The organism is Microbacterium sp. TS-1, assembly GCF_000509385.1.
Classification (GTDB): domain Bacteria; phylum Actinomycetota; class Actinomycetes; order Actinomycetales; family Microbacteriaceae; genus Microbacterium; species Microbacterium arborescens.
The window spans coordinates 115,344-566,113 of sequence record NZ_BASQ01000001.1; the positions used below are offsets into that span (position 1 = coordinate 115,344).

Here is a 450,770-nt window from a genome sequence, read left to right on the forward strand (position 1 = left end):
ACGACGCGACGGCGGCGCGGATGCTGGCGCGCGCGGACGTCGTGCGGTTGGCTGAGAGCATGACGACCGACCCCACTCCCGATAGATGGAGACGCACCGACGCGTACCTGACGGCCACCCTCGTGACACCCGATCCGGATCTGGATGCCGCTCTCGCGGACCAGCGTGCGGCGGGACTCCCCGCGATCGAGGTCTCGCCGCTCAGCGCCAAGCTCCTGCAGCTGCTCATCCGGATCGGTGGCGTACGGCGGGTTCTCGAGATCGGCACGCTCGGCGGGTTCTCCACCATCGCGATGGCCCGCGCCCTGCCGGGGGACGGGCGGCTGCTGACGATCGAGGCGGAGCCGCGCAACGCCGAGGTCGCCCGCACCAGCATCGCGCGGGCCGGGGTCGACGACCGCGTCGAGGTGCGGGTCGGTCGAGGCGCCGACGTGCTCCCGGACGTCGACGAGGAGTTCGACCTGGTCTTCATCGACGCCGACAAGGAGTCCAACACGATCTACCTCGATCACGCGGCGCGATTGACCCGCCCCGGTGCGATCGTCGTCGTCGACAACGTCGTGCGCGCGGGACGTGTCTGCGATCCCGCGACGGAGGACGAGCAGGTGGCGGGCACCCGGCGAGGACTCGAGATGCTCGCCCGTGATCCGCGTTTCGACGCGACCGCGCTGCAGACCCTCGATCTCAAGGGCTGGGACGGCGTCGCGATCGCGCTGCGGGTCGACCCCGCGTCATAGTCCCGGCAGGCCCGGTGGCGGCGGCCCCGGTCATCACTAGACTCAGAGTGGACCGACGACGCTCCACGACTCACCCTCCACAAGCAAGGAGTACCCCTGTGGCACTGATCGAGGCTGTAGGCGCACGCGAGATTCTGGATTCGCGTGGCAACCCGACCGTTGAAGTGGAGGTGCTCCTCGACGACGGCATCGTCCAGCGTGCGGCCGTCCCCTCCGGCGCATCCACCGGCGCGTTCGAGGCGTACGAGCTCCGCGACGGCGACAAGAGCCGCTACGGCGGCAAGGGCGTGCTCAAGGCCGTCACGGCCGTCATCGACGAGCTCGGCCCCGCCATCGAGGGCGTCGACGCGAGCGAGCAGCGCATCATCGACGAGATCCTCATCGAGACCGACGGCACCGAGAACAAGTCGCGCACGGGCGCGAACGCCATCCTCGGCGTCTCGCTCGCCGTTGCGAAGGCCGCGGCCGACTCGGCAGACCTGCCGCTGTTCCGCTACCTCGGCGGACCGAACGCGCACGTCCTGCCCGTCCCGCTGTTCAACGTCATCAACGGTGGCGAGCACGCCGACAACGGCATCGACATGCAGGAGTTCTTCCTCGCGCCGATCGGCGCAGAGACCTTCAGCGAGTCGCTGCGCTGGGGCACCGAGGTCTACCACGTCCTCAAGGGCGAGCTGAAGGCCGCCGGCTACGCCACCGGCCTCGGCGACGAAGGCGGCTTCGCGCCCGACCTGCCCAGCAACCGCGAGGGCCTCGAGTTCCTCGTCAAGGCGATCGAGAAGGCCGGTTTCAAGCCCGGCTCCGAGATCGCCCTGGGTCTCGACGTTGCGGCGACGGAGTTCTTCAACGACGGCGTCTACCGCCTCGACAACAAGGACTGGAACGCCGAGCAGCTGACGGACTACTACGTGCAGCTCGTCAACGACTTCCCGATCGTCACGATCGAGGACGCCCTCGCCGAGGACGACTGGGACAACTGGACCGCCCTCACCGAGAAGCTCGGCGACAAGGTGCAGCTGGTCGGCGACGACCTGTTCGTCACCAACCCGGCGCGTCTGGCCGACGGCATCCGCCGCAAGGCCGCCAACTCGCTCCTGGTGAAGGTCAACCAGATCGGCACGCTGTCCGAGACGCTCGACGCGATCGCGGTCGCGCACCGCGCCGGCTACACCACGATGCTGTCGCACCGCTCGGGTGAGACCGAGGACACGACCATCGCCGACCTGTCGGTGGCGGTCAACGCCGGTCAGATCAAGAGCGGCGCGCCCGCGCGCTCGGAGCGTGTGGCGAAGTACAATCAGCTTCTGCGCATCGAGGAGGAGCTGGGTGACGCCGCGGAGTTCATCGGCCGCGCTGCGTTCCCGCGATTCCAGGGCTGATCAGCGCTGAAACGTGACGAGAGGGGGAGCCGTGGTCAAGACGACGGCTCCCTCTTCTCGTTCCCGGCGGCATGTCGACGTCCGCGAGTGGATGGGCGGCATCCGGGTGTCGGGCTTCGCCTTCATCATGCTCGGGCTCGTCGTTCTCGCGGCCTGCGTGCTGGTCCCGTCGGTCAGCACGTACCTCGACCAGCGCGCGCAGATCGCCGCGCTGGAGGAATCGGTGCGCGTCGGTCAGGACGAGGTCGACGCTCTCTCCGCCGAGCGCGAGCAGTGGCGCGATCCGGCGTTCATCATGACGCAGGCGCGCGAGCGGCTCTATTACGTTCGTCCCGGCGAAGTCGTCTACCTCATCGACGACGATCTCCCGGCATCCGCGGTGCCCGATGATCCGGCGGCAGTCTCGAGCGACGTCGAACGTACCCGCACCGACTGGATGTCGCAGTTCGTGCGCTCGGTCGTGACCAGCGGATCCGCGCGTACGGCCGCCACCGCCCCGTGAGCACCGGTGCCGTGCCGCCCCAGGAGTCAGCCGGCGGCGGACGGTAGCCTGTCAGGGTGACTGCTCCCGCTCTGACGCCCGCGACCGACGCCGACCTCGAGGTCATGCGCGAGCAGCTGGGACGCCCGATGCGCGGCGTGGTGGGGATCGCGGCGCGGTGCGTGTGCGGCAATCCGACGGTCGTGTCGACCGAGCCGCGGCTGCCCGACGGCACGCCGTTCCCGACGTTCTACTACCTCACCCACCCCGGTGCCACCGCCGCGATGTCGGCGCTCGAGGCGACCCATGTCATGCGGGAGCTCTCCGACCTGCTGGCCGACGATTCCGACGTCGCCGCGGCCTATCAGCGCGCCCACGAGCAGTACCTCGCCGACCGCGCCGCGTACGGGGAGGTCGAAGAGATCGCTGGCATCTCGGCCGGGGGCATGCCGACGCGCGTCAAGTGCCTGCACGCCGTCGCCGCCCACGCCCTCGCGGCAGGGCCCGGGGTCAACCCCATCGGCGACCTCGCGCTCGAGCGATCCACCTGGTCGCCCGAGCGGTGCAGCTGCGCGAACCCCCGGGTGGCCGCGTGACCCGGCGCGTCGGGCGATTCCTGCGCGCGACCGCCGTCGGCGTGCTCGTCGTCACCGCGGCGACGGCGGGGGCGGTGGCGCCTCCGACCGACCCGGCGCGCCAGGCGGAGTACTGGCTCGACGACTACGGCATCCGCACGGCGTGGCAGACCACACGCGGTGCGGGTACGACCATCGCGGTCATCGACACCGGCATCGGACGTGGGCCGGCCGAATTCGAGGGGGCGGTCAGCGCGGGAGCGGACTTCTCGGGCTCGGGCAGCGCCGACGGCCGCACTCCGGTGGGAGGCGACGACCGCGACCACGGCAGCTGGGTCGCCTCGCTGGCGGCATCCCGCGGCACGGGTCCTGACGCCGGGATGATCGGGGTGGCACCCGAAGCGAAGCTGCTCTCGCTGTCGATCGGATTCGGCGGCGCCTCCGACATCCCGTTCGCCACGCAGGTCGCCGACGCCATGACGTGGGCCGTCGACCAGGGCGCCGACGTCATCAACCTCTCCTTCACGACGAACCTGCTCGAATGGGACCCGTCGTGGGACACGGCATTCCAGTACGCGTACGACCACGACGTCGTGGTCGTCGTCGCCGCCGGCAACCGGGGGACCGGCACCGACCGCGTCGGGGCGCCGGCGACGATCCCGGGTGTTCTCACCGTCGGCGGTGTCGACCGCGGCGGAGTCGCGAGCCAGGAGGCGTCGACGCAGGGCATCACGATCGGCATCTCGGCGCCGAGCGAGGGCCTGCTCGGGGTGTCCGCCGACGGCCGGATCGTGGTGTGGGACGGAACCAGCGGGGCAGCCCCGATCGTCGCGGGCGTCGCGGCGCTGGTGCGCTCGGCGCACCCCGGGCTCGACGCGAACAACGTCATCAACCGCATCATCAAGACGGCCCGCGCGGTGCCCGGCGTCTCGGCGAAGCCCGACCCGCTCTACGGATACGGGCTGCTGGATGCCGCGGCCGCGGTGACCGCCGCCGTTCCGGCCGTGTCGGAGAACCCGATGGGCGATCTCGCGGAATGGGTGCGCATCTACCGCCGGGCGGAGCAGGCGCCCGCACCGCAGCCCACGACCTCGCCGATCGCGCTTCCGGAGCTCCCTGCCGCGGACCCTCCGTCTGAAGCCGGTTCGCCGCTGCTGCCGAGCATGAGTACGCTGCTGTACGGGACCGTCCCGCTCGTGGGTGCGACCATGGCCGCTATACTGGTGGCGCTCGGCGTCACTGCTGCTGTCCGGCGCATCCGATCGGCCCGCGCGTCGCGCTAGCCGAGCCCCCGATCAAGGAGTTCTTCCGAACGTGTCCACATCTGTGCCCCAGATCCTCGTCGTCGGTGGCGGCTACGCCGGCTTCTACACTGCGTGGAAGCTCGAGAAGCACCTCCGTAAGGGTGAGGCCGAGGTCACCATCGTCGACCCGCTGCCGTACATGACCTACCAGCCGTTCCTCCCCGAGGTGGCCGCCGGTGAGATCGAGGGCCGCCACGTCGTCGTGGGTCTCCGCCGTCACCTCAAGCGGACGAACGTCGTCAACGCCAAGGTCACGAAGATCGACCACGCGAACAAGGTCGCCACGATCACGCCCGCTGAGGGCGAGCCGTGGGAGCACCGTTACGACCAGATCGTCGTGACCGCCGGCGCCGTCTCGCGCACCTTCCCGATCCCGGGCATCGCCGACAACGCGATCGGCCTGAAGACGGTCGAAGAGGCCATGGCGATCCGCGACCGCATCCTCACCAACTTCGACCGCGCGGCGAACCTGCCGGCCGGTCCCGAGCGTGACCGTCTGCTGACCGTCGTCGTCGTCGGCGGCGGCTTCGCGGGCATCGAGGTCTTCGCCGAGCTGCGTGCGATGGCGTCGTCGCTGCTGAAGAGCTACCCCCAGCTGCGCTTCGAGGACACGCACTTCCACCTCATCGAGGCCATGGGCCGCATCATGCCGGAGGTCTCGCTCGAGACGAGCCAGTGGGTGCTGAAGGACCTCGCGAAGAAGGGTGCCAACGTGCACCTCGACACGCAGGTTCAGGGCGCCGAGGGCGGCAATGTCGCCCTGTCGACCGGCGAGGTCATCCCGACCGACGTGATCATCTGGACCGCCGGTGTGATGGCTAACCCGACCGTCGTCCGCGGCAGCGACCTGCCTGTCGAGGAGCGCGGCCGCATCCGCACGCGCGCCGACCTCCGCGTGGGCACGCCCGAGGAGATCGTCGAGGGCGCCTGGGCCGCCGGCGACATCTCGGCCGTTCCCGACCTGAGCGGCGGTGGTGTCGGCGGGTACTGCGTTCCCAACGCGCAGCACGCGGTCCGTCAGGCGAAGCTGCTCGCGAAGAACCTCGTCGCGGTGCTCCGTGGTGAGACGCCGCGCGAGTACTTCCACAAGAACCTCGGTGCCGTCGCAGGTCTCGGCCTCGGCAACGGCGTGTTCCAGTCGGGCAAGATCGCGATCAAGGGCTTCTTCGCCTGGGTCGCGCACCGCGGCTACCACGGCCTCGCGATGCCCTCGTGGGAGCGCAAGTGGCGCGTCGTCGGCGACTGGTGGATGAACTTCTGGCTCGGTCGCGACAATGTGGCGCTCCAGGGCACGCTCACCCCGCGCGCCGCGTTCGAGGAGTTCGCCGCGCGTCCCCGCCCCGCCCAGCCGGCCGCGGAGAACCCGCAGCCGCCGATCGACCCCAAGAGCGTGGCGAAGGACGAGGGCGCCGCAGCGGTGGCCCCGGCCGAGAAGGACAACAAGGTCAACGCGAGCTGACACCCAGCTGCCATGAGGCCCCCGCACCGCACGGTGACGGGGGCCTCATCGTTTCTGCTCAGGGGCTGGCCGCGGGTTGGGTTGGCAGCTTGCGCCCCTTCGCGGGTTGTGAGTGGGCGTGTGCTGCCAGGTGAGGGGGGTGGTGTGGAACCGGCTGCGGGTTGGGTTGGCAGGTTGCGCCCCTTCGCGGGTTGTGAGTGGGCGCGTGCTGCCAGGTGAGGGGGTGGCGCGGGGCCGGTAACGTGGGGGCGGGCCCCCGTAGCCCAATGGCAGAGGCAGGCGACTTAAAATCGCTTCAGTGTGGGTTCGAGTCCCACCGGGGGTACGGGCGTCGCTTTCGGGCGCGGCTGCGCCACAGCGGCGGTGACCGATGCGAGCACCGCCACCAAGCCGACGGCTTGCAGCGCGCTCAGGGTCTCTCCCGCGACGATCAGCCCGAGCAGCACGGCCACGACGGGGCTCAGCAGTCCGACGAAGGCGGGCAGGCGCGTCGGCAGCGATCGCACGCCCCGGAACCACAGCACGTAGGCGAGGGCGGTGCCGATGAGCGTGAGGTATGCGTAGGCGCCCAGCTCGCTCACCGAGGGGAGCGCGTCCGGGAGCGGCTCGACGAGAAACGTGAGCATCGCGAGCATGAGCCCGCCGGTCACCAGCTGCCACGCCGTCATCGCGAGGGGCGGCTGACCGGAGCCCCAGCGCTTGGTCAGCACCGTCCCGACGGCCATCGAGACGGCCCCGCCCAGCGCCGCCGCGATGCCGACCGGGTCGAGGTCGGCGCCGCCCGGCGCGACGATGAGCCCGACGCCGACGACCCCGGCGGCGCCTGCGACGACCGTGACGACGGTGAGGCGCTCCGACAGCATCCGCCACCCGAGCACCGCCACGAGGAGCGGCTGGATGCCGCCGACGACGGCGGCGACACCTCCGGGAAGCCGGTCGGCGGCGACGAAGAGGCACCCGAAGAACGCGGTGAAGTTCAGGGCGCCGAGAACCCAGGAACGCCACCACCACGATCCGGTGGGCAGCCGCCGGGCGGCGAGGAGCAGGATCAGTCCCGCCGGCAGGGCGCGCACCGTCGCGATCAGCAGGGGATGCCCCGGCGGGAGGAACGTCGTCGTGGTGAGGTATGTGGTTCCCCAGACGACGGGGGCGATGGCGGTCAGGGTGACGAGAGCGACTCGATTGCTAAGCACTTAGCCACTATAGCGAAGCGCTTAGCGACTAGGATCGCGGGATGGACCATGTGGATCGGATCCTCGAACAATGGGCGCGCGAGAAGCCCGGCCTCGACGTGAGCCCGATGGCCGTCATCGGGCGACTCGGGCGGGCCGCCGCATCCGTCGACGCGCGGCTCGCCGCGACCTTCGCGAGCCACGGCATCGACGCCGCGACCTTCGACGTCCTCGCGACCTTGACCCGGCAGGGGGCGCCCTATGAGCTGACGCCGGCCGCACTCGCCGCGGATGCCATGATCACCTCCAGTGCTGTCGCACAGCGGCTGAACCGACTCGAGGGCCTCGGCTACGTCAGCCGCCATCCCGACCCCGCGGACGGCCGTGGCAAGATCGTCCGGCTGACCGCGCACGGTCGCGCCGTCGTCGAACGCGTGCTCCCGGACCATCTGGAGACCGAGCGTGCGGCGCTCGCGCCGCTCTCGGACGGCGAGCAGGCGCAGCTCGCCGAGCTGCTCTCCCGACTCGCCCCCGGTGGGTAAGACCTGCGAGTTCCGCCGCGCGGCGGATTCGGCCCGAGGCGCGCTGGTTAGACTGGTCGCAGAGAGAGGGGACATGCAATGGAGTGGCTGATCCCGGTCATCGTCGTCGTCGCGCTGCTTGCCATCGTCGGCATCTATCTGTGGGCGACGTACAACTCGCTCGTGGCGCTGAACGTCCGTGTCGACGAGGCGTGGAGCGACATCACGGTGCAGTTGAAGCGCCGCGCCGACCTCCTCCCCAACCTCATCGACACGGTTCGTGGCTATGCCGCTCACGAGAAGGCGGTGTTCGAGAACGTTACCCGTGCGCGCGCGGAAATCCTGTCGGCGAGCGGACCCGCAGAGGCGGGCGTGGCGGAAGGCCACGTGCAGCAGGCTCTGAAGTCGCTCTTCGCGGTCGCGGAGGCGTACCCCCAGCTGCAGGCCAGTCAGAACTTCCTCCAGCTGCAGCAGGCGCTCGTCGACACCGAAGACAAGATCCAGGCCTCTCGCCGCTTCTACAACGGCGGCGTGCGCGAGCTGAACACGAAGATCAAGGTGTTCCCCAACAACCTGTTCGCCCGCAGCCTCGGATTCACCGAGCGCGAGTTCTTCGAGGTCGAGAACGGGGCGGCGATCGCCGAGCCCCCGCGCGTCCAGTTCTGAGCACCCGCTCTGAGACGGCTCCCGGCGGTCGGGCGGGCGCGCCCCGGAGTCTTAGACTGACGGGATGAGCGACGACAAGGTCGGGCGGTCGTTCCTCGACGCCCTGCGCAACCGGACCGTTGCGACCGAGACGTCGACGAGCATTCCTCGCGGCCTGCGTCTGGCGACGGCGTACTCGTGGCGGCTGCTCGTGGTCGCGGCCGCCGCCGGCGTGGCCATCTGGATCATCATCCAGTTGAAGCTGCTCGTCATCCCGCTGCTCATCGCCATCCTCATCGCCGCCCTCCTGTGGCCCGGACTGCTCTGGATGCTCGAGCACCGTGTGCCGCGCTGGGCAGCGATCGTGCTGAGCGTGCTCGCGACGATCGCCGTGATCTCGGGTCTGCTCTGGCTCGCGATCTGGCAGATCAGCCGGCAGTGGGCGTCCGTGCAGGCGCGCACGGTCGAAGCGATCGGTCAGCTCCGCCAGTACCTCATCGACGGGCCGCTCCATCTCACCTCGACGGAGATCGACGGCCTGTTGAAGCAGGGCTGGGGCTTTCTCGAGCAGCAGGCCTCGCTCCTGTGGTCGGGCGCCCTCGCGATCGGATCCACCGTGGGTCATGTGGCCACCGGCGCGCTCTTGGTGCTGTTCATCCTGCTGTGCATCCTCGCTGACGGCGGTCGCATCTGGCGCTGGGTCGTCCGCCTCTTCCCGCGTCAGGCGCGGCCCGCGGTCGACGGCGCGGGTCGCACCGGATGGCGCACGGTCGTGACCTACGCCCGCACGCAGCTGCTCGTCGCGACGATCGACGCGACGGGCATCGGCCTGGGCGCGCTGTTCCTCGGCGTGCCGCTGGCCGCTCCCATCGCGGTGCTGGTGTTCCTCGGAGCGTTCATCCCGTTCGTCGGCGCTGTTGTCACGGGAGCTCTCGCCGTCTTCCTCGCGCTCGTCTACAACGGCCCCTGGATCGCCCTGTGGATGCTCGTGATCGTGCTCGGTGTGCAGCAGCTCGAGGGGCACATCCTGCAGCCGTTGCTGATGGGGTCGGCTGTGAAGGTCCATCCGCTCGCCGTCGTCATCGTCGTCGCCGGCGGAGCGATGATCGCGGGCATCCCGGGCGCGCTGTTCGCCGTGCCGCTGGCCGCATTCGTCAACGTCGTCGTGCTCTACATTTCGCGACGATCGTGGGAGACCGGGGTCGCGCCGCGACCCGATGAGATGATCTGGAGCACTGTGCCCCGAGACCGGAGGAAGAACGCATGACCGGACCCACTCCGGCCGATCTCGACGCCGCGGCAGCCGTGCTCGACGGCGTCGTCACCCGCACGCCGATGGAGTACTCCGAGCACCTCTCGGATCTCCTGGGCGTGCCCGTGCACCTGAAGCTCGAGAACCTGCAGCGCACCGGGTCGTTCAAGATCCGCGGCGCGACCTACCGCCTCTCCCGGCTGACCGCGGAGGAGCGCGCTCGCGGTGTGGTCGCGGCCTCGGCCGGCAACCACGCGCAGGGCGTCGCGCTCGCAGCGCAGAAGCTCGGCATCCCGGCGACGATCTTCATGCCGCTCGGGGTTCCCGTCCCCAAGCTTCTCGCTACCCGCGGCTATGGCGCGGACGTCGTGCTCGAGGGAGCGACGGTCGAGACTCCGCTCCGCCTGGCGGCGGAGTTCGCGGAGCGGACGGGTGCGGTGCTCATCCATCCGTTCGACCACCCCGACGTCATCACGGGACAGGGGACGCTCGGGCTCGAGCTCGTCGACCAGGTGCCCGATATCGAGACGCTTCTGGTTCCCATCGGGGGAGGCGGGCTCATCGCCGGTGTCGCGGCCGCCGTGAAGGGCCGCGCGGCGGCCGAGGGGCGACGGATGCGCGTGATCGGCGTTCAGGCCGAGAACGCCGCCGCCTATCCCTCGTCGCTGGCGGCGGGGATGCCGCTGGCGGTCGAGACGACGCCGACCATCGCCGACGGCATCGCGGTCGCGCGTCCCGGTGACGAGACGTTCGCGGTGATCCGCGAGCTCGTCGACGAGGTCGTGACCGTCTCGGACGACGACATCGCCCGCGCGCTCCTGGTGCTCCTCGAGCGTGCGAAGCAGGTCGTCGAGCCGGCGGGCGCCGTCGGCGTCGCCGCGATCCTCGCGGGCAAGGTCACGTCGTCGGGACCGACGGTCGCGGTCCTCTCCGGCGGGAACATCGACCCCCTGCTGCTGCAGCGGGTGGTGTCACACGGACTCGCGGCATCCGGACGCTACATGACGCTGCAGATCCCGCTGCCCGACCGTCCCGGCCAGCTCGCACGCGTCTCGGAGCTGTTGTCGGTCGCGGGGGCGAACGTGATCGAGGTGCTGCACACCCGCCACGGGCAGGGGCTGCAGATCAGCGAGGTCATCCTCCAGCTCAGCGTCGAGACGCGGGGCGAGGAGCATCGCGCTCAGGTCATCTCGATCCTCGAGGATGCCGGCTTCGCGCCGAAGGTCGTCGCCGATTGACGAACGACGGCGCGAAGCCGAGAGGTCACTGACCCGAGTAGGTCTCGACCTTGACGATCTCGACGGAGATCTCGCGTCCGTTGGGCGCGGTGTAGGAGGTCTTGTCGCCCTCCTTGAGGCCGAGGATCGCCTCGCCGAGCGGTGAGGCCTCGCTGTAGACGTCGAGCTCGGAGCCGGCGGCGATCTCGCGGCTGCCGAGCAGGAAGACCTCCTCGCCGCCCGCGACGAGCGCGGTGACGACGGTCCCCGACAGCACCGTGCCGTCGGACTCGGGGGCCTCGCCGACGGTGGCGTCCTTGAGCAGCTGCTGGAGCGTGCGGATGCGCGCCTCCTGCTTGCCCTGCTCGTCCTTGGCGGCGTGGTAGCCGCCGTTCTCCTTCAGGTCGCCTTCCTCGCGAGCTGCCTCGATGCGCTTGGCGATCTCTTCGCGGCCCGTCGTCGAGAGGTGTTCGAGCTCCGCGACGAGACGGTCGTAGGCGTCCTGCGTGAGGAAGGTGACGGGAGCGTCGTTCGACATGTGATCTCCTTGGACTGGCGCGGCGCACAGCCGCCTATGGCGAACGCCCCGGCATCCGACCGGGGCGCACAAGAAATGCCTAGACTACGGGATCCAGCAGGAGGTCACCAAACCATTCGTCGCGAGGGCGACGGTGGGGATGGTCTCGGTGAAAGCTCGCGAGACGCCGTCCGCCGCGGGGTATTCCACGACGCGCCAGCCGACCACGCCGTGCTCGGTGTCCTGCGCCTCGAGCGCACAGGCGAGCGGCTTGTCGCGCGCGCCGCTGACTTGGAACGAGACGACGACGGAATGCTCGTCGATCACCTCGAACCCGGTGGCGTCGGTGTCGACGGAGGTGATGGCCCCGCTGACCGTCGTCCACGCCACGAGTCCGAGGATGCCCACGCCGAGGACGCCCGCGACGGCGATCAGGATGCGGCGGGAACGCTTCTCGCGCGTCCGACCGTAGCGCTGGTCGAGCTTGAGCTGCGTCGTCATGGTGGCGGTCTCCGAGGGGGTTCTGACGGGATTAGGCTGGTGTTTCCAGGCTAAGCGCTTCTCGCGCAGATCGAGGAACCATGAACTCCCTCCTGTGGCTCACATCGGCGGCGACTCCGATCCCCGAGATCACGGTCGACCCCACGTCGGTCACCCCCGGTCCGTGGGGCTTCGGAGCGATCGTGATCCTGACGATCGCGGTGGTGCTCCTGCTGCTCGACATGCTGCGACGGGTCCGGCGCGGCCGGTACCGCGCCGAGGTGCGCGAGCAGCTCGACGAGGAGGATGCCGCCGCTCGCGGCGAGCAGGACGCCGACACCCGCTGACCCCGGGCGCCGGCCTCAACCCGCGTGGTATGCGGGCTGGAGCGCGATGAGCAGGCACGCCGTCCAGTGGCAGAGGAACGCCAGGACCGTGCACACGTGGAAGATCTCGTGGAATCCGAAGTGTCCCGGCCAGGGGTTCGGCTTCTTCAGCGCGTAGACCACGGCGCCGCCGCTGTAGAGCAGACCGCCGACGATCACGAGGATCATCATGGCGGCGTTGGCCTGGAACAGCGGCACGATGTACATCACGGCGGCCCAGCCCAGTGCGAGGTACAGCGCGACGTAGAGCCAGCGCGGCGCGTGTATCCAGAACACGCGGAAGAATATCCCCGCGATCGCGCCTCCCCACACCAGTGACAGCAGCAGCACGGTCTGCTCGGTGGGAAGCGCCAGCACCGCCAACGGCGTGTAGGTTCCGGCGATCAGAAGCAGGATGTTCGCGTGGTCGATCCGCTTGAGGATCGCCTTGGTGCGCGGCTTCCAGTCGAAGCGGTGATAGAGCGCCGAGTTGCCGAACAGAAGCAGCGAGGTGGTCATGAACACGGCGCTCGCCCACTTGGCCGGCGCGCCCTGTGCGAGGACGATCAGAACGATGCCGGCGGCGATCGCCACGGGGAAGGTTCCGGCGTGGATCCAGCCCCGCCACGACGGGCGCAGCTCGATCTGAGCGCTCGCAGCAGCGGCGTCCAACAGGGGGAGCTGGGGCATCTCGACGCCCTCATCGGGTGCGGGTCGGGTCACATTACGAGAGTACGCGCCGCCATATGCCAGCGTTCACATGAGGGCGGGGAGTAACGTAGGGGAGTGGCTGCGAACCGCGGACGAGGACCCCTCTATCGCCTGTATGCGTCCCGGCTGCGCCGGCACCTGACGCCGGAGACCGTTCCGCATCACGTCGCCATGATGATCGACGGCAATCGCCGGTGGGCGCGCCAGGCGGGCTACCCGACTCCTGCGGAGGGGCACCGCGCCGGGGCGGCGAAGATGTACGAGTTCCTGCGGTGGTGCGACGAGCTCGGCATCCGCGTCGTGTCGCTCTATCTGCTCTCCCACGACAATCTCGCCAAGCGCGACTCGCGTGAACTCGCCGACCTGCTCGAGATCATCGCGGAGCTGGCCGAGACGCTCTCGAGCGAGCCGGGCTGGCGCGTGCAGCACGTGGGCCGTGCGGCGCAGCTGCCCGAGGACCTCGCCCGGGTTCTCGCCAAGGCCGAGGATCGCACCCGGGACAACACCGGTCTGCACGTCAACCTGGCGGTGGGATACGGCGGGCGGGGCGAGATCGTCGACGCCGTGCGCAGCATCATCACGAGCCACCACGAGCGCGGCGGATCGATGGAGGAGCTCGCGGAGAGTCTGACGCCCGAGCAGATCGGCGAGCACCTCTACACCGGTGGGCAGGCCGACCCCGATCTCGTCATCCGCACATCGGGTGAACAACGCCTGAGCGACTTCCTGCTGTGGCAATCGGCCCACAGCGAGTTCTACTTCGTCGAGGCGCTCGGTCCGGACCTTCGCGAAGTGGACTTCCTGCGCGCAATCCGCGACTTCGCGACGCGCGACCGCCGCTTCGGCGGCTGACGCGCCCGGTCCGCAACGCAGAGTTCACCGTCGCGAAATGTTCGCGGGCGTGTCGCGCTGGCGGCGCGCAGGTCGGCCGCCGTACTGTCGTCGCAACGGGCACGGCGCCCGTTCGAGTCGGCCTTCTCACGACTCGTGACCCCTGGTCGACTCGTGTGAATCGGGTGAGACACCCGAGGCGGGGAGTGGGTTGTGGCCGCACGAGCAACAGAGCAGCAGCGTCGCGTCATCCACGGCGGAGGTGAGGAGCTCGACCAGGAGCTGCGCACCTATGTGCTGGACACGTCGGTCCTGCTGAGCGATCCGCGAGCGTTGTTCCGCTTCGCCGAGCATTCGGTGGTCGTCCCCGTCGTGGTCGTCACCGAACTCGAGGGAAAGCGGCACGATCCCGAGATCGGGTACTTCGCGCGCCAGGCGCTGCGTCACCTCGACGACCTGCGGGTCGAGCACGGCCGTCTCGACTTCCCGGTGCCGGTCGGTGAAGGCGGCACATTGCGCGTCGAGCTGACGAACACCGACCCCTCTGTGCTTCCGGCGGGGATGCGGCTGGGCGACAGCGACACCCGCATCCTCGCCGTCGCCATGCACCTCGCTCAGGAGGGTCAGCCCGTCACGGTGGTGTCGAAGGACCTGCCCATGCGCGTCAAGGCGGCCTCGCTCGGCATCAGCGCCGAGGAGTATCTCGCCGAGCAGGCCGTGGACTCCGGATGGACCGGGATCGCCGGCATCGATCTCTCCGGTGACGAGATGAGCGACCTCTACGAGAGCGAGGTCGCCACGAGCGACGAGGTGCGCGGGGTGCCCGTGAACACCGGACTCGTGATCCACTCCGAGCGCGGCTCCGCGCTCGGGCGGGTGACGGGCCCGGGCTCGTTCCGCCTCGTACGGGGTGACCGCGACGTCTTCGGGCTGCACGGACGTTCGGCCGAGCAGCGGATCGCGATAGACCTCCTGCTCGACCCCGAGGTCGGCATCGTCTCGCTCGGCGGCCGAGCCGGGACCGGCAAGTCCGCCCTCGCGCTGTGCGCGGCCCTGGAATCGGTGCTCGAGCGGCAGCAGCAGCGCAAGATCATCGTGTTCCGCCCCCTCTTCGCCGTCGGCGGGCAGGAGCTCGGGTATCTTCCCGGCGACGCCCAGGAGAAGATGAATCCCTGGGGCCAGGCCATCTTCGACACGCTCGGGTCGGTCGTCTCCGCGAACGTCGTCGAGGAGATCATCGCGCGCGGGCTGCTCGAGGTGCTGCCGCTCACCCACATCCGGGGTCGCTCGCTCCACGACGCGTTCGTCATCGTCGACGAGGCCCAGTCGCTCGAGCGCAACGTGCTGCTGACGGTGCTGAGCCGCATCGGTCAGAACTCGCGTGTCGTGCTCACCCACGATGTCGGGCAGCGCGACAACCTGCGGGTGGGACGCCACGACGGCATCGCCTCGGTCATCGAGACGCTCAAGGGACACGACCTGTTCGGGCACGTGACGCTCATGCGGTCGGAGCGTTCGGCGATCGCTGCGCTCGTGACCGATCTTCTCGAGGCGGGCGAACTCAGCTAATCCCGGATGGGGCCGGCCTCGGGAAGACCGGGGCCGGCCTCACTCCCAGCGGTAGCCCTCGCCGCGCACCGTCACGATGCGCGATGCGCCGACCTTGCCGCGCAGATAGCGAACGTACACGTCGACGACGTTGGAGCCCGGGTCGAAGTCGAGCTCCCAGACGCGGCTGAGCAGCGTCTCGCGGCTGAGGACCTCCCCGGCATGGCGGAGGAACTGCTCGGCGAGGGCGAACTCGCGCGCCGACAGGTCGATGTCCCGACCATCGACCGTCGCGCGGCGGGTCAGCATGTCGAGACTGACCCCGTCGCGGGTGATGACGGTGGCCGGGCCCGCGCTCTCGCGCAGTCGCGAACGCACACGAGCGAGGAGCTCGGCGACCACGAACGGCTTCGGCACGTAGTCGCTCGCACCGGCATCCAGCCCCTCGACCGTGTCGTTCGTGCCGCTGCGCGCGGTCAGCATGATGACGGGTACCGCCGAGCCCGACGCCCGGATGCGGCGCAGCACGTCGAAGCCATCGATGCCGGGGAGCCCCACGTCGAGGATGATCAGGTCGACCTGCTCCGTCTCGAACAGCTCGAGCGCCGTCTCGCCGTCCTCGGCGACGAGGGATTCGAGCCCGTCGGTGCGCAGCGCGCGCTCGAGGAGGGCGATGATGTGGGGCTCGTCGTCGACGAGCAGGATGCGGGTCATCCGATCTCCTTGCGCTGCAGGACGACTTCTCCCGCCCTCACCGGCGCCGGAAGACGCAGGCTCGAACGGAGCGGAATCGTGATGGTGAAGGTCGCGCCGCCGCCGGCGGTGTCGGTGACGGCGCAGGATCCGCCGTGGCCCTTGGCGATCGCGTCGACGATCGCGAGGCCGAGCCCCGAGCCGCCCGCCGATCGGCGACGGCCGCCGCGGTCGAATCGGCGGAAGATGCGGTGACGGGCCGCCGGCGGGATGCCCGGGCCGTGGTCGCGCACCCAGAGGTGGAAGGCTCCGGCGTAGACGCCGCTGCCGAGCTCGATGGCCGTGCCGGCCGGGGTGTGCTTCGCGGCGTTGTCGGCAAGCTGAAGCCACGCCTGCAGCAGGCGGTCGGCGTCGCCGTGGATGATGCCGCGCTGCGTGGCCTCCACCGCCCATTCGTGGCCGGGGATAACGGTGACGAGGTCGACTACCCGCTGAGTGAGGCCCTCGATGTCGACCTCGTCCATGGCGAAACGCTCTCCCTCGACCGAGGCGAGCAGGTCGATGTCGCCGATGAGGCGCGTCATCCGGTCGAGCTCGCCGATCGCGATCTCGCGCACGGTGTCGACATCCGCGGGGTCGGTCGCGTCGACGAGCTCGAGGTGCCCCCGCACGATGGCGATCGGCGTCTTGAGCTCGTGGCGAACGTCATCGAGCAGCCGTCGCTGCGACTCGACCGCCGCATCGAAGGCGTCCTGCGCCGCCGCCTCGCGCGGCGGGGTGGCCAGGAGAGGCCAGCCCACGAGCCACAACGTGACGAGGGTGCCGACGCCGACGGCGGCGAACACGAGGACCGCTGCCCAGGGGAGCTCTGCTCCGAGCAGGAGGAAGACCAGCAGCGAACCGATCGCGGCGACGACGAAGCCGGCGCACACGATCACCAGGACGATCCCCAGGATGCGTGCGCGCCGGGCTTCCGACCGCGACGGGTTCACCCTCCGATTATCAACCAGGGTGCGTCATCGACAGCAGGTCGAGCTTCTCGTCGAGCTGCGCCTCGGTCAGCTCGCCCCGCTCGACGTAGCCCAGGTCGAGCACGGCCTCGCGAACCGTGATGCCCTTGGCGACGGAGTGCTTGGCGATCTTCGCGGCAGCCTCGTATCCGATGAGCTTGTTCAGCGGGGTGACGATCGACGGCGACATGCCGGCGAACGCGGCGGCACGCTCGACGTTCGCCTCCAGGCCGGCCACCGTCTTGTCGGCCAGTACGCGCACGGCGTTCGAGAGAAGGCGGATCGACTCGAGCAGCGCGGTGCCCATCACCGGGATGGCGACGTTCAGCTCGAACGAGCCGGATGCTCCGGCCCACGCGACCGTGGCGTCGTTTCCGATCACCCGGGCGGAGACCATCAGCACCGCCTCGGGCACGACGGGGTTGACCTTACCGGGCATGATCGACGACCCGGGCTGCAGGTCGGGGATGTGGAGCTCGCCGAGGCCGGTGTTCGGGCCCGAGCCCATCCAGCGGATGTCGTTGTTGATCTTCGTCAGCGACACGGCGATGGTGCGCAGTGCGCCGGACGCTTCGACGAGGCCGTCTCGGTTGGCCTGGGCCTCGAAGTGGTCCTTCGCCTCGGTGATCGGCAGTTCGGTCTCGGCCGCCAGCAGCTCGATGACCTTCTGCGGGAAGCCGAGGGGCGTGTTGATGCCCGTCCCGACGGCGGTGCCGCCGAGGGGGACCTCGCCGACGCGCGGCAGCACGGCCTGGACGCGCTCGATGCCGAGGCGCATCTGGCGCGCGTAGCCGCCGAACTCCTGACCGAGGGTCACCGGCGTGGCATCCATGAGGTGCGTGCGACCGGACTTCACGACGTCCTTCCACTCCTCGGCCTTCGTCTCGAAAGCGACCGCGAGGTGGTCGAGGGAGGGGATGAGGTCGTCGATGAGCGCCTGGGTCACGGCGATGTGCACCGACGTCGGGAAGACGTCGTTGGAGGACTGCGACGCGTTGACGTGGTCGTTCGGGTGCACCGTGCTGCCGAGCGCGCGGGTCGCGAGGGTTGCGAGCACTTCGTTCATGTTCATGTTCGACGAGGTGCCGGAACCGGTCTGGTACGTGTCGACGGGGAAGTGCGCGTCGTAGCGGCCCGTGACGACCTCATCCGCTGCTCCGGCGATCGCGTCCGCGATGGCGGGGTCGAGCGTGCCGAGCTCCTTGTTGGCGAGCGCCGCGGCCTTCTTGATCCGTGCGAGAGCGGCGATCTGGCTCGACTCGAGCCCCGAGCCCGAGATCGGGAAGTTCTCGACCGCGCGCTGGGTCTGCGCGGCGTAGAGGGCGTCCTTCGGGACGCGGACCTCTCCCATGGTGTCGTGCTCGATGCGGTACTCGATGTCGGTCACGTCGTTGTTCCTCTCTCGGTGTGATGTCGTCAGGATGCGGCGTCGTCGTGGACGTCGCCGAGGATGATGGAGGCTTCGGCGGCGCCCTCGCCGAGGCGGTAGTTCGCTCCGATGATCGCCAGGCGCCCCTCGGCGACGGCCGTGCTGATGAGCTCGGACGCGTGCAGGAGCTGGCCGACGGTGTCGCGCAGGTGCTCGCGACCCACGACCTCGGGGTCGACGGTCTCGGGCGTCACGCCGGCGTCGGCTCCGGCCCGCAGGACGCGGCGCACGGCGGGCACGATGGGGGAGATCTGACGCCAGATGAGCGGCGGCAGCGGGGGAGCGTCGATGCCGGTGCTGTCGATCGCGGCACGCACCGCGCCGCAGGCGTCGTGGGCGAGGACGACGATCAGCGGCACGTTCAACACCGCGACGGCGTACTCGAGGCTGCCGACGACGGAGTCGGAGATGACCTGGCCGGCGTTGCGGATCACGAAGAGGTCGCCGAGGCCCTCGTCGAAGATGATCTCGGCCGCGAGGCGCGAGTCGGAGCAGCCGAAGAGCGCGGCGCGCGGAGTCTGCGAGCCGGCGATCTCGTGGCGTCGCTCGACGTCCTGCCGGGGGTGACGCGGGGCGCCCTCGACGAATCGGATGTTGCCCGCGCGCATCTCGTCCCAGGCCTCCTGGGGCGTGGGGGATGCCGGAGCGGCCGCGGTCGACGTCATGGTGTCTCCTCCTGCAGTTCGACGATCTGGGTCGCGAGGCCGCGCGCAGCGGTGCGGACGGTCTCGGCGTCGATGGCCCCGCCGCCGTAGACGAGGATGGTGTCGGCTCCCGCCTGCGTCGTCAGGGCGTAGGAGATATTCCCGGCGCGCGCAGGGTCGGGGATCTCGAAGACCTCCCACGACACACCGTCGATGGTCTCGGTCGAGGTCGTGCGCGCGCCGCTGATCTGCCGCGATGCCCAGCCGGCGTCGGCGTCGAACGCCTGCTGCACGTTGACGTACCCGCTGGCGGGCGCGTAGACGATCTCCCAGGTCTGGACGTCGTCGCCGGCGAGCTCCGCCTTGTTCACGCGCCACGACTCGGGGACCTCGGGAGCCACGAGCTCGCGGCCGATGCCCGAGCCGACGTCGGCCGCGACCGCAGCGACGTCGATGCCGGGCTGCTCGGGGACCGAGCCGCGCGGCACCGCGAAGACGATCACCGCCACGACGGCGACCGTGACGATGAGCGCCGCGAGCAGGTTCCGGACGTTCTGGCTCGAGCGGTAGACCTGTGACGACGCGGCCTTCCGCGCCGCTGTCTCGTCGGGTGTCTCGGGCCGCCCCAGCTCGGCGACGACGCGAGGCCCCTTGGCCATCACGCGTCGTCCGCGCGCGTGGCGCGCGCTTCGTCGAGCCGGCGTTTGGCGCCGAGCAGCCATTCCTCGCACCGAGCTGCGAGCTGCTCGCCGCGCGTCCACAGGGCGAGCGACTGCTCGAGGGTCGGCGCCCCCTGTTCGAGCTCGGCCACGACGCGGACCAGCTCGTCGCGCGCCTGTTCGAAGCTGAGGGTCTCGACGTCGGCGGAGAGCCCTTCGGCCGGCGGAGTCATGTCAGCCATTCTAGGACGGGTCCGCCGGTGAGCCCGCCGCCTCCGCTGGCGCGGCCCCGTCGTCGACGACGCCCTCGGACCGCGCCGCGAAAGCGCCGCGACCGACGGTGACGGTGACGTGCGCGCCCGCCGGGGCCTGCGCCGCGTCGCGGATGATGACTCCCTCGTCGAGATGGGCGATCGCGTAGCCGCGGTCGAGGGTCGCTCCCGGGGAGAGCGCGCGCAGAGTTGCGCGGAGACGGGACACCTCGTGTCCCGCGGCGTCCATGCGGCGCGTCACGACGTCGCGACCGCGCGCCGTGAGGACGTGGAGTTCGTGCGCACGGGTCGTCATGAGCGATTCCGGATTGCGCAGCACCGGCCGCGATCGCAGCTGCTCGAGCTGCGCGAGATCGTGCGAGACGCGCTGGGTCAGTCGCGTGCGGGCGCGGCTGCGCAGCTGCTCGACGAGCGCGCGCTGCTCCGCGACGTCGGGCACGACCCGCTTGGCGGCGTCCGTCGGCGTCGAGGCGCGAAGATCGGCGACGTCGTCGAGGAGCGGATGGTCGTTCTCGTGGCCGATCGCCGAGACCACGGGGGTGGTCGCCGCGGCGACGGCGCGCAGCAGCCGCTCGTCGCTGAAGCCGAGGAGCGTCTGCGGGTCGCCGCCGCCGCGCGCGATGACGATCACGTCGACTTCGGGGTCGGCGTCGAGGGTGCGCAGCGCCGCGATGGTCTCGGGCACGCACCGGTCGCCCTGCACCGCCGCGTGGACGGTGCGGAAGGAGACATGGGGCCAGCGCAGCTCGGCGTTGCGGTGCACGTCGCGCTCGGCGTCGCTGCGCTCACCCGTGATCAGTCCGATCGTGTGGGGGAGGAACGGCAGGGTCTTCTTGCGCGAAGGGTCGAACAGCCCTTCCGACCGCAGCTTCGCGCGCAGACGCTCGAGCTGGACGAGCTGATCGCCGAGGCCGGTCGGGCGCATGGCCGACACGGTGAAGGAGAAGTCGCCGGACTTCACGAAGTAGTCGCTCTTGACGCACGCGACGACACGATCGCCGACCTGGGGGCTCGCGCCGAGCCGCTGCAGCGTGCTCGACCAGAGGCGGAACGACAGCGCGGCATCCGCCTCGGCATCCTTCAAACGGCCGAAGACATGACCGCCGCGGAGGTTCCACGATGTGATCTCGCCCTCGACCCACACGGCGTTCCATCGCTGCACGAAGTCGCGGATGGTCTCGTTGAGCCGCGAGATCGAGGTCGGCGTCTGCGGTGAGGAGTCGCGGGGGTGGACGGCATCCGGCGGCGGCGTCTGATCGGGCGCGGTCTCGAACGACGGCATGGGGCTCCTCACGGCCGGTTCCGAGCGGCCGACAGGATGCGCCTCGTAGAATCGAGGAGTGAGCACTCCCGCCGTCCGGCTGCCCGTTCCCCGCGTGCCGGGGCGTCACGGCCGTCTCCAGGATATCCCTGTGGGCGCCGCCAAGCGGGTGCTCCTCGCGGCCCCGCGCGGCTACTGCGCCGGGGTGGACCGTGCCGTCGTCGCCGTCGAGAAGGCGCTCGAGCGCTTCGGCGCTCCCGTCTACGTGCGCAAGCAGATCGTGCACAACATCCATGTCGTGCGCGAGCTCGAGGAGCGGGGAGCGGTCTTCGTCGACGAGGTCGACGCCGTGCCGGAGGGGGCCCACGTCGTCTTCAGTGCTCACGGCGTGTCGCCCGCCGTCGTCTCGGCGGCCTCCGAGCGGAGCCTCCAGGCGATCGACGCGACGTGCCCGCTGGTGACCAAGGTGCACCGTGAGGCCGTGCGGTTCGCGCGCGACGACCGCGAGATCCTGCTGATCGGCCACGAGGGGCATGAGGAGGTCGAAGGGACCGCGGGCGAGGCGCCCGAGCACATCACGATCGTGACGTCGCCCGAGCACGCCGACACCGTCGAGGTGCGCGATCCGTCGCGGGTCGTGTGGCTGTCGCAGACGACGCTGTCGGTCGACGAGACGATGGAGACCGTTCGGCGCCTGCGCGTCCGGTTCCCCGAGCTGCAGGATCCGCCGTCGGACGACATCTGCTACGCGACCCAGAACCGGCAGGTTGCGATCAAGAAGATCGCGGCCGAGACCGACCTCGTGATCGTCGTGGGGTCGGCGAACTCCTCCAACAGTGTGCGGCTCGTGGAGGTCGCCCTCGAATACGGCGCTCGTGCCGCCTACCGCGTCGACTACGCCGACGAGATCCGCCAGGAATGGCTCGACGGCGTCCGCACGGTCGGGGTCACGAGCGGCGCGTCGGTGCCCGAGGTGCTCGTGCAGCAGGTGCTCGCGAGCCTCGCGGACGCCGGGTACGCCGACGTCGACGAGGTCCGCACCGCGGAGGAAGACCTGATGTTCTCATTGCCGAAGGAACTGCGGACGGATGCAGCCGGCACGCAGGACGCTCGCGCACGCGGCGGACGGGGCCGGTCGTGAGCGAGCAGGAACGTCCGCGACCGCAGTACGGCGAGTACGCCACCCCCGAGGAGCAGCGCGCCCGCATCGCGGCACTGGGCGGAGAAGCACCGCACCCCGATGTGGTCGAGACGGCGCAGGTGCCGGCCCGCTCAGCGGCATCCCGCCCGCACGAGTCCGCGCGGCAGCAGCTTCCCTCGCCGCGGCCGACCACGTCGGCGGCGCGCCCCACGCGGCTCGCCGACCGCATCATCACGGTGGCCCTGCTCGCTTACGGCCTGGTGACGGTGCTCGGCGCCATCCCGCAGCTGGTCGACTTCACGGGCTTCGCGCAGACGTGGATGGATATGGCAGGCATCGAGGGGACGCTCGCCGACCCCGCGGGCGGGCGAGCCTGGGGCATCGCGGCCGCTGTCGTCTACGGAGCCGGGTGGCTGCTGACGGCGGCGCTGTCGTGGTGGTCGCTGTCGCTGCGCCGGCTGTCATGGTGGATCCCGCTCGTCGGCGCGATCGTCACATTCGTCATCGTGAGCCTGCTGCTGGCGGCTCCGCTGCTGTCAGACTCGGGCGTGATCGACGGGTTCTCGGCCGGACGCTGACGCACGCCCCAGAACGACGGAACGGCGCCCCGCGGACGAATCCGCGGGGCGCCGTTGCGTGTGGTGGAGCCGTCAGCTCTGGGACTGGCCGAAGGAGCCGAGCTGCTTGGTGGCCTCGACGACGCGAGCGGCCATCGCCGACTCGGCCTTCTTGCCCCAGGCGCGCGGGTCGTAGGCCTTCTTGTTGCCGACCTCGCCGTCGACCTTCAGGACGCCGTCGTAGTTCTGGAACATGAACCCGGCGACCGAGCGCGTGAAGGCGTACTGGGTGTCGGTGTCGATGTTCATCTTCACGACACCGTTCGCCACGGCGAGGGCGATCTCCTCGTCGGTCGAGCCGCTGCCGCCGTGGAAGACAAGGTCGAGCGGCTTCTCGCCCGTGCCGAACTTCGAGGCGATGCCGGCCTGGATCTCGCCGAGCAGCTCGGGCTTGAGCTTGACGTTGCCCGGCTTGTAGACGCCGTGGACGTTGCCGAACGTGAGGGCGGCGATCCAGCGCCCCTGGTCACCGAGGCCGAGGGCCTCGACGACCTGGGAGACGTCGCCGGTCGTCGTGTAGAGGGCGTCGTTCGAGCCCTCGTGCTGCACGCCGTCCTCCTCGCCGCCGACGACGCCGATCTCGACCTCGAGGATCGCGCGGATCGCCTTGATGCGGGGCAGGAGCTCCTTGGCGATCTCGATGTTCTCGGCGAGCGGCACGGCCGAGCCGTCCCACATGTGCGACTGGAAGATCGGCTGACCGCCGTCGGCGACGGCTTCCTCGGATGCCGAGATGAGCGGCAGCAGGAAGTCGTCCAGGGCCGGCTTCGGGCAGTGGTCGGTGTGGAGCGCGACCGTGATGGGGTAGTTCTTGGCGACTTCGTGCGCGAACTTCGCGAAGGCGAGCGCGCCGGTGGCGCGGCCCTTGACGGTGTGTCCGGCGAAGTAGTCGGCGCCACCGGTCGTGACCTGGATGATGCCGTCGGAGCCGGCCTCGGTCAGACCCTGGAGGACGGCGTTGATGGACTGCGAGCTGGCAGCGTTGATGGCGGGGTAGGCGAAACCACCGGCCTTCGCGCGATCCAGCATCTCTGCGTACTGTTCGGGGGTGGCGATGGGCATGAAAGCTCCTCAGATCGGCGGTGTTACCGAGCCCACTTTATCGAAGGCGGCTGTCGCCGTCCGCGGCGCGGCCGGAGAAACGATGCGCCGCGTTTGCGGAGCGCGCGCCAGACGGCTCGGCCTACCGATCTGTTAAGAATCCCGATTCCTTCGTCGCGGCACGGATGAAAACGAGCCGTCGTCACGCAGTGGCCGACCTATGCTGTGCCCCATGGTGAGTTTGACCGCCGACATGAGTCCGCTGCATCCCGATCGAAACCTCGCGCTCGAGCTCGTGCGCGCGACCGAGGCGGCGGCGATCCGTTCGGTGCCGTTCATCGGCCGCGGGCAGAAGGAGCTCGCCGATGGGGCGGCGGTCGATGCGATGCGCGCGTTCCTCACCACCGTGAACTTCGACGGCGTGATCGTCATCGGTGAGGGCGAGAAGGATGCCGCTCCCATGCTGTTCAACGGCGAAAAGGTCGGCACCGGTCGCGGACCGCAGGCCGACATCGCCGTCGACCCGATCGACGGGACCACTCTCACCGCGGAGGGACGGAACAACGCGCTCTCCGTCATCGCGGTGGCCGACCGGGGCGCGATGCTCGATGCCTCGTCGGTGTTCTACATGGACAAGCTCGTCACCGGCCCGGCGGGTGTCGGCGTCGTCGACATCCGGCTGCCGATCGCCGAGAACATCCGGCGACTCGCGAAGGCTCTCGGGAAGCCGGTCGATGAGCTGGTGGTCTCGGTCCTCAATCGCCCGCGTCACGCCCAGCTGATCCAGGAGATCCGGGATGCCGGCGCGGGTACGCGACTCATGAGCGATGGTGACGTCGCGGGCGGGATCAACGCGGCGCGGCACAACGCGCGCACCGACATGTGCGTGGGCATCGGGGGCAGCCCGGAGGGCATCGTCACGGCATGCGCGATCAAGGCCCTCGGCGGCCACATCCAGGGGCGGCTCTGGGCCCGCGACGACGACGAGAAGCAGCGTGGCATCGACGCGGGACTCAGCCTCGACGGCCACGTGTATGAAGCGGACGACCTGGTGCGGGGCAAGAACACGATCTTCGTCGCGACGGGCGTGACCAACGGTGAGCTCGTCGGGGGTGTTCGGCGGGAGGGCGATTACGTCTACACCGAGAGCGTCGTGCTGCGCGGCGCTTCGGGGACGCTGCGTCGGATCACCTCGGAGCACCTCACCTCGAAGTGGCTCTGACACGGGGCGGGTAACTATCACGACACGACAGCGTGTCAACCACTGATGCTCCCAGCGAGGCTCTGTCACAATGGGCAGCGGTATCAACGGCGATGACCACCCTCATGTCAGCACCCGGGAGAACCATGTCGATGACAGCAAACAACCCGCCGACCGGTCAGGTCGCGGTGACGATCGACCCCGCGCGACGTCCGGACGTTCTGCTGCGCCGGCGCCACCCGGAGGGGCACCAGATGAGCGCCTGGTGGATGATCGGCGCTTTCGTCGCGGTCTCGGTCGCCGTCGTCGGCCTCGTCAACATGTTCCCGGCCTGACCCGCGAGCCCCGCTCTTTCACACCCTCTACGGCGGCGTCACAGCCGCTCACGAAGCTCCCCGACGTCCGCGCTGAGCAGCTCGGGGGCTGTCGTCATCCTCGTCGATGCCTCGATCGGACTCGGCGCACTCGTCGCCTCGAGCCGTGTCTCGTCGATTCCCGGGAACTTCCGCGCCGTCACGAGCACCCTGCTCTCGAGCGTGCCCACGAACTTGTTGTAGGACTCGACCGTTCGCTCGATCGCTCGCCGCAGGTCGTTCGCGTGTGACGCGAGGCCGCCGAGCCGCTGGTACAGCTCGTTGCCGAGGTCGAACAGGCGCCGGGCCTCGTCGGAGACATCCTGCTGAGTCCACGTGTACGCCACCGTCTTGAGCACAGCCCACAGGTTCACCGGCGAGGCGAGGGCGACGCGCCGGCTGAACGCGTAGTCGAGCAGCGCCGGGTCTTCGTCGAGAGCCGCGGCGAGGAGTGATTCGCTGGGGATGAAGCAGACCACGAACTCGGGACTCGAGCTGAGACCCTGCCAGTAGGCCTTCTTCGCGAGCGCATCGACGTGGGCGCGGACCGCCTTGACGTGCGCCGTCAGCAGCGTCTTGCGGCGCCGGGCCTCCTCACCCTGCGCGGTGACGGGGATCGCGCTCGCCTCGAGGTAGGAGTCGAGCGGCACCTTCGCATCGACCGCGAGCGCCTTGTCGCCGGGGAGGCGCACGACCAGGTCGGGGCGTCCGGCTCCGCTGTCGGAGGAGATGCTGGACTGCAGTTCGAAGTCGACGTAGCGCGTGAGCCCGGCGGACTCGACGATGCGTCGGAGCTGCGTCTCGCCCCAGACGCCGCGTGCGGCGCTCGACCGCAGGGCGCCGGCGAGCGATTCCGTCGTCGATCGGAGCGCCTCGTCGGTCTCGCGCCCGAGCCGCAGCTGCTCTGCGACCGAGCCGAACTGCTCGCTGCGTTCGCGCTCAAGCAGCTCGACCTTCGCCTGCATCGCCTGCAGCGACTCCTGGACCGGGGCGAGCGCACGCAGCACGGCCTGCTCGCGGCGTTCGCGTTCGTCGCGAGCGGCCTGATCGAGCCGAGCCTGCGTGCCGAGCTCGCGCTGCAGCTCGCGCTGTCGTTCCAGTTGCTCGGCGTGGGCGTCGCGCTCGGCCTCCGCGACCGCAGCGCGCGCTTCGAGCCGAGCGCGGTCGGCTGATCCCGCGCGTGAGGCTCGCGCGGAACCCGCGAACCAGCCACCCGCGGCGGCGATCGCGGCGACGACGATGAGGATGAAGACGAGAGCGGCGTCCATGTGTCCAGGATGCCGGGTGCCTCCGACATCGCCCGGAGGCGGGTTGCGCGGCGCGGCGCGCGCGTGCCGGGAGCGCCCCGGTGAGCGAGGATGTCGGTATGAACGGCTACGTGCGCCCGACCGTCGACGCGCCGGTGTTCCGCGATGCCGACGGCGCGGTCATCGAGTACGGCAGACGCTGGCCGGGATCGCCTCCAGAAGAGACCTATTCGGTCGACACGCATCCGGAGCGCTTCGCGCCGCTGCACGCTGTCGCCGACGCTCTCATCTCGTACCTCCGCGAGACCTTCGAGGTCGACGTCGAGGAGGGTATTGACGTTGCCTCGGATCTGAACAGACCGAGCTCCTTCGCTGTGCTTCGCGCGGTGCGCCTGCGTCCCGCCGACCCGCGGTGCGCATCGGTGACTTTCGTGTTCGATGCGTATCCGGGACTCTCGGTGCACTCGGGACTGCTGCATGACGCTCACTACCCGCATTGCGGGTGCGACGCATGCGACGAGGATTGGCGGTCTATCGCAGACGAACTCGAGGAGCAGGTCTTCGCGGTCGTGACGGGGAACTTCCGCGAGGCCATCGTGCCCGGTGCCGAGCTTCCGGTGGAGCACGCGTTCAGATTCCCCGAGGGCGGCCGATCCGGCCAGTCGCGCGGGGAGGACTTTCCGGTGGAGCGGCTCTCGCGCGCCTCGGAGGTGCTCCGCGCGGTTGCGGACGGGTGGGCACCGTGGCCGCGCGCGCAGGCGTCGCGGGGTGATGGCGCATAGTCCCGCACCCCGCACCCCGCGCGCGGCGCTGACACGGAGCCACCAATCGGCCGCGCTGAGCCGGCGACCAGCGCCGACCGAACGCTGGATTCATCAGAACCGTGGCAGCCGGGGTCGGGTCGGTCTGCGCGCGCTGAATCGGGGACCGGTACCGGCGAAGCGGCGAGCCGGGCACGCGAGTACACGAGTAAGCGCAGGCTGAACCCGCGGCCGTGCACGCCGAACCCACGACCAGCGCCAACCGAACGGCGAACTCGTCAGAACGGTGGGAGCCCCGGTCCGGGTGGGTCTGTGGTCGTGAAGGCGACGAGGGGCGGTGGTGCGTCTTCCCGGTAGATCCGTCCGATGGGTGAGGTCCAGACGAGCCGCCCGCCCGGAAGCTGTCGGACTCGCCAGCGGGTGTGGTGTTTGACGTCGTGGTGTCTCTTGCAAAGGTTGGCGAGGTTGCACACGTGCGTCGCACCGCCGTCAGAGGCAGCGATCGTGTGGTCCAACTCGCAGCGGATCGCCGGTTGCCGGCATCCGGGGAATCGGCAGTGCCGGTCGCGGGCCCGCAGCAGTCGCACCATGGCGGCGGTGGGCCGGTAGCTGTCGCACTCGAGGACGGTTCCGGTGACCGGGTGGGTGAGCAACCGGTCCCAGGAGGTCGCGTTTCCGGCGAGTTCGCGTGCAGTGTTCGCGTCGATGGGGGAGCGGCCCGCGAGGTCGGCCGGCCCGTCGTCTTGTCCCATGAGCGTGAGCGCGGATACGGCGACCTGCACGTGCGCGCGGATGGCTCCGAGGGTTCCGTCGCCGTCGCCGGTCGCGGTGGGGTCGAGGGCGGGTGTGCCGGCGAGGAGGAGGTCGCTGAGCACGTCGGCGCGGACCTGGTCGATCGTTCGGGCATCGTCGATGAACGACGACCCGTCGCGGGTGGTCGTGTTGGCGTCGGGCGTGCCACCGTTGGCGTCGGCTCGCGCGTCGGCTCGAGCGTCGAGCGCGTCGGCTCGAGCGCCAGCCGCGCTGGCGTCAACGCCCGCCGCGTCGACCTGCTGCCGTGTGTTGATGATCTCCCGTGCCTGCCGGGTCAGCCGATCGACGATGCCATCCGCGATCACGGTCGGCAGGGTCGCGATGAGATCGGACATCCCATCCGAGGTGGCCTGCACTCGCACGCACCGCCCCGCGACGGCCTCCTCGTGCCGCTCGGTGAACGTCCGCGGGTGCATCCGTTCGGCCAGCATCCGCAGTGCGTCCCGCACCCGATTCGGCGTCTCGCCCTCGCACCGCTCGATCGCGACGCGTTCGAACTCCGCCCGCTCCTCCGCGGGTACCAGGCATCCCGTCTCTTGAATGACCCGCACGTGCCCGCGGACGATGCGCCCGTCCTCCCACGCCGCCATCGTCACCGGATAGTTCTCCACCAGGTCACGCGCCTCGTCGATGCGGCGCTGCAGCGTCCGGTCGGTCGCGACGAACACCCCGGCGAGCTCGGCGGCGATCCAGCGAAGCGCCATCTCTCGCGCCTTGATCTTCTCCGATGCGCCGGTGGCCTGCTTCTCGGCCAGCGCACCAGCCGCCGCGAGCACCCGAACCTCACGAATCTGCACCGCCAGCGCAGCATCCGAGACGCCCTCGGCATCCGCGACCAGCTGAGCGAGGACGTCGACGTCACCGTCGCTGCCCATCCCGCTGACGACTCCGCGATTCGAATGCATGTTCGAATCATGTCACGGGCCTCCGACATCGCGCCGGGACCTTCCACAGGCCCGCGAACGACCAGCGACTCCGTCAGGCCGGGCTGAGCAGCGAAGCCCCGATCGGCTCGTGCTCGGGCACGCGCACCCCCAGAAGCATCGCGAGTTCGACGAGATCGTGCGCGCCGGCCCGACGAGCCGCGTCGATGGTGATGTGTGCGCACGCGAGTGCGTCCGCCAGGGCGTCGTGGTGCGCGAAGTCGAGGAACCCGACAGCAGCGGCCACGAGCGGCAGCCGGTAGGAATCGAGCTGGTACGTCTTTCGTGCCAGCTGCACGCTGCACACCGAGCGGATCGCGGGGAGTGCGGCATCCGTCGCCTCGCAGGCTCGACGCAGCACCGCCATGTCGAAACCCGCGTTGTGGGCGACGAGCACGTCGTCACCGATGAAGTCGAGAAGACGGGGGAGCTGCGCGACCCAACCGGGCGCATGCTCCACCGCGTCGGCGGTGATCCCGTGGATGGACACGTTGATGTCGAAGAAGCGGTCGTGGCCGGAGGGCGGCCGGATCAGCCAGCCGTCGGAGGCGACGACCTCGCCGTCGCGGACGCGGACGAGTCCGACCGAGCACGCGGATGCACTGGAGGAGTTCGCCGTCTCGAAGTCGATCGCGGTGAAGTCCAGTGCCACGGCACAAGCGTCACCCGCGTTCGGAGCGCGGGAAGGGAGGCGCGCCGCCGAGCCGGGCGATCCGGATCGGTCGGAGGCGATGCCGGCGGGCCACGTAGACTGGATGCCCGTGGCTCTCACCATCGGAATCGTAGGACTGCCCAACGTCGGCAAGTCGACCCTCTTCAACGCCCTGACCAAGAACCAGGTTCTCGCAGCGAACTACCCGTTCGCGACGATCGAGCCGAACGTCGGCGTGGTGAACCTCCCCGACCCGCGCCTGAAGGTGCTGGCCGAGATCTTCCACTCCGAGCGCATCCTTCCCGCCGCGGTGTCGTTCGTCGACATCGCCGGGATCGTGCGCGGTGCCTCGGAGGGTGAGGGGCTGGGCAACCAGTTCCTCGCGAACATCCGCGAGGCCGACGCGATCGCGCAGGTCGTCCGCGGCTTCGCCGACGACGACGTCGTGCACGTCGAGGGTGCCGTGAACCCGCAGAACGACATGGAGACGATCAACGCCGAGCTGCAGCTCGCCGATCTCCAGACCCTCGAGAAGGCGATCACCCGCTACGAGAAGGAGGTTCGCGGCAAGAAGCTCGACCCCTCCGTGCTCGAGGCCGCAAAGGCTGCGCAGGACGCCCTGCAGCGTGGCGAGCTGCTGTCGGGATCGGGCATCGACCTCGCGCCCATCAAGGAGCTCGGCCTGTTGACCGCCAAGCCCTTCATCTTCGTCTTCAACGTCGACGAGGCCGTTCTCACCGATGACGCGCGCAAGGCGGAGCTCGCCGCGCTCGTCGCGCCCGCGCAGGCGGTGTTCCTCGACGCGAAGATCGAGTCGGAGCTGATCGACCTCGACCCCGAGGAAGCCGCCGAGCTGCTCGCCTCGACCGGTCAGGACGAGTCGGGCCTCGACCAGCTCGCGCGCATCGGGTTCGACACGCTGGGCCTGCAGACCTACCTCACCGCGGGCCCGAAGGAAGCGCGCGCCTGGACGATCGGCAAGGGCTGGAAGGCCCCGCAGGCCGCCGGCGTGATCCACACCGACTTCGAGAAGGGCTTCATCAAGGCCGAGGTCATCTCGTTCGAGGACCTCGTCGCGACCGGCTCGGTCGCCGAGGCTCGCGCGAAGGGCAAGGCGCGCCTGGAGGGTAAGGACTACGTCATGCAGGACGGCGACGTCGTGGAGTTCCGCTTCAACGTTTAGGCCGCACTCCCGGATCGGAAAACATCTGTAGCGGTTCGACCTAGGGGCTGAGAGCATCGGCCCATGAACCGATGGCCGCGCCGACCACTCGTCATGCTGATCGTCGCCCTCGCGCTGTGGGGCGTTTCGATGCCTTTCGCCTTCGTTGCGGACGGAGGCTGGCGAATCGCGGGGTTCGTCGTCTTCGTGGCTAGCATGATCTCGAGCTTCGTCTTGATCGTGCGACAGCAGATGCGGCAGAGCGAGGCCGATTCCGACACCTGACGGACGACAACGCGGTGCAGACCAACCCCACCCCGTTACCAGCCCCCGCACGTTCCATCAACCGGTGGGCACCGCGCTGCGACCCTGCCTAGCGTGGATGTCATCTCGACTCGAGGAGGCAACACTATGGCCACGAACACCACCACCACGCGTAACAAGCGCCGCGCCGCCGGCGCCGGTCTGACGAACGAGCAGAACGCCGAGAGCGGCTTCCGCGCTTCGCAGAAGCTCAGCGAGAACACCCAGAAGGTGCTCGTCGACCTCATCGAGCTGTCGCTTCAGGGCAAGCAGGCGCACTGGAACGTCGTCGGACGCAACTTCCGCGACACCCACCTGCAGCTCGACGAGATCATCGATGCCGCGCGCGAGTTCGCCGACACGGTCGCCGAGCGCATGCGTGCGCTCCACGCCCTGCCGGACGGCCGCAGCGACACTGTCGCCGAGACGACGACGCTGCCCGAGTTCCCGCAGGGCGAGATCGACACCGCCGAGGTCATCGACCTCATCACCGAGCGCCTGGAGGCGACGATCGGAACCTGCCGCGACGTGCACGACGAGGTCGACGAGGAAGACCCCACGACCGCCGACATCCTGCACTCGATCCTCGAGCGCCTCGAGCAGCTCGCCTGGATGGTCAGCGCCGAGAACCGCAAGCCGCAGGGCTGACAGAGCCCCAGGGCCGGCCAAGCGCCGAGCCGCGGCCGGGTAGACCCGCCCCGAAGACCCCGCCCCGTGACCACCGCGTCCCGGCGGGGTCTTCGCGTCTCGCGCAGTTCAGACCAGCTGAGGGTCGATCATCGTCATGCCCGCGGCGGGCGCACTGCCCATTTCGGGCAGCAATCGGGCACCTTCCTCCAGCCCGACCACCCGCTGCACGAGGTCCTGCGGGCGCAGGCTGCCGTCGCCGATCAGCGCCATCATCCCGGGGTAGTCCACCGCCGCCATGCCGTGACTCCCGAGCAGGTCGAGTTCCCACGCGATGACGCGGGCCAGGGGAGCGGCGCTACGACCGGATGCCGAGGGCAGCAGCCCGATCTGCACGTGACGCCCTCGGCGACGAAGGCTCAGAATCGCATCGGATGCGGTCTGCTCGCTGCCCACCGCATCGACCGAGACGTGGCTGCCCCCGCCCGTCAGCTCGTGGACGATCGCCGGCACGTCGCGCCCGTCGGCGGCGACGACGTGCTCCGCCCCGACCTCGGAGGCGGTCTGTAAAGCGGCGTGCGAGCGGTCGACCGCGATGACGCGCGCGCCCAAAGCCCGCGCGATCATCGCCGCGCTGAGACCGACGCCGCCCGCGCCGACGATGGTGATCCACTCGCCGCCGCTCAGGGCTGCGCGGGCGATCAACGCGCGGTAGGCCGTAGCGAAGCGGCATCCGAGCGCCGCCGCAGCTTCGAACGAGACGCCGTCGGGGATGCCGACGAGGTTGACGTCGGCTGCCGGCACGATCACTCGCTCGGCGAACGAGCCGGCGTAGGTGAAACCGGGCTGCTGCTGGTGGGGGCAGACCTGAGCATCGCCGCGCGAGCACCACTCGCATCGACCGCAGCCGATGACGAACGGCGTTGTGACGCGATCACCCACCAGCCAGCCCCCGACGTCGGAACCGACCTCGGAGATGACGCCCGAGAACTCGTGTCCCGGGGTGTGCGGCAGGGCGATGTCGTCATGACCTGCCCAGGCGTGCCAGTCGCTTCGACAGAGCCCGGTGGCGCGCACCGACACCACCACGCCGTCGGCGGGGACGTTCGGATCGGCCACCTCGCGAACCGTCACCGGCCCGCGGATGCTGTCCATGACCATCGCTCGCACGATCGGCCACGCTACGCCATCGAGCGCGCCCGCGCCGCACGGTCGGCGGCAGTGTGACGCGAAAGGTCAGGCGTCGCGGAATCCCTCGAGGTCGGGGTCCCACTGCGCGGGAGGCTCGTCGTCGACGGCGTAGAGGTGGGCGCCGTCCGCGCGCCGAGGGTAGCTCTCGTGCGCGCGCAGATCGTCTGCGCCCTCGGAGAAGTCCGGTTCATCGGCGTCCCACTCGACGGGGGCGGACAGCACGTCGTTGCCGACGCCGATCACGAGCTCGGCCTCATCGACGCGGCCGCTCGGCTCGAGCACGATCGGAATCCGCACGGCCTCCGCACGGCCGTAATTGGCCACGGCGGCGGTGAGCTCGACCAGTGCCTCCGCAACGTCATCCGTCGTGATCACCGTGTCGCCCGCGTACGTGATTCGTCTCATGGCAACACTGTGTCGGGTAACCGCATCCGGCACCTCACACTTGCGCGGACGGTGATCATCGGATACTGCCCGAGTCGGCCGGGATCATCGCACGATGCTCTCGGCTGGTCAACGCGCCTGACGCGATCTGCGGCGCTGCCTACCGTGGTCGGGAGCGTCGAGTCGACGCGCCGACAGCGAGGGAGACGTGATGAGCCAGCAGGACCCGGCGACCGGCCAGGAACCGCTCTCCGAGCCGGAGGCCGTCCGCAAGGACATGCGCTACAGCCCGGCGAGCGACACCGAGACCCGCGAGAAGCAGGACGAGGCGCCGACCAGCCCCGATGAGGACGTCGACGACGACCTCGTGCGGGCTCGTCCCGGCACGGGTGGTCCTGACGACGTCGGGGACGTCGACGTGCCGGCCGAGGACCTCAACCTGCCCTGGCGAGACGACGAGGCGAGCGCCTGAGGGCTCACCGCTCCGCCGCGCGGGCGGTCAGTTCCACCCGACGGTATTGAACCACTGCGCCCGCGCCTCGCCCTCGGCGGCATCCGTCGTTCCGCGGAAGGCATCGTGACGTTCCAGACGACCGTCGGCCAGCTCGACGAATCCGGTGCACACGGGGCACATGCCGCGCCCGAAGGGAAACCCGTCGGGCAACGAGGGTGCCGCCTCCGCGGGCTCGCCGCTGCCGGCGCACCGTGGCGGATCTGCTTGAGCGTCCGACCACATCTGCGACGTGCCCAGGCGATTGTGCAGGCCGGCGTGTCCCCGCGGACGCGTGCAGAGCGCCGACCCGCGGCGGGACCGGCACCACAGTGCGGTCGGGTAGTCCGCGGCGGCCGGCGCGTTCACCCGATCAGATCCGGATGCCGCAGATGCCGCACTCGCCCGCGGCGGACACCTCGACGAAGCAGTCCGGGCACATCGCCCGCACGACATCCGAGGGAGCCGGCGCCTTCGGGGCGCGCGGAGCGGCCGCGCGGGGAGCGGCTCGCCGGGCCGGCGCGGTGCGCGCGGCGACGACGGCGGGCTGCTTGCGCTCGGGCACGTGGGCTTCGCAGTAGAACCGGACGAAGCCGCCGTGGTTGGTCGGGTGACGGTGCTTCACCGCCCACAGGTGGTCGCGGTCGTGCGCGCCGGCATCAGCGGGACACGCGGCGCATCGCGCGGGATCACCCGGCATGACGTCGGCGACGCGGTAGGGCGTCTCGTAGGTGAGGCGATCGCGCCAGTCGGCCGAGTCGACGATTCTCATGGTGGTCCTCTCCGGCACTCGCGCGCCGGATTCCAGCGTACCCGCGGCCCCGGGGAGGCGGTCCGCCCACCATCCGGTGAACATTCGCGGAACGGGGTGCGCCGCCGCGTCCGCCAGACGGTGGCCTTTGCGACAGTGAGGGGGTCACCACCGGCGAGAGGGCGCGAATGGAACTGGCGACCCGAGCACCGATGGACGTCCTGCTGCGTCCTGCTGCGCTGGCCCGCGCCTGGATGGGGCCCGGGCGCGATCCTGAGACGATCGCCGTCCCCGGCGTGGTGCTGGGACCGGGAGATGTGCTGGTGCGCATCGACCTCGTCACGATCACCGAGGACGACCTCGCCATCACCGACGGTGACGAGCAGTGCCCGGTTCCCACGGTTCTCGGTCGTGAGTTCGTCGGCAGGATCGCCGCGCTCGGCGGCACCGTCGCGGCGGTGGATGGCATTCCACTCGAGCTCGGGGAGCGCGTCGTGAGCGCCGTGGGCCCGCATGAGCGCATCGGCGCGCACCGCGAGCTCGTGGGCGGCTTCGCGACCCATGTGCATCTCGTCGAGGGCACGCCGATCGCCCGCGTGGGCGAAGCGCTCCCGGCCTGCATCCTGGCGCCCGTTCCCGGCGTGGGCGCGCGGGCGGCCGCGATCATGCGACGTCTGGAAGAGGCCGCCGATCCGGAGGATCTCGTCGTGACGGTCGCGGGCACGGGCGCCGATCCGCTCGTGCTCGCGGCGATGATCGCCGCGAGCGGTGGCCGGCCACGGGTGGCTTCAGCCGATCCTCGGGTCCGGGCCCGGGCCGAGCGCTTCGGGGCCGCGCTGGCGCCCGAGCACATCCTTGAAACGGACCTGAGCGCACGCTTCATGGCCGCAAGCCCCGACCCCCGGGAGCTCGTCGTGCGGGGCGGGGCGCCCACGCCGGCCGATCTCGTGGCGGCGGTCGCGTTCATGCGTGCTCCGGGCACCCGGCGCTACCCGTTCGCCGACCTCGTTTCGGCGCCGCTTCCCTTCGCCCGGCTCGACGAGGCGATCGACCTCGCCCGCGCGGGCCGTCACCTCCGCGTGGCGATCGCCCCCGGAGCATGAGCTCGCGGGGGCGATCGGATGCCGCGTCGGCGGTCGGGACGGATGGCTCAGGCGGTCTGCCCGGAGTGCTCGCCCTCTTCGATCTCTTCGACGACCTTCGCGTTGAAGGCGGGCAGGTCGTCGGGCGTCCGGCTCGAGACGAGGCCCTGGTCGACCACGACCTCCTCGTCGACCCAGGTCGCGCCGGCGTTGACGAGATCGGTGCGCAGACTCGGGAAACTCGTCAGCGTGCGTCCCGAGAGGACGTCGGCCTCGGCGAGGATCCATGCCGCGTGGCAGATGGCGCCGACGGGCTTGTGCTGCTCGAAGAACGCGCGCGTGAAGTCGACGGCGTTCGCGTCGAGTCGGAGGTTGTCGGCGTTGACGACGCCGCCGGGGAGGACGAGCGCGTCGTATTCATCGGCCTCGGCGTCGGACGTGACCACGTCGACCTTCTGGGAGTGACCGTTCTTGCCGGTGATCTCGCCAGATTCCGGAGCGACGAGGACGACGGTGGCGCCGGCGTCGGAGACGGCCTGCCACGGCGAGGTCAGCTCGCTGTCCTCGAAGCCGTCGGTTGCCAGGAATGCGATCTTCTTGCCATCGAGAGTGCTCATGGATCCGACGGTACGCTCGGCCGGGGGACGCTGCGACGCGCTTGACAGGCTCAGCGACGCATGGTCCCCTGCGGGGTTACGATGGCGATATGTCCACCGCATCCACGCCTCAGCCTCAGACCCTGCAGCCGGTTCCCGATGAGAAGAACCTGCTGATCACCGCCAACGACGACGCAGGCTCGTGCTGCGGCGGGGGATGCTGCTCGACCTCCTGAACGTCGCTTCGAGGCGATGACGAAGCCGCCGGTGCGTGATGCACCCGGCGGCTTCGTCGTTCGCGTTCGGCGACGCCGGACGGCGGCTCAGTGCGGGGCGGGTGCGCCCTCGGGGCTGTCGGCCGGCTTGCGGATGAGAAGGGCTCCGATGATCAGCGGCGACGCGATGATCGCGGCCACGAGGAAGGCGGCGCGTGCGCCCTCGGCGCCGGCGGCCGTCGTCCCGGGTTCGAGCGCTCCCGCCTCCGCGGCGGACATGACGGTGATGAGCAGTGCGATGCCCGCGGCTCCTGCGACCTGCTGCACCGTGGAGACGATCGCACTGCCGTACGAGTAGAACCGGGGCTGCAGCGAACCGAGGGATGCGGTGAAGAGCGGGGTGAACGACATCGCCAGGCCCAGCGAGAGTGTGGTCTGCAGCGCCAGCAGCAGCCACACCGACGTGTTCTCGGTGAGGGTCGTGAAGCTCCACAGGATGCCGGTCACGATGACGGCGCCGGGGATGAGGAGCACGCGCGTGCCCCAGCGGTCGTAGACGCGCCCGATGAACGGGCCGGCGATGCCCATCGCGAGCGATCCCGGGAGGACGAGGAGCCCGGACTCGAGCGCGGAGAGCCCGAGCACGTTCTGCATGTACAGCGGCAGCAGCGTGATGGCGCCGAAGAAGGCCATCGACATGACGGCCAGCTGAGCGACCGACAGCGAGAAGTTCGTGGAACGGAACACGCGCAGGTCGAGCAGTGCGTCATCGCTGCGCTGGAGGGCGATCTGCCGCCAGACGAAGGCGCCGAGGGCGATGACGCCGACCGACAGAGCGATGATGAGCGGCAGGTTCGACGCCGGGACCGCGGCCTCGGCATCGCCGCCGCCGTGTCCCGCGGCGCCGATCTGGCTGAGCCCGAACACGAGCCCGCCGAAGCCGAAGGCCGACAGAACGACGGAGAGGACGTCGAGGGGCGCGCGTCGGGTCTCGCCGAGGTTGTGGATCCAGCGGACCCCGATCGCGAGGGAGACGAGCGCGATGGGAAGGACGACGCCGAAGATCCACCGCCAGCTGAGGGTATCGAGGAGGAATCCGGAGAGGGTGGGCCCGATCGCCGGGGCGAGCGACATGACGATGCTCACCCGTCCCATCATCCGGCCGCGGGCGTGCGGCGGTACGACGGTCATCAGCGTCGTCATGAGCAGGGGCATCATGATCGCCGTGCCCGAGGCCTGCACCACGCGCGCGACCAGCAGGAATCCGAAGCCGGGCGCGAGCACGGCGATGAGCGTTCCCGTCGAGAACAGGGTCATCGCCGCGGTGAAGACGGCGCGGGTGGTCAGTCGTTGCAACAGGAAGCCGGTGATCGGGATGACGACGGCCATCGTCAGCATGAACGCGGTCGTGAGCCATTGCGCCGCCACGGCCGTGATCCGGAAGTCGGCGATGAGATGGGGGATCGCGACGCCCATCGTCGTCTCGTTGAGGATCGCGACGAAGGCTGCGACGAGCAGGAGCCAGATGACCCGGTTCGCCTCGGCCGAGACGACGGTCGGCGCACCCGGGTGCGCGGTGGGCGTGGATGCTGTGGTGGACGACGGCGCGACGGCCATGGGCAACTCCTCGGTCGGAAGATCGGTCGTCACCCGAGGGCGGACTCCGCAGGGCCAACGCCCCGACGGGTCGATTATTCCCGGGGGTGCGGACACGGCGCCAGCGTTCGCTCCGGGGCGATCAGCGCGGACGCGCATGATGGATCACCAGAGACGGGCGATGTCCCAGAGGTCCGTCGTCGCCGGGTCGCTCGGGCGGTGGCCCGGCGCCCGCTCGCGGAAGTCGCGGACCAGCTCGCCCACCCGGCGGCGGTACTCGGGATCGGGGTGGGTCGCGGCGATGCGCACGAGCGGCGGGACGTCCATGTCGAGCACGAGGCGCACGCGGGCCGCGGCGGCGTCGCGGGCATCGGCGGAGTCGAGGACGGCGAGGCCCGATCGCAGCGCCTCGAGATAGTCGGTCAGCACCGGCAGTTGCGCGCGGTGCTGGGTGATCGACGATCCGTCGGCGCGTTCGCGCCAGTGCACGACGACGTCGGGGATCACGTCGAAGGCGCGGGCGCGCGTGTACATCTGCTGCGCCACCAGCTGGTCCTCGTACAGCCGGTTCTCGGGGAAGCGCAGGCGGTGACGACGCCAGAACTCGATGCGGCTCGCTTTGGACCACGCGACGATGTTGCCCGAGGCCTCCGGATGGTCCGCGAGGGTCACCCCCGTGCGTGCCGGCTGCGTGGATGCCGCGACCCAGGGCTGCACGGGGCCCGGTACGTAGCCCTCGTCGGTCGGTCGCAGCCGGACGTACGCGCCGGCGACGAAGTCGGAGCCCGATGCGTCGAGCGTGCTGACCCACCGCTGGAGCGCCGAGGCGGTCAGGACGTCGTCGGCGTCGAGGAAGGCGACGAACGGGGTGTCGACGAGATCGAGCCCGGCGTTCCTCGCGGCCCCCAGGCCGACGGGACGGTCGTGTGCACGCACACGGAACCGCTCGTCGGATGCCGCCGCCGCGGCGAAGATGTCGCCGGTCGCGTCGCGCGAACCGTCGTCGATCAGGATCGCGGTCCACTCGACGAGGGTCTGGGCTCGAAGCGACTCCAGGGCCTCCTCGGCATAGGGGGCGACGTCGCGGCCGGGGACGATGACGGTGACGACGGGCGGGCTCACGACCCCGATCGTACTGCCGAGACGGCGTCGGCCACGGCTCCGGCGAGCGCCGACGCATCGGGCGGCGCTGTGCGATCGAAGCTGAATCTGACCGCGGTGCGGGCGTCGTCGGGGTGCATGCCCATCGCGGTCAGGACGTGCGAGGGCTCGTCGCTGCCCGCGGCGCAGGCCGACCCGCTGCTCGTGACGATCCCGCGCCGTTCCAGCTCGAGGAGCACGGCCTCGCCCGAGGTCGCGGCGAACGTGAAGGAGGCGAGGCCGGGAAGCCTCCGATCCGGGTCGCCGGTGACGCGCGCGCCGGAGACGGTGTCGAGCACGCGAGCCGTGAACGCGTCGCGCGCGGCGGTGGCACGCGCAACGGCGTCGTGGCGCTCGCGCTCGGCGAGTTCGAGCGCGACGGCGAGCCCGACCGCCCCCGCGACGTTCTGCGTGCCGGAGCGTCGGCCGCGCTCCTGACCTCCGCCGTGCAGCACGGGTTCGAGCGGAAGCCGGCCGCGCACGCCGAGGACACCGATGCCCTGGGGTGCGCCGATCTTGTGCCCCGCGATGGAGAGGGCCGAGGCGCCGGTGCCGGAGAGCGGCAGCCAGCCGGCGGCCTGGACGGCATCCACGTGCAGCGGCACCGACGGGAGGGCTCGTGCGATCGCGGCGACATCCTGGACGGTGCCGACCTCGTTGTTGGCATAGCCGACGCTCACGACGGCGGTGTCGTCGCGCACGGCCCGCGCGACGGCATCCGGGGTCACGCGCCCTGCGGCGTCGACGGGAAGGACGTCGACCTCGTATCCGTGGATCCGCTCGAGATGACGGCAGACGGCGAGCACCGAGTCGTGCTCCACCGCGGTCGTGACGATGTGGCCGGGGGTGCGCCCTCGGGCCCCGAGCGCGATGCCGGCGATCGCGAGGTTGTTCGCCTCCGTGCCGCCGGAGGTGAAGACGATGTCTCCCGCGCGCATGCCGAGCACCGTCGCGGTGCGGCGGCGGGCGTCCTCGAGCGCCCCAGCTACGTCCTCGCCGACCGTGTGGACGCTCGAGGGATTGCCGAATCGTCCCGTGAGGAACGGGGCCATCGCCTCGAGCACTTCACGGCGCACCGGACCGCCCGCGGCGTGATCGAGGTACAGCATCAGTGCGCGTCGACGATGAGATCGAGGCCGAGGTCGAGGGCGGGTGCGGAATGCGTGAGCGCTCCGACCGAGATGATGTCGACACCGGTCTCGGCGATCGAGTGCACGCTCTCGAGGGAGACTCCGCCCGATGCCTCGACGCTCGCGCGACCGCCGACGAGCGCGACACCGCGGCGCAGGTCATCGAGCGAGAAGTTGTCGAGCATGATCGTGTCGACGCCCGCCGCGAGCACGGGCTCGATCAGGTCGACCCGATCGACCTCCACCTCGACGTGGGTGGTGTGGGGAAGTCGAGCCATCGCCCGCTGCAGCGCTTCGGTCAGTCCGGTGCCGTCGGCGGTGATGACGCCGAGGTGGTTGTCCTTGAGCATGACGGCATCCGAGAGGGAGAACCGGTGGTTGTGGCCGCCGCCGTCCCGGACGGCCTGCCGCTCGAGCGCGCGGAGCCCCGGAGTGGTCTTGCGAGTGTCGGTGATCCGCGCCCGGGTGCCCGCGACCGCGTCGACATAGCGGCGTGTGAGCGTGGCGATCCCGGACATCCGCTGGGCGAGGTTCAGGCCCACCCGTTCGGCGGTCAGCACCGCGCGAGCCGGCCCGCGCACCGTCGCCAGCGTGTCGCCGGGGCGGATGCGCGCACCGTCGGGAACGTCGATGACGACCTCGCACCCCGGGTCGGTGAGTGCGAAGGCGGCCGCGAACACCGACACACCGCTGAGGACGCCGTCGACGCGGGAGACGAGCGCGGCTGTCGCGCGTGCGGAGGCGGGGATGAACGAGCTGCTGGTGAGATCGCCCCAGGGGGCGTCCTCGTCGAGGGCGGGGCCGACGACGGCGGCGATCTGACGGGCGGTGAGCATCATGCGACCTTCTCGGGCAGGACGGCGGACGTGAGGGCGGTGTCGACGAACGGGGCGGCAGATGCGTCGTCGCGACGGTGGTGGGCGCCGAGCGACCGAGGCCGTCCGAGAGCGGCCGCGGTGACCGCGCGGGCCACCAGCAGCAGGTTGGCGTCCTCGTGCTCGCGGCGCGAGCGGGGTGGCGCTGCGGCTTGCGTCCACGCGTCGAGAGCGCCGAGCGCGAGGCCGAGTCCGGCGGCATCGCGCTGCAGGCCGACGTGCTCCCACATCAGCGTCTGCAGTGCCTCGCGGCTGAACGGTTCGCTCGTCGGGGTCCGCCGGGGGGCCGCCGACGCGGCCGCCGGCGTTCGAGTCGACTGCGCACCGCCCGGCCAGACGGGAGCCGTCCGTCGCGCGGCACCGGTGATCGCGTCGGCCGCGCGCGTGCCGAACACGACGGCCTCGAGCAGCGAGTTCGACGCCAGCCGATTGGCTCCGTGCACGCCGGTGCGCGCGACCTCGCCGACCGCGAACAGGCCGTCGAGGTCGGTCCGGCCGTCGAGATCCGTCGCGACGCCGCCCATCAGGTAATGCGCGGCCGGAGTGACGGGAACCGGATGCCGCGACCAGTCCCACCCGCGCGCTCGTACGGCCGCGTCGATCGTCGGGAAGCGGGCCGCCAGGAACGCCGCCGTCGCCGGCGGCGTCTCGCGGAGCCCGGTGGCATCGAGCAGCACCGGCCGCCCCTCCTGACGGGCCATCGCGCTCGCGATCGCGCGCGCCACGACGTCTCGTGGAGCGAGCTCCGCGTCGGGATGCGCCTCGACGCAGAAGCGGTGCGCCCGCTCGTCGACGAGGACGGCGCCCTCGCCGCGTACGGCTTCGGACACCAGCGTCCCGTCCGTCAGCGCGGTGGGGTGGAACTGCACGAACTCCAAGTCCGTGACGGTCGCTCCGGCGCGCAGGGCGAGGGCGACCCCGTCGGCCGTCGCGACGGCTGGATTGGTCGTATGCGCGTACAGCTGGCCCGCCCCGCCGGTGGCGAGGACCACCGCATCCGCCGTCAGCGTCTCGGTGCGTTCACCCGAGAGGACACGCACCCCGCGCACCGCCCCGTCCTCGACCACGAGCTCGGTGACGAACGAATCGGTGCGGATGTCGACGGGTGCTGCGTTCAGCGCCCGGTTCAGCGCCCGCTGGATCGCGTCGCCGGTTGCGTCGCCGCCGGCGTGCAGGATGCGCGGAACCCGGTGGGCTCCCTCGAGTCCGAGGCGCAGCGCTCCGCTGTCGTCGCGATCGAACGCGACCCCGATCGCCTCGAGCGCCCCGACAGCGTCCGGACCCGCGGACGCGAGCACGCGCACGGCGTCGCGCTCGCCGAGGCCCGCCCCGGCGCGCAGAGTGTCGTCGACGTGGGCGAGCACGGAGTCGCCCACGGCGGTCACCGCGGCGATGCCGCCTTGCGCGTAGGCGGTGCTTCCCTCGCCGAGGGACCCCTTCGTGACCAGTACGACCTCGCAGCCGGTGCCGGCCGCTCGCAGGGCGCACATCCCGCCGGCGAGGCCCGAGCCCACGACGACGACCCGGCGGGTCACGGCCGAGCCGCCAGCATCCGTTCGAGCGCGGCGCGCGCGGGAACCGCGACATCGTCGGAGACCTGGATGCGGTTGGGCGTCCGCCCCGCGCGCAGCTCGTCGAGGACCCACGCGAGGTAGCCGGGATGGATCCGGTACATCGTCGAGCACGGGCACACCACGGGGTCGAGGCAGAAGATGCGGTGCTGCGGGTACTGCGCGGCGAGCCGCTGGACCAGGTTGATCTCGGTGCCGACCGCGAAGACCGAGGGCTCGGTCGCGCCGTCGATCGCGCGGCGGATGTACTCCGTCGAGCCCGCCTCGTCTGCGGCGTCCACGACCGGCATCGGGCACTCGGGGTGGACGATGACGCGGACGCCGGGGTGTTCGGCGCGGGCGCGCTCGATCTGATCGACGGTGAAGCGGCGGTGGACCGAGCAGAACCCGTGCCAGAGGATGACCCGTGCGTCTCGCACGGACGCTTCGTCGTTGCCTCCGAGCGGCCGCCGGGGGTTCCACATCGGCATCCGGTCGAGGGCGACCCCCATCGCCTTCGCCGTGTTGCGGCCCAGGTGCTGGTCGGGGAAGAAGAGGACGCGCCGCCCCCGGGCGAATGCCCACTCGAGCACCGTGCGCGCGTTCGACGAGGTGCACACGATGCCGCCGTTGCGGCCGACGAAGCCCTTGATGGCCGCGGACGAGTTCATGTACGTGACCGGGATCACCGGAAGCAGTCCCTCGGCATCGGGCTCGTCGAGGGCGCCGTAGATCTCCGCGAGCTGCTCCCAGCACTCCTCGACCTCGTCGATCGAGGCCATGTCGGCCATCGAGCACCCCGCGGCGAGGTTCGGCAGGATGACGGCCTGCTCGCGCTGCGACAGGAGATCGGCGGTCTCCGCCATGAAATGCACCCCGCAGAAGACGATGGCCTCCGCTTCGGGGTGAGCCTTCGCGGCCTCCGCGAGCTGGAACGAGTCGCCCACGTAGTCGGCATGCCGAACCACCTCCTCCCGCTGGTAGAAGTGCCCCAGCACGACGACGCGGTCGCCGAGGGCGGCCTTCGCGTCGGCGATCCGGTCGTGCAGTTCGGCCTCGTCGGCAGTCCGGTAGTACCCGGGGAGCTCGCCCTGGCGCGGCGCTCCCGCCGGGATGACGTCGCCCATCGACGATCCCGGGCCGTACCCGGGCCGCGTGTCGAAGCTCCAGGGGCCCGCGGCGAGATCGGTGGTGCACGTCTGGGCGGTCGACGCCCCGGCGACGATCGCCTGGATGCCGTGGTCGACACTCGGGTCGATGGGTCGCGGCGACAGCGTGAGCGGAGATGTGGTCATGCGCGTTCCTTCATCGGGGGAGCGGGCCGCGGTCGGCGAGCTCGACATCGTGGTTGTAGCGGTACAGGCGGGCGGGCCGGTGGCTGCCGGTGCGGAACTCGCGTGTCGGGATGAGGGTGCCCGACCCCTCGACCTGACGGCGGAAGTTGGCCGGGTCGAGACGCTTACCGCCGATGGCCTCGTAGACCTCGCGAAGCTCGGCGAGGGTGAACAGATCGGGGAGCAGCCCGTGCGCGATACGGCTGTAACCCACCTTGTTGCGCAGCCGCCACAGCGCGTACTCGATGATGCTGCGGTGGTCGAACGCCAGCTCCGGCAGGTCGGCCGTGTCGAACCAGGCGACGTTCTCGTCCTCGGGAAGCGGTGTCGACGCGACGTCTTCGCGCACGAGCGCCCAATAGACGATCGACACGACCCGCGAGGGGGAGCGTCCGACGTCGCCGAAGACGTAGAGCTGCTCGAGATAGCTCGGGGTCAGCGCCGTCGTCTCGGCGAGGGTCCGGGATGCCGCGGCCTCGAGGTTCTCCGACACGTCGAGCCATCCGCCGGGAAGAGCCCACTGCCCGGCGTGGGGGTCGCGCGTGCGGCGAACGAGGGGGAGGACGACGGACGGGAGATCCTCGCCACCGTGTCGGAGGCTGAAGATGACCGTCGACACGGCGACTCGGATGTCGTCGTGGGCAGCCTCGCCGTTACTTCGTGTCATTGTGACCCTAACTGTTCGCAACGATCTTATAGTCATAGCGACACGAACGGCAAACCGGGGGACTCACAGCGGGAGCACGTACGCTGTCAGCCGTTCCCGAGGAGGTCCTGTGCTGCTGGTCGACGTCATCGTCGTGATCCTCCTCGTCGGCTTCTTCGCCATCGGCGTCACGCGAGGCCTCGTCGCGATCGCGGGATCGCTCGCCGGGCTCGTGATCGGCTCGCTCCTCGCCGTCTGGGCCGTTCCCCTCATCGCGCCCGGTGTCGCCGACTGGGAGTACCGATCGCTCGTGCTCGCGGTGTGCGCCATCGCGATCATCGTCCTGTGCACCGCGCTCGGCACGGCGATCGGGGCCGCCCTGCGCCGCGGGGTCGACCGGGCCAAGCTTCGCGTCCTCGACCGCATCCTCGGGGCCGGTGGTGCGACGATCGCGGGCGGTCTCGTCCTCCTGCTCGGCGCCGGCGCGGTCACGGCGAGCGGCATGCCGCTCGTCGCCACAGCCGTGGCCTCGTCGCGCGTGCTCTCCTTCATCGACGGCCTCACCCCCGACCCGGTCGACACCGCGCTCGCCGAGGTGCGCGGGTTTGTCATCGACGAGGGGATCCCGCGCATCGGCGAGCTGCTGCGCCCCGAGGTGGAGCCGACCGCCCCCGCGGTCGCGCTCGACGACCCCGAGCTGCAGCGTGCCGCGGCATCCGTCGCCCGCATCAGCGGCACCGCCTACGCCTGCGGCGTGTCGATGACCGGTTCGGGCTTCGTCGCCGCCGACGACCTCATCGTGACCAACGCGCACGTCGTGGCGGGCGTCGACACGCCCGTCGTCGAGCTCCCCGGCCGCGACGCGCGCGAGGGGCGCGTCGTCTACTTCGACCCGGTAGACGATCTGGCCGTCATCGCCGTGTCCGATCTGGGGGCGACACCGCTGCCGGTCGTCCCGCCGGTCGCCGCCGGCGCAGCCGTCGCCGTCCAGGGCTATCCGCTCGGTGGCCCGTTCACGAGCGGTGCCGCCTTCGTTCTGTCGGTCGGCTCGGCGCCGGTCCCCGACATCTACGACCAGTCGAGCACGCCCCGCGAGATCTACGCGCTCGATGCCGATGTCAGGCCCGGCAACTCAGGCGGGCCGCTGCTGACCGACGCCGGTGACGTGGCCGGAGTCGTGTTCGCGCGCGGTGCGGATGACGAGCGACGCGGATACGCGATGACGACGACGGAGTTGCTGCCCGTGCTCGCGGGCGTCTCGGCGGATGCTCCCGCCGTGCGCGCCGGGAGCTGCACCCGCTGACCGGCGGGCGGTGCTCACCGCCTGCGCGTTCTCGCGAGCGGTGACGCTATGCTGATCGCGCAACTGAAGACAGGCCGCATGACGCACGCGGGAGAGCCCCGGAGTAATCCGGGCACCGAAGGAGCAAGCCTCCCCGCCAATCTCTCAGGTCCGCGTACCGCGCGCGTCCGGCCGCTCTGGAAAGCGATCCTCTCGGGGATCCGCCGACGGTGAAAGCCGGGTTTTCCCGGTGAAACTCTCAGGCCCAAGACAGAGGGGGAGTTCCGGATGCCGCAGCCGTGGCAGCCGCCCGCCCGCAACGGGAGAACTCATGTCAGATCCCCGCTCCACCGTCCTGCACCATCGTCACGCTGCCCTCGGCGCGTCGTTCACCGACTTCGGCGGCTGGCTCATGCCCGTCCGCTACACGTCCGACCTGGCCGAGCACCACGCCGTGCGCACCGCCGCCGGACTGTTCGACATCTCGCACATGGCCGAGTTCGACGTGACCGGGTCGGTCGCCGGCGAATGCCTCGACGCGGCACTCGCCGGGGCGATCTCGACGATGCGCGTCGGGAAGGCGAAGTACTCGCTCGTCCTCGCCGACGACGGCGGCATCATCGACGACGTCATCGTCTACCGCCTCGGCGGCGAGCGCTTCCTGATCATCGCGAACGCCGGCAACCGCGCGGCGGTGTGGGCCGCGCTGCAGGAACGGGCCGAAGGCTGGGATGCCGAGGTCCGCGATCTCACCGACGACTACGCCCTCCTCGCCGTCCAGGGCCCCGCCGCGCTGGCCGTGCTCGAGGCCACCCCGGGTCTCACGACGCCCGGACTCGCACTCGCGGACACGCGCTACTACGCGTGGACGGCGGGCGAGTTCGCAGGCGAGCCCCTGCTCCTGGCGCGCACCGGGTACACCGGCGAAGACGGGTTCGAGCTGATGATCCCGGCCGGTGCGGCCGAAGCCCTCTGGGACGCCCTGCTCGCGGCCGGGGCGCCGCTCGGGCTCGCCCCCGCGGGACTCGCCTCGCGCGACACGCTTCGGCTCGAGGCCGGGATGCCGCTCTACGGACACGAGCTGTCGCTCGACGTCGCTCCCGCACAGGCGGGCCTCGGCCGCGTGGTCGCCGCCGACAAGGGTGCCTTCGTGGGGCGCGAGGGCCTGGCCGCCCGCGCGTCGACCTCGGCGCCCGTGCTCGTCGGTCTCGTCTCGGAGGGCCGCCGCGCCGGCCGTGCGGGCTACGCCGTCCTCGGCCCCGACGGCGAGCGCGTCGGCGAGGTCACGAGCGGCGCCCTGAGCCCGACCCTCGGGCATCCCATCGCCATGGCTTACGTCGCACCCGATCACACCGCACCGGGTACCGAGCTCGGTCTCGATGTCCGCGGCACCCGCATTCCCGCCACCGTCACCACGCTGCCGTTCTACCGGAGGAAGAAATGACCGATCTCGACGCCCTGAAGTACACCGCCGAGCACGAGTGGGTCGCCCTCTCGGGCACCACCGCGACCGTCGGCATCACCGATTACGCCGCGGAGAAGCTCGGTGACGTCGTGTTCGTCGATCTCCCGGCCGTCGGCACGGCCGTGACCGCCGACACCGTCTGCGGCGAGATCGAGTCGACGAAATCCGTCGGCGAGCTCTACGCCCCGCTCAGCGGAACAGTCGTCGACATCAACGAGGCCGTCGTCGACGATCCCTCGCTCGTCAACGCCGGACCGTTCGGCGACGGCTGGCTCGTTCGCATCGAGATCGAGCCAGCCGATGCCGACGCGCTGCTCGACCGCGCCGCGTACGTCGAGCTCACCGGCGGAGAGCGATGACCTCCGCTTTCGCCGCCCGTCATATCGGCACCGACGGCGCCGCCCAGCAGCGGATGCTCGACGCGCTCGGCTATCCCGACGTCGACGCGCTGCTCGCGCGAGCCGTACCGGCAGCCATTCAGGTGGGTGCGATCTCCGACAGCGTCATCCCGGCGGCGGTGCCCGAGCACGAGGCACTCGCGGAGCTGCGGGCGATGGCGTCGCGCAACCGTCCGGCGCGGTCCATGATCGGCCTCGGGTACTACGACACCTTCACGCCCGCCGTCATCCAGCGCAACGTCCTCGAGAACCCTTCCTGGTACACCGCATATACGCCGTACCAGCCGGAGATCTCGCAGGGCCGTCTGGAGGCGCTCATCAACTTCCAGACGATGGTCACCGACCTGACCGGGCTCGCGACGGCGAACGCGTCGATGCTCGATGAGGCCACGGCCGTCGTCGAGGGCATGCTCGTGGCTCGTCGGGCGTCGAAGTCGCGGAGCAACGTGTTCCTCGTCGACGCCGATGCGCTGCCGCAGACGAAGGCGCTGCTCGGACATCGCGCCGAGGCGCTCGGGATCGAACTGCGCGAGATCGACTTCGCCGACGCCGCCCCGCGCCCGTCCGACGAGCCGGTGTTCGGGGCGTTCGTGCAGTACCCCGGCGCGTCCGGCCGGGTGTGGGACCCCAGCACGGTCATCGGCGAGGTGCAGGCCGCCGGCGGTCTCGTCGTCGTCGCCGCGGATCTGCTCGCGCTGACCCTGCTGCGATCACCCGGTTCGCTCGGTGCGGATGTGGCCGTCGGCACGACGCAGCGTTTCGGCGTACCGATGGGCTTCGGCGGCCCGCACGCCGGGTACATGGCGGTGCGCTCCGGTCTCGAGCGGCAGCTGCCCGGGCGCCTCGTGGGCGTCTCGGTCGACGCCGCGGGCGACCCGGCGTACCGGCTGTCGCTCCAGACTCGCGAGCAGCACATCCGGCGCGAGAAGGCCACGTCGAACATCTGCACCGCGCAGGTGCTGCTCGCCGTGATGGCATCGATGTACGCCGTCTACCACGGGCCGGACGGGCTGCGGGGCATCGCTCAGGCGGCGGCCGGCCACGCGGCGCTGCTCGCCGAGTGGCTGACGGAGGTCGGCGCAGAGGTCGCGCACCGGTACTTCTTCGACACCCTGACCGTCCGGGTCCCGGGTCGGGCCGGCGCGGTAGTCGCGGCCGCGCGCGAGCTCGGCTACCAGCTGTGGCTCCGCGACGGCGACACGGTCGGCGTCTCGGTCGACGAGACGACGACCACGACCGACCTGCACCGGATCGCGCAGGCGTTCGGTGGGCCCGACCAACGCGCGTTCGCCTTCGTCGCCGGCCGGGCGTGGCCGGAGCGGCACGCCCTGCCGGGGCTGCTGCGCGAGGACGAGTACCTCACGCATCCGGTCTTCAACAGCCACCACTCCGAGACGGCGATGATGCGCTACCTCAAGCGCCTCGCCGATCGCGACTACGCGCTCGACCGCGGCATGATCCCGCTCGGGTCGTGCACGATGAAGCTCAATGCCGCGACCGAGATGGCCGCGGTGACCTGGCCGGAGTTCGCACGGGTGCATCCGTTCGCGCCCGCCGACGACGTGCGCGGGTACCTCGACCTCGTCGAGCAGCTCGAGGCCTGGCTCGCCGAGGTCACGGGCTACGACACCGTGTCGCTGCAGCCCAACGCCGGCTCGCAGGGCGAGCTCGCCGGGCTCCTCGCGATCCGCGGCTACCACCGGTCACGCGGCGACGACGACCGCACCGTCTGCCTCATCCCGTCGTCGGCGCACGGCACGAATGCGGCATCCGCCGTGCTCGCCGGGATGCGCGTCGTCGTGGTGGCCTGCGACGAGGCCGGCAACGTCGATCTCGACGACCTGCGCGCCAAGATCGCGCAGCATGCGGAGACCCTGTCGGCCCTCATGATCACCTACCCGTCCACCCACGGCGTCTACGAGCACGAGGTGCTCGCCATCACCGAGGCGGTGCACGCGGCGGGCGGGCAGGTCTACGTCGACGGTGCGAACCTCAATGCGCTGCTCGGCTACGCCCGCTTCGGCGACCTCGGCGGCGACGTCTCGCACCTCAACCTGCACAAGACGTTCGCCATCCCGCACGGCGGCGGCGGACCGGGTGTCGGTCCCGTGGCGGCCAAGGCGCACCTCGCGGCATTCCTGCCGTCGCATCCGTTCGCGCAGCGCGCGGAGCACGCCGGCGGCTTCGTGTTCGAGGGTGGTCCGGTGTCGGCGGCGCCCTACGGTTCGGCGTCCATCCTCCCGATCTCCTGGGCGTACGTGCGCATGCTGGGCGCGCGCGGCCTGCGCGCGGCGACCGGCGCGGCTGTCCTCGCGGCGAACTACGTCGCGGTGCGGCTGCGCGAGCACTACCCGGTGCTCTACGCGGGCGAAGGAGGTCTCGTCGCGCACGAGTGCATCCTGGATCTCCGTCCGCTGCGCGAGCGCACCGGCATCACCGTGGACGACGTCGCGAAGCGACTGATCGACTACGGCTTCCACGCGCCGACGATGTCGTTCCCGGTGGCGGGAACACTCATGGTCGAACCGACGGAGTCGGAGGATCTCGCCGAGATCGACCGTTTCATCGAGGCGATGGTCGCGATCCGCGCCGAGGCCGACCGGGTGGCTGCAGGGGAGTGGCCCGCCGACGACAATCCGCTGGTGCGCGCTCCGCACACGGCTGAGGCGGTCGTGGCGTCGGAGTGGGCGCATGCCTACTCGCGCGAAGAGGCGGTGTATCCCGTGCGGTCCCTCGTCCGCGGAAAGTACTGGCCGCCGGTGCGCCGGATCGACCAGGCCTACGGCGACCGCAACCTCGTGTGCGCCTGCCCGCCGCCGGAGGCCTTCGCCTGAACGGCCGTCCGCTTCGCGAGAGCGCACCGTCCCGTCGAGCACGCACCGTCTAACGTGTGTGCTCGACGGCGGGGTACGTTCTCGATGCCACCAGAGGGTCAGAAGAGTCCGGGCCACCACGCCGCGGCGAGCGGATAGCCGATGAACGCGATGAGGTCGATCACGACGTGCGCGATGACGAGCGGCATCACTCGGCCCCAGCGGTGATAGACCCATCCGAAGACCACGCCCATAGCGATGTTCCCGAAGATCGGACCGACGCCCTGGTACGCGTGATAGGCGCCGCGAAGCGCCGCCGTGGACAGAATGATCGTCCAGGTGCTCCAGCCGAGCCGGCGCAGCCGGTCGAACAGGTAGCCGATGAAGATGACCTCTTCGGTGAGGCCGGCCCGCAGCGCCGCGAGGGCGAGGAGCAGGATGGCCGTCCACCCGCCGTCGAGCGGCGCGGCCCCCACCTGGACGGTGATCCCCAGTGCCCGTCCGAGTGCGTACAGCCCGAGGCCCGGAACACCGATGATGGCGACGAGCAGGATGCCGGTGCCGGCATCCTTTCCGAACAGCCGGAAGTCGAGGCCGATCCGGCGCAGCGCCGAGCGGCCCGGCTCCCAGAGGAAGTAGATCGCCAACGCGACGGGCGCGAGGTTGAAGAGGTTCGAGAAGACCTGCGACACCACCTGCCACGGGTCGACGGTCGCTGCACCGGGATTGAGCGAGGTCGACTGGTCACCGAGGCTCACCGGGCTGGTCACCGCCTCGAGGAACGACAGCACCGAGAAGAACGCCGACCGGCCGACCGAGAGCGCCAGAACGAGGGCGATCTCCCACCACAGCCGGCTCCGTGACACGTGCGTCATTCTTCCTCCCGGGTCGATGTTAAGCCGGGGGACGGCGGCTCATGGGCGGCGGCGTTTGCGCGCGGGGGTCTCGGTCGCCAGGACGTGCTGCAGCGGCTCGGGATCGGCGAGGCGGCCGATGGCGAGCATGGTCTCGACGCGGTCGATGCCCGGGATCGGCCAGACCTGCTCGACGAGCAGGCGCTGCAGATCGGCATGGTCGCGAACACGGAACCGCGCCATCAGGTCGTAACCAGCGGCGAGGACGATGACCTCCGTCATGGCGTCGATCGCCTTCAGCGCGGTCAGCACCGCCGCGGCGTCGGCGTTCCCGGTCAGCCGTAACGGCATCACGACGAGCATCGGATATCCCAGCGCCGCCCAGTCGAGCTCGATCGTGTGCCGGCGGATGACGTGCCCGCGTTCCATCCGCGCGATGCGCTCTGCGACAGCCGGAGCCGACATCCCGACGTCCGCCGCGATGCTGCGCATCGACGCACGGGCGTCCTCGTGCAGGCGATGCAGGATCCGCCGATCGACGTCGTCGATCTCGAGGACCTCGCGCTCGGGTTCGAGCAGCGAGCGCAGGTGCGCTGGATCGGTCGTCATGCCCCTCCCCGGGGTGTGTCGGCGAAGCCGCTGCGTTCGAGCTCTCGGAGGACGTCGAGGGTGAACTGGACGTGGTCGAGGAAGTCTTCGACGTAGCCGTGCTCATCGTAGCCGTGCATGTTCCCGGCCGGTCGCAGGGTACCGGTGGGGGAGATGATGGGGGCTCCGAGGTACTCGAGGAACAGGGCGCCGGGACCCGCTCCCGTCATCACGTCGTAGACGACCGCGTCGGCGCCGAAGGCATGCCCGGCGGCGCGCACGACGGCCTCGCCGAAGGTGGACTCGACCGGAGAGTACGCGGGCGCGAGGGCGCGGATGACGGATACCGAGATGTCCGGATGCCGTGCGGCGAGGTGGGCGCGGACGGCATCCACCACGCGCTCCGGCTGCATCCCGGGGACGAGCCCGAAGCGCACGCGTGCGGACGCCGACGCCGGAATGCTCTGCCGCACGCCCTCGTCGAGGTCGAACCCGGAGAGACTCACCGACGGCTCGAAGACGAACCGCGTCGAGAGCTCCGCGTCCGTCCCCGGCAGATAGGGCGACACGCCGTCACGCGCGATCGAGGGTCCGGGCAGGGTGATGTCCGCCGTGCGGCGACGTGCGCGCTCGTCGGGGACGAGAGCCTCATCCCGCACACCGGCGACGGCGATCCGGCCGTCGTCGGTGCGCATCGACGAGATCGCCGCCATCAGCTCGAGCGGTGCGGAGCGCAGGATCGAGGAGTACGACGGATGCTGCGCCGCGGCGAGGATGTCGAGCGACAGCTCGATCTCGAGCGAGCCCCGGCATCCGAACCCGACGGCGGGGCGCCCGTCTTCCTCGCGGAGGTAGCTCTCCCACAGGCACGCGTCGGCGCGCAGCTCGGCCGCGTGCGCGGCGAGGACCGCGTCCAGGCCCGGGCTGCCGATCTCCTCGCACGGGTCCGCGAGGTAGATGACGCCGAACGGAGTCCGCCCGTCGTGGTCCTCGATCCAGAGGCGGAGCGAGGCGAGACGGCCCGCCACGTCGGCCTTGTCGTCGCACGCGCCGCGCGCGTACATCGCACCGTCCCGGATCTCGGCGGCGTACGGCGGCGAGGTCCAGCGCGACGGATCGCCCTCGGGCTGAACGTCGTAGTGGTTGTACAGCAGCAGCGACGCATCGCTCGCTCCGGCTCGGAAACCGACCACGACGGGACCATAACCGGGGATGTCGTAGCGCACGACGCGGTCCATCAGCGGCGCGAGGCGCTCCTCGATCCAGTCGGCGGCCGCTGCGATCGCGTCGAGGCGACCGGCGACTGTCGGGAACCGGCACAGTTCCCGCCAGCTCGCGACGATCTCGTCGGCGCGGTCGTCGATCCGGGCGTCGCGCGCCATCCTCACTTGCCCCGGGGCAGCGAGACGGGCACGAGGTCGTAGGGGTAGTCCGAGATGAGCTCGTAGCCGTCCTCGGTCACCAGCACGATGTCCTCGAGGCGAACGCCTCCGAAGCCCTGGCGGTAGCAGCCCGGCTCGATGGCGATGACGTCACCGGCCACGAGGACGGCATCGTTCTGGTTGAGGCTCGGCGGTTCGTGCACCTCGAGCCCCACGCCGTGTCCGAGCGAGTGGAAGTACCCCTCGTCGAGCACCTCGCCCGGCTTCTTCGTCAGCTGGGTCGGCTGGCCGGCGGCCTCGATGGGCTCGCACGAGATGCGGTGCAGCTCCGCCACCGGCAGTCCCGGACGGATCGCCGCGAGCGTCGCGTCGAACGACTTCTTGACGATGTCGTAGTAGAAGGCGAGCTCGTCGTCGATGTCGCCCTTGACGAAGGTCCGGGTCATGTCCGAATTACCGCCCGAGGCGATGTCGCGCGGGCAGATGTCGACCGTGACCGGCTCACCTTCGAAGATCTGACCCGATCCGGCGTGGTGCCCGATGCACGTCTGGGCGCCATGGGCGACGATCATGCCCGCGTCTTCGCAGCCGTTGCGGAGGAAGACCGACCGGATGCGGTCCTTGAGGTCCTCGCAGGTCAGGGGTGCGCCGTCGAGCAGAAGACCGCCGTCGGCGTCGACGGTGGCGCGGTGCATGGCATCGGCGACGAGCGAGACGCCCGCCTCAGCGGCGACTTGCGCGCGGCGGATGCCGGCGAGCTCGTGCGGAGTCTTCACGCGACGGCGCTGCACGAACAGGTCGCGGTCCACGCGGACCTCCACCCCGTTGGCGCGCAGGTGGTCGGCCACCTCGAGGGGGAAGGTGGGCGGCACTGCGGCGTGTGTCACGCCGAGCTTGCGGCAGGCGGCGACGAGAGTGGAGAGCTCCGCGAGGTCGGGGTCCTGGCCGGCGGCGCGGAAGTCGTCGAAGCCGAGCTCGTCGAGGGGGAACACGGTCATACCCGGCACATCGCGCATGCGCGCCGCCTCGAGCGACTTGATGGCCACGTGCGGCGCGCCGTCGACCTCGATGTAGAGGAACGGGTCGTGCACGTCGTGGGGGATGACGTGGCGCATGTCGGCGGCCAGCGTGCTCGCGTAGATGAGGATGGCGTCGTCCACCACAGCGGCTCTCCTTCGGTCGTGGGCTCCGGTGGGATCCGGAACGACTCGACCTTACATCAGCGAGGTGATCACGCCCGCGGACCTTCCTATCGAAAGCGTGGGTGGGCTCTCGTGGGTGAAGTGGAAGGTGTGCGCGGATGGTTGCGATCGGACGCCCGGCATCCCGGTTGACGCACCGCGCAGAGGCCGAGGCTCACCCGGTGCACGATGACAACCCCACGGGCGCGATTGTTGCCGACATGTAACGGTTTGGGCCTGGATGCGGTCACAGGGCGGGAGCGCGCTTATCGTCGGGGGTATATCCCGTGCTCCGGACACCGGTGTGTCCTTGCCGCCGTCGACCGTGAGCGCGTACCCGTCACCCAGGAGGAAACATGTCGAGACGACGTTGGGGAGTCGGCGCTATCGCGCTGGTGTCCGCCGTCACGCTCACGCTGGCCGGTTGCTCGGCCGGCGGCGACAGCAACACGGGCGGGGGCTCCAACGCCTCCGCGATCATCACCACGAACGGCACCGAGCCGCAGAACCCGCTGCTGACCTTCGGCACCACCGAGACCGGCGGCGGCCGCATCCTCACCTCGATCTACGCGGGCCTGGTCAGCTACAAGGCTGACGGCACGATCGAGAACGAGGTCGCTTCCTCGATCGAGAGCGATGACAACGTCGTCTGGACGATCACCGTCGCCGACGGATGGAAGTTCACCAACGGTGAAGAGATCACCGCTCAGACGTTCGTCGACACCTGGACCGCCGGTGCTCAGGATGAGAACGGCGCGTACTGGTTCTACACGATCGAGGGCGCGTCCGACGACGGCAGCACCGCACCCACCGGCCTCGCGGTCGTCGACGACATGACCTTCACGGTCACGCTCAAGGCTCCCGACGCGGACTTCCCGCTGCGCCTCGGCTACACGGCTTACATGCCGCTGCCGTCCGTCGCCTTCGAGGACCTCGAGGCGTTCGGCGAGAACCCCGTCGGCAACGGCCCGTACATGCTCGACGGCGAGGGCGCATGGCGCCACAACGAGGGCATCGACCTCGTTCCGAACCCCGACTACAAGGGTGTGCGCGAGGTCGAGAACGACGGTCTGAACATCGTCTTCTACACCTCTCTCGAGTCGGCCTACGCCGACGCGCAGGGCGGCAACCTCGACGTGCTCGACACCGTGCCCGACACTGCGTTCGCGACCTACGAGACGGACTTCCCGGAGCGTTCGGTCAACCAGCCCGCTGCGATCTACCAGGGCTTCAACATCCCCTTCTACCTGCCGAACTTCGGCAACGACGAAGAGGGTCAGCTGCGTCGTGCGGCGATCTCGATGGCGATCAACCGCGAGGAGATCACCGACACGATCTTCCAGGGCACCCGCACGCCGGCCACCGACTTCACGTCGCCGGTCGTCGAGGGCTGGAGCGACGACCTGCCCGGGTCCGAGGTCCTCGAGTACAACCCGGAAGAGGCGAAGGCGAAGTGGGCCGAGGCCGAGGCGATCAGCCCGTACGCCGGACCGTTCACCATCACGTACAACTCCGACGGCGGCCACCAGGCCTGGGTGGATGCTGTCGCGAACAGCATCGCCAACACGCTCGGCATCGAGGCGGTCGGTTCGCCGCAGCCGACCTTCGCCGCTGCGCTCGACCTGCGCACGAGCGGCACCCTCACCGGTGCCACCCGCGCCGGATGGCAGGCGGACTACCCGTCGCAGGGTAACTTCCTGTCGGCGCAGTACAGCACCGGCGCCAGCTCGAACTACGAGGGCTACACCAACCCCGAGTTCGACCAGCTGCTGACGCAGGCCGCATCGGCTCCGTCCATCGAGGACGCGGCCGGCCTGTACGAGCAGGCACAGGAGATCCTGATGCGCGATCTGCCCAGCGTTCCGCTGTGGTACCAGAACGCCGTCGGTGTCTGGGGCGAGGGCGTCGACAACGTCGTCTTCGGCTGGGACTCGGTGCCGCTCTACAACCAGGTCACCAAGGGCTGAGTTCGGCTCCAGGCGATCATCGAGTACGGTGTCCGGGGCGCGTTCGCGTCCCGGACACCGTGCTGACCGGGGCCTCTCGCCCTCACTACCCGAACCCATTTAGGAACTATTCGTCGATGCTCTGGTTCATCGGTCGGCGGCTGCTTCAGCTGATCCCCGTCTTCTTCGGGGCGACCCTTCTCATCTACGCCCTCGTCTTCCTCTTGCCGGGAGACCCGATCGCCGCCCTGTACGGCGAGCGTCAGCCGTCTCCCGCCGTCATCGAGGCGGTGAGGGCGCAGTACAACCTCGACAAGCCGTTCATCGTGCAGTACTTCCTGTACATCGGGGCGCTGCTGCAGGGTGACTGGGGCACGACGTTCTCGGGCCGGCCCGTCATCGACGTCATGGCTCAGGCGTTCCCGATCACGCTGCGGCTGGCGGTCCTCGCCCTCGCGATCGAAGCGTTCTTCGGCATCGTCGTCGGTCTCATCGCCGGCCTGCGCAAGGGCAAGCTCTTCGACGCCACCGCCCTGGTCGTCAGCCTGCTCCTCATCTCCGTGCCGACCTTCGTCATCGGCTTCGTCCTGCAGTACATCCTCGGCATCCAGCTCGGGTGGTTCAGAACCACGGTCAGTGCAGGTGCGCCCTGGAACGAGCTCCTCCTGCCGGCGATCGTGCTCGCGACGGTGTCGTTCGCGTACATCGTCCGCCTCACCCGTTCCTCCGTCGCGGAGAACCTCTCAGCCGACTTCGTACGCACGGCGACGGCCAAGGGCCTCAGCCGCCGTCGGGTCGTCACGGTGCACGTCCTGCGCAACTCCCTCGTCCCGGTGGTGACCTATCTGGGCGTGGATCTCGGATCGCTGATGGTCGGCGCGATCGTGACCGAGAGCATCTTCAATATCAACGGCGTCGGCGGCACGATCTATCGCGCCATCACGATCGGTGAGGGACCCACGGTCGTGTCCTTCGTCGCCATCATGGTCATCATCATCATGCTGGCGAACCTGCTCGTCGATCTCCTGTACGCCTGGCTCGACCCGAGGATCCGCTATGCCAAGTAATCTCCGCCGGAATCAGGAACACTTCGTCGCTCCCGAGGAGGAGACGCCGCTCCAGGCCATCGACGCCGTCTCGACCGATGACAAGCCGCGCACGGTCTGGAGCGACGCGTGGCAGTCGATGCGCCGCCGGCCCATGTTCTGGGTCTCCGCCGTGCTCATCGTGCTGATCCTCGTCGTCGCGATGTTCCCCGGGCTCTTCTCGCCCGTGTCGCCGACCGCGAACTGTCAGCTGGCCGACAGCAACGCCGGACCGCGTGCCGGACACATCTTCGGATTCACGCGCCAGGGCTGCGATGTCTACGCCCGCGTGATCTACGGCACGCAGTCGTCGGTCATGGTCGGCTTCATCGCGACGCTCATGGTGACGATCTTCGGCTCGATCGTCGGCGCCCTCGCCGGCTATTACGGCGGCATCCTCGACGCGATCCTGTCGCGCGTGGCGGACATCTTCTTCGCCATCCCGACCGTGCTCGGCGCCATCGTCTTCATGTCGGTCGTGCCCGACCGGACGCCGCTCGTCGTCGCCCTCGTGATCGCCGTCTTCGCGTGGCCGCAGATCGCTCGCATCATGCGCGGCGCGGTCCTGACGGCGAAGCAGGCCGACTACGTCGTGGCGTCCATCGCGCTCGGCGTCTCGCGCTGGCGCGTGCTGCTGCGCCATGTGCTGCCGAACGCGATCGCGCCCGTCATCGCCGTGGCCACGGTGTCGCTCGGAACGTTCATCGTCGCCGAGGCGACCCTGTCGTTCCTCGGCATCGGTCTGCCCGGCACGGTGATGAGCTGGGGCAACGACATCAATTCCGCGCGCCAGTCGCTCACCACGAGCCCCATGGTGCTGATCTACCCCGCCGCCGCCCTGTCGGTGACGGTCCTGTCCTTCCTCATGCTGGGTGACGTCGTGCGCGATGCCCTCGACCCGAAGGAGCGTGCGCGCCGATGAGCGACACCACGTCCTCGGATGCCACGCCGCTGCTGGACATCCGCAACCTCCACGTCGGGTTCCAGACGAAGGCCGGACTCGTCCCGGCCGTCCGTGGCGTCGACCTGACGATCTATCCGCGCCAGTCGGTCGCGATCGTCGGCGAGTCCGGCTCCGGTAAGTCCACGACGGCGCAGGCGATCATCCGTCTGCTGCCGGGCACCGGGCGCATCACCGGCGGCCAGATCATGTTCGAGGGCCGGGACCTCGCGGCACTGTCGAACCGCGAGCTGCAGGCCGTGCGCGGAGCGCAGATCGGCTATGTCCCGCAGGATCCCATGTCGAACCTCAACCCGGTTCTGACCGTCGGGTTCCAGGTGCGCGAGGCCGTCCGCTCGAACCGCAGCGCGACCGGTCGCGCCGCGGTCCGCGATCGTGCCGTCGAGGTTCTCACCGAGGCGGGGCTGCCCGACGCCGCCGACCGGATGCGGCAGTACCCGCACCAGTTCTCCGGCGGTATGCGTCAGCGTGCCCTCATCGGAATCGGTCTGTCCGCGCGCCCGAAGCTCCTGATCGCCGATGAGCCGACGTCGGCCCTGGACGTCACCGTGCAGCGCCAGATCCTCGACCACCTGGGCACGCTCACCACCGACTTCGGCACCTCGGTGCTGTTCATCACCCACGACCTCGGTCTGGCAGCCGAGCGGGCCGAGCACCTGGTCGTGATGTACCGCGGTCGCGTGGTCGAGTCGGGTCCGTCGCAGGAGATCCTCGCCGATCCCAAGCACCCCTATACGAAGCGACTCGTGTCCGCGGCCCCGAGCCTCGCCTCGCGTCGCATCCAGGCGGTGCGCCACCACGAGGACGTCGACGTCTTCGGCGCGGGGGAGCAGTTCCTCGCCCGCGCCGAGGAGCGCGAGGCCGAGGCGGAGGCGGTCGCTGCGCGCAGCGATTTCATCGACATCCGCAACGCGCGACGTGTTTACAAGGTGCGCACCGGCGGCCTCTCGTCCAAGCAGATCGTCGCGGTCGACGACGTCAGCATCCAGGTGGCGAAGGGAACGACGACCGCGATCGTCGGAGAGTCGGGGTCGGGTAAGTCCACGCTCGCCAAGCTCTTCCTGCAGCTGGAGCAGCTGACGTCGGGCGAGATCCACTTCGACGGCAAGAAGCTCGGCGGGCTCAGCCGCGCCGAGGAGCTCGCTTTCCGCCGCCGGGTCCAGCCGGTCTTCCAGGACCCCTACGGCACCCTCGACCCGCAGTACAGTGTCGGCGACACGATCGCCGAGCCCATGCGGGTGCACAAGTTCGGCACCCAGAAGGAGCGGTCGGCGCGGGTACGCGAGCTGCTCGACCAGGTGTCGCTCCCGGCAGCGGCGAAGGACCGCTATCCGAGCGAGCTCTCGGGCGGTCAGCGTCAGCGCGTCGCTATCGCGCGCGCCCTCGCGCTCAAGCCCGACGTGCTCGTCCTCGACGAGGCGGTCTCGGCCCTCGATGTGCTGGTGCAGGGGCAGATCCTGAACCTGCTGACGGAGCTGCAGACGGAGCTCGACCTGACCTATCTGTTCATCACCCATGACCTCGCGGTCGTGCGTCTCGTGGCCGATAACGTCTCGGTCATGCGACGGGGTCGCCTGGTCGAATCGGCGACGACCGACGAGGTCTTCGACCGCTCGACCGAGGAATACACGCGCGAACTGCTCGCGGCCATCCCCGGCGCCGGATTCCAGTTCGGCGTCTGAGCCTCCGCAGTATGCGCAAGACCTACCGGCCGGCGTCGGCGACCATCGCGGTCGCCGGCGCCGGCCTGCTCGGCGTCTTCCTCCTCGGCGACGCGTTCGTCCGGGGCGGCGTCGTGCAGGGACTGCTGCTGGCCCCCTGGGTCCTCTTGGCGGTGTGGATCATCTACACGCTGCTCTACGCGCCGTTCATCGCGACCGACGAGAGCGCGATCGTCATAGCGAATCCGCTCAGGGTCACGCGTGTGCCCTGGCCGTCGGTCGCCGACATCCGATTGCGCTGGCAGGTCACCGTCGACACCGTCGATGGCCGCTCCATCTCCGCCTTCGGCGGTCCGTCACCCAGCCGGCCGTCCCGTGTCGGCCGTGGTGCCTGGTCCAGCGTCCGCGAAGAAGCGGAGCGGATGCCGACCGCCGTCCGCGAGCTCGAGGAGATCCGCTCGGCCTGGGAGGAGCACGCGCCCGAATCGCCGGACGACGCGATCACCGCCATGTGGAACCGCACGGTCCTGATGCCGCTCGCCGTCATCGTGCTGTGGGCGGCTGTCGCCGTCGCTTTCGGCGGCTGAACCCGATCCCGCGCTGCATCATCTGCCGGTGTGCGGGTTCCGGACTGCCTATGTGCTCAGCCGGCCTGCGGCGCGGTGAGCAAGGCGTACGCCGATCGCGGCATGCGTAGGACACATTTTGCTAACGAACTCGTTTCGCGCAACACGTTGGAAACGAACGCACGCAAGGGTAGTTCTCATCTGAGCTCGGCGACCCGGTCACCGAGCGGGGAACGGAAAGGTCTTCCGTCGCCCGGATCATCAAGAGAACAGGAGTGGGAATGCGTTTCACGCGTATCTCCATGGCGGCCGCGAGCGCCGCAGCCCTGGCGCTCGTCGTCGCCGGCTGCGCGCCGGCGGACGGTGGGGACCAGGAGGCGACCTCGGCGAGTCAGTCGATCGCCGTTTCGGTCGGTCCGAACGACTTCATCAGCTACAACGGCTTCACGCCCGAGACGTACTCGACGTACAACTCGGCGATCGTGGACCGGCTCCTCGCGGGCTTCAGCTACTTCGACGAGGTCGGCGCCATCCAGCCGAACACCGATCTGGGCTCGTACGAGCTGATCTCGGAAGACCCGATGGTCGTCGAGTACACCATCGCCGACGACGCGAAGTGGTCTGACGGCACGCCCATCACGGTCGCCGACGCCGTTCTCGCCTGGGGCGTCCAGAACCCCAACCTCGCCGGTGCCGAGGGCCCCCTGTTCAACTCGGTCTCGCAGGACCTCGGTGACACCGTCCCCGCCGGCCCGCAGGGCGACGCCGACGGCAAGTCGTTCACGGTCGAGTTCGCGGCGCCGGACCCCGACTGGCAGATCCAGACCTGGATGCTCAGCCCGGCGCACGTCGTCGCCGAGCAGGGCGGCCTGTCGACCGAGGAGCTCGTCGAGGCCATCCGTGGCGGCGACGCCGCCGCCCTCGCCGACGCGGCCGAGTTCTGGAACACCGGATGGAACACCGCCCCCGGCACGCTGCCGGACGAGGCGCTCATCCCCAGCTCCGGCCCGTACGTCCTCTCGTCGTGGGAGGCCGGCCAGTCGGTGACCCTGAAGCGCAACGAGAACTACTACGGCGAGCCGGCGGCCAACGACGAGCTCGTCATCCGCTTCGTCGCGCAGGACGCCATGGTCCAGGCGCTGCAGAACGGTGACCTCGACGTCATCGCCCCGCAGCCCTCGGTCGACACCGTCTCGCAGATCGAGGAGCTCGGCGACGCCGCTCAGCTGCTGACCGGCCAGACGCTCACCTGGGAGCACCTCGACTTCAACTTCAAGGGCAACGCGTCGCTCGCGAACAGCCTCGAGCTGCGTCAGGCGTTCGCGATGTGCGTGCCGCGCCAGCAGATCGTCGACAACCTCATCAAGCCGGTCAGCTCGGATGCCGAGGTCATGAACGCTCGCGAGGTCTTCCCGTTCCAGGAGAACTACGACGAGGTCGTCTCGGCCGCGTACGACGGCCGCTACGACGAGCCCAACCTCGAAGAGGCCAAGGCTCTCGTCGACGCTGCGGGCGCTGCCGGCACCGTCGTCCGCATCGGCTACTCGGCGCCGAACCCGCGTCGTGCCGACGAGGTCGCCCTCATCAAGTCGTCCTGCGACCAGGTCGGGTTCGACATCCAGGATGTCGGCAACGCCGACTTCTTCCAGCCCGGTGGCACCCAGGAGCGCGGCGACTACGACGTGGCCCTGTTCGCCTGGGCAGGCTCCGGCCAGATCACGTCGGGCCAGAACATCTACGCCACCGACAAGCCGCAGAACTACGGCGGCTACTCGAGCCCGGTCGTCGACCAGGCCTGGGAGACGCTCGTGACGAGCCTCGACGAGTCGGTCCACCTCGAGCAGACGAAGATCATCGAGAAGCAGCTGTGGGACGACCTGTTCGGCATCCCGCTGTTCGCCCACCCCGGTGTCGACGCTGCTGCCGCCGACATCGAGAACGCTCAGCACTCGGTGGGCCAGAGCGGCATCATGTGGAACGCCGAGAAGTGGTCGCGCGCAGAATAAACGTATTCTGTCTCTGACACGACCAGAGTGTGGGCCGTCGCTGCGGTGACGGCCCACACTCCCGTGAGGGGCACACGTGTGCCCCGCGTACGACCAAGGGACCTCGACTTCCGTGCTGAAATTCATCATCCGCCGTCTGGCGGCAGCGGTGGGCATCATGCTCGCCGCATCCCTCTTGATGTACGTCCTGACGATCAACTCCGGCGACCCGCTCGCCGACCTGCGAGAGAGCAACGCGGACAACCGCGAGCAGTTGATCGCTCGGCGTATCGAATACATGAACCTCGACCAGCCCTGGTTCCAGCGCTACCTCACCTGGCTCCTGGGTGCGAGCAAGTGCTTCATCGGGCAGTGCGACCTCGGACTCACCCGACAGGGCGTCGAGGTCTCCACGCTCGTGGGACAGGCAGCGGCCTCGACGCTGAGGCTCGTCCTGCTCGCCACGATCCTGGCGCTGATCATCGGTGTCGCGATCGGCATCATCACCGCCATCCGGCAGTACTCGGGCCTGGACTACGCCGTGACGTTCCTCACGTTCCTCTTCTTCTCGCTGCCCGTCTTCTGGGCTGCGGTGCTCTTCAAGGAGTACCTCGCGATCGGGTACAACGACTGGATCCGCGATCCGGAGCTGACGCCGACACAGATCATCCTGATCGCCGTCGTCATCGGGTTCGTCGTGCAGGTGCTCGGCGGCGGCTCGCTGAAGCGGCGGGCGATCACCTTCGCCGTCACCGCCGCGGTCCTGGGGGCAGCGCTGCCCCTCATGCTGGCGACCAACGCGTTCCGCGAGCCGCGCCTCACCATCATCGGCGTGGCCGTGCTCACTGTCCTGCTCGCACTCAGCGCGACGGTGGCGTCGGTGGGGCTGCACAACAGGCGGGTGCTCGTCATCGGTCTGGCCAGCGCGGGACTCGTCGTCGTCATGCACCTGGCGCTGACGAACGTGTTCATCTACTACATGAACTGGGGCATCCTCGCCGGCGGTGCGCTGCTGGCGATGATCGTGCCGTTCCTCATCGGGCGGTTCTTCGGCGGGCGTTTCCGGGGGCCGGCTACGGTCGTCGCATTCGTCACGATCTTCGGCGGTGCCCTCCTGACGGTCGTGGACTCGCTCTTCCGCGTGTGGCCGTCGTTCCTGCAGCGCAAGCCGCGCCCCATCTCGACGATCGGCGCGCAGACGCCGAATTTCGATGGGACGTTCTGGCAGACCTTCCTCGACATCGGCACGCAGATGCTGCTGCCGACGCTGCTGCTGACCGTCATCTCGTTGGCGTCGTACAGCCGCTACACGCGGACATCGATGCTCGAGGTGGGCAACCAGGACTTCATCCGCACGGCGCGGGCGAAGGGCGTTCCCGAGCGGCTGGTCATCTTCCGCCACGCGTTCCGCAACGCCCTCATCCCGATCGCGACCATCGCGGCGTTCGACTTCGCCGGACTCATCGGCGGTGCCGTGGTCACGGAGCAGGTCTTCGGATGGAAGGGCATGGGCGACCTGTTCGCGACAGGGCTGCGCGAAGTCGACCCGAATCCCGTGATGGCCTTCTTCCTCGTGACCGGCCTCGCCGCGATCGTCTTCAACATGCTGGCGGACATCTTCTACGCCGTCATCGACCCGAGGATCCGAGTATGACGAACCCGAACGACAACGCGCCGACCACGACGTCGGTCCTCTCGGTCGCGGAGGCCGAGGACGCTGCGCTCGCGAAGAGCACCGCCGCACCCCGCTCACAGGCCCGCATCGTGTGGGGGCGCTTCCTGCGGCACCGCGCGGCGACGATCTCCGCGGTGATCCTGATCTTCCTGACGCTCTTGAGCTTCACCTCGGTGGGCTTCTTCGGCATCCCGGGATGGTGGCCCCACGACTACCGCGCCGCGGGCGACGTCGTCAACGGGGGCGCCCCGACGCTGAGCCTGATTCCCGAGTGGCTCGGCGGCGACGGCATCCGGATCGGCGAGCATCCGTTCGGCCAGGAGAACACCGGCAAAGACTTCTTCGCGCTGACGATGATGGGTACGCAGCGATCGATCCTGCTCGGTCTCGTACTCGGCATCTCGTCCACCGTCATCGGAAGCGTCATCGGCGCGGTCGCGGGCTACTACCGCGGCTGGGTCGACTCGGTCCTGATGCGCATCACCGATCTGTTCATCGTGATCCCGCTGCTCGCCCTCGCGGCCGTCGTGGGTCAGATCGCGGGGAACATCGGCAAGAACCCGATCGTGCTGGCGTTCATGCTCTCGTTGCTGACGTGGACGGGACTCGCCCGCCTCGTGCGCGGCGAGGTGCTGTCGCTGCGCGAGCGCGACTTCGTCCTCGCAGCTCGTGCCTCGGGTGCCGGGGGAGCACGCATCATCTTCCGCCACCTCATGCCGAACGTCGTGGGCGTCATCGCGGTCAACGCGACGTTCGCCATTGCGGGCGCCATCCTGCTCGAGAGCTCGCTGTCGTACCTCGGATTCGGCGTCGTCCCCCCGGAGACCTCGTTGGGCCTCCTGATCAGTCAGTACCAGGGCAGCTTCACCAGCAGACCGTGGCTGTTCTGGTGGCCGGGCATGATGATCCTCGCGATCGCCCTGTCCATCAACTTCCTGGGCGACGGCATCCGCGACGCGTACGACCCGCGCCAGTCGCGCAGCGTGCGTCGCGAGATCAAGAGGAGGAACCGCGCATGAGCGTCACCGCCACGCGTACCGCACTGAAATTCACCGACCTTTCGGTCACGTTCCTCACCGGCTCGGGCGACGTCGACGCTGTCAAGGGCATCTCGCTCGAGGTGCGCCCCGGCGAGGTCGTGGCTGTGGTCGGCGAGTCGGGTTCCGGCAAGTCGGTGACCTCGCTGGCCGCGATGGGTCTTCTCGCCGAGAACGCCATCACCCGGGGATCCATCACGGTCGGCGAGACCGAGGTGATCGGGCTTCCGAACGAGCGGATGCGCAAGCTCCGCGCCAGCGAGATCGCGATGATCTTCCAGGAGCCGATGACGGCGCTGAACCCGGTGCTGACGATCGAGCGTCAGCTCACCGAGATCTTCGAGCTCCACGACGTCGCGTACGGCGAGGACGCGCGTGACCGGTCCATCGGCCTGTTGCGTGACGTGGGCATCCCCGAGCCGGAGCGACGCATCAAGCAGTACCCGCACCAGTTCTCGGGAGGCCAGCGTCAGCGCATCGTCATCGCGATGGCGATCGCTCTCGATCCGAAGGTCATCATCGCGGACGAGCCGACCACCGCTCTCGACGTCACGGTCCAGGCCGAGATCCTCGATCTGCTGCGGCGTCTGAAGGACCACCGCGATGCGGGCATCCTGCTGATCACGCACAACATGGGCGTCGTCGCCGACATCGCCGACCGCGTCGCGGTGATGTACCGCGGTGACCTGGTCGAGGTCGGGGACGTGGAGGACGTCCTCACCCGGCCCCAGCATCCCTACACGAAGAAGCTCCTCGCCGCCGTTCCCCGCCTCGACCCCGAGCTCACCACTCGAGCCGCAGGCGGCGCCACGCGCGACGTGGTGCTGGAGGCGAAGGGACTCGTCCTCGAGTACGCCGGGCGCGGCAAGACCTTCCGCGCTGTCGAGGACGTCTCGTTCGACCTCGCCGCCGGCGAAGTCCTCGGTATCGTCGGCGAGTCCGGCTCGGGCAAGTCGACGATCGCGCGCGCCGTGCTCGGGCTGATGCCGGTCGCGGACGGGACGCTGAGTCTCGGCGGACGGGACCTCGCGAAGCTGCGCGGGCGCAAGGCGAAGAACGTCCGGCGCGACATCGGCGTCGTCTTCCAGGACCCTGCGGCATCCCTCGACCCGCGGTTCCCGATCGGCGACTGCATCATCGAGCCGATGGCCATTCACCGTGTCGGCACCAAGGCGGAGCGGCTCGATCGGGCCCGCGAGCTGCTCGACGCCGTGCGGCTGCCGCGCGACGTGCTCGAGCGGTACCCGCACGAGCTGTCGGGTGGTCAGCGTCAGCGCGTCTCGATCGCGCGAGCGCTCACGCTGCGGCCGAAGCTCTTCGTCGCCGATGAGCCGACGTCGGCGCTCGACGTGTCGGTCCAGGCCGCCGTGCTCGACATGCTGAAGGAGCTGCAGGAGACGTACTCGTTCGCCTGCATCCTCGTCAGTCATGACCTCGCCGTCGTCGACCAGCTGTCGGACCAGATCCTCGTGCTCAAGTCGGGGCGAACGGTCGAGCAGGGGTCGACGTCGCGCGTCCTGCTGCAGCCCCGCGAGGCCTACACCCGGGAACTGCTGGCCGCGTCCCCGGTCCCGGATCCGATCGAGCAGCGCCGCCGCCGCGAGGAACGCCGGGCCGCGCTCGACGCATCCTGAGGCTCGGATCCCGACCTCCTCGCAGGCGCCCCGCGAACTCGCAGGGCGCCTGCGTTAAACTGTCCCGTCGGCATCCCGACGTTTTCCCTTCATCCTGAGGACCCCCTTCATGGCGCATGCCCTTCGTCCTGACCTCCGCAACGTCGCGATCGTCGCGCACGTCGACCACGGCAAGACGACGCTCGTCGATGCCATGCTCCGCCAGACCGGCTCGTTCGGCGACCACGCGCACGTCGAGGAACGTGCCATGGACTCGAATGATCTCGAGCGCGAGAAGGGCATCACGATCCTCGCCAAGAACACGGCGATCACCTACAACGGCGTCCACACCGACGTGCCGGTGACGATCAACGTCATCGACACCCCGGGTCACGCCGACTTCGGCGGAGAGGTCGAGCGCGGCCTGTCTATGGTCGACGGCGTTGTGCTGCTCGTCGACGCGTCGGAGGGTCCGCTGCCGCAGACCCGCTTCGTGCTGCGCAAGGCGCTCGAGGCGAAGCTCCCCGTCATCCTGCTCGTCAACAAGACCGACCGCCCCGACGCGCGCATCGCGGAGGTCGAGGAGGAGGCTCACGACCTGCTGCTGGGGCTCGCCGGCGACCTCGTCGACGATGTGCCCGACCTCGACGTCGACGCGCTGCTCGACGTGCCCGTCGTGTACGCCTCGGGCCGCGCGGGCGCGGCGTCGCGCAACCGTCCCGACAACGGCGAGCTCCCCGACAACGAGGACCTCGAGCCGCTCTTCGAGGCGATCCTCGAGCACGTTCCGGCGCCGTCCTATGACGACGAGGCGCCGCTGCAGGCCTGGGTGACCAACCTCGACTCGAGTCCCTTCCTCGGCCGCCTCGCGCTGCTGCGCGTCTTCAACGGCACGCTGAAGAAGGGCCAGACGGTCGCGTGGGTGCGCCACGACGGTTCCCACTCGAACGCGCGTATCACCGAGCTCCTCAAGACGAAGGCGCTGGATCGTTTCCCGGCCGAGTCGGCGGGCCCCGGCGACATCGTCGCGATCGCGGGTATCGAAGACATCACGATCGGTGAGACGATCGCCGACCCCGAGGATGTCCGTCCTCTCCCGGCGATCACCGTCGACGACCCCGCGATCTCGATGACGATCGGCACCAACACGTCGCCGCTGATGGGCAAGGTGAAGGGCCACAAGCTCACCGCGCGCATGGTCAAGGACCGTCTCGATCGCGAGCTCATCGGCAACGTCTCGCTCAAGGTCGTCGACATCGGGCGCCCCGACGCTTGGGAGGTGCAGGGCCGCGGCGAGCTCGCCCTCGCGATCCTCGTCGAGAACATGCGGCGCGAGGGCTTCGAGCTCACCGTCGGCAAGCCTCAGGTCGTGACGCGTCGCGACGAGAACGGCAAGCTGACCGAGCCGTTCGAGCACCTGACGATCGACGCCCCCGAGGAGCACCTCGGCGCGATCACGCAGCTGATGGCGGCTCGCAAGGGTCGCATGGACACCATGACCAACCATGGCACCGGCTGGGTGCGCATGGAGTTCGTCGTCCCGTCGCGCGGGCTCATCGGCTTCCGCAGCGAGTTTTTGACGATCACGCGCGGTACCGGTATCGCCAACGCGATCTCGCACGGCTACGACGAGTGGGCGGGAGCGATCTCGACGCGTCAGAACGGCTCGATCGTCGCCGACCGCTCCGGCGTCGTCACCCCCTTCGCGATGATCGCCCTGCAGGAGCGCATGAGCTTCTTCGTCCAGCCCACCGAAGAGGTCTACGAGGGCATGGTCATCGGTGAGAACTCGCGCGCCGACGACATGGACGTCAACATCACGAAGGAGAAGAAGCTGACGAACATGCGTTCGTCGACCTCGGACTCCTTCGAGTCGATGACGCCCCCGCGTGTGCTGACGCTGGAGGAGTCGCTCGAGTTCGCGCGCGACGACGAGTGCGTGGAGGTCACCCCCGAGAAGGTGCGCATCCGCAAGGTCGTGCTCGATGCGACCGAGCGCGGCCGTGCCGCCTCGCGCGCGAAGCGTCAGGACGCCAACGCCTGATCTCCCTCGCGGAACCCGCCCACGACCCCGGAGCGCCGATCTCGGCATCCGGGGTCGTGGCGTTCGTGTCGGTCTCCGCCTCGGCGCATCGATAGCATCGGGGGTGATGGAGCAGGATGCCGCGACGCGGCGCGCGTGGCGCGATGGAATCGGCGTATCGGTCGCGACGAGCGCCTACGGCGTGTCGTTCGGTGCGCTCGGAGTCGCCGCGGGCCTCGACGTCTGGCAGACCTGCGTCCTCAGCCTTCTGATGTTCACGGGGGGATCGCAGTTCGCGTTCGTCGGGGTCATCGCGACGGGCGGCTGGGGCGCGTTGCCCGCGGCCATAGCGTCCGCGGCGCTGCTCGGCGTGCGGAACGTCGCGTACGGGCTGCGGATGGCCCCGGTCGTCGGCGGGAGCATCGCGCGGCGTCTGACCGCGTTCCCGTTCACGATCGACGAATCGACGGCCGTCGCCCTCGCGCAGTCGAGCGCTCGGGCACGCCGCATCGGCTTCTGGGTGACCGGAATCGGCATCTACGTCGGGTGGAACCTCTTCACCCTCCTCGGTGCGCTGCTCGGCGACGTCCTCGGCGATCCTCGCGCCTACGGGCTCGACGCGGCCGCAGCGGCGGCGTTCCTCGCGCTGCTGTGGCCGAGGCTGCGCCGGGTCGAGGCGGTGGCCGTGGGGGTCGCCGCAGGCGTGGTGGCCGGCGTGGCGACGCCGCTCACGATGCCCGGGATCCCGGTGCTCATCGCCGGCGCCGTGGCGATCGTAGTCGCCGCGGCACTGCCCGGTCGACGGCCGCCGCGGGTCGACGACGAGGCCGTGACGGCGGGGGAGAAGCCATGACCCCGTGGACCGGCATCCTCGTCGCGTCGATCATCTGCGTGGCGCTCAAGGCGCTCGGCTACCTCCTGCCCCCGCGCTGGTTCGACGGGGAGCGAGCACAGCGCATCATCGACCAGTTGACGATCGCCCTGCTGTCCGCCCTCGTCGTCGTCCAGACCCTCGGGGCGGGAGCTGCGATCGTCGTGGACGCGCGCGTACCCGCCGTCGCGGCGGCCGCCGTCCTGCTCGCGCTGCGCGCGCCGTTCCTCGTCGTGGTCGCGGTGGCCGCCGTGGTGGCGGCGGCGCTTCGGGCCTGGGGCTGGGCAACCTAGACTGGCCCGGTGAATCAGACCTGGTCCCGCGCGGCGGGATGGCTTGTCGCGGCGATCGCGGGCGGCGTCTACGGTGTCGCCGGGACCATCACCCAGGCGTACGTGTGGGGCGCGCTTCCCGTCGGGCTGATCGTCGCGATATCCGGCATCACAGCCCTCGTCGCGGGGCTGCGGCTGCTCACGAGCGACCGTTGGACGGCGCTTGCCTGCGGGCTCGGAGCCCTCGTGGCGACGGTCGTCTTCTCGGGACGAGGACCCGGCGGCTCGGTCGTGGTACCGGCTCCGCCGGACGGCCAGCTGAGCACGGGCCTGATCTGGACGTTCGCTGTGCCGATCATGGTGGCCATCGTCGTGGGCTGGCCCTCATTCGCGGGCGTGCGCGCGGCGGCCGCCCCCGATCGCACGAACTAGACTCGTCGTGTGACTTATGTGATCGCCCTCCCGTGCGTGGACGTGAAGGACCGCGCCTGCATCGACGAATGCCCCGTGGACTGCATCTACGAGGGCGAGCGCTCGCTCTACATCCACCCGGATGAATGCGTCGACTGCGGCGCATGCGAGCCGGTGTGCCCGGTCGAGGCGATCTACTACGAAGACGACCTGCCGGACGAGTGGCAGGACTACTACACCGCGAACGTCGAGTTCTTCGACGACCTCGGCTCGCCAGGTGGTGCCGCGAAGGTCGGCGTCATCGCGAAAGATCACCCCCTCGTGGCCGCGCTGCCGCCGCAGGGGGAGGGGCATTGAGCGTCAACGACCTCGCCGATTACCCCTGGGACGCCGTCGCGCCCTACGCCGAGAAGGCTCGCCGCCACCCGGACGGCATCGTCGACCTGTCCATCGGGTCGCCGGTCGACCCGACACCTGAGGTCGTCGCCCGCGCACTGCGCGAAGCGACCGACGCGCACGCTTACCCGCAGACCGTCGGCACCCCCGCGCTCCGGGAGGCGATCGTGCGGTGGTACGAGCGCCGCCGGGATGTGACGGGTCTGGCGCCCGAAAACGTGCTGCCGACGATCGGGTCGAAGGAGCTCGTCGCTCTCCTGCCGCTGCTCCTCGGCCTCGGTGCGGGGGATGTCGTCGTGCATCCGCGTGCCGCCTACCCGACCTACGAGGTCGGAGCGCGTCTCGTCGGAGCGACACCGGTAGCGGCGGACGACCCCGCCGACTTCCCGGTGGGCACGCGGCTGGTGTGGGTCAACTCACCGGGCAACCCCGACGGTCGCGTTCTCGACGTCGCGGCGCTCCGGCAGATGGTGGCCCGCGCCCAGGAACTCGGTGCCGTCGTCGTCTCGGACGAGTGCTACGCCGAGCTCGGGTGGGACGGATCCTGGGCGCACGAGGCCGTCCCCAGCATCCTCGACCCGCGCGTCACCGGCGGCGACGTCACGGGCCTGCTCTCGGTCTACTCGCTCAGCAAGCAGTCGAACCTGGCGGGCTACCGCGCCGCGTTCCTCGCCGGAGACGCGACGATCGTCGCGAGGCTGCTGACGGCGCGCAAGCACCTGGGCCTCATGCTGCCGCTGCCCGTGCAGCACGCCATGGCCGCCGCGCTCGGCGACGACGACCACGTCGCGCGACAGAAGGACCTGTACCGTCGCCGTCGCGATGTCCTGCGGCCCGCGCTCGAGCGGGCGGGCTTCCGCATCGATCACAGCGAGGCCGGCCTCTATCTGTGGGCGACGGCCGGTGAGGATGCCTGGCAGACGCTCGACCGGCTGGCCGAGCTCGGCATCCTGGCCGGTCCGGGCCACTTCTACGGAGCACATTTCCCGCAGCATGTGCGTTTCTCCCTCACGGCGTCGCAGGAGCGGATCGAAGCCGCTGCAGCGCGCCTCGCGGGTTCGTAGGTTTCCCCCTACCGATCCGCTGATCCTTTGGCGCCGTACAGAGTAGGCCCGTGCGCCCGATAGGCTGTAATGACCGCACCGGACGATCGCAAGGAGGCTTCGTGAACGACACGGGCACCCCGCAGAAGGCCACCGTCACCATCGGTGACCGCACCGCCGAATTGCCGGTGCTGCAAGGAACCGACGGAGTTCCGAGCGTCGACTTCTCGACGTTCACGAAGCAGACGGGGCACACGAGCCTCGATTACGGCTTCGTCAACACCGCGGCCACACGGTCCGCCATCACCTATATCGACGGCGACCAGGGCATCCTGCGCTACCGCGGATACCCGATCGAGCAGATCGCCAAGCACTCGACCTACCTCGAAGTGGCGTGGCTCCTGCTCTATGGCGACCTGCCGACGGCAGACGAGCTGGCCGACTTCGACGACCGCATCCGTCGTCACACGCTGCTGCACGAAGACCTGAAGCGGTTCTTCTCGTCGTTGCCCCACACCGCGCACCCGATGTCGGTGCTCTCAGCGGCAACGGCAGCCCTGTCGACGTACTACGAGGACCAGTCCGATCCGAACAACCCCGAGCACGTCGAGCTCAACACGATCCGGCTGCTGGCGAAGCTGCCGGTGATCGCCGCGTACGCGCACAAGAAGAGCGTCGGACAGGCCTTCCTGTATCCCGACAACTCGCTGAGTTTCGTCGACAACTTCCTGCGCCTGAACTTCGGCGTCCTGGCCGAGAACTACGAGGTCAACCCGGTCGTCTCGCGAGCGCTCGAGCGTCTGCTGATCCTGCACGAGGACCACGAGCAGAACGCATCCACCTCGACGGTCCGCCTGGTGGGATCCACTGGTGCGAACCAGTTCTCCTCGATCTCGGCCGGCATCAACGCCCTCTACGGTCCGCTCCACGGCGGGGCGAACGAGGCGGTCCTCGACATGCTGGCGCGCATCCGCGACTCCGGCGAGAGCGTCGAGCGTTTCGTGGCCCGCGTCAAGAACAAGGAGGACGGTGTGAAGCTCATGGGCTTCGGGCACCGCGTCTACAAGAACTACGACCCGCGCGCGAAGCTCGTCAAGGAGTCGGCGGACGAGGTCCTCAACGAACTCGGCGTCGTCGATCCGCTCCTCGACCTCGCGAAGGAGCTCGAGGAGATCGCCCTGAGCGACGACTACTTCCGCGAGCGTCGCCTGTACCCCAACGTCGACTTCTACACCGGCGTCATCTACAAGGCGATGGGCTTCCCGACCCGGATGTTCACGCCGCTGTTCGCTATCGGCCGGCTGCCCGGCTGGCTCGCGCACTGGCGCGAGATGCAGAACGACCCGCAGACGAAGATCGGCCGTCCGCAGCAGCTGTACGTCGGCTCGGCGGAGCGGGACTACCCGACCTCCTGAGGCAGCGCTCGACGCATACGAAAGGCCGGCACGTCACAGCGACGCGCCGGCCTCTCGTTTGCGGTCGCGGTCCGGCCGCGGCGGTCTACGGTGCCGCCGAACCCGGCACTCCGCGTGTCACTTCTCGGTCAGCGTCGCGGCGTAGTCGGGCACGTATCCGTCGAGCTGCTGCGGCGGCCGGTCGTATCCTCCGGACGGTGGTCGCGGCGGGATCTCGATCTCGGGTCGCTCGACGACCTCGTACGGGATCTGTCCGAGCAGGTGGTGGATCATGTTGATCCGGCCCCGGCGCTTGTCCTCGTTGTCGACCTCGTGCCAGCGCGCCTCCGGAATGTCGGTGTGGACGAACATCGTGTCCTTCGCGCGCGAGTAGTCCTCCCACTTCGTGATCGACAGCACGTCGTTGGGGGAGAGCTTCCACCGCCGCATCGGGTCTTCGTTGCGCGAGCGGAACCGCTTCTCCTGCTCGACGTCCGAGACGCTGAACCAGTACTTCAGCAGCAGGATGCCGTCCTCGACGAGCATGCGCTCGAAGATCGGCGCCTGGTGGAGGAACCGGTGGTACTCCTCGTTCGTGCAGTAGCCCATGACACGCTCGACCCCGGCGCGGTTGTACCAGGACCGGTCCATGAGGACGATCTCACCGGCGGCCGGGAGGTGCGCGACGTACCGCTGGAAGTACCACTGCGAGCGCTCACGCTCGGTCGGCGCGGGGAGGGCGACGATGCGCGCGACGCGCGGGTTGAGATACTCGGTGACCCGTTTGATCGTCGATCCCTTGCCCGCGGCGTCCCTCCCCTCGAAGATCACGACGATGCGCGCCCCGGTGGCCTGGACCCAGGCCTGCATGTCGACGAGCTGCGCCTGGAGCCTCCGCAGCTCGGCTTCGTACACCTTCTTCGGCAAACGGTCATCGGCCATCGCGCCACCTCCTGACGTGAGCATACGCCCCCCTCGCGCGCGTCTTCGGGCCGGTCTAGGGTGGGCCGCGACGGACGAGCAGGGGAGCGACGCATGTGGGTGCAGACGACGGATCCGCTCGGATCGCTCGTGCTGTCGGCGCTGGTCGCCGCTATCCCCATCGTCGTCTTCCTCGTCGCGCTGGTCGGGTTCCGCCTCAGCGGTCTGCTCGCCGGTCTCATCGCTCTCATCGCGCAGCTGCTCGTCGCCGCACTGGGATTCGGGATGCCGCTCACCGCGGTCGGGGGTGCCGGACTGCTCGGTCTGCTCAACGCCGTCTGGCCGATCGCCTACATCATCGTGATGGCGGTCTGGCTCTACAAGCTCGCGGTCGCGAGCGGGCGGTTCGACGTGATCCGTTCTTCGATCGGCGGTATCTCGACGGACCAGCGGATCCAGGTGCTTCTCATCAGCTTCGCCTTCGGCGCCTTCCTCGAGGGGGCGGCCGGTTTCGGTGTGCCGATCGCCATCTGCGCGGCCCTCCTGGTCCAGCTCGGGTTCCGGCCCCTGCGGGCGGCCATGATCTCCCTCGTCGCCAACGCGGCCGCCGGGGCTTACGGCGCCATCGGAATCCCCGTCATCGTGGGCGCCCAGGTCAGCGGACTCGAGGTGCAGGAGCTCTCCCGTGCGATGGTGCTCGTACTGCAGCCGCTGACGGTGCTCATCCCGTTCCTTCTCGTGATCATCCTCGACGGGGTGCGCGGGCTGCGCGAGACCTGGCCTGCCACGCTGCTCGTCACCATCGTCTTCAGCGGTGTGCAGGCGGGCGTGCTGTGGTTCCTCGGACCCGAGCTCGCCGACCTCGGCGCGGGACTCGCCGCGATGGTCGCGCTCTTCCTTCTGGGGCGGGTGTGGCAGCCCCGCCGGGTTCACCGCGAGGTCGGCGCGCCCGAGCCCGAGCAGCACCACGCGACTCTGCGGGAGGTGATCGCGGCATGGAGCCCGTTCTACATCCTGACGGCGGTCATCCTCGTCTGGAGCCTCCCGGTGTTCAAGAACCTGTTCGCAGCGGGCGGGCCGCTGTCCGCCCTGGTGTTCGCGGTTCCGATGCCTGGGCTCACCGGCAGCGTGCAGACTCCCGGCGGTGATGTCGTCACGGCCACATGGAGCTTCACGCCCGTCAATGCGACGGGGACGGCGATCCTGCTGGCGGTGCTCGTGTCGTTCTGGACGACGCCGCGCCTGCGCGCGGGTGACCTGGTCTGGACGCTGGCGGAGACGGTGCGCGGTCTCTGGCGGGCACTGCTGCTGATCGCGATCATCCTCGTCCTCGCCAACATCGCCAACTATTCGGGAGGCTCGGCTTCGATGGGGACGGCACTCGCGGCGGTGGGGCCGCTCTTCCCGCTCCTCGCTCCCATCATCGGCTGGATCGGGGTCTTCCTCACGGGGTCGGTCGTCAACAACAACACGCTGTTCGCGCCGCTTCAGGTCGCCACGGCGGAGCAGATCGCGGTCGATCCCGCGCTGCTGGTGGCCGCGAACACCGCCGGCGGCACCGCGGCGAAGGTCATCTCACCGCAGTCGATCGCGATCGCCGCAGGTGCCGTGGGGCTCGCCGGACGCGAATCGGAGATCCTGCGGGCGTCGATCTGGTACAGCCTCGGGATCCTCGCCGCCGTCTGCCTCTGGGGCGGGCTGCTCTCGGTCCTGCTGCTCTGAGCCGACCCGCAGGCCTCGCGATGCGGTCAGGCGTGCAGGGCCTCATTGAGGGTGACACCAACTCCTGCTCGGCGGACGGCCTCGACGGCACCCGTCAGCGAGTTGCGGCGGAAGAGGATGCCGTCGCGGCCGGAGAGCTCCGCGCCCTTGACGGTCGGGCGCGCGCCCGAGGCCGTGGCGGGCTCGTCCGCCAGCACGATCTTCGAGCCCGCGGTGACGTACAGGCCGGCCTCGACGACGCAGTCGTCGCCGAGCGAGATGCCGATTCCGGCGTTGGCGCCGAGCAACGTGCGGCGACCGATCGACACCCGGTGGCTGCCGCCGCCGGACAGCGTGCCCATGATGGATGCGCCGCCCCCGATGTCGCTGCCGTCGCCCACGACGACGCCCTGCGAGATGCGGCCCTCGACCATCGAGGCGCCCAGCGTACCCGCGTTGAAGTTGACGAAGCCCTCGTGCATCACGGTCGTCCCCGGCGCGAGGTGCGCTCCGAGTCGTACGCGGGAGGCGTCGGCGATGCGCACGCCCGGAGGTGTCACATAATCCAGCAGGCGCGGGAACTTGTCGAGACCGTGCACCTGGATGCCGTCACGCTGGAGCAGCGGGCGGCGGCGGGTGGCCTCGTCCGGGTGCATCGGGCCAGCGGTCGTCCACGCCACGATCGGCAGGTGCCCGAAGATCCCGTCGAGGTTGACGGTGTTCGGGGCCGCGAGACGGTGGGAGATGACGTGCAGGCGCAGGTACGCGTCGGGCGTCGAGGCGGGCGCGGCGTCGAGATCGATCGAGACCGTCACGGCCTCGAGCGTGACGCCGCGACGCTCGTCGTCCGCGGCCATCGGGGCCCAGGTGACCATGGCCGCGGCCGATTCCGTGGCAGCGGGCGTTCCGAGCGCGGGCTCTGGGAACCAGGTGTCGAGTGTCGTGCCATCGCTGCTCGAGGTCGCGAGTCCCACGCCCCATGCCCACCGTTCGCTCATGCCTCCAGATTATCGGTGTGGTCGTCGCGGTTAGAATCGGCGGCATGCCTGAGCTCGATCTGACCGTCTCCAGCGCCGATCTGACCCGGGCCGTGTGCGACATCCCGAGCGTGTCGGACGATGAGACCACCCTCGCCGACGCGATCTTCGCCGCCGTATCGCCGTTGGCGCACCTCGAGGTCGTGCGCGACGGTGACACGATCGTCGCGCGCACGCAGCTCGGCCGTGCGCAGCGCGTCGTCATCGCCGGCCACATCGACACGGTGCCCGTCAACGCGAATCTTCCCGTGCGCGAGGTCGTCGAGGACGGGGAGGCGTACCTGTGGGGGAGAGGCACCGTCGACATGAAGGCGGGCGTCGCCGTGCAGCTGAAGCTCGCCGCGGAACTCACCGATCCGCGGGTGGACATCACGTGGATGTGGTATGACCACGAGGAGGTCGCTGCGGAGCTCAACGGCCTCACGCGGCTGGCGGCGAATCGACCCGACCTGTTCGCGGGCGACTTCGCGATCCTCGGCGAGCCGTCCAACGGCCAGGTCGAGGGCGGATGCAACGGCAACCTCCGCGCGATCGTGCGAACGCACGGGGTGCGTTCGCACAGCGCGCGCGCGTGGATCGGCGACAACGCGATCCACCATGCGGCCCCGATCCTGCAGCGTCTCGCCGACCATACGCCCGCGGATGTCGAGGTCGAGGGCCTCGTCTATCGCGAGGGCCTGAACGCGGTGAGGATCTCCGGCGGCATCGCGGGCAACGTCATACCCGACCTGTGCGAGGTCGAGGTCAACTACCGATTCGCGCCGAGCCGGACCCCCGACGAGGCGGTCGAGATCGTCCGCGACTTCTTCAGCGGTTTCGAGGTGGAGGTCGTCGACCTGGCCGGCGGGGCGCGCCCGGGGCTCGACGCGCCGCTCGCACAGGAGTTCGTCGCCGCGGTGGGTGCCGAGCCGCGGCCCAAGTACGGCTGGACCGACGTCGCGCGGTTCTCAGCGCTCGGTGTGCCGGCCGTCAACTACGGCCCAGGCGACCCCTCCCTCGCGCACCACGACCAGGAGCGGGTGCCCATCGCGCAGATCGATGCCGTCGAGCGCGGCCTGCGCGCCTGGCTGTCGGTCAGGTGACCCCGAGGGCATGAGGTCGCTGCGCCGGGGTGCGATCGCGCTGCAGCCTGCCGCCGCGATCGCACTCGTCTATCTCGCCTCGCGTGCGGTGACGACGGCCTTCCTGCTCGGCGCGGCTGCGCTGAGCGGGCCGGAGTCTCGCTTCGGCGCCGACGCGTCGCTCGGCACCCTGACGATGGGGTGGGATGCTCAGTGGTACTGGCTCATCGCGTTCAGCGGGTATCCCACTGAACTGCCGCTCGACGCCGCAGGCGACGTCGCCCAGAACGCCTGGGCGTTCATGCCCGTGTACCCCGTGATCACCGGGGTCGTGGGCTGGGTGGTGGGCGGGTTCCCGGTCGCCGCGCCGCTCGTGTCGGCAGCAGCGGGCTACCTGGCGTGTCTCGTCCTGTTCGCTCTGCTGAGGCGACGCATCGGCCGAGCCGCCGCGATGTGGGCGGTGGTCTTCTTCAGCTTCGCCGGCCCTATGGCCGCGCTGTTCCAGCTCGGCTACGCCGAGTCGCTCTTCCAGCTCTGGCTGCTCCTCGCTCTGCTCGCGGTCGAGCGCCGTCGCTGGTGGTGGCTGTATCTGTGGATCCCGCTCATGGCTTTCACCCGCCCGGGAGTCCTCGCCTTCGCGCTGATGTTGGCCGTCTACGGGATCTGGCGCTGGACGCGGCGCGCGCACGACGACCTGCCGCCGCGCGAGATCGGCCACATCGTGGCCGGGGGGCTGCTCGCCGCCGGATGCGGGCTCGTATGGCCCGTCATCACGGGCGTGGTCACGGGCGAGCCGGACGCGTACCTGCAGACCGAGCTCGCGTGGCGACGCTCCTGGATCGGCGACCACGGCGGCTTCGTGCCCTTCGACGGCACGGTGCAGGCGGCGGTGCTGTGGTCGCGTATCTGGGGCGTGCCGGCGTGGGTGTGCCTCGTCGGACTCGCGACGATCGTCGCCGTCGCCGCGCTGCTTCTCATCGCCGACCGACGGGTGCGGCGGCTGGGTGTGCCGATCCGGCTCTGGGCGGGTGCGTACCTGCTGTATCTGCTCGCGGTGTTCTTCCCGCAGTCGAGCACCTTCCGGCTCCTCGTTCCGCTGTCCCCGCTCTGGGGCGCGGTCGCGCTGCCTCGCGCACGGTGGTGGCGCATCGGTGTGCTGCTGATCGGAACAGCCGCGCAATGGTGGTGGATCTACACGATGTATGCCCTCGGAAGCACCTTCGCTCAGATTCCCTGAGGCCGTGTCCGCGTCGTGGTCGCGCTGCACGATAAACTCTTCAGGTAGTCCTCATGACGAAAGGGAGCCGCGATGGCAGCCATGAAGCCGCGAACCGGAGACGGACCGATGGAGGCCGTGAAGGAGGGGCGCCTGATCATCGTGCGTGTCCCCCTCGAAGGCGGAGGGCGTCTGGTCGTCTCGGTCAATGATGAAGAGGCCAAGGAACTCCACAGCGTGCTGAGCGGAGTCGTCGGCGCCGCCTGACGACGATGCCACGCGAAACGGCCGGTCCCGATGGGGCCGGCCGTTTCGTACGTATGAGTGAAATCGAGGGGTCAGGCGGAGGCCGCCGTCGTGAGCTGCAGCAGGCCCTCACCGACGATCGAGAGCGCGCCCAGGACAGCCGGAGACGACTGCGTCTCGTGGATGAGGGATCGGTACGCGCGCGTGACGTCGTCGCGCCGGACCGGGTCGGCGACGGCGCCGCCGGCGAGTACACGCGGAACGAGAACCATCCCGCCCGGCCGGACGAGCCGGAGCCCGTGCTCGACGTATTCGATGACACCCTCGGCATCCGCATCCACGAGCACGATGTCGTACGACGCCTCGTTCATCCGCGGCAGCACATCCGCCGCCCGGCCGGTGATGAAGCGCGCGCGAGCCGGCGGGATCCTCGCCTCGGTGAAGGACTGCCGAGCGACGGCGAGGTGCTCCGGCTCGATGTCGATCGTGGTGAGCGTGGCGCGGGGCGACCCGTGGAGCAGCCACAGCGCCGAGACCCCGCCGCCGGTGCCGATCTCCACGATGTTGAGCGCCCCGGTGGCGGCGGCGAGCACGGCGCACTGCGCGCCCACCGGAGGGCTGATCGGGGCCGCGCCGATCTCGAGGGCGTGTGCACGCGCGCGAGCGATGTGCTCGGGCTCCACCGTCGCCTCCATCGCGAACCTGCGGATCGCTTCCTGATCACCCATGCATTCCTCCTGGTTCCAGCGTAGGCGTGCGGATGGCTCCCACCGCTGAGGCGCACGGGTAATCTGGGGGCATGTCGTTCGGCCTCGATTGGGACAAGCTCCTCATCATCGGTCTTGCGGCGGTTCTCCTCCTCGGCCCCGAACGCCTGCCGCGGCTGGCCGAGACGCTCGCCCGTTTCACGGTGCGGGCTCGGGACTGGGTCAACGGCGCGAAGGACCGCGTCAAGGACGAGATGGGTGAGGACTTCTCCGACGTCGAGTGGCGCAAGCTCGATCCGCGTCAGTACGACCCGCGTCGCATCATCCGCGATGCGCTTCTCGAGGACGCTCCCGTTCCCACGGTGCGCGCCGCCGCAGCGGGCGCTGCCATCAGCACCGCGACCGCGGTCGGGATGGATGCCGCGGGCGAGGCGGCGATGCGCTTCGAGCGCGGCGCGGCCGTCCCCTTCGACGACGAAGCGACGTGATCGGCCCGATCAGCCCACGCGCAGGGGCAGCGGGCGACCACTGAGATCGCGGCCGCCGCGTCCGATGCTGTCGGCGATCCCGATGATGGCCGCGGCGGCCGGATCGTCGGGGTGCGCGACGACGACGGGCACCCCGTCGTCTGCGTCGCCGCGCAGGTGGGGGCTGAGCGGCACCGAGCCGAGCAACGGCACCTGTTGCTCCGTCGACAGGGCTTCGGCGACGCGCATCCCGCCGCCGCTTCCGAAGAGATCGAGCGCTGTGCCGTCGGGAAGGGTCATGGCCGACATGTTCTCGATGACCCCGATGACCCGCTGACCGGTCTGGCGTGCGACCAGGCCGCTCCGGACAGCGACGTCGGCCGCAGCCGCCTGCGGTGTGGTCACGACCACGACGTCGGCGTGGGGGAGCAACTGTCCGACGCTGATGGCGACGTCGCCGGTACCGGGAGGCATGTCGATGAGGAGCACGTCGATGTCGCCGAAGAACACATCGGTGAGAAACTGCGAGACCGTGCGGTGCAGCATCGGCCCGCGCCAGGCGACCGCGCCCGGGGCCTTCTGGTCGCGCGGAAGGAACATGCCGATCGAGATCGTCCGCACGTCGTGGGCGATGGGCGGGATCATGAGCCCGTCGATACGCGTCGGCTGCGGCGGCAGCCCGTCCGTGTCGACGAGACCCAGCAGGGCGGGAATGGAGAAGCCGTGCACGTCTGCGTCGATCAGTCCGACGGCGAGGCCCCGCTGAGCGAGGGCGACGGCGAGGTTGGCCGTGAGGGTCGACTTGCCGACGCCGCCCTTGCCGCTCGTGACGGCGATCACGCGCGTGAGAGAGTCGGGTCCGAACGGATTCTCCCGCGCCGCTCTCCCGCCGCGCAGTCGCTCTGTGAGCGCCGCCCGCTCGGCCGGGGTCATCACGCCGACCTCGACCGTCACCTCCTCGATGCCCGGGGCCGAGAGCGCCGCCTCCCGCACATCTCGCTCGATCCGGTCCGCTGCCGGGCAGCCGACGATCGTCAGGGCGATGCCGACGCGGGCGTGGCCGCCCTCCACCGCGATGTCGCGCACCATGTCGAGCTCGCCGAGCGGTTTGCGAAGCTCGGGGTCTCGCACCGCGGCCACGGCCGCACGGACGCCGTCGGTGCTCATCGCGAGTCCGGTCGCTCGTCCGACTCGAGGCGGTCGAGTGCGGTCCGGAGCTCGGCGCGCAGGGTCTCCTTCGTGACGAGCCCGTCGGTCAGGTCCGAGATCGCCATGCGGAGGGCCACGACCTCGCGCGCGAGGTATTCGGTATCAGCGAGGTTCCGCTCGGCGCGCTGGCGGTCCTGCTCGATCTGCACGCGGTCGCGGTCGTCTTGACGGTTCTGGGCGAGCAGGATCAGGGGCGCCGCGTACGACGCCTGCAGTGAGAGCATCAACGTCAGGGCGGTGAAGCCGTTGGCAGCGGAGTCGAAGCGCAGTTCGACCGGCATCAACGTGTTCCACGCGAGCCACGCGGCGCAGAACAGCGACAGCGCGACGAGGAAGCCAGGTGTCCCCATCGCCCGGGCGATCCACTCGGTGAAGCGACCGAAACGGTCGCGCGAGGGCTGCGACGTGCGCGGTCCCAGCACGCCGCTCACACCGCTCCGCCGCCCGCGGGGCGCCTCGAGCGAGGGCGTCTTCGATGCGCGGGCCATCAGCGCCGCCCCCGCATCGCGGCGGCACCCTGCGGCTCGACGTCCTGTGACCGCCAGTCGTCCGGGAGCAGATGATCGAGAACGTCGTCGACGCTCACGACGCCGACGAGGCGCCGGGCCTGGTCGACGACGGGAACCGAGACCAGGTTGTAGCTGGCGAGCATACGCGCGACCTCCGCAGCCGAAGACGAGGCGGCGACCGGGTCGACGGTGTCGTCGATGATGGCTCCGAGCCGCTCATGCGGGGGATAGCGCAGCATCCTCTGGAAATGCACCGTGCCCAGCAGCCGGCCCGTCGGCGTCTCGTACGGGGGGAGCGTGACGAAGACGGATGCTGCCAGGGCCGGATGCAGCTCGTGCCGGCGGATGAGCGCGAGCGCCTCGGCGACCGTCGCCTCGGCGGACAGCACGATCGGATCGCTCGTCATGAGGCCACCCGCGGTGTCGGGTCCGTACTCGAGCAGGGCACGCACGTCCTCGGCCTCTTCGGGCTCCATGAGGTCGAGGAGCTGCTCGATGCGGCCCTCCGGCAACTGACCGAGCAGGTCGGCCGCGTCGTCGGGCTCCATGGCGTCGAGGATGTCGGCGGCGCGCTCGTCGCCGAGCCGTTCGAGGATGTGCACCTGTTCGTCCTCGGGCATCTCTTCGAGCGCGTCCGCGAGACGCTCGTCGGGAAGCTCTTCGGCGACTTCGAGAAGTCGCTCCTCGGGGAGATCGAGCAGGGTGTTGGCGAGGTCTGCGGGCTTGAGTTCGGAGTAGGTCGCGACCAGCTGCTCGGCCGACTGGGCGGTGCCCGAGGACTGGTCCTCGCGCACGTCCGCCCACGATGCGAAGGTCGTCGGTCCCTTGGCGAAGGGCGACGCGCTCGTCTTCGGTCGGCGGAGGAAGAGCTGACCGATGTCCCACTCGCCGAGCCGGTTCCGTTCGATCGCGACGTCCTCGATGACGGCGCCGCCCGACCCGTCGCGGAGGTAGACCTTGCGACCGAGGAGTTCGGCCATGACCCGCACCTCGCCGCCGCGCTGCTGGAAGCGCCGGACGTTGATGAGCCCGGTGGTGATCACCTGACCGGTCGCGATCGAGGTCACCCGGCCGATGGAGAGGAAGACGTTGCGTCGGCCGGGGATCTCGACGACGAGACCGATGACGCGCGGAGGGTCCGATTTGCGGAAGATCACGACCACGTCGCGGACCTTGCCGAGACGGTCGCCGGCGGGATCGAACACGACGCACCCGACCAGGCGCGCGACGAAAACCCTCTGCGTACTCACCGCTCCAGCGTAGTCGGCGACCGCGAAGGTGGCCCGTGACACAATGACGGAATGAGCATGATGGGCGGGACGCCCGCGGTCACAGGTGAGAAGGTCGCCGAGTACGCGTCGTACGAGGCTGCGCAGAAGGCGGTGTCGACACTCATCTCCGCCGACATCCCGGCACGTGAGATCGCGATCGTCGGCTATGGTCTGCGGTCGGTCGAGACGGTCACGGGTCGTCTCGGCTACGCGACCGCAGCGCGGACCGGCGCGATCAACGGCATCCTCCTGGGGTTGATCTTCTCGCTCATCTTCGTCTTCGGCACTCCCGACGCCGCGATACAGCTCTTCCTCGGCGTGATGCTCGTCGGCGTGGCCATCGGCATGATGATGAGCCTCGTGATGTTCGCGCTCGTCCGGCGCCGGCGCGACTTCGCGTCGGTCACGCAGGTCGTCGCCGACCACTACGAGGTGACGGTGCAGGCGAGCAGCATCCATCGCGCCCGCGGTGCGCTGAACGTCGCCCCGGCCCGTCCCGCGACGCCGACGGCCGCCGTGCCGGACGGACCACCCCGCTACGGTGAGCGGATCGACCCCGTGCCCGCCCCGACGGGAGACCGCCCCGCCCCCGGGCCGGCGGCGCCCAGTGGCGCTCCCGCGGGTCCGCCGTCGGGATCGCCGGCGCCCGGACCGGCCGACGCACCGCTCCCGCCCGCGGTGGGGCCGGTGCCCGGTGGCGAGGCCCCCGGTCCGCAGGCTCCGGGCGCGCCCGAGCCGCCGGCGAGCGACCCGCGCTGATGATCGACGCGGTTTCGGTCGACGTCGCGGCCGGGACCGTCGAGCTGCCGCTGCTGCATGACCGCGCGGACGGCGCTCGTGCGGTGATGATCCTCGCTCATGGCGCGGGCGCGGGACCCGCGCACCCGTTCCTCGAAGGGTTCGCCCGAGTCGGCGCTGCGGCCGGGGTCGATGTCGTCCGCTTCCCGTTTCCCTACATCGTCGCGGGTCGCCGGCTTCCCGGCTCCGTGGCCGACGCGCTCGCGTCCTGGACCGCCGTCTTCCGAGCGATCGCCGACGCGCATCCCGGTGTGCCCATCGTGGCGGCGGGGAAGTCGTACGGCGGTCGCATGGCGTCGATGGCGGCGGCGACCGGGGCGATCGATCCCGCGCTCCTGGTCTATCTCGGGTACCCGCTGCATCCGCCCGGCCGGCCCGATCGTCCGCGTGCCGACCACCTGCCCGCGGTCGCGGCGCCGCAGCTGTTCGTGTCCGGCACCCGCGATCCGTTCGTGGAACCGGTCGCCGATCTCGAGGCGATCGTGTCGACGTGCACCGACGCCGAGCTGCTCTGGGTCGAGGGCGCGCGCCATTCGTTCGAGGTCTCCGGGCGAAGACTCGACGCCGAGGAGATCGGGGCGAGCACGGCCGAGCTCATCGTGCCCCGATGCCTCCGCCGCGTGTCCGCCTGACGGCGGACGACCGGGTCACCGTCCGGCCGCGTAGCCCTGCATCCCGCGCGGGTTCGCCGCCGCCCACAAGAGCCCGCGGCCCCGGTCGATGCCGACGGCCGAGAGACGTCCGAGGCTCCAGGGCCCGACCTGAGTGACGTCGTGGCCGCGGGAGCTGAGCCCGGCGGCGACGTCGTCGCCGAGACGGTCCTCCATCACGACACCGGCGGGCGTCCAGGTGCGGGGCCAGAAGGAGTCGATCATCGCGGTGGTGTGCAGTGTCGGAGCGTCGATCGCCGACTGCGCGTCCCAACCGCCGACCAGCATCCGCAGCAGCATCGGCAGCTGCCACTGGTCCTGCTGGTCGCCTCCGGGGGTTCCCATCGCGATGTCGGTACGGTCGCCCGTCATCACGAGGGTCGGAGAGAGCGTCGTGCGCGGGCGTGCGCCCGGTCGCAGCGCGGCGGGCGACGTCTCGTCGAGCCAGGTCATCTGCAGACGTGTGCCGAGCGCGAACCCGAGCTCCGGGATCGCGGGGGAGGACTGCAGCCAGCCTCCGGACGGCGTCACCGCGATGATGTTGCCCCACCGGTCGACGACGTCGATGTGGCAGGTGTCGCCGCGGGTCTGACCGGCGCGGCCGACCGTCGGTTCGCCTGTGCCGGCGACGCTCGTCCCGTCCGGGCGAATGAGCGGCGGACGGTGGGGAGCGCGGCCCGAGAGGGCGCCCGGACGCCACTCGTGCGACGCATCCGGCAGCAGCTGTGCGCGACGCTCGGCCAGGAAGGCGGGGTCGAGGATCTCCGAGATCGCGCTTTCGTCGCCGAAATGCGCGTCACGGTCGGCGAGGGCGAGCTTGAGCGCCTCGACGATCGTGTGGGCTCCCTCCGGTGTCGCGGGATCGATGAGGTCGTCGGGCAGAGGGTCGAGCAGAGCGAGCGCCTCGAGCAGCGCGGGCCCCTGCGTCCACGCGCCGGCCTTGACGGTGGTGCGGCCGCGGAACACCGTCGTCAGCGGTTGTTCGTAGCCCGCGGAGAAGGCGGCGAAGTCGGCGGCCGTGATGACGCCCGCGTGCCGGCCGCCGGTGGAATGACGGTGGGGTCGGGCGACGAACGCGCCCGTCGCCTGGGCGACGACGCCCGTCTTCCATTCGGTTCTCGCCGCGTCCACACGTGCGGCCCGGTCGGCGGCCCCTCGACCCGCGTCGGTCAGACTCTCGAAGACCTGCGCGAGCGCGGGGTTGCGGAACAGGTCGCCGGCACGGGGCGCGCTGCCCCCCGGAAGCCAGAGAGCGGCCGACGAGGGCCACTCGTCGCGGAAGAGCTGTGCGACGCGCTCGATCGTGGCCGCGGCCGACGCGAGCAGCGGATGTCCGTCGCGGGCGTAGCCGATGGCGAAGGCGAGCACATCGGCGAGCTCCCAGGTGCCGTAGTCGCGCAACAGGACCAGCCACGCGTCGACCGCGCCCGGCACTGCGGCCGCGAGGGCGCCGGCGCCGGGAACGGCCTCGAGGCCCTCGGCGCGATAGTGCTCGATCGTCGCTTCCCGAGGAGCCGGTCCCTGGCCCATGAGCACGCGGGGCCGCGCGTCGCCGGCGGCGTGGAACAGGCCGACGAGATCGCCGCCGGGTCCGTTCAGGTGAGGCTCGACGACCTGCAGCACGAACCCGCCCGCGGCCGCGGCGTCGAACGCGTTGCCGCCGCGCTCGAGAACAGCCTGCGCGGTCGCGGTCGCGAGCCAATGGGTCGCAGCGGCCATCCCGAAGGTGCCGGTCAGCAGCGGTCGCGTCGTCTGCGCGGGCGGCGCCGAGAACCCGCCGGTCACGAGGCGGAGCGCGCGATCCAGGCCTCGACCTCGTCCGCGGTGCGCGGGATGTCGGCTGAGAGGTTCACGGGGCCGCTCTCGGTCATGAGGATGTCGTCCTCGATGCGGACGCCGATGCCGCGATATTCCTCGGGCACGGTCAGATCGTCGATCTGGAAGTAGAGGCCCGGCTCGATCGTGAACACCATTCCGGGTTCGAGGATGCCGTCGTAGTACATCTCCCGCCGCGCCTGCGCGCAGTCGTGCACGTCGATGCCGAGGTGGTGGCTCGTGCCGTGCACCATGTACCGCCGGTGCTGGCCGCCGTTGTCGGCGTCGAGCGCCTCGTCCGCCGTCACGGGGAGCAGCCCCCACTCGGCGACGCGCGCCGCGATGACCGCCATCGCCGCCTCGTGGATCGAGCGGAAGGTGACGCCGGGACGAGCCGCGGCGAACGCGGTGTCGGCCGCCTCGCGCACGGTCTCGTAGATGCGGCGCTGGATCTCGGTGAAGCGCCCGGACACCGGCAGCGTCCGCGTGATGTCGGCGGTGTAGAGACTGTCGATCTCGACGCCGGCGTCGATCAGGATCAGGTCTCCCGGCACCACGGGCCCGTCGTTGCGCGTCCAGTGCAGGTAGCAGGCGTGCGGCCCCGAAGCGGCGATCGTGTCGTAGCCCTCGCCGTTGCCGTCCGTGCGAGCGCGCAGGTGGAACAGACCCTCGACGACACGCTCGCCCCGCGGGGTGGCGATGATGCGGGGGAGGTCGGCGACGATGTCGTCGAATCCACGCGCCGTGGCGGCGACAGCGAGGCGCATCTGCTCGACCTCGTACTCGTCCTTCGTGAGCCGGAGCTCGGACACCGCCCGCGTCAGGTCGGGATCGGCCTCCAGGACGAGATCGTCTGCGCGCAACTCGACATCGGCCAGATGGGCGGTCGCGATGCCGAGATCGACGGCGACGTCGTCGAGCGCCGGACGCGGCCCGATCCAGAACTCTCCGACCGACGCGTCGGCGTAGAATTCCGCGGTCGTCCGGTCGGCGCGGTCGCGCAGATAGAGCGTGACGTCGTGGCCGGCGGCGGTGGGCTCGAACACCAGCACCGAGTCGGGAACAGCGTCGCTGCCCCAGCCCGTCAGGTGCGAGAACGCGGAGTGCGCGCGGAAGGGGTAGTCGGTGTCGTTCGAACGCTGCTTGAGCGAGCCGGCCGGGATGACAAGGCGCCGGCCTCGGAACTCGTGCGACAGGCGCTCGCGCCGGGCCGCGGCGAACGGAGCGGCCTGCCGGGGAGCGGTCGGGGCGTCGGCTCGCGGCGCCCATCCCTGGGAGATGGTGTCGAGGAAGCCGCGGGGGAACGGCTGACGTCGATTGGTGTTCTCGGCGGGGGCTTCGGACGCCGTCGTCGCGGTGCCGGTCGTGTCGGTTCCCGTGGTCTCGCTCGTGGTCATGACTCCAGTCTCGCACCCGGCACCGGCCGGGGGCACGGATCAGCGTCGCGTGTACTGCACCACGAGGGGCCGGTGGTCGCTGCCCGAGTCGTCCAGCGACGAGATGACGACCGACCCCTCCGGCTTCCACGACGCGGTCGCCATGATGTGGTCGATCGGCGCTCCCAGGGGAGCGGGCACGTCGGTGGGCCAGGTGCCGATCCCGCCGTTGCCGGTCGAGCGGGCGGCGTCGTGGCAGCGCCCGAGATCGGCGTCGTCGATGCCGAGCCGCGCCATGTGATCGAGTGTCGCGTTGAAGTCGCCGGCCATGATGACGTCATCCGTCGCGCACTGGTCGGCCAGCCACTGGAGATCGCTGCGCCAGCTCGCCATCTCGTCCGGACGCGGGGCGACCGCGTGGACGGCCACGACGACCGGTCCGTCCCCGTCGACGGGCATCGCGACCGCACTCGGGACGATCGTCGTGTTCGTCGTGCCGCGGGCTTCGGACTCGATGACGGAGTAGTCGCCCAACTCGGGCGAGATCAGGAGCGCGGTGGAATTGGCGTCCCAGCTGTCGGGACCCTCGTAGCTGTCGACGTGCGCCCACATCGGGCGACCACGCTCGCGCATCGCCACCGCGACGGCGCGGCCGGTGTCCATCGTCGTCTCGGGCAGGGCGACGATGTCGGCCTGCATGGCCACCGCCGTCTCGGCGATGGTCTGGGCATCGGTCGCGGGGCCGGCGGTGTTCCAGGTCATGACCCGGATGCTGTCGTCCGTCTTCGGCGGCAGGGTCTCGGCACCCAGCCCGCGGAGCGCCAGCGTGCCGGCGCCGCCCGCCGCGGCCACGAGCGAGACGAGGGTGATCCAGAGGCAGAACGCACGGATGCGGCGCCCCAGCGACAGGATAAGGAACAGGAGGGCGATCGCGACGAATGCGCCGATCAGCAGCGGGCGCAGTGCGACGAGCTGCGCGAAGGGGAACTCCCGTTCGAGCCGGAGGAGCTCCGGCCAGCTGACCACGATGGCCGCCGCCGCGAACAGGGCCACCACGAGGGCTCCGAACACGCGCTTCACGCCTCGACTCTATGAGAGCGAGGCTGGACGATCGCCGGGCACGGCTACGCTGAGGAGGATGGGAACGGCAGCGCGCGCACGGGGGTTCCACGGGCCCAGCGACCTGCATCTGCATTCCATCCGTTCGGACGGCACGGAGCCCCCCGCGGGTGTCGTGCAGGCCGCGCACCGCGCCGGGCTGCGGACGGTGGCACTGACCGATCACGACACCACCGCGGGATGGGCCGAAGCCGCCGAAGCGACGGCGTCGCTCGACATGACGTTCCTTCCCGGGATGGAGCTCAGTGCGCGGCACGAGTGGCGGACCGTTCATCTCCTCGCCTATCTCTTCGACCCCGACCATCCGCGGCTGCGTGCCGAGATGGAGCGCATCCGCGAAGACCGGATCGGCCGCGCGGAGCGAATCGTCCGGAGCATCGCCCGCTCGCACGACCTGACGTGGGACGACGTGCTCGCGCAGACGGGAGCCGGTGCGACGGTGGGGCGGCCGCACATCGCCGACGCCCTCGTCGCCCGTGGTCTCGCGGCCGACCGCGCCGCAGCCTTCGCCGGCATCCTGCATCCCAGCCAGGGGCATTTCACTCCCCACTACGCGCCCGACCCGATCACCGCCGTCGAGCTGGTGGTCGCCGCCGGCGGCGTGCCGATCCTCGCCCACCCGTCGCCGAGCGGCCGTGAGCGCATGATGCCGCCCGCGGTCCTGCGCGAGCTCGTCGACCACGGCCTCGCCGGCTTCGAGGTCGAGCACCGGGAGAACACGGCGGACGGCAAGCGCGTCCTGCGTGCGATCGCCGCCGAGCTCGATCTCATCGTGACCGGGTCGAGCGACTACCACGGTCTCGGCAAGCCGAACCAGCCGGGGGAGAACACCACCGACGACGAGATGGTCGAGCGGATCATCGCCCGCGGCAGCGGAACGGCGCCCGTCTACGCATAGACGGGCGCCGCTCGGATGTCGTGAGGCGGGGTGCTCAGCTCGCGGCCGGAGCCGTCGTGCCGGCCGACCCCGAACCGCCGCGGCGACGGCGCCGACGGCGAGGCGATGTCTTGCCGTCGCGGTGCTCGGACCCGCCACCGTCGTGCGTGCCGGTCCCCGCATCCGTCGACGCGGGCGTCGTGCCTTCGGCGGTGGCCGCGCCGTCACCCGAGCCGCGCGAGCGACGGCGACGCGGGCGCTTCGCCTCGCCCTCGGCCGAGTCGGACGAGACGGTCTTCACGCTCTGGGTCGTGGGGAGCTTACGCAGACGTCCCTTCGTTCCGGCGGGGATGTTGAGGTCTTCGAACAGGTGCGGGCTCGACGAGTACGTCTCGACGGGCTCGGGCTGGCCGAACTCGAGGGCGCGGTTGATGAGGGCCCACTTGTGCAGGTCCTCCCAATCGACGAATGTGACCGCGATCCCGGTGCGGCCCGCGCGACCGGTGCGGCCCGCGCGGTGGAGGTAGGTCTTCTCGTCGTCGGGGATGGTGTGGTTGATGACATGGGTGACGTCGTCGACGTCGATGCCGCGCGCGGCGACATCGGTGGCGATCAGAACGTCCTTCTTGCCGGCCTTGAATCCGGCCATCGAGCGCTCGCGTGCTTCCTGGCTCATGTCGCCGTGCACCGCGCCGGCGTTGAACCCGCGGTCGTTGAGCTCGTCGACGAGCTTCTGCGCTGCGCGCTTGGTGCGGGTGAAGATCACGGTCTTGCCGCGACCCTCGGCCTGCAGGATGCGGGCGATGACCTCATCCTTGTCGAGCGAGTGCGCGCGGTACACGAGGTGCTTGATGTTGGCCTGCGTCAGGCCTTCGTCGGGGTCGGTCGCGCGGATGTGGATGGGGTTCGACATGAAGCGTCGGGCGAGCGCGACGATCGGCCCGGGCATGGTCGCCGAGTAGAGCATCGTGTGGCGTACGGGCGCCACCTTCTGGAAGATCTTCTCGATGTCGGGCAGGAAGCCGAGGTCGAGCATCTTGTCGGCCTCGTCGAGCACGACCTCGGTCGCGTTGGAGAGGTCGAGCAGGCGCTGGCCCGCGAGGTCGATCAGACGGCCCGGCGTGCCCACGACGATCTGGGCGCCGGCCTTGAGCTGGTCGATCTGGCCCTCGTACGCCTTTCCGCCGTAGATCGCCACGACGCTCGTCGAGCGGTTGCGGGTGAGCATGTCCATGTCCTCGAAGACCTGGACGGCGAGTTCGCGGGTGGGGACGACGATCAGGGCCTTGACGCCCGGTGCCGGGTTCAGGCCCAGGCGCTGGACGACGGGGATGCCGAAACCGAACGTCTTGCCGGTTCCGGTCTTGGCCTGACCGATGATGTCCTGGCCGGGCAGGCCGAGCGGGATCGTCTGCTCCTGGATCGGGAAGGCGTCGACGATGCCCTTGTCGGCGAGGGCGTCGACGATGTCCTGGTCGACGCCGAGATCAGCGAATGTGGTCATGGGTGACGTGCCTGTCTGGCGGTGAGAAGCCGCCGGGGATGAGGGTCCACGCCTTTCACTCAGCCACAGGCGCGGGGCCCCGGTCCGATGCCGGGGCGCATCCAGCCTACCGCGACCCTAGGCTGGAGCCGTGGTGAGCTGGTTCTTCAAGCGCAAGCGTCCCGTCGGCCGCACCCTGCGGCTCCGATCCCGAGGCGACTACGGGGACGTCCGTCGCGTCGACTTCGAGGAGCTCGCTCCCGACGTCGACACCTTCCTCGGGCAGGCCGCGTACCTGCAGCTCGGCTACTTCGAGACCTTGAGCGACCTCATCGCCTCGACCCCGGAACTGTCGCAGAAGGAGTCGCTGTCGCTGGCGGCGGGCACGGCGCTGCTGAAGCACCGCGAGCTCGTCGGGGTGATCCGCGACCGCGGCGCCGATCCGCTCGAGCTGATGCTTCCCTTCCGCGAGCCACTCGACGCCTTCCGCCGCGCCACTCACGGCGCCCGCCCGCTCGAGACGATGCTCTCGGTGCACCTGACCGCGGGGATGCTGGACGACTTCTACCTCGCACTGTCGGCGAGCTACGGCGACACGGGACGCCAGGTCGCCGTCATCCTGCGCGCGCACGACGACCGCAGCGCGCTGGTGCGCATCATCACGGACGCGATCGCGGCGGACGAGCAATGGCGCGGGCTGCTGTCGCTGTGGGGCCGGCGCCTCGTCGGGGACACGCTGCTGATCGCGCGCGCGGCGCTGCGGTCGACGTCGCTTCAGCCCGCCGACGAGAAGCGGGTCGAACCGACCTACGCTGACGTCATGGCCGCTCATTCGCGGCGCATGGCGGCGATGGGTCTCGAGGCCTGACGGGGCTCGGCAGCCGGGCGGGCGCCGGCGATCAGCCGATCCGGAGGCGGCGGCGCTCCGCGGCGTCGGTGCGGGCCCGCGCCCGCGTCATCAGCGTGAGCGCGGCGAGGACCACGACGGCCGGCGCCACGATCGCGACGATCCAGATGACGGGGTTGTCGAAAGCGAGGCCCGCCCACGTCAGCGCCGTCCACGCGACGCCGCCGATGACGGCTCCGAGCACGGGCGCGACAGCGGCTCCGCGCGCCTCGCGCCCGGGCAGCGCGAACTCGGCCGCGAGCCCGATCGCCGCGCCGATGATGATCGCCAGGACGATCTGCACGGTCAGGCCACGAAGCCCACGCGGCGGGTCTGGTCGGTGCCGACCTCGACGAATGCGATGCCCGCGGTCGGGACGATGTAGGAGCTGCCCTTCGCGTCGCTCAGTTCGACGAACGGAGCGCCCGAGGCGAGGGCTTCGGAGACGGTCGCGCGAACCGCGTCCGCGGACTCGTTGGACTCGAGGCTGAGCTCGCGGCCGGTGTTCGCGATGCCGATACGGATCTCCACGGATTCATCCTCCTCCGCGCCCGTGCCTCGGGCGCTCTTCGACTCTACGACACCGCCCGGGTCGGGATGCCGGCGCGGTCACGCCCTGGGCGAACGCCCGCGGCGAACCGATGTCGGCGGTGCCGGTTAGCGTGGAAGGCATGGGTCAGGTCTCCGTCGGCATCACGCCCGACGCCGCTCAGTCGCGCGTGCTGACGCTCCCCGCCGACGCGAGCGCCGTGGTGGTCGGTGCTCCGGGAACGGGCAAGACCCGCACCATCGTCGAGCGGGTGCGCCGCTTGGTGGCCGAGGGCGTCGACCCCGACACCCTCGTCGTCCTCACCGCCACTCGACAGGCCGCGACCGACCTCCGCGACGATCTCGGCGTGGCGGTCGGGGTCGCCACGGCCGGTCCGCTGGCACGCTCGGTACCGGCATTCGCCTTCCAGATCGTGCGTGGCGACGCCGTGCGCCGCGGTGTCGAACCGCCGCGCCTGTTGACCGGTGGCGACGAGGACGCCATCATCCGCGACCTGCTCGACGGCGACGCGGAGGACGAGCTCGACGGACGGTCGCGATGGCCGGCCGAGCTGCCCGCGCACGTCCGAGGCTCGCGCGGTTTCCGTGCGGAGCTGCGCGCCTTCATCGCCGAATGCACCGCTTCGGGCATCGACAGCCGGGCTCTCGCGGAGCGCGCCGCTCGCGAGGGGCGGCCCGCGTGGCAGGCGGCGGCCTCGTTCATGGCGGAGTACTTCGCGGTCCGGGATGCCATGCGTGGCGCGCACCGCGACGCTGCGGGGCTCATCCGCGAAGCGGTCGACATCGTGTCGCGGCAGGGGTTGCCGCAGCTGCGCGTCGCGCTCGTCGACGACGCACAGGAGCTGACCGCCGGAGGCGTCGATCTCCTCGAGGCGTGCCGAGCCCGGGGCATCGCCGTCGTGGCCTTCGGCGACCCGGACGTGGGGTCGGGTGCGTTCCGGGGTGCCACACCGGAGAACTTCGCTCGGCTCGCGGCAGGCGGTGACGTCCTGGTGCTCGACACCGTGCACCGAGCGGAGGGCCGACACGCCCCGTTGGTCTCCGCTGTCACCGCCCGCATCGGCGCCGTCGGGCTGGTCGCTCACCGCCGGGCGCCGGAGCCGGATGCCCCCTTCGCGGGCGTCCGCGCCCTGGCGCTGCGCTCCCGATCGGAGGAGTTCGACACCGTGGCGCGACTGCTCAGGGAGCGGCACGTGCACCACGGTGTTCCGTGGGAAGAGTGCGCGGTGATCGCACACGACAGCCGTCAGGTGACCGCGCTCGAGGCCGAGCTCGCCGCGCGCGACGTGCCGACGGCGACGTCCGGCACCGGAACCTCGCTCGGAGAGTCGCCCGTGGTGCGCGACCTCCTGCGGCTCGTCGATCTGGCGGCGCGGCCGGGGGAGACGTGGCAGCGCGACGAGGTCATCGCCGCGCTCTCGGGTGCCGGTCTGGATGCGGTCGACCAGCGCCGGCTCCGATCGGCGCTCCGACAGGCGTTCCCCCCGGGCGAGGGCGAGCCGGTGTCGGCTTGGGAGCTCCTGCGCTCGGCGATGCTCCATTCCGCCGAACTCGCCGTGCTCGACCTGCGCGAGGCCCGACGCGCCGCTCGCGTCGCCGACACGCTGCGCGCGGTCGCCGACCTCATCGCCGACGATGCCACCGCCCACGAAGTGCTCTGGGCGGCGTGGGAGGGATCCGGACGCGAGCGGGCCCTGCGTGAGGCCGCCCGTGGCCACGGTCCGCTGGCCGCGCAGGCCGACCGCGATCTCGACGCCGTGGTGGCGCTGTTCCAGGCGGCCAAGCGCCACGGCGAGCGAGAGGACGGAACGACGCCCGTGGTGTTCCTCCGCGGCATCCTCGATGCCGATGTCGGCGACGACCGATTCGTCCCGCCTCCGGTGAGCGGCGCCGTCCGTGTGCTGACCCCGGCAGCCGCCCTTGGCACCGAGTTCGACACGGTGGTCGTCGCGGGCGTGCAGGACGGCATCTGGCCGAACCTGCGGGTGCGGGGCGGCTTGCTCGACACATGGCGCCTGCCGTTCGACGATCCCGCTGTCGCGGATGCGCTGGATCGTCGACGGGGAGTGCTCCACGACGAGCTCCGCCTGTTCGCGCGCGCCGTGTCACGGGCCCGAGAGCTCGTCGTGATCACGGCCGTCGACGACGACGACACCGGCCCGAGCCCGTTCTTCGAGCTCTTGCCGGAAGCGGAGGCGGCTCCACCCGAGGCGGCGCATCCGCTGACCCTTCGCGGCCTCGTCGCGCGGCACCGCCGCATCCTCACCGACCCTCGTTCGGCGCAGGACGATCGCCGCACAGCAGCAGGTCAGCTCGCGCTGCTGGCCGATGCGGGTGTCGCCGGCGCCGATCCCGTCGAATGGTTCGGTGTCCGCCCGCCGACCACGACCGCGCCGCTGCGCGATCGCGAGGTCGAGACGATCCGCGTATCGCCCTCGCGTCTGGAGACGCTCGAGGAGTGCCAGCTGAACTGGGTGATCGCCGATCTCGGCGGCGACGCGTCGAGCGCGACGGCGGGCATCGGCACGATCGTGCACAGCGCCCTCGAGATCGCGTCGCCCGACGAGGACTCGCTGTGGCAGGCGGTGGCGGCACGCTGGAGCGAGCTCGAGTTCGAGTCCGCCTGGCGGGAACGGGCGGAGCGGGCGCGTGCCCGCGACCTCGTCCGACGGCTCGCTCGCTACCTCCGCGACTTCGAACGCGACGGCGGGCGCCTGCTGGGAGCCGAGCCGCGCTTCGAGGTGGAGCTCGCCCACGACGACGCCGACGGGCGCATCGTCCTGAGCGGCGCGGTCGACCGCGTCGAGCTGCGCGCCGACGGGAGCGTGGTGATCGTCGACTTGAAGACGGGCAAGCGGGAACCGCAGACCGACCGTGCGGTAACCCATCACGCGCAGCTCGCGGCCTATCAGCTCGCGCACGAGCACGGCGCGATCCCCGCGGCGGCGGGGCTGCCCCCGGGCGGAGCGATGCTGCTCGTGCTGCGCCCGACGGCAGCCACGAAGGACTATGCCGCGCCCCGTCAGCCGCCGTTCGGCGACGACGAGCGCGCGGCCTTCCTCGGTCGGGTGCGCGGCGCGGCACGCGTCATGGGAGGGGTCAGCTTCGAGGCTCCGTTCGAGGAGCACTGCCGCGACGACCATTCGTTCGGGCTCTGCCGCATTCACACGATCGCGGCGGTGAGCGCGACATGATCGTCTCGCCTGCCGCGCTCGCGGCCGCTCTCGGCCAGTTCCCTCCCACGCCGGAGCAGAGCGCAGTGATCTCCGCGCCGCTCGCGCCGGCTCTCGTCGTGGCCGGCGCCGGCAGCGGGAAGACCGAGACGATGGCGGGCCGCGTCGTCTGGCTCGTCGCGAACGGGCACGTCCCGCGCTCGGGCATCCTCGGGCTGACCTTCACCCGCAAGGCCGCGGGTGAGCTGAGCGAACGGATCCGCCGGCGGCTCGATCGCCTCGCGGAGTTCGAGGACGCCGGTCTGCTGCGGCACCTCGACGCGCTGCACCGGCGAGGCGCACTCGACGTCTTCGGAGAGCTCGAGCGAGCGGGCGATCCCGGGGGCGCGCGCCGGCATGCCGCGCAACGACGGCTCGTCGATGACACGGGGGCGCAGACGCTCGGCCCCGCGACCGACGCGCTGCTCGAGCGCCCGACGGTCTCGACGTACAACAGCTTCGCCGACGGCATCGTCCGCGAGAACGCGGTGCGCATCGGGCGCGATCCCGAGGCCGCCGTCCTCAGCGAATCCGCGGCGTGGCTGTTGATGCGTCGGGTGGTCCTCGACTCCGACGACGAACGTCTCGAGACGCGGGAGAACGCCCTGCGCAGCATCATCGACGGCGCGCTGCGCATCGCGCGCGACGGCGTCGACAACCTGGTCGACTTCGACGAGCTCGCTCATTTCGGCGCGGCGTTCCAAGATGTCCGCGAGCGCCCTTCGACCCGCAGCGGCACCACCGTCTACGCCGACGTGGCGCGTGCCGCCGAGCAGGTCGCGGGCCTGCCGCTGCTCGCCGACCTCGCCGTCGAGTACCAGCGGCGCAAGCTGCGATCCGGCGTCATCGACTTCTCCGATCAGGTGGCGGGTGCCCTGACGATCGTCCGCGCCCATCCGGCTGTCGCCACTGATCTGCGCGCGCGGTACCCCGTCGTGCTGCTCGACGAGTACCAGGACACCTCGGTCGTCCAGACCGAGCTGCTGAGCGCGGTGTTCGCCGGCACATCCGTGATGGCCGTCGGCGACCCGCACCAGTCCATCTACGGCTGGCGCGGCGCGAGCGCGGGCAACCTCGGCGACTTCGCCGCCGCGTTCGCCCCCGCGGGCGGCTCGGGGCGGTACTCCCTCGCGACGAGCTGGCGCAACAGCGCACGGATCCTGGATGCCGCCAATGCGGTGCTCGAGCCCCTCGCAGCGCGCTCTCCCGTGCCCGTCGATCAGCTGCGGCCGCGTCCGGGGGCGCCCGGTGGTGATGTCGACATCGTGTTCGAGACCGACCTCGATGCCGAGACCGAGCGCGTCGCCGGGTGGTTCGAAGAGGTGCGAGCGGGCCGCCAGCGGCGCGGTCTTCCGACGAGCGCGGCGATCCTGCTGCGCAGCAAGAAGCACATGGTGCGCTTCGCCGACGCCCTCGCGCGGCGTGGCATCCCGCACCGGATCCTCGGTCTGGGCGGACTGCTCAGCACTCCCGAAGTGGTCGACGTGGTCTCGGCGCTGCGGGTCATCAGCGATCCGTCAGCAGGGTCGGCGCTGCTCCGCCTGCTGGGCGGACCGCGCTGGTCCATCGGGCTCCGCGACCTCCGCTCGCTCGCCGAGCTGGGGCGCCGACTCGCGCGTTCCGACGTCGCACTGCAGCCGCTCGCCGCGGAGAGTGCGACCGAAGAGAACGCCTCACTCATCGACGCGCTCGACTTCTTCGTGCGTGTCGGCCCCGATCACGGCTGGCTCGCCGACTTCAGCGACGCCGGTCGCGAGCGTCTGCGCGACGCCGCCGCGACGTTCGCCGGCCTGCGCCGTGCCTCATCCATGCCGATTCCCGAGCTCGTGCGCTTGATCGAGGCGGAGTTGCGGCTCGACATCGAACTGGCCGCGAACGAGAGCAGAGGCCCCGCACGCGTCGCGTCGGACCAGCTGCGGGCCTTCGTCGATGAGCTGCAGGGCTTCCTCGCGACCGACGAGTCGGGGTCGCTGCCGAGTCTGCTCGCGTGGCTCGACCATGCCGAGCGTCAAGACGAGTTCGCGCCGCGCACCGAGCCCCCCGAAGACGACGTCGTGCAGATTCTCACGATCCACGGATCCAAGGGGCTGGAGTGGGATGCCGTGGCCGTGGCGCGGGTCGTCGCGGACGAGCTGCCCGCCCGCCCGCGCGACAAACAGGGGTGGCTCGGCTTCGGCGTGCTGCCGTACGCGTTCCGCGGTGACGCGCGCTGGCTGCCCCAGCTGGGGTGGGAGGCGCACGTGTCGCCGACCCAGCAGGACCTCAAGGCGGCGCTCACCCGGTTCGCCGAGGACAACGCCGAACGCCAGCGCGAGGAGGAGCGCCGCCTCGCGTACGTCGCCGTGACGCGTGCCCGCGACGCGCTGCTCCTCAGCGGCTCGCCGTGGTCGGGCACCCGGAATCCCCGCGGTCCGAGCCCGTTCCTGCGAGAGATCGCGATCGCGCTCGGCCACGAGCTTCCCGATAGCGAGCCGGGGGAGAACCCCTATAACGATCGGCGGCAGATCATGCGGTGGCCCTTGGACCCGCTGGGCGAGCGCCGCGGCCGCGTGGAGGCGGCGGCGACGCTCGTGCGGGGCGCACAGCAGGCCGCCGAGCGCGACGAGGCCGAACGCGATCTCGCGCTGCTGCTCGCGGAGCGCGAGGAGCGGTCCGCCGGTGCTCGTCGTGCCGCCCCCACGCGCATCCCCGCATCGCGTTTCAAGGACTACGCCGCCGACTACGGGGCCGCCGTCGAGGCGACCCTGCGTCCGCTGCCCGAGCGTCCGTACCGCGAGACCCGGTTGGGCACCCGTTTCCACGCGTGGGTGGAGCAGCGCTCGGGTATCACCGCGCGGGGTCCGCAGCCCGACGCGCCGCTGTGGGACGTCGACGACCCCGCTGAGGGGCCCGCCGCCGGAGAGGGCGAGCTGAGCCGTCTGCAGGAGATCTTCCTCCGCTCCGAATGGGCCGACCTCCAGCCGATCGAGGTCGAGACCGAGATCGACTTTGCCGATGACCGCCTCCTCGGCGACGGCCGCCCGCACGTCATCATCTGCAAGCTCGACGCGGTGTACCGCCGTGCCGACCGCGGCGGGCGCATCGAGATCGTCGACTGGAAGACCGGCCGTCCGCCGCGAACGCCGGCCGAGCGCGCCGAACGGATGCTGCAGCTCGAGCTCTACCGGCGGGCGTACTCGATCCGGCACGGCATCCCCGAGTCGGAGATCGACGTCGCGCTGTTCTACGTGGCCGACGACCTCGTGCTGCGGGGCTGAGTCCTGGGGTGTCGGCCCCGGGACCTCACTCGGCCGAAGACCACCGCCGCAGCGCGTTGCGGGCCGCCTCGGCGTGCTCGGGATCGTCGGTGTCGTCCGCCGACGATCCATCCGGCGCCGACGCGGGGACGGTGGGGGCGGCGCCGGTGTCGCCGCGCCGGTCGCTCGACGCGCCGTCGGGCGTCCAATCAGACAAGTCGATCGGGATCGTCTCGATGTCGGCCTGCTCAGCGGTGTCCTGGTCGGCGAGGTAGGCGGCCAGCAGCGCCGGGTCGTAGGTGTCGGTCTGCATCGAGGTGTCACCGGCCGTCACCGCGGTCGGGGTACGGCCGAGCAGCTCGAGCGCGTCGTCGACGGTGCTGTAGTCCTCCGGAAGAAGGGGTTCATCGCGAACGCCCTCGTCGAGCGCGGACAGCAGTGCGACGGCGTCCTCCACCACCCGCTCTGCGCCGGTCTCGTGTCCGTGAGCCAGCCACCGGGCGAACTCCAGCTCGGCGTAGAGCCGGGAACGTGCGGCCAGCGCGGCATCGGGCGTGTGGTGCGCCGCTTCGGCGTACGCGGCGAGGACGTCGTCGCGAGCGTCGGGTGCCGAAGCCAGCCAGCGCAGATCCTCGGCCGGATCGCCGACGCCCAGACCGTGCCACGCGAGCAGGCCCGTTACCGTCGGGCCGGCTGCGGTGTCGCTCAGGACGAAACGACCGGGGTCGACGCCGCCGAGGGTGATGGTGGCCTCGAACCGCCACAGCCGATCCTCGCCGAGCGCGGTGCTCCAGCGGCGGAGCAGCCCGAACGGAAGCGATCCCGTCGCCTCCGCGCGGTCGAGCAGGCGCTCGGCGTCCTGGCGCACCTCGGCGCTCGTGCGGGTGCGCAGACCGGCGTCGCGGGCGACCGCGTGGGGGAGTGCGTGGACGCGCGCGATCGCTGATCCGAGCGACCAGGCCGCGCCGCGACCCGGCGGGATGTGGCCGGCCTCGACACGGTACCCCGGGACGTATTCCTGCACGACGGCGGTGAAGCCTCCCATCCGGGCGGTGCCGAGCACCGTGGGCGCCTCGAACGGCAGCAGCCCGCGCACCCCGGGGGTCAGCGCACGGAGCGCACGGGTGTCGGCGACGAGCTCGAGGTCGGCGTCGACGTCGACCGGAACCCGTACGACGACGCGTCGTCCGTCCTCCAGCGTCACCAGCGCGCTGTCGTATCGCCCGTCCGCCCGCTCGGTCAATTCCGCCGCCGCCACGACTGCGGCGCCGGGAAGAGCCGAACTGACGGACGCGGCTAGAGTGAAGGGAGAGCGAGCCATGCCATCAGGGTAGGTCGGGCGGCCGCGCAGGCCGACGCGCCACGCCCGCGAGAGAGGTCCCCGAGATGCGAATGCAGCCGCCGGCGCTGGCCCGGTCCGTTTTCGAGCCGTCACCGGAAGAACGTTCCGACGAAACGCTCCTCGACCGTCTTCGCGCCGACCCGACGACGCGCGTGGTGACGGTACGGGGCGACCGAGCCCGGGTTCGGGGCGACCGCCTCGTCTGGGAAGCTCCCGAGTTCGTCGCGGACGAGGAGGGAACGACCGAATGGGCCTTCCTCGGGCGCGCCGCCGACGGCTCGGCCCGGCTCATCGCCGCGCAGGCGATCCCCGCCGACGGCGGCGACGACGGCGACGACAGCTGGGCCTCGTTGCGGATGTCGGGCGGCGACCTCGTCGACGAGGATGCGGGAGCATTCGTGACGGCGGTCGCCCTCGGCCGCTGGTTCTCCGACTTCCGCTTCTGCCCGCGCTGTGGAGCGCCCGCGCGGCTGCGGTCGGCCGGGTGGTCGCGCGTGTGCACGGGATGCGGCCGGGAACAGTTCCCGAGGACCGATCCCGCTGTGATCGTCGCCGTCAGTGACGCCGGCAACGAGCGCCTGCTTCTGGGGCAGAACGCCGCGTGGGCCGTGGACAACCGATTCTCGACCTTCGCCGGATTCGTCGAAGCGGGCGAATCCCTCGAGACCGCGATCCGTCGCGAGGTCGCCGAGGAAGCGGGCGTCGTCGTCGACGACCTCGTCTACCGCGGGTCGCAGGCGTGGCCGTACCCGCGCTCCCTGATGCTCGGCTTCCACGCTGTGGCGACCGACGCCTCGCGAGCACGTCCCGACGGCGACGAGATCGTCGCCGTCCGCTGGTTCGACCGCGCGGAGATCCGCAGTTCGCTCGCGGGCGCGGGGCCGGTGATGCTGCCCGGCTCCGCTTCGATCGCTCGTCGCCTGATCGTCGACTGGTGCGGGGACGACGCATGACAGATCCTCTCGCCGGACTCGACGAGCAGCAGCGCGAGGCGGCCTCCGCGCTGCGCGGTCCCGTGTGCGTGCTCGCGGGGGCCGGGTCGGGGAAGACTCGCGTCATCACCCACCGCATCGCGCACGGCGTCGAGACCGGCGCGTACTCGCCGAACCGGGTCATGGCGGTCACCTTCACGGCGAAAGCCGCGGGGGAGATGCGGGGTCGACTGCGCGCCCTGGGCGTCGGCGGCGTCGCCGCGCGCACGTTCCACTCCGCGGCTCTGGCACAGCTGAACTACTTCTGGCCGCAGCTCGCCGGCGACGCTGCGCCGACGATCCTGGGAAGCAAGGTGCGGCTGCTCGCGCAGGCGGCCGACGCGATCGGGCTGGACCCCGATCCGGCCGTCCTGCGCGATGTCGCGACGCGTATCGAGTGGCGGAAGATCACGATGCGTTCCATCGAGCGATACGCCCTCGACAGGCCCGAACCGGTCGGCTCGCTCTCGCTCGACGCGGTGGTCGCGCTGCAGCGCTCGTACGAGCAGGTGAAGGACGAGCGGCGGCAGCTCGACTTCGAGGACGTGCTGCTCGCGTGCGCGGGGATGCTCGAGGCCGAGCCGCGCGTCGTCGCTGAAGTGCGCGAGCAGTACCGCCACTTCACCGTGGACGAGTTCCAGGACGTCTCGCCCGTGCAGCACCGCCTGCTCGAGCTCTGGCTGGGCGAACGCCGTGATCTCTGCGTCGTCGGTGACGCCAGCCAGACGATCTATTCCTTCGCGGGCGCCGACCCGTCGTACCTGCTGGAATTCGGCACCCGGCATCCGGATGCGCGGATTCTGCGGCTCGAACGCAACTACCGCTCCGAGGCGGGCGTCGTCGCCGTGGCGAACGCTCTCATGCGGGGCCGCCCCGGGGCTCTCGAGCTCACGGCCGATCGCGCGACCCCCGATCATCCGCGCCCGACGATCCGTGCATTCGCCGACGACACCGCCGAAGCGGACGGCGTGGCCGAAGCGGTCGCAGAGCAGCTCGCGCGGGGGATCGATCCGCGCCACATCGCCGTCTTGTATCGGGTGAACGCCCAGTCGGCGCCGCTCCTGGCGGCGCTGGCGCGGCGCGGCATCGCCGCCGCGGTGCTCGGAGGCGCACGCTTCTTCGACATCCCCGAGGTGCGCCAGGCCGTGATGGCCCTGCGCGGCGCGTCCGTGGCGCCCTCGTCCGGCGACCTCGTCGCCGACGTCCGGTCGATCCTGCGCTCGCTCGGTCTGAGCGACGAGCCGCCCCCGGCGGGCGGTCCGCTCCGTGACGCCTGGGAGGCGCGCGCGGCGCTGCTCCGCCTCGCCGAGGAGGCGCCGGCGGGTACCACGATGCGGGCGTTCACCGATGAGCTGCAGGTGCGGGCGAAGGATCAGCACGAGATCGCCACGCGGACCGTGACGCTGTCGACCCTTCACGCCGCGAAGGGCCTCGAGTGGGATCACGTCCACCTCGTGGGCCTTGCGGAGGGACTGCTGCCGATCGCCTACGCCACGACGTTCGAGCAGATCGACGAGGAGCGCCGACTGGCCTACGTGGGTGTCACGCGAGCTGCGCGAACGTTGACGCTGTCGTGGGCTCGGACCTCGGGGCGCTACGAACGGCAGGTGTCTCGCTTCGTCCGGGAGATCGGCACCAGCACGCTGGATGAGGTTCGTGGTCGTGCCACGTCGGCTCGCCGAACGACGCCCGCAGCGTCATCGACCGGGTCCGCTCCGTCACCGGCGCGCTGATCAGCTGCAGCGACATCGCGCAGGCGGCAGAGATGAGCGCCGGATCGGTCGGAGGACACGGACGGCCCAGGAGCTGTGCGGCGAGCACCGGCCACGCGGCATCCCGGTCGCGTCGATGTTCATGCAGGCAGGCCAGGCAGCCCGTCCGGCCCGGTACGACGAGCGGCCCGACCGCGACACGGTCCCCGGCGAGCTCGAGGGCCAGGTGAGCGACGTCGTCGGCGACGAGGGCAGCGGCTCGCCGCGGCTCGACGAGGCGGGAGGCGACCAGGACGACGACCCGCTCCGGGACCCTGGCGACTGCGGCGGCCTGCGCCGCCCCGACCTGGGCTCCGGCCGCCGCGAACGCATGCTGCACCGTTCGCCGATCAGCGGGACCGACGTCGTCGCCGAAAGAGAGGGCGACGGACGGCCGCGGGCGCGGCTCTGCGAGCACCGGGCACAGCAGCCGGCGCAGCCGGGGAACCTCATCGGCAGGAGCGCCCGCGTCGCGGGCGATCGTGTCGAACAGATCATCCGGTATGCCGTTCACCAGGGCGTGGATCACGCGCTCGTGCCACGGCTCGACGGGGTCGAGCACCGCCGCTCCGGGCTCATCGCCCAGTTGCAGGGCCGAGGGAGAGCGCCACAGCGGCGCGGCGGACGCATCGAGACGGAGCATGACCCCGATTCTCGACAGCCCGCCCGCCGACGTGCCGGCGTCTCCACAGCCCGAGGGCGGGCCCGGTGGTCCCGCGCCGCTGGGGAGGAGCGGGACTCGGCGGCGCGGCTGGTCGGGACCCGGTCAGACGGGCGTAGGGCCCTCGGGGCCGTCCTCGTCCCGACGGCCGCGAGGATCGTCGGTCGCCTCGTCGCCCTCGGCTGTCCCGGCGTCGTCGCCGGCCGCGGCGGAGGCCAGTAGCGCGTCGAGCGCGTCGTCCATCTCATCGCGCTCGGGAGCCTCGCCCCGCGCGCGGGCCTGGAGCCGCCCGATCAGGGCTGCAGGGTCGTCGACGTCGGCGGGGGTGGGCATGAGGTCGGGATAGTCCCACAGGCTGTCGCGGGCATCGGTGCCGACGGCATCCGTGATGGCACGCCACATGGCTGCGGCCTCGCGCAGCCGCCGCGGTCTCAGCTCCAGCCCGACGAGAGAGGCCATGGCCTGCTCGGCAGGGCCGCCGACGGCCCGGCGGCGGCGTACCGCCTCGGAGATCCGGTCGGCCGCGGGCAGACGAGTCGTCGCATCGGCGGAGACGACGTCGACCCAGCCCTCGATCGTCGCGAGCAGGTGCTCCAGCCGGGTGAGCGCGGCGGCCTGCGCCTCGGAGCGTTGGGGAAGCAGCACGCCGCTCTCGAGCGCCTGGCGCAGCTCTTCGGGCTGGGAGGGATCGAAGCGCGACGCGAGCTCCTCGAGGGCGTCGGTGTCGACATGAATCCCCCGTGCGAAGTCGGTGACCTGCGAGATCACGTGGAGCCGCAGCCACCGGGCATGGCGGAACAGACGGGCATGGGCCAGTTCTCGCGTCGCGAGGGCCAGAGCGAGCTGCTCGTCATCGATGCCGAGATCGCGTCCGAAGTCGGCGAAGTTCTGCGGCAGGATCGCGGCCTCGCCGTCGGGCATGACGGGGATGCCCACATCACCGCCTGAGACGACCTCGAGCGAGAGCTTGCCGACGACAGCGCCCAGCTGCGCGGCGAAGAGTGAGCCCCCGACGGTCCGCATGAGCCGGCCGGCCCCGGCGATCATGCTCTGCATCTCCTCCGGAGCCTGCGACTCGAGCGCGGCGGTGAGGGCGTCGGCGACCGAGGTCGCGACCGGTTCGGCCAGCTCCTGCCACACCGGCAGCGTCGCCTCCACCCACGCGCCACGGGTCAGCGCGCGCGGCGGTGCGGGCAGGTCCGAGATCGTCGTGGCCTCACTCAGCCACAGCGTCGCCAGGGCGAACGCGTCGGAGAAGTCCTGCCGGTCGCCGGCGCTGATGCCGTGTCCGTCCTTATTGGCCAGGTGGAGGGCTTGTGTGCGGGTCGCGCTCCAGTCGACGCCGCCGTCGCCTCCGGCGGCGAAGGCGCCTTGGAGATGCTGCATCATCTGGTGCAGCATCGCCGGGTCGACCCCCATGGCCGACAGACGCTCGAGCTGCTCGGGCCCGAGCGTGCCGCCCTGGCCCAGCAGGTTGCGGAGCAGCTCCTGGAACTCGTCCTCGGGAGAGCGGTCGTCATCAGCCATGTCAGGCGCCTTTCAGCAGGGCGGTCAGCTCGCGTTCTACGCTAGCCGCACGACCTCGTCGCACGGCGCGAACGGACCTCGTTCGCTTTCGCCGGTCGCGAACGACCGGGATCAGAAAGCAGCACGTGTCACTTTTCGACGAGAACGCCCCCGTCCCCGCGCCCCGACGCCGCATGAGCCGGGCCTCCCTCGCGGGACTCTGGGCGGTGTCCTTCTCCCTGGTCGCGCTGTTGATCCTGACGATCGTGCCCACCTCCTTCGTGATCCAGCGGCCGGGACCCGTGTACGACACCCTCGGGTCCGTGGCCTCCGGCGACGGCGAGCAGCGCCCCCTCATCAGCATCTCGGGCGCCGAGACGTTCCCGACCTCCGGCACCCTGGACCTCCTGACCGTCGAGGTCCTCGGCAACCGCGAGCGCACGCCGTCGTGGCTCGAGCTCGCCGCCGCCTGGTTCGACCCGGCGCGCGCCGTCGTCCCCATCGACGAGATCTTCCCCGAGGGCGTCACGACTGAGCAGCGCAACGATGAGAACGCCGCGCTCATGGTCGACTCGCAGAAGGAAGCGACCGCCGCGGCCCTGTCCGAGCTCGGCTACGACGTCACCTCCCTCGTGCGCGTTCACCAGCTCGCAGACGACTCGCCCGCGGCAGGCATCCTCGAGCCGGACGACGTGATCCGCTCGGTCGACGGGCAGCCCGTCACGACCACGGCGGGTCTGCGAGACGCCGTCAATGCGGCGGGCGGACGCGCGCTCATGCTCGAGGTCGACCGGTCCGGTCAGCAGCGATCCGTCGAGGTCACCCCGAAGCAGATGACGACCGACGGCGAAACGCGGTGGGTCATCGGTGTCACGATCGCGCAGGACTTCGACTTCCCGATCGACGTCACCCTCCAGCTCGACAACGTCGGCGGCCCGAGCGCGGGGATGATGTTCGCCCTGGGGATCATCGACACGCTCACGCCCGGCGAGCTCACCGGCGGCGAGCGATTCGCGGGAACCGGCACGATCGACGCGACCGGCAACGTCGGGCCGATCGGCGGCATCCGACAGAAGCTCTACGGCGCCAAGGATGCGGGGGCGGCCTGGTTCCTCGCGCCTGAGCGCAACTGCAACGAGGTCGTGGGCCACATCCCGGACGGCCTCCGCGTGTTCTCGGTCGCGGATCTCGACGACGCGCTCTCGGTCGTCGAGACGGTCAGCGAGGGCGGCGATCTCGACGCCCTGCCGACCTGCACCGCGGGCTGAGGCTCGGCTTCCCCCCAGCGGGCGGCGCCTAGGATGGAGGGGTGACCACGACCTCAGTGCCGAATCCGGCCACACCCAGCAGATCCCGCCGCGCTGTCGGCATCACCCTCGCCGTCATCGCGGCTGTGGTGGTGGCGTTCTTCATCTTCGCGAGCCTGTACGCCGACTGGCTGTGGTTCCGTCAACTCGGCTTCGACGGCGTGCTGCTGACGCAGTGGGCGGCACGCGCGATCATGTTCGTCGTCGGATTCGTCGCGATGGCGGTGCCTGTCTGGCTCTCGATCCAGCTCGCCTATCGGCTGCGACCGGTCTACGCCCGCCTGAGCTCGCAGCTCGACCGTTATCAGGAGGTCGTCGAACCGCTGCGCCGGCTGGGCATGTGGGGCATCCCGACCTTCTTCGGGTTCTTCGCCGGCTTCGCCGCCTCGGCGCAGTGGGAGACCGTCGCCCTGTGGATCAACGGTGGGACGACCGGAACCACGGACCCGCAGTTCGGGCTCGACACGGGCTTCTACCTGTTCACCCTGCCGTTCCTCTCGGCGGCCGTGGGCTTCGTCTCGGCGATCGTCATCGTCTGCCTCCTGGTCACCGCCCTCGTGTCGTACCTCTACGGCTCGGTCCGTGTCGGCCAGCGCGAGCTGCGCATCTCGAAGTCCGCGCGCATCCAGCTCGCCGTCATCGCCGGCATCTACCTGCTGGTGCAGGGCGTGAGCATCTGGATCGACCGCTACCGCACCCTGGTCACCCCCAATGACCGCATCACGGGCGCCGGCTACGTCGACGTCAACGCCGTCATCCCCGGACAGACGATCCTCGCCATCGCCGCGGCCATCGTGGCCGTGCTCTTCTTCGTCACCGCCGTGATCGGCCGCTGGCGCTTCCCGCTCATCGGCACGGGCCTTTTGGTGGTGACCTCGCTCGTCGTCGGCGTCGCTTACCCGTGGTTCGTCAACAACGTTCAGGTGCGGCCGAACCAGCTGACGCTCGAGTCGCAGTACTACGAGCGCAACATCGAGGGCACCAAGGCGGCCTACGGCATCTCGGGGCTCGAGAAGACCGACTTCCAGGCCGTGACCGATGTCGAGCCGGGTCAGCTGCGCGCCGACGCCGACACGACGGCATCCATCCGCATCATGGATCCCGCGATCATCGGCCCGACAGTCCGTCAGATCGAGCAGTACCGCTCGTACTACCAGTTCGCCGAGCCCCTCGACGTCGACCGTTACGAGATCGACGGACAGTCGCAGGACACCGTCGTCTCGGTGCGCGAGCTCAACGTCAACCAGCTCGGTGACGCGGCATCCTGGTACAACACGACCCTCGTCTACACGCACGGTTACGGAATGGTCGCCGCCAAGGGCAACGAGCGCACCGCTGACGGCAACCCGGTCTTCGTCGAGCGCGGCATCCCGGCATCCGGTGAGCTGACGAACGGCCAGAAGTACGAGCCGCGCGTGTACTTCGGCGAGTTCTCGCCGACGTACTCGATCGTCGGGGCCCCCGAGGGCTCGTCGCCCATCGAGCTCGACTACCCGCGTGGCCAGGAGGGCGAGAGCCAGACCAAGACGACGTTCGAGGGCGACGGCGGTCCGTCGATCGGCGACGTCTTCCACCGTCTGATCTACTCGCTGAAATTCCAGTCGACCGACATCCTGTTCTCGGACGCGATCAACGAGGAGTCGCAGATCCTGTACGACCGCGACCCCGCGACGCGCGTGCAGAAGGTCGCGCCGTACCTCGAGCTCGACAACGACCCCTACCCGTCGGTCGTCGACGGACGCATCGTGTGGATCGTGGACGGCTACACGCTCAGCGCGAACTACCCCTACTCGTCGATCGTCAGCCTCAGCGACGCGATCTCCGACTCGTCCAACCCGCAGCCGCGCGTCGCGCTGGACAACATCAACTACATCCGCAACTCGGTGAAGGCGACCGTCGACGCCTACTCGGGCGAGGTGACGCTCTATGCGTGGGATGAGACGGATCCGCTGCTGCAGGCATGGCAGAAGGTCTACCCGAACACGCTCAAGCCGATCAGCGAGATGAGTGGCGACCTCATGAGCCACGTGCGCTACCCGACCGACCTGTTCAAGGTGCAGCGGGCGATGCTCGGCACCTACCACGTCGACACCGCCCAGTCGTTCTACTCGCGCGACAACGCGTGGAAGACGCCGAACGACCCGCAGCAGGACACCCAGCTGCAGCCGCCGTATTACCTCACGATGAAGATGCCCGGTCAGGACGCGCCGTCGTACTCGATGTTCTCGTCGTTCATCCCCGGCGGTCAGGACACGCGCAACGTCCTGATGGGGTACCTCTCGGTCGACTCCGATGCGGGCTCCGAGGCCGGGGTCGTGAGCCCCGAGTACGGCAAGCTCCGGATGCTGGAGGTCAACGCCGAGACACCGGTTCCGGGCCCCGGCCAGGTGCAGAACACCTTCAACGCCGACCCCGTCGTGTCGTCGTTCTCGAACATCCTGCGCCAGGGCCAGTCGGAGGTCATCAACGGCAACCTCCTGACCCTTCCCGTGGGCGGCGGTCTGCTCTACGTTCAGCCCGTGTTCGTGCAGTCGTCGGGAGCGACCAAGCTCCCCACCCTGCAGAAGGTGCTCGTCGGCTTCGGCGATCAGGTCGCCTTCGAGGACACGCTGCAGGAAGCCCTCGACAAGCTGTTCGGCGGCGACTCGGGTGCGAGCACCGGTGACACCGACGTCGTTCCCGAGCCCAGCCCGGGCGACGAGGCGACCCCGGACTCCGGTGACGGCGGAACGGCGCCGACGACGCCGAGCTCGGATTACCAGACGGCGCTCAACCAGGCCCGTGACGCTCTCGCCGAGCGCAACACCGCGATGCAGAACGCGGACTGGGCCGCGTACGGCGCCGCCGACGCCAAGCTCACGGAAGCGATCTCGCGTCTGCTCGAGCTCGGCGAGCAGGGCCAGAACTGACCCCCGCCGCATGACAGAGGGCCCCGACTCCGGTCGGGGCCCTCTGTGCGTTCGGCCTGCATCCGCTCGGGCTCAGCGGCGAGAATGCACGAACGCACGGTGCCAGGGTTCTGGAACCGTGCGTTCGTGCGCTCTCGCGGAGCGAGCGCGGGTCAGTCGCGGGTGTAGCGGCGGGCGCGGCCGGAGAGTCCGGCGAAGTGGAAGGGGCCGGGGGAGTCGGGCGCGATCTCCACATCGACGGTGCTGTCGCGATGCGCCGCATCGTGCAGCTCGCGGTAAGTCGGCACGTCGACCGGGGTGCGGGCCGCGAGGATCGCCTCGGTCTCGGCGCCGCGCGTCGCCTCGCGGTAGCCCGGCTGGACGACGAGCGTGAAGAACTCGCTGACCGAGCCCGAGCCGTAGCTGAAGAGTCCGATGCGCGATCCGGTCAGGTCGTTCTCGCCCTCGAGGAGAGCCGCCAGGGCGATGTAGAGCGACGCCGTGTAGGAGTTGCCGATACGGCGGTTGTAACCGGTCGTGGCGGTCACCAGCTCGGGGGCGAGCTCGACACCCAGGTGCTGCCCGAGGGCGCGGTGCGCCTTGACCGCCATCTTCGTGAACGGCTGGTGGTGGCAGAACCAGTCGATCTGATCGATGTCGACGCCGCCGCGCGAACGGTAGTCGTCCCAGGCGCCTGCAACGCCGTCGAGATAGGCGCTGACCGAGAGCTTGCCGTCGACGACCGCGGTGACGCTGTCGTTCGGGCGCCAGAAGTCGTCGACCTCTGCGGTGTAGACACCGGCGGCGGTCTCGAGAACAGCGATCGCGGGGTCGGCGGACACGAGGAAGGCGACGGCCCCGGCACCCTGCGTGGGCTCGGCGGCGGTGTCGAGCTCGTAGCGGGCGACGTCGCTGGCGATCACCAGGACGCGCTCGTCGGGATTGCGCGCGATGAGTCCGGCAGCGGCTTGCAGCGCGGCGGTGGCCGAGTAGCACGCCTGCTTCAGCTCCACGACGCGGACGGAGCGCGGCAGTCCGAGGAGCTCGTGAACGTGCACCCCCGCCGCGCGCGACTGGTCGATCCCGGTCTCGGTGGCGAAGAACAGGGTGCGGATGCCGTCGACACCGTGGCGATCGATGATGCGCTGCGCGGCGGCGGCGCCCATCGTGACGATGTCCTCGTCCAGACCCGGGATGCTCATCTGCTCCTGACCGAGCCCGACGCGGAACTTCGCGGGGTCGATGTCGGCGCGCGACGCGAGATCATCGAGCTCGACGACGTGCGAGGCGGTGGCGACGGCGAGGTCGTGGATGCCGATGGTGGTCACTTCGTGGAATCCTTCCTGCGCTCGAGGAGCAGGTGCGACTGCATGAGCTCCCCGGGGTTGGTCTGGGCGGCGAGCAGGGACAGCTCGCCGCAGAGGACGGTGGCGGCGATCAGGCCGGCGAGGCGCCGGGCGTTCTCGCCGGAGGGGCGCTCGTCGCGGCAGCCGAGGCGGGCGAGCGCATCGTCGACGGCGGGCAGGTCTTTGCCGTTGCCGACGGTGCCGACGATGAGGTGGGGGAGCGTGCAGGAGAAGTAGAGGTCGCCCTCGCCGCGGACCTCGGCCCAGGTGAAGCCCTGCGAGCCTTCGACGATGTTCGCGGCGTCCTGACCGGTCGCCAGGTAGAACGCGAGCAGCATGTTGGCATAGTGGGCATTGGCCGAGCGCAGGGCCCCGGCGATCGTCGAGCCGACGAGGTTCTTCTGGACATTCAGGTCGACGATGCGCTGCGCGGAGGAGCGCAGCTGCTTCTCGACGAGGTCTGCGGGGATGAGGATCTCGGCGATGACGTTGCGCCCGCGTCCGAGGATGCCGTTGACGGCGGTCGCCTTCTTGTCGGTGCAGTAGTTTCCGGAGATCGAGCCGTAGGAGAGCTCCGGGTGCCACGAGAGCACACGCTCCATGAGCGTCTCGGCGGCGAAGGTGACCATGTTGTGGCCCGAGGCGTCGCCGGTCGTCAGGGCGAAGCGGAGGTAGAGCAGGTTGCCGACGACCTCGGTGTCGAGGTCGATGAGCTTGGCGTGCCGGCTGCGCTCCGATACACCGGCGGCCAGCTCGTCGAAGCGCGCGATGATGGCGCGGGATGCCGCGACGGCGGCGGCCGCGGTGTCGGCGACGAACAGCGACGAGCGCGTCATCCGCTCATCGACGACCGTGACGCGGATGCCGTCGTCGACGAGTCGCGAGATGCGCGCGCCGCGGCCGACGGACGGCCACAGCGGCGACTCATAGGTCGCGAGGGGCACCTCCTGCTCGGCTTCGACGTCTCCGGTCAGCCGAAGCGGTCCCACCCACCGGAGGGGGATCGGGGTGAACTCGGCGCTCATCGCGCGTCCTTCCCGCCGGCGCGGCGCGCCAGGCTGTCGATGTCGATGCCTCGGGCGCGGGCGTACTCGGCCGCGCGTCCGTGGATGATCAGGTCGGTTCGGCGGAGGTCGTCCGGACGGGTCGCCCCCACCAGAGAGTGCAACGCCGTCAGGTGGTCTGACCATTCCCGGATACGCGAGATCAGGGCATCCGCACCGCCGTCGAGCACGACGGAGAGGAATGATCCGGACGCGCCGACGGCGCGAGCGCCGAGGGCGAGGCCGCGCGCGACGTCGAGCGGTGTGCGGACTCCTCCCGAGGCGAGCAGGACGGGCGCGTCTGCCGGCGCCTCGAGCAGGCACTCCACCGCCGACTGCCCCCAACCGGCGAGGTAGGCGTAGTCACGGCCCGAGCGCCGGTCGTTCTCGATGCGCATGAAGTCGGTACCGCCGACCCCGGAGACGTCGGCGAGGCGGACCCCGATCGATCCGAGGCGGGAGAGCGTGTCGGCACTCAGACCGAATCCCACCTCTTTCACGACGACGGGAACCTCGACGGCGGCGACGATGGCCTCGAGCGAGGCCGGCCAGCTCGAGAAAGAGCGGCTGCCCTCCGGCATGACGGTCTCCTGCATCGCGTTCACGTGCACCTGGAGGGCGTTGGCCTCGAGCGCCTCGACCGCGCGTCGCGCGTCGTCCGGCGATCGTTCGATCCCGACGTTGGCCATGACGAAGCCGTCCGGGTTCTCGTCGCGGATCACGCGGAACGTGCCCATGAGCTCGGGGTTGTCGAGGGCGATGCTCAGCGAGCCGGAGGCGATCGCGACGCCGGTCTCGCGCGCGGCGATCGCGAGGTCGCGATTGATCGCGCCCGTCGAGGCGCTGCCGCCGGTCATGGCGTTGACGTAGAAGGGCAGCTCCCACCGAGCGCCGGCCACATCGACGGCGAGGTCGACGCGGTCGGCGTCGACTCCGGCGAGGGCGTGGTGCACGAAGCGCACGTCGTCCCAGCCGTTCGGCCGCGGCGTCTCCTTCTGCTGCGCAGCGGCGAGACGGACGTGGTCGTCCTTGCGCTCGGAAGCCTGTTCAGCCGGCATGGTGCTCTCCTTCCGGCGGATGCACGCCGATCGTGAGGTGTCGGATGTCGTTCGTCTCCCAGACGCGGAGCATGCCGGCGACGTCAGCGTCGGCCGGGGCGAGCACGATGCCGCAGTCGCCTCCGCCGGCGCCGGAGGGCTTGCCGGCGGCACCGATCGCTTCGGCCGCGTCGCACAGGATGCGCAGCCGGTCGGTCTCGATGGTCACGCCCGTGCGTGCGCCGAGGCCCTGCAGCAGGCGCCGGTTGCGGCGGATCGCGTCGAGGGCGAGATCGTCGTCCGACACCGCATGACCGGCAGCGTCGGCCCCGCGTCCCGCGAGGGCCCGCCACAGGTCGCTCACGCATTCGCGCGAGGCCTCCAGGAACCCGGTGTGGGCGTCGCCGGTGACGTTCGTGCCGCGCGAGACCCCGCTGACGAGTCGCTCGGTGGACGCCGGGTGCCCGGTCCAGCCGACGAGCAGGTCGAGACCCGACGGGGGAGTCAGGCGAATGATCTCGGCACCGTCCCAGGCCTCGGACCCCAGGACGTCCGCGACGCCGTGCTGCGTTCGGGCCGCGCGCAGCAGGTCGCGATCGGGCGAGCGGTAGCCGATCCACCCGCCGTACGTGCTGGCGGCGACGTCGCCGCCGGAAGCGTGAGGGGCGACGGCGATGGTCGCGAGCATCGCCAGCTCGTACCGGCCCCGGGTGCCCAGCTCGAAACCATAGAACTCGTCGATCGCGGCGATGGTCGCGACGGTGACCGCGGCGGACGAGCCGAGCCCGAACTTGCGTCCGCTGGGATCGTCGAGACCGCTTTCGATGTACAGGTCGAAGAAGCGCGGGCGCAGCCCCCGCTCGGCCCGGAGCCGCTCGCAGGCTTCGATCGCCGCGATGACGTAGTCGTAGGGGTGGTGCTCGCGGTCCAGGGTCAGCCCGTCTTGACCGCGGGTCCAGCGCACCGGCATCCGGCTGTATTCGGGGGAGTGGATGCTGCCCGCGTCGACGCTCTCGGTCAGCGACACCGTCAGGTAGCGGTCGACGGCGATCAGCACCGAGGGCTCGCCGGGAGAGACGACGGCGTACTCGCCGGCGACGAAGAGCTTTCCGGGCGCGTGCGCGACGATCGCGCCGGTGGTCTCGGCGTGCGTCATTCGCCTGCTCGCGTGACGAGGGCTGCGGCGGGGCCGGGGCGCGCGACGGCGAGCTCGGCGATGCCCTCGAGTGCGTCGGTGACGGCGGTGACCGATTCGGGTCGCGTCAGCACGACGACGTTGGGACCCGCGTCGGCGGTGGCCCACGCTCCGATACCCGCGTCGCGGAGGGCGGCGACGCGATCGAAGATCTCGACGCTGACCGGGCTCAGGTAGCGGATGGGCGGATCGCACGACTGGATGAGGGCGTGCATCCGCAGCGCGTTGACCTCGGTGATCCGCCCGAGGCGCTCGACGTCGCCGGCGCGGCATGCTTCGGCGGCGGCGTCGAGGCTCTCCGCGGTCGACGAGACCCACGCGGGGTAGAACGGCGAGGTCAGCACCGTGCGACGCATGGCTTCACGGCTGGAGACCGGCTTCTCGCGCTTCTCGACCATCGCGACGACCATCGCCAGGTCGGGCGCGTCGACGGCCTCGGCGAATGACGTCTCATCGCTGTCGCCGGCGTGCCAGATGGCGAAGCCGGGGATGATCGAACGGGATGCCGACCCCGACCCGCGGCGGGCGAGGCGGCTGAGGGCGCGGGCGTCGAGGTCGAGTCCGTAGGCGTGCGCGGCAGCGACGGCCAGTGCGGCGAATCCGGAGGCCGACGACGCGAGTCCGGCCGCCGACGGAACCGTGTTCACCGTCTCGACACGAGCGGCGACCGCGCTTCCCGAGAGCTCCCGGACGATGTCGAGGAATCGCGTGACGCGCTCCGCGGGTCCGTCGGCACGCTCGTCGCCGTTGAAGACGAGGATGTCGCCGGCGGCGTCCTCGTCGAGGCTCACGGTCGTGGTGGTCGGAAAGATGTCGAGTGTCATCGACAGGCTCCCCGTCGCGGGGAGGTTCAGCGTGCTGTCGCGCTTTCCCCAGTACTTCACGAGTGCGATGTTCGGGTGCGCGATGGCTGTCGCGGTGCTCATGCCACTCCTTCGACGGTGGTGGTCCAGACCGCGGCGGCGCCGGCGCGGGTGAGTCGTCCGCCGAGCTCCTCGGCGGACGCGGTGTCGCGGGCGAGCGCGAGGACGCAGCCGCCGCGACCCCCGCCGGTCAGCTTGGCTCCCAGCGCGCCGCCCGCCATGGCCGCGTGGACGAGGTGGTCGAGGGCGGGGTCTCCGACGCCCAGTCCGTTCAGCAGCTCGTGAGCGCGGTTCATCGCACTCCCGATCGCGTCGCGGTCGGCCGTCGAGACATCGCGACGCAACGCGGTCGCAAGCTCGCCGAGCTCGTCCAGAGCCGACTCCACGCCGCGGGGGTCCTCCTCGCGGCGGTGCGCGACGGCCGCAACGGCCTCGCGGGTGCGCCCGCGCACGCCCGTGTCGGCGATGACGAAGACGAGGTCGTCGCCCACCGAGACGGGCTCGATGCGACCTCGGTCGAACCACACGGCCTTACGGGCGCGGACCGTGCGGGCGTCGAGACCGCTCGGTGCGCCGTGCGCGGCGCGTTCGGCGGTCTGGATGAGATCGTGCATCGTCTCGTCATCGGCCGCGAACCCGCAGGCACCGAGCACGGCCTCGATGACCGCGGCCGAGACGGCGGCGCTCGAGCCGAGCCCGCGTTCGGCCGGGATGCTGCTCTCGATCGCGATGTCGAGTGCGGCGCCCGGCCGGCCGGCCGCGGCGAGCGCGGCCCGCATCGCTGTCAGGGTGACGCCGAGGCGGTCCGGCGCCTGGGCGATGGGCCCGTGGTAGAGGGTGCTCGACAGGTGGCCGCGGTCGTCGGCGGGACGTGCATGCGCCTCGACTCCGAGGGCGCGCACGGGGATCGCGATCGCCGGGCGGCCGTACACGACCGCGTGCTCGCCGAGGAGGATAGCCTTCGCACCGGCGCGACCCGTCGCTCCGGGCTCCGCGGCCGAGCCGTGCGTTGCCACGTGCAGACGGGCGTCCGGTGCGATGGGGACGTCGGTCGGTGCAGTCATGGAATTTCGTCGAGCGTAACAGCCTGCTCCCGGGCGGGGCCCGAGAGGACGACGATGTGCTCGGAGGCGGTCTGGACCGCTATCATGGCCCCCGCACCCAGCAACCTTTAACCCCGTCCTGTGAGGCGGAGAAGGGAGCGGCGGATGAGCACGCGCACCGTGCTGCATGAAGCCGACATCGCCCGGGCCCTGACGAGGATCTCCCACGAGATCCTCGAGTCGAACAGGGGACCCGCCGGCCTCGTCATCCTCGGCATCCCGCGGCGGGGCGTTCCCCTCGCCGCGCGCATCGGCTCTCTCCTCGCGGAGATCTCCGGGACGGTCGTCCCGGTCGGAGCCCTCGATGTGACGATGTACCGCGACGATCTGCACCGCAACCCGACGCGGGCACCTCAGCCGACGGAGATCCCCGAGGGCGGGATCGACGGCAAGGTCGTCGTGCTCGTCGACGACGTGCTGTTCTCGGGACGGTCGATCCGTGCGGCCCTCGACGCGCTGCAGGACATCGGCCGCCCGGCGGCCGTCAGACTCGCGACTCTCGTCGACCGCGGTCACCGCGAGCTCCCCATCCGCCCCGACTTCGTCGGCAAGAACCTCCCCAGCGCCCGCGATGAGCGGGTCAACGTGCGCCTGCGCGAGGTCGACGGCGTCGAGGAGGTGACGATCGGCTCATGAGGCACCTGCTCGACACCAAGGGTCTGGATCGGCGCGACGCCCTGCGCATTCTCGACGTCGCCGAAGACATGTCCGCCACGCAGCAGCGCGAGGTCCGCAAGCTTCCGACGCTGCGCGGCAAGACCGTGGTGAACCTGTTCTTCGAGGACTCCACGCGCACCCGGATCTCCTTCGAGGCGGCCGCCAAGCGCTTGTCCGCCGACGTCATCAACTTCTCGGCGAAGGGATCGTCGGTGTCCAAGGGGGAGTCCCTCCAGGACACCGCGCAGACGCTCCAGGCGATGGGGGCCGACGCGGTCGTGATCCGGCACGGCGCGTCGGGAGCTCCGCAGACGCTCGCCACCAGCGGGTGGATCAGTGCGGGAGTCGTCAACGCCGGCGACGGCACGCACGCGCATCCGACGCAGGCCCTGCTCGACGCGTTCACCATCCGCAAGCGATTCTTCGGCGATGCCAGTCGCGGCCGCGACCTCTCCGGCCTCCGGGTGACGATCGTCGGCGACATCCTCCATTCGCGCGTCGCGCGATCCAACGTCTGGCTCCTGACGACCCTCGGCGCCGAGGTGACCCTCGTCGCGCCCCCCACGCTCGTTCCCCAGGACGTCACGGCCTGGCCGGTCCGCGTCGCGTACGACCTCGACGAGGCCATCGCGGACGGGCCGGACGCGCTCATGATGCTGCGTATCCAGCTCGAGCGCATGAACGCGGCGTATTTCCCGACTGAACGGGAGTATTCGCGCACGTGGGGCCTCGACGCTGCGCGACTCGCGGCGCTTCCGGCCGATAGCATTGTCCTGCACCCCGGCCCGATGAACCGGGGGATGGAGATCTCCGCCGCCGCCGCCGACTCGCCGCGCTCGACCGTGCTCGAGCAGGTGGCGAACGGTGTCTCGGTGCGGATGGCCGTGCTCTACCTGCTGCTCGCGGGGGAGCGCACCGAAGCTGAGGAGGACGGACGATGAGCGAGAGCTTCCTCATCCGCGGGGCGCGCCGGGCCGGCGGCGACGCCATCGACATGGTGGTCTCCGACGGGATGATCACCGAGGTCGGCTCGAGCCTGAGCGCCGGCGGAGCGACCGTGGTCGACGCCGACGGACTCATCGCCCTGCCCGGGCTCGTCGACCTGCACACCCATCTGCGCGAACCGGGCTACGAGGCATCCGAGACGATCCTCACGGGCTCGCGCGCCGCGGCGGCGGGCGGGTTCACCACCGTCTTCGCGATGCCGAACACCTCGCCCGTCGCCGACACGGCGGGCGTCGTCGAGCAGGAGCTCGCCCTGGGCGAGGCCGCCGGCTACGTGCACGTGCAGCCGATCGGCGCCGTCACGATCGGGCAGAAGGGCGAGCGCTTGGCCGAGCTCGGCGCGATGGCCGCCTCCCGCGCGCGGGTGCGCGTCTTCAGCGACGACGGCTTCTGCGTGTTCGACCCGCTGATCATGCGCCGGGCCCTCGAGTACGTGAAATCGTTCGACGGGGTCGTGGCCCAGCACGCGCAGGACCCGCGGCTCACCGAGGGCGCTCAGATGAACGAGGGCACCGTGTCGGCCGAACTCGGCCTCACCGGCTGGCCGGCGGTGGCCGAGGAGTCGATCATCGCGCGCGATGTGCTGCTCGCCGAGCACGTCGGCTCGCGTCTGCATGTCTGCCACCTCTCGACGGCCGGTTCCGTCGACATCATCCGGTGGGCGAAGAAGCGCGGCGTGAACGTGACCGCCGAGGTGACACCGCATCACCTGCTGCTGTCCGAAGAGCTCGTCCGCGGCTACGACGCCCGCTTCAAGGTCAACCCGCCGCTCCGCCGCGACGAGGACGTGCGGGCGGTCCGCGAGGGCCTCGCCGACGGCACGATCGACATCGTCGCGACCGACCACGCGCCGCACCCCGCCGAGGCGAAGAGCTGTGAATGGGCGGCGGCGGCCAACGGCATGGTGGGTCTCGAGTCCGCGCTGCGTGTCGTGCAGCAGGCGGTCGTCGACACCGGACTGCTCGACTGGGACGACGTCGCCCGCGTGCTCTCGACGGCTCCCGCTCGGATCGGTCGCCTGGCCGATGCCGGCACGCCGCTCGAGGCGGGCCGCCCCGCCTCGTTCACGCTCTACGACCCGCGCCCGGTCCGCACCTTCACGGATGCCGATCTGCGCGGCCGCAGCGTCAACTCGCCCTACCTCGACCGCGAACTGCCGGGCGAGGTGCGCTGGACGTTCTTCCGCGGGACGGCGACGGTCGCCGACGGCGACCTGCTCGACCGTCCGGGAGCACGCCCGTGACCCGCGAGGGTGCGCTGCTCGTCATGGTGGCCGTCGCCCTGGCGCTGCTCGCGCTCGGGGTCTGGGCCTGGCGACGACGAACGAGGCGCGACAGCGGCCTCACGGCACCCGTCGGCGAACTCCCCGCCGACGCCGTGTCGACGGCGGTGATCTCGGGGCTCTACGTCGCGACGACCCGCCACGACGAGCCGCTCGAGCGCCTCGCCATCCGCGGGCTCGGATTCCGCTCTCGCGTCGACGTCATCGTCGCTGCGGGAGGCGCGGATGACGGCGTGGCCATCGACCTGACCGGTCAGCCGCGCCTGTTCATTTCGGCAGAACGCATCGTCTCCGTCGATCAGGCCACCGTCGCGATCGACCGTGTCGTCGAGAAGCAGGGCCTCACCCGCCTGAGCTGGCTGATCGACGACGAGACGATCGTCGACAGCTACTTCCGGCCCCAGACCGCTTCGGCCCGTGCGCTGGCCGAAGCCATTCAGACCATCGTGACCCCCACCCAGACCCCAGGAGGCGACGCGTGACACTGTTCACCCGTGACCCCGCCGTGCTCGTGCTCGAGGACGGATCCCGCCACATCGGCCGCGCCTACGGCGCGCGCGGCACCACCCTCGGAGAAGTCGTCTTCGCGACCGGCATGACCGGCTACCAGGAGACCCTCACCGACCCGTCCTACGCGGGCCAGATCGTGCTGCAGACCGCACCCCACATCGGGAACACCGGCATGAACGGCGAGGACGTCGAGTCCCGCCGCATCTGGGTCGCCGGCTACATCGTGCGCGACCCGTCGCGTGTCGTGTCGAACTGGCGCTCGGAGAACTCCCTCGACGAGTCGCTCGAGCGCGACGGCATCGTGGGCATCAGCGGGATCGACACGCGCGCCGTCACGCGCGTCCTGCGCTCGGCGGGCTCGATGCGCGGCGGCGTGTTCAGCGGCGACGCCGCCGACATCGATCCCGAGGAGCAGCTGCGCATCGTCCGCGAGGCGCCCGAGATGACCGGTCGCAACCTGTCCGCCGAGGTGTCGGTGCCCGCTGCTGAGGTGACCCCGGCGAGGGGCGTGCGGCTCGGGAACCTCGCGGTGCTCGACCTCGGCGTCAAGCAGGCCACGGTGAACAACCTCGCCGCGCGCGGGTTCGACGTCCATGTCCTGCCTCAGGACGTCACGCTCGAGCAGCTGCGTGCGATCGACCCGATCGCGGTGTTCTACTCCAACGGTCCGGGCGACCCGGCCGCGAGCGACCACCACGTCGAGCTCCTGCGCGGAGTCCTGTCCGAGAAGCTGCCGTTCTTCGGCATCTGCTTCGGCAACCAGCTCCTCGGCCGCGCCCTCGGCTTCGGCACGTACAAGCTGCCCTTCGGTCACCGTGGCATCAACCAGCCCGTGCTCGACAAGCAGACCGGCCGCGTGGAGATCACCGCGCACAACCACGGCTTCGCCGTCGACGCGCCGATCGAGGGCGTCGTCGACAGCCCCGCCGGCTTCGGCCGCGTCGAGGTCAGCCACGTCGGCCTCAACGACAACGTCGTGGAGGGGCTGCGCGCCCTCGACCTCCCGGCCTTCTCGGTGCAGTACCACCCCGAGGCCGCGGCCGGTCCGCACGACGCCAACTACCTCTTCGACCGCTTCCGCGACCTCGTGATCGCGACCCAGGAGAACAAGAACTGATGCCCAAGCGCGACGATATCCAGAGCGTCCTCGTCATCGGGTCGGGGCCGATCGTCATCGGCCAGGCCTGCGAATTCGACTACTCCGGTACCCAGGCGTGCCGTGTCCTGCGCGAGGAGGGCGTCCGCGTCATCCTCGTCAATTCGAACCCGGCGACGATCATGACCGATCCCGACTTCGCCGACGCCACGTACATCGAGCCGATCACGTGGCAGGTCATCGAGACGATCATCGCCAAGGAGCGCCCGGACGCGATCCTGCCGACCCTGGGCGGCCAGACCGCTCTGAACGCGGCGATCGACCTGCACAAGCACGGCATCCTCGAGAAATACGACATCGAGCTGATCGGCGCGAACTTCGAGGCGATCAACAAGGGTGAGGATCGGCAGATCTTCAAGCAGCTCGTCATCGACTCGGGAGCGGATGTCGCCGACAGCCGCATCTGCCACACGATGGACGAGGTGCTCGCGGGCGCCGCCGAGCTCGGGTACCCCCTCGTCGTGCGTCCCTCCTTCACGATGGGTGGTCTGGGCTCCGGCTTCGCGTACAACGAGGAGGATCTGCGCCGCATCGCGGGTGCGGGCCTCCGCGACTCGCCGACGACCGAGGTCCTGCTCGAGGAGTCGATCCTCGGGTGGAAGGAGTACGAGCTCGAGCTCATGCGCGACTCGGCCGACAACACCGTGGTCGTCTGCTCGATCGAGAACGTCGACCCGGTCGGCGTCCACACCGGCGACTCCATCACGGTCGCGCCGGCCCTGACGCTCACCGACCGCGAGTACCAGAAGATGCGCGACATCGGCATCGACATCATCCGCGCCGTCGGCGTCGACACCGGCGGCTGCAACATCCAGTTCGCCGTCGACCCGCAGACGGGCCGCATCATCGTCATCGAGATGAACCCGCGCGTGTCGCGTTCGTCGGCGCTGGCGTCGAAGGCGACCGGATTCCCGATCGCCAAGATCGCCGCGAAGCTCGCGATCGGCTACCGCCTCGACGAGATCCCGAACGACATCACGAAGGTCACCCCGGCGAGCTTCGAGCCGACGCTCGACTACGTCGTGGTCAAGGTGCCGCGGTTCAACTTCGAGAAGTTCCCGGCCGCTGACACCACGCTCACGACGACCATGAAGTCGGTGGGCGAGGCGATGGCGATCGGGCGCAACTACGCCACAGCTCTTCAGAAGGCGCTGCGCTCGCTCGAGAAGCGGGGGTCGAGCTTCCACTGGGGCGACGAGGAGCGCTCGGTCGACGAGCTGCTCGAGATCGCGAAGACCCCGACGGACGGGCGGATCGTGGTCCTGCAGCAGGCGATGCGCAAGGGCGCCACGGTCGAGCAGGCTTTCGAAGCCACCGCGATCGACCCGTGGTTCCTCGACCAGATCGAGCTCATCAACGAGGTCGCGGCCTTCGTGGCCGACGCCGGCGAGCTCGACGAGCACGTCATCCGCACGGCGAAGGACCACGGGTTCAGCGACGCGCAGATCGCGCAGCTCCGCGGGATCACCGAAGAAGAGGTGCGCGGCGTGCGCCACGGCCTCGGACTGCGGCCGGTCTTCAAGACGGTCGACACGTGCGCCGGAGAGTTCCCCGCGCTCACGCCGTACCACTATTCGTCCTACGACACCGAGACCGAGGTCACGCCCTCGGACCGCGCGAAGGTCGTCATCATCGGTTCGGGCCCCAACCGCATCGGGCAGGGCGTCGAGTTCGACTACTCGTGCGTTCACGCGAGCTTCGCGCTGGCGGATGCCGGGTACGAGACGATCATGGTCAACTGCAACCCCGAGACGGTCTCGACCGACTACGACACGAGCGACCGGCTCTACTTCGAGCCGCTGACGCTCGAGGACGTGCTCGAGGTGCTGCACGCGGAGTCGCAGTCGGGCACGATCCTCGGCGTCATCTGCCAGCTCGGCGGTCAGACGCCGCTCGGGCTTGCGAAGGGCATCGAGGCCGCCGGGTACAGCATCCTGGGCACCCAGCCCGCGGCGATCGACCTGGCGGAGGAGCGCGAGCTCTTCTCACGTCTGCTCGACGACGCCGGTCTCGTGGCTCCGCGCAACGGCACGGCGATCGACGTCGACGGGGCCGTCGAGGTCGCCGAGTCGATCGGCTACCCCGTCCTGGTCCGCCCGAGCTTCGTCCTCGGCGGCCGCGGCATGGAGATCGTCTACGACACCGAGAGCCTGCGCGACTACTTCGTGCGCGTCGCCGACCAGGCGATCATCGGCCCCGGGCTCCCGCTGCTGGTCGACCGCTTCCTCGATGACGCGGTCGAGCTCGACGTCGACGCGCTGTTCGACGGCGAAGAGCTGTACATCGGCGGCGTGATGGAGCACCTCGAGGAGGCCGGCATCCACTCCGGCGACTCGAGCTGCACCCTGCCCCCGATGTCGCTGGGCCGCACCGAGATCGACCGGGTGCGCGAGGCGACTCTCGCGATCGCACGGGGAGTCGGCGTTCGCGGCCTCCTCAACGTGCAGTTCGCCGTGTCGGCGGGCGTGCTCTACGTCATCGAGGCGAACCCGCGTGCGAGCCGCACCGTGCCGTTCGTGTCGAAGGCGCTCGGCATCCCGCTCGCCAAGGCCGCCTCGCGGATCATGGCCGGGTCGTCGATCGCCGAGCTGAAGGCCGAGGGGCTCCTGCCCGCCGAGGACGGCTCGCGCGTCCCGCTCGATGCGCCGGTCGCCGTCAAGGAGGCCGTGCTTCCCTTCAAGCGCTTCCGCACCGCGGACGGCCGCACGGTCGACTCCGTCCTCGGGCCCGAGATGCGCTCCACGGGCGAGGTCATGGGAATGGACCGCGACTTCCCGACCGCGTTCGCCAAGAGCCAGGCGGCCGCTTACGGCGGCATGCCGACCTCGGGCACCGTGTTCCTGTCGGTCGCCGACGATGACAAGCGCGCCGTCATCCTGCCGGCTCACCGGCTGCAGGAGCTCGGCTTCCGGCTGATCGCGACGGAGGGGACCGCCGAGATCCTCGCCCGCAACGGCATCCGCGTCGAGGTCGTCGGCAAGTACTCCGAGACGCAGGGGTCGGGCGAGCGCAACGTCGTCGACCTCATCAACGCCGGAGAGATCGACATGGTCGTGAACACGCCCTCGGGCGGCGTCGCACGAGCCGACGGCTACGAGATCCGGGCGGCGGCCGTGGCGGGTGACCGCGCGCTGTTCACCACGATGGCCGTTCTCGGCGCCGCCGTCAGCGCGCTGCCGGTCCTCCGGGAAGGCTTCGAGGTCAAGAGCCTGCAGGACTACGCCCTCGAGCGGGCGGGGCGCCGGTGACCGTATTCGGGGAGCGCCTGTCGGGCGCGCTCGAGACGTACGGGCCGCTCTGCGTCGGCATCGACCCGCACGCCGCACTGCTCGCGGACTGGGGCCTCCCGGCCTCAGCCGCGGGCGTGCGCGAATTCGGCCTGCGCGTGATCGAGGCCGCGCGCGGGCGCGTGGGCGTCGTCAAGCCGCAGGTCGCGTTCTTCGAACGCTACGGCTCGGCGGGATTCGCCGCCCTCGAGGACGTGCAGCTCGCCGCGCGTGACGCGGGCCTCGTCGTCATCGCGGATGCGAAGCGGGGCGACATCGGCAGCACGATGGACGGCTATGCCGCGGCGTGGCTCGAGCCGGGCGCCCCGCTGGAGGCGGATGCCGTCACGGTCAGCCCGTACCTCGGCCCCGGATCCCTTCGCGGCACGATCACCGCGGCCGCGCGCGCCGGCAAGGGCGTCTTCGTTCTCGCCGCGACCAGCAACCCCGAGGCGTTCGGGCTGCAGTCCGCGGAGGTCACCGCGGTCGACGCGCAGCGCGGCCAGACGGTCGCGGACTGGGTGGCTTCCGGCGTCGGCTGGGCGAACCGTGCAGCGGCGGACGCGGGAGGGCTCGGTCACGTCGGGCTGGTCGTGGGGGCGACCGTCGACCGCGACGAGCTCGGCCTCACCGAGGAATCGCTCCGCGGCGCGCCGATCCTCGCTCCGGGTTTCGGGGCACAGGGCGTCGCGCTCGGCGCCGTGCGTTCGGTGTTCGGGTCGCTCGCGGCCCAGGTGATCGCGAGCGCCAGTCGCAGCGTGCTCGCCGCCGGTCCCGACGGGATCGTCTCGGCCATCGAGGCGCATCGGCGGGAGCTGGCCGAGGCAGAGGAGGAAACCCGTGGCTGATCGTCCCCACCCGCCCGAGGTGGACCGCGCCGCCGCGTCGCGCCGTGCGGTCGAAGCGCGGCGCGAGCGGGCGGCGCTGAAGAAGGATGTCGCGATGCGCGTGATCTCGCCTCAGGAGCTCCTGCGGCGCGCTCTCGCCGACCCCGAGTCGCCGGCCGGCGCCATGCGGGTGACCGACTTCCTCACCGCCATCCCGGCGATCGGTGAGAACAAGCGCGACCGCATCCTCGCGGATCTCGACATCTCGCCCGTCAAGCGCCTCGGCGGGCTGGGCTCGCGCCAGCGGCTCGCACTGCAGCGATTCCTGGATGCCCGCCTGCCCGAGCCCCAGCCGCGCGCGGGCCGATCGCGGCTGCTCGTGCTCGCCGGACCCACTGCGGTGGGCAAGGGAACGGTCGCCGCGCACATCCGCGACAGCCATCCCGAGATCATGCTGTCGGTCTCGGCGACCACCCGGGCCCCGCGGCCGGGCGAGGTCGACGGCGAGCACTACTACTTCGTCAACGACGCCGAGTTCGATCGTCTCATCGCCGAGGGCGAGCTGCTCGAGTGGGCCACGGTGCACAACCGCCACCGCTACGGCACGCCGAAGGCGCCCATCGAGGCGGCGCTGGCCGCGGGGCGCACGGTGCTGTTGGAGATCGACTTGCAGGGAGCCCGTCAGGTGCGCGCGGCCGCGCCGGACGCGACCCTCGTCTTCCTCTTGCCGCCCAGCTGGGACGAACTGGTCGACCGGCTCGTCGGCCGGGGAACCGAGGATGCCGAGGAACGCGCCCGTCGCCTCCGCACGGCACGCGTCGAGCTCGCCTCGCAGGGTGAGTTCGACTACCGCGTCGTCAACGACACCGTCGCGCGCGCGGCCGACGAGGTCGCCGCGCTGGCCGACTGATCGCGTAGACTGGGGGGATGCCTGCGCCTGCGGCGCGGCAGCAGACTCTCCACCGACATCGATCCCGGAAGGATCCGCCATGGCCGGAAGCAACGAAGGCATCATCGACCCGCCCATCGACGCCCTGCTCGACAAGGTCGACTCGAAGTACCAGCTGGTCATCTACGCGTCCAAGCGTGCGCGCCAGATCAACGACTACTACTCCGACCTTCACGAGGGCAACCTGTTCGACAACGTCGGTCCGCTCGTCGACTCGTCGGTCGAGGACAAGCCGCTGACGATCGCGATGCACGAGATCCACGAGGACAAGCTGCGCCTGCGTTCGCTCGACTGATCCGGCGGTAGACCCGTCACATTTCTGCCCGCGGCAGCCGGATGTCGGCCGCCGCGGGCAGAATCGTCTCCGTCCCGATCCCGCCCCGTTCCATCACACAGGGAGCCCCGATGAGCCAGCTGCGCCTGTTCACGTCCGAGTCCGTCACCGAGGGGCATCCCGACAAGATCTGCGACCAGATCTCCGACAGCATTCTCGACGCTCTGCTGACGGTCGATCCCGGCTCGCGCGTCGCGGTCGAGACCCTCGTGACGACCGGGCTCGTGCACGTCGCCGGCGAGGTTCGCACCGACGGCTACGCCGACATCCCCGGCATCGTCCGCGGCGTGGTCAACCGCATCGGATACACCTCGAGTGAGACCGGGTTCGACGGCGACTCGTGCGGTGTGACGGTGTCGATCGGCGAGCAGTCCTCCGATATCGCCGCGGGTGTCGACAACGCCCTCGAGCACCGCGAGCAGGGATCGATCGACCCGACCGATGCGCTCGGCGCGGGCGACCAGGGAATCATGTTCGGCTACGCCACCAATGAGACCCCGCAGCTGATGCCGATGGCGATCTGGACGGCGCACCGCATCGCCGAGCGCCTGACGTCGGCCCGTCGCACGGGCGCGCTGCCGTTCCTGCGACCCGACGGCAAGACGCAGGTGACGCTCGGCTACGAAGGGGCCGTGCCCCGGACGGTCGAGACCGTGGTCCTCTCGACGCAGCATCAGCCCGATATCTCCCTCCCTGCGCTGCGCGCCGCCGTGCAGGCAGAGGTCATCGAGCCCGTCCTCGCAGAGACCGGCCTCGATATCTCGGACGTCGAGTACGTCATCAACCCGGCCGGTCCCTTCGTCGTCGGCGGGCCCAAGGGCGACGCGGGCCTGACCGGTCGCAAGATCATCATCGACACGTACGGCGGGGCCGCGCGGCACGGGGGAGGAGCTTTCAGCGGCAAAGACCCGTCCAAGGTCGACCGCTCCGCCGCCTACGCGATGCGCTGGGTCGCAAAGAACGCCGTCGCCGCAGGGCTCGCCGACCGCCTCGAGGTCCAGGTCGCGTATGCGATCGGGCGTGCCGCTCCCGTCGGTCTCTACGTCGAGTCGTTCGGAACGGGCCACGTCGCCGACGAGGTGATCTCCGCGGCGATCCGCGACGTGTTCGATCTCCGACCGCAGGCGATCATCGACCGTCTCGACCTGCTGCGGCCGATCTACGCGAAGACCGCCGCCTACGGCCACTTCGGCCGGGAGCTGCCCGAATTCACCTGGGAGCGCACCGACCGCGTCGAGGAGTTGCGCGCCGCAGCGGGGCTGTGAGCGACGCGCCCCGGCGGGTCGCTCGAGTGCTCATCGATTCGCCGCTGCCGCAGCTCGACCGTCTGTTCGACTACGTCGTGCCCGACCTCCTTCGCGAGGCAGCGATGCCCGGTGTGCGGGTGAAGGTGCCGCTTCGCACCGTCGGGCGCACCGTCGAGGGCTATCTCGTCGAGCTCGGCGACGAGACCGACGGCGATCGGCCGCTGTCGGAACTCGAGGAGGTCGTGTCGCCCGTCGAGGTGCTGCCCGAGCGGCTCTACGCCCACGCACGTCGCGTTGCCGACCGGGCCGCGGGGTCGGCGAGCGATGTCCTGCGGCTGGTGATCCCGAAACGGATGGTGCGGGCCGAGAAGGCGTGGGCCGCCGCCGGGCCGCCCGAAGCCCCCGTCGTGAGCGCCGACGCTCTCGCCTGGGCGCGCGAGACCGCTGCCGCGTATCCCGACCTCGAGAGCGCTGTCGCCGGCGGCGAGCGCGTGGCCGTCGACGCTCCGCCGCGCCCGGCCGACGATGTCCCGGCGTGGGCGGAGCTTCTGGCCGCGCTCGCGGTGCTCACGCTCGCGCAGGGCAGGAGCGCAATCGTCGTGGTTCCCGATCACCGCGACGAGGCTCACGTGCTGGCCGTCCTCGCCCGTCGCGTCGACGACGCCGCGGTGGTGCGGGACGACGCGCGCCGATCCGGCCCGGAGCGTTACGCCGGATATCTGCGTCTGCTGGCGGCGGTGCCGTGCATCGTGGTGGGCAATCGGTCGAGCGTGTACGCGCCCGCTCACGATGTCGGCGCGGTCCTCCTGTGGGACGACGGCGACCCGCTGCTTGCTGAGCCGCTGAGCCCGGGTGTGCACGCGCGCGACGCCGCGCTCGTCCGGCAGGAGCTCCAGGCATGCGCGCTGGTCTTCGCCGGGCTGACGCGCACGACCGACGTCGAGCGTCTCGTGGCACTGGGCTGGGTGCGCGACATTCCGGCTCGCCGCCGCGAGAGCCCCCGGGTCGTGCTGTCGGCGACGCGGGAGGGCGAGTCGCGGGGCACGCGCGTCCCCTCGGCTGCGTTCGCCGCGGCGCGCGAGGCGCTGACGCACGGCCCCGTCCTGGTGCAGGTCGCGCGCCCCGGGTACGCCCCGGTGCTGGTGTGCGCCGACTGCCGCACGCCGGCGCGCTGCGCCCAGTGCGCCGGACCGCTGCGCGCGCGTCGTCCGGGCGCCGTGCCCGAGTGCGCCTGGTGCGGACGAGCCGCTCCCGCGTGGGCCTGCTCCTCCTGCGCATCCCAGCGCCTGCGGATGGCGTCGTCGGGGAGCGAGCGGACCGCCGACGAACTCGGACGCGCGTTCCCGAACACCCGCGTCATCGTGTCCGACGGCGAGCATCAGGTCACCCACGTCGATGCGAGACCCGCCCTCGTGATCGCGACGCGCGGCGCGGAGCCGTTCGCCACCGGCGGGTACCGGGCCGTCATCCTGCTCGACGGCGATCGGATGCTGATGACCGAGCAGCTGAGGATCGCCGAGGCGTGTCTGCGCTGGTGGTCCGATGCCGCGGCTCTCGCGGCACCCGGCGCTCCCGTGCATCTCGTCGGTGTGGCCGGGCCCGCTGCGCGCGCGCTCGCGACCTGGACGCAACCGGCGTACGCCCGAACGGAGCTCGCCGAGCGGGCCCCGCTCCACATGCCGCCGACCGTCCGCGTCGCGGCGGTGGAAGGAACCGCGGCAGCCGTCGCCGAAGCGATCGCGCAGCTGCGGGCCGATGTGCCGGCGCTGACCGAGACATCGATTCTCGGGCCCGTGGCGCGCGAGGACTCGGTCCGCGCGCTCGTGCGGTTCGAGTACGCGCTGGGGCGCGCGGTGGCCGAGTCGCTTCGGGCGTCGGTCGTCGCTGCGGCGCTGCGGGGGCGGCGTCGGCGCGGGGCGCCGTCAGGACAGCGCAATACACTCAGAGTACGTCTCGACGTGCCCGATCTCGATCTGTGAGGAGCGCCATGCGCATCGTCTTCGCCGGGACCCCGGAACCCGCCCTGCCATCGCTCAGACGACTCGCCGCGTCGCGGCACGAGATCGTGGGCGTCGTCACGCGCCGCGATGCGCCGCTCGGGCGCAAGCGCGTGCTGACGCCGTCGCCGGTCGGATCTCTCGCGGCCGAGCTCGGCCTGCCGGTGCTGAAGACCGACCGGCTCGATGCCGAGGCGACCGAGACAATCACGTCATGGGGCGCCGACCTCGGCGTCATCGTCGCGTACGGCGGACTCGTGCGCGAGCCGCTGCTGTCGGCACCGCTTCACGGGTGGATCAACCTTCACTTCTCACTGCTGCCGGCCTGGCGAGGCGCCGCGCCCGTGCAGCATTCGCTCATCGCGGGCGACCGGGTCAGCGGCGTGAGCGTGTTCCAGCTCGTCCCCGAGCTGGACGCGGGCGATGTCTTCGCACAGACCCGACACCCGGTGGATCGCGGAGCCACCGCCGGTGACCTCCTGGCGGCGCTTGCCGACCTCGGCGCAGACACCCTCGCGGATGTCGTCGACGCCATTGCCGACGGCGCCGCGAATGCCGTCCCGCAAGCGGGCGAGGCGTCCCTCGCGCCCAAGCTGACGCTCGCCGACGGACTCCTCGATTTCGCGCTGCCCGCCGATACGGTGCTCGATCGCTTCCGCGGTACGACCCCCGAGCCCGGTGCGCACACCACCATCGCCGGTCAGCGGCTGAAGGTGCTGGCGGCACGCCGCGGACCGGATGCCCCGCTCGCTCCGCGCGAGATCCGCCTCGTCGGCAAAGACGTGCTCGTCGGAACCGCGGACGGAACGATCTCGCTCCTGTCGGTGCAGCCCGCGGGCCGCGGCGCCATGCCGGCTCCCGACTGGTGGCGAGGGCTGCGCGTCGAGAGCATCGAGGCGGGTTCGTGAACCCCGCACGTCGCGTCGCGTTCGACGTGTTGCGCGCCGTGGCCGACTCCGACGCGTACGCGAACCTCCTCCTGCCGCAGGAGCTCCGGCGGGCGGGACTCAGCCCCGCCGACGCCGGCCTCGCCACCGAGCTGACGTACGGCACTCTGCGCCGCCAGGGAACCTACGATGCGATCATCGAGCAGGCATCGGGGCGCTCGATCGACACGATCGATCCGCCTGTGCGCGACGCGCTGCGCCTCGGCGTCCACCAGCTGCTCTCGACGAGGGTCGCGTCTCACGCCGCGGTGAACGAGAGCGTCGAGCTCGTACGGCGCGCGGGGGCGGCGAACGCGGCCGGCTTCGCCAACGCGGTCCTGCGGCGCATCGCCCGGGACAACCCGGGGGACTGGCTGCAGCGGGTGGATGCCGGTGCTCGATCCGACGACGAGCGGCTCGGCCTGCGCTTCTCCCACCCGGTGTGGGTCATCCGCGCGTTCCGTCGGGCGCTCGCGGCCGAGGGCCGTGCAGAGGAACTCGACGAGCTGCTGGCGGCCGACAACGTCTCGCCAAGTGTCACCATGACTGCGCTTCCGGGCCTCGCAGACCTCCCGGCCGACCGGACGCGGACCCCGTACTCACCGCTCGGCTTCCGCCTCGACGGCGGCGACCCCGAGCCGCTGGTGCGTCGCGCGGAGGGCCGCATCCGCGTCCAGGACGAGGGTTCCCAGCTCGCGGCGCTCGCGCTGTCGCGCGCGCTCCCGGTCCGCGGCGGTGAGCGCTGGCTCGATCTGTGCGCCGCGCCGGGCGGCAAGACCGCTGTCCTGGCCGCCGAGGCCCTGGCGGGCGGGGCCGTGCTCGAAGCCAACGAGATCTCGCCTGCGCGCGCACGTCTCGTTCGATCCTCGGTCGCCGGCGTTCCGCTCGAGGTGCCGGTGTCGGAGGAGGACGGGCGCGAGCGTGCCGGCCGAGGTCGTTATGACCGCATCCTCGTCGATGCGCCCTGCACGGGGCTCGGCGCGCTCCGTCGCCGGCCGGAGGCTCGCTGGCGCAAGAGCCCCGCGGATGTCCCCGATCTCAGCGCCCTCCAGCGCGAACTGCTCTCCGCCGCCGTCGCAGCGCTGGCCCCGGGCGGGCTCGTGGCTTATGTGACCTGTTCCCCGCACCTCGCCGAGACCGCGGTGGTCGTCGCCGACGTGCGAGCCGCCCACCCCGATCTCCGGGAGCTCGATGCCCGCGAGGTCGTCCGGGCGGTCAGCCGGGGAGACATCGACCTGCCCGACCAGCAGGACGGGTCGGGCCGCGCTCAGCTGTGGCCGCACCGGCACGGCACCGATGCGATGTCCATCACGCTCCTGCAGAAGCCGTGACCGGCGATAATGGGGGCGTGAGCGACGCCGACGCCCTGCGCATCAACCCCAGCATCCTGGCCGCCGACTTCGTGAACATGCAGACTGAGCTCGGCCGCATCCGGTCGGCCGACTTCGTGCACGTCGATGTCATGGACAACCACTTCGTCCCGAACCTGACGTTCGGGCCGCAGATGGTGGAACGGATCCAGGCCACGAGTCCCGTTCCGCTCGACGTCCACCTGATGATCTCGGATGTCGACCGCTGGGGTCCCGGCTACGCCGAGCTCGGGGCGGCGAGCGTCACCTTCCATCTCGAGGCCGCCACGGATCCCGTCGCGCTCGCCCGCCGGCTGCGGTCGATCGGCTCGCGTGCCGGCGTCGCCGTCAAGCCCGCGACGCCTGTCGAGGGACTCTTCGACGTCCTCGACGAGTTCGACCAGATCCTCGTGATGACGGTCGAACCGGGTTTCGGGGGGCAGAGCTTCATGGCCGACCAGATGCCGAAGCTCCGTCGACTCGCCGACGAGACGCGCCGGCGCGGGTCTTCGGTCTGGCTGCAGGTCGACGGCGGGATCTCCGAGTCGACGATCGCACAGGCGGCCGAGGCCGGAGCCGACACGTTCGTGGCCGGCTCGGCGGTGTTCGGCGCTGCCGATCCGGATGCCGCGATCGCGAGCCTGCGCGACCGGGCCCAGCGGGCGCACCGCCACTGATCCATCGGCCACTGCGGTCGGAGCGCCCGTCGCGGGCCGGTACCCTAGCTAGGTGAAGACGTTCGACGCGCTGTTCGCAGAGCTGACCTCTATCGCCGAAACGCGGCCCGAGGGCTCGGGCACGGTCGCGCAGCTCGACCGCGGTGTGCATGCCATCGGCAAGAAGATCGTCGAAGAGGCCGCCGAGGTCTGGATGGCGGCCGAGTACCAGTCCGACGCCGAGACGGCCGAGGAGATCTCGCAGCTGCTCTATCACCTGCAGGTGCTCATGATCAGCAAAGGTCTGAGCCCCGAAGACGTCTACCGACATCTCTGAGCGACGCCCCGCCCTCCCGCTCCGAGACAGAAAGACCCCCATGCTGCGCATCGCCGTCCCGAACAAGGGATCGCTCGCCGAGACCGCCGCCGAGATGCTGGCCGAGGCCGGCTACACCGGACGCCGCGACTCGAAGGACCTCCACGTCATCGACCCCGTCAACGAGGTCGAGTTCTTCTACCTGCGACCGAAGGACATCGCCACCTACGTCGGCTCGGGTGCCCTCGACGTCGGCATCACCGGTCGCGACCTGCTGCTGGACGCCCGCATGCCGGGCGCACGTGAGATCGAGCGGCTCGGCTTCGCCGGTTCGACCTTCCGCTTCGCTGCGCCGACGGGAACGTTCGCCGACGTCGCCGAGCTCGCGGGCAAGCGCATCGCCACGTCGTACCCCGGACTCGTCGATGCGTTCCTCGACGAGCGCGGGATCGCCGTCGACCTCGTGCCGCTCGACGGTGCCGTGGAGTCGGCGGTGCGCCTCGGCGTCGCCGACGCCGTCGCCGACGTCGTCGAAACCGGCACCACCCTCCGTCAGGCCGGGCTCGAGGTGTTCGGCCCCGAGATCCTGCGTTCCGAGGCCGTCCTCATCGCCGGCCCACACGATGCCGATGGCACCGAGCGGCTGCTGCGCCGGCTCCGCGGCGTGCTCGTGGCGCGACGCTATGTGCTGGTGGACTACGACCTGCCGGCCGCCCTCGTCGACGAGGCCGTCGCGATCGCCGGCGGCATCGAATCGCCCACGATCTCGCCGCTGCGCGACCCCGAGTGGGTCGCGGTGCGGGTGATGGTGCCACGCGCGAGCGTGAACACCACGATGGACGAGCTCTACGCGATCGGCGCACGTGCGATCCTCGTCACCGCGATCCACAACGCGAGGCTCTGACATGACGCTGGCACGCCGCGTCATCCCGTGCCTCGACGTCGCCGCGGGGCGCGTGGTCAAGGGAGTCAATTTCGAGAACCTGCGCGACATGGGCGATCCGGTAGAGCTCGCCCGGCTGTACTTCGAGCAGGGCGCCGATGAGCTGACCTTCCTCGACGTCACCGCGACCGTCGATGGCCGTGCGACGACGTATGACGTCGTCCGTCGCACGGCGGAGCAGGTGTTCATCCCGCTCACGGTGGGGGGCGGTGTGCGCTCGGTCGACGACGTCGCGCGACTGCTCTCGGTCGGTGCCGACAAGGTCGGCGTCAACTCCGCGGCCATCGCCCGCCCCGACCTCATCGGCGAGATCGCCGACCGCTTCGGCGCGCAGGTCCTGGTGCTCTCGCTCGACGTCAAGCGCGCGCCGGGCACGGAGTCGGGCTTCGTCGTCACGACCCACGGCGGGCGCTCCGCCACCGCCATAGACGCCCTCGCGTGGGCGCGCGAGGCGATCGAGCGGGGTGCGGGGGAGCTGCTCGTCAACTCCATCGACGCCGACGGCACCAAGGACGGGTTCGACCTCGAGCTCATCTCGCTGATGCGCGAGGCATCGTCCGTTCCCGTGATCGCCTCGGGCGGTGCCGGAGCGACCGAGCACTTCGTCCCGGCCATCGAAGCGGGCGCGGATGCCGTGCTCGCGGCATCCGTGTTCCACTCGGGCCAGCTCACGATCGGCGACGTGAAGGATGCGCTGACCGCTGAAGGCATCGAGGTGCGGCGATGACCGAGAGCATCGACGAACGCATCGCCCGGGTCTCGTTCGATGCGAACGGGCTCGTCGCGGCGATCGTGCAGCAGCACGACACGCGCGAGGTCCTCATGCTCGCGTGGATGGATGCCGAGGCGCTGCGCCGCACGCTCACGAGCGGGCGCGTGACGTACTGGTCGCGCTCGCGCCAGGAATACTGGCGCAAGGGCGACACCTCCGGCCACATCCAGCTCGTCCGCGGCGCGCGGCTCGACTGCGACGGCGACGCGGTGCTCCTGCTCGTCGAGCAGGTGGGTGCGGCATGCCACACCGGCACCCGGACGTGCTTCGACGCGGACGACCTCGACCCGGTCGTCGCGGTGTCATGAGACGCCGTTCCCGCATGATCGCCGTGCTCGCGGCCGTCGTCGGCGGCGGCCTCGCGGTCATCGGCGCGACGCAGCCGTGGCTCGAGGCGACGCTGCGCGACGGTGCTCAAGCGGTTCTCCCCGTGCCCGGCACCGAGGCGCTTCCGCTCGTCACCCCGCTCGGGCTGGCGGCCCTGGCTCTCGGCCTCGCGCTCTCGATCGTCGGCACGGTCCTCCGTTACGCCTTCGGGGTCATCGGGGTGCTCATCGGCGCTTCCCTCCTCGTCGAGTCACTGCGCATCGCCCTCACCGCACCGCCGGAGGCGGTAGTGAGCGTCGTCGCCGACGCGACGGGCCTGGCGGGGGTCGAGGCGGTCGGAACACTCGTGTCGGCGATCACCGTCACCGCCTGGCCGTGGATCACGGCGGTCGGCGCGGCGGCGGTGTGCGCAGGCGGCGTGCTCACCCTCGTGACGGCACGCTCGTGGCGCAGCACGGCGCGCCGCTACCGCACCGACGCCGCTGCCGAGGCCCGGCGCCCGGGCGGGTCGCGGCCGCATGATTCGCACGATCCGATCGATTCCTGGGATGACCTCAGCCGCGGGTCCGATCCAACCGTCTGAGCCCCGGTAGACTGACCTCAGCCCGAGAAATCCCGCGAAGGAGAACAATGAGCAACATCGGCGACCCCGGCCACGGACACTCCCCGGCGGCGTGGACCGCTGTGGTGATCATGCTCCTGGCGTTCGCGCTGGGCACCCTGTTCTTCTGGCTCGACATGCCGGTGCTCGTCTGGGCCTCCGCGGGTCTTCTCGTCGTCGGCCTGATCGTCGGCTGGGCCATGGCGAAGGCCGGCTACGGCGCGTACGGCGACAAGTACACCCCGAAAGCGCACTGACGTGCTGGCCGGTCTCACGGCCGGCGCCGTCGAGGATGCCGAGGCCCGTGCGGCCGAGCGGCCCCTCGCCGTCGTCGAGCGCGACGCGCTCGCTCAGGCTCCGGCCCGGGACGCCCTCGCGGCGCTCGCGCCCGCCGAGCGGGTCAAGATCATCGCCGAGGTCAAGCGGGCGAGCCCCTCTCGGGGCGATCTCGCCGCGATCCCGGATCCCGCCTTCCAAGCGGCGCGTTATCAAGAGGGCGGCGCTTCCGTCATCTCGGTGCTGACCGAGGGGCGGCGCTTCAAAGGAAGCCTGGCCGACCTCGAGGCCGTTCGGGCGGAGGTGTCGATCCCCGTTCTCCGCAAGGACTTCATCGCAGGCGCCTATCAGGTGTTCGAAGCGCGCGCGGCCGGCGCGGACCTGGTCCTCCTCATCGTCGCCGCGCTCGAGCAGCCGGTGCTGGCCGAGCTCCATGAGCTCGTGCTCGAACTCGGCATGACGCCGTTGGTCGAGACCCACTCGCTCGACGAGGTGCACCGCGCCGCCGACATCGGCGCGCGTCTGGTGGGCGTCAACGCGCGCAACCTCTCGACGTTCGAGCTCGACCGCGACCTCTTCGGCCGACTCGTCGAGCACCTTCCCGCTGACGCCGTGAAGATCGCGGAGTCCGCCGTCCTCACACCCGACGACGTGGCCCATTATCGTCGTGCCGGTGCTGACGCCGTCCTGATCGGCGAGGCGCTCGTGACCAACGACCCGGTGACCACCCTGCACGCATTCCTGGAGGCCGGCGCGTGAGCCTGCGAGAACAGCACGGTCCCTTCTTCGGCGAGTTCGGCGGCCGGTTCATGCCCGAGTCCCTCATCGCCGCGATCGACGAGCTCACGGCGGTCTACGAGTCGGCGATGGCCGACCCGGAGTTCGCGGCCGAGCTGGCGCGCACTCTCGCGACCTATGCGGGTCGTCCCTCGGCGCTGACCGAAGTGCCCCGCTTCGCGGAGCACGCGGGTGGCGCGCGGGTCTTCCTCAAGCGCGAGGACCTCAATCACACGGGCTCGCACAAGATCAACAACGTCATCGGCCAGGCGATGCTGACGAAGCGTCTCGGCAAGACCCGCGTCATCGCCGAGACCGGCGCCGGTCAGCACGGCGTCGCGACGGCGACGGCAGCCGCCCTGTTCGGGTTCGACTGCACGATCTACATGGGCGAGGTCGACACCGAGCGGCAGGCGCTGAACGTCGCGCGCATGCGCTTGCTCGGCGCCGAGGTCGTTCCGGTCACGACGGGGTCGCGCACCCTCAAGGATGCGATCAACGAGGCGTACCGCGACTGGGTCGCCTCGGTCGAGACCACCAACTACATCTTCGGCACGGCGGCGGGGCCGCATCCGTTCCCCGCGATGGTGCGCGATTTCCAGAAGATCATCTCCGAAGAGGCCCGCGAGCAGCTCCTCGCCGAGACCGGGCGGCTTCCGGATGCCGTCGTCGCGTGCGTCGGCGGCGGCTCGAACGCGATCGGCATGTTCGACGCGTTCCTCGACGACGAGGGCGTCGCCCTCTACGGTGTCGAGGCGGCCGGTGACGGCGTCGACACCGAGCGCCACGCCGCGTCGATCGAGCGGGGGCGCCCGGGCGTCCTGCACGGGGCGAAGACCTTCGTGCTTCAGGACGAGGACGGTCAGACGGTCGAGTCCCATTCGATCTCCGCGGGGCTGGACTACCCGGGCGTCGGGCCCGAGCACGCGTGGCTCGCCTCGATCGGCCGCGCGTCGTACATCCCGGCGACCGACACCGAGGCGATGGAGGCCCTGCGGCTGCTCAGCCGCACCGAGGGAATCATCCCCGCGATCGAGTCGGCTCACGCCCTCGCCGGCGCCCTGCGGATCGGGCGCGAGCTCGGTCCCGACGCCATCATCGCCGTCAACCTCTCCGGCCGTGGCGACAAGGACATGGACACCGCGGCGCGCTGGTTCGAGCTGTACGACGACGGCGCCGAGCCGGTGGTCGAGCCCGGACACGACGAAGCCGCATCGGGCGAGGGAGTGGAACTGTGACCTCCCGCGTCGCCGCCGCGATCGACGCCGCACACGCCGAGGGCCGTGGTGCGTTCGTGGGCTACCTCCCGTTGGGCTTCCCCGATCTCGGGACGAGCATCGAGGCGGCCGTGGCGCTGGCCGAGTCGGGCGCCGACGTGCTCGAGCTCGGACCCCCGTACTCCGACCCCGTGATGGACGGCGTCGTCATCCAGGAGGCGACGCAGGTCGCGCTGGCCGCGGGCTTCCGCCTGCGCGACACCTTCACCGCGGTGCGGGCGATCGCGGCGCGCGTCGACATCCCGATCCTCGTGATGACCTACTGGAACCCCGTGCTGCAGTACGGCGTCGACCGCTTCGCCGACGACCTCGCCGCCGCCGGCGGCGCCGGCCTGATCACGCCCGACATCACCCCGGATGCCGCGCCCGATTGGCTTGCGGCATCCGAGCGCACGGGGCTGGACCGCGTCTTCCTCGCGGCCCCCACGTCGACCGACGAACGACTGCGCATGATCGTCGAGGCTTCGACCGGATTCGTGTACACGGTCTCGACGATGGGCATCACGGGGGAGCGGACCGAGCTCGACGCGGCGGCCCGGACCCTGGTCGGCCGGCTCCGCGAGCTCGGCGCGGTCCACGCCTGCGTCGGCATCGGCATCTCCACGCCCGATCAGGTCGCAGGAGTCGTCGACTACGCCGACGGCGCGATCGTCGGAACCGCGCTCGTGCGCGCTCTGCGCGACGGGGGAGTCGCGGGGCTCGCCGACACCGCGCGCGCACTCGCGGCGGGCACCGCCCGCGCGCGCGTCTAGACTTTTCCGGTCGCACGACCGCCGAATTCCGAGGGACGATCCGATGATCCACGCCGCACACACGCTCGTCGCGAGCATCCCGAGTCCGTCGGTGAGCTACATCGACCTGGGTCCGCTGCGCATCCACTTCTACGCCCTGTGCATCATCGCCGGCATCATCGTCGCGACCCTGATGACCAACTACCGCCTCACGCGGCGCGGCGCCGAGCCGTGGGTCGTCATCGACATCGCACTGCTGGCCGTGCCACTGGCTCTGGTGGGAGCACGGGCGTTCCACGTGCTCACGCACCCGGGGTTCTACTTCGGCGCCGACAAGAACCCGTGGGCCGTCCTGTTCATCTGGGAGGGGGGCATCGCGATCTTCGGCGCCCTCATCGGCGGCGCGGTGGGCGCCTACCTCGGCTGCAAGTGGACCGGCATCCGGTTCTGGAGCTTCGCTGACGCTCTGGCTCCGGGCATCCTGCTGGCGCAGGCCATGGGGCGCTTCGGCAATTGGTTCAATCAGGAGCTCTTCGGGCTCCCCACCGACCTGCCGTGGGGCCTCGAGATCGATCGATCCAACCCGGCGTTCCCCGCCGGGCTGGCACCCGACACCCTCTTCCACCCCACCTTCCTCTACGAGGTGATCTGGAACGGCCTGGGCGTGCTCGTCCTGCTCTGGATCGGCCGCAAGACGTGGGCGCAGTGGGGCAAGCTCTTCGGTCTGTACCTCGTCTGGTACGGAGCGGGCCGTATCGTCTGGGAGTCGATCCGCATCGATCCGAGCGAGATCATCCTCGGCCTCCGTACGAACGTCTGGGCGGCGATCCTCGCCGTGGTCGTCGGAATCGCGATCATCGTGGTCCAGACGCGCCGCCACACCGGCGACGAGCCTTCGCCTTATCAGCTCGGTCGCGAGTGGGTCGCTCCGAGCGCGCTACAATCGCAGAGCACCGAAGACTTCGTGGATCTGAGCGCACCCCCGACGCCCGAAGCTCACGCAGACAGCGCCACAAGCGCAGTCACCTCGAAGCAGTAGTTCCCCAGGGCCGACGTCGTCCCGGTTCAGCACCAATGTGAGGACGGTCAGTATGGCCTCGAGCCCTCGACCCCAAAAGTCCGGATTCGCTTCCTTCCCTCCCCAGCAGGGCATGTACAACCCTGCCTTCGAGAAGGACGCTTGTGGTCTGGCGATGGTCGCCACGCTGCGCGGCGAGGCCGGGCACGACATCGTCGAGCTCGCCTTGACGGCGCTGCGCAACCTCGAGCACCGCGGCGCGATCGGCTCCGACGCGGGCACCGGCGACGGCGCCGGCATCCTGACGCAGATGCCCGACGCATTCCTCCGCGCGGTCGTCGACTTCGACCTGCCGCCCGCCGGCGAATACGCGGCGGGCATGGCTTTCCTGCCGCGCGACGCCGACGAGCGTCAGGCGCTCAAGGCCGACATCGAGACGCTCGCGGCATCCGAGGGCCTGACGGTCCTGGGCTGGCGCGAGGTGCCGACCGAGGACGAGAACCTCGGAAAGCTCGCCTTCGCCGCCCGTCCCGCCTTCGAGCAGCTCTTCGTATCGCGCCCCGCGGTGGGCGACGCGCCCGCGCTCGCGGGCATCGAGCTCGACCGACGCGTCTACCGGCTGCGCAAGCGCGCCCGTCACGAGCACGACGCGTACTTCGTCTCGCTCTCGAGCCGCACGCTCGGGTACAAGGGCATGGTCACGACGCTGCAGCTCGAGCCGTTCTACCCAGACCTGCAGGACGAGCGCTTCGCGTCGGAGCTGGCGGTCGTGCACTCCCGCTACTCCACGAACACGTTCCCGTCATGGCCCCTCGCACAGCCGCTGCGCATGCTCGCCCACAACGGCGAGATCAACACGGTCAAGGGGAACCGCAACTGGATGCGGGCCCGGCAGTCGCAGCTCGAGTCGGAGCTGCTCGGAGACGTGCAGCCGCTGCTGCCGATCTGCACCGACGGTGCGAGCGACTCCGCCTCGTTCGACGAGGTGCTCGAGCTGCTCACGCTCACCGGGCGCAGCCTGCCGCACGCCGTCATGATGATGGTGCCCGAGGCATACGAGAAGCAGACCGACATCGACCCGGATCTGCGGGCGTTCTACGACTACCACTCGATCCAGATGGAGCCGTGGGACGGGCCGGCGGCCCTCATCTTCACCGACGGCACGCTCGTCGGTGCCACCCTCGACCGCAACGGACTGCGTCCGGGACGGTGGACCGAGACCACCGACGGACTCGTCGTCATCGGCAGCGAGACCGGCGTGCTCGACTTCGCGCCCGAGCGGATCAAGCGCCGCGGGCGCCTGCAGCCCGGTCGCATGTTCGTCGTCGACACGTCCGCGGGCCGCATCGTCGAGGACGAGGAGATCAAGCGCGAGCTCGCCACGCTGCATCCCTGGCAGGAGTGGCTCGACGCCGGTCGCGTGCGACTGAAGGACCTCCCCGAGCGCGAGCACATCGTGCACCCGATCGCCTCGATCACGCGGCGTCAGCGCACCTTCGGCTACACCGAGGAGGAGGTGCGCATCCTGCTGACCCCGATGGGGCAGGTAGGCGCCGAGCCGCTCGGCGCCATGGGCAGCGACACCCCCGTTGCGGTGCTCAGCGAACGTCCGCGGCTGCTGTTCGACTACTTCACGCAGCAGTTCGCGCAGGTGACCAACCCGCCGCTCGACTCGATCCGCGAAGAGGTCGTCACCTCGCTGTCGCTCGGTCTCGGTCCCGAGGCCAACCTGCTCTCGTGGGGCCCGGAGCACACGCGCACCGTGACGCTCGACTTCCCGGTGATCGACAACGACGAGCTCGCGAAGATCCAGCACATCGACACCGCGCTCAAGGGCCGGTCGTCGGTGACCATCCGCGGCCTGTACCGCGTCGAAGCCGGCCACAAGGGCATGCAGAAGCGCCTCGCCCAGATGTGCGCCGAGGCGGACCAGGCCATCGAGGACGGCGCGGAGTTCCTCGTGCTCAGCGACCGCGACTCGAACAAGGACCTCGCGCCGATCCCGTCGCTGCTCATGCTCGCGGCGGTGCACCACCACCTCATCCGTCAGCAGACCCGCATGCGGGTGGGCCTGGTGGTCGAGGCCGGAGACGTCCGCGAGGTGCACCACGTCGCGACGCTCCTCGGCTACGGCGCCTCCGCGGTCAACCCCTATCTGGCGATGGAGACGGTCGAGTACCTCGTCCGGGCGGGATACATCACGGGTGTCTCGCCGGAGAAGGCCGTCAAGAACCTGATCTACGCGCTCGGCAAGGGCGTGCTGAAGATCATGTCCAAGATGGGCATCTCGACGGTGTCGTCGTACGCCGGGGCTCAGGTTTTCGAAGCGGTCGGTCTGTCGGACGAGTTCGTGTCGAAGTACTTCACCGGCACCGAGACGAAGCTCGGCGGTATCGGCATCGAGGTCATCGCGGCCGAGAACGCCGCGCGGCACGCCTACGCGTATCCGGAAGACGCCGCGGTCCGCGCCCACGAGCGGTTGTGGACGGGCGGCGAGTACCAGTGGCGCCGTGACGGTGCCCCCCACCTGTTCAATCCCGAGACGGTGTTCCGGCTGCAGCACGCGACGCGGACGCGCCGATACGACATCTTCCGCGAATACACCAAGCTCGTCGACGACCAGGCTGCGGAGCTGAAGACCCTGCGCGGCATGTTCAAGCTGCGCACGGGCGTTCGCCCGCCCGTGCCGATCGACGAGGTCGAGTCGGTGGCCTCGATCGTCAAGCGTTTCTCGACCGGGGCCATGAGCTACGGCTCGATCTCGAAGGAAGCGCACGAGACCCTGGCGATCGCCATGAACCGGCTGGGTGCGAAGTCCAACACCGGCGAGGGCGGTGAGGACGTCGAGCGGCTGCTGGACCCCGAGCGCCGGAGCGCGATCAAGCAGGTCGCGTCCGGACGCTTCGGTGTGACGAGCATGTACCTCACGCACGCCGATGACATCCAGATCAAGCTCGCTCAGGGCGCCAAGCCCGGCGAGGGCGGTCAGCTGCCGCCCGGCAAGGTCTACCCGTGGATCGCGCGCACCCGCGGCGGCACGCCCGGCGTCGGCCTCATCTCACCTCCGCCGCATCACGACATCTACTCGATCGAAGACCTGAAGCAGCTGATCTTCGACCTCAAGCGCGCGAACCCGGCTGCCCGCGTCCACGTCAAGCTCGTGAGCCAGTCGGGAATCGGGGCGGTCGCGGCGGGTACCGCCAAGGCCCTCGCCGACGTCATCCTCGTGTCGGGTCATGACGGCGGCACCGGTGCGAGCCCCCTGAACTCCCTCAAGCACGCGGGAACCCCCTGGGAGCTCGGCCTCGCCGAGACGCAGCAGACGCTCATGCTCAACGACATGCGCGACCGCGTCGTCGTGCAGGCCGACGGTCAGCTCAAGACCGGCCGTGATGTGGTCATCGCGGCGCTGCTCGGCGCCGAGGAGTTCGGCTTCGCCACGTCGGCACTGGTCGTGGAAGGCTGCATCATGATGCGGGTCTGCCACCTCGACACCTGCCCCGTGGGCGTCGCGACCCAGAACCCCGTCCTGCGCGAGCGCTTCACCGGCAAGCCCGAGTTCGTCGTCAACTTCATGGAGTTCATCGCCCAGGAGGTCCGCGAGTACCTCGCCGAGCTCGGTTTCCGCTCGCTCGACGAGGCGATCGGACGCAACGACGTCCTCGACGTCGATGGCGCGATCGAGCACTGGAAGGCGAGCGGCCTCGACCTCGGACCGATCCTCACCGGCCCGGCATTCGCCGACGACGCCCCGCGCCGTCACTACCGCGCGCAGGACCACGAGCTCGACGAGCACTTCGACGTCCAGCTCATCGAGCGGGCGCAGGACGTCGTCGCGCACGGCGGTCACGTCGAGATCGACCTGCCGATCCGCAACACCGAGCGTGCCGTGGGCACGATGCTGGGCAACCGGGTCACGCTGGCTCACGGCGAGAACGGCCTTCCGGCGGATTCGATCGTGGTGAACCTCACGGGCTCGGCCGGTCAGTCGTTCGGAGCGTTCCTCCCCGCGGGCATCACGCTGCGCCTCGAGGGCGACTCGAACGACTACGTGGGCAAGGGGCTCTCGGGCGGTCAGATCGTCGTGCGGCCGCCGCGCGACGCCGCGTTCGACGCTTCCGAGAACGTCATCGCGGGCAACGTCATCGGCTACGGCGCGACGCAGGGAACCATGTTCCTGCGTGGCGTGGTGGGGGAGCGGTTCCTCGTGCGCAACTCCGGCGCCACGGCGGTCGTCGAGGGCGTGGGCGACCACGCGCTCGAATACATGACCGGAGGCCTCGCGGTGATCCTCGGAGCCACCGGGCGCAATCTCGGCGCCGGGATGTCGGGTGGGAACGCCTACGTCTACCGCCTCGAGACGGCGAACGTGAACCGCGAGGCGATGGCCAGCGGCGAGCTCGTGCTCGAGGAGATGGGATCCGGCGACGCCGAGATCCTCCGCGATCTGCTCGAGCGCCACGTCGCCGAGACGGGGTCCGAGCTGGCAGCGCGCCTGCTCGAGGACTTCGAGACTGAGATCGCCAACTTCGTCCGTGTGGTGCCGCGCGACTACGCCGCGGTGCTCGAAACCCGACAGACGGCGGCCGCCGAGGGGCTCGACCCCGACGGCGACGAGGTCTGGAGCCGCATCCTGGAGGTGACCCGTGGCTGACCCCAAGGGCTTCCTGAAGATCACGGAGCGTGAGCTCCCCAAGCGCCGCCCGGTGCCGGTCCGCATCATGGACTGGCGCGAGGTCTACGAGCCCGGCGACAGTGCGGTGCTCCGCCGCCAGGCGGGACGCTGCATGGACTGCGGCGTGCCGTTCTGCCATCAGGGATGCCCGCTGGGCAACCTGATCCCCGAGTGGAACGACCTCATGTGGCGGGGCGAAGGACGTTCGGCCATCGAGCGTCTTCACGCCACGAACAACTTCCCGGAGTTCACCGGCCGGCTGTGCCCCGCCCCGTGCGAGAGCGCCTGCGTGCTGGGCATCAACCAGCCGCCGGTCACGATCAAGCAGATCGAGGTCTCGACGATCGACGAGGCCTTCGCGAACGGCTGGGTCGAGGCCGAGCCCCCCGGACGGCTGACCGGCAAGACGGTCGCCGTCGTCGGCTCGGGTCCGGCCGGACTGGCCGCGGCGCAACAGCTGACGCGCGCGGGCCACACCGTCGCCGTCTACGAGCGCGACGACCGTATCGGTGGCCTGCTGCGCTACGGCATCCCCGACTTCAAGATGGAGAAGCGCCACATCGAGGCACGTCTGCGTCAGATGCAGGACGAGGGCACGCGTTTCCGCGCCGGTGTCGAGATCGGCAAAGACATCTCCTGGGACGCGCTGCGCGCCCGCTACGACGCGGTCGTGGTGGCGACGGGATCGACGCTGCCGCGCGACCTCGCCATCCCGGGCCGCGACCTCGCCGGGGTGCACTTCGCCATGGAGTACCTCGTCGAGTCGAACAAGGCGGTCGCGGGCGACCAGGTCGCCAACCAGATCCATGCCGAGGGCAAGCACGTCGTCGTCATCGGCGGCGGCGACACCGGCGCCGACTGCATCGGCACCGCTCACCGGCAGGGTGCACTCAGCGTCACGAACCTCGCGATCGGCAAGCAGCCGCCGTCGGACCGGCCCGACACCCAGCCCTGGCCGATGATGCCGACCGTCTTCGAGGTCGCCTCCGCGCACGAGGAGGGCGGTGAGCGCAGCTACCTCGCGTCAACGGTCGAGTTCCTCGGGAACGAGGCGGGAGAGGTGCGCGCGCTCCGTGTGGCCGAGACCGAGTTCGTCGACGGCCGCCGCGTCCCCAAGAGCGGTACCGAGCGCGAGATCCCCGCCGACCTCGTCCTGATCGCGATGGGTTTCACCGGCCCGGAGCGCACCGAGCTGGAGGCCCAGCTGGGTACCGTGTTCACCGATCGCGGCAACGTCGAACGTGCCGACGACTACCAGACGACCGCGCCGGGCGTGTTCGTGGCCGGCGATGCCGGGCGCGGGCAGTCGCTCATCGTGTGGGCGATCGCGGAGGGCCGCGCTGCGGCAGCCGCCGTCGACCGCTACCTGATGGGCGACACCGACCTGCCGGCGCCGGTGCGTCCGACCGACGTCGCGATCGGGCTCCAGCGGGCATAGGCTGGACCCAACCCCCCTCCCGACCCGAGACCACCGGAGATTCAGTGAGACGCGCCAAGATCGTCGCCACCCTGGGACCGGCCACAGCCAGCTACGAGATGGTGCGAGCCATCATCGACGCCGGCGTGGACGTGACCCGATTCAACCTCAGCCACGGAGACTATTCGGAGCACGAGGTCCGCTGGGCCAACGTGCGCAAGGCCGCCGACGACGCGGGCCGTCCCGTGGCGATCCTGGTCGATCTCCAGGGGCCGAAGATCCGCCTCGGCAAGTTCGAGAACGGACCCCACCAGCTCGCGGTCGGCGACATCTTCAAGATCACCACCGATGACATCCTCGGCACCAAGGAGATCGTCTCGACGACCTTCAAGGGCCTGCCCGGGGACGTCAAGCCCGGCGACTTCCTTCTCATCGACGACGGCAAGGTCCGCGTCGAGGTCGTGTCGGTCGAGGGCTCGGTCGTCACGACGAAGGTCATCGTCGCCGGCCCCGTCTCGAACAACAAGGGCATCAACCTGCCCGGTGTCGCCGTGAGCGTCCCGGCGCTGTCGGACAAGGACGAGGCGGACCTGCGCTGGGGGCTGCAGCAGGGCGCCGACATCATCGCGCTCTCGTTCGTGCGCGACGCCGCGGACGTGACGCGGGTGCACGAGATCATGGCGGAGGAGGGCCGCAAGGTCCCCGTCATCGCGAAGATCGAGAAGCCGCAGGCGGTCGAGAACCTCGAGGAGATCATCGACGCCTTCGACGGCATCATGGTCGCGCGCGGCGACCTCGGCGTGGAGCTTCCGCTCGAGGCCGTGCCGATCGTCCAGAAGAAGGCTGTGGCGCTGTGCCGCCGCATGGCCAAGCCGGTCATCGTGGCGACGCAGATGCTCGAGTCGATGATCGAGAACCCCGTGCCCACGCGCGCCGAGACGAGCGACGTCGCCAACGCCGTCCTCGACGGTGCCGACGCGGTCATGCTCTCGGGCGAGACGAGCGTGGGCAAGTACCCCGTCGTCGTCGTCGAGACCATGGCCCGTATCGTCGACTCGACGGAGACCCACGGTCTCGAGCGCATCGCACCGCTGACGGCGAAGCCGCGCACGCAGGGCGGTGCGATCACGCTCGCCGCCATGGAGGTCGCACAGTTCATCGAGGCGAAGTTCCTCTGCATGTTCACCGAGTCCGGCGACACGGCGCGCCGCATGTCGCGGCTGCGCCCCGAGATCCCGATGATCGCGTTCACGCCGGACCCGGCGATCCGTCGTCGCATGGCCCTCACCTGGGGCATTCGCTCCAGCCTGGTCGAGCAGGTCGCTCACACCGACCTGATGTTCCACCAGGTCGACGACTACTTCCTCTCGAACGGCCTCGCCGAGGTCGGTGACAAGGTCGTCGTCATCTCCGGGTCCCCTCCCGGAATCCAGGGATCGACCAACGACATCCGCATCCACAAGATCGGCGACGCCGTCAACGGTCGCGCGCCGATCTACCAGGCGGTCCAGTGACCACCGCGTGAATGCCGAAGGGCGGGCACCTCTCCACGAGGTGCCCGCCCTTTCGTCGTGCCGGTGGTGGGAGTCGAACCCACACGTCCGAAGACAACCGAGTTTGAGTCGGTCGCGTCTGCCATTCCGCCACACCGGCGCACGCACATCGACAATACCGCCTCGTGCGACGTCGCCCGACGGAGACATGGCCGGAACGCCATACCGTAGGATCGAAAGGTGACAGAGCAAGAAGAGGCCCCCACGTCGGCCGCTCCCGCACCGCGTCGTGTCGTCGTGGCCGAAGACGAGTCGCTCATCCGACTCGACATCGTCGAGATCCTTCGCGACAACGGATACGACGTCGTCGGTGAAGCCGGAGATGGTGAGACCGCCGTCCAGCTCGCGACCGAGCTTCGTCCCGATCTCGTGATCATGGACGTCAAGATGCCCGTCCTCGATGGCATTTCGGCCGCCGAGCGGCTCGGCAAGGCGCACATCGCCCCCGTCGTCCTGCTGACCGCGTTCAGCCAGAAGGAGCTCGTCGAGCGGGCGACCGAGGCGGGTGCCCTCGCCTACGTCGTCAAGCCGTTCACGCCGAACGACCTGCTCCCCGCCATCGAGATCGCGCTGGCCCGCTACGAGCAGATCATCACCCTCGAGGCCGAGGTGGCCGACATGGTCGAGCGCTTCGAGACCCGCAAGCTGGTCGACCGGGCGAAGGGCCTGCTCAACGAGAAGATGGGTCTGAGCGAGCCCGAGGCGTTCCGCTGGATCCAGAAGGCGTCGATGGACCGCCGCCTGACGATGCAGGACGTGGCCAAGGCGATCATCGAGCAGCTCGCGCCCAAGAAGTAACCCGCGCCGACGCCGACGACGAGAAAGCCCCCTCCCGGATCGGGAGGGGGCTTCGTCGTCGCATCAGGATGCTGCCGGAGCGTCCTTGATGAGGTTCGTGATGCGGATGGTGGAGCAGCGGCGCCCTTGCTCGTCGGAGACGACGATCTCGTGGACCGTCATCGAGCGGCCGAGGTGCAGAGGAGTGCAGACCCCGGTGACGATCCCGCTCGTCGCCGAGCGGGTGTGCGTGGCGTTGATGTCGACACCCACGGCGAGCCGGCCCGGACCGGCGTGCATGTTGGCCGCCATGGATCCGAGAGACTCGCCCAGAACGACGTACGCACCGCCGTGGAGAAGGCCGACCGGCTGCGTGTTGCCCGCGACGGGCATGGTGGCGACGCAGCGCTCGGTGGTGAACTCCGTGAACTCGATTCCCATGCGCTCCGCGAGCGCGCCTTTGCCGCGGCCCTGCGCCCACGCGAGGCCGGTGTCGGTATCGGTGTTGTCGGGCATGCTCCACCCTCGGTCGCAGCGGGTCGTGGTGTCCGTGGTCGTCGTTAGGCTGGACGGGTGACGGACTCGCCAAAGCCTACCCTTCTCGTCGTCGACGGCCATTCGCTGGCCTACCGCGCGTTCTTCGCGCTGCCGGTCGACAACTTCACCACGAAGGACGGCCAGCACACCAACGGCATCTACGGCTTCCTGTCGATGTTCGTCAACCTGATCAAGGCGGAGAAGCCGACGCACCTGGCTGTCGCTTTCGACACCTCCCGGCAGTCGTTCCGCACCCGCGAGTACACGGAGTACAAAGCGAACCGATCCGAGTCGCCCGCCGAGTTCAAGGGGCAGATCCCGCTGCTGCAGGAGTGCCTCGCCGCCATGAACGTGACGGTGCTGACGAAGGAGGACTACGAGGCCGACGACATCCTCGCCACCCTCGCGACGCAGGGCGCCGCAGAGGGCTTCGACGTCCTCGTCTGCTCGGGCGACAGAGACACCATCCAGCTCGTCACCGACGACGTGACCCTGCTCTACCCGAGTGTCCAGGGTGTGTCTCAGCTCAAGCGCTACACCCCTGAGACAGTGGTCGAGAAGTACGGGCTGCCGCCGCAGAACTATCCCGACATCGCCGCTCTCGTGGGCGAGACGAGCGACAACCTTCCCGGGGTGCCGAAGGTCGGCGAGAAGACCGCGGTGAAGTGGCTCACGCAGTGGGGATCTCTCGACGCGCTGCTGGAGAACGCCGACAAGATCGGCGGTGTCGTGGGAGGCAACCTGCGCGAGCACCTCGACGACGTTCGGCGCAATCGTTCGCTGAACCGCCTGCTGCGCGACGTCGAGCTCGGAGTCACGCCCGCAGACCTCGCGGTCGGACCGATCGACGCCGAGGCGGTGCGCGACATCTTCGCCCGGCTCGAGTTCCGTACGCTGCTCCCGCGCGTCTTCGAGGCGGCGGGGGCCGATCCCGCGATGGCCGTCGAGACCGCCGCCCCGGCCGTTCCGGCGCCGACCGCCGCCGAGCTCTCCGCCGCCGACATCGGCGCCTGGGCCGCGGCCCGCACCGGTGACGTCGGCGTCACCGTCGTGGTCGCCGGTGGCTTCCCGCAGCGCATCGGCCTGGCCGATGCCGACGAAGCGGTCGAGGCCACGTGGAGCGACGACGTCGCCGAGGCCTTGCGCCCGTGGCTCGAGTCCAACGCGCCGAAGGTGCTCTCCGACGCGAAGCTGCAGGTCAAGGCGCTTCGGCGTGGGGGGGTGCGCCTGGGCGGTCTCGTCTTCGATCCGATCCTGGCGGGATGGCTCCTCCGGCCGAGCTTTCCCGACAAGACCCTCGCCGACCTCGTACACCGGTATCTCGACGAGAAACTGCCCGAAGCCGACCCGACCCAGCTCGTTCCCGAGACCGAGGGCGCGACGCCGGGCCAGCTGTCGTGGTTCGCACTGCGCGTCGCAGAGGCGGTGCGCACGGAGATGCCCGCTTCGGTGCTGTCGGTGCTCACCGGCATCGAGCTGCCCACGCTCGACGCCCTCGCCGATATGGAGCTCGCCGGCGTCGCGGTCTCGCACGAGAAGCTCTCCACCTTCTCCGCCGAGCTCGCAGCGCGCGCTGACGACATCGCGCAGCGTGCCTACGCGACGATCGAGCGCGAGGTCAACCTCGGTTCTCCCAAGCAGCTGCAGGAGGTGCTGTTCGAGCAGCTCCAGCTGCCGAAGACCCGCAAGACGAAGACGGGCTACTCCACGGATGCCGCCGTACTGGCAGACCTGCAGGAATCGAACCCCCACCCCTTCCTTGAGCTGCTCCTCCAGCACCGGGAGGCCACGAAGCTGCGCCAGATCATCGAGTCGCTCGACACCGCGATCGCCGCAGACGACCGCATCCACACGACCTACGTGCAGACGGGAAGCCAGACCGGGCGGCTTTCGAGCACCGATCCCAACCTGCAGAACATCCCGATCCGCAACGAAGAGAGCCGGCGCATCCGTGCCGCGTTCGAGGTCGGCGAGGGATACGAGACCCTGCTGACCGCCGACTACTCGCAGATCGAGATGCGCATCATGGCGCATCTCTCCGAAGACCCGGGGCTCATCGAGGCCTTCGTGTCGGGCGAAGATCTCCACCGCTTCGTCGGCGCGCGCGTCTTCGGCGTCGAGCCGGCCGACGTGACACCGGCCATGCGCACGAAGGTCAAAGCCATGTCGTACGGGCTCGTCTACGGGCTGTCGGCGTTCGGTCTCTCGAAGCAGCTGCGCATCGAGCAGTCCGAGGCCAAGCAGTTGATGCTCGAGTACTTCGCCCGTTTCGGGGCGGTGCGCGACTACCTGCGCTCGAGCGTCGAGCAGGCCCGCATCGACGGTTACACGGAGACGATCTTCGGCCGGCGCCGTCCGTTCCCCGACCTCGCGAGCCCGAACCGGGTCCTGCGCGAGAACGCGGAGCGTGCGGCTCTCAACGCTCCGATCCAGGGCAGCGCCGCCGACATCATGAAGATCGCGCTGTTCCGCATCGCTCGCGAGTTCCAGGCCGAAGGGCTCCGATCCCGCGTGCTGCTGCAGATTCACGACGAGCTCGTCGTCGAGGTCGCGCCGGGGGAGTGGGATGCTGCCGAGCGCATCGTCCGCGACCGCATGGGCGACGCCGCCGAACTGACCGTCCCTCTCGACGTGCAGATCGGTCGCGGCGGCGACTGGGACGTCGCCGGTCACTGATCTGATCGCGCGGGGGTGCCGCAGTAGGCTCGGAGGATGACCGAAGCACAGCGCACCCCCACGCCGATCGACCGGATCGCCGATGCGTGGGTCGACACTCTGGCAGAGCTCTCACCCGGGCTCGCGACGTACATCGGCCGTTTCGAGCACAACGCACGACTCGACGACTACTCGCCGGCCGGCACCGCCCGAGCCCTCGAGGCCGCTCGCGGCACTCTCGCCGCCCTTGAGGCAGCCGAGCCGACCGACGACGTCGATGTCGTCACGAAGGCCGACCTCTCCGGCGATCTGCGTCTGCAGATCGAGCTCGCCGAGGCCGGCGCGCACCTGCGCGACGTCAACGTCATCGCCTCGCCCGCTCAGGAGATCCGGAACACCTTCGACCTCATGCCCACGGCCACGGTCGACGACTGGAGCGTGATCGCCGCGCGTCTGGGTGCGGTTCCGGCCGCGATCGACGGCTACATCGAGACGCTCCGCGAAGGTATCTCCCGAGGCATCGTCCCGGCGCGCCGTCAGGTTTCCGAGGTAGCCACGCAGATCGGTCGTTACACGGCGGACACCGGCTTCTTCGCGACGTTCGCCGCTGAGGCCGCGCCTACCGAGGGGGGCCTGCCCGCGTCACTGGCCCGTGAGCTCGCCGACAACGCGAATGCGGCTCGCGTCGCCTACGACGCGCTCGCCTCGTTCTTCACCGGCGAGCTGCTCCCCGAGGCGGGCGAGAGCGACGCGGTCGGGCGCGAGCTGTACGCCCTGCACTCCCGCCGTTTCCTCGGGGCCACGATCGACCTCGACGAGACCTACGAGTGGGGCCTCCAGGAGCTGGCCCGCATGGTCGCCGAGCAGGAGTCCATCGCGAACGAGATCCTCCCGGGTGCGACCGTGGAAGAGGCGGTGACGCACCTCGAGAAGGACGAGTCGCGGAAGCTCTACGGCACCGAGGCTCTGCAGAAGTGGATGCAGGAGACGAGCGACCGGGCCGTCGAAGAACTGGGTCGTACCCACTTCGACATCCCCGAGCCCATCCGCACGCTGGAGTGCATGATCGCCCCGACCAACGAGGGCGGCATCTACTACACGGGCCCGACCGACGACTTCTCGCGCCCCGGTCGCATGTGGTGGTCGGTGCCGGAGGGCGTCGACTCGTTCGACACCTGGCGCGAACTCACGACGGTGTATCACGAGGGCGTCCCCGGTCACCATCTCCAGATCGCGCAGGCGGTGTACAACCGTTTCGAGCTCAACTCGTGGCGCCGCCTGCTCGCCGGATCGAGCGGCCACGCCGAGGGCTGGGCGCTGTACGCCGAGCGCCTGATGGAGCAGCTGGGCTACCTCGACGACCCGGCAGACCGGCTGGGCATGCTCGACGGCCAGCGCATGCGGGCCGCTCGCGTCGTCCTCGACATCGGCGTGCACCTGGGCAAGGAACGCCCCGACGGTGAGGGCGTGTGGGATGCGGACTACGCGCTGGAGTTCATGAAGCGCAACGTCAACATGCCCGAGGAGTTCATCCGCTTCGAGGTCAACCGGTATCTCGGCTGGCCGGGCCAGGCGCCGTCGTACAAGGTCGGTCAGCGCATCTGGGAGCAGATCCGCGACGACTTCGCGGCGCGGGCGGGCGACCAGTTCGACGTCAAGGCGTTCCACATGAAGGCGCTGCGGCTCGGCGGTGTCGGGCTCGACACGTTGCGCATGGCGCTCGCGCAGAACTGACAGCACCGACGACGGGGCGGGAATACTCTTCCCGCCCCGTCGTTGTATGCGGATGAATGAAAGGTGGGCCCCCATGACCGCGACATCCGTCCAGTTCGCCCTCGACACGTTCGGTGACGTCACCCGCGGCGCCGACGGCGAGCTGCTCTCCGACGCCCAGACCATCCGAAACGTCGTCGACCAGGCGGTGCTCGCCGACGAGGTCGGCCTGAGCTTCTTCGGGGTGGGGGAGCACCACCGGCGTGAATTCGCCGTCTCGAGTCCCGAGATCGTGCTCGCCGCCGCCGCGGCGCGCACGAAGGACATCCATCTGGGCACCGCGGTCACGGTCCTCTCGAGCGACGACCCGGTGCGCGTCTACGAGCGTTTCGCGACCCTCGACGCCGTCTCGAACGGCCGTGCCGAGATCATCCTCGGGCGGGGCTCGTTCACCGAGTCGTTCCCGCTGTTCGGGTTCGATCTCGCCGACTACGAGATCCTCTTCGAGGAGCGCCTCGACCTGTTCGGACGGCTGCGGTCCGAGCAGCCCGTCACCTGGCAGGGTCGGACTCGACCCGCGCTGACGGACGCGGATGTCTTCCCGAAGACCGAGAACGGCCTCCGTGCGTGGGTCGGCGTCGGCGGCTCGCCCGAATCGGTGCTGCGAACCGCCCACAACGGGTACAACCTGATGCTGGCGATCATCGGCGGCGGTGCGGCGCGGTTCCGGCCGTACGTCGATCTGTTCCACCGCACGCGGGACGCGATGGGCGCCGACCGGCTGCCCGTCGGGGTCCATTCTCCCGGCCACGTCGCCGACAGCGATGAGCAGGCCTGGGAGGAGCTCTTCCCGGCGATGAAGGTCAACCGTGACGCGATCGGTGCCGAGCGTGGCTGGCCGCCGTACTCGCGCCTGCAGTTCCAGCACGATCTCGGCCCCGACGGCGCCGTGTACGCGGGCTCGCCCGAGACGGTGGCGCGCAAGCTCGCCCAGACGATCCGCACGCTGGACCTCGACCGGTTCGATCTGAAGTTCTCGCACGGGACGCTCGCGCACGAGAGCATGATGCACTCGATCGAGCTCTACGGCACCAAGGTCGCTCCTCTCGTGCGAGAGATGCTCGCCGACGACTGACCGGGTGGCGCGCGAGGTCGTCGCGGATCAATAGCATGGTCGAATGACCGATACCGCGACGCCCTCGGTGGCGCGCCGCCTCGACGATCTGCCTTTCGGTCGTCGGCACCTGCGGATCCTGACCGGATCCGGACTGGGATGGGCCCTCGACGCGATGGACGTCGGGCTGATCTCGTTCATCATCACGGCGCTCATCGCGCAGTGGTCGCTCGACACCTCGCAGGCGTCGTGGATCGCATCGGCCGGGTTCGCGGGCATGGCGATCGGCGCGAGCGTCGGCGGGCTGCTGGCAGACAGATTCGGTCGGCGCTCCGTGTTCGCGGTCACGCTTCTCGTCTACGGAGTCGCCACCGGCGCGAGCGCTCTGGTCGGCGGGCTCGCGATGCTCCTCGTCCTGCGCTTCCTCGTGGGGCTCGGTCTCGGCGCCGAGCTGCCGGTCGCGAGCACGTATGTGAGCGAGTTCGCGCCCGCCCGCATCCGCGGCCGGGTCATCGTCATCCTCGAAGCCTTCTGGGCCGTCGGCTGGACCGCGGCCGCACTGATCGGCTACTTCGTGATCCCGCAGGTCGACGAAGGATGGCGCTGGGCATTCGTCGTGGGCGCGATCCCCGCGGTGTACGCGCTGGTCGTGCGCTGGGGGCTCCCCGAGTCGGCCCGGTGGCTCGAACGCCGCGGCCGGCACGCCGAGGCCGAGGCGGTCGTCCGGAGCTTCGAGACGACCAGCGCGACCGCGTCGCGCGAGGTCGGCGTCTCCGCCGGCCCGGAAACGATCGCCGCGCCCGCCGCCGTGTCGTCGACCGGCCGGCTCCGGGCGCTCTGGTCGCCGGAGTTCCGCGGCCGCACCGCGAGCCTGTGGCTGGTCTGGTTCTGCGTCAACTTCTCGTACTACGGCGCCTTCATCTGGATCCCGACGATCCTGTACACGCAGGGTTACGACCTCGTGCGTTCATTCGGGTTCACCCTGATCATCACCCTCGCTCAGCTCCCTGGCTACGCCGTCTCGGCCTGGTTGATCGAGGTGTGGGGCAGACGCCTGACCCTGTCGGTGTTCCTCATCGGCTCCGCGGCATCCGCCGTCGTGTTCGGCACGGCCGGGACCGAGGCCGTCATCATCGGCGCAGGTATGGCGCTGTCGTTCTTCAACCTCGGCGCCTGGGGTGCGCTCTACGCCGTGACGCCGGAGATGTACCCGACATCGCTGCGCGGCACCGGTGCCGGATGGGCCGCGGGCGTCGGCCGGATCGCATCCATCCTCGCTCCGCTGTCGGTGCCGCCCCTGCTGATGTGGGGTGGCGCGCCCATGCTCTTCGTCGTGTTCGCCATCTTCTTCGTCCTCGCCGCCGTCGGCGCGTGGGGACTCGTCGACCGCAGGGGAGTGTCGCTCGATGACCGCTGAATCACAGGTGCGCTACGTGGCCATCGGCGACTCGTTCACCGAGGGCGTGGGAGACGAGCTGCCCGACGGCGCCGTGCGCGGCTGGGCCGATCTCGTCGCCGCCGGCTGGGCGGACGCGACGGGGCGAGCCGTGCAGTACGCCAACCTCGCGATCCGCGGCAAGCTCGTGCGGCCCATCGTCGACGAACAGCTCGAAGCCGCCCTCGCGCTGCGCCCGACCCACCTGTCGTTCAACGGCGGCGGCAATGACATGCTGCGCCCGCGCACGTCCATCGCGCATATCGTCGACGCCTTCGTGCAGGTGCTGCGCCGGTGCGACGAAGAAGGCGTCAGCCTCATCCTGCTGTCGGGCGCGAACCCGTCCGCGCAGCTGCCGCTGGGAGGCCTCATCAATCGGCGCGGCGATGCGCTCTCGGATGCCGTCGTCGAGCGCATCGCGGATCGCGACGACGTCGTCCGCGCCTTGAACTGGTATGACCGGGCCCTGACCCATCCGTCGTACTGGTCGGCCGATCGGCTCCACATGAACGCCCGCGGTCACCACCGCGTCGCCGCTCGGGTTCTCGGTTCCCTGGGTCTCGAGGCGCCGGGGGAGTGGTGGTCGCTTCCCGTCGACGAGCAGCCGCCTGCGCTCGCGCGCGGCGAGTACTTCCGCGAGCACCTCGCTCCCTGGGTCCGTCGGCGACTCACCGGACGTTCATCCGGCGACAACCGGCAACCGAAGTTCGGCTCCTGGATCGAGGTCGCGCCGCGCTCGTGACACGCCGCGAGAGCCGGTGTCAAGCCGGTGCACGGTGCTGCGCCCACGCGCCAGGATCGACGGGTCCGCACACCCGAAGGGAACTGACATGAGCATTGGTGCCGGAATCGCTTTGTTCGTCATCGGCGCGATCCTCGCGTTCGCCGTGAACGTCGAGGTCGAGTGGGTGAACCTCGACCTCATCGGCTACATCCTGATGGGTGCAGGAGCCCTCGTCTTCCTCATCGGCCTCATTCTGATGGTGCGCCGCCGCCAGACCGAGACCGTCAGCCGCACCGCCGTCGATCCCGCCAGCGGCCAGCGCGTCACCCGCAACAGCACGAGCACGTCGGGCGACCCCATGCTCTGATGCATCTGCTGCGAAACGGCCGCGGTGGGCTTACGCCCGTCGCGGCCGTTTCGGTAGGTCCATCCCGATGTGGATACGGGTGCGCTTGCGCTCGATCGCGATGAACGTACCGCCGATGAGCCACAGCGGCACCTGGGTGAGGAACGCGACGCGGAACGCCTCGAGCGAGTACGTCGCCGGTGTTCCGGCGCCCTGCAGGTCGAGCGCCACCCCGATGCTGAACACGGCGATGAGTGCGGCGAGGAAGCCGCCGGCGTTCGTGAGCCCCGTCGCCGTGCTGAGGCGATGCGAGGGATTGTGCGTGCGGGCGTGGTCGAAAGCGATCATCGAGGCCGGCCCCCCGGTGGCGAGGGCGATCGCCAGAGCCACCAGCAGCCACGCCGGCGCGGTCCCGGGCCAGAGGATCACCGCCGTCCAGGCGACGAGCTGGACGCCCACGGCGGGAAGCACGAGCGCGCGCGATCGCAGGTTGGGGATGCGGCGAGAGAGCTCGCCCATGATCGGCCCGAGCGCCATACCGGCGAAGACGTAGAGCGTCGTGATGAGCGTCGCTTCGGACTGCGTGCGTCCCTCGCCGGCGGTGAGGAACGGAATGCCCCACAGCAGGATGAACGCCGTGCCGGCGAACGGCGTCGTGAAATGCGACCAGAACGCCAGCCGGGTACCCGGATGCGCCCAGGCCGCGCGGATGCCGACTCCCGTGTCGACGCTCGAGGTGACGACGCGGATGGCTCCGGTGTCGGTGTCGACGCTGACGTCGCGATCGACCTCCGGCGGGTGGTTGCGCACGAGCAGGAACACCAGGACGGCGAACAGGACACCCAGTCCCGCGACGCTGCCGAAGGTCACCGACCAGCTGGTGGCGTGCAGGAGAGCTGAGAGGGGGATGACGGCGACGAGCTGGCCGGCCTGACCGAGGATGCCGGTCATCTGCACCATCAGCGGCCCGCGCTGCGCCGGGAACCAGGTCGCGACGAGTCGGAGGACCGCCGGGAAGATGGCGGCGTCGCCGGCGCCGAGGAGCATGCGCGCGACGATGGCGACCCCGACGCTGGGGGAGAGGGCCATCGTCAGTTGGCCGACCGCCATGAGGATCATGCCGATGGTCATGATGGGGCGCGAACCGTATCGATCGAGCAGGACGCCGATGGGGATCTGCATCCCGCCGTAGACGGCCAGCTGGACGACGGCGAACATCGACAGCGTCGCGGCATCGGCCTGGAAGCGCTCGGCGGCGTCGACGCCCACGGCCGCGAGCGACGTCCGGTTCGTGATGGACAGGACGTACGCCGCCACACCGGTTCCCCAGACGAGCCACGCCCGGAGCCCGGGGCCGCTCATCCGTGCTGCGGCCGTCATCGGCCGATCCGTCGGAGCAGGGGAGGCGCCGGGAAGATCACCCTTCTACGCTACTCCGGCGTCTGCGTCTACCCGCACGGCCCGCGGTGTCCGGTGCCCCGGTCGTTCTGCCATGATGCGGAGCATGAGTGCTCCGGTGGTCCCGCGATGACCGCGCTGTCGGCTCTCGAGACCGACGCCGCGATCCTCGTCGAGCACGTCGCACGGCGTGAGCAGCCGGCCGACGGCGAGACGGTCGCGCGGCTTCGCGCGGAGTTCCCGAGATTGCACGGGCTGTTCCGCGCGCTCTACGGCGATCGCGCGACCTCACTCGAGTCGCTCCTGACGCTCATCGACGCCGTGCTCGATGCACGTGCCGATCGGCCCGCCGAACTGCGGCGACTCGACCGCGACCGCGCGGCGCGGCCGACCTGGTTCGAATCGGAGCGGATGCTCGGCGGTGTCTGCTACGTGGACCGGTTCGCCGGTGACCTCGACGGCGTGCGCAAGATGATCCCGTACTTCCGGGAGCTCGGTCTCACCTATCTGCACCTCATGCCGCTGTTCGCCAGCCCAGAAGGTGACAACGACGGCGGATACGCGGTCTCGGACTATCGCACCGTCGACCCGGCTCTGGGGACGATGGCCGACCTCCGCGCGTTGGCCGCTGATCTCCGCGACGCGGGGATCTCCCTCGTGCTCGACTTCATCTTCAATCACACCTCGAACGAGCACGAGTGGGCGACGCGCGCCCTCGCCGGCGACCCGGTGTACGAGAACTTCTATCTGATCTTCCCCGACCGCGAGCTTCCTGATGCGTACGAGCGGACCACGCGCGAGATCTTTCCGGACGACCATCCGGGCTCGTTCGTGCCGCTTCCCGATGGCCGGTGGATCTGGGCCACCTTCTACCGGTTCCAATGGGATCTCAACTACGCGAACCCCGACGTATTCACGGCGATGGCGAGGGAGATGCTGTTCCTCGCGAACCAGGGTGTCGAGATCCTCCGGATGGATGCGGTCGCCTTCATCTGGAAGCGTCTCGGGACGACGTGCGAGTCCCTGCCCGAGGCTCACCTGCTCCTGCAGGCGTTCAACGCGGTGCTGCGCATCGCGGCGCCGGCGGTGCTGTTCAAGTCCGAGGCGATCGTCCACCCCGACGAGGTGCAGGACTACATCTCGCCCGACGAGTGCCAGCTCTCCTACAACCCGCTGCAGATGGCGCTGACCTGGGAGGCGCTGGCGACCCGTGACGCCCGGCTACTTCAGCTCGCGCTCGACGAGCGCCACGAGCTTCCTCCCGGGACCGCGTGGGTCAACTACGTCCGAAGCCACGACGACATCGGTTGGACGTTCGCGGACGAGGATGCCGCGCGCTTCGGGATCGACGGCGGGCCGCATCGGCGCTTCCTCAACGACTTCTACATCGGCCGCTTCGCCGGCTCGTTCTCCCGGGGCTTCCCGTTCCAGGAGAACCCGCGCACCGGCGATGCCCGGATCGCAGGCACAACGGCCTCGCTGGCGGGGATCGCGGCGGGCGACGACGGCGGTGAGGACCGGGTGGTGCTCGCGCATGCGCTCGCGATGTCCACCGGCGGCATCCCGCTGCTGTACCTCGGCGACGAGGTGGCGCAGCTCAATGACGACACGTTCCAGGACGACCCGGCGCGGCGAGGAGACAGCCGGTGGGCGCACCGGCCCGAGCGACCCTCCGAGCGGTACGAGGAGCGGCGGGACGAGTCCACGGTTGCCGGACGGGTCTTCACGAGGCTCCGGCACCTGATCGACGTGCGCCGAGCCACGACGGAGTTCGCCGGGAACGAGCTCATCCCCTTCCGCACCCCCCACGCCGCGGTCGTGGGGTTCATACGTCCGGCGACGGATGAGCACGGGGGAGCGGTGCTCGTGCTCGCCAATGTCGCTGACGAGCCGGCGGCGATCCCCTCCGAGACCGTGAGCGGGCTGGATGAGTCGGCGTGGGACCTCATCCGGGACTCCGCGGTGGGGCTCGGGAGCGGCCTCGTGCTGCCGGCGCACGCGTTCGTGTGGTTGCGCGTCCGCCGGCTGTGAGGCGGGCTACACCGTCAGAGGACGTCCTCGAGTATCAGCTCGCGCAGAGTGACGCGTCGAAGGTCCCGGGCGGTGACGACCGTGCCGTCGCCGAGGTTGCTGCGGCCGCTGAGGTGCTCGGCGATACGGCGCGCCACGAGCGCGCGGTCCTGGTCGTCGTCCAGGACGATGCCGACAGCGGTCAGGTCGCGGCCCAGCGAATTGCTCGAGTGAACGCTCGCGTGGTCGATCAGCTCGCTCGCGAAGGCGCGGCCTTCGTTCAGTCGACTCGCGGCGTGGACGACGGCGACGAGGATGCGCGGTGACACGCGGCTCAGCTCGCGTTCCAGGAGTGCGTCGACGTCGGCGATGCACGCCGGGAGCTCGTCGGGGGAGTCGGGGAGCGACACCCCGATCGTGAGTGCATCGGGCCGGTGATCCGGCGTCGAGACCTGCGTCAGTGCGTCGATGATGTCGGCATCCAAGCCGGCGATGTGCATGGCCGTCTCCCTTCGTCGCGCTCCGTTCGAGCGAGGATGACCGATTACTGTACCAGCTGGACGGTACGAATGCAGGTCGGCGCGACGAGGCTCACCCGGAGGTGACCAGAATGCGACCCGGGCCGAGGGGAACCAGGGGGGAGCGATAGGAGAGGCCGGTGTCCGCGGGATGCAGCACCACTCGAGCCTCGCCGAACCGCCACAAGCGATTGAAGAGGAAGACGGTGATCTCCACGGCCTCGTCGTCGGGCACGAGCCAGGTGCCGACGCCCCATTGCGCGGGCTGTCCGCGGCCGTCGATCACGACCGTCGGTCGGACGCCGGGAATCAGGTGCAGCATCGGCCGGCGGAGATTCAGCGTGACGCGTCGTCCCTTCGATGCGGCGTCGCCGGTCACGCTCGTTCCGCGCGGGGGTGTGTCGGTGTCATCATCGCACCACGGTAACGGCAGGCGCGGCGGAGTCTGACAGACTGCGGAAATGTCGACGCGCGGCCCCGAGGAGATCCTGGAGACCCCTCGCCTCATCCTGCGGCGACGCGAGTCGTCGGATGCCGCGGTCTTCCGGAAGCTCTGGGCGGAGCGGGACCCGCGTGTGCCGAGCCATCGCCGCATCGGTGAGAACGGGCATCCGACGGAGGCGGACATCGCCGCCGAAATCCGCGCAGCGGGGGAAGCGCCAGGTCCGCAGCTCTTCACGATCGTGAGGCGCGCACCACGTGACGTGATCGGCTACTGCGGGTTGGTCCCAGCCGATTACGGAGCTGCCGATGAGCCCGAGCTCGCCTTCGAACTCTGCCGTGCTGCACAGGGTCTTGGCTTCGCGACGGAAGCTGCGGCAACAGTAATAGACAGGGCGGCGACAGCGGGCACCGAGCGTGTCTGGGCGGCGGTCTGGGAGTGGAACGGGGCGTCACGCCGTGTGCTCGAGAAGCTCGGCTTTCGCCACACCGACCGTATCGTGGGCGAGAGTGCCTACGGGCGGTCGCTTCTGACGGTGCGAGTCCTGTGATCGTGGGAGGTCTCGCGCCGTTGCGGGTGGGAGTCGGAGCTGCCTATTAAGGCCCTCTACTGTTCTGACTGCGTAGACTTACCGGCCTGCGCGTCGCATGCTGCCTTTGTAAAGCGTCGGTGCTGAAATCAGCCTTTTGAGGGCCAAGGATCACCCGGGGGCCACTCCGGGGGAAGACCGAAGAGCTCGTTCGCCGGGATGGCGCCGGAAGTCGTTGTCACTTGGTTGCCGTCGAGGTTGACGGTGTCACCCGGCATACCGAACGGGCTGATCGGTAGGGATGAACCTGGGTGGACCCAGAGCGTGGTCTCGGCTTTGTGCACATGGTAGGGCTGGAGCTGGTTGACGAGAAGGACACCGGAGACGTTTGTATGCTGCCAGTTTTGTGGGGCGCCGAAGTAGCCATCACCTTGCCGGACGCTGCGCGCGTCTTCGCCGTCGCTCAGGATGATCCGTTCAGGCCCGTAAAACGCGTTGGTGCTGTGCCACCGGTCGGTGTCTTGGATAAACAGCCCTACCGCGATGACAAACGGCTTATCGAGTGCGCCGTACTCACCGTGCTTTGCATCGAGTGCCTTCGTGATTGTTGTTGCGTCGTTAACCCACTCGGCCGGCTCGTGGGCATAGATTGCGATGGCTCGCCGCTCCGTGCCATCCACGCGGCGCCCGTCCTTACGGACCGGGATTGCGGAAAACTCCGCTGACCAGTCCTCGCGCGCCCATGTGAAGCGGGGTGCGTTCTCGCGGTCGGACATCGCGTCTGGGTCGATGCTTCGCAGCCACCGGCGCAGGTCCGTGCGGAGCCGCGCCGCTCGAGGTTCGCCTCTCCCGACTGTAAGAGAGCGCAGGGAGAGCAGGAAGTCCGGTTCATCCAAGCGGTTGACGACGTCAATGAATCTGTTCTTTCGTGCAATGTCCGACGCCTTCTCTTTTCCAACCCCCGGGGAGATTGCTTCGATGTAGAACCCAACACCGTCTTTCTCTGCGTAGAAGTCCGGCTGGCGTTCTGTGCTCTCGAGGTGCGGGTGGATCTCCACCGTATGCCCCGAGCGCAACAGTGCTTCGTGGAGATACAACTCAAGGAACGCGCTGTTGAACTGGCTGTCGTTCCGGGATCGAAGGCGTCCGCGCATGTCGGCATAGGCCACCTGGGTGGGCAGATGACTGCACCAGTTCTCAATGAGCTGTCGGGCGTGATGCCAGAAGTCGCCGGCGATACGGTTGAGGAACGTGAACGAGGATTCTTCGTGCGAGGCGGGGGAGGCGTCAGTGCGCTCACGTTCGTCGAACACGGGCAATCGGAGTTCGCTCACAGAGCTACCTTGCCAGAAAACACGGCTACCGCTCATCATCAGCCGAACCTGATTGGCGGCTTAGGAGTTCGCATGGTGTCCTCGGCGCGGGCGCCGGTTCGCTCGGGGGTGACTGACAGGAGATACCTCGGACAACAGATGTCTGAGGTATCTCGCTTATCTGGCGGTGTCCGCTGGAGTGATCATCGCGGCACTTACTGCCCAGGCATGGAAGCACTTTCCTCTGGCCGCTGTCGTCGCCATGGGACTCGCTGTGGCCGGTCTGTTGTGCGCAGCTGTTGCGCTTCGCCCCGGTCGACGGCAAGGCACAACCGGACGGTCCCTGGTGGACCGATTCCTCGATTCCACTGCTTCTGTTCAACAGATCGAGCCAATTCTCGTCCGCGAGAAAGCTGGTTACCTCACGGCCCGGGAAGAGGACCTTCGCGCTGGCTCCCTCTGGGTGTGGCGGGTTTTACTGCACTGGGCGGCTCCGCAATCCTGCTCGCCGTCACCTTCTCCGCTGAACTCCTAGGAGCCTGACATGGGACGCCCCGACTTTGACCCCGCCGCCGACGACGAGCCTCTCTACGCAGCGCGGGATCTGGGTGGTGAGTACCTCTATGCTTCTGGTGACCGACCCGAGCGTGTGACCGGCGCCTCGTGGGCTCCGAGCGTGCGATCTGGTGGCGCAGACGCCTTCGCGCCACATGACAGGCGGCAACATCAGTCGGGGAGAGCCGATGGCGAGGCTGCTGTGCGCGACCTGACATAATGTGCATTATCGGATCAACTGACACCGGAAGTGGGTCTGGTTGGATGACGGAATGCAGCCAAGACAGTCTGTGCTCGTCCCGGGTGATCGGGTCGCGGTGCTGTCCCCGTCATTCGCGGCGCCCGGTTTCGCCCCGGCGGTGCACGAGCAGGCGTTGAGCCGCATCCGTTCGGACCTGGGTCTCGTACCGGTCGAGTTCCCGACGACCCGTGAGCTCGGTGCCAGTCCTCAAGCACGCGCCCGTGACATCGGCGCGGCGTTCGCGGATCCGACGATCGCTGCGGTCTTCGCGACTCTGGGCGGAGACGATCAGATCACCGTTATCCCGTTCCTGGATGCAGGCGTGATCCGGGACAACCCTAAGCCCTTCTTCGGATACAGCGACAACACGAACCTTCTCAACTGGCTCTGGCAGTTGGGGGTATCCGGTTACTACGGCGGGTCGACGCAGGTTCACCTCGGCGCCGGACCCGGCATCGACGAAATTCATCTCAGGTCGCTTCGTGCGGCTCTGTTCACCGGAGGCGAGATCGAACTCACGAATCCCACCGAGTCCGAGGACTTCGGGCCGGACTGGCGATCGCCGGCGGCGCTCATCCAGTTCGGGACACGGGAACCCGCCGAGGACTGGACCTGGTCGGGTCCTCGGCGAACCGCGGAGGGAACCACCTGGGGCGGTTGTCTCGAAGTGATCGACCAGATCGCCGTAGCGGGCCGGATGCCCAGGCTCGAGGATCTCCGCGGGTCGATCCTCATGCTGGAAACCAGCGAAGAATCGCCGCCTGCGACTCTCGTCAAGCGATGGATCCGAGCCCTCGGCGAACGCGGCGTCCTCGGAGTGGTCGACGGGGTGATGGTGGCGCGTCCCCCGGTGAGCGCTCACGACAGGGTCCCTGTACGTGACGAGCGCCAACGGCTCCGGGCCGAGCAACGCGACGTCGTGCTCAGCGAGGTGACGCGCTACAGCGAAGACGCTGTCATCTGCATCGGCGTGCCGTTCGGACACACCCGCCCGCAGTGGGTCCTCCCCTACGGCGGCAGGGTGAGACTCGACGGACGCAGGCGTGCTGTGACGGCGCTCTACGGTTGAGCTCGGCGCAGGCGCCCGCAGGAAGACGGCACCAGCTCACACCCGTGGGACGAGCGCGCGACCGCGCGGCCGTCCTGACGGCAGCCCGCCGCTGACCGCGAGAGCGCCGAGGACCGTTGCCGTGATCGTCGACACCGTGAGAAGAGCCGACGCGAGCGTGCGCTCCGATCCCGATGCGTACGACGCGCACAGCGCGACGGCGGTGATCGCCGCCAGCAGGATCAGGACGGGTGTGAGTCCGCGCAGTCGGCGCTGCGCTGTCGTGAGCACGGCCGAGCCGCGTTCCCGGCGATGACGGGCTGCGCTGACCAGGAGCGCAGCGATCGTGCACCAGAAGCCCACGACGAGACTCGCCGTGACGACGTCGCTCGGTCGGTGCCAGCCGGCGGCGATGACGCCCATGCCGGCGACGGTGGCCCACACGACGAGCACAGGCGCGAGGACGAACTTCATCCGCGTCGGGGCGGCGAACAGCGCGGCGCAGGCTGCCGCGATCGCGATGGTCGCATGACCCGACGGCAGGGAGTTGTGGTAAGTGCCCCAGCCGCTGGCGAGATCGGGGCGCGCGATGATGTCGTGCTTGAGCACCTGCGTCACGATGCTCGCGCCGACGAAGACGACCGACGCTGCGCCCGCCTCCGCGAACCGGCGGGTGACGAGCGCCGTTGTGATGCTGACCACCATCGTCACGGCCGCCACGATGAGGATGTAGTTGGCGCTCACGTGCTGCGCCGCCAGCAGGATCGGGTTGCTCGACGATGTCGTGGCGACCATCGCCGCCTGATCGGCGTGCTGTCCGGAGGTCGTGAACACGCACACCGCGATCGTCACGGCGATAGCCGCCAGCTGGACGGCGGCCAGCGGGATGTAGCGCACGCTGCGTCTCATGTCGTCACCTCTTCCACGTCTGAACAACCGTACGAACCGGAGCCTGTGAGCGGGGTCAACGCCTACCCGCACTCCCCTAGGCTCGAAGGGTGCAGGTCGTGACCGGGTTCGTCGTCGTCGGGGTCGCGATCGTCGTCGGTTACGTCATCGGCCGCATCGATCTGCTCGGACCTCACGGCCGTCCCGTGCTCGCGCGCCTGATCTTCTTCGTGCTGTCGCCGTTCCTCATGTTCGTCGTGCTCTCGCAAGCCGACGTGTCGACCCTGTTTTCCGCGTTGCTGCCCGTCTCAGCGATCGCCGCCGTCTCGATGTTCGTCGTCTACGCGTTGATCGCGCGGCTCGTGTGGCGCCGCTCTGTCGGCGAGACGCTCATCGGCATGCTCTCGGCCGGGCAGGTCAACTCCAACAACATCGGCATCCCGCTGTCGCTCTATCTGTTGGGGTCGGCCGCGTTGCCGGCGCCCGTCATCCTGATGCAGCTGATCGTCTTCACCCCGATCACGATGGCGATCCTCGAGGCCGTCACGACCGGACAACGCAAACCGTTGCCGATTTTGAAACGGACCGTCGGCAACCCGATCGTCATCGCCTCGGTGGCGGGAGTGATCGTGTCCGTCTCGGGCCTGCGGTTGCCGCCGATCGTGCTCGACCCGCTGCAGCTGATCGCGGACGCCTGTGTGCCGGTGCTCCTGATCGCGTACGGGATGTCGCTCCACGGACAGCGCGTGCTGTCGGCATCCGGCCGTCGCCGCGACATCCTCCTGGCATCGGGGCTCAAGCTCATCGCGATGCCCCTCGTCGCCTGGGCGGTCGCCGCGCTCGCGTTCGGCCTCTCCCCCGCCGACACGTTGGCGGTCACGGTCCTCGCGGCCCTCCCGACCGCGCAGAACGTCTTCAACTTCGCCCAGCGCTACGACATCGGCGAGACGATCTCGCGCGACACCGTGTTCCTCACCACGCTCGGCTGCGTCCCCGTACTCCTCGCCGCGACCCTGCTCCTCGGCTGAGTGCCTCTCACCCCGCGCCACTCGCCCGGCGCTGCACCGCGCGCTCTGATGCCGCTTCGTCATGTCCAGTAGCGTGAGGCGAGACGGGAGCGTCCGACTTCCGTGAAGGAGGCCCTGTCATGACAACTGCGGAGAACATCGCCGGACGATTCATCCGATCGCTGCGGACATCGTTGATCCTGACCGGCGTCCTCACCCTGGTTCTCGGCCTGCTGATCCTCATCTGGCCCGGGCGGATTGCCCAGGTGCTGACGGGCATCATCGCGGCGTACGCGATCGTCGCGGGTGTCGTCTACGCCGCGCTCGGCGTCTTCTCGCGGACGAAGGACGGTTGGGCGCGCGTCGGACACATCGTGCTCGGCATCTTCTTCGTGGTCGTCGGCGTCGTGGCCTTTGCCAACCTCGCCGCGTTCACAGTGTCGTTCGCTGTGTTCCTCGGCGTCCTGGTGGGCATCATGTGGATCATCGAGGGCGCGGTGTCGTTGTCCGTCGTCGGTGAGTCGTCGTCGCGAGGCTGGACGATCGCGTTCGCGATCCTCTCGATCATCGCCGGCGTCATGCTGCTGTTCACGCCGCTGTGGGGCGTCATCGTGCTCTGGTGGCTGCTCGGCATCTCGGCTGTCGCCCTCGGAATCGTCAACATCATCCGAGGGCTCTCGCTGCGCCCCTGACAGGTGGGGGCGTCACACCGGGAGGTGGCGCCCCCACCAGTCGAGGATGGCCTCGAACCGTTCCACGCGGTGTCGGGGCCGTCCTGAGCGGGTGAGCTCGTGGTCCTCGCCGGGGAACACCAGCAGCTCGGCCTCCGTGCCCTGCCGGCGCAGGGCGGTGTAGTACCGCGTCGCCTGTTCGAGCGGGCATCGGAAGTCCAGCTCGGAATGGATGACGAGCGTGGGGGTGGCTACGCGGCCGACCATGGCCATCGGGCTCTGCGCCCGGATCGCGGCAGGATCGGTGCCGACGTACTCGTCGCCGAAGAACGAGCCGATGTCGCTCGTTCCCTGGAAGGTCTCCGGGTCGAGGAAACCGCGCTCGACGATCGCCGCGGCGAACCGGTGGTCGTGCGCGATCGTCCAGGCGGTCAGATAGCCGCCGTACGACCCGCCCATGATTCCGACCCGTCCACCATCGAGCCGTGCCTCAGAGGCGACTGCTCCGTCGAGGAACGCGAGGACGTCGACGAGGTCGTCGGTGCCCATGCGCCCGCGGATGCTGCGCCCGTGAGCGCGACCGTATCCGGCGCTGCCCCGCGGATTGCAGTACACGACGGCGTAGCCGGCATCGACCAGCACCTGCGTCTCGTCGAAGAGATGGATGCCGTACGAGGCATACGGGCCGCCGTGGATCTGCAGAAGCACGGGGAACGGGCCATCGCCCTCGGGTGTCGCGACCCATCCGTGCACGCGATAGCCGTCGGGTGCCGTCACCTCGAGCTCGCGCGGAACGACGAACCCCGCTCGGCTCGCGGCATCCCCGAAGGAGGTCAGCAACCGCGCGTCCACGCCGTCGGCGTCGAGGAGAAGGAGCTCGCCGGCCGACCGGTTGGTCGCGACGGCGCAGACGATTCGCCGGCCTGCAGCGTCAGCGCCGTGGCCGGTCACCTCCATGCCCCGGCGCAGGCGCACGGCGGCGCCGTCGCGCGAGACGCGGAGCAGGTGCACCTCTCCGCGGGTGCGGTTCTGCACCAGGAAGTCGTCGCCCACTGCCGTGATGTGCGAGCCCACTTCCCCGAGGTCGATCGTCTCGGGATCGGTCAGTCTCCGAGGGCCATTGCCCTCGAGGATCCACAGCGCGACGCCCGGCGCGACGAAGTCCGTGCCATCGGCGCCCGCGTCGGAGGCGAGGAGGGCGATGCTGCCATCGGCGGCGACGGCGACGTCGGCGATCGAGAGGGTCGCGGGCAGCACCACGCGCTCCCCCGTTCCATCGACGCTGATCGCGATCAGGGGCGAGCGGAGGTCGCGACGTTCGCGCTCGATCTCATCCGTGGTGGTGAGGATCTCCGAGCCGTCGGCGGTGAAGACGACACAGTCATGGGAGAGCTCGCCCGAGGTTAGCTGGCGCGCCTCCGCCGGCACGCGCGGTGCAGGCGCGGACGACCCTCCCTGCGGCTCGGGGGCGGGAGCGTACGCGGGCTCGGAACCGAGGTCCGGTGCGGCGACGACGAAGACCTGAGCGGGGCGGTCCGCGATGTAGCCGATGCCGTTCGCATGCCACCGGACGCCCGTGATCCGCCGAGGAGATTCTGCTTCGGCGGCGAGTCCTTCCACCGAGCCGTAGCGGCCCTGCTCGGGGATTCGCGCGGTGAAGGCGAGGAGATCGCCCGCGGGTGACCACGCGAACGCCCCGACACCGAGGGGGGCGTCGGTGACCTGGATGGGCTCCGAGCCGGCTGCCGCGATCACGTGGATCTGCGGCTTACCGCCGGCGTCGCCGCGGACGAAAGCGACACGACGGCCGTCCGGCGAGAGGCTCGGCGAGGAGTCGGCGACGCCTCGGGTGAGCCGGTGAGCCTCGCCCGAGGGCAGCTCGATACGCCAGAGCTGTCCCACGTTCCGGTTCGCCGAGATATCGGGCCGTGACGTCGCGAACACGGCGAACGAGCCGTCGGGGGCGACCGTCGGACGCCCCACGGCGATGAGAGCCTCGATGTCCGTGGGGCGCATGGTCACTCGCCGCCGAAGGACGAGATGTCCCCGACGAGACGGGTGTTGTCGGAGGGGATCGGCTCGACGGCGGCGAGGGCGATCTCGGCGGCGAACTCCGACACGTTGTACAGCTTGCCGGCCGACTCGCGCCGCGTGGCGATCGCCCCCGGATTCGCGCGCTCGAGCAGGGTCGCGGTGATCGTGCCCTCGATCATGTCTCCCGACACGACGACGAATCCGATGCCGCGCTCGGAGAGCTCGCCGATGCGCTCGCGCAGAGCGTCCTCGCCGGCCCGCTTCGACAGGGCGACGGCCTCGTACTCGGGCATCGTCGGGGTCGTGCGGATGAAGTGAGCCTGGTGACTCGTGACGAACACCACGCGCGACCCATCCTCGAGCAACGGCAGCGCCGCGTCGAGGGTGCCGAGCTGCGCGTCGCGGTTGAGGGTGAGGGCGTAGTCCTCGGCCATGCCTCCCTCCATGCCGCCGGATGCGTTCAGCACGAGCAGATCGAGGTGGCCGAACGTGTCGCGCACAGCGGCGAACATCTCGTCGACCGAGGCGCGATCGGTGAGATCGGCTCCGACGACGAGCACCTCGACGCCGAGGTCGCGGAGCTCGGCCGCGAGCTTCTCGGCGCGGGGCGCCTTGTTGCGGAAGTTGATGACGACGTTCGCCCCCGCCTGCGCGAGGTACCGCGCTGTGTCGGCGCCGATGCCACGCGACGATCCGGTCACCAGTGCCGTGCGACCGGTGAGGGTTCCGGCGGGAAGGGGCTGAGTCATGTGACGCTCCTGCGGGGAAGAAAGGCTCTCGGCACGGCGGGCCGCCGGCACCGCACGAGCCTATCAACCGGTCCGGATCGCACCCCCGACTGATAGGTTCGGGATGAGGGACGAAGGAGCGCCGATGTTGCCCGATCTCACGCAATACCTGTGGATAGCGTGGCTCGTGCTGGCCCTGATCTTCGTCATCGTCGAACTGCTCACTCTCGAGTTCACGTTCCTGATGCTCGCCGGCGGCACGCTCGTCGGCGGTCTGGGCACGAACCTCCTGTCCGCTCCGTGGTGGCTGCAGGTCGCCGCGGCGGCCGCCGTGTCGGCACTGCTGCTGTTCACCATCCGTCCGCTGCTCCTTCGCGCCCTGCATCGCAGCAGTCAGCACATACCGACCAACGTGGACGCTCTCGCGGGCCTCGGCGCTCGCGTCCTGGTCCCGTTCGTCGACGGGGCGGGCGCGGTCAAGCTCGACAACGGCGAGACGTGGACTGCTCGACTCGTCGACGACAGCGCAGACGTGTCCGTCGGCGCCCGCCTCGTCGTCCGCGCCGTGCGCGGCGCGACCGTCGAGGTCGGCATCCCCTCCCCCGACCCGAAGGAGAACACCCGTGGTTGACGTCGGCGCTTTCGTGGGGCAGATCTTCGTGATCGTCCTACTCGTCGTCCTGGCGATCTTCGTGATCGTCGTGCTTTTCCGCTCGATCCGGATCATCCCGCAGGCCTATGCGGGCGTCGTCGAACGGCTCGGCCGCTACCAGCGCACCCTCTCGCCCGGGCTGAACCTGCTGGTGCCGTTCATCGACCGGGTCCTGCCTCTCGTCGACATGCGTGAGCAGGTCGTGTCGTTCCCGCCGCAGCCGGTCATCACCGAAGACAACCTCGTCGTCTCGATCGACACCGTCGTGTACTTCCAGGTGACCGACGCCCGTGCCGCCACCTACGAGATCAACAACTACCTGGGCGCCGTCGAGCAGCTGACGACCACGACGCTGCGCAACGTCGTCGGCGGTCTGAACCTCGAGGAAGCCCTCACCAGTCGCGACAACATCAACGGGCAGCTGCGCATCGTGCTCGACGAGGCGACGGGAAAGTGGGGCATCCGAGTATCGCGCGTGGAGCTCAAGGCGATCGATCCGCCCACCTCGATCCAGGACTCGATGGAGAAGCAGATGCGCGCCGAGCGCGACCGTCGTGCCGCGATCCTCACGGCCGAAGGGTCCAAGCAGTCGCAGATCCTCGAGGCGGAGGGCCGTCGTCAGGCGGAGATCCTCAAAGCGGAGGGCGACAAGCAGGCCCAGATCCTGCGCGCCGAGGGCGAGTCCGCGGCGATCCAGTCGGTGTTCCAGGCGATCCACGAGGGCAATCCCGACGAGAAGCTCCTGGCGTATCAGTACCTGCAGACGCTGCCGAAGATCAGCGACAGCGCGTCGAGCAAGCTGTGGATCATTCCGAGTGAGTTCACCGAGGCGCTCAAGAGCATGAGCGCCGGGTTCGCGGGTCGCCGCGACGACCACCCGACCCCGTCGGCGGAGCGGTCGGCGCCGCCCGCACCGTGACGCACCCCTACTTCGCATCGGAGCGCCCGAGGATCCTGGCGCACCGCGGGTTCGTGCCGCCCGACTCCGAAGGCATCGTCGAGAACACCTTCGCCGCGTTCGCGGCCGCCCACGCCCTCGGCGTGCGCTACGTCGAGTCGGACTGCCACCTGAGCGCCGACGGCACGGTGATCCTCTTCCACGACGCCGACCTCTCGCGAGTGACGGGCGACCCCCGTCCCATCGCTGATGTCGGCGACCGAGAGCTGGAGGCGCTCATGGCCGACCGCGGGGGGCTGGTGACGCTCGCTCAGGCGCTCGACGCCTTCCCCTCGCTGCTGTTCAACCTCGATGTGAAGGCCGACGCGGCGGCGGAGAGGGTCGGCCAGCTGGTGGCTCCGTACGCGGATCGGGTTCTCCTCACGAGCTTCTCGGATCGAACGCGCGAACGTGCGCTCCGAGCCGCTCGCGCCGCCGGCGGACGACCGGCGACATCTGCGGGAACGATCCGGATCGCGGCGCTCGTCGCCGCCGTCGCGTCAGGTGTGCCATGGTTGATGAGTCGTGCGCTGCGCGGCATCGACGCGGTACAGGTTCCCGAGCGCCGGGGTCTTGTCCGCATCGTCTCCCCCCGAATGATCCGCGCGGTCCACCGTGCGGGTGTCGAGATGCACGTCTGGACGGTCAACGATGCGGACGGCATGAGACGCCTGCTGGCGGCCGGCGTCGACGGCATCGTCACGGACCGAGCCGACCGCGCCATGACCGTCGCGGCGGGAGAGCGCTGAATACCCCGACACGCTGAACATCAGCTGTGAAACCCCGATGACGAACCGTTGTTCGGATGATGCACACAGCTGCGCACGTTACAACTGATAGCCGACGAGAGGACCACACAATGGCAGACCGCAGCTTGCGCGGCATCCGACTCGGCGCCTCGAGCCTACAGAGCGAAGAGGGCGTCGTCTTTCACGACCGGGTCAACCACACGTATGTGTGTTCGCGCTGTGAGCACGAGACCGTCATGACGTTCGCCGCTGACGCGGAAGCGCCCGAGACCTGGGAGTGCCGCGCGTGCGGCGCCGAGGCTCTCCTGCGCGTGGGCGAGGGCGTCGTCGAGGTCGATCACTCGGGCGACAAGGCCGCCCGCACGCACTGGGACATGCTGCTCGAACGCCGCACGATCCCCGAGCTCGAGGAGCTGCTCGAGGAGCGTCTGGCCATGCTCCGCGAGCGCCGCGGCTCCCGTCTGAGCGCCTGAGCCTCCAGCTCTGAGCGAATGCCGTCGTCCCCTCGGGGCCGACGGCATTCTCATGTCCGGGACGCGCTGGTCGAGCGCCGCCTCGCGATCGCGACGGCGACGCCGCAGACGACGAGCGCCAGGATGCTCCCCCACCCGAGCACGACCTGCACCGCTCCGCCGATGATCACGGCGGGCGTCAAGCCCGTGCGCAGGGGCACGTCGGTGATCATCGCACCGGCTTCCGCCGCCGGTAGGCCGTCGATCTCCGTGCCATCGGGCGCGATGACCTGGCTCGTGCCGACCGTGGAGATGTTCACGACCGCCCGGCCGGTCTCGATCGCGCGCATGCGTGCGAAGGCGAGCTGCTGGAGGTTCTCATCGGTGTCCCGGAAATCGGCGTTGTTCGTTTGGAAGACGTAGACCTGGGCCCCGTCACGCGCGCCCGTCCAGATGACGTCGTCGTAGAGCACGTCGAAGCAGATCGCGAGTCCTACCCCGACTCCCGAGACATCCATGAACGGAGGATTCGTGCCCGGCGTGTACTCGCGCTGGATGAGACCGATGAGGTCGGGGACGATCAGCTCGAAGAACCACCGGTCGGGGACGTACTCCCCCATGGGTACGGGCCGTGATTTGTCGTGGATCGCGACGGGATTATCGGCGCCGGCCCGCCAGAGCATGGAGGTGTTGTAGATGTCGTCGCCGCGCTCCGTCGCGGCGTTGACCAGCAACGGCGCCCCGATGCGCTCTGACAGCCGATCGAGCGTGTCGGCGACGGACGCGTTCGACAGCGGGTCCGCGTCGATCCCGCCCTCGGGCCAGACGAGCAGATCCATGGGTTCGTCGATGATGGGCTGCGTGGCCTCCAGCTGCGACCGCAGAACGCCGTACGCCTCGCGGGAGTCGAAGTATCCGGCCGGACCGTCGCCCTGGACCGAACCGATGCGGTAGGTCCCGGCATCCGTGGTCGGGAAGGCGGGCACGGCGACGAGAACGACCGCGACGACGGCGGCGGGGACTGCCGTCCGGATGTCGCGCAGCCTGCCGAGCCGGAGCCACTCGATGCCGGCGGACGTGACGAAGACCATGAGGAACGTCAGGCCTGCCACCCCCGTCCAGGACGCGATGTGGGCGAGCGGGCTCTCGGACTGGCTCATCCCGATCCGGGCCCAGGGGAAGCCGGTGTAGGGCCACGACCCCATGAAGAGCTCGCGAGCCGTCCACAGCCCCGCCACGAGGGCGGGGAGGGCGACCAGTCGCCCTGCCATGCCGGGCAGCAGACGCGGGACCCAGCGGTACGCCAGGGCGATGGGGATCGAGCCGACCGCGAAGAAGAGCGTCTCGATGCCGGCGAGTCCGAACCACGGGATGGGTCCGAGATAACGGGTGATCCACGAGATGTGGATGAAGTAGAAGGACGCCCCGAAGACGGCTCCGACCGCGAGTGCACCCCACGACGAGCGCCCGATCAGACCGACGAGGGCGAACGCGACACCGACGAACGCCAGCGGCCACCACCCGATGTCGGGGAACGCGGCGTCCAGGACCGCACCGCCGACGATGGCGCCGATCAGTGCCAGCCACAGCGGTATCAGAGGCCGCGCGGCGGCCGGAGACGAGTCGGGCACGTGTTCGAGCCTAAACGGCGGAGTAGGCCACGATGCCGCGGCGGACGGCATCCAGCGCCGCACGCGCCGTCCGTGCCACGTCGGGGTCGGCGACGAGGGAGAGCTGATCCAGGAGATCGATCGTCTGCTTCGCCCAGCGCACGAAGTCGCCCGCGGCCATGTCGGCCTCGAGCAGGACGCGGTCGAGCATCACGCCGCGTGCCCACGAATGCATGGCTTTCGCGAGGCCCGTCGCCACCGGTTCGGTGCCGGGCAGGCGGTGGTCCTGTTCGAGGTCGTCGAGGACGGCCCACAGCTCCTGCGTTTCGGCCAGTGCTGTTCGGAAGGCGCCTCGCGGAAGCCCGTACTCGCCGGGACCGTCGCCCTCGCGGCGCGGCTCGTACACGAGACTGCACGCGAGGGCCGCCAGACCGGCCGGATCGAGGTCGCGCCACAGACCGCGGCGGAGCGCCTCGGCCACCAGGAGGTCGCGCTCACCGTAGATCCGACGCATCGTCGAACCCGCCGACGTCAGGACGGTGGTGCCATCGGCCCCGACGGTGACGTAATCGAGCGCCGTCAGGACGTCGACCACTCGGTCGAAAACGCGCGCGACCGTTCCGGTCCGGGTGTCGATCTGCTGCCGCACCTTCTGCACGTCACGGCGCAGCCGCCAGTAGCGTTCCGCCCACCGGGCGTGGTGCTCCCGATCCGGGCAGTCGTGGCAGGGATGCCGCTGCATCCGCTTACGCAGGCCCGCCAGCTCGTCCTGACGACGCTGTCGGATGCGGGCCGGCGCGGTGCGGTCGTTGCGGTTGAGCTTTTCGAGGTCGCTGAGCTCCCGACGGATGCCGGAGTACTCCGCGAAGTCCCCCCGATCGCACGTCATGGAGCGGGCGTAGCCGTCGAGCGTCTGTTCCTTCTCCTTGACCTGGCGCGCAAGCCCGACGACCGATCGGTCGGCCTGGAACTGGGCGAACGACGACTCGAGGATCTCCCGCGCCCGGTCGCGACCGAAGCGATCGATGAGATTGACGGCCATGTTGTAGGTGGGGCGGAAGCTCGAATTCAGCGGATATGTGCGACGCGATGCCAGCGCGGCGACCGCCTGCGGGTCGAGCCCATCGCTCCACTGGATGACCGCGTGCCCCTCGACGTCGATGCCCCGCCGGCCGGCGCGTCCGGTCAGTTGGGTGTACTCGCCCGAGGTGATCGCCACGCGCGCTTCCCCGTTGAACTTCTCGAGCTTCTCGAGGACGACGGTGCGGGCAGGCATGTTGATGCCCAGTGCCAGCGTCTCCGTCGCGAAGACGGCCTTCACCAGCTTGCGCTGGAAGAGCTCCTCGACGACCTCCTTGAACGCCGGAAGCAGACCGGCGTGGTGGGCCGCTACGCCGCGCTCGAGGTTGTCGCGCCATTCCCAGAAGCCCAGGACGGCGAGATCCTCCTGAGCGAGCGCGCGGGTGCGCCGGTCGACGATCGCCCGGATCTCGTCGCGTTCCTCGGCCGTCGTGAGTCGCAGGCCCGACCGGCGCACCTGCTGCACGGCACCGTCGCAACCGGCGCGGCTGAAGATGAAGAAGATCGCCGGAAGCAGGTTCGACCGGCCGAGAAGCTCGACGACAGCGGGACGATCGATGCGCTCGAGGCGCTGCAGCGCCGACGGGCGAGCCGGCGCGGTGCCCCCGCGGTGCTTGCGATGCGCTTCGCGGCCTCCTCCGCTGCGGTGAGCGTGCGCGCGGCGGTTGTTCTCGTAACGCTGGCCCTGGGGCGAACGCAGCCGCGTCAGCTCCCGGTTGACCTGCGCCGTCGCGACGCCGGCGCGATCATCGAAGAGCGGAAGGAGGTCGCCGCGCACCAGGACGTGCTGTTCGAGAGGAACGGGCCGGATCTCGGAGACCACGACCGCGGTGTCGCCTCGAACGGTGTCGAGCCAATCGCCGAACTCCTCGGCGTTGGAGACGGTCGCCGAGAGCGCCACCATCCGTACCGACGGGTGGAGGTGGATGATGACCTCCTCCCACACGGCCCCGCGGAAGCGATCGGCGAGATAGTGGACCTCGTCCATGACGACGTAACGGAGGCCGCGCAGGGCCGGCGAGTCGGCGTAGAGCATGTTCCGGAGCACCTCCGTGGTCATGACCACGATGCGAGCGCTGCCGTTGATGTTGGTGTCGCCGGTGAGGAGGCCGACCTCGTCCTCACCGTAGACGTCCACCAGCTCGCGGAACTTCTGGTTCGACAGAGCCTTCATAGGGGTCGTGTAGAACGCCTTGGTGCCGGGCTCGAGCATCGCGAGGTGCATGGCGAACTCGCCCACGATCGTCTTGCCGGCGCCCGTCGGGGCGGCGACGAGCACGCTCCTGCCGTCCTCGAGGGCGTGGCATCCGGCGACCTGGAAGGGGTCGAGGTCGAAGCGCTGCATGCCCGCGAAGGCGGTGGTCAGCGGATGCGCCCGCGCAGACTGCGCCGCCAGGAAGCGCTCGGCGGGACTGGAGTCGCTCACGCGAGCGGATCGGTCGTCGGAGGCGGACCGGGAACGGTCAGCTCGGGCGCGCGGCGCGACCGTCGCAGGTCGAGCAGGAGCGAGAGGGCCGCGGCGGCGAAGTAGAGGACGGTCAGGATCGAGGCCAGCATCAGCATGCTCACGATGTCGGCGGCCGGTGTTGCGAGGCCCGAGAATACGACGGCGATGAGGATGGCGACGCGCCACCCCTTGAGGATCGCCTTGCCGCTCATGATCCCCGCGAAGTTCAGGGCCACGAGGAACACGGGGATGATGAACGCGACACCGACGACGAGCAGCAGCTTGAAGACGAAGTCGTAGTAGTACTTGCCCTCGTAGAAGTTGGCGGAGGCCTCCGGCGAGAACGTTGCCATGATCTCGACGATGTGGGGCATCACGAGCCATCCGGTGTAGACGCCCGCGAAGAAGAGCGGAACAGCGGCGGAGACGAAGCCGACCGTGTACCGGACTTCTTTGCGCGTGAGCCCCGGCATGAGGAAGGCCCAGATCTGCCAGAGCCAGATCGGCGCGGAGAGGATGATGCCGACGGAGAACGAGATCCGCAGCCGCATGTCGAACGGGCCGGTGATCGTCGAGTACATCAGCTTGACGGCTTCGGTGTCGCCGCGCTGCTCAGCGACGACGCGGATCGGCTCGGTCATCGCCCAGATGATCCAGTCGGTGAGGAAGAACGACACCACCATCGACGCCACGAGCGCGAGCGCCGAGATAATGAGGCGTCGTCGAAGCTCGATGAGGTGCTGTCCGAGGGACATGCGCTTGTCGCGCCGGGGCGCGCCTTCCGCCCCTGAGCGCGTGCGCTCAGCCGTCACCACGCGCGACTACGGCGTGGGAGCTGCGGGACCGCTCTTCGGGTCCGCGGGCTTCTCGACGGGTGCGACGTCAGCGGTCGTCGAGGTGGCGGTGCCGGCCGTGGCATCGTCGTCCTTCATGGCCTTCATCTCACCCTTGAAGATGCGGGCCGACTGTCCCATGCTCTTCGCCAGCGCCGGCAGCTTCGCGGCACCGAAGAGCAGCAGGATGACGATGAGTAGGATCCACAGGTGCGGACCTGCGAACAGATTGCTCATTGAGTCTCCTCGTCGATCGTTTCGCACAGTCTAACCCGAGGATTTTGTGCCGGAGCCCGCGTCAGTCGTACTGGTCCAGGCCCGCCTGGGCCCAATCATGGGCGGCTCGCCGCGCGTCCGGCGGAGCGACGACTTCGATGCTGCCGCCGCTGCGAGCCACCAGCCGTTTCAGCGATCGAGGATCGGCGACGCGGATGAACGCCGTATGCGACACGCCCTCGTCCTGCACCTGCGCGTTGGCGAGGAATTCGCCGACCACGGATGCTGCGTGGGACGGGTAGCGGATCTCGGCGAGCACCTCGTCGTCGCCCGGTTGGAACAGCTCGGGAACCGGCTCGGACGAGTGTAGGGCCGGGATGTCGGTGAGCGCGGGCGCGGTGACGCGGTCGAGGTGAAAGGTCCGCATGGCACGGCGGGTATGGCACCAGCCCTGGAGGTACCACTGCCCGGCTGAGATCGTGACCTTGACCGGATCCACGGTGCGCGTCGTGGGCTGAGCATCGGGGGCGGTGTAGGTGAACGCGACGGCGACATGAGCGCGGAGCGCGCGCGCGACCGTCTCGCGCACGTCGTCGACGGGCGCGGGTGCGACGATGACATCGGCGGGAGTCTGGCCGGCGCCGCGCGCGAGCTTCGCGAGGAGACCCTGCACGATGCCGCTGTCGCCGACGCCGGGAACGGCCGCGGCGAGCTGGAGTCCGGCCAGCAGTGCGGCGGCTTCGCGCGCGGTGAGGCGGGGTGATCGCTCCAGACCCACCGTGTTGGTGATGACGATGCGGTCCTCCCTGTCGAGGAGGTCCCAGTCGATGTCGAACAGATCGTTCGCCATCTGCCAGAATCCGCCCTCGCCGGGGAGCCCGATGACGGTGAGCTTCTCGACCATTGCGCGCATCTGCTGCGGGTCGACGTCGAAATCGCGCGCGGCATCCGCCACGGTCACCTCGCCCTGGGCGATGAGGTACGGGACGAGCTGGAGGATCAGCGCGGCACGGTCGGTCGCCACGACGGGCTGCGCGCTCATGAGGGCGCAGCCGATCGATCGCGTGCCGCGCGCAGCCGCTGTACAACGGCATCCCGGAGCCCGACCGGCTCGAGGACCATCACCTCGGGCCCGTACGAAGCGAGTTCGTCGGCGAAGACCTCGAGGTCGACGAAGGGGACGTCCAGCTGTCGCCCCGTCGCCGTCCCGGCACGGGCTCGACGGCGCAGACGAAGCTCCGCCTCCGTTCCGGGCACCACCATGACCGTGCTGATCTGGCGGCGGGCGACGTCGCGAAGACCCGCCAGCGCGCGTTCGCCGGCGCCGGCTCGAAGCGTCTCGTCGAATCCCTGGCGGGTGACGACGACGTCGCCGAGGATCCGCGAGAGCAGGAACGTCCGCTCGGCTTCGACCCCGGTGTCCCACCCGAAGAGGTGCCACCGGGCCTCGTACTCCACGAGGGCGAAGGGGCGCACCCGGCGATGCCGTGGCCGTTCGGAGCCGGGACGCAGGTAGTCGAACTCCACCTCGCGAGCCTGCTCGATCGCCCGCTGCAAGGGCAGGAACGATGCATCGTGCAGGTCGAGCCGCGGTGCGAAGCCGATGATCGGCTCGTCGACCTCGATTCCGAGCGACCGGATCTTGCGCAGTCCCGAACGTGCACCGGTCGACAGTGTGTGCTCGCCCCACACTCCCCCGGCGAGCGTGAGGACCGCCAGCTCGGCGGGGGTGAAGGTGATGTCGGCGGGCAGCTCGTACTCGGTCGGCGGGATGCGGTAGCGCGCCTCGCGGAGATCGTCCGGGTCGGCGTAATCGCCGATGGTCTCGATCGGGACGCCGAGGCCGCGCAGGTTCTCCTTGTCGCGTTCGAACATCTTCTCGAGCGCTTCGCGACGCGCACCCGACTCGGCCTGCTCGCGATAACCCGACACGGACCCCAGGATCGTGTCCTTCGTCACCCCCTGCTCGGTCGCCATGAGCGCGACGACGAGGTTGACCAGGCGTTCCTCGGGAGGGACGCGAGTGGGCGTGATGGACATGCCTTCGATTCTAGGCGGGCGCGCCCGAGCCCGACTCAGGACGCGGCGTCGAGGCCGAGGATGTCGACGACGAAGACGAGCGTCGAGTTCGCGGGAATCGCGCCCTGCGCCGTGTCGCCGTAACCCTGGTCGGGCGGGATGACCACGAGGATCTGCGAGCCGACCGTCTGACCGCGGAGCGCATCCGCGAAGCCGGGGACCGTGCTGTCGAGTTCCATGGGCTGGGCGCCGCGACCCCACGTGCTGTCGAAGACCTTCTCGTCGGCCCACGTCACGCCGGTGTAGTGCACTCGAACCGGGACGTCTCCGGTCACCTCGGGGCCATCGCCCTTCTTCAGCACCTCGACGGCGAGGTCGCTCGGCGGAGCGTTATCGGGGATGACGATTCCGGGGCGCCCGTCGGGGGCCAGCACGACCGAGGGCATGCCGGGGCGGTCGTTGAACTGGTCCGCGCCGTCGGCGGCGGCGAGGTAGACCTTCTGCAGGTCGAGCACGACGACCGTCGTCGCATCCTCGGTCATTCCGAAGCGGGCGCGGGTGTCTGCCGTGACCTCGTCGGGACCGAGGGCCATCACCACGCGGGATCCCTCAGTCGCGCAGTGGAGGGCGTCGACGAGTCCCGGGAAGGTCGCCTCCCAGCTGTCGAGCGGGTACACCTCCGATAGCGTGCCGGTGTAACCGGATGCCGCGATCGGCGCGCCAGACGACCCGTCGAGGACGGTCAGGTCGAAGACGACGTCTTGAGCGTCGCTCGTGATCGCGCGACCGTCTCCCGTGACGGCGTCGCGTGCCGCGAGGCCGTCGACGTGGACCGGCGCCGACAGCGCGACGGCGGGCTTGGTGCCCACCTCCGTGTCGGTGACGTCGATGAGGTCGAGCGCCGTCGACCCGGATACGTCGCGCGTGCACGACTCCGAGCCCGAGGACGGCGTCGCACAGGCCGTCAGAGCGAGCACGGTCAGGGAGAGAGCGCCGGCGGCGGCGATGATCCTACGCACCGCGCCAGTCTACGCGGAGTCGCCCTCGTGCCCGTCCGACGTGGACACCGAGCTGCGCGCCGCGCGCTGGGCCTCCCGCACGCGCTTGCGCAGGTTCTTGTCCGTGATCTCGCGGTCTCCGACGGCGCCCGGGGTCCAGATCTCGACGTCCGCGTCGTCGTACGACGGCTTCTTCAATGCCCGCTTTCGGACATCGGGCGGGATCGCCCCGGGGGCGAGGCGGCGCGCGGTGATGAGGAAGCCCGTGTGGGCGACCATGCGATGATCGGGGCGCACGGCCAGACCCTCGACGTGCCAGCCGCGGATCATCGTCTCGGACGCGTCGGGATCGGTGAACAGGCCGGTGCCGCGGAGATACTCGGCAACACGGCTGAGCTGGGTGGCCGTCGCGACGTAGCAGAGCACGACGCCGCCCGGGGCCAGCGCGTCGGCGACGACGTCGATGCACTCCCACGGAGCGAGCATGTCGAGGACGACGCGGTCGACGGTCCCCGGCTCGACGGCGCCCGGCAGGCTTCCGACGAGATCCCCGACGACGACGGACCAGTTCGCGGGGGTGCCGCCCGTGAACGTGGCCACGTTCGCTTCGGCCACCTCGGCGAACTCGCCGCGGCGCTCGAACGACACGAGCCGCCCCTGGTCGCCGATCGCGCGAAGGAGCCAGAGCGACAGGGCACCCGAGCCGACTCCCGCCTCGACGACAGTGGCTCCGGGGAAGATGTCCGCTGCGGCCAGGATCTGGGCCGCGTCCTTCGGATAGACGATCGCGGCGCCGCGCGGCATCGACATGACGAAGTCGCGGAGCAGAGGCCGAAGCGCCAGATACTCGTGCCCGCCGCTGTTGGTCGCCACCGAACCGTCGGGCTGACCCACGAGCACCTCGTGCCGCAGGACGCCGTGGTGAGTGTGCAGCTCTCCTCCCTCGCGGAGGGTGATCGTGTGCATCCGTCCCTTGGGGCCGGTCAACTGGACGCGGTCGCCGTAGCGGAACGGGCCGCGCGGCTGGAGATCGTCGGTCATGCGGAGGCTCCGAGTCGGTGGAGGGAGAACAGGTCAGCCAGATCGGACACCGAGCGTCCCGCGAGTGAGTCCCAGAGCGCGTGTGCGCCGAGCCCGTGGAGGGGCACCATCAGCGGCACGCCCAGAGCGACGGCGCCCGAGGCGACCGCGGAGCGCAGGCCGTTGGGAGAATCCTCGATCGCGACGGTGTCGGCGACGTCGACCCCGAGCGCCTCGCACGCCTGCAGATACGGGTCGGGGTGCGGCTTGGGTCGCGTCGCCTCATCGCCGGCGATGACGACGTCGAACGCCTCGAACGGGATCGACGACACGACGGTGTCGGCCATGCTGCGCATCGACATCGTCACGAGGGCCGTCTTGATACCGGCTTCGCGAAGCCCCGAGAGCAGCTCGCGGGCGCCGGGGCGGAACGGCGTTCCGCCGATCCGCAGCTGCCCCGAGACGGTCTCGGTCAGATGGTCGATGATCTCGTGCGTGTGCATACGGACGCCGGCATCCTGCAGGATGCGGGCGGAGTCCTCGAGCCCCAGCCCCACGAGGCTGAGTGCCTGCTCGGGGGTCCACACTCCCCCGAAGCTCTCGACGAGGGGGCCCTCCGCGGCCATCCAGTACGGTTCGGTGTCGACGAGCGTGCCGTCCATGTCCCAAAGGACCGCGGCGGGGGAACGAGAAGTCATCCGCACCATGTTACCGACGCAGGGCTGAGACGCCGCGTGGCCCGACCCGCACGCGCCGGCCGCGGCGTATCGTGGAGCAGACCCGCTCGCGCAGAGCGAGCCGGCTCGGAACGGAGGACGGGTTGAACAGTCTGGGACGCCGCGTCCTCGTGGTCGCGTTCGACGGTTGGAACGACGCCGGCGAGGCCGCGACAGCGGCGGCGACGCAGCTGCGCGAGTCCCGTCCCTACGACCCCGTCTACTCGGTCGATCCCGAGCTCTACTTCGACTACATGTACACACGGCCGCACATCCAGGCCGACGCTGATGGCCGCCGCTCGCTGAAGTGGCCGGACGCGACGATCTGGCGTCCGCGCGCGACCGCGCGAGGGACGCGCCTGTGGGTCCTCAGCGGCGCCGAGCCGGCGCGGGCCTGGAAGTCGTTCGCGGCCGAGCTGGTGGATGCCGCGCTGAGTGAGGACATCACCGGTGTCGTCGCGCTCGGCTCGATGATGAGCGACGTCCCCCATACCCGTCCCATCACCGTCTTCAGCGGCAGCGATAACGACGAACTGCGCGCCGCGCTGGGGCTGGAGCGCTCGACCTATGAGGGGCCCGTCGGCATCCTGTCGGTCATCGCCGCGGCCGCGGAAGAGGCCGGCATACCCACCGCGGCGCTGTGGGCGAGCGTCCCGCACTATGTCGCCGGACACTCGCCGTCGCCCAAGGCGACTCTCGCGCTCCTCGACAAGCTCGAGAGCATCACGGGCGCCAAGGTCGCCCGCGGCTCCCTGCCCGGCGACGCGCTCGCATGGGAGGCGACGATCGACGCCGCCGCAGCGGACGACGAGGAGATGACGGAGTACATCCGTCAGCTCGAGCAGACCCGTGATACATGGGACTCGCCCGAGGCGTCGGGTGACGCCATCGCGCAGGAGTTCGAGAAGTATCTGCGGCACCGGGGTGACGGCAGCGACGGCCGTGGCCTCGGTCGCGGCCCGCATCGCTGAGACGCACGCCGCGACCCTCCGGCCAGGTCAGTACGCCTGCAGGACGCCGAGCGAGAGCAGGATGATGAGCAGCGCTCCCAGGCCCACCCGGTACAGCACGAAGGGCAGGAAGCTGCCGCGCTTGAGGTACTGCATGAGGAAGGCGATCACGGCGAGCCCGACTCCGAACGCGACGACGGTGGCCACGGCGGTGTCGACGAGCGAGAACACCGAAGCCCCCGGCTCGCGGATCGCCTGCAGCAGCTCGTAGAGTCCACTGCCGAAGACGGCGGGAACCGCGAGCAGGAAGGCCACTTCGGCGGCCGCCGGCCGGGTGTATCCCAGTGCGAGCCCCATCGTCGTGGTGGCGCCCGAGCGCGAGACGCCCGGGATGAGCGCGAGTGCCTGGGCGAACCCGAGCGCCAGGCCGTGACCGTACGTCAGGTCCTTCTCGGTCCGGACGCGTCGCCCGAGGGCGTCGGCCGCTCCGAGGATGAGGCCGAAGACGATGAGCACGATCGCCACGAGCCAGAGGTTGCGGAAGGTGTCGCGGATGACGTCCTGGAAGAGGAATCCGAGCACGCCGATCGGAAGCGTGCCGATGATGACGATCCACCCGAGCCGGACGTCGGCGTCGTCACGCGGAACCGAACCGCTGAACGAGCGGAACCAGCGACCGATGATGCGGGTGATCTTCTTCCAGAAATAGACCAGCACGGCCAGCTCGGTGCCGATCTGAGTGATCGCGGTGAAGGTCGCTCCGGGGTCCTGCGCCGACGGCAGGAACTCCCCCACGATGCGCAGGTGCGCGCTCGAGGAGATCGGCAGGAACTCGGTCAGGCCCTGGACGATGCCCAGGATGATGGCTTCGAGGAGCTGCATGAGCGGCCTTTCAGTACGTGCGGATCAGATCGGTGAGCACGCGCTGACCGAAGATGAGCGCGTCGATCGGGACGCGTTCGTCGACACCGTGGAACATACCCGTGAAGTCCATCTCTGCCGGGAGGCGCAGCGGCGCGAAGCCGAATCCCGCGATGCCGAGTTCCGAGAGCGCTTTGTTGTCGGTGCCGCCGCCCATCAGGTACGGCAGCACCGGCACGCCGGGATCGTGACGGCCGAGCGCACCGACCATCGCGTCGACGAGCGAGCCCGCAAAGGGGACCTCGAGGCCGATGTCGCGGTGCACGATGTCGATTCGGATGTCGTCGCCGACGATCCGCTGGATCTCGGCCAGCACGGCGTCCTCCTGTCCGGGAAGCGTGCGGACGTCGATAGCGGCCGACGCGGCATCGGGGATGACGTTGTGCTTGTAGCCGGCGGTCAGGCCCGTCGGGTTCGTCGTGGTGCGGAAGGTCGACGCGAGGAACGCCGACGTCGGCCCGGTCGCGTCGGCGACGGCATCCGGATCCGACGCGTCTCGGCCGCTGAGCGCCGCGAGGTCGTCGACGAGTCGCCGGGTCGTGTTCGTGAGCTCGATCGGCCAGCGCGCGCGCCCGAGCTTCGCCACGGCCTCGGACAGGCGAGTGATGGCGTTGTCCGGGTGCAGCCGGCTGCCGTGCCCGGCCCGTCCGGTGGCGTGGAGCCGAAGCCACACCAGAGCCTTCTCACCGACCTGCAGCAGGTAGGCGCGGTGCCCGTCGACGCCGATCGAGTAGCCGCCGACCTCGCTGATCGCCTCGGTCGCTCCGGCGAACCACTCGGGCCGGTCGCGCACCACGAGCTGCGAGCCCTCGACGCCGCCGTTCTCCTCGTCGGCGAAGAACGTCACGATCAGATCGCGCTCGGGCTGCTCCCCCGCGCGCAGGAGCTCGGCCACGGACGTGAGGATCATCGCGTCCATGTCCTTCATGTCCACGGCGCCGCGACCCCACAGCATCCCGTCGCGGACGACGCCCTCGAACGGGTCGACGCTCCAGTCCTCCGCCATCGCCGGCACGACGTCGAGGTGACCGTGCAGGACGAGAGCGGGCTTCGAGCTGTCGCGACCCGGGATGCGCACAGAGACGTTCGTGCGCCGCGGGATCGGCTCGTAGTACTCGGGTCGAAGTCCGAGGGCCTCGAGATACGCCCCCACGTACTCGGCCGCTTCGCGTTCGCCGCGCGAGCGCCCTTCGCCGAAGTTGGTCGTGTCGAAGCGGATGAGGTCCCGCGCGACGCGGGCGACCTCGGGCAGATCGTCGTACTCGGACATGCTCTCCACGCTAGTCGCGAACCGTCGCCGGAAATGACGAAGGGCTCCGTTTCCGGAGCCCTTCTCTCACTGTGCGCGAGGGGGGACTTGAACCCCCACGCCCTATACGGGCACTAGCACCTCAAGCTAGCGCGTCTACCTATTCCGCCACCCGCGCAGTGTTTTTCAGTTGTTCCCAACCGAGGAACAACACTAACACGTCACCGGCGCGGCGAAGAATCGTCGGCACGCCGGGCGTGGCGCGGTGACGAACTCACGATCTCACCCGGGAGCGCAGGACGGCGATGCGCGCCTGAAGCTGCGCCACCGTCGCATGTGACACGGCCGGCCCGCCGCACACACGGCGCAGCTCCGCGTGGATCTGCCCGTGCGGTTCACCGCTCTGGCGGGCGTAGAGACCCACGAGGCTGTTGAGCAGCTGCCGCTGTTCCTTCAGTGAGCGGTGAAGCGGCTCGGGCAGCGTCGTCTCTGCGGCTGCTGCGTCCTCGCCGGGCGCGCCGCCGGCCGACTTCTCGCGTGCCTCGCGGCTGTGCCGGTGCTTGGTCTGCCGCGACTGGCGCTGCATGAGGAGCTCGTGCACGTGCTCGGGCTCGAGGAGCCCCGGAATGCCCAGGAACTCCTCCTCCTCGGGTGTGCCCGGCACCGCGAGCTGGCCGAACTCAGCGCCGTCGAAGAGCACGCGGTCGAAGTGTGCGACCGAGCCGAGCGCCTGGTAGCTGAACTCCTGCGTGAGCTCGTCCGATGCTTTGTCTTCGCTCTCGGCTTCCGCGAGCAGCGTGTCTTCGAGACCGTCGTCGTCGCCGGCTTCGCGATCGAGCGCGTGGTCGCGCTGACGCTCCATCTCGGCGGCGAGGTTGAGCAGGACGGGCACGTTCGGCAGGAACACGCTCGCGGTCTCACCGCGGCGACGCGCTCGCACGAAGCGCCCGATCGCCTGTGCGAAGAACAACGGCGTCGAGGACGACGTGGCGTAGACGCCCACCGCGAGCCGGGGGACGTCGACGCCTTCGGACACCATGCGCACCGCGACCATCCACCGGGTGGTCGACTGGGCGAAGATCTCGATGTTGCCCGACGCCGCCTTGTCGTCGGAGAGCACGACGGTCGGGGCCTCGCCGGTGATCTGGTGGAGGATCTCCGCGTACGCCCGTGCGGCCGTCTGGTCGGTCGCGATGACGAGGCCGCCGGCGTCGGGCACGTCCTGGCGCACCTCGGTCAGGCGGCGGTCGGCCGACCTGAGGACCGCGGGGATCCAGTCGCCCTCGGGGTTCAGCGCGGTCCGCCAGGCCTGCGACGTGATGTCCTTCGTGTTGTCCTGGCCCAGGTGCGCCTCGAACTCGTCTCCTGTCTTGGTCCGCCACTTCATGTGGCCGGCGTAGACGAGGAAGAGCACGGGGCGCACGACGCCGTCGGCGAGGGCGCGCCCGTACCCGTAGTTGAAGTCCGTCTTCGACAGACGGATGCCCTTCTCGTTCGGGTGGTACTCCACGAACGGGATGGGAGCGGTGTCGCTGCGGAACGGCGTTCCCGAGAGCAGCAGTCGGCGCGTCGCCCGGCCGTACGCCTCGCGCAGCGCGTCGCCCCAGCTCAGCGCGTCGCCGCCGTGGTGGACCTCGTCGAGGATGACCAGGGTACGGGCATCCATCGTCAGCCGCTGGTGGACGGATGCTTTGACCGCGACCTGCGCATAGGTCACCGCGACGCCGTGGTACTGGCGCGAGGGCATCCCGTGGCGGTTGCTGAACCGCGGATCGAGACGGATGCCGACTCGGCCGGCGGCATCGGCCCACTGCGTCTTGAGGTGCTCGGTGGGGGCGACCACGACGATGCGATCGACGACGTCGCGGCGCAGCAGCTCCGACGCGAGGCGGAGGGCGAACGTCGTCTTACCGGCGCCGGGGGTCGCGGCGGCGAGGAAGTCGCGCGGTCCGCGCCCGACACCCTCCGGACCGTCGGCGCCGAAGTACTGGTCCAGCGCCTCGGCCTGCCATGCACGCAGGCGCTGAGCGGTACCCCACGGCGCACGCTGCGGGAACGAGGGTGACAGGTGCTCGGCGGCGAAGCTTCCGAAATGCTCCTGGGGGTCCTCTGTCACGATGGACCACCTTAAACGACCCCACCCACACGATCGCCCGGCAGGAGATAGCGTGGCAGGCACGAGCTTCAGGAGGGGCCATGAGGAACAACGAGCCATCCGAGGACGCGCGTCGCACGCCCTACGTGCCGAACGAGACCGCCCATCCCTGGCGTCGCATGGTGGCGATCGGCGATTCGTTCACCGAGGGAATCGGAGATCCCGAGCCCGGCAGTCCCGGCGGTCACCGTGGCTGGGCCGACCGCGTGGCCGAGGTGCTGAGCTCTCAGGTGCCCGACTTCGCGTACGCGAATCTCGCGGTCCGGGGAAAGCTCATCGGCCAGATCGTGGCCGACCAGATCGAGCCAGCGCTCGAGCTCAAGCCCGACCTGATCACGTTCTCGGCCGGCGGCAACGACGTCATCCGGCCGGGGTCCGACCCCGACGCCGTCGCGCAGCAGTTCGAGGATGCCGTCGTACGGCTGTCGTCGACAGGGGCGACGCTCGTGCTCTTCACCGGCATCGACACGAACTTCACGCCGGTCTTCCGCGGCATCCGCGGCCGGGTCGCGATCTACAACGAGAACATTCGGGCGATCGCCGACCGGTACGACGCGATCGTCGCCGATCAGTGGGCGCTGAAAGAGGTGCAGGACATGCGCTTCTTCGACGACGACCGGTTGCACTACAACTCGCTCGGTCACCACGAGGTCGCGCGCATGGTGCTGCGGGCTCTCAACGTGCCCAACGACCTGCAGCCGATGCAGCCCGACACGACGCCGGTTCTCACCTGGCGGGCTGCCCGCGCGAACGACCTCGTCTGGGCCCGCGAGTACCTCATGCCGTGGGTTCTGCGCCGGCTCCGGCATCAGTCGTCCGGCGACCACATCACCGCGAAGCGACCCGAACCGCTGCCTGTCCTGCGCCGCGCCGACGACGCCGACTGATCAGCGCAGCGCCCACAGCGACACCGCGGCGGCTGCCGCGACGTTGAGGGAGTCCACTCCCCCGGCCATCGGGATCGTGACGACGCTGTCCGCCACAGCGAGCGCACGCCTGCTCAGCCCGTCGCCCTCGGTGCCCATGAGCAGCGCCACCCGATCGGGCCGTGCCGCGGCGAACTCGTCGAGCGGCACAGCGCCCTCCGCGAGAGCGAGGGCAGCGAGGTGCAGGCCGGCCTCGCGGAGCAGCGGGGCCGCCTCCGGCCAGGCCGGCAGACGCGTCCACGGCACCTGGAACACCGTCCCCATGCTGACGCGGACACTGCGGCGGTAAAGAGGATCGGCGCAACGCTCGCTCACGAGGACCGCATCGGCTCCGAGGCCGGCGGCGGCCCGGAAGGCGGCGCCGACATTCGTGTGATCGACGATGTCCTCGAGCACCAGCACGAGCCGGGCGTCCGCGACGATGTCGCTGACCGGTGCGGCGACGGGCCGGTGCATGGCGGCGAGGGCGCCGCGGTGGACGGCGTAACCGGTCACCTCTTCGGCGACCTCGTCGGAGACGACGAAGACCGGTGCGTCGCCTGCCAGGTCGACCACGTCGGGAAGCCATTTCTCCTGCACGAGGAACGAGCGCGCCCGGTGCCCTGCCGCGTGCGCCCGCGCGATGACCTTCGCCGACTCGGCGATGTACAGCCCGCCGGCGGGCTCGAGCACCCGGCGCAGCGCGACATCGGTCAGGTCGCGGTAGTCCGAGAGGCGGGGGTCGGAGGCGTCGTCGATGCGGATCACGGGCACCCTCCCACCCTGGCATGTCGCCCGGGCGATGCGCGGACGCTCGTAGAGTGGAACTGTGACGAACGCCGACCTCGAGACGCCCGCGGGCGACGAGATCGAGAACGCCCTCGAGGTACTCGCGGGACGTCGCATCGCGGTTCTCACCGGAGCCGGCGTGTCGACCGACTCGGGCATCCCGGACTACCGCGGCGCTGGAGCGCCGGTGCGCACGCCTATGACGGCACAGCAGTTCCTCGCGAGCGCTGACGCGCGTCGGCGGTACTGGGTGGGCAGCCACCTCGGCTGGCAGGCCTTCGCGGCGGCGCGACCGAACGACGGGCATGCGGCGCTGGCGGATCTCGAGCGGTCCGGCGTCGTCACGGGCGTCATCACGCAGAACGTCGACGGTCTGCATCTGCGGGCCGGAAGCAGCCGGGTGGTCGAACTGCACGGAACGATGCGACGCGTCTTCTGCCTGCATTGCGGTCAGGTCTTCGACCGGCGCGATCTGGCCGAGCGCGTGGAACGGGACAATCCGTGGATCACGGTTCCCGAGAACGTCGAGCTGGGCCCCGACGGCGACGTCCTGCCCGCGACGAGCGACGGCTTCATCGTGCCCACGTGCACGGTCTGCGGGGGCATGCTGAAACCGGATGTCGTCTTCTTCGGCGAGTTCGTACCGCGAGAGAAGTTCGCGGAGGCCGAGCAGCTCGTGCGCACGAGCGAGGCCCTCATCGTCGCCGGGTCGTCGTTGGTGGTCAACTCCGGCGTCCGGCTCGTCGAGCGCGCCCGACGACGCAAGCTGCCGGTGGTGATCGTCAACCGCGGCGCTACGAGGTCGGACCCCAAAGCGACCGTCAAGATCGATGACGGCACGAGCCGTGTCCTGCGCGTCTTCGCCGACGCCCTCGCGTCGCGGCACTGAGGTCGAGGTCCGGCGCAGGCCCCCGTAGGGTCGAAGGGTGACCATTCTGACCCTCGTGCGCCACGGCGAGACCGACTGGAACCGCGAACGCCGGATCCAGGGCTCCACCGACATCCCGCTCAACGACACCGGCCGTGAGCAGGCCCGCGCGGTCGCGGTCTCCCTACGGGAGTCGATCGCCGGCGATGCGGTCGTGGCCTCGAGCGACCTGTCGCGAGCGGCCGAGACGGCGCGGATCATCGCTGACGGGCTGGGCGCCGCAGCGCCGCGCACCTATCCGGAGCTGCGGGAGCGCGGCTACGGAGATGCCGAGGGCGTGGGGGTCGAGGAGTTCCATGCACGCTGGGGCGAATGGGCCGTGGCCGACGTGCCGAACGCGGAGCCGTGGCCGGTGGTCCGCGCGCGGGCGCTGCGCGGGCTCGAGCGGGCCATCCGCGACGCGCGTGCCGCCACGGCGCCGACCGCGGTGCCGCTGATCGTCGTTGCCCACGGCGCGCTCATCCGCGAGGTCATCCGGCATGCCACCGCGGAGGAGTTCCCGTTGCAGGGAGTCCGGCTCGCCAACGGCTCGGCGCACACGTTCGTCATGGAGCGCGAGCGCCTGCGCCTCATCGACTCCCCCGCGCTCGCGCCGCTCTGAGCGCCCGCGCCCGCCGATTGCCGACCTGTTCCGGAGCCGGGCTCGGAGCGGTGTATCGTCCAGCATCATGACCATGCACGACCGCGTCGATCTCGCGCTGCTCGAAGCCCTTGCCGACGACCCCCGCGCGACCGTGGTCGCCCTCGCCGAGCGCCTGCGGATGTCACGCAACACGGTCCAGGCGCGCATGGCGCGGCTGGAGCAGTCGGGCGTGTTCCTCTCGTACGAGCGGTCGATCTCGATGCGCGCTCTCGGCTTCCCGATCGAGGCGCTCATCAGCGTCGTGCTCCGCCAACCCGAGCTCCCGCGTATCGCGCAGGAGCTCGCGACCATTCCCGAGGTGCTGCAGGCTCAGGGACTGAGCGGTCAGGTCGACCTGATGGTCCGCGTGGTCGCGCGCGACACGCAGCATCTGTTCGCCGTCGACGCGCGCATCCTCGCCATCGACGGGGTCGACCGCACGGAGACCTCGCTCATCATGGACGACGTGATCCCGCATCGGGTCAAGCCGCTGCTCGCTGAGGGGCGCGCGGGCTGACCTTCTCCGGCTCACGGTCGGCGTCGAGCCGCACGAGGACCACGCCGACGAGGATGAGCGCCCCACCGACGAACTGGACCGGTGCGGGCGCCTCGGCCAGGAGCAGCCACGCGAAGCCCAGTGCGAACAGCACCTCCGAGAGGCCGATGAACGAGGCCAGACGCGATCCCGTGCGCGGCACCGCGGAGACCCCCAGGGCGTAGGCGGTCCCGGTGGCGGCGCCGACCCAGAGCAGGACGACGAGGGGCGGCAGCTGCATCCCGACGACGTCTGCGAGCACGCCGCTCGTTGCGAAGGGCAGGAATCCTGTGATGAGGAGCGTGCCGATGATCGCGCTCGCGACCACCATTCCTCCCGCGGCCAGGACGAGGGGCGGCAGCGTGTCGCCGGTGCGCTCGGCCATGACGAAGTAGACGCACGTGCAGAGGGCTGCGCCGAGCGCGAGGAGCGTGCCCCAGAAATCGAAACGAGCCCCGGCGATGTCGACGACCAGCACCAGCCCCGCCATGGCGACGACGGAGCCGGCGATCACCGTCCGTGACGGTCGGCGGCGGGTGGTGAGCCAGACCCAGATCACCAGGAGCACGGGCGCGAGGTATTGGATGAGGAGGGCGACGGCGACCGGCATCCGCTGCATCGCCGAGAAGTAGAACAGCTGGCATCCGACGACGGACATCGCGCCGAACGCGAGCAAGGCGAGCGCGTGCCGCCGCAGGAAGTGTCGCTCACGCGCGATCGCGCGGATGAGGAACGGCGACAACACCAGGGCCGCCACGCCGATCCGGACGAACAGCGCGGCGCCCAGTGACCAGCCGTTCTCGAGCAGCGGCTTCACGAGCGGACCGCTCGACGAGAAGGCCAGCGCCGAGGCGACGGCCATGGCCATGCCCGCCGTTCGCCTGCCGGCCAGGCTGGCGGGCGCCGTCTCCGGTGTGCCTGCGATGATGGGCAGGGGCGCGGTGGGATTGGTCATCGGCAGCCTCGATGGTCAGGGGTGAAAGTTATCTACACTCGTGACAGTAATGCTCGCTATCGTCAGGAGTCAACGTGGTCTTCATCCATGACACGGAATTGTCGCTGCGCGCGACGGCTGCGCTGGTCAACACGCTCCCCCTCACGAGCGCAGATGCCGCCGACACGCTCACCGACGGAGACGATCTGGATGCCTTCCTCAGCGAGTTCGCCTTCACCGGCGCGATCGTGCGCGACGACGCCGAGCTGCAGGCGATGCGCGGCATCCGGTCGCGCCTGCACGAGCTCTGGGAGCTCGACCGAGACTCTGCCGTCCCCCACGTCAACGCGATGCTGCGAGATGGTCGCGCCCAACCGCAGCTGGTGATCCACGACGGCTACGACTGGCACATCCATGCGACTCCCGACGACGCACCGCTGGCGACGCGCGTACTCGTGGAAGCCGGTATGGCTTTCGTCGACGTCATCCGCGCCGACGCATACGACCGTGTGCGGATCTGCTCCGCCGACGACTGCGCCGCGGTCTACGTCGACTTCTCGAAGAACGGCTCGAAGCGCTACTGCGACACGGGCAACTGCGGCAACCGCATGAACGTCAACGCGTACCGTCGTCGGAAGGCGCGAGAAACCGCTTGATCGCTGCGGCAGCCTCGCGGGGCTTCTCGTAATGGATGAGATGGCCCACACCGTCGATCTCGACGAGTTCGGCCGCAGGGAACAGCTCGCGCAGCCGGCGTTCGGCCTCGATCGGGGTGATGTCGTCCTGAACGGCGGCGATGAGCAACGTCGGCTGCGGGATGCGCGGAGCGAACGCGCGGACGTCGTTGGAGACCGACGTCACGAACGCGTCGCGGAGGACGTCGCGATCGGCGAAGCTCGAGAAGTAGGTGTCGTGCTGCTCGTGGACGAACCGGCGCAGCGTCCGGTCGCGCGTCTTGACCATGGCCAGGCTCATCACTCGGACGATGAGGCGGTTGCGCAGCAGCGCCTCCCCCACTCGCCTCGGGAGGCGCGCCCCGACGTCGTAGTACCAGACGGCGAGTCGCGTGAAGACGCCGCGCGGCCCTTCGAGTGCGGGCGCGCCGATGGGGTTGATGAGAATCAGACGGGGAGCCGGGAGCCCGCCCGCCACCGCGGCGGAGGCGACGATGGAGCCGAATGAGTGGCCGACGACCACCGCGCCGGGAGCGGCCGCGGCCGCGAATTCAGTGAGCCAGTCGGCGTATGTCTCGAGGTCGTGTTCGCGTCCCGGTATCGCGGGTGTCTCTCCGAAGCCCGGCAGGTCGGGCATGATGACGCGCACGTCGCCGAGGTGCGCGACGACGGGCTCGAGCCCGTGGTGCTCCCCCCGGAAGCCGTGCACGGCCAGGAGTGTCTGAGGTGCATCGTCGCGCCCGTAGACCCAGTACGCGGTCGTTCCGCCGAGGACCTCGGTCTCGAGGCGGCGCACGGGGATGCGTGCGAGCAGGGAGTCGTACGGAGAGACGGTCGGCACCCGTCGAGTCTACGGATGCGGCGCGTCGGATCCTGCGTGTCCGACCCGGGCCGTAGCCTCGATTCCGTGGAGCCGGACCGCCCCCTCGTCGTCGCTACGCCCGAACTCGACCTGTGGCCTTGCACGGCACCTGAATGGTGCCAGGTCGTCGGGGTCTTCGATCTCGAGACGACGGGCGTCGACGTCGCGGCGGATCGCATCGTCACAGCGCACGTGGGCGTCCTCGACGCCGACGGCGCGCCCGTGCGGGCCGACAGCTGGCTGGCCGACCCGGGAATCGACATCCCCGATGGTGCGGCGGCGATCCACGGCATCACGACCGAGCACGCTCGCCGACACGGACGGCCCGCGTCAGACGTGATCACGGAGGTCGTCGCGGCCTTGCGCGGCCTGTTCGACGCCGGCATCCCGGTGGTGGCGTACAACGCGCCGTTCGACTTCTCGATGCTGAAGTACGAGGCCCTGCGCCACGGGATCGATCCGATCCTCTCGCCCTCCCCCGTCATCGACCCGCTCGTCATCGACAAACGGTACGACCGCTACCGCCGCGGGAAGCGCACCCTGTCTGTCGTCGCCGAGCACTACGCCGTCACGCTCACCGGGGCGCACGAGGCTTCCGCAGATGCGATCGCAGCGGGACGCGTCGCGCAGACTCTCGCCGAGCGGTTCGCCGACGGGATGCCGTCGACCGCGGCCGAGCTGCATACCCGCCAGATCGGCTGGGCCCGGGCTCAGGCGCAGAGTCTCACCGAATATTTCGTCAGCATCGGACGGATCGACGCCGACGTCGACGGGTCGTGGCCCATCCGCTGATAGGCAGGCGATCGGAGGCCCGATAGGCGAACGGCTGAGGCCGCCGCGAGGCGGCCCCGACCTGCGAGGCCGCCTCGCGGCGGGTGCGACGAGCCTCAGACCGCGGTCAGCTCCGCCGAGCGCTCGCGGGTGCGGATCGCGCGGTTGACGCATGACACGACGGCCTTGAGGCTCGCCGTCGAGATGTCGCCGTCGATACCGACGCCCCACAGGCGCTGGTCGTCGACCTGCAGCTCGACGTAGGCTGCCGCCTGGGCGTCGCCACCCGAGCTCAGCGTGTGCTCGACGTAGTCGTAGAGCGAGATGTCGAACCCGCGGTCGCGCAACACGGCGAGGAACGCCGCGATCGGGCCGTTGCCCACCCCCGACACTTCGTCGTGCTCGTCGCCGTCGCGAAGCGTCACGTCGAGGCGGACGTCGCCCGACATGTCGCTCTGGGTGCGGGTGCCCAGCAGCTCGAACCGGCCCCACTTGTCGTCGTCGGACGATGCCGGCAGGTACTCGTCGGTGAAGATCGACCAGATCTGCTCGCTCGTGACCTCGCCGCCCTCGGCATCCGTCTTCTCCTGCACGACTCCCGAGAACTCGATCTGCAGCTTCCGCGGCAGATCCAGAGCGTGGTCGGTCTTCAGCAGGTAGGCGACGCCGCCCTTGCCCGACTGCGAGTTCACCCGGATCACGGCCTCGTACGAGCGCCCGAGGTCCTTGGGGTCGACGGGCAGGTAGGGCACCGCCCATTCGATCTCGTCGACCGAGACGCCCTCGGCAGCCGCGCGCGCGGCCATGGCCTCGAACCCCTTCTTGATGGCGTCCTGGTGCGAGCCGCTGAACGCGGTGAAGACGAGGTCTCCGGCCCAGGGACTCCGCTCGGGTACGGGCAGCTGGTTGCAGTACTCGACCGTGCGCTTGATGCCGTCGACGTCGCTGAAGTCGATCTGCGGGTCGATGCCCTGCGTGAACAGGTTGATGCCCAGCGCGACGAGGTCGACGTTGCCGGTGCGCTCCCCGTTTCCGAAGAGGCAGCCCTCGATACGGTCGGCGCCGGCCATGTAGCCGAGCTCCGCCGCGGCGATCGCCGTGCCGCGGTCGTTGTGCGGATGCAGCGACAGCACGACGTTCTCGCGATGCGCGAGGTGACGGCTCATCCACTCGATCGAGTCGGCGTAGACGTTCGGCGTGGCCATCTCGACGGTGGCGGGCAGGTTGATGATGACCTTGCGGTCGGACGTCGGCTCGAAGATCTCGATGACCTGGTTGCAGACGTCGACGGCGAAGTCGAGCTCGGTGCCCGTGTAGCTCTCGGGCGAGTACTCGTAATAGACGGCCGTCTCGGGGATGGTCTGCTCGTACTGGCGGCACAGGCGCGCGCCCTCGAGGGCGATGTCGATGATGCCCTGGCGGTCGGTGCGGAAGACGACCTCGCGCTGCAGGATGCTCGTCGAGTTGTACAGGTGGACGATCGCCTGCTTCGCGCCGGCGATCGCTTCGTACGTGCGCTTGATGAGGTGTTCGCGAGCCTGCGTCAGCACCTGGATCGTCACGTCGTCGGGGATCAGGCCGTCGTCGATCAGCTGGCGCACGAAGTCGAAGTCGGTCTGGCTGGCGCTCGGGAACCCGACCTCGATCTCCTTGTAGCCCATCTTCACGAGCAACTCGAACATCACGCGCTTGCGCTCGGGACTCATCGGGTCGATCAGCGCCTGGTTGCCGTCACGCAGGTCGACGGCACACCAGCGCGGCGCGGTCTCGATGCGCTTCGCGGGCCAGGTGCGGTCGGGCAGATCGACGCGGATCTGCTCGTGGAACGGCCGGTACTTGTGAATCGGCATGCCCGAAGGCTTCTGGTTGTTCTCCATGGTCGTCTCGCTCTTCCTCTTCGGGTGTGGCGGGCCAACACGAAGCTCCGCGACGAGAGAGGCCCTAGAACGAGGACTCGTCGCGGCGACTAAGGAGGAGAAGTCGGCCGAAGCGCATGCGCCCAGGTTACACCCGCTCGCCGCCGGCGCGCACACGGGCGTGCCTCGCCTGAGACGAAGGCGTCGTGCGCGACACTGTGGGGATATGAGAACTGCGCGCGCGGGCTCGTCCGCCCTCCTGATGTGTGCGATCGCCCTGACGGCGGGCTGCGCCTCGACGCCCGCGGCTGGCCCGACCTCGCTCGACCCGGCGCCCCCGAGCAGCGAGGTCGTCGCTCAGGGGACGGTCCTCGACGATGGCGCCGGCGCCGAGCTCTGTCTCGGAGCGGTCGCGGAGTCGGCACCGCCGCAGTGCTCCGGGATCCCGCTCGAGGGGTGGGACTGGGCGTCGGTGACCGACGCGACCACGATGTCTGGCGCGACGTGGGGCGCCTACGCCGTCCAGGGACGTTACGACGGATCGTCGCTCACGGTGACCGCTTCGGCGGTTCCGCTGGCGCTGTACGACCCCATGCCGCTTCCCGATCCGACGGGCGGTGTGCCCGGCGCCGCGGACGACGCGACGCTGCGAGACGTCGAGCAGAGGGTGCACGACACCCTCGGTGACTCCGTGCTCGCCTCCGGGGCGTACGACGGCCGACTCTGGGTCACGGTCATCTGGGACGACGGCACCCTGCAGGACGCCGCCGACGCCGAGTTCGGCGCGGACGTCGTCGTGATCCAGTCGGCGATGCGCGAGATCGGTTAGAACCCGAGACGTCCGAGCTGCTTCGGGTCGCGCTGCCACTCCTTCGCGACGCGGACGCGCAGCGAGAGGAAGACCCGCGTTCCCACGAGGGGTTCGATCTGCGCGCGCGCACGCGCGCCGACATCCGCGAGCCGCGACCCCTTGCGACCGATGATGATCGCCTTCTGGCTGTCGCGTTCGACGACGATGTTGGCGTACACGTCGGTCAGGTCGGAGCCCTCGCGCGGCGCCACATCCTCGATCGTGACGGCGATCGAGTGGGGCAGCTCGTCGCGGACGCCTTCGAGCGCGGCTTCGCGGATGATCTCGGCGATGCGGTCTTCCGTCGACTCATCCGTCACCACGTCGTCGGGGTACAGCGCCGGCCCTTCGGGCATCAGCCCGAGCAGCTCGTCGGCGAGCACGTCGAGCTGGTCCTCGGTGACGGCGGAGAGCGGGATGACCGCGGCCCAGTCCTCGCGGAGGCTGTCGACCTCCATGAGGCGCTCCATGATCTCGTCACGGGAGGCCAGATCGGTCTTGGTCACGATGGCGACCTTCTTGGCGCGCGGGTACCCGTCGAGCGAGGCGGCGATACGGCGGTCGCCGGGCCCGACCTTGTCGACGGCGGGTACGAGGAAGCCGATGACATCGACGTCACCGAGCACCTGCTCGACGAGGTCGTTCAGGCGCTGACCGAGAAGGGTCCGGGGCTTGTGGATACCGGGCGTGTCGACGATGACGAGCTGCCCACCGGGCCGGTTCAGGATGCCGCGGATCGCGCGCCGCGTCGTCTGGGGCTTGTCGCTCGTGATCGCGACCTTCTCCCCCACCAGTGCGTTCGTCAGCGTGGACTTCCCGACGTTGGGGCGTCCGACGAAGGTCACGAACCCCGACCGGGTCTCTGCTGCGGTCATCTGCTGTCGTCTCCTCTTCGTGCCACGCGGACCTCTCCGGTCCGCGGGGGCGTCGTGTCGTCCGTCTCGTCGGCGGGGGCGCGTTCGACGAAGACGGTCGCGAGGCCCCGCCCGCGTCCGCGCGACACGCCGCCGGTGATGGTGATCCCGTCGACGGTCACGGTCGCGCCCGGCATCGGCACCCGCCCGAGCGTCTTTCCCAGCAGCCCGCCGACGGAGTCGACGTCGTCGTCGTCGAGCTCGATGCCGAACAGCTCGCCGACCTCATCCAGGCCCAGGCGCGCGCTCACGCGGTAGCGGCCGGGCTCGAGCTCGACGACCTCGGCTGCGCCACGGTCGTATTCGTCGGCGATCTCACCCACGAGCTCTTCGATGAGGTCCTCGAGGGTGATGAGACCGGCGACGCCGCCGTATTCGTCGACCACGAGGCACACGTGGACGGCATCCCGCTTCATCTGCTGCAGCAGCGATTCGGCCCGCATCGACTCCGGGACGAAGACCGCGGGGCGAGCGACTCTGCCGACGGGAACATCGCGCCACCCGGTGGCCTCGCCGTAGGAGAACTGCACGAGGTCCTTGAGGTAGACGACCCCCACGATGTCATCGCGCTCGTCGTCGGTGACGGGGACCCGCGACACGCCACGCTCGAGGAAGAGCGCGAGCGCTTCGTGGGTCGTCGCCGTCTGCGGCACCGTAACCATGTCGGTGCGAGGCACCATCACGGCACGCACGAGTGTGTCGGTGAAGTCGAATACCGAGTGGATGAGGTCGCGATCATCGGCTTCGATGAGGTCCTGCGACACCGCTTCGTCGACCATGCTCAAGAGCTGTTCCTCCGAGGCGAAAGACGTGCCGCGGGCTACCCCCGGCGTCACGCGATTGCCCACGATCACCAGGAGATGCGCGAGGGGGCCGAGCACGATCCGTGCGCCGCGCACGATCGGGGCGCACGCCATGAGGAGGCCCCGTGCGTGCTGACGGCCGACCGATCGCGGACTCGCACCGACCAGGACGAACGACACTGCCGTCATGAGGAGGGCGGCGACGAGGATCGCCCACCACAGGTTCTCGAGCGCCAGCGTCAGCGCGGCGGTGACGAAGACCGCTGCGGTCGACTCGGCGAGGATGCGGATGAACACGACGGCGTTGGCGTGGGCCGTGGTGTCGTCGGCGATGCGGCGGAGGGCCTGCTGTCGTCGGCTCGACTCGGCCCAGTCAGCGAGGTCCGCCCGTGAGGTGACACCCAGCGCGGCGTCGAGAGCGGCCATCAAGCCCCCGAGCGCGACGAGGAACACCGCGCCGAGGACGAGGAGGAAGACGGTCACGCGCGGCGGCGCTCGCTCGCGTGGAAGGCCGAGATCAGCTCGCGCTGAAGTCCGAACATCTCGCGCTCCTCTTCCGGCTCGGCGTGGTCGAATCCCAGCAGATGCAGCAGTCCGTGCGTCGTCAGGAGGATGAGCTCGTCGAGTGTGGTGTGACGCGCGGCCTGCGCCTGCGCCTCGGCGACCTGCGGGCACAGCACGATGTCGCCGAGGAGTCCCGGCGGGGTGGGTGCGTCCTCGGTCCCCGGGCGCAGCTCGTCCATGGGGAAGCTCAGCACGTCGGTGGGTCCGGGCTCGTCCATCCACTGCACGTGCAGAGACTCCATGGCGCCCTCGTCGACGAGGAGGATGGCGAGGTCGGCGTCCGGGCTGACGTTCAGCTGCGCGAGGTTGTGCTCGGTCAGCCGCAGCAGCACGGTCTCGTCGACGGAGACGCCGGATTCGTTGGTGATCTCGATGGTCATGAGCGTCCTCGTTTCGGGAGTCGGTCGCGCGGACCGGCGGGCCGTGTCGCGGTGCGCCGCTCGGCCCGGTTGGCGAACTCACTCGCCTCGTCGCGCTCACGGCGGGCGGCGAGACGCTGCTCGTCGTACTCGCTGTACGCGTCGACGATGCGGCCGACGAGCGTGTGTCGAACGACGTCGTCGCTCGTGAGGGTCGCGAAGTGGATGTCGTCGATGTTCTTCAGAACACGCGTCACGGTTCGGAGCCCCGATGTTCCCTGAGGAAGGTCCACCTGCGTGATGTCGCCGGTGACGACCATGCGCGTACCGAACCCGAGACGCGTGAGGAACATCTTCATCTGCTCGGGGGTGGTGTTCTGGGCCTCGTCGAGCACCACGAACGAGTCGTTCAGGGTGCGTCCGCGCATGTACGCCAGCGGGGCGACCTCGATCGTGCCCGTGGCCATGAGCTTGGGGACCAGCTCGGGATCGAGCATCTCGTTGAGGGCGTCGTAGAGCGGCCGCAGGTAGGGATCGATCTTGTCGGTGAGGGTGCCGGGAAGGAACCCCAGGCGCTCGCCCGCTTCGACGGCGGGACGCGTCAGGATGATGCGATTGACCTCCTTGCGCTGCAGGGCCTGCACCGCCTTGGCCATCGCGAGGTACGTCTTTCCGGTTCCGGCCGGACCGATGCCGAAGACGATCGTGTTCTCGTCGATCGCGTCGACGTAGGCCTTCTGACCGAGGGTCTTGGGGCGGATGACCTTGCCGCGCGAGGACAGAATCGCCTCGCCCAGCACCTCGGAAGGACGGGGCCCCTCATCGCCGCTCCGGCGCTGGAGGATGCGGCTGGACGTCGTGACATCGCTCGGGTCGAGCCCCTGCCCGGCGCGAGCCATGGCGATCAGCTCGTCGACGAGCGATCGGGCCGCGGCGACGGCATCCGCCGTTCCGGTGAGGGTGATCTCGTTGCCGCGAACCAGGACGTCGACGTCGGGGTGCTCCCGCTCGACGACGCGCAGGAGACGGTCTTGGGGTCCGAGCAGCTGGACCATGGCGACACCGTCGGCGAGGATCGTCGCGACGGCGGGTTCGGAAGCATCAGCCACCGAGGCTCCCTTCGGAGAGGCCACCGGCGAGGACGTGGGCGTGAACGTGGAACACGGTCTGTCCCGCTCCGGGGCCGGTGTTGAAGATCAGTCGGAAGTCGCCGTCGGAGTGTTCGGCGGCGACGGCGTTGGCGAGCCCCACGAGTTCGCTGAGGAGGTCGGGATCGCCTGCGGCGAGCTCGACGACCGTGCGGTAGCGCTCGGTCTTGGGGATCACGAGGAGGTGGACGGGCGCCTGCGGTGCGATGTCGCGGATGGCGAACGCGTTCTCTGTCTCCGCGATGATCTCGGAGGGGATCTCGCCGCGGAGGATGCGCGTGAAGACAGACGGTTCGCTCATGCGTTCAGTCTATCGACGGGGCCCGGCGACGGGACGGACGGCTCGGCGTCACCAGCGCCCGAGGGCGACGTTGACGACGCCGAGCGCGGCGGGACCGGCCGTGGAGGTCCGCAGGACCGTGTCGCCCAAGCGCACCGTGAGTGCACCGGCGGCGACGAGCGCGTCGAGCTCATCGGCTGCGATCCCACCCTCCGGACCGACGACGAGAGACACGTCGCCGTCGCTCAGCTCGACATCGCTCAGTCGCCGCGTCGCCGTCGGCTCGAGCACCAGCACCCGCTCGGAACCGCACCGCGCCGCGATGTCGGAGGTCGACACGGGGGCTGCGACGACGGGCAGCCAGGCGCGATGCGCCTGCTTCGCCGCCTCGCGCGCGATGGTCGCCCATCGCTGCACACCGCGCTCGACCTTCGGCCCGTTCCACCGCGAGACGCTTCGACCAGCCTGCCAGGGGATGATCGCATCGACACCCAGCTCGGTGCAGGCCTGTACCGCGAGCTCGTCGCGATCGCCCTTTGCGAGCGCCTGGATCAGCGTCACACGCCGTGCGGGCGCGGGGTGCTCGACGCGAGAGATCACGTCGATGCGCACCAGCTTGGGGTCGGCCGCCGTGACGCTTCCCTCCAGCCAGGCTCCCGCGCCGTCGCCGACGGTCACCGCCTCACCGACCCGCACGCGTCGCACGCCCGCCGCGTGGTGTGCTTCGGCGCCGGTGAGCTCGACGGACTCGCCCGGCCGTGCGATGAGGGGCGGGTCGACGAGGAAGTGCAGAGCCATGGGGTCAGCTGTTCCGGAAGCGATCGCGGAGCTTGGCGAAGAGACCCTGGTGGAACTCGGCGAGCTGCGGAGCCGGAGACTTCGTACGCTTCTTCAGCTCCTCGATGAGCGCCCGTTCCTTCGCGTCGAGGCGCGTCGGGGTGACGACGTGGACGCCGACACGCAGGTCTCCGCGCGTCGAGCCGCGAAGCGGGGTGATCCCGCGACCCTTGATGGTGAGGACATCGCCGGACTGGACGCCCGGACGCAGCTCGAGATCGACGGGACCGTCGAGCGAATCGATCGTCGTCGTGGCGCCCAGGACGGCGTCGGGCATCGACACCTCGAGCGTGGCGAGCAGGTCGTCGCCCTCGCGGCTGAACACGTCGTGCGGAGCGACCGTGACCTCGAGGTAGAGGTCGCCGTTGGGGCCGCCGGCCGGGCCGACCTCGCCGGATCCGGGAAGCTGCAGGCGCAGTCCCGTCTCGACGCCGGCGGGGATGTCGAGCGAGACGGTCCGGCGAGCCCGGACGCGTCCCTGCCCCTGGCAGGTCGTGCACGGGTACGGGATCGTCGTGCCGTAGCCCTGGCAGACGTTGCAGGGCTGCGACGTCACGACGTTGCCCAGGAGGCTGCGCACGGTGCGCTGCACGTTGCCCGCGCCGTGGCAGACGTCGCAGGTCACCGCCTGCGTTCCGGGCTGACAGCACGAGCCCTGGCACGTGTCGCAGAGCACCGCGGTGTCGACCTCGATGTCGCGATGCACGCCGAACACGACGTCGCCCAGCTCGAGCGTGACCCGGACGAGGGCGTCCTGCCCGCGTTCGCGTCGGGAGCGCGGGCGCCCGGCACGACCACCGCCTCCGGCGCCGCCGCCGAAGAAGGTCTCGAAGATGTCGCTGAATCCGCCGAAGCCCGCGGCTCCGCCGAAGCCCCCGGCGGAGTCGCCGCCCATGTCGTAGCGCTGACGCTGTTCGGGGTCGCTGAGGACGTCGTAAGCGTGTGTGACGAGCTTGAACCGCTCGGACGCATCCTCGCCCGGGTTCACGTCGGGGTGCAGTTCTCGTGCCAGGCGTCGGTACGCCTTCTTGATCTCGTCGGGCGACGCGTCGCGCGCGACGCCCAGGACCTCGTAGTGGTCAGCCACGGATCGCCTTTCCGCCCGGAGGGGCGTGGGTGGGTGGGGGTCAGCGGGACTTCTCGTCTTCGTCGAGGAGCCGGCTGAGGTAATGCGCGACGGCGCGGACCGTCGCGAGGTTCGTCGGGTAGTCCATACGGGTGGGGCCCATGAGCCCGACCCGGGCGCGCGAGCCCGGGACGTCGTAGTCGCTCGTGACGACCGACGCCTCGGACAGCCCGTACGGCTCGTTCTCGCGGCCGATACGGGCTGCGACGCCACGGTCGTCGGCGACCATCTCGCCCATGAGCCGGAGCAGAGTCACCTGCTCCTCGATGGCCTCGAGGAGCGGGTAGATGCTTCCGCGGAAGTCGGCCTCGCGGCGGGCGAGGGTGGCCGTTCCAGCCATCACGAGCCGGTCCTGGCGGAACGTCTCGAGCTCTTCGACGAGGATCCGAGCGATCTCCCGCACCGCGTCGCCGATCGGATCGCCGACCGAGTCACCCTCCGCGAGCGCCGAGACGGCGGTGACCGCATCGCGAACGGCCGCGCCGGTGACGGCCGCGCGCAGCGTCGCCTTGGCCACGGCGAACTGCCCTTCATCGAGCACGGTCCGCACGACTCCCACGCGCTGCGAGACGCGGCCGGTATCGGTCACGACGATGACGACGAGACGTCCGCCGCCGAGGTCGACCAGCTCGAGGTGCGACACCTGGGCGCGGGCGAACGACGGATACTGCACCATCGCGACCTGGCCGGTCAGCTGAGTGAGAGCGCGCACCGTGCGGACGAGAAGGTCGTCGAGGTCGGTCGGGCCGTCGAGGAAGGTCGTGATCGCCGCGCGCTGGGCCGCGCTCAGAGGACGCAGCCCCGCCAGGTGATCGACGAAGACGCGGTATCCCTTGTCGGTCGGGACGCGTCCGGATGACGTGTGGGGCGCTGCGATGAGCTCCTCGTCCTCGAGGAGCGCCATGTCGTTGCGGATCGTCGCGGCCGAGACGCCGAAGGCGTGGCGTTCGACGATCGACTTGCTTCCCACGGGCTCGCGGGTGTCGACATAGTCCTGCACGATCGCCCGCAGCACCTGCAGTCCGCGCTCTGAGACCATGTCCGTCACCTCCTGTTTGGCACTCGATGTCTGCGAGTGCCAATTCTACCGCGTGGGCGACGCAGGGCGTCTCCTCGCGATCACTCCGTGAGCGCGCGCACGACCGCATCGGCCATGAGGCGTCCGCGCCGGGTGAGGACGACGCGACCGCGTACGGCTGCGGCGCCTTCGATGAGACCGTCGGCGATGAGGGAGGCCACGGACGGGCGTGCGTCGGCGTCCAGATCGTCGATCGCGAGTCCGTCGACGATCCGCGAACGCAGGAGCACGGACTCCAGACGACGGGCATCGGCATCGGGGCGCTCGCGTCCGGCCGCGGGTGAATCGCCTGCTGCAAGACGCTGGGCGTATGCGGCCGGGTGCTTGACGTTCCACCATCGCAGGCCCGCGAGGTGGCTGTGGGCGCCCGGTCCGTATCCCCACCAGTCGGTTCCCCGCCAGTAGGCGAGATTGTGGCGCGAGCGCTGGTCGGCCGACCGGGCCCAGTTCGAGACCTCGTACCAGGAGAAGCCGGCGACGGCGAGTCGGTCATCGGCCAGTTCGTACATGTCGGCCTGCAGGTCGTCGTCGGGCGCGGCCACCTCGCCGCGGCGGATCTGCCGCTCGAGACGGGTGCCCTCCTCGATGATCAGCGCGTAGGCGGACACATGGTCGGGCTCGAGCGCTACCGCGGTGTCGACCGAGCGCCGCCAGTCGTCGAGGCTCTCCCCCGGCGCACCGTAGATCAGGTCGACCGAGACGTCGAGTCCGGCTCCCCGCGCGGCGGCGACAGCGGTGGACACGTTCGCGGGGTCATGCGTGCGATCGAGCGCGGCCAGCACGTGCGGTACGGCGGACTGCATGCCGATCGACAGGCGCGTCACACCGGCCGCGGCCAACTCGTCGGCGACCCGCGCGCTCATCGTGTCCGGGTTGGCCTCGACGGTGACCTCCGCCCCGGCGGCGATGCCGAAGGTGTCACGTACTCCCCGCAGCATCCGCGCGAGGTCGCCGGCGGGAAGCAGCGTGGGGGTGCCGCCGCCGAAGAACACCGTCTGCGCCGGACGGCGGGGGCCGCGCTCGTCGATCACGGACGCCGACAGCGCGATCTCGCGCAGCACCTCGTCGGCGTACGCGTCCTGCCGCGCGCCCCGCAGCTCGGTGGCCGTGTAGGTGTTGAAGTCGCAGTATCCGCACCGGACCCGGCAGAAGGGGACGTGCAGGTAGACCCCGAAGGGCACGTCGGGGTCGATGACGAGGTCGTCCGGCAGGGTGCCGCCAGCCGGCACCGGATCACCGATCGGCAGTGCCGCCCCCATCAGGCGCCGGGCGTCGCGTACAGCGGCGAGATCGCGCGGAGATATCCCTGGAAAAGCAGCCGGCGCCGACGGCGGACGAGCCCCTTCAGCATGCGGTAGGCCAAGGCGGTCGGGCGGTCGAACGCTCGCACGACGAACCAGACCTCGTCGTTGTCGCGCCACTCCAGGAGGAACGACTCCTCGCCGCTGACGACGGAACCGCCGACGGTTCCGAGGGCGAACGCCACCCGGCGCGGCTCTTCGTCGACGAAGATCACGCGCAGTTCGGCATCCGCGCTCTGGCCCGCGACCCGGCCGTGGACCTGGAGCGTGGTTCCGGCTCCGACGTACGGGGTGCCGTCCGCGGCGAAGCGCTGCTCGTGCTCCATGCTGCTGGGAGCGACGGCGTTGCCCTGATCGTCGAATGCAACGCCGGTGTACATCGGTCCCGAGGCGGGCCGCACGTCGGCCACGCGCAGACCCGCCCCGCGGAGCGCGGCCCACGACATGAGAAGGTCGGCGGCGGTGTCGAAGCGTGCCTGCCCGCTGCCGATCCGCCAGGCGTCTTCGGCCGGGATGCTGTGCTCCGGCGGATACGCCATGAGGTCGTGGGCGCGCGTGGCACCGACCGCCGCGTAGTCGACGGTCTCGTCTCGGAAGGTCCCGCGTCGCTGATGCATGGGTCTCCTCGTTGCTCCCGGAAGGGCTACTTCTTGTCCTTGCCCTCGACGTCACCCGACAGAGCGGCGATGAAGGCCTCCTGCGGAACCTCGACGCGACCGACCATCTTCATGCGCTTCTTGCCCTCTTTCTGCTTCTCGAGGAGCTTGCGCTTACGCGTGATGTCACCGCCGTAGCACTTGGCGAGGACGTCCTTGCGGATCGCCCGGATGTTCTCGCGGGCGATGATGCGCGCGCCGATGGCGGCCTGGATCGGCACTTCGAACTGCTGGCGCGGGATGAGTTTGCGCAGGCGCTCGGTCATCATCGTGCCGTAGGCGTAGGCCTTCTCGCGGTGCACGATCGAGCTGAACGCATCGACCTTCTCGCCCTGGAGGAGGATGTCGACCTTCACCAGGTCGGCGGTCTGCGATCCGGCGGGCTCGTAGTCGAGGCTCGCGTAGCCCTGCGTGCGCGACTTGAGGTGGTCGAAGAAGTCGAAGACGATCTCGCCCAGCGGCATGTTGTAGCGCAGCTCGACGCGGTCCTCGCTCAGGTAGTCCATGCCGAGGAGCGTGCCGCGACGCGACTGGCAGAGCTCCATGACCGTGCCCACGTAGTCCTTCGGGGCGAGGATGCCGACCTTCACGACCGGCTCGGACACCTCGGCGACGCGGCCGTCGGGGTATTCGCTCGGGTTGGTCACCACGACGGTCTCACCCGTGTCGGTCGCGACCTCGTAGGTCACCGACGGTGCCGTCGTGATGAGGTCGAGACCGAACTCGCGCGACAGGCGCTCGGTGATGATCTCGAGGTGAAGCAGCCCGAGGAAGCCGCAGCGGAATCCGAAACCGAGCGCGACCGAGGTCTCCGGCTCGTACTGGAGCGACGCGTCCGACAGCTTGAGCTTGTCGAGGGCCTCGCGGAGGTCGCCGTAGTCGCTGCCGTCGATCGGGTAGATGCCCGAGAACACCATCGGCTTGGGGTCGGTGTATCCGGGGAGCGCCTCGGATGCCGGCTTCCGGTGGTTGGTGATGGTGTCGCCGACCTTGGACTGGCGGACGTCCTTCACGCCGGTGATCAGGTAGCCGACCTCCCCGACGCCGAGCCCCTTCGTCGGGATCGGCTCGGGGCTCGACACGCCGATCTCGAGCAGCTCGTGCGTCGCGCGCGTGGACATCATCTGGATGCGCTCGCGCGGTTCGAGCTTGCCGTCGACCATGCGGACGTAGGTGACGACGCCGCGGTAGGCGTCGTAGACCGAGTCGAAGATCATCGCGCGCGCCGGCGCCTCGGGGTCGCCGACGGGTGCGGGGATGCGGTCGACGATGCGATCCAGCAGATCCTCGACGCCCATCCCGGTCTTGCCGCTGACGCGGAGCACGTCTTCGGGGTCGCCGCCGATCAGGTTCGCGAGCTCGGCCGCGTACTTCTCGGGGTCCGCCGCCGGCAGGTCGATCTTGTTGAGGACGGGGATGATCTGCAGGTCGTTCTCGAGGGCGAGATAGAGGTTGGCGAGGGTCTGCGCCTCGATGCCCTGTGCGGCGTCGACGAGCAGGATGGCTCCTTCGCACGCGGCGAGAGAGCGGCTGACCTCGTAGGTGAAGTCGACGTGCCCGGGCGTGTCGATCATGTTCAGCGCGAACGTGCCGGAGTCTTTCGACCACGGCATCCGCACCGCCTGGCTCTTGATCGTGATGCCGCGCTCGCGCTCGATGTCCATGCGGTCGAGGTACTGGGCGCGCATGTCGCGGTCGGCGACGACGCCGGTGATCTGCAGCATCCGGTCGGCCAGCGTCGACTTGCCGTGGTCGATGTGGGCGATGATGCAGAAGTTGCGGATGAGCTCGGGCGGCGTTGCGGCAGGCGCGAGCGGCTGGAGTGCGCGCGGAGACATGTCCCGGGAAGTCTACCCGGGGCGGCGCGAGGGCACTGCCGCCGACCCACGCGCGCGGGAGAATACGAGGTCGAAGCTCGGACACGCCAGCACTCGGTCCGGTGATAAACAATTAACCATTCCGCTACTTGCCGAACACATCGGTGACGTCGAATGCTCATTGCGGCGGCCGGTGGTTGCGCGATATCCCCCGCGCCCGGTCCGCCCCGGGAGAGCACCGTGATCACAGCAGCCCCTGTCGCGCCCGCGCGACGACCCTGGCACAGATGGGTGGCCTCCAGCGCCGCCCTCGCGATTGTGACGGGAGGTGTGGGGTGGGCAGCGATGCCCGCGAGTGCCGCGGTCAGCGCCGGCGCGCCCGTCGTGATCAACGAGGTCTACGGCGGTGGTGGCAACAACGGCGCACCGCTGAACCGCGACTTCATCGAACTGCGCAACACCTCGGATGCCGCCGTCTCGCTCGACGGCTGGAGCGTCCAGTACGCGTCGAGCACGGGCTCCAACTGGCAGGTGACCACTCTGGCGGGAGCCACCATCGAGCCCGGCGGGCACCTGCTGATCGGCCAGGCCGTCGGAGGCGACGCGGGGCTGACGGGCTTCACGGCCGACATCGAGGGATCCATCCCGATGAGCGGCACGCAGGGCAAGGTCGCGCTCGTGAACTCGACAGCCGCGCTCAGCGGCGGATCGGGCCTCGCGCAGAACGACACGGTCGTCGACTACGTCGGGTGGGGCAACGCCACTGATTTCGCCGGTTCCGGCGCGGCACCGGCGACGACCAACGCGACGAGCATCGCCCGTGACGACGTCGCCGGAAACACCGCCGACAACCGGACCGACTTCGCTGCCGGAGCGCCGACGCCCCAGGGCAAGGCCGGCACGACCCCCGAGCAGCCTGAAGAGCCCGCCGTGGTCTCGATCGGCGAGATCCAGGGCCCTGGCGACACCACCCCGCTCGCGGGCGCCACCGTGACGACTGAGGGTGTCGTCACCGCCCACTACGCCACGGGGGGCTACAACGGCTACGTCATTCAAACCGCCGGCAGCGGCGGAGCCTACGACCCGGAGCGTGCCTCCTCCGACGCCGTCTTCGTATACACGCGCACGGCCCAGGTGGCTGACGAGGTCGCACTCGGCGACAACGTGCGGGTCACGGGTGTGGCGGGCGAGTTCAACGGGCTCACGCAACTCGCTGTCTCTCCCGGCTCCGCGGAGCGGCTCGATACGGAGGCCGTGGCTCCCGTGCCGGTGACTCTCGCGGAATGGCCGCGTGCCGTCGCTGCGCGCGAGGCGCTCGAGTCGATGCTCGTCGAGGTCGACGAGCCGTTCACCATCAGCAACACCTACACCACCGGCCAGTACGGCGAGGTGGGTCTGGCGACCGGCGGCTCGCCGCTGCGCCAGCCGACGGATGCCGCCCGCCCGGGATCGGCCGAGGCCGCGGCGGTCGCGGCCGACAACCTCGCGCGTGGAGTCGTGCTCGACGACGGTGGCTCCATCAATTTCGCGGAGCGCAACCGCGACACCGGCCGACTGCTGAACGGCGACCTGATCCCCGCGTACCTGTCGCTCGATGAGCCGCCCGTGGTGGGTGGCAGCGCGACCCTGAGCGGCGCATATGTCCTGGATTACCGCAACAACACCTGGAAGCTCAACCCGACGCAGTTCCGCGTCGGCGACGCCACGGGCGCAGGCGACCAGGTCCTGTTCTCCATCGATCGCCCTGCTGCTCCGGCAGCGGTCGGCGGCGATCTCAGCGTGGCATCGTTCAACGTTCTGAACTACTTCACGACGCTGGGGGTCGACGACAGCGACTGCGCCGCCTACACGGATCGCACCGGTGAGGGCGTGAACGTGCAGGGCGGCTGCGATCAGCGCGGAGCATGGGACGCCGATGACCTCGAGCGTCAGCAGGCGAAGATCGTCGCCGCGATCAACGCCCTGGACGCCTCTGTGGTGGGTCTGATGGAGATCGAGGACTCCGCCGCGCTCGGCGAGACCGCCGATGAAGCGACGGCTTCGCTGGTCGCGGCGTTGAACGCGGCGTCGGAGCCGGGCAAATGGGCCTATGTTCCCTCGTCGACCGAGCTGCCCGCGGCATCCCTCCGGGACGTCATCACCAACGCGATCATCTACCAGCCTGCGCTCGTCGAGCGCGTCGGCGATGCTCGCGCTCTGGGCACGCTATCGGCCGACGGACAGGCCTTCGGAAACGCTCGCGAGCCGATCGCACAGACCTTCGTTCCGGTGAACGGCGGCGAGGCTTTCCTTTTCGTCGTCAACCACTTCAAGTCGAAGGGATCGGCTGGGCCGTGGCCGGGTGATGAGGAGGACCCGAACGGTCAGGGCCGGTCGAACGAGTCGCGAGTGCGCCAGGCGACGGCGCTGGCCGAGTGGGTGCCGAGCATCCAGGGTGACACTGACGCCGTGTTCCTCGTCGGTGACTTCAATTCCTACACCTACGAAGACCCCATCGAGGTGCTGCGCGGCGCCGGCTATGAGTCGGCCGAAGTTGCCCTCGGCATCGAGAAGTCGAGTTACTCGTTCTCGGGGCTCGCCGGCTCGCTCGATCACATCCTGATGAACGGTGCCGCGCGCGAGCGCGCGACCGGCGGCGACATCTGGAACATCAACTCCGGTGAGCCGCTCTCGTTCGAGTACAGCCGCTACAACAACCATGGCGCCCTGTTCTACGACGACGGCCCCTACCGCTCTTCCGACCACGATCCGGTGAAGGTCGGGCTCTCGGCGGAGGCGTCGGCTCCGGCCGAGCCGATCGATCTGACGCTGCTCGGAATCAACGACTTCCACGGGCGCATCACCGGCGTCACGCCGGCCAAGCCCGCCGAGGGCACGGTGGAGGCCCAGCCCGAGGTTCCGGGAACCGTCGGTTTCGCCGGAACGATCGAGGAACTGCGTGCCGCCGCACCCGACGCTGTGCTGCTGTCGGCCGGCGACAACATCGGGGCTTCCCTCCCGGCGTCCTCCCTGGCGCAGGACGAGCCGACGATCGACGTCCTGAACGCTCTCGATCTGCGGGCGAGCGCCGTGGGCAACCACGAGTTCGATCGCGGCTTCGCCGACCTGCGCGACCGCGTCATCCCGCGCGCCGACTTCTCGCACCTCGGGGCGAACGTCTACGCCGCCGGCACGACCGACCCGCAGTTCGACGAGTACGAGCTCGTCGAGTCGCAGGGCCTCACGATCGGCGTCATCGGCGTCGTGACGGAGGAGACCGCGTCGCTGGTGAGCGGCGCGGGCATCGCCGGTCTCGACTTCGGCGACCCTGTCGAAGCGGTCAACCGCGTCGCAGCCGACCTCACCGACGGCTCCGGCGACCAGGCCGACGTCATCGTCGCGCTCTATCACGAGGGCGCGGCCGACAGCGCCTCGGACGCCAGCCTCGATGAGGCCGTCGCCGACAGTGCGGTGTTCGCCCGCATCGTCAACGAGACCTCCCCCGAGGTGGACGCGATCTACACCGGTCACACGCACAAGCTCTACGCGTGGTCGGCGCCGATCCCGGGAACGGACCGGACTCGTCCGATCGTCCAGACCGGCTCGTACGGCGAGTTCGTCGGCAAGGTCGTCCTTTCTGTCGATCCCACGAGCGGCCAGGTCCTCTCGCACACGCAGGAGAACGTCGGACAGACCGAGACCCCCGCCGCCGACCTGATCGCGACGTACCCGCGCGTGGCCGAGGTCGACGAGATCGTCCGGCAGGCGCTCGCGGACTTCGCTGAGATCGGCAACACGCCGGTCGCGACGATCTCCGCCGACATCACCAGCGCGTACTCGGGCGGGTCGTACGCCGACGGCGCCTACGCCGGCGGCAAGCGCGACGATCGAGCGTCGGAGTCCTCGCTCGGAAACCTCGTCGCGGAGTCGATCCGATCGAACCTCGCCAACCTGCCGAACGGCGCGCAGATCGGCGTGACCAACTCGGGCGGTCTCCGGGCCGACCTGTTCGACACGCAGGCCGAATTCGGCGCCAACGCGGTCGCGGGCGTGTCGGACGGCACGATCACCTGGGGGCAGGCGTACGCCGTGCTGCCGTTCAACAACACGATGGCCCTCGTGACCCTGACGGGAGCCGACTTCGTGCGCGTTCTCGAGCAGCAGTGGCAGCGCGACAAGGACGGCAACGTGCCGTCGCGTCCCTACCTGCAGCTGGGCCTGTCCGACAACGTGACCTACACGTTCGACGACACCCGCCCGGAGGGCAGCCGGATCACCTCGGTCACGGTCGACGGGCAGCCGCTCGACCTCGACGCCGAGTACCGCATCGGCACGCTCTCGTTCCTCGCGTCCGGCTCGGGAGACAACTTCCGCGCCTTCGCCGCGGGCACCGACTACGTCGACACCGGGTTCCTCGACCACGAGGCCTGGATCGAGTACCTCGGCGCGAAGCAGCCCGTCGCGCCCTCGTTCACGAAGCACGCCGTGCGTGTCCAGGGCGTCCCCGAGACCGCGGCCGCGGGCTCGACACTCGAGCTGACCGTGTCGAACCTCGACATGACGAGCCTCGGTGCACCCCAGAACGGCGCGGTGGATGTGTCTCTCGGCGGCGAGGTCATCGCGACCGCACCGGTCGCGGGAGGAAGCGCGGTCGTGTCGGTGCCGCTTCCGGCCGACCTCCCGGACGGCGTCGCCGAGCTCGTCCTGACGACGGATGCCACGGAGACGACGGTCATGATCCCGGTCCGGATCGGCGAGCCGGGCACCGAGCCGGGTACCGACCCGGGCGCGGCGGCGTGGGCGCAGGTCGAGCTCTCCACGACCCGGGTGGAGCAGGGCGGGTTCATCGATGTGCGGGTCTCGGGCCTCGAGCCCGGCCAGCGGATCGGCGCGACCCTGTTCAGCGAGCCGATCGAGGTACGCGGCATCCCGGCCGCCGACAGCTCCGGTGTGACGTCCTTCCGGGTGTCCATTCCCGGGGACTTCGCGGTGGGAGCGCACACGCTGCGGATCTCCACGGCCGGCGAGGAGCCGCTGGAGTTCGCGATCACCGTCGTGCGCTCCGGGCAGCTCGCGGTGACCGGCGCGGAGACGCCGCTGGGCGTTCTGCTCGCAGGAGCGATGCTCCTCGTCGCGGGCGGCGTCACCGCGGTGACACGGCGACGGGGTGCCGCCTCGGAGCGATGAGTTCGCGGGCACGCTGATACGACGTGAGGGCGGCCGGGCTCACCGGTCGCCCTCACTCGTTCATGTGCGCGCCGAGCTGCTCCAGCGGCGCACGAGTCGGGTCCGTAGGGTGGGAGCATGACCGCGCAGGTGGTGCTCGTGCACGGGATCCGGACCTCGGCCACGATGTGGCGCGCTCAGGTGGCCCATCTTCAGGATCGCGGCATCCCCGTCACCGCGCTCGACCTGCCCGGCCACGGCACGCGCATGGCCGAGACCTTCACCCTCGACGGCGCGTTCGCGACGATCGACGATGCGGTTCGGGATGCCGCCGAGCGCGGCCCCGTCCTGCTGGTGGGCCACTCGATGGGTGGGCTGCTGAGCACCGCTTACGTCGGCCGTGAGGAACGTCCCCCGGTGTCCGCGTTCATCGCCGCATCCTGCACCGCGATCCCCCGTGGATTCGGCCTCGCGGTATATCGAGCGCTCGCCCTCGGGTTCGATCGCTTGCCCGGCCGCGGCCAGCGGATCACCGACTGGGTTCTCGACCGCACGCTTCCCGTCGAGACCCGGCCGGACTTCGGCGCCGGCGGATACGCATACGACGCTCAGGACGTCGCGCTGGCGAGCCTGTCGGTGCTCGACCTGCTCGCGGCGATCCGACGAATCGATGTGCCGACCTGGTTCGTCAACGGCCAGTACGACCAGTTGCGCGTCAATGAACGGCTGTTCGCGAAGCTGGCGCCCGAGGCGGAGTTGATCGTCGTCCCTCGCACCAGTCACCTCGTCACGGCCATGCGTCCGCGCGTGTTCAACGCGGTCATCGATCTCGCCCTCGCGACCCTCGCGAATACCGGCTCTCGCGACGCGACCTGATAGACTCTCAAGTCGGCTTGCCGTGTGGGTTCCTCCCTCACACGACCGCCGTGCGGCATCCCTCTACTGTCGCCCGGCACATCCACCGAAAACTCCGAACGAAAGATACGTCGAACGTGGCGAACATCAAGTCGCAGATCAAGCGCAACAAGACCAACGAGAAGGCGCGCGAGCGCAACAAGGCCGTCAAGAGCGCGCTGAAGACCGAGGTGCGTCGCACCCGCGAGGCCATCGCCGCCGGCGACAAGGCTGCTGCCGAGAAGGCGCTGGCCAAGGCTTCGAAGAAGCTTGACAAGGCCGTGAGCAAGGGCGTCATCCACGAGAACCAGGCTGCGAACCGCAAGTCGGCTATCGCGAAGCAGGTCGCCGCTCTCTGAGCCGCCGCTGTTGAAGGCCCGTCCCCGTGTGGGGCGGGCCTTTCGCTTTGTCGCTGAGCGGTCAGGACCCGTAGGGTGACCGTGTCGCGATGACGGTGACGAGCCGCTCGACGGCGAAGACGGGGTCGCGCGAGGCACCCTTGACCTCGGCATCCGCGCGGGCGGCCGCCTGGATCGCGGTCGCGAGGGCCGACTCGGTCCATCCGACGAGGTCGCGCTTGGCTCGGTCGACCTGCCAGTCCTTCATGCCGAGCCGGGCAGCGAGCGCGGCAGACGGCTCGCGCGTGCCGACGACGCGCGCCATGGTGCGCAGCTTCGAGGCGATCGCGGCGACGAGCGGCACGGGATCGGCCCCGCTGGCCAGAGCGTGCCGCAGCGTGATGAGCGCCTCGCCGTAGCGACCGGCGATCGCGGTATCCGCGACGGCGAAGGCTGTTATCTCGACCCGGCCCCCGTAGTACCTCTCGACGACCTGGTCGCCGATGTCACCGGGCACGTCCGAGATGAGCTGCTGACAGGCGGCCGCGAGCTCGGTCAGGTCGTCGGCGAAAGCGGAGACGAGGCTCCGGAGCGCCGACGGAGCGATCCGCTTGCCCGCAGCCTTGAACTCCCCCGCCGCGAAGTCGAAACGGTCGGAGTCGCGCTTGATCGCGGGAACTGAGATCTCGACCCCGCCCCCGATGCCCGAACGGATGGCCTCGAGCAGCTTCTTGCCCCGGACACTCGCACCCGTGTGCCGCAGGACGATCGTGGCGCCCTCCTGCGGATTCTCGAGATACGCGAGCGCCTCCGTGAGGAAGGCATCGGAGCACTTCTCGACGCCCGCCACTCGCACGAGCCGAGGTTCGCCGAAGAGCGAGGGTGACGCCATCCCGAGAAGGGCGCCTGCGGCGTAGTCGTCGGCGCGGATGTCGGAGACCTCGAGGCTCGGGTCCTCGGTCTTCAGATAGTCGCGGAGTCCGGCGATGGCGCGCTCCGCGCACACCTCTTCGGGGCCTGCCACGAGCACGATCGGCGCCGGTTCCGGCGCGCGCCACGACAGCTGCCGGATGGCCGATTTCGCGGCACCGCGGGCGGCAGGACGTCGGGGACTCGGCGGCATGCTCCCAGCCTAATCGGGACCACCGACCCCGAATAGTGGTCGCTACAGGCGGACGACGAGCTTTCGGGCGGAGACGCCTGCGTGAAGCAGATTCAGCGCGTGTTGAATGCTCTCCAGGCCTTCCCCAACGATTTCGGCCGCCGGGGCGCAGACATGCCGGCCCTCGGCGAGCGCCCCGGGCAGATACTGCTCCCACAGCATGGGTCCGACGCTGCTGGTCATGAGAGAGCTCCCCCACACGAACCTGGCGTTGATGCCGTGGCGGCGAGCCCGAGCCTGCGTCGCGAGCTGGGACAGCCCGATCGTCGTCATCGTCCGCAGGAACGCGATGCTCGGGCCACCGCGGCGGGGAAGCGTCGTGAAGGCGACCGGCGGGCTCAGGAGAGCGACGCGACGGGTACCGGCCGTGGCTGCGATCCTCACCGCGGCATCGCCCGAGCCCGCCCCGATCGCGACCACGCCGGCGAGGGGGCGGCCTCCGACGCCGGAGACGATGGCTGCGACGGCTCCGGGCTCGCGATAGTCCACGACGAGCTCCGCGCCGAGCTCGCGCATTCGGGACTCGTTATGCGGTGAGGCGGTGGTGATGACGCGATAGCCCGCCGCGACCGCCAGCTGGATCGCGTTGCTCCCCACGCTCGTCGAGCCGCCCCACACGACCAGGGTCTCCCGCGTCGGTGCTGCGTCAGCGGTCGGGGTGCGGAGTGCGAGCTGATCGTCCTGGAAGAGTGCCGTGGCCGCCGTCGAGACGGCGAGCGGCAGCACCGCGGCCTGCTCGAACGAAAGACCGTCGGGCAACGGCGTCGCGAGATCTTCTCGCACGACGACGTAGAGCTGGAACGCGCCCTCCGCCTCATGGCGTCGGCCGCGCTCCATCCCGACCGCGTAGGCGGCGACGCGGTCGCCCACCGCGAAGCGCGTCACGCCCTCCCCCACGGCGGCTACCTCGCCCGCGACATCCTCTCCGAGCACCGCGGGATAGCCCAGCCAGCGGTACATCAGATCGCCGGTCCATTGCTTGACGTCATCGAGCGGGTTCACCGCGACCGCCCGGCCGCGGATGAGGATCTCGCCCGGGCCCGGCTCGTGCAGCGCGGCGGGCCCGACGACGAGATCGGCTCGCGGAGACGGGAGCCAAGCGGCGGCGTTCGATGACATGGGGCGGGCTCCGTTCCGAGAGGTGATGACATTGGGTGTCATCAATGCGTCCGCTAATGATGACACACAATGTCATCGGGTAGGCTCGCCCCATGCCACGCTGGGCCCCCGACGCCGCACTGCGCCTGGAACAAGCCGCCATCGAGCTGTTCCGGTCGCAGGGGTATGCGGCCACCACGGCGCCGCAGATCGCGGAACGGGCGGGTCTGACCACGCGGACGTTCTTCCGTCACTTCCCCGACAAGCGCGACGTGCTGTTCCTCCGTGAGCGCGAGTTTCCGGATGTCGTTGCCGACCTGCTCGCCGCCGCGCCCGACGGGCTCGACCCGATGGCACTGGCCATGCATGGGTTGCTCGCCGTCATGCCTGAGCTCGAGGCCTGGCGCGACGCGATCCGCGAGCGCCGATCGATCATCGCGACCGATGCGCATCTCATCGAGCGCGAGCGATCGAAGTCCGCGGTTCTGGCGCAGGCGATCCGCGACGGGCTCCGGCGGCGCGGTGCCGATCACATCGACGCTCTGCTCGTCTCCCAGACAGTCGTGGGGCTCTTCGACACCGCGCTCGAGCTGTGGACCGCCGAGGACTGCACCGCGACGCTGACCGCGATCATCACCGACTCGTACGCGCGTCTGGCCCAGCTTGTCGCCCCGCCCGAGTAGCCGCTGGCCCGGGCGATGCGGACGGAATCCGCGTTTCATCCCGGTGGCGGGACGCGCTGGCGCCACACCCGGATGCCGCCATCGGTCGCGGTGAGTGCTGCTGCTCCGGTTTCGTCGGTGCGGACGATCTCGTGCCCGAGCGAGCGCAGGAGGGCGATGGTCTCTTCGCGCGGATGGCCGTAGGAATTCTTCCCCACCCCGATCAGCGCGACACGTGCGCCGAGCCGGCGGTACAGCGACTCGGCTTGGTCTGCGCTGCCATGGTGCGACACCTTGACGACGTCGTATGTCGACCGCAGCGCGGCGCCGAGGGTCAGCTGGGGCGTCTCCGAGAGATCGCCGAGAAGCAGGACGGCAGGAATCCCGCCGCCGCGGACATCGATCACGACGCTCGAATCGTTGCCGGGCGCGAACCCGCTCGCGCTCCTGCGCGGCCACAGTACTTCCCAGTCCGCGCCGCCCAGCGCCCCCGCCATGCCGGCGGAACCCGTGCGGACCGACGCTCCGGCTGCGGCGAGTCGCGCGAGCAGCTGATCCTCCTGCGAGTCCGTGACCGGGCCGTGGAGGACGGTGCCGACGCGCCCGATGACCGCGTCGGTGCCGCCGACGTGGTCGAGGTCGAAGTGGGTGAGAACGAGGAGATCGATGCGGCTGACCCCGAACCGGTTCAGACACGCACCGAGTGCCTCGGGGTCGGGGCCGGTGTCGACGAGCGCGACAGCGTCGCTCGAGCGCAGGAGAACCCCGTCACCCTGGCCCACGTCGCAGACAGCGATCGCCCAGTCATCGGGGGTTCGCGCCCGCTCGAGCGGTCCCGTCACGAGGCCCGAGCCGACCACCCCGCCCACGGCGAGAGCGACGAGCGCCGTCGAGGCGCGACGAACCCGGCGAGGGGTGCCGGGAAGCACAGCCAGCAGCAGGGCGGTGCAGAGGGCCGCCGCGAGCACGACACCCGGCGCGTCGGGGACCCAGGCGATCGAGTTGCCGGGGACGGCGTCGACCGCCTGTGCGGTGGCTGCGATCCAGGCGCACGGGACCCAGGCGATCGCGGTCAGGCCGTTCGCCAACAGCGGCGCCCCGACGCTCAGGCACGCCGCGAGCCCGGCGATGGTCGCCAGCGGTGCCGCGGGCGCGGTCAACGCGTTGGCGAGCACGGCGTACACCGGCAGTCGCGGATCGATCATCACCAGGATCGGAGTGCACGCGAGCTGCGCGGCGGCGGGTACGGCGATGGCGAGCGCGAGGGGGCGCGGCATGAAACGTCGTAGCGAGTCGCTCACGGGGCCGGCGAACAGGATCAACGCTGCGGTCGCGGCCGACGACAGCGCGAACCCGATGCTGCCTGCGAGCCAGGGATCGGCGATCAGGCAGATGACGATCGCGAGGCACAGAACGGACGCCCCCGCACCAGCGCGCCCGAGCAACGCTGCGAGCATCGCTATAGCGGCCATGGCGGCCGCCCGCACGACGCTCGGCTCTGGTGAGACGAGGATCACGAAGCCCGAGAGCGTCGCGAGCCCGATCGTGACGCGCCACGGACGGCGCAGCCCCAGCATCCCGGCGCCGAGGAACGCTATTCCGACGACGAGCGCGCAGTTCGCCCCGGAGACCGCGGTCAGATGCGAAAGCGACGCCGTCTTCATCTGCGCATCGAGCTCGGCAGTGACCCCGGCCGTGTCTCCGACCGCGAGGCATGCGACGAGGCCCGCGCCCGGCTGCGGCAGCGAAGAAGCCTGTGTGAGCAGCGCCGTCCGGAGCGTGGAAGCCAGTGCGAGAGGACCCCGCGGCTGCGCGACGACCTCCGGCGGATCGCTCGCCGTGATGATGAGGACCGCCCGCTCCCCCGACCGGGCGGGCGCGGCGGAGCCGGTGAGCAAGACGGTGGCACCCAGATCGAGACCGACGGAACGCTCGGCTGTGCGGACGACCACTGGCACCCGGGTCGCGGTGACGTCGCCGCCGGCGCGGACGCTGGTAGCCACGGCATCGAAACGCCAGCCCGTCGCAGAGCTCTCGATCTTTCCCGTGACATCGGCCTCGATGGCCACCACCCGCCCGCCGGTGAGGGGCAACGCGAGGACCCGATCTCGGTCGGGCACGCTCATCGCGGTGTGCGACACGGCAGCCGCCGCGAAGGCGAGCGTGACGGTGGCGATGGCGATGCCGGTCCGCCGTGGGCGTGAGCCGTCGCAGAACCGGCGACGGAGGATCGTCACCGCCAGCATCCCCGTCGCGGCCGTCCAGAGCGCGGCCGCCAGGATTCCCGCGACGTCGGGATCGTTCGTCGTCACGAGTGCGGCGACCCAGACACCGACCGCGACGGGCAGCAAGCGGAGGTCGCGACGGCGGATGCGGCCGCTCACACGCGCACCCGGTCCCGCAGTGACTCGAGCATCTTCTCGCCGATCCCCGACACCGCCAGCAGGTCTTCGACGCTCGTGAATCGCCCGTTCTCTTCGCGCCAGGCGATGATCCTCTCGGCGAGCGCAGGGCCGACCCGTGGGAGGGTGTCGAGCGCAGCGGCATCCGCGGTATTGAGATCGACGAGGCCGTCTGCACCGGCCCCGCCGGACGACCCACCGTCTGCCGATTCGGGCGGCGCTTGACCGGGCTCGGGGACGAAGAGCTGCTCGCCGTCGGTGACGGTGCGCGCGAGGTTCACTCCAGCCGGATCAGCGGTGTCGCTGAAACCGCCCGCCGCGGCGACGGCGTCGATCACGCGCGCGTCGGCTTCGAGGCGATACAACCCGGGGCTCACGACGGCGCCGTGGACGTGGACGTAGACGGCGGCGGTGCCGGTGTCGCCGTGAGCCTCGACCGTCGGGCTCACGGCCGGGGTCACCACCGACGCCGGCGCCGCGAGAGAGCGGATCATGCCGATCGCGACGGTGACCGCCGCCGCTGCGAGGACGAGGACGATCAGCGCCCCGACGCTCCAGCGGCGCCGGGCCGGAGCGGGGTCGGGAGCAGTCACGCCGTCAGGCTAGGCGGGATGCTCCCGACCGTTCCCTTCCCCGTCGCCGCTGCGGAACAACCTGCGCGTCACCCCGTATGGGGAGAGCCCGGCGACTCGTCCGGGCGCCGTCGACTTGTCGGCACAGATCCCGAATCCACTCCGGCGGGTGGATCCGCCTCATGGGTGACCGGAACGCTCTTGTCCTCCGCGGTGCGCATGTCCCACGACGGCTTGCGCACGGCGTAGAAGATGAGCGGCGGAGCCCCGAGGACGATGATCACCAGCCCGACGATCCAGGGATACAGCGCCGGAGAGAAGGCGCTGAACCCCGACGGCGGGATGAACGAGAACACGAACGCGGCGAGGCTCGCGAGGAACCCGACACCGGCGACCAGCCCCATGGCCGGTACCCGATACGTGCGCTTCACGCCCGGCTGCGTCCGTCGGAGCACGAGCGCAGCGGCGAACATCATCATGTACATGATCAGGTAGAGCGCCGCGGCCATGTCGATCAGTGCCACGAATGCCGCGCTCACGTTGGGAACGATGATGAAGATCGCCGCCAGGATCGTGACGATCGTGCCCTGCAGCATGAGGATGCCCGACTGCACGCCGGCCTTGTTCTTCTTCTGCAGCAGCGGCGGGAGCAGCCCGGTCTCCGCTGCTGCGAGCACGCCCTTGGACGGGCCCGCGATCCAGGTGATCACCGAGGCGAGCGCGCCCGCCGCGATGAGCGCCGACATCGCGGCCGTCGCCCACTGCCCCACGCCCCAGTGCTGGAAGTACTCCTGGAACGCGAGCATGATGCCATTCGTCAGCCCGAGCTCCTCCTGCGGCACCGCAACCGATATGGCGAGGGTCGGCAGGATGAACACCAGCAGGATCAGGATCGACGAGATGAGGATCGAACGCGGGAAGCCGCGGCCGGGGTCTTTCATCTGATTCACGTGGACCGCGTTGACCTCCATGCCGGCATAGGCGAGGAAGTTCGACACGATCAGCACGATCGATGCGATGCCGGTGAACGGCGGGATCACCGCGTCGGGCGTGAGCGGCACCTGGCTCTTCTCGCCGCCGAAGACCCAGATCGCTCCGAAGATGATGAGGATGGCCGCCGGGAGCAGCGTGCCGAGGATGCCGCCCCAGGAGCCCAGTTTTGCGAAGAGATTCCCGCCGCGGAGCGTCACCAGCGTCGAGCCCCAGTACAGCACGAGGATCACCACTGCCGTGAAGAAGCCCGAGCTCGACAGTGACGGATCGAGGAAGACGAACGCGAGCGCGGCCGCGATGAACGCCAGCTGCGTGGGGTACCACACGACGTTCTGGATCCATTGGAGCCAGACGGCGGTGAAGCCCCAGCGGTTGCCCATCGCTTCACGGATCCAGACGTAGATGCCACCTTTCCAGCCCGTTGCGAGCTCTGCCGCGACCAGTGCTGTCGGGATCAGGAAGAAGATCGCCGGGAGGATGTACAGGGTCACGCTGCCGAGGCCGAAGACCGCCATCGCCGGCAGCGAGCGAAGACTGGCGACGACCACGAGCGTCAGCAGCGCGAGTTGGCCGACACCGAGGTAGGTCGTGACGCTCGACCGAGGCGCGAGGGGATGGTTCGGCGTCGTGCGGGAGGATGGCTGAGACGTGGACATGACGACGCGCCTCAGTGGTGGAACGCCGAATTCGCGGCGGCCGTGGGCATGGGCGACTGCAGGCCGTCGAGGTACGCCACCTCACGCTGGATGTCGGCCAGCAGCGACTGAGCGAGATCCATGCTCAACCCATTGCGCACGACGATGCGCTGCACCGTGATGTCGGTGAGATCGTCCGGCATCGGATAGGCCGGCACCAGCCAGCCGCGCATCCGCAGTCGATCCTGCAGGTCGTACAGCGTCCAGTTGTCGGTGTGTCCCTTCTGCAAGCGCCACGCGAACACCGGGATGTCGCTTCCGTCGTTCCACAGCTCGAACGCATCGAGCGCGCCGATCCCGGCGGCGAGATACTTCGCGACGTCCTGCGACTCCTGTTGAACGGCACGGTATCCCTCGAAGCCGAGCCGGAGGAACAGGTAGTACTGGAGCAGCACCTGAGCGCCCGGCCGCGAGAAGTTCAGCGCGAACGTCGGCATCTCGCCACCGAGATAGCTCACCTGGAAGACGAGGTCTTGGGGCAGCCACCGCGCTTCGCGCCACACGACCCAGCCGAGGCCCGGATACACCAGGCCGTACTTGTGGCCCGAGGTGCTGATCGAGTGCACCCGCTCCAGCCGGAAGTCCCAGACCAGGTCGGGCTGCAGGAAGGGGGCGATCATCCCGCCCGATGCGCCGTCGACGTGAATAGGGATGTCGAGACCGGTGTGTTCCTGGATCGCGTCGAGCGCAGCAGCGATCTGCGCGACGGGCTCGTACATCCCGGTGTACGTCACGCCCATGATCGCGACGACGCCGATCGTGTTCTCGTCGACATATTTCTCCAGGTCGTGGCCGTCGAGCGTCTTGTGCTCCTCCGTGATCGGAACGAACCGGGGCTCGACGTCGAAGTAGTTGCAGAACTTCTCCCAGCACACCTGCACGGCGCTCGACATGACGAGGTTCGGAGTGGACGCGTCCTTGCCCTGCGCCCGGCGGAGCTGCTGCCAGCGGCGCTTGAACGCGAGCCCGCCGAGCATGCACGCCTCCGAAGAGCCGATGGTCGAGGTGCCGATGCTGTGCCCGGCATCCGGCGAGTTCCACAGATTGGCGAGCATCCGCCAGCAATTGTCCTCGATGGCCGCGGTCTGCGGGTACTCATCCTTGTCGATCATGTTCTTATCGAAAGACGAGGTGTAGACGTCCTTCGCCTCGTCATCCATCCACGTGCTCACGAACGTGGCGAGGTTCAGACGCGCATTCCCGTCGAGGATCGTTTCATCCTCGACGATCTGCTTCGCGGTCGCGGGAAGCGATTCGTTTTGGGGAATCACGTGCCGCGGCGCACCCTTCGCCTCCGTGGGCCTGGTGAACAGAGGGGCTGCGGGGCTGATCGTTTCGTCGTTCATTTCGTCTCCTCATTGCACGCCGAATAGAGGCGGCGAGGGGTCGACCGTGTCCCCGCGGTCGAAGCCGCCCCTGTGAATGCCACCCAAGCTAGGACGGGCCTCCAGGCGTCACAAGGGGGGTCGACGACACCGCGAATCGACCCCGAACCTGGAGTTCAGAAACCGGATCAGGCGCAGAAATCGGAGGAGGTACGGTCAGAGCGGGCTACGCCCGCGCACGCCCGAGAAGACCCGCCCGCTGCAGCAGCAGATACATCTGGCAGCCGAGGCAGAAGCCGAACGCGGCATTCAGGAATGCGGCTGCGAACGCGAGCGCAGCCGCGATGGGCAATGCCCACGGAACGCCTGCGAGATGCAGCAGCAGCCCTGCCGCGGTCACCGTGAGGCCCACACCCTGCGCGAAGCGCGGCGGACGCGCGTCCTCGAACTCTCGCGGGGGTGACAGGCGCGGCCGCACGACGCGGCGGAAGAGCACCGCCCAGGGCGCGGTCCGCGGTGACACGACGCCCCACAGGAACAGGAGCGCCGCGAGGAGCACGAGCAGGAAGCCCCCATCGACGACCCGATCGGCGAGTGGCGCGGCTCCGAGGCGCCACTCGGCACCCGTCGGCGCCGTCGCGATTCCGAGCAGCGATGCGAGGAAAGCCGCGAGCAGCAGGACGGCCGTGATGGATGCCGCGAAGCGTGGCGCACGGACGTCGAGACGTTCGATCGCGGTCATCTCACGCCTCCTGCAGCAGACGGGTGAGCTCGGTCTCGAGCGCGGACCGATCCGGGACTCCACCCGTGCGCTGACGCACCCTCCCGGTGCCGTCGAGCACGAGCACCGTGGGTGTCTGCATGACGTCGAACCGGCGAGTGAGGTCGGGACGATGCGTCAGGTCCACCTCGACGTGTCGGACGCCGTCGTGGTCCCCCGCGAGCGACGTCAGCACGCGCCGCGCCGCGGGGCACCGAGAGCACAGCTCGGTGCTGAACTGCAGCAGGGTCGCGGACTGGCCGAAGGCCGGCGTGCCGACCATCGAGGGAGTCAGGAGCTCACCGTCTGCGACGTCGTGCGTACGACCGCGCGAGCGCCGGGCGATCATGCCGATCGCTGCGACGAACGCGACGAGCACGATGGTCAGGACGACGGCGGGAAGCGGCTGCACGATCGCCACGGTAGTCCGCGGGTGACGGCGGCGGGGGAAGTGTGTCACCCTGTGACGACTCCCCCCGCCGTCGTCAGCGAGCGGTCGTGAAGCTGACCACCTTGGGAGCGCGAACCACGGCTCGGGCGATCTCGCGGCCGTTCAGGGCGCGGACCACCTTCTCGTCGGTGCGGGCGAGTGACTCCAGCTCATCCGAGGAGATCTTCGCCGACACGTTGAGCGTGCCCCGGACCTTTCCGTCGATCTGGACGACCGCGGTGACGGACTCCTCGACGAGAAGCGTCGGGTCGGGCTGGCGCCAGACGGCGAGGCCGACGAAGGGCTCGTGCCCGAGGGTCTCCCACATCTCCTCCGCTGTGTGCGGAGCGAACAGATCGAGGATGACGGCGACCGCCTCGGCCGCTTCGCGAACTGCCGGGTCGCTCGCGCCGGCGCCGCTGTCGATGACCTTGCGGGTGGCGTTCACGAGCTCCATGAGCCGCGCGACGACGACGTTGAACTTCGTCTGCTCGACGAGCCCCGGGGCGTCTGCCCACAGGCGGTGCGTGACCCGACGCAGCGCGGCATCCCCCTCGGCCCAGACGACGTCGATCTCGCTGTCCACGTCCGCGGCGACCCGCAGCGCACGGGCGAGGAACTTCGCCGCGCCCGTCGTGGAGACATCCGCCCAGTCCTTGTCGTCCTCGACCGGACCCGCGAACGCGAGGGCCACACGCAGGACGTCCGCGCCGTGCTGCTCGAGCTCCTCCTGGAAGAGCACGAGGTTGCCCTTGCTCTTCGACATCTTCGCGCCGTCGAGGATGACCATGCCCTGGTTGATGAGGCTCGAGAACGGCTCGGTGAACTCCACCTGGCCCATGTCGAACAGGGTCTTGGTGATGAACCGCGCGTAGAGCAGGTGCAGGATCGCGTGCTCGACGCCGCCGATGTAGAAGTCGACCGGGCCCCATTTGTCGGCCTCGCGAGGCGCGAAAGGCTGGCCGGCGTCGTTCGGCGACAGGAATCGCAGGAAATACCACGAGCTGTCGACGAAGGTGTCCATCGTGTCCGGGTCGCGGCGCGCGGGATCCCCCGTCTCCGGGTCGGTCGTGGTGACCCAGTCGGTCGCGGCACCGAGCGGCGACGCGCCCTTCGGCGTGAGATCGAGGCCAGCCACGGACGGGAGGCGAACCGGAAGCTCCTCGGCGGGCACCGGAACGATCCGGCCGTCCTCGGTGTGGATCATCGGGATCGGCGTACCCCAGAAGCGCTGACGCGAGATCAGCCAGTCGCGCAGGCGGTAGGTCTTGGCCGCACGGCCGGTTCCGCTCGCGGTCAGCTGCTCGATGGCGCGCCCGATCGCGTTGCGCTTGCTCAGGCCGTCCAGTGCACCCGAGTTGATCATGCGTCCGTCACCCGTGAGGGCGACACCGGTGCGGGCAGGGTCGAGGTCATCGATCGCGGGGGCGGAGTCGACGGGCACACCCTCGTCGTCGAGCTCGATGACGGGCATCGCACCCGTCACGGGGGCCGTCGTGTCGACGACGACCCGGACGGGCAGGTCGAACGCTCGCGCGAAGTCGAGGTCACGCTGATCGTGCGCCGGGACGGCCATGACCGCACCGTGGCCGTAGTCGGCGAGCACATAGTCGGCAGCCCAGATCGGCAGCCGCTCACCGTTGATGGGGTTGATGGCGAACCGGTCGAGGAACACGCCGGTCTTCGGACGGTCCGCGGTCTGCCGGTCGATCTCGCTCGTCTTCTGGACGGTCTGCAGGTACTCGCGGAAGCGCTGCTGCACCTCGTCGGAAGAACCGGCCGCGAGCTCCACTGCGAGGTCGGAGTCGGGTGCGACGACCATGAAGGTCGCACCGTGCAGCGTGTCCGGCCTGGTCGAGAAGACGGTGACCTTCTCGTCACGGCCCTCGATCTCGAAGTCGATGTCGGCGCCGACCGATCGACCGATCCAGTTGCGCTGCATCTGGATGACCTTCTGCGGCCAGAAGCCCTCGAGCTGGTTCAGGTCGTCGAGCAGGCGGTCGGCATATTCGGTGATCTTGAAGTACCACTGTGTGAGCTTCTTCTTGATCACCTCGGCACCGCAGCGCTCGCAGTGCCCGTCGACGACCTGCTCGTTGGCGAGCACCGTCTGGTCGTTCGGGCACCAGTTGACCGGGCTCTCCTTGCGGTAAGCCAGCCCCTTCTCATAGAGCTTCTGGAAGAGCCACTGGTTCCAGGTGTAGTACTCGGGGTCGCTCGTGTGAAGCACGCGGCTCCAGTCGAACGAGACGCCGTACTCGTGCAGGCTCTGCTTCTGCTGGGCGATGTTGTCGTACGTCCACGCTCGGGGGTCGGCGCCGCGCTTGATGGCGGCGTTCTCAGCGGGCAGACCGAAGCTGTCCCAGCCGATGGGATGCAGCACGTTGTAGCCGCGGTGCCGCCAGAAGCGGGCCACGATGTCGGAGTAGAGATAGTTCTCGGCGTGCCCCATGTGGAGGTCGCCCGAGGGGTACGGGAACATCGCCAGGACGTACTTGCGGGGACGCTTGTCGTCATCGCCGCCGGCACGGAAGGGATCGGCGTCTGCCCAGGCGCGCTGCCACTTCGCCTGAACGGCGTGGGCGTCGAATGCGGCGGAATCGGGCGTGTTGGCGCGATCAGTGGAGCTGTCGGTCACGGGTGAACCAATCTGGGAATGCGAAAAAGGCGCGAGAGCACCGCTTCCAGGCTACCGGACCCGCTCCCGCCACCGGGGCGGCAGGTCGGCGCCGAGCGCGGCGAGCGGTGCCTGCGCCTTCAGCGCCACCTCGTCGACCTCGGCGTCCGGCTCGGATCCCCATGTGATGCCACCGCCCGCCCCGACGTAGGCGGTGACGGCGTCGACGACGATCGACCGGATGATCATCGCCAGATCCGCATCGCCGTCGTGGCCGACCCAACCGAAGCACCCCGCGTACGTCCCGCGCGGGGCGCGCTCGAGAGCATGGAGGATCGTCATCGCCGAGAGCTTCGGCGCGCCGGTCATGCTCCCGGCCGGGAACGTCGCGGCGAGGACCTCCGACAGTCGCGTGCCCGGTCGTATCGATCCCGACACGCTGCTGACCAGCTGGTGCACGGTCGGATAGGTCTCGACCTCGAGCAGCCGCTCGACCACGACGGAGCCGGGCTCGCTCACGCGCTGGAGGTCGTTGCGCATGAGGTCGACGATCATGACGTTCTCCGCGCGCTCCTTCGGGCTCGTCAGGAGATCCCGGACGAGCCGGGCATCGGATGCCGCATCGCCGCCGCGACCCCGGGTTCCTTTGATCGGGCTCGTCAGGACGGTTCCATCGGCGAGTCCGAGGAATCGCTCCGGGCTCGCGCTGATCAGCGCCCGCTCCCCCGATCGGATCAGCGCGCCGTGATGCGACGACGACGCGCCCCGGAGCCTCCGGAACACCCCGAGCGCATCGATCGGGCGCTCGTCCCGCACCGTGAACCGGGTCGTGAGACAGAGCTGGTACGCGTCACCCCGGCGGATCGCGCTGCGGCAGTCCTCGACGAGTGCGGCGTAGCGTTCGGGCCCGACGCGAGCCGCGGCGACGAGGCGACGAGGGAGCGCCGATGGCTCGCCGACGCCGGCAGCGGCAGCGGCCGTACGCCAGCGGTCGACCTCTGCGGCGAAGTCCGCCACTGCGTCCGCCGGTGCCGCCACCCACACGCGCCGCTCCGCGTGGTCGAACGCCACGAACCGATCCACCCGCAGCCAGAGCGCGTCGGGTTCCTCGGCATCGCGCTGCGCCGGCGCTCCCGCTCGTGCGGCCGCAGCGTCGTAGCCCGTCCAGCCGACCCAGCCGCCGCCGAAGGGCCCGACGCGCTCCCCGCCGCTCCTCGCACACGTCGACGACCCGTCCACGATCGGGTCGGGAGCGTCGGCCGGCTCGCCGGAACCGAGCCAACTCCATCCCGAATCAGCGTCGACACCGGCGTCGAGCCAGAAGACGTGCTCGCCGGGCACCGTGCCGATGAGGTCGGCGGGATCGATCCACCCGTCGAGGCAGCGGAAGCTGGTCGTCTCGGGCACGATCACAGGTTATGTCTTAGGTCGCGCCCCTAGGCTCGGAGCGTGAACGAGATCCTCGACTGGATTCTGAACACTGTGCAGAGCATCGACCCGGTGCTGCGCACGGTTGTGGCGGGAATCGCGATCATGCTCGAGACCAGCGTGCTCATCGGCCTGGTGGTGCCCGGTGACACCGTGGTGATCGTGGCCGCGACCGCGGTCGGGAGTGTCGGCGAGGGCTTCATCCTCGGCGCGGCGGTCGTCGCCGGCTCGCTCGCAGGAGAGTCGATCGGGTTCGCGCTCGGGCGCTGGCTCGGCCCCCGCATCCGCTTCTCTCGGCTCGGCCGCCGCATCGGCGAGGACAACTGGGTGCGTTCGGAGCTGTATCTGCGCCGCCGTGGCGGGCCCGCGATCTTCCTCTCGCGGTTCCTGCCCGTCCTGCACTCGCTCGTGCCGCTGACGGTCGGCATGAGCGGCTTCTCGTATCGCCGCTTCATCGCGTGGACGGCCCCGGCCTGCGTCATCTGGACCTCGCTCTACGTGGGTGTCGTCGCCGCGGCGGCGAAGACCTATCGCGCCGTCTCGGACAACATCCAGTACGCCGGATACCTCTTCGTCGCCGTCATCGTCGTGTTCCTGGTTCTCGCGTACCTCGTGAAGCGTCTGATCACCCGGCGGGAGGCGCGTCATCTGCGGCTCGAGGAGGAGAAGACCCGACTCGCGGACGGGGACGTGAAAGACTGAAGCGATGGCTTCCTCACCCGCACCACGGAAGAAGATCCTGTGGTTGGCGCGCCTCGAGCGCCGCTTCCACTCGTGGCGCGAACGACGCGCCCGCGCGCGCGGTCAACGACCGACCGTCGCCGCATACGCGGGCTACGGCGGTGACGGGTGGGTCCGCGTCCTCGGGCGCGTGCTGATCGCACCCCAGAAAAGCCCTACGAAGGGCGGGGAGTACGCGTCGGTCCGTGGCTGGCGCAGCTTCGCGTCGGTGCCGGTGGCGTTCGCGCAGGTCGAGGTGACCGTCGCCGGCACGACGCACGCGATCGTGGCGGACCGCGGTGGCGTCATCGACGTCGAGCTGCCCGGGACGCTCGAACCCGGCTGGCAGACGATCACGATGACCGTCGAGGGCAGCGAGGTCATCGAGACACGGGTCTTCGTGATCGCCGGCGACACCGACTTCGGCATCATCTCCGATATCGACGACACCGTCATGGTGACCGCTCTGCCGCGCCCGTTCGTGGCGGCATGGAACTCCTTCGTCCTCGACGAGCACGCGCGTCAGCCGGTTCCCGGGATGGCCGTCATGCTCGAGCGCCTCACGCGTGACCGTCCCGGCAGCCCCGTCATCTATCTCTCGACGGGCGCCTGGAACGTCGCGCCGACCCTCATGCGGTTCCTCAGAAGGCACGTCTTCCCGTCGGGTCCGATGCTCCTGACCGATTGGGGACCGACACACGACCGCTGGTTCCGCAGCGGACGCGATCACAAGGCCGAGAATCTGCGGCGCCTCGCGAAGGAGTTCCCCAACGTCCGCTGGCTCCTCGTCGGCGATGACGGTCAGCACGACGACGCGCTGTACACGGCCTTCGCCAGCGAGAACCCCGACCGGGTGCGCGCGGTCGCGATCCGGCGGCTGTCGCCCGCTGAGGCCGTCCTCGCGGGTGGCCGCACCGCGGTCAACGATCACTCCGCGGCACAGGTGCCCTGGGTCACCGGGTCGGATGGAGCGGCGCTCCTGGACCGGCTCGCCGATGTCGGCGTCATCGAGCGCGACTGAGGGCGGCGCGGACGGATGTCGCACGCGCGCCCTACGCTGGAGACATGTGCGGTCGTTTCGTCGTAGCCCGCGTCGGTTCCGAGCTCGCGAGCGTTCTGCACGCCGAAATCGTTCCCGACGATCTGCCCTCTCCCTCGTTCAACATCGCGCCCACGTCCCAGGCGACGATCGTGCTCGACTCGGCCAAGACCGAGCCGCCGACGCGTCGCCTCGCCTCCGCCCGCTGGGGCCTCGTGCCCGCATGGGCCAAGGATCCGTCGGTCGGCGCACGCGCGTTCAACGCGCGGTCCGAAGAAGCAGCTGAGAAGCCGACGTTCCGTGATGCGCTGGTCTCGCGCCGTGCCGTCATCCCGGCCTCGGGCTACTACGAGTGGCAAGGCGCCACCGGGGACAAGACGCCTCACTTCATCCGGCCCGAGAACGGGGAGCCGCTCTTCTTCGCCGGGCTCTACGAGTGGTGGAAGGATCCGTCGCGTCCCGCCGACGATCCCGGCCGCTGGTTGCTGACCTTCACCATCCTGACCCGCTCCGCGGTCGGCGGTCTGGCGGAGATCCACGACCGGATGCCGCTGATGATCGACGCTGAGTACGCCGACGTGTGGCTCGATCCCACCACCGAGTACCCGGCCGATCTGCTCGACGCGGTGGCGGACGCGGCGCCGTCCGTCGTCGACACGCTCACCTGGTTCTCCGTCGGGTCTGCTGTGGGCAACGTGCGCAACGACGATCCATCGCTCATCGAGCCGGCATGACGCGGTCTCCCAGCGCACCGGTGTCTATCCTCGAGAGGTGACGCTCCGCCCCTTCGAACCCGTTCAGCTCGCGCCGGAGGTCTGGCGCGCGCTGTCCGATGCGCATGCGGAGCGCGCTGAGGCACTGACCGAGGCCCACCGGCGGCGCGCTTCGCGCGCTGAGAAGCATCCGGTCGAGGACTTCCTGTTCACGTATTACTCCTACAAGCCGGCCATCCTCCGGCGCTGGCACCCGGGCCCGCACGTTGTGCTCGAGGGCGCTGCGAAGGAGCGTGGCGGCTGGCGCTGGTACGAGACGGTCGGCGACGCCCACGCGCGCGTGGCCGACGAGCAGTTCCGGACCGAGCGCGCATCGCTCTACCGCGGCGTGACGGGCATCCTCCGTGCGACGCGCGATCGCCCGGCTGCTTTCGGGTGCTTCGGCCTGCACGAATGGGCGATGGTCTACCGCGCCGACGCCACGCGGCACGAGATCCCGCTCCGGCTCGGCGCGGCGGGAACGGATGCCGTTGTCGAGGCCCACGACCTACGCTGCACGCACTTCGACGCTTTCCGCTTCTTCACCCCCGAGGCGGTGCCGCGCAACCGCGAACCGCTCGACCGAGAAGGGGCGCCCGGACGCGAGCAACCGGGATGCCTGCACGCCGGCATGGACGTCTACAAGTGGATGCTGAAGCTCGGCCCCCTCGTTCCGGGGCACCTGCTCCTCGACGCATTCGTCCTGGCTCGCGACATCCGAGAACTCGATATGCGCGCCTCGCCCTACGACCTGCGTGACTGGGGCTACTCCCCCGTTGCGATCGAGACGGCCGACGGAAAGGCCGAGTATGTGCGCCAGCAGCGGCTGCTGAGCGCCCGCGGCCAGGCGTTGCGCGCCGCGGTGCTCGATGTCGTCGGATCAGAGCCCGAGCGGCGAGCCGCGCGTGCAGATCGATCCGCGGCCCCACCACGTGATGTGTGACCGTGCGGTCGGGCCGTGAACACCGTCGACGCCGATTACCACGACGCTCTGCGCATTCCTGAGGGTCTTATCGGTGCAGCACGGTCACCGCATTGCTGTTGTTCCCCGATTCGAGGATGCAGTCGTATGTGTTCCCGGCGCGGGGGATCGTGTACCACGCCCCGTTTCCCGAGGTGATGTTCTCGGAGCTGCAACAGTGAGCGGCGGCTGAGAACGTCATCGTCTGCCGCGGTGATTCCGGTGAATTCGATGAACGGATACAAATGATCCGCGGCGCGCATGAGGAAGCTGTGATGCGGACGACGACGCACACGAAAAAACCCCGCCGGAGGCGGGGCATTTCATATTGATCGGTGGACCTGAGGGGACTCGAACCCCTGACCCCCTGCATGCCATGCAGGTGCGCTACCAGCTGCGCCACAGGCCCGTGGTTTCCGCTCTCGCGGGAACTCATTTAGCTTACAACATCTCCGGGGGTGCTCGTGACCACGGTGGCCTCGATGGGGATCACCGGGCAGTCCTTCCACAGGCGCTCAAGCCCGTAGTAGACGCGCTCCTGCTCGTGGAACACATGCACGACGAGGTCGCCGAAGTCGAGCAGCACCCAGCGCGACTCCGTACGTCCCTCACGACGCAGGCGCTTGTGCCCGGCTTCGAGCATGCTCTCCTCGACCGCGTCGGCGATCGCGGCGACGTTGCGCTCGCTGTTGCCGCTGACGAGCAGGAAGGCGTCGACGAGCGGGAGAGGCTGCGACACGTCAAGGGCGACGAGATCTTCGCCGCCCTTCGATTCCGCGGCCGCCGCCGCGACGGCGACCATGTCGATGACTGCTTGTGAACTCATCCGAAGACTCCTGTGAAAAGCGAGACGAGCAGAACGCCCGCCAGAGCGAGAGCGAGCGCCCCCGCGGTGATAGCGAGGGCGACCGTCCAACGGCTGCCCTTCTCCGGCGCCGGCGGACGGATGACGTCCTCCGCGCTCTTGATGGTCGAAATGGCCGCGCTCGCGGCGATGGGCGTCGGAGACGATGAGGCCGGCAGCTCGCCGTCCACGAGGACCGCATCGACCTCCTTTCCGTCCGCAACACCCGGGACAACGCCGGTCGAACCGAAGTTCTCGGGCAGGGTGAACGTCCCGGTGATCAGGACCTCGCCGGTCGCGGTGACCGGTGCCACCAACGGCCCGCCGTCCGGGTTCTCCGCGAGGATCAACGCGTTCGGCGTCGTGAAAACGCCCGTCGCGGCGGCACTGCGCGAGAGCAGCTGATCGAAGGATGCCGGCACATCCGTTGCCGCGGACTCCCCCGCGAGCAGGTCAGCGCCGAGGTCGTTCGAAACGACGTGACGCTCGGGCTCCGCTTCGTCCGCGCTCTCGTGGTCCGCGCTCTCATCGTTCGCGCTCTCATCGTTCGCGCTCTCATCGTTCGCGACGATGTCGTCTTCGGCGACGTGATCCTCGGCGATGGTCTCGGAATCGACGGCGTCGGAGTCGGTGGGCTCGAACTCGGAGGCGATGACGTTCGGCGGGGCCGCCGTCGTCTCGGCATCCGTGCCGTCGGCACCCTCGGCCTCAGGAGCGTCGTGCTCGCGATCCGACTGGACGGCCTCGTCGGAGGCGTCGGGCTCGATCGCACGAGCCGCATCGTCGGCGTCGCTCTGACCGGGCGCATCCGCGTCGGGTTCGGCGACGACGGCCGCGTGCTCGCCGGTGGAGGTCACGACCGGGATCGAAGCCGTGCGAATCTTCTCCTGCAGTCGAGCCTGACGGCGGGTCAGCGCGGGCGATCCGAGATCGACCGAGGCCTGCGGCACCGGAGCCGGGGGAACCTCCACCGGCTCCGCCGCACGCGGCAGCGGCGCGGGGGCGGGCGTCTGCTCCGCTGCGGTCGCCGACGCGTCGTCGGCGGCTTCGGGGTCGACGATGATCGGATTGGAAGCCGTGTTGCGCAGCTCACGCAGTTGCCGGCGCGTCAGCTGCGGAGTCGGTGGCTGTTGCTCTTTGTCGCTCATGCCTTGCTCCGATAGAGATGATGCTTCGCAATGTATTGGACGACCCCGTCTGGAACGAGGTACCACACCGGATGTCCGCGTCCGACGCGTGCCCGGCAGTCGGTCGACGAGATGGCCAGCGCGGGGATCTCGAGCAGGCTCACGTCATCGCTGGGCAGTCCGGCACTCGAAAGCGTGTGGCCGGGACGCGAGACCGCGACGAAGTGGGCGAGCTCCCACAGTTCATCATGGTTCCTCCAGCTGAGAATCTGCGCGATGGCGTCAGCCCCGGTGATGAAGAAGAAGTCCGCCTCGGGACGTTGGGCCTTGAGATCACGCAGTGTGTCGATCGTGTACGTCGGGCCGTCGCGGTCGATGTCGACGCGACTCACGGTGAACATCGGGTTCGACGCCGTCGCGATCACCGTCATCAGATACCGGTGCTCCCCCGGTGACACGAACGACTTCTGCCACGGCGTGCCGGTCGGCACGAAGACGACCTCGTCGAGGTCGAACGACTGCGCGACCTCGCTCGCGGCCACGAGGTGCCCATGATGAATCGGGTCGAACGTGCCGCCCATCACGCCGATACGCGGCGCACGCGTTCCCGTCATCGGAGCAGCCTCAGTGGTGGCCGTTCTCCGACTGCGTCAGTTGGTTGCCGTGGGCCGCGGCGTAGGCCTCCGCCTTGCCGGCGTGGCGGTTCGCGACGTTGCGGTACGACAGCGTCACGAGACCGAGGGCGAGGAAGATGACCAGGGCGATGACGCCGAAGATCATCGTCTCCGCCTGCACATTGCCGTGGTGCTCGGTCTGCTCGGCGGCGAATGCGGTGATCGTGGCGAGGGTCATCGGGGCTCCGTTCGTTTCGCGCGGCGGCGCATCTCAAGTTTAGGTGGTCAGGCGCGTGTCTGCCCGGCGCCGCGCGCGAGCCACTTCGTGCTGGTCAGCTCGGGAAGTCCCATCGGACCGCGGGCGTGCAGTTTCTGGGTCGAGATGCCGACCTCGGCGCCGAAGCCGAACTCGCCGCCGTCGGTGAACCGCGTCGAGGCGTTGGCCATGACGACCGCGGCGTCCACCTCGGCGAGGAAGCGTTCGGCATGAGCGTCGTCGGCCGTCACGATCGCCTCGGTATGCATCGTCGAATAGCGGCGGATGTGCTCGAGGGCTTCGTCGAGGTCGTCGACCACCCGCATCGAGAGGTCGAGGCTCATGTGCTCGGTCGCCCAGTCGTCCTCGGTCGCCTCGACGGCCTCTGGCACCAGTCGACGCACCGCGTCGTCGCCGTGGATGGTGACGCCGGCTTCGACGAGCGCCTCCGACACCGGCGGGATGAGGCGGTCGGCTGCCGAACGCACGACGAGCACGGTCTCCACGGCGTTGCAGACGCTCGGTCGTTGCGCCTTCGCGTTCACGACGATGTCGCGAGCCCAGTCGAGCGGCGCGGACTCGTCGAGCACGATGTGCACGACGCCCGCGCCCGTCTCGATGACGGGAACCGTCGACTCCGTCACGACGGTCTCGATGAGCTGAGCGCTGCCGCGGGGAACGAGCACATCGACCAAGCCTCGCGCGCGCATGAGGAACCGAGCGCCGTCGCGGCCGAAATCATCGACGGTCTGGATGCCGTCGGCGTCTACTCCGGCACGATCGAGCGCATTCCGCATCGACGCGATGAGGGCGCCGTTCGTGGACTGCGCGGCCGATCCTCCGCGAAGCGCCACGGCGTTTCCGGAACGGAGCGCCAGGGCCGTGATGTCGACCGTGACGTTGGGCCGCGCCTCGTAGATCGAGGCGACCACGCCGAAGGGCACCGAGACTTTCTGCAGCCGCACGCCTCCGGGCAGTTCCCGCTCGTCGAGCACACGGCCGACGGGGTCGGGAAGCCGCGCCACATCGCGGACCGCGCTCGCGAGCGCGGCTATGCGCCCGTCGTCGAGGAGGAGCCGGTCGCGCAGGCCCGCAGAGATACCCGCCGCATCCCCGCGCTCGAGGTCATCGCGGTTGGCCGCGACGATGCGCGCGGTGTCGGCGATCAGCGCGTCGGCGATACCGTCGAGGAGGGCCGTCTTGGCGACATCGTCGAGGAGGCCGATCGATCGGCTCGCGCGCTTGGCGGCGCGGAGGCGCTCGGGGACGTCGGTAGCGACGGCGGTGGTCATCCCGTCAGTCTAGCGACGGGGACGGTGGCGAACCCGTCTCAGGCGACGCCGATGGCTCCGGTGCCCTGCGGGAGAACCGGCGCCGGATTCGCTTCGAACCACGTGCCGACATCGGCCCCGGCGAGCACGTCGCTCGCGAGGTCGATGCTCGTCACGAGCGCGGCTACGCCGCCTTCGGCAGCCAGCCGCGCCGCCGAGGCCTTCGTGGCCGCGCCGCCGGTGCCGACGCTGTTGACGACCGTCGCCCCGAACTCGTATGCGCTCAGGTCGTCGTCGAACGCGACCTTCTCGATGGGGCGTGCGCCCCGTTCGCTCGGGGGCCGGGTGTAGAGGCACGCGATGTCGCTCAGGAGCACGAGGGCATCGGCACCGATGAGGCGCGACACGAGCGCGGCGAGCCGATCGTTGTCGCCGAAGCGGATCTCGTGCGTGGCTACGGTGTCGTTCTCGTTCACGATCGGCAGGATCCGCAGTCCGAGCAGCCGCTCCATCGCGCGCCGTGCATTCGAGCGGTGCGTCGGATCGTCGAAGTCGCCGGCTGTCAGCAGAACCTGACCGGCGACGATGCCGTACTGCCGCAGCGCGTCCTGATAGCGGTAGACGAGGACGTTCTGGCCGACCGCGGCGGCGGCCTGCTGGGTCGCCAGGTCGGTCGGTCGCTCGTCGAGACGCAGATACGGCATACCGGTCGCGATCGCTCCCGACGACACGAGCACCACTTCGGTGCCCCGAGCGTGCGCCTGCGCGAGGGCGTCCACGAGCGAGTCGATCTTGCCCGCGTTCTCACCGCTGATGGACGACGAGCCCACTTTCACGACCACACGTCGGGCACCGTTGAGCTCGGCGCGCGAGAGCAGGCTCATGCGTCGTCCTCGTCGGCACCTCGCGACTTCTCCGCGCGGCGCTCCGCCTCGAGCTCGGCACGGGCCTCCGCCTTCGCATCCATACGCTCGTGATAGCGCTCGCGGCGCTGATTGGAGGTCCGGCGCGGGTTCAGATCGAGGCGCGGGTCGGTACCGCGCGGAGCGGACATCAGTTCGGCGGCAGACGAGAGTGACGGGTGCCAGTCGAAGACGATCCCGTCGCCCTCGCCGATGACCACCGTCGACCCCGGGGTCGCACCGAGGCGGAACAGTTCGTCTTCGATACCGAGCTTGTCGAGACGATCCGCGAGGAAGCCCACGGCCTCCTCGTTCTGGAAGTCGGTCTGCTGGACCCACCGAACCGGCTTCGCCCCCAGGATGCGGTAGACGTTGCCGTACGTCCCGCCTTCGACGCGGACGGTGAAGTCGCGCTCGGTGCCCTTGGGGCGGATGACGATCCGCTCGGCGGGCACCTCGGCCGCTGCCGAAACGCGGTGCTCGGCGACGAGCTCCGCCATGGCGAACGAGAGCTCGCGCAGGCCTTGCCGGCTCACGGTGGAGATCTCGAACACGCGGTAGCCGCGCGCTTCGAGATCCGGACGGACGAGGTCGGCCAGGTCGCGTGCCTCGGGGACGTCGGTCTTGTTCAGCGCGATCAGCTGCGGGCGCTGGAGCAGCGGAATCTGCCCCTCGGGCACCGGGTAGGCGCCGAGCTCGGCGAGGATCACGTCGAGATCGGTGATCGGGTCGCGTCCGGGCTCCAGCGTGGCGCAGTCGAGCACGTGGACGAGGGCCGAGCAGCGCTCGACGTGACGGAGGAACTCGAGCCCGAGCCCTCGGCCTTCGCTCGCACCCTCGATGAGGCCGGGCACGTCCGCGATCGTGTAGCGGATGTCGCCGGCCTGCACGACGCCGAGGTTCGGGTGCAGCGTCGTGAACGGGTAGTCGGCGATCTTGGGGCGCGCGGCGGACATCGCGGCGATGAGGCTCGACTTGCCCGCCGACGGGAATCCGACGAGCGCGATGTCGGCGACGGTCTTCAGCTCGAGCTGAACGTCGCCCTCCCAGCCGGGGGTGCCCAGGAGCGCGAAACCGGGAGCCTTGCGCTTCGGAGAGGCCAGCGCCGCGTTGCCGAGTCCGCCCTGGCCGCCGGGAGCCACGACGAACCGCATCCCCGGGGTGACCATGTCGACGAGCGTCTCGCCCTCGGGCGTCTTCACGACCGTGCCGACCGGCACCGGGAGCTCGAGGTGCTCCCCCGCCGCGCCCGAACGGTTGTCGCCCATGCCGAATCCGCCGTTGCCACCCGAGCGGTGCGGCGAGTGGTGATACGACAGCAGGGTCGTCACCTGGGGGTCGGCGACGAGGACGACGTCTCCGCCGTCACCGCCATTTCCCCCGTCGGGGCCGGCGAGCGGCTTGAACTTCTCACGGCGCACCGACACGCAGCCGTTGCCGCCCTTGCCGGCACGCAGATGCAGCGTGACCCGGTCGACGAACGTCACCATGCGGTGCCTCCTGGAAAACAGGGCGAGGGGCGAGCCGAAGCCCGCCCCTCGCCGCGAAGTGGTCTGGTCCGAATTACTCGGCTGCCGCCACGATGTTGACGACCTTGCGGCCACCCTTCGTGCCGAACTCGACGGCACCGGCCGCAAGTGCGAACAGGGTGTCGTCGCCGCCACGGCCGACGTTGGCGCCGGGGTGGAAGTGCGTGCCGCGCTGGCGGACGAGGATCTCGCCGGCGTTGACGGCCTGGCCGCCGAAGCGCTTCACGCCGAGGCGCTGTGCGTTGGAGTCACGACCGTTACGGGTGGAGCTTGCGCCCTTTTTGTGTGCCATCTCTGCGTCTCCCTGGCTTACTTGATGCCGGTGATCTTGACGCGCGTGAGGTCCTGACGGTGGCCCTGGCGCTTCTTGTAGCCGGTCTTGTTCTTGAACTTCTGGATCACGATCTTCGGGCCGCGCTCCTCACCGAGAACCTCGGCGGTGACCGTGACCTTCGCGAGCTTGTCAGCGTCGGTGGTCACGGCGTCGCCGTCGACGAGGAGAACGGCGGGAAGCTCGAGCTTGTCGCCGATCTGAGCCGCCTGACGATCGAGGACGACGATCGTGCCGACCTCGACCTTCTCCTGACGGCCGCCGGCGCGCACAACTGCGTAAACCACTTCACACCTGTTTCTTCTGTGGAGCGCACGGCTCCGATTGTCTTTGCGAGACTGGAAAGTCTTGGTGCGCGTGCCCCAGATGATCCTGTGGCTGAGCCGCGATAACGACGGGACGTCGACGGACTCGCTGCACCGAGGGTCCACTTTACCGGATGCCGGGAGATCCGGCAAAAGGACGGCCGGGTGTGTCGCGGCCCGGCGCCCCCGCGGCATCCGCTTCGTAGGATCGGAGGATGGCGATACTGATCGACGATCCGCGCTGGCCGGCGCACGGCAGCCTCTGGTCGCACCTCGTCAGCGACTCGGATCTCGATGAACTGCACGCGTTCGCCCGCCGTCATGAGGTGCCCGCCCGCGCCTTCGACCTCGATCACTACGACGTCCCCGACTCGGCGTTCGACCGCCTGGTCGCCGGCGGCGCACAGCACGTGTCCGGCCACGAACTGGTGCGTCGCCTCATCGCCTCCGGGCTGCGTGTCACCGCGCGCGAACGCCGCGGGATCTGAAGCGATCCCGCGGCGTTCGTCGTGACGATCGACCTCAGTCGTCCGAGGCCGGCGCCGCCGATACCGGGGTGCCGCTGAGGGCGGCGGTCGTCACGCGGCGACGTCCGCGGCCCTGACCGGGAGCCTTGGGTTCGGGGAGCGCGTTGAGCACCGAGTCGAGGAGCAGGTCCTTCTCGGTTCGCGGCGCCTTGGGCTCGGCCTTCTTGCGCCGTGGCTTCTTCGGGCGCTCGACGGGTGCGGACTCCGCCTCCACCGGGACGGTGATGATCTCGGCGTCCTCCTCCGCAGCAGTCGCCTGGATCGTCGACGCGGCGATCTGGGCGAGTGCCGACTTCGCGCCCTCGGTGATGACGTGGGTGCCGCCGTTCGCGGGCGCGGGAGCCGCGTTACCGCCGCCACGGCCGTTGCGGCGCGCCGAACCGTTGCCGTTGCCGTTCTGGGAGCCGGCGCCGCGGTGCTTGACCACCGGATCGTGGTGGACGATGACGCCGCGGCCGGCGCACACCTCGCACGCCTCGCTGAAGGTCTCCAGGAGCCCGAGGCCCAGCTTCTTGCGCGTCATCTGGACCAGACCCAGCGAGGTGACCTCGGCGACCTGGTGCTTCGTGCGGTCACGGCTCAGGCATTCGATCAGACGCCGCAGCACGAGATCGCGGTTGGACTCGAGCACCATGTCGATGAAGTCGACGACGATGATGCCGCCGATGTCCCGCAGGCGCAGCTGCCGGACGATCTCCTCGGCGGCCTCGAGGTTGTTCTTGGTGACGGTCTCCTCGAGATTGCCGCCCGATCCGACGAACTTCCCCGTGTTCACATCCACCACGGTCATCGCCTCGGTGCGGTCGATCACGAGCGAACCGCCCGAGGGCAGCCACACCTTGCGATCCAGCGCCTTCTCGATCTGCTCCGTGACCCGGAACGCGTCGAAGGGGTCCTGCTCGTCCTCGTACTTCTCGACGCGCTCGAGGAGATCGGGCGCGACTCCCGTGAGGTACGACGTGATCGTCGAGTAGGCCTCGTCGCCCTGGATCAGCATGCGCGAGAAGTCCTCGTTGAAGACGTCGCGGACGATCTTCACGAGAAGGTCGGGCTCGGAGTGCAGGAGCGCGGGAGCCTGGATCTTCTCGAGCTGCGAGCTGATGTGCTCCCACTGCGAGGTGAGCCGCTGCACGTCTCGCGTGAGCTGGTCTTCCGTCGCGCCCTCCGCGGCGGTGCGCACGATGACGCCCGACGACTCGGGGAGGACCTCCTTGAGGATGCGCTTGAGACGCGCCCGTTCGGTGTCGGGAAGCTTGCGCGAGATGCCATTCATCGCACCGCCCGGGACGTACACGAGGTAGCGGCCGGGGAGCGAGATCTGGCTCGTCAGGCGCGCACCCTTGTGCCCGACCGGATCCTTCGTGACCTGGACGAGGACGCGGTCGCCGGATTTGAGTGCGAGCTCGATGCGGCGCGGCTGGTTGCCCGTCTCGACGGCATCCCAGTCGACCTCGCCGGAGTAGAGCACGGCGTTGCGACCACGGCCGATGTCGACGAAGGCGGCCTCCATGCTCGGGAGCACGTTCTGCACGCGCCCGAGGTACACGTTGCCGATCAGCGAGGCATCCTGGTTGCGCGCGACGTAGTGCTCGACGAGCACGTTGTCCTCGAGGACGGCGATCTGGATGCGACCGTTCTTGGATCGAACGATCATGACCCGGTCGACCGCCTCGCGGCGGGCGAGGAACTCGGCTTCGGTCACGACGGTGCGCCGACGACCCGCTTCGCGGCCGTCGCGGCGGCGCTGCTTCTTCGCCTCGAGCCGGGTGGAGCCCTTGATGCGCTGCGGTTCGGTGATGAGCTCCACCGCGCGCTGGCGCGGAGCAGGCTCATTGCCCTCATCGCCGTTCGACCCGCCGCGGCGGCGGCCGCGACGGCGCGAGCTGCTCGAGCCCGATGAGGACGCGGAGTCGTCGTCCTCGACGTCGTCCGGCAGCGCCGGAAGCGGCGGGATCTCGGGAGCGTAGAAATGCAGCGCGGTGGATACCGCGGAGACGAACTCGGCGGGCAGGAGACCGAGCGAGACCGCGGTCGGAGGGCCGGCGTCCGCCGCCTCTTCGGCGGGGGCGGGTTCCTCTGCGGGGGCGGGTTCCTCGGCGGGGGCAGGCTCTTCTGCGGGGGCGGGTTCCTCCGCGGGCTCGGGCTGCGGAGCAGGAGCCTGCTCTTCCCCACGGACCTCCTCCTGCGCCGGGGAGGACTCCTCAGCAGGCACGGGCTCGTCGGGAGCGGCGGCCGACTCATCGGCGCCGGCAGCGGGCTCCGGGGCATCGTCCTCGGCTGCCCGTCCGCTGTCGATGTGCTCCTCGGTGGCGTCGATCGACGTCACGGCATCGGCCAGTTCGGCCGCGGCGGGGTCTACCGCGTTCTCGGACTCATCGGGGGTCGGGTTGTCATTGCGATCGTCGGCCATCACTGGCGTACTCCTCTTCGGGCGGCACCGCGCGCCACCCGGCACATCTCTGGCGGCGTCGCTCCCGGAAGGACGAGCCGCGAACTCACTCGGTGTGCAGCCGGCTCTCGGCGCGGCCTGCGTGGGCAGCCATTGCCCGAAGTCTCTCGTGACGCACTGTCGCAGCGCGGCTGCGTGCGTGCATCGACATCCATTATCGCACTACGCGCGTCCCTTCGTGGGACGCGGGCCCCGACGCTCACGGCCGGGCCATCGGCAGCGATGCGATAATCGCGATCATGCCCGCTTCCCGAAGCCATGCCCGCCCCGTCGCACTCGCCGTCTGGCTGATGATCGCGGGCGTGATCGGATGGATCGCCGCCTTCGCTCTGACGACCGAGCGACTGCACCTTCTCGAGGACGCGACAGCGACGGCATCCTGCGACTTCAACCTCGTCGTGCAGTGCGGTGCCAACCTGACATCGCCGCAGGGGTCGGTCTTCGGCTTCCCCAACCCGCTGCTCGGGCTCACCGGCTGGGTCGCGCCGATCGTGGTGGGCGCGGCGATCCTCGCCGGCGCACGCTTCGCGCGGTGGTTCTGGCTGTTGTTCTGGGCGGGCATGGCGTTCGCGTTCGGGTTCGTGATCTGGCTCATCTCGCAGAGCATCTTCGTGCTCGGCACCCTCTGCCCGTGGTGCATGGTCACCTGGTTCGTGACGATCCCGAGCTTCTACGCCGTGACTCTCCACGTCCTGCGCTCGGGCACCGTTCCGCTCCCGCGTCGAGGCCGCGCGGTCGCGGGCACGCTGTCGGGCTGGGTCCCGCTCCTGGCCGTCCTGAGCTACGTCGCGATCGCCGTCGTCGCGCAGCTCCGGCTGGACTGGATCGGCTTCCTCTGAAACGACGACGCCCGCGAGCCGACGTCGTGACATCGAGTCGCGGGCGGGATGCCGCTGTGCCGCTCAGCCGAACCAGATCTGCAGCTCGCGGGCTGCGGACTCGGGGCTGTCGGAACCGTGGACGAGGTTCTGCTGAACAGCCAGGCCCCAGTCGCGACCGAAGTCGCCGCGGATCGTTCCGGGGGCCGCCGTCGTCGGATCGGTGGTCCCGGCGAGGGACCGGAAGCCCTCGATGACACGATTGCCGGCGAGGCGGATGGCCACCGACGGTCCGCTCTGCATGAACTCGAGCAGCGGCTCGTAGAACGGCTTGCCCGCGTGCTCGGCGTAGTGCTGCTCGAGCAGCTCACGGTCGGCCTCGACCAGACGGATGTCGACGAGCGCGTATCCCTTGGCTTCGATACGAGCCAGGATCGCGCCGGTGAGGCCGCGAGCCACGCCGTCGGGCTTGACGAGAACGAGGGTCTCTTCGGTGGGCATGTCAGTCTCCGTTCGATTCGTCGGCTGCGAGGGCGGCGTTGCGCCGGTCGAGAGCAGCCCCCTTGATGGTCGCATACGCGTACATGCCGCCGAAAACCAGTGCGACGATTCCGAGCGCAGGTACGAGGAACACGCCGAGAGCCAGGATGACCTGGAGGGCCCAGCCCAGCACGATCCCCCACCGGTGGCGCAGGACGCCGGAGGTGACGATCATCGCGACGGCGAGCACCGCGCCCGCGACGACGCCCCACCAGTCCGGCACGCCGTCGGGCAGGACGCCGAGTCCGTACACCGTGAGGCCTCCGAGGAAGACGACGATCGACTCGAACCCGAGGACGACCGAGCCGAGGGACTCGGCGGCACCACGGCGCCGGCGTTCCCGGGGCCGACTCACGCCTGCCATCCCGACTTCCAGTCCTCCGCGGCGGCGAGGGCGATCGCCTCACCGGCGAGCACGACCGAGCCGGCGATGACAACCGCTCGCCGCTCCCCGTCCGCTGCCCACTCGCGCGCTGCCTCGGCCGCGTCGACGAGATCGCGGTGCTCGGTGACGCCGAGCCCGTGTTCCTCCGCGAGGTCGGCCACGAGGGTCGGATCCGAGGCGCGCTCCGAGTCGGGCGCGGTCGCGAAGACGTGAGCGGCGACCGGCGCCAGGGCGTCGACGATTCCGGCGGCATCCTTGTCGCCGAGGACACCCAGCACGACACCCCACTCGTCGAAGTCGAACGATTCGCGCAGCGCCGCGGCGAGGGCGGCGGCCCCGTGGGGGTTGTGGGCGCTGTCGACGAGCACCGTCGGACTGATCCCGAGCAGCTGCAGCCGGCCGGGAGAGGTGACCGCGCCGAGACCGTCCGCCACGACCTCCGGGTGAAGGGCCTGGTCCTCGGCCCCGATGAGAGCCTCGACGGCGGCGACCGCCAGTGCGGCGTTCTCCGCCTGATGGGATCCGTAGAGAGGCAGGTAGAGCTCGGGGTACTCCCCCGCCCGACCGCGCACGCTGATCTGCTGACCACCCACGGCGAGGCTGTGACCAGACAGGCCGAACTCATCGCCGGCGAAGCCGACGGTGGCCGCGACCTCCGCAGCGCGCGCCCGGATCTGCGCGGCCGCCTCGGGGGTCTGCACGGCCGAGACGACCGCCGCGCCCGGCTTGATGATGCCCGCCTTGACCGCGGCGATTTCGCCGATCGTCTCGCCGAGGCGGTCGGCGTGGTCCAGCGCCACGGGGCCGATGACCGCGACGTCGCCGTCGGCGGTGTTGGTCGAGTCCCACGACCCGCCCATGCCCACCTCGACGACGGCGACATCCACCGGAGCGTCGGAGAAGGCCACGAAGGCGAGCACCGTCAGCAGTTCGAAGAACGTCAGGGGGGCGTCGTCCGCAGCGGCCAGCTCGGCGTCGACGAGGTCGACGAAGGGCGCGATCTCCTCCCAGGCGTCGGCGACCGCGGCATCCGCGATCGGCTCGCCGTCGATGAGAATCCGCTCGGTGAACCGCTCGAGGTGGGGGCTCGTGAACAGCCCGGTGCGCAGTCCATGCGCCCGCACGAGGCTCTCGATCATGCGGCTCGTCGAGGTCTTCCCGTTGGTTCCCGTTACGTGCACGACGCGATAGGTGCGCTGCGGGTCGTCCAGCAGCTCGAGGACGCGCCGGGTGCGCTCGACGCGCGGCTGCACCCATTGCTCCCCCTGACGCTGCAGCAGCGCCGTGTAGACGGCATCCGCACGGGCCTGATCGGTCATGCGCTCTCTCCTGTCAGACGGGTGACGCTCACGGTGAGGTCGCCGCGGTTCGCGTAGGTCTTCGCGGCGACGACCGCCGCGAAGTCGGGCTCGTCCGCGGCGTCGAACTCCGCGGACGCGGCGAGGGTCTGCGCGGATGTCCGCACGATCCATTCGCGAGCCAGGGTCTCTCCCGCGACGTCGGCCGCGTCGAACGCCGATGCGACAGCGGCGGCGTCCTCGTCGGCATCGAACGCGAGCGCGAGACGGATGCGGTCGCTGACCTCGAAACCGGCGGCCTTGCGCGTGTCCTGCACGGCCCGGATGACGTCGCGTGCGAGGCCTTCGGCCTCGAGCTGCGCAGTGGTCGTCGTGTCGAGCAGCACGAATCCGCCCCCGGACAGGAGAGCGATGGCGGTGCCCTCCGCGACGCCGCCCGCCTCGAGGGTCAGGTCGTATTCGCCGGGCTCGAGGGCGACGCCGTCGACGGTCACGACGCCGTCCTGCTCGCTCCACAGGCCCGCCCGGGCACCCGCGATGACATGCTGCACCTGCTTGCCCAGTCGCGGACCGGCCGCGCGCGCATTGACGGAGAGGCGCTGGCTGATGCCGTACGAGGCCGCGAGGTCGTCGGAGAGCTCGGCGACGGCGACATCCTTCACGTTGAGCTCGTCGCGGAGGATGTCGGCGAACTGCTCCAGAGCCGCCGCATCGGTGATCGCGACGGTGAGCTGCGGCAAGGGCAGCCGGACGCGCTTGCCTTCCTTCTTCCGCAGCGCGTTGGCCACCGACGACACCTCGCGGACGGCATCCATCGCCGAGCGGATGTCGGCGGCCGGAGCGAACTCGGCGGCGTCGGGCCAGTCCTCCAGGTGGACGCTGCGTCCTCCGGTCAGGCCCTGCCAGACCCGCTCGCTCACGAGCGGGAGGAGCGGTGCGGCCACACGGGTCAGCGTCTCGAGCACCGTGTACAGGGTGTCGAAGGCTTCCGTCGACGAATCGTCGCCGGGAACGACGCCCACCCAGAAGCGATCGCGCGAGCGGCGGATGTACCAGTTCGTGAGCGCCTCGGCGAAGTCGCGGAGCTTCGCGGCGGCCATCGTGGAGTCGAGAGCCTCGAGGTCGGCGGCGACATCGCGCACGAGGTCGCCGGTCAGCGCCAGGATGTAGCGGTCGAGCACGTTGGTGGAGTCGGTGCGACGTCGCGCCTGGTAGCCCGTCCCGCCCTCGCCGCCGGCGGCGTTGGCGTAGGTGGCGAAGAAGTACCAGGTGTTCCACAGCGGAAGCAGGAACTCGCGCACGCCGGCGCGGATGCCCTCCTCGGTCACCACGAGGTTGCCGCCGCGCAGCACCGACGACCCCATGAGGAACCAGCGCATCGCGTCGGACCCATCGCGGTCGAAGACCTCGGACACGTCCGGGTAGTTGCGCAGCGACTTCGACATCTTCTGACCGTCGCTGCCGAGCACGATGCCGTGGCAGGCGACGCCCGAGAACGCGGGCCGGTCGAACAGGGCGCCCGAGAGCACGTGCATGACGTAGAACCAGCCGCGCGTCTGCCCGATGTACTCCACGATGAAGTCGGCCGGCGCGTGCTCGTCGAACCACTCGCGGTTCTCGAAGGGGTAGTGCACCTGTGCGTAGGGCATCGACCCCGAGTCGAACCACACGTCGAAGACGTCCTCGATGCGGCGCATCGTGGAGCGGCCCGTGGGGTCGTCGGGGTTCGGACGCGTCAGGTCGTCGATGAACGGCCGGTGCAGGTCGATCTCGCCGGCCTCGTTGCGCGGCAGACGCCCGAAGTCGCGTTCGATGTCCGCGAGCGAGCCGTACACATCGGTACGCGGGTACTCGGGGTCGTCGCTCTTCCAGACCGGGATCGGGGAGCCCCAGAAGCGGTTACGACTGATGGACCAGTCGCGCGCGCCCTCGAGCCACTTCCCGAACTGCCCGTGCTTGACGTTCTCGGGCGCCCAGGTGATCTGCTCGTTGAGCTCGAGCAGGCGGTCCTTGATCGCCGTGACGCGCACGAACCAGCTCGACACAGCCTTGTAGATGAGCGGGTTGCGGCAGCGCCAGCAATGCGGGTAGGAGTGCTCGTAGCTCGCCTCGCGAAGGAGGCGGCCATCGGCCTTCAGCAGGCGGATGAGGGGCCGGTTGGCGTCCATCCACAGCTCGCCCGCCACGTCGGTGACCTGCGGGAGGAAGCGCCCGCCGTCGTCGAGGCTCATGATCAGCGGGATACCGGCCGCGGCAGTCACGCGCTGGTCGTCCTCGCCGTAGGCCGGCGCCTGATGGACGATACCGGTTCCGTCCGTGGTGGTGACGTAGTCGTCGACGAGCACGCGCCATGCCGAACCGGTGCCCCAGGTCTCGGCATCCGCGTAGTAGTCGAAGAGCCGGTCGTACTGCACATCGGCGAGCTCGCTGCCCGGAAGCGTCCGCTCCACCGCCGCGCGCGCTTCTTCGGCGTCGGCGTACCCGAGGTCCTTCGCGTAGCCGCTGAGCAGTTCCTCGGCGAGGAGGTAGCGGTGCGCGTCGGCCTCGGCGCGGTCCTCGTGGACGTCGGCCGCGCCGGCCGGACCGCCGGGCAGCACGACGTAGCGGATGTCGGGGCCGACGGCGAGGGCGAGGTTTGTCGGCAGAGTCCACGGCGTCGTCGTCCACGCGAGAGCGCGCACACCGGTGAGTCCGAGCGACTCGGCCTTGGCGCCCACGAACGGGAAGGTGACGGTCACCGAGGGATCCTGGCGCATCTTGTAGACGTCGTCGTCCATGCGCAGCTCATGGTTCGACAGCGGCGTCTCGTCGCGCCAGCAGTAGGGCAGCACGCGGTGGCCCTCGTACGCGAGGTCCTTGTCCCACAGCTCCTTGAACGCCCAGAGCACCGACTCCATGAAGCCCGTGTCGAGCGTCTTGTATCCGCGCTCGAAGTCGACCCAGCGCGCCTGGCGGGTGACATAGTCCTCCCACTCGCGCGTGTACTCGAGCACGGAGGAACGCGCCTTGTCGTTGAAGGCGGCGATGCCCATCGCCTCGATCTCGCTCTTCTCGGTGATTCCGAGCTGCTTCATCGCTTCGAGCTCAGCCGGGAGACCGTGGGTGTCCCAGCCGAAGACGCGGTCGACCTTCTTTCCGCGCATCGTCTGGAAACGCGGGAAGACGTCCTTGGCGTACCCGGTGAGGAGGTGACCGTAGTGCGGCAGGCCGTTGGCGAAGGGCGGGCCGTCGTAGAAGACCCACTCGGGTGCCCCCTCCCGTCGCGCGATCGAGCTGCGGAAGGTGTCGTCGCGCTCCCAGAACGCGAGCACCTCCCGCTCGACGTCGGGGAAGCGGGGGCTGGGCACGACGCTGTCGGCGGCGGGGCCGAAAGCAGAGGACTTCGGATAGGTCATGGCTTCTCTCGCAGGGTCGGACTTCCTGCGAGGACGATCGTGCGACCGCGGTACCACCCCGCTTGCCCCGGAGGGCCACTCTCCCAGCGGCTGTCACGGGCCTGCCCCGCTCGGTTCTACTGGGCGGATGGCCGCCGTTCTTCCGAGAGCTCCCCGGTGATGGCCGGATCGGTGCTGATGACCCCATCATACCGTCGGCATACGCTGAAGGTATGGCCCGCCCGCGCTCCCGCCCCGCTCCGCCTCGCGCGAGCGACCCCGACCTCCCCCGTCACCTCGAACCTGCCGTCCTGTCTCGGCATGCGGATCTCGTCGGGTCCTCGATCACGGTCGGGGCCGGGCCCGTCGACGGTGCCCACGCACGCGTGAGCGAGAGCGTCGTCGGGCCGGGGACCCCCGACCGGCTCGATCTCACCGGTGCGGTGCTCGCCGACGTCGCGCTCATCGACCTCGCGACGGCCGAGTTCCGCTCGGGCGACGGCAGCTGGCGCACCGTGACACTCAACGGCGGGCGGATCGGCACCCTCGATGCTCAGCGTGCTCGCTGGGACGGCGTCATCCTCCGCGGCATCCGGATCGACTACCTCTCGGTGCCCGCCGCGACGCTGCGGGACGTCCTCATCGTCGATTGCCGCATCGGCACGCTCGACGCCCCGGGTGCGGTGCTCGAGCGCGTCGGTTTCATCGACACCACGGTGGATGAGTTCGACACACGTGCCCTGTCGAGCACGGATCTCGACCTGCGCGGCCTGGAAGCGCTCGCCTTCACCGACATCCGTGCGCTGGCCGGAGCGACGGCCTCCCGTCGGCAGGTCGAGGCGCATGCCCCCGCGTTCGCCGCTGCGCTCGGATGGGACGTGCGCGACGAGGCATCCGCCCCGGAGTCGAACCGATGATCGCCCGCACCGAACGCCTGGTCCTGCGGCTGATGACGGAGGATGACCTGGGCCCGCTCCGCGAGATACTGACCGACCCCATCGCGATGACCGCCTACGAGGGGGCCTTCGACGACGACGAAAGCGCGCAGTGGCTCGCGCGCAATCTTCGTCGCTACGAGGAGGACGGTTTCGGACTCTGGGCCGTCGACCTCCCCGGAGTGGGCATGATCGGGCAGTGCGGCATCACGCGACAGTTCGTCGGCGACGAACAGGTTCTCGAGGTCGGCTACCTGTTCCACAGGGCGCACTGGCATCGGGGATACGCGACAGAGGCCGCGACCGCGGCGCGGGACTGGGGGTTCCGCGAGCTCGGTGCCCCCGCCATCTGGGCCAAGGTCCGTGACACCAACATCGCGTCCATGAACGTTGCCATCCGGCTCGGCATGACCGTTCGCCGCCGATTCATGGTGCACTACCGAGGCGTGGACATGCCTCACCTCGGCTTCGCCGTCGATCGCTGAGCGGCCTCGTCAGATCGCCGACCAGGCCTCGCCACGCACCTCGGCCAGCGGCGAAGCCTGCAGCAGGCGCGAGATCGGGCAACGCGCGTGCGCAGCGACGGCGAGGTTCGAGGCTTCGCTCTCGTCCAGCCCCTCGCCCGAGACGAAGGCGGTCACGACGAACTCGTATCCCTCGCGGCCTTCGGCGTCGCGCAAGGCGACCTCGACGCGCACGGCGGTGCGATGCGCTCCCGACACGATCGCCTGCGCCGTGGCGTTCAGGCACGTCGCCCATGCCAGGGCGAGGAGCTGCTCCGGGTTGCTCGCGCGCGTGTCGTGCCCCGGCTGCAACGGGTTGGATACCGCGACCTCCAGACCATCCGGCACACGACTGACCCCCGTCCCGCCGTCGTCGTTCAGAGCTGAGGTGCGGTACCGGGTGGCCATGCGTCGACTATAGTTGAACGTCGTCCAACTATTGGAGGATGCGGCGTGCGCCCGACCGACGATCCGATCTCCCTGAGCGGGGTCGGCGTCACGTACCCTGGCGGCACCCGCGCCCTGTCGGGCGTCGATCTCACGGTCGCGCCGGGCGAGATCTTCGGAGTCATCGGCGAGAGCGGCGCGGGGAAGAGCACGCTTCTCGCCCTGCTCACGGGCGAGATCAGCGCGACGGCGGGCGCCGTCCGGGTGCTGGGACAGGACCCGCAGAGACTCAGCCGGGCGGCGCTGCGCACGCTTCGCCGGCGCATCGGAGTGGTGTTCCAGGGCGTGCACCTCCTGGCGAACCGGACCGTGCTTCAGAACGTCTCGATCGCTCTCGATCTGAGTGGCCGCGAACACGCGCGAGAGCGACGGGCCTCGGTCGACGAGGTGCTGCGCTTCGTCGGCCTGGGCGGCCGCGAACACGCGTACCCCGCCGAGCTGAGCGGAGGCCAGCGTCAGCGCGTCGGCATCGCCCGTGCGCTCGTCGCGCGCCCGGACATCCTGCTGTGCGACGAGCCGACCTCGTCTCTCGATGCCAGCACCACCGACGGCGTGCTCGCACTGCTCCGCGCGGCCCGCGACCGGTTCGGCACGACGGTGGTCGTCGTGACACATGATCTCGCCGTCGTCCGGCGGGTCTGCGACCGCGTCGCCCTGTTCGAGGACGGGCGAGTCCACGACATCCTGCGGGTGCAGCCCGAGCCCGACCTCGGCTCGGAGAGCTATCTCGACCGCGCCCGACGGGAGCTCGGCGCATGAGCGGTCTCGCCGATTCGCTCGGCCGCCGGGGCGAAGACCTGCTCGAGGCCCTCGGCGAGACCGGCTACATGCTTCTGGTCTCTCTCGCGGCGGCGGTGCTCCTCGGACTGCCGCTCGGCATGCTCGTATACCTGACCCGCCGGGGCGGCGCCGCACCGAATCGCGCGGTGTGGTGGACCGGGAACCTCTTCATCAACGTCGTCCGCTCGTTCCCGTTCCTGCTGCTCGTCGTGTTCCTCGTGCCGGTGACCCGGCTCGTCTACGGGACGACATTCGGCACGCCCGCGGCGACGTTCTCGCTCTGCTTCGTCGCCGTCGCGATCTACGCGCGTCTGGTGGAGCAGATCTTGCGCGAGATCAGCCCCGGAATCCCGCGGGTCGCTCGCACGATGGGAGCGACGCTTCCGCAGACGATCGTGCGTTTCCTCCTCCCGGAAGCCTTCCCCGGCCTCGTCTACGCCCTGACGTCGGCGACGATCAGTCTGCTGTCGTACTCCACCGTGCTCGGCGTGGTGGGCGGCGGCGGGATCGGCGACTTCGCCCTGCGCTACGGCTACCAGGAGTACGACTATCCGCTGATGTACTTCACGATCGCCGTCATCCTGGTCGTCGTCCTGGTCATCCAATCGATCGGTCACCGCCTGTCGATCCGTCTCGACCACCGTTGACTCCCGCCCACCGACTCTCACAAGGAGAACCCATGTCCTTCCGCTCCGTTCGCGCTCGCCTCGTCACGGCGGCGGTCGCCACGCTGGCGACCGCCGGGCTGCTCGCCGGCTGCGCCGGCTCACCGGGCGACGCCGAGTCCGGCGTCACGACACTGCGCGTGGGCGCAGTGACCGCCCCCGCGACCGACATCGTCGAGGCCGCCGGAGCGGCGATCTCCGACGGGTACGAGATCGAGCTCGTACCGGTGTCGGACTACGTCACGGTCAACAACATGCTCGCCGCCGGCGACATCGACGCGAACTTCTCGCAGCACGAGCCGTATATGCAGGAGTTCAACGAGAAGAACGGGGCGTCACTCGAGGCGGTCCAACCCATCTACAACTTCGTCATCGCGTTCTATTCGAAGACCCTGACCGACATCGATCAGCTCCCCGACGGTGCGACGGTCGCCATCCCGAACGACTCGTCGAACACCGCCCGAGCGCTCAAGCTCCTCGCCGACGCCGGCGTGATCGGACTGACCCCGGGCATCGACCCCTACACCGCGACGCTCGACGATGTCTCAGAGAACCCGAAGAACCTGCAGTTCCTCTCGCTCGAGATCAATCAGCTGAACACGGCGTACGACGAGGCGGACCTGGTCTTCCAGTGGCCGTCGCACATCGCCGCGCTCGGCCTGACCCCTCAGGACGACGGCCTGCTCACCGAGCTCGACGACCGCTTCGCGCTGCAGCTCGTGGTGCCCTCGGCCGAGGCGGACTCCCCCGCCACGAAGGCACTCATCGACGCGTTCACGAGCGACGAGGTGCGCAAGGTCATCGAGGGCAACGAGACCATCGAAGCCGCCTTCTGACCACACGGGTGGGGCACCGATGCGGCGCCCCACCCCCGGTAGACTCGGACGACGCACACTCAGGCACGCTCACACAGTGCCGCACATATCGTCGAGGAGTTCCCATGACAGCGCACATTCCCGAGAAGCCCGCTCTGGAAGGCCTCGAGCAGAAGTGGGACGCCGCCTGGGCCGAGCAGGGCACCTACTTGTTCGATCGCGCGCGCGCCGCTGAGACGGGCCGTGGCGGCGTCTTCTCCGTCGACACGCCTCCCCCGACGGCATCCGGCTCGCTGCACATCGGCCACGTGTTCTCGTTCACGCACACCGATCTGAAGGTGCGGTTCGAGCGCATGCGCGGCAAGAGCGTGTTCTACCCGATGGGCTGGGACGACAACGGTCTTCCCACCGAGCGCCGTGTTCAGAACTACTACGGCGTGCGCTGCGACCCGACCCTCCCGTACGACGAGTCGTTCGTCCCGCCGTTCGAGGGCGGCGACAACAAGTCGAGCCGCGCCGCCGACCAGGTGCCCATCAGCCGTCGCAACTTCATCGAGCTGTGCGAGAAGCTGACCATCGAGGACGAGAAGCAGTTCGAGTCGCTCTTCCGTCAGCTCGGGCTCTCCGTCGACTGGACCCAGACATACCGGACCATCTCCGACGAGACCATCCGCACCAGCCAGCTCGCGTTCCTGCGCAACCTCGAGCGGGGCGAGGCGTATCAGGCGCTCGCTCCCACGCTGTGGGACATCGACTTCCGCTCCGCGATCGCTCAGGCCGAGCTCGAGGATCGCGAGCAGCAGGCGTCGTACCACCGGATCGCGTTCCACAAGACCGACGGCAGCGGCGACATCCACATCGAGACGACGCGCCCGGAGCTGCTGCCGGCGTGCGTCGCCCTCGTCGCGAACCCGGACGACGAGCGCTATCAGCCGTACTTCGGCAAGACCGTGCGCACACCGCTCTTCGACGTCGAGGTGCCGGTTCTCCCGCACCACCTCGCTCAGCCCGACAAAGGCTCGGGAATCGCGATGATCTGCACCTTCGGTGACGTGACGGACATCATCTGGTGGCGCGAGCTCGACCTGCCCAACCGCACGATCCTCGGTCACGACGGCCGCATCGTCGCCGACGCGCCCGACGTCATCGTCGCGGATGCCGCGCGCGCCGCATACGCGGAACTCGCCGGAAAGACCGTCTTCAGCGCCAAGAAGCGCATCGTGGAACTCCTGCAGGAGTCCGGGGAGCTGCTCGAGGTGTCCAAGCCCTTCAGCCACCCGGTGAAGTTCTTCGAGAAGGGCGACCGTCCGCTCGAGATCGTCTCGACGCGCCAGTGGTACCTGCGCAACGGAGCCCGCGACGAAGAGCTGCGGTCGCGCCTCATCTCGCTCGGCCAGGAGATGTCGTGGCACCCCGACTTCATGCGGGTTCGCTACGAGAACTGGACGAACGGACTCACCGGCGACTGGCTCGTGTCGCGTCAGCGGTTCTTCGGCGTGCCCATTCCGATCTGGTACGGACTCGACGAGAACGGCGAACGCGATTACGAGCGCGTCATCACCCCCGATGCCGCTCAGCTCCCGATCGACCCGACCACCGATGTCCCCTCGGGCTACACCGCGGAGCAGCGCGGGGTGCCGGGCGGGTTCGACGCCGAGCGCGACATCTTCGACACCTGGGCGACGTCGTCGCTGACCCCGCAGCTGGCGGGCGGGTGGCAGCGCGACGACGAGCTGTGGCAGCTCGTCGCGCCGTTCGATCTGCGACCGCAGGGGCAGGACATCATCCGCACCTGGCTGTTCTCCACGATGCTCCGCAGCGCTCTCGAGGACGGCCGCGCGCCGTGGTCGGATGCCGCGATCTCCGGATTCATCGTCGACCCCGACCGCAAGAAGATGTCGAAGTCGAAGGGGAACGTGGTCACTCCGGCCGACATCCTCGCGCAGCACGGCACAGACGCGGTCCGCTACTGGGCAGCCTCGAGCCGCCTCGGCTCCGATGCCGCGTTCGACCCGCAGAACCCGACGCAGGTGAAGATCGGCCGCCGTCTGGCCATCAAGGTGCTCAACGCGGCGAAGTTCGTGCTCTCGTTCCCCGTGCCCGACGGCGCGGCCGTGACCCACGACCTCGACGCCGCCATGCTTGCGACGCTCGACCGGGTGATCGTCGACGCCACGCGCGCGTTCGAGGCGTACGATCACGCTCGCGCACTGGAGATCACCGAGGCCTTCTTCTGGACGTTCTGCGACGACTACCTCGAGCTCGTCAAGGAGCGCGCGTACGACCGCTCCGACGCGGGTCAGGCCTCGGCGGCCCTGGCACTGCGCCTCGCGCTGTCCTCGCTGCTGCGTCTGCTGGCCCCGGTCCTCGCCTTCGCTGCGGAGGAAGCATGGTCGTGGTTCGAGGAGGGCTCGGTGCACACCGCATCCTGGCCCGAGGCGAGCGGTATCGCCGGCGATCCCGACGTGCTGACCGCGGCCAGCGCCGCGCTCATCGGGATCCGACGGGCGAAGACCGAGGCGAAGGCCTCGCAGAAGACCCCCGTCTCGGTTCTCTCGCTTCGCGCGGATGCCGCGACGATCGAGCGCCTTCGCCGCGCCGAGGGCGACCTGAAGGCGGTCGGACGCATCACCGAGCTCGAGCTCCTCGACGGCGCGGGCGACCTCGTCGTGGAGCGCGTCGAGCTGGCCCCGCAGGAGGTCTGAGATGCGTCTGGGAACCCGGTGGACCAGCGGCGATGAGCCGCCGGCCTCTCTGCCGGCCGCATTCCGTGATCAGGTCCGCGCCGTGGATCGCGTGCTCGACGTCGATCCGCGTCCGAAGTGGACGCTGACCTGGCTCGAGGGGCGCCCCGTCGCCGAACTGGAGAACGGCGTCGTGGTCTCGCTCGATGCTGCCGGTGTTCCCGTCGTCGGCCAGATAGACGACGACACGTTCTGACGCCCCGCTCTCCCGCCGCTCAGTCCGGGGTGGCGGCGGGAGAGCCCTGTCCGGTCGCGGATCGGATGAGTCGCGTGCAGACCGCCGTCGCGACGATGCACACCGCCCCGGCGGCGATGAAGGGCAGTCGCAGGTCGACGGACGCGACCAGCCCGCCCAGGATCGTCGCCACCGGGAAGAGTCCCCAGGTCAGAGTGCGGATGATGCCGAGAGTGCGCCCGAACAGCGCCGGCGGGATGATCTGCTGCCGCAGCGCACCCCACGGAACGTTCCACAGCGACACCGCGAAAGCCATTCCCGCGTAGGCGATGATCGCGACGACGATGTTCGGCGCGAGCCCGACGGCGACCATGCATGCGGCCGCGGCCAGGTTCGCTCCCCACATCACGTTGCCGCGCCCCCATCGCGCGACGAGACGAGCAGCGACGAGCGAGCCGCCGAGTGCGCCGACTCCGACGCCCGCCGTGACGAACCCGATGGCGATCTCGGGTACCCCGTGGACATCCAGGAAGTAGAGCAGCGTCGGTGCCTGCGCGAAGGCGAAAGCGCATCCGACGACCGAGGTGAACACGACCAGCGCCCGCAGGAACCGGTGTCGCCAGAGGTACCGCAGCGCCTCGCCGGCGGGGACCGGGGCAACGGTCGGAGCGGGCAGTGGCTCCGGCACGGTGCCGGCGACGACCTCGCCCTGATCGGCGCCGACGACGGTCGAGGCTCGGGACCGCGCCGCCGCGAGCGGAAGGACGAGCGCGAGTGCGATCGGAACGATGTACCCGGCGGCGCCCAGCCACAGCGGGAGCGCGAGCGACACGGCGAACAGGACGCCGGCGACCGGCTGCGCGAGGAAGCTGTCGATAGTGATCTGCGCGGCCTGGATCCGTCCGTTGGCTCGATCCAACTGGTCTCGGCCGACGACGCTCGGGATGACCGCGTTGGTGGCGTTGTCGAAGAGCGTCTCGCCGAAGCCGAAGACCAGAGTGCCGATCAGCAGCCACACGACATCGAGCCCGCCCGTGACAGTGAGCACCGCCAATCCGACCGCGGCCGCCCCGCGCACGGTGTTCGCCAGGGCCATCACGCGACGCCGGTCGAACCGATCGACGATCATGCCGGCCGGCACGCCGAAGACGAGCCACGGGACGAAGGCCGCCGCACCGAGCAACGAGATCAGCAGCGGGTCGCGCGTGAGCGTCGTTGCGATGAGCGGAACCGCGGTGCGGCCCAGTCCGTCCGCCAGATTGCTGAAGGCGGCGGCGGACCACAGTCGGGTGAAGTCCCGCCCGAGGGGCCGCGGGCGCCCGGACCCGGGGGCTTGGGCCGGGGTGTCGGTGACGACGCTCATCATCAGTCGCTCTCTGTCGTGATCGGAAAAGCTTCGGCGCGCAGCGAGACGATGCGGCGGTCGACGGAGGGCGCCGCACCCGCGGCTTCGTCCACGCGGTACTCGTCGACCACATCGTCGATGACACGCTGGATCCTCGCGTTCACCTCGCCGAGCTGCGCGGCGGTCAACGAGACCGTGGCAGACGTGATGAGGGCGTTCTCCGCCCACGGATCGAGCTCATCGCGCAGTGTGGTCCCGACGAAACGCATGAGCTGCTCGTGACGGCGGTCGAGGAACTCGCCCATCACGACCTGCGTCGCGGCACGCCCCGCGGGCGTGCGCAAGGAGTCCGGTCCGGGGAACGAGACGCCCCCCGAGGGTCGCTCCCACCACCGCTCGCGCGCGGTGCCGCGATCCGGGATCTCGCGGATCAGGTCGTGCTTCGCGAGGGCGCGCAGGTGGTAGCTCGTGGAACCGGACGACTCCCCCGTCATGGCCGCCAGCGAGCTCGCCGTCTGAGGGCCTTGCTGACTGAGGATGTCGTACAGCCGCACGCGGACGGGATGCGCAAGGGCACGCAGCGCGCCGGAGTCGAGCGTGCGGACGTCGCGCCGCGTCTTCTCCTCGTCGTTGATCTCGGTCATGAGCACAAAGATAGCTTTGCAAATAGATCTTTGCAACTACTTCTTTGTGTTGCGCGTAGGCTGAGCACATGCCGGCATCATCGAATCCGCTCCTGACCGCTTCGGCCCTCCCCTGGGGCCTCCCCGACTACCGCGAGATCGAGCCGGATCACTATCTGCCCGCGTTTGAGAAAGCGTTCGCTCAGCAACGCGCCGAGATCGACGCGATCACCGCCGATCCCGAACCGCCCACCTTCGACAACACCGTTGCGGCATGGGAGAACAGCGGACGGCTCCTCGGTGACGTCGCGCGCACCTTCTTCACGATCAGCTCCGCCGACGCCACCCCGGCAGTCCAGGCAGTCGATGAGAGGCTCGCGCCGATGATGTCTGCGCACTCCGACGCCATCCTTCTCGATCAGCGCCTCTACAGCAGGATCGAGAGTCTGCATGCCGCACGGGAGGAACTCGGACTCACCGCCGAGCAGCGATATCTGCTGGAGCGGCGGTTCGTGCAGATGACGCACGCCGGCGCCGGGCTCGACGCCGACGCGAAGCGACGCCTGACCGAGCTCAACAGCCGCCTCTCCGTGCTCACCACGACGTTCGAGAAGAACCTCCTGGCGGACACGAACGATCTCGCCGTCGTCTTCGCATCGCGCGAGGAGCTCGACGGTCTGAGCGAGGGCGAGATCTCCGCCGCTGCGCGTGCGGCTGCCGATCGTGGACTGAACGGCGCCTACGTGGTCACGCTTACGCTGTTCACGGGCCACCCGTCGCTCGCTTCGCTCACCGACCCGCAGTCGCGTCGGCGGATCCTCGAGGCGTCGCGTGCGCGCGGTTCACGGCCCGGCCCGCACGACAACCGCCCCGTGCTGCTCGAGATCGTCCGGCTGCGTGCCGAGCGCGCCGAGCTGCTGGGCTTTCCGTCTCACGCGGCCTACGTCACCTCCGATCAGACGGCGGGCAACCCGGAAGCGGTGACGTCGCTGCTGCGCCGACTCGCCGCCCCCGCGGCCCACAACGCGCAGCAGGAGAAGCAGGCACTTCGGGCCGTCCTGGGCGACGAGGTGGGTCCCGCTGACTGGGCGTTCGCGACCGAGCGCGTGCGCGCGACCACGCTGGAGATCGACACGACGGCCCTGCGCCCGTGGTTCGAGGCCGAACGCGTGCTGCGCGACGGTGTCTTCTTCGCCGCGACACAGCTGTACGGCGTCACGTTCCGTGAGCGCGGGGACCTTCCGGCATACCACGAGGACGCACGAGTGTTCGAGGTGTCGAACGCGGACGGCTCGCACCTCGGGCTCTTCATCCTCGACCTCTACACCCGCGACACCAAGCGGGGCGGCGCCTGGATGAACTCCATCGCTTCGCAGTCGGAGCTGCGCGGCACGACGCCGATCGTCGTCAACAACCTCAACGTCCCCCAGCCGGCGCCGGGTACACCGACGCTGCTCACGCTCGATGAGGTGACGACCCTCTTCCACGAGTTCGGGCACGCACTGCACGGGTTGTTCGCCACCGTCACCTATCCGACCTTCGCCGGGACGAACGTGTTCCGAGACTTCGTCGAGTTCCCGAGCCAGGTCAACGAGATGTGGATCTACCGCCCCGAGGTGCTGGCGAACTACGCTCGCCATGTCGAGACCGGCGAGCCGATCGGATCCGACGTCGTCGACCGGCTCGAGGCCTCCGGAACGTTCAATCAGGGATTCGCGACGAGCGAGTATCTCGCCGCCGCGTGGCTCGACCTCGCCTGGCACTCGCTCAGCGCAGACGAAGCGGCGGCCGTCACCGACGTGGCCGCCTTCGAAGCCGCAGCGCTCGCGGACATCGGCCTCGACGACCCCGCGGTGCCGCCGCGCTACTCCTCGGCATACTTCGCGCACATCTTCTCGGGCGGGTACAGTGCCGGGTACTACTCCTACATCTGGAGCGAGGTCCTCGACGCCGACACCGTTGAGTGGTTCGCGGAGAACGGCGGCCTGACCCGCACGAACGGCGACCGGTTCCGTCAGCGCCTGCTGGGGGTCGGCGGGTCGAAGGACCCCCTGGAGGCATACCGAGACTTCCGTGGTCGCGATGCCCGCATCGAGCCGCTCCTCGTGCGCCGCGGCCTCAGCGTCTAGGACGCACCCTCCTGAGGGCCACCATCGGCGGGCGCTATGTCGTACACCAGACGCGCGAAAGCGCCCACCTGCTCCGCGGAACGCAGTGAGAGCCGGTCGGACTCGATGCGGCGCGGGAGCACGGGCGCTCCCCCGCCGAGGGTCGCGGGCGCGACCGATACCGCGATCTGATCGAGCGCGTCGGCGTCGAGAAATTGCCCGGCCAGATCTCCGCCGCCCACGACCCAGACGTCGCGATCACCGGCTGCCTGCCGGATGCGAGGGAGAACGGCCGGCACGGGCCCCGAGACGAACCTGACGTCCGCGCCGGCCGGCCGGGGCAGATCACGAGAGGTGAACACGAACGTCGGTCGATCACCGTGGAACTCCTGCCACCGCTCGGGGTGCGCGAGCAGATCCGACTCCGCGAGGAGCCATTCGTACGTCGTCGACCCCTCGACGAGAACGCCCGCGTCGGCCGGGATCAGACCCGCATCGGGCTCGTCGCCTCCGTCGACCGCGAACAGCCAGGAGAGCGAACCATCGGCGTCGGCGATGAAGCCGTCGAGCGAGGTCGCCGCGTCGTAGATGATGCGTTGCATGTCGGCAGGCTAGCCCGGGCCTCCGACATCACGGTGGACGGCGTCGCGCTGCCTCCGCGCGTCAGGCGCTCTTGCGCTTCTGCCGTAGTACCAGGGTCGGAGCGGCGCCATCGTCGACGGCCGCACGGGTCACGATGACCTTATCGACATCGTCGGCGGACGGGATCTCGAACATGATGGGCCCGAGGACGTCCTCGAGAATCGCGCGAAGGCCGCGGGCACCGGTCTTGCGAGCGACGGCGAGATCGGCGATCGCACGAAGTGCGTCTTCTTCGAACTCCAGCTCGACGCCGTCAAGCTCGAACATCCGCTGATACTGCTTCACGAATGCGTTCTTCGGGCCCGTGAGGATCTCGATGAGCGCCTTCTGGTCGAGCGGCGAGACCGAGGTCACGACGGGAAGACGGCCGATGAACTCGGGGATGAGACCGAACTTGTGCAGGTCTTCGGGTTCGACCTCACGGAAGAGGTCGAGCTCCTTGTCCTTCTCCTGCAGCGGAGCGCCGAAGCCGACGCCGTGCTTTCCGACGCGGGACGAGATGATCTCTTCGAGGCCCGCGAAGGCGCCGGCCACGATGAACAGGACGTTCGTCGTATCGATCTGGATGAACTCCTGGTGAGGGTGCTTGCGCCCTCCCTGCGGCGGAACCGACGCGACCGTGCCCTCGAGGATCTTCAGCAGTGCCTGCTGGACTCCTTCACCGGAGACGTCTCGCGTGATGGAGGGGTTCTCGGCCTTGCGGGCGATCTTGTCGACCTCGTCGATGTAGATGATGCCGGTCTCAGCACGCTTGACGTCGAAGTCGGCCGCCTGCAGCAGCTTGAGGAGGATGTTCTCGACGTCCTCGCCGACGTACCCGGCTTCCGTCAGCGCCGTCGCGTCGGCGACGGCGAAAGGCACGTTGAGTCGCTTTGCGAGCGTCTGCGCGAGATAGGTCTTGCCGCAGCCGGTGGGCCCGAGCAGCAGGATGTTGCTCTTGGCGATCTCGACGTCGTCGGCGCGCTGCTCGGCAGGCTGAAGCGTCGAGTGAGCGCGCACGCGCTTGTAGTGGTTGTACACCGCGACCGAGAGAGCGCGCTTGGCCGGGTCCTGCCCGACGACGTACTCCTCGAGGAAGGAGAAGATCTCTCGGGGCTTGGGAAGGTCGAACTCCGCCACCGACTCGTCGCCGGACTCGGCCATGCGCTCTTCGATGATCTCGTTGCACAGCTCGACGCACTCGTCGCAGATGTAGACGCCGGGTCCTGCGATCAGCTGCTGGACCTGCTTCTGACTCTTTCCGCAGAACGAGCACTTGAACAGGTCGGCACTCTCACCGATGCGAGCCATGTACCCCTCCTGGATGCCGGAAACCGTCGCTCACCTGAGAGCGTGGTGCTCCGAGCCTAACCTCTCCCGCAGACATCCCCGCGGATTTGCGCACGGTTCGGGTCGAACCGCCGCAGTGACGCGTATGGCCCCGGCTGCTCGCCGGGGCCATACGCGATGCACTCGCGCCCGTCAGGATGTGATCGCGGCGGGGGTGCGCTTGCGCGACGTCAGCACCTGGTCGACGATGCCGTACTCCATCGCCTCGTGGGCCGACAGGATCTTGTCGCGGTCGATGTCCTTGTTGACCTGCTCCTGCGTGCGATTGGTGTGGCGCGCCATGGTCTCCTCGAGCCACGTCCGCATGCGCAGGATCTCGGCGGCCTGGATCTCGATGTCCGACGCCTGACCGTGACCGGCCTCGCCCACGGCGGGCTGGTGGATCAGGATGCGGGCGTTCGGAAGGGCCAGGCGCTTGCCGGGAGCGCCCGCCGCAAGAAGCACGGACGCAGCCGACGCGGCCTGACCCAGCACGACCGTCTGGATCTGGGGCGACACGTACTGCATCGTGTCGTAGATCGCCGTCATGGCCGTGAACGAGCCGCCGGGCGAGTTGATGTACATGATGATGTCGCGGTCGGGGTCCTGCGACTCGAGCACGAGCAGCTGAGCCATCACGTCGTCGGCGGACGCGTCGTCGACCTGCACGCCGAGGAAGATCACGCGATCCTCGAACAGCTTGTTGTACGGGTCCTGACGCTTGTAGCCGTAGGCTGTGCGCTCCTCGAACTGCGGCAGGATGTAGCGGCTCGAGGGCATCGCTGCGCCGTGGGGAAGGCCGAAGGCGGGTGTGTTCATCGTTGTCTTTCTCCTTCGGTCGATCAGTTCTCGGTACCGCCGCCGCCGACCACGTCCGTGGCCGACTCGCGGATGTGGTCCACGAAGCCGTACTCGAGCGCCTCCTGAGCGGTGAACCAACGGTCGCGATCGCCGTCCGCGTTGATCTGCTCGACCGACTTGCCGGTCTGCGCCGCGGTGATCTCGGCGAGGCGGCGCTTCATGTCGAGGATCAGCTGCGCCTGCGTCTGGATGTCGCTGGCCGTGCCGCCGAACCCACCGTGCGGCTGGTGCAGAAGCACCCGCGCGTTGGGCGTGATGTAGCGCTTGCCCTTGGTGCCGGCGGTGAGCAGCAGCTGCCCCATCGAGGCCGCCATGCCGATGCCCACGGTGACGATGTCGTTCGGGACGAACTGCATCGTGTCGTAGATCGCCATGCCGGCGGTGATCGAGCCACCCGGCGAGTTGATGTAGAGGTAGATGTCCTTCTCGGAGTCCTCGGCGGCGAGCAGGAGGATCTTCGCGCAGATCTCGTTCGCGTTCTCGTCGCGCACCTCCGACCCGAGCCAGATGATGCGGTCCTTGAGCAGTCTGTCGAAGACGCTTGTTGCGATGAGGGGGTCAGCCATGTGTGCTCCTGATCCGAAGTTTCGTGACGTGTCGAATCTACCGACGCCGCCGCGCGCGTCCGGCCGTGTTCGCCGTGGGCATAGCCCGTGTCACCGCGCCCATCGAGACGGAGCGTCCTCGCCGATAACAGAAGGGGCGGATGCCGCAGCATCCGCCCCTTCATTCCGGTCAGGCGACCGTTGAGATCAGAAGATCACTCGGCGGCAGCCTCGTCGGCGGCCTTCTTCTTAGCCGGAGCCTTCTTGGCGGGGGCCTTCTTCGCGGGAGCCTTCTCCTCGCCGGCGGGAGCCGCGTCTGCCGCATCCGCCTTCTTCTTGGCGGGAGCCTTCTTCGCGGGAGCCTTCTTCGCCGGCTTCTCCTCCGCCTCGGCGGCGTCGGCGTCGGCGGCCTCGTCGGCGATCTCCTGCGCCTCCTCGACGACCTCGTCAGCGGCGGACTCCTCGCCCTCGACGGTGATGAAGCCGGTCAGGTCGACCGACTTGCCATCGGTGTCGACGACCGTGACCTTGCCCAGGGCGATAGCGAGCGCCTTGTTGCGGGCGACCTCGCCGACCATCACCGGGAGCTGCCCGTTCTGCTGGAGGGCGTTGACGAAGTCCTGCGGGGCCATGCCGTACTGCGCGGAGGCCTGGATCAGGTACTGGGTCAGCTCGTCCTGCGAGACCTGCACCTCGTGGGTCTCGGCGATCTTGTCGAGGACCATCTGCGTGCGGAACTGCTTCTCGCTCGCCTCGGTGACCTCGGCGCGGTGCACGTCATCCTCCAGACGGCCCTCGCCTTCGAGGTGTGCGTGGACCTCGTCCTCGACGAGTCCGGCCGGAACCGGGATCTCGACCTTCTCGAGGAGGGCGTCGACGAGCTTCTCGCGAGCAGCGGCGCCCTGCGTGAAGACGCTCTGCTGAGAGACCCGCTCGGCGAGGCTGTCGCGCAGCTCGGCGATGGTGTCGAACTCGCTCGCCATCTGGGCGAAGTCGTCGTCGGCCTCGGGAAGCTCGCGCTCCTTGACGGCCTTGACCGTGACGGCGACCTCGGCCTCTTCGCCGGCGTGATCGCCGCCGACCAGCTTCGAGCGGAAGGTGGTGTCCTCGCCGGCGGTGAGCGACTCGATGGCCTCATCGATGCCCTCGAGCAGCTCGCCCGAGCCGACCTCGTACGACACGCCCTCGGCGCGGTCGATCTCGTTGCCGTCGATCGTCGCGACGAGGTCGAGCTCGACGAAATCGCCCTTCGCAGCGGGACGGTCGACGGTGACGAGCGTGCCGAAACGACCGCGCAGGCGGTCGAGCTCTTCGTCGATCGCGGCGTCGTCGGTGGCGACGGGCTCGACCTCGATGGTGATGTCCTCGTAGGCGGGAAGCTCGAACTCGGGACGGACGTCGACCTCGACCTCGACCTTCAGGTCGCCGGAGAAGTCCTTGTCGCTGGGCCAGTCGACGACCTCGGCCGACGGGCGCCCGAGGACGCGCAGCTCGTTCGCGGTGACGGCTTCGCGGTAGAAGCCGTCGAGGCCCTCGCTGACCGCGTGCTCGATGACCGCACCGCGGCCGACACGCTGGTCGATGATGGGAGCGGGCACCTTGCCCTTGCGGAAGCCGGGGATCTGCACGTCCTGAGCGATGTGCTCGTACGCGTGGGTGATGCTCGGCTTCAGCTCGTCCGGGCTGACCGTGATGTGGAGCTTCACCCGCGTGGGGCTGAGCGTCTCGACGGTGCTGGTGACCATGCCTGTCGTTCTCCTTTATCCGGCCGCGCACACGCGCGTCCGTTCGGTGGTCTGGGTTCGTGGGGCCGTTGTCGGGGCGACAGGATTTGAACCTGCGGCCTCCCGCTCCCAAAGCGGGCGCTCTACCAAGCTGAGCTACGCCCCGGGCGCGCAGCACACGTGCGTCGGAAAACGGCCGTGGTCAGTCTAGCCGACGGAGTCCGCTAGACTGTTCGAGTTGCCAGCGCTGGACACCGTTCTCAGCGCAACGGCGATCCACATCCGATCCCGGTCGGATGCGGGGCTGTAGCTTAGTGGTAAAGCCTCTGTCTTCCAAACAGATGATGCGAGTTCGATTCTCGTCAGCCCCTCCCATACTCCTCCTCGTCTCAGGCGAGGAGGAGTTTCTTCATTCGGCCCTGGCGGCCCCGTGCTCGGCGGCCAGCTCCAGGTAGGTCGCAGCGTTCCGTCGGAGCCCGTCCCGCTCGTCCTCCGTCAGAGCACGGCGCACCTTCGCGGGCACGCCGGCCACGAGAGACCCCGGCGGGACGACCGTCCCCTCGAGGACGACGGCTCCCCCGGCGACGAGGGACCCGGCCCCGATCACGGCTCCGCTCAGCACTGTGCTGTTCATACCGATGAGGCAGCCGTCCTCCACCGTGCATCCGTGGACGACGGCGTTGTGACCGATGGAGACGTCATCACCGATCCGGGCGGGCGATCGCGCATCGACATGGATCACGACGCCGTCCTGAACATTGCTGCGGTCACCGATCGCGATGCGCGCGCGATCACCGCGGACGACGGCGTTGTACCAGATGCTCGACAGCTCGCCGACGGTCACATCGCCCACCAGCCGAGCTCCGTCCGCGACGAAGACCGTCGGATGCAGACGAGGCCGGGACTCGCCCAGCGGCAGGATCGTTGCGCTCGGTGAGACGACCATGGCCTCACGTTACCCCTGGTGAGCCCAGCCTTCTCTTGCTTGCGGAATGTTCCGGCGTGAGTAGCGTTTGGACAGATGCAGGCCACGACCTGCCAGAAGGAGCGCAGACATGACCGACACCAACATCACCACCCCCGCCCTCACCGCCGACCCCGAGGTCGCCGCGGCTGCCGCGCAGTTCCTCACCCCGGTCGTGCACAAGATGCAGGCGCTGGTCGTCAACGGCAAGCAGGCGCACTGGAACGTCCGCGGCTCGAACTTCATCGCGATCCACGAGCTGCTCGACTCGGTCGTCGCCCACGCGCAGGACTACGCCGACACCGCCGCCGAGCGCATCGTCGCCCTGGGCCTGCCGATCGACTCCCGAGTCTCGACCATGGCCGACAAGACCAGCACCGCCGTCCCCGCCGGTTTCGCGCAGTGGCAGGACGAGATCAAGGCCATCGTGTCCGACATCGACGCAGCTCTCGTCGACCTGCAGGCCGCGATCGACGGCCTCGACGAGGTCGACCTGTCGAGCCAGGATGTCGCGATCGAGATCAAGCGCGGCGTCGACAAGGACCGCTGGTTCCTGCTCGCGCACCTCGCCGAGTAATTCCCGGCGCCGACGGAACGGCGCGTCGATCGGACCCGGGCAGCACAGCGCGCCTCACCGATCGCCGCGCCGTTTCGTCGTTCTCGCGGTAGATCCGGTCGAGCCGGCGTCAGCCGATGTGCGTCACGCGACCGGCGAGCAGAGTCGCTTCCACGGCGGTCGCCCGCAAGGCGGCCGGGGTGGAAGCGGCGAGCGGGTCGCGGTCGACGACGACGAGATCGGCGACGGCACCGGGCTCGATCGCAGAGCCGGTCTCGGAGCCGCCCGCGGTGGAAGCCGCGAGAGCAACCGCGGCGGAGATCCGCTGGTGGGGTCGCCACGGCTCGCGTTCGTCTCGCGTGCGGAACACCGCGTCGGACATCGTGGTCCACGGGTCGAGGTGAGCGACCGGCGCGTCCGAGCCCAGCAGCAGATTCGCGCCCGCATCGACGAGCTCGCGCATCGGGTAGCCGACCGCGGTCTGCCCGGCCCAGAATTCCTCGGCCATCTCGCGGTCGTCCACAGCGTGCGAGGGCTGGATGCTGGCTCCGACACCGAGACGCGCGAAACGAGGCATATCGGCGTGGGCGACCAGCTGAGCGTGCTCGATCGTGCCGGTGGCGCCCGTCGTGGCGAAGGCGTCGAGGGCGTGGGAGTTCGCGACGTCGCCGATCGCGTGCACCGCGCAGGAGATGCCGGCGCCGGTCGCCCGCCGCATCAGCGCGACGAGATCGTCCGGAGGCACCGTCATGACCCCGAAGTCGGTCTCGGCTCCTGGGTAGTGATGGGAGCACGCCGCGGTCCGCGTGCCCAGCGAACCGTCGGTGATGACCTTGAACGGCCCCATCCGTACGAGCCCGGCCGGGTCGATCGTGTCGCCGGTCTCCAGGCCGGCGGAGATCGCCCTCTCGAGCATGCTGGCGTAGACGCCGAACGACACGCGCACGGCGTCGAATCCGCGTGCGAGGCGACGAGCCCAGGCCTCGGCGTTCCACGCCATGTCGAGGTCGACGATGCCGACCACGCCGCGGGCGGCCGCGGCGGACAACGCTTCCATCACCGCCGCGTCGGCAAGAGACGGGTCGAGGGCGTTCAACCGGCGTGAGATCTCGAACGCGGGTTCCTCGCGCAGCACACCGTCGGGTGCCGACATCCCCTCGCGTCGGAGCGCCGCGCTGTTGAGCCACACGCTGTGCACATCGGAGTTGATCAGATACGTCGGCGCGTCGCCGGTCACCGCGTCGAGCATCTCGAGGGAGGGCCGATCCGGCCAGAGTGCGTCGCGGAAGCCCGAGCCGATCCGCCGACCATCGTGGTCCGGGCCCGTGAGCCCCATCACGGCGGCCGCCTCGGCAGCGCTCGAGATGCCTTCGAGATCGACGCGCCGGGCCGCCAGCGCCCACTGAACGGTGTGGACATGGTGGTCCCAGAGCCCGGGAAGCAGCCATCCGCCGGACGCGTCGAGCACCACACCGCGCCTCGGCAGAGCACCGGCGGGCGCGATGTCGACGACGGTTCCTCGCGCGAGGTGCACGTCGACCGGGTCCGAGCCGAAGGGGTCTGTCCTGCCGGGTCCTGTCAGCCGGACATCCGCGATGACGTCGACCTCGTCACCGCGCGCGGGAGCGCTCACGATGACTTCTCCCGGCCCGCCCGAATCGCATCGTGCGCGCGGCGCATCTCGCCGGCCAGCCGCGGGTCCGCGTATGGCGTCGCGCCCTCCTCCAGCTGCGCGATGATGGTGTCGACCACGGCATCCGGCCGGTTCTGGCTCAGCTTGCGCTTGGCCTCGACGCGCGACGGCGAGAGGCGGAATCCGACCGTGCCGCGCTCGAGACGCCCGACGAAGTCGGCGTCGTTCGGAGCCGACCACATGCCGCGCGGTGTGCCGACGCCGGCCTCGAATCGGTCGACGAGACGCTCGAGCACGCGCAGGTTCTCCTCCGCTGTGAGGATCTCGGGCACGCCGGAGAGGTGAACCGATACGAAGTTCCAGGTCGGGACCGCCGGCACGTCGCCGTACCACTGCGGCGACACGTATCCGTGCGGCCCCTGGACCACGACCAGCATCTCGGTCTCGCCGAGCCCGAGAAGCGCGTCGTCCGGGCGGCCGACGTGCCCCACGATCGTGAGGTCGTCGCGTTCATCGTCGAGGAGGACGGCGTAGTGCGAGGCGACGAGCCCGCCGGCTGCCGCGCTGACGATCGTGACCCAAGGGTTCTCATCGATCACACGGCGCAGCTCGGCGACATCCGTCATCGCGAAACTCGGGTTCTGTCTCATGCGCTCATCTCTGGCAGTTGGGGCACCAGTACAGCTTGCGCGATGCCATCTCCTCGAGGACGATCGCCGTGCCGCAGATGCGGCACGGCAGGCCCGCGCGGTGGTAGACCCAGTGCCGATCGTCGCGGTGGGCCATCGCGCGGCGCCACGCCTCGGGGTCCAGATCATCCATCGTCATCATCTGGCCGGTCTCGACGCCGATCGCGAGCAGCCGGACCCAGTCGCGCCACAGCTGCCGGACGGTCTCCTCCGGAACGTCGCGCCCCGGTGTATGAGGATTCACACGGGCTCGGAAGAGCATCTCGGCGCGGTACACGTTCCCGATCCCGCTCACCACGCTCTGGTCCATGAGGAGCAGGCCGATCGGCGTCGGCTTCCGGCGGACCGTCGCGGTGAACCGCTCCTCGCCCTCGGCGAGGTCGTCGACCAAGGGATCGGGCCCGAGCTTCGCGATCGTCGCCTGCACTTCCTCGGGCGTCTGCAGCTGGCAGGCCGTCGGCCCCCGGAGGTCGGCGCAGGTCGCATCGGTGAGCAGGCGCAGGCGCACCTGGCCGACCACAGGCGGAGGCCACTCCTCGTCACCCGCTGCGGCGCCGTCGTCACCGAGACCCGTGGTCTGTTCGCTCATGCGGACCCGCCCGCGCGCTCGTCTCGGCGCTCCGATCGAGCTGAGGGAGTTCTCCCCCGCGCTGTCGAAGATCGGTGCGACCTCGGTGCCGCGCTGGTTCGTGTGCCCCATCCGCCCGTTCGCAGACGCGATCGTCGGGTCGACGACGATCTCGCCTGCGAAGTCCCACGCGCCGTACATGCCGAGGTGGACGCGCAGCCAGACGTCGTCCTCGAAGGCGAGGAACATCTGCTTGCCGACCGCTCGCGCCTCGATCGCCTCGCGACCGTCGAGGACCGCCGCGCCCTCCGCGAACCGGCCCTGCGGGCTCGACGCACTGACGACGCGTCCGACCACGTTGCGCTCGAACTGCCGGGCGATGCGGTGGACGGAGTGGCCCTCGGGCATCAGCCCGCTTCCGGATCGAACGAGTCGGTGGCCGGGAGGGGCGAGGTGGTGCCCTCCGCACCCGCTCGCGGGTCGGGCAGCAGGCTGCCGTCGGCCTCGTACGCCGCGAGCTGACCGATCCGGCGCGCGTGACGCTCCTCGCCGCTGAAGGGAGTCGCGATGAAGCGGTCGATGAAGGTCACCGCCTCGTCGAACGTGTGCTGGCGGGCGCCGATCGCGATCACGTTCGCGTCGTTGTGCTCTCGTGCGAGTTCTGCGGTCGGGATGTTCCACACGAGCGCGGCGCGGACCCCGTGCACCTTGTTCGCCGCGATCTGTTCGCCATTGCCCGAACCGCCGAACACGACGCCGAGAGCCTCGACGCCGGCCTGCTGGTCGCGCACCACGGCCTGTGCCGCGCGAATGCAGAATGCCGGGTAGTCGTCGAGAGGGTCGTACTCGATCGGGCCATGGTCGACGACGTCGTGACCCGCCTCGGCGAGATGGTGCTGGAGCTGAGTGGAGAACTCGAGACCGGCGTGGTCGGTCGCGATGTGGATGCGCATGGCACCATCCTATGAATGTGCGAGCCCCGAAAGCGTAGGCTGGCACGGTTGCCGTCGGCGCCAGCAGCGCGCGGCCCCGAATCCTCACCCCGACCCTGGGAGCAGAACGCACGTGCCTGGAGAGAACCTCACCCGCAACGAGGCGCAGGAGCGCCGCGCGATCGTCGACACGCAGAGCTATGACGTCGCACTCGATCTGACCGTCGGCGCGGAGATCTTCCGCTCCCGCACCGTCATCCGCTTCGCCGCCGCCGAGGGCGCCTCGACCTTCGTCGATCTGATCGCGCGCGACGTCCGCGAGATCACGCTGAACGGGCGCGCGATCGACCTCGCGGCCTTCAGCGACTCGCGCATCGCGCTCGACGGCCTCGCGGCGCAGAACGAGCTCATCGTCGACGCGGACTGCCTCTACACCAACACCGGCGAGGGCCTGCACCGGTTCGTCGACCCCGTCGACGGCGAGGTCTATCTCTACTCGCAGTTCGAAGTCCCGGACTCGCGTCGTGTCTTCGCCGTCTTCGAGCAGCCCGACCTGAAGGCGGAGTTCCGCTTCACGATCACCGCCCCCGCCGAGTGGAAGGTCGTTTCCAACTCCCCCACGCCCGAGCCGGTTCCCGGCGACGGCGGGACGGCCACCTGGGCCTTCGAGCCCACTCCCCGGATCTCCTCGTACATCACCGCACTCGTCGCCGGTCCGTACGAGCAGGTCTTCTCCGAGCTCACCAGCGCGGACGGCCGCGTCATCCCGCTCGGCGTGTACGCGCGCAAGAGCCTGTGGCAGTACCTCGACGCCGACTACGTCTTCGACAAGACGCGTCAGGGCTTCGCGTACTTCGAGGAGAAGTTCGGCGTGCCCTATCCCTTCGCGAAGTACGACCAGCTCTTCGTACCGGAGTTCAACGCCGGCGCCATGGAGAACGCGGGTGCGGTGACCTTCACCGAGACCTACGTCTTCCGCTCCAAGGTCACCGACGCCGTCAAGGAGCGTCGTGTCGTGACGATCCTCCACGAGCTCGCGCACATGTGGTTCGGCGACCTCGTCACGATGAAGTGGTGGAACGACCTCTGGCTCAACGAGTCGTTCGCCGAGTGGGCGTCGACCATCGCGACGGCCGAGGCCACCGAGTGGACCGAGGCCTGGACGACGTTCAACGCGATGGAGAAGACCTGGGCCTATCGCCAGGACCAGCTTCCGTCGACGCACCCCGTCGTGGCCCGGATCAACGACCTCGAGGACGTGCAGGTCAACTTCGACGGCATCACATACGCCAAGGGCGGCTCGGTGCTCAAGCAGCTCGCGGCGTGGGTCGGTGTCGAAGCCTTCTTCGCCGGTGTCTCGGCGTACTTCCAGAAGCACGCGTGGGGCAACACCGAGCTGTCGGACCTGCTCGCCGAGCTCGAGGCCACCAGTGGCCGCGAGCTGGAGACCTGGTCGAAGAAGTGGCTCGAGACCGCGGGCGTGAACACGCTCGAGCCGGAGATCGCAACGGATGCCGACGGGGTCATCACCCGCTTCGCCATCGTCCAGACAGCACCGGCCGACTACCCCACCATCCGTCCGCACCGTCTCGGCGTAGGGTTCTACTCGCTCAAGGACGACGCACTCGTGCGCACGCACCACGTCGAGCTCGACGTGGACGGAGACCTCACCGAGGTGCCCGAGCTCAAGGGACGTGTGCAGCCCGACCTCGTGCTCTTGAACGACGAGGACCTCGCCTACGCGAAGATCCGCCTCGACGAGCGCTCGCTCCGCACCGCGGTGGAGCACCTCGCGAAGATCAGCGACCCGCTCGCGCGGTCCCTGGTCTGGGGTGCGGCATGGGACCAGACCCGCGACGCCGAGGCATCGGCGACCGATTACATCGACCTGGTGCTTCGCAACATCGGCACCGAGACCGAGTCCACCACGGTGCGCACCACGCTCGGACAGCTCCAGCTCGCCGCGAACTCGTACGTCGATCCGCGCACCCGCGATGCCGCCCGTGCGCGCGTCGCCGACGGGCTGTGGGAACTGGCTCAGCGGGCCGAGGCCGGAAGCGACAGCCAGCTGCAGTTCGTGACCGCCTTCGCGTCGGCCGCATCGACCGCCGCCCACGCGGACGTCGTCCGCGCGCTGCGCTCGGGCGACACTGTCCTGCCGGGGCTGGAGATCGACGCCGACCTGTCCTGGGCGCTTCTGGTCTCGCTCGCCGCGTCGGGCGCCGTCTCGGCGGCGGACATCGACGCCGCGCTGGCGGCCGACAACACCGCGAAGGGCGGGGAGTTCGCCGCGCAGGCCCGGGCCGCGCTCCCCACGGCCGAAGCGAAGAAGGCCGCGTGGGCCTCCCTCATCGAGAACGACGATCTGCCCAACACCGTCGTGCGCTCGGCGGCCGCCGGCTTCACCCACCCGGCGGGCGCGGCACACCTCGGGGACTTCGTCGACGAGTACTTCCGGATGCTGCTCCCGGTGTGGGAGTCGCGCACCTACCAGATCGCGCAGTACCTCATCGTCGGCCTGTACCCGGCGGCCCTCGCCAACACCGACCTGCGCGACGCGACCCGTGCGTGGCTCTCGCAGAACGCCGAGGCGCCTGCGGCCCTGCGCCGTCTCGTCGCCGAGAACCTCGCCGGTGTCGAACGGGCGCTCGCCGTGCAGGAGCGCGACGCCCAGGACTGACGTCATTCGCAATGCTGATGGGCGTCGTACTCCGGTACGACGCCCATCGTCGTTCTCGGCACTCCCGGCGGACGACGGCGGCGTGCGCCCGTCGATAGCGTGGGGCGCATGATCGTTGCAGAAGGCCTCACGAAGAGGTACGGAGACAAGACAGCCGTCGACGGGGTGAGCTTCACCGTGCAGTCGGGCAAGGTGACCGGCTTCCTCGGCCCCAACGGCGCAGGCAAGTCCACCACGATGCGGATGATCGTCGGGCTCGACCGGCCGACATCGGGCCGGGTCACGATCGACGGTCGCGACTACCGCTCGCTGCGCTCGCCCCTCACCGAGGTCGGCATCCTCCTCGACGCGAAGGCCGTGCACACCGGCCGGAGTGCACGCAACCATCTCCGCGCCATGGCCGCGACCCACGGCATCCCGCGTTCCCGTGTCGACGAAGTGATCGAGATCACCGGTCTCGCTTCGGTGGCGGGCAAGCGGGCCGGCAAGTTCTCCCTCGGGATGGGGCAGCGCCTCGGCATCGCCGCCGCGCTCCTCGGCGATCCGCAGACCCTCATCCTCGATGAGCCGGTGAACGGCCTCGACCCCGAAGGCGTCCGGTGGGTGCGGCAGTTCGTGCGCGGGCAGGCTGCGCAGGGGCGTACGGTCCTGCTCTCGAGCCACCTCATGAGCGAGATGGCCCTCACCGCCGACCACGTCATCGTCCTCGGCCGCGGCCAGGTGCTGGCCGACGCCGCCATCGACGACCTGGTCCGCTCGTGGACGAGCAACTCGGTCGTCGTCCGCACACCGCGCGCCGACGAGCTCACCCGCCTCATCGCCGGCCCCGACGTCGCCGTGACCACGGGCGAACCCGGGCTCCTGCAGGTCGCGGGGCTCAGCGCCGCAGCGATCGGCGACGCCGCTGCGGCACATGGGATCCCCCTCCATGAGCTCACGCCGCGCGCCGGATCGCTCGAAGACGCCTATCTCGCGCTGACCGAGGGCTCGGTCGAATACCAGACCAAGGGAGCCGTCCGATGACCGCCACCGCCGTGCAGACCCCGGCGCGCCCGCACGCCACGCAGCCGAACGTGCGTCTGTCGTTCGGCAGGCTTCTCCGCAGCGAGGCCATCAAGCTCCTCACCCTGCGCTCGACCTGGTGGTCTCTGGGCGTCACCGCTGTCCTGGCGATCGGGATGTCGCTGCTCATGGCATGGGCGTCGCAGGACTTCGCCGGAGACTTCCCGCCGGTGAACGCGATCGTCGCACCGATGCAGTTCACGATGCTCGTCGCGGGCATCCTCGGGGCCATGGCGATCACTGGGGAGTACTCCACCGGCATGATCCGGTCGACCCTGACAGCCGAACCGCGCCGTGGCGCCGTGCTGCTGGCGAAGGCGGCGGTGCTCGCGTTGCTCCTCGCGGCGACCACGGTCGTGACGACGATCATCTCCGTCATCGCGTCGGCGCCCATCTTCGGCGACCGGGCCATCGACTGGTCGGATGCTGACTCGTCGGTCATGCCCCTCGCATTCGGCGTCCTCGCGATGGCCACGTTCGCCCTGCTGGGGCTCGGCTGGGGCTTCATCATCCGCAGCGGCGCCGGCGCGATCGCAGCCACGGTCGGGCTCCTCTTCGTCGCGCCGATCGTGCTCAGCCTGTTCACCTTCGGCGGCGAGTCTTGGTCGTGGATCGTCGATCTCGCGCAGTACCTGCCCTCGAGTGCCGCACAGACGGTGACGTCGCCGGGAAGCGACGACTTCGCCACGGGGCTCATCACCCTGCTCGCCTGGCCCGCGGCGACGCTGCTCGGCGGCTGGGCGATCCTTCGCGCGACCGACGCGTAGGGTACGAGGGGTGTCCCCCGGAAGCCGCAGTCCGTCGTCTCCAGACGACGAGCTGCGGCTTCCGCGTCCGCCGGGGGTGCTTCGCAGGTTCTGGGCACGGCATCCCGTCTTCGCCGACATCCTCACGGCGCTGCTGTGTCTCGCGTTCTCCCTGGTCCCGGCCACGAGCTTCACCGACCATATCGACGACGCGGTCGGTGTCGGTCGCATGTGGCCGTTCACCGGGCCGGTCGTGATGGTGGTCGTCGTTCTGGCCTGCGCTTCCCTGCTCGTGCGCAGGCGCTTTCCGACCCTGGTGTTCCTCTGCGCGGTCGTCGTCGCCTTCGCGTACCTCCTGGCGCCCGCTCCGACCGGCGGGCCCATGCTCGGGGTCGCGGCGTACACCCTCGCCGTCCATCGCAGCACCCGAGCCTGTCTGATCGGCGTCAGCGTCGCGCTCGGCGCCCTCGCCGCGTCGGTCGCCGCCCTCGCGTTCACCGGCGTCATCGGCCCCACGATCGCGTGGAATGCGCTGGTCGGCGAGGGGCTGGCCGCCCTCATCGGGTCGCTCATCGGAACCAACGTCGGCAACCGCCATCGCTATGTCGCAGCCCTCATCGACAGATCGCGCCAGCTCGTCGTCGAGCGCGATCAGCAAGCCCGCCTCGCAGCGGCGGCCGAGCGCGACCGCATCGCCCGAGAGCTGCACGACATCGTCGCGCATTCGCTCACCGTGATGGTCGCCCTGGCCGAGGGCGTGGCCGCCTCGAGCGACATCGACCGGGCACGGCCCGGCGCCACCGCGATCGCTTCGACCGGTCGCGAGGCGCTGCGCGACATGCGCGCGACCCTCGGCATCCTGCGCGAGGACGATGCCGCTCCGCTCGCCCCGTTGGCCCGGGATACGACCGTCGAGACGGTCGACTCGGCCCGTGCAGCCGGGTTCGACGCCCGGCTGACCGTCTCAGGCGACCGGCCGGAGCTCAGCAGCGCGGTACAGCTGGCGATCTCGCGGATCGTCCAGGAAGGCGTCACCAACGCAATGCGCCACGCCCGTGGCGCCGAACGCATCGACGTCGGCGTCGGATACCGCCCGGATGCCGTCGAGGTCGACATCGTCGACGACGGCGAGCCCGTCGCGCCCGCGCAGACGTCGTCATCGGGGTATGGCCTGCGCGGCCTGCGGGAGCGCGTCGTCCTGGCGGGCGGCACGGTGACGGCCGGCCCAGGAACCGGCCGCGGCTGGCGCGTCCACGCCCGCATCCCTCTCGGACAGGAGAATCATGACCGCTGATCATCGCTCGCCCATCCGCGTGCTGATCGTCGACGACCAGCAGCTCATCCGGCTCGGGTTCCGGATGGTGCTCGAATCGGCTGAGGGCATCGAAGTCGTCGGCGAGGCCGCAGACGGAGCGGCCGCGCTCGCGGTCGTCGCCGCGTCTTCTCCCGATGTCGTGCTCATGGACGTCCGCATGCCCGGGGTGGACGGGATCGAAGCCACCGCGCGGATCCGGGCTGAGCACCCGCGCGTCGCCGTTCTCGTCCTGACGACGTTCGACCTCGACGAGTACGCGTTCGGAGCGCTCCGCGCCGGTGCCGGCGGCTTCCTTCTGAAGGATGCGCGCCGCGACGAGCTGGTGGCGGCGGTACGCGCAGTCGCCGCAGGCGAGGCCACCCTCGCCCCGCGGATCACTCGGCGGATGATCGAGCTCGTCACCGCGACCGGGCTCCCCGCTCCGGAGCCCACCACGCCTGCCGTGCTCACGGCGCGGGAGGCGGACGTCCTGGCAGCGATGGCCCGAGGGCTGACGAACCTCGAGATCGCCGCCGAGCTGTTCCTGAGCGAATCGACCGTGAAGACCCACGTCGGCCGCATCCTCACGAAGTTGCCCGCGCGGGACCGCGTGCACGCCGTGCTCATCGCGCACGGGCTCGCCGAGCCCGGCGTCGACGTCTGACGGCCTTCTCGGGAACGTCATGGCTGGGCTCGTTACTATCGGATCGATGACCACCGTGACCGCTGCCGTCCCGCTCGCCTGGGAGTTCCCCGTCGAAGAGTTCTGGAAGTTCCTCAGCGAGGCGGGATGGAACATCGTCGCGGTCGCCGGGATCGTCCTGGGTGCGTTCGCGCTGTCGTGGCTGATGCGTCGTCTGATCGCGCGCATCGTCGACCGCATCGTGCGCGGCGCGAAGACACGCGCCGAGGCAGAGGACACGAGAGCGATCGACATGTCGCCCCTGGCACAGGTGCGCATCGTTCAACGCACTCGAACGCTCGGGTCGATCCTGACCAACATCGTCAACGTGACGATCGTCATCGTCGCGTTGCTCATGGTGGTCGGGGTTCTCAGCCCCGGCATCCTCGGCTCGTTCACGCTCCTGTCAGCCGCCGTCGGCGCGGGTCTCGGTTTCGGAGCGCAGAACATCGTGAAGGACGTTCTCAACGGCATGTTCATCGTCGCCGAGGACCAGATCGGCATCGGTGACGTCGTCGACCTCGGCCTCGCGACCGGCATCGTCGAATACGTCAGCGTGCGCGTCACGCACGTCCGAGACGTCAACGGCACCCTGTGGTTCGTCCGAAACGGCGAGATCACCCGTATCGGCAACATGTCGCAGGGCTGGTCACGAGTCATCATCGACCTCGCCGTGCCGACGGACGCCGACGTGGAGGTGGTGGAGAAGACCGTGCTCGACGCCGCCAAGGACCTCGCTCGAGAGCCCAAGTGGCGCAGCCGCATCATCGAGAAGCCCGAGCTCTGGGGCCTCGAATCGATCAGCGGCGACGCCCTCGTCATCCGCGTCGTCGTCAAGACCCGGCCCAATGCGAAGGACGACGTCGCACGAGCCTTGCGCGTACGACTCAAGCAGGCGTTGGACGAACTGGGCGTGAAGATCCCTCAGTTGAACTCGACCATCCTGACGGGTTTCGAGGGCGCCCAGAGCGTCCGAGGCGCGAACCCGCCGCGGACGAAGCCGCAGCCCGTGGCGCCGCCGCAGGTGAAGGGGCGTCCGCAGTGGCGGCCGAAGCGCAGGGGCTCGACTGCGGCGACGGGGTCGCCCGACGCTCGCGACTCCCACGCCGAAGACGGCGATTCACCCGACCATCAGAAGGACACTCCGTGAACGACCCGGTCAGCTTCTACGACGAGGTCGGCGGGCACGACACCTTCGTCCGCCTCGTCGACGTCTTCTACCGGGAGGTCGCCGCAGACGACGTGCTGCGGCCGATGTACCCCGAGGCCGACCTCGCTCCCGCAGCGCGCCGGCTCACCATGTTCCTCGAGCAGTACTGGGGCGGTCCGAGCACCTACGGCGAGGAGCGGGGTCACCCGCGGCTGCGTATGCGTCACCGCCCGTTCCACGTCGATCCCGACGCCCGCGACCGTTGGCTGCGCCACATGCGCACCGCCCTCGACGAGCTCGCCCTCGCCCCGCTGCACGAAGCCACCCTGTGGGATTACCTCGAGCGTGCCGCGTACGCGATGGTGAACACGTTCGAGCCCGCCGGTATCGGTCCGCAGGGCTCCGAACGGCGGCCGACGTTCGATCTGAATCCGGCACCAGCCACGGACACGTCCCGGCCGGGCTGACTCACCGTGCCGGCCCGGTCGCGCGCACCGGGGTGAGTCCCATGGCGACGGGTCCCCGGGTCAGCACGTGGCCGCGGGCGAACGACACGCGCGTCCACACATCGGTCCGGCGGACGACCGGCTGCTCGGCGCCCGCGATGAAGCCCATCCCGACCGCTGCGAACGCCACGCCGAGCGGCAGCCCGGCGAGGTCCTCGTCGGGGGCGCCCCAGACCGACGACCGGACGCGGTGAACGACGTCGTCGCCGGCTCCCGTCGGCAGTTGGCGAGCGACGGCGGCGATCCCCCACTGGGCGCGCAGAGAGACCCGGGCCGAGTCGAGGCTTCCCGCCTCGCGCCACCCGGCGCGGGGAGGCGACACCCCGGCCCATGCCGCCGTGACGCCGCTGTCGGGGAGCCGGACGGCACGACCGTCGTCGGCATCCGGAGCCAGAGCGGCGGCATCGACGGTGAGGTCGCACTCGAGCTCGGGATCGACTCGGGCGGTCCGCAGCGCCAAGACGAACGGCGTCGGATCGGTGAGCGAGCGCGGCGACAGCGGTGCGCACGAGAGGGCCAGGAGACCGCCACGTGCCTGCAGCCGCACGATCCCGTCGCCGTGCCGGGCCGCGCGGCCGGCGAAGGTCAGGACGTCGCGGGCGACCTCGGGATGCGGGAACAGGAGACGCTCGGACATCCGTCCTAGACTACCGAGCGATGCCCGCACACAGCTCAGAGCCCCGGCCCGACAGCCCCGCAGAAGAGACGGATCCCGTCGCTGCGATGCTCAGGGTGCTCGATCTCTCGTCGAGCGAGGCGCGGACGACGGAGGACATCTTCACCGGCAGGTCGCAGGTGATGCCCCAGGGCCGTGTGTTCGGTGGACAGGTGCTCGCCCAGGCGACGATGGCCGCGATGCGCACCGTGCCCGCTGAACGGGTACCGCACTCGATGCACGGGTATTTCCTCCGTCCGGGCGACTCGTCACGGAACATCACGTTCTCCGTCGACCGGATCCACGACGGCCGATCCTTCTCGACCCGGAGGACCCAGGCGTTCCAGAACGGGATGCCGATCTTCTCGATGATCGCCTCATTCGAGGATGAGGATCCCGGCGTCGAGCACGCGGAGCCGATGCCCGACGGTATGCCGCAACCCGAGGACCTGCCCGCTCTGGAGGAACAGCTGAGCGGGATGCATCCGCTGAGCCGGCGCATCTTCTCGGCCAGTCCCATCGAGCTGCGTCACGTCACGAGGCCGATCTACCTGGAGCCCGACACTGCCAGGACACCGAACCAGGCGGTGTGGGCGCGCACGCGGTCCGCCCTGCCGGACGATCCCGCGGTGCACCGGGCGGCGCTCGCGTTCCTCAGCGACCTGACGATCCAGGAGCCGGTGCTCCGGGCGCACGGGCTGGCGTGGGCCACCCCGGGCCTCAAGGTCGCCAGCCTCGACCACGCGATGTGGTGGCACCGTTTCGCGCGGGTCGACGAATGGCTCCTCTACGTCCAGGAGTCGCCGAGCGCCCGGGCCGGCCGCGGCCTCTCGAGGGGACGCATCTACGACCGTGCGGGCACCCTGATCGCGAGCGTCGCGCAAGAGATCATGGTGCGCGTACCCGCTCCTGGCGATGCGGAAGACGATCAGCGTCGGTGAGCGTAGGCGATGGGCTCCCCGACGATCGGAGTCCAGGCCCGGCGCATGTCGTCCGTGAGCCGCACGGGTCGGCCGGTCTCCGTCGAGACCATCACCACGACGGCCGTCGAGCGGGCGTAGCACGTCTGCACGTCCTCGCCTCGAGGACTATAGACCTCGTAGCAGACGTCGATGCTCGAGCCGCCGATACGCCCGATCCACAGCTGCACGTCCAGCGGACGCTGACCGTACGGGACCGGTGCGAGGTACTCGATCTCCTGCCGGGCGATCAGCGTCATCGTCTCGGCCGACAGGCTGAGCGCGTTGAGGATCGCCGTTGACGGCCCGGGCAGCCCGATCTCGGGCTTCCAGAACGCGCGCAGGCGCGCTTCCTCCAGGAGCTTGAGCATCGAGGTGTTGTTGACGTGCCCGAGAGCGTCGAGGTCGCCCCAGCGAAGATGAATAGGGATCCGGACGCGGGTGGCCCCGGCGGTCGTCACCACCGAGGCCACCGTCTCCGACGTGAACTCAGTCACGTGTGAGCTTGCGGTACGTCGACTTGGCGGGGTTCGCGGCATCCGCGCCGAGCCGCTCGACCTTGTTGGCCTCGTACGCCTCGAAGTTGCCCTCGAACCAATACCACTGCGCAGGGTTCTCCTCGGTGCCCTCGTACGCGAGGATGTGCGTCGCGATGCGGTCGAGGAACCACCGGTCGTGGGTGATGACGACGGCGCAACCGGGGAACTCCAGCAGCGCGTTCTCCAGCGAGCTGAGGGTCTCGACGTCGAGGTCGTTGGTCGGCTCGTCGAGGAGCAGGAGGTTGCCGCCCTCCTTGAGCGTCAGCGCGAGGTTCAGGCGGTTGCGCTCACCGCCCGAGAGCACGCCGGCCTTCTTCTGCTGATCGGGTCCCTTGAACCCGAACTTCGACACGTAGGCACGCGAGGGGATCTCGGTCTTGCCCACCGTGATGATGTCGAGACCGTCCGAGACGACCTCCCACAGGGTCTTCTCGGGGTCGATGTTGCCGCGTGACTGGTCGACGTAGCTGATCTTGACGGTCTCGCCGATCTTCAGCTCTCCGCCGTCGAGCGGCTCCAGACCCACGATCGTCTTGAAGAGCGTGGTCTTGCCCACGCCGTTCGGACCAATGACGCCGACGATGCCGTTGGGCGGGAGGTTGAAGCTCAGTCCGTCGATCAGCACGCGGTCGCCGAACGCCTTGTGGAGCTTCTTCGCGTCGATGACGACGCTGCCCAGGCGCGGACCGGCCGGGATCTGGATCTCCTCGAAGTCGAGCTTGCGCGTGCGCTCGGCCTCGGCGGCCATCTCCTCGTAGCGCGCGAGACGTGCCTTCGATTTGGTCTGGCGGCCCTTCGCCGAGCTGCGCACCCACTCCAGCTCGTCCTTCAGACGCTTCGCGAGCTTGGCGTCCTTCTTGCCCTGGATGTCGAGGCGCTCGGCCTTCTTCTGGAGGTACGTCGAATAGTTGCCCTCGTAGCCGATGAGGCGACCGCGGTCGACCTCGGCGATCCACTCGGCCACGTTGTCGAGGAAGTACCGATCGTGGGTGATGGCGATCACGGCGCCCTTGTAGGCCTGGAGGTGCTGCTCGAGCCACAGGACGCTCTCGGCATCGAGGTGGTTCGTGGGCTCGTCGAGGAGCAGCAGGTCGGGCTTCTGCAGCAGCAGCCGCGCGAGCGCGACGCGCCGGCGCTCACCGCCCGAGAGGGGGGCGACGGAGGCATCCGCCGGCGGGGTTCGCAGCGCTTCCATCGCCTGATGCAGCTGGGAGTCGAGGTCCCACCCGTCAGCGGCGTCGATCTCTTCCTGGAGTGTGCCCATCTCGGCCAGCAGCGAATCGAAGTCCGCGTCGGGATCGGCCATCAGCGCCGAGATCTCGTTGAAGCGATCGAGCTTGGGCTTGATCGCGACGCCGGCCTCGATGTTCTCGAGCACGGTCTTGGTGTCGTCGAGCTCCGGCTCCTGCATCAGGATGCCGACCGAGTAGCCCGGCGTGAGCTTCGCCTCGCCGTTGGAGGGCTGATCAAGGCCCGCCATGATCTTCAGGATCGTCGACTTACCGGCGCCGTTGGGGCCGACCATTCCGATCTTGGCACCGGGAAGGAATGCCATCGTGACGTCGTCGAGGATGAGCTTCTCGCCGACGGCCTTGCGGGCGCGGACCATGGAGTAGATGTATTCGGCCATAACGCCTCGAGTCTAGTCCGGGAGGGCGAGGAGTCCGTCCGCTCGGAGGCCGCGATTCACCAGTCGATGGGGCGGGTCTGCCCGATCAGGCAGCCGCCGCTCGGCAGTTCGGGGAGGACCATCGCGGTGGGCGCGGGCGTCGAGGGACCGACCTGCCCGACGAGGCACTCCCCCGCCCAGAGCACCGAGAACTGCAGGCTGTCGACGGGATCGTCGACGGAGGTGCGGTCGGCCGTCACCTGCATCGCGGACTTGTCGAAGCCCGCCGCCACCAGCGCGTCGATGTAGGCGCGGCCCGCGACGCTGTCGGACGACTCCGCGACCTGATTCATCACCTGGGTGAACAGGGGCAGATTGTCGGCTGCCGTGCTCTCGGGCGACAGGGGCGCGGGCCCCGCCGTCGCCGTCGGCTCAGCCGTGGGCGCGGCGGGTGCGACGGGGGGCTCCTCCGGGAAGAGCATCGAGCATCCGGTGAGGGACGCCGCGACGACGACGGCGCCGACCGTTCCCACGACAGAGCGAGCCGACGGAGAACGGAGCAGGCGCATGCCCGAATTCTAGACGGCGGGGCCCGTCGCCCCTCGCGTCAGAACGGCGTCGACCCGGCGGTGTCCGAGGCGGCTACCGGCGCGACAGCCCACTCTCCCCCATCGGTCACGGGGTCGACCGCGGCCGGGAGGCTCGCCGTCGCGACCGCGGGTTCGGCACCGGCGGCATCCGCGCGCGGGTTGCGCTGGAACGTCGCCGTCCCCCACTTGAGATCGGGACCGATCGCGTCGGCGTCGATCTCGATCTCGATGCCCCGTTTCTCGCCCGCCTCCCATTCCTTCAGCCGCAGCCGCCCGTCGACGATGACGCGCTGCCCTTTGCGCAGGGATGCGAACGCATTCTCGCCGAGCGCGCGGAACACGCTGATCCGGTACCAGTTGGTCGTGCCGTCGACCCACTCGCCGGACTGCGCGTCTCGATAGCGCTGGCTGCTCGCGAGGCGGAAGCTCGTGACCGGGATGCCGGTCCCCGTGCGGCGCTGCTCGGGCTCGGTGGCGATGTTGCCGATGACGGTGATGCGATCTGACATGAGTGCTCCTCAGCAAGGCACGGAAGGGGACGCTTCGGCACCCGAGTGCCCGTCGAGTGCCGAAGCGCTTCCAGCTTCACCGCCGGTCCTGAAACGACGTGGGCGGTTCCGCACATCCGTGCAGAACCGCCCACGTGCGGCGCTGGGGAGGAGTCAGCTGCGGGCGTACTCCGCGAACCGAGCGCGCACCTTGTTCACCTTCGGAACGGCGACCGCGAGGCAGTATCCCTGCCCCGGGTTCTTCGCGAAGAAGTCCTGGTGGTACTCCTCGGCGGGGTAGAACGTGTCGGCGCGCTCCATGGTCGTCACGACACCACCGCCCCACATCTCGTCGGCCCGGTCGCGCGCGGCGGTGAACAGCTCGAGCTGAGCGTCATCGAGCGGGAACATCGCCGAACGGTACTGTGTGCCGACGTCCGCGCCCTGGCGGTTGAGCTGGCGCGGGTCGTGCATCGTGAAGAAGGCATCGAGGATGACGTCGGCCGGGATGACGTCGGGGTCGAACGTCACCGACACCGCCTCGGCATGACCGGTCGTTCCCGTGCAGACCGCCTCGTAGCTCGGGTTCGCAACGTGCCCGCCGATGTATCCCGACACGACCTCTGACACACCATCGAGCGCGCGATACGCCGCATCGAGGCACCAGAAGCAGCCGCCGGCGAGGATGAATGTGGTGGTCATGGAAAGCTCCGTTCTCCCGCTTGCGCGAGGTCTCACCCTAGCCAACCACTGCCACCGCCCGCGTGTTCCCGCAGATGTCGGACCCCCTTCTTAGCCTCGATCTCGAGGAGGAAGTCATGTCGTCGATGCAGGCGCAGATCGATCAGCCCCCGGCCGCCCGGGCGCAGCCGCGAAGCAGGCTCGTCGCGCTCAGCGCCGATCGCTGGCGCGTCGTCGCGGCCGACGGCCACGTGCACGGTCTCGTCGAGCGCGTGCAGACGCCTGCCGGAGACCGGTTCCGCGCCCTCCGCTTCCACGCGCCGTCTCGCGCTTTCCGAGCCATCGGTGAGTTCTGGCGAATGAGCGAGGCGTCCGACACCCTTCGCCTTTCCCGCTGACCGCCGCCGGCGCCCCTGATGACCGGGGCTCACACCAGGGCATCCACCGGCTCCGGGCCCGCCGTGCGAGCTCCGCTCGCCACGTGGTCCCAGACCGAGGCCAGGACCTCGACGGCACGCTCGAGATCGGCGGGCGACGCGGTGAACGGTACGCGCAAGCGGTTCTCGTGTCCGCCGTCGACGGCGAAACGCTGGCCGGCGCTGAGATAGACCCCCGCCGCGCGGGCTCCCAGAACCAACGGCCCGCTGAGCGGCGCCGGTAGACCCACCCACAGGGCGACGCCGCCGGACACCTCGGGGACGTCCCAGTCAGGCAGCCGGTCACGCAGGGCAGCTCGTGCTGCACGGTAACCCTGCGACAGCAGTTCGGCGCGCTGGGGCAGGATCTCCGTCATCCGTGGGATCAATCGCGCCGCGACTTCCTGCTCGAACTCCGGCGTTCCGAGGTCACGGGCCGGCCGCGCCGCGTGCAGCCGTCGGATCACCTCGGGCCGAGCGCGGACCCACCCGACGCGCAGGCCACCCCAGACGGTCTTGCCCAGCGAACCGATCCGAACGACATCGTCACCGCGCAGCGCCACGGGCGCCTGCGCGCCGAACGACAGCTCGGCGGTCGTCTCGTCGACGACGAGCGTGCAGCCCCGCTGAGCCACGTCCCGCAGCGCATCCTGCTCCGCGGTCGTCATGGAGCGACCCGTCGGGTTCTGCAGGGTCGGCATCAGGTATGCCAGCGCCGGTCGCGTCCGTCGCGCAGCTTCGTCCAGACGATCGAGGTCCCAGCCGCGCTCCGTCGTGACGGGCACGGCCACCAATCGCGCTCCCGCTGCCCGCAGGGCCTCGGCCGCATGCGGGTAGGTCGGAGTTTCGACCAGCACCCGATCCCCACGAGCCACGAGCACCTCCGCGATGAGGTGGATGGCGCTCTGCGCGCCCGCTGTGACGAGGATCTCCTCGCGCGACGTCGGGATGCCGCGCACGGTGTAGCGCTCGGCGATCGTGTCGCGCAGGCGACCCGACCCCAGCGTGTCGTATCCGGTCCGCGACACGAGCCGCGCGGCATCCGACGCCGTCTCCGCCATGACACCGGCCAGGCCGGGCCAGGCACTCGGGCTCGCCTGCTGCAGGTCGATCGACCCGGGTTCGGCGAACACCGTCCCGCCACCGCGCGACGGCTGGGCTGTGGTCACGCTGCCCGACCCCCGCAGGCTCTCGATGTGACCGCTCGCGCGCAGGCTCGCGTAAGCGCTCGCCACCGTCGTGCGACTCAGCCCGAGCGTCTGGGCCAGGGCGCGCTCGGCGGGCAGCAGCGTGCGCGCAGCGATGCGGTTGTCGAGGCACAGCAGTCGGATGCCGTCCGCGAGCGCTTCGTAGGCCGGTTCGCGAGTGCGCCATCCTCCGAGCGCCGCTTCCAATGACCTGGCGGAGATTCGCGAGTGCATATGGCCACAGTACGGGAATTGGCCTCTTTCGCTATGGCCAATCTCAGGATGCAATGGACGAGTGACCCTCCGCTTCTCGCAACTCGTCGTCGGCCTCATCCTGTTCGGCATCGGGTGCGCCGTCATGGTGGATGCCGGCATCGGCCTGGACCCGTGGACGGTCTTCGCCGAGGGAGTGAGCAAGAACACCGGCATCGGGATCGGCTGGGTCGTCAGCATCACCGGTTTCCTGGTGCTGCTCCTGTGGATCCCGCTGCGTCAGAAGCCGGGTGTCGGCACCGTCGCGAACATCCTCGTCGTGGGCGCCGCCATGCAGTTCGCCCTCCCGCTCATCAGCACACCCGATGCGTGGCCGGCACAGCTGGTCATGTTCATCGCCGGCACCATCCTGGTCGGCGTCGCATCGGGGATCTACATCGGGGCTCGCCTGGGTCCGGGCCCCCGCGACGGACTCATGACCGGCATCCACCGACGCTGGGGCTGGCCGATCTGGGCCGGCCGGCTGATTGTCGAGGCGACCGTGCTCGTGACCGGCTGGCTGCTCGGAGGAACGATCGGTCTCGGCACGGTGCTGTTCGCCGTGCTCATCGGGCCGATCGTGCATGTGAGCCTGCCGCTGTTCGACCGAGGCGCACGTGCCCGGATGCGTCGGGCACCCGACCCGCGTGCCAGCGACTCGACGGCGGCGGCCCGGCTCAGTGCTCCCGGAACGTAGGCCAGTCCGCCCCCGGCGGCATGTGGGCGTGCAATGCGTTCTTGGCGATCTCCATCGTGGGGTAGGTGCCGAGCTCGGCATCCGCACCCGCCATCGTCACGATGTACTCATCGCCGCGGTGGCGGATCATCCCCGCCACTCCGCCGGCGCCGTACGCCACCCACAGTGCTGTCGATCGTGTCTGCGCGTTCATCATCGAACCCCTTCCGACACCCGCAGGCTACGCTTCCGAGCGCCGCGGAGCCAGGGGTGTGCGGCAGCCGGACCGACACGGACCTCGGCGCGCGATAGCGTAGAAGCATCTGCCTCCGTAGCTCAGTGGATAGAGCAGCGGCCTTCTAATCCGTTGGTCACAGGTTCGAATCCTGTCGGGGGCGCTCGAATGCTGTTGCGGACCGGCGTGTGAACCTGCGCTCGGTGTCGGCCACCACGGGTCGCGCCATGAGCGCGAGCAGGCCGGCGAACGCCCACAGCAAGAGCAGCACGGCGGCCTCGCTCACCACGATCGCGAGGAACACCGCCACGATGAGCAGCGACAGGACACCCAGCGTGAAACGCCACTGGGAAGCGAGCTGCGCCACGGCGACGCGGATCGCATCGCGCGCGCGGAAATCGAATCCCGCCGTCAGGACGACCATGTGCCCACCCCAGACGAGGACGAGCAGTCCGAGAACGCTGTACAGCGGGCGAAGCGCCGCACCGCCGTCGACCCCGTCGAGATGGATGAGGTTGAAGGCGAGCACAGCGAGGGCTGCGGTCGCCGGCACCGCCCACCGGAGGGTCGGTACGAGGTCACGTCGGTAGGCGCGGAGGAAGTGCCGACCGGGCGACAGGTCGGTGTGCGGCGCCATCGCCGCCGCCACGCCCGCCACGAAGGCGGGAGCCAGCGGCAGGAGGGCGAGCACGAAGAGGGGGACGTTCGACGGATCCCGGTCGAGCAGCATCACCGCGACGACGGAGGGCAGTGAAGCGATCAGCAGTTGCGCCTCCAGAACCATCTGCCGGTAGACGAACGCGGCGCCTCGGGACAGCGGACCGCGTCCGACCTCGTCGGCGGGATCGCTTCGACGAATCGTGGTGGTGTCGACATCCATCTTCCTCGGCTCCTTCGCTCGGAGGGTGGGGGACGGGGCGGCCGGCCGCGGTGACGTGACCGGCCGCCTCTGCTCATCCCTGATTCTGCGTGCGCTCGAGCGCGGTGTTGAACGTCTCGATGAGCTGGCCGGATCCCAGGCCCTCGAGCTCGGCGACGTACGCGTCCCAGTCGTCCTCGATGGAGCGCTGGCCCGTGATGAACGACGCGGTCGCCGCGTGGACGGCATCCGTCAGCTGCGTCTGCAGCAAAGACGTCTGCTCGAGCTCGATCTCGTTGAGCAGCGGGGCCGGTGCGGTCGGCAGCTGCTCCTTCTTCTCGAGTTGCTCGGCGGTCCATTCGGCGATCTCGTCGGTCATCATCGAGAGCACCAGCTCTTGCGACGAGCCGTTCGCGAGCAGGAAGACCCCGTTGCTGTAGCCGTAGTCGGCGTTGAGGAGCTGGGGCGCGCCGGCGTTGATCGAACTCCATGCGATGTCGTCCATGAGCTTGCGCGTGCCGTCGGCTTCACGCGTGAACGTCTCGCCCTCCACGCCCCACTGAGCGAACTCGAGGCCCTCGTCGGAGTAGTAGAGCCAGTCGACGAACTGCAGCAGCGCCTTGAAGTACGGCTTCTCGGCCGCGCCGCTCGAGATCAGGATGCCGGAGGTGAAGCGACCGCTTGGCAGCTTGTCGCCTGCCGGCCCGCCGGGGAGCGAGAGCAGGCGGATCGGGACATCGCCCTGGCCCGAGTCGGCGAACTTCTGCCGGTATTCCGCGATCGTCTGGGTGTTCCCAGAGATGGCGGCCGACTTGCCCGAGATGAACTTCTGTACCGCCTGGTCATCGCTCTGGGTGATCTCGGGGTCGAGCACGCCGGCCTCGACGAGGGCGGCGGCATCCGACACGACCTGCTTGTATCCGTCCGAGGCACCTGTGAACACGTACGCGCCGGCGTCCTGGTCGTACCACGTGTTCGCGTAGCCCCAGCCCGCTGCCGTCGGATAGTTCGGCGCCATGATGCTCAGCAGCGAGCCGAGCGGCGTCGCGTCCGTCCAGCGATCCGACATCGCGTAGTCGAGCTCCGGATTCGCCTGCTTGACCTTCTGGAGCTGCTCGAGGTACTCGTCCCAGGTCGCGGGGTCCTCGGCAATACCCGCTTTCTGCCACAGGTCCTCGCGGATGGCTACCGAGTACTGGACGTCGGGCACTTCGCGCAGGCCCGGCAGGTGGTAGATCTTCCCATCCTGCTGCCGGCGGTTCTGCAGGTCTTCCTCGAGGTCCCAGTCGGCGATCTTCTGCTGGAAGTTCGGCATGTAGTCGAAGTAGTCCGAGACCGGAAGGATCGCGCCGCCCGAGACGAACTGCGTCTCGGAACCTGCGTACGTCGAGGAGATGATGTCGGTCGCCTCGCCGCTGCCGATGAGGAGCGACTTCTTCTGATCGAAATCGGCCATCGGGATGTCCGTGCGGGAGAACGTGACGTTGTGGTCGTTCTCGAGATGCTGGAAGAACGACCAGTCGTCCTTCACCGGATAGTTCGGGTGGTCCCGGTACATGAGCGAGAACTGCACCGGCTCGGTCGCGGCGAAGGTCACGCCGGCCTCGAAGTCCTCCATCGCGCCGACGGACTGCGCTTCTCCGATCGTGGCGGCGCCGTCGCCGGCGGGATCGTCGGTGGCGGGGCCGGAGCAGGCGGACAGCACGACGGCAACGGCTGCCAGTCCCGCGGCACCGGTGAGGGTCTGGCGAGTGATTTTCATTGTGTTTCTCCTCTGTGTGAACGTCGTCGTTCGACGTAGGGGATTCAGCCCTTGACCGACCCGAGCATCACGCCCGAGACGAAGTAGCGCTGGATGAAGGGATACAGGCAGATGATGGGGAGCACCGTGAGCAGCATCGTGACGGCCTGGATGTTCGAGGCGACCTGCGCGGACTCGCCGCCGATCGCCTCCTGCACGCCCGTCGCGGCTGCGATGAGATTCCGCAGATAGACCGTCACGGGGAACAGCGTCTTGTCGTCCAGGAAGAGGAACGCGTTGAACCACGAGTTCCAGATGCCGACGGCGTAGAACAGCGTCATCGTCGCGAGCACGGCCTTGGACAGCGGCAGCACGATCCGGAAGAAGATGCCGTAGGTCGTGAGGCCGTCGATCGCCGCGGCCTCTTCGAGTTCCTCGGGGAAGTTCTCGAAGAACGACTTCATGACGAGCAGGTTGAACACGCTCAGCGCTCCCGGCACCACGACGGCCCAGATGCTGTTGCGCCAACCCAGGTAGTTCGCGATGAGGATGTAGTTGGGGATGAGGCCGCCGCCGAAGAACATCGTGAACACCGCGATGCCGACGAAGAAGGTTCGTCCCTTGAGATACGGCTTGCTCAGCGCGTAGGCATACGTCGTGGTGATCGCCATCGCTATGACGGTTCCGACGATCGTGTAGAGGAACGTGTTCCCGTAGTTCGTCCAGAACGTTCCGTCGTTCATGACCACGCGGAAGGTGTCGATGTTGAAGCCTCGCGGGATCAGATTCACCTCGCCGGCGGCGATGTATCCCTCGGACGAGAACGCCTTCGCGACGAGGTTGATGAACGGGTACAACGTCACGACGCACACGAGTACGAGGGCGACGGCGTTGACCACCCGGAAGGCCCGGTATCCCGGCGACTCCCGGATGATGCCGGTCTCCCGGCGCACGCGTGCGCTGTCGGGTTTCGGGGGCAGGGCTTCGGTCACCACAGCGAGGTACCAACCAATCGACGAGAGAGGGCGTTCGCGCCGAGGACGAGCACGAGGCCGATGACCGCCTCGAACAGGCCGATGGCCGTTCCGTACGAGAACTGGGCCGACTGGATGCCGACGCGATAGAGATAGGTCGAGATGACGTCGGCCGTCGAGTAGATGAGCGGATTCTGCAGGAGCAGCACCTTCTCGAATCCGACAGCCATGAACGAGCCGATGTTGAGGATGAGGAGCACCATCATGGTCGGGCGGATCCCCGGCAGCGTGATGTGCCAGGTCTGCTGCCAACGATTCGCACCGTCGATCCGAGCGGCCTCGTAGAGCTGATCGTCGATCGTGGTCAGCGCGGCGAGGTAGAGGATCGTTCCCCACCCGACGGTCTGCCACACCTCCGAGGAGACGTAGATCGAGCGGAACCACTCGGGCCGTTGCATGAACGGGACGGGGTCGCCGCCCATCGCCTCGACGACCTGATTGACCGTCCCGTTGAGTGCCGTGAGCTGCAGCACGAGACCGGCGACGATGACCACCGACATGAAGTGCGGAAGGTACGAGATCGTCTGGACGATGCGCTTGAACCGACGCGAGCGCAGTTCGTTGAGCATGAGCGCGAGCACGATCGGAAGGGGGAACGTGATCAGCAGGGTGAGCCCGCCCAGGACCACCGTGTTCCAGAACACCGTCCAGAACTGCTGGTTGGAGATGAACGCCTCGAAGTAGTAGAAGCCCACCCACTCGTCGCCGAAGATCGAGCCGCCGGGACGGAACCGCCGGAAGGCGATCACGTTCCCGAGCATCGGGATGTAGCGGAAGACGAGCAGGAAGACGACCGGCGCGAGCAGGAAGGTGTACAGGCGCCAGTCGCGGGCGAGCGCCCGGCGCCAGGTCTGCTTCGCGCGGGGCGTGCGATCGCGCCGGAACGGGCGGCGCTTGGGCCGCGCTGTGGTGATCGCTCGCGTCGCGGTGCCGGCGGGTGGGGCATGCCCCAGCCGCACCGGCGTGTGAACGGATTGCGTCATTCGGAACTCCACATCCTCGTGGTTCTCGTGAGCGGGTCGCCGCTAGGGGGTCAGGAGGGGCACGCGGGCGTCCGAACCGATCACCGTCGCCCCCGCCTGTGCGTGCAGGCTGAGCTCCGCCGCCATCAGTGCGTGGTCCTGGCTCATCGCGGTCTCGGTGCCGTCGAGGCAGTCGCGGATCAGCTGCCCGAAGTACGGGAAGCCGGTCATGCCGTTGGCGTTGAAGCGGCGCTGTGTCTCCTGATTGACCAGGAGCACCTGACCGCCCCCGTTGTCGGTGGTGATGTCGATGTACTTCCGCAGCTCGATGTACCCGTCGGTACCGAGCAGCAGTGTGCGCCCGTCGCCGAAGACGCCCAAGCCGTCGGGCGTGAACCAGTCGACCCGGACGTAGCCTGTCGCACCGTTGTCCAGCACGACGTGCGCGTCGCCGAAGTCCTGCAGGCCAGGGGTGTCGGGATGCGCGTAGTTCGCGATCGTCGAGGTCGAGACGCGACCATTCGTCGCACGCGTGTAGTGGAGGATCTGATCGAAGTTGTGGCTTCCGATATCGCACAGGATGCCGCCGTACTGCGCCGGGTCGTAGAACCAGTCGGGCCGGCCGCCGCCGATACGATGCGGGCCGAAGCACACCACCTGGATGACCCGGCCGATCGCACCACGCTCGACGAGCTGGTCGGCGAGGATCGCCGCCTCGGAATGCACGCGCTCGCCGTAGTACACGGCATATCGCAGGCCGGTCCGCGCGGTCGCTTCCCGAACGGCATCCAGCTGGGCGAAGGTCGTGAGCGGGGCTTTGTCGACGAAGGCGTGCTTGCCCGCCTCCATGGCCCGGAGACCGATCGGAGCGCGCTGCGACGGAATCGCGGCCGTTGCGACGAGCCGAACCGCGGGGTCGTCCAGCACCTCCTGCTCGCTCGCGGCGATTCGCGCCGTCGGATACTGCTTCGCGAAGGCCGCCGCGCGTGCGGGGTCCTCGTCGAAGACCCAGGTCACGGTCGCGCCGGCGCCGATCAGGCCGTCGGTCATTCCGAAGATGTGGCCGTGATCGAGACCGACGGCGGCGAAGGCGAACTCGCCGGGCTCGACGACCGGACGCGGGAGGGGGTCGAACGTGTAGGAATGGCTCATCGGGGGATCTCCTGGTCTGTCAGGTCGTAGGCGCGGATGCGTCCGCACATGCCGAACGCGCGATCGCTGGCGGCTTCCGGGGCCTCGTGGGCCCGCGCACCGCGGAGGTGGCCGACATCGCCGCGGGCGATCGCTTCGGCGAGCCTCAGCGAGTCCTCGGCTTGGGCGAGGGCTCGCTCGCGCACGATCCGTCCCCAAGCGGCGGCGCGGTGCCGGACGAGTGCGCCCGCGCTCTCGTAGAAGTCGTTGAGGGGGGTGCGATCGCCCGCGACGACCGCAGCACGGAGCGCCTCGAATCCCGTGACGGCGAGGTCGCGACGCCGGGCGGCGCGGACCGCCCGGCCCTCCCCCTCGCCGAGGGCCACCGCGTCCGCATACGCGTCCGGGTCGCCGACGACGGACGGGGGGAAGGTCATCACCGCGTCGCCCGCCTCCGGCAGGCCCGCGTTGCTCATGAGCACGAGGACCTTCAGCCCGCCTCGGTTCACCGCCCGGTGGATCGTGCCCGGGGTGAACCAGACCACCGAGCCGGCCGACAGGCTCGTCTCCCGGTATCCGTCACGGTCGATCGTCTGAAGAGCTCCGTGCCCCTCGACGACGAGATACGCCTCGGTCGAGACGAGGTGGATGTGGGGACTTCCGCCGCAGACGCCGTCGGGAGCGGCATCGGGGTAGATGTCGAGGTGCGACAACGAGGTGCCGCCGGGGAACGATGACGCGGTCACGACGCCGCCTCCACGAGGGAGGTCTGCTTCTCGTAGAAGTGCGGCGCGCGCTCCACGAGGTGGCCGGAACGGTAGTAGGGGTCGTCGGCCGCGAGCGGAAGGTCCACGAAGGTGCGCTCGATGCCCGCCTTGTAGATGGCCGCGACGACCTCGATCGCGTTTCGGCCGTCCCGCCCTCCTGCGATGGGCTCACGGCCGTCCCGGATCGCGCTCAGTACATCGGCGATCTGCCCTGTGTGCCCGGCGTGCGCGAGAGGCTCTCGCGCGGCGACGACGCCTTCGATGGCCGCCACCAGATCGGCATCGCCGCCCTTCGCAGGGAATCCGCCGCCGTCGGCGCGCTCGGCGATCACCCGCCACGGCTGCGACACCCGCGCCTTCGCGCCCTGGATGACGATCTGCTGCTCCTCGCCGTGATGGACGACGGAGCTCGTGAGCTGCGCAAGACCGCGTTCGTAGCGCAACACCGCGACAGAAAGGTCTTCGACCTCGCTGTTGTCGTGCTGCGCGTTCGCGAGCATCGCCGTGATCTCCGTCGGCCGACCCAGGAGCCACAGGAGCAGGTCGATGTGGTGGATCGCATGGTTGAGGGTGCAGCCGCCCCCTTCCTTCTCCCACGTGCCACGCCACCAGAGGTCGTAGTACGGCAGCCCCCGCCACCACGCCGAGTCCACGCGCACGGACGAGATCGACCCCAGCAGCCCCGAGTCGACGACGGCTTTGAGCGTCGCGAGATCGTCGCGGAACCGGTTCTGCGCGACCACCGAGAGCACCTTGCCCGAACGCTCCTGAGCCGCGAGCATCGCGTCGCATTCCTCGAGCGAGGGCGCCATCGGCTTCTCGACGAGAACGTTCACGCCCGCATCCAGAGCCGCGATCGAGAGGGCGGCGTGGGTAGACGGAGGAGTCGCGATGCTGACGAGGTCCAGCTCGGCCTCCGCGATCATCCTGAGGGGGTCGTCGTACCCGACCGCGCCGGCGATGCCGAACTCCTCGGCCTTCTGCGCAGCCTTCCCCGGCGAGACGTCGGCGAGGGCGACGATCTCGCAGTCCTCGGGGAACGCGAGATACCCGCCGATGTGGGCACTGGCGATGCCGCCCGTGCCGATGATGCCGATTCTGAACATGCTTCCTCGCACTTCTACTACGTATTACTACGACGTAGTAGTCATGATGGTCGCATGTGCCGCGCGCGGTCAACGATTTTCTAAAACGACCGTGTCGCGGCCGCTCACTAGGATGGACGACATGGTGGGAACAGCCGAGAACGACCGTCTCGTATGGATCGATTGCGAGATGACGGGGCTGGATCTCAGCGTCGACGAGCTCGTCGAGGTGGCGGTCATCGTCACCGACTACGAACTCGTGCCGCTCGACCCGGGCTTCCAGCTCGTCATCCGGCCCAGCGAGGCCGCCCGCGCGAACATGGGCGACTTCGTCACCGCGATGCACGAGACCTCGGGCCTGATGTCCGAGCTCGACTCGGGCGCGCCCCTCGCCGACGCCGAAGCGGCGGTGCTCGAGTACATCCAGCGCTTCGTGCCGGAAGGCAAGGCCGCCCTCGCGGGCAACACGATCGGCACCGACCGGATGTTCCTCGCGAAGTACATGCCCCGGGTGGACTCCTGGCTGCACTACCGGAACGTCGACGTCTCCAGCATCAAGGAGCTGTCGCGACGGTGGTTCCCCCGCGCGTACTTCCAGGCGCCGGCCAAGGACGGCGGGCACCGTGCGCTGGCCGACATCCGGGAGTCGATTCGCGAGCTCGCCTACTACCGCTCCGCGGTGTTCGTGCCCGCGCCCGGCCCCACCAGCGACGAGGCCCGAGCAGCCGCCGAGGCCGCCGTGTCGTCGTATGCCCCATCCGTGTAATACAATCGTCTGGTTGCCCGGTTTCACCGGGAGACATGGTGGCTATAGCTCAGTTGGTAGAGCACCGCGTTGTGGTCGCGGGGGTCGCGGGTTCAAGTCCCGTTAGCCACCCCACGTAAACACCCCGGTCCGGGAGTGCAGATGATCGAGATGGATGTCGAGGAGTTCGAGCTCCTCGTGACCGCCGAACTCGATCGCCTCCCCGACGACATGGTCGACGGACTCCACAACGTCATCTTCGTCGTGGAAGACCGCCCGGAAGACGGCAGTCTCGACCTGCTCGGCCTCTACGACGGTTACGCCCTCACCGAGCGCGACCGCTACGGGCAGGGCGAGCTGCCGGACCGGATCATCGTGTACCGCGAGCCGCACCTGCACGCCTGCGATGATGTCGCGAGCCTGAGCGACGAGATCCACACCACCCTCGTCCATGAGATCGCCCACTTCTACGGCATCGACGATGACCGCCTGCACGAGCTCGGATGGGCGTGATGAGCACCGCCCTTCCCGACCTCGACCGCGAGCCCGATCTCCGCGCCGCCCCCGACGAACCGTGGCAGACCGTCGTGTGGAACGATCCCGTGAACCTCATGTCGTACGTCGTCCATGTCTTCCGGACCTACTTCGGATACTCGCGCGATCGCGCGACGCAGCTCATGCTCGCCGTCCATCACGACGGGCACGCGATCGTCGCCGAGGGGCCGCGCGAGGCGATGGAGGCCCACACCCGCGCGATGCACGAGTTCGGCCTCTGGGCGACCGTGCGGCGATCCGGCGCATGACCGCCTCCGTCGCGTTCGCGCTGCCCCCAGTCGAGGCGGATTATCTCCAGGAGCTGGTCGACCAGTACCTCGAGCTGGTCGCCGCGCCCGACGATCCCCGCGACCCTGCCGCCAAGCGCCTCTCCCCCGACGCGTACCCCGACGATGCGGATGCCGCGGCGGAGTTCCGCGCGCTCACTCGAGACGATGTCGCGGCGACGCGCGCCTCCGACGCGCGTCTCGTGCTCGCCACGCTCACGAGAGCTGCACAGGGCCGCTCGGTCGATCCGGCATCCGGCGATGGGCTCACACTCGGACCGCAGGAGCAGACCGCGTGGCTTCGGACGCTCGCCGGCCTCCGGCTCGTGCTGGCGGAACGCATCGGCATCAGCGACGAGAGCATCATGCCGGTGGGTGACCCGCGCTTCGACGTCTACGAGTGGCTGGGATACCGTCAGGAGATGCTGCTGCAGGCACTCGACGGCTGATCAGACGAGTTCGACGACGTGCGTCGCGAGACCTCGAGGATCGTTTCGAGCGATATGGTCCTCCTCCTGCGCGGCCCAGCGATCCCAATGCGGACGGTACGCCTCACCGTCGCGGTCCAGGGCACGCCGCTTACGCAGCTCGCTCGGGGCGTCCAACCAGATTCTGACCGTCGCGAAGGCTGCGGCCGTGGCGGTCAGCGCTCCGCTGCCTTCGAGGAGGATCGTCTCGTCAGCGCCGACGGCCCGTTCGGGTCCGTAGCGGTCCGCCGTCCAATCCCACTGCTGCCAGCGCGCCGTAGCGCCCGTGCGACGAGGGGCGAGCACACGCGCGACGGCGTACTCGGCGCCCGCCGCGAGGCCGTCCCAGCCGGGATACAGCTCGTCGAGTGCCACCAGCTGCGGCGTTCGCGGGCCGCTCCACTGCCGCTGCAGCTCGCGCGCGAGCGTGGACTTTCCCGCGCCGCTGCGCCCGTCGATGATCACGACATCGCCCGGCGAGGTTTCGCCGAGCACGGTACGGATGAGCGCCGCAGTGGTCAGACGCGCGGCGACCCTACTTCTTGAGGGCGCGGATGACACGGCTGAGAGCGCGTCCCACGACCCAGACGAACGGGATGCCGACGGCGACGAGAGAGACGAGGTTCGGCTCGAATCGCAGATCGTCGCCCTTGCGCACGTACGCCCCGACGGGGATGGCGTAACCGCCGCCACCGCCACCGCTGTTCCCCTCGTCGTCCTCGCCGGCCCCGAAGCCGCTCCACGTCAGCGCGACGGGGATGAGCCTGATGCCGTCGACATCCTGCTGTTCGCCGTAGACGCTGGTGACGCCGAGGTTCGCGGTCTGCTTGCCGAGTTCGAGTGCGAGGTTGGGCATGGACCCACCGTACCCTTCTCCGGGCGCCGCGGTACAGGTGTCAGTGTTCGTGGCCGGGGCGTGGATTGGTCGGCATGGCGCCGACGTCTCGGCGGGGTCCGAGCACGCTCGCTCGCGTCACCGCGCCCCGGCCGAAACGGGCCCGGGCTCCGTCGAGCGCATCGTCGACGCGCCGCCATTCCTCGTCGTCGTCCCAGAGCGTCAGGCCGCCGGTGCCGTCCGGACGCAGCTTCTCCGCGCGGACGCCGATGAGTCTCACCGGTTGCGACAGCTCGACCGTCGAGAGCAGCTCGATCGCCGCCGACCCGATGCGCTGCCCGACATTGGTCGCCAAGGGCAGGGTCTGCGAGCGGGAGTACGTCGAGAAGTCGCTCAGGCGGACCTTGATCGATACGGTCCCGGCCTCCCAGCCCCCCGCACGCAGTCGCGCGCCGACGCGGTCGGCCAGACGCCTCAGCTCGGACCGGAGCACCGTGAGGTCGGAGACGTCGCGCGAGAAGGTCTCCTCGTGCGAGACGCTCTTCTCCGCGCGCTCGGTCTGCACCTGGCGCGCGTCGTGTCCGCGCGAGAGGTGCCAGACGCGCTCACCCATGGCCGGCCCGAGCGCTCGATCGAGGACGGGCCTCGGAGTGTCCCAGACGTCGGCGACCGTCCGGATGCCGCGGGTGAGGAGCGCCTCGGCCGCCTTCGGTCCGACGCCCCACAACGCGCCGACCGGCCGGCCGCCGAGGAAGCGGAGCGTCTGGTGCTCGGCGACGACGAGCAGACCGTCGGGCTTGGAGATCGTCGACGCCATCTTCGCGACGTGCTTGGTCGCCGCGACCCCGACGCTGCACGTGAGGCCGGTCTCGCTCAGCACGCGGGCGCGGATGAGCTGCGCGATCTCGCGTGGACTCCCCCAGAGCCGACGAGCACCGCTCACGTCGAGAAACGCCTCGTCGATCGACAGCGGCTCGACCAACGGCGTGATCGATCGGAAGATCTCCATCACGCGCTGCGAGAGCTCGGCGTAGCGTTCGAACGTCGTCGGGACCACGATCGCCTGCGGGCACAGTTGCAGGGCGCGTGCAACCGGCATCGCCGACCGGACGCCGAAGCGCCTCGCTTCGTACGAGGCGCTCGACACGACGCCCCGGCGCTCGACGCCGCCGACGATGATCGGCTTTCCCGCGAGCGACGGATCGTCCAGCACCGCAACGGCCGCGTAGAAGGCGTCCATATCGACATGGAGGATTCGCGTGCCCGCGTCGTCCGCATCCGGCGGCGACACGATGCGTCCTGTCCCGTCGCCTCGTCCCATGCCTCTATTCTCGCCTCTGCCGCGGACACCGGAGCGGTCGTCCGACGACGAGGCGGCGCCGCCGGCCCTCGTCGCGCGAGGATGCCGGCGGCGCCGCCTGTGGTGCGCGCAGTGGCGCCGCCTACTGCGCCGCGCGCTCGAGGATCAGCTCGCGCACGCGCGCCGCGTCGGCCTGCCCCTTCATGGCCTTCATGACCGCGCCGATCACCGCTCCCGCGGCCTGCACCTTTCCGTCCTTGATCTTCGCCAGGACGTCGGGCTGGGCGGCGAGGGCGTCGTCGATCGCGGCGATCAGCGCGCCGTCGTCGGACACGACGGCCAGGCCGCGCGAATCCACGACCTCCTGCGGCGACCCTTCGCCGTCGATCACACCTTCGAGCACCTGACGCGCCAGCTTGTCGGTCAGCGTGCCGGCATCCACGAGCTTCTGCAGCGCAGCCACGTCGGCGGGCGACACCAGTGCCTGCGGCTCGGCGCCACGCGCGTTCGCGACGCGGGTGATCTCGCCGGTCCACCACTTGCGCGCCGAGGTCGGCGACGCCCCTGCTGCGACCGTCGCATCGACCTCAGCGAGCAGACCGCCGTTGACGACGTCCTGGAATTCGAGGTCGGTGAAGCCCCATTCGCCCTGCAGCCGGCGTCGCCGAGCGGCCGGCGGCTCGGGAAGGGCCGCGCGGAGCTCCTCGATCAGCTCGGGCGACGGCGCGACCGGCAGCAGATCGGGCTCGGGGAAGTACCGGTAGTCGTCGGCGTCCGACTTCGGACGACCCGGCGAGGTCGTCCCGGTGTCCTCGTGCCAGTGCCGGGTCTCCTGCGTGATGGTTCCACCCTCGGCCAGGATGGCGGCCTGACGCTGGATCTCGTAGCGCACCGCGCGCTCGACGGAGCGCATCGAGTTGACGTTCTTCGTCTCGGTACGCGTGCCGAGCTTGTGCTGACCCCGAGGACGAAGCGACACGTTCGCGTCGCAGCGCAGGTTGCCGCGCTCGAGGCGCGCCTCCGAGATGCCCAGGCCGATGACGATGTCGCGAATGGTGCGGACGTAGGCTTTCGCGATCTCCGGCGCACGGTGCTCGGCGCCGAAGATCGGCTTGGTCACGATTTCGACGAGCGGCACTCCTGCCCGGTTGTAGTCGACCAGCGAGAACTCGGCGCCCTGGATACGGCCGGCCGCGCCACCCATGTGGGTGAGCTTGCCGGCATCCTCCTCCATGTGCGCACGCTCGATGTCGACGGTCACGGTCGTGCCGTCGGAGAGCTCCACCTCGACCGCGCCCTCGAACGCGATCGGTTCGTCGTACTGTGAGATCTGGTAGTTCTTGCCGAGATCCGGGTAGAAGTAGTTCTTCCGCGCGAAGCGGCTCGACGGCGCGATCGAGCAGCCGAGCGCGAGGCCCAGGCTGATCGATGACCGGATAGCCGTCTCGTTGACGACCGGCAGCGCCCCGGGCAGGCCCATGTCGACGGGCGCGACGAGCGTGTTCGGAGCAGCGCCGTGGTTGTCGGGGTGAGCCGGGTTCGCGGCCGGCGAGAACATCTTCGTGCGCGTGTTGAGCTCGACGTGCACCTCGAAGCCGAGCACGGGCTCGAAGAGCTCCAGCGCCTTATCGAAGTCCATCAGTGCGACCTTGGCAGCCATCAGCGTGCCCCTCCCAGGATCGGTGCGCGGTCGAGCAGGGGGCCGCCCCAGCTGTCGACGAGCAGGGTCTCGAGCGCGGCGCCCACACGGTACAGCTGTGCGTCCTGGCGCGCAGGAGCGATGAACTGGATGCCGACCGGCAGCCCGTCGTCATCCGACAGTCCCGACGGGATGGAGATCCCCGGGACTCCGGCGAGGTTGACGGGAATGGTCGTCACGTCGTTCAGGTACATCTGCAGCGGATCGTCGATCTGCTCGCCGAGCCGGAACGCGGTGGTGGGCGCGGACGGAGTAGCGATGACGTCGACCTGCGCGAAGGCCTCGTCGAAGTCGCGCTGGATGAGCGTCCGCACCTTCTGGGCGCTGCCGTAGTAGGCGTCGTAGTAGCCCGCCGACAAAGCGTAGGTGCCGAGGATGATGCGGCGCTTGACCTCGTCGCCGAAGCCGGCTTCGCGGGTCGCCGACATGACGTCCTCGACGGTGCCGCCGGGCACGTCGACGCGAAGTCCGAAGCGCACCGAGTCGAACTTCGCGAGGTTGCTCGACGCCTCGGCCGGGAGGATCAGGTAGTACGCCGCGACCCCGTACTCGAAGTGCGGTGCGCTGATCTCGACGATCTCGGCGCCCTGCGCCTCCATCGCTGCCAGCGACGCACGGAACGACGCGCTGACGCCGGGCTGGAAGCCGACATCGGCGAGCTCGCGGATGACGCCGACCTTGAGTCCGCGCAGCACATCCCCGCGCGCGCCTTCGCGCGCTGCAGCGGCGAAGGAGGGCCACCGGTCCGCGAGCGACGTCGAGTCGTGCGGGTCGTGGCCGCCGATGACGTCGTGCAGCAGAGCCGCGTCGAGAACGGTGCGGGAGACAGGACCGACCTGGTCGAGGCTCGAGGCGAGGGCGATGGAACCGTAGCGGCTCACGCCGCCGTACGTCGGCTTGACTCCGACCGTGCCCGTCACGTGCGCGGGCTGGCGGATCGAACCGCCGGTGTCGGAACCGAGGGCGAGCGGCGCCTCGAACGCGGCGACAGCGGCGGCGGAACCGCCGCCGGAGCCCCCAGGGATGCGGTCGAGGTCCCACGGGTTGCGGGTCGGTCCATACGCGGAGTGCTCCGTCGAGGAGCCCATCGCGAACTCGTCCATGTTCGTCTTGCCGAGCGGGACCAGTCCCGCGGCACGGGCGCGCGAGACGACTGTCGCGTCGTACGGCGACATGAAGCCCTCGAGGATCTTCGACCCGCTCGTCGACGGCATGTCCGTGGTGACGAGCACGTCCTTGATCGCGAGGGGGACGCCCGCCAGCTCGCCGAGCTCCTCACCGGCAGCACGGCGAGCGTCGATCTCGCCCGCCACGTCCAGGGCGTGGTCGGAGACGTGCAGGAACGCATGCACGTCTCCATCGACCGCCGCGATGCGGTCGAGGTGCGCCTGCGTCACCTCGACACTGCTGACGCTGCCGTCGGCCAGGCGCGCGGCGAGCTCGGCCGCACTGAGGCGGATCATGTCGCTCACTGCTCCTCCCCCAGGATCGCGGTCACGCGGAAGCGGTCGTCAGCGCGTTCGGGCGCGTTCCGGAGCACCTGCTCGACCGAGAGCATCTCGCCGGGGACGTCCTCGCGGAAGACGTTCTCCAGAGCGATCGGGTGGCTCGTCGCCGGGACATCCGGCGTCGCCACCTCCGACACCTTCGCGATGTTGTCGACGATCGCGTCGAGCTGTCCCGTGAGACGCTCGACCTCCTCGTCGTTCAGCTGGATCCGGGCGAGCACGCCGAGGTGGCGCACGACATCGGGGGTGATTTCAGACACCCCACGATTCTAGTTGGGGGCCGATCGCCCGCGAGACCCGTAGGGTGTCAGCGTGACGACCTACGACCCGCCACGTCCCTGGATCGCCAGCTACGCCGACGGGGTGCCGGAGGATCTCCCGCCCATCGAGGGCTCGCTCGTCGACATCGTCGCGACGTCGGCACGGGAGCATCCCGACGCCCCGGCCCTGGAGTTCTTCGGCCGCACGGTCTCCTACCAGCAGCTGCAGGACCGGATCGAACGAGCGGCGGCGTACCTGCGGGATGCCGGAGTGCGCCGCGGCGACCGGGTCGCGATCGTTCTGCCCAACTGCCCGCAGCACATCGTGGCCTTCTACGCCGTTCTGCGTCTGGGAGCCGTCGTCATCGAGCACAACCCGCTCTACACGGCACGTGAGATGCGCAAGCAGTTCGAGGACCACGGCGCGAAGGTCGCCATCGTCTGGAGCAAGCTCGTGTCGGTGCTGCTCGACTTCCCCGACGATCTGGCGCTCAACGCCGTGATCGCCGTCGACATCACCACGGCTATGCCGTTCCACATGCGCGCGGCGCTGCGCCTGCCCATCGCCAAGGCGCGGGAGTCGCGCGAGGCGCTCACCTCTCCCGTGCCCCGCAATCGCGTGCACGGATTCTGGTCGGATGCCGAGCGCCACGATCCCCTGCCGGCAAGCCACGTGGGTCCGACCACGGGCGATCTCGCTCTCATCCAGTACACCAGCGGCACGACGGGCAACCCCAAGGGCGCGGCGCTCACCCATCGCAACCTCCTGGCGAACGCAGCTCAGGCGCAGGCCTGGACTCCGACGATCCAGCGAGGCGCGGGCTGCGTCGTCTACGCGGTGCTGCCCATGTTCCACGCTTACGGCCTGACCCTGTGCCTCACATTCGCGATGTCGATGGGTGCGCGGCTCGTCCTCTTCCCGAAGTTCGATCCGGCACTCGTGCTCGCGGTACACAAGCGCCATCCGGCCACTCTCCTGCCCCTGGTGCCGCCCATCGCCGAGCGCCTGCTCGCGGCGGCCGACGCCGCGGGAGTGTCGCTCGCGGGAACGCAGGTCGCGATCTCCGGCGCGATGGCCCTCCCTCACGAGCTCGTGGTCCCGTTCGAAGCATCGACGGGCGGATACCTCGTCGAGGGATACGGGCTGTCGGAATGCTCCCCCGTCCTGATGGCCAATCCCGTGGCCGAGAACCGCGTCCCCGGCACCGTCGGCCTGCCGCTTCCGGGCACGGAGTGCCGTGTCGTGGACCCGGACGAACCGACGCGCGACGTCGAGCCGGGCGGGCGGGGCGAACTGCTGGTCCGCGGCCCCCAGGTGTTCACCGGTTACTACGGCAAGCCCGAGGAGACGGAGAAGGTCTTCGTCGACGGCTGGTTCCGCACGGGCGACATCGTGACCATCGACGAGGCAGGATTCGTGCGGATCGTCGACCGGATCAAGGAACTCATCATCACCGGCGGCTTCAACGTCGCCCCGACCGAGGTCGAGATCGCGCTGCGTCAGCACCCGCAGATCGCCGATGCCGCCGTCGTCGGCCTCCCCAGCGAGCACTCCGGCGAGGAAGTGGTGGCCGCGGTGGTCGCCGCCCCGGGGGCGACGATCGACGAGGCCGACGTGAAGGACTTCTGCCGCGGCATCCTGACGCCCTACAAGGTGCCGCGCCGGGTGGTCGTCGTCGACGAGCTCCCGAAGTCGATGATCGGCAAGGTGCTGCGCCGCCAGGTCCGCGATCGGCTCCTCGCGGGCTGATCCCGGACCTCCGCTCAGGCGCGGAAGGTCCCCTTCACGCGATGCGCCCCAACCGGGGAACGACACCACCTCTCCGACCGTGAGGTCCGACCCGGCCCGCACGCGCGCCACGACGTCGTCGATGAGAGGCCCGCGTTCGCGTCATTCAGCCCGAAGACGAGCACCTCGGGGTGACCGAGCCCGAACAGCCCGATCGAGGAGGCGAAACTCGGCTGACGGCGCGGCGGTGCTCCCGATCAAGCCAGGCGATCTCCTGCGGGGTGAGCTGATCTGACAAGCGGCCTCCGTGAGATCGCCGTCACGGTAGGTCGGGCCGCGGACACCCGCGCTGAGTCATCCCCTGTTCAGGAATCGAGGGCGTCCGGTCCCTGCTCGACGAGGATGCGGAACTGCGCGGCATCGATGATCCGCACGCCGAGCTGCTCGGCCTTCGCGAGTTTGGATCCTGCGCCCGGCCCCGCCGCGACGAAGTCGGTCTTCTTCGAGACGGACGACCCGGCTTTGCCGCCGGCGGCGAGGATGGCCTCCTGTGCACCTTCGCGGGTGTATCCCTCGAGTGATCCCGTCGCCACGACGGTGATGCCCTCGAGGACTCCGCCCTCGACGACGGCTGCGCCGGGCCCGGGATGCCCCGGCACTTCGAGCCGCGCGCCGGCCGCTTCCCAGCGTTCCACGATCTCGCGGTGCCAGTCGACCTCGAACCAATCGATCAGAGAGTCCGCGATGATGCCGCCCACGCCCTCGACGGCCGCCAGCTCGTCCCGCGTCGCGGCGCGGATCGCTGCGATCGAGCCGAACCACTGCGCGAGGGCGCGCGCCGCCACCGGACCGACGTGGCGGATGCTGAGCGCGACGAGGAACCGCCAGAGCTCCTTGGTCTTGGCCTTCTCGAGTTCGTCGAGGAGCTTGAGTGCCTGCGCGGACGGTTGCGGGCCGGTCAGTCCCTCCTTCTTCTCGGCGGCCGAAAGGTTGCGCCGGAACGGAGCGCGCCGCACGGGCTCGCCCGTCTTGTCGTCGACGCGCGGCTCACCCGTCTCAGAGTCACGGACGATGACCTCGATCGGGACGAGCTGTTCGAGAGTCAACTCGAACAGGGCAGCCTCGGTGACCAGCGGCGGGGTGGCCTCGCCCAGCGGTTGCGTGAGGGCTGCTGCCGTGACCTCGCCGAGTGCTTCGATGTCGAGGGCGCCACGAGACCCGACGTGCTCGACGCGACCACGGACCTGCGCCGGGCAGGAGCGCGCGTTCGGACAGCGGAGGTCGATGTCGCCCTCTTTGGCGGGGCGCAGGGGCGCGCCGCACTCGGGGCAGTTCGTGGGCATGACGAACGCGCGCTCGGTCCCGTCGCGCAGCTCGACCACGGGTCCGAGCACCTCCGGGATGACGTCGCCCGCCTTCCGCAGCACGACGGTGTCGCCGATGAGAACGCCCTTGGCCCGGACGACGTCCTGATTGTGCAACGTCGCCTGCCGCACGACGCTGCCCGCGACGCGGGCCGGTGCCATGACGGCGAAGGGCGTGGCCCGGCCGGTACGGCCGACCGACACGACGATGTCGAGAAGCTTGGTGTTGACCTGTTCCGGCGGGTACTTGTACGCGATCGCCCACCGGGGTGCGCGGCTGGTCGCCCCCAGCTCGTCGTGCAGCGCCAGTTCGTCGATCTTGACGACGACACCGTCGAGCTCGTGCTCGACGCTATGGCGGTTCTCGCCGTAGTGCGCGACGTAGCCGAGGACACCCTCGATGCTCTCGTGGGTCTGCGAGTGCGGGCTGATGGGCAGACCCCACTCGGCCAGCAGCGCGTAGATCTCACTCTGCGACGACACCGGCGGGTTCTGCCACGCGCCGATGCCGTGCACGTAGAGCCGGAGCGAACGGACGCGGGCCTCGGACGCTTCGAGCTCGAGGCCCGTCTTCTTGTCGAGCTGCTGGCGCAGCCCCCCGCTCGCGGCGTTGCGCGGGTTGGCGAAGGCCGGGAATCGGCGCTCGGCACTGATGCGGGCGCGCTCCTTGTCGAACGCGCGGGAGCGGGACCGCGCCTCCTCGACCACACGATCGCGCATCTCGGCCTGGAGCGCGTTGAGCTGGGTGAACTCGGCGACGGGGATGAAGATCTCGCCGCGCACCTCGACGATCGCCGGGTGCCCGTCTCCTGCTAGTCGCTCCGGGATGCCGCTCACGCGGAGCGCGTTGACGGTGACGTCCTCGCCGACCCGCCCGTCGCCTCGCGTCGCGGCAGATGTCAGCACGCCGCGCTCGTAGCGCAGGCTGATCGCGAGTCCGTCGATCTTGAGCTCCGAGAGCCAGCGCACCGGGCGCCCCGCCGACGCCGCTGCTTTGACGCACCAATCTGTCAGCTCTTCGGGTGAGAAGACGTTGTCGAGGCTCAGCATGCGCTCGGCGTGCGTCACGGGCGCGAACAGCGTCGACTCGGCGGCGCCGACCGTCTGGGTGGGCGAGTCCTGCGACTGCAGTTGGGGATGCAGCCTCTCGAGCTCGTCGAGACGGCGCATCCACGCGTCGTACGTCGCATCGTCGACGACCTCGGCATCGCGACCGTAGTACGCGTCGCGTGCCGCGGTGATCCGCTCGATCAGGTCACGCGATTCTGCGCGTGCCTCGTCGAGGGTGATCTCGGGGAGTTCTCCGTCTGCCACCTCGTCAGTCTAGGCAGGGGGTACGACGCGCTGGACGGGGTTCCCGTGGCGCGGTTCGATGCGGTAAGTGAACGAGCCGCGGTACCGGAAGATCTCGCCCACGAGACACGCCCGCACCCTGACGTCCACCCATTGCACGGCGGCATCCGCGGGGTCGGCCGTCTCGACGACCGTGACCCCCGCCACGGTCGGAAGCGGCAGCCGCAGGGCGCCGCAGCGCACGGCGAGAGCCACGGACCGCAACCGCATGCCGGTGGAACCGGCCTCGGCACGCAGACGTACCTCCAACCCGCCGCGAGGGCCGAGGCGGTCGATGATCTCCCCCGACCTCGGACTGGTCATCGTGTCCACCATCCGGCGTCGTGCGCCGGCGAAGAAGAAGTCGCGCTCCCCACGGAGCGTGCCGTCGCGCTGGGGCGTGTTCGTGATCGCGAACGGTACGTCGGTGCCCGCCTCCGGGAACATCACGCCGCGCCGCGCGAACAGGCTCATCAGCGGCCGCAGCCAGTGGGGCCCGCGATAGCCCGCCTCGTCGTAGACACCCCGGCCACGGCCCACGCTCCCGGCGGGTACCGGGCCGAAGTAGGCGCGCAGCACGGAGGGCAGGCTCAGGAGATCCGCTCCGAGCGCTCGCTCGTAGATCGAGCGCGGGTCCTCGGGTGCCGCCACATTCCTGCTGAACATGTTCAAAAACTACTACGATGGCGTCATGATCGACACCCCACGCCGCGCCGTCGTCTCCGGCGCCTCCGGCTTCATCGGCGCCGCGGTCGTCGAGGCTCTGACCACCGACGGCTACACGGTCGACACGATCGGCCGTACCGCGGAGACCACGTGGGAGGACACCGGCGCCATCGAACGGCTGGTGGACGGCGCAGACCTCCTGGTCAACCTCGCGGGCAGATCGGTGGACTGCCGCTACACCGACCACAACCGCGACGAGATCCTGCACTCCCGCGTGGCGACGACGCAGACCCTCTCGGACGCCGTCCGCCGCGCCGCACTCCCCCCGCGGCTGTGGATCAACGCGTCGACGGCGACGATCTACCGTCATTCGGTCGACCGCCCGAACTCCGAATCCGCCGGGGAGCTCGGAACCGGGTTCTCGGTCGATGTCGCGCGGGCCTGGGAGGCCGCGTTCTTCGCCGAGGATCTTCCCGGAACACGCCGCGTCGCCCTCCGAATGGCCATCGTGCTGGGCGCGGGACCCGCCACCGCCATGTTGCTGACGCTCGCGCGCCTGGGACTCGGTGGCCCACAGATCGACGGTCCGATCATCCCGCACCGTCGCTATCGCGGCATCGGCGATCACCCGACCGGGAGCACCGCACCCTGGTATCGCACGCGTGGGCGACAGCGTTTCAGCTGGGTGCACATCGACGACGTCGTGGGCTCGCTCCGGTGGATCGACGCGCACGAGGACCTCCAGGGCGTCGTCAACGTCGCCAGTCCGCACGCGTCGGACAACCGCACCCTCATGCGAGAGCTGCGCTCGATCGTCGGGATGCCCTTCGGCATCCCCTCCTGGAGGTGGATGCTCGAACCCGCCATGTGGCTTCTGCGCACCGAACCGGAACTGGTGTTGAAGAGCCGCTGGGTCGTCCCCGAGCGCCTCGTCGACGCGGGGTATCGGTTCCGCTACACCGCGCTGCGCGACGCGCTCGGAGACGCCGCCGACTCCATCACGCGTCGACCGGGACGGCCGAGACGGTCCGGTCGATCGTGAACTGTCCGAGCACGCGCGATCCCTCATAGATCACGGCCGTCTGCCCCGGAGCCACACCGTCGAACGGCGTGTCGGGGATGACCACGATCTCGTTCTCGGTGATCTCGGCCCGCGCCGGGACCGGGTCGGCGTGCGCACGGATCTGTGCGTCACAGGCGAAGACCCGCTCGGACGGAGCCCGCCCTGCCCACGTGAACCGGCCGCCCGCGATCTCGGCGGTCGCCAGCGCCTCCTTCGGCCCCACCACGACGCGGTTGTCGACCGGCCGCACCTCGAGAACGAAACGCGGCTTGCCATCCGGCGCCGGAACTCCCAGCTGCAGCCCCCGGCGCTGACCCACGGTGAACGCGTGAGCGCCCTCGTGGCGCCCGACAACGGCTCCCGTGCGATCGACGATCTCGCCGGCCTCCGCCCCGACCTTCTCGGCGAGCCACCCGCGGGTGTCGCCGTCGGGGATGAAGCAGATGTCATGACTGTCGGGCTTCTGCGCCACCGTCAGACCGCGCTCGGCCGCCTCGGCGCGCACCTCCGCCTTCGAGGGCGTCGACCCGAGCGGGAAGTACGTGTGGGCGAGCTGCTCCGCGGTGAGCACGCCGAGCACATACGACTGATCCTTCGCGGCATCCGACGCGCGATGCAGCTCGCGCCCCTCGGGACCGTCGACCAGGAGAGCGTAGTGACCGGTGCACACCGCATCGAAGCCGAGCTCGATCGCGCGTTCGAGCAGCGCCGCGAACTTGATCTTCTCGTTGCATCGCATGCACGGGTTCGGCGTCCGGCCGGCGCGGTACTCCGAGACGAAGTCGTCGATGACATCGTCACGGAATCGCTCGGAGAAGTCCCAGACGTAGAAGGGGATGCCGAGCAGATCCGCGGCACGGCGCGCATCCATCGCGTCCTCGATCGTGCAGCAGCCGCGGCTGCCGGCGCGCAGGGTGCCGCCCGCGCGCGAGAGGGCGAGGTGCACGCCCACGACGTCGTGTCCGGCGTCGACGGCTCGGGCCGCGGCGACCGCCGAATCGACGCCGCCGCTCATCGCAGCCAGTACTCGCATCGCTCCAGTCTACGGGCGGCTCGCACGCCCGGCTCGGGCGGCGACCGCACGCCGGTGGACGTCGGGAAGGGCGGCCAGGAAGGCGTCGACATCCGCCTCTGTGCTCGTGCGACCGAGGGTCAGACGCAGCACGGCCCGCGCGTCGTCCGCCTCACGTCCCAGCGCGAGCACGACGTGCGACGGCTCGGTGACGCCCGCCTGGCACGCCGACCCCGTGGACACCGCGATCCCGACGGTGTCGAAGAGGAACAGCAGCGTCTCGCCGATCGTGCCCGGAAAGAGCACATGCACGTTCCCCGGCAGCCGGTCGTGACGGTCGCCCAGGATCTCGGCCGAGGGGACGAGCGAGCGGATGCCCTCGATGAGGCGCTCACGGAGGCCCTCGAGCCGGACGGCCTCGTGGACGCGCTCGGCCTCGGCGATCCCGAGCGCCGCGGCGAACGCCGCCGCACCGGCAACGTCCTGGGTGCCGGCGCGAAGCCCCCGCTGCTGCCCGCCCCCGTGGGCGAGGGGCGTCAGCTGCGCGTGGCGCGAAACGACCAGCGCGCCGGTGCCCACGGGAGCGCCGACCTTGTGGCCGGACACGGACATCGTCACCAGGCCATGCGACGCAGAGCCCCCACCCCGCCAGGCGGCGAAGTCGAGGGGAATGCTGCCGAGGGCCGCGACCGCGTCCAGGTGCAACGGCACCGCCGCGTCACGCGCCGCCCGGGCCAGAGCGGCCGCGTCGTTGCGCGTCCCCACCTCGTTGTTGGCGACGAGTGCGGTCGCCAGCGCGGCCCCGGGCAGCGCCGCGGCGAACACCGCGGGATCGATGCGGCCGACGCGATCGAGGCCGACGGGGCGCACCGCGGCGCCCCAGCGCGACGCGAGCCACGCGACGGCGTCGATCGTCGCGTGGTGCTCGCCGTCGGGCAGCACGATCGGCCCCGTGGCGGGACCGTCGGCGGCGAGCCAGAGGCCCTTGACGGCCAGATTGATCGCCTCGGTCCCGCCCGATGTGAAGACAACCTCGATCGGCTCGCACCCGAGCGCTGCGGCGACGGCATCCCGCGCGTCCTCCAGGAGGCGACGAGCAGCTTGACCCGCACCGTGCACCGACGAGGCGTTGCCGAGGGTCTCGTGCGCCGAGAGCCAGGCGTCGCGCGCTTCCGGCCGGAGCGCGGTCGTCGCAGCGTGATCGAGATAGACGACCATCCCACCTCCTCGGGCGTTCACCGTCGCTCATTACTGTAGAACGCATGCCCGACAGCACCAGCCCGGCCGGACTGCACGACCCCCGCCTCACCGACCTCGGCGTGACCCTCCATGATGACGGCGGCACCATCCGCGTCTGGTCCGAGCGGGCGACGTCGATCGACGTCGTGCTGTTCGACGACGACGACCTCGACTGGGCCGTGGACGAGCGGCCGCTCTCGCCCGTCGGCGGGGGCGTCTGGGAGGCCGAGATCGAGACGCTGCGCGCCGGCGTCCGGTACGCCCTGCGGGTCGACGGACCCCACGGACCGGGCGACGTCTTCAACCCGCAGACCCTGCTGCTCGACCCCTACGGACGGGGCATCGTCTCCGGAGCTCCGGGCGATCATCGCTCGGTCGTCGTCGATCCCGCATTCGATTGGGGCGGGATCCGCAAGCCCCGCGTGCCGCGCGACAGGACGGTCATCTACGAGGCCCACGTGAAGGGCCTCACCAAGCGGCATCCCGACATCCCGCCGGCGCTGCACGGCACCTATGCCGGTCTCGGTCACCCCGCCATCATCGACCACTTCCTCTCACTCGGCGTGACGAGCGTCGAACTGCTGCCGATCCACGCATTCGAGAGCGAGCCGCGTCTCCTCGCTCTCGGGCTGACCAACTACTGGGGCTACAACACCCTCGGATACTTCGCGCCGCACGCCGCGTATGCGACCCAGGACGCCCGCCGCAGCGGCCCTACCGCCGTCCTGAAAGAGTTGAAGCGCACGGTGCGGGCGCTCCACGCGGCCGGCATCGAGGTCATCCTGGACGTCGTCTACAACCACACCGCCGAACTGGAGCTGGGCGGGCCGCGCTCGAGCTTCCGGGGAATCGACAATCGTGCCTATTACCGGCAGCACGACGACGGCGCGTACATCGACGTGACCGGTTGCGGCAACGCGGTCGACACATCGACGGACGCCGCTGCCCGGCTCGTCCTCGACTCGCTGCGGTACTGGAGCGAGGACGTGCAGATCGACGGGTTCCGCTTCGACCTCGCCGTCACGCTCGGTCGGAACGCCCAGCACGTGTTCGACCCCCAGCATCCGTTGCTGCGCGCGATCGCCGAAGACCCCGTGCTGGGCGAAGACAAGATCATCGCCGAGCCCTGGGATGTCGGACTCGGCGGATGGCACACCGGCGGCTTCGGCGACGGATGGCAGGAGTGGAACGACCGGTACCGCGACGGCGTCCGCAACTTCTGGCTCAGCGACATCGACTATCTGCGACGCGCCGGCACCTCGCCGGCGGGCGTGGGAGGTCTCGCCACCCACCTCGCGGGCTCAGCGCCCTCGTTCGGCGCGGAGCGCGGTCCGCTGGCCGGGGTGAACTTCATCACGGCGCACGACGGCTTCACGCTGCGCGACCTCGTGTCGTACGACGTCAAGCACAACGACGCCAACGGCGAGGAGGGCAGGGACGGCGCCGAGACGAACCGGTCGTTCAACCACGGCGCGGAGGGCGAGACCTCGCTCGATCACATCGTTGCCGCGCGTCGCCGCGCCATGCGCAACCTCGTGGGAACCCTGCTGCTGTCGGCCGGGGTGCCGATGCTGACGGCGGGTGACGAGATGGGCCGCACCCAGCTCGGCAACAACAACGCCTACTGCCACGACAGCTCCCTGACCTGGCTCGACTGGCAGCTCGCGGACTGGCAGGTCGACCTCCTCGCCCACGTGGGGGCGTTGACCCGACTGCGCGCGGAGAACCCCGCGCTCCGCCCGGTGCGATACGCGGACCCGGACGACGAGGTGCCCGAGGCGTCGGTCATGCACTGGTTCGACGCTCAGGCAGAGCCGATGACGGAGGCGAGGTGGACCGATCCGGAGCAGCGCACCCTGCAGTACGTCGCGACCTCGACGCCGGCCCACGAACCCGGCAACCGCGTGCTGCTGGTCATCCACGGGCGGGAGGATGACGCCGAGGTCGTGCTGCCCGCCGTCGGATCGGCATCGTCGTTCCTGGCGCTGTGGTCGAGCGCCGACGAGCGACCGCTCGAGAACGGTGCTCGATTCGCCCCGGGCGACCGTCTGGCCGTGTCCGGACCGACGCTGCTTTTGCTCAGAGCCGAGTGAGGCGCAAGCCCGTTTTTCGAACTCGCGCACCGCGATAGGTTCGAGCCGTGGCATCAACGACGCGCACGACCTCACCCGCCCCGTTCCGCAGCACCGCCGAGATCCCCCGCCGGACCGTCGAGCCGCTTCCGTCTGCCGGCGACACGGTCACCGGACGCATCCCGCTCCAGCGACCGGCCCCCTCGGTTCCCGGCGACCGGTTCCGGCCCTCGGCCTTCAGCGGCGAAGCCGTGCCGTTCCGCGTCACGGCGTTCCGCGAAGGCCACGACTCGATCGGCGTGCATCTGCGACTGTTCTCGCCCGATGGACGAGAGTCGTTGCACCGCCTGACTCCCCTCAACGACGGGTTCGACCGATGGTCCGTCCTCATCGCCCCTCTCGCGGAAGGCGTGTGGCGGTTCCGCTACGAAGCGTTCGGCGACGACTTCGCCACGTGGCAGCACGCGGCCGCCATCAAGATCGCGGCCGGTGTCGACGTCGCCCTCATGCGCGAAGCCGGGGCTGTGCTGCTCTCGCGCGCCGCCGCTGACAAGACCCGTCCCGCGGCCGAGCGTCGCATCCTCGACAAGGCCGTCGCGCGACTCCGGGATGCCGCCGCCGATGCGGTCGATGCGCTCGCGGTCGTCCGCAGCGCGGATCTCGCGAACATCTTCGCCGACCGCCCGGTGCAGTCCCTCGTCACCGTCGGCGACGAGCACGAGCTGCTCGTCGAGCGCGAGCGCGCCGGAGTCGGCGCCTGGTACGAGTTCTTCCCGCGGTCGGAGGGCGCCGAGCGGCTCCCCGACGGCACCGTGCGCAGCGGCACCTTCGTCACCGCACGCGACCGGTTGCCCGCGGTCGCCGCGATGGGATTCGACGTCCTCTACCTCCCCCCGATCCACCCGATCGGGCGCACCCACCGCAAGGGCCCCAACAACACCCTGACGGCCGGTCCCGGCGACCCCGGGTCGCCCTGGGCCATCGGCGGCCCCGAGGGCGGTCACGACGCCGTGCATCCCGACCTGGGGACGCTCGAGGACTTCCGCGGCTTCCTCGCCGCGGCCTCCGAAGCCGGTCTGGAGGTCGCGCTCGACCTTGCGCTGCAGGCTTCCCCCGACCACCCCTGGGTCGCCGAGCACCCCGAGTGGTTCACGACCCTCCCCGACGGATCGATCGCGTACGCCGAGAACCCGCCGAAGAAGTACCAGGACATCTACCCGGTCAACTTCGACAACGACCCCGCGGGCATCCGCGCCGAGGTCCTGCGCGTCGTCCGGCACTGGATCGCCCAGGGCGTTCGGATCTTCCGCGTCGACAACCCGCACACCAAGCCGCTGCAGTTCTGGGAGTGGCTCATCGCGACCATCGCAGACGAGACCCCCGGGGTCGTCTTCCTCGCGGAGGCGTTCACCCGCCCCGCTCCCATGCAGGGCCTCGCGATGGCCGGATTCCAGCAGAGCTACTCGTACTTCACCTGGCGGAACACCAAGGAGGAGCTCGAGGAGTTCCTCACGTCCGTGGCTCACGACACGGCGGACTTCATGCGCCCGAACCTCTTCGTGAACACCCCCGACATCCTTACGGAGTACCTGCAGTACGGCGGACGCCCCGCCTACAAGATCCGCGCCGCCATCGCCGCGACCGCGGGCGCCTCGTACGGGGTGTACGCGGGATACGAACTCGTCGAGAACGTCGCCCGGCCCGGCTCGGAAGAGAACATCGACAACGAGAAGTACGAGTACAAGTTCCGCGACTGGGCGGATGCCGAAGCGCGCGGCGAATCGCTCGCGCCGTTCCTCACCCGCCTGAACGAGATCCGCCGGGCCCATCCTGCACTGCGGCAGCTGCGAAACCTCTCGTTCCACTGGTCCGACGACGACGCCGTGGTGGTCTTCTCGAAGCACCTGCCCGCCGCGCTGACGGCCGACGGTGCGGCCGACACGATCCTGGTCGTCGTCAACGTCGATCCTCACTCCGCGCGCGAGACGACCGTGCATCTCGACACCTCGGTCTGGGGCGTCGCGCCGGGCGATGAGTACGAGGTGGAAGACCTGCTCACCGGATCCGTCTGGACCTGGAACGACCACAACTATGTGCGCCTCGACGCCTTCGTCGAACCCGTGCACATCCTCCACGTGAAGGAACGCCGATGAACGCCCCCGCAGACCACGTCCTCGACTCGGTCGCCACCGGCTCGTACCACGCGCCCCACGATGTCCTCGGCGCCCATCAGGCGGCCGACGGCTGGGTGATCCGCGTCCGGCGTCCCCTTGCGCGCACGGTCACGGCCGTGTTCGCGAATCAGCCGGAGGCGTCGTTCCGCCACCTCCGCGGCGGAGTGTGGGAGGCGGCCCTCGACGCGCGCCCCGAGGCCTATCGCGTGGTCGCGACCTACGACGACGCGCCGGCGTGGGTGGCCGACGACCCGTACCGTCACCTCCCGACTATCGGCGAGCTCGATCTGCACCTCATCCGCGAGGGCCGTCACGAGGAGCTGTGGCGAGTGCTCGGCGCCCATGTGCGTCTGCACAACGGCGTCCCCGGCGTCTCGTTCACGGTCTGGGCGCCCAACGCACGCGCAGTCCGCGTGATCGGAGACTTCAACGGCTGGGACGGCCAGGGCCACGCGCTGCGATCGATGGGAGACTCCGGCGTCTGGGAGCTGTTCGTTCCGGGACTGCCGGCCGGCACGGTCTACAAGTTCCAGATCCTGACCGGTGACGGCGCGTGGATCGACAAGGCCGACCCGATGGCGCGGCAGTCGGAGGTCCCTCCCGCGACGGCCTCGATCGTCGCTGAGAGCGCATACGAGTGGGAGGATGCCGCGTGGCTCGAGCGCCGCGGCACCTCGACGCCCATCTCGCAGCCGATGTCCGTCTACGAGGTGCATCTCGGCTCCTGGCGGTCCGGCCTCGGCTACCGCGAGGCGGCCGATCAGCTCATCGACTACGTCCGCGCGCAGGGCTTCACCCATGTCGAGTTCCTCCCGCTGGCCGAGCATCCGTTCGGCGGCTCGTGGGGGTACCAGGTCTCGGGTTACTACTCCCCGACCAGCCGCTTCGGGTCGCCGGACGACCTGCGCTACCTCATCGACCGGCTGCACCAGGCGGACATCGGCGTCATCATGGACTGGGTCCCCGGCCACTTCCCGAAGGACGCCTTCGCCCTCGCGCGCTTCGACGGCCAGCCGCTCTACGAGCACCCGGATCCGCGCCGCGGCGAGCACCGCGACTGGGGAACGCTGATCTTCGACTACGGCCGCAACGAGGTGCGGAACTTCCTGGTCGCGAACGCGCTCTACTGGTTCGAGGAGTTCCACGTCGACGGCCTCCGGGTCGATGCGGTCGCCTCCATGCTCTACCTCGACTACTCGCGCGAGGAGGGCCAGTGGGAGCCGAACGTCCACGGCGGGCGCGAGAACCTCGAGGCGATCTCGTTCCTCCAAGAGGTCAATGCGACGGCCTACAAGCGCTATCCCGGCATCGCTATGATCGCCGAGGAATCCACGAGCTTCCCGGGCGTGACTGCCCCCACCGAGTGGGGCGGCCTCGGCTTCGGGTTCAAGTGGAACATGGGCTGGATGAACGACTCGCTCCAGTACATCAAGCGGGACCCGATGTATCGCGGGCACCACGAGGGCGAGCTGTCGTTCTCGTTCGTCTACGCCTTCAGCGAGAACTTCGTCCTGCCGATCAGCCACGACGAGGTCGTGCACGGGAAGGGCAGCCTGTTCACTCGCATGCCCGGCGATCACTGGCAGAAGCTCGCCAACATGCGCGCCTACCTGGCGTACATGTGGGGCCACCCGGGAAAGCAGCTGCTGTTCATGGGGCAGGAGTTCGGGCAGATGTCGGAATGGTCCGAGTCGCGCGAGCTCGACTGGTGGATGCTCGACCAGCCGGCTCATAGCGGCCTGCACGCGTTCGTCGCGGACATGAACCGCACCTACCGCGAGCAGTCGGCCCTGTGGTCACGCGATTCGGACGGCGAGGCCTTCTCTCGCCTGGGTGCGCCGAACTGGAACCCCAACGTCATGGCGTTCGCGCGCCGCGACCACCACGGCAACACCGTGGCCGTGATCTGCAACTTCTCGGGAGTCCCGCTGCACGACTACACGCTCGAGCTGCCCGCGGACGGCGCGTGGCGCGAGGTCCTCAACAGCGACGCCGAGGAGTACGGCGGCTCGGGTGTCGGCAACTTCGGAACCGTGCACGCGTCCGACGGACGCGCGACGATGGTCATTCCGCCACTCGGTGTGCTGTGGCTGCACCACGCCTCCGAAGAGGTGCCCGCAGTCTCGGAGAGCTGACACCAACGCAGCGGGCCCGGGGCATGTCACGATGGTGACGGCCCCGGGCCCGTGTCGTCGGCGTCAGAACATCAACGAGGTCAGACGGCGACGCGCGGCGAGAACGCGCGGGTCGCCGTCTCCCACGAGCCCGAAAAGCTCGAGAAGCCGATCGCGCACCGTCGCCCGAGCCTCACCGTCGACCGCTGCGAAGAGATCGAGCAGTCGCCCGAAGGCATCATCGACGTGCCCGCCGGCAACGTCGAGGTCGGCGACGCGAAGCTGCGCCTCGACGTCCAGCGGAGCGGATGCCGCGGCGGCGCGCGCCTCTCCGAGATCGAGCCCCTGCACGCGATCGAGCAGCTTCACCTGCCCGAGCCCGGCCTGAGCGTCGGCATCGCGGGGGTTCTCCGCGAGCGCGCGCTCGTAGGCGCTGATGGCGCGCGGGTAGTCGCCGGCCTCGATCGCGGCATAGGCCTCGGCGTGCAGCGGGGGCAGCGGGGCCTCGGCGTTCTCTTCAGCCGACTCCGTTCCCTCGTCCGCCGGAACGGTGCCGGTCACACCGTGCTGGGCGGCGAGCTGCAGCAGCTGCGCGAACACTTCGCGTACCTGCTGCTCGGGAACGGCGCCGGTGAACAGCGGCACGGGCTGGCCGGCGACGAGCGCGACGACCATGGGAATGGACTGGGCCCGGAACCCCTGCGCCAGCTGCGGGTTCGCGTCGACGTCCACCTTCGCCAGGACCACCCGGCCGGCGAGCTCCGTGACGACCTTCTCGAGGACCGGGCTCAGCTGCTTGCACGGCCCACACCACTCCGCCCAGAGATCGACGACGACCGGGACGGTCCGCGAGAGCTCCAGGACTTCGCCGAACGTCTGGTCGGTCACGTCGAAGATCAGACGCGAACCGCCGCCCGCCGGCTGCTCGGCGGCGGCGCCGGCCGGAGCAGGCGCCGCGGGACGATGACGCAGCGACGACAGATCGAGGGCTCCGCGGAGCACGGCACTGGGAGACGGATCGCTCATTCAGACAACCTTCGCTGAGAGGACATTGGAACGGTAACCGAGGAACTGGATCGGCTCGGACGAGCCCGCACCGGGCACGAAGAAGAACAGCTGGTCGGCGTAGGTCGTGGTGAAGCCGGTCGAGGACTGCGACACGCCGGTCAGGGCGCTGGCCACGGGGTTGGTGTCGGGGACGTTGATGACGGCGTCGGGATTGCTCGGCGTGAACGTGTGGTCCTCGGTGATCGTCACCGCGACGACCGCGCCGCTCTCGAGCGTCTGCAAGGCGATGGGCGCCTGCGTGCCGGCCTGCGTCGTGAAGGAGACCGTTCCCGTCTCGGCACCGGTCTGATTGAAGTCGTTGACGATCTGCTCGCGGTTCGACGCGACGCCCGAGCGGAAGGCATCCCCCTCCGCCTCGAAGAGTCGGGCGTACGGGCTCGCGTCACCGTTGGTGAGCAGGTCCGCATACGCCGCGGCGAGATCCTTCGGCGGCAGCACGAGGAACGGCGAATCGGGTGCGACTTGCGCAGCACCGAGGTAGGCCGGCGCGAGCTCCGGGAACGAGTCGGTTGCCAGCTCCGCGATGTAGCCGAGCTTGTAGTTGGACCACGGGTCCTGCTGGCTGACCGTCATGATCGTGTCCGACGCGCCTTCGCCGCCGTCGACGACCGCGAGGAAGGTCCGAGGCCACTTGTCGAAGGTCTCCGGCAAGAGGATCTCGAGCGGCTCGGCCGGAACGGCAGGCAATGGCGCCCGATCCGCGATCTTCGACCGCAGGGTGTAGTTGGTCTCGCGCTCCGCGAGAGCGGGTCCGGCGAGGCGCGTCGCCGCCAGCGCGGCGTCGGCGCTCGCGTCGGCCGTCGAGACGTCCTCGGCGATGCGGGTCAGAATGCGCTCCGCCTGCTGCTGGGTCACGGCGGGTGGCGCCTGGTCGGGATCCGCGACGACCGTCGCGGTGGGAGAGGGCGTCGGGCTCGGCGCGAGCTGGGGCCAGGCGTCGGCGGAACACCCGGACAGCGCGACGACCGACACGAGCGGAAGGGCGAGCAGCGCCTGCCGGCCGCGGGTGAGTCGTCGGCGCGGCGGCGTCGACGAGATGACGCCCTTCGCCTCGTCCTCCACGGTGAGGTCGATGGGCTGCGTGGCGGTCATGGGGAGGCCCTTCCGTCGCGGACCGCGCGACCGGCGCAGGTGACGCCAGCCGAGCGCGTACATGACGATGCCGAAGGCGAGGAGGATCCCGCCACCGACGATGAGCGGGCCGGCCCACGGCGTGTTCGACTCGATGGGCCAGGTCACCTGGATGTCGGCGGGCGCGGCGGCCGTACCGTCCGACGCGATGAGGACGCTCATGTCCTCCGGCAGCTGCAACGAGGTCGTCAGTGCGTCGTCGCGCTGGAACTCCTCGAGCCACAGGTCCGAACCGACGGGTGACGGCATCGCGGGGACGGTGCCGTCCGCACTCGGCGAGGGCGCGGAGGCGGCGGCGACCTCGGTCGTCGTGATGGCGCCCTCCTCGTCGACGCCGAGCCGCGTGTAGTCCGTGCGCGCGAGCCACGCGGTCACGTCGGAGGTCCGGCCGTACGCGGCGAAGACGGTGCCGGAACCCTGCACGCTCAGCGACTGGGCTCCCGGCCGCGATGTCAGGACAGACCCGTCGATGAGCGTGAACGGCGCGTCCGCGGCCACTGTCACCGACTCGGTCACGCTCTCGGGTCCGCGCAGGATCGTACGCTGCGCGATGCCCGCACCGATCATGACGGTCGCCAGGACGAACGCGACAACAGCCCACACGAAACGCACGAAGAAACACCTCTCCACATCCGGAACGGGACCACCGAACGCTTGATCGACGTTCCAGAGTATCGAAAACGACCTGAAAAGGTCGTGAAAGGGGCGCCTCCCGGCGAAACCCCGCACGGATCGTAAAGTGAGGTGATTCGACCCCGGAGGCGTTCGTGAAGATCCAGAACCCGTTTCGCACCGCGCTGATCGCCACCCTCGGCGTCGGCGTCGGCATCGTGATCATCGGGGGGATCCAGACCCTCTCGACGATCCTCCTCTATGTCGGCACCGCCCTCTTCCTCGCGCTGGGTCTCGATCCCGTGGTCTCCTGGCTCGAGCGACGACGACTGCCGCGCTGGGCCGCGCTCCTCATCACGTTCGCCGCGCTCCTCGCCGCCTTCGCCGGCATCATCCTGATGGTCGTGCCGATCATCGTGTCGCAGATCAGCCAGCTCGTCGCGGCCATCCAGGATCTCGTCACCAACGGCAACTGGGACCCGGTCAACGCCGTCAAGGACTGGCTGACCGTCACGTTCCCGCAGCTGAACGTCGACGAGCTCTTCCAGTACCTCTCCGACTGGTACAACTCGCTCGACATCGGGGCGATCGGCGGGTCCATCACCGGGTCGATCATCCTCATCGGCGGCGGGATCATCAGCGGCTTCACGGGCGCCGTCATCGTGCTGATCCTGACGATCTACTTCACGGCATCGACGCCCAACCTGAAGGCCGCGGTCTATCAGCTCGTCCCGGCATCGCGGCGTCCGCGTTTCATCGACCTCGCCGAGCAGATCACCGCATCCGTCGGCTTCTACGTCATGGGCCAGGTGTCCCTCGGCGTCATCAACGGTGTGCTCAGCGCGATCTTCCTGAGCGTGATCGGGGCGCCGTTCCCCGCCGTGCTCGCGGTCATCGCCTTCTTCTTCTCGCTCATCCCGCTCGTGGGAACCCTCACCGGCTCGGCGATCATCGTGCTGACCTGTCTGATCCCGGGGCTTTCCGAGCCCCAGACGGCGCTGTGGGCGGCGATCTGGTACCTCGTCTACATGCAGGTCGAGGCGTACTTCATCTCTCCGCGCATCATGAATCGGGCGGTCTCGATCCCCGGTGCCGTCGTGGTCATCGCGGCCTTGGCCGGAGCTGCGCTGGGGCAGCTCCTCGGAGCGCTCGTGGCGATCCCGGTGGCAGCCAGCATCCTGATCATCTACCGTCAGGTCGTCATCCCGCGGCAGAACGAACGCTGACGATCAGTCGTCGTCCCACTCCTCCGCGAGCGGCAGGGCGTCGGGGTTGACGGCGGCGACGATCTCGGTGAGGACGCGACGGGTCTGGTTCTCCCCCACCCACAGATGCTTCCCGCCCTCGACCGCGATGAGGGTGGCGTGCGGGATCGCCGCGAATCGCTCGCGCGCTTCGGCCGGCCTGAGGTAGTCGTCGAACTCGGGCACGACGATCACGACGTGTCGCTCATCGTCGGCCCAGGCAGCGACCTCGTCGGCGGTGGCGCGGTGCAACGGCGGCGAGAGCAGGATCACGCCCTCGATGTCATGGTCGCGCCCGTACTTGAGGGCGAGTTCCGTGCCGAACGACCAGCCGACGAGCCAGGGTCGGGGCAGTCCCCGCTCGCGCACGAAGGCCATCGCGGCGGCGACATCGAAGACCTCGCCGACGCCGCCCTCGAATGCACCCTCGCTCGTGCCACGCGGCGAGGTGGTCCCGCGCGTATTGAAACGCAGCACCGCCAGGTCGGCGAGGGCCGGGAGCCGGCCCGCAGCCTTGCGCAGGATGTGCGAGTCCATGAAGCCGCCCGCTGTCGGGAGCGGATGCAGCGTGACCAGCGTCGCGACCGGGTCGCGGTCCTGCGGCAGCGCGAGCTCACCCACCAGCGTCAGGTCGTCGAGCGTGTGCAGCTCGATGTCCTCGCGCCGCGCCGGGAGCTGAACGGGTCCACGGATCTCGAAGCTCATGCGATCCTCCAACATGCTGAATGCCAATGCCGACGCGCGGCCAGATCCGCGGCGTCGCCCAGGACGCCGTCCGCGCGCCAGGCGACCACGTGCGCCGTCCCCGGCGTGATGTCACGCCCGCAGCCGGGGCACGTGTAGGTCTTCTGCGCCTGCGCCGCCGACACGGGTTGGACGGTCCATTCGACGCCACGACGCGTCTCCGACCGCTTCCAGCCGCTCAGCAGCCGCTCGAGCGAGTCATCGCGCGGCTCCGGCCGTCGCCTGTTGGAACGGGGCATGGGGCGCCGTCACCACCAGTGGTTGCTGGACCAGAATGCGTACGCCTCGCTCCAGCTGCCGTAGCGCCCCACGGCGTAGCCGTTGGCCCACCTGAGGTTGTCGACGGGGTCGTATCCGCTGCCCGGGACCTTGCTGCAGGGATAGGCCTGCACCAGCCCGCACGCGCCCGACGAGGCGTTCGTGGCGTTCGGGTTCCAGCTGCTCTCGCGCGAGACGATGTAGTCGACGTATCCCCAGTCGCCCTCGGGGATGCCGGCGGCGCTCAGCCAGTCGGTCGACGATCCGCCACCGCTGTACATGACCGGCGCGGATCGCGACGTCCCCGCGCTCTCACCGTCGACCGGGGTCGGGGTCGGCGTCGGCGTCGGGGTGGGCTTGGGCGCCACGTAGACGGTGAATCCGCTGCGGTCGAGGTGCGCCGGGGCGGGAGCCACGGCGTCGGTTGCGAGCGCCTGAGCGTCACCGCGGGAATCGGCCCACAGCGAGACGACCTCGACCGGCTTCTCCTGCGCGGCCGCGAGCGCCGTCCCGAGCGGCGCGAGGGCTCCGCCGGCCATGCCGAGCGCTGCGACGGCCGCGAAGACGGCGGACACTCCGCGCCGGCGGGACCAGCGCGCGGGGGCCGACGACGACGGGACGCGCGCGAGCGGGGTACGCGTCGTGCGTCGGGTCACAGTCGAGCGAGAAGTCACAATGCCCTCGAGTTTAGCGAGGCGAGGGTCATCTCTCCATCAGACTCACCCGATGGCGAGGATGACGGACACGACCCCGTCGAGCACGGCGTCCACCTGCGCTTCGCGGTAGCCACCGCGCTGCATCCGGAAGGCCACCGAGCGCACCTGCTCCACGGTGAGGGGCTCGCCGGATTCGAGGTACCGCGCGATGCGGTCCGCGACGAGATCGACCTCATCCATCCGGTAGCCGTAAGACAGCACGCTCACGCGGTCGAACCGCCGGCGCTGGGGGCGAGACAGCCGGTCGAGGATCTCCTGAGCGAGATTCCGCGAGCGACCGACCCACGCGCGGGCACCGGCGCGCGACAGGGCGCGTTCCCGCTCCCGTGCGGCAAAGGCATCCTCGATCCGTCCGATCGCCGCATCGACGGGCGCGACGGCGTATCCCCCGCGCACGAGCGGAAATGCGGTCGCGCGGATCGCGGCGGAGTCGAGTTCATCCTCGTCCGACGATTCGAACGCCTCGCGAGCGCGACGCAGGAAAGCGTCGACGGCGGCCCGGTCGTATCCCTTCGCGCGCCCGTGCACCTCGGGGAACGGGCTCGCGGACAGGGAACTCTCGGTCGAAGTCATGACATCACCAGGGGGGACAGAGCGTGGAACAGGACGAGCGCGACGACGGTGGACGGCAGGATGGAATCGAGACGGTCGAGCACTCCCCCGTGGCCCGGCAGCCACGAGCTCATGTCTTTGATCCCGAGATCCCGTTTGATCATCGATTCGGCCAGGTCGCCCACCGTCGCGGAGCCGAGGATCACCAGACCGATGATCACCCCCGTCCAGGCGGGCAGTCCCAGAAGCAGCCAGGCGAAGCCGACCGCGACGAGCACGGCCACGACGCCCGCTCCCGCGAAGCCCTCCCAGGTCTTCTTCGGGCTGATCCGCGGGGCCATCGGATGCTTGCCGAACGCGAGGCCCGCCGCATAGGCGCCGGTGTCGGCACCGACCACCACCGCGATCATCGCGAGCACCCAGAACTCACCGCCGTCCTCACGCAGGAGGATCAGCAGCAGACTGCCGAGGAACGGCACGTAGAGCTGCACGAAGCCGCTGATGAGCACGTCGCTGAGCACCTGCCCGTAGCGGCGGCTCTCGACGCTCACCATCTGCGCCATGAGGCGCCAGACGATGACCGACACGACGGCGGCGAACACGACCACCCAGTGGGTGCCGGCATCGAGGAAGAAGCCGGCCGCCAGGACCGCGGCGCCGGCCACGAGCTGCGGCACGACATCGACCCGACGGCCCGCGGCCTGCAGGGCCCGGACCAGTTCGAACACGCCGAGAAGAGCGACAGGGATCGCGAAGAGGACGAAGACCCACTTCACGAAGATGAGCGAGCCGATGACCACGACGCCGATCGCGATGCCGATCAGGATCGCCACGAACAGATTGCGCCCCGTACGCGCGTTGATGCGCTCGTTGGCCTGCTCGAAATCAGCGCGAGCCTTGCCGATCTGGTGCTCGAACTCCGTCCGAGCGGCGCGCACCTGATTCTGGAACGTCGAATCACCGTGCTCGCGCGAACGGGAGCGCTCCCGCTCTGATCGAGACGGGGCGTCGTCGCCGGGTGCGCTCATCGGTCTCAGACCTCGAGGAGCTCGGCCTCTTTGCGCTTGAGCGCGTCGTCGATGAGGTCGACGTGAGCGCGCGTGAGCCCGTCGAGCTCCTTCTCTGCGCGCACGAGCTCGTCCTCGCCGACCTCGCTCTTGAGACCGTCGAGTTCGTCCTTCGACTTGCGCCGGATGCCGCGGAGGTGGACCTTGTGGTCCTCGCCCTTCGAGCGCACGAGCTTCACGTACTCCTTGCGGCGCTCCTCGGTGAGCTCGGGCAAGGTGACGCGGACGATGTTGCCGTCGTTCGTCGGGTTCACGCCCAGGTTCGGGGTGTCGCGGATGGCCTGCTCGATCGCCTTCAGCGCCGACTTGTCGTAGGGCGTGACGATGATCGTCCGCGCCTCGGGCGTGTTCAGCGAGGCGAGCTGAGCGAGCGGAGTCGGCGACCCGTAGTAGTCGACGAGGATCTTCTGGAACAGCGCCGTGTTGGCCCGCCCCGTTCGCACGGTGGAGAAGTCCTCCTTCGCCGCCTCGACGGCGCGTTCCATGCGGGCTTTCGTGTCAGCGAGGATCTCGGGGATCACGTCACTCCATTCGTCGGTACGTCCGGTCAAGTCTAGTCTGCGGGCGGATGCCGCTCACACGGTGACGAGCGTGCCGATGCGCTCGCCCAGCAGGGCGCGGGTGACGTTGCCGGCCGGCTCCATGCCGAACACGCGCATGTCGATGCGGTTGTCCATGCAGAGGCTGAAGGCGGTCGAATCCACGACCTTGAGCCCGCGCTGCAGCGCCTCGCCGTACGTGATGCTCTCGATCTTCTGCGCCGTCGGATCCTTCTTCGGGTCGGCGGTGTAGACCGCGTCGACGCCGTTCTTGGCGACGAGCACCTCGTCTGCCTTGATCTCGAGCGCGCGCTGGGCGGCGACGGTGTCGGTCGAGAAGTAGGGCAGGCCCGCGCCGGCTCCGAAGATCACGACGCGCCCCTTCTCCATGTGGCGCTCCGCGCGGCGTGGGATGTAGGGCTCGGCGACCTGCGTCATCGAGATGGCCGACTGCACACGCGTCGCAGCCCCCGCCTGCTCGAGGAAGTCCTGCAGCGCGAGGGCGTTCATGACGGTGCCGAGCATGCCCATGTAGTCGGCACGGCCGCGGTCCATGCCGCGCTGGCTCAGTTCGGCTCCGCGGAAGAAGTTCCCGCCGCCGACGACGATCGCGACCTCGACCCGGTCGACCGCCTCGGCGATCTCGCGGGCGATCTGACCGACGACGTCGGGGTTGACGCCCAGCTGGCCGCCCCCGAACGCCTCGCCCGAAAGCTTCAGCAGGACGCGACGGCGCCCGGTCTTCTCATCGTTCATCGTGTCCCTCTCGTCGCTGTGTTGCAGAGTATCGCCCGGATGGGCATGGAAAAGGCCCGCATCCGAGGATGCGGGCCTTTCGGGCAATTACGCGCCGACCTTGAACCGAGCGAAGTCGGTGATGGTGATGCCGGCATCCTTCGCGACCTGCGCGACGGACAGCTTGTTGTCCTTCGCGTAGTCCTGGTCGAGCAGGGCGACCTGCTTGAAGAACGCGCCCACGCGGCCCTCGACGATCTTGGGCAGAGCAGCCTCGGGCTTGCCCTCGTTGCGGGAGATCTCGGTGACGATCTCGCGCTCCTTCTCGACGTCGGCCTCGGGAACGTCCTCGCGCGACAGGTAGCTGGGGTTCGCGAACGAGATGTGCTGCGCGATCGAGCGAGCCGTCTCGGCGTCCGAGCCGGAGTACGCCACGACGACGCCGATCTGCGGGGGCAGGTCCTTGCTCGTCTTGTGGAGGTAGATCTCGAACGCGTCGCCGGTCAGCGTGCGCACGCGGCGCAGCTCGACCTTCTCGCCGATGATGGCGGCCTCATCGTTGATGAGCTGCTCGATCGTCTGACCCGAAGCGTCGGCGGCGAGGGCGGCCTCGACCGAGTCGGCGGATGCGGCGGCTGCAGCGTCGGCGACCTTGTCGGCCAGCGCGATGAAGCGGTCGTTCTTCGCGACGAAGTCGGTCTCGCAGGCGAGCTCGACGAGGGTGACCTTGCCGTCCTGCTCGCGCGCGACGACGAGGCCCTCGCTCGTGGAGCGGTCGGCACGCTTCGCGTTGCCCTTCGCGCCCTTGAGGCGGAGGATCTCGACGGCCTTCTCGACGTCGCCGTCGGCCTCTTCGAGGGCCTTCTTGGTGTCGACCATTCCGGTGCCGAGCTGCTCGCGAAGAGCCTTGATGTCGGCGATGGTGAAGTTTGCCATGAGTGGCGGCTCCTTCTGTCTGTGGGAGATCTCGTGGATGCCGATCGGCGCGGCCGGGCTCAGCCGCGGCCGCGCCGATCGTAGCGGGTCAGGAAGACGCGCTGATTACTTCTCGGTGGCCTCGGCGGCGACGGTCTCGCCCTGCGCCTCGGCGCCGGCCTCGTCGGCGGGCGTCTCGGTCGCGGCGACCTCGGCGGCAGCGCCCTCGACCACAGCGGTCTCAGCCGGAGCGCTCTCGAGCAGCTCGCGCTCCCAATCGGCGAGGGGCTCGGCCTCGGCCGACTCGTCGGACGGCTGGTGACGCTGGATGAGGCCCTCGGCCGCGGCGTCGGCGATGATGCGCGTGAGCAGGCTCACCGAGCGGATCGCGTCGTCGTTGCCGGGGATCGGGTACTGGAACTCGTCGGGGTCGGCGTTCGTGTCGAGGATGCCGATCACGGGGATGCCGAGCTTCTTGGCCTCGTCGATGGCGAGGTGCTCGCGCTTGGCGTCGACGACCCAGATGGCCGACGGAGTCTTCTGCAGGTTGCGGATACCGCCGAGCGACTTGTGCAGCTTGTCGAGCTCGCGCTTCTTGAGCAGCAGTTCCTTCTTGGTGAAGCCGCTGGCAGCCGGGTTCTCGAAGTCGAGCTCCTCGAGCTCCTTCATGCGGGCGAGCCGCTTCGAGACAGTCTGGAAGTTGGTCAGCAGACCACCGAGCCAGCGCTGGTTGACGTAGGGCTGCCCCACGCGGGTCGCCTGCTCGGCGATGACTTCCTGCGCCTGCTTCTTGGTGCCGACGAAGAGGATCGTGCCGCCGTGGGCGACCGTCTCCTTGACGTACTCGTAGGCGCGGTCGATGTACGACAGCGACTGCTGCAGGTCGATGATGTGGATGCCCGAGCGCTCGGTCAGGATGAAGCGCTTGACTTTCGGGTTCCAGCGGCGGGTCTGGTGCCCGAAGTGGACGCCGCTGTCGAGCAGCTGGCGAATGGTGACGACGGCCATGACCGTTCTCCTTCTGTTTCGGTTGATTCGCCGGGCCGACGGCCCGGTACTCCTGGCGCCCGACGCACTTCCGCTCGCCGCCGGAGCGGGAGACCTGGGGAAGATGCGCCACGATCGGAGAACCGATCGCTCAGGGCACGCGTAGTCACCTCGACGAGCGAGGTGCGGTGATCAGTGTAGCAGTGAGCCGCTCCTCCCCGAGGCGCGCGGCGGTCGGCTTCTCCACGTGTCGGCTCTCCGCACCGTCCGCGCTCGGCACGGGCTCGAGACTCGGCACATGATCCGCCGTGTCGTCCGAAGCCTCGCCGCAGCTCTCGTCGCGGTGAGCCTGCTCCTCCTCGGCGATCCCGGGTCCGACCCGGGTGCCCATGCGGATGCCGTTCCCGCCCCGCCGTCGGGGTGGACGATGCCACTCCGACAGCCCACGGTCGTCCGTGGATTCGAAGCCCCCGCGCACGAATACGCCCCCGGTCACCGCGGCGTCGACCTGTCGAGCCCGGACGCCGAGGTCCTCGCCCCGGCCGGCGGGACGATCGCCTTCGCCGGCCCGGTGGCGGGCCGGCCCGTCGTGACGATCGATCACGATGACGGCCTGGTGACCAGCCTCGAGCCGGTCGAGACGACGCTCGCGCCGGGAACCGCGGTGGCCCGCGGAGAGCCGGTGGGCACCGCGGCCACCGGTGGTCATGTCCGCGACCGCGGCATCCATTTCGGCATCCGCCGCCACGGGGAGTACATCAACCCGCTCATCATGGTCGCCGGCCTGGCCCGGCCGGTCCTCTTGCCGTGCTGCTGAGCGTCAGCCGATCGCGTTGCGGTCGCCGCTCTGCGTGACCGCCCCGAGACGGTCGGCTTCGACCCGGTTGTCGTTGCCCGACACCGACACGGCGCCGACCTCATCGGCCTCGACGGTGTTCCGGTCGCCCGCGACGGCGAGAGCGCCGACGACGACGGCATCGACGTCAGCGGACTGCCCCGTGACCTCGAGCGAGTCGACGGAGCCGAGGTCGATCTCGAGGCGATCGCCGCTCGCGACCACACGGCCGATACGCGCTCGTTCCAGGTCGACGTCGAGCGCGGTGCCTTCGATCCGGACCAGATCGCATTCGCCGGCGAAGGAGACGTCGAGGTCGTTTCCGCGGATCGTGAGCACGCCGTCGACACACGAGACTTCACCTGCCTCGGGCGCAGCGGGAGCCGTCGCGCCCGGCGACACGTCCGAGGTCGTCGGTGACACGGGAGAGGGGGCGGGTGCCGTCCGGGGCGCGGTGGGGCGGACGATACGGTCGGGCTGGTCCGAGGATGCCGGTGTGCACGATGCCAGCATCGCGACGAGCGCGATCGCCCCCACGACGACGGCGGGCGTTCTCATACGCGTCTCCTCACGGTGTTCCCGGTCCCTCACGGTGAGCCCGGCGGCTCCACGCTACGACGCTCCGGCACGGCGCACCATCAGGCCCGTGGATGAGCTTGGCGGTAGGCGGCGGCGAGCCGCTCCCCCGACACGTGCGTGTAGATCTGCGTCGTGCCGAGGCTTGCATGCCCGAGGATCTCCTGGACGGCGCGCAGGTCGGCGCCGCCATCCAGCAGATGCGTCGCGGCGGAATGTCGCAGGGTGTGCGGCCCGACCGCATCCACCCCGAGTGCCGGGCCGAGCTTCTCCGAGACCGTCGCGTACACGCCGCGCGGAGTCAGCCGGCCTCCGCGTGAGCCGAGAAACACCGCGCGGGCCGCCCCCGTGGCGCTCGCGGCGCGCGCCGCGAGCACCGGGCGCCCGCGCACCATGTATGCCTGCACGGCGTCGAACGCCGGACCGCCCACCGGAACGACCCGGTCTTTATCGCCCTTGCCGGTGACGCGCGCCGTGCGCCGTGCGCTGTCGACGTCGTCCAGGTCGAGCCCGCACAGCTCGGACACGCGGATGCCCGTCGCGTACAGCAGCTCGAGGATCGCGTGGTCGCGGAGGAGGACCGGGTCTCCGTCGGCCGCCCGCACCCGCAGATCGTCCAGGACCGCCGCCATCGTCTGGGCGGTCGCGACCTTGGGCAGGGTTCGCGCGCGCTTCGGCGACGCGAGGCGCAGCGCGGGATCGCTGGCGATCGCGCCGCGCTCGGTCGCCCACGCGAAGAAGCCGCGCGCGGTCGCGGTTCGGCGAGCCAGTGTCGAGCGCGCGTCGCCCCGTTCACTCGCGCGCCAGACCCAGTCACGCAGCACCTCGATGTCCACCTCTTCGAGCTCGATGTCTCCCGACGCCGCAGCCAGATCGACGAGATCGTTGCGGTAGGCCCGGACGGTGTTCTCCGACAGCCTGCGGACGCGCAGCAGATGCTCCGCATACGCCTCCGCCGCCTCCGAGATGAGCATGCAGCCAGCATGACCGATACGCCGGTGCCGCCGGGCCAGGCTCGCGGGCCGCCGACCTTCAGCTCGCCGTTCGACGCCACCCACGCTCGTCGGACACGACTCGACCGTCGAGCGCCAGGAGTCCCAGCCAGGCGCTCACTTCCGCGCCGGCCACGCCGGAGCGCCGAGCGATCTCCGCGACGTTGCGGGGCGTTCGTGTGCTCAACGCGTCGAGCACCCTCGTGGCATCGTCTGTACGGCCGTCGCCCTCGACAGCCACGGCAGGGCCGGCCTGATTCGACCATCCGAGCATCTCCCGCACGTCTTCCGCGCTCGTGATGCACCGGCCGTCGTATTCGCGAAGGATCCGGTGGCATCCTGCCGAAGCCGCCGAGGTCACCGGCCCCGGCACTGCCCCGAGGGCCCGCCCGAGCGCCGCTGCGTGGCCCGCGGTGTTCAACGAACCCGACCGCCACCCCGCCTCGACCACCACGGTGGCATCGGAGAGCGCGGCGATGAGCCGATTGCGCTGCAAGAAACGCCACTTCGTCGGCGCCGTGCCGCATGGCACCTCGCTCACGACCACGCCACGGCGCGACACGTCCGTCAGCAGGCCGGCGTGCCCCGACGGGTACGCCTTGTCGACGCCGCCGGCCAGCACGGCGATCGTGACGCCGTCGACCGCGAGGCACGCCCGGTGCGCCGCTGCGTCGATGCCGATGGCGGCACCCGAGACGATCGTCGCACCGCCGACGGCGAGGTCTCCCGCGATCTCCCCCGCGACCTGCACCCCGTATGGCGTCGCAGCACGGGCGCCCACGAGCGCGACAGCCGTCGAGCTCGTCGTCGCCTTCGCCGCCGTCGCGAGCTCGTCCGTGTGCCCGCGTGCCCACAGGGCGACAGGAGCATGGATGCCGAGCTCGTCGACGTGCGCCGGCCACGCCGCATCCTCCGGGACGACAAGCCTGACGCCCACCCGCCGGGCCCGCTCGATCGGATAGTGATGGTCATCCTGGCGCGGCCGCCAGCGGGCACACGCGCGGCGCCAGTCCCCCACGCTCAGGTCGAGTTCCGGCGGAGGCGCGTCATCGCGCAGGGCGCAGTCGAGCGCACGGGCAGCTCCCAGCCGTTGGATCGAGAGTCCGGCGACGCCGTCACCGGGTTCCGCGAGCACCGACCACCGGGCCCGGGCCCAGCGCTCCTCACGGCTCTCGGGGTCCTCGAGGTCATCGGCAGGCACGAGCCCCGCCAGCGCGACGCGCGCGTCGTCGCCGCTCACGGCTGCAGCCCCTTCTTGAGGAACAGCGCGCGCCCGACGTCACCCGCGGTCAGGCGCTCGCGACCGGCGAGGTCGGCGACCGACCACGCCACCCGCAGCACCCGGTCGTAGCCGCGCAGGGTGAGCGCGCCGCGCTGGAGCGCCGCATCGAGGGGAGCGCGGACGCGCGGCTCGGGTGCAAGCGGTCCATCGCGCAGCCAGGCTCCGGAGACAGCGGCGTTCGTCCGCCAGGGCGTCGCCGCCAGCCGCGCTGCAGCCCGCGCACGCGCGGCCGCGACCTGCTCCCGCGCTTCGGCCGTGGTCATGTGCGCAGGAGCGCGCGCCGTCAGGTCGGCCAGGGAAACCCGCGCGAGCGAGAGCTCGATGTCGATGCGGTCGAGCAACGGACCCGAGAGGCGACCCAGATAGCGGCGGATCGCGAGCGAGGGGCACGAGCACGTGCCGCCGCGGACGCCGTACTGTCCGCACGGGCAGGGGTTGGTGGCGAGGACCAGCTGGAACCTCGCCGGAAGCGTCGCCCGGAACCCCGCCCGGTGGATGTCGATCGATCCTGCCTCGAGCGGCTGACGGAGAGAGTCCAGCGCGTGGGCACTGTACTCCCCAGCCTCGTCGAGGAACAGCACGCCTCCACTCGCCCGAGCGATCGCTCCCGGCCGCAGCGACCTGCTGCCACCGCCAACGAGCGCCGCGACGCTCACGCTGTGATGCGGCGCCTCGAACGGAGGCACTCTGCTCAGGCTGTCGACGACCGTGCCCGACAGCGAGCGTATCGATGCCACCTGCAGGGCGGTCTCGTCATCGAGCGCGGGCAGGAGCCCGGGCAGGCGGCGTGCGAGCATGGTCTTCCCAGCACCGGGCGGACCGCTCATGAGCAGATGGTGGCCGCCGGCTGCCGCCACGACGAGCGCGTCGATCGCCTCCTCCTGCCCCCGGATGTCCGAGAGATCGTCGACAGGCAACCCATCCCCGCTCGCTGCGTCCGTGGCCGGTACCGGCACCTCGGGAACCGCCTCGTCGTCGCCATCGATCTCGAGCCCGTGCCAGCGCGCGACGCCCGCAAGGGTGCGGCATCCGACGACGCGAATCCCGTCGACGAGCGCGGCTTCGGCTCGGCAGGCCTCGGGAACGATCACCGTCCGTCGTCCCGCCCGTGCCGCGGCGATGACAGCGGGCAGCACGCCCGGAACCGGGCGGAGGCGCCCGTCGAGGCCCAGCTCGCCGATGTGGACGGTGTCGGCGAGCGACGCCGGGTCCATCGGCAGCTCTGTCGCCAGCGCAGCCGCCGCGATGGCGACGTCGAAACCCGCCCCCTGCTTCGGCAGGCTCGCCGGCGAGAGGTTGACCGTCACGCGACGCCGCGACAGCGGCAGCCCGCTGTTCTGGCAGGCGTTGTGCACGCGCTGCTGCGCCTCGGCGAGGGCCCGGTCGGCGAGACCGACGATGCGGAACGCGGGCGTCTGATTCGACAGGTCGGCCTCGACCTCGACGAGGTCGCCCACCAGACCCGTGAGCGAGACCGCCCACGTGCGGCCGAGGCTCACCGCAGATCCTCGACGTGCTCGAGCACCGCAGCCTCGACGTCGTCGCCGGTGATGCCGATGACGTCGAGGCGTATCCGGCGCCCGCGCACCTCCCCCGGATGCGCGGCGATCCACGCGCACGCGAGGCGCCACAACCGGTCCTTCTTGCGATCATCGACCGCCTCGAACGGGTGCCCGTACGCCGCGGTCCGCCGGGTCTTGACCTCGACGATGACGAGCTCGTCGCGCGACACCGCGACGATGTCGATCTCACCCTGCCGATCGCGCCAGTTGCGGTCGAGTATCTCGTAGCCGAGGCGGGTCAGGTGCCGCGCAGCCCGCTCTTCACCGGCGCGGCCCCGGTCGTCTTTCGCTGCCATACGAGAACTCTCGCGGGGCGGCGGAGAGCCTGGGGGCCATAGCCCCGCGACCGTGCAGAACGGGCTCGGAGACGGTCCTGGGGAGGAAGGTCAGCTGTCGAGCGAGAGCTCGTCGGGCAGCTCGAAGTCGCGACGCTGAAGCTCCTCGACGTTGACGTCCTTGAAGGTCAGCACCCGCACGGACTTCACGAAACGATCGGCCCGGTAGATGTCCCAGACCCACACGTCGTTCATCGTCAGTTCGAAGTAGAAGTCGTGCTCGGTGTCGCGCCGGACGACATTGACGTCGTTCGCGAGGTAGAAGCGACGCTCGGTCTCGATCACATACTGGAACTGCGAAACGACGTCGCGGTACTCCTTGTAGAGCGCCAGCTCCAGCTCGCGGTCATAGTCTTCGAAGACTTCGTCATCCATGGTGCTTCCATCCTAGGCGGCGGCAGCACGACGTTCTCGTCCGGGCGACCCAGGGCACCGAGGTCAGAAGAGCGTCGGCGCGTCGGCGATCGCCCACGACGCCCGGTGATGACGCGATAACCCGTGCTCACGGATCGCCGCGCGATGGAGCGCGCTGGCGTAACCCTTGTTCCGCGCCCACTCGTACATCGGCGTCTCATCGTGCAGGTCGGTCATATGGGTGTCGCGGTCCACCTTCGCGATGACCGATGCCGCCGCCGCACTGGCGCAGTCACGGTCGGCCTTGATGATCGTCTTCACGTTCAGGCCCGGTCCGGCCATCGGGCTCACGTAGTCGTGGTTGCCGTCCAGGATGACGACGGTCTCCGGGGCGAAGGGGTCGACAGCACCGAGACCCTGGATCGCTCGGACTGCAGCGAGTCCGAGCGCCCGCACGATCCCCATCTCGTCGATCTCTCCCGGCGTGGCCGACCCCACCGCCGACGCCATGACCCAGTCGGCTGCTCGCAGCGCCAGCTCGGGCCGGCGCAGCTCGGTCACGAGTTTCGAGTCGCGAAGCCCCTCGGGGATCCGGCGGCGCGCGCAGCGCGCGTCGAGCACGGCGGCACCGACCGAGACCGGGCCCGCCAACGCACCGCGCCCGACCTCGTCGAGAGCGATGACGAACTCGTGCTCGCGCAGCAGCCGCCGTTCGACGGTCAGCCGGGGCGCGACGACAGTCATCGTCCTTCGGGCGCGGGCACACCCGCGAAGACGTCGTGGTGGAAGTCGATGAGGCCGAAACGGTCGAGCGGCCAGGTGATGAGGAAGGCGCGCCCCACGACGTTGTCGAGCGGGACGAACCCCTGCGAAGGCTGGTCGCGGTTGTAGCGCGAGTCCCGCGAATGATCGCGGTTGTCGCCGAGCACCCACAGCGAGTTCTCGGGCACCGTCACGTCGAACGGCACCTCCTGCGGAGCCGATTGCCCGTCCGCGAGCGAGACGTACGAGGACTCGTCGATGGGAACGTCGTTCACCGTGATCTGGCCGACGGCATTGCAGCAGACGACATGATCGCCCGGCATCCCGATGATCCGCTTGATCAGGTGATCCTTGCTGTCGGGAGCCGACAGCCCGACGACGGAGAGCACCCAGTCCATGCCCTCCACGAGCGGCGGGCGGGCGGGCTCGACCGTGGCCGGGAGCCATCCACCGGGGTCGCGGAAGACGACGACGTCGCCGCGGGCATACCCGCCGAATCGCGGCGTGAGCTGGTCCACCAGGATCCGGTCGTCCTTCAGCAGCGTCCGCTCCATCGACCCGGATGGGATGTAGAACGAACGGACGAGGAACGTCTTGACCAGGAACGACACCGCGAGTGCGATGGCGACGATCACGAGGATGTCGCGAAGCAGCAGGCCGAGGCGACGTGATCGTGAACGCGCAGGCTTCGGCGCCTGCGCGGCAAGGTCATCGGTGGTCATTCATCGCCTCTCATCCGACTCTCCCGCCGGGGAGCCTTACCCAGGGTCGCACATTCCGCGACCATCACCGGTCACCGCGCAGCGGAGACGACGGATGCCCCGAGCCTGAGCCCGGGGCATCCAGAGAATGCGTCGCTGCGATCAGCGGTCGCGCTTCTCCTTGATCTTGGCCTTCTTGCCACGCAGGTTGCGCAGGTAGTACAGCTTGGCGCGACGCACGTCACCGCGCGTGACGACCTCGATGTGGTCGATCACGGGGCTGTGGACGGGGAACGTACGCTCGACGCCGACCTGGAAGCTGATCTTCCGGACGGTGAAGGTCTCGCGCACACCGTCGCCGGAGCGGCCGATGACGACGCCCTGGAAGACCTGGATACGCGAGCGGTTGCCCTCCGTGATGTTGACGTGCACCTTGACGGTGTCGCCGGGGGCGAATGCGGGGATGTCGCTGCGCAGCGATGCTGCGTCGACGGAGTCGAGGATCTGCATGATCTGTTCTTCCTGCGACCGCCTCAGGTCGACCACGAGAGAGTTGAATAAGGATGCGGTGCCCCGGGCACCCGCCGGGCGCCGCTCCCCTGAGGCAGAGATCCGTCAGGGCACAAGCGTTCATTCTGCCATGCCGGGCCCGGCCGACCAAAACGTCAGCTGTCGCTGCGTCGGACCTCTTCGATGATCACGACCTTCTCGTCGGCACGACGTTCGGTCGTGGGCCGCATCGCCTCACGCAGGTAGGCGGGATCGGTGGCGACGGAGAACAGCGAGACGGGACGCGCTTCGCGGAAGAGCTGCCAGAGCGACACCCAGAAGACGCCGAGGAAGGCGGCGACTGCGGCGAGAAGCAGCGGCCAGAAGGCACCCTCGGGGTAGAACCCGATGGCGATGATGAGTGCGTGCCACAGCGTGAACACGAGCACGTCCCACCACGACAGCATCCGCGAGTGTCGAACGGTGCCCCGGGCCCGCACCAGGAACGTCGTCACGAGCTGACCGACGAGAACGGCCGGCACCGCGATGAAGAGGACCCAGAGGAACACCCAGCCGCTCGCGCCCGAGATGGCCCAGCCCACCACGAGCCACAGCGGCAGCACCAGAGCCGCCGGAAGGAGCCAATGGAAGAGCGCGCGTCGCAGCCACATGCTCCCGATGCTACGCCGGTCCGGCAGGATAGAAGCTGAAGAGAGGATCACGATGATCGAGCTGCGCACCCCTGCCGAGATCGAAGCGATGCGCCCCGCGGGACGTTTCGTCGCCGAGACGCTGGCGACCCTCCGCGACGAGACGAAGGTCGGCACGAACCTCCTGGCGATCGACCGGCGCGCGCACGACCTGATCCGCCGCGCCGGGGCCGAGTCCTGCTACATCGACTACCACCCGTCGTTCGGCGCCAGCCCGTTCGGCAAGGTCATCTGCACGTCGATCAACGACGCCGTGCTGCACGGCCTGCCCCACGACTATGCCCTCCGCGACGGCGATCTCGTCACACTCGACTTCGCCGTCTCCGTCGACGGCTGGGTCGCCGACTCCGCGGTGTCGTTCGTCGTGGGAACCCCGCGCGACGAAGACCTCGCACTGATCGACACGACTGAGCGCGCTCTCGACGCGGCGATCGGCGCCGCCGTGGTCGGCAACAAGATCGGCGACATCTCCCACGCGGTCGCGACGGTCGCGCGCGCCGACGGCCTGTCGATCAACACGGACTTCGGCGGCCACGGCGTCGGACGCGAGATGCACGGCGACCCTCACGTGCCCAACGACGGCAAGCCGGGCCGCGGCTACCCGCTGCGTGCGGGTCTCGTCGTCGCGCTCGAGCCGTGGTTCCTGCAGAGCACCGACAAGCTGGTCACGGATGCCGACGGCTGGACGCTCCGCAGCGCCGACGGATCGCGGGGTGCGCACTCCGAGCACACCGTCGCCATCACCGCGGACGGTCCGGTCGTCCTCACCGACCGGTCGTTCCTCGGCGTCGACTGACGCGTCCCTCGACCCGACCGGCTTCCGGCTCAGGCTTCGGAGTCGTCCGCGGGAAGCAGGTCGGGACGGCGCTCGCGCGTCCGCTCGACCCGCTGGGCGTGCCGCCACTCCGCGACGCGCCCGTGATGCCCGCTGAGCAGGACGTCCGGCACATCGTGACCGCGCCACGATGCGGGCTTCGTGTACGAGGGGTACTCCAGCAGCCCGTCCTCGTGAGACTCCTCCACGAGGCTCTCGGGATTGCCGACGACGCCGGGGATCAGTCTCCCGATCGCCTCGATCATCGCCATCGAGGCGACCTCTCCCCCGTTGAGGACGTAGTCCCCGAGACTCATGAGCCGGACATCGCCGAGCGTCGCCGCGTAGGTGAAGACGCGTTCGTCGATTCCCTCGTAGCGGCCGCAGCCGAAGACCAGGTGCGACGCTTCGCTCAGCTCGCGCGCGGTGCTCTGCGAGAATCGCTCGCCGGCAGGCGAAGGGAAGATGAACGTCGGGCGATCGCCCGCGTCCGCCACGATCGCATCCAGTACGAGCCCCCACGGCTCGGGCTTCATCACCATCCCCGCACCGCCGCCATACGGGGTGTCGTCGACGGTGCGGTGCCGATCGGTGGTGTAGTCCCGCAGGTCGTGCACGCGGACGTCGAGGAGGCCGGCGCCGCGCGCCTTGCCGAGAAGGGAGACCTCGAGGACGTCGAAGAATGTGGGGAAGATCGTGACGACGTCTACGCGCACGTCAGTCCTCGGAGGGGGCGTCGTCGCCGTCCCGGTCGGATGCGGCGCCGGAGGCGTCGTCAGCTTCCTCGGCCGGAAGGTCTTCGAACAGCCCCGCCGGCGGGGTCACGATGACCCGGCCCGCAGCGACATCCACTTCGGGCACGATTGCCTTGACGAACGGCACGAGGATCTCGGTGTCGTCGCCGTCGCGCTGGACGATGAGGAGGTCCTGCGCGGGGAGATGATCGACGCGTGCGATGCGTCCGACCCGTTCGCCGTCGCGCACGACGTCGAGGCCGACGAGCTGGTGATCGAACCAGGCGTCATCCTCGACCGTGGCGTCGCCGTCCTGGTCGACCCAGAGGATGGCCTTGACGAGGCTCTCGGCAGCATCGCGGTCGTTGACGTCCTCGAGGAAGAGAACGGGGTGCGAGTTCATCCACCGGAACTCGCGGACGGTCACGGACTTGCCGTGCCAGGGAGACGCCTCGGGGACCTGCAACGTGAACGTCGCGCCCGGCACGAAGCGGCCGTCGGGATCATCGGTGTAGAGCTCGAGCTTGAGTGCGCCCTTGAGGCCGTGCGCCTTGACGAGGCGCCCGACGCGCAGCTGTGTGCGAGCGGGGTCGGCGGCCATGTCAGTCGTCCGCGACGTCGACGCGAACGCGCGTGCCGTCGGCAAGCGCGGAGATCAGCGCCCGCAGCGCCTTGGCGGTGCGTCCGCCGCGCCCGATCACCCGTCCCCGGTCGTCGGGGTGCACGCGCACCTCGAGGACCTCGCCGCGGGGCGACGAGGAGGAACGGATGACGACGTCATCAGGATGATCGACGATCCCCTTGACGACGTGCTCGAGCGCGGCGGACAGCAACGGATTACTCCGCGTCGGTCGCGTCGGCGGCGGGAGCCTCGTCGGCGGGAGCCTCAGCGGCGGGCTCCTCGGCCTTCTTGGCGGCCTGCGGCTTGATGACCGACTTCTTCGACGCGTCTGCGACGAATTCGCCCTTGGCCTCGGCCGTGCGGACGGTCGAGACGGCGTTCTTGTCGCCCTTGAACTTGCCCCAGTCGCCCGTGAGCTTCAGCAGCGCGGTGACCTGCTCGGTCGGCTGAGCGCCGACCGACAGCCAGTACTGGGCGCGGTCGGAGTCGACCTTGATGATCGAGGGCTCCTCGGTCGGGTGGTACTGACCGATCTCCTCGATCACGCGGCCGTCGCGCTTGGTGCGCGAGTCGGCGACGACGATGCGGTAGTAGGGCGCGCGGATCTTACCGAGGCGCTTGAGACGGATCTTGACAGCCACAATTCTCCTGAGTGGTGTGATGTGAAGTGAACGTCGCCTGGAGCGTGGGGTGCACACCCGGCGGGAGCTCTGAGGGTGGACCTTCCCGCCGGATAGAGGGTCGAGCGAGCGGTCCAACCGTCTATTTTGCCAGATGATGACGGTCGTCGCGAACCGCACCGCACCGCGTGTCAGACTGAGCGCATGACGGTCCCCTTCGCCACGTCTGCCCGCTCCTCCGTGGGCATCGAGTGGGAGTTGATGCTCGCCGACCGCGACACCGGGGATCTCGCGCCCCGGGCGCCCGAAGTGCTCGCCGAGGTGGAGGATTCCTCCGCACTCGAGCGCTACACGATCACCGGCGAGCTGCTGACGAACACCATCGAGGTGACCAGCGGGGTCGGCGACACGGTCGCCGCGGCTGTTGACGACATCGATGACGCCATCCAGCGGGTGCGCGAATTCGCCGCACCGCGCGGCCTCGAGATGCTCTGCGCCGGAAGTCACCCCTTCGCCCGATGGTACGAGCAGCAGATCACCGACAAGACCCGCTACCACAAGCTCATCGAGCGGACCCAGTGGTGGGGCCGGAACATGATGATCTGGGGCATCCACATCCACGTCGGCGTCGAGGACGTCAACAAGGTGTTCCCCCTCATCAACGCACTGTCGCTCTACCTCCCCCACCTGCAGGCCCTGTCGGCGTCGAGCCCGTTCTGGGCCGGCGACCGCACCGGATACGCGTCCAACCGGGCCCTCGTCTTCCAGCAGCTGCCGACCGCCGGCCTGCCGTGGAGCTTCACACAGTGGAGCGACTTCGAGAGCTACCTCGACGGCATGGTCCGCACGGGCGTCATGGAGGACGCCTCGGAGGTGCGCTGGGACATCCGCCCCGCTCCCAAGTGGGGAACGATCGAGATCCGCGCCTGCGACGGGATGTCGACCCTCCCCGAGCTGGCGGCCGTGGCATCCCTCGTCCAGGTCCTCACCGAGCATCTCTCACGGCAGCTCGATGAGGGCCGCGAGCTCCCGACGATCCCGCCGTGGTTCGTCCGCGAGAACAAGTGGCGGGCAGCTCGGTACGGGCTGGACGCGCGTCTGATCGTCGATGCCGACGGCACTCAGCGCCACGTCGCCGACCACCTCCGCGACACGATGGCCGAACTCGAGCCGATCGCCGAAGAGCTGCACTGCGCGCGCGAGTTCCGTGGATTGAACACGATTCTCGATCAGGGGGCCAGCTACCTCCGTCAGACGCGCGTCGCGGATGCCGCCGACGGCGACCTTCGCGAGGTCGTCCAGCACCTGATCCGCGAGTTCCGCGACGGCCCCACGCTGCGCCAGCATTTGGCGAAGCCGGACGTCGGCCGCTGAGCCGGGCCCGCTCGACTCAGCCCTTGCCGAAGAGCTTCTGGATCTCGGCGAGGTCGGCCTCGCTCGGCTGAGCCTGCCCGGCTGCCCCCAGACCGAAGCCCGAGCCGGTCGGCGCGGCCGCGGTCGCCAGGCCCGCGTTCTCGGCGGCGCGCTTCGCGGGGTTGCCCGAACGGGAACCGCCCTTGTTCTTGGCCTGCTTGCCACGCTTGCTCGAGGCGCCGGGCTTGCCGCCCATCGGCCCCATCCCCGGGATGTTGGGAACGCCCCCGCGCGCGACCGTCTTCATCATCTTGGCCGCCTGCTCGAACCGCTGGACCAGCTGATTGACGTCGGTCACCGTCATCCCCGATCCGCGCGCGATGCGCAGGCGACGCGAGCCGTTGAGGACCTTCGGGTTGCGGCGCTCCGCGGGGGTCATCGACCGGATGATCGCCTCGGTGCGGTCGATCTCGCGCTCGTCGAACTGCTCGAGCTGCTGCTTCATCTGCCCCATGCCCGGCAGCATGCCGAGCATCTTCTTCATCGACCCCATCTTCTTCATCTGCTGAAGCTGGTCGAGGAAGTCTTCGAGCGTGAACTGCTCCTTCGCGAGCTTCTCGGCGACCGCGAGGGCCTCCTGCTCGTCGAACGCCTGCTGCGCCTGCTCGATCAGGGTGAGGATGTCACCCAGGTCGAGGATGCGGCTGGCCATGCGATCGGGGTGGAAGGGCTCGAGGTCGTCGAGGCCCTCGCCCGTGGAAGCGAAGATGATCGGGCGCTGAGTCACAGAGGCGACCGACAGAGCGGCACCGCCTCGGGCGTCGCCGTCGAGCTTGGAGAGGACGACGCCGGTGAAGTCGACACCCTCCTGGAACGCCTTGGCGGTGTTGACCGCGTCCTGACCGATCATCGCGTCGATGACGAAGAGTACCTCGTCGGGATCGGTGGCCTTGCGGATCGAGGCGGCCTGCTTCATCAGCTCCGCGTCGACGCCCAGGCGTCCCGCCGTGTCGATGATGACGACGTCGTGCTGCTGGCGGCGTGCATGCTCGACACCGTCGCGTGCGACGCGCACGGGGTCGCCGACGCCGTTGCCGGGTTCGGGAGCGTAGATGGCGGCACCGGCACGCTCGGCCACGACCTGGAGCTGGTTCACGGCGTTCGGACGCTGGAGGTCGCACGCGACGAGGAGCGGCGTGTGACCGTCCTTCTCGAGCTGCTTGGCGAGCTTGCCGGCGAACGTTGTCTTTCCCGAGCCCTGGAGACCCGCGAGCATGATCACGGTCGGCGGGTTCTTCGCGAACTGCAGGCGGCGCTGCTCGCCGCCGAGGATGCCGACGAGCTCCTCGTTGACGATCTGGACGACCTGCTGCGCCGGGTTCAGCGCGCGATTGACCTCGTCGCCGAGCGCGCGCTCGCGCACCTTGGCGGTGAACTCCTTGACCACCGCGAGAGCGACGTCGGCGTCGAGAAGCGCACGGCGGATCTCACGGACGGTCTGGTCGACGTCAGCCGCCGAGAGCTTTCCCTTGGTGCGGAGATTCCGGAAGGTCTCGGTAAGACGGTCGGAGAGCGTGCCGAAAGTTGCCATGATCCCTCGATTCTATGCGAGAGGGCGACCCGGTCAGCGCCCCCGGACGATGGCGATAGCTCGCCCCATCTCCTGAGCCAGGTCGGCGCGCCCCGCTCCCCCGCGGGCCCACGAGCGGACGGCGCCGAGCACCGCACCGCCCCAGGCCGCGCCGAGGATGTCGGCTTCGAGTGCCGCCATCCCCGAGCGGTGAAGGGCCGCGGCGACGGCACGCGCGACGCGGGCGGCCCGCAACGCGGCATCCCGCGCGAGCTCGTCCGACAGTCCCATCGCGACGTCGTTGACGATCGCCAGCGCCAGGGCGTCGGGGGCGAAGCCTCGGGCGAGGTCGCCGATCGCAGACGCGACCTCATCGGCACCGCCGGCGCCCCGCAGAGCGAGCTCGAGCGCCCCGATGCGCTCGTCGAGCCCCGACCACAGGACCGCCGACTTCGATGAGAAGTAGTTGAAGAAGCTCGACCGGCTGACACCGGCACGCCGGGTGATGTCGGCGACCGTCGTCGCCTCGTAGCCGCGCTCGAGGAACAGCTCGCAGGCGGCCTCCGCAAGGGTTTCGCGGGACGACACGCGAGGCCGGCCCGCGCGGGTGGATGACGTCACCATCACAGCCTAGGCGTGTCGTATTGTTGGACGCAGTCCAGTATCTCGAGGAGGATCCGTGCTCGATGTCCGCGTCGTGGGGCTCGCCCCCGCCGTCGTCCCCTATGCAGAAGGCTGGGAGCTGCAGCGCCGCGTCCACGACGCCGTGGTCGCCGGCAGCCCGGACACGCTGCTCCTCCTCGAGCACGAAGCGGTGTTCACCGCGGGCGCGCGTACCGAGCCCGCGGAGCGACCGACCGACGGGACCGCCGTCGTCGATGTCGATCGCGGCGGAAAGATCACCTGGCACGGCCCGGGACAGCTGGTGGGGTACCCGATCCTGCGCCTGCCCGAGCCCGTCGACGTCGTCTCGCACGTGCGGAGGCTCGAGCGGGTCCTCATCTCAGCCGTCGCGGACCTGGGCGTCTCAGCCCGGCAGGTGGCGGGCCGAAGCGGCGTGTGGGTGAGCCAGGACGGCCGCGACGCCAAGATCGCGGCGATCGGCGTCCGGGTTCAGCGCGGCGTGACGATGCACGGCTTCGCGCTCAACTGCGACAACGATCTCGCGCCGTTCGAGCAGATCATCCCGTGCGGCATCACCGATGCCGGCGTCGCCTCACTCTCCACGGTCCTGGCCCGGAGGGTCTCGCCCGCCGACGTGGTGGACACCGTCACGAGTCGCTTCCGCGCCGAGTTCGAGACGGCGGTCGCGGCATGAGCGGCGGCTGCGCCGTGCCCGCCGCTCCCGCCGCGGGCGGGCCGGAGGGACGCAAACTCCTTCGCCTGGAGGTCCGCAACGCGCAGACGCCGATCGAGCGCAAGCCGGAGTGGATCAAGACGAAGGCCCGGATGGGCGAGGAGTATCGCGCGCTCCACGACCTCGTGCGCGAGGAAGGCCTGCACACCGTCTGCCAGGAGGCGGGATGTCCCAACATCTACGAATGCTGGGAAGACCGAGAGGCGACCTTCCTCATCGGCGGCTCGCAGTGCACACGACGATGCGACTTCTGTCAGATCGACACGGGTAAACCGGCCGAGTACGACACCGACGAGCCGCGGCGCGTCGCCGAAAGCGTCAGCCGGATGCAGCTGCGCTACGCCACGGTCACCGGGGTGGCGCGCGACGACCTCGCCGATGGCGGAGCCTGGCTGCACGCGGAGACGGTGCGACGGATCCACGCGGAGAACCCGGGCACGGGCGTCGAGATCCTCGCGACCGACTTCAACGGCGACCCGGCGCAGCTCGACGAGGTCTTCGCGTCGCGACCGGAGGTCTTCGCGCACAACGTGGAGACGGTCCCCCGCATCTTCAAGCGGATCCGACCCGCGTTCCGTTACGAGCGCTCGCTCGGCGTGATCACGCGCGCCCGTGACGCCGGACTCATCACCAAGTCGAACCTCATCCTCGGAATGGGCGAGACCCCCGAGGAGGTCGTGCAGGCGCTCCAGGACCTCCACGACGCCGGCACCGACATCATCACGATCACGCAGTATCTGCGGCCGACGCCTCGTCATCTGCCGGTCGACCGGTGGGTCAAGCCGGAGGAGTTCGTCGGCTTCCGCGAAGAGGCGGAGCGCATCGGCTTCCTCGGGGTTCTCGCCGGACCACTCGTGCGGTCCTCCTACCGGGCCGGGCGGCTGTGGGCGCAATCGATGACCGCCAAGGGCCGGGAGATCCCCCCGCACCTCGCGCACCTCGCCGACTCCGCGCAGTCCGGGTTCGCGCAGGCCGTCTGACGAGTCGCCGACCCGTCCGCGTGCGACTCAGGCCGCGGTCGGGTCCGGCGGCCAGATGTACGGGAGGTCGTCGGGGACATCGCCGAAACGCGGGCGGTAGAACGCGGCATCCTTGCGCACGAGGTTGGAGCGGTGAGACAGGTGGAACGCCTCATCGCCCAGCCACGGCGGCATCTCGAGCTCGCTCTCGGGCATCCCGTCGACATCGGGAGCGAACCGCAGCAGTTGCGGCCGGACCGTATCCGGGCGACCGGCGGCGATCCACGCGTCCGTCATCGCCAGGCCGTACGCCGTGAGGGCCGGCAGATGGCCGCGCCACATCTTGGCGGCCGGGTGGTTGCGCCATCCGTATCCCGGGACGGTGTTGGCCCGCAGCAGCTGCAGCGTCTCGACGCGCTGCTTGCCCAGTCGAGCCGTGTCGAGCGCAGCCGCCGACTCGGCGAACGATGGGTAGGGCAGGAAGGTCTGCACGTCAGTCGGCGCTGGTGACCGACTGGATGCTGCCGTCGCTCGTGAGGTTGACCAGGAGCACCTCTTCGGTCGAGTCGGGGTCGAGCGCGTACTCCAGCACCGCGAACGGGTCCGATCCCCCGTGCTCGTCGGCCAGGATCGTCATGCTGATCAGCTGCAGCGACCGGATGACGTCCATGTGGACGTCGCCGGAGATATCCACCAGGTACGACTCGATGTCCTCTCCGAGCTCCTCCTGCTGCTGGAGGATGAACTCGGTCACCTCGCTCGTGCGGTCGTTGAGCTCCGACACCATCGCGTTTCGGGCGGAGAGGTCGATCGACTCGATCGCCGAGATCATCGCGGCAGCGACGTCGAGCGCGGCGGCGGACACGTCGTCCTGATCCGGGGCCGTGAGATCGACGGTGACCGTCTGGTCGCCGATCTCGACGTGATCCGACCAGAAGATCGATCCGTCCGGACCCGACTCGAGGAGTCCGAAGTAGTCGTGCTCGATCGCCATGTGTTTATGAAACCAGCCGTGAGGGTGCGGGGGAAGTGGAGATGCGGCGCGGCGCTCAGTCGACGAGAGCGGCTGCGAACACGTGCGGGGTGAAACCGGTGAGGTCGTTGATGCCCTCGCCCTGACCGAGCAGCTTGACCGGGATGCCGGTGCGCTCCTGGACCGCGAGCACGAAACCGCCCCGCGCGGACCCGTCGAGCTTGGTCAGGACGAGACCCGTCACGCCTGCGTGTTCGAGGAACGCCTCGGCTTGCATCACGCCGTTCTGGCCCGTCGTCGCATCCAGCACCAGCAGCACTTCGCTGATAGGCGCCTGCTTCTCGATGACGCGCCGGATCTTGGTGAGCTCGTCCATCAGGCCGCCCTTGGTGTGCAGGCGGCCCGCGGTGTCGACGAGCACGATCTCCGTGCCCGTCCGCTTGGCGTAATCGATCGTCTGGAACGCGACGGAAGCCGGGTCCTGGCCCTCCTGCTGCGGCCGGACGATCTGTGCACCGCCGCGTTCGGCCCACGTCGCGAGCTGGTCGACGGCTGCGGCACGGAACGTATCGGCGGCACCGACGACGACCGACCGGCCGTATCGCTGCAGGAACTTCGCGAACTTCCCGATCGTCGTGGTCTTCCCCACGCCGTTCACACCGACAACGAGGACGACGGCGGGACGCTCGGTCAGGCGCAGGGTCGAGTCGAAGGCTGCGAACCGCTCCTCGAGCGTCTCCTTCAGCATGCGCTGGAGATCACGGGGGTCGGTGGTGCGGTACCGCTCGACCTTGTCCCGCAGGTCGTCGACGAGACGCTCGGTGATGTCGGGCCCGAAGTCGGCGGTCAGCAGCGCCGTCTCGAGGTCGTCCCACGTGTTCTCGTCGATGGTCGGCTTGACGAAGAGCCCGCGCAGCGCGCGCGAGAGCGACCAGGGATTGTCGGCCATGCCCTCAGCCTACGGCGCCTGCGCGCTCGCGTACGCGCTGACCGACGACCGCCGACACGCCGTCCTGCCGCATCGAGACGCCGTAGAGGGCGTCGGCGATCTCCATCGTGCGCTTCTGGTGCGTGATCACGATGAGCTGGCTCGACTCGCGGAGCTGTTCGAACACGCCGAGCAGGCGACCGAGGTTCGCGTCGTCGAGCGCCGCCTCGACCTCGTCGAGGATGTAGAACGGGCTCGGGCGAGCCTTGAAGATCGCCGTCAGGAGCGCGACGGCGGCGAGGGACCGCTCGCCGCCGGACAGCAGCGACAACCTCTCGATCTTCTTGCCCACGGGTCGCACCGCGACCTCGATGCCGGTCGTCAGCGGATTGTCGGGGTCGGTGAGCGAGATGCTGCCCGTGCCGCCCGGGAACAGGATCGGGAAGACCTCGCCGAACGCGATCTTGGTGTCTTCGAACGCGGCCAGGAAGATCGACTGCATCCGTTCGTCCAGCTCCCCAATGATGGTCAGCAGATCGGCCCGTGTCTGCGTCAGATCCGCAAGCTGTTCGGTGAGGAATGCGTGGCGCTGCTCGAGCGCGGCGTACTCCTCGAGCGCCAGAGGATTGACCCGCCCGAGCTGCGCGAGCTTTCGCTCCGCTTCGGCGAGGCGACGCCGCTGCGCGTTCCGATCGAAAGGCACCGGCTCGCCCGAATCATCGAGGACGGGCTGGTCCGGCCCATATTCCGAAACAAGAATGTCCTCGTCGAACCCGAGTTCCGAGGCGACACGCTCGAGCAGGCTCGTCACGTGCAGCTTCTTCTCGTGCATCTGCATCTCGAGTCCGTGGACCGACTCGGTGAGGGCTGCGAGCCGGCTGCGCGCCGATTGATCCTGACGGCGCAGCTCTGCGAGCTCGCTCGTGATCTCGCTCCGCGCCTGCTCGGCGCGACCCAGCTCCACGCGGGCGGCCGCGACCGACCGGTCGATCGACTCGAGCAGCGGGGGCAGCTGTGCGGCGACGGCGTCCGCGATCGCACGCTGCCGCCTCCGGATGACGGCGCGCCGGGCGGCTTCGGCGGCGGCTGCCCGCTCGCGCTCGCGCTGGCGTTCGAGCTGGACCACACGTGCCTCTCCGGCTCGCACGCGCTCCCGCAGGGTCTCGACGTCGAGCCGGGCGCGCATCTCGCGTTCGCGTGCCTGTTCGAGGGCTTCGAGGAGCCCCTCGCGCGCCGATGCGTCGAGGATCGGCCTCGGTGCCGCAGCCGCTGCCGCGAGCGCTTCCTCAGCCTCGCGAGCCGCCGATTCGGCCTCGGTCACGGCGGACACAGCGGGGGCGATACCCGCTTCGAGCCGATCGCACTCCGCGACGGCCGCCTCGTACCGCACGGTAGCCCGGTTGAACTTCTCCGCGTCGGCCGCGAGCGCCGCATCGTGCGCCCGGAGGGTCTCGAGCGCCGTCCTCGTGCGGGCGCGCGCCTCGGACCACGCCGCCTGCGCTTCGGCCAGCGACTCGCGCAGCGCGTCGGCGACCACCCTCATCTCGCTGAGCCGCTCGGCCGCCGCATCGCGCTCGGCCGCGAGTTCGAGACGCGATCGCCCTTCGCCGGAGCCGGCCCGGACGGTGCGCCACGAGACGAGCTCACCCTGCTTCGTCACGACCACGGCACGCTCGCGCTCGTTCGCGACCCAGCCGTCACGGATGCGCACAGCGGCGTCGAGGTCATCCGCGACGAGCACATTCTCGAGTTGCCCGACGACACCGTCGGGACCGCTGACGATGTCGGTGGCGCGAACAGCACCCGGTGGAGCGGCGACAGCCTCTCCCCGCGCGGCGTCCGCCAGGACGATGTCGACCACGCCGAGGTCATCCGCGGAGGCGGTGGCCGCCGCCCGCAGCGCTGCCGCCACATCGACCGCGAGCACGCCTTCAGCGAGAGCCCCCAGAGCGGCGGCCACCGGGGCCTCGTAGCCCGGCTCGACCTTCAGGGCGTCGGCGACGAGGGATCGCAGCCCCTCGTCACCGCGCGAGAGGAGATCGGCAGCGGCATTGCGGACCTCGAGCGCGCGCCCGAGTGCCGCGGTCTGCGCCGTGAGCGACTCGACCTCGCGCTCGGCCGCGTGCAGCCTCTCGCGGATCCCCGCCAGCTCGGTCTCGGCGTCCGTGGCATCGCGCTGAGCCCGCTCGTAGGCGGCAGTGTGCTCGGCGGAGCTGATCTCGGGAGCCGCATCCGCCTGGACCTGCTCGAGGGCTGCCTCCGCCTCGGCGCGGCGCGCGCGAGCGGCATCGAGGCCCCGCTGCTGCCGTTCCACCGTCGCTCGAAGGGCCTCCAGCCGGGATGCCGCGGCCTCGGCCCGGCCGCGAAGCTTGGTCAGGCGCATGTCGTGCTCGGAGACGAGAGCGCTTTGGGCGGCGATGTCGGCGTCGAGCGCATCGAGTTCGGCGCGTGCCCGGATGACGTCGCGGGATGCCGCAGCAGCCGCATCCTGCGCATCACCGACGCCCGACGCGATGTCGTCGACCTCCTGCCGAGCCTCGTCGATGGCCGACTGCCCGACCGTGGCGACCTCTATCGAGAGCTGGCCGTCGTCTTCGAGGAGCGCTCGGCGCTGCGCTGCGAGCGTGTGCAACCCGCGTACCCGCTCCTGGACCTGTTCGAGCGCGAAAGCGGTGGCGCGTGCACGGTCGACGGCTTCGGACCGCTGCTCGGCCTCGAGCTCGTCGATGCGTCGTTTCACACCGTCGAGCCGGTCCTGCAGCACCAGCCGCTCGGCGTGCCGCTCATGCTCGTCCCGGGCGTGGTCGGCGAGCTGGGCACGCAGGGCGACGAGGTCATCGGCGAACAGCCTCGCCTTCGCGTCGCGGACGACGGCGGCGATCGTCGCCGCTTCGCGGGCGATCTCGGCCTGCTTGCCGAGCGGCTTCAGCTGCCGTCGCAGCTCGCCCGCGAGGTCGCTCAGCCGGGTGAGGTTCGTCTCCATCGCCTCGAGCTTGCGAACCGTCTTCTCCTTGCGGCGCCGGTGCTTGAGGATGCCCGCCGCCTCTTCGATGAAGCCGCGGCGGTCCTCCGCGCTCGCCTGCAGCACGGTGTCGAGACGACCCTGGCCGACGATGACGTGCATCTCGCGGCCCAGACCGGAGTCGCTCAGCAGCTCCTGCACGTCGAGCAACCGGCACGTCTCGCCGTTGATCGCGTACTCGCTCGACCCGTTCCGGAACAGCGTTCGGCTGATCGTGACCTCGGCGTACTCGATCGGAAGCACGCCGTCGTGGTTGTCGATCGTCAGCTGCACCTCGGCACGACCGAGCGGACCGCGCGTCGCGGTGCCCGCGAAGATGACGTCCTCCATCTTGCCGCCGCGGAGGGTCTTGGCTCCCTGTTCTCCCATGACCCAGGCGAGGGCGTCGACGACGTTCGACTTGCCGGAGCCGTTCGGTCCGACGATGCAGGTGACCCCCGGTTCGAGCACGAACGTGGTCGGTTGGGCGAACGACTTGAAGCCCTTGAGCGTGACGCTCTTCAGGTGCATGTCGAACCCTCCCGGCGCTCGGTCAACGTCCACACGCTACCGGAGGATGACGCGCCGGACTTGACGCCGCACCGGACGGACCGCTAGCGTCACTTTCCGCATCCCTGACGAAAGGAGGTTCCCCGATGTTGATTTCTGTCACCGCGTTTAACGCTGTTGCTGTTCGTTCCGAGCACCGCGACCGTTTCGTCTGCGTTATCGGTGGAGCCGCCGTCGTCGGTGCTCCGCTGAACGTCTGAGTCTGCGAGTCCCTCGCCCCGTTCCGCCTTTCCGCCCCGCGTGATCTCCGCGCGCCGGGCAGCAGCCCCTGGCTGCCCCCGCGACGCACGTCGTGTCGTCGTCATCGCACATCCGCCCTCTTCGAACGAGGACACCATGAACACCGTCGTACAACGACGTCCCGAGGTCGCGCCTGCGCGGCCTGTCATCCCCGAGCAGACTCTCGTCGGCCGTCCAACCCTCGCTCAGCGCGTTGCGCTGCGGATCGCACTGCGCCTCATCGTGTGGAGCGCGAACCGCGGCGCTAGCTCTGCGCCAGAGGTCGCGTACCGCCGCGAGCAGCTCGCCGCTCGAGAGGCACGCGAGCGCCACTGGGAGCGCGCGTACCTGCTCACTCCCTACCGTTGATCCGCGTGGGGTCTCGGCGACGAGACCCCACGCCATCGAAAGAGAACCATGAACGACATCACCGCGCAGCTCGAGCTGCGCTCTCTCCACATTCCCGACCGCATCGATGCGCCGGACGCCGCGGACTTCTGCGAGATGGTCCGCGTGCGCAATCTCGTGTACCGCGAGATCACCGGCAGCGATGACGACGCCGCCCGCCCCGACGAGCTGCTCCCCCACTATCGCCCGAGTCCGGACGAGACGCGGTTCAGCTGGCTCGCGGTCTGGGACGGCACAGTCGTCGGGCGCGTGGGGCTCGACGTCCCCCACGAGGCCGGATCCGATACGGCGTACTGGCTCATCGAACTGTTGCGTGACGTCCACGGCCGCGGGATCGGGTCGCACGCGCACGCTCTCATCGAGCGCACGGCCCGCGAGCACGGACGGCACGTTCTGCAGACGTACGCCGAGCATCCCGACCAGCCGGGCGACAGGATGGCCGCACCGACGGGGTACGGCGACATTCCGCGCGACCATGCCGCGCGGTTCCTCCTGCGGCACGGCTACACGCTCGAGCAGATCAACCGGAAGAGCGTGCTGGATCTGCCCGGCTCCGCCGCCGTCGTCGATGAGCACCTGGCGCGAGCCGCAGTCGCGGCCGCCGGGTATCGCGTGGTGCGATGGACTGTGCCGACGCCGCCGGAGTTCGTCGAAGGGTACGCCTGGCTCAAATCGCGCATGTCGACCGACGCCCCCGCCGCCGGCCTCGAGGTGGACGAGGAAGAGTGGGATGCCGCGCGCCTGGCCCGCCACGATGCGCGCTACGTCGAAGCGGACCAGACACTGCTCGTGACCGCTGCCCAGCACATCGAGACCGGTGAGCTCGCAGCCTTCAACGAGCTCATGATCAGCTCGGACCGCACCGGAGCGACCCACCAGCACGACACCCTCGTGGCGGCGACGCACCGCGGCCACCGGCTCGGGATGCTCGTGAAGTGCGCAGGGCTCGTGGCGTGGCGCGAGATCGCCCCCGGCTCGCCCCGCGTCATCACCTACAACGCCGAGGAGAATCGGCCGATGCTCGACATCAACGAGGCCCTCGGCTTCCGGCCGCTCTCGTACGAGGGGGCCTGGAAGAAGCGGCTCAGTAGCGGCGACGCTGGCAGCGCGGACAGTAGTGCGATGACCGATTGGTGAACGCGACCCGGACGATGGCCGAGCCGCATCGCGAGCACTCCGCTCCGGTGCGGCCGTAGGCCTCCAGAGAGTGGGCGAAGTAGCCGGCCTGGCCGTTGACGTTCACATACTGCGCGTCGAAGCTCGTGCCGCCCTCGGCGAGAGCCTTCGTCATGACCGCGACGACCGCTTCCAGGAGGCGTTCGCGCGCGGGGCGCGAGAGGAGAGATGCCGCGGTCTCCGGGTGGATGCGGGCCGCCCACAGCGCCTCGTCGGCGTAGATGTTGCCGATACCGCTGACCACGCCCTGATCGAGCAGAACGCGCTTGATGCCCGACGACCGCCGCGCCAGCTCTCGATGGAAGCGCGCGGCGTCGAACGCGGGGTCGAGGGGATCACGGGCGATGTGCCGCACCTGTCCCGGGATCAGGGCAGCATCCGTTCCGCGCCCGCCCGCGGCGCCATCCGCGGTCGGCTCGAGGTCGTCGACGGCCAGGGATCCGAAAGTCCGCTGATCGACGAAGAGCACGGACAGCTCGCCGTGCGCGGGGTGCACGATGTCCCAGCGGATCCGTTCATGACGCTCGGAGGGGGCGCCCGGCTCGCGCAGGAGCATCTGCCCGCTCATCCCCAGGTGGGCGACCACCGCGCGATCCGTGTCCGCCACGGGGAACCACAGGAACTTGCCGCGGCGCGCGGCCGCGGCAAGCGAGCGGCCGATCAGCTCCCGCTCGAAAGACTCCGGCGTCCCGGCGTGGCGCGTGAGCGCGCGCGCATCGAGGACCGTGCAGGCCTCGATGCGCGCGCCGACGACGGCCGGCTCGAGACCGGCACGGACGACCTCGACTTCGGGAAGCTCAGGCACGGGCCGACAGCACGTGCCACACAGCGAGGGCGGCGGCCATCTCGGCCTGCTTCTTGCTGCTTCCCACTCCCTCGCGTGACACGTCGCCGACGGTGACGGTCGCGGTGAAGACGCGGTGGTGGTCCGGCCCCGAGGCCTCGATGCCGTAGACGGGCGGCGCGACGCCCAGATGCGCGGCGAGCTCTTGCAGCGAGGTCTTCGGGTCCATCGCCGCCCCGTACCGCGCGGGGTCGGCCAGAAGCGGCGCCACCAGCCGAAGGACGAGTTCCTGCGCACGGTCCGGGCCCGCCGAGAGGAACGCCGCACCGATCACGGCCTCCATGGCGTCGGCGAGGATCGAGTCTTTATCGCGACCGCCGGTCTGCGTCTCGCCGCGCCCCAGCATGATGTGGTCGCCCAGCCCGATCGTCCGCGCGACCTCGGCCAGGGCGACGGTCGAGACCACACTCGCTCGCCGCTTCGCCAGGGCGCCCTCGTCGAGATCCGGATGCGTGCGGAAGAGGTGCACGGTGACGGCCTGACCCAGGATCGAGTCGCCGAGGAACTCCAGGCGCTCGTTGTGAGGCGTCCCGCCGTTCTCGTACGCGTACGAGCGATGGGTGAGGGCGAGCGACAGAAGCTCGGGGTCGATATCGACCCCGAGCTTGTCGGTGAGCGCCGAGCGCTCGGTGATGTTCTCAGTCACGCCGCTCGTCGTCAGACGTCAGCGACCTTGCGACCCTTGTACTCGAGGAACAGCTCGGTGCCCTGCGAGTCGGTGACGACCTTCGCCTGGTGGGGACGGCTGTAGACGACCTTGCCGTTCTCGATGGTCTTGACGAGGGCGGGAGCCTCGGCCTTCCACTGCGCGCGACGCGAACGCGTGTTGGAGCGGGAGACCTTCCGCTTCGGGGGGTTACCTGCCATGGCTAGCTCTTCTCTGTGTCGGGCGCGACGCGATGGTCTGCGTCGTCGTGGTCTGGGGTGTAGGCCGTCAGCGCGGCCCAGCGCGGGTCGATCTGCACCTGCTCCGCAGGCTCCGCTCCGGGCGTCAGCTTCTCACCCGTGACCGGGTCGAGCCCGGGGCAATCCGGCTGACACACCGGCTGGAACGGAAGCGCCAGGACGATCGAATCCCTGACCGGAGTTTCAAGATCCACGTGGTCGTCTTGAACCTCGAAGTCGGACGCTTCGTCCCCAGAATACCCGAAGAGCTCCTGAAACTCGATTCGGAGGGGGCGTGTCAGCTCCATGAGGCACCGACCGCAGACCCCTTCGTAGACAGTGTCCGCCTCCGCGGTCGCCAGGATGCCCTCGTGGACCGACTCGAGGCGCACCTCGAGTTCGATCGGCTGACCCGACGGGACGAACACGAGGCCCTCACCCCATTTATCGGGCGCGGGCACGCTGAACGCGAACTCCCGCATCTCCCCCGGCTGGCGCACGATGTCGTGCACGGGGATGACGAATGGTCCGGTGACGTGCTTTCTACCCACGATCGACCATGGTAGTCGCCGTGGCGACGAGCGGACTCAGATGCCGCGGGATCCGGTGTCGAGGAAGCGCGCGACGGGCCCCGGGACGAACGGCGAGACGTCGCCACCGAGCGAGGCGACCTGCCGCACGAGCGAGCTCGAGACGAGCGCGTGCGCGGGGTCGGGAAGGAGGAACACGGTCTCGATCTGTGCGAGGTGCCGGTTGACGATCGCCATCGGCGTCTCGTAGGCGACGTCGACCTGCGAACGGATCCCCTTGACGAGGATCCCGGCGCCGACGTCGGTCGCGTAATCGACGAGCAGCCCCATGCTCCACGCGGCGACCACGATCTCGCCCTCGATCCCGGCGTCGTCGATCGACTGCTCGAGCAGCGCCTGCCGCTGCGCGATGGGGAGCATCGCTTCTTTGCCCGGGTTGTGCACGACCAGGACGTGAAGCTGGTCGTAGAGGGCCGCGGCACGACGGATGACGTCGAGATGGCCGAGGGTCGGCGGATCGAAGGAGCCGGGCACGACCGCGATCCGGTTGCTCATGCTCCGAGCCTAGTTCCTATGGAGCGCGCCGCGCTCGTCCTCGCCGAGCCGCCGCGCGATCGCAGCAGCCAGTCCCGGATGGCGGGAGAGGTCGGGGTCGTCGCCCAGCACCTCGGCTGCTTCCTCGCGCGCCTGCGCGATCAAGTCGGCATCGGCGACGACGCGAAGCAGGCGGAGCGAAGACCGGGCGCCCGACTGCGCATCGCCGAGAACGTCTCCCTCGCCGCGGAGCTCGAGGTCGACCTCGGCGAGGGAGAAGCCGTCGGTCGTCGCCGCGACGGCCTCGACCCGCGAACGCGCCGCCGTGTCGGGATCGGCCTCGGTGACCAGGAGGCAGAGACCGGGAACGCTTCCGCGACCGACCCGGCCGCGAAGCTGGTGCAGCTGCGAGACGCCGAACCGCTCGGCTTCGAGGATCACCATCGTCGAGGCGTTGGGCACATCGACGCCGACCTCGACGACCGTCGTGGCCACGAGCACGTCGATCTCACCGCGGGCAAAGGCCTGCATCACGGCATCCTTCTCGTCCGCAGGCATCTTGCCGTGCAGCGTGGCCACCGTCAGATCGGCGAAGGAGGGATGCTGCGCGAGCATTGCGCTCGCCTGCACGACACCCCACCGCGTGCGTGTGCGCGTACCGTCTTCGAGCATGCCCGCGTCGTCGGTGTCGTCGACGACGGCCTTCTCGGCGTCGATCGCCGCACAGACGACGAAGGCCTGGCGCCCGGCGGCCACCTCTTCGGCCACACGCTCCCACACACGGCCGAACCACCCGGGCTTCTCGGCCAGGGGCGCGACGAAGGTCGAGATGCCCGCACGCCCCGTCGGCATCGTGCGGATGGTCGACACGTCGAGGTCTCCGAAGACGGTCATCGCCACGGTGCGCGGAATCGGCGTCGCCGTGAGGACGAGCACGTGGGGCGAGGTTCCCTTGGCGCGCAGGGCCTCGCGCTGCTCGACCCCGAATCGGTGCTGCTCGTCGACGACGACGAGGCCGAGGTCGGCGAACGTCGTCGAGGCGCTCAGCAGGGCGTGGGTGCCGACGACGATCCGTGCCTGGCCGGATGCCGCACGCAGCGCTGCCTTGCGCCGCTCGGCGGCCGGCTGCGCCCCGGTGAGCAGAGTGGGCATCAGCTCGGGTGCCAGCCGCGGCCCGAGCATCTTCGCGATGGATCGCACGTGCTGCGCAGCGAGCACCTCGGTCGGCGCGATCAGCGCGGCCTGCCCGCCCGATTGCGCGACCTGCAGCATCGCGCGCAGGGCGACGAGGGTCTTGCCCGACCCCACTTCCCCCTGCACGAGACGATTCATCGGCCATTCGTTCACGAGGTCTGCGGCGATCGCGTCGCCTACCGTGATCTGGTCCGGCGTGCGCTCGAAGGGCAGGGAAGCGTCGAACTGCTCGAGCAGGTCGCCCGCGGGCCGGGAGGTCGCGGCGAGCTGGCGGACCTGGATGCGGTGCTGGAGGAGTGCTGCTTGCAGTACGAATGCTTCGTGCATCCGCAGGGCCGCGAACCCCGGCCGCACCTGTTCGGGAACCGTGGGCGTGTGGACCTGGACGAGCGCGGTGCGAGCGTCGAGGAGCTGATGACGTGCGCGCACCTCATCGGGGAGCGGATCGGGTACCTCGCCGAGCCGGGCGATGACGTCGGCGATGATCTTGCGCAGCTGCCAGCTGGTGATCGTACTCGTGGCGGAGTAGATGGGGATCGGTTCGAGGCTGCGCGCGACCGCCGTCACGCGCGCCTCGACCTCGTCGTCGAAAAGCTCGTAGTCGGGATGCGCGAACTGCTGCTTCCCCTTGAACACGCCGACCTTGCCCGAGAAGATGCCCTGCCGCCCGACCCGGAGCTCTTGGAGACGCCACTTCTGCCCGAAGAAGGTCAGCGTCGCCTCGCCGACGCCGTCGCTGATCACGACTTCGAGGAGCGAGCCGCGACGCTGACGCATCGGGCGCTCGGAGACCGACTTCACCTCGGCGACGATCGTCGCCATCTCGCCGACGGGCAGTGAGGAGATGGGCGTCAGCTCGCCACGACGGGCATAACGACGCGGATAGTGTGCGAGGAGGTCGCCGACGGTGGACATCCCGAAAGCACGCGAGAGGGTCGCCGCGACCTTCTCGCCCACGGCCTGCGGCAGCGGTGTATCGAGGTCGACCTGCGGCATGGACACGAGTCTAGGCAGGAGGTCGGACACGGTGCCGCCAGGCTCTACGGTAAGAGGATGCTCCGACGCGCGATCGCCCGCCTCTTCTGGACGTTCAGCCGCTGGCGCCTCGTCAGCACACCCGCCCCGACGAGGCCCACGATCCTCATCGGGGCGCCCCACACCTCCAACTGGGACTTCGTGCTCATGCTCGCCATCGCGTGGCGCCTGCAGATCCCCATCCGCTGGCTCGGGAAGAAGAGCCTCTTCCACGGGTGGCGGAGCGGTCCGATGCGGCGGCTGGGCGGCATCCCCGTCGACCGGGACGACCCGTCGCGCGTCGTGGACGACGTCCTCGCGCAGATCGCGGCGGGCGACGTCTTCGGGCTCGTCATCACCCCCGACGGAACCCGGACCTCGCGCACCGGATGGAAGTCGGGCTTCTACCGCATCGCACGCGCGTCGGGTCTGCCCGTCACGCTGGGCTACGTCGACCGCACCACGATGACCACGGGCCTGGGACCGACCATCGAGCTCACCGGCGACGTCGCCGCCGACATGTCGGTCATCCGCGCCTTCTACGCCGACAAGGCCGGCTTCCGCCCCGAGCTCCGCAGCGAGCCACGGCTGCGTGACGAAGAGGGCGGCGGCTTCCCGAAGGGTGATGCCGGAAAGGCGGGACCCGCATGACACGCATCATCGCCGGCGCCGCAGGATCTCTCGCGCTGCGTGTACCCGATCGCGGCACGCGTCCGACGAGCGATCGCGTCCGCGAGTCCCTCTTCGGCGGACTCGACGCATCGGGCATCCTCGACGGCGCGCGTGTGCTCGACCTGTACGCGGGCTCGGGCGCGCTCGGCCTGGAGGCGCTCAGCCGAGGGGCCGCATCCGTCGACCTCGTGGAGAAGTCGGCCCCGGCCGCCGCCGTGACCGAACAGAACGCACGGACAGTCGCGCGAGCAGTCGCCTCGTCGCCGGTCAGGGTCCACCGCAGCAGCGCCGACACGTTCCTCGGGTCGGCGACCGGTCCGTTCGACCTCGTCTTCCTGGATCCGCCCTACGACCTCGACGACGACGCGCTCGCCGTCACGCTCGCGTTGCTCGCAGACCTCTGCGCGCCCGGAGCGGTCGTCATCGTCGAACGCGCCAGCCGCTCCCCCGAGCCGCGTGTTCCGGCGCGACTCGAGCCGTTGCGCACCAAGCGCTACGGCGACACGACCCTGTGGTGGTTCGAACGCGCGGTCGACGCGGATCAGCCCCCGGCACCGTCCCAGTCGCGGTAGGGGTCCCACCCGCCGGCCGAACGCTCCGGCAGCCCGTCGACGGTGAGCGGGTCGGGGCCCGCCGCGCCGACCGAGCCGATCGCACGGAAGCCCGCCGGGAGGATGGTGTTGGCCGGGAAGGTCGCGAGGAGCGCATGATCCTCCCCGCCGCGGAGCGCACGATCGCTGTCCGGGCCCAGCGCGAGACGTGCGATGTCGAGCGTGACCCCCGAGGCGCGCGCGAGCCGACGGGCATCGCGCACCAGGCCGTCCGAGACGTCCATCATCGCTGTCGCGCCCGCTCTCGCCGCCGCCGCGCCGGAGCCGATCGGCGGGCGGGGACGCAGCTGCCCCGCCACAGCAGTGCGCTCGGGCGCGGTGAGGATTTCGGCGTCCACCGCGACCGCCTGACCGTCCTCGTCGCGGAACCGCTCGAACAGGATGTCGAGCCCGGCCGCCGCAAGCCCGACCTCGCCGCAGATCGCCAGGATGTCGCCGGGCCGGGCGCCTGAGCGGAGCACCGGAGAGTGCCCCGGCTCCATCTCGCCGATCGCGGTCACCGCGATCGTCAGAGTGTCCGAGCTCGTGAGGTCGCCGCCCGCGACACGGCAGCCCGGTGCGAGCTCGTCGCAGGCCTCGCGCAGACCGGTCGCGAGCTCCCGGACGAACCCGATGGTCGTCTCGGGAGGCATCGCGAGAGCGACGAACAGGGCCACGGGCCGGGCGCCCATCGCGGCGACGTCCGCCAGGTTGACCGCCGCGGCCTTCGCGCCGAGGTCCCTGCCGGACGACCATGCGAGACGGAAGTCGGGCCCGTGGATGAGGGTGTCGGTCGTCACGACGACGCGCGCATCGGCGAGCTGGAGCACCGCCGCGTCATCACCGGGTCCGACGAGCGAATCGGAAGGACCGAGGCGCTCGAGGATCGCGGCGAGCACCGCCTCCTCCGAGAGCGAGCCGACGGGGGTGGCGGGGGCGGCGTCGGGCATGGCTCCACGCTACCGCCGCGGTCGACCGGCTCGCGGCGCAGTACCCTGGAGAGGTGCTCCGCCGCCGATCCATCCCCGCTCTCGTCCTGGCCTCGGCGACCCTCGTTCTCGCCGGCTGCGCGGGAACCGTGAACGTTCCGGCGGCGCCGCAGGCGAACGCTCCCGAGTGCGCGGACGTGATGGTCCGCCTCCCGCAGACGGTCGCCGGAGCGGAGCGTCGCTGGACCGACAGTCAGGCCACCGCTGCCTGGGGCGACCCCGCCACCATCATCTTCTCGTGCGGCGTAGCCTCGCCCGGCCCGACGACGCTGCGCTGCGAGTCCGTCGCGGGAGTCGACTGGGTGATCGACGAATCCGAGGCTCCCCGGTTCCGCGTCGTCACCTTCGGGCGCACTCCCGCCGTCGAGCTCTTCTTCGACACCGAGAGCTCCGAGGACGTCCAGGGCGTGTCGAGCCGAGAGGTTCTCGACGAGCTCTCGCGAGTCGTCTCTCGGCTTCCCCGCGACGGCGGCGAATGCGTCGAACGCTCGGAGGCTACCCCGGTCCCGTCGCCCGTCGAACCCTGAGCGCGGGTCGCATCTCCGCCGTCGGAACCCGTCAGACGCGGTCGGCGACGCGGGAGAGCGCGATCTCGATCAGCTCGGAGATGAGATCGCCGTAGCTGAGGCCGGAGGCGATCCAGCACTTGGGGAACATCGAGATGGGCGTGAACCCCGGCATGGTGTTCAGCTCGTTGACGTACAGCCCGTCGGGCGTCCGGAAGAAGTCGACGCGCGCGAGACCGCGGCCGTCGACAGCGGCGAAGGCCGCCACCGCCATCCGCTTGAGCGCGTCGATCTCATCCTCGGTGACGTCGGCGGGGCAGACGACCTCCGCGCCGTCACCGCCGAGGTACTTACCCTCGAAGTCGTAGAACTCACGCGTCGTCAGCACGATCTCCCCCGGCAGCGACGCACGGGCGGGCCCGCCGCCGCGTCCCTCCAGGACCGCGACTTCGACCTCACGGCCGACGATCGCGGGCTCGATCAGCACCTTGCCGTCTTCCGCGAAAGCGAGTTCGAGGGCGGCGTCGAGCTCACCGGGTTCGTGGACCTTCGACACGCCGACGCTCGAGCCGGCGCGCGCCGGCTTGACGAAGCTCGGGATGCCGAGAGCCGCGGCATCGGAGCGGACGCCTTCGGGATCCCGACGCCACCGGGCCTCGTCGACGGTGACCCAGGGCGCGACGGGGATACCGGCCGCCTGCAGCACGATCTTCATGAAGTGCTTGTCCATGCACAGCGCCGAGTCGAGGACGCCACCACCGGCGTAGGGCAGCTGCAGGGTGTCGAAGAAGCCCTGTATCGTGCCGTCCTCACCGTGCGGGCCGTGCAGGATCGGCAGCACGACGTCGACCTCGCCGAGGACATCGATGTCGCCGTCGACGCGGCGGACACGCAGCTCGCGCGGTCCGCCCGGCTCCGGCCACAGCACGCGAGTGCCGTTGTCGACGACCTCCGGCATCCGCTCCGGGTTCAGCGCGAACTTATCGGCGTCGTCGTCCTCGAGGACGAAGGCCCCCTCGCGCGTGATCCCGACGGGGATCACGCGGTAACGCTCACGATCGATCGCGCGCAGGACCCCGGCCGCCGTTGCGGAACTGATCGAATGCTCGCTGGAACGCCCGCCGAAGAGCACCGCTACTGTTGTCGTCGCCATGGGGGGTCCTCTCGCCGGTCGGCTTATCGTCGTCGGTGGTCAGGTGGGGCGCGATGTCGCGCGGGTTCATGGTGCCGTCCAGGACCATCTTGACCTGTTCGACGATGGGCATCTGCACTCCCGCGGCGCGCGCCAGCGTCAGGACGGGCGCCACGGACGCCAGGCCTTCGGCGGTCTGGTCCATCTGCTTCACGACGTCCTGGAACGAGAAGCCCTGTCCGAGCAGGCGCCCGGCCGTGTTGTTCCGGCTCAGGGGCGACTGGCAGGTCGCGATGAGGTCGCCGAGGCCCGCAAGGCCCTGGAGCGTCTCGGGGTGAGCTCCCTGTGCCACGGCGAAGTCCGTCATCTCGACCAGACCGCGCGTGATGATCGAGGCCTTCGTGTTCTCGCCGTACCCGACACCGTCCACGATGCCGATCGCGACGGCGATCAGGTTCTTCAGCACACCGCCGAACTCGGTCCCGATGACGTCGGTGTTGACGAACGAGCGGAAGTACCCGTTGCGGGCACGCAGAGCGACCGCCTCGGCGGTGTCCTGACTCGCCGAGGCGATGACGGCGGCGGTCGGCTGCTCTCGCGCGATCTCGAGCGCGAGGTTGGGGCCCGATGCCACCGCGATGCGGTTGGGGTCGCAGTCCAGTCCCTGCTCGATCACCTGGCTCATCCGCAGGCCGGTGCGCTTCTCGACGCCTTTCATGAGCGACACCACCGGCATGGTTCCGCCGGCGATGAGCGGGCGGATGGCGGTGAGGTTCTCGCGCAGCGCCTGGCTCGAGACCGCGAGGTACACCTGCTCAGCACCGTCGAGCGCCTCGGAGAGATGATGGGTGGCCGTCATCGAGCGCGGGAGGTTGATGCCCGGCAGATAGCGGCTGTTGCGCTTGCCTTCGCGGATCTCGTGCGCAAGCTCGGTGCGGCGCGCCCACATCGTGACCTGGGCCCCGCCGTCGGCGAGAACCTTTCCGAACGTCGTTCCCCAGCTGCCCGAACCGATGACGGTGACGCGGGGTCCGGTGGTCTCGGTCCTACGGCTCAAGGCGACCCGTCTCCTTCTGGCCGTGCTGTCCCGGATTCCAGCGCTCGGCGGGCGGCTCCTCGCCGCGGAGCTGCCCCAGCAGGCCCGCGATACGCGCCATGACGGTATCCGTGGCCGCCACCAGCTGGGCCGGCGACGGCGTGACGCCCGGCTCCAGCGCGAGATCCACCCGCGGCCCGAACCGCACGCGGATGCGCTTGCGGAGCGGCCAGGCGCTGAACTTGCCGTAGCGGGGCAGGATCGACTGCACGCCCCACGTCGCGACCGGGATGATCGGGATGTCGCCGGCGGTTGCGACGCGCACCGCGCCCGACTTGCCGCGCATCGGCCACAGCTCGGGCTCGCGGGTCAGCGATCCCTCGGGATACACGATGACGCCGCGGCCGTCGGCCACGAGCTCGGCGGCCTGGGCGATCGCCTGACCGGCGGCGGAGGCCGACGTCGTCCGGGAGACCGGGATCATGCCGAGGCCCTTCAGGACCGCGCCCACGACCGGTACCCGGAAGAGGCTCTCCTTCGCCATGAAGCGCGGTGCCCGCCCGAGCCGCCAGGTCGCGACCGCGATCACGATCGGATCGAACTCGCTGTAGTGGTTCGGGGCGAGGACGTACGGTCCCTCCTCGGGGAGATGCTCACCGCCCTCGATCTCGATCCGGGCGAGCAGTCCGACGGCAGGCACGACCACGGCTGCCGCCAGCCAGAACGGTGTCGGCTTGGTCTTCTCCGCTGACGCGCGACGGCGGTTCTCGGACATCGGTCAGCCGATGACGTCGAAGTCGGCGCCGAGCGCCTCGAGCTTGTCGAAGAACTTCTCGTAACCGCGACGGATGATCCCGACGTTGCGAACGACCGAGACGCCCTCGGCCGCCAGAGCCGCGATGACGTAGCTGTAGCCCCCGCGGAGGTCGGGCACGACGACATCCGCCCCGTGCAACGGGGTCGGACCGGTGATGACCGCGGCCTGCTCGAGCGCACGACGGGGAACGCGGCGATCCGGGCTTGCGATGCCTTCGGGGTGCACCACGATCTGAGCACCCATCTTGTTGAGGGCCTGCGTGAAGCCCAGACGGTTCTCGTACACCGTCTCGTGCACCGTCGAGACGCCTTCAGCCTGAGTGAGTGCGACGATGAGCGGCTGCTGCCAGTCGGTCATGAACCCCGGGTGGACGTCGGTCTCGACCGAGACGGGACGCAGTGCGCCGTCACGACGGAACCGGATGCCGTCCTCCTGGATGTCGAAGTCGCCGCCGGCCTTGCGGAAGACGTTGAGGAACGTCAGCATCTCCTGCTGCTTGGCGCCGCCGACGAAGATGTCGCCGTCGGTCGCCAGCGCAGCGCATGCCCACGACGCGGCCTCGTTGCGGTCGAAGATCGACCGGTGGTCGTATCCCCGGAGCCGGTCGACGCCCTCGATGAAGATGACGCGGTTCGGCTCGTAGGAGATGATCGCGCCCATCTTCTGCAGGACCGCGATCAGATCCATGATCTCGGGCTCGATGGCGGCGTTGCGCAGCTCCGTCGTGCCCTTAGCCCGTACCGCGGTCAGCAGGACCTGCTCGGTGGCCCCGACACTCGGGTAGGGCAGTTCGATGTCGGCCCCGTGAAGGCCCTCCGGCGCCGAGAGACGGATGCCGCTGGGCTGCTTGTCCACGATCGCGCCGAACTTGCGCAGCGCGTCGAGGTGGAAGTCGATCGGGCGGTCGCCGATACGGCAGCCGCCGAGGTCGGGGATGAACGCCTGGCCGAGCAGGTGCAGCAGCGGTCCGCAGAAGAGGATCGGGATTCGCGAAGCACCGGCGTGCGCGTCGATCTCCTCGAACCCGGCCGACTCGGCGCCGCTCGGGTCGAGCCGGTACGTGCCCTCGCCGTCGTCGGCGACCGTCACCCCGTGCACCTCGAGAAGCGAGCGCACCACGGCGACGTCGCTAATGTCGGGGACGTCGCGCAAGACGCTCTCGCTCTCACCGAGCAGCGAGGCGACCATGGCCTTGGTCGCGAAGTTCTTCGCTCCCTTGACGTCGACACGTCCGACGAGGGGCCGTCCGCCCCGGATCTCGAGGATCTCGCCGTCTTCGCGACGGCTGCCGTTCTCCGATGCGATCGGCTCACTCGGCGGAGTGCTCATGCAGGACTTCCTCACTTGGTGATCGAGGGCGGGGCGGATCTTCGCCCCACGGGTCAGGGGCGTGATCCGGGGCTACGCGACGGGGAGTGTCCGAGGTCGCCACGCCTCACGGCGCGCCTCGAACTGCGCGATCGCCTCTTCATTGCGCAGCGTGAGCCCGATGTCGTCGAGTCCCTCGAGGAGCCTCCAACGAGTGTAATCGTCGATCTCGAAGGGGACTCGGAGGTCGCCCAGAGCGGCGACGCGCGCCTCGAGGTCGACCGTCATCCGCACTCCGGGCTGCGCATCCACGGCAGCCCAGATCGCCTCACGGTCCGACTCGGAGATGACGCCGGCGAGGAGTCCCTGCTTACCGGCGTTGCCGCGGAAGATGTCGGCGAACTTGGGGGCCAGCACCACGCGGAATCCGAAGTCGCGCAACGCCCAGACGGCATGCTCACGGCTCGAGCCGGTACCGAAATCCGGACCCGCGACGAGGATCGACGCCCCCGCGAAGGCCGGCTGGTTGAGGACGAACTCGGGATCCTGACGCCAGTTGGCGAAGAGGGCGTCTTCGAAGCCGGTCTTGGTGACGCGCTTGAGGTAGACGGCGGGGATGATCTGGTCGGTGTCGACGGCGGAGCGCTTGAGCGGGGCGACGACACCGGTGTGGGTCTCGAACTTCTCCATGGTCAGGCCTCGACCTTCTCGCGTGCGGGCAGATCGCTCGGTGACGCGAGGCGCCCGAGCACGGCGGTGGCGGCGGCGACGAGCGGCGAGACCAGGTGCGTACGGCCGCCCTTGCCCTGGCGTCCCTCGAAGTTGCGGTTGCTGGTCGACGCGCATCGCTCACCGGGAGCGAGCTGATCGGGGTTCATCCCCAGGCACATCGAGCAGCCGGCGAAGCGCCACTCGGCGCCGAACTCGGTGAAGACGCGGTCCAGGCCCTCGGCCTCCGCCTCGAGCCGCACGCGGGCCGAGCCCGGAACGACCATGACGCGGACGCCGTCCGCCTTCGTGCGTCCCTCGATGATCGACGCGAACGCGCGGAGGTCTTCGATGCGGCTGTTCGTGCACGAGCCCATGAACACGGCGTCGACCGGGATCTCCTTGAGCGGCGTGCCCGGCTGCAGGTCCATGTACTCGAGCGCACGCTCGGCCGCGGCCTTCTCGTTCGGATCGCTGAAGTCGTCGGGCGAGGGAACCGTCGCACTGAGCGACACACCCTGGCCGGGGTTGGTGCCCCATGTGACGAACGGCTCGAGCTCGCCCGCGTCGATGAAGATCTCGGCGTCGTAGACGGCGCCCTCGTCGCTGGGGAGCGTGCGCCAGTAGGCGACGGCGTCTTCCCAGTCCTGCCCGGTCGGCGCGTGCGGACGGCCCTTGACGTACTCGAAGGTGATCTCGTCGGGGGCCACCATGCCGGCGCGGGCGCCGGCCTCGATCGACATGTTGCACATGGTCATGCGCCCCTCCATCGAGAGGGAGCGGATGGCGCTGCCGCGGTACTCGAGCACGTAGCCCTGACCGCCGTTGGTGCCGATCTTGGCGATCACGGCGAGGATGATGTCCTTCGCCGTCACACCTTCCTTCAGCTCGCCCTCGACGGTGATCGCCATCGTCTTGAAGGGCTTCAGCGGCAGCGTCTGCGTCGCCATGACGTGCTCGACCTCGCTCGTGCCGATCCCGAACGCCATCGCGCCGAACGCGCCGTGCGTCGAGGTGTGGCTGTCACCGCACACGACCGTGATGCCGGGCATCGTGAGGCCCAGCTGGGGCCCGACGACGTGGACGATCCCCTGCTCAGCGTCGCCGAGGGAGTGGAGGCGGACGCCGAACTCCTCGGCGTTGCGCCGCAGCGTCTCGATCTGCGTCCGGCTCGTCAGGTCTGCGATCGGCTTGTCGATGTCGAGCGTCGGGGTGTTGTGGTCCTCGGTCGCGATCGTGAGGTCGAGGCGCCGCAGCGGGCGGCCTTCGGCGCGCAGACCGTCGAAGGCCTGCGGACTGGTGACCTCGTGGACGAGGTGCAGGTCGATGTAGATGAGGTCGGGCTGCCCGTCTTCACCCTTGACGACGAGGTGGTCGTCCCAGACCTTCTCGGCCAGGGTGCGCGGGCGCTCGGGAGGGGTGGGAATGCTCATGGGGTTTCGTTCTCCTTGCGAACCGGGATCAAGCCCACGACGGACTCCGCGGCGAGGAGGGGCTCAGAACGAGACCTCGCCGCGGCCGCTAAGGAGAAGGCGAGCGATCCGCATGCGGTCAGAATACCACCGGGCGCGGCGGGGGCGTCCGGTCACGAGCGCTCGTCGTCGCGCACGGACGGCTGCTCGACCGTCGGAGGCGTGCCCTGCTCGTCGGCGACCGCGGCAGCAGCCTGAGTCGGGTCGGCAGCGTCGCGGTCGTGACGCGCGGCGATCAGGCTCGCGACGGTCGCGACGAGCATCGCGCCGACGATGACCCCGAGGGAGACCCACGTCGAGATCTCGGGCGCCCAGGCGATACCGTCGCCGCCGTTGATGAACGCGAGCTCGTTCTCGTGCATGGCGTGGAGGATCAGCTTCACGCCGATGAACGCGAGGATGAATGCGATGCCGTAATGCAGGTACTTGAGCCGGTCGAGCAGGTCGCCCAGCAGGAAGTAGAGCTGCCGCAGGCCCATCAGGGCGAAGATGTTGGCGGTGAACACCAGGAACGGATCCTGCGTGATGCCGAAGATCGCCGGGATCGAGTCGAGGGCGAACAGCAGATCGGTGACGCCGATCGCGACGAAGACGATGATCATCGGGGTGAACATCCGCTTGCCGTCCACGACGGTCCGCACCTTGGGGCCGTCGTACTCGTCGGAGATGTCGACGGTTCGACGGATGATGCGGACGAGGAAGTTCTCCTTCTTCACGTCGTCGTCGTGGTCGCCCTCGGGAAGCGCCTGCTTGATCGCCGTGTAGATGAGGAAGGCCCCGAAGATGTAGAACACCCAGCTGAACTGCTCGATGATCGCCGCCCCCGCGAGGATGAAGAGACCTCGAAGCACCAGCGCGATGATGATGCCCACCATCAGCACCTTCTGCTGATATCGCCGAGGAACCGAGAACTGGCTCATGATCAGGACGAACACGAACAGGTTGTCGATCGACAGGCTGTACTCCGTCAGCCATCCCGCGACGAACTGGCCGGCATGCTCGACGTCGGCGACGGCCCACAGGATGCCGGCGAACACGAGCGCCAGCGACACGTAGAACAGCACCCACAGCGTCGATTCCTTCGGGGACGGGATGTGGGGTCGCTTGACGATGATGAGCAGGTCGGCGACGAGCACGAGCACCAGGACGACGAGCGCGACGATCTGGAACGGCACGGGGAGGTCCATGCGAGCCTTTCGGGGAGGAAGCCTCCCGAGACTACACCCCGGCTCCCCCGCGGCCCGGGTGTGAGACGGTTCGCGACGACGCGACACTGATGGGGTGAGGGAAGGAACTCGGACGCATGGTCGACACGATCGCACGCGGTGATGCCGAACTCGTCGAAGCGGCGGCATCCGGAAGCGAACACGCCTTCCGCACGCTCTACCGGGCTTACGTCCGGCCGGTGTACTGGCTCGCGCACGGCCTTCTCGGCGATTCCGCCGAGGCCGAGGACGTGGCCCAGGAGACGTTTCTCGTCGCCTGGCGCAAGCTCCCGGACCTTCAGCTGGCAGGCGAGTCGCTTCTGCCGTGGCTGATCACGATCTGCCGATTCCAGAGCGCGAACCGCATCCGAAGACGCCAACGCGAACGCCGGCACACGACCGAGGCGGACACCGCCGACGTCGCCGACACCGTCGATGTCGAGCGACAGGTCGTGGAAAGCGACCTGGTCGAGCGCATTCTCGCCGCCGTCGGCTCCCTGAGCCCGCTCGACCAGGACATCTTCCGACTCTGCGCCGCGGAGGGGTTCGCGTACCAAGCGGCAGCCGATCGCCTCGGCGTCAGCCATGGGACCGTCCGGAACCGGCTTTCCCGCATCCGCACTTTCGTCCGCTCGAGCGTTGAACCGGAGCAGTCATGAACGATCTACCCACCCTCGACGACCGCCGCATCGACGCGATCGAGGAGGCGTTGTTCGCGGACATCGCCCGCGAACGGGCGGAGGCACGGGCCCGCGACGACCTTTCCGTGTCGCAGCGACGGCGTCGGCGCCGCACCTGGTGGGGCGCGACAGGAGCGGCCGCAGCCGTCATCGTCGTCGCCGCGGCCATCGCTCCGCAGCTGACCAGCAGCAGCGGCGGCGCGTCATCGGTCTCCCCCGCCGGCGAACCGGGCTGGACGATCGGCTCGCTCGAGGACGGTGGCGTCTCGTCGGACGGCGGCAGCTCTGAGGCTGCTCCTGAGCCTTTCGTCCTCGACGACTCCGGCGCCGCGATCTCCGGGAGCCGCGCCGAGACCGGTGCCGCGGTAAACGGGCGCGAGGTCGTCGCGACGGCATCGGCCTCGGTGGTCGTCAGCGATCCCCGCGCCGCAGCGGAGTCGATCGCCGATGCAGCGGTCGCAGCCGGCGGGTACGTCGAATCGATGAGTCTCGGTGACGGCGCTCCGGCGCCCCTCGACGGGGTGGCGACGTGGCCGCGCCCCTCGGGAACGGCATGGGTGAGCGTGCGCGTCCCCGCGACGGGTCTGGAGGATGCGATCGCGGGCCTCTCGGACGTCGGCGAGGTCGAGAGCTCCCAGGTCTCGCGCGACGACGTGACGACTCAGACCACAGACCTGCGTGCGCGGGTAGCCGCCGGTCAGGCCTCGGTCGAGCGGCTGACGGAGCTCATGGGGCAAGCGGGCTCGGTCGCGGATCTCATCGCAGCCGAGTCCGCGCTCGCTGAGCGACAGGCCGACCTCGACTCGCTGCAGCAGCAGCTCACCGCGCTCGAGTCGCAGGTCGCCCTGTCGTCGCTCACGGTTCAGCTGCAGGTTCCGGCCGAGAAGGTGGACGCCGATCCCGCGGGCTTCGGCGACGGACTCGCGACGGGATGGAACGGGCTCATCGCCACGTTCAACGGGATCGTCGTGGGGCTCGGATTCCTGCTCCCCTGGCTCGCCGTGATCGGGCTCACGGCTGCGCTGATCTGGCTCGTCGTCTCGACGACTCGCCGGCGTCGGGCGCGTCGGGAATCGCCCGAGTCCTGAACGCGCAGCGGGGAGATCCCGGGCGGGAATGCGAAACGCCCATCCGAGAGGATGGGCGTTTCGCGGTGGTGACCCCAGCGGGATTCGAACCCGCGTTACCGCCGTGAGAGGGCGGCGTACTAGGCCGCTATACGATGGGGCCGTACTTTTCTGTCTTCCCCGGGGCTCCGGAGGCAACCGTTAAAGTATGCCACGGCCTCGCGCATCCGGCAAAATCGAGGCCCCCATTGCCGTCTCGGGCGTGTCGGGCGTTGACTGAGGACATGCATGTCACCAAGCACGAACACGCCTGCCTGCGCCTCGAGCGCGAGGGCAAGACCCTGATCATCGATCCCGGCACGTTCACCTCACCTCTCGAGGATCTGCACGACGTCGTGGCTGTCGTCGTCACCCACGAGCATCCCGATCACTGGACGTCCCAGCACCTCTCGTCGATCCTCGACCAGTTCCCGAACATCCCCGTGTACGGCCCCGAGGGTGTCGTGCGGGCGGCCGCGGGGTTCGACATCCGCGAGGTCTCCCCCGGTGACAAGCTGGAGGCGGGCCCGTTCAGCCTCGAGTTCTTCGGCGGACGCCACGCGGTGATCCACGAGTCGATCCCCGTGATCGACAACGTCGGCGTCCTCGTCGACGACGAGTTCTACTACCCCGGCGACTCCTACGCCGTGCCCGAGGGAGCGCATGTGAAGCTCCTCGCGGCGCCCGTCGGCGCCCCCTGGCTGAAGATCGGCGACGCGATGGACTTCGTGCTCGAGATCAAGCCGCAACGGGTCTTCGCGACCCACGACATGACGCTGTCTGCGGCCGGCCTGTCGATGGGCCGCGAGCGGCTCTCGTGGGCGGCCCAGCAGAATGGCGGCGACTTCGTGGCGCTGGACCCGGGCGACTCCACCGACATCTGACCCCCGGAAACGACGGATGCCGTGGACCCGAAGGTCCACGGCATCCGTGCTTCGCGGGCGGATCAGGCCGCGTCGTGGTCGATCTCGAGGAAGGCGACGAGCTCGTCGAGCGCCTTCTCGGCACCCTCACCCTCGGCCTTGAGCGTCACGACCGAGCCCTGCGAGGCGCCCAGGCCCATGATGCTCAGGATGCTGCCGGCGTTCAGGTCGGGGCCGCCCTCGACGGCGATCGTGACGGGGACGCCCTTCGACTGCACCTCCTGCACGAAGAGCTTCGCGGGGCGGGCGTGCAGTCCGGAGCTGCTCGCGATGGTGGCGGTGCGTTCTGCCATGGTGGTGTCTCCTCAGACTGTCGCGGTCGCCGCGGCCGGGGCCGGGGCGGTGGAGCTCTTGCGGACGTACTTCTTGAGCACGACGAGCAACAGCGCAGAAACGACGGTACCTGTCAGAAGCGCGACGAAGAAACCCCACACCGGCGAGATGGCGAACAGCACGAACACGCCGCCGTGCGGAGCGAAGCTCTGGACCCCGAACCACATGCTCAGCGCACCGGTGATCGCCCCGCCGACGAGGGATGCCGGGATGACGCGCAGCGGGTCCGCCGCCGCGAACGGGATCGCACCCTCACTGATGAACGATGCGCCCAGCAGCCATGCCGCCTTGCCGTTCTCGCGCTCGACCGGCGTGAAGAGCGGACGGGCGAGCACCGTCGACGCGAGCGCAAGAGCCAGCGGCGGCACCATTCCCGCCGTCATGACCGCAGCCATGATGAGGTACGGGGCTGTGTTCTCCGTCGACGCGGCCGCGAGGCCGGTGGTGGCGAAGACGTAGGCGACCTTGTTGATCGGACCGCCGAGGTCGAAGCACATCATGAGGCCCAGGATCACGCCGACGACGATGAGGCCCGCACCGCTCTGGGTGAGGTTCGTGAGTCCGTCGGTCAGGAGCGCCATGAGCGCGGCGATGGGGCGGCCCAGGAACAGGATCATGAGACCCGAGGCGACGATCGAACCGAGCAGCGGGATGATGACGACGGGCATCAGACCGCGCAGCCAGCGCGGGGCGGGGAGGCGTCCGAGCCACCAGGCCACGAAGCCGGCGAGGAAACCTCCGATGATGCCGCCGATGAAGCCGGCGCTCATCGCGACGGCGATCGCACCGGCGACGAATCCGGGAGCGATGCCCGGGCGGTCCGCGATCGCGTAGGCGATGTAGCCCGCGAGGGCGGCCACCAGGAAGCCCATGGATGTCGAGCCGATCATGAACGCCACCGACCCGAGGTACTGGCCGAGCGGGCCGAACGGCGACGTGATGTCGGTGGTCGGCAGGTTCCACAGCGCGTTGTCGATGATGACCTTCGACGCATTCGCCGTGACCTCGTAGCCGCCGAGGGCGAAACCGAGGGCGATCAGGAGACCGCCGCCGGCGACGAAGGGGATCATGTAGCTGACGCCCGTGAGCAGGATGCGCTGGATCTTCGCACCCCACGACAGGTTCTGCGACGCGGTTCCCGCACCGGAACCGGCATCCGCTGCGGCACCGCTGACGCGGGCGGCGTTCGGGTTGGACGCGGCGGCGACGGCTTCGCGGATCATCTGCGCGGGCTGCTCGATGCCGCGCTTGACGCCCGAGCGGATGACCGGCTTGCCGGCGAACCGCGACATCTCGCGGACGTCGACGTCGGTGGCGAAGATCACGGCGTCGGCGTTGTCGATGACGGATGCCGGCAGCGCCTGGTATCCGCTCGAGCCCTGGGGTTCGACGACGAGGTCGACCCCCGCTTCCTTACCCGCGGCCGTCAGGGCGTCGGCGGCCATGAAGGTGTGGGCGATGCCCGTCGCGCACGAGGTCACGGCGACGATGCGCGCGGGCCGACCGTCGATCGTCAGGTCGCCGGAGGCTGCTGCAGCCGGGGCAGCGGAGGTGGCCGGCGGCGCGGCGGTTGCGGAAGCCGGAGCGGCCTCACCCTCGCCGATCGCCGCGCGAACCGTACGCACGACGTCGTCGGCAGTCGCCGCCGCGCGGAGGTCGCTCGTGAACGTGTCCTGCATCAGGCTGCGGGCGAGACGCGAGAGCACGGCGAGGTGCTCCTCGGCGGCGTTCTCGGGCGCGGCGATGAGGAAGACGAGGTCGGCCGGTCCGTCGGGCGCCCCGAAGGCCACGCCCGGCTTCAGCCGTGCGAAGGCGAGGGAGGCCTGCGTCACCGCAGCGCTCTTCGCGTGCGGGATCGCGATGCCACCGGGAAGCCCGGTCTCGTCCTTCTCCTCGCGAGCGATCGCGTCATTCGCGAGGGCGTCGGCGTCCGTGGCGCGGCCCTGCGCTGCGACGAGGCGAGCGAGAGCGCGGATGACGTCCTTCTTGTCGGTCCCGAGGGGCGCGTCGAGGCTGACGAGCTCCGGGGTGATGGTGTCGGACACGGTGTCCTCCTGGTTCGAGTGTTGCGGGTCGTTCGGATCAGTGATGGAGCTCGCGGACGGGGACGTCCGCGGTGGGGAGATCGGTCGGAGTCGGGGCTTGTGTGCCGTCGAGCGCCGCGGCCGCCGAACCGTAACGGATGGCGGAGACGAGGGATGCAGCGGGGTCCGCGCCGCGCGAGTCGGCGAGCAGGAAGCCCGCGAGCGAGCTGTCACCTGCGCCGACCGTGCTGCGAACGCGGGTGGGAGGCGGAGTGGCCGCCCACGCGCCTCGGTCGGAGACGAAGACGGCACCGTCGCCACCGAGAGTCACGAGCGCGGCCCCCACCGTCGCGGGGACGAGCCCGCGAGCGGCGAGGTGTACCGCCTCGGCGAGGGTGTCGGCTGCGGGCAGCGCTGCGCCGAGAAGATCGGCGAGCTCTTCATCGTTCGGCTTGATGAGGTCGGGACGTCCATCCGCGACGACCGCGCGCAGTGCGGCGCCCGACGTGTCGACGGCGATCCGCGGCGCCTCATGGCCCAGCCGCTCGCGAACCGCGCGGATGACGCGGACGTAGGCGTCATCCGGCAGGCCGGGCGCGAGCGAGCCGGCGAGCACGAGCCATCGGGCGCCGCGCGCGCACTCGGCGACGACGTCGATGACGTCGTCGAGGTCGTCCGCGCTCAGAGCCACACCGGGGAGATTGATCTTCGTCGTCTCGCCGGTGGGGTCGGTGACCGCGATGTTCGCGCGGGTTCGGCCGCGCACCGCGACCGTACGCACGTCGACATCCCCCTCCGCCAGCACTGCAGCGAACGGGTCGGCGGGGTCCAGGGGCAGCACGGCCAGACTGTCGGCCCCCGACGCGCGCAGAACGCGCGCGACGTTGATGCCCTTGCCTCCGGCATCCTCGCGGACAGCGGACGCCGTCTGAACCTCGCCGACACGCAGCGGAGCGTCGATCGAGATGGTCCGGTCGAGCGACGGGTGCACCGTCAGGGTCACGATCATGCGATCCATACCTCCACGTCGGCCTCGCGCAAGGCGCGGGCGAGGTCTTCGTCCGGCTCCCGGTCGGTCACGACGACGTCGAGGTCCGAGAGGTCGGCGAACGACACGAGCAATTCGGAGTCGAACTTGTCGGCGTCGACGAGCAGAATGACCCGCCGGGCGCCGGCGACGACGGCGCGCTTGACCGCGGCCTCATCCGGGTCGGGCGTCGTCAGCCCCGCGTCGCGGGCGATGCCGTTCGTGCCGAGGAAGGCCACGTCGGGGCGCAGCCGTGAGATGGCCGCCACGGTGTCGGATCCGACGGCGGCCGCGGTCAGTCCTCGGACGCGCCCGCCGATGGCGGTCAGCCCGATGCCGCTCGCGCCGGCGAGCGAGTGAGCGATCGTCATCGAATGCGTGACGACCTCGAGGCCGCTGGGCGCGCTGCGGGCGATCAGCGCCTCGGCGAAGGCGGCGGTCGTCGTGCCCGCATCGACATAGACCGATCCGGCCCCGCCCGGAAGGGCAGCCAACGCACGACGGGCGATGCGCTCCTTGGCCGCCGAGTGACGCTGGGAGCGTTCCGCGACGGAGGGCTCGGCCGTGCTCACGCGTTCTGCCGAGACGGCGCCTCCGTGGACTCGGCGCAGGACGCCGGTCTCCTCGAGGACGGCGAGGTCGCGGCGCACTGTCTCGGTCGTGACGTCGAACCGCGACGCGAGGTCGACCACGGCGACGCGGCCGTGGGCGGCGAGCATTCGTTCGATGAGCTGCTGGCGCTCCATTGCGTACACGACATCCTCCTTCGGATGCCCACACGATACAACGCGATCAAACGCAAAGCAACAGAATGCAACACCGACTTCGGTCCCGAGGCCGGAAACGACGGAGGGAGGCGCCGGCCGCGGCCGACACCTCCCTCCGGGGCGATCCGAGGCTCAGGCCTCGCTCATCGCGATGACCTCCTGCTGGCCACGCGCTGCGAGCGCGGCCGCACGAGCTGCAATTCGGCGCTCCTGCTCGATCTGACCGGCGTCGAGGGTCTCCTGGTCGACCGGGTAGCTCTCCACCTTGTTCACGCCGTTGTACTTGGCGATGTAGGCGTCGAGCTCGGGGCCCGACTCCCACGACGTGATGAGGCAGTAGCGCGGCTCGTCGCCGTAATGGGCGGCCGCGTGCCACAGGCGCTGGGTGTCGACGATGAGCTGCGCACCGGCGGGCAGCGCGATACGCGTCTCCTCGCTGGGGTCGGTGCGGTTCTCGCGGAGCACGAAGTAGCTCGTCTTGTCGTCCGTCAGGTTGAAGAAGCCTCGGACGACCCAGCCCGTGCCGTCGGGGTTGAGGCGGTTGTTGTCGTCCTGGTGCAGGTTGTAGAGGCAGTCGGCGTACGTGTTCGGCTGCAGCTCGATGATGCGGCAGCGGCCGACGTTCGCGCCGGGCTCCTGCGCACGCGCGGTCAGCGTCGGCGCGATCGCGGTCTGCGAGTCGATCCACACGCCGTCCTTGTCGGTACGCGGCGGCTTGTGGTTCCAGAAACCGTTGCACTCGATCTCGCCCTTGGCCGAGGCGAGCGGGGCGAAACGGGTGTCACCCGAGGACTTCCAGTCGACGTACTCGACGTCGAGCCATTCCTTCGGATCGATCTCCTTGTTGTAGCGGTCGAGGACGACGTAACCGGTCTCCTCGAGGGCAGCGGACTTGATGTAACCCATGACGGATCATGACCTTTCTGTCGGACAAGCGAAGTTTTTACAGGCCCGACTTAGGTCAGCCTACCTAGGGCTCCTGAACGCGCCGGTAGACTCGTCCGGGGTTTTCGAGGAGCGATTTCGGAGAACATGAGCACTGCCACGAATGTCGAAGCGACCGCCGTCAACACGATCGGCTGGCTCTCGGCATCCGACACCACCATCGTCGTCCCGGTGTACCAACGGCAGTACCGCTGGGACATCGGCGGCTGCGAGCAGCTGCTCGGCGACATCCGGTCGGTGTCCGCGTCCGACGACACGCACACCCACTTCATCGGATCGATCCTCTCCACCGCGAGCACCTCGTCCGACGACGACGCACAGCTCGTGCTCATCGACGGGCAGCAGCGCATCACCACCCTGATGCTGCTCGTCGCGGCCCTGCACCACACGTTGCGCGACGACGATCCGGAGCTCGCGCGCGAGCTGGAGGCGGTCCTCGTCCGGGCCGACGACCCTACGCGCACGAAGCTGCGTCCGCACCGGGCCTGGGCCGACGTCTTCGAGAGCGTCGTCCTCGATCGGCGCACCCCCGAGGACGAGCTCCGCGTCTCGCGCTTCGAGGACAATTACGCGTTCTTCCGCAGTCAGATCCGGCCCGGCGAGGCGGCGGCGCTGTGGCGCGGCCTGCAGAAGCTCGAGCACGTGGCGATCACCCTGGGGCCGCAGGCCAACGCGCAGCAGATCTTCGAGAGCCTCAACTCCACCGGCGAGCCGCTGCGCGACCACGAACTCATCCACAACTACGTGCTGATGGGACTCACGCACGGCGAGCAGAACGAGATCGAGCAGGAGTACTGGCTCGCGATCGAGCAGAACACCGGCGATGCCATCGGATCGTTCTGGAACCACTACCTCGTCATGCTCACGGGGCGCGAGGTGCTCATCACCGGTGGACGCGGCGTCTACGACGTCTTCCGGCAGCAGTTCCCCCGACTCGACATCGACAGCCTGCGGGAGCACGCGACGAGCTGGCGGACATTCTCGGAGATCTATCGCGAGTTGCTCGACCCGGCCACGAGCGACGACCCCGAGGTCGGCCGGCAGCTCGGCTTCCTCGCGGTGCTCGGACGTCAGATGTTCCCGCTCGCGATGCGACTCGTGCATGACCAGCGCGCCGGCATCCTGCCCCGCGAGGAGCTCATCGCGCGTCTGGAGGACATCCAGTCGCTCCTGCTGCGCCGCGTCGTCGTCGGCATCGCGACCGAGCGGCTCGTCGCACGCCTCTGCCGCGCGTACGCCGAAGGCCCCGACGCGCTGACCCGCGCGATCGCGCGCATCACCCCCTCGGACGAGCGGGTGCGCGTCGGTCTCAAGTACAGCGAACTCCCCCATCCGCGTTATGTCCTGGGCCGTCTCGCCGACGCCGACCCCGCCGACCTCCTCGACGTCTCGCCGGTCTTCCCTGCCGGCGCCGGCGACGACTGGTCGGGAGACGGCACGCGACGCTTCGCCGATTACAGCGAGGACGAGCAGAACAGCCATCGTGCCCTGGCGCACACGATCGGCAACCTCACGCTGCTCGAGCAGGACCGCGCGGAGCGCGCGCTCGACGCGACCTTCCCGCAGCTGCGCCCGCTCCTCGCGGGCAGCGCGGTGACGATGTCGCGAGAGATCGCAGAGATCGCCAGCTGGGACACCGCGGCGATCAGCGCCCGCACGGAGACGCTGGCCGCGCGATTCGTCGACCTGTGGCGGCGGCCGTCCCTGACGCGCATCGATGACGACAACCTCACCCCGATCCTGGATGCGAAGCTGCGCCGCGGCTGGCCCCGCGGCTGGCAGCGGGAGTTCGACTACGTCGAGTTCCGCGGCGAGCACTGGGAAGTCCCCGACGTCCGCTACCTGTTCAACCGGGTCTTCAAGCGCCTCTGGGTCGACTCCCGCCAGAGCGTCGTCGATTTCAGCGCGCGCCGTGGCGGCCCCGTGTACCCGGCGATGGCGTGGAACGGCCAGTGGGACGAGCTCGGTGAGGGCAGCTACCTCTACATGGGCTGGGACTCCCGTTACATGCTCACGGCGGTCCAGGGCGTTCTCGAAGAGGCCGGCTGGGCGTCGGAGGTCTTCCTGAAGTACTCCTACATCGGCGAGGCGATGCGCTGATCGCCTAGCAGAGTCGAGAGCATGGCGTCAACGACCCCGCGATCCGGTTCTCGACCGCGTAGCTTCGCTGTTGTACGTGAGCGGCTCGGTAGAGACGGTGTTCGGGTCACTTTCTCCCAGGGCTCACTGACGGCCCCGCCGTGAGATCTCATCTCCGGCGGGGCCGTCCCCTTCTCCGGGGTCGCCCAGGTGTCGTGACGTAGAATTCCGTGTGCTTCCCGACACGATCTCCCCCTCTTCCCTCGCGCCCAGCGGCATCGATCCGGCCGACCTCGCCGCGACGCTCCGCGTTCTGGACCAGCTCGCCGACATCGACCACGCCCACCCGGACTACGTCACGGTGCGACGCGCGACGGCGGCGATGTTCAAGGCTGCGAAGAAGGTTCGGCGCCGCGAGATCCGGGATGCCGTCGCCTCCGCCGACCGCGCCGTGGTGCACGCCACCGCGACCGGCGCCCCCGACCGCATCGACGACGAGACCCGCGGCATCCCGATCTCGTCGTCGACGACCGCTCCGATCGCCGGCACCCTCATCAAGGCGCGCGCCTGCTACATCTGCAAGCAGCCCTACACGATCGTGGATGCCTTCTACCACCAGCTGTGCCCCGACTGCGCGGCGCTGAGCCACGCCAAGCGCGACGCCCGCACCGATCTGACGGGTCGCCGGGCTCTGCTCACCGGCGGGCGGGCCAAGATCGGGATGTACATCGCCCTGCGGCTGCTGCGCGACGGCGCACACACCACCATCACCACGCGCTTCCCTCGCGATGCGGTGCGCCGGTTCACGAGCCTTCCCGACTCCGCGGAATGGATCGACCGGCTCAAGGTCGTCGGCATCGACCTGCGCGATCCCGCTCAGGTCGTCGGGCTCGCGGATGACGTCGCCGCGGCCGGTCCGCTCGACATCCTGATCAACAACGCGACGCAGACGGTGCGGCGCTCCCCCGGCGCCTACCAGCCCCTCGTCGACGCCGAGCTCTCACCGCTGCCGGACGGACCGCTGCCCGAGCTGGTCACCTTCGGCCACACCAACGACATGCACCCGCAAGCGCTCGAGCGCTCGGTGAACGCGCACCCGATCCTCGCCGCCGCGGCCTCGCGCGCCGACGAACTCACCGAGCAGGCGATGGCCGCGGGCTCGAGCTCGCTCGAACGACTCGCTGCCGGGACGGCGATCGACGCCGGCGGGCTCATTCCCGATCTCGACAGCGTCAACTCGTGGACGCAGCGCGTCGGCGACGTCGACCCGCTCGAGATGCTCGAGGTGCAGCTCGCCAACACCACGGCCCCCTTCCTCCTGGTCTCGAAGCTGCGCGCCTCGCTGGCTGCGAGCCCGGCTCGCCGCACCTACGTCGTCAACGTCAGCGCCATGGAGGGCGTGTTCAACCGCGGTTACAAGGGGCCCGGCCACCCGCACACGAACATGGCCAAGGCCGCCGTCAACATGCTCACGCGCACGAGCGCCCGCGAGATGTTCGAGACCGACGGCATCCTGATGACGAGCGTCGACACCGGATGGATCACCGACGAACGTCCCCACCCGACCAAGGTGCGTCTCGCCGAGGAAGGCTTCCACGCCCCGCTCGACCTCGTCGACGGCGCGGCACGCGTCTACGACCCGATCGTCCGCGGCGAGGCCGGCGAGGATCTGTTCGGAGTCTTCCTCAAGGACTACTCCCCCGGCGCATGGTGAGGCTCCCTGCCCCCGGCAACCGCGTGGTCGTCCGCTACCTGCTACCGACGGGACAGGCCACGGATGCGCTCGGCGAGCTGCTGAGCGCGGACGACGAGCTGGTCGTGGTCGACGGCAAGCGCGGTGTGGAGCGCATCCGCCGCTCGGACATCATCGCGGCGAAGCCCGTGCCTCCGCCGCCCGCGCCGCGGCCACGCCGCGCCTGACGCTCGCTCCTGCGGCGCGCGAACGCAAGAGCCCGCGAGCCGATGACTCGGACTCGCGGGCTCTCGGTTGCGGGAGTCGTCCGCACTCAGGCGTCCGCGCGCACCAGGATCTTCGCCCCGGCCCCACCGCGGAGCTTCTCGATGGCGCCGACCACACCGTCGATCGGGACCTCCTCGACCCATCCCGTCGTGTCGTAGACGCCGCGCGACATCGCGTCGATGACGGCGTCGAAGTCGGCCGGAAGGTACGCCAGCGCACCGGCGATCTCGGTCTCGGCCATGACCAGTTGCGTCGGCGAGAACTCCATCGCGCGCTCGTGGATCGCCACGACGACGAGGCGCCCGCCGGGCACGAGGCTCGCGAGTCCCGACGTGATAGCCGGTCCGGCGCCGGCGGCATCGAACGCGACGTCGGCACCTCGTCCGCCCGTGAGCTCGGCCACAGCGGCGGCGAGGTCGCCCGACACGGGGTCGACGACCGTCGCACCGAGCGCGGCGATCGTCTCACGCCGCGATGCGCTGGGCTCCGACACGAGGACCCTCTCGACGCCGTGCGCCTTGAGAGCGAACCAGACGCCGATGCCGATGGGGCCGGCGCCCGCGACGATTGCGGTCTGTCCCGCTTTCACGAAGGAGCGCTCGACCGCGTGCCACGCGACGGCCATGGGCTCGACGAGGGCGCCCATGCGCAGGTCGACGTTCTCGGGGAGCTTGTGCAGCATCGAGGCCGGAACCGTCGTGTACTCCGCCATCCCGCCGCCGTGCGAGCTGAGTCCGTGGAAGCCGATCTTCTGGCAGGCGTTGAACATGCCCTTCTCGCACGCGGGGCACTCGCCGCAGTAGTAGACGGGCCAGACTGCGGCACGATCGCCCACAGAGACTCCCTCGACGCCCTCGCCGACCTCGACGACGGTTCCCGCGAACTCGTGGCCGAGGATCTGCGGAAGCTGCGCACCGGTCACCGGGTGCGGCTCGTCGAGCGTGAGGCCCGCGGCTTCCGGAGCGTAGTAGACGTGCAGATCCGACCCGCAGATGCCCGCGAAAGCGTTCTTCAGCTTCACCTGGCCTGCGCTCACCGTGGGTTCGTCGACGTTCTCCACACGGAGGTCTTCCTTCGCGTGGAACACTGCTGCCTTCATCGTGATCTCCTCTCGTTCGGCTGCATCACCGCAGCCACCATTCCGGTGAGGCGGCGAGGATCGCCCTCGTCGCCCACGCCACGTCGTCCGCGCCCGAGCGCAACCAGACTTCGATCGCCGCCACCGTCCCGCCGGCCGCGTAGGCGACGGCGATCTCTCGCATCGACTGGTCGTCGATCGCGGGCGGCTCGATCTCGGGATGCCGCTCCAGCCATTCCTCCAGCCCCCGGGCGATGACGCGCTCGAGCACGTCACGGATGGGCGCGGCGAGAGACGGATGCAGCGCACCGCGGTACACGTCGGCTCGCGCTCTGACGTGTGCGAGCAGGCGATCCTCGGCGGTGGTCAGCGAGTCGAGCTCGCCGACATCGGCCAGCACATCGGCGAGCTCGACGCTCAGCGCGTCGGCGACGAGCGACACGGGCGCGTCGGCATGCCGGTAGAACGTGTCGCGAGTCACGCCGGCCGCGCGGCAGATCTCCGAGACCGACAGATCCGTGAGCGGACGGACAGCAGCCAGATCGAGGGCCGCCCGGCGCAGTGCCTCTCGGCTGCGCAGCGACCGCGGGTCCATGACCCCAGCCTATCCGACACCTGTCAGACAGTGGGCGGCTCGCTGCCTGATTCCGCCTCACCCGCAGCGCCCATGCCGGAGTCCTCCACCTCCGCCGCGATCGGGACCGCGAGGGGAATCGAGATCGACGCGATACCGCCCCCGCCGAGCAGGTCGCCCGCAGGGTCGGCGGGCGGTGGTTCGTCGGGCAGCAGCTCGGCGTTCGACTTGCGGCGCGCGGGCTCGGAGGGCAGCCCCGCCCACTCGCTCGGTTCCTCGGGTCGCTGCATGAAGAGTCCCATGTGCCCATTCTCGCTCGATGGGCACGGCTCGACCGCTCTCACGGCGAACGCAGATCAAACGGAAAAGCCCCGCCGAAGCGGGGCTTTTCTCGAAGCTGGGGTACCTGGACTCGAACCAAGAACAACTGAACCAGAATCAGCCGTGTTGCCAATTACACCATACCCCATGGTCGGTTTGACCTCAGTCGCACCGAGGATCAACTATACCCGACGGATGCGGTGGGGCCTAACCGAGCGCCGCCCGGGCGCGTCAGCCGACGCGCTGGACGAGCGCGTCGAGCCTGCGGATGGTCTCGGCCTTGCCGAGCAGCTCCATCGACTCGAACAGCGGCGGCGACACGCGACGTCCGCTGAGGGCGACACGCAGCGGGCCGTAGGCGACACGCGGCTTGAGCCCGAGCCCCTCGATGAGCGCGGGGGCGAGGGCATCCTGCACCGCGGCGGCGGTGAAGCCCTGCTCGGGGACGAGCTCGAGGGCGCCGACCGACGCGACGAGCACCTCCCCCGCGTTCGCCGGCAGCCCCGAGAGGGCATCGTCGTCGTACGCGACCTCGGAGCGGAACAGGAAGCCGAGCAGACCCGGTGCGTCACCGAGCAGCTGCATCCGCTCCTGGACGAGGGGCGCCGCGGCCTCGAGGATCTCGCGCTGTGCCGCCGTGGGAGGGTTCTCGATCAGGCCGGCGCCGGAGAGGTAGGGCACGAGGCGCTCGGCGAAGTCGTCGGGCGCGAGCATCCGCACGTGGTCGCCGTTGATCGACTCGGCCTTCTTCTGGTCGAAGCGCGCCGGGTTCGGGTTCACGTCGGCGATGTCGAACGCGGCGATCAGCTCGTCGCGCGTGAAGACGTCGCGGTCGGGCGCGATCGACCAGCCGAGGAGCGACAGGTAGTTCAGCAGCCCCTCGTGGATGAAGCCCTTCTCGCGCTGCAGGAAGAGATCGGCCTTCGGGTCGCGCTTCGACAGCTTCTTGTTGCCGGTCTCGCCGAGGACGAGGGGCATGTGGCCGAACCGCGGGACGAAGTCGGTGACGCCCGCCTCGATGAGCGCTGCGTACAGCGCGAGCTGACGGGCCGTCGACGGCATGAGGTCCTCGCCGCGCAGGACGTGCGTGATTCCCATGAGCGCGTCGTCGACGGGGTTCACGAACGTGTAGAGCGGGACGCCGCCGGCGCGAACGATGACGAAGTCGGGGAACGATCCCGCGGGGAAGGTCACCTCGCCGCGGATGAGGTCGACGAAGGTGAGGTCGTGGTCAGGCACGCGCAGGCGCCACGCGGGCTCGCGGCCCTCGGCGCGGAAGGCGGCCTTCTGCTCGTCGGTGAGGTCACGGTCGAAGTTGTCGTAGCCGAGCTGCTTCGCGCGGCCGTTCGCCTCGTTGCGGGCGTCGATCTCCTCGGCGGTCGAGTACGACTCGTAGACGACCCCGGCGGCGATGAGCTTGTCGAGCACCTCGCGGTAGATCTCGTGGCGCTGCGACTGGCGGTACGGCGCGTGAGGGCCGCCCTTCTCGACGCCCTCGTCCCAGTCGATCTCGAGCCACCGCAGCGCTTCGAGCAGCTGCTGGTAGCTCTCCTCGCTGTCGCGCGCGGCGTCGGTGTCTTCGATGCGGAAGACCATCTTGCCGCCGTTGTGGCGCGCGTAGGCCCAGTTGAACAGGGCCGTGCGGATGAGGCCGACGTGCGGCAGACCGGTCGGCGACGGGCAGAACCGCACGCGGACATCGGTTCCGGTGGCGGTCGTGGTGGCGGGGTGAGGTGCGGTGGACATCCCCTCCAGCTTAGTTCTCGTGAGAGTCGCCGCCGGTGAGCTCGGCGACGACGGCCCGCAGGTGCCCCAGGACCGATGCCACCGCGGGAACCCGGCCCGCACCGCCCGCAGACACCGCGTGTATGGCGCGGCGTTCGCTCGCGGGAAGCGGTCGCGTCACCACACCGGGGAGGAGGGGGAACGACGCGACCGCGAGTCCGGGAAGCGTCGCGACGCCGATTCCCTGTGCCACGAGCTGCTCGACCGCGACGAAATTGTCGGTCTCGAAACGGATCTCGGGGTCGAACCCGGCTCGGCCGCACACCTCGAGCAGATGGCCGCGGCAGCGGGGGCATCCGGCGATCCAGGCCTCGAGCGCAAGAGGGGCGATCTCCATCGCACCCACGCCGTGGGCGGCGGGGTGGCCAGCAGGCAGAACCGCCAGCAGGTCGTCGTACCCGATGACCTCCGCGTCGAGTCCCCGAGCGTTCTCGCCATGCGGGTCGCTCCGATCGCCCGGGTAGCCGAAGGTCAACGCGATGTCGGCTCGATCCGCGCGAACATCGGCGATCGCCTCGGGCGGCTCCGCTTCGACGTACGTCAAGGTCAGCCCTGGTTCCGCGTGGGCCAGCCGATCCATGAGGCGCGGCAGCACCGTCGGCGAGGCGGAAGGGAAGCCGACCATGCGCACCGTGCCCGACCGCAATCCGGCGAGCTCGGCCAGTTCGCCCGAGGCCGCCTCGATGACCGTCGCGACCGCCGCGGCATGCCGGGCGATCACGCGACCGGCTTCGGTGAGCCGCATCCGCCGCCCGACCCGCTCGACGACCGGCACGCCGAGACGCTGTTCGAGTCGCTTGATCTGCTGGCTCACGGCCGGCTGGCTGTAGCCCAGAGCCGACGCCGCCGCAGTGATCGACCCGCCGTCGGCGATGGCTCGCACGACGCGCAACTCGGTGACGTCGAGACGATAGTCCGGGGTGTCCATGTAAAAAGATAACTAGCTGTGATGGTTTGCATGCAAATCCTGCCGTAGACCAATAGATAGCGATCGCCCAGCCTGGATGCATGGAGAAAATGACCCTCGCACCCGAAGCGCTCCACGCCGCGTTCACCGGGTCGCGCGGATATCTCGCCGCGTGCAGCACGGGTGTGCCGACCACCGCGACACGGGCGGCGGTCATCGCCGACCTCGACGCCCGACCCGACCTGGTTCACTACGCTGACGTGGCCGAGCGCTGCCGCGCACATTTCGCCCGATTGGTGTCGACGGTGCCCGACTGCGTGGCCATCGGGTCGCAGACGTCGGTCCTGGTCGGCATGATCGCGGCATCCCTCCCGGACGGCGCGACGGTGCTGTGCCCCGAGGGCGAGTTCTCCTCGCTCGTTCTCCCGTTCGCCCACGCCGGGCGCGGCATCCGGGTTCGCGCCGTCGCGCTCGCCGACCTCGCCGGCGCCATCACTCCCGACGTCGACCTCGTCGCATTCTCGATCGTGCAATCGGCCACGGGAGAGGTCGCCGACGCGGCGGCGATCGTCGCGGCCGCGCGGCGGCACAACACCCGCACGCTCTGCGACGCGACACAGGCGGCCGGTTGGCTCCCCCTCGACGCCGAGCAGTTCGACGCCCTCGTCTGTCACACGTACAAGTGGCTGTGCGCGCCCCGCGGCGTCGCCTTCCTCGCGCTCTCCGACGGTTTCGCAGCGACGCTCATGCCCCTCCACGCCGGGTGGTACGCCGGCGAAGACCCCTGGGCTGCGTGCTACGGGACCGACGCGACCCTCGCCCGCTCCGCCCGACGCTTCGACGTGTCACCCGCCTGGCAGGCGATGGTGGGCGCGGAACCGGCCCTGGCGATGTTCGCGGATGCCGACCCTGCGGCCCTGCACGCACGGGTCACCGGTCTCGCCGCGGCGTTCCGCACGCGACTCGGACTGCCCGAGCCGCTGCACGCGAGCCCCATCGTCACGTGGCCCGACCCCGCCGGCGCGGATCTCACACGGCTCACAAGCGCCGGCGTGGCGGCATCCGGTCGTCGCGGCAATGCGCGCGTCGCCTTCCACGTCTTCAACGACGAGGCCGACGTCGAACTGGCTGCGAACGCTCTCCTCGCCTGATCAGCCGAGGAGAGCGATGGGCGGCCTCGTCAGGCGGTCAGCACCCATGCGGTGGTGCCGATCGCGTCGGCGATGTGGGGATCGCCCGCGAAGTCGATGCCGTCGGTGAAGAAGCTGATGATCACCAGCGCGAACATCAGCGCGATGGAGAGGAAGAGGATCGCGCTCGAGACGAGGGCGATGATCAACTGTGCGCGGTGACTCATGACTCCACGGTGCCAGCCTTCCGCCCCGGAGCAAAATGCTTGCCGCAGGGCGGCCAGGCGGCTAGAGCTCGACCGGGCCGGTGGCGGCGTTAGCCGAGTGCGTCGATCGGGCCGCGCGAACGCCACCGATCACGACGACCGCGACGACAGCGAGAGCGCACGCAGCCAACCCCGCGAAGCCGATCAGGCCCAGCACTCCCCCGGCGACGGCAGCCCCCGCGGCGCCGACGACGTTCATGATCGCGTCGCTGCGTCCCTGACGCGTCGTTCGCCGCTCCGGCGACGACGCCTCGGTGAGCAACGCCGATCCCGCCACAGTGGCGCCGCTCCAGCCGAGGCCGAGCAGGATCAGCGAGAGGGTGACGGCCAACGTCGAGTCGGCTCCCATCGCGGCGACGACGAGCGAGGCGGCGAGCAGAGCCTGACCGATCAGGATCGTCGCCACACGCCCGAGGCGGTCGGCGAGGATGCCGAAGACGGGTGACAGCGCGTACATGCCGGCGATGTGCAGGCTGATGGTGAGCCCGACGACCGTCAGCTCCGCGCCGTGGTGGACCAGATGCAGGGGCGTCATCGCCATGACCGACACCATGACCCCGTGCGATCCGGCGATGGCGAGCACGGCGTAACGGGCGGCACCGGGGCGGTCGGCCTGCGCCCGGCGCGTCGCCGACGCGTGGGGTGCCCCGGCGCTCGATGTGCGCGCGAGCAACAGCGGGTCGGGCCGCAGAGCGACGAAGTACAGGGCGATGGCCAGCAGCTGCGCGACCGCCGTGAAGAGGTACGGCCCGGTCAAAGGAGGCATCCCCACCGCCTCACCGATCGCCTCGCCGGCACCGATCAGGTTCGGCCCCAGCACAGCACCGATGGTGGTCGCCCACACGACGATCGAGAGGTCGCGCCCGCGCGTGCGGTCGGTCGCCAGATCGGTGGCGGCGAACCGGGATTGCAGATTGGCGGCCTGACCGGCGCCGATCATCGCGAAGGCGATGAGCAGCACGGGGAACAGCCCCGACGCGGTGCCGACGACGACGAGGACCACCCCGACGAGAGCCAGCAGCATGCCGAGGGCCAGTGCCGGTCGGCGACCCGCCCGCGACGCGAGCGAGGCCAGCGGCATCGCGAGCAGCGCGGCGCCGAGGGTCACCGCCGCGGTCGGAAGACCCGCGAGCGCGTCGTCACCCGTCAGCCGTTCGGTGATGACCGCTCCCAGCGAGATGGTCGAGCCGAAACCGATGCCGCCGAGCACCTGACCGAGCGAGAGCACGACCAGCGCACGCCGACGGACCGCGTCGCGCGCGTCGACCGAGGCGGCCGCGGTCGGAACCGGGAGACTCTCCCTGTCAGGCATCCCGGACGATGTTGCGCAGGATGCCGAGACCGTCGATCTCGACCTCGACCACATCACCCGCGACGAGGGGGCCGACGCCCGCGGGCGTCCCCGTCAGGATGACGTCGCCCGGCAGCAGCGTGAACGCTGCGGACGCGTAGGCGATGAGATCGGCGATGCCGTGGACCATGTCGGTCAGCGGAGCACGCTGCTTCTCGTCGCCGTTGACTCGCGCCACCAGCTGCGCCTGCGCCGGGTCGAACTCGGTCTCGATGGCCGGTCCGAGCGGGCAGAACGTGTCGAAGCCCTTCGCGCGGGTCCATTGCCCGTCGCTGCGCTGCAGGTCGCGCGCGGTGACGTCGTTGGCGATCGAGTAGCCGAACACGTGGCTCAGCGCGTCGGCGGCTGAGACGTTGCGCGTGACCTTGCCGATGACGACGGCCAGCTCTCCCTCGAAATCGACCTGCTGCGACTGCGTCGGCCGGACGATGGCGTCACCGGGACCGATCACCGAGGTGTTCGGCTTGAAGAACAGCAGCGGCTCGGCGGGGACCTCGTTGCCGAACTCGGCGGCGTGCTCGCGGTAGTTGCGGCCGACGGCGATGATCTTCGATCGCGGGATGACCGGAGCGAGCAGCACGGCGTCGCTGAGCGCCACGCGCTCGCCCGTCGTGTCATAGCCCGCGTACATCGGGTCGCCCGCGAGCGTGACCAGATCAGTGCCGTCGAGGATGCCGTAGCGGATGGCCTCGTTGTGCGAGAAACGTACGATCTTCATCTCAGGCGTCCAGCCGCACGAGCCAGCCGTGCTTGTCTTCGCGACGTCCGTACTGGATGTCGGTGAGCTCCTCGCGCAGCGACAGGGCGAGCTCGCCGACCGGCTGCTCGTCGAAGAAGTCGCGGCCCTTGAGAACGCCGATGGGGGTCACGACGGCAGCCGTACCGCAGGCGAATACCTCGACGATGTCTCCGGATGCCACGCCCTGGCGCCATTCGTCCAGCGAGACGGCACGGCCCTCGACCTTGTGCCCGCGGTCGCGCGCGAGCTGCAGGATCGAGTCGCGGGTGATCCCCTCGAGGATCGAGTCGGACTGCGGCGTGACGATCGTGCCGTCCTTGTAGACGAACACGACGTTCATGCCGCCGAGCTCCTCGACGTTGCGGTCCTGGTCGAGGAAGACGACCTGGTCGCACTCGTTCTCGTACGCCTCGGCCTGCGGGAGCAGGCTCGACGCGTAGTTGCCGCCGGTCTTGGCAGCACCCGTGCCGCCCTTGCCTGCGCGGGCGTAGTCCTCGCTGAGCCAGATCGACACGGGCTTCACGCCGCCGGTGAAGTACGCGCCCGCCGGGCTCGCGATGAGGTAATACGCGACCTTGTTCGCGGGGCGCACGCCGAGGAACGCCTCCTTGGCGAACATGAACGGACGCAGGTACAGCGACTGATCGGCACCCGAGGGGACCCAGTCGCCGTCGACGGCGATGAGCTCGCGGAGCGACTGGATGAACCACTCGACCGGCAGCTCGGGCAGTGCGAGGCGGCGCGCAGAGCGCTGCAGCCGTCGGCCGTTCTGATCGGGTCGGAAGGTGTGCACCGATCCGTCCGCGTGACGATAGGCCTTGATGCCCTCGAAGATCTCCTGGCCGTAGTGCAGCACCGCCGCAGCCGGATCGAGGGTGATCGGCCCGTAGGGCTGGACGCGCGGGCGGTGCCAGCCGCCGCGCACCGACCAGCAGATGTCCACCATGTGGTCGGTGAAATGGGTGCCGAACCCGGGGTTCGCGAGAATCTCGTCGCGTCGGGCGGCCGGGGCCGCAGCGAGGTTTCGGGTAACGGTGAACTCGAGGGGTTCGAGTCCGGCGTCGGGATCGTTTTCGAGGAGGGTCATCTGTCTTCCAAGCGGATGTCGGGCGGCGGGCGGATTCCAGGCTACGCCTGGAGGCGAGCCGCGATCGCGTCGCCGATCTGCGTCGTGGTGCGTGGCTCCGAGCTGCGGTCGGCGATGTCGGCCTCGACGGCGTGGGTGACGCGTCGGGCGGCTTCCGTGAGCCCGAGATGATCGAGCAGCAGCGAGACGGAGAGGATCGCGGCCGTGGGGTCGGCCTTCTGCTGGCCCGCGATGTCGGGCGCCGATCCGTGGACGGGCTCGAACATCGAGGGGAACGCGCCGTCGGGGTTGATGTTCCCCGAAGCGGCGAGGCCGATGCCTCCGGTGACGGCGCCGGCCAAGTCGGTCAGGATGTCGCCGAAGAGGTTGTCGGTGACGATCACATCGAAGCGGCCCGGGTTCGTGACCAGGAAGATCGTCGCCGCGTCGACGTGGAGATAGTCTACGGCGACGTCGGGGTGCTCGGCGGCCACCTCGTCCACGATGCGCTTCCAGATCCCGCCCGCGTGCACGAGAACGTTCGTCTTGTGCACGAGCGTCAGCTTCTGTCGCCGGCGCTCGGCCAGATCGAACGCATAGCGCACGACACGCTCCACACCGAAGGCGGTGTTGACCGAGGTCTCATTCGCGACCTCGTGCGGGGTGCCGCGGCGGATGCTGCCGCCGTTGCCGACGTACGGCCCCTCCGTGCCCTCGCGCACCACGACGAAGTCGATCTCGCCGGGCTCGGCGAGGGGGCCGGGCACGCTCGGGTACAGCTTCGACGGCCGGAGGTTGACGTAGTGGTCGAGCTCGAAGCGAAGCTTCAGCAGGAGCCCGCGCTCGATGTTGGCGTCACGCAGCCGCGGATCGCCCGGTACTCCCCCGACGGCGCCGAGGAGGATCGCGTCATGGTCCGCGATCGCCCGCAGGTCTTCGTCGGTGAGGGTGTCGCCGGTCTCGAGGTACCGGGCCGCGCCGAGCGAGAAGCGCGTCTTGTCGATGACGACATCGGTTCCCGCTACCGCCGCGTCGAGCACCTTCTCGGCCTCGGCGACGACCTCGGGGCCGATTCCGTCGCCCGGAATCACGGCAAGTTTCACGACGCGCGACATCGCTCTCCTCGTTCTCGGCGGCGCGGCACGCCGATCGCTCAGTGCTCGGCGGGCCGCGAGTGGGCTCCCTTCAGCGTAGTGGCCGCGATGATCCCCGCGCAGACGACCAGCACGGCGCCGATCGTCGCCGTCACGCCGACACCGGAATCGAAGGCGTGCGCCGCGGCATCCAGCAGCTGACGGCCGACGGAATCGGGCAGATCCTGTGCGACGTTGACGGCGCCCGCGAGCGTCTCCCGCGCCGCGTCGGCCGCCTCGGCGGGCACACCCTCGGGCACGGCCATGCCGAGCCGGTACATCGCCGTCAGGATGCCCCCGAGCACGGCCGTTCCGAGGACTGCGCCCACTTCGTAGGCGGTCTCCGAGACCGCGCTCGCCGCACCGGCCTTGGCGGGAGGAGCGCTCGCGAGCACGAGCTCGTTCGAGACCGTCTCCGCAGCTCCGATGCCCATGCCCAGCAGCGCGAAGGCCAGCACGAGCTCGATCATGCTGTCGGGCTCGGTGAGCAGAGCGATCATGACGTAACCGGCGGCCGAGAGCGTCAGTGCCGCGGGGACGACGATGCGAGGCGACACCCGACGCGAGATCGGCACGACGCCCAGGCCCGCGACGATCATCATGGCCAGACCGGGCACGAGCGCGAGCCCCGCCTGCAGCGGCGACAGGCCGACGATGAGCTGCAGGTGCTGCGTGACGAAGTACAGGAAGCCCACGAGAGCGACGACGCTGAGCAGGTTGACCAGGAGCGCGCCGCTGAAGGTGCCGCGCGAGAACAGCCGCATGTCGAGCATCGGCTCGTTCACGCGGAGCTGGCGCCGCACGAAGAGCCAGCCGAACACCAGTCCGAGCGCGAACAGCACCGGCGGCGTGATGCCCCAGCCCTTCACCGCGAAGTCCTTGATGGCGTAGACGATCGGCACCATCGTCAGCATCGACAGAGCGATGCTGACGGGATCGATGCGCCCCGGCCGTGGATCGCGGCTCTCGGGAACGAGGAAGGGCGCGAGCACGAGCAGCGGCACGAGAACCGGTACCGCCATGAGGAACACCGATCCCCAGCTGAAGTGCTCGAGCAGCACACCGCCGACGATCGGACCGAGCGCGGCGCCCGCCGAGAACATCGAGGCCCAGACCGCGATGGCGAGGCGGCGCTGGTCCCGGTCGGTGAAGATGCTGCGCAGCAATGAGAGGGTCGAGGGCATCAGCATGGCGCCGAACACGCCCATCGCGGCCCGAGCGGCGATCAGGAGTTCGGCGCTCGGGGCGAAGGCCGCCAGCGCGGAGACCGTCGCGAACCCGGTCGCACCGATCAGCAGCATCCGACGACGACCGAACCGGTCTCCGAGCGATCCCATCGTCACGAGGAGACCCGCGAGGATGAGCGGGTACACGTCGATGATCCAGAGCTGCTGGGCACTCGTCGGGCTCAGCGCGCGAGCGATCTCGGGCAGCGCGAAGCTGAGCACCGTGTTGTCCACCGACACGAGCAGGACCGGAAGCATGAGCACGCCGAGTGCGGCCCACCCCCGCCAGCCGACGCGCCGGCCCTGTCCGTCTGCGATTGCGATCTCTTCTGTCAACGTCATTAGTTCACCGTCCAGCCGGTATAGTAACAGGACCGAACGCCGAAACGCGAGAGGATCGAAGACATGAGTCGTCCCCCACGTGCGCGCGAGAGCGTGCTCGACGCGTACGAGAACCTCCTGATATCCGACGGGGCGCGTGGCGCCACGATGGATGCCGTCGCCGCGGCAGCCGGCGTCTCCAAGGGCGGGTTGCTCTACCACTACGCCTCGAAGGAGGCGCTCGAGACGGCCCTTCTGGATCGGATGATGGAGCTCGCCCGCCTCGATGTCGATGACATGGCGCGGCACCCCGAAGGCATCGTCGCCGCCTACCTGCGCACCTCCGTCATGGAGGACAGCGCGCTCGATCGCGCACCCCTCGCGGGATCGCGACTCGCGCAGAGCGGACACCCCGCTGCGAGCGCGGCGCTGCGCGACGTACGGACGCTCTGGGAGGAAGCACTGCGCGGTCACACACGTGACGAGACGGCGCTGCAGCTCGTCCTACTCGTGGGCGACGGCCTCTACTTCAACAACGCCCTCGGCGCGGGGGCGGTCGTCGGCCCCGTCCCTCAGGGCGAAGACTTCGACGCGCTCATCCGGCTCGTCCTCGGCGTCGCCCAGCGATGACGATGCCCGGGGCGGAAGCACCCCGGGCATCGTTTCGCGTCGTCAGACCTCGGTCAGCTCGATCTGGCGGAACAGGTCGGCGGCGACCGCCTCGCGCATCTCGTCGAGAAGGTTGTCGGGCACCGGCGAGTCGACCGTCAGCACCGAGAGAGCGCGGCCGGACGCGTCGGGTCGGGCGACCTGCAGGCCCGCGATGTTGATGCCGGCCTCGCCCAGCTTCTGTCCGTAGATCGCGACGATCCCGGGACGGTCGGCGTAGCGCATCACGACGTGGTGGCGCTCGATCGGCACCTCCACCTCGTAACCGTTGATCCCGACGACCTTGGGCACCATGCGCGTACCCGCCAGCGTGCCCTCGACGGTCAGAACCGACCCGTCGGAGAGCGTTCCGCGCAGGATCGTGATGTTGCGATAGAGCGGGCTCTCGGACTCCACGATGAGGCGCGTCTCGATGCCGCGCTGCTCCGCGAAGAGCGGGGCGTTCACGTACGAGACGTTCTCGCTGACGATGTTGGTGAAGATCCCCTTCAGCGCCGCGAGCCGGTAGACGCTGACGTCGTAGTCCGCCAGTTCACCGCGGACCTCGATGTCGAGGCTCGTGAGCGCGCTCGGCGCAAGCCCGGTGAAGATCTGACCGAGCTGCTCGACCAGGGCGATACCGGGCCGGACGAACGGGTCGATGACACCACCGGCGACGTTGACGGCATCCGGCACGAGATCCCCCTCGAGAGCCAGCTTGACCGACTTCGCCACCGAGACGCCGGCCTTCTCCTGCGCTTCGTCGGTCGAGGCGCCGAGGTGGGGCGTGACGACGACGTTGGGCAGCGACAGGAGGGGGAAGGCGGTGCCGTCCTCCTTCGGCGGCTCGGTCGTGAACACGTCGAGACCGGCGCCCGCGATCTCGCCGGTGGTGAGAGCGGTGTAGAGCGCTTCCTCATCGATGAGGCCGCCGCGAGCGACGTTGACCACGTAGGCCGACTTCTTCATGCGTGCGAACTGCTCCGCACCGATCATGCCGGTCGTCTCGGGGGTCTTCGGCATGTGGATCGTGACGAAGTCGCTCTGCGCGAGCAGCTCGTCGAGGGTCAGCAGCGTCACACCGAGCTGCTGAGCCCGGGTGGGCGTGACGTACGGGTCGTACGCCACGACACTCACGCCGAACGCCTGCAGCCGCGCGGCGATCAGCGCGCCGATGCGGCCCAGACCGATGATGCCCACCGTCTTCTCGAACAGCTCCGTGCCGGTGAACGACGAGCGCTTCCAGGCGCCGGCAGCGAGGGAGGCGTGAGCTGCGGGGATGTGACGCGCGAGACTCAGGATGTGTCCGACCGTCAGCTCGGCCGCCGAGATGATGTTGGAGGTCGGGGCGTTGACGACCATGACGCCGGCGGCCGTCGCGGCCTTGATGTCGACGTTGTCGAGTCCGACGCCGGCACGCGCGATGACCTTGAGCGACGGCGCGGCGGCGATCGCTTCGGCATCCATCTTCGTCGCCGACCGGATCAGGACGGCATGCGCGTCGGCGAGGGCCGGGAGCAGCGCGGCGCGGTCGGCGCCGTCAACCGACCGGATCTCGAAATCAGGACCGAGGGCATCGATCGTTGCGGGCGAGAGTTCTTCGGCGATGAGCACGACGGGCTGGGGCACGGACGATCCTCTGGAGCATGCGCAGAAGCGCGGAACGGGTGGTCGCCACGACAGCCGACGGCGGTGCGGCGGGTCGTCTCAGCCTAGCGCGGTGCCGACAGCGCCCACGACCGTGTGACGTTCTGCCGACTCAGACAGCGCCCGAGGTCAGGGCGAAGGACAGGACGTTGAGGAAGAACACCGCTGCGAGCCCGAGCCCCGCGAGGAGAATCATCGCGAAGGCGCCCGAACGTCGGCGCCACCCCAGCGCGAATGCTCCCGCGAAGATGAGGATCGGCAGCGCCACGGCAGCGATCACAGCGACCCACCCGACTGCGGTCCGCGCCGGCGACGGGGTGATCAGCAGCGGGACCGCGGCCCAGACCGCGTATGCGTAGAAGAGACCGAAGGCACCGGCGACGGTGGCCACCTTCCAGACCGCGGGCGTCCGCCGGGCTTCTTGCGTGTCGCGCATCGCGTTCAACTCCCGGCTCCAAGGGTGGCGAACGGCCACGGCACGAGCAGCAGCGCCCCCGCGACGAGCCAGGCGAACCGGATCCAGGCGCGCGACCCACGCGTGAGCACGTAGGTCGCGATGAACCAGATCGCCGGGGCGGCGACGGCCAGCACGAGGACGGGAACCGAGACGGCCGTATCGATGCCGAGCAGACCGCTCAGGTTGTGGACGCGGATACCTCCGACGAACCAGCCGATCGAATACAGCAGATAGATGCCACCGAGAACCCCCAGCGAGATCAGCGCGGCGTTGCTCAGGCCCTCGGGCGCAGCCTCGGTCGAGATCTCACCCGGCTGCTCGGTCTCTGCTTCCGCCAGCTCGTCGCTCTGGCGCCGCGAGGACGCGGGCCCTCCCACGGGCGTGGGCGCAGGCGCGGACACGAGGGTCGGGTCGTCGTCGCCGGCCCAGCTCAGGGCGTCGTCATCACGGCTCGTCACCTCCTCAGAGTAGCGCCGGCCACCGGCGACTGGGAGGAACGAGCGCGCTCCGACGAGGTCAGCGACCGATCTGGCGGCCGCCACGCAGCACGAGCACGGCGACAGCAGCACCGGCGACCGCCAGAGCACCGCCCCACGGGGCCCAGACGGCGGGTTGCGCGAGCTCGGCGCCCGAACCGTCGTGCAGCGAACCGACACGGACGGCATCGGTTCGTCCCGTGGGATCTTCCGCGGGGACCGAGGCACCGAGCTGGGCCGATCCGCCCACATCGGGTCCGCCGTCGACATGGACGACATCGCTCGGCTCGGGCGTCGGCGAGGCCGGGACGGCGTTCCGCGGCGTCAGGCGCAGCAGAGCGCCGAGGCGAACGGCGGTCGGCGCGCGCAGTTCGATGCCGGCCTCGCCTTCGACGCGCGGCGGGACCGGCGCCGGAGCCGGCGGCACCGGAGCGGGAGGAGAGGGCTCCGATGTCGGCTGACTCGGCGACGGGCTGGAGCTGGGCGACGGCGTGGGCTGCGCGTCGGTCGGGGAGGGCTCCGGCGTCGGCTCGGGAGAGGGCGTGCCGCTCTCCCCCGGCGCCGGGGTCACGACATCCTCGTTCGTCTCTCCGTCCTCAGGCTCCGTCGGTGTGACCGGAGCGTCCGACCGCGGAACGATCTCGATCTCATCGGTCGCGACCGACCAGGCGGACGGAGCGGTGATCGCCCCCGCGATCACAGAAGCTGCGACGCACACCGCCCCCAGGCGCGCGCGAGCGAACTGCTTCTTACGGACGGGCATGCATCCATCGTAAAAGGTCGGGGCGATGCAAGCACGCCGAAAGCCCGGCCCCTGATGGGGACCGGGCTTCCGTGGCACGAGGCCGGGCTCGACGGGGTGCCGCCGAGGGTCACAGAACGGACGGAGCCGTCCGTCACGGGTCAGCGCGCGGCGCTGCCCTCGATGTAGTCGCTGTCCTGCTGCTTCCAGGCGAAGAGGCCACGCAGCTCCTTGCCGGTCGCCTCGATGGGGTGACCCTGCTCCTTCTCGCGGAGGCCGAGGAACTCGGTGGCGCCGTTGTCCTGGTCGGCGATGAAACGCTGCGCGAACGCACCCGACTGGATGTCGGCGAGCACGGCCTTCATGTTCTCCTTGACCTCGGGCGAGATGACGCGGGGGCCGGAGACGTAGTCGCCGTACTCTGCCGTGTCGGAGATCGACCAGCGCTGCTTGGCGATGCCGCCCTCCCACATGAGGTCGACGATGAGCTTGAGCTCGTGGAGCACCTCGAAGTAGGCGATCTGCGGCTGGTAGCCGGCCTCGATGAGGGTCTCGAAGCCGTACTGCACGAGGTGGCTCATGCCACCGCAGAGCACGGCCTGCTCGCCGAAGAGATCGGTCTCGGTCTCTTCCGTGAAGGTGGTCTTGATGACGCCGGCGCGCGTGCCGCCGATGGCCTTGGCGTACGACAGCGCGGTGTCCCAGGCCGAACCCGACGCGTCGCGCTCGACGGCGATGATGTCGGGGATGCCGCGGCCGGCGACGAACTCGCGGCGCACGGTGTGGCCCGGCGCCTTCGGAGCGACGAGGATGACGTCGACGCCCTCGGGAGCGTCGATGTAGCCGAAGCGGATGTTGAAGCCGTGCGCGAACGCGAGGGTCTTGCCCGCCGTCAGCTTGTCCTTGATGGAGTCGGCGTAGATCGAGCGCTGGTGCTGATCGGGAGCCAGGATCATGATGAGATCGGCCCACTCCGCGGCATCCGCGACGTTCTTGACCTCGAAGCCCTCGTCCTGCGCCTTCGCGGCCGACTTCGAGCCGTCCTTGAGCGCGATGACGACCTCGACGCCGGAGTCTCGGAGGTTCTGGGCGTGGGCGTGTCCCTGCGAGCCGTAGCCGACGATCGCGACCTTCTTGCCCTGGATGATGGACAGGTCGGCGTGGTCGTCGTAGAAGATCTCGGCCATGTTCGTGTGTTTCTCCTTGATTCGTGGTTCGGAAGGTCAGCCGCGCAGAACGCGCTCGGTGATGCTCTTGCCGCCGCGCCCGATGGCGAGCAGACCCGACTGGGCGAGCTCCTTGATGCCGAAGGGCTCGAAGGCGCGGAGGATCGCGTCGATCTTGCCGCGATCTCCGGTCACTTCGACGACCAGGGCATCGGGTGCGTAGTCGACGATCGACGCCCGGAACAGGTTCGCGACCTCGATGACGTTGGAGCGGGTCTGGTTGTCGGCCCGCACCTTGATGAGGATATGCTCGCGCTGCACCGACGACGAGAAGTCGAGCTCGACGATCTTGATGACGTTCACGAGCTTGTTGAGCTGCTTGGTCACCTGCTCGAGCGGCAGCTCCTCGACGTCGACGACGACCGTGATGCGCGAGAGACCCGGCACCTCGGTGACGCCGACCGCGAGCGATTCGATGTTGAAGCCGCGTCGGGCGAACAGCCCGGCGACTCGGGTCAGCAGACCCGGCTTGTCCTCCACCAGGAGGCTCAGCACGTGGCGCGACATCTCAGGCCTCCTCGTCGAATGCGGGCGCGTGCTCGCGGGCGTACTGGATGTAGCTGTTGCTGACACCCTGCGGGACCATCGGCCACACCATCGCGTCCGCGCTCACGACGAAATCGATCACGACGGGGCGATCGTTCGTCTCGAGTGCGAGCTTGATGGCGTCGTCGATCTGGTCCTCCGTCTCGACCCGGATGGCGAGGCAGCCGTACGCCTCGCCGAGCTTGACGAAGTCGGGGATGCGCGCCGTGCCGTGCCCGGTGTTCAGATCGGTGTTCGAGTGACGGCCGTCGAAGAACAGCGTCTGCCACTGCCGGACCATGCCGAGCGACGAGTTGTTGATGATCGCGACCTTGATCGGGATCTGGTTGATGACGCAGGTCGCGAGCTCCTGATTGGTCATCTGGAAGCAGCCGTCGCCGTCGATCGCCCAGACCACACGGTCGGGCTCGGCGACCTTCGCGCCCATGGCCGCGGGGACCGCGTACCCCATGGTGCCGGCGCCCCCGGAGTTGAGCCACGAATTGGGGCGCTCGTACTTGATGAACTGCGCAGCCCACATCTGGTGCTGACCGACGCCGGAGGCGTACAAGCCCTCGGGACCGGTGAGCTCGCCGATGCGTTGGATCACGTGCTGCGGCGACAGCAGACCGTCGGTGGTCGGGGCGTAGCCGAGGGGGAATTCCTCGCGCAGCCCGTCGAGGTACGCCCACCACTCGGTCGTGTCGGGCTTTCCGTCGCCGATTACGCCACGGAACGCCGACTCGAGGTCGACGAGCACGTCGCGCACATCACCCACGATGGGCACATCCGCGAAGCGGATCTTCGAGATCTCTGCGGGGTCGATGTCGACGTGCACGACTTTCGCGTGCGGGGCGAACAGCGACGCCTTGCCGGTGACACGGTCGTCGAACCGCGCGCCCAGCGCGACGATCAGGTCGGACTCCTGCAGCGCGAGCACAGCGGGAACCGTGCCGTGCATGCCGGGCATGCCGAGGTGCTGGGGGTGCGAGTCGGGGAACGCGCCACGAGCCATGAGGGTCGTCACGACCGGCGCACCCGTCGCCTCGGCGAGAGTGAGCAGCTCGTCCGAGGCACGCCCCCGGATGACGCCGCCGCCGACGTAGAGCACGGGCTTCTGCGACTCGGCCAGCAGCTGCGCGGCGGCCTGGATCTGCTTGCCGTGCGCCTTGGTCACCGGGCGGTAGCCCGGCAGGTCGACCTTCGGCGGCCACACGAACGGCGCCGTGTTCTGCTGAGCGTCCTTCGTGATGTCGACGAGCACGGGGCCGGGACGCCCGGTGCCGGCGATCTCGAAGGCTGCGGCGATGGCGCCGGGAATCTCCTCGGCGGTCTTCACGAGGAACGAGTGCTTCGTGATCGGCATCGTGATGCCGACGATGTCGGCCTCCTGGAAGGCGTCCGTTCCCATCAGGGTCGAGAACACCTGGCCCGTGATGCACACGAGCGGGACGGAGTCCATGTAGGCGTCGGCGATCGCCGTCACGAGGTTCGTCGCTCCGGGACCCGAGGTGGCGATCGCCACCCCGACCCGGCCGGATGCCGCGGCGTAGCCCTCGGCGGCGTGACCGGCGCCCTGCTCGTGCCGGACGAGGATGTGGCGGACCGCCTCATCGTCCATGAGCGGGTCGTAGACGGGCATGATCGCGCCGCCCGGGAGCCCGAAGACCTCGGTGACGCCGAGGTTGTCGAGCGAGCGGACGACGGCCTCTGCGCCCGTGATCACGGGAGCCGAGGGCGTGCGGGACGGCGGCCGGGGAATGGCCGCGGAGATGTCGGTGGACATGGTGATGAACCTCGCTGGAGAAGAGGAGACGATGTCGGAGCCGAAGTCAGCCGGTGGTCGCGCCCTCCGCGGCGGAGCGCACGAGCTTGGAGTACTTGGCAAGAACGCCACGGGTATAGCGCGGGGGAAGAGGAGCCCAGCCGTCACGGCGAGCGTTCAGCTCAGCCTCGTCGACGAGTAGGTCGAGGGAGCGAGCCGCGATATCGACCCGTATCAGATCACCATCGCGCACGAATGCGATGGGACCTGCGTCCACCGCTTCGGGTGCTATGTGGCCGATGCACAGGCCGGTTGTGCCGCCTGAGAATCGTCCGTCCGTCAAGAGTAGTACATCTTTGCCGAGGCCGGCGCCCTTGATGGCGGCCGTGATGGCGAGCATCTCGCGCATGCCGGGTCCGCCCTTCGGGCCCTCGTAGCGGATGACGATGACCGAGCCCGGCTCGATCTCGCCGTTCGCGACGGCATCCATCGCAGCCCGCTCGCGCTCGAAGACGCGCGCAGGTCCCTCGAACACGGCCGCGTCGAATCCGGCGGTCTTGACGACGGCGCCCTCGGGGGCGAGCGAACCGTGCAGGATCGTGATCCCGCCGCTGGCGTGGATCGGGTTGTCGAACGTGTGGATGACCTTGCCGTCGATGGGCTCCGGGTCGAGCTCGCGCAGGTTCTCGGCGAGCGTCTTGCCGGTCACCGTCAGAGCGTCGCCGTGCAGCAGGCCCTCGTCGAGCATCGCCTTCATGACGACCGGGATGCCGCCGTGACGGTCGACGTCGTTCATGACGTACTGGCCGAAGGGCTTCATGTCCGCGACGTGGGGCGTCTTGTCCCCGATGCGGTTGAAGTCGTGCAGGCTGAGGTCGACCTCCGCCTCGCGGGCGATCGCGAGGAGGTGGAGGACGGCGTTCGTCGAGCCGCCGAGGGCCATGACAAGCGCGATCGCGTTCTCGAAGGCCTCCTTCGTCAGGATGTCCTTCGTCGTGATGCCCTGGCGCAGCAGGTTGACGACGGCCTCGCCCGAGCGGTGGGCGTAGTAGTCGCGGCGACGGTCGGCCGACGGCGGCGCGGCGGAGCCCGGCAGGCTCAGGCCCAGGGCCTCGCCGACGGAGGCCATCGTGTTGGCGGTGTACATTCCGCCGCACGCGCCCTCGCCGGGAACGATGGCGCATTCGATGCGCTTGAGGTCGGCCTCGCTCATCTTGCCGGCGCGACAGGCACCGACGCCCTCGAACGAGTCGATGATCGTGACGTCCTTCTCCGTGCCGTCGCTGAGCTTGACCCATCCGGGCATCGTCGATCCGGCGTACAGGAAGACGCTCGAGAGGCCGAGGCGGGCGCTGGCCATCATCATGCCCGGGATCGACTTGTCGCAGCCGGCGAGAAGGACGGTGCCGTCGAGCCGTTCGGCCATGATGACGGCCTCGACGGAGTCGGCGATGACCTCGCGCGAGACGAGTGAGAAGTGCATGCCCTCGTGGCCCATCGAGATGCCGTCCGAGACGGAGATGGTGCCGAACTGCAACGGGTAGCCGCCGCCGGAGTGCACGCCCTCCTTGGCGCCCTGCGCGAGGCGGTCGAGGCTCAGGTTGCAGGGCGTGATCTCGTTCCAGCTCGAGGCGATGCCGATCTGGGGCTTGTCCCAGTCCTCATCGCCCATACCGACGGCACGCAGCATGCCTCGGGAGGTCGTGGCTTCGATGCCGTCGGTGACGGCACGACTGCGGGGCTTGATGTCGATGGTCTCGGAGCTGTCGGGCATTCTCGAATTCTATGCCCGCGGGCCGAGGCTCATTCTCCGGCGCGCGCCTCGGCGAGCCGGCCGAGCACCTCCGCGAGCGCGGCGGCATCCGGCACCCGAAACGCGGCGACGCTCTCTCCCCCGCCGACCCGGATGCCGACGTCACCGGCGCCGAGCGATCGCAGCGCGTCCTCATCGGTCACATCGTCGCCCGCGAACACGACGACGTCGGCACCGACCCGCTCGCGGAGGCTGCGCACTGCCGAGTCCTTGCCCTCGTGCCGCGATGCGAACTCGAGGATGTCCTGGCCGGTACGGCGTCGCCACGTCGGGGCTTCCGCGCGGACGAGTTCGTCGATACGCGCCGCGGCGTCGGCCGCGCTCGTCCGATCGGCGAGGCGCGTGTGCAGGCCGAATCCGAATCGCTTGTGCTCGATCCACGCGCCCGCGATGCCCTCGACCATCTGCTCCGCCCGCGCCGTCAGGTCGTCGCGGAGGGCGGCGTCGTCATCGGATTCGGAATCGGCCCGGGCACCCGGATGCCAGAACTCGGCACCGTGCGAACCGGCGAGATGGATCCGCGAATCGGGTTCGCGCTCGGAGATCTCCGCCAGATGCTCGAGCGTTCGGCCCGATACGAGAGCGACGGTCGTCTCGGGTGCCTGCGCGAGCCGCGTGAGCGCTTCGCGTGCCGCGGGCAGCATCCGGGCCGACATGGGCTCGTCGACCAGCGGGGCGAGAGTGCCGTCGAAATCGAGGGCGACGAGGAGATGCCGCGCGCTCGCGGCGCGTTCGACGGCTTCTGCGATGCCGTCGGGCGTCGTGTACGCCACAGCGCTCATGCGCGGTGCTCCGCCTCGGTGGCCGCGGTCGAGATCGCGCGTGCGCCGGCAGCGGAATGGGCCGGGCTGTTGGAGCGAGCCGCTGACGCGAGCGCATCGAGGAATGCTCGCGACCAGTCCTCGACGTCGTGTTCGCGCACGCGTTTGCGCAGAGCGCGCATGCGCCTTCCCTGCTCGGCCGCGGGCATCTCGATCGCCCGCACAATGGCATCCTTCATCCCGTCGATGTCGTGCGGGTTGATACGAACGGCGCTCGCGAGCTCATCGGCGGCCCCGGCGAACTCGCTCAGCACGAGCACGCCCCGGTTGTCGATGCGACTCGCGACATACTCTTTCGCGACCAGGTTCATGCCGTCGCGGAGCGCGGTGACGAGCATGATGTCGGCAGCGAGGTAGAGAGCGACCATCTCTTCGCGCGGGAAGGCCTGGTGCATGTAGCGGATCGCGCTGTGACCCCATGTGTCGTGATCGCCGTTGATACGCGCGACCGTCAGCTCGATCTCGTCCCGCAGCTGCACATACGACTCGACGCGCTCGCGGCTCGGGCTCGCGACCTGCACGAGCGTCGCATCCTCGACCGAGACGCGCCCGTCTTCGATCAGCTCGCCGAACGCCTTCAGCCGGTGCCGGATGCCCTTGGTGTAGTCGAGCCGGTCGACCCCGAGCAGCACCGTCTTCGGGTTGCCGAGGTCTTCGCGGATCTCCGCGGCTCGCGCCTGGATGTCGGGGCGCTGCGCGAGCTCGATGTAATCGTCGGTCGAGATCGAGATCGGAAAGGCCTTCGCGAGAGCCGTACGGTGTCCGCCGCCCTCCGCCGGGACGCGGATGCCGCTCGCCTTCGTCTCGTACCGCAGCTGGCGCCGCACGGCGCGGGCGAAGTTGCCGGCATCGGCGATCCGCTGGAAACCGATCACGTCGGCGCCGAGCAGCCCCTCCAGAACCTGCTTGCGCCACGGAAGCTGCGAGTACAGTCCGTACGCCGGGAACGGGATGTGGTGAAAGTAGCCGATCGTCAGATCGGGCCGCATGTCGCGGAGCATCTTCGGAACCAGCTGAAGCTGGTAGTCCTGCACCCACACGGTGCCGCCGTCCGCCGCGACAGCCGCCGCGGCTTCGGCGAAGCGACGGTTCACACGCTGGTAGGCCTCCCACCAGTTGCGTCGGTACCGTGGCGCGGCGATGACGTCGTGATACAGCGGCCAGATCGTGTCGTTGGAGAAGCCCTCGTAGTAGTCCTCGACGTCAGCGGCGCTGAGAGCGACGGGCACGAGGTGCATACCGTCGAAGTCGAACGGTTCGAACTCGAGGTCGGGCTTGCCCGGCCAGCCGACCCAGGCCCCCTCGGTGCGGCGCATGACGGGCTCGAGGGCCGTGACGAGCCCTCCGGGCGAACGGCGCCATTCCCCGTCCCCACCACCATCCGTGTTCCGGTCAACCGGAAGCCGGTTGGCGACGACGACGAAATCAGCGGTGCTCATGCATGCCTCCAGGCTGCGATCGGCGGTGATCCCAGCGTACCCGCGCGCCCGGCGACCCTCAGGGCCAGCTACGTTTGTGGTATGCGCAAGTACCTCTTCGGCACCGGCCTCTTCTCCGCGATCACCGGCGGCGTCACGCTGCTCCGCTCGGCCCGCAGCGACGAGCCGTTCACGTGGCGCACCGCCCTCGCCTGGCTCAGCTGGGGCATCACGATGGCGCTCGCGATCGGCGCCGTGGTCGACAGCTACCGCGGGGCGCGCGGACGTCTCGTCGCGGACGACTCCAACGTCGACCGCGACAAGCTCTTCGCCGAGCGGGTCAAGCGCAACCGCCGCTGACCGCGACCCGTCGCCGTACCGGGTCAGCGGGTCAGCGGGTCAGAATGAGGGCCTCGCCCTGACCGCCGCCCCCGCACAGGCCTGCTGCGGCCGTGCCCGAGCCGCGGCGCGCGAGCTCATGGGCTAGATGCACGACGAGCCGCGCCCCGGATGCGCCGATGGGGTGGCCGAGAGCGATTCCCCCGCCGTCGATGTTGACGATGTCGGGCGAGACGCCCAGGCGGCGCTCCGAGGCTGCCACGACGGCACCGAACGCCTCGTTGATCTCGATGAGGTCGAGGTCGGATGCCGTCATTCCCTGCTTCACCAGTGCGCGCTCGATCGCGGCGGCCGGCTGCTCGTGGAGTGAGTTGTCGGGTCCAGCCACCTGACCGCTGGCGCCGAGCACGGCCAGAACCGGCCATCCCTCGCGCTCCGCGCGCTCGCGGGTGGTGAGGAGCACCGCGGCTGCGCCGTCGGAGATCTGCGAGGCGTTGCCCGCCGTGATCGAGCCGTCCTTCGCGAAGGCGGGGCGCAGGCCGGCGAGAGTGTCGACGGTCGTGTCGGCGCGGATACCCTCGTCGGTGTCGACGACGACAGGCTCGCCTCGTCGCTGCGGAACGGTCACCGGCGCGATCTCAGCCGCGAAGCGGCCCGCGTCGCGGGCGGCCGCGGCACGCTGGTGCGAGCGCGCGGCCACGGCATCCTGCTCCTGGCGGGTGACGTCGAAGCGCGGGTTCAGACGCTCGGTCGAGGCGCCCATGCTCTCGCGATCGTACGCATCGGTCAGACCGTCGAACGCGGCGTGGTCGAGCACCTCGATCGATCCGTACGACCATCCCGAGCGAGAGCCGGGAAGGAGGTGTGGCGCTCGGCTCATCGACTCCATGCCGCCCGCGACGACCACCTCGGCGTCACCCAGCGCGATCATGCGCGACGCGTCGATGATCGCGGTGAGGCCGGACAAGCAGACCTTGTTGACGCTGGAGGCCGGGACAGCCCACCCGATCCCGCCCGACAGCGCCGCCTGACGAGCCGGGTTCTGCCCGTTTCCGGCGGGGAGCACCTGCCCCATGATGACCGCGTCGACGGCATCCGCGGGAACGCCCGAGGCCGCGAGCGCCGCGGCGATGGCCGCCCCACCGAGCTCGGGCGCGGGAAGAGACGAAAGACTCCCCTGTAAGCGCCCCTGCGGGGTGCGAGAGGCTGCGACGATGACGATCTCGGGCGGGGTCATGCTCCCAGCCTAAGAGCGGACCCGACATCAACGGGCGACGCCGCACGCGCTCGGGGTGACCGCGAGCGCGTGCCCGCTGTGGATCGCTCCGGGGCGATGTCGGAGGTGCGTGACATGATTCGAACATGCATTCGAACGACGGGCTCGGTGGCGGGATGGGCAGCGACGGCGACGTCGCCGCGCTGGCTGCGCTCGTCGCGGATGCCGAGGGCGTTTCGGATGCCGCGCGGGCGGTGCAGATTCGGGAGGTTCGGGTGCTCGCGGCGGCTGGTGCGCTGGCCGAGAAGCAGGCCGCTGGGGCGTCGGAGAATGTCAAGGCGCGAGAGATGGCGCTTCGCGGGATCGCCGCCGAGCTCGCCGGGGTGTTCGTGGCGACCGACCGGACGCTGCAGCGGCGCATCGACGAGGCGCGGGACCTGGTGGAGAACTACCCGGTGACGATGGCGGCGTGGGAGGCCGGACGAATCGTCCGCGGGCACGTGCGGGTCATTCAAGAGGTCGGGTGCCTGGTGCCTTCGGAGGAGCGGGCGGAGTTCGAACGGGTCGCGGTCGAGCGGTGCGAGGGCGAGACCCCGAACCGAGTGCGGGACGCGTTGCGGATGCTGGCTGAGCGGATGCACCCGCGGAGTTTCACGGAGCGGCACGAGGAGGCCGCGGCGGGGCGGTGCGTCCGGGTGCAGGCAGGCGCGGATGGGATGTCGGATCTCATCGCGACCCTGCCGACGGTGATCGCGGATGGGATTGTCGACCGGCTGACGCGACAGGCCCGGGAGATCATCAACGTGCGGCATCAGGCCGATGCGGCGTCCGGTGGCACTGGCGCTGGCGCTGGCGCTGGCGCTCGAGCCGACGCGGCGTCCGGTGGCGCTGGCGCTCGAGCCGACGCGCGTGGCGCGCGAGCCGACGCCAACGGTGGCGGCCGCGATGCCGATGCGACGATTTGCGACGGGTCGTCGTTCGTCGACGATGCGCGAAGCATCGATCAGGTCCGCGCCGACGTGCTCAGCGACCTCCTCCTCGCCGGCACACCCGCCCTCGACCCCACCGCGACCGGCGACGGCGACGGAACCCTCGGAGCCATCCGGGCACACGTGCAGGTCGCGGTCTCCGCGCTCACCCTCATGGGGCAAGACGACGGGCCCGCGGATCTCGCTGGCCGCTCCCCCATCGACGCCGCAACCGCACGGGAGCTGGCGGGCAACGCCACCTCGTGGGACCGGCTCCTCACCCACCCCGTCACCGGAACCGTCCTCGAATGCGACACCTACCGGCCCACGAGCGCGATGGTCCGGCTGCTGCGGGCACGTGACCGGCACTGCCGGTTCCCCGGATGCCGGCAACCCGCGATCCGATGCGAGCTCGACCACACCGTCGCCGCCTCAGCCGGCGGCCCAACGCACGTGTGCAACCTCGCCAACCTCTGCAAACGACACCACGACGTCAAACACCACACCCGCTGGCGAGTCCGACAACTCCCCGGCGGAAGGCTCGTCTGGACCTCACCCACCGGACGGGTCTACCGGGAAGACGCACCACCACCACTGGTGGCATTCGCGATCGCTGCGCCACCCGGCGGTGACAGACCGCATTCCTTCGTGAACGCGACGCCGACCGAGTTGGGCACTGCCGTGCGGGCCGTCACTGCCGTGCGGGCCGTCAGCGGCGCCCCGCCGTTCTGAGGCGCTCGATCGCATCCTGAAGGCAACACACGAAGGCCCCGCAACTGGCGAGAGTTGCGGGGCCTTCGTGCTGGTGCACCCCCTGGGACTCGAACCCAGAACCCACTGATTAAGAGTCAGTTGCTCTGCCGATTGAGCTAGAGGTGCAGGCTGTTCGCAGTGAAGCGAACCGAGGAGAAACGTTACCCCACTTCGCGTCATCGCGCCAATCGAGGGCTCCGGCGCGTCGTATCCTGGAGCCGTGACCCCCACCACACCGGATCCGACAGCGCCGTTCGCAGGCGCCCTGGCCGACGACCTGGCTCTCGCGCTCCGCCTGGCCGATGCCGCCGACGCGGTGAGCATGGCCAGGTTCGACGCGGCCGACCTCGACGTGCAGCTGAAGGCGGATGCGTCGCACGTGACCGAGGCCGACCTCGCCACAGAACGCGCGATCCGCGAGCTCCTGGGCGCGGAGCGACCCGACGACAGCGTGCTGGGTGAGGAGTACGGCGCCACCGGAGACGCGCGTCGCCAGTGGATCATCGACCCCATCGACGGCACCGCGAACTACCTCAAGGGCATCCCGATGTGGGCGACCCTGATCGCGCTGGCTGTGGACGGCGTGCCGCGGGTCGGTGTCGTCAGCCAGCCGGCGATCGGCCGCCGGTGGTGGGCCGCGACCGGACACGGCGCATGGACGAACGTCCCGGGCGACACGACCCCCCGGCGCATCGCGGTGTCGCCGATCGACGACCTCGCGCAGTCGAGCATCAGCTTCCAGAGCATCCATCAGTGGGACGAGGTCGGTCGCGGCGAGCAGCTGCTCGCTCTGTCGCGGCGCGTCTGGCGTGACCGCGGCTACGGTGACGCGTGGCCGTACATGCTCCTGGCGGAAGGGCGACTGGAGTTCGTAGCGGAGTTCGGCGTGAAAGAATACGACCTGGCCGCGCACGTCCCGATCGTGAGCGAGGCGGGCGGACGCTTCACCGACATCGACGGGGCCGAAACCCTGTCGACCCGCTCATCTCTCGCCACCAACGGCGTCCTCCACGACACCTTCCTCGAACTGCTCTCTCGCAAGGACGGCGACGCATGACCCGGCGGCACACACCCCTGGCCCTTGCGACCGGCTCGGCGATGATCCTGATGCTGCTCGCCGGGTGCTCCGCCCCCGAACCCGCCGAGACCGCTCCGCCCGAAGCCGTACCATCGTCGCCCGTCGCGACGCCCGAGGCCACCGCTTCCGAGCCCGCCCTGCCCGATCCGACCTGCGAGAACATCATCCGAGAGGCGAGCCTCGAAGAACTGCAGTCGCAGGGCTGGGAGTATCAGCAGGGGCCGTTCATGATCGGCGAGATGCAGATCGACGCGGGCGTCTCGTGCACCTGGACCAACGCTGCCGAGCCCGGCGGCAACATCCTCCAGTTCGGATGGGCGCCGCTCACCGCCGCCGAGACGACGGATGCCGAGCGCACCCTCGAGTCTCAGGGGTGGATCCGCGAAGAGGGCGACGGCGGGGTCTACCTGACCGAAGACCCGTCCTTCGCGCTCAACATCGACGCCGACGGTTACGGCGTCACCTACTTCTTCGGTGACGGCTATGCTCAGGTCGCCGACGTGAAGCAGGGCCTCGTCGTCATCGAGCGACGTTGATGAACGAGCTCGAAGCCGTCGGCGTAGCCGACGACCTGGCCGGCCGTATCCGCGACGCCGAGCGCGACCTGCTCACGAGTGCCGTCCGCCAGGACGCGCGACGCCTGCGACAGCTCATCCACCCGGACTTCACCGAGATCGGTCGATCCGGTCGCCTGTGGACGCGGTCCGATCTCCTCGTCGAACTCGTCGAGGAAGCGACCCGAGACACTCCGCAGACGGACGAGTGGGTCATCCAGCGCCTCGACGTCGACACGGTGCTCGTCACGTATCGTCTCATCGCCGGCACGCGGATCAGCCGGCATTCGTCCGTCTGGGCCACGTCGGGTGACACCCTGGCGCTGCGCTTCCATCAAGGCACCGAACAGTCATCGGCCGACGCACGTCCGTAGGCGTCGTCTCCATAGAGTCTGCGCGGCGCGAGGTCAAGGACCTGCGCCGAAGCCCGGTGCGCGTCACAATCGAGACATGCCTGCACTTGCGATCATCCTCATCATCATCGGCATCGCGTTGCTGTTCACGGGAATCTTCGTCGAAGCGGTGAAGTTCCTGCTGTTCGTTGGCATCGCGCTCATCCTCATCGCGGTCATCGCCTGGCTCATGCGCTCGATTCGCAACAAGACCTGATCACCCGAACGGCGAAGGCCCCCGCCCAGCTGAGGGCGGGGGCCTTCGCCGTACCTTCCGCTGAGCTCCGCCCCTCTGGGCACGGACTCCAGAAGCTGGAAAGCCGGCACCCGCCCATGCGGATGGCGATGGCGAATCGGAGTCGCAGCAATCCGACCCTCGCGCTGCTCCGAAAGGAGACACGTGCGCCGGGTGCATTTGGGGGGGTACGCGGTGCGCGTGCCCCGCCTGATTCGGGTCAGGACGGGGCAACCTCAGCCCGGGAACGCCGAAGCCCCCGGATCTCCTGAGGTCAGGGATGCGGGGGCTTCGTGCTGTGACAGCGGCAGTGGTGGAGATGGGGGGAATCGAACCCCCGTCCATCGCTGAGATACGGCGTCTTCTCCGGGCGCAGTCTGTAGAGGCGTTCTGCTCGGCCCCGACTTTCAGTACAGACACATAAGTCGACGGGCCCAGTCCGGGAAGAGTCCCGCGTGACGTCCGGACGCCGTCACGCAGCAAGATCCCTAGATGACGCCAGGGTCCGTGGCGGGATCACACACGGTCTGACGGACTATCGGGCTCGCTTATGCAGCGAGGGCGAAGTCAGTGCGCTTGGATTCGGCACTTATTGGTTTGCAGAGATCGTTAACGAGATAACCCTGCATCCTCGGCCCGCTTCTCGCCGACACACAGGCGATGTCGAAACCGATCATCCCCATGAGCCTTCGGACGAAGGGCCGCTGTCACACTGTGGAGTTACCAAACCGGATGCCGCAGCACCCGAGCACTACAGACTACAACCGATCGGCATCCTGCGCCATTCCCGACCACCGCGCCTAGAGTCAGACCATGGCAGACATCCTCATCTCCGTCCGCGGCGAGGCCGAGCGGCGCGTCTCGCCCGAGGTCGCGATCGTCTCGGCCGCCGCCTCCGCCGATGGTCCCGAGCGAACCGCCGTCGTCGCCCGGGCCACCGCGACGATCGCACCGCTGCGCACCCGCCTCGAAGAGCTCACTCGGGCCGGGGTGGTCTCGAACTGGTCGAGCGGGTCGGTGTCGACCTGGTCGGACCGGCCGTGGACCCCCGCAGGGAACCAGCTCGCGCCGGTGCACCACGCCACGATCGACCTCCTGGCCACCTTCGATGACTTCGTGGCGTTGGCCGAATGGGTAGCGCTGCTCTCGGACGACGCGGGGATGCGCGTCTCGAACGTCGAATGGCAGCTCTCCCCCGCCACGCGAGCGACGATCGAACGCGAGGTCGCCACCTCGGCAGTCGGCGTCGCTGTGGCGCGGGCATCCGCCTATGCGACCGCGCTCGGGCACGGAGCCGTCGAGCCCGTCGAGATCGCCGACGTCGGCCTGCTCAGCGGCGCCGACACCCCGCCCGCAGCCCCGATGTTCGCGCGCGCCGCCACGATGTCGGCCGATGCGTCATCCGGAGGCGTCGAGCTCCGCCCGGCGGAGATCGTCGTGACGGCCGCGGTGGAGGCCCGTTTCCGGGCTCGATGACGAGGCCAGGCCGAACCGCACGGCGGTCAGCCTCGGGCCATCGCGGATGCCGTCACTCCCCGAGGCGGTTACGGGTGCGCATGGCGCGCTCGGCCTCGCGCTTGTCCTCGCGTTCGCGGATGGTCTGGCGCTTCTCGAACTCGCGCTTTCCCTTCGCGACGGCGATCTCGACCTTCGCGCGGCCGTCCGAGAAGTACAGTCGCAGCGGCACGAGCGTGTAGCCCCCCGCGCTGACAGCATGGGAGAGCTTGACGATCTCCTCCTTGTGCAGCAGGAGCTTGCGCGTCCGCTTGGCCGCGTGGTTCGTCCAGTGGCCCTGCGAGTACTCGGGGATGTGCACGGCGTCCAGGTAGGCCTGACCGTTGTCGATGTAGGCGTAGCCATCGGTGAGGTTGGCCCGGCCCTGCCGCAGCGACTTCACTTCGGTGCCGGTCAGCACGAGACCGGCCTCGTACGTCTTCTCGATGGCGTAGTCGTGACGGGCGCGCTTGTTGCTCGCGACGAGCTTCTCGCCCTGTTCCTTCGGCATGACGCGCCTCCTTCCTGGTGCACTGGCGCAGCCCTACAGTCTAAGGGCACGCCGGCCGGGTGCTCGACCCGACCGCGACCTGATGTCAGGCGCGCAACCACCGCCGGATGGCGAATCCGGCCGAGACGGCCGCCAGCACGACACCGATCACGATGACCGCGGGCACGACCAACGCGACGTCCCCCAGGTTCACCCAGCTCGTGACGAAGTCGATCTGCGACGACAGATAGTCGCCGACGCCGACCTGAACCATCGCGATGATCGCGACGCTCGCGAGCGCCGATCCGATGAGCGCCGCGAACACGCCCTCGAGGATGAACGGTGTCTGGATGAAACGGTTGGAGGCTCCGACGAGGCGCATGATGCCGAGCTCTCTCCGACGCGCGTATGCCGACAGCCGAATGGTCGTCGCGATGAGGAGCACTGCGGCGATCAGCATCAAGCCGGCGATGCCCACCGCGATGTATGTGGCAACGGTGAGCGCCGAGAACAACGGGTCGAGGTACTGCAGCTGGTTCGCGACCTCCTCGACCCCGTCGAAGTCCTTGAACGCCTCGCTGATGACATCGCTCTGCGACGGGTCGGCGAGATTGACCCAGTAGGTGTTGTTCAGCTGCTCTGGGCTGACGAACTCGGCGTAATCCTGTCCCATGAGGGAGAGGACGTTGTCGTACGCCTCCTGACTTGTCTCGAAGCGGACGTCACGCACGACGCTCTGCAGCGCGGGCGATTCCAAACGCTCGGCGACGGCGGCGATCTGCTCGTCGGTCGCGGCGCCATCGGCGCAGTTCTGCACCGTGGCGTCCTCGCGGCACATGTAGACCGCGACCTGCGCCCGCTCGGACCAGTAGTCCTTCGTCTTGCTGATCTGCATCTGCATGAGCATCGCCGCGCCCACGAACGTGAGCGAGACGAAGGTGACGAGCACGACGGAGATGACCATCGACGCGTTGCGGCGCAGACCGGTCAGGGCCTCGCCGAGAATCAGGCCGACTCTCATGACGTGGGCCCCACTTCGTCGCTGCGGTCATCGCGATCGCCGAGCCCGAGTTTCTTGGCGACGTCGGGCAGCCCGAGGCCGGCGAGGTCGATGTCGGGGGCGACGATGGGGATGGCCCGCGTCTCCCCCACCGGTGGCGGCGGCTCGGCGGGCGCCTCGGGCTCGTCGGGAACGGGAACGTGCGCGGTCGGCGGCGTCTCGGCGATCTCGCGTTGCAGTTCGAGGACCGCTGTGAGCGCGGCGACGGCGGCGGCGCCGCGGACCGGTTCGGGGGCCAGGCTCGGGAGAGCCGACGTGTCGCCGTAACCGCCGCCGACCTCGTCACGGACCATCACGCCACCGCTCAGCTCGATCACGCGGCGCTGCATCTGGTCGACGAAGCCGGCCTCGTGGGTGGCCATCACGACCGTCGTGCCGTTGGCGTTGATCCGCGCGAGCAACTGCATGATGTCGACGGATGTCGCCGGGTCGAGGTTTCCCGTCGGCTCGTCGGCCAGCAGCACCTGCGGACGGTTGACGATCGCGCGCGCGATGGCGACGCGCTGCTGCTCACCGCCCGACAGCTCGTGCGGGAGTCGCTTCTCCTTGCCCGCGAGGCCGACGAGTGCGAGCGCCTCGGGGACCGCCTGGGAGATGAAGGCGCGCGACGACCCGATCACCTGCAGGGTGAACGCGACGTTCTGGAAGACGGTCTTGTTCGGCAACAGCCGGAAGTCCTGGAAGACGGCGCCGATGTGGCGACGGAAGTAGGGCACCTTGCGCGTCGAGAGACCGCGGAGGTCGCGGCCGAGCACGACGACACGCCCCTCGGAAGCGACATCCTCGCGCAGGATCATCCGCAGGCACGACGACTTGCCCGATCCGGAAGCGCCGACGAGGAAGACGAACTCGCCGCGCTGGATCTCGAAGTCGACGTCGCTGAGCGCGGGCTTCGAGGTGCCGCGATACCGCTTGCTGACGTGTTCGAACCGGATCATGACTCGATGAGCCTAAGCGGCTCCCCCGCGCAACCACGCCGCGACACCCGCGCGCCGCGGCATCCGCGCCTCAGCACTCGATCAGGCGTCGTCGTCCTTGCGCTTGCGCCACCGGATGCCCGCAGCGATGAACCCGTCGAGATCGCCGTCGAAGACGGTCGAGGGGTTGCCGACCTCGTGGCCGGTGCGCAGATCCTTTACGAGCTGCTGGCCGTAGAGGAAGTAGGAGCGCATCTGATCGCCCCAGCTTGCGGTGATGGTGCCCGCCAGCTCCTTCTTCTTCGCAGCCTCTTCCTCGCGCTGCAGGAGCATGAGTCGGGTCTGCAGGACGCGCATGGCCGCGGCACGGTTCTGGATCTGCGACTTCTCGTTCTGCATCGACACGACGATGCCGGTGGGGATGTGCGTGATGCGCACAGCCGAGTCGGTGGTGTTGACCGACTGCCCGCCGGGGCCCGACGATCGGAATACGTCGACGCGGATGTCGTTCTCGGGGACGTCGACCTCGACGGCCTCCTCCATCACCGGGATCACCTCGACGGCGGCGAAGCTCGTCTGGCGCTTGTCAGCCGACCCGAAGGGGCTGATGCGCGCGAGGCGGTGCGTTCCGGCCTCGACCGACAGCGTGCCGTATGCGTAGGGGGCGTCGACCTCGAACGTGGCCGACTTGATGCCTGCGCCCTCGGCGTACGACGTGTCCATGACCTTCACGGGGTACTTGTGGCGCTCGGCCCAGCGCAGGTACATGCGCAGCAGCATGTCGGCGAAATCGGTGGCGTCGTCGCCACCCGCGCCCGAGCGGATCGTCACGACGGCCGCGCGGTCGTCGTATTCGCCGTCCAGGAGCGTCTGCACCTCGAGTTGACCGATGACCTCTTCGAGCTGCTTGAGCTCCTTGCGCGCCTCTTCGGCCGACTCCTCGTCGTCCATCTCGATCGCGAGCTCCACGAGCACGTCGAGGTCGTCGAGTCGGCGCTCGACCTCGGTGACGCGCTTGAGTTCGGCCTGGCGGTGACTGAGCGCGCTGGTGACCTTCTGCGCCTTCTCGACGTCATCCCAGAGATCCGGCGCGCCGGCCTCCTCGGAGAGGCGGGCGATCTCGGCCCGAAGAGCCTCGACGTCGACCACCGCCTGGATGTCGGCGAACGTGGAGCGCAGGGCCTGGATGTCGGCGGAGATATCGAATTCGAGCATGGCACTCCAGAGTATCGTGGAAGCAATGGGAGCCAGCGACGAGAACGAACCGATCCGCCGCGTTCTCTGGCGCCTCGCCCCGATGATCTACGGACCGACGACCCTGTTCGGGCTCGGTGAAGGCGCCGTCATCCCCCTCATCCCGGTCATCGCCACCGAACTGGGCGCTGACGTCGCCACCTCGGCACTCGTCGCCGCCGCACTCGTGGTGGGCCAGCTGTGCGGCAATCTGCCCGCTGGGTGGGCCGTGGCCCGCATCGGCGAGCGGGCGACCATGATCATCGCGGGGCTGCTCGCGCTCGTCGGTGTCGCTGCGATGGCCTTCGCTCCCGTGCTGGGGGTGTTCGCGGCATCCGTCTTCGTCATCGGCATCTGCGCGGCGGCCTTCGGCGTCGCCCGTCACGCGTTCATGACCACTCGGGTGCCCCTCACCTTCCGCGCTCGGGCGCTGTCGCTGCTCGGCGGCAGCTTCCGCCTCGGCATGTTCGTCGGGCCTTTCATCGCCGCTGCGCTCCTGTGGGCGTTCGGCGACGAGCACGCCACGATCTGGTTCTTCGGGGTGTGCCTCGTCGCGATGATCGCTCTGGTCGCCTTCGGACCCGAACCCGAGAAGCGGCTGGGTCCGCCGCCCGCCATCGCACGGACCGTCGAGGGCGAAGCGATCACGACGGCGCCTGTCCGGACGCGCCGCGCCCCCGGCACCGGCGTCGTCCGCACCGCCTGGCGCAACCGCGACGTGCTGGCGCGCCTCGGTGTCGCGGCGGCGTCGCTGTCGGCGCTGCGGTCCACGCGTCAGGTCCTGCTCCCCTTGTGGGGCGTGGCGATCGGGCTGGACGGCTCGACGATCGCACTGGTCGTCGGCGTCTCGGGTGCGATCGACTTCGCGCTGTTCTACGCCAGCGGCCAGGTCATGGACCGCTTCGGTCGCCTGTGGGCGGCCCTCCCCGCGATGCTCCTCATGAGTGCGGGCCTCATCGCCCTCGCGCTCACCGCGGCCAGCGCGCAGCCCGAGCTCTGGTTCGCCCTCTTCGCCGCCGTGCTGGGGGTCGGGAACGGACTTTCGAGCGGCATCCTCCTCACGCTCGGCGCGGATGTGGCGCCGACGGCGAACCCGGCGCCGTTCCTCGGTTCCTGGCGCACGCTCACGGATGCGGGCGGTGCCGCCGCCCCGCTGCTGGTCTCCGGGATCACCGCCGTCGCCTCGTTGCCGGCCGCCGCCGCCGTCATGGGGGCGTTCGGTCTCGTCGGCGCTCTGGGGTTCATCCGGTGGGTCCCCCGTTTCGTCCCGCGCACCCGGATCAACCGTGATCCCGAGGGCCCGGACGGCGGCCCCGACGACCGTGACGACCCCGCGTAGCATGCTCGTCGTGCGCCGATTCGCGGCCGCCGGCTCGGCCATCCTGGTCGCCGGCGTCCTGTCCGGCTGCGCCGTCGGCATCCCCGGGCACGGGGATGCGAAGGGGGCGGTCGCCGAGTCCGCGCGCGCCGTCGACGTCATACTGCCGCCGGTCGGCGGAAAGCCGGACTACCAGCTGGGCGGAGAGTACCCGCCCGGCGAGGACGTGGAGATCGTCGGCCGCGACCGCACAGCGGAGCCCGCACCGGACCGTTACTCGATCTGCTACGTGAACGGGTTCCAGACGCAGCCGGCAGAACGCGACCTGTGGGATGACGATCTGCTCGTGACAGTCGACGGCGAGCCCCTCATCGATCCGGACTGGCCCGACGAGGTGCTGATCGATTCATCGACGGCCGACAAACGCGAGCGCATCCTCGCCCTGGTCTCCCCCTGGATCCGCGGCTGCGCCGAGTCCGGGTTCGACGCGGTCGAGTTCGACAACCTCGATTCCTTCACGCGCTCCGAGGGCATGCTCGACATCGACGGCAATCTGGCGCTCGCCGCCGCCTACGTCGACGTAGCCCACGACGCGGGTCTCGCCGCAGGTCAGAAGAATGCGGCGGAGTTCGCTCGGCAGCTCCGCGACGAGGCGGGCTTCGACTTCGCCGTCGTCGAGGAATGCGCCGCCTACCTCGAGTGCTCCCGCTACACCGAGGTCTATGGCGAGGCCGTCGTCGACATCGAGTACACCGACAATCTTCCACGCACCTGGGACGAGATGTGCGCCGATCCGGAGACCCCGCCTTCCGTCGTGCTGCGCGACAGGGACCTGACCGTGCGAGGTTATCCTGAGCATGTAGCGATGCATTGCTGAGGCGAATCTTGGTCTGAACGTCGTTCATGGCGCAACCCGTTTCACGCCGCGACACGGTGCTGACAGCGTTGCTTTCGACCGAGGGAGATCGATGGTCTTCGAGACGACGCTGGGCCGCGAGGGCACACGGCGCGAGGTGGCGCGCCAGTCGAAGCGGACGGCGAGGCGCCTCGCGCTGATCCGGCTCGTCGTGCTGCTCGCCGCGATCTCCGGCGTGAACTACATCGTCTGGCGCTGGCTCGCCTCCGTGAATTGGGAGGCGTGGTGGATCGCCCTGCCCCTCGTCCTCGCCGAGACATACAGCCTCATCGACTCGCTCATCTTCGCCGTCGGCGCCTGGCGGCTGCGCGAGCGCCACGATGCGCCGCCCCTGACGCGCGACGTCACGGTCGACGTCCTCGTCACCACCTACAACGAACCGCTCGACCTCGTCATGCGCACGGCGCGTGCGGCCCAAGCGATCGACTACCCGCACGAGACCTGGATCCTCGACGACGGCGACCGGCCCGAGCTCCGCCGTCTCGCGGAGGCCGAGGGCATCGGCGTCGTCACCCGGTCGCAGGCATGGCGCGACCGCCCACGCCATGCGAAGGCCGGCAACATCAACAACGCCCTCATGGTCACCGAGGGCGAGTTCCTGCTCATCCTCGACGCCGATCAGGTGCCCTCGCCGAAGATCCTCGACCGTACGCTCGGCTGGTTCATGGACGACAAGGTCGCTCTCGTCCAGACGCCGCAGTGGTTCGTCAACGTTCCGCCGAGCGATCCGCTCGGCAGCCAGGCTCCGCTCTTCTACGGCCCGATCCAGCAGTCGAAGGACGGGTGGAACGCGGCATTCTTCTGCGGCTCGAATGCGATCCTGCGCCGCGAGGCCCTGATGCAGCTCGGCGTCTCGCGGTACGTCGACGAAGTCACGCTCGCCGTCAACCGCGGCGTCCGCTCCTCCCGTCGCGTGCTCGCCCGCGCGCGCCGGGACCACGGCGCCGACCCGCGCATCGCGGCCGCGCTCGACACCGTCGCCGCAGCGCTCGACGACGTCAAGGCGGAGATCGCGCGTGGTGACGCACTGGCCGATGTCACCTACGCCTTCCAGAGTCGGATCGACCGCGTCCGCCGCGAGCTCGCCGACCAGGACATGTCCGATGTCCGCGAAGAGCTGCGCGCCCTCGCCGAGCTGACCGCGGACACCGAGGCCCTCGCCGTCATCGACGAGGTCACCCTCGATGCTTTGGGCGACCGGAGCCTGTCGCCGTTGGCCGCGCTCGAGTCGATCAGCATGCTCGTCTCGGCGTTCGATGTCGGACGAGATGAAGAGGCCCAGGCGATCATGCCTCTCGCGACCATCTCGGTCACGGAGGACATGGCGACCTCGATGCGGCTGCACGGCCTCGGCTGGAAGTCGGTGTATCACGACGAGGTGCTCGCCGAGGGACTCGCGCCCGAAGACCTGCCGACGATGCTGACGCAGCGGCTGCGGTGGGCGCAGGGCACCATGCAGGTGATGTTCCGCGAGAACCCTCTCGTGCAACGCAGCCTCAGCTGGGGGCAGCGGATCATGTACTTCGGCACGATGTGGAGCTACCTGGCGGGCTTCGCCGGGATCGTCTACATCGCCGCGCCGGTGCTCTACCTGACGTTCGGCGTCATGCCGGTTCAGGCTTGGAGCGTCGACTTCTTCGCGCGATTCATCCCCTTCTTCCTCCTCAATCAGCTGCTCTTCCTCGTCGTCGCCAACGGACGCCCCACCTGGCGCGGCGCGCAGTACTCGCTCGCTCTCTTCCCCGTCTGGATCCGCTCCGTGACCACGGCATTCGCGAACGTCTACCGCGGTCGTGCCCTCGGGTTCGCGGTCACCCCGAAGACGCGCGCCACCGAGGACAGCCCACGGTGGGATCTCGTGAAGCCGCAGCTGATCGCGATGGCAGCGCTCGTCCTGTCGCTCGTCGCCGTCGCCATCCGCTATGCCGTCGGGCAGGCCCAGGGCATCGCGCCGCTCATCAACATCGTCTGGGTGCTGTACGACCTGATGGTCTTCAGCATCATCATCCGCGCCGTGCTCTACCGGCCACCGGCACATCTGGAACTGAAGGAGACATGACCATGCTGGACCTCGATATCGACGTACGCGAGAACGGTCGAGTCGTCCGCCCCCACGGTCGACTCACGATGGTCTCGGCCCGCCCCTTCCGCGAGCGGGTGAGCGAGGAGATCGCCGCGGCGGGCGAATCGCCCGTGATCGTGGATCTGTCGGACGTCGCCTTCATCGACTCATCGGGCCTCGGCGCCCTCGTGGCCTGCCTCAAGACCGCTCGGCAAGGTGGTGGCGATCTCCGACTCGCCGCGCCGAGCGAACAGGTCACCATGGTGCTCGGCCTGACGAACCTCGACCGCGTGCTCCGGCCGCGCGCCACCGTGCAGGACGCCCTCGATGGCTGAGGTCGCGCACCGGTCGCTCGTCGCCGATGTCTCTCTCGAGAGTGTGGAGGCGGTCCACGATCTGCTCGCATCCTGGTGGGAGGAGGCGGGCGACGTCGACCCGCGCACGCGTTTCGCCTTCGAAATCGCCGTCATCGAGATCGCGGGCAACATCGTCGAGCATTCCGTCGCCGCGCACGGTGCCGAGGGGCGGCATTTCACGCTCGACCTGCGCGCCACCCCCGAGGCACTGACGGCGACCTTCCAGGATGACGCGCAGCCCGCCGAACTCGACCTCAGCGCGGTGACGATGGCCGACGCCGACTCCGAGGATGGCCGCGGGCTCGCTCTCGCGCTCGCGAGCGTCGACTCCGTCGACTACCGCTACGAGAACGGGCGCAACGTGTGGAGTCTCGAGTGCCGCCGCGAGTGACGCGGCACCTGAGGCGGACGCTCGCCGCCCTGATCCTCGCCGCCGCCGGCGCTCTCCTCGCGGCGCCCGCGGCCGTCGCCGACACCTCCGTGCCCGCGCCCGTCACGCAGGACGGGCTCTGGTTCGGCCCGGAGCTCGATTGGGGCTCCGACGGTCCGGACGGATACGCCGACCGGCTCGGCGAGACGCCCGCGACCTACGCCATCCGCCTGGCGTACCCGCTCGATGACAGAGCCCGCCAGGACTGGTCTCGCGCAGCCACGGCGGCCGCTGCCCAGGGCGCCGTCCTCGTCCTGAGCATGGAGCCGCGCGTTCCCCTCGCGGACCTGACGCGCGACGATGCCGCGGCGTTCAACGCGATGCTCGAGAAGGTGCAGGGCGACTACGACACGCACCACCTCGTCCGCTTCGCCCCGGAGATGAACGGTTCGTGGACCTCGTGGGGGCAGCAGCCGCGTGAGTTCGTGCGCGCCTTCGAGGCCGTGGCCGACGTCGTCCACGACGGCGGTTCGGGCGCCGAGATGGTCTGGGCCCCCTCGTACGGTGCGGGCTACCCGTTCGAGCGCGCGGACGGTCGCCTCGACGATCTCTCCCCCGGTGACCTTCGGGCGCTCGACACCGACGCGGACGGTCTGCTGACCGAGGCCGACGACCCGTACGGCCCCTACTTCCCCGACGCGGATGCCGTCGACCGGGTGGGTCTGACGATGTTCTACTTCGGCAAGGGCGAGTCGGGTGCTGCCGCGGGTCGCGACGTGCCGCTCGTGTCGAACAGCGCTCCCGATGAGGGTGAGGTGGCCGCGCGCCTGGACGAGCAGTGGGGCTACACCGTGCCGCAGGCGGAGGCCTTCTACGACAGGTTCGCGTCGGGCGAGAGCCGGGACCTTCTGCTCGACACCGGCGCGCTCTACGACTTCTCACTCGACGGAGACACCGAGCTCGCCGTCAAGCAGGGCTGGTGGCGCCAGGTGCTCGCCGAGCTGCCCGATCATCCGCGGATCACCGCGGTCACCTGGCTCGAGGCGGTGCGCGAAGAGGCCGAGGCCGGCGCGCAGGAGGTCGACTGGCGCCTGACCGCCTCGGGTGAGCTCGCGAGCGCGTTCCGCGCCGACCTCGCGGCATCCGGGCAGGTGCAGTGGAGTCCGATCACTGACGTGATCACCCCCGAGCAGGCCTCGGCCAGCACTGTGCAGGTGCGCGAGGGCAACGACGAGATGAACTGGATCACCGCCGCGGCCGCCGTGCTCGCCATCGCATTCCTCGTATCGGGGATCGTGGGCCGGATGCTGCCGTCGTGGCGCTATCCCGATGATTCCGCGACTCGCGACCTGCGCATCGACATGATGCGGGGCTTCGTCATCATCGTGGTCGTCGTCACCCACATCGAGGTGCTGAGCCCCTACTCGTTCGCTTCGCTGAACATCATCGGCGCCATCACGGGCGCCGAGCTCTTCGTCCTGCTGAGCGGCGTCGTCCTCGGCATGGTCTTCCCCGCCGCAGTGAAACGCAGCGGGGAATGGGGCGCAGCTCTCGCTGCGTGGGCGCGAGCACGGAAGCAGTACCTGGTCGCTCTCGCCGTCATCCTGCTGATCTTCATCGTCAGCTTCGTGCCATTCATCGACGCCTCGGCGATCATGACGTTCACCGACCGCGGCACCGGCGAGGACGGTCAAGCGACGACCGGCCGCGTGTACGACCTCTACCCGAACGCCGACCGCCTGCTCGACTACCCGCCGCCCTGGTACGCGGTGAGACAGCTGCTGCTGCTCGAGATGGGACCGTGGCCCTTCAACATCATGGGGCTGTTCGTCGTGCTGAGCCTGGCCTATCCCGGGCTCATGTGGCTCATCCGCCGGCGCCTGTGGTGGCTCGTGCTGGCGGGCAGCTGGGGTCTCTACGCTCTCCACATCACGATGCCGGAGCTGTCACCCCTGCCGTCGCAGTTCAACGCGGTCTTCCCGCTGCTGGCCTGGCAGGTGCTCTTCACACACGGACTCGTGATCGGGTACTACCGGCGCCAGATCATCGGGGCGCTCACCTCGACACCGGGGAAGATCCTCGTCGGGCTCTTCGTCGTCGGCTATGCCGGGTTCCTGGTCTATCTCTGGGCGGGCGACAGCTTCGGGTTCGAGCCGGCCCCTTTCCCTGCCGGCCTCTACGGGATGCTGTACGACTCGGGCTACCCGCGGATCGATCTGCACTGGGGGCGTCTGCTCGACCTCGTTCTCGTGATCACCTGCAGCTACGCCGTGCTCACGGTGGCCTGGAAGCCGATCAACGCGGTCATGGGGTGGCTCTGGATCCCGCTGGGGCAGGCGAGCCTGTACGTCTTCATCGTGCACGTGTTCTTCGTGCTCGCCGTGGCGAACATCCCCGGGCTCGATCGGCAGAGCTTCTGGCAGGGAACGCTGATCCATACCGCGGTCATCGCGGTGATCTACCTGATGGTGCGGAAACGGTTCCTGTTCTCGGTGATCCCCCGCTGACGACGTCCGGACGGCCGTGGTCAGCGCACCGAGACGACCACGGCCGTCACGTCATCGTCGACGACGTGCTCGGAGACGCGGATCGAGAGCTCGTCGAAGAAGGCGTCGGGCTCCGTGGCGCGGCGGAGGTCTTCGCCGATGAGACGCAGGCTGTCGAGTGTCGAGTCGTAGGCATCGAGGGCACCGTCCGAGACGGAGACGATGAGGTCGCCGTGACCGACCACCGTCTCGCCGGCCTCCCACTCGGCGTCGGATGGGCGCAGGCCGAGCGGAAGGTTGCGTGAAGTCAGACGCTCGCTCGTGCCGTCGGCACGGAGAAGCAACGTGAGCCCATGCCCCGCATCGACGTAGGCCACCCGGCCGCTCCGGGTCTCGATGACCGCGTGGAACAGGGTGGCGAAGGTCTCGCGATAGCGCTTGTCGTGCCGGGCATAGTCCTCGACCGAGAGCATCGCCTCGACCGGGTCGAGGTGAGCGCGCTGCTGGAGCGCACCGATCAGCTCCTCCGCGAACCCGCCGGCCTCCTCGCCCTTGCCCATGACGTCGGCGAGGGTGACGATGATGCGGTCTCCGACCTGCTGCCAGCTGCTCCGGTCGCCGCTGACCTGCCCGTACGGGATCGCCAGGGCTGCGAGCCGGACCTCTCCCGCTGCGAGACGGTCGTCGCGCTTGGCCGGGGCGCTGGACGCGGCGGGCACGGGCACGGCTCCGGACGCACCGGGATCGTCCATGCGCATCTCGGCCTGAGCCCACAGGCCGAAGCGCTCGAACGCTTCGCGGTCGGCGTCGCTGAGATCACGGGGCGCGGTGTCGAGCAGGCAGAGTGTGCCGACCGTCTCTCCCGCGTCGGTGTGGATCGGGAAGCCCGCGTAGAAGCGGATGCCGTGCTCGGCGACGATCGCGCGGTCGGCGAACCGCGGGTCGGCGCGGCCGTCGCGCACCTCGAGTACGGCGGGCTGCTTGACGGCCTCGCCGCAGAACGAGTCCTCGATCGGGGTGTGCCGGAAGTCGGACTCCGCCGGCTGCGACTTGGTGAACACGGTCTCGGAGTTCACGACGTTCACGACGGCGTAGTCGACATCGAACATCTCGCGAGCGAGCCGCGTGATGCGGTCGAAGCGCTCCTCCGGGGCCGTGTCCATCAGACCGAGGCGCGTCACCGCGTCGTCGTTGACATCGAGCTGCTGGGTCATGAGCGGGCTCCCCCTCCACGCATAGCCGGTCATCCGACCCTAGCCAGCGCCGATTCCTCCGGGAAGGAGGTTGCGCGATCGCTGCGCGTCGCGGACTCAGCGCAGCACGGTCCGGCTCGTAGCAGTCGCCTCGACCCGCACGCCGTCGGGCACGAACATCGATGACACGGGCGGATGCCACACCGTCGCCACGGTGACTCGCGCCGACACCCCGTCGGGAGTGGCAGCGTCGACCAGCGTGACGTCACCGGATGCCGCGACGACCTGGGCGGCGAGGTCACGGACACCAGCCGGGTCGAGGAGCGCGCGCGGCGAGCCCTGTTCGACCGAGAACTCGAACCCGTCGGAGGCGGCCAGAGCCGCGGCGTCCGCGACGGTGTCTGCCCGCTTATGGGCGAGATACAGGCTCATAGCGTCGGCGCTGAGGAGGACGAGCACGATGGCGAGCAGAGCGTATCCGAGTGTGAGCGGCAGCACGCTCCCCTCGTCGCCCAGCCGGTGGTGTCGCCTCATGGCGCGCCCCACAGCCGCGGCATCCGTTGCACCGCGGTCGCCTCGATCGGAACACGGGCGAGCCGGTCGAGGCCGAGCACGGGAGGCACGAGCGGAAGCGTCGCCTCGGTCTCCGCGGTGACGCGGAACGTCTCCCCCGGACGCGGACACGGACCAGCCCCGTCGCACGAGACGGCGAGCGCGAGATCGTCCGTCGCCATCCCGTACTCGGCGGCGATCGCCTGCGTGATGTCATCGGCGCGCGCGTCGGCCTGAGCGACGTCGCTCGCTGTCGCGATCGCGCGAGCCACGTGCCGCGCCGCCGCCTGGGCGGCGAACGTGTGAGTCTGCACGATGCCGAGCGACACGATCAGGTATACGACGGGGACGAGCAGGATGAGCCCGGCAGTCAGGAACTCGAGCGACGCCGATCCGTCCTCAGCGCGGTGCTGCTCACTCCCCGTCGTCCGCAGGCGCATGCGCGGTCACCTCCCACGCTGCCGGGATGCCCGTCAATCCGACGAGCGGCAGAGTGAGCCGCATCGTCACCTGGACCATCACCGCGTCATCGACTGCAGTGCGCCGCGTCTGGACATCCTGCACGACCCCCGGCCCAAGCGTCCGATCGACGATCTCCCGGGCGCGCGCGGCTCCCTCTCCGTCGGTCACGTCGGCGAGCGCAGCGTCATACGCGCCTTCGACCGCCGCGTCGTGAGCGACCCCCCGGACGTAGACGGCGAGAGCGAGCTGCATGACCCCCAGGGTCAGCAGGGTCAGCAGCGCTCCGACCATCACGAACTCCGCCGGACTCGACCCGCGGTCGTCGAGAGCGAACGCCATGTCAGAGTCCGGACACTCGCGCGATGGCCTGCTCGAACAGGTTCGACAGCGCGGGCCCGGCGAGCGCCCAGATGACGACGACGAGCCCCGCCGTCATGAGGGTGACGAGCACCCAACCGGGAACATCGCCCTGCTCGTCATCCCGGAGATCTCGTGCAGCGCCTCGGACCATCGTGACGGTTCGTCTCATCGCTTTTCCTTTCTTCGTTCTGAATGTGGTTCACAGCCCTAGGCGCAGCATCACGATGCCGGGGAACACCGCGAACAGGACCGAGAGAGGCAGCACGAGGAAGACCAGGGGAAGCAGCATGAGGATCTCCTTGCGCCCGGCCTGCTCGATCAGAACCCGCTTCGCGTCCTCGCGCGCATCGGCAGCCTGGGTCTGCAGGACCTGCGCCAACGGGGCGCCACGTTCGATGGCTCCCACGAGCTGGTCGACCGCGCGATCGATACTCGCCACGTCGAGGGAGCGTGCCATGTCGCGCAGGGCATCGATCAGGGTCGACCCGGTGCTGGCCGAGAGCACCGCCGCACGGAGGTGACGCGTCAGTTCGCCGGCTCCCACATCACTGACGCGGCGGAGCGCATCGTTGAGGCTCTCGCCCGCAGAGAGGCAGAGCGCGAGGAACTCCAGCACCGTGGGCACCTCTTCTCGCACCTGCCGCATCCTCTTCTCCGCGGCCTGCGCGAGCATCGTGTGGGCCGCGAGCGTTCCGGCGCCGGCGAAGACGATCGGCAGCAGCAGCGTCGCTCCGTTCGCATCGCCGCGAATCGCCACGACGATCGTGATCGCGGTTCCCATCGCGAGACCTCCGAGGCCGGCGAAGAGTTGCCGCAGGCGGAACGCCTCGGCAGAGACGGACCAGCCGGCCCGCAGGAGCCGCCGTCGCACCGTGTCTGATCCGCCGACTCGCGCGCCCAGCCGAGAGACCCAGGTGAGAAGGCGCCTCTGCCACGAGGATCCCGGATGCAATGGAGTCAGGCCCATCGGGTCGGCGATGTCGCGCAGGTAGGGCGCGATGCGTCGCTCCAGCGGAGGTCCCGCCCAACGCGGCATCCCCGCGACGGTGAGGAGAACCCCGGTTGCCAGAACAGTCCCCCAGATGATGGCGAGGGCGAGGTCGGAGAAGGCGGTCATCGCACCCACCTCCGCGGTTCCGGCAGCCGACCGATCCGCAGCATGAGCCGGTACGCGACGAAGGACACCGCGGCCCCAGCCACGATGAGGACCGCTCCCTCACCCGAGGCATACGCGCGTGCCCCTTCCGGTCTGAGGGCCAGGAGCGTCAGCACCACCCAGGGCGCGACCAAGCCGAGCACGGCCGCGCCGCGGATCCACGACTGCCGCGCCTCCACCTCCGCGCGCAGGGCCGCATCGGCGCGGACGGAGGTCGACAGCGCCCTCAGTACCGGGACGAGCTCGGTCCCGCCCACCTGCCGGGCCATCCGGAGCGTCTCCACGATGCGGTCGGCCACAGGGTCGGCGAGCATCGCCTGCAGACGCGCCGCACTGGTGTCGAAGTGACCGGAGGCAGCGAGATCTCGTGCGAACCCGTGGAACGCGGGCCGAAGGGGTGGTGGCCCGTTCTCCGCTATCGATGCGACGGCGTCACCGAGAGGCATCCCGGCTCGAACGGATGCGACGAGGAGGTCGCAGACGTCGGGCCAGAGTCCTCGGCGAGCTCTCCGCAGTCGCCGCGCGCGGGATCGTAGCCAGGCCGCCGGCAGGAGCGCCCCGGCGCCCCCGGCGACGATGGCCACCACAGGCAGCGATGTCACGAGCCATGCAGCCGCGGCGGCGAGCACCGCGACCCCGACCGATACGGCGGCGAGCCCGCTCACCGGCGCGTGCGCGAAACCGGAGGATTCGAGGAGGACGCGACCGAATCGCCGGGACGGACCGGGTGTCGCCGCAGTCTTGGCCGTCAGAGGCGACAGCCACGGCGAGACGATCAGCAGAAGTCCCGCGCCGAGGCTGGCACCCCACAGCAGGATCACGTCCGGCTCCGGTAGACCGAGCGCGTCGCGATAACGCCCTCGACCACCGCCCCGGTGGGAGACACGATCTCGGCGACGCGGCGGCGGCCCGAGCTCAAGAGCTCGCAGTGGACCACGAGGTCGACGGACGCCGCGAGCGCGTCGCGCACGAACTCGATGTCGATGTTCCGGCCGGCCAGAAGTGGGAGGACCGAGAGCTTCCGCAACGCATCCGCCGCGGAGTTGGCGTGGACGGTCGCGGCTGCCGGAACGCCGGTGTTGAGTGCGAGGATCAAGTCGAGAGCTTCCGCGTCGCGCACCTCGCCCACGATGAGACGGTCCGGTCGCATACGCAACGCCTCCTTCACGAGGCGCCGCAGCGTCACTTCTCCCCCGCCTTCGAGGCTCGGCTGACGGGCCTGCAGGGCGACGACATCGGGCAGATCGACGGCGAGCTCGAACGTCTCCTCCACCGTGACGACACGCTGCTCGGGCGGACTCGTCGCCATCAAAGCGCTGAGCATTGTCGTCTTACCCGCGTGAGTGGCACCGGACACGATGATGTTCCGTCCGCTCGCGATCGCGGTGCGCAAGATGTCCGCCGCCTCCACCGTCACCGACCCGACCGCCACGAGGTCGTCGAGCGTGTGGAACGTGCGGAGGAATTTGCGGACATTCACGGACCAATGGCGGGTGATGTCGGGGATGACGACGTGAAGCCGCGAGCCGTCCGGAAGCGAGGCATCGGCGAACGGCTGACTCAAGTCGACGCGGCGCCCAGTCGCGTGCAGCATCCGCTCGACCAGGTCGCGCACCTGCCCCTCGGTCAGAGTCAGAGCGACCCTCTCGCTTCGGCCGCCGCGCGCGACGAAGATGCGGTCGGGAGCGTTTACCCACAGCTCCTCGACGCTCGGATCGTCCAGGAGAGCCTGCAAAGGGCCGTAACCGGCCACGGATGCCAGCACGCGGCGCACCGCAGCGGACTCGTCGTCGACGGCTTCGAGCCCGCGTGCCAGAGCGAAGTCGTTGTGTCGCTGCACCTCCGCGGCCGCGACGCGCTCGACCTCGTCCGGGCGCTCCGCAGGATCGATGCCCTCCGACCGCAGCCGATCGCGCAGACGGCACGCGATCCGCGTCTCGGGAGGCAGATCAGGCGGCTCGGACCCGGATGCGGAAGAGAGGGAAATGCTCACCCGCAGCATCGTGGTCGCTATCTCGTCAGCCCGTCGTGACTTTCCACAGGGCCGGCTTGACTACGTAACCTGGCGACGGCGAGCGAGCGCTACTCTTCCTGATCCCGGACCTCGTGAAGCGTCCGCGCGAGCGACAGCACTGCCGTCCTGTACAGCTCGGGTCTCACGTTCTCCGGGTCGAAAAGGGCCAGCGCAGACAAGCCCAGGTCGATGGCCGTCAGGATGCGGAACTGATCCGCAGGAGCTATTCGCGCGAACCTGCTATCGGCCGGGATCGGAGACGCATCGGCCGGGATGTCGTCTGGCGGCGATATGAACTCGAGGAACCCCGCCGTCAGTCGGTCATCCCGCAGCGCATATGGGATGAAGTCGAAGACCAACCGCGCGTAGCTGGCGCGATCGCCGCTTCTCGCCGTGCGAATCCAGATATCGCACCACGCTTCGAGTCGTTCATCGTCATTCGTCGCCCGATCGAGCGTGGCACGAAATTCCTGTGCCTCCGGCGAGAGCGCCTGGCGGTATCGGATGACCTCCAGGATCAGTTGACCCTTGTCGCGGAAGTTGGAGTAGACCGCCCCCTTCGTCAGTCCGGCTTCCAGCGCCACGTCGTCGAGAGAGGCGCCTGCGACGCCGCGCGCGGCGAAGATCCGCTCTGCCGCCTCGAGCAACAGCGTCCTGTTCCGCTGCCGCCGCTCATCGCGGGTCGTCCGTGTCATGCGTCGAATCCTAGAGCAGCGCGATCAGCCGCCTTCGATACCGTCGACCCGTTGATCCGGATTTCAAATACTGCCAGTATCTGAATATGAGACGCATGGCAGCTGGCACCGACGCCCTCTCGCTGGAGCAGATCACCAAGATCTACAAGCGAGGGGGTACCGCGGCGAATCAGGCCGTCAGTCTGACCTTCCGTCCGGGTGAGCTCGTCGCGCTGGTCGGTCACAACGGGGCAGGGAAGACCACGCTGCTCAACCAGATCATCGGGGCGGTGAAACCCACCTCCGGCGACATCCGGTACGGAGCAACCTCGCTCATTGCGTCACCGGACACCGCACGCCGGGTCGCGTCGATGATGCCGCAGATGCACGCTCCGCTGACTGGCGTGACACCGTGGCAGGCGATAACGTCAATCGCCCGATTGAGGGGCCTCTCTGGATCAGATGCGAAGACCGCGGCGCTCGGCTTGATCGATTCGCTCGACATCGAGCCCTGGAAGAACACCGGCGGTGAGAAGCTCTCGGGCGGCCTGCGTCGACTGACGTCCTTCGCGATGGCGGTGATCGCGCCCCCACCCGTGCTGTTGATCGATGAGCCCACAAACGACGTCGACCCGATCCGGCGCCCGCTGATCTGGCGGCATCTGCGCCGGCTCGCCGATGACGGACATACCGTCGTGGTGGTCACGCACAACCTGGTCGAAGTCCAGCGCGCCGCCGACCGGTACGTGTTGCTCCAGAACGGCACGGTCCTCGTCGACAGCACGCCGAGCCAACTGCGTCAACAGGCGCGCACCGCAACCCTCACCGTTTCTCTCCATCCCGGTTGCGAGGTCACGACGACTCCCCCGGTCGCAGCGCACATGGTCGACGACGACGGGCAGCTCACACTCGACCTGGAGCCGGCGCAGATCCCCGCCGCAATCGAATGGGTTCTCCACCTGGTCGATACCGGCACCGCTGACACCTATGCGCTCGCGCCGGCATCGCTCGAAACCCTCTACGAAGGAATCACCCATGGCCGTTGACGTTCTCACGACCCCGACGATCAGCGTGCCGCGCCGGCGCGCGTGGCTCGGTAGCTGGTGGGGTCTCGTCCGGTGGAGCTTGACTCGGCACAAGTATCTCTTGCCGGCATTCACCGTGGTGCAAGCCCTGTTCGCCATCGCAATTGTCTACGGCCTCGCGCTGATGATCCCGAACATCGGCGCCGAGGCGGCCCGCTATCTCTCCTCTGGCGCCTGGACGCTGGGAATCATTGCCGTCGGGTGCGTGCTCGCCCCGCAGATCATGAGCACCTCGAAGCAGGAGGGCCTGCTCGACTATCAGAGAACCCTTCCGGTTCCGCGCTCCGCGATCCTCCTCGCTGACGCCGTCGTCTGGAGCTTCGCCGCGTTGCCCGGGATCGCGGTCGGAATGCTCGCCGCGTTCCTGCGCTTCGGGCTCGACATCCACATCGACCTGCTCGCCGTGGCCGCGATCCTCTCTGCGCAATTCACCGCGGTGAGCATCGGCTATGCGATCGCGCTCTGGTTGCCGCTGGGTGCCACGTCTCTCGTGACGCAGGTCATCATGATCGGAGGCTTGCTGTTCTCACCGATCACCTACCCCGCGGAGCGCCTTCCCGAGTGGGCCGTCACACTCCACCAGTTCCTTCCGTTCGCGCCGATGGCAGACATCATCCGCGAAGCGACGTTCTGGACCGGCGAGAGCCAGGTGGTGAACATCATCGTCGTGGCCGCATGGGCAACGGCGGCATACTCGACGGCTTATCTCGCGCTCCGCAGGAGAAAGTAATAGCCGCGGCGCTGGGCAGCGCCTAGTCCGCCGCCGATCCCGTGGCACGCCGCCGCAATCCCGTTGCGTCGGCGACGCCGGAATCGTGAACAATCCGTAACACTAACGAAACACACCGTTTCGTATCGTTGTGGCCATGACGTCGCAGACCGAGAAGCCGGGCCGACCCACCGACGAGGATCTGACCCGCCGCATCCTCGTCACCGCCGCCGACCTCCTCGGCGCGCACGGGTATCAGCAGCTCAGCGTCGAACGGGTCGCCAAGGCCGTCGGCTGCGGGAAGACGGCGATCTACCGCCGCTACTCCGACAAGGGAGCGCTCGTCGCCGCCGTGTTGCGGTCGCAGGTCGCGGTCGGCGCCATGCCCGACCACGACGACGTGCGCGCCGACCTGCTCGAGCACGCACGTCAGAACCAGCGCAACCAAGAGCTCTCGCCGGAACAGAGCAACGGGCTCCGCGCGATGTTCGAGCCCGAGGTCTTCCCGCTGCTGTGGGACACCTTCTTCCAGCACCGTCGCCAACAGGGCATCGAGATCATCGATCGCGCCATCGCCCGGGGCGAGCTTCCCGAGGACGTCGACCACGACATCCTCCTCGACACGATCGCCGGGCTCACCCTGTACCGGCAGTCCGTCAAGCGCATCCACATCGATGAGCGCCACTACGTCGACATCATCGACGCCCTCGTGACACACCCTCCCCGTCGACTGCCCGACGCCGATGAACAGGTTCCCGATGCCTCCTGAATCCCCGCCCCTCACCCAGTCCCTGCCGAAGGTCAGCGTCCGCGCCGTCGTCGGCTTCCTCGTCTTCTGCGAGCTCGCCAGCGGCTTCGTCCAGGGGTTCTACGCCCCGCTCCTCGGCGAGATCGCCGGCCATCTTCGCGTATCCGATGCCGACATCACGTGGTTCCTGACCGTTCAGACGCTGGCGGCCGCCGTCTGCGTGCCACTCCTGTCGAAGCTGGGCGACATCTTCGGGCACCGGCGGATGCTGCGCATCGCTGTCGTCGCGGTGCTGATCGGCACCCTCGTCACGGCGTTCCTGCCGAGCTACCCGATCGTGCTCGCCGCGCGGATCCTCGTCGGCCCGCTCGCCGTCTGGCTGCCGCTCGAGATCGCGCTCGTCCACAACCGCATCAAGGGCGAGACGGCTCGTACCTCGATCGGTCTGCTCGTGTCGTGCCTGACCGGTGGCGCGATCCTCGGGACCCTTGCGGCCGGTCTGTTCTCCGCAGTGCTGCCGAGCCTCACCCTCACCCTCCTCGTGCCGGTCGTCTTCGTCGCGGTCAGCGCTTACGCGGTGTTCTTCAAGGTGCCCGAATCGACCACCCGCACGGCGGCGAAGGTCGACGTGCTCGGCTTCGTCGGCATCGGCCTCGCCATGGTCCTCCTGCTGTTCGGGCTGCGCCTCGCCTCCACGTCCGGCTTCGCGTCGCCCCTGACGATCGCGACTCTCGCCGCAGCGCTCGTCGTCTTCGCGGTCTGGGTCGTATGGGAGCTGCGGACGACGTCGCCTGCGATCGACCTCCGTCTCGTCGTCTCTCCCGGGCTCGGGCCCGTCTACCTCACGGCCTTCCTCTTCGGCATGGTGATGTTCGGCGCGCAGTCGCCGACGACGACATTCCTCACCGCCGATCCCGCGCAGACGGGCTACGGATTCGCCGCGTCGGCGAGCACCGCCTCCGCCGTCACCGCGGTGGTCACGATCCTCGCCACCCTCGGGGCGGCCACATTCGCACCGCTGGCCCGGCGGGTCGGCATCCGAGCCGTCTTGATCGCGGGGGCGCTCGCGGCAGCATCCGGTTCGCTCGTCCAGATCGCGTTCCACGACCACCTCTGGCAGATCTTCGTGGTCTCGGCGATCAACGGCATCGGGATGGGTCTGCTGCTCGGCGCTCTGCCCGCGCTCGTCGCAGAGCTCGCTCCCACCGATTCGACGGGCATCGCAGCGGGCGTCTACAACTCGCTCCGCACGCTCGGCGGCTCGACCGCCGGCGCCGTGTTCGCCGTCGTGCTCGCGGGCTTCACGACCACGGGCGCATTGCACTCGTCGATCCAGGGCTACATCACGATCTGGGGAGTCTGCGCCGCGGCGTTCCTCATCGCCGCCGTCGCCCTCGCCACCATGCGCATGCCGCGCTCCGTCACCCCGGCAACGAAAGGCTGACATGACCACCCCCGATTTCACCGCCGATGCGGCCGCGATCGTTCCCGATCTCGTCGCCCTGCGCCGCGCGCTCCACGCCGACCCCGAGCTCGGGCTCGACCTGCCCCGCACACAACAGCGCGTGCTCGACTCCCTCGAGGGGCTGCCGCTCGAGATCACGACGGGAACGGCGACGACGTCGATCGTCGCCGTCCTCCGCGGCGCGCTGCCCGGCCCGGCCGTGCTGCTGCGCGGCGACATGGACGCGTTGCCGATCGACGAGGCGACGGGACTCGACTACGCCGCGACGAACGGCACCATGCATGCGTGCGGCCACGACCTGCACACCGCGGGACTCGTGGGCGCGGCGAAGCTGCTCTCTGCTCGACGCGACGAACTGCACGGGTCGGTCGTCTTCATGTTCCAGCCCGGCGAGGAGGGCCACGGCGGCGCCAAGATCATGCTCGACGAGGGGCTGCTGGATGCCGCGGGCGAGCGCCCCATCGCCGCCTATGCCATCCACGTCGCACCGGGGCCACGGGGCATGTTCGCGACGAGGACGGGCGCCGTGGCAGCCGGCTCGAACCAGCTATTCATCACGGTCAACGGTCGCGGCGGGCACGGCTCGCAGCCGCACCAGACGCTCGATCCGGTGCCGGCCGCCGCCGAGATCGTGCTCGCGCTCCAGAGCTTCGTGACGCGCAGCTTCGACGCCTTCGACCCCGTGGTGCTGTCGGTCACCCGCCTGTCGACGGGAGACGGGGCCGTCAACGTGATCCCCGAGAAGGTCGAGATCGCCGCGACCGTGCGGAACATGTCGCCGACGTCGCTGGCGATCCTGCAGAGCGGACTGCCGCGGGTCGTCGACGGCGTCGCCTCGGCGCACGGTCTCACCGCCGACACCCGCTTCGAGACCATGTACCCCGTGACCGTGAACGACGTCGCCGAGACCGAGGCGACCCTCGCCGAGCTTCGCCGGACATTCGGCGAGCAGCGCGTCATGGTGCTGCCCTCCCCGATGATGGGCTCCGAGGACTTCGCGTTCGTCCTGGCGGAAGTGCCCGGGACCTTCATCGCGCTCCTGACGTCACCCGAGGGAACCGATCTGAGCACCGTCGAGTGGAATCACTCCCCTCGCGTGGTGTTCGACGATTCGGTGCTGGGCGACCAGGCCGCGGCGTTGGCATCGGTCGCCTTCGCGCGCACGTCACGGTAGCCGACGAGTCGTCGCCGCACCCAGCTCGTGCGGCCTGCGGCGACGACTCCGGCTCAGCCGAGCAGCTCGATGCCGAACCCCGCGACGACGGCGCGGACTTCCTCGAGATAGCGCTGCGCCTGCTCGGTGAGCGGGACGGCCGTGCGGCCGATCCACCCGATCTCGATGCGTTCGTCGACATCGAGCGGCACGGCGACGATCTCAGGATCCAGGTCATCGCTGATGATGCCCGTCGAGATCGTGTAGCCGTCGAGGCCGATCATGAGGTTGAAGATCGTCGCGCGATCCGACACCCGGATCTCCTGCTTGCTTGAGAGCGTCGAGAGGATCTCCTCGGCGAAGTAGAACGAGTTGTTCGCGCCCTGGTCGAAGGTCAGGCGCGGCAGGTCGGCGAGATCGTCGAGGGTCGCGCGGGCACGAGCCGCGAGCGGGTTCCGGCGCGAGACGAAGATGTGCGGTTCGGCAACGAACAACGGGTGGAACGCGAGCCCCGAATCCCGCAGCAGCTTGTCGATCACGTTCCGGTTGAAGTCGTTGCGGAAGAGGATGCCCAGCTCGCTTCGCAGCGTCCGGACGTCCTCGATGATGTCCCACGTCCGGGTCTCGCGCAGCGAGAACTCGTATTCGGGCGCCCCGGTGCTCCTGACCATCCGAACGAACGCGTCGACGGCGAACGAGTAGTGCTGCGTCGAGACGCCGAGCAGCCGCCGCGACGGCGGCCGCCCGAGGTAGCGCTGCTCGAGCAGCTCGGCCTGCTCGACGACCTGACGGGCGTACCCCAGGAACTCCACGCCGTCGGTGGTCAGGGTCACGCCTCGGGCCGACCGGACCAGCAGATCGCGGCCGACCCGCGCCTCGAGATCCTTCATCGCCGCAGACATCGTGGGCTGCGCGACGTAGAGCAGATCGGATGCCGCCGAGATCGAGCCCTCGGCGGCGACCTCGATGAAGTACTGAAGCTGCTGCAGGGTGATCCCGCTTCGACGCACGGCCATAGCCCCAGGCTATGGCACTGGATAGCGAGCGGGAATTACCCGATGACTACCGCCAGAGCGCACGATAGAGCCGACATCTTCCGCACGGCTCTCCGGAGCTCCGCTTGATTGGCTGATCATGGCGAACGACTTCACGTTCCGCATCTCGACGACGCGTTTCGACGAGGACTACACCCCCTCCGACTCGTCGCGCATCACCACGAACTTCGCCAACCTCGCCCGCGGCGAGCGCCGCCGGGAGAACCTCCGCGGCGCGCTCGCGATGATCGACGCTCGACTCAACGACCTCGCCCGCACCGGCAACCCGGAGGGCGACCGGTACACCGCCGAGCTCGACATCGTCTCGGCGCACCTGCGGTTCGACGACGACACCGACTCCGACACCGAGGGCGCATCGACGGATGCCCCCGCCGACCGCGAGTTCCCGCTGCTCGAGGTGCTCGACATCCACATCGTCGACCGGCAGACCGGCGAGCGCCACCACGGCATCGTCGGCAACAACTTCTCGTCGTATCTGCGCGACTACGACTTCAGCATCCTGTTGCCGTCCGCGCAGCAGACGCCCGGCGCGTTCACGGTGCCGGATGGGTTCGGCGACCTGCACGGCAAGCTCTTCCGCCACTTCCTCGATTCCGACGCCTATCGCGAGCGGTTCCCCCAATCCCCCGTCGTGTGCATCAGCGTGTCGACGAGCCGGACCTACCGGCGTAACGGCAACCGGCATCCGGTCCTCGGCGTCGAGTACGAGCAGGACTCGTTCTCTCTGACGGACGAGTACTTCGCGAAGATGGGGCTGCAGGTGCGGTACTTCATGCCGCGCGGAAGCGTCGCGCCGCTGGCGTTCTACCACCGCGGCGACCTGCTCGCCGACTACACCGATCTGCAGCTGATCGGCACGATCAGCACGATGGAGACGTTCCAGAAGATCTACCGGCCCGAGATCTACAACGCCACCGAGCCCGCCGGCGAGGTCTACCGGCCCACCCTCGAGAGTGACCACTTCGTGCGGACCGACATCACCTACGACCGGGTCGAGCGCAGCCAGCTCGCCACGACGCAGGGCAGGTACGCCGAGGAGCACTTCGTCACCCCGCACCGCCAGGTCCTCAGCCGCTGGGCCGCCCGCTGGGCCGCCCCGAGCGCGCTCACCCGCTGACCCGCTCACCCGAAGGACCATCCGTGTCTCACACCGTTCTGCCCACCTCGACCGTCGGCAGTCTGCCCAAGCCGTCGTGGCTCGCCAAACCCGAGGTGCTGTGGTCACCGTGGGAACTGACCGGCGACACGCTGACGGAAGGCAGACGAGACGCCCTGCGCGTCGCGGTGCACGAGCAGGAGCGCCGCGGACTCGACATCATCAGCGACGGGGAACAGACCCGCCAGCACTTCGTCACGACCTTCATCGAGCACCTCGACGGCGTCGACTTCGAACGGCGCGAGACCGTGCGCATCCGCGATCGATACGACGCGAGCGTGCCCACCGTCGTCGGCGCCGTCAGTCGCCGGCGGCCGGTCTTCGTCGATGACGCGGCCTTCCTCCGGCAGCAGACCGACCGTCGCATCAAGTGGGCGCTCCCGGGACCGATGACCATGATCGACACGTTGGCCGATCATCACTATCGGAGCCGCGAGAAGCTCGCGTGGGAGTTCGCGACGATCCTCAACCAGGAGGCCCGAGAGCTCGAGGCCGCCGGCGTCGACATCATCCAGTTCGACGAGCCCGCGTTCAACGTGTTCTTCGACGAGATGAAGGACTGGGGTATCGCCGCACTCGAACGAGCCGCCGAGGGCCTGCGCGCCGAGACGGTGGTGCACATCTGCTACGGCTACGGCATTGCGGCGAACAACGAGTGGAAGGCGACGCTCGGTCCGGAGTGGCGGCAGTACGAGGAGTCGTTCCCGCTTCTCCAGCGCTCGAGCATCGACGTCATCTCGCTCGAGAGCCACCACTCGCACGTTCCGGTGGAGCTGATCGAGCTCATCCGAGGCAAGAAGGTGATGCTCGGCGCCATCGACGTCGCCAGCCACGAGGTCGAGACGCCGGACGAGGTCGCCGAGACCCTCCGCCGTGCCCTCGAGTTCGTCGACGCCGGCAACCTGATCCCGAGCACCAACTGCGGCATGGCACCGCTGCCCCGCGCCGTGGCGTACGACAAGATCAGCGCTCTGGTGGCGGGCGCTACCCTCGTCCGCGCCGAGGTTTCCACGCCCAGCGCTCTCGCCGCGCGCTGACGCGGGTTATCCCCGGCCCGTCGCCCTCTCCCCGCCCGCGCCGCGAGCGCACACTGGCGGCGGAAGGACGGTGATCCCGTGCTCACGATCCCCGAGGCGCTCGGCGCACAAGCCGACAACGGCCGCCACAAGGCCGACGGGATGCGCTCCCCCGCTCGCTTCACCGTCGCGGGCATGCTCGCGGGCGCGTACATCGGTGTCGGGGTCGTGCTCATGGTCACTGCCGCCGGCCCCCTCTTCGCGGTGGGCTCGGGTTGGGGCAAGCTCGTGTCGGGAGTGGTGTTCGGGGTCGCGCTGACGATCGTCGTCATCGCCGGGGGCGAGCTCGTGACGTCCTCGATGATGACGATCCCCCAGGCCGCGCTCATGAGGGCCGTGCCGCCGGGACGCGCGGCCGGGGCGATCGCATGGACGTTCACCGCCAACCTCGTCGGGTCCGTCGTGTTCGGAGCGCTGATCGTCGCGTCGGGGGTGCTGCACAGCAATGCCGCGGCCGGCGCGATGATCTCCGACATGCTCGCCGCGAAGGCACACGAGTCGCCGGTCGAGCTGTTCGTCCGCGGCATCCTGTGCAACGTGCTCGTCTGCATCGCGATCTGGATGACGGTGCGGCTGCGCAGCGAGACCGCCCGCATCCTGGTCGTCTTCGCGGCGATCCTCGCGTTCATCACCTCCGGCTTCGAGCACGTCGTGGCGAACATGACCACGTTCACGATCGGCCTGCTCTCCGGCGACCCGTCGGCGACCCTGGGCGGCTTCGCCCTCAATCTGGTGCTCGTGGGCGCCGGGAACCTCGTCGGCGGCGGCCTCGTCGTCGGCACCGGATACTGGTTCGTCGGCGGCTCCCCGCGGATCGCTGAGGCCCCCGCGAACATCCCGGGCTCAGGGCGCGAGAGCTCGGTCGCGCGATAGGTGCGATGGGGCGGCCATGCGTGCGCCGTGACCGCCACATCATCTCGGCGGATTCGGGGGTTATCCGGACGATTCTGGCTATCCCGCCCGCCTAGACTGAACCCGTCAGCGGGAGTGGTGGAATTGGCAGACACGCAGGATTTAGGTTCCTGTGCCTCACGGCGTGTGGGTTCAAGTCCCACCTTCCGCACGGATCGGGCGTTCGCCCGTCCTCGCGTCATCCTCTCCCGACGGGAAACTCGTGCATCAGATCGCCCTCATCCCCTGGCTCGACCCCGCCACCATCATCAGCGCGGCGGGCCCCTGGGCTCTGCTCGTGGTGTGCTTCATCATCTTCGCCGAGACCGGACTGCTCGTCGGCTTCCTGCTTCCCGGCGACACGCTGCTGATCATGGCGGGCCTGCTGTCGAACCCGGTCACGCACGCACCCCACGGGGTCTTCGGGATCAACGTCTGGATCGTCGGTCTCCTGATCGGATTCTCGGCCTTCCTCGGCGGTGAGGTGGGCTATGTGATCGGTCGCAAGGGCGGCCCCGCCGTCTTCGAGCGCAAGGAATCGGGCCTGTTCAGTCGCCGCAACGTCGAGCGCACGAACGCGTTCTTCGAGCGATACGGCGGTGTCACCGTGATCCTCGCCCGCTTCGTCCCCATCGTCCGCACGTTCGCGCCTGTCGCCGCAGGTGTCGGCAAGATGCCGTGGCATCGGTACTCGCTCTACAACCTCATCGGGGCCGTCATCTGGGGCTTCGGCCTGACCGTGATCGGCTACCTCGTGAGCCTGATTCCGGGCGTCGGCGAGTTCGTCGCGAAGTACATCGACGTCATCCTGCTCGCGGCCGTCGTCGGCACCGTCTTCTTCATCGTGTGGCACTACTTCGCCGAGAAGCGGAAGGCGAAGAAGGAGATGGCCGCCGGACCCGACGAGTACACCGACTCCGAAGAGGCGCGCGAGCTCGTGCTCGACCCGGAGGTCTTCCGTGAGCACGGCCACCCGCACGTGCACCGCCCCGGGGCGCCGGCGGCTGAGCCCGACGGCGGTCACGAACCGCCGCGGAGCTGATCAGGAGGCTTTCGCGCTCTTCTTCGTGGGAGTCTTCTTCGCGGCCGTCTTCTTCTTAGCGGGCGCTTTCTTCGCGGGCGACTTCTCGTCGGCATCCGGCTTCGCCGCCGCACTCTTCCCGGCGCGCTTCTTCGCGGGCGTCTCGGTGTCGCCGTCTCCGGCATCGTCGCTGGATGTCTTCGAGCCCCCGCCGCGCGCCGCACGGCTGCGCTCGACACTCGCCCGCAGCGCCTCCATCAGGTCGATGACCTCGCCGCCCTCCTTCTCGGCCTTCTCACCGAAGGTCTCGGAGGTGTCGAGGGCGTCGCCCTTCTCGAGCTTGGCGTCGATGAGGGTCCGCAGCTCCTCCTGATACTCGTCCGTGAACGCCTCGGGGTCGAAGTCGCTCGAGAAGCTCTCGACGAGGGATGCCGACATCTCGAGCTCCTTCGCCGAGATGCGCACCGACTCATCGAGGGCCGGGAACGCCGCCTCACGGACCTCGTCGGCCCACAGCAGCGTCTGCAGCACGAGGACATCGCCCCGCACGCGCAGCGCCGCGAGCCGCGTCTTCTGTCGCAGGGAGAACCGCACGATCGCGGTCCGATCCGTCTGCTCCAGGGTCTTGCGGAGCAGGACGTACGACTTGGGCGACGACGAGTCGGGCTCGAGGTAGTACGCCTTGTCGAGCGTCAGCAGATCGATCTGGTCGCTCGGCACGAACTCGACGACGTCGATCTCGCGGCTCCGCTCGGAGGGCAACGACGCCAGATCCTCCTTCGTGAGCACGACGGTCTGCTCGCCGTCGTCGTAGGCGCGATCGATATCGGCGTAGGGCACGACCTCACCGTCGATCTCGCAGATGCGCTGGTAGCGGATGCGCCCGCCGTCGGCGTTGTGTACCTGGTGCAGGGGCACGTCGTGGTCCTCGGTCGCCGAGTAGACCTTCACCGGCACATTGACGAGCCCGAAGGTGAGGGCGCCTTTCCAGATCGATCTCATGCACGAAGTACACACCGCAACCCCTCGGCGACGCCAGCGGGTGGCGCAATAACCTGTCGGCATGGCAGGAGAGCAGACGGTCCAGGTCGACGGCCGACGTCTGCGGCTGTCGAACCTCGACAAGGTGCTGTACCCCAGAACGGGCACCACCAAGGGCGAGGTGATCGACTACTTCTCGCGCATCGCGCCCCTGATGCTCCCCCACCTCGACCGGCGCCCGGTGACGCGCAAACGCTGGCCCGAGGGCGTCGAACAGCCCGATTTCTTCGCGAAAGCCCTCGAGCCCGGCGCTCCCTCATGGCTCCCCCGCATGCCGATCGACCATTCCAGCGGATCGAAGGACTACCCCCTCGTCGAAGAGGTGGCCTCGCTCGTCTACCTCGCGCAGGTCGCGAGCCTCGAACTGCACGTCCCGCAGTGGCGCTTCACCGACGCCGGCGAGCGCGGCTCTCCCGACCGGCTCGTCCTCGACCTCGATCCGGGCCCCGGTGTCGGGCTGGCCGAGTGCGCCGAGGTGGCGCGGTGGGTGCGCAGCATCCTCTCGGACATGGGAATGGAGTTGTTTCCCGTCACGAGCGGAAGCAAGGGCATCCATCTGTACGCTCCGCTCGCCGGCGCGAAGACGAGCGATCAGGCCTCGGCGTTCGCGAAAGAGCTCGCCCGCGCTCTCGAGGCCGACCACCCCGACCTCGTCATCAGTCAGATGACCCGGAGCGCCCGCACCGGCAAGGTCTTCCTCGACTGGAGCCAGAACAACGGTTCGAAGACCACCATCGCGCCCTATTCGCTGCGCGGCCGCGATGAGCCGACCGTCGCTGCACCGCGAACGTGGGACGAGCTCGACGATCCGGACCTCCGCCACCTCCGCTTCGACGAGATGCTCGAGCGCGCAGACGACGTCGGCGACCTGCTCGCGGCGCTCGCACCCCGGCGAACGGCGCCGCTGGCGCCGTACCTCGCGAAGCGGTCCGCGGACCGCACGCCCGAGCCCATGCCCGACGCCGTGTCGGGTGCTGCGGCGGGCGTTGCGGGTACCGCACCAGCGGGCAAGCCCCGCTTCGTCGTGCAGGAGCACCATGCCCGGCGGCTGCACTACGACCTGCGCCTGGAGCGGGACGGAGTGCTGGTCAGCTGGGCTGTGCCCCGCGGCATCCCCGAGACGACCGACCGCAACCATCTCGCCGTGATGACCGAGCCGCATCCGCTGGAGTACCTGACCTTCCACGGCGAGATCCCCGTCGGCGAGTACGGTGCGGGCACCATGACGATCTGGGACACCGGCGTCTACGACCTCGAGAAGTGGCGCGAGGACGAGATCATCTTCACCCTCCGGGGCACCACCGGCGGAACCGCGCACGACGCGCGCCTCGTGCTCATCCGCACCGGCGGGTCGGGCGAGAAGTCGCAGTGGCTCCTGCACCGGATGAAGACCGAGGCTCCGGGGTCGGCCCCCTCCGCACCCGCGGGGTCTGCGCGGCCGGAGGCATCCGCGCGGCCGGCGCCGTCCGCGCGGCCGCCGGCATCTGCTCATCCCGACGCCGAGACGGGCGCATCGACGATCGCGGCGGGACCGGTGTCGCCCATGCTGGCCGTCTCATCGTCGCGCGGAGCCGCCCGCGCGACGGCGGAACGCTGGGGGCCGTGGGTCGAGTTCAAGTGGGATGGCGTCCGGGCGATCGCGTACTGGGACGGCGAGCGGATGCGGTTGCACGCCCGCAGCGGCACCGACATCACGGCCCGCTACCCCGAGCTCACGGGCGAGGATGCGGATCTGGGACTCGGCGAGACCCCCCTGGTGCTCGACGGAGAGATCGTCGCGCTCGACGGGGCGGGACGCCCGAGCTTCCCGCTCCTGCAGAACCGGATGCACCTCACGAAGGCCCGCGACATCGCGCGGGAGCGCGACCGCACGCCCGCCGATCTCTTCTTGTTTGACATGCTGCGGCACGGCGACCGCGACGTCACGACCCTGCCGTTGCGCGAGCGCCGACGACTGCTCGAGTCCGCGACGGCGCACGCAAAACCGCCGCTCACGGTGCCGCCCGTCACCGACGACCTCGACGCCGCGCTGACCGTGGCTCGGGAGCTCGATCTCGAGGGTGCCGTCGTGAAAGATCCGTCATCCCGTTACCGCCCCGGCGTTCGATCGGAGGAATGGCTCAAGGTCAAGCTCACCCGCACGCAGGACGTCGTCGTCGGCGCGATCCGGCCGGGCAAGGGCGAGCGGCGCGGGGGCATCGGGTCGCTGCTGCTCGGCATTCCCGACGACGACGGCGCTCTGCACTACGCCGGGCGCGTCGGATCCGGGTTCTCCGATGCCGAACTCGCGCGGCTGACCGCCGCCCTCGAGCCTCTCCGCTCGAACGAGAACCCGTTCGTGGGCATCCCCGCAGCCGACGCCTCCGACGCCCGGTGGGTTCGACCCGAGCTCGTCGGCGAGGTCGAGTTCGCCGAGTTCACGCCGGGCGGCATCCTGCGCCACGCTCGCTGGCGGGGCCTGCGGCCGGACCGGACCCCCGGCGACGTCCGCCGAGAGGAGAGCTAGGGTCGCCGGTCGGGGTTGTGCCGTCGGGGTGTGCCGACGACAGGCTGAACCGCTGCACTCGGCCGCGGCGTGCGGGGTGCGTCGGCGACCGGCCCGCGCGGCGCGGTGGGCCTGCCGGACGAAGGTCAGAGCGAGCGCAGCAGCTCGGTGAGCGCGACGAAGGCTCGCGCGCGGTGCGACGCGGCGTTCTTCTCCGCTGCCGACCACTCCGCGACGGTGCGAGCCGGCTCCGGCTGCCCGTCGGGCACGAACACCGGGTCGTATCCGAAACCGCCCTCGCCGGCCGCCTCGGTCGCCAGCCGGCCCGGCCAGACGCCCTCGACGACATGTTCGGTCTCACCGTCGACGAGCGCGATCACCGAGACGAACTGAGCCGTGCGACGCGGATCGGCGATGTCGGAGAGCTGATCGAGCAGCAGGGCCGTGTTGGCGGCGGCATCCTTCTGGTGACCGGCCCAGTACGCCGAGAAGGCACCCGGGGCTCCCCCGAGCGCGTCGACGCAGATCCCCGAGTCGTCGGCGAGGGCCGGGAGCCCCGTGTGCGCCGCGGCAGCCCGGGCCTTGATGAGCGCGTTCTCCGTGAAGGTGACGCCGTCCTCGATCGGTTCCGGCCCGTCGTACCCGATGACCTCCAGGTCGGGGCGGACCGCCGCGACGATCGCGTGGAACTCCTCGACCTTGTGGGGGTTGTGGGTCGCCAGGACGATGCGGCCGGTCATGCCAGCGTCGCCGTCTGGATGTCGCGCAGCTGCGCGCACCCGTTCACGCCGAGCTCGAGCAGCGCATCGAGCTCGCGCTTGTCGAAGGGAGCGCCCTCAGCGGTGCCCTGCACCTCGACGAAGAGCCCGCGGCCGGTGACGACGACGTTCATGTCGGTCTCGGCCCGCACGTCCTCGACGTAGGCGAGGTCGAGCATCGGCGTTCCGTCGATGATCCCGACCGACACCGCCGACACGGAGTCCACCAGCGGCGCCGAGCGCTGCGCGATGAACTTCTGCGACCGCCCCCACTCGATGGCGTCGGCCAGGGCGACGTAGGCCCCGGTGATCGCGGCGGTGCGGGTGCCGCCGTCGGCCTGCAGCACGTCGCAGTCGATGACGATCGTGTTCTCGCCCAGCGCCTTCGTGTCGACGACGGCCCGCAGGGCGCGGCCGATCAGTCGCGAGATCTCGTGCGTCCGTCCGCCGACCTTGCCCTTGATCGACTCGCGGTCGTTGCGGCTGTTGGTCGCTCGCGGCAGCATGGCGTACTCCGCCGTGACCCATCCCTTGCCCTTGCCGGTCAGCCAGCGCGGGACGCCGTTGGTGAACGAGGCGGTGCAGAGCACCTTCGTGCCCCCGAAGCTCACGAGAGCCGATCCTTCGGCGTGTGCGCTCCAGCCGCGCTCGATCGTCACGGTGCGGAGCTGGTCGGCAGTGCGCCCGTCGGCGCGCAGGGAATCGGTCATGAAGGTGTCTCCGATCGGACGGCGGATGGGGGTCAGGATGCGGGCGGGGCGAGCTTGGGCAGCACGATCGCCCCCGTCTGGACCATGCGCACCGAGGGCACGCCCCGGCCCATGAGCCGGTCCGCGAGGTCCAGGAAGTCGTCGCCGGAGTCGCCCGTGGCCTCGTAGACGTGACGGGGCACCGCCGAATCGTGCGCGAGCAGGCCCCGGGAGACGAGCTGACGGTACACGTCCTTCGCCGTCTCGGAGTCGCTCGAGACGAGCGCGACGTCGGGGCCCATGACGTAACTGATCGCGCCCTCGAGGAACGGGTAGTGGGTGCAGCCGAGCACGAGGGTGTCGACCCCCGCTTCGCGCAGCGGCGCGAGATAGTCCTCGGCGACGGCGAGCACCTCGGGCGACTGCGTGATGCCCGCCTCGACGAACTCCACGAAACGGGGGCAGGATGCCGCGAAGACCTCCAGCCGCTCGTTGACCTCGAGCATGTCCTGGTAGGCGCGGGAAGCGATGGTGCCGACTGTCCCGATCACGCCGATGCGCCCGTTGCGGGTGGTGGAGATCGCTGCCCGCACGGCGGGGTTGATGACCTCGACCACCGGCACGTCGTAACGCTCACGCGCGTCGCGGAGCAAGGCGGCGGAAGCGGTGTTGCACGCGATGACGAGCATCTTCACGCCCTCGTCGACGAGGGTGTCGAGCACCTCGAGCCCATAGCGCCGAACGTCGGCTATGGGCTTCGGACCGTACGGCGAGTGCGCGGTGTCACCGATGTACAGCAGAGACTCCCGCGGCAGCAGCTGCGAGATCGCCCGCGCCACCGTGAGCCCCCCGACACCCGAGTCGAAGATTCCGATGGGCGCGTCGTTCACGATCATCGAGCCTACCTGGCCTCGCCGCCGCGGCATCCCGTGTCGTCGGTGCGCAATGCAGCGTCGCTACAGTGGCAGTCATGGCCTCCAGCGCTCTGCTCACCGACCGTTACGAGATCACGATGCTGCAGGCGGCCCTGCGCGACGGCACGGCCGATCGACGCTGCGTGTTCGAGGTCTTCGCGCGGCGGCTCCCGGGCGGGCGGCGGTTCGGCGTCGTCGCCGGCACCGGACGACTGCTCGAGGAGATCGAGCGCTTCCGCTTCGGCGACGAGGAGCTGACGTTCCTGCGCGAGCACGCGGGTCTCGATGAGACCACCCTCGCGTGGCTCGCCGACTATCGCTTCACCGGCACCATCACCGGATACCGCGAGGGCGAGCTCTACTTCCCCGGTTCACCGGTCCTGACCGTCGAGGGGACCTTCGCCGAGGCGGTCGTCCTCGAGACCCTCGTGCTCAGCATCCTCAACTACGACTCCGCCGTTGCCACGGCGGCGGCGCGCATGGCGATCGCCGCCGGGGACCGCCCTCTCGCCGAGATGGGGTCGCGCCGTGCGCACGAACGCAGCGCGGTCGCGGCCGCTCGGGCAGCCCACATCGCCGGCTTCGGGGCCACGAGCAACCTCGAGGCGGGTCACACGTGGGGCATTCCGACCATGGGCACCGCGGCACACGCCTGGACGCTGCTGCACGACAGCGAGGAGGCTGCCTTCCGCAGCCAGATCGACGCGCTCGGCGCCGACACGACGCTCCTGATCGACACCTACGACATCACCGAGGGCGTCGCAACGGCCATCCGGGTCGCGGGCACCGGACTCGGCGGCGTTCGGATCGACTCGGGCGACCTCCCGACCGTCGCAGCGGACGTCCGAGCGCAGCTCGACGAGCTCGGCGCCCACGCCACGCGCATCACCGTCACGAGCGACCTCGACGAGTACGCGATCGCGGCCCTGGCGGCATCCCCCGTCGACGCCTACGGGGTGGGAACGTCGCTCGTCACCGGCTCGGGCACTCCGACCGCAGGCATGGTCTACAAGCTCGTGGCGCGTCAGAACGACGACGGGTCCTGGCTCTCGGTCGCGAAGGCCTCGGCGGACAAGGTGTCGCACGGCGGACGCAAGACGGCGTTCCGAGCGCTCGACAACGGCACGGCTCTTGAAGAGATCGTCGTCGTATCCGACGGGTTCGAGCCCCTCGACACTCCCGCCGAGCATCCCGATGCCCGCGCACTGCAGACGGTGTTGTTCGCCGACGGCCGGGCCGTCGTGGATTGGGTCGGTGCCGCCGGCGTTCGGGCCGCCCGAGCCCACCACGCGAGCGTGATCGAGGAGATGCCGGTTCGCGCTCTGGCACTGAGCCGCTCCGAGCCCGCCATCCCGACGATCTACCGCGACGCGGACTGAGGCGAATCGCTTCGCCGAAAACGCACCGCCCCGCTCAGAACGCACCCATGACGGTGCACTCTCGGCGGGGCGGTGCGTTTTCGCGAGTTCAGCAGCGACGCGTCAACGCGTCATCGACTCGTAGATCTCCTTGCAGGTCGGGCAGACCGGGAACTTCTCGGGGTCGCGACCGGGCGTCCACTTCTTGCCGCACAGCGCGCGCACGGGCTTACCGGTGATCGCGGACTCGAGGATCTTGTCCTTCTTGACGTAGTGCGAGAACCGCTCGTGGTCGCCCGGCTCGATCGTCTCCTCGCGGATGAGCTCTTCGAGCTCACGGTCGAGGGTCGCGAGACCGCCCTGGTCGGGAGAATCGAGAGGAGTGCTCATGCGGGAATTCTATCGGCGAACGGTCAGGTCGTCTCGGCGAATGCCATCAGCCGGTCCCCGCGCCGGTCGAACAGCAGACCGCCGATGAGGATACCGGCCACGAGCACGACGAGCCCGACCCCGACTCCGGTGCCGAGAGCCCACCACTGCGCGTGCGATTCGCCCAGCAGGAACCGCCACGACCACCACAGCGCCGGTGCTGCCGCGAGCAGCGCCCCCACCAGCACCGCTCCCTGAGCGAGCCCGCCGCCGGTGCGCTGCGGCTGCTGGAAGGGGCTATCACCGTGTCGTGCGACCGCGTAGGGCGCGAGCACGGACGAGACCGACGAGAGACCGAGACCGCCGAGGAGCAGCGCGGAACAGACTCCGACCATGACCGGCAGGACGCCCCAATCACCGTGGATGCCGATGCCGACGGGGATCGCGATGGCGAGCAGCGGCAACGCCACGAGAAGCAGCGGCACCAGTCGACCGACCCGGTCGGACGCACCGCGCACCGCGCTCGAGATGTGCAGCCAGACGGCCGAACCGTCGTACGCGAGGTCGTTGTGGACGACCCAGCCGAGCAGGAGCGCGATGAGCGGCGCGGGGATCAGCGCGGCGATCTCGTGCGGCACGCCCACGATGACGAGCGGTACGACCGCGACGACAGACGCCACCGGGATGATCGCGATGTCGACGAGGTAACGGGGATCGCGCAGCCAGTAGACGAGAGAGCGCGCCGCGACAGCGCCCCCGGGCGTTCCGGGGGTCACGGTGAACCAGCCGAGCCCGCGGCGCTCGCGCACGGAAACGGGCCGTTCGGTGTGGGTGAGCATCCGCCGCACGATCAGGATCCATGCCACGGCCAACGCCGCCGCCGTGAGGACCGCGACGATGACGACGGTCGGCCGGGGGTCGAGCGGGAGAACCCAAGCCGCCCCGATGGGGGTGACCGCGAGCGTCCCCACGGCCGCGAGCAGCGGGCCGGGGACGCCGTCCTCCCAGTTGAGCGAGGCCAGGAAGACCGCGACCGGAATCGCGACCACGCCGATGCCGAGCAGCAGCAGGGTCGTGAGCTCCCGCGATCGACGCTCCGCGAGCACGAGAGCGGCTACTCCGAGCGCGACCCGCGCGAGGAGGAGCTGAGTGACGACGATCAGCGCCGCGCCGAAGACGGCGGCCACCGGGTCGACGCCGTGGGCGATCCAGGTGAGCGCGACAGCGACCGACACGACGATCACAGCCGCCGACGGCAGACTCAGCGGACTTGCCGCAGCCGTCGACGCGGCGACGAGCCGCCAGTCACGACCCGTCACGATGAAGGCACGCGGATCGAGCGGGTCGCGAACGGGCGTGACCAGCGGCACGAGGGCGAAGCATGCCGAGACGGCCGCACCGCCGACGGCGAGCACCACGAGAGCGCTGGCGTAGGGCGCATCCTGCAGACGCAGGAGCGCGAGGACGATCGCGCCGACGAGAACCACGGTCGCTGCGAGCGCTGCGAGCGCGCGGGCACGGTGGAACCGCAGTGCCCCGACGAGGACGTCGAACCTCAGTCGGAGAACGTGTGCAACCATTCGAGGCCCTCCACCGCGCTCGTCCCGCCGGCAAGTTCGAGGAACCGCTGTTCGAGCGTGCGTCCGTCACGTACCTCGTCGACGGTGCCCGCAGCCAGGATGCGGCCGCCCACGAGGACCGCGACGCCGGAGCAGGCGCGCTGGACGAGCTCCATCCCATGACTCGACAGGATGACGGTGCCGCCGTGATCGACGTACTTCTGCAGGATGTCGAGGATGACGGCGCTCGACACCGGATCCACCGACTCGAAGGGCTCGTCCAGGACGAGCAGTCGCGGCGCGTGGATCATCGCGCCTGCGAGCATGACCTTCTTCGTCATGCCGGCCGAGTAGTCCGAGACGCTCCGTCCGAGTGCGTCGGTCAGATCGAATGCCGCAGCCAGGTCGGCGATGCGGTTCTCGACGACGGCGGGCTTCAGTCCGCGCAGGACCCCGTAGTAGTAGAGGAGCTGGCGGCCGGAGAGACGGTCGAAGGTGCGCAGCCGGTCGGGGAGAACGCCCATCTGCCGCTTCGCCCCGGCCGGGTCGCGACGGATGTCGATCCCCGCGATCTCGACCGCTCCCTCATCGGGGCGGAGAAGGCCCGCGATCATCGAGAGCGTCGTCGTCTTTCCCGCGCCGTTGGGACCGACGAGCCCGTAGAAGGATCCTGCGGGGATCTCGAGGTCGATGCGATCGACCGCGCGTGCCTCACCGTAGGCCTTCGTGACGCTCCGCAGGCGCAACGCCGGAGCGCTCGGGGCGACGTCCTCGGAATCGTGCGCCGAGGTGACGCCGCTTGCAGCCACCGTCGCGATGACGACCTCTTCGGAGGGCTCGGCGTCATCGTCGGAAGCGGCCGCCTCGGGCTCCGGTTCCCCTCCCTCGTCCGGAGCCACGACGCCCTCCGGCTCCGGGTCCGGCTCCGGCTCGGGCGCAGGCTCCGGGTCCGGCTCAGGCTCAGGCTCCGGCTCCGGCTCCGGCTCAGGCTCAGGCTCAGGCTCCGGCTCCGGCTCAGGCTCAGGCTCAGGCTCAGGCTCAGGCTCAGGCTCCGGCTCAGGCTCCGGCTCAGGCTCAGGCTCAGGCTCAGGTTCGGCGTCGGGCTCCGGTTCGGGTGCGACGTCCGCGGAAGCCACGGCTTCCGCAACGGCATCCTCATCAGGTGCGGTCTGGGTGGCACCATCCGCAGACGTCTCGCCGGCGGACTCACCGGCCGAGGCCGCCTCCGACGGGGTCGCATCGGCTGCGACGGCCTCGTCGACCGCCTCGGGAACGATCTCCACGGCCTTCGGGCCCGCGTCCTCCGCAGACGCCACGAACGACGCCGCCGCCACGGCGGCGGGAATCTCCGGCTTCGGCGGTGTCGCCCCCGCCTCCGGCGCCGCGTCCGTGGAGCGCGGCTTCCGCGGGGCCTTCTTCGCGCCAGTCGAGCCCGATGCACGCGGCTTGCGTGGCTTCGTCGTCCGGGGAGAGCCCTTCTTGGTCGCCGTCGTGGCTCGCTCGGACGAGCCCGCGGAGGGTGCTGCCGCAACCGCGAGCTCGGCGGCCGCGACCTCCGCGGGGATGTCGGGCAGAGGCGGCGCGGACGTACCGACAGGCGACGCGCCACGCTGTTCGTGCTGAGGGGTGGCTGAGTCGTCTGTCACGCCTCAAACCTATCAAGCGGGCCGTCTGCGCCGAGGCTCCACGTCATGGGGGAACACCGAGAATCGCGCTACCAGCAAGGTCACGAAAGCGCAACGGCTGCGGGTGTTCGGGCGACCTCCCAGATCGGGTCGCTAGCATGAAAAACGCTGTCCCGGGGTGTCGCTCCGGTGAATGCTGATCTAACTCGTAACTTCAGGAGATACTCGTGGCCCTTCAGATCGTGATCCTCGCCGCAGGGATGGGCTCCCGCCTGGGCCGCTCTCTCCCCAAGCCGCTCACCGAGCTGAACGACGGCCGCAGCATCATGCAGCAGCAGCACGACAACATCCGCGCGGCGTTCGGCGACGATGCCCGGATCACCACCGTGGTCGGCTACCGCGCCGAGACGATCGTCGACGCTTTCCCGGATGTCGACTACGTCTACAACGCGCGCTATGACGAGACGAACACGTCGCAGAGCCTGCTGCGCGCGCTCAAGGCGTCGGGGCGCGGGGGCGTCCTGTGGATGAACGGCGACGTCGTCTTCGATCCGCGTGTCCTCGGCCGTGCCGTCGCGCTCATCGAGCGCGACCAGTCGTTCGTGACGGTCAACACCGCGAAGGTCAGCGACGAGGAAGTGAAGTACACCGTCGGTGCCGACGGCTTCATCGCCGCGCTCTCCAAGACCGTCCGCGGCGGCATCGGCGAGGCGGTCGGCATCAACTACATCTCCTCGCGCGACAAGAAGGCGCTCATCGCGCAGCTCGGCCGCGTCGACGACCAGGACTACTTCGAGCGCGGTCTCGAGCTCGCCGTCGCCGAGAACGGCCTCCGGCTCGAGCCGATGGACATCTCCGACCTGTACGCCGTCGAGGTCGACTTCGCCGAGGACCTCGAGCGCGCGAACCTGTACGTCTGACGGCGCCGCCGCGCCGCAGGCGCGAGAGGATGGGTGCCATGGCCCGTAAGGTGCACCGCATCGACTCCCTTCCCGACGACGCTCCGCGCCGCGACGCGGGCGAGGCCGGCGCCGGGCAGCATCCGCTGAGCGTCCGGACACTCGACCGGCTCCTCGCAGTCCAGCGTCCGGTCGTCCTGGCGCACCTGCGGGGCATCCACCACCGGCATCCCGAGGCGACGACCGCACAGGTCGTGCAGATGCTCGAGCGCCGCTATCTGACCGCCGTCACCACGGGCGGCGCGGCAGTCGGCGCGACGGCCGTGATCCCGGGCATCGGCACGGCGACGACCCTCGCGCTCAGCGGCGTGGAGACGGCGGGGTTCCTCGAGGCGACGGCGCTGTTCGCCCAGTCGCTCGCGGAACTGCACGGCATCCCCGTCGACAACCCCGACCGCGCGCGGGCGCTCGTGCTCGCACTCATGCTCGGCCGTGAGGGCGCCGACCTGGTGGGGCAGTTCGCCAAGCAGGCGAGCGGAAAAGGCGGCCCCCGCAGTTCCTACTGGGGTGAACTCGTCACGTCCTCGCTCCCCCGCACCGCCGTCGGCCCGGTCCTCGACCGGCTGAAGCACGCGTTCGTGCGCCGATTCGCCGCCGCCGGCGGGGCGTCCGTCGTGGGCAAGGCCCTCCCGTTCGGCATCGGTGCCGCGATCGGCGGAACCGGCAACCACGTTCTCGGCCGCCGTGTGATCTCCGGCGCCCGCCGCGCGTTCGGGGTGGTTCCCGCGAGCTTCCCTGCGGCGCTCGAATCACGCGACGAAGATCAACCGATCGGACGAGGCGCCGGGCTCGTGGCGCGGCGGATCAGCGGCGTCTTCGCCGAGGGAGGCCGTCAGATCGGCACGCTCGCCTCTCGTCCGTTCCGGCGTGGCGAACGCAGCGGCGCGATCGCAGACGACCGCGGCACTGATGAACCCGCCGCCGGC

435 protein-coding genes, 12 tRNA genes, 1 other RNA gene and 1 riboswitch (1 of these 449 only partly in view) are annotated in these 450,770 nt (G+C 69.6%); of the genes, 199 read left to right on the top strand and 249 right to left on the bottom strand.

Features of this window, described 5'->3' with window-relative positions:
* Positions 1 to 59: 59 nt before the first annotated feature.
* The 7 genes from MTS1_RS15945 to MTS1_RS00485 all read left to right on the top strand — a co-directional run bounded on the left by MTS1_RS15945 (position 60) and on the right by MTS1_RS00485 (position 6,260).
* Entirely contained in the window at positions 60 to 737 is a 678-nt protein-coding gene (locus tag MTS1_RS15945) for an O-methyltransferase (RefSeq protein WP_081731798.1), read from the top strand.
* A gap of 98 nt (positions 738 to 835) precedes the next feature.
* Positions 836 to 2,116, top strand: a complete 1,281-nt coding sequence (gene eno / locus MTS1_RS00460; RefSeq protein WP_023950384.1) for a phosphopyruvate hydratase — start codon at positions 836 to 838, stop codon at positions 2,114 to 2,116.
* Between the two features lie 31 nt (positions 2,117 to 2,147).
* Positions 2,148 to 2,618 carry a septum formation initiator family protein gene (locus tag MTS1_RS00465; protein ID WP_023950386.1) on the top strand — a complete coding sequence of 157 codons (471 nt, stop codon included), beginning with the start codon at positions 2,148 to 2,150 and terminating at the stop codon, positions 2,616 to 2,618.
* A 104-nt stretch (positions 2,619 to 2,722) separates the two neighbouring features.
* On the top strand, positions 2,723 to 3,193 hold the full coding sequence (locus tag MTS1_RS00470; RefSeq protein WP_081731800.1) for a DUF501 domain-containing protein: 471 nt from the start codon (positions 2,723 to 2,725) through the stop codon (positions 3,191 to 3,193).
* Entirely contained in the window at positions 3,190 to 4,455 is a 1,266-nt protein-coding gene (locus tag MTS1_RS00475; protein WP_023950390.1) for a S8 family serine peptidase, read from the top strand. The genes MTS1_RS00470 and MTS1_RS00475 overlap by 4 nt, the downstream gene beginning before the upstream one ends.
* A gap of 43 nt (positions 4,456 to 4,498) precedes the next feature.
* Positions 4,499 to 5,935, top strand: coding sequence for an NAD(P)/FAD-dependent oxidoreductase (locus MTS1_RS00480; protein WP_036304558.1), 1,437 nt, complete (start codon positions 4,499 to 4,501; stop codon positions 5,933 to 5,935).
* 252 nt (positions 5,936 to 6,187) lie between these two features.
* A tRNA-Leu gene (locus MTS1_RS00485) sits at positions 6,188 to 6,260 on the top strand.
* Here the strand turns inward: MTS1_RS00485 and MTS1_RS15950 are convergent.
* Complete coding sequence (locus MTS1_RS15950) at positions 6,220 to 7,128, bottom strand: EamA family transporter (protein WP_023950394.1); 909 nt, start codon at positions 7,126 to 7,128, stop codon at positions 6,220 to 6,222. The genes MTS1_RS00485 and MTS1_RS15950 overlap by 41 nt on opposite strands.
* A 41-nt stretch (positions 7,129 to 7,169) precedes the next feature.
* Between MTS1_RS15950 and MTS1_RS00495 the strand changes: the two genes are divergently transcribed.
* The 4 genes from MTS1_RS00495 to ilvA all read left to right on the top strand — a co-directional run bounded on the left by MTS1_RS00495 (position 7,170) and on the right by ilvA (position 10,763).
* A complete protein-coding gene (locus tag MTS1_RS00495) occupies positions 7,170 to 7,649 on the top strand; it encodes a MarR family winged helix-turn-helix transcriptional regulator (protein ID WP_023950396.1) in 480 nt (159 codons plus the stop codon).
* 78 nt (positions 7,650 to 7,727) lie between these two features.
* Positions 7,728 to 8,294: a LemA family protein gene (locus tag MTS1_RS00500; RefSeq protein WP_023950398.1), complete on the top strand. Its 567-nt coding sequence runs from the start codon at positions 7,728 to 7,730 to the stop codon at positions 8,292 to 8,294.
* 64 nt (positions 8,295 to 8,358) lie between these two features.
* Positions 8,359 to 9,540, top strand: a complete 1,182-nt coding sequence (locus tag MTS1_RS00505; protein ID WP_023950400.1) for an AI-2E family transporter — start codon at positions 8,359 to 8,361, stop codon at positions 9,538 to 9,540.
* Positions 9,537 to 10,763, top strand: a complete 1,227-nt coding sequence (gene ilvA, locus MTS1_RS00510; protein WP_023950402.1) for a threonine ammonia-lyase — start codon at positions 9,537 to 9,539, stop codon at positions 10,761 to 10,763. Before MTS1_RS00505 ends, ilvA begins: the two co-directional genes overlap by 4 nt.
* Before the next feature lie 25 nt (positions 10,764 to 10,788).
* Here the strand turns inward: ilvA and greA are convergent, their stop codons facing one another.
* Positions 10,789 to 11,280, bottom strand: coding sequence for a transcription elongation factor GreA (gene greA / locus MTS1_RS00515; protein ID WP_023950404.1), 492 nt, complete (start codon positions 11,278 to 11,280; stop codon positions 10,789 to 10,791).
* 84 nt (positions 11,281 to 11,364) lie between these two features.
* Entirely contained in the window at positions 11,365 to 11,760 is a 396-nt protein-coding gene (locus MTS1_RS00520; RefSeq protein ID WP_023950406.1) for a DUF4307 domain-containing protein, read from the bottom strand.
* An 80-nt stretch (positions 11,761 to 11,840) separates the two neighbouring features.
* Here MTS1_RS00520 and MTS1_RS00525 point away from each other — a divergent pair, with 80 nt between their 5' ends.
* Positions 11,841 to 12,086, top strand: coding sequence for a hypothetical protein (locus MTS1_RS00525; RefSeq protein WP_023950407.1), 246 nt, complete (start codon positions 11,841 to 11,843; stop codon positions 12,084 to 12,086).
* Between the two features lie 15 nt (positions 12,087 to 12,101).
* Here the strand turns inward: MTS1_RS00525 and MTS1_RS00530 are convergent, their stop codons facing one another.
* Positions 12,102 to 12,794, bottom strand: a complete 693-nt coding sequence (locus MTS1_RS00530) for a hemolysin III family protein (RefSeq protein WP_023950408.1) — start codon at positions 12,792 to 12,794, stop codon at positions 12,102 to 12,104.
* Between the two features lie 96 nt (positions 12,795 to 12,890).
* On the opposite strand from MTS1_RS00530, the gene MTS1_RS00535 reads away from it, so the two are divergent.
* Both MTS1_RS00535 and MTS1_RS00540 read left to right on the top strand, forming a co-directional pair.
* A complete protein-coding gene (locus MTS1_RS00535) occupies positions 12,891 to 13,667 on the top strand; it encodes an isoprenyl transferase (RefSeq protein ID WP_023950409.1) in 777 nt (258 codons plus the stop codon).
* A gap of 192 nt (positions 13,668 to 13,859) precedes the next feature.
* Positions 13,860 to 15,215 carry a PhoH family protein gene (locus MTS1_RS00540; RefSeq protein WP_023950410.1) on the top strand — a complete coding sequence of 452 codons (1,356 nt, stop codon included), beginning with the start codon at positions 13,860 to 13,862 and terminating at the stop codon, positions 15,213 to 15,215.
* A gap of 39 nt (positions 15,216 to 15,254) precedes the next feature.
* Here MTS1_RS00540 and MTS1_RS00545 read toward each other — a convergent pair whose 3' ends face one another.
* The 7 genes from MTS1_RS00545 to xseA are packed head-to-tail and all read right to left on the bottom strand — an operon-like array spanning position 15,255 to position 21,183.
* Positions 15,255 to 15,908, bottom strand: a complete 654-nt coding sequence (locus MTS1_RS00545; RefSeq protein WP_023950411.1) for a response regulator transcription factor — start codon at positions 15,906 to 15,908, stop codon at positions 15,255 to 15,257.
* On the bottom strand, positions 15,905 to 16,879 hold the full coding sequence (locus tag MTS1_RS00550; RefSeq protein ID WP_023950412.1) for a cell wall metabolism sensor histidine kinase WalK: 975 nt from the start codon (positions 16,877 to 16,879) through the stop codon (positions 15,905 to 15,907). Before MTS1_RS00550 ends, MTS1_RS00545 begins: the two co-directional genes overlap by 4 nt.
* Before the next feature lie 10 nt (positions 16,880 to 16,889).
* Positions 16,890 to 18,284: an aspartate ammonia-lyase gene (locus MTS1_RS00555; RefSeq protein WP_023950414.1), complete on the bottom strand. Its 1,395-nt coding sequence runs from the start codon at positions 18,282 to 18,284 to the stop codon at positions 16,890 to 16,892.
* Positions 18,285 to 18,313: 29 nt separating this feature from the next.
* Positions 18,314 to 18,991 (bottom strand): carbonic anhydrase, encoded by a 678-nt coding sequence (locus MTS1_RS00560; RefSeq protein ID WP_036304560.1) that lies wholly within the window; start codon positions 18,989 to 18,991, stop codon positions 18,314 to 18,316.
* The gene (locus tag MTS1_RS00565) at positions 18,988 to 19,629 is read right to left on the bottom strand and encodes a DUF4245 family protein (protein ID WP_023950418.1); all 642 of its coding nucleotides are present in this window, start codon (positions 19,627 to 19,629) and stop codon (positions 18,988 to 18,990) included. The genes MTS1_RS00560 and MTS1_RS00565 overlap by 4 nt, the downstream gene beginning before the upstream one ends.
* Complete coding sequence (locus MTS1_RS00570; protein WP_023950420.1) at positions 19,629 to 19,862, bottom strand: exodeoxyribonuclease VII small subunit; 234 nt, start codon at positions 19,860 to 19,862, stop codon at positions 19,629 to 19,631. Before MTS1_RS00570 ends, MTS1_RS00565 begins: the two co-directional genes overlap by 1 nt.
* 10 nt (positions 19,863 to 19,872) lie before the next feature.
* Complete coding sequence (gene xseA, locus MTS1_RS00575; protein ID WP_023950422.1) at positions 19,873 to 21,183, bottom strand: exodeoxyribonuclease VII large subunit; 1,311 nt, start codon at positions 21,181 to 21,183, stop codon at positions 19,873 to 19,875.
* 58 nt (positions 21,184 to 21,241) lie between these two features.
* Here xseA and MTS1_RS00580 point away from each other — a divergent pair, with 58 nt between their 5' ends.
* Positions 21,242 to 22,303 (top strand): 4-hydroxy-3-methylbut-2-enyl diphosphate reductase, encoded by a 1,062-nt coding sequence (locus MTS1_RS00580; protein WP_081731715.1) that lies wholly within the window; start codon positions 21,242 to 21,244, stop codon positions 22,301 to 22,303.
* The gene (locus MTS1_RS00585; RefSeq protein WP_023950426.1) at positions 22,300 to 22,881 is read left to right on the top strand and encodes a DUF6264 family protein; all 582 of its coding nucleotides are present in this window, start codon (positions 22,300 to 22,302) and stop codon (positions 22,879 to 22,881) included. The genes MTS1_RS00580 and MTS1_RS00585 overlap by 4 nt, the downstream gene beginning before the upstream one ends.
* A 72-nt stretch (positions 22,882 to 22,953) precedes the next feature.
* Here MTS1_RS00585 and fbaA read toward each other — a convergent pair whose 3' ends face one another.
* A complete protein-coding gene (fbaA, locus tag MTS1_RS00590; RefSeq protein WP_023950428.1) occupies positions 22,954 to 23,982 on the bottom strand; it encodes a class II fructose-bisphosphate aldolase in 1,029 nt (342 codons plus the stop codon).
* A gap of 211 nt (positions 23,983 to 24,193) precedes the next feature.
* Between fbaA and glpX the strand changes: the two genes are divergently transcribed.
* A complete protein-coding gene (gene glpX / locus MTS1_RS00595) occupies positions 24,194 to 25,183 on the top strand; it encodes a class II fructose-bisphosphatase (protein WP_036304839.1) in 990 nt (329 codons plus the stop codon).
* A 131-nt stretch (positions 25,184 to 25,314) separates the two neighbouring features.
* The gene (locus MTS1_RS00600) at positions 25,315 to 25,497 is read left to right on the top strand and encodes a hypothetical protein (protein ID WP_023950432.1); all 183 of its coding nucleotides are present in this window, start codon (positions 25,315 to 25,317) and stop codon (positions 25,495 to 25,497) included.
* Positions 25,498 to 25,535: 38 nt separating this feature from the next.
* On the opposite strand, the gene MTS1_RS00605 is transcribed toward MTS1_RS00600, so the two are convergent.
* Complete coding sequence (locus MTS1_RS00605; protein ID WP_023950434.1) at positions 25,536 to 26,783, bottom strand: DNA recombination protein RmuC; 1,248 nt, start codon at positions 26,781 to 26,783, stop codon at positions 25,536 to 25,538.
* Between the two features lie 98 nt (positions 26,784 to 26,881).
* On the opposite strand from MTS1_RS00605, the gene MTS1_RS00610 reads away from it, so the two are divergent.
* Positions 26,882 to 27,544 (top strand): DUF6226 family protein, encoded by a 663-nt coding sequence (locus MTS1_RS00610; RefSeq protein WP_023950436.1) that lies wholly within the window; start codon positions 26,882 to 26,884, stop codon positions 27,542 to 27,544.
* 257 nt (positions 27,545 to 27,801) lie between these two features.
* Here the strand turns inward: MTS1_RS00610 and MTS1_RS00615 are convergent, their stop codons facing one another.
* Together MTS1_RS00615 and MTS1_RS00620 are read right to left on the bottom strand one after the other, a co-directional pair.
* Positions 27,802 to 29,241 (bottom strand): HNH endonuclease signature motif containing protein, encoded by a 1,440-nt coding sequence (locus MTS1_RS00615; protein ID WP_023950438.1) that lies wholly within the window; start codon positions 29,239 to 29,241, stop codon positions 27,802 to 27,804.
* Positions 29,242 to 29,314: 73 nt separating this feature from the next.
* Positions 29,315 to 29,911, bottom strand: coding sequence for an exonuclease domain-containing protein (locus tag MTS1_RS00620; RefSeq protein ID WP_023950440.1), 597 nt, complete (start codon positions 29,909 to 29,911; stop codon positions 29,315 to 29,317).
* Between the two features lie 109 nt (positions 29,912 to 30,020).
* Here MTS1_RS00620 and ychF point away from each other — a divergent pair, with 109 nt between their 5' ends.
* The 3 genes from ychF (at position 30,021) to MTS1_RS00630 (ending at position 32,024) form a co-directional block, all read left to right on the top strand.
* Complete coding sequence (gene ychF / locus MTS1_RS00625; RefSeq protein ID WP_036304562.1) at positions 30,021 to 31,094, top strand: redox-regulated ATPase YchF; 1,074 nt, start codon at positions 30,021 to 30,023, stop codon at positions 31,092 to 31,094.
* A gap of 63 nt (positions 31,095 to 31,157) precedes the next feature.
* On the top strand, positions 31,158 to 31,358 hold the full coding sequence (locus MTS1_RS16390; RefSeq protein WP_144083357.1) for a hypothetical protein: 201 nt from the start codon (positions 31,158 to 31,160) through the stop codon (positions 31,356 to 31,358).
* A gap of 126 nt (positions 31,359 to 31,484) precedes the next feature.
* Positions 31,485 to 32,024, top strand: a complete 540-nt coding sequence (locus MTS1_RS00630; RefSeq protein ID WP_023950448.1) for a Dps family protein — start codon at positions 31,485 to 31,487, stop codon at positions 32,022 to 32,024.
* Between the two features lie 108 nt (positions 32,025 to 32,132).
* On the opposite strand, the gene MTS1_RS00635 is transcribed toward MTS1_RS00630, so the two are convergent.
* Together MTS1_RS00635 and MTS1_RS00640 are read right to left on the bottom strand one after the other, a co-directional pair.
* Positions 32,133 to 33,173, bottom strand: a complete 1,041-nt coding sequence (locus tag MTS1_RS00635; RefSeq protein WP_036304563.1) for an alcohol dehydrogenase catalytic domain-containing protein — start codon at positions 33,171 to 33,173, stop codon at positions 32,133 to 32,135.
* A 66-nt stretch (positions 33,174 to 33,239) separates the two neighbouring features.
* A complete protein-coding gene (locus MTS1_RS00640; RefSeq protein ID WP_036304564.1) occupies positions 33,240 to 33,599 on the bottom strand; it encodes a hypothetical protein in 360 nt (119 codons plus the stop codon).
* A gap of 190 nt (positions 33,600 to 33,789) precedes the next feature.
* On the opposite strand from MTS1_RS00640, the gene MTS1_RS00645 reads away from it, so the two are divergent.
* Positions 33,790 to 34,050: a hypothetical protein gene (locus tag MTS1_RS00645; RefSeq protein WP_023950454.1), complete on the top strand. Its 261-nt coding sequence runs from the start codon at positions 33,790 to 33,792 to the stop codon at positions 34,048 to 34,050.
* 27 nt (positions 34,051 to 34,077) lie between these two features.
* On the opposite strand, the gene MTS1_RS16865 is transcribed toward MTS1_RS00645, so the two are convergent.
* Together MTS1_RS16865 and MTS1_RS00655 are read right to left on the bottom strand one after the other, a co-directional pair.
* Positions 34,078 to 34,203 (bottom strand): hypothetical protein, encoded by a 126-nt coding sequence (locus MTS1_RS16865; RefSeq protein ID WP_257786274.1) that lies wholly within the window; start codon positions 34,201 to 34,203, stop codon positions 34,078 to 34,080.
* 238 nt (positions 34,204 to 34,441) lie between these two features.
* Positions 34,442 to 34,840, bottom strand: coding sequence for a hypothetical protein (locus tag MTS1_RS00655; protein ID WP_023950458.1), 399 nt, complete (start codon positions 34,838 to 34,840; stop codon positions 34,442 to 34,444).
* A 167-nt stretch (positions 34,841 to 35,007) separates the two neighbouring features.
* On the opposite strand from MTS1_RS00655, the gene MTS1_RS00660 reads away from it, so the two are divergent.
* Complete coding sequence (locus MTS1_RS00660; protein ID WP_023950460.1) at positions 35,008 to 35,922, top strand: alcohol dehydrogenase catalytic domain-containing protein; 915 nt, start codon at positions 35,008 to 35,010, stop codon at positions 35,920 to 35,922.
* A gap of 47 nt (positions 35,923 to 35,969) precedes the next feature.
* On the opposite strand, the gene MTS1_RS00665 is transcribed toward MTS1_RS00660, so the two are convergent.
* On the bottom strand, positions 35,970 to 36,518 hold the full coding sequence (locus MTS1_RS00665) for a type 1 glutamine amidotransferase domain-containing protein (RefSeq protein WP_023950462.1): 549 nt from the start codon (positions 36,516 to 36,518) through the stop codon (positions 35,970 to 35,972).
* 89 nt (positions 36,519 to 36,607) lie between these two features.
* Here MTS1_RS00665 and MTS1_RS16870 point away from each other — a divergent pair, with 89 nt between their 5' ends.
* Positions 36,608 to 36,733, top strand: a complete 126-nt coding sequence (locus tag MTS1_RS16870; protein WP_256977771.1) for a hypothetical protein — start codon at positions 36,608 to 36,610, stop codon at positions 36,731 to 36,733.
* A gap of 87 nt (positions 36,734 to 36,820) precedes the next feature.
* Here MTS1_RS16870 and MTS1_RS00670 read toward each other — a convergent pair whose 3' ends face one another.
* The 7 genes from MTS1_RS00670 to MTS1_RS00700 form a co-directional block, all read right to left on the bottom strand.
* Positions 36,821 to 38,329 carry a DHA2 family efflux MFS transporter permease subunit gene (locus MTS1_RS00670; protein WP_023950464.1) on the bottom strand — a complete coding sequence of 503 codons (1,509 nt, stop codon included), beginning with the start codon at positions 38,327 to 38,329 and terminating at the stop codon, positions 36,821 to 36,823.
* A 144-nt stretch (positions 38,330 to 38,473) separates the two neighbouring features.
* The gene (locus tag MTS1_RS00675; RefSeq protein WP_023950466.1) at positions 38,474 to 39,430 is read right to left on the bottom strand and encodes a glycosyltransferase family 2 protein; all 957 of its coding nucleotides are present in this window, start codon (positions 39,428 to 39,430) and stop codon (positions 38,474 to 38,476) included.
* Positions 39,427 to 40,557, bottom strand: coding sequence for a cysteine desulfurase family protein (locus tag MTS1_RS00680; protein WP_023950468.1), 1,131 nt, complete (start codon positions 40,555 to 40,557; stop codon positions 39,427 to 39,429). The genes MTS1_RS00675 and MTS1_RS00680 overlap by 4 nt, the downstream gene beginning before the upstream one ends.
* Positions 40,557 to 41,414, bottom strand: a complete 858-nt coding sequence (nadC, locus tag MTS1_RS00685; RefSeq protein ID WP_023950470.1) for a carboxylating nicotinate-nucleotide diphosphorylase — start codon at positions 41,412 to 41,414, stop codon at positions 40,557 to 40,559. Before nadC ends, MTS1_RS00680 begins: the two co-directional genes overlap by 1 nt.
* Positions 41,414 to 42,988, bottom strand: coding sequence for an L-aspartate oxidase (gene nadB, locus MTS1_RS00690; RefSeq protein WP_023950472.1), 1,575 nt, complete (start codon positions 42,986 to 42,988; stop codon positions 41,414 to 41,416). The genes nadC and nadB overlap by 1 nt, the downstream gene beginning before the upstream one ends.
* A complete protein-coding gene (gene nadA / locus MTS1_RS00695) occupies positions 42,985 to 44,298 on the bottom strand; it encodes a quinolinate synthase NadA (protein ID WP_023950474.1) in 1,314 nt (437 codons plus the stop codon). Before nadA ends, nadB begins: the two co-directional genes overlap by 4 nt.
* Positions 44,299 to 44,308: 10 nt before the next feature.
* Positions 44,309 to 45,004 carry an NUDIX domain-containing protein gene (locus MTS1_RS00700; RefSeq protein ID WP_036304565.1) on the bottom strand — a complete coding sequence of 232 codons (696 nt, stop codon included), beginning with the start codon at positions 45,002 to 45,004 and terminating at the stop codon, positions 44,309 to 44,311.
* A 109-nt stretch (positions 45,005 to 45,113) separates the two neighbouring features.
* On the opposite strand from MTS1_RS00700, the gene MTS1_RS00705 reads away from it, so the two are divergent.
* From MTS1_RS00705 to gcvP, 4 genes are all read left to right on the top strand, one after another.
* Positions 45,114 to 46,286 carry a MarP family serine protease gene (locus MTS1_RS00705; RefSeq protein WP_023950478.1) on the top strand — a complete coding sequence of 391 codons (1,173 nt, stop codon included), beginning with the start codon at positions 45,114 to 45,116 and terminating at the stop codon, positions 46,284 to 46,286.
* A 78-nt stretch (positions 46,287 to 46,364) separates the two neighbouring features.
* Positions 46,365 to 46,456, top strand: a riboswitch (glycine riboswitch).
* 140 nt (positions 46,457 to 46,596) lie between these two features.
* The gene (gene gcvT, locus MTS1_RS00710; protein ID WP_023950480.1) at positions 46,597 to 47,709 is read left to right on the top strand and encodes a glycine cleavage system aminomethyltransferase GcvT; all 1,113 of its coding nucleotides are present in this window, start codon (positions 46,597 to 46,599) and stop codon (positions 47,707 to 47,709) included.
* Entirely contained in the window at positions 47,706 to 48,089 is a 384-nt protein-coding gene (gcvH, locus tag MTS1_RS00715; protein ID WP_023950482.1) for a glycine cleavage system protein GcvH, read from the top strand. The genes gcvT and gcvH overlap by 4 nt, the downstream gene beginning before the upstream one ends.
* Positions 48,086 to 50,962, top strand: a complete 2,877-nt coding sequence (gcvP, locus tag MTS1_RS00720) for an aminomethyl-transferring glycine dehydrogenase (RefSeq protein ID WP_023950484.1) — start codon at positions 48,086 to 48,088, stop codon at positions 50,960 to 50,962. Before gcvH ends, gcvP begins: the two co-directional genes overlap by 4 nt.
* A gap of 98 nt (positions 50,963 to 51,060) precedes the next feature.
* Here gcvP and MTS1_RS00725 read toward each other — a convergent pair whose 3' ends face one another.
* From MTS1_RS00725 to MTS1_RS00740, 4 genes are read right to left on the bottom strand one after another with little or no spacing between them, the layout of a single operon-like run.
* Complete coding sequence (locus tag MTS1_RS00725) at positions 51,061 to 51,816, bottom strand: CPBP family intramembrane glutamic endopeptidase (RefSeq protein ID WP_023950486.1); 756 nt, start codon at positions 51,814 to 51,816, stop codon at positions 51,061 to 51,063.
* A gap of 39 nt (positions 51,817 to 51,855) precedes the next feature.
* A complete protein-coding gene (locus tag MTS1_RS00730; RefSeq protein WP_023950488.1) occupies positions 51,856 to 52,404 on the bottom strand; it encodes an Lrp/AsnC family transcriptional regulator in 549 nt (182 codons plus the stop codon).
* Complete coding sequence (locus MTS1_RS00735; protein WP_023950490.1) at positions 52,401 to 53,765, bottom strand: M20/M25/M40 family metallo-hydrolase; 1,365 nt, start codon at positions 53,763 to 53,765, stop codon at positions 52,401 to 52,403. Before MTS1_RS00735 ends, MTS1_RS00730 begins: the two co-directional genes overlap by 4 nt.
* Positions 53,766 to 53,767: 2 nt before the next feature.
* Positions 53,768 to 54,928 carry a Xaa-Pro peptidase family protein gene (locus tag MTS1_RS00740; RefSeq protein WP_023950492.1) on the bottom strand — a complete coding sequence of 387 codons (1,161 nt, stop codon included), beginning with the start codon at positions 54,926 to 54,928 and terminating at the stop codon, positions 53,768 to 53,770.
* Positions 54,929 to 55,302: 374 nt separating this feature from the next.
* On the opposite strand from MTS1_RS00740, the gene MTS1_RS00745 reads away from it, so the two are divergent.
* The 16 genes from MTS1_RS00745 to MTS1_RS00815 all read left to right on the top strand — a co-directional run bounded on the left by MTS1_RS00745 (position 55,303) and on the right by MTS1_RS00815 (position 73,906).
* Entirely contained in the window at positions 55,303 to 56,913 is a 1,611-nt protein-coding gene (locus MTS1_RS00745) for an ABC transporter substrate-binding protein (RefSeq protein ID WP_023950494.1), read from the top strand.
* A gap of 116 nt (positions 56,914 to 57,029) precedes the next feature.
* Positions 57,030 to 57,959 (top strand): ABC transporter permease, encoded by a 930-nt coding sequence (locus tag MTS1_RS00750; RefSeq protein ID WP_023950495.1) that lies wholly within the window; start codon positions 57,030 to 57,032, stop codon positions 57,957 to 57,959.
* Positions 57,949 to 58,899, top strand: coding sequence for an ABC transporter permease (locus MTS1_RS00755; RefSeq protein WP_023950496.1), 951 nt, complete (start codon positions 57,949 to 57,951; stop codon positions 58,897 to 58,899). The genes MTS1_RS00750 and MTS1_RS00755 overlap by 11 nt, the downstream gene beginning before the upstream one ends.
* Entirely contained in the window at positions 58,896 to 60,620 is a 1,725-nt protein-coding gene (locus tag MTS1_RS00760; protein WP_023950497.1) for an ABC transporter ATP-binding protein, read from the top strand. The genes MTS1_RS00755 and MTS1_RS00760 overlap by 4 nt, the downstream gene beginning before the upstream one ends.
* An 11-nt stretch (positions 60,621 to 60,631) precedes the next feature.
* On the top strand, positions 60,632 to 61,186 hold the full coding sequence (locus MTS1_RS15955) for a PH domain-containing protein (RefSeq protein ID WP_023950499.1): 555 nt from the start codon (positions 60,632 to 60,634) through the stop codon (positions 61,184 to 61,186).
* Positions 61,187 to 61,446: 260 nt separating this feature from the next.
* Complete coding sequence (locus MTS1_RS00765) at positions 61,447 to 63,171, top strand: ABC transporter substrate-binding protein (RefSeq protein ID WP_023950501.1); 1,725 nt, start codon at positions 61,447 to 61,449, stop codon at positions 63,169 to 63,171.
* 112 nt (positions 63,172 to 63,283) lie between these two features.
* Positions 63,284 to 64,804, top strand: coding sequence for an ABC transporter permease (locus tag MTS1_RS00770; RefSeq protein ID WP_023950503.1), 1,521 nt, complete (start codon positions 63,284 to 63,286; stop codon positions 64,802 to 64,804).
* A complete protein-coding gene (locus MTS1_RS00775) occupies positions 64,801 to 65,844 on the top strand; it encodes an ABC transporter permease (protein WP_023950504.1) in 1,044 nt (347 codons plus the stop codon). The genes MTS1_RS00770 and MTS1_RS00775 overlap by 4 nt, the downstream gene beginning before the upstream one ends.
* Complete coding sequence (locus MTS1_RS00780) at positions 65,841 to 67,496, top strand: ABC transporter ATP-binding protein (protein WP_023950505.1); 1,656 nt, start codon at positions 65,841 to 65,843, stop codon at positions 67,494 to 67,496. Before MTS1_RS00775 ends, MTS1_RS00780 begins: the two co-directional genes overlap by 4 nt.
* 109 nt (positions 67,497 to 67,605) lie before the next feature.
* Positions 67,606 to 69,519 carry a translational GTPase TypA gene (gene typA, locus MTS1_RS00785; protein ID WP_023950506.1) on the top strand — a complete coding sequence of 638 codons (1,914 nt, stop codon included), beginning with the start codon at positions 67,606 to 67,608 and terminating at the stop codon, positions 69,517 to 69,519.
* A gap of 106 nt (positions 69,520 to 69,625) precedes the next feature.
* Complete coding sequence (locus MTS1_RS00790) at positions 69,626 to 70,351, top strand: AzlC family ABC transporter permease (RefSeq protein ID WP_023950507.1); 726 nt, start codon at positions 69,626 to 69,628, stop codon at positions 70,349 to 70,351.
* Positions 70,348 to 70,662 carry an AzlD domain-containing protein gene (locus MTS1_RS00795; RefSeq protein ID WP_023950508.1) on the top strand — a complete coding sequence of 105 codons (315 nt, stop codon included), beginning with the start codon at positions 70,348 to 70,350 and terminating at the stop codon, positions 70,660 to 70,662. The genes MTS1_RS00790 and MTS1_RS00795 overlap by 4 nt, the downstream gene beginning before the upstream one ends.
* 9 nt (positions 70,663 to 70,671) lie before the next feature.
* Positions 70,672 to 71,073 carry a hypothetical protein gene (locus MTS1_RS00800; RefSeq protein ID WP_023950510.1) on the top strand — a complete coding sequence of 134 codons (402 nt, stop codon included), beginning with the start codon at positions 70,672 to 70,674 and terminating at the stop codon, positions 71,071 to 71,073.
* A gap of 9 nt (positions 71,074 to 71,082) precedes the next feature.
* Positions 71,083 to 71,409: a ferredoxin gene (gene fdxA / locus MTS1_RS00805; protein WP_023950512.1), complete on the top strand. Its 327-nt coding sequence runs from the start codon at positions 71,083 to 71,085 to the stop codon at positions 71,407 to 71,409.
* Positions 71,406 to 72,512: a succinyldiaminopimelate transaminase gene (dapC, locus tag MTS1_RS00810; protein ID WP_023950514.1), complete on the top strand. Its 1,107-nt coding sequence runs from the start codon at positions 71,406 to 71,408 to the stop codon at positions 72,510 to 72,512. The genes fdxA and dapC overlap by 4 nt, the downstream gene beginning before the upstream one ends.
* 101 nt (positions 72,513 to 72,613) lie before the next feature.
* Positions 72,614 to 73,906: a citrate synthase gene (locus MTS1_RS00815; protein WP_023950516.1), complete on the top strand. Its 1,293-nt coding sequence runs from the start codon at positions 72,614 to 72,616 to the stop codon at positions 73,904 to 73,906.
* A gap of 117 nt (positions 73,907 to 74,023) precedes the next feature.
* On the opposite strand, the gene ppk2 is transcribed toward MTS1_RS00815, so the two are convergent.
* The gene (ppk2, locus tag MTS1_RS00820; protein ID WP_023950518.1) at positions 74,024 to 74,827 is read right to left on the bottom strand and encodes a polyphosphate kinase 2; all 804 of its coding nucleotides are present in this window, start codon (positions 74,825 to 74,827) and stop codon (positions 74,024 to 74,026) included.
* Positions 74,828 to 74,920: 93 nt separating this feature from the next.
* Here ppk2 and MTS1_RS00825 point away from each other — a divergent pair, with 93 nt between their 5' ends.
* The gene (locus MTS1_RS00825) at positions 74,921 to 76,528 is read left to right on the top strand and encodes an L-lactate permease (protein WP_023950520.1); all 1,608 of its coding nucleotides are present in this window, start codon (positions 74,921 to 74,923) and stop codon (positions 76,526 to 76,528) included.
* 26 nt (positions 76,529 to 76,554) lie between these two features.
* Here MTS1_RS00825 and dapD read toward each other — a convergent pair whose 3' ends face one another.
* Positions 76,555 to 77,505, bottom strand: a complete 951-nt coding sequence (dapD, locus tag MTS1_RS00830) for a 2,3,4,5-tetrahydropyridine-2,6-dicarboxylate N-succinyltransferase (RefSeq protein WP_023950522.1) — start codon at positions 77,503 to 77,505, stop codon at positions 76,555 to 76,557.
* Positions 77,506 to 77,549: 44 nt separating this feature from the next.
* Here dapD and dapE point away from each other — a divergent pair, with 44 nt between their 5' ends.
* The 3 genes from dapE (at position 77,550) to MTS1_RS16220 (ending at position 80,088) form a co-directional block, all read left to right on the top strand.
* Complete coding sequence (gene dapE / locus MTS1_RS00835) at positions 77,550 to 78,626, top strand: succinyl-diaminopimelate desuccinylase (protein WP_023950524.1); 1,077 nt, start codon at positions 77,550 to 77,552, stop codon at positions 78,624 to 78,626.
* A gap of 10 nt (positions 78,627 to 78,636) precedes the next feature.
* Positions 78,637 to 79,842: a hypothetical protein gene (locus MTS1_RS00840; RefSeq protein WP_023950526.1), complete on the top strand. Its 1,206-nt coding sequence runs from the start codon at positions 78,637 to 78,639 to the stop codon at positions 79,840 to 79,842.
* 72 nt (positions 79,843 to 79,914) lie between these two features.
* Positions 79,915 to 80,088, top strand: a complete 174-nt coding sequence (locus tag MTS1_RS16220) for a DUF3117 domain-containing protein (protein ID WP_023950528.1) — start codon at positions 79,915 to 79,917, stop codon at positions 80,086 to 80,088.
* A 71-nt stretch (positions 80,089 to 80,159) separates the two neighbouring features.
* Here the strand turns inward: MTS1_RS16220 and MTS1_RS00845 are convergent, their stop codons facing one another.
* The gene (locus MTS1_RS00845) at positions 80,160 to 80,795 is read right to left on the bottom strand and encodes an O-methyltransferase (RefSeq protein WP_023950530.1); all 636 of its coding nucleotides are present in this window, start codon (positions 80,793 to 80,795) and stop codon (positions 80,160 to 80,162) included.
* A gap of 71 nt (positions 80,796 to 80,866) precedes the next feature.
* Here MTS1_RS00845 and MTS1_RS00850 point away from each other — a divergent pair, with 71 nt between their 5' ends.
* Positions 80,867 to 81,262, top strand: a complete 396-nt coding sequence (locus tag MTS1_RS00850; protein ID WP_023950532.1) for a Sec-independent protein secretion pathway component — start codon at positions 80,867 to 80,869, stop codon at positions 81,260 to 81,262.
* A gap of 9 nt (positions 81,263 to 81,271) precedes the next feature.
* Here the strand turns inward: MTS1_RS00850 and MTS1_RS00855 are convergent, their stop codons facing one another.
* From MTS1_RS00855 to MTS1_RS00865, 3 genes are read right to left on the bottom strand one after another with little or no spacing between them, the layout of a single operon-like run.
* Complete coding sequence (locus MTS1_RS00855; protein WP_023950534.1) at positions 81,272 to 82,408, bottom strand: Mrp/NBP35 family ATP-binding protein; 1,137 nt, start codon at positions 82,406 to 82,408, stop codon at positions 81,272 to 81,274.
* Entirely contained in the window at positions 82,405 to 82,938 is a 534-nt protein-coding gene (locus MTS1_RS00860) for a DUF1003 domain-containing protein (RefSeq protein ID WP_023950537.1), read from the bottom strand. Before MTS1_RS00860 ends, MTS1_RS00855 begins: the two co-directional genes overlap by 4 nt.
* On the bottom strand, positions 82,938 to 84,209 hold the full coding sequence (locus tag MTS1_RS00865) for a magnesium transporter MgtE N-terminal domain-containing protein (RefSeq protein ID WP_036304566.1): 1,272 nt from the start codon (positions 84,207 to 84,209) through the stop codon (positions 82,938 to 82,940). Before MTS1_RS00865 ends, MTS1_RS00860 begins: the two co-directional genes overlap by 1 nt.
* A gap of 51 nt (positions 84,210 to 84,260) precedes the next feature.
* Here MTS1_RS00865 and MTS1_RS00870 point away from each other — a divergent pair, with 51 nt between their 5' ends.
* Positions 84,261 to 84,989 carry a general stress protein gene (locus MTS1_RS00870; RefSeq protein WP_036304567.1) on the top strand — a complete coding sequence of 243 codons (729 nt, stop codon included), beginning with the start codon at positions 84,261 to 84,263 and terminating at the stop codon, positions 84,987 to 84,989.
* Complete coding sequence (locus MTS1_RS00875) at positions 84,989 to 85,660, top strand: alpha/beta family hydrolase (RefSeq protein WP_023950543.1); 672 nt, start codon at positions 84,989 to 84,991, stop codon at positions 85,658 to 85,660. Before MTS1_RS00870 ends, MTS1_RS00875 begins: the two co-directional genes overlap by 1 nt.
* 15 nt (positions 85,661 to 85,675) lie before the next feature.
* On the opposite strand, the gene MTS1_RS00880 is transcribed toward MTS1_RS00875, so the two are convergent.
* From MTS1_RS00880 to MTS1_RS00890, 3 genes are all read right to left on the bottom strand, one after another.
* Entirely contained in the window at positions 85,676 to 87,397 is a 1,722-nt protein-coding gene (locus MTS1_RS00880; protein ID WP_081731802.1) for a gamma-glutamyltransferase family protein, read from the bottom strand.
* Between the two features lie 62 nt (positions 87,398 to 87,459).
* Positions 87,460 to 88,890, bottom strand: coding sequence for an aminopeptidase P family protein (locus tag MTS1_RS00885; RefSeq protein WP_023950547.1), 1,431 nt, complete (start codon positions 88,888 to 88,890; stop codon positions 87,460 to 87,462).
* 39 nt (positions 88,891 to 88,929) lie between these two features.
* Entirely contained in the window at positions 88,930 to 89,949 is a 1,020-nt protein-coding gene (locus MTS1_RS00890; RefSeq protein ID WP_023950549.1) for an endonuclease/exonuclease/phosphatase family protein, read from the bottom strand.
* Positions 89,950 to 90,007: 58 nt separating this feature from the next.
* On the opposite strand from MTS1_RS00890, the gene MTS1_RS00895 reads away from it, so the two are divergent.
* A complete protein-coding gene (locus MTS1_RS00895; protein WP_023950551.1) occupies positions 90,008 to 90,886 on the top strand; it encodes a PHP domain-containing protein in 879 nt (292 codons plus the stop codon).
* Positions 90,887 to 90,920: 34 nt separating this feature from the next.
* Here the strand turns inward: MTS1_RS00895 and MTS1_RS00900 are convergent, their stop codons facing one another.
* On the bottom strand, positions 90,921 to 92,369 hold the full coding sequence (locus MTS1_RS00900; RefSeq protein WP_023950552.1) for a DEAD/DEAH box helicase: 1,449 nt from the start codon (positions 92,367 to 92,369) through the stop codon (positions 90,921 to 90,923).
* 130 nt (positions 92,370 to 92,499) lie between these two features.
* Here MTS1_RS00900 and MTS1_RS00905 point away from each other — a divergent pair, with 130 nt between their 5' ends.
* Positions 92,500 to 93,216 (top strand): ferritin-like fold-containing protein, encoded by a 717-nt coding sequence (locus MTS1_RS00905; RefSeq protein WP_023950553.1) that lies wholly within the window; start codon positions 92,500 to 92,502, stop codon positions 93,214 to 93,216.
* Between the two features lie 31 nt (positions 93,217 to 93,247).
* Here MTS1_RS00905 and MTS1_RS00910 read toward each other — a convergent pair whose 3' ends face one another.
* Positions 93,248 to 93,538, bottom strand: a complete 291-nt coding sequence (locus MTS1_RS00910) for a hypothetical protein (protein WP_023950554.1) — start codon at positions 93,536 to 93,538, stop codon at positions 93,248 to 93,250.
* A gap of 2 nt (positions 93,539 to 93,540) precedes the next feature.
* Positions 93,541 to 93,765: a DUF3107 domain-containing protein gene (locus tag MTS1_RS00915; RefSeq protein WP_023950555.1), complete on the bottom strand. Its 225-nt coding sequence runs from the start codon at positions 93,763 to 93,765 to the stop codon at positions 93,541 to 93,543.
* 140 nt (positions 93,766 to 93,905) lie between these two features.
* On the opposite strand from MTS1_RS00915, the gene MTS1_RS00920 reads away from it, so the two are divergent.
* A complete protein-coding gene (locus MTS1_RS00920; protein WP_036304568.1) occupies positions 93,906 to 96,977 on the top strand; it encodes an ATP-dependent DNA helicase in 3,072 nt (1,023 codons plus the stop codon).
* Positions 96,974 to 100,252 (top strand): ATP-dependent DNA helicase, encoded by a 3,279-nt coding sequence (locus tag MTS1_RS00925; RefSeq protein WP_023950557.1) that lies wholly within the window; start codon positions 96,974 to 96,976, stop codon positions 100,250 to 100,252. Before MTS1_RS00920 ends, MTS1_RS00925 begins: the two co-directional genes overlap by 4 nt.
* A gap of 25 nt (positions 100,253 to 100,277) precedes the next feature.
* On the opposite strand, the gene MTS1_RS00930 is transcribed toward MTS1_RS00925, so the two are convergent.
* Positions 100,278 to 101,552 (bottom strand): aminoglycoside phosphotransferase, encoded by a 1,275-nt coding sequence (locus MTS1_RS00930; protein WP_023950558.1) that lies wholly within the window; start codon positions 101,550 to 101,552, stop codon positions 100,278 to 100,280.
* 65 nt (positions 101,553 to 101,617) lie between these two features.
* Here MTS1_RS00930 and nudC point away from each other — a divergent pair, with 65 nt between their 5' ends.
* Positions 101,618 to 102,526, top strand: a complete 909-nt coding sequence (gene nudC / locus MTS1_RS00935) for an NAD(+) diphosphatase (protein ID WP_023950560.1) — start codon at positions 101,618 to 101,620, stop codon at positions 102,524 to 102,526.
* Positions 102,523 to 104,277 carry an ATP-dependent helicase gene (locus MTS1_RS00940; protein WP_052007540.1) on the top strand — a complete coding sequence of 585 codons (1,755 nt, stop codon included), beginning with the start codon at positions 102,523 to 102,525 and terminating at the stop codon, positions 104,275 to 104,277. Before nudC ends, MTS1_RS00940 begins: the two co-directional genes overlap by 4 nt.
* 784 nt (positions 104,278 to 105,061) lie before the next feature.
* Here MTS1_RS00940 and MTS1_RS00945 read toward each other — a convergent pair.
* Positions 105,062 to 106,483 (bottom strand): zinc-dependent metalloprotease, encoded by a 1,422-nt coding sequence (locus MTS1_RS00945; protein ID WP_023950566.1) that lies wholly within the window; start codon positions 106,481 to 106,483, stop codon positions 105,062 to 105,064.
* Between the two features lie 125 nt (positions 106,484 to 106,608).
* Between MTS1_RS00945 and MTS1_RS00950 the strand changes: the two genes are divergently transcribed.
* Both MTS1_RS00950 and MTS1_RS00955 read left to right on the top strand, forming a co-directional pair.
* Positions 106,609 to 107,730, top strand: coding sequence for a PDZ domain-containing protein (locus MTS1_RS00950; protein WP_036304569.1), 1,122 nt, complete (start codon positions 106,609 to 106,611; stop codon positions 107,728 to 107,730).
* A gap of 41 nt (positions 107,731 to 107,771) precedes the next feature.
* Positions 107,772 to 110,678 (top strand): UPF0182 family protein, encoded by a 2,907-nt coding sequence (locus MTS1_RS00955; protein ID WP_023950572.1) that lies wholly within the window; start codon positions 107,772 to 107,774, stop codon positions 110,676 to 110,678.
* Positions 110,679 to 110,830: 152 nt separating this feature from the next.
* Here MTS1_RS00955 and MTS1_RS00960 read toward each other — a convergent pair whose 3' ends face one another.
* From MTS1_RS00960 to mvk, 6 genes are read right to left on the bottom strand one after another with little or no spacing between them, the layout of a single operon-like run.
* Positions 110,831 to 111,985 (bottom strand): hydroxymethylglutaryl-CoA synthase, encoded by a 1,155-nt coding sequence (locus MTS1_RS00960; RefSeq protein WP_023950574.1) that lies wholly within the window; start codon positions 111,983 to 111,985, stop codon positions 110,831 to 110,833.
* On the bottom strand, positions 111,982 to 113,028 hold the full coding sequence (locus tag MTS1_RS00965; protein WP_023950576.1) for a 3-hydroxy-3-methylglutaryl-CoA reductase: 1,047 nt from the start codon (positions 113,026 to 113,028) through the stop codon (positions 111,982 to 111,984). The genes MTS1_RS00960 and MTS1_RS00965 overlap by 4 nt, the downstream gene beginning before the upstream one ends.
* A complete protein-coding gene (gene fni, locus MTS1_RS00970; protein ID WP_023950579.1) occupies positions 113,025 to 114,104 on the bottom strand; it encodes a type 2 isopentenyl-diphosphate Delta-isomerase in 1,080 nt (359 codons plus the stop codon). Before fni ends, MTS1_RS00965 begins: the two co-directional genes overlap by 4 nt.
* Positions 114,094 to 115,239, bottom strand: coding sequence for a phosphomevalonate kinase (locus MTS1_RS00975; RefSeq protein WP_052007542.1), 1,146 nt, complete (start codon positions 115,237 to 115,239; stop codon positions 114,094 to 114,096). The genes fni and MTS1_RS00975 overlap by 11 nt, the downstream gene beginning before the upstream one ends.
* Positions 115,236 to 116,204: a diphosphomevalonate decarboxylase gene (mvaD, locus tag MTS1_RS00980; protein WP_023950583.1), complete on the bottom strand. Its 969-nt coding sequence runs from the start codon at positions 116,202 to 116,204 to the stop codon at positions 115,236 to 115,238. Before mvaD ends, MTS1_RS00975 begins: the two co-directional genes overlap by 4 nt.
* Positions 116,201 to 117,205: a mevalonate kinase gene (gene mvk, locus MTS1_RS00985; RefSeq protein ID WP_023950585.1), complete on the bottom strand. Its 1,005-nt coding sequence runs from the start codon at positions 117,203 to 117,205 to the stop codon at positions 116,201 to 116,203. Before mvk ends, mvaD begins: the two co-directional genes overlap by 4 nt.
* A gap of 144 nt (positions 117,206 to 117,349) precedes the next feature.
* On the opposite strand from mvk, the gene pyrR reads away from it, so the two are divergent.
* From pyrR to pyk, 27 genes are all read left to right on the top strand, one after another.
* Positions 117,350 to 117,880: a bifunctional pyr operon transcriptional regulator/uracil phosphoribosyltransferase PyrR gene (gene pyrR, locus MTS1_RS00990; RefSeq protein WP_023950589.1), complete on the top strand. Its 531-nt coding sequence runs from the start codon at positions 117,350 to 117,352 to the stop codon at positions 117,878 to 117,880.
* Positions 117,877 to 118,842: an aspartate carbamoyltransferase catalytic subunit gene (locus MTS1_RS00995; protein WP_023950592.1), complete on the top strand. Its 966-nt coding sequence runs from the start codon at positions 117,877 to 117,879 to the stop codon at positions 118,840 to 118,842. Before pyrR ends, MTS1_RS00995 begins: the two co-directional genes overlap by 4 nt.
* Positions 118,839 to 120,149, top strand: a complete 1,311-nt coding sequence (locus tag MTS1_RS01000; protein ID WP_023950594.1) for a dihydroorotase — start codon at positions 118,839 to 118,841, stop codon at positions 120,147 to 120,149. The genes MTS1_RS00995 and MTS1_RS01000 overlap by 4 nt, the downstream gene beginning before the upstream one ends.
* The gene (locus MTS1_RS01005) at positions 120,146 to 120,670 is read left to right on the top strand and encodes a hypothetical protein (protein ID WP_036304570.1); all 525 of its coding nucleotides are present in this window, start codon (positions 120,146 to 120,148) and stop codon (positions 120,668 to 120,670) included. The genes MTS1_RS01000 and MTS1_RS01005 overlap by 4 nt, the downstream gene beginning before the upstream one ends.
* The gene (carA, locus tag MTS1_RS01010) at positions 120,667 to 121,815 is read left to right on the top strand and encodes a glutamine-hydrolyzing carbamoyl-phosphate synthase small subunit (RefSeq protein ID WP_023950598.1); all 1,149 of its coding nucleotides are present in this window, start codon (positions 120,667 to 120,669) and stop codon (positions 121,813 to 121,815) included. The genes MTS1_RS01005 and carA overlap by 4 nt, the downstream gene beginning before the upstream one ends.
* The gene (carB, locus tag MTS1_RS01015) at positions 121,815 to 125,102 is read left to right on the top strand and encodes a carbamoyl-phosphate synthase large subunit (RefSeq protein WP_023950600.1); all 3,288 of its coding nucleotides are present in this window, start codon (positions 121,815 to 121,817) and stop codon (positions 125,100 to 125,102) included. The genes carA and carB overlap by 1 nt, the downstream gene beginning before the upstream one ends.
* Positions 125,099 to 125,968, top strand: a complete 870-nt coding sequence (gene pyrF, locus MTS1_RS01020) for an orotidine-5'-phosphate decarboxylase (RefSeq protein WP_023950602.1) — start codon at positions 125,099 to 125,101, stop codon at positions 125,966 to 125,968. Before carB ends, pyrF begins: the two co-directional genes overlap by 4 nt.
* The gene (gene gmk, locus MTS1_RS01025; RefSeq protein WP_023950604.1) at positions 125,961 to 126,857 is read left to right on the top strand and encodes a guanylate kinase; all 897 of its coding nucleotides are present in this window, start codon (positions 125,961 to 125,963) and stop codon (positions 126,855 to 126,857) included. The genes pyrF and gmk overlap by 8 nt, the downstream gene beginning before the upstream one ends.
* Positions 126,858 to 126,936: 79 nt before the next feature.
* The gene (gene rpoZ, locus MTS1_RS01030; protein WP_023950606.1) at positions 126,937 to 127,191 is read left to right on the top strand and encodes a DNA-directed RNA polymerase subunit omega; all 255 of its coding nucleotides are present in this window, start codon (positions 126,937 to 126,939) and stop codon (positions 127,189 to 127,191) included.
* A gap of 110 nt (positions 127,192 to 127,301) precedes the next feature.
* Positions 127,302 to 128,495: a methionine adenosyltransferase gene (gene metK, locus MTS1_RS01035; RefSeq protein WP_023950610.1), complete on the top strand. Its 1,194-nt coding sequence runs from the start codon at positions 127,302 to 127,304 to the stop codon at positions 128,493 to 128,495.
* Entirely contained in the window at positions 128,492 to 130,456 is a 1,965-nt protein-coding gene (locus MTS1_RS01040; RefSeq protein WP_036304571.1) for a hypothetical protein, read from the top strand. Before metK ends, MTS1_RS01040 begins: the two co-directional genes overlap by 4 nt.
* A gap of 8 nt (positions 130,457 to 130,464) precedes the next feature.
* Positions 130,465 to 131,382, top strand: a complete 918-nt coding sequence (gene fmt, locus MTS1_RS01045; RefSeq protein WP_023950614.1) for a methionyl-tRNA formyltransferase — start codon at positions 130,465 to 130,467, stop codon at positions 131,380 to 131,382.
* Positions 131,379 to 132,731 carry a transcription antitermination factor NusB gene (locus MTS1_RS01050; RefSeq protein ID WP_023950616.1) on the top strand — a complete coding sequence of 451 codons (1,353 nt, stop codon included), beginning with the start codon at positions 131,379 to 131,381 and terminating at the stop codon, positions 132,729 to 132,731. Before fmt ends, MTS1_RS01050 begins: the two co-directional genes overlap by 4 nt.
* A gap of 17 nt (positions 132,732 to 132,748) precedes the next feature.
* The gene (rpe, locus tag MTS1_RS01055) at positions 132,749 to 133,426 is read left to right on the top strand and encodes a ribulose-phosphate 3-epimerase (protein WP_023950617.1); all 678 of its coding nucleotides are present in this window, start codon (positions 132,749 to 132,751) and stop codon (positions 133,424 to 133,426) included.
* Between the two features lie 52 nt (positions 133,427 to 133,478).
* Positions 133,479 to 133,742 (top strand): phosphoribosyl-ATP diphosphatase, encoded by a 264-nt coding sequence (locus MTS1_RS01060; RefSeq protein ID WP_023950618.1) that lies wholly within the window; start codon positions 133,479 to 133,481, stop codon positions 133,740 to 133,742.
* A gap of 40 nt (positions 133,743 to 133,782) precedes the next feature.
* On the top strand, positions 133,783 to 134,625 hold the full coding sequence (hisG, locus tag MTS1_RS01065) for an ATP phosphoribosyltransferase (protein WP_023950619.1): 843 nt from the start codon (positions 133,783 to 133,785) through the stop codon (positions 134,623 to 134,625).
* 1 nt (position 134,626) lies between these two features.
* Positions 134,627 to 135,391 carry an imidazole glycerol phosphate synthase subunit HisF gene (gene hisF / locus MTS1_RS01070; RefSeq protein WP_023950620.1) on the top strand — a complete coding sequence of 255 codons (765 nt, stop codon included), beginning with the start codon at positions 134,627 to 134,629 and terminating at the stop codon, positions 135,389 to 135,391.
* Positions 135,388 to 135,744 carry a phosphoribosyl-AMP cyclohydrolase gene (gene hisI / locus MTS1_RS01075; protein WP_023950621.1) on the top strand — a complete coding sequence of 119 codons (357 nt, stop codon included), beginning with the start codon at positions 135,388 to 135,390 and terminating at the stop codon, positions 135,742 to 135,744. The genes hisF and hisI overlap by 4 nt, the downstream gene beginning before the upstream one ends.
* Positions 135,741 to 136,346: a Trp biosynthesis-associated membrane protein gene (locus tag MTS1_RS01080; RefSeq protein ID WP_036304572.1), complete on the top strand. Its 606-nt coding sequence runs from the start codon at positions 135,741 to 135,743 to the stop codon at positions 136,344 to 136,346. Before hisI ends, MTS1_RS01080 begins: the two co-directional genes overlap by 4 nt.
* A gap of 47 nt (positions 136,347 to 136,393) precedes the next feature.
* The gene (locus MTS1_RS01085) at positions 136,394 to 136,621 is read left to right on the top strand and encodes a DUF6704 family protein (RefSeq protein ID WP_023950623.1); all 228 of its coding nucleotides are present in this window, start codon (positions 136,394 to 136,396) and stop codon (positions 136,619 to 136,621) included.
* Between the two features lies 1 nt (position 136,622).
* Complete coding sequence (gene trpC / locus MTS1_RS01090) at positions 136,623 to 137,399, top strand: indole-3-glycerol phosphate synthase TrpC (RefSeq protein ID WP_023950624.1); 777 nt, start codon at positions 136,623 to 136,625, stop codon at positions 137,397 to 137,399.
* Positions 137,396 to 138,655 carry a tryptophan synthase subunit beta gene (gene trpB, locus MTS1_RS01095; RefSeq protein ID WP_023950626.1) on the top strand — a complete coding sequence of 420 codons (1,260 nt, stop codon included), beginning with the start codon at positions 137,396 to 137,398 and terminating at the stop codon, positions 138,653 to 138,655. Before trpC ends, trpB begins: the two co-directional genes overlap by 4 nt.
* A complete protein-coding gene (gene trpA / locus MTS1_RS01100) occupies positions 138,652 to 139,446 on the top strand; it encodes a tryptophan synthase subunit alpha (protein WP_023950628.1) in 795 nt (264 codons plus the stop codon). Before trpB ends, trpA begins: the two co-directional genes overlap by 4 nt.
* Before the next feature lie 43 nt (positions 139,447 to 139,489).
* Entirely contained in the window at positions 139,490 to 140,464 is a 975-nt protein-coding gene (gene lgt / locus MTS1_RS01105; protein WP_023950630.1) for a prolipoprotein diacylglyceryl transferase, read from the top strand.
* A 52-nt stretch (positions 140,465 to 140,516) separates the two neighbouring features.
* Complete coding sequence (gene gltB, locus MTS1_RS01110; RefSeq protein WP_036304573.1) at positions 140,517 to 145,097, top strand: glutamate synthase large subunit; 4,581 nt, start codon at positions 140,517 to 140,519, stop codon at positions 145,095 to 145,097.
* Positions 145,090 to 146,556 carry a glutamate synthase subunit beta gene (locus tag MTS1_RS01115; protein WP_023950634.1) on the top strand — a complete coding sequence of 489 codons (1,467 nt, stop codon included), beginning with the start codon at positions 145,090 to 145,092 and terminating at the stop codon, positions 146,554 to 146,556. The genes gltB and MTS1_RS01115 overlap by 8 nt, the downstream gene beginning before the upstream one ends.
* Positions 146,557 to 146,600: 44 nt before the next feature.
* Entirely contained in the window at positions 146,601 to 148,049 is a 1,449-nt protein-coding gene (gene pyk / locus MTS1_RS01120) for a pyruvate kinase (protein ID WP_023950636.1), read from the top strand.
* Between the two features lie 58 nt (positions 148,050 to 148,107).
* Here pyk and MTS1_RS01125 read toward each other — a convergent pair.
* A tRNA-Leu gene (locus tag MTS1_RS01125) sits at positions 148,108 to 148,188 on the bottom strand.
* A gap of 80 nt (positions 148,189 to 148,268) precedes the next feature.
* Here MTS1_RS01125 and MTS1_RS01130 point away from each other — a divergent pair.
* The gene (locus MTS1_RS01130) at positions 148,269 to 148,886 is read left to right on the top strand and encodes an ANTAR domain-containing response regulator (protein WP_023950638.1); all 618 of its coding nucleotides are present in this window, start codon (positions 148,269 to 148,271) and stop codon (positions 148,884 to 148,886) included.
* A 63-nt stretch (positions 148,887 to 148,949) separates the two neighbouring features.
* Here the strand turns inward: MTS1_RS01130 and MTS1_RS01135 are convergent, their stop codons facing one another.
* On the bottom strand, positions 148,950 to 149,381 hold the full coding sequence (locus tag MTS1_RS01135; protein ID WP_023950640.1) for a hotdog fold thioesterase: 432 nt from the start codon (positions 149,379 to 149,381) through the stop codon (positions 148,950 to 148,952).
* 57 nt (positions 149,382 to 149,438) lie between these two features.
* On the opposite strand from MTS1_RS01135, the gene polA reads away from it, so the two are divergent.
* The 6 genes from polA (at position 149,439) to MTS1_RS01165 (ending at position 157,410) form a co-directional block, all read left to right on the top strand.
* Positions 149,439 to 152,078: a DNA polymerase I gene (polA, locus tag MTS1_RS01140; RefSeq protein WP_023950642.1), complete on the top strand. Its 2,640-nt coding sequence runs from the start codon at positions 149,439 to 149,441 to the stop codon at positions 152,076 to 152,078.
* Between the two features lie 36 nt (positions 152,079 to 152,114).
* Entirely contained in the window at positions 152,115 to 153,791 is a 1,677-nt protein-coding gene (locus MTS1_RS01145) for a DUF885 domain-containing protein (RefSeq protein WP_023950644.1), read from the top strand.
* Between the two features lie 73 nt (positions 153,792 to 153,864).
* A complete protein-coding gene (locus MTS1_RS01150; RefSeq protein ID WP_023950646.1) occupies positions 153,865 to 154,905 on the top strand; it encodes an LLM class flavin-dependent oxidoreductase in 1,041 nt (346 codons plus the stop codon).
* A gap of 43 nt (positions 154,906 to 154,948) precedes the next feature.
* Positions 154,949 to 156,301: an MFS transporter gene (locus MTS1_RS01155; RefSeq protein WP_023950648.1), complete on the top strand. Its 1,353-nt coding sequence runs from the start codon at positions 154,949 to 154,951 to the stop codon at positions 156,299 to 156,301.
* A complete protein-coding gene (locus tag MTS1_RS01160; RefSeq protein WP_023950650.1) occupies positions 156,291 to 157,061 on the top strand; it encodes an SGNH/GDSL hydrolase family protein in 771 nt (256 codons plus the stop codon). Before MTS1_RS01155 ends, MTS1_RS01160 begins: the two co-directional genes overlap by 11 nt.
* 88 nt (positions 157,062 to 157,149) lie before the next feature.
* Positions 157,150 to 157,410 (top strand): DUF6458 family protein, encoded by a 261-nt coding sequence (locus MTS1_RS01165; RefSeq protein ID WP_023950652.1) that lies wholly within the window; start codon positions 157,150 to 157,152, stop codon positions 157,408 to 157,410.
* 30 nt (positions 157,411 to 157,440) lie between these two features.
* Here MTS1_RS01165 and MTS1_RS01170 read toward each other — a convergent pair whose 3' ends face one another.
* A complete protein-coding gene (locus MTS1_RS01170) occupies positions 157,441 to 158,769 on the bottom strand; it encodes a nitrate/nitrite transporter (protein ID WP_023950654.1) in 1,329 nt (442 codons plus the stop codon).
* Positions 158,770 to 158,916: 147 nt separating this feature from the next.
* On the opposite strand from MTS1_RS01170, the gene MTS1_RS01175 reads away from it, so the two are divergent.
* The gene (locus tag MTS1_RS01175; protein ID WP_023950655.1) at positions 158,917 to 160,818 is read left to right on the top strand and encodes an alpha-amylase family protein; all 1,902 of its coding nucleotides are present in this window, start codon (positions 158,917 to 158,919) and stop codon (positions 160,816 to 160,818) included.
* 14 nt (positions 160,819 to 160,832) lie between these two features.
* Here MTS1_RS01175 and MTS1_RS01180 read toward each other — a convergent pair whose 3' ends face one another.
* On the bottom strand, positions 160,833 to 161,297 hold the full coding sequence (locus tag MTS1_RS01180) for a hypothetical protein (RefSeq protein WP_023950656.1): 465 nt from the start codon (positions 161,295 to 161,297) through the stop codon (positions 160,833 to 160,835).
* 91 nt (positions 161,298 to 161,388) lie between these two features.
* Entirely contained in the window at positions 161,389 to 161,694 is a 306-nt protein-coding gene (locus tag MTS1_RS01185; RefSeq protein ID WP_023950657.1) for a hypothetical protein, read from the bottom strand.
* Positions 161,695 to 161,776: 82 nt separating this feature from the next.
* On the opposite strand from MTS1_RS01185, the gene MTS1_RS01190 reads away from it, so the two are divergent.
* Positions 161,777 to 162,307, top strand: a complete 531-nt coding sequence (locus tag MTS1_RS01190) for a GNAT family N-acetyltransferase (RefSeq protein ID WP_023950658.1) — start codon at positions 161,777 to 161,779, stop codon at positions 162,305 to 162,307.
* A gap of 128 nt (positions 162,308 to 162,435) precedes the next feature.
* Here MTS1_RS01190 and MTS1_RS01195 read toward each other — a convergent pair whose 3' ends face one another.
* Complete coding sequence (locus MTS1_RS01195) at positions 162,436 to 163,620, bottom strand: hypothetical protein (protein WP_023950659.1); 1,185 nt, start codon at positions 163,618 to 163,620, stop codon at positions 162,436 to 162,438.
* 806 nt (positions 163,621 to 164,426) lie between these two features.
* On the opposite strand from MTS1_RS01195, the gene MTS1_RS01200 reads away from it, so the two are divergent.
* Positions 164,427 to 165,464, top strand: coding sequence for a S66 peptidase family protein (locus tag MTS1_RS01200; protein ID WP_036304575.1), 1,038 nt, complete (start codon positions 164,427 to 164,429; stop codon positions 165,462 to 165,464).
* 36 nt (positions 165,465 to 165,500) lie between these two features.
* Here MTS1_RS01200 and MTS1_RS15960 read toward each other — a convergent pair whose 3' ends face one another.
* Entirely contained in the window at positions 165,501 to 166,352 is an 852-nt protein-coding gene (locus tag MTS1_RS15960) for a phosphatase PAP2 family protein (RefSeq protein ID WP_081731717.1), read from the bottom strand.
* A gap of 89 nt (positions 166,353 to 166,441) precedes the next feature.
* Here MTS1_RS15960 and MTS1_RS01210 point away from each other — a divergent pair, with 89 nt between their 5' ends.
* Together MTS1_RS01210 and MTS1_RS01215 are read left to right on the top strand one after the other, a co-directional pair.
* Positions 166,442 to 167,359, top strand: coding sequence for an AEC family transporter (locus tag MTS1_RS01210; protein ID WP_023950668.1), 918 nt, complete (start codon positions 166,442 to 166,444; stop codon positions 167,357 to 167,359).
* Between the two features lie 119 nt (positions 167,360 to 167,478).
* Entirely contained in the window at positions 167,479 to 168,030 is a 552-nt protein-coding gene (locus tag MTS1_RS01215) for an HdeD family acid-resistance protein (protein ID WP_023950669.1), read from the top strand.
* A 12-nt stretch (positions 168,031 to 168,042) separates the two neighbouring features.
* Here the strand turns inward: MTS1_RS01215 and MTS1_RS01220 are convergent, their stop codons facing one another.
* Positions 168,043 to 170,025: a S9 family peptidase gene (locus MTS1_RS01220; RefSeq protein ID WP_023950672.1), complete on the bottom strand. Its 1,983-nt coding sequence runs from the start codon at positions 170,023 to 170,025 to the stop codon at positions 168,043 to 168,045.
* A gap of 2 nt (positions 170,026 to 170,027) precedes the next feature.
* A complete protein-coding gene (locus tag MTS1_RS01225; RefSeq protein ID WP_036304576.1) occupies positions 170,028 to 170,792 on the bottom strand; it encodes an SDR family oxidoreductase in 765 nt (254 codons plus the stop codon).
* A gap of 124 nt (positions 170,793 to 170,916) precedes the next feature.
* Here MTS1_RS01225 and MTS1_RS01230 point away from each other — a divergent pair, with 124 nt between their 5' ends.
* The 4 genes from MTS1_RS01230 to MTS1_RS01245 all read left to right on the top strand — a co-directional run bounded on the left by MTS1_RS01230 (position 170,917) and on the right by MTS1_RS01245 (position 173,582).
* A complete protein-coding gene (locus MTS1_RS01230; RefSeq protein ID WP_023950676.1) occupies positions 170,917 to 171,402 on the top strand; it encodes an NfeD family protein in 486 nt (161 codons plus the stop codon).
* On the top strand, positions 171,395 to 172,342 hold the full coding sequence (locus tag MTS1_RS01235; protein WP_023950679.1) for an SPFH domain-containing protein: 948 nt from the start codon (positions 171,395 to 171,397) through the stop codon (positions 172,340 to 172,342). The genes MTS1_RS01230 and MTS1_RS01235 overlap by 8 nt, the downstream gene beginning before the upstream one ends.
* Positions 172,339 to 173,109 (top strand): glycerophosphodiester phosphodiesterase family protein, encoded by a 771-nt coding sequence (locus MTS1_RS01240; protein WP_023950681.1) that lies wholly within the window; start codon positions 172,339 to 172,341, stop codon positions 173,107 to 173,109. Before MTS1_RS01235 ends, MTS1_RS01240 begins: the two co-directional genes overlap by 4 nt.
* Before the next feature lie 110 nt (positions 173,110 to 173,219).
* The gene (locus tag MTS1_RS01245; RefSeq protein ID WP_023950683.1) at positions 173,220 to 173,582 is read left to right on the top strand and encodes an RNA polymerase-binding protein RbpA; all 363 of its coding nucleotides are present in this window, start codon (positions 173,220 to 173,222) and stop codon (positions 173,580 to 173,582) included.
* 50 nt (positions 173,583 to 173,632) lie between these two features.
* Here MTS1_RS01245 and lnt read toward each other — a convergent pair whose 3' ends face one another.
* The 9 genes from lnt to MTS1_RS01290 form a co-directional block, all read right to left on the bottom strand.
* The gene (gene lnt, locus MTS1_RS01250) at positions 173,633 to 175,192 is read right to left on the bottom strand and encodes an apolipoprotein N-acyltransferase (protein WP_023950685.1); all 1,560 of its coding nucleotides are present in this window, start codon (positions 175,190 to 175,192) and stop codon (positions 173,633 to 173,635) included.
* 10 nt (positions 175,193 to 175,202) lie between these two features.
* Positions 175,203 to 177,677 carry an RNA helicase gene (locus MTS1_RS01255; RefSeq protein WP_023950687.1) on the bottom strand — a complete coding sequence of 825 codons (2,475 nt, stop codon included), beginning with the start codon at positions 177,675 to 177,677 and terminating at the stop codon, positions 175,203 to 175,205.
* The gene (gene tatC / locus MTS1_RS01260; RefSeq protein ID WP_052007547.1) at positions 177,674 to 178,453 is read right to left on the bottom strand and encodes a twin-arginine translocase subunit TatC; all 780 of its coding nucleotides are present in this window, start codon (positions 178,451 to 178,453) and stop codon (positions 177,674 to 177,676) included. The genes MTS1_RS01255 and tatC overlap by 4 nt, the downstream gene beginning before the upstream one ends.
* Before the next feature lie 66 nt (positions 178,454 to 178,519).
* Positions 178,520 to 178,768: a twin-arginine translocase TatA/TatE family subunit gene (locus tag MTS1_RS01265; RefSeq protein ID WP_023950691.1), complete on the bottom strand. Its 249-nt coding sequence runs from the start codon at positions 178,766 to 178,768 to the stop codon at positions 178,520 to 178,522.
* A 61-nt stretch (positions 178,769 to 178,829) separates the two neighbouring features.
* Positions 178,830 to 179,789, bottom strand: coding sequence for a YafY family protein (locus MTS1_RS01270; RefSeq protein ID WP_023950693.1), 960 nt, complete (start codon positions 179,787 to 179,789; stop codon positions 178,830 to 178,832).
* A complete protein-coding gene (locus tag MTS1_RS01275) occupies positions 179,786 to 180,787 on the bottom strand; it encodes a YafY family protein (RefSeq protein WP_023950695.1) in 1,002 nt (333 codons plus the stop codon). The genes MTS1_RS01270 and MTS1_RS01275 overlap by 4 nt, the downstream gene beginning before the upstream one ends.
* Positions 180,788 to 180,822: 35 nt before the next feature.
* The gene (locus tag MTS1_RS01280) at positions 180,823 to 181,785 is read right to left on the bottom strand and encodes an FKBP-type peptidyl-prolyl cis-trans isomerase (RefSeq protein WP_023950697.1); all 963 of its coding nucleotides are present in this window, start codon (positions 181,783 to 181,785) and stop codon (positions 180,823 to 180,825) included.
* Positions 181,786 to 181,794: 9 nt separating this feature from the next.
* On the bottom strand, positions 181,795 to 182,805 hold the full coding sequence (locus MTS1_RS01285) for a tRNA (adenine-N1)-methyltransferase (RefSeq protein WP_023950699.1): 1,011 nt from the start codon (positions 182,803 to 182,805) through the stop codon (positions 181,795 to 181,797).
* Entirely contained in the window at positions 182,802 to 183,482 is a 681-nt protein-coding gene (locus MTS1_RS01290; RefSeq protein ID WP_036304860.1) for an HAD family phosphatase, read from the bottom strand. Before MTS1_RS01290 ends, MTS1_RS01285 begins: the two co-directional genes overlap by 4 nt.
* A 122-nt stretch (positions 183,483 to 183,604) precedes the next feature.
* On the opposite strand from MTS1_RS01290, the gene MTS1_RS01295 reads away from it, so the two are divergent.
* Positions 183,605 to 184,471 (top strand): PAC2 family protein, encoded by an 867-nt coding sequence (locus tag MTS1_RS01295; protein ID WP_023950703.1) that lies wholly within the window; start codon positions 183,605 to 183,607, stop codon positions 184,469 to 184,471.
* A 27-nt stretch (positions 184,472 to 184,498) separates the two neighbouring features.
* Here the strand turns inward: MTS1_RS01295 and MTS1_RS01300 are convergent, their stop codons facing one another.
* From MTS1_RS01300 to MTS1_RS01315, 4 genes are all read right to left on the bottom strand, one after another.
* Positions 184,499 to 185,332: an undecaprenyl-diphosphate phosphatase gene (locus MTS1_RS01300; RefSeq protein WP_023950705.1), complete on the bottom strand. Its 834-nt coding sequence runs from the start codon at positions 185,330 to 185,332 to the stop codon at positions 184,499 to 184,501.
* 10 nt (positions 185,333 to 185,342) lie between these two features.
* Positions 185,343 to 186,641, bottom strand: a complete 1,299-nt coding sequence (locus tag MTS1_RS01305; RefSeq protein ID WP_023950707.1) for a M20/M25/M40 family metallo-hydrolase — start codon at positions 186,639 to 186,641, stop codon at positions 185,343 to 185,345.
* Between the two features lie 72 nt (positions 186,642 to 186,713).
* Positions 186,714 to 186,798 (bottom strand) — tRNA-Leu (locus MTS1_RS01310).
* Positions 186,799 to 186,894: 96 nt separating this feature from the next.
* Positions 186,895 to 188,739, bottom strand: a complete 1,845-nt coding sequence (locus MTS1_RS01315; protein ID WP_036304862.1) for a DEAD/DEAH box helicase — start codon at positions 188,737 to 188,739, stop codon at positions 186,895 to 186,897.
* Between the two features lie 77 nt (positions 188,740 to 188,816).
* Between MTS1_RS01315 and MTS1_RS01320 the strand changes: the two genes are divergently transcribed.
* Entirely contained in the window at positions 188,817 to 189,662 is an 846-nt protein-coding gene (locus MTS1_RS01320; protein WP_023950711.1) for an SGNH/GDSL hydrolase family protein, read from the top strand.
* Here MTS1_RS01320 and MTS1_RS01325 read toward each other — a convergent pair whose 3' ends face one another.
* Positions 189,663 to 190,454, bottom strand: coding sequence for an RNA methyltransferase (locus tag MTS1_RS01325; RefSeq protein ID WP_036304577.1), 792 nt, complete (start codon positions 190,452 to 190,454; stop codon positions 189,663 to 189,665).
* Between the two features lie 55 nt (positions 190,455 to 190,509).
* Here MTS1_RS01325 and MTS1_RS01330 point away from each other — a divergent pair, with 55 nt between their 5' ends.
* The 3 genes from MTS1_RS01330 (at position 190,510) to MTS1_RS01340 (ending at position 192,536) form a co-directional block, all read left to right on the top strand.
* Entirely contained in the window at positions 190,510 to 191,358 is an 849-nt protein-coding gene (locus tag MTS1_RS01330) for a Sir2 family NAD-dependent protein deacetylase (protein WP_023950715.1), read from the top strand.
* Positions 191,359 to 191,395: 37 nt separating this feature from the next.
* Positions 191,396 to 191,998, top strand: a complete 603-nt coding sequence (locus MTS1_RS01335; RefSeq protein ID WP_023950717.1) for a histidine phosphatase family protein — start codon at positions 191,396 to 191,398, stop codon at positions 191,996 to 191,998.
* 67 nt (positions 191,999 to 192,065) lie between these two features.
* On the top strand, positions 192,066 to 192,536 hold the full coding sequence (locus tag MTS1_RS01340) for an Lrp/AsnC family transcriptional regulator (RefSeq protein ID WP_036304578.1): 471 nt from the start codon (positions 192,066 to 192,068) through the stop codon (positions 192,534 to 192,536).
* Here MTS1_RS01340 and MTS1_RS01345 read toward each other — a convergent pair.
* On the bottom strand, positions 192,502 to 193,509 hold the full coding sequence (locus MTS1_RS01345) for a DMT family transporter (RefSeq protein ID WP_023950721.1): 1,008 nt from the start codon (positions 193,507 to 193,509) through the stop codon (positions 192,502 to 192,504). The genes MTS1_RS01340 and MTS1_RS01345 overlap by 35 nt on opposite strands.
* A gap of 74 nt (positions 193,510 to 193,583) precedes the next feature.
* Here MTS1_RS01345 and MTS1_RS01350 point away from each other — a divergent pair, with 74 nt between their 5' ends.
* Entirely contained in the window at positions 193,584 to 194,144 is a 561-nt protein-coding gene (locus MTS1_RS01350) for a CGNR zinc finger domain-containing protein (protein ID WP_023950723.1), read from the top strand.
* On the opposite strand, the gene MTS1_RS01355 is transcribed toward MTS1_RS01350, so the two are convergent.
* Positions 194,104 to 195,003 (bottom strand): alpha/beta fold hydrolase, encoded by a 900-nt coding sequence (locus MTS1_RS01355; protein ID WP_023950725.1) that lies wholly within the window; start codon positions 195,001 to 195,003, stop codon positions 194,104 to 194,106. The two genes, MTS1_RS01350 and MTS1_RS01355, sit on opposite strands and share 41 nt — an antisense overlap.
* A 111-nt stretch (positions 195,004 to 195,114) precedes the next feature.
* On the opposite strand from MTS1_RS01355, the gene MTS1_RS01360 reads away from it, so the two are divergent.
* Positions 195,115 to 195,816 carry a 3'-5' exonuclease gene (locus tag MTS1_RS01360; protein ID WP_036304865.1) on the top strand — a complete coding sequence of 234 codons (702 nt, stop codon included), beginning with the start codon at positions 195,115 to 195,117 and terminating at the stop codon, positions 195,814 to 195,816.
* Positions 195,817 to 195,911: 95 nt separating this feature from the next.
* On the opposite strand, the gene leuA is transcribed toward MTS1_RS01360, so the two are convergent.
* The gene (gene leuA, locus MTS1_RS01365; RefSeq protein ID WP_023950729.1) at positions 195,912 to 197,672 is read right to left on the bottom strand and encodes a 2-isopropylmalate synthase; all 1,761 of its coding nucleotides are present in this window, start codon (positions 197,670 to 197,672) and stop codon (positions 195,912 to 195,914) included.
* Positions 197,673 to 197,877: 205 nt separating this feature from the next.
* Between leuA and MTS1_RS01370 the strand changes: the two genes are divergently transcribed.
* On the top strand, positions 197,878 to 198,480 hold the full coding sequence (locus MTS1_RS01370) for a hypothetical protein (RefSeq protein ID WP_036304579.1): 603 nt from the start codon (positions 197,878 to 197,880) through the stop codon (positions 198,478 to 198,480).
* On the opposite strand, the gene era is transcribed toward MTS1_RS01370, so the two are convergent.
* From era to lepA, 11 genes are all read right to left on the bottom strand, one after another.
* Positions 198,477 to 199,376 carry a GTPase Era gene (era, locus tag MTS1_RS01375; protein ID WP_023950732.1) on the bottom strand — a complete coding sequence of 300 codons (900 nt, stop codon included), beginning with the start codon at positions 199,374 to 199,376 and terminating at the stop codon, positions 198,477 to 198,479. The genes MTS1_RS01370 and era overlap by 4 nt on opposite strands.
* Complete coding sequence (locus MTS1_RS01380) at positions 199,373 to 200,701, bottom strand: hemolysin family protein (RefSeq protein WP_023950733.1); 1,329 nt, start codon at positions 200,699 to 200,701, stop codon at positions 199,373 to 199,375. The genes era and MTS1_RS01380 overlap by 4 nt, the downstream gene beginning before the upstream one ends.
* Positions 200,698 to 201,162 (bottom strand): rRNA maturation RNase YbeY, encoded by a 465-nt coding sequence (ybeY, locus tag MTS1_RS01385; protein ID WP_023950734.1) that lies wholly within the window; start codon positions 201,160 to 201,162, stop codon positions 200,698 to 200,700. Before ybeY ends, MTS1_RS01380 begins: the two co-directional genes overlap by 4 nt.
* Positions 201,159 to 202,196 carry a PhoH family protein gene (locus MTS1_RS01390; RefSeq protein ID WP_233494928.1) on the bottom strand — a complete coding sequence of 346 codons (1,038 nt, stop codon included), beginning with the start codon at positions 202,194 to 202,196 and terminating at the stop codon, positions 201,159 to 201,161. The genes ybeY and MTS1_RS01390 overlap by 4 nt, the downstream gene beginning before the upstream one ends.
* Before the next feature lie 46 nt (positions 202,197 to 202,242).
* On the bottom strand, positions 202,243 to 202,590 hold the full coding sequence (locus tag MTS1_RS01395; protein WP_023950736.1) for an HIT domain-containing protein: 348 nt from the start codon (positions 202,588 to 202,590) through the stop codon (positions 202,243 to 202,245).
* Between the two features lie 48 nt (positions 202,591 to 202,638).
* Positions 202,639 to 203,367, bottom strand: coding sequence for a 16S rRNA (uracil(1498)-N(3))-methyltransferase (locus tag MTS1_RS01400; protein ID WP_023950738.1), 729 nt, complete (start codon positions 203,365 to 203,367; stop codon positions 202,639 to 202,641).
* Between the two features lie 4 nt (positions 203,368 to 203,371).
* Positions 203,372 to 204,493: a molecular chaperone DnaJ gene (gene dnaJ, locus MTS1_RS01405; RefSeq protein WP_023950740.1), complete on the bottom strand. Its 1,122-nt coding sequence runs from the start codon at positions 204,491 to 204,493 to the stop codon at positions 203,372 to 203,374.
* A 40-nt stretch (positions 204,494 to 204,533) separates the two neighbouring features.
* Entirely contained in the window at positions 204,534 to 205,571 is a 1,038-nt protein-coding gene (gene hrcA / locus MTS1_RS01410; protein WP_023950742.1) for a heat-inducible transcriptional repressor HrcA, read from the bottom strand.
* An 80-nt stretch (positions 205,572 to 205,651) separates the two neighbouring features.
* Entirely contained in the window at positions 205,652 to 206,869 is a 1,218-nt protein-coding gene (gene hemW / locus MTS1_RS01415) for a radical SAM family heme chaperone HemW (RefSeq protein WP_023950744.1), read from the bottom strand.
* On the bottom strand, positions 206,869 to 207,528 hold the full coding sequence (locus MTS1_RS01420) for a DUF1990 family protein (RefSeq protein WP_023950746.1): 660 nt from the start codon (positions 207,526 to 207,528) through the stop codon (positions 206,869 to 206,871). Before MTS1_RS01420 ends, hemW begins: the two co-directional genes overlap by 1 nt.
* Before the next feature lie 26 nt (positions 207,529 to 207,554).
* On the bottom strand, positions 207,555 to 209,405 hold the full coding sequence (lepA, locus tag MTS1_RS01425) for a translation elongation factor 4 (RefSeq protein WP_023950748.1): 1,851 nt from the start codon (positions 209,403 to 209,405) through the stop codon (positions 207,555 to 207,557).
* A 324-nt stretch (positions 209,406 to 209,729) separates the two neighbouring features.
* Between lepA and MTS1_RS01430 the strand changes: the two genes are divergently transcribed.
* From MTS1_RS01430 to rpsT, 3 genes are all read left to right on the top strand, one after another.
* Positions 209,730 to 214,550 (top strand): ExeM/NucH family extracellular endonuclease, encoded by a 4,821-nt coding sequence (locus tag MTS1_RS01430; protein ID WP_023950750.1) that lies wholly within the window; start codon positions 209,730 to 209,732, stop codon positions 214,548 to 214,550.
* 117 nt (positions 214,551 to 214,667) lie between these two features.
* Positions 214,668 to 215,405, top strand: a complete 738-nt coding sequence (locus MTS1_RS01435) for an alpha/beta fold hydrolase (protein ID WP_023950752.1) — start codon at positions 214,668 to 214,670, stop codon at positions 215,403 to 215,405.
* Between the two features lie 116 nt (positions 215,406 to 215,521).
* Positions 215,522 to 215,782 (top strand): 30S ribosomal protein S20, encoded by a 261-nt coding sequence (gene rpsT, locus MTS1_RS01440; RefSeq protein WP_023950754.1) that lies wholly within the window; start codon positions 215,522 to 215,524, stop codon positions 215,780 to 215,782.
* A gap of 61 nt (positions 215,783 to 215,843) precedes the next feature.
* Here the strand turns inward: rpsT and holA are convergent, their stop codons facing one another.
* Both holA and MTS1_RS01450 read right to left on the bottom strand, forming a co-directional pair.
* A complete protein-coding gene (gene holA, locus MTS1_RS01445; RefSeq protein ID WP_023950755.1) occupies positions 215,844 to 216,884 on the bottom strand; it encodes a DNA polymerase III subunit delta in 1,041 nt (346 codons plus the stop codon).
* A 42-nt stretch (positions 216,885 to 216,926) separates the two neighbouring features.
* The gene (locus MTS1_RS01450; RefSeq protein ID WP_023950756.1) at positions 216,927 to 218,042 is read right to left on the bottom strand and encodes a zinc-binding alcohol dehydrogenase family protein; all 1,116 of its coding nucleotides are present in this window, start codon (positions 218,040 to 218,042) and stop codon (positions 216,927 to 216,929) included.
* Positions 218,043 to 218,134: 92 nt separating this feature from the next.
* Between MTS1_RS01450 and MTS1_RS01455 the strand changes: the two genes are divergently transcribed.
* Entirely contained in the window at positions 218,135 to 218,704 is a 570-nt protein-coding gene (locus tag MTS1_RS01455; RefSeq protein ID WP_023950757.1) for a TetR/AcrR family transcriptional regulator, read from the top strand.
* A gap of 35 nt (positions 218,705 to 218,739) precedes the next feature.
* Here MTS1_RS01455 and MTS1_RS01460 read toward each other — a convergent pair whose 3' ends face one another.
* From MTS1_RS01460 to MTS1_RS01495, 8 genes are all read right to left on the bottom strand, one after another.
* Positions 218,740 to 221,067: a ComEC/Rec2 family competence protein gene (locus MTS1_RS01460; protein WP_023950758.1), complete on the bottom strand. Its 2,328-nt coding sequence runs from the start codon at positions 221,065 to 221,067 to the stop codon at positions 218,740 to 218,742.
* On the bottom strand, positions 221,064 to 221,678 hold the full coding sequence (locus MTS1_RS01465; RefSeq protein ID WP_023950759.1) for a ComEA family DNA-binding protein: 615 nt from the start codon (positions 221,676 to 221,678) through the stop codon (positions 221,064 to 221,066). Before MTS1_RS01465 ends, MTS1_RS01460 begins: the two co-directional genes overlap by 4 nt.
* 68 nt (positions 221,679 to 221,746) lie before the next feature.
* Positions 221,747 to 223,306, bottom strand: a complete 1,560-nt coding sequence (locus tag MTS1_RS01470) for an amino acid permease (RefSeq protein WP_023950761.1) — start codon at positions 223,304 to 223,306, stop codon at positions 221,747 to 221,749.
* An 11-nt stretch (positions 223,307 to 223,317) separates the two neighbouring features.
* Positions 223,318 to 224,691 carry a glutamate decarboxylase gene (locus MTS1_RS01475; protein ID WP_023950763.1) on the bottom strand — a complete coding sequence of 458 codons (1,374 nt, stop codon included), beginning with the start codon at positions 224,689 to 224,691 and terminating at the stop codon, positions 223,318 to 223,320.
* A 205-nt stretch (positions 224,692 to 224,896) separates the two neighbouring features.
* Positions 224,897 to 225,412 (bottom strand): DUF4395 domain-containing protein, encoded by a 516-nt coding sequence (locus tag MTS1_RS01480; RefSeq protein WP_023950764.1) that lies wholly within the window; start codon positions 225,410 to 225,412, stop codon positions 224,897 to 224,899.
* 1 nt (position 225,413) lies between these two features.
* The gene (locus MTS1_RS01485; RefSeq protein WP_036304871.1) at positions 225,414 to 225,842 is read right to left on the bottom strand and encodes a thioredoxin family protein; all 429 of its coding nucleotides are present in this window, start codon (positions 225,840 to 225,842) and stop codon (positions 225,414 to 225,416) included.
* Positions 225,843 to 225,915: 73 nt separating this feature from the next.
* On the bottom strand, positions 225,916 to 228,498 hold the full coding sequence (gene leuS / locus MTS1_RS01490) for a leucine--tRNA ligase (RefSeq protein ID WP_023950768.1): 2,583 nt from the start codon (positions 228,496 to 228,498) through the stop codon (positions 225,916 to 225,918).
* A gap of 51 nt (positions 228,499 to 228,549) precedes the next feature.
* On the bottom strand, positions 228,550 to 229,884 hold the full coding sequence (locus tag MTS1_RS01495) for an anthranilate synthase component I family protein (protein ID WP_036304872.1): 1,335 nt from the start codon (positions 229,882 to 229,884) through the stop codon (positions 228,550 to 228,552).
* A gap of 42 nt (positions 229,885 to 229,926) precedes the next feature.
* Between MTS1_RS01495 and MTS1_RS01500 the strand changes: the two genes are divergently transcribed.
* From MTS1_RS01500 to MTS1_RS01515, 4 genes are read left to right on the top strand one after another with little or no spacing between them, the layout of a single operon-like run.
* Positions 229,927 to 230,607, top strand: a complete 681-nt coding sequence (locus MTS1_RS01500; protein WP_036304580.1) for a DedA family protein — start codon at positions 229,927 to 229,929, stop codon at positions 230,605 to 230,607.
* Between the two features lie 4 nt (positions 230,608 to 230,611).
* The gene (locus MTS1_RS01505) at positions 230,612 to 231,646 is read left to right on the top strand and encodes an App1 family protein (RefSeq protein WP_023950772.1); all 1,035 of its coding nucleotides are present in this window, start codon (positions 230,612 to 230,614) and stop codon (positions 231,644 to 231,646) included.
* A gap of 44 nt (positions 231,647 to 231,690) precedes the next feature.
* Complete coding sequence (locus tag MTS1_RS01510; protein WP_023950774.1) at positions 231,691 to 232,398, top strand: SOS response-associated peptidase; 708 nt, start codon at positions 231,691 to 231,693, stop codon at positions 232,396 to 232,398.
* A 37-nt stretch (positions 232,399 to 232,435) separates the two neighbouring features.
* Positions 232,436 to 233,359: a hypothetical protein gene (locus MTS1_RS01515; protein ID WP_023950776.1), complete on the top strand. Its 924-nt coding sequence runs from the start codon at positions 232,436 to 232,438 to the stop codon at positions 233,357 to 233,359.
* Positions 233,360 to 233,713: 354 nt separating this feature from the next.
* On the opposite strand, the gene MTS1_RS01520 is transcribed toward MTS1_RS01515, so the two are convergent.
* The 10 genes from MTS1_RS01520 to rplU form a co-directional block, all read right to left on the bottom strand.
* Positions 233,714 to 233,786, bottom strand: a tRNA-Ala gene (locus MTS1_RS01520).
* Between the two features lie 27 nt (positions 233,787 to 233,813).
* Positions 233,814 to 234,203, bottom strand: a complete 390-nt coding sequence (gene rsfS / locus MTS1_RS01525; protein WP_023950777.1) for a ribosome silencing factor — start codon at positions 234,201 to 234,203, stop codon at positions 233,814 to 233,816.
* Positions 234,200 to 235,369 (bottom strand): hypothetical protein, encoded by a 1,170-nt coding sequence (locus tag MTS1_RS01530; RefSeq protein ID WP_023950779.1) that lies wholly within the window; start codon positions 235,367 to 235,369, stop codon positions 234,200 to 234,202. Before MTS1_RS01530 ends, rsfS begins: the two co-directional genes overlap by 4 nt.
* Positions 235,366 to 235,962: a nicotinate-nucleotide adenylyltransferase gene (gene nadD, locus MTS1_RS01535; RefSeq protein ID WP_023950780.1), complete on the bottom strand. Its 597-nt coding sequence runs from the start codon at positions 235,960 to 235,962 to the stop codon at positions 235,366 to 235,368. The genes MTS1_RS01530 and nadD overlap by 4 nt, the downstream gene beginning before the upstream one ends.
* Positions 235,963 to 235,972: 10 nt before the next feature.
* Positions 235,973 to 236,200 carry a hypothetical protein gene (locus MTS1_RS01540; protein WP_023950781.1) on the bottom strand — a complete coding sequence of 76 codons (228 nt, stop codon included), beginning with the start codon at positions 236,198 to 236,200 and terminating at the stop codon, positions 235,973 to 235,975.
* 47 nt (positions 236,201 to 236,247) lie between these two features.
* Positions 236,248 to 237,510: a glutamate-5-semialdehyde dehydrogenase gene (locus MTS1_RS01545; RefSeq protein WP_023950782.1), complete on the bottom strand. Its 1,263-nt coding sequence runs from the start codon at positions 237,508 to 237,510 to the stop codon at positions 236,248 to 236,250.
* Between the two features lie 38 nt (positions 237,511 to 237,548).
* Positions 237,549 to 238,373: a glutamate 5-kinase gene (proB, locus tag MTS1_RS01550; protein ID WP_036304581.1), complete on the bottom strand. Its 825-nt coding sequence runs from the start codon at positions 238,371 to 238,373 to the stop codon at positions 237,549 to 237,551.
* Complete coding sequence (gene obgE, locus MTS1_RS01555; RefSeq protein WP_023950784.1) at positions 238,370 to 239,881, bottom strand: GTPase ObgE; 1,512 nt, start codon at positions 239,879 to 239,881, stop codon at positions 238,370 to 238,372. Before obgE ends, proB begins: the two co-directional genes overlap by 4 nt.
* Positions 239,882 to 239,954: 73 nt before the next feature.
* On the bottom strand, positions 239,955 to 240,212 hold the full coding sequence (rpmA, locus tag MTS1_RS01560; protein ID WP_023950785.1) for a 50S ribosomal protein L27: 258 nt from the start codon (positions 240,210 to 240,212) through the stop codon (positions 239,955 to 239,957).
* A gap of 17 nt (positions 240,213 to 240,229) precedes the next feature.
* A complete protein-coding gene (gene rplU / locus MTS1_RS01565) occupies positions 240,230 to 240,538 on the bottom strand; it encodes a 50S ribosomal protein L21 (RefSeq protein WP_023950787.1) in 309 nt (102 codons plus the stop codon).
* A 233-nt stretch (positions 240,539 to 240,771) separates the two neighbouring features.
* Between rplU and MTS1_RS01570 the strand changes: the two genes are divergently transcribed.
* The gene (locus MTS1_RS01570) at positions 240,772 to 241,044 is read left to right on the top strand and encodes a DUF4031 domain-containing protein (protein ID WP_023950790.1); all 273 of its coding nucleotides are present in this window, start codon (positions 240,772 to 240,774) and stop codon (positions 241,042 to 241,044) included.
* A gap of 34 nt (positions 241,045 to 241,078) precedes the next feature.
* Here MTS1_RS01570 and MTS1_RS01575 read toward each other — a convergent pair whose 3' ends face one another.
* Positions 241,079 to 243,493, bottom strand: a complete 2,415-nt coding sequence (locus tag MTS1_RS01575) for an Rne/Rng family ribonuclease (RefSeq protein WP_023950792.1) — start codon at positions 243,491 to 243,493, stop codon at positions 241,079 to 241,081.
* 278 nt (positions 243,494 to 243,771) lie between these two features.
* Between MTS1_RS01575 and MTS1_RS01580 the strand changes: the two genes are divergently transcribed.
* A complete protein-coding gene (locus tag MTS1_RS01580; protein WP_023950794.1) occupies positions 243,772 to 244,371 on the top strand; it encodes a vitamin K epoxide reductase family protein in 600 nt (199 codons plus the stop codon).
* A gap of 63 nt (positions 244,372 to 244,434) precedes the next feature.
* On the opposite strand, the gene ndk is transcribed toward MTS1_RS01580, so the two are convergent.
* Genes ndk through ileS form a run of 4 tightly spaced genes read right to left on the bottom strand, consistent with a single transcriptional unit; the run spans position 244,435 to position 249,968 of the window.
* On the bottom strand, positions 244,435 to 244,851 hold the full coding sequence (gene ndk, locus MTS1_RS01585; protein ID WP_023950795.1) for a nucleoside-diphosphate kinase: 417 nt from the start codon (positions 244,849 to 244,851) through the stop codon (positions 244,435 to 244,437).
* A 1-nt stretch (position 244,852) separates the two neighbouring features.
* The gene (locus MTS1_RS01590; RefSeq protein ID WP_023950797.1) at positions 244,853 to 245,254 is read right to left on the bottom strand and encodes a DUF4233 domain-containing protein; all 402 of its coding nucleotides are present in this window, start codon (positions 245,252 to 245,254) and stop codon (positions 244,853 to 244,855) included.
* The gene (locus MTS1_RS01595; protein ID WP_023950799.1) at positions 245,242 to 246,594 is read right to left on the bottom strand and encodes a folylpolyglutamate synthase/dihydrofolate synthase family protein; all 1,353 of its coding nucleotides are present in this window, start codon (positions 246,592 to 246,594) and stop codon (positions 245,242 to 245,244) included. The genes MTS1_RS01590 and MTS1_RS01595 overlap by 13 nt, the downstream gene beginning before the upstream one ends.
* Positions 246,591 to 249,968, bottom strand: a complete 3,378-nt coding sequence (ileS, locus tag MTS1_RS01600; protein ID WP_023950801.1) for an isoleucine--tRNA ligase — start codon at positions 249,966 to 249,968, stop codon at positions 246,591 to 246,593. The genes MTS1_RS01595 and ileS overlap by 4 nt, the downstream gene beginning before the upstream one ends.
* 212 nt (positions 249,969 to 250,180) lie before the next feature.
* Between ileS and MTS1_RS01605 the strand changes: the two genes are divergently transcribed.
* The gene (locus MTS1_RS01605; RefSeq protein ID WP_036304582.1) at positions 250,181 to 250,864 is read left to right on the top strand and encodes a hypothetical protein; all 684 of its coding nucleotides are present in this window, start codon (positions 250,181 to 250,183) and stop codon (positions 250,862 to 250,864) included.
* Positions 250,861 to 251,367 carry a GNAT family N-acetyltransferase gene (locus MTS1_RS01610; RefSeq protein ID WP_023950805.1) on the top strand — a complete coding sequence of 169 codons (507 nt, stop codon included), beginning with the start codon at positions 250,861 to 250,863 and terminating at the stop codon, positions 251,365 to 251,367. Before MTS1_RS01605 ends, MTS1_RS01610 begins: the two co-directional genes overlap by 4 nt.
* Before the next feature lie 9 nt (positions 251,368 to 251,376).
* On the opposite strand, the gene MTS1_RS01615 is transcribed toward MTS1_RS01610, so the two are convergent.
* Positions 251,377 to 251,793, bottom strand: coding sequence for an OsmC family protein (locus MTS1_RS01615; protein WP_023950807.1), 417 nt, complete (start codon positions 251,791 to 251,793; stop codon positions 251,377 to 251,379).
* A gap of 45 nt (positions 251,794 to 251,838) precedes the next feature.
* Between MTS1_RS01615 and MTS1_RS01620 the strand changes: the two genes are divergently transcribed.
* The 5 genes from MTS1_RS01620 (at position 251,839) to MTS1_RS01640 (ending at position 257,032) form a co-directional block, all read left to right on the top strand.
* On the top strand, positions 251,839 to 252,591 hold the full coding sequence (locus MTS1_RS01620) for an ATP-binding cassette domain-containing protein (protein ID WP_023950809.1): 753 nt from the start codon (positions 251,839 to 251,841) through the stop codon (positions 252,589 to 252,591).
* Positions 252,588 to 253,259, top strand: a complete 672-nt coding sequence (locus MTS1_RS01625; protein ID WP_023950811.1) for a methionine ABC transporter permease — start codon at positions 252,588 to 252,590, stop codon at positions 253,257 to 253,259. The genes MTS1_RS01620 and MTS1_RS01625 overlap by 4 nt, the downstream gene beginning before the upstream one ends.
* Before the next feature lie 32 nt (positions 253,260 to 253,291).
* Entirely contained in the window at positions 253,292 to 254,113 is an 822-nt protein-coding gene (locus MTS1_RS01630; protein WP_023950813.1) for a MetQ/NlpA family ABC transporter substrate-binding protein, read from the top strand.
* A 104-nt stretch (positions 254,114 to 254,217) separates the two neighbouring features.
* On the top strand, positions 254,218 to 256,797 hold the full coding sequence (gene valS, locus MTS1_RS01635) for a valine--tRNA ligase (RefSeq protein WP_023950816.1): 2,580 nt from the start codon (positions 254,218 to 254,220) through the stop codon (positions 256,795 to 256,797).
* Between the two features lies 1 nt (position 256,798).
* Positions 256,799 to 257,032 (top strand): hypothetical protein, encoded by a 234-nt coding sequence (locus MTS1_RS01640; RefSeq protein ID WP_023950818.1) that lies wholly within the window; start codon positions 256,799 to 256,801, stop codon positions 257,030 to 257,032.
* A gap of 19 nt (positions 257,033 to 257,051) precedes the next feature.
* Here MTS1_RS01640 and MTS1_RS01645 read toward each other — a convergent pair whose 3' ends face one another.
* On the bottom strand, positions 257,052 to 258,374 hold the full coding sequence (locus MTS1_RS01645) for an MFS transporter (protein ID WP_036304874.1): 1,323 nt from the start codon (positions 258,372 to 258,374) through the stop codon (positions 257,052 to 257,054).
* Positions 258,375 to 258,376: 2 nt separating this feature from the next.
* Positions 258,377 to 259,000, bottom strand: a complete 624-nt coding sequence (locus MTS1_RS01650) for a helix-turn-helix domain-containing protein (RefSeq protein WP_023950822.1) — start codon at positions 258,998 to 259,000, stop codon at positions 258,377 to 258,379.
* A 68-nt stretch (positions 259,001 to 259,068) separates the two neighbouring features.
* On the opposite strand from MTS1_RS01650, the gene MTS1_RS01655 reads away from it, so the two are divergent.
* Entirely contained in the window at positions 259,069 to 261,108 is a 2,040-nt protein-coding gene (locus MTS1_RS01655) for a M3 family metallopeptidase (protein WP_023950824.1), read from the top strand.
* Here the strand turns inward: MTS1_RS01655 and MTS1_RS01660 are convergent.
* The 6 genes from MTS1_RS01660 to MTS1_RS01685 form a co-directional block, all read right to left on the bottom strand.
* The gene (locus tag MTS1_RS01660; RefSeq protein WP_023950826.1) at positions 261,105 to 261,689 is read right to left on the bottom strand and encodes a dihydrofolate reductase family protein; all 585 of its coding nucleotides are present in this window, start codon (positions 261,687 to 261,689) and stop codon (positions 261,105 to 261,107) included. The genes MTS1_RS01655 and MTS1_RS01660 overlap by 4 nt on opposite strands.
* 61 nt (positions 261,690 to 261,750) lie before the next feature.
* On the bottom strand, positions 261,751 to 263,019 hold the full coding sequence (gene clpX / locus MTS1_RS01665; protein WP_023950828.1) for an ATP-dependent Clp protease ATP-binding subunit ClpX: 1,269 nt from the start codon (positions 263,017 to 263,019) through the stop codon (positions 261,751 to 261,753).
* Between the two features lie 171 nt (positions 263,020 to 263,190).
* Entirely contained in the window at positions 263,191 to 263,856 is a 666-nt protein-coding gene (locus MTS1_RS01670) for an ATP-dependent Clp protease proteolytic subunit (protein ID WP_023950830.1), read from the bottom strand.
* Between the two features lie 23 nt (positions 263,857 to 263,879).
* Positions 263,880 to 264,464: an ATP-dependent Clp protease proteolytic subunit gene (locus MTS1_RS01675; RefSeq protein WP_023950833.1), complete on the bottom strand. Its 585-nt coding sequence runs from the start codon at positions 264,462 to 264,464 to the stop codon at positions 263,880 to 263,882.
* A 194-nt stretch (positions 264,465 to 264,658) separates the two neighbouring features.
* Positions 264,659 to 266,188, bottom strand: a complete 1,530-nt coding sequence (gene tig, locus MTS1_RS01680; protein ID WP_023950835.1) for a trigger factor — start codon at positions 266,186 to 266,188, stop codon at positions 264,659 to 264,661.
* Positions 266,189 to 266,259: 71 nt separating this feature from the next.
* Positions 266,260 to 266,333, bottom strand: a tRNA-Pro gene (locus tag MTS1_RS01685).
* 134 nt (positions 266,334 to 266,467) lie between these two features.
* On the opposite strand from MTS1_RS01685, the gene MTS1_RS01690 reads away from it, so the two are divergent.
* Positions 266,468 to 266,538, top strand: a tRNA-Gly gene (locus tag MTS1_RS01690).
* A 38-nt stretch (positions 266,539 to 266,576) separates the two neighbouring features.
* Here the strand turns inward: MTS1_RS01690 and MTS1_RS01695 are convergent.
* A complete protein-coding gene (locus MTS1_RS01695) occupies positions 266,577 to 267,113 on the bottom strand; it encodes a gamma carbonic anhydrase family protein (protein ID WP_023950841.1) in 537 nt (178 codons plus the stop codon).
* 109 nt (positions 267,114 to 267,222) lie between these two features.
* Here MTS1_RS01695 and MTS1_RS01700 point away from each other — a divergent pair, with 109 nt between their 5' ends.
* Positions 267,223 to 267,708 (top strand): DNA starvation/stationary phase protection protein, encoded by a 486-nt coding sequence (locus MTS1_RS01700; protein WP_023950842.1) that lies wholly within the window; start codon positions 267,223 to 267,225, stop codon positions 267,706 to 267,708.
* Between the two features lie 109 nt (positions 267,709 to 267,817).
* Here the strand turns inward: MTS1_RS01700 and MTS1_RS01705 are convergent, their stop codons facing one another.
* The 4 genes from MTS1_RS01705 to MTS1_RS01720 are packed head-to-tail and all read right to left on the bottom strand — an operon-like array spanning position 267,818 to position 271,530.
* Positions 267,818 to 269,320 (bottom strand): amidohydrolase, encoded by a 1,503-nt coding sequence (locus MTS1_RS01705; RefSeq protein WP_023950843.1) that lies wholly within the window; start codon positions 269,318 to 269,320, stop codon positions 267,818 to 267,820.
* Positions 269,317 to 269,970: an FMN-binding negative transcriptional regulator gene (locus MTS1_RS01710; RefSeq protein ID WP_023950844.1), complete on the bottom strand. Its 654-nt coding sequence runs from the start codon at positions 269,968 to 269,970 to the stop codon at positions 269,317 to 269,319. Before MTS1_RS01710 ends, MTS1_RS01705 begins: the two co-directional genes overlap by 4 nt.
* A gap of 4 nt (positions 269,971 to 269,974) precedes the next feature.
* Entirely contained in the window at positions 269,975 to 270,985 is a 1,011-nt protein-coding gene (locus MTS1_RS01715; RefSeq protein ID WP_023950845.1) for an Fpg/Nei family DNA glycosylase, read from the bottom strand.
* A complete protein-coding gene (locus MTS1_RS01720) occupies positions 270,985 to 271,530 on the bottom strand; it encodes a ribose-5-phosphate isomerase (RefSeq protein ID WP_023950846.1) in 546 nt (181 codons plus the stop codon). Before MTS1_RS01720 ends, MTS1_RS01715 begins: the two co-directional genes overlap by 1 nt.
* Before the next feature lie 112 nt (positions 271,531 to 271,642).
* Between MTS1_RS01720 and pepN the strand changes: the two genes are divergently transcribed.
* The 7 genes from pepN to MTS1_RS01755 all read left to right on the top strand — a co-directional run bounded on the left by pepN (position 271,643) and on the right by MTS1_RS01755 (position 279,590).
* Positions 271,643 to 274,189 carry an aminopeptidase N gene (pepN, locus tag MTS1_RS01725; protein ID WP_023950847.1) on the top strand — a complete coding sequence of 849 codons (2,547 nt, stop codon included), beginning with the start codon at positions 271,643 to 271,645 and terminating at the stop codon, positions 274,187 to 274,189.
* A 108-nt stretch (positions 274,190 to 274,297) separates the two neighbouring features.
* Complete coding sequence (locus MTS1_RS01730; protein ID WP_023950848.1) at positions 274,298 to 275,212, top strand: ABC transporter ATP-binding protein; 915 nt, start codon at positions 274,298 to 274,300, stop codon at positions 275,210 to 275,212.
* Positions 275,209 to 276,018 carry an ABC transporter permease gene (locus MTS1_RS01735; RefSeq protein ID WP_023950850.1) on the top strand — a complete coding sequence of 270 codons (810 nt, stop codon included), beginning with the start codon at positions 275,209 to 275,211 and terminating at the stop codon, positions 276,016 to 276,018. Before MTS1_RS01730 ends, MTS1_RS01735 begins: the two co-directional genes overlap by 4 nt.
* Before the next feature lie 10 nt (positions 276,019 to 276,028).
* Complete coding sequence (locus MTS1_RS01740) at positions 276,029 to 277,291, top strand: sensor histidine kinase (protein WP_023950852.1); 1,263 nt, start codon at positions 276,029 to 276,031, stop codon at positions 277,289 to 277,291.
* On the top strand, positions 277,281 to 277,955 hold the full coding sequence (locus MTS1_RS01745; protein ID WP_023950854.1) for a response regulator transcription factor: 675 nt from the start codon (positions 277,281 to 277,283) through the stop codon (positions 277,953 to 277,955). Before MTS1_RS01740 ends, MTS1_RS01745 begins: the two co-directional genes overlap by 11 nt.
* A 46-nt stretch (positions 277,956 to 278,001) precedes the next feature.
* Positions 278,002 to 279,123, top strand: a complete 1,122-nt coding sequence (locus MTS1_RS01750) for a mechanosensitive ion channel family protein (RefSeq protein WP_023950856.1) — start codon at positions 278,002 to 278,004, stop codon at positions 279,121 to 279,123.
* A complete protein-coding gene (locus MTS1_RS01755) occupies positions 279,120 to 279,590 on the top strand; it encodes a globin (protein WP_023950858.1) in 471 nt (156 codons plus the stop codon). Before MTS1_RS01750 ends, MTS1_RS01755 begins: the two co-directional genes overlap by 4 nt.
* 1 nt (position 279,591) lies before the next feature.
* On the opposite strand, the gene MTS1_RS01760 is transcribed toward MTS1_RS01755, so the two are convergent.
* Positions 279,592 to 280,266, bottom strand: a complete 675-nt coding sequence (locus MTS1_RS01760) for a hypothetical protein (protein ID WP_023950860.1) — start codon at positions 280,264 to 280,266, stop codon at positions 279,592 to 279,594.
* A 20-nt stretch (positions 280,267 to 280,286) separates the two neighbouring features.
* Between MTS1_RS01760 and MTS1_RS01765 the strand changes: the two genes are divergently transcribed.
* Positions 280,287 to 281,225 (top strand): acyl-CoA thioesterase II, encoded by a 939-nt coding sequence (locus tag MTS1_RS01765; protein WP_052007549.1) that lies wholly within the window; start codon positions 280,287 to 280,289, stop codon positions 281,223 to 281,225.
* Here MTS1_RS01765 and MTS1_RS01770 read toward each other — a convergent pair.
* The 5 genes from MTS1_RS01770 to msrA form a co-directional block, all read right to left on the bottom strand.
* A complete protein-coding gene (locus tag MTS1_RS01770; RefSeq protein WP_023950864.1) occupies positions 281,213 to 281,740 on the bottom strand; it encodes a thioesterase family protein in 528 nt (175 codons plus the stop codon). The two genes, MTS1_RS01765 and MTS1_RS01770, sit on opposite strands and share 13 nt — an antisense overlap.
* Positions 281,733 to 283,412, bottom strand: coding sequence for an energy-dependent translational throttle protein EttA (gene ettA / locus MTS1_RS01775; protein WP_023950865.1), 1,680 nt, complete (start codon positions 283,410 to 283,412; stop codon positions 281,733 to 281,735). The genes MTS1_RS01770 and ettA overlap by 8 nt, the downstream gene beginning before the upstream one ends.
* Before the next feature lie 56 nt (positions 283,413 to 283,468).
* Entirely contained in the window at positions 283,469 to 283,960 is a 492-nt protein-coding gene (locus tag MTS1_RS16760; protein WP_233494885.1) for a hypothetical protein, read from the bottom strand.
* Between the two features lie 38 nt (positions 283,961 to 283,998).
* Positions 283,999 to 284,490: a single-stranded DNA-binding protein gene (ssb, locus tag MTS1_RS01785; RefSeq protein ID WP_023950871.1), complete on the bottom strand. Its 492-nt coding sequence runs from the start codon at positions 284,488 to 284,490 to the stop codon at positions 283,999 to 284,001.
* 153 nt (positions 284,491 to 284,643) lie between these two features.
* A complete protein-coding gene (msrA, locus tag MTS1_RS01790; protein ID WP_023950873.1) occupies positions 284,644 to 285,171 on the bottom strand; it encodes a peptide-methionine (S)-S-oxide reductase MsrA in 528 nt (175 codons plus the stop codon).
* A gap of 116 nt (positions 285,172 to 285,287) precedes the next feature.
* Here msrA and MTS1_RS01795 point away from each other — a divergent pair, with 116 nt between their 5' ends.
* Positions 285,288 to 285,548, top strand: coding sequence for a 5'-3' exonuclease (locus MTS1_RS01795; protein WP_023950875.1), 261 nt, complete (start codon positions 285,288 to 285,290; stop codon positions 285,546 to 285,548).
* 29 nt (positions 285,549 to 285,577) lie between these two features.
* On the opposite strand, the gene MTS1_RS01800 is transcribed toward MTS1_RS01795, so the two are convergent.
* The gene (locus MTS1_RS01800; RefSeq protein WP_036304584.1) at positions 285,578 to 286,987 is read right to left on the bottom strand and encodes a PLP-dependent aminotransferase family protein; all 1,410 of its coding nucleotides are present in this window, start codon (positions 286,985 to 286,987) and stop codon (positions 285,578 to 285,580) included.
* Between the two features lie 61 nt (positions 286,988 to 287,048).
* Here MTS1_RS01800 and MTS1_RS01805 point away from each other — a divergent pair, with 61 nt between their 5' ends.
* Positions 287,049 to 287,702, top strand: a complete 654-nt coding sequence (locus tag MTS1_RS01805) for a YitT family protein (RefSeq protein WP_023950879.1) — start codon at positions 287,049 to 287,051, stop codon at positions 287,700 to 287,702.
* On the opposite strand, the gene MTS1_RS01810 is transcribed toward MTS1_RS01805, so the two are convergent.
* The gene (locus MTS1_RS01810) at positions 287,683 to 287,895 is read right to left on the bottom strand and encodes a methyltransferase (RefSeq protein WP_233494886.1); all 213 of its coding nucleotides are present in this window, start codon (positions 287,893 to 287,895) and stop codon (positions 287,683 to 287,685) included. The two genes, MTS1_RS01805 and MTS1_RS01810, sit on opposite strands and share 20 nt — an antisense overlap.
* Positions 287,896 to 288,006: 111 nt before the next feature.
* Between MTS1_RS01810 and MTS1_RS01815 the strand changes: the two genes are divergently transcribed.
* Positions 288,007 to 288,079 (top strand) — tRNA-Arg (locus MTS1_RS01815).
* Here the strand turns inward: MTS1_RS01815 and MTS1_RS16225 are convergent.
* The 7 genes from MTS1_RS16225 to MTS1_RS01850 form a co-directional block, all read right to left on the bottom strand.
* Positions 288,053 to 288,796, bottom strand: a complete 744-nt coding sequence (locus tag MTS1_RS16225; RefSeq protein ID WP_023950883.1) for a hypothetical protein — start codon at positions 288,794 to 288,796, stop codon at positions 288,053 to 288,055. The two genes, MTS1_RS01815 and MTS1_RS16225, sit on opposite strands and share 27 nt — an antisense overlap.
* 73 nt (positions 288,797 to 288,869) lie before the next feature.
* On the bottom strand, positions 288,870 to 290,537 hold the full coding sequence (locus MTS1_RS01825; RefSeq protein ID WP_023950885.1) for an extracellular solute-binding protein: 1,668 nt from the start codon (positions 290,535 to 290,537) through the stop codon (positions 288,870 to 288,872).
* A gap of 44 nt (positions 290,538 to 290,581) precedes the next feature.
* A complete protein-coding gene (locus MTS1_RS01830) occupies positions 290,582 to 291,469 on the bottom strand; it encodes a carbohydrate ABC transporter permease (RefSeq protein WP_233494887.1) in 888 nt (295 codons plus the stop codon).
* Positions 291,470 to 291,504: 35 nt separating this feature from the next.
* Positions 291,505 to 292,533 carry a sugar ABC transporter permease gene (locus tag MTS1_RS01835; RefSeq protein ID WP_023950889.1) on the bottom strand — a complete coding sequence of 343 codons (1,029 nt, stop codon included), beginning with the start codon at positions 292,531 to 292,533 and terminating at the stop codon, positions 291,505 to 291,507.
* 42 nt (positions 292,534 to 292,575) lie between these two features.
* Positions 292,576 to 293,664, bottom strand: coding sequence for a Gfo/Idh/MocA family protein (locus MTS1_RS01840; protein ID WP_023950891.1), 1,089 nt, complete (start codon positions 293,662 to 293,664; stop codon positions 292,576 to 292,578).
* The gene (locus MTS1_RS01845; protein ID WP_023950893.1) at positions 293,661 to 294,389 is read right to left on the bottom strand and encodes a cupin domain-containing protein; all 729 of its coding nucleotides are present in this window, start codon (positions 294,387 to 294,389) and stop codon (positions 293,661 to 293,663) included. The genes MTS1_RS01840 and MTS1_RS01845 overlap by 4 nt, the downstream gene beginning before the upstream one ends.
* Positions 294,386 to 295,516: a Gfo/Idh/MocA family protein gene (locus MTS1_RS01850; RefSeq protein ID WP_023950896.1), complete on the bottom strand. Its 1,131-nt coding sequence runs from the start codon at positions 295,514 to 295,516 to the stop codon at positions 294,386 to 294,388. The genes MTS1_RS01845 and MTS1_RS01850 overlap by 4 nt, the downstream gene beginning before the upstream one ends.
* Before the next feature lie 121 nt (positions 295,517 to 295,637).
* On the opposite strand from MTS1_RS01850, the gene orn reads away from it, so the two are divergent.
* From orn to MTS1_RS01875, 5 genes are all read left to right on the top strand, one after another.
* Positions 295,638 to 296,261, top strand: a complete 624-nt coding sequence (gene orn, locus MTS1_RS01855; protein ID WP_036304586.1) for an oligoribonuclease — start codon at positions 295,638 to 295,640, stop codon at positions 296,259 to 296,261.
* Positions 296,262 to 296,299: 38 nt separating this feature from the next.
* Positions 296,300 to 296,375 (top strand) — tRNA-His (locus MTS1_RS01860).
* 27 nt (positions 296,376 to 296,402) lie between these two features.
* A complete protein-coding gene (locus tag MTS1_RS01865) occupies positions 296,403 to 296,753 on the top strand; it encodes a metallopeptidase family protein (RefSeq protein ID WP_023950900.1) in 351 nt (116 codons plus the stop codon).
* Entirely contained in the window at positions 296,744 to 297,043 is a 300-nt protein-coding gene (gene clpS, locus MTS1_RS01870; protein ID WP_036304587.1) for an ATP-dependent Clp protease adapter ClpS, read from the top strand. The genes MTS1_RS01865 and clpS overlap by 10 nt, the downstream gene beginning before the upstream one ends.
* Positions 297,040 to 297,510 (top strand): DUF2017 family protein, encoded by a 471-nt coding sequence (locus MTS1_RS01875; RefSeq protein WP_036304588.1) that lies wholly within the window; start codon positions 297,040 to 297,042, stop codon positions 297,508 to 297,510. The genes clpS and MTS1_RS01875 overlap by 4 nt, the downstream gene beginning before the upstream one ends.
* Here MTS1_RS01875 and MTS1_RS01880 read toward each other — a convergent pair whose 3' ends face one another.
* From MTS1_RS01880 to gatC, 6 genes are all read right to left on the bottom strand, one after another.
* Complete coding sequence (locus MTS1_RS01880) at positions 297,511 to 298,089, bottom strand: AAA family ATPase (RefSeq protein ID WP_052007554.1); 579 nt, start codon at positions 298,087 to 298,089, stop codon at positions 297,511 to 297,513.
* The gene (locus tag MTS1_RS01885) at positions 298,064 to 298,384 is read right to left on the bottom strand and encodes a hypothetical protein (RefSeq protein ID WP_023950908.1); all 321 of its coding nucleotides are present in this window, start codon (positions 298,382 to 298,384) and stop codon (positions 298,064 to 298,066) included. The genes MTS1_RS01880 and MTS1_RS01885 overlap by 26 nt, the downstream gene beginning before the upstream one ends.
* 40 nt (positions 298,385 to 298,424) lie before the next feature.
* A complete protein-coding gene (gene dinB / locus MTS1_RS01890) occupies positions 298,425 to 299,684 on the bottom strand; it encodes a DNA polymerase IV (RefSeq protein ID WP_023950910.1) in 1,260 nt (419 codons plus the stop codon).
* Between the two features lie 121 nt (positions 299,685 to 299,805).
* Entirely contained in the window at positions 299,806 to 301,323 is a 1,518-nt protein-coding gene (gene gatB, locus MTS1_RS01895) for an Asp-tRNA(Asn)/Glu-tRNA(Gln) amidotransferase subunit GatB (protein ID WP_023950912.1), read from the bottom strand.
* A complete protein-coding gene (gene gatA / locus MTS1_RS01900) occupies positions 301,323 to 302,834 on the bottom strand; it encodes an Asp-tRNA(Asn)/Glu-tRNA(Gln) amidotransferase subunit GatA (RefSeq protein ID WP_023950914.1) in 1,512 nt (503 codons plus the stop codon). The genes gatB and gatA overlap by 1 nt, the downstream gene beginning before the upstream one ends.
* Complete coding sequence (gene gatC / locus MTS1_RS01905; protein WP_023950916.1) at positions 302,831 to 303,130, bottom strand: Asp-tRNA(Asn)/Glu-tRNA(Gln) amidotransferase subunit GatC; 300 nt, start codon at positions 303,128 to 303,130, stop codon at positions 302,831 to 302,833. Before gatC ends, gatA begins: the two co-directional genes overlap by 4 nt.
* 52 nt (positions 303,131 to 303,182) lie before the next feature.
* Between gatC and MTS1_RS01910 the strand changes: the two genes are divergently transcribed.
* A complete protein-coding gene (locus MTS1_RS01910; RefSeq protein ID WP_023950918.1) occupies positions 303,183 to 304,880 on the top strand; it encodes a long-chain-fatty-acid--CoA ligase in 1,698 nt (565 codons plus the stop codon).
* Positions 304,881 to 305,224: 344 nt separating this feature from the next.
* On the opposite strand, the gene ligA is transcribed toward MTS1_RS01910, so the two are convergent.
* Both ligA and MTS1_RS01920 read right to left on the bottom strand, forming a co-directional pair.
* Positions 305,225 to 307,537: an NAD-dependent DNA ligase LigA gene (ligA, locus tag MTS1_RS01915; RefSeq protein WP_023950920.1), complete on the bottom strand. Its 2,313-nt coding sequence runs from the start codon at positions 307,535 to 307,537 to the stop codon at positions 305,225 to 305,227.
* A gap of 9 nt (positions 307,538 to 307,546) precedes the next feature.
* Positions 307,547 to 308,221 (bottom strand): DUF4166 domain-containing protein, encoded by a 675-nt coding sequence (locus MTS1_RS01920; protein ID WP_023950922.1) that lies wholly within the window; start codon positions 308,219 to 308,221, stop codon positions 307,547 to 307,549.
* Positions 308,222 to 308,246: 25 nt separating this feature from the next.
* Between MTS1_RS01920 and MTS1_RS01925 the strand changes: the two genes are divergently transcribed.
* Positions 308,247 to 309,263 carry an epimerase gene (locus tag MTS1_RS01925; RefSeq protein WP_036304590.1) on the top strand — a complete coding sequence of 339 codons (1,017 nt, stop codon included), beginning with the start codon at positions 308,247 to 308,249 and terminating at the stop codon, positions 309,261 to 309,263.
* Here MTS1_RS01925 and mnmA read toward each other — a convergent pair.
* Together mnmA and MTS1_RS01935 are read right to left on the bottom strand one after the other, a co-directional pair.
* Positions 309,220 to 310,317, bottom strand: coding sequence for a tRNA 2-thiouridine(34) synthase MnmA (gene mnmA, locus MTS1_RS01930; protein WP_023950924.1), 1,098 nt, complete (start codon positions 310,315 to 310,317; stop codon positions 309,220 to 309,222). The two genes, MTS1_RS01925 and mnmA, sit on opposite strands and share 44 nt — an antisense overlap.
* Positions 310,318 to 310,326: 9 nt before the next feature.
* Positions 310,327 to 311,514: a cysteine desulfurase family protein gene (locus MTS1_RS01935; protein ID WP_023950925.1), complete on the bottom strand. Its 1,188-nt coding sequence runs from the start codon at positions 311,512 to 311,514 to the stop codon at positions 310,327 to 310,329.
* Positions 311,515 to 311,558: 44 nt separating this feature from the next.
* Between MTS1_RS01935 and glgX the strand changes: the two genes are divergently transcribed.
* Genes glgX through glgB form a run of 3 tightly spaced genes read left to right on the top strand, consistent with a single transcriptional unit; the run spans position 311,559 to position 317,916 of the window.
* Positions 311,559 to 313,628 (top strand): glycogen debranching protein GlgX, encoded by a 2,070-nt coding sequence (gene glgX, locus MTS1_RS01940; RefSeq protein ID WP_023950926.1) that lies wholly within the window; start codon positions 311,559 to 311,561, stop codon positions 313,626 to 313,628.
* A gap of 47 nt (positions 313,629 to 313,675) precedes the next feature.
* Positions 313,676 to 315,760 (top strand): alpha-1,4-glucan--maltose-1-phosphate maltosyltransferase, encoded by a 2,085-nt coding sequence (locus MTS1_RS01945; protein WP_023950927.1) that lies wholly within the window; start codon positions 313,676 to 313,678, stop codon positions 315,758 to 315,760.
* A complete protein-coding gene (gene glgB, locus MTS1_RS01950) occupies positions 315,757 to 317,916 on the top strand; it encodes a 1,4-alpha-glucan branching protein GlgB (RefSeq protein ID WP_023950928.1) in 2,160 nt (719 codons plus the stop codon). Before MTS1_RS01945 ends, glgB begins: the two co-directional genes overlap by 4 nt.
* Before the next feature lie 63 nt (positions 317,917 to 317,979).
* On the opposite strand, the gene MTS1_RS01955 is transcribed toward glgB, so the two are convergent.
* Both MTS1_RS01955 and MTS1_RS01960 read right to left on the bottom strand, forming a co-directional pair.
* Entirely contained in the window at positions 317,980 to 318,921 is a 942-nt protein-coding gene (locus tag MTS1_RS01955; RefSeq protein ID WP_023950929.1) for a tetratricopeptide repeat protein, read from the bottom strand.
* Positions 318,922 to 320,706 carry a hypothetical protein gene (locus tag MTS1_RS01960; RefSeq protein ID WP_023950931.1) on the bottom strand — a complete coding sequence of 595 codons (1,785 nt, stop codon included), beginning with the start codon at positions 320,704 to 320,706 and terminating at the stop codon, positions 318,922 to 318,924. It lies immediately after the preceding gene.
* Between the two features lie 155 nt (positions 320,707 to 320,861).
* Here MTS1_RS01960 and MTS1_RS01965 point away from each other — a divergent pair, with 155 nt between their 5' ends.
* Complete coding sequence (locus MTS1_RS01965) at positions 320,862 to 321,932, top strand: AI-2E family transporter (RefSeq protein WP_023950933.1); 1,071 nt, start codon at positions 320,862 to 320,864, stop codon at positions 321,930 to 321,932.
* A 3-nt stretch (positions 321,933 to 321,935) separates the two neighbouring features.
* Here the strand turns inward: MTS1_RS01965 and MTS1_RS01970 are convergent, their stop codons facing one another.
* From MTS1_RS01970 to rpsB, 9 genes are all read right to left on the bottom strand, one after another.
* Positions 321,936 to 322,655, bottom strand: coding sequence for an alpha/beta hydrolase (locus tag MTS1_RS01970; RefSeq protein ID WP_023950935.1), 720 nt, complete (start codon positions 322,653 to 322,655; stop codon positions 321,936 to 321,938).
* Positions 322,652 to 322,933 carry a hypothetical protein gene (locus MTS1_RS16765; protein WP_023950937.1) on the bottom strand — a complete coding sequence of 94 codons (282 nt, stop codon included), beginning with the start codon at positions 322,931 to 322,933 and terminating at the stop codon, positions 322,652 to 322,654. The genes MTS1_RS01970 and MTS1_RS16765 overlap by 4 nt, the downstream gene beginning before the upstream one ends.
* Positions 322,934 to 322,942: 9 nt before the next feature.
* Complete coding sequence (locus MTS1_RS01975; protein WP_233494888.1) at positions 322,943 to 323,608, bottom strand: transglycosylase SLT domain-containing protein; 666 nt, start codon at positions 323,606 to 323,608, stop codon at positions 322,943 to 322,945.
* A gap of 63 nt (positions 323,609 to 323,671) precedes the next feature.
* Complete coding sequence (locus tag MTS1_RS01980; RefSeq protein ID WP_023950941.1) at positions 323,672 to 324,241, bottom strand: DivIVA domain-containing protein; 570 nt, start codon at positions 324,239 to 324,241, stop codon at positions 323,672 to 323,674.
* On the bottom strand, positions 324,238 to 325,248 hold the full coding sequence (locus tag MTS1_RS01985) for a phosphatidate cytidylyltransferase (protein ID WP_023950943.1): 1,011 nt from the start codon (positions 325,246 to 325,248) through the stop codon (positions 324,238 to 324,240). The genes MTS1_RS01980 and MTS1_RS01985 overlap by 4 nt, the downstream gene beginning before the upstream one ends.
* Positions 325,249 to 325,253: 5 nt before the next feature.
* Positions 325,254 to 325,808: a ribosome recycling factor gene (gene frr, locus MTS1_RS01990; RefSeq protein WP_023950945.1), complete on the bottom strand. Its 555-nt coding sequence runs from the start codon at positions 325,806 to 325,808 to the stop codon at positions 325,254 to 325,256.
* A gap of 54 nt (positions 325,809 to 325,862) precedes the next feature.
* Positions 325,863 to 326,582 (bottom strand): UMP kinase, encoded by a 720-nt coding sequence (pyrH, locus tag MTS1_RS01995; protein ID WP_023950947.1) that lies wholly within the window; start codon positions 326,580 to 326,582, stop codon positions 325,863 to 325,865.
* An 87-nt stretch (positions 326,583 to 326,669) separates the two neighbouring features.
* Positions 326,670 to 327,497, bottom strand: coding sequence for a translation elongation factor Ts (gene tsf, locus MTS1_RS02000; RefSeq protein ID WP_023950948.1), 828 nt, complete (start codon positions 327,495 to 327,497; stop codon positions 326,670 to 326,672).
* A gap of 105 nt (positions 327,498 to 327,602) precedes the next feature.
* Positions 327,603 to 328,484, bottom strand: coding sequence for a 30S ribosomal protein S2 (rpsB, locus tag MTS1_RS02005; protein ID WP_023950949.1), 882 nt, complete (start codon positions 328,482 to 328,484; stop codon positions 327,603 to 327,605).
* A 277-nt stretch (positions 328,485 to 328,761) separates the two neighbouring features.
* Here rpsB and MTS1_RS02010 point away from each other — a divergent pair, with 277 nt between their 5' ends.
* On the top strand, positions 328,762 to 329,280 hold the full coding sequence (locus MTS1_RS02010) for a murein hydrolase activator EnvC (RefSeq protein WP_036304594.1): 519 nt from the start codon (positions 328,762 to 328,764) through the stop codon (positions 329,278 to 329,280).
* A 3-nt stretch (positions 329,281 to 329,283) separates the two neighbouring features.
* Here MTS1_RS02010 and MTS1_RS02015 read toward each other — a convergent pair whose 3' ends face one another.
* The 10 genes from MTS1_RS02015 to MTS1_RS02060 all read right to left on the bottom strand — a co-directional run bounded on the left by MTS1_RS02015 (position 329,284) and on the right by MTS1_RS02060 (position 337,022).
* The gene (locus MTS1_RS02015) at positions 329,284 to 329,856 is read right to left on the bottom strand and encodes a DUF3060 domain-containing protein (protein WP_023950953.1); all 573 of its coding nucleotides are present in this window, start codon (positions 329,854 to 329,856) and stop codon (positions 329,284 to 329,286) included.
* A gap of 80 nt (positions 329,857 to 329,936) precedes the next feature.
* On the bottom strand, positions 329,937 to 330,848 hold the full coding sequence (locus MTS1_RS02020; protein ID WP_023950955.1) for a tyrosine recombinase XerC: 912 nt from the start codon (positions 330,846 to 330,848) through the stop codon (positions 329,937 to 329,939).
* Positions 330,849 to 330,906: 58 nt separating this feature from the next.
* Positions 330,907 to 332,106 carry a DNA-processing protein DprA gene (gene dprA, locus MTS1_RS02025; protein ID WP_023950957.1) on the bottom strand — a complete coding sequence of 400 codons (1,200 nt, stop codon included), beginning with the start codon at positions 332,104 to 332,106 and terminating at the stop codon, positions 330,907 to 330,909.
* The gene (locus tag MTS1_RS02030; protein WP_023950959.1) at positions 332,103 to 333,647 is read right to left on the bottom strand and encodes a YifB family Mg chelatase-like AAA ATPase; all 1,545 of its coding nucleotides are present in this window, start codon (positions 333,645 to 333,647) and stop codon (positions 332,103 to 332,105) included. Before MTS1_RS02030 ends, dprA begins: the two co-directional genes overlap by 4 nt.
* The gene (locus tag MTS1_RS02035) at positions 333,644 to 334,006 is read right to left on the bottom strand and encodes a YraN family protein (protein WP_023950961.1); all 363 of its coding nucleotides are present in this window, start codon (positions 334,004 to 334,006) and stop codon (positions 333,644 to 333,646) included. Before MTS1_RS02035 ends, MTS1_RS02030 begins: the two co-directional genes overlap by 4 nt.
* 90 nt (positions 334,007 to 334,096) lie before the next feature.
* Positions 334,097 to 334,420 carry a DUF2469 family protein gene (locus tag MTS1_RS02040; RefSeq protein WP_023950963.1) on the bottom strand — a complete coding sequence of 108 codons (324 nt, stop codon included), beginning with the start codon at positions 334,418 to 334,420 and terminating at the stop codon, positions 334,097 to 334,099.
* Positions 334,421 to 334,483: 63 nt separating this feature from the next.
* Positions 334,484 to 335,143 (bottom strand): ribonuclease HII, encoded by a 660-nt coding sequence (locus tag MTS1_RS02045; protein ID WP_023950965.1) that lies wholly within the window; start codon positions 335,141 to 335,143, stop codon positions 334,484 to 334,486.
* Positions 335,140 to 335,883 carry a signal peptidase I gene (gene lepB / locus MTS1_RS02050; RefSeq protein WP_023950967.1) on the bottom strand — a complete coding sequence of 248 codons (744 nt, stop codon included), beginning with the start codon at positions 335,881 to 335,883 and terminating at the stop codon, positions 335,140 to 335,142. The genes MTS1_RS02045 and lepB overlap by 4 nt, the downstream gene beginning before the upstream one ends.
* A gap of 141 nt (positions 335,884 to 336,024) precedes the next feature.
* Entirely contained in the window at positions 336,025 to 336,372 is a 348-nt protein-coding gene (rplS, locus tag MTS1_RS02055; protein WP_023950969.1) for a 50S ribosomal protein L19, read from the bottom strand.
* Positions 336,373 to 336,527: 155 nt separating this feature from the next.
* Entirely contained in the window at positions 336,528 to 337,022 is a 495-nt protein-coding gene (locus MTS1_RS02060) for a hypothetical protein (protein WP_023950971.1), read from the bottom strand.
* A 52-nt stretch (positions 337,023 to 337,074) separates the two neighbouring features.
* On the opposite strand from MTS1_RS02060, the gene map reads away from it, so the two are divergent.
* Positions 337,075 to 337,857, top strand: a complete 783-nt coding sequence (gene map / locus MTS1_RS02065; RefSeq protein WP_023950973.1) for a type I methionyl aminopeptidase — start codon at positions 337,075 to 337,077, stop codon at positions 337,855 to 337,857.
* A 29-nt stretch (positions 337,858 to 337,886) separates the two neighbouring features.
* Here map and trmD read toward each other — a convergent pair whose 3' ends face one another.
* The 4 genes from trmD to rpsP are packed head-to-tail and all read right to left on the bottom strand — an operon-like array spanning position 337,887 to position 339,872.
* Entirely contained in the window at positions 337,887 to 338,591 is a 705-nt protein-coding gene (gene trmD, locus MTS1_RS02070; protein ID WP_023950975.1) for a tRNA (guanosine(37)-N1)-methyltransferase TrmD, read from the bottom strand.
* A gap of 1 nt (position 338,592) precedes the next feature.
* On the bottom strand, positions 338,593 to 339,210 hold the full coding sequence (gene rimM, locus MTS1_RS02075) for a ribosome maturation factor RimM (protein ID WP_023950976.1): 618 nt from the start codon (positions 339,208 to 339,210) through the stop codon (positions 338,593 to 338,595).
* 1 nt (position 339,211) lies between these two features.
* Positions 339,212 to 339,442 (bottom strand): RNA-binding protein, encoded by a 231-nt coding sequence (locus MTS1_RS02080; protein ID WP_023950977.1) that lies wholly within the window; start codon positions 339,440 to 339,442, stop codon positions 339,212 to 339,214.
* 4 nt (positions 339,443 to 339,446) lie between these two features.
* Positions 339,447 to 339,872 (bottom strand): 30S ribosomal protein S16, encoded by a 426-nt coding sequence (rpsP, locus tag MTS1_RS02085; protein WP_023950978.1) that lies wholly within the window; start codon positions 339,870 to 339,872, stop codon positions 339,447 to 339,449.
* Between the two features lie 183 nt (positions 339,873 to 340,055).
* Here rpsP and MTS1_RS02090 point away from each other — a divergent pair, with 183 nt between their 5' ends.
* Positions 340,056 to 341,225, top strand: a complete 1,170-nt coding sequence (locus MTS1_RS02090) for a glutamate--cysteine ligase (protein ID WP_023950979.1) — start codon at positions 340,056 to 340,058, stop codon at positions 341,223 to 341,225.
* Between the two features lie 16 nt (positions 341,226 to 341,241).
* On the opposite strand, the gene ffh is transcribed toward MTS1_RS02090, so the two are convergent.
* Both ffh and MTS1_RS02100 read right to left on the bottom strand, forming a co-directional pair.
* The gene (ffh, locus tag MTS1_RS02095; protein ID WP_023950980.1) at positions 341,242 to 342,795 is read right to left on the bottom strand and encodes a signal recognition particle protein; all 1,554 of its coding nucleotides are present in this window, start codon (positions 342,793 to 342,795) and stop codon (positions 341,242 to 341,244) included.
* 33 nt (positions 342,796 to 342,828) lie between these two features.
* Complete coding sequence (locus tag MTS1_RS02100; protein ID WP_172407781.1) at positions 342,829 to 343,395, bottom strand: TetR/AcrR family transcriptional regulator; 567 nt, start codon at positions 343,393 to 343,395, stop codon at positions 342,829 to 342,831.
* A 58-nt stretch (positions 343,396 to 343,453) separates the two neighbouring features.
* On the opposite strand from MTS1_RS02100, the gene lipB reads away from it, so the two are divergent.
* Both lipB and lipA read left to right on the top strand, forming a co-directional pair.
* On the top strand, positions 343,454 to 344,092 hold the full coding sequence (gene lipB / locus MTS1_RS02105; RefSeq protein WP_023950982.1) for a lipoyl(octanoyl) transferase LipB: 639 nt from the start codon (positions 343,454 to 343,456) through the stop codon (positions 344,090 to 344,092).
* A complete protein-coding gene (lipA, locus tag MTS1_RS02110) occupies positions 344,089 to 345,111 on the top strand; it encodes a lipoyl synthase (protein ID WP_023950984.1) in 1,023 nt (340 codons plus the stop codon). The genes lipB and lipA overlap by 4 nt, the downstream gene beginning before the upstream one ends.
* A gap of 27 nt (positions 345,112 to 345,138) precedes the next feature.
* Here lipA and MTS1_RS02115 read toward each other — a convergent pair whose 3' ends face one another.
* Genes MTS1_RS02115 through smc form a run of 4 tightly spaced genes read right to left on the bottom strand, consistent with a single transcriptional unit; the run spans position 345,139 to position 350,523 of the window.
* On the bottom strand, positions 345,139 to 345,582 hold the full coding sequence (locus tag MTS1_RS02115; protein ID WP_023950987.1) for an MSMEG_6728 family protein: 444 nt from the start codon (positions 345,580 to 345,582) through the stop codon (positions 345,139 to 345,141).
* A gap of 1 nt (position 345,583) precedes the next feature.
* Positions 345,584 to 346,084, bottom strand: a complete 501-nt coding sequence (locus MTS1_RS02120) for a DUF2004 domain-containing protein (protein WP_023950989.1) — start codon at positions 346,082 to 346,084, stop codon at positions 345,584 to 345,586.
* A gap of 55 nt (positions 346,085 to 346,139) precedes the next feature.
* Positions 346,140 to 347,012, bottom strand: coding sequence for a signal recognition particle-docking protein FtsY (gene ftsY, locus MTS1_RS02125; RefSeq protein ID WP_023950991.1), 873 nt, complete (start codon positions 347,010 to 347,012; stop codon positions 346,140 to 346,142).
* Positions 347,013 to 347,016: 4 nt separating this feature from the next.
* Positions 347,017 to 350,523: a chromosome segregation protein SMC gene (gene smc, locus MTS1_RS02130; RefSeq protein ID WP_023950992.1), complete on the bottom strand. Its 3,507-nt coding sequence runs from the start codon at positions 350,521 to 350,523 to the stop codon at positions 347,017 to 347,019.
* A gap of 375 nt (positions 350,524 to 350,898) precedes the next feature.
* On the opposite strand from smc, the gene MTS1_RS02135 reads away from it, so the two are divergent.
* Together MTS1_RS02135 and MTS1_RS02140 are read left to right on the top strand one after the other, a co-directional pair.
* Entirely contained in the window at positions 350,899 to 351,150 is a 252-nt protein-coding gene (locus tag MTS1_RS02135; RefSeq protein ID WP_023950993.1) for a hypothetical protein, read from the top strand.
* Between the two features lie 48 nt (positions 351,151 to 351,198).
* A complete protein-coding gene (locus tag MTS1_RS02140) occupies positions 351,199 to 352,326 on the top strand; it encodes a GNAT family N-acetyltransferase (RefSeq protein ID WP_023950994.1) in 1,128 nt (375 codons plus the stop codon).
* Here MTS1_RS02140 and mutM read toward each other — a convergent pair.
* The 6 genes from mutM to MTS1_RS02170 form a co-directional block, all read right to left on the bottom strand.
* Entirely contained in the window at positions 352,274 to 353,170 is an 897-nt protein-coding gene (mutM, locus tag MTS1_RS02145; protein ID WP_023950995.1) for a bifunctional DNA-formamidopyrimidine glycosylase/DNA-(apurinic or apyrimidinic site) lyase, read from the bottom strand. The genes MTS1_RS02140 and mutM overlap by 53 nt on opposite strands.
* Positions 353,163 to 353,855, bottom strand: a complete 693-nt coding sequence (gene rnc, locus MTS1_RS02150) for a ribonuclease III (protein WP_023950996.1) — start codon at positions 353,853 to 353,855, stop codon at positions 353,163 to 353,165. Before rnc ends, mutM begins: the two co-directional genes overlap by 8 nt.
* Positions 353,856 to 353,866: 11 nt before the next feature.
* Entirely contained in the window at positions 353,867 to 354,076 is a 210-nt protein-coding gene (gene rpmF, locus MTS1_RS02155) for a 50S ribosomal protein L32 (RefSeq protein WP_013586329.1), read from the bottom strand.
* Positions 354,077 to 354,078: 2 nt separating this feature from the next.
* Positions 354,079 to 354,576 (bottom strand): DUF177 domain-containing protein, encoded by a 498-nt coding sequence (locus tag MTS1_RS02160; RefSeq protein WP_052007726.1) that lies wholly within the window; start codon positions 354,574 to 354,576, stop codon positions 354,079 to 354,081.
* A gap of 105 nt (positions 354,577 to 354,681) precedes the next feature.
* Positions 354,682 to 355,179, bottom strand: a complete 498-nt coding sequence (gene coaD / locus MTS1_RS02165; protein WP_023951000.1) for a pantetheine-phosphate adenylyltransferase — start codon at positions 355,177 to 355,179, stop codon at positions 354,682 to 354,684.
* A gap of 9 nt (positions 355,180 to 355,188) precedes the next feature.
* Positions 355,189 to 357,348 (bottom strand): ATP-dependent DNA helicase RecG, encoded by a 2,160-nt coding sequence (locus MTS1_RS02170; protein ID WP_023951002.1) that lies wholly within the window; start codon positions 357,346 to 357,348, stop codon positions 355,189 to 355,191.
* A 57-nt stretch (positions 357,349 to 357,405) separates the two neighbouring features.
* On the opposite strand from MTS1_RS02170, the gene MTS1_RS02175 reads away from it, so the two are divergent.
* Entirely contained in the window at positions 357,406 to 358,017 is a 612-nt protein-coding gene (locus tag MTS1_RS02175) for a 1-acyl-sn-glycerol-3-phosphate acyltransferase (protein WP_023951004.1), read from the top strand.
* Positions 358,014 to 358,610, top strand: a complete 597-nt coding sequence (gene rsmD / locus MTS1_RS02180) for a 16S rRNA (guanine(966)-N(2))-methyltransferase RsmD (RefSeq protein ID WP_023951006.1) — start codon at positions 358,014 to 358,016, stop codon at positions 358,608 to 358,610. Before MTS1_RS02175 ends, rsmD begins: the two co-directional genes overlap by 4 nt.
* Here the strand turns inward: rsmD and thiL are convergent.
* Positions 358,580 to 359,578, bottom strand: a complete 999-nt coding sequence (gene thiL, locus MTS1_RS02185; protein WP_023951008.1) for a thiamine-phosphate kinase — start codon at positions 359,576 to 359,578, stop codon at positions 358,580 to 358,582. The genes rsmD and thiL overlap by 31 nt on opposite strands.
* Before the next feature lie 53 nt (positions 359,579 to 359,631).
* On the opposite strand from thiL, the gene MTS1_RS02190 reads away from it, so the two are divergent.
* A complete protein-coding gene (locus MTS1_RS02190) occupies positions 359,632 to 360,144 on the top strand; it encodes a DUF3515 family protein (RefSeq protein WP_023951010.1) in 513 nt (170 codons plus the stop codon).
* Between the two features lie 31 nt (positions 360,145 to 360,175).
* On the opposite strand, the gene MTS1_RS02195 is transcribed toward MTS1_RS02190, so the two are convergent.
* The 7 genes from MTS1_RS02195 to MTS1_RS02225 form a co-directional block, all read right to left on the bottom strand.
* Positions 360,176 to 361,276 (bottom strand): D-alanine--D-alanine ligase family protein, encoded by a 1,101-nt coding sequence (locus tag MTS1_RS02195; protein ID WP_023951012.1) that lies wholly within the window; start codon positions 361,274 to 361,276, stop codon positions 360,176 to 360,178.
* Entirely contained in the window at positions 361,176 to 362,312 is a 1,137-nt protein-coding gene (locus MTS1_RS02200; RefSeq protein WP_023951014.1) for an NAD(P)H-dependent glycerol-3-phosphate dehydrogenase, read from the bottom strand. The genes MTS1_RS02195 and MTS1_RS02200 overlap by 101 nt, the downstream gene beginning before the upstream one ends.
* The gene (locus tag MTS1_RS02205; protein WP_023951016.1) at positions 362,302 to 363,066 is read right to left on the bottom strand and encodes a 1-acyl-sn-glycerol-3-phosphate acyltransferase; all 765 of its coding nucleotides are present in this window, start codon (positions 363,064 to 363,066) and stop codon (positions 362,302 to 362,304) included. Before MTS1_RS02205 ends, MTS1_RS02200 begins: the two co-directional genes overlap by 11 nt.
* A 3-nt stretch (positions 363,067 to 363,069) precedes the next feature.
* Entirely contained in the window at positions 363,070 to 364,437 is a 1,368-nt protein-coding gene (murA, locus tag MTS1_RS02210) for a UDP-N-acetylglucosamine 1-carboxyvinyltransferase (RefSeq protein ID WP_023951018.1), read from the bottom strand.
* 72 nt (positions 364,438 to 364,509) lie between these two features.
* A complete protein-coding gene (gene leuD, locus MTS1_RS02215) occupies positions 364,510 to 365,106 on the bottom strand; it encodes a 3-isopropylmalate dehydratase small subunit (RefSeq protein WP_023951020.1) in 597 nt (198 codons plus the stop codon).
* Between the two features lie 2 nt (positions 365,107 to 365,108).
* Positions 365,109 to 366,557, bottom strand: coding sequence for a 3-isopropylmalate dehydratase large subunit (leuC, locus tag MTS1_RS02220; protein WP_023951022.1), 1,449 nt, complete (start codon positions 366,555 to 366,557; stop codon positions 365,109 to 365,111).
* A gap of 152 nt (positions 366,558 to 366,709) precedes the next feature.
* Positions 366,710 to 367,783, bottom strand: coding sequence for a TerC family protein (locus MTS1_RS02225; protein ID WP_023951024.1), 1,074 nt, complete (start codon positions 367,781 to 367,783; stop codon positions 366,710 to 366,712).
* A gap of 116 nt (positions 367,784 to 367,899) precedes the next feature.
* Here MTS1_RS02225 and MTS1_RS02230 point away from each other — a divergent pair, with 116 nt between their 5' ends.
* Positions 367,900 to 368,460 carry an RNA polymerase sigma factor gene (locus MTS1_RS02230; RefSeq protein WP_023951025.1) on the top strand — a complete coding sequence of 187 codons (561 nt, stop codon included), beginning with the start codon at positions 367,900 to 367,902 and terminating at the stop codon, positions 368,458 to 368,460.
* Positions 368,457 to 369,569, top strand: coding sequence for a DUF4349 domain-containing protein (locus tag MTS1_RS02235; RefSeq protein WP_023951026.1), 1,113 nt, complete (start codon positions 368,457 to 368,459; stop codon positions 369,567 to 369,569). Before MTS1_RS02230 ends, MTS1_RS02235 begins: the two co-directional genes overlap by 4 nt.
* 66 nt (positions 369,570 to 369,635) lie before the next feature.
* Here MTS1_RS02235 and MTS1_RS02240 read toward each other — a convergent pair.
* Positions 369,636 to 369,711, bottom strand: a tRNA-Glu gene (locus MTS1_RS02240).
* A 121-nt stretch (positions 369,712 to 369,832) separates the two neighbouring features.
* Here MTS1_RS02240 and MTS1_RS02245 point away from each other — a divergent pair.
* Positions 369,833 to 370,471 (top strand): MBL fold metallo-hydrolase, encoded by a 639-nt coding sequence (locus tag MTS1_RS02245; RefSeq protein WP_023951027.1) that lies wholly within the window; start codon positions 369,833 to 369,835, stop codon positions 370,469 to 370,471.
* A gap of 62 nt (positions 370,472 to 370,533) precedes the next feature.
* On the opposite strand, the gene MTS1_RS02250 is transcribed toward MTS1_RS02245, so the two are convergent.
* From MTS1_RS02250 to MTS1_RS02270, 5 genes are all read right to left on the bottom strand, one after another.
* Positions 370,534 to 370,803 carry an HPr family phosphocarrier protein gene (locus tag MTS1_RS02250; RefSeq protein WP_023951028.1) on the bottom strand — a complete coding sequence of 90 codons (270 nt, stop codon included), beginning with the start codon at positions 370,801 to 370,803 and terminating at the stop codon, positions 370,534 to 370,536.
* Between the two features lie 12 nt (positions 370,804 to 370,815).
* Positions 370,816 to 372,888: a fructose-specific PTS transporter subunit EIIC gene (locus MTS1_RS02255; RefSeq protein ID WP_023951029.1), complete on the bottom strand. Its 2,073-nt coding sequence runs from the start codon at positions 372,886 to 372,888 to the stop codon at positions 370,816 to 370,818.
* Positions 372,889 to 372,925: 37 nt separating this feature from the next.
* Positions 372,926 to 373,876, bottom strand: a complete 951-nt coding sequence (locus MTS1_RS02260) for a 1-phosphofructokinase family hexose kinase (protein ID WP_023951031.1) — start codon at positions 373,874 to 373,876, stop codon at positions 372,926 to 372,928.
* Entirely contained in the window at positions 373,873 to 374,649 is a 777-nt protein-coding gene (locus MTS1_RS02265) for a DeoR/GlpR family DNA-binding transcription regulator (RefSeq protein WP_023951033.1), read from the bottom strand. Before MTS1_RS02265 ends, MTS1_RS02260 begins: the two co-directional genes overlap by 4 nt.
* A gap of 144 nt (positions 374,650 to 374,793) precedes the next feature.
* Positions 374,794 to 375,567 carry a hypothetical protein gene (locus tag MTS1_RS02270; RefSeq protein WP_023951035.1) on the bottom strand — a complete coding sequence of 258 codons (774 nt, stop codon included), beginning with the start codon at positions 375,565 to 375,567 and terminating at the stop codon, positions 374,794 to 374,796.
* Between the two features lie 126 nt (positions 375,568 to 375,693).
* Here MTS1_RS02270 and MTS1_RS02275 point away from each other — a divergent pair, with 126 nt between their 5' ends.
* From MTS1_RS02275 to MTS1_RS02285, 3 genes are all read left to right on the top strand, one after another.
* Positions 375,694 to 377,706 (top strand): DUF262 domain-containing protein, encoded by a 2,013-nt coding sequence (locus MTS1_RS02275; protein ID WP_023951037.1) that lies wholly within the window; start codon positions 375,694 to 375,696, stop codon positions 377,704 to 377,706.
* Between the two features lie 211 nt (positions 377,707 to 377,917).
* Positions 377,918 to 379,399, top strand: a complete 1,482-nt coding sequence (locus MTS1_RS02280; RefSeq protein WP_023951039.1) for an SDR family NAD(P)-dependent oxidoreductase — start codon at positions 377,918 to 377,920, stop codon at positions 379,397 to 379,399.
* The gene (locus MTS1_RS02285) at positions 379,393 to 379,605 is read left to right on the top strand and encodes a hypothetical protein (RefSeq protein WP_023951041.1); all 213 of its coding nucleotides are present in this window, start codon (positions 379,393 to 379,395) and stop codon (positions 379,603 to 379,605) included. The genes MTS1_RS02280 and MTS1_RS02285 overlap by 7 nt, the downstream gene beginning before the upstream one ends.
* 86 nt (positions 379,606 to 379,691) lie before the next feature.
* Here the strand turns inward: MTS1_RS02285 and MTS1_RS02290 are convergent, their stop codons facing one another.
* The 6 genes from MTS1_RS02290 to MTS1_RS02315 all read right to left on the bottom strand — a co-directional run bounded on the left by MTS1_RS02290 (position 379,692) and on the right by MTS1_RS02315 (position 384,331).
* Entirely contained in the window at positions 379,692 to 380,744 is a 1,053-nt protein-coding gene (locus MTS1_RS02290; protein WP_023951043.1) for a 2,3-butanediol dehydrogenase, read from the bottom strand.
* A gap of 25 nt (positions 380,745 to 380,769) precedes the next feature.
* Positions 380,770 to 381,318 (bottom strand): TetR/AcrR family transcriptional regulator, encoded by a 549-nt coding sequence (locus tag MTS1_RS15965; protein ID WP_023951045.1) that lies wholly within the window; start codon positions 381,316 to 381,318, stop codon positions 380,770 to 380,772.
* Positions 381,319 to 381,341: 23 nt separating this feature from the next.
* Complete coding sequence (locus MTS1_RS02300) at positions 381,342 to 381,599, bottom strand: hypothetical protein (protein WP_023951047.1); 258 nt, start codon at positions 381,597 to 381,599, stop codon at positions 381,342 to 381,344.
* Between the two features lie 95 nt (positions 381,600 to 381,694).
* Positions 381,695 to 381,766: transfer RNA gene (locus MTS1_RS02305), tRNA-Gln, on the bottom strand.
* An 83-nt stretch (positions 381,767 to 381,849) separates the two neighbouring features.
* The gene (gene gltX / locus MTS1_RS02310; RefSeq protein WP_023951049.1) at positions 381,850 to 383,364 is read right to left on the bottom strand and encodes a glutamate--tRNA ligase; all 1,515 of its coding nucleotides are present in this window, start codon (positions 383,362 to 383,364) and stop codon (positions 381,850 to 381,852) included.
* A 10-nt stretch (positions 383,365 to 383,374) separates the two neighbouring features.
* Positions 383,375 to 384,331, bottom strand: a complete 957-nt coding sequence (locus MTS1_RS02315) for a LysR family transcriptional regulator (protein WP_023951051.1) — start codon at positions 384,329 to 384,331, stop codon at positions 383,375 to 383,377.
* An 89-nt stretch (positions 384,332 to 384,420) separates the two neighbouring features.
* Between MTS1_RS02315 and MTS1_RS02320 the strand changes: the two genes are divergently transcribed.
* The gene (locus MTS1_RS02320) at positions 384,421 to 385,461 is read left to right on the top strand and encodes an aminotransferase class V-fold PLP-dependent enzyme (RefSeq protein ID WP_023951052.1); all 1,041 of its coding nucleotides are present in this window, start codon (positions 384,421 to 384,423) and stop codon (positions 385,459 to 385,461) included.
* A 29-nt stretch (positions 385,462 to 385,490) separates the two neighbouring features.
* Here MTS1_RS02320 and MTS1_RS16570 read toward each other — a convergent pair whose 3' ends face one another.
* From MTS1_RS16570 to MTS1_RS02345, 6 genes are all read right to left on the bottom strand, one after another.
* Positions 385,491 to 385,667 carry a hypothetical protein gene (locus MTS1_RS16570; protein ID WP_023951053.1) on the bottom strand — a complete coding sequence of 59 codons (177 nt, stop codon included), beginning with the start codon at positions 385,665 to 385,667 and terminating at the stop codon, positions 385,491 to 385,493.
* 61 nt (positions 385,668 to 385,728) lie between these two features.
* Positions 385,729 to 387,018: an MFS transporter gene (locus MTS1_RS02325; RefSeq protein ID WP_023951054.1), complete on the bottom strand. Its 1,290-nt coding sequence runs from the start codon at positions 387,016 to 387,018 to the stop codon at positions 385,729 to 385,731.
* On the bottom strand, positions 387,011 to 387,775 hold the full coding sequence (locus MTS1_RS02330; RefSeq protein WP_023951055.1) for a fumarylacetoacetate hydrolase family protein: 765 nt from the start codon (positions 387,773 to 387,775) through the stop codon (positions 387,011 to 387,013). The genes MTS1_RS02325 and MTS1_RS02330 overlap by 8 nt, the downstream gene beginning before the upstream one ends.
* 1 nt (position 387,776) lies before the next feature.
* Positions 387,777 to 388,883, bottom strand: a complete 1,107-nt coding sequence (locus MTS1_RS02335; protein ID WP_023951057.1) for a branched-chain amino acid aminotransferase — start codon at positions 388,881 to 388,883, stop codon at positions 387,777 to 387,779.
* A 41-nt stretch (positions 388,884 to 388,924) separates the two neighbouring features.
* The gene (locus MTS1_RS02340) at positions 388,925 to 389,977 is read right to left on the bottom strand and encodes a 3-isopropylmalate dehydrogenase (protein ID WP_023951059.1); all 1,053 of its coding nucleotides are present in this window, start codon (positions 389,975 to 389,977) and stop codon (positions 388,925 to 388,927) included.
* Between the two features lie 38 nt (positions 389,978 to 390,015).
* Entirely contained in the window at positions 390,016 to 391,563 is a 1,548-nt protein-coding gene (locus MTS1_RS02345) for an MFS transporter (protein ID WP_023951060.1), read from the bottom strand.
* A gap of 63 nt (positions 391,564 to 391,626) precedes the next feature.
* On the opposite strand from MTS1_RS02345, the gene MTS1_RS02350 reads away from it, so the two are divergent.
* On the top strand, positions 391,627 to 392,172 hold the full coding sequence (locus MTS1_RS02350; RefSeq protein WP_023951062.1) for a TetR/AcrR family transcriptional regulator: 546 nt from the start codon (positions 391,627 to 391,629) through the stop codon (positions 392,170 to 392,172).
* A 42-nt stretch (positions 392,173 to 392,214) separates the two neighbouring features.
* Here the strand turns inward: MTS1_RS02350 and serA are convergent, their stop codons facing one another.
* The 10 genes from serA to MTS1_RS02400 all read right to left on the bottom strand — a co-directional run bounded on the left by serA (position 392,215) and on the right by MTS1_RS02400 (position 403,101).
* Entirely contained in the window at positions 392,215 to 393,819 is a 1,605-nt protein-coding gene (gene serA / locus MTS1_RS02355; RefSeq protein ID WP_023951064.1) for a phosphoglycerate dehydrogenase, read from the bottom strand.
* 130 nt (positions 393,820 to 393,949) lie between these two features.
* Entirely contained in the window at positions 393,950 to 394,273 is a 324-nt protein-coding gene (locus MTS1_RS02360) for a hypothetical protein (protein WP_023951066.1), read from the bottom strand.
* 5 nt (positions 394,274 to 394,278) lie between these two features.
* Entirely contained in the window at positions 394,279 to 394,752 is a 474-nt protein-coding gene (locus MTS1_RS02365; RefSeq protein WP_023951068.1) for a hypothetical protein, read from the bottom strand.
* Between the two features lie 58 nt (positions 394,753 to 394,810).
* Complete coding sequence (locus MTS1_RS02370) at positions 394,811 to 395,533, bottom strand: hypothetical protein (protein ID WP_023951070.1); 723 nt, start codon at positions 395,531 to 395,533, stop codon at positions 394,811 to 394,813.
* A 140-nt stretch (positions 395,534 to 395,673) separates the two neighbouring features.
* Positions 395,674 to 396,699, bottom strand: a complete 1,026-nt coding sequence (gene ilvC / locus MTS1_RS02375; RefSeq protein ID WP_023951072.1) for a ketol-acid reductoisomerase — start codon at positions 396,697 to 396,699, stop codon at positions 395,674 to 395,676.
* 36 nt (positions 396,700 to 396,735) lie between these two features.
* Positions 396,736 to 397,245, bottom strand: a complete 510-nt coding sequence (gene ilvN, locus MTS1_RS02380; RefSeq protein ID WP_023951074.1) for an acetolactate synthase small subunit — start codon at positions 397,243 to 397,245, stop codon at positions 396,736 to 396,738.
* 1 nt (position 397,246) lies between these two features.
* Entirely contained in the window at positions 397,247 to 399,049 is a 1,803-nt protein-coding gene (locus tag MTS1_RS02385) for an acetolactate synthase large subunit (RefSeq protein ID WP_023951076.1), read from the bottom strand.
* A 46-nt stretch (positions 399,050 to 399,095) separates the two neighbouring features.
* Positions 399,096 to 400,802, bottom strand: a complete 1,707-nt coding sequence (ilvD, locus tag MTS1_RS02390; RefSeq protein WP_023951078.1) for a dihydroxy-acid dehydratase — start codon at positions 400,800 to 400,802, stop codon at positions 399,096 to 399,098.
* Positions 400,803 to 400,831: 29 nt separating this feature from the next.
* Positions 400,832 to 401,623, bottom strand: coding sequence for a trehalose-phosphatase (gene otsB, locus MTS1_RS02395; RefSeq protein ID WP_023951080.1), 792 nt, complete (start codon positions 401,621 to 401,623; stop codon positions 400,832 to 400,834).
* A complete protein-coding gene (locus MTS1_RS02400; RefSeq protein WP_023951082.1) occupies positions 401,620 to 403,101 on the bottom strand; it encodes a trehalose-6-phosphate synthase in 1,482 nt (493 codons plus the stop codon). Before MTS1_RS02400 ends, otsB begins: the two co-directional genes overlap by 4 nt.
* An 81-nt stretch (positions 403,102 to 403,182) precedes the next feature.
* On the opposite strand from MTS1_RS02400, the gene MTS1_RS02405 reads away from it, so the two are divergent.
* A complete protein-coding gene (locus MTS1_RS02405; RefSeq protein ID WP_023951084.1) occupies positions 403,183 to 403,440 on the top strand; it encodes a hypothetical protein in 258 nt (85 codons plus the stop codon).
* A gap of 31 nt (positions 403,441 to 403,471) precedes the next feature.
* Here MTS1_RS02405 and MTS1_RS02410 read toward each other — a convergent pair whose 3' ends face one another.
* The gene (locus MTS1_RS02410; RefSeq protein WP_023951086.1) at positions 403,472 to 404,656 is read right to left on the bottom strand and encodes an acetyl-CoA C-acyltransferase; all 1,185 of its coding nucleotides are present in this window, start codon (positions 404,654 to 404,656) and stop codon (positions 403,472 to 403,474) included.
* Between the two features lie 125 nt (positions 404,657 to 404,781).
* On the opposite strand from MTS1_RS02410, the gene MTS1_RS02415 reads away from it, so the two are divergent.
* On the top strand, positions 404,782 to 406,335 hold the full coding sequence (locus MTS1_RS02415) for an HNH endonuclease signature motif containing protein (protein WP_023951088.1): 1,554 nt from the start codon (positions 404,782 to 404,784) through the stop codon (positions 406,333 to 406,335).
* A gap of 71 nt (positions 406,336 to 406,406) precedes the next feature.
* On the opposite strand, the gene MTS1_RS02420 is transcribed toward MTS1_RS02415, so the two are convergent.
* Positions 406,407 to 406,482 (bottom strand) — tRNA-Lys (locus MTS1_RS02420).
* A gap of 94 nt (positions 406,483 to 406,576) precedes the next feature.
* On the opposite strand from MTS1_RS02420, the gene MTS1_RS02425 reads away from it, so the two are divergent.
* From MTS1_RS02425 to MTS1_RS16670, 4 genes are all read left to right on the top strand, one after another.
* A complete protein-coding gene (locus MTS1_RS02425; RefSeq protein WP_023951090.1) occupies positions 406,577 to 407,413 on the top strand; it encodes an inositol monophosphatase family protein in 837 nt (278 codons plus the stop codon).
* On the top strand, positions 407,410 to 407,970 hold the full coding sequence (locus MTS1_RS02430; protein WP_023951092.1) for a hypothetical protein: 561 nt from the start codon (positions 407,410 to 407,412) through the stop codon (positions 407,968 to 407,970). Before MTS1_RS02425 ends, MTS1_RS02430 begins: the two co-directional genes overlap by 4 nt.
* Positions 407,970 to 408,362 carry a DUF4440 domain-containing protein gene (locus tag MTS1_RS02435; protein ID WP_023951094.1) on the top strand — a complete coding sequence of 131 codons (393 nt, stop codon included), beginning with the start codon at positions 407,970 to 407,972 and terminating at the stop codon, positions 408,360 to 408,362. Before MTS1_RS02430 ends, MTS1_RS02435 begins: the two co-directional genes overlap by 1 nt.
* A 76-nt stretch (positions 408,363 to 408,438) precedes the next feature.
* Positions 408,439 to 408,597, top strand: a complete 159-nt coding sequence (locus MTS1_RS16670) for a hypothetical protein (RefSeq protein ID WP_023951097.1) — start codon at positions 408,439 to 408,441, stop codon at positions 408,595 to 408,597.
* A 329-nt stretch (positions 408,598 to 408,926) separates the two neighbouring features.
* On the opposite strand, the gene ssrA is transcribed toward MTS1_RS16670, so the two are convergent.
* Positions 408,927 to 409,296: a transfer-messenger RNA gene (ssrA, locus tag MTS1_RS16235) on the bottom strand.
* 132 nt (positions 409,297 to 409,428) lie between these two features.
* Here ssrA and MTS1_RS02440 point away from each other — a divergent pair.
* On the top strand, positions 409,429 to 410,091 hold the full coding sequence (locus MTS1_RS02440; protein ID WP_023951099.1) for an SIMPL domain-containing protein: 663 nt from the start codon (positions 409,429 to 409,431) through the stop codon (positions 410,089 to 410,091).
* A 52-nt stretch (positions 410,092 to 410,143) separates the two neighbouring features.
* Here the strand turns inward: MTS1_RS02440 and smpB are convergent, their stop codons facing one another.
* The 4 genes from smpB to prfB all read right to left on the bottom strand — a co-directional run bounded on the left by smpB (position 410,144) and on the right by prfB (position 413,791).
* Positions 410,144 to 410,620 (bottom strand): SsrA-binding protein SmpB, encoded by a 477-nt coding sequence (gene smpB, locus MTS1_RS02445; protein WP_023951101.1) that lies wholly within the window; start codon positions 410,618 to 410,620, stop codon positions 410,144 to 410,146.
* 85 nt (positions 410,621 to 410,705) lie between these two features.
* Positions 410,706 to 411,620: a permease-like cell division protein FtsX gene (gene ftsX, locus MTS1_RS02450; RefSeq protein WP_023951103.1), complete on the bottom strand. Its 915-nt coding sequence runs from the start codon at positions 411,618 to 411,620 to the stop codon at positions 410,706 to 410,708.
* Positions 411,617 to 412,597 carry a cell division ATP-binding protein FtsE gene (gene ftsE / locus MTS1_RS02455; RefSeq protein ID WP_023951105.1) on the bottom strand — a complete coding sequence of 327 codons (981 nt, stop codon included), beginning with the start codon at positions 412,595 to 412,597 and terminating at the stop codon, positions 411,617 to 411,619. The genes ftsX and ftsE overlap by 4 nt, the downstream gene beginning before the upstream one ends.
* 81 nt (positions 412,598 to 412,678) lie before the next feature.
* Entirely contained in the window at positions 412,679 to 413,791 is a 1,113-nt protein-coding gene (gene prfB, locus MTS1_RS02460) for a peptide chain release factor 2 (RefSeq protein ID WP_023951108.1), read from the bottom strand.
* Between the two features lie 25 nt (positions 413,792 to 413,816).
* Between prfB and MTS1_RS02465 the strand changes: the two genes are divergently transcribed.
* From MTS1_RS02465 to opgC, 6 genes are all read left to right on the top strand, one after another.
* The gene (locus MTS1_RS02465; protein ID WP_052007558.1) at positions 413,817 to 415,148 is read left to right on the top strand and encodes an MFS transporter; all 1,332 of its coding nucleotides are present in this window, start codon (positions 413,817 to 413,819) and stop codon (positions 415,146 to 415,148) included.
* 1 nt (position 415,149) lies between these two features.
* Complete coding sequence (locus MTS1_RS02470; RefSeq protein WP_023951110.1) at positions 415,150 to 416,004, top strand: endo alpha-1,4 polygalactosaminidase; 855 nt, start codon at positions 415,150 to 415,152, stop codon at positions 416,002 to 416,004.
* A 91-nt stretch (positions 416,005 to 416,095) separates the two neighbouring features.
* Positions 416,096 to 418,102, top strand: coding sequence for a glycosyltransferase family 2 protein (locus tag MTS1_RS02475; protein ID WP_023951111.1), 2,007 nt, complete (start codon positions 416,096 to 416,098; stop codon positions 418,100 to 418,102).
* Positions 418,099 to 418,440 carry an STAS domain-containing protein gene (locus tag MTS1_RS02480; RefSeq protein ID WP_023951112.1) on the top strand — a complete coding sequence of 114 codons (342 nt, stop codon included), beginning with the start codon at positions 418,099 to 418,101 and terminating at the stop codon, positions 418,438 to 418,440. The genes MTS1_RS02475 and MTS1_RS02480 overlap by 4 nt, the downstream gene beginning before the upstream one ends.
* Positions 418,433 to 418,852 carry an ATP-binding protein gene (locus MTS1_RS02485; RefSeq protein WP_023951113.1) on the top strand — a complete coding sequence of 140 codons (420 nt, stop codon included), beginning with the start codon at positions 418,433 to 418,435 and terminating at the stop codon, positions 418,850 to 418,852. Before MTS1_RS02480 ends, MTS1_RS02485 begins: the two co-directional genes overlap by 8 nt.
* Positions 418,837 to 421,338 (top strand): OpgC domain-containing protein, encoded by a 2,502-nt coding sequence (gene opgC / locus MTS1_RS02490; RefSeq protein ID WP_052007560.1) that lies wholly within the window; start codon positions 418,837 to 418,839, stop codon positions 421,336 to 421,338. The genes MTS1_RS02485 and opgC overlap by 16 nt, the downstream gene beginning before the upstream one ends.
* A gap of 20 nt (positions 421,339 to 421,358) precedes the next feature.
* Here the strand turns inward: opgC and MTS1_RS02495 are convergent, their stop codons facing one another.
* The 9 genes from MTS1_RS02495 to MTS1_RS15970 all read right to left on the bottom strand — a co-directional run bounded on the left by MTS1_RS02495 (position 421,359) and on the right by MTS1_RS15970 (position 427,749).
* Entirely contained in the window at positions 421,359 to 422,531 is a 1,173-nt protein-coding gene (locus tag MTS1_RS02495) for a GAF domain-containing SpoIIE family protein phosphatase (RefSeq protein ID WP_052007563.1), read from the bottom strand.
* A 96-nt stretch (positions 422,532 to 422,627) separates the two neighbouring features.
* Positions 422,628 to 423,044: a pilus assembly protein TadG-related protein gene (locus MTS1_RS02500; RefSeq protein ID WP_036304907.1), complete on the bottom strand. Its 417-nt coding sequence runs from the start codon at positions 423,042 to 423,044 to the stop codon at positions 422,628 to 422,630.
* Positions 423,041 to 423,502 (bottom strand): hypothetical protein, encoded by a 462-nt coding sequence (locus MTS1_RS02505; protein WP_023951120.1) that lies wholly within the window; start codon positions 423,500 to 423,502, stop codon positions 423,041 to 423,043. Before MTS1_RS02505 ends, MTS1_RS02500 begins: the two co-directional genes overlap by 4 nt.
* Positions 423,477 to 423,863: a TadE/TadG family type IV pilus assembly protein gene (locus tag MTS1_RS02510; protein ID WP_023951122.1), complete on the bottom strand. Its 387-nt coding sequence runs from the start codon at positions 423,861 to 423,863 to the stop codon at positions 423,477 to 423,479. Before MTS1_RS02510 ends, MTS1_RS02505 begins: the two co-directional genes overlap by 26 nt.
* Before the next feature lies 1 nt (position 423,864).
* Positions 423,865 to 424,053, bottom strand: a complete 189-nt coding sequence (locus MTS1_RS02515; RefSeq protein WP_023951124.1) for a hypothetical protein — start codon at positions 424,051 to 424,053, stop codon at positions 423,865 to 423,867.
* 30 nt (positions 424,054 to 424,083) lie between these two features.
* Positions 424,084 to 425,001: a type II secretion system F family protein gene (locus tag MTS1_RS02520; protein ID WP_023951126.1), complete on the bottom strand. Its 918-nt coding sequence runs from the start codon at positions 424,999 to 425,001 to the stop codon at positions 424,084 to 424,086.
* On the bottom strand, positions 424,998 to 425,861 hold the full coding sequence (locus tag MTS1_RS02525; protein WP_023951128.1) for a type II secretion system F family protein: 864 nt from the start codon (positions 425,859 to 425,861) through the stop codon (positions 424,998 to 425,000). Before MTS1_RS02525 ends, MTS1_RS02520 begins: the two co-directional genes overlap by 4 nt.
* The gene (locus MTS1_RS02530; protein WP_370576206.1) at positions 425,858 to 427,033 is read right to left on the bottom strand and encodes a CpaF family protein; all 1,176 of its coding nucleotides are present in this window, start codon (positions 427,031 to 427,033) and stop codon (positions 425,858 to 425,860) included. The genes MTS1_RS02525 and MTS1_RS02530 overlap by 4 nt, the downstream gene beginning before the upstream one ends.
* An 89-nt stretch (positions 427,034 to 427,122) precedes the next feature.
* Entirely contained in the window at positions 427,123 to 427,749 is a 627-nt protein-coding gene (locus tag MTS1_RS15970; RefSeq protein ID WP_023951132.1) for a TetR family transcriptional regulator, read from the bottom strand.
* A 95-nt stretch (positions 427,750 to 427,844) separates the two neighbouring features.
* On the opposite strand from MTS1_RS15970, the gene MTS1_RS02540 reads away from it, so the two are divergent.
* The 5 genes from MTS1_RS02540 (at position 427,845) to MTS1_RS02560 (ending at position 432,909) form a co-directional block, all read left to right on the top strand.
* The gene (locus MTS1_RS02540; RefSeq protein WP_023951134.1) at positions 427,845 to 428,774 is read left to right on the top strand and encodes an ABC transporter ATP-binding protein; all 930 of its coding nucleotides are present in this window, start codon (positions 427,845 to 427,847) and stop codon (positions 428,772 to 428,774) included.
* The gene (locus MTS1_RS02545) at positions 428,764 to 429,543 is read left to right on the top strand and encodes an ABC transporter permease (protein ID WP_023951136.1); all 780 of its coding nucleotides are present in this window, start codon (positions 428,764 to 428,766) and stop codon (positions 429,541 to 429,543) included. Before MTS1_RS02540 ends, MTS1_RS02545 begins: the two co-directional genes overlap by 11 nt.
* Positions 429,544 to 429,679: 136 nt before the next feature.
* The gene (locus MTS1_RS02550) at positions 429,680 to 430,291 is read left to right on the top strand and encodes a TetR/AcrR family transcriptional regulator (protein WP_023951138.1); all 612 of its coding nucleotides are present in this window, start codon (positions 429,680 to 429,682) and stop codon (positions 430,289 to 430,291) included.
* Positions 430,281 to 431,714, top strand: coding sequence for an MFS transporter (locus MTS1_RS02555; protein WP_023951140.1), 1,434 nt, complete (start codon positions 430,281 to 430,283; stop codon positions 431,712 to 431,714). Before MTS1_RS02550 ends, MTS1_RS02555 begins: the two co-directional genes overlap by 11 nt.
* 1 nt (position 431,715) lies before the next feature.
* Positions 431,716 to 432,909, top strand: a complete 1,194-nt coding sequence (locus tag MTS1_RS02560) for a M20 family metallopeptidase (RefSeq protein ID WP_023951142.1) — start codon at positions 431,716 to 431,718, stop codon at positions 432,907 to 432,909.
* 53 nt (positions 432,910 to 432,962) lie between these two features.
* On the opposite strand, the gene MTS1_RS02565 is transcribed toward MTS1_RS02560, so the two are convergent.
* Positions 432,963 to 433,904: a LysR family transcriptional regulator gene (locus tag MTS1_RS02565; protein ID WP_023951144.1), complete on the bottom strand. Its 942-nt coding sequence runs from the start codon at positions 433,902 to 433,904 to the stop codon at positions 432,963 to 432,965.
* 118 nt (positions 433,905 to 434,022) lie between these two features.
* Between MTS1_RS02565 and MTS1_RS02570 the strand changes: the two genes are divergently transcribed.
* The 5 genes from MTS1_RS02570 to MTS1_RS02590 all read left to right on the top strand — a co-directional run bounded on the left by MTS1_RS02570 (position 434,023) and on the right by MTS1_RS02590 (position 438,108).
* Positions 434,023 to 435,060: a putative oxygenase MesX gene (locus tag MTS1_RS02570; protein ID WP_023951147.1), complete on the top strand. Its 1,038-nt coding sequence runs from the start codon at positions 434,023 to 434,025 to the stop codon at positions 435,058 to 435,060.
* Between the two features lie 23 nt (positions 435,061 to 435,083).
* A complete protein-coding gene (locus MTS1_RS02575; RefSeq protein ID WP_023951149.1) occupies positions 435,084 to 436,136 on the top strand; it encodes a methionine synthase in 1,053 nt (350 codons plus the stop codon).
* Between the two features lie 78 nt (positions 436,137 to 436,214).
* Positions 436,215 to 437,048, top strand: a complete 834-nt coding sequence (locus MTS1_RS02580; RefSeq protein WP_023951151.1) for a formate/nitrite transporter family protein — start codon at positions 436,215 to 436,217, stop codon at positions 437,046 to 437,048.
* 108 nt (positions 437,049 to 437,156) lie between these two features.
* Positions 437,157 to 437,238: transfer RNA gene (locus MTS1_RS02585), tRNA-Leu, on the top strand.
* Between the two features lie 51 nt (positions 437,239 to 437,289).
* The gene (locus MTS1_RS02590) at positions 437,290 to 438,108 is read left to right on the top strand and encodes a DedA family protein (RefSeq protein ID WP_023951153.1); all 819 of its coding nucleotides are present in this window, start codon (positions 437,290 to 437,292) and stop codon (positions 438,106 to 438,108) included.
* Here MTS1_RS02590 and MTS1_RS02595 read toward each other — a convergent pair whose 3' ends face one another.
* Positions 438,109 to 439,089 (bottom strand): Ku protein, encoded by a 981-nt coding sequence (locus MTS1_RS02595; RefSeq protein WP_023951156.1) that lies wholly within the window; start codon positions 439,087 to 439,089, stop codon positions 438,109 to 438,111. It lies immediately after the preceding gene.
* Positions 439,090 to 439,150: 61 nt separating this feature from the next.
* Here MTS1_RS02595 and MTS1_RS02600 point away from each other — a divergent pair, with 61 nt between their 5' ends.
* Positions 439,151 to 441,634 carry an ATP-dependent DNA ligase gene (locus MTS1_RS02600; RefSeq protein WP_023951157.1) on the top strand — a complete coding sequence of 828 codons (2,484 nt, stop codon included), beginning with the start codon at positions 439,151 to 439,153 and terminating at the stop codon, positions 441,632 to 441,634.
* Between the two features lie 125 nt (positions 441,635 to 441,759).
* Here the strand turns inward: MTS1_RS02600 and rdgB are convergent, their stop codons facing one another.
* The 3 genes from rdgB to murI are packed head-to-tail and all read right to left on the bottom strand — an operon-like array spanning position 441,760 to position 443,950.
* A complete protein-coding gene (gene rdgB, locus MTS1_RS02605; RefSeq protein WP_023951159.1) occupies positions 441,760 to 442,353 on the bottom strand; it encodes an RdgB/HAM1 family non-canonical purine NTP pyrophosphatase in 594 nt (197 codons plus the stop codon).
* A complete protein-coding gene (rph, locus tag MTS1_RS02610) occupies positions 442,350 to 443,081 on the bottom strand; it encodes a ribonuclease PH (protein ID WP_023951161.1) in 732 nt (243 codons plus the stop codon). The genes rdgB and rph overlap by 4 nt, the downstream gene beginning before the upstream one ends.
* Positions 443,082 to 443,113: 32 nt before the next feature.
* Positions 443,114 to 443,950 (bottom strand): glutamate racemase, encoded by an 837-nt coding sequence (murI, locus tag MTS1_RS02615; protein ID WP_036304919.1) that lies wholly within the window; start codon positions 443,948 to 443,950, stop codon positions 443,114 to 443,116.
* Positions 443,951 to 444,030: 80 nt separating this feature from the next.
* Between murI and MTS1_RS02620 the strand changes: the two genes are divergently transcribed.
* Complete coding sequence (locus MTS1_RS02620; RefSeq protein WP_036304599.1) at positions 444,031 to 445,353, top strand: nicotinate phosphoribosyltransferase; 1,323 nt, start codon at positions 444,031 to 444,033, stop codon at positions 445,351 to 445,353.
* Between the two features lie 102 nt (positions 445,354 to 445,455).
* Here MTS1_RS02620 and MTS1_RS02625 read toward each other — a convergent pair whose 3' ends face one another.
* Genes MTS1_RS02625 through MTS1_RS16770 form a run of 3 tightly spaced genes read right to left on the bottom strand, consistent with a single transcriptional unit; the run spans position 445,456 to position 448,159 of the window.
* Entirely contained in the window at positions 445,456 to 445,722 is a 267-nt protein-coding gene (locus tag MTS1_RS02625; protein WP_023951164.1) for a DUF3039 domain-containing protein, read from the bottom strand.
* Positions 445,723 to 445,745: 23 nt separating this feature from the next.
* Positions 445,746 to 447,281, bottom strand: coding sequence for a hypothetical protein (locus MTS1_RS02630; RefSeq protein ID WP_023951165.1), 1,536 nt, complete (start codon positions 447,279 to 447,281; stop codon positions 445,746 to 445,748).
* The gene (locus MTS1_RS16770; RefSeq protein ID WP_233494889.1) at positions 447,257 to 448,159 is read right to left on the bottom strand and encodes an ABC transporter ATP-binding protein; all 903 of its coding nucleotides are present in this window, start codon (positions 448,157 to 448,159) and stop codon (positions 447,257 to 447,259) included. Before MTS1_RS16770 ends, MTS1_RS02630 begins: the two co-directional genes overlap by 25 nt.
* Before the next feature lie 274 nt (positions 448,160 to 448,433).
* Between MTS1_RS16770 and MTS1_RS16775 the strand changes: the two genes are divergently transcribed.
* From MTS1_RS16775 to MTS1_RS02645, 3 genes are all read left to right on the top strand, one after another.
* Entirely contained in the window at positions 448,434 to 448,883 is a 450-nt protein-coding gene (locus tag MTS1_RS16775; protein ID WP_052007567.1) for a hypothetical protein, read from the top strand.
* Between the two features lie 229 nt (positions 448,884 to 449,112).
* The gene (locus MTS1_RS02640; protein ID WP_023951167.1) at positions 449,113 to 449,805 is read left to right on the top strand and encodes an NTP transferase domain-containing protein; all 693 of its coding nucleotides are present in this window, start codon (positions 449,113 to 449,115) and stop codon (positions 449,803 to 449,805) included.
* Positions 449,806 to 449,843: 38 nt separating this feature from the next.
* A protein-coding gene (locus tag MTS1_RS02645; RefSeq protein ID WP_023951168.1) for a hypothetical protein crosses the window boundary here: on the top strand, positions 449,844 to 450,770 show its 5' portion. The gene runs 36 nt beyond the window's last position; only the first 927 of its 963 coding nucleotides appear in the window; its start codon is at positions 449,844 to 449,846; its stop codon lies beyond the right edge, outside the window.

What these genes read in the sequence shown, in the direction of transcription:
- clpS (WP_036304587.1), top strand. Translation starts at nt 296,744, where the DNA reads ATGGGCGTGATGAGCACCGCCCTTCCCGACCTCGACCGCGAGCCCGAT.
- metK (WP_023950610.1), top strand. Translation starts at nt 127,302, where the DNA reads ATGAGCCAGCTGCGCCTGTTCACGTCCGAGTCCGTCACCGAGGGGCAT.
- xseA (WP_023950422.1), bottom strand. Translation starts at nt 21,183, where the DNA reads ATGCCGTCGTTCGAGACCGCGCCCGATCAGACGCCGCCGCCGGATGCC.
- ndk (WP_023950795.1), bottom strand. Translation starts at nt 244,851, where the DNA reads ATGCCCACCGAAGAGACCCTCGTTCTCGTCAAGCCCGACGGCGTGGCT.
- MTS1_RS02340 (WP_023951059.1), bottom strand. Translation starts at nt 389,977, where the DNA reads ATGTCGCGCGTCGTGAAACTTGCCGTGATTCCGGGCGACGGAATCGGC.
- MTS1_RS01435 (WP_023950752.1), top strand. Translation starts at nt 214,668, where the DNA reads ATGACCGCGCAGGTGGTGCTCGTGCACGGGATCCGGACCTCGGCCACG.
- MTS1_RS01745 (WP_023950854.1), top strand. Translation starts at nt 277,281, where the DNA reads ATGACCGCTGATCATCGCTCGCCCATCCGCGTGCTGATCGTCGACGAC.
- otsB (WP_023951080.1), bottom strand. Translation starts at nt 401,623, where the DNA reads ATGAGCGCTGTGGCGTACACGACGCCCGACGGCATCGCAGAAGCCGTC.
- lgt (WP_023950630.1), top strand. Translation starts at nt 139,490, where the DNA reads ATGATCCACGCCGCACACACGCTCGTCGCGAGCATCCCGAGTCCGTCG.
- MTS1_RS01605 (WP_036304582.1), top strand. Translation starts at nt 250,181, where the DNA reads ATGGCCCGCCCGCGCTCCCGCCCCGCTCCGCCTCGCGCGAGCGACCCC.
- MTS1_RS01290 (WP_036304860.1), bottom strand. Translation starts at nt 183,482, where the DNA reads ATGACTTCTCGTTCCCCCGCCGCGGTCCTTTGGGACATGGACGGCACG.
- nadA (WP_023950474.1), bottom strand. Translation starts at nt 44,298, where the DNA reads ATGACCACATCTCCGCTCACGCTGTCGCCGCGACCCATCGACCCGAGT.
- MTS1_RS00470 (WP_081731800.1), top strand. Translation starts at nt 2,723, where the DNA reads ATGCGCGAGCAGCTGGGACGCCCGATGCGCGGCGTGGTGGGGATCGCG.
- obgE (WP_023950784.1), bottom strand. Translation starts at nt 239,881, where the DNA reads ATGGTGACGTTCGTCGACCGGGTCACGCTGCATCTGCGTGCCGGCAAG.
- MTS1_RS02035 (WP_023950961.1), bottom strand. Translation starts at nt 334,006, where the DNA reads ATGGCAGCGAAAGACGACCGGGGCCGCGCCGGTGAAGAGCGGGCTGCG.
- MTS1_RS01615 (WP_023950807.1), bottom strand. Translation starts at nt 251,793, where the DNA reads ATGGCCACCCGGTACCGCACCTCAGCTCTGAACGACGACGGCGGGACG.
- lipA (WP_023950984.1), top strand. Translation starts at nt 344,089, where the DNA reads ATGAGCGGCGGCTGCGCCGTGCCCGCCGCTCCCGCCGCGGGCGGGCCG.
- hisF (WP_023950620.1), top strand. Translation starts at nt 134,627, where the DNA reads ATGACGCTGGCACGCCGCGTCATCCCGTGCCTCGACGTCGCCGCGGGG.
- fni (WP_023950579.1), bottom strand. Translation starts at nt 114,104, where the DNA reads ATGCCGGCTGAACAGGCTTCCGAGCGCAAGGACGACCACGTCCGTCTC.
- MTS1_RS01265 (WP_023950691.1), bottom strand. Translation starts at nt 178,768, where the DNA reads ATGAGCAATCTGTTCGCAGGTCCGCACCTGTGGATCCTACTCATCGTC.
- MTS1_RS02225 (WP_023951024.1), bottom strand. Translation starts at nt 367,783, where the DNA reads ATGGACCTCCCCGTGCCGTTCCAGATCGTCGCGCTCGTCGTCCTGGTG.
- MTS1_RS16760 (WP_233494885.1), bottom strand. Translation starts at nt 283,960, where the DNA reads ATGCGCCTGCTCCGTTCTCCGTCGGCTCGCTCTGTCGTGGGAACGGTC.
- MTS1_RS00700 (WP_036304565.1), bottom strand. Translation starts at nt 45,004, where the DNA reads ATGACACGAAGTAACGGCGAGGCTGCCCACGACGACATCCGAGTCGCC.
- greA (WP_023950404.1), bottom strand. Translation starts at nt 11,280, where the DNA reads ATGTCGAACGACGCTCCCGTCACCTTCCTCACGCAGGACGCCTACGAC.
- MTS1_RS16390 (WP_144083357.1), top strand. Translation starts at nt 31,158, where the DNA reads ATGAACCGATGGCCGCGCCGACCACTCGTCATGCTGATCGTCGCCCTC.
- ssb (WP_023950871.1), bottom strand. Translation starts at nt 284,490, where the DNA reads ATGTCAGATCGCATCACCGTCATCGGCAACATCGCCACCGAGCCCGAG.
- MTS1_RS00855 (WP_023950534.1), bottom strand. Translation starts at nt 82,408, where the DNA reads ATGAGCACCGACGGCGTCCGTGCGGCCGTGGCCGCGGTGCGAGACCCC.
- tsf (WP_023950948.1), bottom strand. Translation starts at nt 327,497, where the DNA reads ATGGCAAACTTCACCATCGCCGACATCAAGGCTCTTCGCGAGCAGCTC.
- pyrH (WP_023950947.1), bottom strand. Translation starts at nt 326,582, where the DNA reads ATGAACGATGAGAAGACCGGGCGCCGTCGCGTCCTGCTGAAGCTTTCG.
- leuC (WP_023951022.1), bottom strand. Translation starts at nt 366,557, where the DNA reads ATGAGCATTCCCACCCCTCCCGAGCGCCCGCGCACCCTGGCCGAGAAG.
- MTS1_RS01085 (WP_023950623.1), top strand. Translation starts at nt 136,394, where the DNA reads ATGAGCAACATCGGCGACCCCGGCCACGGACACTCCCCGGCGGCGTGG.
- MTS1_RS00920 (WP_036304568.1), top strand. Translation starts at nt 93,906, where the DNA reads ATGGGTCAGGTCTCCGTCGGCATCACGCCCGACGCCGCTCAGTCGCGC.
- smpB (WP_023951101.1), bottom strand. Translation starts at nt 410,620, where the DNA reads ATGCCGAAGGAACAGGGCGAGAAGCTCGTCGCGAGCAACAAGCGCGCC.
- MTS1_RS01835 (WP_023950889.1), bottom strand. Translation starts at nt 292,533, where the DNA reads ATGACGCAATCCGTTCACACGCCGGTGCGGCTGGGGCATGCCCCACCC.
- MTS1_RS02480 (WP_023951112.1), top strand. Translation starts at nt 418,099, where the DNA reads ATGACCATGCTGGACCTCGATATCGACGTACGCGAGAACGGTCGAGTC.
- MTS1_RS00520 (WP_023950406.1), bottom strand. Translation starts at nt 11,760, where the DNA reads ATGACGACGCAGCTCAAGCTCGACCAGCGCTACGGTCGGACGCGCGAG.
- MTS1_RS01625 (WP_023950811.1), top strand. Translation starts at nt 252,588, where the DNA reads ATGAGCGGTCTCGCCGATTCGCTCGGCCGCCGGGGCGAAGACCTGCTC.
- rpmA (WP_023950785.1), bottom strand. Translation starts at nt 240,212, where the DNA reads ATGGCACACAAAAAGGGCGCAAGCTCCACCCGTAACGGTCGTGACTCC.
- MTS1_RS02275 (WP_023951037.1), top strand. Translation starts at nt 375,694, where the DNA reads ATGAGCACTGCCACGAATGTCGAAGCGACCGCCGTCAACACGATCGGC.
- MTS1_RS01155 (WP_023950648.1), top strand. Translation starts at nt 154,949, where the DNA reads ATGACCGATACCGCGACGCCCTCGGTGGCGCGCCGCCTCGACGATCTG.
- MTS1_RS01270 (WP_023950693.1), bottom strand. Translation starts at nt 179,789, where the DNA reads ATGAGCGCGCAGCCCGTCGTGGCGACCGACCGTGCCGCGCTGATCCTC.
- MTS1_RS02595 (WP_023951156.1), bottom strand. Translation starts at nt 439,089, where the DNA reads ATGAGATCGATCTGGAAAGGCGCCCTCACCTTCGGGCTCGTCAATGTG.
- MTS1_RS02540 (WP_023951134.1), top strand. Translation starts at nt 427,845, where the DNA reads ATGGCAGCTGGCACCGACGCCCTCTCGCTGGAGCAGATCACCAAGATC.
- MTS1_RS01245 (WP_023950683.1), top strand. Translation starts at nt 173,220, where the DNA reads ATGGCAGACCGCAGCTTGCGCGGCATCCGACTCGGCGCCTCGAGCCTA.
- ilvC (WP_023951072.1), bottom strand. Translation starts at nt 396,699, where the DNA reads ATGGCCGAGATCTTCTACGACGACCACGCCGACCTGTCCATCATCCAG.
- MTS1_RS02400 (WP_023951082.1), bottom strand. Translation starts at nt 403,101, where the DNA reads ATGAGCACCGCTGATTTCGTCGTCGTCGCCAACCGGCTTCCGGTTGAC.
- MTS1_RS01920 (WP_023950922.1), bottom strand. Translation starts at nt 308,221, where the DNA reads ATGTTCAGCAGGAATGTGGCGGCACCCGAGGACCCGCGCTCGATCTAC.
- MTS1_RS01530 (WP_023950779.1), bottom strand. Translation starts at nt 235,369, where the DNA reads ATGAGCGACAAAGAGCAACAGCCACCGACTCCGCAGCTGACGCGCCGG.
- MTS1_RS00860 (WP_023950537.1), bottom strand. Translation starts at nt 82,938, where the DNA reads ATGGCCCGCGCATCGAAGACGCCCTCGCTCGAGGCGCCCCGCGGGCGG.
- MTS1_RS02465 (WP_052007558.1), top strand. Translation starts at nt 413,817, where the DNA reads ATGGGAGCCAGCGACGAGAACGAACCGATCCGCCGCGTTCTCTGGCGC.
- MTS1_RS02230 (WP_023951025.1), top strand. Translation starts at nt 367,900, where the DNA reads ATGGTCGACACGATCGCACGCGGTGATGCCGAACTCGTCGAAGCGGCG.
- ileS (WP_023950801.1), bottom strand. Translation starts at nt 249,968, where the DNA reads ATGACCTATCCGAAGTCCTCTGCTTTCGGCCCCGCCGCCGACAGCGTC.
- MTS1_RS02250 (WP_023951028.1), bottom strand. Translation starts at nt 370,803, where the DNA reads ATGGCAGAACGCACCGCCACCATCGCGAGCAGCTCCGGACTGCACGCC.
- MTS1_RS00825 (WP_023950520.1), top strand. Translation starts at nt 74,921, where the DNA reads ATGTGGGTGCAGACGACGGATCCGCTCGGATCGCTCGTGCTGTCGGCG.
- MTS1_RS02370 (WP_023951070.1), bottom strand. Translation starts at nt 395,533, where the DNA reads ATGCCCGTCCGTAAGAAGCAGTTCGCTCGCGCGCGCCTGGGGGCGGTG.
- MTS1_RS01655 (WP_023950824.1), top strand. Translation starts at nt 259,069, where the DNA reads ATGCCGGCATCATCGAATCCGCTCCTGACCGCTTCGGCCCTCCCCTGG.
- MTS1_RS01710 (WP_023950844.1), bottom strand. Translation starts at nt 269,970, where the DNA reads ATGAGACAGAACCCGAGTTTCGCGATGACGGATGTCGCCGAGCTGCGC.
- nadD (WP_023950780.1), bottom strand. Translation starts at nt 235,962, where the DNA reads ATGACGGGAACGCGTGCGCCGCGTATCGGCGTGATGGGCGGCACGTTC.
- gatB (WP_023950912.1), bottom strand. Translation starts at nt 301,323, where the DNA reads ATGGCTGCCAAGGTCGCACTGATGGACTTCGATAAGGCGCTGGAGCTC.
- gltB (WP_036304573.1), top strand. Translation starts at nt 140,517, where the DNA reads ATGGCCTCGAGCCCTCGACCCCAAAAGTCCGGATTCGCTTCCTTCCCT.
- MTS1_RS16225 (WP_023950883.1), bottom strand. Translation starts at nt 288,796, where the DNA reads ATGGATGTCGACACCACCACGATTCGTCGAAGCGATCCCGCCGACGAG.
- MTS1_RS01985 (WP_023950943.1), bottom strand. Translation starts at nt 325,248, where the DNA reads ATGAGCGCACCCGGCGACGACGCCCCGTCTCGATCAGAGCGGGAGCGC.
- MTS1_RS01810 (WP_233494886.1), bottom strand. Translation starts at nt 287,895, where the DNA reads ATGAACGCGCAGACACGATCGACAGCACTGTGGGTGGCGTACGGCGCC.
- MTS1_RS01175 (WP_023950655.1), top strand. Translation starts at nt 158,917, where the DNA reads ATGACCGCGCTGTCGGCTCTCGAGACCGACGCCGCGATCCTCGTCGAG.
- MTS1_RS01160 (WP_023950650.1), top strand. Translation starts at nt 156,291, where the DNA reads ATGACCGCTGAATCACAGGTGCGCTACGTGGCCATCGGCGACTCGTTC.
- MTS1_RS01865 (WP_023950900.1), top strand. Translation starts at nt 296,403, where the DNA reads ATGATCGAGATGGATGTCGAGGAGTTCGAGCTCCTCGTGACCGCCGAA.
- MTS1_RS00765 (WP_023950501.1), top strand. Translation starts at nt 61,447, where the DNA reads ATGCGTTTCACGCGTATCTCCATGGCGGCCGCGAGCGCCGCAGCCCTG.
- ybeY (WP_023950734.1), bottom strand. Translation starts at nt 201,162, where the DNA reads ATGACCATCGAGATCACCAACGAATCCGGCGTCTCCGTCGACGAGACC.
- MTS1_RS02485 (WP_023951113.1), top strand. Translation starts at nt 418,433, where the DNA reads ATGGCTGAGGTCGCGCACCGGTCGCTCGTCGCCGATGTCTCTCTCGAG.
- MTS1_RS15955 (WP_023950499.1), top strand. Translation starts at nt 60,632, where the DNA reads ATGCGCAAGACCTACCGGCCGGCGTCGGCGACCATCGCGGTCGCCGGC.
- MTS1_RS02570 (WP_023951147.1), top strand. Translation starts at nt 434,023, where the DNA reads ATGGCGAACGACTTCACGTTCCGCATCTCGACGACGCGTTTCGACGAG.
- MTS1_RS00840 (WP_023950526.1), top strand. Translation starts at nt 78,637, where the DNA reads ATGAGGTCGCTGCGCCGGGGTGCGATCGCGCTGCAGCCTGCCGCCGCG.
- MTS1_RS02495 (WP_052007563.1), bottom strand. Translation starts at nt 422,531, where the DNA reads ATGACCCAGCAGCTCGATGTCAACGACGACGCGGTGACGCGCCTCGGT.
- MTS1_RS01510 (WP_023950774.1), top strand. Translation starts at nt 231,691, where the DNA reads ATGTGCGGTCGTTTCGTCGTAGCCCGCGTCGGTTCCGAGCTCGCGAGC.
- MTS1_RS02140 (WP_023950994.1), top strand. Translation starts at nt 351,199, where the DNA reads ATGAACGACATCACCGCGCAGCTCGAGCTGCGCTCTCTCCACATTCCC.
- MTS1_RS02410 (WP_023951086.1), bottom strand. Translation starts at nt 404,656, where the DNA reads ATGACCCCGCCCGAGATCGTCATCGTCGCAGCCTCTCGCACCCCGCAG.
- glpX (WP_036304839.1), top strand. Translation starts at nt 24,194, where the DNA reads ATGGTGAGTTTGACCGCCGACATGAGTCCGCTGCATCCCGATCGAAAC.
- MTS1_RS01540 (WP_023950781.1), bottom strand. Translation starts at nt 236,200, where the DNA reads ATGACCCTCGCCACGATCACCGCATTCGCCGCCGAGCAGACCGAGCAC.
- MTS1_RS02135 (WP_023950993.1), top strand. Translation starts at nt 350,899, where the DNA reads ATGAACACCGTCGTACAACGACGTCCCGAGGTCGCGCCTGCGCGGCCT.
- MTS1_RS02440 (WP_023951099.1), top strand. Translation starts at nt 409,429, where the DNA reads ATGGCAGACATCCTCATCTCCGTCCGCGGCGAGGCCGAGCGGCGCGTC.
- proB (WP_036304581.1), bottom strand. Translation starts at nt 238,373, where the DNA reads ATGAGCCTGCTCTCGCGCGCCGAGCTCAACGGTGCCCGACGTGTGGTC.
- MTS1_RS01640 (WP_023950818.1), top strand. Translation starts at nt 256,799, where the DNA reads ATGCGTCTGGGAACCCGGTGGACCAGCGGCGATGAGCCGCCGGCCTCT.
- MTS1_RS01225 (WP_036304576.1), bottom strand. Translation starts at nt 170,792, where the DNA reads ATGACTCAGCCCCTTCCCGCCGGAACCCTCACCGGTCGCACGGCACTG.
- era (WP_023950732.1), bottom strand. Translation starts at nt 199,376, where the DNA reads ATGACCGCAGCAGAGACCCGGTCGGGGTTCGTGACCTTCGTCGGACGC.
- glgB (WP_023950928.1), top strand. Translation starts at nt 315,757, where the DNA reads ATGAACGCCCCCGCAGACCACGTCCTCGACTCGGTCGCCACCGGCTCG.
- MTS1_RS01730 (WP_023950848.1), top strand. Translation starts at nt 274,298, where the DNA reads ATGATCGTTGCAGAAGGCCTCACGAAGAGGTACGGAGACAAGACAGCC.
- MTS1_RS02170 (WP_023951002.1), bottom strand. Translation starts at nt 357,348, where the DNA reads ATGCCGCAGGTCGACCTCGATACACCGCTGCCGCAGGCCGTGGGCGAG.
- MTS1_RS16670 (WP_023951097.1), top strand. Translation starts at nt 408,439, where the DNA reads ATGCCTGCACTTGCGATCATCCTCATCATCATCGGCATCGCGTTGCTG.
- MTS1_RS01480 (WP_023950764.1), bottom strand. Translation starts at nt 225,412, where the DNA reads ATGACCGCGATCGAACGTCTCGACGTCCGTGCGCCACGCTTCGCGGCA.
- MTS1_RS02205 (WP_023951016.1), bottom strand. Translation starts at nt 363,066, where the DNA reads ATGTCCGAGAACCGCCGTCGCGCGTCAGCGGAGAAGACCAAGCCGACA.
- MTS1_RS01840 (WP_023950891.1), bottom strand. Translation starts at nt 293,664, where the DNA reads ATGAGCCATTCCTACACGTTCGACCCCCTCCCGCGTCCGGTCGTCGAG.
- MTS1_RS01715 (WP_023950845.1), bottom strand. Translation starts at nt 270,985, where the DNA reads ATGCCCGAGGGCCACTCCGTCCACCGCATCGCCCGGCAGTTCGAGCGC.
- MTS1_RS01570 (WP_023950790.1), top strand. Translation starts at nt 240,772, where the DNA reads ATGGCGATACTGATCGACGATCCGCGCTGGCCGGCGCACGGCAGCCTC.
- MTS1_RS02565 (WP_023951144.1), bottom strand. Translation starts at nt 433,904, where the DNA reads ATGGCCGTGCGTCGAAGCGGGATCACCCTGCAGCAGCTTCAGTACTTC.
- MTS1_RS00845 (WP_023950530.1), bottom strand. Translation starts at nt 80,795, where the DNA reads ATGGGTGATCAGGAAGCGATCCGCAGGTTCGCGATGGAGGCGACGGTG.
- MTS1_RS00925 (WP_023950557.1), top strand. Translation starts at nt 96,974, where the DNA reads ATGATCGTCTCGCCTGCCGCGCTCGCGGCCGCTCTCGGCCAGTTCCCT.
- MTS1_RS02560 (WP_023951142.1), top strand. Translation starts at nt 431,716, where the DNA reads ATGACCACCCCCGATTTCACCGCCGATGCGGCCGCGATCGTTCCCGAT.
- dapD (WP_023950522.1), bottom strand. Translation starts at nt 77,505, where the DNA reads ATGAGCGAACGGTGGGCATGGGGCGTGGGACTCGCGACCTCGAGCAGC.
- MTS1_RS01580 (WP_023950794.1), top strand. Translation starts at nt 243,772, where the DNA reads ATGCCCGCTTCCCGAAGCCATGCCCGCCCCGTCGCACTCGCCGTCTGG.
- MTS1_RS16220 (WP_023950528.1), top strand. Translation starts at nt 79,915, where the DNA reads ATGGCAGCCATGAAGCCGCGAACCGGAGACGGACCGATGGAGGCCGTG.
- MTS1_RS01135 (WP_023950640.1), bottom strand. Translation starts at nt 149,381, where the DNA reads ATGCCCGACAACACCGATACCGACACCGGCCTCGCGTGGGCGCAGGGC.
- MTS1_RS00760 (WP_023950497.1), top strand. Translation starts at nt 58,896, where the DNA reads ATGAGCGACACCACGTCCTCGGATGCCACGCCGCTGCTGGACATCCGC.
- MTS1_RS01200 (WP_036304575.1), top strand. Translation starts at nt 164,427, where the DNA reads ATGCAGCCAAGACAGTCTGTGCTCGTCCCGGGTGATCGGGTCGCGGTG.
- MTS1_RS02360 (WP_023951066.1), bottom strand. Translation starts at nt 394,273, where the DNA reads ATGCGCGACACGCAAGAAGCCCGGCGGACGCCCGCGGTCTGGAAGGTG.
- dinB (WP_023950910.1), bottom strand. Translation starts at nt 299,684, where the DNA reads ATGGGACGAGGCGACGGGACAGGACGCATCGTGTCGCCGCCGGATGCG.
- MTS1_RS01885 (WP_023950908.1), bottom strand. Translation starts at nt 298,384, where the DNA reads ATGCCCAACCTCGCACTCGAACTCGGCAAGCAGACCGCGAACCTCGGC.
- MTS1_RS00750 (WP_023950495.1), top strand. Translation starts at nt 57,030, where the DNA reads ATGCTCTGGTTCATCGGTCGGCGGCTGCTTCAGCTGATCCCCGTCTTC.
- MTS1_RS00665 (WP_023950462.1), bottom strand. Translation starts at nt 36,518, where the DNA reads ATGAGCACTCTCGATGGCAAGAAGATCGCATTCCTGGCAACCGACGGC.
- MTS1_RS15945 (WP_081731798.1), top strand. Translation starts at nt 60, where the DNA reads ATGACGACCGACCCCACTCCCGATAGATGGAGACGCACCGACGCGTAC.
- MTS1_RS00500 (WP_023950398.1), top strand. Translation starts at nt 7,728, where the DNA reads ATGGAGTGGCTGATCCCGGTCATCGTCGTCGTCGCGCTGCTTGCCATC.
- MTS1_RS01630 (WP_023950813.1), top strand. Translation starts at nt 253,292, where the DNA reads ATGTCCTTCCGCTCCGTTCGCGCTCGCCTCGTCACGGCGGCGGTCGCC.
- MTS1_RS01545 (WP_023950782.1), bottom strand. Translation starts at nt 237,510, where the DNA reads ATGACCACCGCCGTCGCTACCGACGTCCCCGAGCGCCTCCGCGCCGCC.
- MTS1_RS00600 (WP_023950432.1), top strand. Translation starts at nt 25,315, where the DNA reads ATGACAGCAAACAACCCGCCGACCGGTCAGGTCGCGGTGACGATCGAC.
- msrA (WP_023950873.1), bottom strand. Translation starts at nt 285,171, where the DNA reads ATGACCACCACATTCATCCTCGCCGGCGGCTGCTTCTGGTGCCTCGAT.
- MTS1_RS02315 (WP_023951051.1), bottom strand. Translation starts at nt 384,331, where the DNA reads ATGGACACCCCGGACTATCGTCTCGACGTCACCGAGTTGCGCGTCGTG.
- MTS1_RS02175 (WP_023951004.1), top strand. Translation starts at nt 357,406, where the DNA reads ATGCTCCGACGCGCGATCGCCCGCCTCTTCTGGACGTTCAGCCGCTGG.
- MTS1_RS00725 (WP_023950486.1), bottom strand. Translation starts at nt 51,816, where the DNA reads ATGACGCACGTGTCACGGAGCCGGCTGTGGTGGGAGATCGCCCTCGTT.
- MTS1_RS00615 (WP_023950438.1), bottom strand. Translation starts at nt 29,241, where the DNA reads ATGCATTCGAATCGCGGAGTCGTCAGCGGGATGGGCAGCGACGGTGAC.
- lepB (WP_023950967.1), bottom strand. Translation starts at nt 335,883, where the DNA reads ATGACCACCGATGACCTTGCCGCGCAGGCGCCGAAGCCTGCGCGTTCA.
- MTS1_RS01925 (WP_036304590.1), top strand. Translation starts at nt 308,247, where the DNA reads ATGATCGACACCCCACGCCGCGCCGTCGTCTCCGGCGCCTCCGGCTTC.
- MTS1_RS02060 (WP_023950971.1), bottom strand. Translation starts at nt 337,022, where the DNA reads ATGTGGCTGCGACGCGCGCTCTTCCATTGGCTCCTTCCGGCGGCTCTG.
- MTS1_RS01750 (WP_023950856.1), top strand. Translation starts at nt 278,002, where the DNA reads ATGACCACCGTGACCGCTGCCGTCCCGCTCGCCTGGGAGTTCCCCGTC.
- MTS1_RS00900 (WP_023950552.1), bottom strand. Translation starts at nt 92,369, where the DNA reads ATGACCACATTCGCTGATCTCGGCGTCGACCAGGACATCGTCGACGCC.
- MTS1_RS01400 (WP_023950738.1), bottom strand. Translation starts at nt 203,367, where the DNA reads ATGGCTCTGCACTTCCTCGTCGACCCGCCCCTCATCGCACGGCCGGGC.
- MTS1_RS01475 (WP_023950763.1), bottom strand. Translation starts at nt 224,691, where the DNA reads ATGAACGACGAAACGATCAGCCCCGCAGCCCCTCTGTTCACCAGGCCC.
- rdgB (WP_023951159.1), bottom strand. Translation starts at nt 442,353, where the DNA reads ATGACCGGCCGCATCGTCCTGGCGACCCACAACCCCCACAAGGTCGAG.
- orn (WP_036304586.1), top strand. Translation starts at nt 295,638, where the DNA reads ATGGTGGGAACAGCCGAGAACGACCGTCTCGTATGGATCGATTGCGAG.
- leuA (WP_023950729.1), bottom strand. Translation starts at nt 197,672, where the DNA reads ATGGAGAACAACCAGAAGCCTTCGGGCATGCCGATTCACAAGTACCGG.
- MTS1_RS00870 (WP_036304567.1), top strand. Translation starts at nt 84,261, where the DNA reads ATGAGCATGATGGGCGGGACGCCCGCGGTCACAGGTGAGAAGGTCGCC.
- gltX (WP_023951049.1), bottom strand. Translation starts at nt 383,364, where the DNA reads ATGTCCACCGCACCTCACCCCGCCACCACGACCGCCACCGGAACCGAT.
- MTS1_RS02320 (WP_023951052.1), top strand. Translation starts at nt 384,421, where the DNA reads ATGACCCTCGCACCCGAAGCGCTCCACGCCGCGTTCACCGGGTCGCGC.
- MTS1_RS02345 (WP_023951060.1), bottom strand. Translation starts at nt 391,563, where the DNA reads ATGACGTTGACAGAAGAGATCGCAATCGCAGACGGACAGGGCCGGCGC.
- MTS1_RS02415 (WP_023951088.1), top strand. Translation starts at nt 404,782, where the DNA reads ATGCATTCGAACGACGGGCTCGGTGGCGGGATGGGCAGCGACGGCGAC.
- MTS1_RS00495 (WP_023950396.1), top strand. Translation starts at nt 7,170, where the DNA reads ATGGACCATGTGGATCGGATCCTCGAACAATGGGCGCGCGAGAAGCCC.
- MTS1_RS01455 (WP_023950757.1), top strand. Translation starts at nt 218,135, where the DNA reads ATGCCACGCTGGGCCCCCGACGCCGCACTGCGCCTGGAACAAGCCGCC.
- ftsE (WP_023951105.1), bottom strand. Translation starts at nt 412,597, where the DNA reads ATGATCCGGTTCGAACACGTCAGCAAGCGGTATCGCGGCACCTCGAAG.
- MTS1_RS02290 (WP_023951043.1), bottom strand. Translation starts at nt 380,744, where the DNA reads ATGAAGGCAGCAGTGTTCCACGCGAAGGAAGACCTCCGTGTGGAGAAC.
- MTS1_RS01275 (WP_023950695.1), bottom strand. Translation starts at nt 180,787, where the DNA reads ATGTCCATCACGCCCACTCGCGTCCCTCCCGAGGAACGCCTGGTCAAC.
- MTS1_RS00680 (WP_023950468.1), bottom strand. Translation starts at nt 40,557, where the DNA reads ATGCTGTACCTCGATCACGCCGCGGGCGGTCCGGTGCGCCGTGAAGTG.
- MTS1_RS01215 (WP_023950669.1), top strand. Translation starts at nt 167,479, where the DNA reads ATGACAACTGCGGAGAACATCGCCGGACGATTCATCCGATCGCTGCGG.
- MTS1_RS02270 (WP_023951035.1), bottom strand. Translation starts at nt 375,567, where the DNA reads ATGGGTTACATCAAGTCCGCTGCCCTCGAGGAGACCGGTTACGTCGTC.
- MTS1_RS00640 (WP_036304564.1), bottom strand. Translation starts at nt 33,599, where the DNA reads ATGAGACGAATCACGTACGCGGGCGACACGGTGATCACGACGGATGAC.
- MTS1_RS16570 (WP_023951053.1), bottom strand. Translation starts at nt 385,667, where the DNA reads ATGAGTCACCGCGCACAGTTGATCATCGCCCTCGTCTCGAGCGCGATC.
- MTS1_RS00975 (WP_052007542.1), bottom strand. Translation starts at nt 115,239, where the DNA reads ATGACGCACGCCGAGACCACCGGCGCGATCGTCGCGCACGCGCCCGGA.
- MTS1_RS02350 (WP_023951062.1), top strand. Translation starts at nt 391,627, where the DNA reads ATGAGTCGTCCCCCACGTGCGCGCGAGAGCGTGCTCGACGCGTACGAG.
- MTS1_RS01825 (WP_023950885.1), bottom strand. Translation starts at nt 290,537, where the DNA reads ATGAAAATCACTCGCCAGACCCTCACCGGTGCCGCGGGACTGGCAGCC.
- MTS1_RS01980 (WP_023950941.1), bottom strand. Translation starts at nt 324,241, where the DNA reads ATGACTTCGACCGAGAGTTCCCTGTCCGCGAGCCCGTTCCCCGAGGTG.
- MTS1_RS00755 (WP_023950496.1), top strand. Translation starts at nt 57,949, where the DNA reads ATGCCAAGTAATCTCCGCCGGAATCAGGAACACTTCGTCGCTCCCGAG.
- MTS1_RS01695 (WP_023950841.1), bottom strand. Translation starts at nt 267,113, where the DNA reads ATGGTCGTCTCACCGAGCGCAACGATCCTGCCGCTGGGCGAGTCCCGG.
- nudC (WP_023950560.1), top strand. Translation starts at nt 101,618, where the DNA reads ATGCGAATGCAGCCGCCGGCGCTGGCCCGGTCCGTTTTCGAGCCGTCA.
- MTS1_RS16870 (WP_256977771.1), top strand. Translation starts at nt 36,608, where the DNA reads ATGTCCACCGCATCCACGCCTCAGCCTCAGACCCTGCAGCCGGTTCCC.
- MTS1_RS02195 (WP_023951012.1), bottom strand. Translation starts at nt 361,276, where the DNA reads ATGGCGACGACAACAGTAGCGGTGCTCTTCGGCGGGCGTTCCAGCGAG.
- ilvN (WP_023951074.1), bottom strand. Translation starts at nt 397,245, where the DNA reads ATGTCGCGCCACGTGCTGAGCCTCCTGGTGGAGGACAAGCCGGGTCTG.
- smc (WP_023950992.1), bottom strand. Translation starts at nt 350,523, where the DNA reads ATGCACCTGAAGAGCGTCACGCTCAAGGGCTTCAAGTCGTTCGCCCAA.
- MTS1_RS02430 (WP_023951092.1), top strand. Translation starts at nt 407,410, where the DNA reads ATGACCCGGCGGCACACACCCCTGGCCCTTGCGACCGGCTCGGCGATG.
- MTS1_RS00545 (WP_023950411.1), bottom strand. Translation starts at nt 15,908, where the DNA reads ATGACCCGCATCCTGCTCGTCGACGACGAGCCCCACATCATCGCCCTC.
- MTS1_RS00965 (WP_023950576.1), bottom strand. Translation starts at nt 113,028, where the DNA reads ATGAGCGCCGAGTTCACCCCGATCCCCCTCCGGTGGGTGGGACCGCTT.
- prfB (WP_023951108.1), bottom strand. Translation starts at nt 413,791, where the DNA reads ATGCTCGAATTCGATATCTCCGCCGACATCCAGGCCCTGCGCTCCACG.
- MTS1_RS01935 (WP_023950925.1), bottom strand. Translation starts at nt 311,514, where the DNA reads ATGGTCGTCTATCTCGATCACGCTGCGACGACCGCGCTCCGGCCGGAA.
- rplS (WP_023950969.1), bottom strand. Translation starts at nt 336,372, where the DNA reads ATGCAGATCCTCGACTCCGTCGACGCAGCATCGCTGCGCAGCGACATC.
- rsmD (WP_023951006.1), top strand. Translation starts at nt 358,014, where the DNA reads ATGACACGCATCATCGCCGGCGCCGCAGGATCTCTCGCGCTGCGTGTA.
- MTS1_RS01390 (WP_233494928.1), bottom strand. Translation starts at nt 202,196, where the DNA reads ATGGTCCAGCTGCTCGGACCCCAAGACCGTCTCCTGCGCGTCGTCGAG.
- MTS1_RS00790 (WP_023950507.1), top strand. Translation starts at nt 69,626, where the DNA reads ATGGAGCAGGATGCCGCGACGCGGCGCGCGTGGCGCGATGGAATCGGC.
- MTS1_RS00530 (WP_023950408.1), bottom strand. Translation starts at nt 12,794, where the DNA reads ATGCCCCAGCTCCCCCTGTTGGACGCCGCTGCTGCGAGCGCTCAGATC.
- hisI (WP_023950621.1), top strand. Translation starts at nt 135,388, where the DNA reads ATGACCGAGAGCATCGACGAACGCATCGCCCGGGTCTCGTTCGATGCG.
- rpmF (WP_013586329.1), bottom strand. Translation starts at nt 354,076, where the DNA reads ATGGCAGGTAACCCCCCGAAGCGGAAGGTCTCCCGCTCCAACACGCGT.
- MTS1_RS16765 (WP_023950937.1), bottom strand. Translation starts at nt 322,933, where the DNA reads ATGCCCCGTTCCAACAGGCGACGGCCGGAGCCGCGCGATGACTCGCTC.
- MTS1_RS01720 (WP_023950846.1), bottom strand. Translation starts at nt 271,530, where the DNA reads ATGCGCATCCACATCGCGACCGACCACGCCGGTCTCGAGTTCTCCACT.
- MTS1_RS00735 (WP_023950490.1), bottom strand. Translation starts at nt 53,765, where the DNA reads ATGGCGCGCGACGCCCGGATCGACGACCGCGCCGACGAGATCGTCGCG.
- MTS1_RS00930 (WP_023950558.1), bottom strand. Translation starts at nt 101,552, where the DNA reads ATGGCTCGCTCTCCCTTCACTCTAGCCGCGTCCGTCAGTTCGGCTCTT.
- MTS1_RS02045 (WP_023950965.1), bottom strand. Translation starts at nt 335,143, where the DNA reads ATGACTGTCGTCGCGCCCCGGCTGACCGTCGAACGGCGGCTGCTGCGC.
- MTS1_RS00775 (WP_023950504.1), top strand. Translation starts at nt 64,801, where the DNA reads ATGACGAACCCGAACGACAACGCGCCGACCACGACGTCGGTCCTCTCG.
- MTS1_RS00630 (WP_023950448.1), top strand. Translation starts at nt 31,485, where the DNA reads ATGGCCACGAACACCACCACCACGCGTAACAAGCGCCGCGCCGCCGGC.
- rpoZ (WP_023950606.1), top strand. Translation starts at nt 126,937, where the DNA reads ATGGCCGGAAGCAACGAAGGCATCATCGACCCGCCCATCGACGCCCTG.
- MTS1_RS02475 (WP_023951111.1), top strand. Translation starts at nt 416,096, where the DNA reads ATGGTCTTCGAGACGACGCTGGGCCGCGAGGGCACACGGCGCGAGGTG.
- MTS1_RS00655 (WP_023950458.1), bottom strand. Translation starts at nt 34,840, where the DNA reads ATGAGAATCGTCGACTCGGCCGACTGGCGCGATCGCCTCACCTACGAG.
- ilvD (WP_023951078.1), bottom strand. Translation starts at nt 400,802, where the DNA reads ATGCCCGACAGCTCCGAGACCATCGACATCAAGCCCCGCAGTCGTGCC.
- MTS1_RS01190 (WP_023950658.1), top strand. Translation starts at nt 161,777, where the DNA reads ATGTCGACGCGCGGCCCCGAGGAGATCCTGGAGACCCCTCGCCTCATC.
- ftsY (WP_023950991.1), bottom strand. Translation starts at nt 347,012, where the DNA reads ATGGCCGACAATCCCTGGTCGCTCTCGCGCGCGCTGCGCGGGCTCTTC.
- MTS1_RS02325 (WP_023951054.1), bottom strand. Translation starts at nt 387,018, where the DNA reads ATGCCTGACAGGGAGAGTCTCCCGGTTCCGACCGCGGCCGCCTCGGTC.
- MTS1_RS01340 (WP_036304578.1), top strand. Translation starts at nt 192,066, where the DNA reads ATGACCATGCACGACCGCGTCGATCTCGCGCTGCTCGAAGCCCTTGCC.
- rpsB (WP_023950949.1), bottom strand. Translation starts at nt 328,484, where the DNA reads ATGGCCGTCGTCACCATTCGCCAGCTGCTCGACAGCGGCGTCCACTTC.
- MTS1_RS02470 (WP_023951110.1), top strand. Translation starts at nt 415,150, where the DNA reads ATGCTCGTCGTGCGCCGATTCGCGGCCGCCGGCTCGGCCATCCTGGTC.
- leuD (WP_023951020.1), bottom strand. Translation starts at nt 365,106, where the DNA reads ATGGAGAAGTTCGAGACCCACACCGGTGTCGTCGCCCCGCTCAAGCGC.
- ppk2 (WP_023950518.1), bottom strand. Translation starts at nt 74,827, where the DNA reads ATGGCCGATGACCGTTTGCCGAAGAAGGTGTACGAAGCCGAGCTGCGG.
- MTS1_RS00660 (WP_023950460.1), top strand. Translation starts at nt 35,008, where the DNA reads ATGGAACTGGCGACCCGAGCACCGATGGACGTCCTGCTGCGTCCTGCT.
- MTS1_RS02520 (WP_023951126.1), bottom strand. Translation starts at nt 425,001, where the DNA reads ATGACCGCCTTCTCCGACCTCGCCCTCGCCATCATCTGGGGGACTGTT.
- MTS1_RS02245 (WP_023951027.1), top strand. Translation starts at nt 369,833, where the DNA reads ATGCATGTCACCAAGCACGAACACGCCTGCCTGCGCCTCGAGCGCGAG.
- MTS1_RS02505 (WP_023951120.1), bottom strand. Translation starts at nt 423,502, where the DNA reads ATGCGCCTGCGGACGACGGGGAGTGAGCAGCACCGCGCTGAGGACGGA.
- MTS1_RS01180 (WP_023950656.1), bottom strand. Translation starts at nt 161,297, where the DNA reads ATGCACATCGCCGGCTTGGATGCCGACATCATCGACGCACTGACGCAG.
- MTS1_RS02300 (WP_023951047.1), bottom strand. Translation starts at nt 381,599, where the DNA reads ATGGGACTCTTCATGCAGCGACCCGAGGAACCGAGCGAGTGGGCGGGG.
- MTS1_RS02550 (WP_023951138.1), top strand. Translation starts at nt 429,680, where the DNA reads ATGACGTCGCAGACCGAGAAGCCGGGCCGACCCACCGACGAGGATCTG.
- MTS1_RS01230 (WP_023950676.1), top strand. Translation starts at nt 170,917, where the DNA reads ATGTTGCCCGATCTCACGCAATACCTGTGGATAGCGTGGCTCGTGCTG.
- MTS1_RS01800 (WP_036304584.1), bottom strand. Translation starts at nt 286,987, where the DNA reads ATGCACTCGCGAATCTCCGCCAGGTCATTGGAAGCGGCGCTCGGAGGA.
- MTS1_RS02435 (WP_023951094.1), top strand. Translation starts at nt 407,970, where the DNA reads ATGAACGAGCTCGAAGCCGTCGGCGTAGCCGACGACCTGGCCGGCCGT.
- MTS1_RS01220 (WP_023950672.1), bottom strand. Translation starts at nt 170,025, where the DNA reads ATGCGCCCCACGGACATCGAGGCTCTCATCGCCGTGGGGCGTCCGACG.
- MTS1_RS02040 (WP_023950963.1), bottom strand. Translation starts at nt 334,420, where the DNA reads ATGGATGACGAAGTCTTCGAAGACTATGACCGCGAGCTGGAGCTGGCG.
- MTS1_RS00730 (WP_023950488.1), bottom strand. Translation starts at nt 52,404, where the DNA reads ATGACGACCGATCCAGCGCACCTGCGCTCGCTGCTCGAACCCGAGCGC.
- MTS1_RS01505 (WP_023950772.1), top strand. Translation starts at nt 230,612, where the DNA reads ATGGCTTCCTCACCCGCACCACGGAAGAAGATCCTGTGGTTGGCGCGC.
- MTS1_RS01305 (WP_023950707.1), bottom strand. Translation starts at nt 186,641, where the DNA reads ATGTCCGAGTACGACGATCTGCCCGAGGTCGCCCGCGTCGCGCGGGAC.
- MTS1_RS01760 (WP_023950860.1), bottom strand. Translation starts at nt 280,266, where the DNA reads ATGTCCGAGCGTCTCCTGTTCCCGCATCCCGAGGTCGCCCGCGACGTC.
- MTS1_RS00875 (WP_023950543.1), top strand. Translation starts at nt 84,989, where the DNA reads ATGATCGACGCGGTTTCGGTCGACGTCGCGGCCGGGACCGTCGAGCTG.
- MTS1_RS01170 (WP_023950654.1), bottom strand. Translation starts at nt 158,769, where the DNA reads ATGACGGCCGCAGCACGGATGAGCGGCCCCGGGCTCCGGGCGTGGCTC.
- MTS1_RS00880 (WP_081731802.1), bottom strand. Translation starts at nt 87,397, where the DNA reads ATGGCCGCTGCGACCCATTGGCTCGCGACCGCGACCGCGCAGGCTGTT.
- MTS1_RS00610 (WP_023950436.1), top strand. Translation starts at nt 26,882, where the DNA reads ATGAACGGCTACGTGCGCCCGACCGTCGACGCGCCGGTGTTCCGCGAT.
- MTS1_RS01145 (WP_023950644.1), top strand. Translation starts at nt 152,115, where the DNA reads ATGACCGAAGCACAGCGCACCCCCACGCCGATCGACCGGATCGCCGAT.
- MTS1_RS01700 (WP_023950842.1), top strand. Translation starts at nt 267,223, where the DNA reads ATGACCGACACCAACATCACCACCCCCGCCCTCACCGCCGACCCCGAG.
- hemW (WP_023950744.1), bottom strand. Translation starts at nt 206,869, where the DNA reads ATGGGGGCGGCACTGCCGATCGGTGATCCGGTGCCGGCTGGCGGCACC.
- MTS1_RS15970 (WP_023951132.1), bottom strand. Translation starts at nt 427,749, where the DNA reads ATGACACGGACGACCCGCGATGAGCGGCGGCAGCGGAACAGGACGCTG.
- MTS1_RS00645 (WP_023950454.1), top strand. Translation starts at nt 33,790, where the DNA reads ATGAGCCAGCAGGACCCGGCGACCGGCCAGGAACCGCTCTCCGAGCCG.
- gcvH (WP_023950482.1), top strand. Translation starts at nt 47,706, where the DNA reads ATGACCGATCTCGACGCCCTGAAGTACACCGCCGAGCACGAGTGGGTC.
- typA (WP_023950506.1), top strand. Translation starts at nt 67,606, where the DNA reads ATGGCGCATGCCCTTCGTCCTGACCTCCGCAACGTCGCGATCGTCGCG.
- ilvA (WP_023950402.1), top strand. Translation starts at nt 9,537, where the DNA reads ATGACCGGACCCACTCCGGCCGATCTCGACGCCGCGGCAGCCGTGCTC.
- MTS1_RS00885 (WP_023950547.1), bottom strand. Translation starts at nt 88,890, where the DNA reads ATGACCACGAGCGAGACCACGGGAACCGACACGACCGGCACCGCGACG.
- rimM (WP_023950976.1), bottom strand. Translation starts at nt 339,210, where the DNA reads ATGGCCGCCGACCCCGCTCGCACACAGCTGCGCGTCGGGCGCCTCGTC.
- rsfS (WP_023950777.1), bottom strand. Translation starts at nt 234,203, where the DNA reads ATGAGTTCACAAGCAGTCATCGACATGGTCGCCGTCGCGGCGGCGGCC.
- MTS1_RS02515 (WP_023951124.1), bottom strand. Translation starts at nt 424,053, where the DNA reads ATGAGACGAACCGTCACGATGGTCCGAGGCGCTGCACGAGATCTCCGG.
- MTS1_RS01850 (WP_023950896.1), bottom strand. Translation starts at nt 295,516, where the DNA reads ATGTTCAGAATCGGCATCATCGGCACGGGCGGCATCGCCAGTGCCCAC.
- MTS1_RS02260 (WP_023951031.1), bottom strand. Translation starts at nt 373,876, where the DNA reads ATGATCGTGACCCTGACGGTGCACCCGTCGCTCGACCGGACCATCTCG.
- mvaD (WP_023950583.1), bottom strand. Translation starts at nt 116,204, where the DNA reads ATGAGCACCGCGACAGCCATCGCGCACCCGAACATCGCACTCGTGAAG.
- MTS1_RS00565 (WP_023950418.1), bottom strand. Translation starts at nt 19,629, where the DNA reads ATGGCCAAGGGGCCTCGCGTCGTCGCCGAGCTGGGGCGGCCCGAGACA.
- MTS1_RS01575 (WP_023950792.1), bottom strand. Translation starts at nt 243,493, where the DNA reads ATGGCCGACGATCGCAATGACAACCCGACCCCCGATGAGTCCGAGAAC.
- MTS1_RS00995 (WP_023950592.1), top strand. Translation starts at nt 117,877, where the DNA reads ATGAGGCACCTGCTCGACACCAAGGGTCTGGATCGGCGCGACGCCCTG.
- MTS1_RS00795 (WP_023950508.1), top strand. Translation starts at nt 70,348, where the DNA reads ATGACCCCGTGGACCGGCATCCTCGTCGCGTCGATCATCTGCGTGGCG.
- tatC (WP_052007547.1), bottom strand. Translation starts at nt 178,453, where the DNA reads ATGTCCCTCGGACAGCACCTCATCGAGCTTCGACGACGCCTCATTATC.
- MTS1_RS00745 (WP_023950494.1), top strand. Translation starts at nt 55,303, where the DNA reads ATGTCGAGACGACGTTGGGGAGTCGGCGCTATCGCGCTGGTGTCCGCC.
- clpX (WP_023950828.1), bottom strand. Translation starts at nt 263,019, where the DNA reads ATGGCTCGCATCGGTGAGAGTGCCGACCTGTTCAAGTGCTCGTTCTGC.
- MTS1_RS01645 (WP_036304874.1), bottom strand. Translation starts at nt 258,374, where the DNA reads ATGAGCGTCGTCACCGACACCCCGGCCCAAGCCCCCGGGTCCGGGCGC.
- MTS1_RS02630 (WP_023951165.1), bottom strand. Translation starts at nt 447,281, where the DNA reads ATGGTTGCACACGTTCTCCGACTGAGGTTCGACGTCCTCGTCGGGGCA.
- MTS1_RS02620 (WP_036304599.1), top strand. Translation starts at nt 444,031, where the DNA reads ATGGCCTCCAGCGCTCTGCTCACCGACCGTTACGAGATCACGATGCTG.
- MTS1_RS02120 (WP_023950989.1), bottom strand. Translation starts at nt 346,084, where the DNA reads ATGGCGATCGAGCACGACTACTTCGGACTCCTCGAGTCGGGTCCGGAC.
- MTS1_RS01300 (WP_023950705.1), bottom strand. Translation starts at nt 185,332, where the DNA reads ATGCAGCTCCTCGAAGCCATCATCCTGGGCATCGTCCAGGGCCTGACC.
- MTS1_RS01450 (WP_023950756.1), bottom strand. Translation starts at nt 218,042, where the DNA reads ATGTCATCGAACGCCGCCGCTTGGCTCCCGTCTCCGCGAGCCGATCTC.
- tig (WP_023950835.1), bottom strand. Translation starts at nt 266,188, where the DNA reads ATGGTCACCAGCACCGTCGAGACGCTCAGCCCCACGCGGGTGAAGCTC.
- MTS1_RS01150 (WP_023950646.1), top strand. Translation starts at nt 153,865, where the DNA reads ATGACCGCGACATCCGTCCAGTTCGCCCTCGACACGTTCGGTGACGTC.
- MTS1_RS01650 (WP_023950822.1), bottom strand. Translation starts at nt 259,000, where the DNA reads ATGACCGAGATCAACGACGAGGAGAAGACGCGGCGCGACGTCCGCACG.
- fmt (WP_023950614.1), top strand. Translation starts at nt 130,465, where the DNA reads ATGCGCATCGTCTTCGCCGGGACCCCGGAACCCGCCCTGCCATCGCTC.
- MTS1_RS01875 (WP_036304588.1), top strand. Translation starts at nt 297,040, where the DNA reads ATGACCGCCTCCGTCGCGTTCGCGCTGCCCCCAGTCGAGGCGGATTAT.
- mvk (WP_023950585.1), bottom strand. Translation starts at nt 117,205, where the DNA reads ATGACTGCACCGACCGACGTCCCCATCGCACCGGACGCCCGTCTGCAC.
- MTS1_RS01590 (WP_023950797.1), bottom strand. Translation starts at nt 245,254, where the DNA reads ATGGCAGGCGTGAGTCGGCCCCGGGAACGCCGGCGCCGTGGTGCCGCC.
- MTS1_RS00525 (WP_023950407.1), top strand. Translation starts at nt 11,841, where the DNA reads ATGAACTCCCTCCTGTGGCTCACATCGGCGGCGACTCCGATCCCCGAG.
- MTS1_RS01765 (WP_052007549.1), top strand. Translation starts at nt 280,287, where the DNA reads ATGCCCGCACACAGCTCAGAGCCCCGGCCCGACAGCCCCGCAGAAGAG.
- carB (WP_023950600.1), top strand. Translation starts at nt 121,815, where the DNA reads ATGCCCAAGCGCGACGATATCCAGAGCGTCCTCGTCATCGGGTCGGGG.
- MTS1_RS02555 (WP_023951140.1), top strand. Translation starts at nt 430,281, where the DNA reads ATGCCTCCTGAATCCCCGCCCCTCACCCAGTCCCTGCCGAAGGTCAGC.
- MTS1_RS00850 (WP_023950532.1), top strand. Translation starts at nt 80,867, where the DNA reads ATGTCGTTCGGCCTCGATTGGGACAAGCTCCTCATCATCGGTCTTGCG.
- MTS1_RS01675 (WP_023950833.1), bottom strand. Translation starts at nt 264,464, where the DNA reads ATGGCTGACCCCCTCATCGCAACAAGCGTCTTCGACAGACTGCTCAAG.
- MTS1_RS02010 (WP_036304594.1), top strand. Translation starts at nt 328,762, where the DNA reads ATGATCCGCCGTGTCGTCCGAAGCCTCGCCGCAGCTCTCGTCGCGGTG.
- MTS1_RS00670 (WP_023950464.1), bottom strand. Translation starts at nt 38,329, where the DNA reads ATGGCCGTCGCGCCGTCGTCCACCACAGCATCCACGCCCACCGCGCAC.
- pyrR (WP_023950589.1), top strand. Translation starts at nt 117,350, where the DNA reads ATGAGCACGCGCACCGTGCTGCATGAAGCCGACATCGCCCGGGCCCTG.
- MTS1_RS02500 (WP_036304907.1), bottom strand. Translation starts at nt 423,044, where the DNA reads ATGAGGCGACACCACCGGCTGGGCGACGAGGGGAGCGTGCTGCCGCTC.
- MTS1_RS02235 (WP_023951026.1), top strand. Translation starts at nt 368,457, where the DNA reads ATGAACGATCTACCCACCCTCGACGACCGCCGCATCGACGCGATCGAG.
- MTS1_RS01795 (WP_023950875.1), top strand. Translation starts at nt 285,288, where the DNA reads ATGTCGTCGATGCAGGCGCAGATCGATCAGCCCCCGGCCGCCCGGGCG.
- thiL (WP_023951008.1), bottom strand. Translation starts at nt 359,578, where the DNA reads ATGCCCGACGCCGCCCCCGCCACCCCCGTCGGCTCGCTCTCGGAGGAG.
- MTS1_RS15965 (WP_023951045.1), bottom strand. Translation starts at nt 381,318, where the DNA reads ATGGACCCGCGGTCGCTGCGCAGCCGAGAGGCACTGCGCCGGGCGGCC.
- ffh (WP_023950980.1), bottom strand. Translation starts at nt 342,795, where the DNA reads ATGGCAACTTTCGGCACGCTCTCCGACCGTCTTACCGAGACCTTCCGG.
- rph (WP_023951161.1), bottom strand. Translation starts at nt 443,081, where the DNA reads ATGACCGATTCCCTGCGCGCCGACGGGCGCACTGCCGACCAGCTCCGC.
- MTS1_RS02600 (WP_023951157.1), top strand. Translation starts at nt 439,151, where the DNA reads ATGGCAGGAGAGCAGACGGTCCAGGTCGACGGCCGACGTCTGCGGCTG.
- lepA (WP_023950748.1), bottom strand. Translation starts at nt 209,405, where the DNA reads ATGTCTCCGCGCGCACTCCAGCCGCTCGCGCCTGCCGCAACGCCGCCC.
- MTS1_RS01000 (WP_023950594.1), top strand. Translation starts at nt 118,839, where the DNA reads ATGAGCGAGAGCTTCCTCATCCGCGGGGCGCGCCGGGCCGGCGGCGAC.
- fbaA (WP_023950428.1), bottom strand. Translation starts at nt 23,982, where the DNA reads ATGCCCATCGCCACCCCCGAACAGTACGCAGAGATGCTGGATCGCGCG.
- MTS1_RS02385 (WP_023951076.1), bottom strand. Translation starts at nt 399,049, where the DNA reads ATGTCCACCGACATCTCCGCGGCCATTCCCCGGCCGCCGTCCCGCACG.
- gcvP (WP_023950484.1), top strand. Translation starts at nt 48,086, where the DNA reads ATGACCTCCGCTTTCGCCGCCCGTCATATCGGCACCGACGGCGCCGCC.
- MTS1_RS02625 (WP_023951164.1), bottom strand. Translation starts at nt 445,722, where the DNA reads ATGAGCACTCCTCTCGATTCTCCCGACCAGGGCGGTCTCGCGACCCTC.
- MTS1_RS00895 (WP_023950551.1), top strand. Translation starts at nt 90,008, where the DNA reads ATGGGAACGGCAGCGCGCGCACGGGGGTTCCACGGGCCCAGCGACCTG.
- MTS1_RS00570 (WP_023950420.1), bottom strand. Translation starts at nt 19,862, where the DNA reads ATGACTCCGCCGGCCGAAGGGCTCTCCGCCGACGTCGAGACCCTCAGC.
- MTS1_RS01165 (WP_023950652.1), top strand. Translation starts at nt 157,150, where the DNA reads ATGAGCATTGGTGCCGGAATCGCTTTGTTCGTCATCGGCGCGATCCTC.
- ftsX (WP_023951103.1), bottom strand. Translation starts at nt 411,620, where the DNA reads ATGAGAGTCGGCCTGATTCTCGGCGAGGCCCTGACCGGTCTGCGCCGC.
- valS (WP_023950816.1), top strand. Translation starts at nt 254,218, where the DNA reads ATGACAGCGCACATTCCCGAGAAGCCCGCTCTGGAAGGCCTCGAGCAG.
- dapE (WP_023950524.1), top strand. Translation starts at nt 77,550, where the DNA reads ATGCCTGAGCTCGATCTGACCGTCTCCAGCGCCGATCTGACCCGGGCC.
- MTS1_RS00560 (WP_036304560.1), bottom strand. Translation starts at nt 18,991, where the DNA reads ATGACGTCGACCGCGGCCGCTCCGGCATCCCCCACGCCCCAGGAGGCC.
- MTS1_RS02330 (WP_023951055.1), bottom strand. Translation starts at nt 387,775, where the DNA reads ATGAAGATCGTACGTTTCTCGCACAACGAGGCCATCCGCTACGGCATC.
- MTS1_RS01970 (WP_023950935.1), bottom strand. Translation starts at nt 322,655, where the DNA reads ATGAGCTTCGAGATCCGTGGACCCGTTCAGCTCCCGGCGCGGCGCGAG.
- MTS1_RS02160 (WP_052007726.1), bottom strand. Translation starts at nt 354,576, where the DNA reads ATGCGGGAGTTCGCGTTCAGCGTGCCCGCGCCCGATAAATGGGGTGAG.
- MTS1_RS00780 (WP_023950505.1), top strand. Translation starts at nt 65,841, where the DNA reads ATGAGCGTCACCGCCACGCGTACCGCACTGAAATTCACCGACCTTTCG.
- MTS1_RS01420 (WP_023950746.1), bottom strand. Translation starts at nt 207,528, where the DNA reads ATGCATCAGCGACGCGGGACCTTCCGAGACGAGACCGTCGACTACGCG.
- MTS1_RS02090 (WP_023950979.1), top strand. Translation starts at nt 340,056, where the DNA reads ATGACGGTCCCCTTCGCCACGTCTGCCCGCTCCTCCGTGGGCATCGAG.
- holA (WP_023950755.1), bottom strand. Translation starts at nt 216,884, where the DNA reads ATGCCGCCGAGTCCCCGACGTCCTGCCGCCCGCGGTGCCGCGAAATCG.
- MTS1_RS01610 (WP_023950805.1), top strand. Translation starts at nt 250,861, where the DNA reads ATGATCGCCCGCACCGAACGCCTGGTCCTGCGGCTGATGACGGAGGAT.
- MTS1_RS00940 (WP_052007540.1), top strand. Translation starts at nt 102,523, where the DNA reads ATGACAGATCCTCTCGCCGGACTCGACGAGCAGCAGCGCGAGGCGGCC.
- gcvT (WP_023950480.1), top strand. Translation starts at nt 46,597, where the DNA reads ATGTCAGATCCCCGCTCCACCGTCCTGCACCATCGTCACGCTGCCCTC.
- mnmA (WP_023950924.1), bottom strand. Translation starts at nt 310,317, where the DNA reads ATGCGAGTACTGGCTGCGATGAGCGGCGGCGTCGATTCGGCGGTCGCC.
- hisG (WP_023950619.1), top strand. Translation starts at nt 133,783, where the DNA reads ATGCTGCGCATCGCCGTCCCGAACAAGGGATCGCTCGCCGAGACCGCC.
- glgX (WP_023950926.1), top strand. Translation starts at nt 311,559, where the DNA reads ATGCCCGACAGCACCAGCCCGGCCGGACTGCACGACCCCCGCCTCACC.
- MTS1_RS01430 (WP_023950750.1), top strand. Translation starts at nt 209,730, where the DNA reads ATGCCCGCGAGTGCCGCGGTCAGCGCCGGCGCGCCCGTCGTGATCAAC.
- MTS1_RS01395 (WP_023950736.1), bottom strand. Translation starts at nt 202,590, where the DNA reads ATGAGCGAACCGTCTGTCTTCACGCGCATCCTCCGCGGCGAGATCCCC.
- MTS1_RS02545 (WP_023951136.1), top strand. Translation starts at nt 428,764, where the DNA reads ATGGCCGTTGACGTTCTCACGACCCCGACGATCAGCGTGCCGCGCCGG.
- MTS1_RS01735 (WP_023950850.1), top strand. Translation starts at nt 275,209, where the DNA reads ATGACCGCCACCGCCGTGCAGACCCCGGCGCGCCCGCACGCCACGCAG.
- map (WP_023950973.1), top strand. Translation starts at nt 337,075, where the DNA reads ATGATCGAGCTGCGCACCCCTGCCGAGATCGAAGCGATGCGCCCCGCG.
- MTS1_RS01470 (WP_023950761.1), bottom strand. Translation starts at nt 223,306, where the DNA reads ATGTCCACGTCTCAGCCATCCTCCCGCACGACGCCGAACCATCCCCTC.
- MTS1_RS01320 (WP_023950711.1), top strand. Translation starts at nt 188,817, where the DNA reads ATGAGGAACAACGAGCCATCCGAGGACGCGCGTCGCACGCCCTACGTG.
- MTS1_RS01595 (WP_023950799.1), bottom strand. Translation starts at nt 246,594, where the DNA reads ATGACCGATCAGGCCCGTGCGGATGCCGTCTACACGGCGCTGCTGCAG.
- MTS1_RS01660 (WP_023950826.1), bottom strand. Translation starts at nt 261,689, where the DNA reads ATGCAACGCATCATCTACGACGCGGCGACCTCGCTCGACGGCTTCATC.
- MTS1_RS01670 (WP_023950830.1), bottom strand. Translation starts at nt 263,856, where the DNA reads ATGAACACACCCGCCTTCGGCCTTCCCCACGGCGCAGCGATGCCCTCG.
- MTS1_RS01370 (WP_036304579.1), top strand. Translation starts at nt 197,878, where the DNA reads ATGAGAACTGCGCGCGCGGGCTCGTCCGCCCTCCTGATGTGTGCGATC.
- nadC (WP_023950470.1), bottom strand. Translation starts at nt 41,414, where the DNA reads ATGCTCACCGCCCGTCAGATCGCCGCCGTCGTCGGCCCCGCCCTCGAC.
- MTS1_RS02405 (WP_023951084.1), top strand. Translation starts at nt 403,183, where the DNA reads ATGCGCAAGTACCTCTTCGGCACCGGCCTCTTCTCCGCGATCACCGGC.
- murA (WP_023951018.1), bottom strand. Translation starts at nt 364,437, where the DNA reads ATGAGCACTCCGCCGAGTGAGCCGATCGCATCGGAGAACGGCAGCCGT.
- MTS1_RS15960 (WP_081731717.1), bottom strand. Translation starts at nt 166,352, where the DNA reads ATGAGACGCAGCGTGCGCTACATCCCGCTGGCCGCCGTCCAGCTGGCG.
- MTS1_RS00605 (WP_023950434.1), bottom strand. Translation starts at nt 26,783, where the DNA reads ATGGACGCCGCTCTCGTCTTCATCCTCATCGTCGTCGCCGCGATCGCC.
- coaD (WP_023951000.1), bottom strand. Translation starts at nt 355,179, where the DNA reads ATGAGCAACCGGATCGCGGTCGTGCCCGGCTCCTTCGATCCGCCGACC.
- MTS1_RS01080 (WP_036304572.1), top strand. Translation starts at nt 135,741, where the DNA reads ATGAGACGCCGTTCCCGCATGATCGCCGTGCTCGCGGCCGTCGTCGGC.
- MTS1_RS02015 (WP_023950953.1), bottom strand. Translation starts at nt 329,856, where the DNA reads ATGAGAACGCCCGCCGTCGTCGTGGGGGCGATCGCGCTCGTCGCGATG.
- MTS1_RS02510 (WP_023951122.1), bottom strand. Translation starts at nt 423,863, where the DNA reads ATGGCGTTCGCTCTCGACGACCGCGGGTCGAGTCCGGCGGAGTTCGTG.
- MTS1_RS01345 (WP_023950721.1), bottom strand. Translation starts at nt 193,509, where the DNA reads ATGACCAATCCCACCGCGCCCCTGCCCATCATCGCAGGCACACCGGAG.
- MTS1_RS02335 (WP_023951057.1), bottom strand. Translation starts at nt 388,883, where the DNA reads ATGACCCTCCTCGAAAACGATCCCGACGCCGGACTCGAACCCCTCGAG.
- MTS1_RS01955 (WP_023950929.1), bottom strand. Translation starts at nt 318,921, where the DNA reads ATGAGCGATCCGTCTCCCAGTGCCGTGCTCCGCGGAGCCCTCGATCTG.
- MTS1_RS00505 (WP_023950400.1), top strand. Translation starts at nt 8,359, where the DNA reads ATGAGCGACGACAAGGTCGGGCGGTCGTTCCTCGACGCCCTGCGCAAC.
- hrcA (WP_023950742.1), bottom strand. Translation starts at nt 205,571, where the DNA reads ATGGTCTCAGAGCGCGGACTGCAGGTGCTGCGGGCGATCGTGCAGGAC.
- ettA (WP_023950865.1), bottom strand. Translation starts at nt 283,412, where the DNA reads ATGGCCGAATACATCTACTCCATGGTCCGCGCCCGCAAGGCCGTCGGC.
- MTS1_RS00945 (WP_023950566.1), bottom strand. Translation starts at nt 106,483, where the DNA reads ATGGCTGATGACGACCGCTCTCCCGAGGACGAGTTCCAGGAGCTGCTC.
- MTS1_RS02020 (WP_023950955.1), bottom strand. Translation starts at nt 330,848, where the DNA reads ATGCTCATCTCGGAGGCGGCGGAGGCGTATGCGGAGCATCTGCTGCGC.
- MTS1_RS02285 (WP_023951041.1), top strand. Translation starts at nt 379,393, where the DNA reads ATGGTGAGGCTCCCTGCCCCCGGCAACCGCGTGGTCGTCCGCTACCTG.
- MTS1_RS01285 (WP_023950699.1), bottom strand. Translation starts at nt 182,805, where the DNA reads ATGACCGACGATCTCCAGCCGCGCGGCCCGTTCCGCTACGGCGACCGC.